Annotated in this window: 397 protein-coding genes, 2 tRNA genes and 18 pseudogenes (1 of these 417 only partly in view); 205 read left to right on the plus strand and 212 right to left on the minus strand. The window is 61.2% G+C overall.

Annotation, left to right across the window (positions count from 1 at the left end; translation table 11 throughout):
* From NKH80_RS00320 to NKH80_RS00335, 4 genes are all read right to left on the minus strand, one after another.
* Window positions 1-1,995: the 5' portion of a molybdopterin-containing oxidoreductase family protein gene (locus NKH80_RS00320; protein ID WP_352988950.1), read on the minus strand. 114 nt of this gene lie to the left of the window's left edge; the window shows 1,995 of its 2,109 coding nt (coding positions 1-1,995); the start codon lies at window positions 1,993-1,995; its stop codon lies beyond the left edge, outside the window.
* A gap of 69 nt (window positions 1,996-2,064) precedes the next feature.
* Complete coding sequence (locus NKH80_RS00325; RefSeq protein WP_352594409.1) at window positions 2,065-2,472, minus strand: SMI1/KNR4 family protein; 408 nt, start codon at window positions 2,470-2,472, stop codon at window positions 2,065-2,067.
* A 136-nt stretch (window positions 2,473-2,608) separates the two neighbouring features.
* Window positions 2,609-4,486: an ABC-F family ATP-binding cassette domain-containing protein gene (locus tag NKH80_RS00330; protein WP_352988953.1), complete on the minus strand. Its 1,878-nt coding sequence runs from the start codon at window positions 4,484-4,486 to the stop codon at window positions 2,609-2,611.
* 447 nt (window positions 4,487-4,933) lie between these two features.
* Window positions 4,934-5,113: a hypothetical protein gene (locus NKH80_RS00335; protein ID WP_352479267.1), complete on the minus strand. Its 180-nt coding sequence runs from the start codon at window positions 5,111-5,113 to the stop codon at window positions 4,934-4,936.
* Window positions 5,114-5,245: 132 nt separating this feature from the next.
* On the opposite strand from NKH80_RS00335, the gene NKH80_RS00340 reads away from it, so the two are divergent.
* The 3 genes from NKH80_RS00340 to NKH80_RS00350 all read left to right on the plus strand — a co-directional run bounded on the left by NKH80_RS00340 (window position 5,246) and on the right by NKH80_RS00350 (window position 8,064).
* Window positions 5,246-5,419 carry a hypothetical protein gene (locus NKH80_RS00340; protein WP_254820276.1) on the plus strand — a complete coding sequence of 58 codons (174 nt, stop codon included), beginning with the start codon at window positions 5,246-5,248 and terminating at the stop codon, window positions 5,417-5,419.
* A 95-nt stretch (window positions 5,420-5,514) separates the two neighbouring features.
* Window positions 5,515-7,596, plus strand: coding sequence for an ATP-dependent helicase (locus NKH80_RS00345; RefSeq protein ID WP_352988956.1), 2,082 nt, complete (start codon window positions 5,515-5,517; stop codon window positions 7,594-7,596).
* 165 nt (window positions 7,597-7,761) lie between these two features.
* Entirely contained in the window at window positions 7,762-8,064 is a 303-nt protein-coding gene (locus NKH80_RS00350; RefSeq protein ID WP_023677662.1) for a DUF982 domain-containing protein, read from the plus strand.
* A 12-nt stretch (window positions 8,065-8,076) separates the two neighbouring features.
* Here the strand turns inward: NKH80_RS00350 and NKH80_RS00355 are convergent, their stop codons facing one another.
* The 3 genes from NKH80_RS00355 to NKH80_RS00365 form a co-directional block, all read right to left on the minus strand.
* Complete coding sequence (locus NKH80_RS00355) at window positions 8,077-8,865, minus strand: GGDEF domain-containing protein (protein WP_352988959.1); 789 nt, start codon at window positions 8,863-8,865, stop codon at window positions 8,077-8,079.
* Window positions 8,866-8,995: 130 nt separating this feature from the next.
* Entirely contained in the window at window positions 8,996-9,295 is a 300-nt protein-coding gene (locus tag NKH80_RS00360; RefSeq protein ID WP_156937369.1) for a hypothetical protein, read from the minus strand.
* Window positions 9,296-9,309: 14 nt separating this feature from the next.
* Entirely contained in the window at window positions 9,310-9,822 is a 513-nt protein-coding gene (locus NKH80_RS00365) for a DinB family protein (protein WP_352747351.1), read from the minus strand.
* 74 nt (window positions 9,823-9,896) lie between these two features.
* Between NKH80_RS00365 and NKH80_RS00370 the strand changes: the two are divergent.
* From NKH80_RS00370 to NKH80_RS00390, 5 genes and pseudogenes are all read left to right on the plus strand, one after another.
* Window positions 9,897-10,604, plus strand: a pseudogene (locus tag NKH80_RS00370) (glutathione S-transferase family protein).
* A gap of 469 nt (window positions 10,605-11,073) precedes the next feature.
* Window positions 11,074-11,709: a 5,6-dimethylbenzimidazole synthase gene (gene bluB / locus NKH80_RS00375; RefSeq protein WP_352988962.1), complete on the plus strand. Its 636-nt coding sequence runs from the start codon at window positions 11,074-11,076 to the stop codon at window positions 11,707-11,709.
* Between the two features lie 154 nt (window positions 11,710-11,863).
* Window positions 11,864-12,160 (plus strand): DUF1905 domain-containing protein, encoded by a 297-nt coding sequence (locus tag NKH80_RS00380; RefSeq protein ID WP_352988965.1) that lies wholly within the window; start codon window positions 11,864-11,866, stop codon window positions 12,158-12,160.
* A gap of 242 nt (window positions 12,161-12,402) precedes the next feature.
* On the plus strand, window positions 12,403-12,825 hold the full coding sequence (ndk, locus tag NKH80_RS00385) for a nucleoside-diphosphate kinase (RefSeq protein ID WP_023677669.1): 423 nt from the start codon (window positions 12,403-12,405) through the stop codon (window positions 12,823-12,825).
* A gap of 267 nt (window positions 12,826-13,092) precedes the next feature.
* A complete protein-coding gene (locus NKH80_RS00390; RefSeq protein ID WP_352689598.1) occupies window positions 13,093-13,701 on the plus strand; it encodes a class I SAM-dependent methyltransferase in 609 nt (202 codons plus the stop codon).
* A gap of 74 nt (window positions 13,702-13,775) precedes the next feature.
* Here NKH80_RS00390 and NKH80_RS00395 read toward each other — a convergent pair whose 3' ends face one another.
* Complete coding sequence (locus NKH80_RS00395) at window positions 13,776-14,045, minus strand: hypothetical protein (RefSeq protein ID WP_254820285.1); 270 nt, start codon at window positions 14,043-14,045, stop codon at window positions 13,776-13,778.
* A 194-nt stretch (window positions 14,046-14,239) separates the two neighbouring features.
* Window positions 14,240-15,007 carry a YbaY family lipoprotein gene (locus tag NKH80_RS00400; RefSeq protein WP_352988968.1) on the minus strand — a complete coding sequence of 256 codons (768 nt, stop codon included), beginning with the start codon at window positions 15,005-15,007 and terminating at the stop codon, window positions 14,240-14,242.
* Window positions 15,008-15,203: 196 nt separating this feature from the next.
* Between NKH80_RS00400 and NKH80_RS00405 the strand changes: the two genes are divergently transcribed.
* Both NKH80_RS00405 and NKH80_RS00410 read left to right on the plus strand, forming a co-directional pair.
* Entirely contained in the window at window positions 15,204-16,004 is an 801-nt protein-coding gene (locus NKH80_RS00405) for an HvfC/BufC family peptide modification chaperone (protein WP_352988971.1), read from the plus strand.
* 5 nt (window positions 16,005-16,009) lie between these two features.
* Complete coding sequence (locus tag NKH80_RS00410) at window positions 16,010-16,504, plus strand: DoxX family protein (RefSeq protein WP_352988975.1); 495 nt, start codon at window positions 16,010-16,012, stop codon at window positions 16,502-16,504.
* 18 nt (window positions 16,505-16,522) lie between these two features.
* Here the strand turns inward: NKH80_RS00410 and NKH80_RS00415 are convergent, their stop codons facing one another.
* The 5 genes from NKH80_RS00415 to NKH80_RS00435 form a co-directional block, all read right to left on the minus strand.
* Complete coding sequence (locus NKH80_RS00415; RefSeq protein WP_352988978.1) at window positions 16,523-16,993, minus strand: molybdenum cofactor biosynthesis protein MoaE; 471 nt, start codon at window positions 16,991-16,993, stop codon at window positions 16,523-16,525.
* Between the two features lie 3 nt (window positions 16,994-16,996).
* Complete coding sequence (gene moaD / locus NKH80_RS00420; protein ID WP_352507910.1) at window positions 16,997-17,254, minus strand: molybdopterin converting factor subunit 1; 258 nt, start codon at window positions 17,252-17,254, stop codon at window positions 16,997-16,999.
* Window position 17,255: 1 nt separating this feature from the next.
* Window positions 17,256-17,852, minus strand: a complete 597-nt coding sequence (gene pgsA / locus NKH80_RS00425; protein ID WP_254820290.1) for a CDP-diacylglycerol--glycerol-3-phosphate 3-phosphatidyltransferase — start codon at window positions 17,850-17,852, stop codon at window positions 17,256-17,258.
* Window positions 17,853-17,952: 100 nt separating this feature from the next.
* Window positions 17,953-20,031, minus strand: a complete 2,079-nt coding sequence (uvrC, locus tag NKH80_RS00430) for an excinuclease ABC subunit UvrC (protein ID WP_352988981.1) — start codon at window positions 20,029-20,031, stop codon at window positions 17,953-17,955.
* Window positions 20,028-20,804 (minus strand): SDR family oxidoreductase, encoded by a 777-nt coding sequence (locus NKH80_RS00435; protein ID WP_352507912.1) that lies wholly within the window; start codon window positions 20,802-20,804, stop codon window positions 20,028-20,030. Before NKH80_RS00435 ends, uvrC begins: the two co-directional genes overlap by 4 nt.
* A gap of 419 nt (window positions 20,805-21,223) precedes the next feature.
* Between NKH80_RS00435 and NKH80_RS00440 the strand changes: the two genes are divergently transcribed.
* Window positions 21,224-21,874, plus strand: coding sequence for an outer membrane protein (locus tag NKH80_RS00440; protein ID WP_254820293.1), 651 nt, complete (start codon window positions 21,224-21,226; stop codon window positions 21,872-21,874).
* A gap of 76 nt (window positions 21,875-21,950) precedes the next feature.
* Here the strand turns inward: NKH80_RS00440 and NKH80_RS00445 are convergent, their stop codons facing one another.
* The 3 genes from NKH80_RS00445 to NKH80_RS00455 all read right to left on the minus strand — a co-directional run bounded on the left by NKH80_RS00445 (window position 21,951) and on the right by NKH80_RS00455 (window position 24,559).
* On the minus strand, window positions 21,951-22,547 hold the full coding sequence (locus NKH80_RS00445) for a glutathione S-transferase family protein (protein ID WP_352479252.1): 597 nt from the start codon (window positions 22,545-22,547) through the stop codon (window positions 21,951-21,953).
* A 491-nt stretch (window positions 22,548-23,038) separates the two neighbouring features.
* Entirely contained in the window at window positions 23,039-23,458 is a 420-nt protein-coding gene (locus tag NKH80_RS00450) for a hypothetical protein (protein WP_352479251.1), read from the minus strand.
* Window positions 23,459-23,953: 495 nt separating this feature from the next.
* Window positions 23,954-24,559: a DinB family protein gene (locus NKH80_RS00455; RefSeq protein WP_352507913.1), complete on the minus strand. Its 606-nt coding sequence runs from the start codon at window positions 24,557-24,559 to the stop codon at window positions 23,954-23,956.
* Between NKH80_RS00455 and NKH80_RS00460 the strand changes: the two genes are divergently transcribed.
* The gene (locus tag NKH80_RS00460; RefSeq protein ID WP_352507914.1) at window positions 24,546-25,181 is read left to right on the plus strand and encodes a TetR/AcrR family transcriptional regulator; all 636 of its coding nucleotides are present in this window, start codon (window positions 24,546-24,548) and stop codon (window positions 25,179-25,181) included. The two genes, NKH80_RS00455 and NKH80_RS00460, sit on opposite strands and share 14 nt — an antisense overlap.
* Window positions 25,182-25,219: 38 nt before the next feature.
* Here the strand turns inward: NKH80_RS00460 and NKH80_RS00465 are convergent, their stop codons facing one another.
* From NKH80_RS00465 to NKH80_RS00485, 5 genes are all read right to left on the minus strand, one after another.
* Complete coding sequence (locus tag NKH80_RS00465) at window positions 25,220-25,972, minus strand: sulfite exporter TauE/SafE family protein (protein ID WP_352507915.1); 753 nt, start codon at window positions 25,970-25,972, stop codon at window positions 25,220-25,222.
* A 125-nt stretch (window positions 25,973-26,097) separates the two neighbouring features.
* Window positions 26,098-26,550: a hypothetical protein gene (locus NKH80_RS00470; RefSeq protein ID WP_352507916.1), complete on the minus strand. Its 453-nt coding sequence runs from the start codon at window positions 26,548-26,550 to the stop codon at window positions 26,098-26,100.
* A gap of 124 nt (window positions 26,551-26,674) precedes the next feature.
* Window positions 26,675-27,523, minus strand: a complete 849-nt coding sequence (locus NKH80_RS00475; protein WP_352988985.1) for a 23S rRNA (adenine(2030)-N(6))-methyltransferase RlmJ — start codon at window positions 27,521-27,523, stop codon at window positions 26,675-26,677.
* Window positions 27,520-28,131, minus strand: coding sequence for a hypothetical protein (locus NKH80_RS00480; protein WP_352739657.1), 612 nt, complete (start codon window positions 28,129-28,131; stop codon window positions 27,520-27,522). The genes NKH80_RS00475 and NKH80_RS00480 overlap by 4 nt, the downstream gene beginning before the upstream one ends.
* 4 nt (window positions 28,132-28,135) lie before the next feature.
* The gene (locus NKH80_RS00485) at window positions 28,136-28,807 is read right to left on the minus strand and encodes a TetR/AcrR family transcriptional regulator (protein ID WP_254820301.1); all 672 of its coding nucleotides are present in this window, start codon (window positions 28,805-28,807) and stop codon (window positions 28,136-28,138) included.
* A gap of 85 nt (window positions 28,808-28,892) precedes the next feature.
* On the opposite strand from NKH80_RS00485, the gene NKH80_RS00490 reads away from it, so the two are divergent.
* Window positions 28,893-29,360, plus strand: coding sequence for a carboxymuconolactone decarboxylase family protein (locus NKH80_RS00490; protein ID WP_352988989.1), 468 nt, complete (start codon window positions 28,893-28,895; stop codon window positions 29,358-29,360).
* 28 nt (window positions 29,361-29,388) lie between these two features.
* Here the strand turns inward: NKH80_RS00490 and NKH80_RS00495 are convergent, their stop codons facing one another.
* From NKH80_RS00495 to NKH80_RS00515, 5 genes are all read right to left on the minus strand, one after another.
* Window positions 29,389-30,288, minus strand: a complete 900-nt coding sequence (locus NKH80_RS00495; protein WP_352507921.1) for an aminoglycoside phosphotransferase family protein — start codon at window positions 30,286-30,288, stop codon at window positions 29,389-29,391.
* A 119-nt stretch (window positions 30,289-30,407) separates the two neighbouring features.
* Window positions 30,408-30,857, minus strand: a complete 450-nt coding sequence (locus tag NKH80_RS00500; RefSeq protein ID WP_352507922.1) for a DNA polymerase III subunit chi — start codon at window positions 30,855-30,857, stop codon at window positions 30,408-30,410.
* Between the two features lie 38 nt (window positions 30,858-30,895).
* Window positions 30,896-32,392, minus strand: coding sequence for a leucyl aminopeptidase (locus NKH80_RS00505; protein WP_352507923.1), 1,497 nt, complete (start codon window positions 32,390-32,392; stop codon window positions 30,896-30,898).
* Between the two features lie 81 nt (window positions 32,393-32,473).
* Window positions 32,474-32,857 (minus strand): VOC family protein, encoded by a 384-nt coding sequence (locus NKH80_RS00510; protein WP_352507925.1) that lies wholly within the window; start codon window positions 32,855-32,857, stop codon window positions 32,474-32,476.
* Between the two features lie 73 nt (window positions 32,858-32,930).
* Entirely contained in the window at window positions 32,931-34,097 is a 1,167-nt protein-coding gene (locus NKH80_RS00515; RefSeq protein ID WP_352988992.1) for a flavin-containing monooxygenase, read from the minus strand.
* 354 nt (window positions 34,098-34,451) lie between these two features.
* Here NKH80_RS00515 and lptF point away from each other — a divergent pair, with 354 nt between their 5' ends.
* The 7 genes from lptF (at window position 34,452) to NKH80_RS00550 (ending at window position 42,504) form a co-directional block, all read left to right on the plus strand.
* The gene (lptF, locus tag NKH80_RS00520) at window positions 34,452-35,654 is read left to right on the plus strand and encodes an LPS export ABC transporter permease LptF (RefSeq protein ID WP_352882410.1); all 1,203 of its coding nucleotides are present in this window, start codon (window positions 34,452-34,454) and stop codon (window positions 35,652-35,654) included.
* On the plus strand, window positions 35,651-36,736 hold the full coding sequence (gene lptG, locus NKH80_RS00525; RefSeq protein ID WP_352882423.1) for an LPS export ABC transporter permease LptG: 1,086 nt from the start codon (window positions 35,651-35,653) through the stop codon (window positions 36,734-36,736). The genes lptF and lptG overlap by 4 nt, the downstream gene beginning before the upstream one ends.
* Window positions 36,736-39,153 carry an LPS-assembly protein LptD gene (locus NKH80_RS00530; protein ID WP_352988996.1) on the plus strand — a complete coding sequence of 806 codons (2,418 nt, stop codon included), beginning with the start codon at window positions 36,736-36,738 and terminating at the stop codon, window positions 39,151-39,153. Before lptG ends, NKH80_RS00530 begins: the two co-directional genes overlap by 1 nt.
* 113 nt (window positions 39,154-39,266) lie before the next feature.
* Window positions 39,267-40,193, plus strand: coding sequence for a peptidylprolyl isomerase (locus tag NKH80_RS00535; protein WP_352988999.1), 927 nt, complete (start codon window positions 39,267-39,269; stop codon window positions 40,191-40,193).
* A gap of 13 nt (window positions 40,194-40,206) precedes the next feature.
* Window positions 40,207-41,226 carry a 4-hydroxythreonine-4-phosphate dehydrogenase PdxA gene (gene pdxA / locus NKH80_RS00540; protein ID WP_352507930.1) on the plus strand — a complete coding sequence of 340 codons (1,020 nt, stop codon included), beginning with the start codon at window positions 40,207-40,209 and terminating at the stop codon, window positions 41,224-41,226.
* Between the two features lie 69 nt (window positions 41,227-41,295).
* Window positions 41,296-42,135, plus strand: a complete 840-nt coding sequence (gene rsmA, locus NKH80_RS00545) for a 16S rRNA (adenine(1518)-N(6)/adenine(1519)-N(6))-dimethyltransferase RsmA (protein ID WP_352507931.1) — start codon at window positions 41,296-41,298, stop codon at window positions 42,133-42,135.
* 75 nt (window positions 42,136-42,210) lie between these two features.
* The gene (locus NKH80_RS00550) at window positions 42,211-42,504 is read left to right on the plus strand and encodes a DUF1330 domain-containing protein (RefSeq protein ID WP_352507932.1); all 294 of its coding nucleotides are present in this window, start codon (window positions 42,211-42,213) and stop codon (window positions 42,502-42,504) included.
* Here NKH80_RS00550 and gmk read toward each other — a convergent pair whose 3' ends face one another.
* The 7 genes from gmk to fabD form a co-directional block, all read right to left on the minus strand.
* On the minus strand, window positions 42,505-43,161 hold the full coding sequence (gmk, locus tag NKH80_RS00555; protein WP_254820312.1) for a guanylate kinase: 657 nt from the start codon (window positions 43,159-43,161) through the stop codon (window positions 42,505-42,507). It lies immediately after the preceding gene.
* Window positions 43,162-43,194: 33 nt separating this feature from the next.
* Window positions 43,195-44,085, minus strand: a complete 891-nt coding sequence (locus NKH80_RS00560) for a YicC/YloC family endoribonuclease (protein WP_352507933.1) — start codon at window positions 44,083-44,085, stop codon at window positions 43,195-43,197.
* A gap of 137 nt (window positions 44,086-44,222) precedes the next feature.
* Entirely contained in the window at window positions 44,223-45,443 is a 1,221-nt protein-coding gene (gene mltG / locus NKH80_RS00565; RefSeq protein WP_352752896.1) for an endolytic transglycosylase MltG, read from the minus strand.
* A 93-nt stretch (window positions 45,444-45,536) separates the two neighbouring features.
* Complete coding sequence (fabF, locus tag NKH80_RS00570) at window positions 45,537-46,799, minus strand: beta-ketoacyl-ACP synthase II (protein ID WP_352805992.1); 1,263 nt, start codon at window positions 46,797-46,799, stop codon at window positions 45,537-45,539.
* 34 nt (window positions 46,800-46,833) lie between these two features.
* Complete coding sequence (locus NKH80_RS00575) at window positions 46,834-47,070, minus strand: acyl carrier protein (protein ID WP_006203723.1); 237 nt, start codon at window positions 47,068-47,070, stop codon at window positions 46,834-46,836.
* Window positions 47,071-47,257: 187 nt separating this feature from the next.
* The gene (gene fabG / locus NKH80_RS00580) at window positions 47,258-47,995 is read right to left on the minus strand and encodes a 3-oxoacyl-[acyl-carrier-protein] reductase (RefSeq protein ID WP_352989003.1); all 738 of its coding nucleotides are present in this window, start codon (window positions 47,993-47,995) and stop codon (window positions 47,258-47,260) included.
* A 60-nt stretch (window positions 47,996-48,055) separates the two neighbouring features.
* On the minus strand, window positions 48,056-49,021 hold the full coding sequence (gene fabD / locus NKH80_RS00585; RefSeq protein WP_352989006.1) for an ACP S-malonyltransferase: 966 nt from the start codon (window positions 49,019-49,021) through the stop codon (window positions 48,056-48,058).
* Window positions 49,022-49,268: 247 nt separating this feature from the next.
* Between fabD and NKH80_RS00590 the strand changes: the two genes are divergently transcribed.
* The 14 genes from NKH80_RS00590 to NKH80_RS00655 all read left to right on the plus strand — a co-directional run bounded on the left by NKH80_RS00590 (window position 49,269) and on the right by NKH80_RS00655 (window position 63,641).
* The gene (locus NKH80_RS00590; protein WP_352507936.1) at window positions 49,269-51,194 is read left to right on the plus strand and encodes an LTA synthase family protein; all 1,926 of its coding nucleotides are present in this window, start codon (window positions 49,269-49,271) and stop codon (window positions 51,192-51,194) included.
* 537 nt (window positions 51,195-51,731) lie between these two features.
* A complete protein-coding gene (rpsF, locus tag NKH80_RS00595) occupies window positions 51,732-52,223 on the plus strand; it encodes a 30S ribosomal protein S6 (RefSeq protein ID WP_352989009.1) in 492 nt (163 codons plus the stop codon).
* Window positions 52,223-52,471 (plus strand): 30S ribosomal protein S18, encoded by a 249-nt coding sequence (rpsR, locus tag NKH80_RS00600; RefSeq protein ID WP_006203718.1) that lies wholly within the window; start codon window positions 52,223-52,225, stop codon window positions 52,469-52,471. Before rpsF ends, rpsR begins: the two co-directional genes overlap by 1 nt.
* Before the next feature lie 214 nt (window positions 52,472-52,685).
* The gene (gene rplI, locus NKH80_RS00605; protein ID WP_254820243.1) at window positions 52,686-53,270 is read left to right on the plus strand and encodes a 50S ribosomal protein L9; all 585 of its coding nucleotides are present in this window, start codon (window positions 52,686-52,688) and stop codon (window positions 53,268-53,270) included.
* Between the two features lie 153 nt (window positions 53,271-53,423).
* The gene (locus NKH80_RS00610; protein ID WP_352989011.1) at window positions 53,424-54,713 is read left to right on the plus strand and encodes a cyclopropane fatty acid synthase; all 1,290 of its coding nucleotides are present in this window, start codon (window positions 53,424-53,426) and stop codon (window positions 54,711-54,713) included.
* Between the two features lie 82 nt (window positions 54,714-54,795).
* Window positions 54,796-55,119, plus strand: a complete 324-nt coding sequence (locus tag NKH80_RS00615) for a YnfA family protein (RefSeq protein ID WP_352989013.1) — start codon at window positions 54,796-54,798, stop codon at window positions 55,117-55,119.
* 3 nt (window positions 55,120-55,122) lie between these two features.
* A complete protein-coding gene (locus NKH80_RS00620) occupies window positions 55,123-56,091 on the plus strand; it encodes a small ribosomal subunit Rsm22 family protein (protein WP_352989015.1) in 969 nt (322 codons plus the stop codon).
* 206 nt (window positions 56,092-56,297) lie between these two features.
* Window positions 56,298-57,788 carry a replicative DNA helicase gene (locus tag NKH80_RS00625; RefSeq protein ID WP_352989017.1) on the plus strand — a complete coding sequence of 497 codons (1,491 nt, stop codon included), beginning with the start codon at window positions 56,298-56,300 and terminating at the stop codon, window positions 57,786-57,788.
* A gap of 231 nt (window positions 57,789-58,019) precedes the next feature.
* The gene (gene radA, locus NKH80_RS00630) at window positions 58,020-59,438 is read left to right on the plus strand and encodes a DNA repair protein RadA (RefSeq protein WP_352989349.1); all 1,419 of its coding nucleotides are present in this window, start codon (window positions 58,020-58,022) and stop codon (window positions 59,436-59,438) included.
* A gap of 46 nt (window positions 59,439-59,484) precedes the next feature.
* On the plus strand, window positions 59,485-60,156 hold the full coding sequence (locus NKH80_RS00635; RefSeq protein WP_352989020.1) for a CvpA family protein: 672 nt from the start codon (window positions 59,485-59,487) through the stop codon (window positions 60,154-60,156).
* 132 nt (window positions 60,157-60,288) lie between these two features.
* Window positions 60,289-61,758 (plus strand): amidophosphoribosyltransferase, encoded by a 1,470-nt coding sequence (purF, locus tag NKH80_RS00640; RefSeq protein WP_352989023.1) that lies wholly within the window; start codon window positions 60,289-60,291, stop codon window positions 61,756-61,758.
* A gap of 74 nt (window positions 61,759-61,832) precedes the next feature.
* Entirely contained in the window at window positions 61,833-62,573 is a 741-nt protein-coding gene (locus tag NKH80_RS00645; protein WP_352989026.1) for an SDR family NAD(P)-dependent oxidoreductase, read from the plus strand.
* Between the two features lie 80 nt (window positions 62,574-62,653).
* A complete protein-coding gene (locus NKH80_RS00650; protein WP_352507943.1) occupies window positions 62,654-63,283 on the plus strand; it encodes a hypothetical protein in 630 nt (209 codons plus the stop codon).
* Between the two features lie 136 nt (window positions 63,284-63,419).
* Complete coding sequence (locus NKH80_RS00655) at window positions 63,420-63,641, plus strand: hypothetical protein (protein ID WP_254820234.1); 222 nt, start codon at window positions 63,420-63,422, stop codon at window positions 63,639-63,641.
* Between the two features lie 159 nt (window positions 63,642-63,800).
* Here NKH80_RS00655 and NKH80_RS00660 read toward each other — a convergent pair whose 3' ends face one another.
* On the minus strand, window positions 63,801-64,307 hold the full coding sequence (locus tag NKH80_RS00660) for an OsmC family protein (RefSeq protein WP_352479222.1): 507 nt from the start codon (window positions 64,305-64,307) through the stop codon (window positions 63,801-63,803).
* A gap of 328 nt (window positions 64,308-64,635) precedes the next feature.
* On the opposite strand from NKH80_RS00660, the gene NKH80_RS00665 reads away from it, so the two are divergent.
* Window positions 64,636-65,544 (plus strand): DMT family transporter, encoded by a 909-nt coding sequence (locus NKH80_RS00665; protein ID WP_352689582.1) that lies wholly within the window; start codon window positions 64,636-64,638, stop codon window positions 65,542-65,544.
* Between the two features lie 195 nt (window positions 65,545-65,739).
* Here the strand turns inward: NKH80_RS00665 and NKH80_RS00670 are convergent, their stop codons facing one another.
* On the minus strand, window positions 65,740-66,594 hold the full coding sequence (locus NKH80_RS00670) for a LysR substrate-binding domain-containing protein (protein WP_352989029.1): 855 nt from the start codon (window positions 66,592-66,594) through the stop codon (window positions 65,740-65,742).
* A gap of 113 nt (window positions 66,595-66,707) precedes the next feature.
* Between NKH80_RS00670 and NKH80_RS00675 the strand changes: the two genes are divergently transcribed.
* The gene (locus tag NKH80_RS00675; RefSeq protein ID WP_352479219.1) at window positions 66,708-67,115 is read left to right on the plus strand and encodes a tautomerase family protein; all 408 of its coding nucleotides are present in this window, start codon (window positions 66,708-66,710) and stop codon (window positions 67,113-67,115) included.
* Window positions 67,116-67,254: 139 nt separating this feature from the next.
* Window positions 67,255-69,477: an AMP-binding protein gene (locus tag NKH80_RS00680; protein WP_352508544.1), complete on the plus strand. Its 2,223-nt coding sequence runs from the start codon at window positions 67,255-67,257 to the stop codon at window positions 69,475-69,477.
* A 118-nt stretch (window positions 69,478-69,595) separates the two neighbouring features.
* Here the strand turns inward: NKH80_RS00680 and NKH80_RS00685 are convergent, their stop codons facing one another.
* From NKH80_RS00685 to NKH80_RS00700, 4 genes are all read right to left on the minus strand, one after another.
* Complete coding sequence (locus NKH80_RS00685) at window positions 69,596-69,859, minus strand: hypothetical protein (RefSeq protein ID WP_352508534.1); 264 nt, start codon at window positions 69,857-69,859, stop codon at window positions 69,596-69,598.
* A gap of 190 nt (window positions 69,860-70,049) precedes the next feature.
* Entirely contained in the window at window positions 70,050-70,865 is an 816-nt protein-coding gene (locus tag NKH80_RS00690) for a CDP-alcohol phosphatidyltransferase family protein (RefSeq protein WP_023677728.1), read from the minus strand.
* A 3-nt stretch (window positions 70,866-70,868) separates the two neighbouring features.
* Window positions 70,869-71,567: a phosphatidylserine decarboxylase gene (locus NKH80_RS00695; RefSeq protein ID WP_352508533.1), complete on the minus strand. Its 699-nt coding sequence runs from the start codon at window positions 71,565-71,567 to the stop codon at window positions 70,869-70,871.
* Between the two features lie 133 nt (window positions 71,568-71,700).
* Complete coding sequence (locus NKH80_RS00700) at window positions 71,701-72,969, minus strand: DMP19 family protein (RefSeq protein ID WP_352508532.1); 1,269 nt, start codon at window positions 72,967-72,969, stop codon at window positions 71,701-71,703.
* Window positions 72,970-73,258: 289 nt separating this feature from the next.
* Between NKH80_RS00700 and NKH80_RS00705 the strand changes: the two genes are divergently transcribed.
* Entirely contained in the window at window positions 73,259-74,125 is an 867-nt protein-coding gene (locus NKH80_RS00705; protein WP_352989032.1) for an SMP-30/gluconolactonase/LRE family protein, read from the plus strand.
* Between the two features lie 5 nt (window positions 74,126-74,130).
* Here the strand turns inward: NKH80_RS00705 and NKH80_RS00710 are convergent, their stop codons facing one another.
* The 4 genes from NKH80_RS00710 to NKH80_RS00725 form a co-directional block, all read right to left on the minus strand.
* Complete coding sequence (locus NKH80_RS00710) at window positions 74,131-74,478, minus strand: antibiotic biosynthesis monooxygenase (RefSeq protein WP_352647426.1); 348 nt, start codon at window positions 74,476-74,478, stop codon at window positions 74,131-74,133.
* A gap of 89 nt (window positions 74,479-74,567) precedes the next feature.
* Window positions 74,568-76,454 (minus strand): ABCB family ABC transporter ATP-binding protein/permease, encoded by a 1,887-nt coding sequence (locus tag NKH80_RS00715; protein ID WP_352989034.1) that lies wholly within the window; start codon window positions 76,452-76,454, stop codon window positions 74,568-74,570.
* Window positions 76,455-76,474: 20 nt separating this feature from the next.
* Complete coding sequence (locus tag NKH80_RS00720; protein WP_352989037.1) at window positions 76,475-76,864, minus strand: ArsR/SmtB family transcription factor; 390 nt, start codon at window positions 76,862-76,864, stop codon at window positions 76,475-76,477.
* A 60-nt stretch (window positions 76,865-76,924) separates the two neighbouring features.
* On the minus strand, window positions 76,925-78,376 hold the full coding sequence (locus tag NKH80_RS00725) for a LysM peptidoglycan-binding domain-containing protein (RefSeq protein ID WP_352989040.1): 1,452 nt from the start codon (window positions 78,374-78,376) through the stop codon (window positions 76,925-76,927).
* 113 nt (window positions 78,377-78,489) lie between these two features.
* Between NKH80_RS00725 and NKH80_RS00730 the strand changes: the two genes are divergently transcribed.
* On the plus strand, window positions 78,490-79,101 hold the full coding sequence (locus NKH80_RS00730) for an LOG family protein (protein WP_352705437.1): 612 nt from the start codon (window positions 78,490-78,492) through the stop codon (window positions 79,099-79,101).
* Between the two features lie 132 nt (window positions 79,102-79,233).
* Here NKH80_RS00730 and rarD read toward each other — a convergent pair whose 3' ends face one another.
* The 8 genes from rarD to cysS all read right to left on the minus strand — a co-directional run bounded on the left by rarD (window position 79,234) and on the right by cysS (window position 86,260).
* On the minus strand, window positions 79,234-80,166 hold the full coding sequence (rarD, locus tag NKH80_RS00735; protein ID WP_352989043.1) for an EamA family transporter RarD: 933 nt from the start codon (window positions 80,164-80,166) through the stop codon (window positions 79,234-79,236).
* Window positions 80,167-80,320: 154 nt separating this feature from the next.
* On the minus strand, window positions 80,321-80,860 hold the full coding sequence (locus NKH80_RS00740) for a hypothetical protein (RefSeq protein ID WP_352989046.1): 540 nt from the start codon (window positions 80,858-80,860) through the stop codon (window positions 80,321-80,323).
* A 4-nt stretch (window positions 80,861-80,864) separates the two neighbouring features.
* Window positions 80,865-82,487, minus strand: a complete 1,623-nt coding sequence (cimA, locus tag NKH80_RS00745; protein ID WP_352989049.1) for a citramalate synthase — start codon at window positions 82,485-82,487, stop codon at window positions 80,865-80,867.
* Window positions 82,484-83,440 carry a prolyl aminopeptidase gene (gene pip / locus NKH80_RS00750; protein WP_352989052.1) on the minus strand — a complete coding sequence of 319 codons (957 nt, stop codon included), beginning with the start codon at window positions 83,438-83,440 and terminating at the stop codon, window positions 82,484-82,486. The genes cimA and pip overlap by 4 nt, the downstream gene beginning before the upstream one ends.
* Window positions 83,437-83,913 carry a GFA family protein gene (locus tag NKH80_RS00755; protein ID WP_352448982.1) on the minus strand — a complete coding sequence of 159 codons (477 nt, stop codon included), beginning with the start codon at window positions 83,911-83,913 and terminating at the stop codon, window positions 83,437-83,439. Before NKH80_RS00755 ends, pip begins: the two co-directional genes overlap by 4 nt.
* On the minus strand, window positions 83,910-84,401 hold the full coding sequence (locus tag NKH80_RS00760) for a GFA family protein (RefSeq protein WP_352989055.1): 492 nt from the start codon (window positions 84,399-84,401) through the stop codon (window positions 83,910-83,912). The genes NKH80_RS00755 and NKH80_RS00760 overlap by 4 nt, the downstream gene beginning before the upstream one ends.
* Before the next feature lie 6 nt (window positions 84,402-84,407).
* Window positions 84,408-84,794, minus strand: a complete 387-nt coding sequence (locus NKH80_RS00765; RefSeq protein WP_352705388.1) for a VOC family protein — start codon at window positions 84,792-84,794, stop codon at window positions 84,408-84,410.
* Window positions 84,791-86,260 (minus strand): cysteine--tRNA ligase, encoded by a 1,470-nt coding sequence (gene cysS / locus NKH80_RS00770; RefSeq protein ID WP_352689571.1) that lies wholly within the window; start codon window positions 86,258-86,260, stop codon window positions 84,791-84,793. Before cysS ends, NKH80_RS00765 begins: the two co-directional genes overlap by 4 nt.
* A gap of 418 nt (window positions 86,261-86,678) precedes the next feature.
* On the opposite strand from cysS, the gene NKH80_RS00775 reads away from it, so the two are divergent.
* Complete coding sequence (locus tag NKH80_RS00775; RefSeq protein ID WP_254820210.1) at window positions 86,679-86,828, plus strand: hypothetical protein; 150 nt, start codon at window positions 86,679-86,681, stop codon at window positions 86,826-86,828.
* A gap of 57 nt (window positions 86,829-86,885) precedes the next feature.
* Here NKH80_RS00775 and NKH80_RS00780 read toward each other — a convergent pair.
* A pseudogene (locus NKH80_RS00780) lies at window positions 86,886-87,646 on the minus strand (SOS response-associated peptidase).
* 121 nt (window positions 87,647-87,767) lie between these two features.
* Here NKH80_RS00780 and NKH80_RS00785 point away from each other — a divergent pair.
* From NKH80_RS00785 to NKH80_RS00800, 4 genes are all read left to right on the plus strand, one after another.
* The gene (locus tag NKH80_RS00785; RefSeq protein WP_352989060.1) at window positions 87,768-88,193 is read left to right on the plus strand and encodes an NUDIX hydrolase; all 426 of its coding nucleotides are present in this window, start codon (window positions 87,768-87,770) and stop codon (window positions 88,191-88,193) included.
* 48 nt (window positions 88,194-88,241) lie between these two features.
* Complete coding sequence (locus NKH80_RS00790; RefSeq protein WP_023677748.1) at window positions 88,242-88,619, plus strand: TIGR02301 family protein; 378 nt, start codon at window positions 88,242-88,244, stop codon at window positions 88,617-88,619.
* 373 nt (window positions 88,620-88,992) lie between these two features.
* A complete protein-coding gene (locus tag NKH80_RS00795) occupies window positions 88,993-89,250 on the plus strand; it encodes a hypothetical protein (RefSeq protein ID WP_008874920.1) in 258 nt (85 codons plus the stop codon).
* Between the two features lie 80 nt (window positions 89,251-89,330).
* Window positions 89,331-90,134: a hypothetical protein gene (locus NKH80_RS00800; RefSeq protein ID WP_352689569.1), complete on the plus strand. Its 804-nt coding sequence runs from the start codon at window positions 89,331-89,333 to the stop codon at window positions 90,132-90,134.
* 33 nt (window positions 90,135-90,167) lie between these two features.
* Here the strand turns inward: NKH80_RS00800 and NKH80_RS00805 are convergent, their stop codons facing one another.
* Complete coding sequence (locus NKH80_RS00805) at window positions 90,168-91,499, minus strand: dihydroorotase (RefSeq protein WP_352689568.1); 1,332 nt, start codon at window positions 91,497-91,499, stop codon at window positions 90,168-90,170.
* 83 nt (window positions 91,500-91,582) lie between these two features.
* Between NKH80_RS00805 and ygfZ the strand changes: the two genes are divergently transcribed.
* The 3 genes from ygfZ (at window position 91,583) to NKH80_RS00820 (ending at window position 95,278) form a co-directional block, all read left to right on the plus strand.
* Entirely contained in the window at window positions 91,583-92,443 is an 861-nt protein-coding gene (gene ygfZ / locus NKH80_RS00810) for a CAF17-like 4Fe-4S cluster assembly/insertion protein YgfZ (RefSeq protein ID WP_352880949.1), read from the plus strand.
* Window positions 92,443-93,075, plus strand: coding sequence for an HD domain-containing protein (locus NKH80_RS00815; protein WP_023677753.1), 633 nt, complete (start codon window positions 92,443-92,445; stop codon window positions 93,073-93,075). Before ygfZ ends, NKH80_RS00815 begins: the two co-directional genes overlap by 1 nt.
* 64 nt (window positions 93,076-93,139) lie before the next feature.
* Window positions 93,140-95,278 (plus strand): putative bifunctional diguanylate cyclase/phosphodiesterase, encoded by a 2,139-nt coding sequence (locus NKH80_RS00820; protein WP_352738137.1) that lies wholly within the window; start codon window positions 93,140-93,142, stop codon window positions 95,276-95,278.
* A gap of 129 nt (window positions 95,279-95,407) precedes the next feature.
* Here the strand turns inward: NKH80_RS00820 and NKH80_RS00825 are convergent, their stop codons facing one another.
* From NKH80_RS00825 to NKH80_RS00880, 12 genes are all read right to left on the minus strand, one after another.
* Window positions 95,408-95,680, minus strand: coding sequence for a DUF3303 domain-containing protein (locus NKH80_RS00825; protein ID WP_352508513.1), 273 nt, complete (start codon window positions 95,678-95,680; stop codon window positions 95,408-95,410).
* Window positions 95,681-95,701: 21 nt separating this feature from the next.
* Window positions 95,702-97,165 carry a RimK family ATP-grasp domain-containing protein gene (locus tag NKH80_RS00830; RefSeq protein ID WP_352738139.1) on the minus strand — a complete coding sequence of 488 codons (1,464 nt, stop codon included), beginning with the start codon at window positions 97,163-97,165 and terminating at the stop codon, window positions 95,702-95,704.
* Complete coding sequence (locus tag NKH80_RS00835; RefSeq protein WP_352738141.1) at window positions 97,162-98,268, minus strand: peptidase C39 family protein; 1,107 nt, start codon at window positions 98,266-98,268, stop codon at window positions 97,162-97,164. The genes NKH80_RS00830 and NKH80_RS00835 overlap by 4 nt, the downstream gene beginning before the upstream one ends.
* A 208-nt stretch (window positions 98,269-98,476) precedes the next feature.
* Entirely contained in the window at window positions 98,477-99,268 is a 792-nt protein-coding gene (locus tag NKH80_RS00840; RefSeq protein WP_352738143.1) for an anti-sigma factor family protein, read from the minus strand.
* Entirely contained in the window at window positions 99,265-99,783 is a 519-nt protein-coding gene (locus NKH80_RS00845; RefSeq protein ID WP_254820200.1) for a sigma-70 family RNA polymerase sigma factor, read from the minus strand. The genes NKH80_RS00840 and NKH80_RS00845 overlap by 4 nt, the downstream gene beginning before the upstream one ends.
* 197 nt (window positions 99,784-99,980) lie before the next feature.
* The gene (locus NKH80_RS00850) at window positions 99,981-100,229 is read right to left on the minus strand and encodes a type II toxin-antitoxin system VapB family antitoxin (protein ID WP_352738146.1); all 249 of its coding nucleotides are present in this window, start codon (window positions 100,227-100,229) and stop codon (window positions 99,981-99,983) included.
* A gap of 42 nt (window positions 100,230-100,271) precedes the next feature.
* Window positions 100,272-100,616 carry an ABC transporter substrate binding protein gene (locus NKH80_RS00855; protein ID WP_352738148.1) on the minus strand — a complete coding sequence of 115 codons (345 nt, stop codon included), beginning with the start codon at window positions 100,614-100,616 and terminating at the stop codon, window positions 100,272-100,274.
* A gap of 16 nt (window positions 100,617-100,632) precedes the next feature.
* A complete protein-coding gene (locus NKH80_RS00860) occupies window positions 100,633-101,169 on the minus strand; it encodes an ABC transporter substrate binding protein (protein WP_352738149.1) in 537 nt (178 codons plus the stop codon).
* Window positions 101,170-101,209: 40 nt separating this feature from the next.
* The gene (locus tag NKH80_RS00865; protein ID WP_352738151.1) at window positions 101,210-103,909 is read right to left on the minus strand and encodes a DUF2339 domain-containing protein; all 2,700 of its coding nucleotides are present in this window, start codon (window positions 103,907-103,909) and stop codon (window positions 101,210-101,212) included.
* Between the two features lie 250 nt (window positions 103,910-104,159).
* The gene (recO, locus tag NKH80_RS00870) at window positions 104,160-104,945 is read right to left on the minus strand and encodes a DNA repair protein RecO (RefSeq protein WP_352738152.1); all 786 of its coding nucleotides are present in this window, start codon (window positions 104,943-104,945) and stop codon (window positions 104,160-104,162) included.
* Between the two features lie 128 nt (window positions 104,946-105,073).
* Complete coding sequence (locus NKH80_RS00875; protein ID WP_352738154.1) at window positions 105,074-106,243, minus strand: porin; 1,170 nt, start codon at window positions 106,241-106,243, stop codon at window positions 105,074-105,076.
* A gap of 360 nt (window positions 106,244-106,603) precedes the next feature.
* Entirely contained in the window at window positions 106,604-107,305 is a 702-nt protein-coding gene (locus NKH80_RS00880; protein ID WP_352738155.1) for an antitoxin Xre/MbcA/ParS-like domain-containing protein, read from the minus strand.
* Window positions 107,306-107,654: 349 nt separating this feature from the next.
* Between NKH80_RS00880 and NKH80_RS00885 the strand changes: the two genes are divergently transcribed.
* From NKH80_RS00885 to NKH80_RS00895, 3 genes are all read left to right on the plus strand, one after another.
* Entirely contained in the window at window positions 107,655-108,458 is an 804-nt protein-coding gene (locus NKH80_RS00885; protein ID WP_352738157.1) for a CPBP family intramembrane glutamic endopeptidase, read from the plus strand.
* Window positions 108,459-108,564: 106 nt separating this feature from the next.
* Window positions 108,565-109,671 carry a winged helix-turn-helix domain-containing protein gene (locus NKH80_RS00890; protein WP_352989073.1) on the plus strand — a complete coding sequence of 369 codons (1,107 nt, stop codon included), beginning with the start codon at window positions 108,565-108,567 and terminating at the stop codon, window positions 109,669-109,671.
* Window positions 109,672-109,680: 9 nt separating this feature from the next.
* Window positions 109,681-110,070: a hypothetical protein gene (locus tag NKH80_RS00895; protein ID WP_352989075.1), complete on the plus strand. Its 390-nt coding sequence runs from the start codon at window positions 109,681-109,683 to the stop codon at window positions 110,068-110,070.
* A 46-nt stretch (window positions 110,071-110,116) separates the two neighbouring features.
* Here the strand turns inward: NKH80_RS00895 and era are convergent, their stop codons facing one another.
* From era to rpoZ, 9 genes are all read right to left on the minus strand, one after another.
* Window positions 110,117-111,043: a GTPase Era gene (gene era / locus NKH80_RS00900; protein WP_023677765.1), complete on the minus strand. Its 927-nt coding sequence runs from the start codon at window positions 111,041-111,043 to the stop codon at window positions 110,117-110,119.
* Window positions 111,040-111,765 (minus strand): ribonuclease III, encoded by a 726-nt coding sequence (rnc, locus tag NKH80_RS00905; RefSeq protein WP_254820195.1) that lies wholly within the window; start codon window positions 111,763-111,765, stop codon window positions 111,040-111,042. Before rnc ends, era begins: the two co-directional genes overlap by 4 nt.
* A 4-nt stretch (window positions 111,766-111,769) precedes the next feature.
* The gene (lepB, locus tag NKH80_RS00910) at window positions 111,770-112,519 is read right to left on the minus strand and encodes a signal peptidase I (protein ID WP_352508500.1); all 750 of its coding nucleotides are present in this window, start codon (window positions 112,517-112,519) and stop codon (window positions 111,770-111,772) included.
* Window positions 112,520-112,596: 77 nt separating this feature from the next.
* Window positions 112,597-113,010 carry a holo-ACP synthase gene (gene acpS / locus NKH80_RS00915; RefSeq protein WP_254820193.1) on the minus strand — a complete coding sequence of 138 codons (414 nt, stop codon included), beginning with the start codon at window positions 113,008-113,010 and terminating at the stop codon, window positions 112,597-112,599.
* On the minus strand, window positions 113,007-113,588 hold the full coding sequence (locus NKH80_RS00920; protein WP_254820192.1) for a DUF2062 domain-containing protein: 582 nt from the start codon (window positions 113,586-113,588) through the stop codon (window positions 113,007-113,009). The genes acpS and NKH80_RS00920 overlap by 4 nt, the downstream gene beginning before the upstream one ends.
* A gap of 231 nt (window positions 113,589-113,819) precedes the next feature.
* Window positions 113,820-114,200 carry a VOC family protein gene (locus NKH80_RS00925; protein WP_352480324.1) on the minus strand — a complete coding sequence of 127 codons (381 nt, stop codon included), beginning with the start codon at window positions 114,198-114,200 and terminating at the stop codon, window positions 113,820-113,822.
* 95 nt (window positions 114,201-114,295) lie between these two features.
* Window positions 114,296-114,874 carry an orotate phosphoribosyltransferase gene (gene pyrE / locus NKH80_RS00930; RefSeq protein ID WP_352508499.1) on the minus strand — a complete coding sequence of 193 codons (579 nt, stop codon included), beginning with the start codon at window positions 114,872-114,874 and terminating at the stop codon, window positions 114,296-114,298.
* Between the two features lie 107 nt (window positions 114,875-114,981).
* Complete coding sequence (locus NKH80_RS00935) at window positions 114,982-117,210, minus strand: RelA/SpoT family protein (protein ID WP_254820189.1); 2,229 nt, start codon at window positions 117,208-117,210, stop codon at window positions 114,982-114,984.
* 111 nt (window positions 117,211-117,321) lie between these two features.
* On the minus strand, window positions 117,322-117,723 hold the full coding sequence (gene rpoZ, locus NKH80_RS00940; RefSeq protein WP_023677773.1) for a DNA-directed RNA polymerase subunit omega: 402 nt from the start codon (window positions 117,721-117,723) through the stop codon (window positions 117,322-117,324).
* A 290-nt stretch (window positions 117,724-118,013) separates the two neighbouring features.
* On the opposite strand from rpoZ, the gene NKH80_RS00945 reads away from it, so the two are divergent.
* The gene (locus NKH80_RS00945) at window positions 118,014-118,595 is read left to right on the plus strand and encodes a LabA-like NYN domain-containing protein (protein WP_292657898.1); all 582 of its coding nucleotides are present in this window, start codon (window positions 118,014-118,016) and stop codon (window positions 118,593-118,595) included.
* Complete coding sequence (locus NKH80_RS00950; protein WP_352647302.1) at window positions 118,592-119,269, plus strand: uracil-DNA glycosylase; 678 nt, start codon at window positions 118,592-118,594, stop codon at window positions 119,267-119,269. The genes NKH80_RS00945 and NKH80_RS00950 overlap by 4 nt, the downstream gene beginning before the upstream one ends.
* 30 nt (window positions 119,270-119,299) lie before the next feature.
* On the opposite strand, the gene NKH80_RS00955 is transcribed toward NKH80_RS00950, so the two are convergent.
* From NKH80_RS00955 to dapA, 6 genes are all read right to left on the minus strand, one after another.
* Window positions 119,300-119,431 carry a hypothetical protein gene (locus NKH80_RS00955; RefSeq protein WP_352508496.1) on the minus strand — a complete coding sequence of 44 codons (132 nt, stop codon included), beginning with the start codon at window positions 119,429-119,431 and terminating at the stop codon, window positions 119,300-119,302.
* 4 nt (window positions 119,432-119,435) lie between these two features.
* Complete coding sequence (locus NKH80_RS00960) at window positions 119,436-119,819, minus strand: hypothetical protein (protein ID WP_352989078.1); 384 nt, start codon at window positions 119,817-119,819, stop codon at window positions 119,436-119,438.
* A 108-nt stretch (window positions 119,820-119,927) separates the two neighbouring features.
* Window positions 119,928-120,155: a hypothetical protein gene (locus NKH80_RS00965; protein WP_352689565.1), complete on the minus strand. Its 228-nt coding sequence runs from the start codon at window positions 120,153-120,155 to the stop codon at window positions 119,928-119,930.
* 170 nt (window positions 120,156-120,325) lie between these two features.
* Window positions 120,326-121,054: a GH25 family lysozyme gene (locus tag NKH80_RS00970; RefSeq protein ID WP_352689564.1), complete on the minus strand. Its 729-nt coding sequence runs from the start codon at window positions 121,052-121,054 to the stop codon at window positions 120,326-120,328.
* Between the two features lie 102 nt (window positions 121,055-121,156).
* Window positions 121,157-121,636, minus strand: a complete 480-nt coding sequence (smpB, locus tag NKH80_RS00975) for an SsrA-binding protein SmpB (protein ID WP_023768487.1) — start codon at window positions 121,634-121,636, stop codon at window positions 121,157-121,159.
* A gap of 25 nt (window positions 121,637-121,661) precedes the next feature.
* Window positions 121,662-122,543, minus strand: coding sequence for a 4-hydroxy-tetrahydrodipicolinate synthase (dapA, locus tag NKH80_RS00980; RefSeq protein ID WP_352647295.1), 882 nt, complete (start codon window positions 122,541-122,543; stop codon window positions 121,662-121,664).
* Window positions 122,544-122,771: 228 nt separating this feature from the next.
* On the opposite strand from dapA, the gene NKH80_RS00985 reads away from it, so the two are divergent.
* Window positions 122,772-124,811, plus strand: a complete 2,040-nt coding sequence (locus NKH80_RS00985; RefSeq protein WP_352689608.1) for a lytic transglycosylase domain-containing protein — start codon at window positions 122,772-122,774, stop codon at window positions 124,809-124,811.
* A 312-nt stretch (window positions 124,812-125,123) separates the two neighbouring features.
* The gene (locus NKH80_RS00990; protein WP_352738173.1) at window positions 125,124-126,014 is read left to right on the plus strand and encodes an alpha/beta fold hydrolase; all 891 of its coding nucleotides are present in this window, start codon (window positions 125,124-125,126) and stop codon (window positions 126,012-126,014) included.
* Between the two features lie 51 nt (window positions 126,015-126,065).
* On the opposite strand, the gene NKH80_RS00995 is transcribed toward NKH80_RS00990, so the two are convergent.
* A tRNA-Ser gene (locus NKH80_RS00995) sits at window positions 126,066-126,156 on the minus strand.
* Window positions 126,157-126,605: 449 nt separating this feature from the next.
* Here NKH80_RS00995 and NKH80_RS01000 point away from each other — a divergent pair.
* The 11 genes from NKH80_RS01000 (at window position 126,606) to NKH80_RS01050 (ending at window position 136,980) form a co-directional block, all read left to right on the plus strand.
* Entirely contained in the window at window positions 126,606-127,814 is a 1,209-nt protein-coding gene (locus tag NKH80_RS01000) for a porin (RefSeq protein ID WP_352507518.1), read from the plus strand.
* 154 nt (window positions 127,815-127,968) lie between these two features.
* Window positions 127,969-129,075, plus strand: a complete 1,107-nt coding sequence (locus tag NKH80_RS01005) for a pyridoxal phosphate-dependent aminotransferase (protein ID WP_352738175.1) — start codon at window positions 127,969-127,971, stop codon at window positions 129,073-129,075.
* Window positions 129,076-129,165: 90 nt separating this feature from the next.
* Window positions 129,166-129,444, plus strand: a complete 279-nt coding sequence (locus tag NKH80_RS01010) for an acylphosphatase (RefSeq protein WP_352690002.1) — start codon at window positions 129,166-129,168, stop codon at window positions 129,442-129,444.
* Between the two features lie 146 nt (window positions 129,445-129,590).
* Complete coding sequence (locus NKH80_RS01015) at window positions 129,591-130,253, plus strand: TetR/AcrR family transcriptional regulator (protein ID WP_352690003.1); 663 nt, start codon at window positions 129,591-129,593, stop codon at window positions 130,251-130,253.
* A gap of 48 nt (window positions 130,254-130,301) precedes the next feature.
* On the plus strand, window positions 130,302-131,465 hold the full coding sequence (locus NKH80_RS01020; protein ID WP_352989081.1) for an isovaleryl-CoA dehydrogenase: 1,164 nt from the start codon (window positions 130,302-130,304) through the stop codon (window positions 131,463-131,465).
* A gap of 82 nt (window positions 131,466-131,547) precedes the next feature.
* Window positions 131,548-131,940 (plus strand): AbrB/MazE/SpoVT family DNA-binding domain-containing protein, encoded by a 393-nt coding sequence (locus tag NKH80_RS01025; RefSeq protein WP_352690005.1) that lies wholly within the window; start codon window positions 131,548-131,550, stop codon window positions 131,938-131,940.
* On the plus strand, window positions 131,937-132,320 hold the full coding sequence (locus tag NKH80_RS01030) for a type II toxin-antitoxin system VapC family toxin (RefSeq protein WP_352989084.1): 384 nt from the start codon (window positions 131,937-131,939) through the stop codon (window positions 132,318-132,320). The genes NKH80_RS01025 and NKH80_RS01030 overlap by 4 nt, the downstream gene beginning before the upstream one ends.
* A gap of 4 nt (window positions 132,321-132,324) precedes the next feature.
* Window positions 132,325-133,932 carry a carboxyl transferase domain-containing protein gene (locus NKH80_RS01035; RefSeq protein ID WP_352989088.1) on the plus strand — a complete coding sequence of 536 codons (1,608 nt, stop codon included), beginning with the start codon at window positions 132,325-132,327 and terminating at the stop codon, window positions 133,930-133,932.
* A 1-nt stretch (window position 133,933) separates the two neighbouring features.
* Entirely contained in the window at window positions 133,934-134,464 is a 531-nt protein-coding gene (locus tag NKH80_RS01040; RefSeq protein ID WP_352480309.1) for an O-acetyl-ADP-ribose deacetylase, read from the plus strand.
* Between the two features lie 70 nt (window positions 134,465-134,534).
* A complete protein-coding gene (locus tag NKH80_RS01045) occupies window positions 134,535-134,945 on the plus strand; it encodes a hypothetical protein (protein WP_352989091.1) in 411 nt (136 codons plus the stop codon).
* A 49-nt stretch (window positions 134,946-134,994) separates the two neighbouring features.
* Window positions 134,995-136,980 carry an acetyl/propionyl/methylcrotonyl-CoA carboxylase subunit alpha gene (locus NKH80_RS01050; protein ID WP_352989094.1) on the plus strand — a complete coding sequence of 662 codons (1,986 nt, stop codon included), beginning with the start codon at window positions 134,995-134,997 and terminating at the stop codon, window positions 136,978-136,980.
* An 82-nt stretch (window positions 136,981-137,062) separates the two neighbouring features.
* On the opposite strand, the gene NKH80_RS01055 is transcribed toward NKH80_RS01050, so the two are convergent.
* Together NKH80_RS01055 and NKH80_RS01060 are read right to left on the minus strand one after the other, a co-directional pair.
* The gene (locus tag NKH80_RS01055) at window positions 137,063-138,184 is read right to left on the minus strand and encodes a branched-chain amino acid ABC transporter substrate-binding protein (protein ID WP_352507506.1); all 1,122 of its coding nucleotides are present in this window, start codon (window positions 138,182-138,184) and stop codon (window positions 137,063-137,065) included.
* A gap of 374 nt (window positions 138,185-138,558) precedes the next feature.
* Complete coding sequence (locus tag NKH80_RS01060) at window positions 138,559-138,825, minus strand: SEL1-like repeat protein (RefSeq protein WP_115145099.1); 267 nt, start codon at window positions 138,823-138,825, stop codon at window positions 138,559-138,561.
* A gap of 458 nt (window positions 138,826-139,283) precedes the next feature.
* Here NKH80_RS01060 and NKH80_RS01065 point away from each other — a divergent pair, with 458 nt between their 5' ends.
* The 5 genes from NKH80_RS01065 to NKH80_RS01085 all read left to right on the plus strand — a co-directional run bounded on the left by NKH80_RS01065 (window position 139,284) and on the right by NKH80_RS01085 (window position 142,903).
* A complete protein-coding gene (locus NKH80_RS01065) occupies window positions 139,284-139,628 on the plus strand; it encodes a DUF2147 domain-containing protein (protein WP_352647268.1) in 345 nt (114 codons plus the stop codon).
* Between the two features lie 206 nt (window positions 139,629-139,834).
* The gene (locus NKH80_RS01070; RefSeq protein WP_023718367.1) at window positions 139,835-139,987 is read left to right on the plus strand and encodes a hypothetical protein; all 153 of its coding nucleotides are present in this window, start codon (window positions 139,835-139,837) and stop codon (window positions 139,985-139,987) included.
* Window positions 139,988-140,017: 30 nt separating this feature from the next.
* A complete protein-coding gene (locus NKH80_RS01075) occupies window positions 140,018-140,212 on the plus strand; it encodes a hypothetical protein (RefSeq protein WP_352507504.1) in 195 nt (64 codons plus the stop codon).
* A gap of 85 nt (window positions 140,213-140,297) precedes the next feature.
* Window positions 140,298-141,800: an AMP nucleosidase gene (locus NKH80_RS01080; RefSeq protein ID WP_352480302.1), complete on the plus strand. Its 1,503-nt coding sequence runs from the start codon at window positions 140,298-140,300 to the stop codon at window positions 141,798-141,800.
* Window positions 141,801-141,880: 80 nt separating this feature from the next.
* Window positions 141,881-142,903: an endonuclease/exonuclease/phosphatase family protein gene (locus NKH80_RS01085; protein ID WP_352507502.1), complete on the plus strand. Its 1,023-nt coding sequence runs from the start codon at window positions 141,881-141,883 to the stop codon at window positions 142,901-142,903.
* 30 nt (window positions 142,904-142,933) lie between these two features.
* Here the strand turns inward: NKH80_RS01085 and NKH80_RS01090 are convergent, their stop codons facing one another.
* The 3 genes from NKH80_RS01090 to NKH80_RS01100 all read right to left on the minus strand — a co-directional run bounded on the left by NKH80_RS01090 (window position 142,934) and on the right by NKH80_RS01100 (window position 145,610).
* On the minus strand, window positions 142,934-143,530 hold the full coding sequence (locus NKH80_RS01090) for a DUF922 domain-containing protein (RefSeq protein ID WP_352480300.1): 597 nt from the start codon (window positions 143,528-143,530) through the stop codon (window positions 142,934-142,936).
* Window positions 143,531-143,641: 111 nt separating this feature from the next.
* Entirely contained in the window at window positions 143,642-145,321 is a 1,680-nt protein-coding gene (locus NKH80_RS01095) for an electron transfer flavoprotein-ubiquinone oxidoreductase (protein ID WP_352507501.1), read from the minus strand.
* 106 nt (window positions 145,322-145,427) lie between these two features.
* Window positions 145,428-145,610, minus strand: a complete 183-nt coding sequence (locus NKH80_RS01100; RefSeq protein WP_352507528.1) for a hypothetical protein — start codon at window positions 145,608-145,610, stop codon at window positions 145,428-145,430.
* On the opposite strand from NKH80_RS01100, the gene NKH80_RS01105 reads away from it, so the two are divergent.
* From NKH80_RS01105 to NKH80_RS01115, 3 genes are all read left to right on the plus strand, one after another.
* Window positions 145,561-146,205: a hypothetical protein gene (locus NKH80_RS01105; RefSeq protein WP_023677808.1), complete on the plus strand. Its 645-nt coding sequence runs from the start codon at window positions 145,561-145,563 to the stop codon at window positions 146,203-146,205. The two genes, NKH80_RS01100 and NKH80_RS01105, sit on opposite strands and share 50 nt — an antisense overlap.
* Before the next feature lie 37 nt (window positions 146,206-146,242).
* Window positions 146,243-147,124, plus strand: coding sequence for a uracil-DNA glycosylase (locus tag NKH80_RS01110; protein ID WP_352507500.1), 882 nt, complete (start codon window positions 146,243-146,245; stop codon window positions 147,122-147,124).
* A 105-nt stretch (window positions 147,125-147,229) separates the two neighbouring features.
* Entirely contained in the window at window positions 147,230-148,048 is an 819-nt protein-coding gene (locus NKH80_RS01115) for a helix-turn-helix domain-containing protein (RefSeq protein ID WP_352507499.1), read from the plus strand.
* Here NKH80_RS01115 and NKH80_RS01120 read toward each other — a convergent pair whose 3' ends face one another.
* The gene (locus NKH80_RS01120) at window positions 148,049-149,026 is read right to left on the minus strand and encodes a DMT family transporter (protein WP_502896117.1); all 978 of its coding nucleotides are present in this window, start codon (window positions 149,024-149,026) and stop codon (window positions 148,049-148,051) included.
* A complete protein-coding gene (locus NKH80_RS01125) occupies window positions 149,023-149,241 on the minus strand; it encodes a hypothetical protein (protein ID WP_352690063.1) in 219 nt (72 codons plus the stop codon). Before NKH80_RS01125 ends, NKH80_RS01120 begins: the two co-directional genes overlap by 4 nt.
* A gap of 154 nt (window positions 149,242-149,395) precedes the next feature.
* Between NKH80_RS01125 and pepN the strand changes: the two genes are divergently transcribed.
* Window positions 149,396-152,041, plus strand: a complete 2,646-nt coding sequence (pepN, locus tag NKH80_RS01130) for an aminopeptidase N (protein ID WP_352507498.1) — start codon at window positions 149,396-149,398, stop codon at window positions 152,039-152,041.
* Window positions 152,042-152,231: 190 nt separating this feature from the next.
* Complete coding sequence (locus tag NKH80_RS01135; protein WP_352989102.1) at window positions 152,232-154,556, plus strand: PAS domain-containing sensor histidine kinase; 2,325 nt, start codon at window positions 152,232-152,234, stop codon at window positions 154,554-154,556.
* Between the two features lie 51 nt (window positions 154,557-154,607).
* On the opposite strand, the gene NKH80_RS01140 is transcribed toward NKH80_RS01135, so the two are convergent.
* The 16 genes from NKH80_RS01140 to NKH80_RS01215 form a co-directional block, all read right to left on the minus strand.
* A complete protein-coding gene (locus tag NKH80_RS01140) occupies window positions 154,608-155,087 on the minus strand; it encodes an EF-hand domain-containing protein (RefSeq protein ID WP_352569858.1) in 480 nt (159 codons plus the stop codon).
* Between the two features lie 144 nt (window positions 155,088-155,231).
* Window positions 155,232-158,198: a bifunctional [glutamine synthetase] adenylyltransferase/[glutamine synthetase]-adenylyl-L-tyrosine phosphorylase gene (locus NKH80_RS01145; RefSeq protein ID WP_352989105.1), complete on the minus strand. Its 2,967-nt coding sequence runs from the start codon at window positions 158,196-158,198 to the stop codon at window positions 155,232-155,234.
* Window positions 158,198-159,667: an ATP-binding protein gene (locus NKH80_RS01150; protein WP_352989108.1), complete on the minus strand. Its 1,470-nt coding sequence runs from the start codon at window positions 159,665-159,667 to the stop codon at window positions 158,198-158,200. Before NKH80_RS01150 ends, NKH80_RS01145 begins: the two co-directional genes overlap by 1 nt.
* A 6-nt stretch (window positions 159,668-159,673) precedes the next feature.
* Window positions 159,674-160,348, minus strand: a complete 675-nt coding sequence (locus NKH80_RS01155; protein WP_254819962.1) for a response regulator transcription factor — start codon at window positions 160,346-160,348, stop codon at window positions 159,674-159,676.
* Window positions 160,349-160,637: 289 nt separating this feature from the next.
* Window positions 160,638-162,182, minus strand: coding sequence for a Do family serine endopeptidase (locus NKH80_RS01160; RefSeq protein WP_352690015.1), 1,545 nt, complete (start codon window positions 162,180-162,182; stop codon window positions 160,638-160,640).
* Window positions 162,183-162,298: 116 nt separating this feature from the next.
* Window positions 162,299-162,763: a cytochrome c-type biogenesis protein gene (locus NKH80_RS01165; protein WP_352647241.1), complete on the minus strand. Its 465-nt coding sequence runs from the start codon at window positions 162,761-162,763 to the stop codon at window positions 162,299-162,301.
* Window positions 162,760-164,748 (minus strand): heme lyase CcmF/NrfE family subunit, encoded by a 1,989-nt coding sequence (locus NKH80_RS01170; RefSeq protein ID WP_352989111.1) that lies wholly within the window; start codon window positions 164,746-164,748, stop codon window positions 162,760-162,762. Before NKH80_RS01170 ends, NKH80_RS01165 begins: the two co-directional genes overlap by 4 nt.
* Before the next feature lie 71 nt (window positions 164,749-164,819).
* A complete protein-coding gene (gene ccmE / locus NKH80_RS01175) occupies window positions 164,820-165,263 on the minus strand; it encodes a cytochrome c maturation protein CcmE (RefSeq protein ID WP_023677821.1) in 444 nt (147 codons plus the stop codon).
* 3 nt (window positions 165,264-165,266) lie between these two features.
* Complete coding sequence (ccmI, locus tag NKH80_RS01180) at window positions 165,267-166,403, minus strand: c-type cytochrome biogenesis protein CcmI (protein WP_352989114.1); 1,137 nt, start codon at window positions 166,401-166,403, stop codon at window positions 165,267-165,269.
* Between the two features lie 78 nt (window positions 166,404-166,481).
* Window positions 166,482-166,916: an RT0821/Lpp0805 family surface protein gene (locus tag NKH80_RS01185; protein ID WP_352690020.1), complete on the minus strand. Its 435-nt coding sequence runs from the start codon at window positions 166,914-166,916 to the stop codon at window positions 166,482-166,484.
* A 109-nt stretch (window positions 166,917-167,025) separates the two neighbouring features.
* Window positions 167,026-168,381 (minus strand): ATP-binding protein, encoded by a 1,356-nt coding sequence (locus NKH80_RS01190; protein ID WP_502899853.1) that lies wholly within the window; start codon window positions 168,379-168,381, stop codon window positions 167,026-167,028.
* A gap of 82 nt (window positions 168,382-168,463) precedes the next feature.
* Window positions 168,464-169,129 carry a response regulator transcription factor gene (locus NKH80_RS01195; protein ID WP_352588745.1) on the minus strand — a complete coding sequence of 222 codons (666 nt, stop codon included), beginning with the start codon at window positions 169,127-169,129 and terminating at the stop codon, window positions 168,464-168,466.
* A 64-nt stretch (window positions 169,130-169,193) separates the two neighbouring features.
* A complete protein-coding gene (locus NKH80_RS01200; protein ID WP_352690022.1) occupies window positions 169,194-169,493 on the minus strand; it encodes a hypothetical protein in 300 nt (99 codons plus the stop codon).
* A 362-nt stretch (window positions 169,494-169,855) separates the two neighbouring features.
* A complete protein-coding gene (locus NKH80_RS01205; protein ID WP_352989117.1) occupies window positions 169,856-170,266 on the minus strand; it encodes a DUF3168 domain-containing protein in 411 nt (136 codons plus the stop codon).
* Window positions 170,267-170,532: 266 nt separating this feature from the next.
* Window positions 170,533-170,799: a DUF1488 family protein gene (locus NKH80_RS01210; RefSeq protein ID WP_254819951.1), complete on the minus strand. Its 267-nt coding sequence runs from the start codon at window positions 170,797-170,799 to the stop codon at window positions 170,533-170,535.
* Entirely contained in the window at window positions 170,796-171,068 is a 273-nt protein-coding gene (locus NKH80_RS01215; protein WP_352690026.1) for a hypothetical protein, read from the minus strand. The genes NKH80_RS01210 and NKH80_RS01215 overlap by 4 nt, the downstream gene beginning before the upstream one ends.
* Window positions 171,069-171,312: 244 nt before the next feature.
* On the opposite strand from NKH80_RS01215, the gene NKH80_RS01220 reads away from it, so the two are divergent.
* From NKH80_RS01220 to NKH80_RS01245, 6 genes are all read left to right on the plus strand, one after another.
* Entirely contained in the window at window positions 171,313-171,651 is a 339-nt protein-coding gene (locus NKH80_RS01220) for a co-chaperone GroES (protein ID WP_254819949.1), read from the plus strand.
* Window positions 171,652-171,750: 99 nt separating this feature from the next.
* Complete coding sequence (gene groL / locus NKH80_RS01225; protein WP_352690028.1) at window positions 171,751-173,370, plus strand: chaperonin GroEL; 1,620 nt, start codon at window positions 171,751-171,753, stop codon at window positions 173,368-173,370.
* A gap of 78 nt (window positions 173,371-173,448) precedes the next feature.
* A complete protein-coding gene (locus NKH80_RS01230; protein ID WP_352479526.1) occupies window positions 173,449-173,610 on the plus strand; it encodes a hypothetical protein in 162 nt (53 codons plus the stop codon).
* Window positions 173,611-173,763: 153 nt separating this feature from the next.
* Window positions 173,764-175,923, plus strand: a complete 2,160-nt coding sequence (locus NKH80_RS01235; RefSeq protein ID WP_352752363.1) for a transglycosylase domain-containing protein — start codon at window positions 173,764-173,766, stop codon at window positions 175,921-175,923.
* Between the two features lie 97 nt (window positions 175,924-176,020).
* The gene (locus tag NKH80_RS01240; protein WP_352706148.1) at window positions 176,021-176,605 is read left to right on the plus strand and encodes a DUF1214 domain-containing protein; all 585 of its coding nucleotides are present in this window, start codon (window positions 176,021-176,023) and stop codon (window positions 176,603-176,605) included.
* Window positions 176,598-177,146, plus strand: a complete 549-nt coding sequence (locus tag NKH80_RS01245) for a DUF1254 domain-containing protein (protein WP_254819944.1) — start codon at window positions 176,598-176,600, stop codon at window positions 177,144-177,146. The genes NKH80_RS01240 and NKH80_RS01245 overlap by 8 nt, the downstream gene beginning before the upstream one ends.
* A gap of 14 nt (window positions 177,147-177,160) precedes the next feature.
* Here the strand turns inward: NKH80_RS01245 and NKH80_RS01250 are convergent, their stop codons facing one another.
* Window positions 177,161-177,346: a hypothetical protein gene (locus NKH80_RS01250; protein WP_254819943.1), complete on the minus strand. Its 186-nt coding sequence runs from the start codon at window positions 177,344-177,346 to the stop codon at window positions 177,161-177,163.
* Between the two features lie 187 nt (window positions 177,347-177,533).
* On the opposite strand from NKH80_RS01250, the gene NKH80_RS01255 reads away from it, so the two are divergent.
* Window positions 177,534-178,544 (plus strand): hypothetical protein, encoded by a 1,011-nt coding sequence (locus NKH80_RS01255; protein WP_352507480.1) that lies wholly within the window; start codon window positions 177,534-177,536, stop codon window positions 178,542-178,544.
* 10 nt (window positions 178,545-178,554) lie between these two features.
* Here the strand turns inward: NKH80_RS01255 and NKH80_RS01260 are convergent, their stop codons facing one another.
* A complete protein-coding gene (locus NKH80_RS01260; RefSeq protein WP_254819941.1) occupies window positions 178,555-178,902 on the minus strand; it encodes a DUF1491 family protein in 348 nt (115 codons plus the stop codon).
* 171 nt (window positions 178,903-179,073) lie between these two features.
* On the opposite strand from NKH80_RS01260, the gene NKH80_RS01265 reads away from it, so the two are divergent.
* Together NKH80_RS01265 and NKH80_RS01270 are read left to right on the plus strand one after the other, a co-directional pair.
* Window positions 179,074-179,334 (plus strand): type II toxin-antitoxin system ParD family antitoxin, encoded by a 261-nt coding sequence (locus NKH80_RS01265; protein ID WP_254819940.1) that lies wholly within the window; start codon window positions 179,074-179,076, stop codon window positions 179,332-179,334.
* Window positions 179,327-179,617 carry a type II toxin-antitoxin system RelE/ParE family toxin gene (locus tag NKH80_RS01270; RefSeq protein ID WP_254819939.1) on the plus strand — a complete coding sequence of 97 codons (291 nt, stop codon included), beginning with the start codon at window positions 179,327-179,329 and terminating at the stop codon, window positions 179,615-179,617. The genes NKH80_RS01265 and NKH80_RS01270 overlap by 8 nt, the downstream gene beginning before the upstream one ends.
* Before the next feature lie 23 nt (window positions 179,618-179,640).
* Here NKH80_RS01270 and NKH80_RS01275 read toward each other — a convergent pair whose 3' ends face one another.
* A complete protein-coding gene (locus tag NKH80_RS01275) occupies window positions 179,641-180,414 on the minus strand; it encodes a peptidoglycan-binding domain-containing protein (protein ID WP_254819938.1) in 774 nt (257 codons plus the stop codon).
* Window positions 180,389-182,134 carry an ATP-binding protein gene (locus tag NKH80_RS01280; RefSeq protein ID WP_352989352.1) on the minus strand — a complete coding sequence of 582 codons (1,746 nt, stop codon included), beginning with the start codon at window positions 182,132-182,134 and terminating at the stop codon, window positions 180,389-180,391. The genes NKH80_RS01275 and NKH80_RS01280 overlap by 26 nt, the downstream gene beginning before the upstream one ends.
* A 519-nt stretch (window positions 182,135-182,653) precedes the next feature.
* On the opposite strand from NKH80_RS01280, the gene NKH80_RS01285 reads away from it, so the two are divergent.
* Both NKH80_RS01285 and NKH80_RS01290 read left to right on the plus strand, forming a co-directional pair.
* Entirely contained in the window at window positions 182,654-183,022 is a 369-nt protein-coding gene (locus NKH80_RS01285) for a DUF5330 domain-containing protein (RefSeq protein ID WP_352647411.1), read from the plus strand.
* A gap of 113 nt (window positions 183,023-183,135) precedes the next feature.
* Window positions 183,136-183,564, plus strand: a complete 429-nt coding sequence (locus tag NKH80_RS01290) for a SufE family protein (RefSeq protein WP_352822030.1) — start codon at window positions 183,136-183,138, stop codon at window positions 183,562-183,564.
* A gap of 104 nt (window positions 183,565-183,668) precedes the next feature.
* On the opposite strand, the gene NKH80_RS01295 is transcribed toward NKH80_RS01290, so the two are convergent.
* Both NKH80_RS01295 and NKH80_RS01300 read right to left on the minus strand, forming a co-directional pair.
* Window positions 183,669-184,094, minus strand: a complete 426-nt coding sequence (locus NKH80_RS01295; protein WP_023677844.1) for a Ros/MucR family transcriptional regulator — start codon at window positions 184,092-184,094, stop codon at window positions 183,669-183,671.
* A 414-nt stretch (window positions 184,095-184,508) separates the two neighbouring features.
* The gene (locus tag NKH80_RS01300; protein WP_352479517.1) at window positions 184,509-184,880 is read right to left on the minus strand and encodes an SH3 domain-containing protein; all 372 of its coding nucleotides are present in this window, start codon (window positions 184,878-184,880) and stop codon (window positions 184,509-184,511) included.
* A gap of 115 nt (window positions 184,881-184,995) precedes the next feature.
* Here NKH80_RS01300 and NKH80_RS01305 point away from each other — a divergent pair, with 115 nt between their 5' ends.
* From NKH80_RS01305 to NKH80_RS01315, 3 genes are all read left to right on the plus strand, one after another.
* Complete coding sequence (locus tag NKH80_RS01305) at window positions 184,996-187,107, plus strand: S9 family peptidase (protein ID WP_352821891.1); 2,112 nt, start codon at window positions 184,996-184,998, stop codon at window positions 187,105-187,107.
* 79 nt (window positions 187,108-187,186) lie between these two features.
* Entirely contained in the window at window positions 187,187-187,813 is a 627-nt protein-coding gene (locus NKH80_RS01310) for a LysE family translocator (RefSeq protein WP_352821893.1), read from the plus strand.
* Window positions 187,814-187,957: 144 nt separating this feature from the next.
* Complete coding sequence (locus NKH80_RS01315; RefSeq protein WP_254819935.1) at window positions 187,958-188,341, plus strand: SET domain-containing protein; 384 nt, start codon at window positions 187,958-187,960, stop codon at window positions 188,339-188,341.
* A gap of 11 nt (window positions 188,342-188,352) precedes the next feature.
* Here the strand turns inward: NKH80_RS01315 and NKH80_RS01320 are convergent, their stop codons facing one another.
* The 4 genes from NKH80_RS01320 to NKH80_RS01335 all read right to left on the minus strand — a co-directional run bounded on the left by NKH80_RS01320 (window position 188,353) and on the right by NKH80_RS01335 (window position 191,514).
* A complete protein-coding gene (locus NKH80_RS01320) occupies window positions 188,353-189,303 on the minus strand; it encodes a cytochrome c (protein ID WP_352821896.1) in 951 nt (316 codons plus the stop codon).
* A 9-nt stretch (window positions 189,304-189,312) separates the two neighbouring features.
* Window positions 189,313-189,756: a c-type cytochrome gene (locus tag NKH80_RS01325; protein ID WP_352821899.1), complete on the minus strand. Its 444-nt coding sequence runs from the start codon at window positions 189,754-189,756 to the stop codon at window positions 189,313-189,315.
* 175 nt (window positions 189,757-189,931) lie between these two features.
* A complete protein-coding gene (locus NKH80_RS01330; RefSeq protein WP_023677850.1) occupies window positions 189,932-190,528 on the minus strand; it encodes a superoxide dismutase in 597 nt (198 codons plus the stop codon).
* A gap of 107 nt (window positions 190,529-190,635) precedes the next feature.
* On the minus strand, window positions 190,636-191,514 hold the full coding sequence (locus NKH80_RS01335) for a branched-chain amino acid aminotransferase (protein WP_352479513.1): 879 nt from the start codon (window positions 191,512-191,514) through the stop codon (window positions 190,636-190,638).
* Between the two features lie 151 nt (window positions 191,515-191,665).
* Here NKH80_RS01335 and NKH80_RS01340 point away from each other — a divergent pair, with 151 nt between their 5' ends.
* Window positions 191,666-192,328 (plus strand): haloacid dehalogenase type II, encoded by a 663-nt coding sequence (locus NKH80_RS01340; RefSeq protein WP_352690040.1) that lies wholly within the window; start codon window positions 191,666-191,668, stop codon window positions 192,326-192,328.
* Window positions 192,329-192,499: 171 nt separating this feature from the next.
* Entirely contained in the window at window positions 192,500-193,324 is an 825-nt protein-coding gene (locus tag NKH80_RS01345) for a L,D-transpeptidase (protein ID WP_352507471.1), read from the plus strand.
* 254 nt (window positions 193,325-193,578) lie between these two features.
* Here the strand turns inward: NKH80_RS01345 and NKH80_RS01350 are convergent, their stop codons facing one another.
* Entirely contained in the window at window positions 193,579-195,111 is a 1,533-nt protein-coding gene (locus NKH80_RS01350; RefSeq protein ID WP_352507470.1) for a helicase HerA-like C-terminal domain-containing protein, read from the minus strand.
* Between the two features lie 275 nt (window positions 195,112-195,386).
* Between NKH80_RS01350 and NKH80_RS01355 the strand changes: the two genes are divergently transcribed.
* The 4 genes from NKH80_RS01355 to NKH80_RS01370 all read left to right on the plus strand — a co-directional run bounded on the left by NKH80_RS01355 (window position 195,387) and on the right by NKH80_RS01370 (window position 199,639).
* Window positions 195,387-196,829 (plus strand): methylmalonyl-CoA mutase subunit beta, encoded by a 1,443-nt coding sequence (locus tag NKH80_RS01355; protein WP_352989124.1) that lies wholly within the window; start codon window positions 195,387-195,389, stop codon window positions 196,827-196,829.
* Complete coding sequence (gene scpA / locus NKH80_RS01360; protein ID WP_352989127.1) at window positions 196,826-198,949, plus strand: methylmalonyl-CoA mutase; 2,124 nt, start codon at window positions 196,826-196,828, stop codon at window positions 198,947-198,949. The genes NKH80_RS01355 and scpA overlap by 4 nt, the downstream gene beginning before the upstream one ends.
* A gap of 73 nt (window positions 198,950-199,022) precedes the next feature.
* The gene (locus NKH80_RS01365; RefSeq protein ID WP_254819925.1) at window positions 199,023-199,253 is read left to right on the plus strand and encodes an AbrB/MazE/SpoVT family DNA-binding domain-containing protein; all 231 of its coding nucleotides are present in this window, start codon (window positions 199,023-199,025) and stop codon (window positions 199,251-199,253) included.
* Entirely contained in the window at window positions 199,250-199,639 is a 390-nt protein-coding gene (locus NKH80_RS01370) for a type II toxin-antitoxin system death-on-curing family toxin (RefSeq protein ID WP_352989130.1), read from the plus strand. Before NKH80_RS01365 ends, NKH80_RS01370 begins: the two co-directional genes overlap by 4 nt.
* On the opposite strand, the gene NKH80_RS01375 is transcribed toward NKH80_RS01370, so the two are convergent.
* On the minus strand, window positions 199,636-200,109 hold the full coding sequence (locus NKH80_RS01375) for a GreA/GreB family elongation factor (RefSeq protein ID WP_254819923.1): 474 nt from the start codon (window positions 200,107-200,109) through the stop codon (window positions 199,636-199,638). The genes NKH80_RS01370 and NKH80_RS01375 overlap by 4 nt on opposite strands.
* Before the next feature lie 121 nt (window positions 200,110-200,230).
* Between NKH80_RS01375 and NKH80_RS01380 the strand changes: the two are divergent.
* A pseudogene (locus tag NKH80_RS01380) lies at window positions 200,231-201,603 on the plus strand (TIGR03808 family TAT-translocated repetitive protein).
* Here the strand turns inward: NKH80_RS01380 and NKH80_RS01385 are convergent.
* Window positions 201,596-202,600: an asparaginase gene (locus NKH80_RS01385; RefSeq protein WP_352989133.1), complete on the minus strand. Its 1,005-nt coding sequence runs from the start codon at window positions 202,598-202,600 to the stop codon at window positions 201,596-201,598. The pseudogene NKH80_RS01380 and the gene NKH80_RS01385 overlap by 8 nt on opposite strands.
* Window positions 202,601-202,626: 26 nt before the next feature.
* Window positions 202,627-203,793, minus strand: coding sequence for an acetyl-CoA acetyltransferase (locus tag NKH80_RS01390; protein ID WP_352989136.1), 1,167 nt, complete (start codon window positions 203,791-203,793; stop codon window positions 202,627-202,629).
* Between the two features lie 227 nt (window positions 203,794-204,020).
* On the opposite strand from NKH80_RS01390, the gene betI reads away from it, so the two are divergent.
* Genes betI through betB form a run of 5 tightly spaced genes read left to right on the plus strand, consistent with a single transcriptional unit; the run spans window position 204,021 to window position 210,320 of the window.
* Window positions 204,021-204,611: a transcriptional regulator BetI gene (gene betI, locus NKH80_RS01395; RefSeq protein ID WP_352989138.1), complete on the plus strand. Its 591-nt coding sequence runs from the start codon at window positions 204,021-204,023 to the stop codon at window positions 204,609-204,611.
* Window positions 204,608-206,134 (plus strand): choline-sulfatase, encoded by a 1,527-nt coding sequence (gene betC / locus NKH80_RS01400; RefSeq protein WP_352989141.1) that lies wholly within the window; start codon window positions 204,608-204,610, stop codon window positions 206,132-206,134. The genes betI and betC overlap by 4 nt, the downstream gene beginning before the upstream one ends.
* Window positions 206,134-207,141, plus strand: a complete 1,008-nt coding sequence (locus NKH80_RS01405; protein WP_502900894.1) for a threonine/serine dehydratase family protein — start codon at window positions 206,134-206,136, stop codon at window positions 207,139-207,141. Before betC ends, NKH80_RS01405 begins: the two co-directional genes overlap by 1 nt.
* Window positions 207,142-207,144: 3 nt before the next feature.
* Window positions 207,145-208,797 carry a choline dehydrogenase gene (gene betA, locus NKH80_RS01410; protein WP_352989144.1) on the plus strand — a complete coding sequence of 551 codons (1,653 nt, stop codon included), beginning with the start codon at window positions 207,145-207,147 and terminating at the stop codon, window positions 208,795-208,797.
* A gap of 59 nt (window positions 208,798-208,856) precedes the next feature.
* Entirely contained in the window at window positions 208,857-210,320 is a 1,464-nt protein-coding gene (betB, locus tag NKH80_RS01415; RefSeq protein ID WP_352989147.1) for a betaine-aldehyde dehydrogenase, read from the plus strand.
* Here the strand turns inward: betB and NKH80_RS01420 are convergent.
* Window positions 210,284-212,554 (minus strand): AGE family epimerase/isomerase, encoded by a 2,271-nt coding sequence (locus tag NKH80_RS01420; protein ID WP_352989150.1) that lies wholly within the window; start codon window positions 212,552-212,554, stop codon window positions 210,284-210,286. The genes betB and NKH80_RS01420 overlap by 37 nt on opposite strands.
* Window positions 212,555-212,569: 15 nt before the next feature.
* A complete protein-coding gene (locus NKH80_RS01425) occupies window positions 212,570-214,084 on the minus strand; it encodes a phosphomannomutase/phosphoglucomutase (RefSeq protein WP_502900892.1) in 1,515 nt (504 codons plus the stop codon).
* A 205-nt stretch (window positions 214,085-214,289) separates the two neighbouring features.
* Here NKH80_RS01425 and NKH80_RS01430 point away from each other — a divergent pair.
* Window positions 214,290-214,366: transfer RNA gene (locus NKH80_RS01430), tRNA-Pro, on the plus strand.
* A 70-nt stretch (window positions 214,367-214,436) separates the two neighbouring features.
* On the opposite strand, the gene NKH80_RS01435 is transcribed toward NKH80_RS01430, so the two are convergent.
* The 4 genes from NKH80_RS01435 to NKH80_RS01450 all read right to left on the minus strand — a co-directional run bounded on the left by NKH80_RS01435 (window position 214,437) and on the right by NKH80_RS01450 (window position 219,853).
* The gene (locus NKH80_RS01435) at window positions 214,437-216,056 is read right to left on the minus strand and encodes an ABC transporter ATP-binding protein (RefSeq protein ID WP_352989155.1); all 1,620 of its coding nucleotides are present in this window, start codon (window positions 216,054-216,056) and stop codon (window positions 214,437-214,439) included.
* A 3-nt stretch (window positions 216,057-216,059) separates the two neighbouring features.
* Window positions 216,060-217,178, minus strand: a complete 1,119-nt coding sequence (locus NKH80_RS01440) for an ABC transporter permease (RefSeq protein ID WP_254819905.1) — start codon at window positions 217,176-217,178, stop codon at window positions 216,060-216,062.
* Window positions 217,171-218,094, minus strand: coding sequence for an ABC transporter permease subunit (locus NKH80_RS01445; protein ID WP_352507586.1), 924 nt, complete (start codon window positions 218,092-218,094; stop codon window positions 217,171-217,173). Before NKH80_RS01445 ends, NKH80_RS01440 begins: the two co-directional genes overlap by 8 nt.
* A gap of 166 nt (window positions 218,095-218,260) precedes the next feature.
* Entirely contained in the window at window positions 218,261-219,853 is a 1,593-nt protein-coding gene (locus tag NKH80_RS01450) for a peptide ABC transporter substrate-binding protein (protein WP_352989158.1), read from the minus strand.
* Window positions 219,854-220,237: 384 nt separating this feature from the next.
* Here NKH80_RS01450 and NKH80_RS01455 point away from each other — a divergent pair, with 384 nt between their 5' ends.
* A complete protein-coding gene (locus NKH80_RS01455; RefSeq protein WP_352507584.1) occupies window positions 220,238-220,717 on the plus strand; it encodes a TadE/TadG family type IV pilus assembly protein in 480 nt (159 codons plus the stop codon).
* Between the two features lie 45 nt (window positions 220,718-220,762).
* Window positions 220,763-222,502 (plus strand): pilus assembly protein TadG-related protein, encoded by a 1,740-nt coding sequence (locus NKH80_RS01460; protein ID WP_352989356.1) that lies wholly within the window; start codon window positions 220,763-220,765, stop codon window positions 222,500-222,502.
* A gap of 16 nt (window positions 222,503-222,518) precedes the next feature.
* On the opposite strand, the gene bglA is transcribed toward NKH80_RS01460, so the two are convergent.
* The 10 genes from bglA to NKH80_RS01510 form a co-directional block, all read right to left on the minus strand.
* Window positions 222,519-224,147, minus strand: coding sequence for a beta-galactosidase BglA (gene bglA / locus NKH80_RS01465; RefSeq protein WP_352687669.1), 1,629 nt, complete (start codon window positions 224,145-224,147; stop codon window positions 222,519-222,521).
* Window positions 224,137-226,143, minus strand: coding sequence for a glycogen debranching protein GlgX (gene glgX, locus NKH80_RS01470; protein WP_352989162.1), 2,007 nt, complete (start codon window positions 226,141-226,143; stop codon window positions 224,137-224,139). The genes bglA and glgX overlap by 11 nt, the downstream gene beginning before the upstream one ends.
* 225 nt (window positions 226,144-226,368) lie before the next feature.
* Complete coding sequence (locus NKH80_RS01475; RefSeq protein ID WP_352989165.1) at window positions 226,369-227,997, minus strand: alpha-D-glucose phosphate-specific phosphoglucomutase; 1,629 nt, start codon at window positions 227,995-227,997, stop codon at window positions 226,369-226,371.
* Window positions 227,998-228,000: 3 nt separating this feature from the next.
* Window positions 228,001-229,446 (minus strand): glycogen synthase GlgA, encoded by a 1,446-nt coding sequence (gene glgA / locus NKH80_RS01480; protein WP_352687675.1) that lies wholly within the window; start codon window positions 229,444-229,446, stop codon window positions 228,001-228,003.
* Between the two features lie 3 nt (window positions 229,447-229,449).
* Window positions 229,450-230,715, minus strand: a complete 1,266-nt coding sequence (glgC, locus tag NKH80_RS01485) for a glucose-1-phosphate adenylyltransferase (protein ID WP_352687677.1) — start codon at window positions 230,713-230,715, stop codon at window positions 229,450-229,452.
* A 35-nt stretch (window positions 230,716-230,750) separates the two neighbouring features.
* The gene (gene glgB, locus NKH80_RS01490; RefSeq protein ID WP_352989168.1) at window positions 230,751-232,964 is read right to left on the minus strand and encodes a 1,4-alpha-glucan branching protein GlgB; all 2,214 of its coding nucleotides are present in this window, start codon (window positions 232,962-232,964) and stop codon (window positions 230,751-230,753) included.
* A 140-nt stretch (window positions 232,965-233,104) separates the two neighbouring features.
* Window positions 233,105-235,573: a glycogen/starch/alpha-glucan phosphorylase gene (locus tag NKH80_RS01495; protein ID WP_352989171.1), complete on the minus strand. Its 2,469-nt coding sequence runs from the start codon at window positions 235,571-235,573 to the stop codon at window positions 233,105-233,107.
* Window positions 235,574-235,745: 172 nt separating this feature from the next.
* A complete protein-coding gene (locus tag NKH80_RS01500) occupies window positions 235,746-236,528 on the minus strand; it encodes an ATP-binding cassette domain-containing protein (protein WP_352479483.1) in 783 nt (260 codons plus the stop codon).
* Window positions 236,529-236,530: 2 nt separating this feature from the next.
* Entirely contained in the window at window positions 236,531-237,592 is a 1,062-nt protein-coding gene (locus NKH80_RS01505) for an ABC transporter permease (RefSeq protein WP_352479482.1), read from the minus strand.
* A gap of 154 nt (window positions 237,593-237,746) precedes the next feature.
* A complete protein-coding gene (locus NKH80_RS01510) occupies window positions 237,747-238,724 on the minus strand; it encodes a sugar ABC transporter substrate-binding protein (protein WP_502900895.1) in 978 nt (325 codons plus the stop codon).
* Between the two features lie 266 nt (window positions 238,725-238,990).
* On the opposite strand from NKH80_RS01510, the gene NKH80_RS01515 reads away from it, so the two are divergent.
* The 5 genes from NKH80_RS01515 to NKH80_RS01535 all read left to right on the plus strand — a co-directional run bounded on the left by NKH80_RS01515 (window position 238,991) and on the right by NKH80_RS01535 (window position 243,209).
* Window positions 238,991-240,220, plus strand: a complete 1,230-nt coding sequence (locus tag NKH80_RS01515) for an ROK family transcriptional regulator (RefSeq protein ID WP_352479481.1) — start codon at window positions 238,991-238,993, stop codon at window positions 240,218-240,220.
* Between the two features lie 2 nt (window positions 240,221-240,222).
* Window positions 240,223-240,669 carry an RbsD/FucU family protein gene (locus tag NKH80_RS01520; RefSeq protein ID WP_352687681.1) on the plus strand — a complete coding sequence of 149 codons (447 nt, stop codon included), beginning with the start codon at window positions 240,223-240,225 and terminating at the stop codon, window positions 240,667-240,669.
* Window positions 240,666-241,589, plus strand: a complete 924-nt coding sequence (locus NKH80_RS01525) for a carbohydrate kinase family protein (RefSeq protein ID WP_352687683.1) — start codon at window positions 240,666-240,668, stop codon at window positions 241,587-241,589. The genes NKH80_RS01520 and NKH80_RS01525 overlap by 4 nt, the downstream gene beginning before the upstream one ends.
* A gap of 253 nt (window positions 241,590-241,842) precedes the next feature.
* Window positions 241,843-242,985 carry a DegT/DnrJ/EryC1/StrS family aminotransferase gene (locus NKH80_RS01530; protein WP_352802280.1) on the plus strand — a complete coding sequence of 381 codons (1,143 nt, stop codon included), beginning with the start codon at window positions 241,843-241,845 and terminating at the stop codon, window positions 242,983-242,985.
* Window positions 242,986-243,002: 17 nt separating this feature from the next.
* Complete coding sequence (locus tag NKH80_RS01535; RefSeq protein ID WP_352687687.1) at window positions 243,003-243,209, plus strand: hypothetical protein; 207 nt, start codon at window positions 243,003-243,005, stop codon at window positions 243,207-243,209.
* Between the two features lie 22 nt (window positions 243,210-243,231).
* Here the strand turns inward: NKH80_RS01535 and NKH80_RS01540 are convergent.
* Window positions 243,232-243,641: pseudogene (locus NKH80_RS01540) on the minus strand (type II toxin-antitoxin system VapC family toxin).
* A 184-nt stretch (window positions 243,642-243,825) separates the two neighbouring features.
* On the opposite strand from NKH80_RS01540, the gene NKH80_RS01545 reads away from it, so the two are divergent.
* Window positions 243,826-244,845, plus strand: coding sequence for an LLM class flavin-dependent oxidoreductase (locus NKH80_RS01545; protein WP_352687689.1), 1,020 nt, complete (start codon window positions 243,826-243,828; stop codon window positions 244,843-244,845).
* Between the two features lie 56 nt (window positions 244,846-244,901).
* On the opposite strand, the gene NKH80_RS01550 is transcribed toward NKH80_RS01545, so the two are convergent.
* A complete protein-coding gene (locus NKH80_RS01550) occupies window positions 244,902-245,528 on the minus strand; it encodes a CDP-alcohol phosphatidyltransferase family protein (protein ID WP_352687691.1) in 627 nt (208 codons plus the stop codon).
* Here NKH80_RS01550 and NKH80_RS01555 point away from each other — a divergent pair.
* On the plus strand, window positions 245,527-246,276 hold the full coding sequence (locus NKH80_RS01555) for a phosphatidylglycerophosphatase A family protein (protein ID WP_352687693.1): 750 nt from the start codon (window positions 245,527-245,529) through the stop codon (window positions 246,274-246,276). The two genes, NKH80_RS01550 and NKH80_RS01555, sit on opposite strands and share 2 nt — an antisense overlap.
* Before the next feature lie 191 nt (window positions 246,277-246,467).
* Here NKH80_RS01555 and NKH80_RS01560 read toward each other — a convergent pair whose 3' ends face one another.
* From NKH80_RS01560 to NKH80_RS01595, 8 genes are all read right to left on the minus strand, one after another.
* On the minus strand, window positions 246,468-246,746 hold the full coding sequence (locus NKH80_RS01560) for an aromatic-ring hydroxylase C-terminal domain-containing protein (RefSeq protein ID WP_352687695.1): 279 nt from the start codon (window positions 246,744-246,746) through the stop codon (window positions 246,468-246,470).
* A gap of 67 nt (window positions 246,747-246,813) precedes the next feature.
* Entirely contained in the window at window positions 246,814-247,671 is an 858-nt protein-coding gene (locus NKH80_RS01565) for a protein-L-isoaspartate O-methyltransferase family protein (protein ID WP_352989179.1), read from the minus strand.
* Between the two features lie 180 nt (window positions 247,672-247,851).
* Complete coding sequence (locus NKH80_RS01570) at window positions 247,852-249,483, minus strand: ABC transporter ATP-binding protein (protein ID WP_352989182.1); 1,632 nt, start codon at window positions 249,481-249,483, stop codon at window positions 247,852-247,854.
* A complete protein-coding gene (locus NKH80_RS01575; protein WP_352507562.1) occupies window positions 249,473-250,357 on the minus strand; it encodes an ABC transporter permease in 885 nt (294 codons plus the stop codon). Before NKH80_RS01575 ends, NKH80_RS01570 begins: the two co-directional genes overlap by 11 nt.
* Window positions 250,354-251,400, minus strand: coding sequence for an ABC transporter permease (locus tag NKH80_RS01580; protein WP_352989184.1), 1,047 nt, complete (start codon window positions 251,398-251,400; stop codon window positions 250,354-250,356). Before NKH80_RS01580 ends, NKH80_RS01575 begins: the two co-directional genes overlap by 4 nt.
* A gap of 100 nt (window positions 251,401-251,500) precedes the next feature.
* Window positions 251,501-253,108 (minus strand): ABC transporter substrate-binding protein, encoded by a 1,608-nt coding sequence (locus NKH80_RS01585; RefSeq protein ID WP_352989187.1) that lies wholly within the window; start codon window positions 253,106-253,108, stop codon window positions 251,501-251,503.
* A 113-nt stretch (window positions 253,109-253,221) separates the two neighbouring features.
* Entirely contained in the window at window positions 253,222-253,575 is a 354-nt protein-coding gene (locus NKH80_RS01590) for a Rieske (2Fe-2S) protein (protein WP_292653661.1), read from the minus strand.
* Window positions 253,576-253,586: 11 nt separating this feature from the next.
* On the minus strand, window positions 253,587-254,669 hold the full coding sequence (locus NKH80_RS01595; RefSeq protein ID WP_352694505.1) for an amidohydrolase family protein: 1,083 nt from the start codon (window positions 254,667-254,669) through the stop codon (window positions 253,587-253,589).
* 133 nt (window positions 254,670-254,802) lie between these two features.
* On the opposite strand from NKH80_RS01595, the gene NKH80_RS01600 reads away from it, so the two are divergent.
* Both NKH80_RS01600 and NKH80_RS01605 read left to right on the plus strand, forming a co-directional pair.
* The gene (locus NKH80_RS01600) at window positions 254,803-255,660 is read left to right on the plus strand and encodes a LysR family transcriptional regulator (protein WP_352647118.1); all 858 of its coding nucleotides are present in this window, start codon (window positions 254,803-254,805) and stop codon (window positions 255,658-255,660) included.
* 91 nt (window positions 255,661-255,751) lie between these two features.
* A complete protein-coding gene (locus NKH80_RS01605; RefSeq protein WP_352989362.1) occupies window positions 255,752-256,828 on the plus strand; it encodes an FAD-binding oxidoreductase in 1,077 nt (358 codons plus the stop codon).
* A 707-nt stretch (window positions 256,829-257,535) separates the two neighbouring features.
* Here NKH80_RS01605 and ligD read toward each other — a convergent pair.
* Complete coding sequence (gene ligD, locus NKH80_RS01610; protein ID WP_352989190.1) at window positions 257,536-260,157, minus strand: non-homologous end-joining DNA ligase; 2,622 nt, start codon at window positions 260,155-260,157, stop codon at window positions 257,536-257,538.
* Window positions 260,158-260,550: 393 nt separating this feature from the next.
* Here ligD and NKH80_RS01615 point away from each other — a divergent pair, with 393 nt between their 5' ends.
* On the plus strand, window positions 260,551-261,207 hold the full coding sequence (locus NKH80_RS01615) for a Crp/Fnr family transcriptional regulator (RefSeq protein WP_352507556.1): 657 nt from the start codon (window positions 260,551-260,553) through the stop codon (window positions 261,205-261,207).
* Window positions 261,208-261,769: 562 nt separating this feature from the next.
* The gene (locus tag NKH80_RS01620; protein WP_352507591.1) at window positions 261,770-262,528 is read left to right on the plus strand and encodes a LuxR C-terminal-related transcriptional regulator; all 759 of its coding nucleotides are present in this window, start codon (window positions 261,770-261,772) and stop codon (window positions 262,526-262,528) included.
* A 139-nt stretch (window positions 262,529-262,667) separates the two neighbouring features.
* Here NKH80_RS01620 and NKH80_RS01625 read toward each other — a convergent pair whose 3' ends face one another.
* The 4 genes from NKH80_RS01625 to NKH80_RS01640 form a co-directional block, all read right to left on the minus strand.
* Window positions 262,668-262,934 carry a hypothetical protein gene (locus NKH80_RS01625; RefSeq protein WP_352507555.1) on the minus strand — a complete coding sequence of 89 codons (267 nt, stop codon included), beginning with the start codon at window positions 262,932-262,934 and terminating at the stop codon, window positions 262,668-262,670.
* 156 nt (window positions 262,935-263,090) lie between these two features.
* The gene (locus NKH80_RS01630; RefSeq protein ID WP_352507554.1) at window positions 263,091-263,744 is read right to left on the minus strand and encodes a PIG-L deacetylase family protein; all 654 of its coding nucleotides are present in this window, start codon (window positions 263,742-263,744) and stop codon (window positions 263,091-263,093) included.
* Window positions 263,741-264,556 (minus strand): sugar phosphate nucleotidyltransferase, encoded by an 816-nt coding sequence (locus NKH80_RS01635; RefSeq protein ID WP_352691208.1) that lies wholly within the window; start codon window positions 264,554-264,556, stop codon window positions 263,741-263,743. The genes NKH80_RS01630 and NKH80_RS01635 overlap by 4 nt, the downstream gene beginning before the upstream one ends.
* Window positions 264,553-265,848, minus strand: a complete 1,296-nt coding sequence (locus NKH80_RS01640) for a methyltransferase domain-containing protein (protein ID WP_352989194.1) — start codon at window positions 265,846-265,848, stop codon at window positions 264,553-264,555. The genes NKH80_RS01635 and NKH80_RS01640 overlap by 4 nt, the downstream gene beginning before the upstream one ends.
* Window positions 265,849-266,187: 339 nt before the next feature.
* On the opposite strand from NKH80_RS01640, the gene rfbC reads away from it, so the two are divergent.
* On the plus strand, window positions 266,188-266,727 hold the full coding sequence (rfbC, locus tag NKH80_RS01645) for a dTDP-4-dehydrorhamnose 3,5-epimerase (protein WP_352691204.1): 540 nt from the start codon (window positions 266,188-266,190) through the stop codon (window positions 266,725-266,727).
* 37 nt (window positions 266,728-266,764) lie between these two features.
* Here rfbC and NKH80_RS01650 read toward each other — a convergent pair whose 3' ends face one another.
* The 5 genes from NKH80_RS01650 to NKH80_RS01675 all read right to left on the minus strand — a co-directional run bounded on the left by NKH80_RS01650 (window position 266,765) and on the right by NKH80_RS01675 (window position 273,383).
* Window positions 266,765-268,087: a DUF4910 domain-containing protein gene (locus NKH80_RS01650; RefSeq protein ID WP_352989197.1), complete on the minus strand. Its 1,323-nt coding sequence runs from the start codon at window positions 268,085-268,087 to the stop codon at window positions 266,765-266,767.
* Window positions 268,088-268,092: 5 nt separating this feature from the next.
* Window positions 268,093-269,154: an NAD-dependent epimerase/dehydratase family protein gene (locus NKH80_RS01655; protein WP_352989201.1), complete on the minus strand. Its 1,062-nt coding sequence runs from the start codon at window positions 269,152-269,154 to the stop codon at window positions 268,093-268,095.
* Window positions 269,155-269,778: 624 nt separating this feature from the next.
* Window positions 269,779-269,973 (minus strand): hypothetical protein, encoded by a 195-nt coding sequence (locus tag NKH80_RS01660; RefSeq protein ID WP_352989204.1) that lies wholly within the window; start codon window positions 269,971-269,973, stop codon window positions 269,779-269,781.
* A gap of 604 nt (window positions 269,974-270,577) precedes the next feature.
* Entirely contained in the window at window positions 270,578-272,008 is a 1,431-nt protein-coding gene (locus NKH80_RS01670) for a DUF4214 domain-containing protein (protein WP_352691200.1), read from the minus strand.
* 307 nt (window positions 272,009-272,315) lie between these two features.
* Window positions 272,316-273,383 carry a glycosyltransferase family 2 protein gene (locus tag NKH80_RS01675; protein ID WP_352691199.1) on the minus strand — a complete coding sequence of 356 codons (1,068 nt, stop codon included), beginning with the start codon at window positions 273,381-273,383 and terminating at the stop codon, window positions 272,316-272,318.
* Window positions 273,384-273,652: 269 nt separating this feature from the next.
* Between NKH80_RS01675 and NKH80_RS01680 the strand changes: the two genes are divergently transcribed.
* From NKH80_RS01680 to NKH80_RS01710, 7 genes are all read left to right on the plus strand, one after another.
* The gene (locus tag NKH80_RS01680) at window positions 273,653-274,762 is read left to right on the plus strand and encodes a hypothetical protein (protein ID WP_352691197.1); all 1,110 of its coding nucleotides are present in this window, start codon (window positions 273,653-273,655) and stop codon (window positions 274,760-274,762) included.
* Complete coding sequence (locus NKH80_RS01685) at window positions 274,759-276,252, plus strand: lipopolysaccharide biosynthesis protein (protein WP_352691195.1); 1,494 nt, start codon at window positions 274,759-274,761, stop codon at window positions 276,250-276,252. Before NKH80_RS01680 ends, NKH80_RS01685 begins: the two co-directional genes overlap by 4 nt.
* A gap of 485 nt (window positions 276,253-276,737) precedes the next feature.
* Window positions 276,738-277,634, plus strand: a complete 897-nt coding sequence (locus NKH80_RS01690; RefSeq protein ID WP_352691193.1) for a glycosyltransferase — start codon at window positions 276,738-276,740, stop codon at window positions 277,632-277,634.
* 1,088 nt (window positions 277,635-278,722) lie between these two features.
* Window positions 278,723-279,346 (plus strand): oligosaccharide flippase family protein, encoded by a 624-nt coding sequence (locus NKH80_RS01695; RefSeq protein WP_502900474.1) that lies wholly within the window; start codon window positions 278,723-278,725, stop codon window positions 279,344-279,346.
* Window positions 279,328-279,459 (plus strand): hypothetical protein, encoded by a 132-nt coding sequence (locus tag NKH80_RS01700; protein WP_352705771.1) that lies wholly within the window; start codon window positions 279,328-279,330, stop codon window positions 279,457-279,459. The genes NKH80_RS01695 and NKH80_RS01700 overlap by 19 nt, the downstream gene beginning before the upstream one ends.
* A 68-nt stretch (window positions 279,460-279,527) precedes the next feature.
* The gene (locus tag NKH80_RS01705) at window positions 279,528-279,737 is read left to right on the plus strand and encodes a hypothetical protein (RefSeq protein WP_352705773.1); all 210 of its coding nucleotides are present in this window, start codon (window positions 279,528-279,530) and stop codon (window positions 279,735-279,737) included.
* Window positions 279,738-279,795: 58 nt separating this feature from the next.
* Entirely contained in the window at window positions 279,796-280,752 is a 957-nt protein-coding gene (locus tag NKH80_RS01710) for a glycosyltransferase family 8 protein (protein WP_352705819.1), read from the plus strand.
* Here the strand turns inward: NKH80_RS01710 and NKH80_RS01715 are convergent.
* Window positions 280,703-281,108 (minus strand): annotated as a pseudogene (locus NKH80_RS01715) (glycosyltransferase family 2 protein). The gene NKH80_RS01710 and the pseudogene NKH80_RS01715 sit on opposite strands and share 50 nt — an antisense overlap.
* A gap of 68 nt (window positions 281,109-281,176) precedes the next feature.
* Window positions 281,177-282,451, minus strand: a complete 1,275-nt coding sequence (locus NKH80_RS01720) for a glycosyltransferase family 4 protein (protein WP_352705776.1) — start codon at window positions 282,449-282,451, stop codon at window positions 281,177-281,179.
* 192 nt (window positions 282,452-282,643) lie between these two features.
* Between NKH80_RS01720 and NKH80_RS01725 the strand changes: the two genes are divergently transcribed.
* Window positions 282,644-283,774 (plus strand): glycosyltransferase family 4 protein, encoded by a 1,131-nt coding sequence (locus tag NKH80_RS01725; RefSeq protein WP_352507541.1) that lies wholly within the window; start codon window positions 282,644-282,646, stop codon window positions 283,772-283,774.
* Here NKH80_RS01725 and NKH80_RS01730 read toward each other — a convergent pair.
* Entirely contained in the window at window positions 283,767-284,999 is a 1,233-nt protein-coding gene (locus tag NKH80_RS01730) for a glycosyltransferase (RefSeq protein ID WP_352989211.1), read from the minus strand. The two genes, NKH80_RS01725 and NKH80_RS01730, sit on opposite strands and share 8 nt — an antisense overlap.
* 245 nt (window positions 285,000-285,244) lie before the next feature.
* Here NKH80_RS01730 and NKH80_RS01735 point away from each other — a divergent pair, with 245 nt between their 5' ends.
* The 3 genes and pseudogenes from NKH80_RS01735 to NKH80_RS01745 all read left to right on the plus strand — a co-directional run bounded on the left by NKH80_RS01735 (window position 285,245) and on the right by NKH80_RS01745 (window position 287,438).
* The gene (locus NKH80_RS01735; RefSeq protein WP_352989214.1) at window positions 285,245-286,117 is read left to right on the plus strand and encodes a glycosyltransferase family 2 protein; all 873 of its coding nucleotides are present in this window, start codon (window positions 285,245-285,247) and stop codon (window positions 286,115-286,117) included.
* A gap of 13 nt (window positions 286,118-286,130) precedes the next feature.
* A pseudogene (locus NKH80_RS01740) lies at window positions 286,131-286,529 on the plus strand (polysaccharide biosynthesis/export family protein); the annotation flags it as partial.
* A 96-nt stretch (window positions 286,530-286,625) separates the two neighbouring features.
* Window positions 286,626-287,438, plus strand: a complete 813-nt coding sequence (locus NKH80_RS01745) for an HlyD family secretion protein (protein WP_502900896.1) — start codon at window positions 286,626-286,628, stop codon at window positions 287,436-287,438.
* 459 nt (window positions 287,439-287,897) lie between these two features.
* Here NKH80_RS01745 and NKH80_RS01750 read toward each other — a convergent pair whose 3' ends face one another.
* Entirely contained in the window at window positions 287,898-288,560 is a 663-nt protein-coding gene (locus tag NKH80_RS01750; RefSeq protein ID WP_502896122.1) for a sugar transferase, read from the minus strand.
* Between the two features lie 317 nt (window positions 288,561-288,877).
* Window positions 288,878-290,695, minus strand: a complete 1,818-nt coding sequence (locus tag NKH80_RS01755) for a GumC family protein (RefSeq protein ID WP_352989217.1) — start codon at window positions 290,693-290,695, stop codon at window positions 288,878-288,880.
* A gap of 801 nt (window positions 290,696-291,496) precedes the next feature.
* Between NKH80_RS01755 and NKH80_RS01760 the strand changes: the two genes are divergently transcribed.
* The 8 genes from NKH80_RS01760 (at window position 291,497) to NKH80_RS01795 (ending at window position 299,784) form a co-directional block, all read left to right on the plus strand.
* Window positions 291,497-293,797 (plus strand): AGE family epimerase/isomerase, encoded by a 2,301-nt coding sequence (locus tag NKH80_RS01760; protein WP_352989220.1) that lies wholly within the window; start codon window positions 291,497-291,499, stop codon window positions 293,795-293,797.
* A 279-nt stretch (window positions 293,798-294,076) separates the two neighbouring features.
* Window positions 294,077-294,331, plus strand: a complete 255-nt coding sequence (locus tag NKH80_RS01765) for a DUF982 domain-containing protein (protein ID WP_352705790.1) — start codon at window positions 294,077-294,079, stop codon at window positions 294,329-294,331.
* A 213-nt stretch (window positions 294,332-294,544) separates the two neighbouring features.
* The gene (locus tag NKH80_RS01770) at window positions 294,545-294,739 is read left to right on the plus strand and encodes a hypothetical protein (protein ID WP_352705793.1); all 195 of its coding nucleotides are present in this window, start codon (window positions 294,545-294,547) and stop codon (window positions 294,737-294,739) included.
* Between the two features lie 147 nt (window positions 294,740-294,886).
* Window positions 294,887-295,114, plus strand: a complete 228-nt coding sequence (locus NKH80_RS01775) for a hypothetical protein (RefSeq protein ID WP_352705795.1) — start codon at window positions 294,887-294,889, stop codon at window positions 295,112-295,114.
* 1,598 nt (window positions 295,115-296,712) lie between these two features.
* Window positions 296,713-298,701, plus strand: coding sequence for a family 16 glycosylhydrolase (locus NKH80_RS01780; RefSeq protein ID WP_352738771.1), 1,989 nt, complete (start codon window positions 296,713-296,715; stop codon window positions 298,699-298,701).
* Between the two features lie 114 nt (window positions 298,702-298,815).
* A complete protein-coding gene (locus NKH80_RS01785) occupies window positions 298,816-299,253 on the plus strand; it encodes a hypothetical protein (RefSeq protein ID WP_352778711.1) in 438 nt (145 codons plus the stop codon).
* Window positions 299,237-299,440, plus strand: a complete 204-nt coding sequence (locus NKH80_RS01790; protein ID WP_352989224.1) for a hypothetical protein — start codon at window positions 299,237-299,239, stop codon at window positions 299,438-299,440. Before NKH80_RS01785 ends, NKH80_RS01790 begins: the two co-directional genes overlap by 17 nt.
* The gene (locus NKH80_RS01795) at window positions 299,440-299,784 is read left to right on the plus strand and encodes a transposase (RefSeq protein WP_352822036.1); all 345 of its coding nucleotides are present in this window, start codon (window positions 299,440-299,442) and stop codon (window positions 299,782-299,784) included. Before NKH80_RS01790 ends, NKH80_RS01795 begins: the two co-directional genes overlap by 1 nt.
* Before the next feature lie 988 nt (window positions 299,785-300,772).
* On the opposite strand, the gene NKH80_RS01800 is transcribed toward NKH80_RS01795, so the two are convergent.
* The gene (locus tag NKH80_RS01800; RefSeq protein WP_352738763.1) at window positions 300,773-301,138 is read right to left on the minus strand and encodes a TIR domain-containing protein; all 366 of its coding nucleotides are present in this window, start codon (window positions 301,136-301,138) and stop codon (window positions 300,773-300,775) included.
* A 271-nt stretch (window positions 301,139-301,409) separates the two neighbouring features.
* Between NKH80_RS01800 and NKH80_RS01805 the strand changes: the two are divergent.
* Both NKH80_RS01805 and NKH80_RS01810 read left to right on the plus strand, forming a co-directional pair.
* Window positions 301,410-302,215 (plus strand): annotated as a pseudogene (locus NKH80_RS01805) (type IV secretory system conjugative DNA transfer family protein); the annotation flags it as partial.
* Window positions 302,215-302,499, plus strand: a pseudogene (locus tag NKH80_RS01810) (transposase); the annotation flags it as partial. The pseudogenes NKH80_RS01805 and NKH80_RS01810, both read left to right, overlap by 1 nt.
* A 486-nt stretch (window positions 302,500-302,985) precedes the next feature.
* On the opposite strand, the pseudogene NKH80_RS01815 reads toward NKH80_RS01810, so the two are convergent.
* Together NKH80_RS01815 and NKH80_RS01820 are read right to left on the minus strand one after the other, a co-directional pair.
* Window positions 302,986-303,406: pseudogene (locus NKH80_RS01815) on the minus strand (hypothetical protein); the annotation flags it as partial.
* Window positions 303,407-303,585: 179 nt separating this feature from the next.
* The gene (locus NKH80_RS01820; RefSeq protein WP_352705804.1) at window positions 303,586-304,362 is read right to left on the minus strand and encodes a Crp/Fnr family transcriptional regulator; all 777 of its coding nucleotides are present in this window, start codon (window positions 304,360-304,362) and stop codon (window positions 303,586-303,588) included.
* 389 nt (window positions 304,363-304,751) lie between these two features.
* Between NKH80_RS01820 and NKH80_RS01825 the strand changes: the two genes are divergently transcribed.
* The 3 genes and pseudogenes from NKH80_RS01825 (at window position 304,752) to NKH80_RS01835 (ending at window position 307,285) form a co-directional block, all read left to right on the plus strand.
* Complete coding sequence (locus tag NKH80_RS01825; RefSeq protein WP_352705806.1) at window positions 304,752-306,119, plus strand: exopolysaccharide biosynthesis polyprenyl glycosylphosphotransferase; 1,368 nt, start codon at window positions 304,752-304,754, stop codon at window positions 306,117-306,119.
* A 105-nt stretch (window positions 306,120-306,224) separates the two neighbouring features.
* Window positions 306,225-307,020, plus strand: a pseudogene (locus NKH80_RS01830) (IS5 family transposase).
* 97 nt (window positions 307,021-307,117) lie between these two features.
* A complete protein-coding gene (locus tag NKH80_RS01835; RefSeq protein WP_352507946.1) occupies window positions 307,118-307,285 on the plus strand; it encodes a hypothetical protein in 168 nt (55 codons plus the stop codon).
* A 25-nt stretch (window positions 307,286-307,310) separates the two neighbouring features.
* Here the strand turns inward: NKH80_RS01835 and NKH80_RS01840 are convergent, their stop codons facing one another.
* The gene (locus NKH80_RS01840; protein ID WP_352507945.1) at window positions 307,311-308,405 is read right to left on the minus strand and encodes an acyltransferase family protein; all 1,095 of its coding nucleotides are present in this window, start codon (window positions 308,403-308,405) and stop codon (window positions 307,311-307,313) included.
* 584 nt (window positions 308,406-308,989) lie between these two features.
* Here NKH80_RS01840 and tnpA point away from each other — a divergent pair.
* From tnpA to NKH80_RS01860, 4 genes and pseudogenes are all read left to right on the plus strand, one after another.
* Window positions 308,990-309,343, plus strand: coding sequence for an IS66-like element accessory protein TnpA (gene tnpA / locus NKH80_RS01845; RefSeq protein WP_352989229.1), 354 nt, complete (start codon window positions 308,990-308,992; stop codon window positions 309,341-309,343).
* Entirely contained in the window at window positions 309,340-309,660 is a 321-nt protein-coding gene (tnpB, locus tag NKH80_RS01850; protein ID WP_352506223.1) for an IS66 family insertion sequence element accessory protein TnpB, read from the plus strand. The genes tnpA and tnpB overlap by 4 nt, the downstream gene beginning before the upstream one ends.
* Before the next feature lie 66 nt (window positions 309,661-309,726).
* A pseudogene (gene tnpC / locus NKH80_RS01855) lies at window positions 309,727-311,398 on the plus strand (IS66 family transposase).
* A gap of 320 nt (window positions 311,399-311,718) precedes the next feature.
* A pseudogene (locus NKH80_RS01860) lies at window positions 311,719-312,072 on the plus strand (porin); the annotation flags it as partial.
* Between the two features lie 140 nt (window positions 312,073-312,212).
* Here NKH80_RS01860 and NKH80_RS01865 read toward each other — a convergent pair.
* The gene (locus NKH80_RS01865) at window positions 312,213-313,889 is read right to left on the minus strand and encodes a tetratricopeptide repeat-containing sulfotransferase family protein (RefSeq protein ID WP_352707147.1); all 1,677 of its coding nucleotides are present in this window, start codon (window positions 313,887-313,889) and stop codon (window positions 312,213-312,215) included.
* Between the two features lie 669 nt (window positions 313,890-314,558).
* Here NKH80_RS01865 and NKH80_RS01870 point away from each other — a divergent pair.
* Window positions 314,559-315,365: pseudogene (locus NKH80_RS01870) on the plus strand (IS5 family transposase).
* Window positions 315,366-315,607: 242 nt separating this feature from the next.
* Here NKH80_RS01870 and NKH80_RS01875 read toward each other — a convergent pair.
* From NKH80_RS01875 to NKH80_RS01895, 5 genes are all read right to left on the minus strand, one after another.
* Entirely contained in the window at window positions 315,608-316,759 is a 1,152-nt protein-coding gene (locus tag NKH80_RS01875) for a glycosyltransferase (protein WP_352707144.1), read from the minus strand.
* A 256-nt stretch (window positions 316,760-317,015) separates the two neighbouring features.
* Entirely contained in the window at window positions 317,016-318,164 is a 1,149-nt protein-coding gene (locus NKH80_RS01880; protein ID WP_352707142.1) for an acyl-CoA dehydrogenase family protein, read from the minus strand.
* Entirely contained in the window at window positions 318,164-319,726 is a 1,563-nt protein-coding gene (locus NKH80_RS01885; RefSeq protein ID WP_352707140.1) for an amino acid adenylation domain-containing protein, read from the minus strand. The genes NKH80_RS01880 and NKH80_RS01885 overlap by 1 nt, the downstream gene beginning before the upstream one ends.
* 8 nt (window positions 319,727-319,734) lie before the next feature.
* Window positions 319,735-319,995 (minus strand): acyl carrier protein, encoded by a 261-nt coding sequence (locus NKH80_RS01890; protein ID WP_029356091.1) that lies wholly within the window; start codon window positions 319,993-319,995, stop codon window positions 319,735-319,737.
* Entirely contained in the window at window positions 319,992-322,625 is a 2,634-nt protein-coding gene (locus tag NKH80_RS01895) for an SGNH/GDSL hydrolase family protein (protein WP_352989234.1), read from the minus strand. The genes NKH80_RS01890 and NKH80_RS01895 overlap by 4 nt, the downstream gene beginning before the upstream one ends.
* 352 nt (window positions 322,626-322,977) lie before the next feature.
* On the opposite strand from NKH80_RS01895, the gene NKH80_RS01900 reads away from it, so the two are divergent.
* The 8 genes from NKH80_RS01900 to NKH80_RS01935 all read left to right on the plus strand — a co-directional run bounded on the left by NKH80_RS01900 (window position 322,978) and on the right by NKH80_RS01935 (window position 331,921).
* Window positions 322,978-323,277, plus strand: a complete 300-nt coding sequence (locus NKH80_RS01900; protein ID WP_352707135.1) for a hypothetical protein — start codon at window positions 322,978-322,980, stop codon at window positions 323,275-323,277.
* A gap of 69 nt (window positions 323,278-323,346) precedes the next feature.
* A complete protein-coding gene (locus NKH80_RS01905) occupies window positions 323,347-324,513 on the plus strand; it encodes a polysaccharide pyruvyl transferase family protein (protein WP_352707132.1) in 1,167 nt (388 codons plus the stop codon).
* A gap of 24 nt (window positions 324,514-324,537) precedes the next feature.
* On the plus strand, window positions 324,538-325,515 hold the full coding sequence (locus NKH80_RS01910; protein WP_352824018.1) for a nitroreductase family protein: 978 nt from the start codon (window positions 324,538-324,540) through the stop codon (window positions 325,513-325,515).
* Between the two features lie 589 nt (window positions 325,516-326,104).
* Entirely contained in the window at window positions 326,105-327,355 is a 1,251-nt protein-coding gene (locus NKH80_RS01915; RefSeq protein WP_352824017.1) for a glycosyltransferase, read from the plus strand.
* Between the two features lie 14 nt (window positions 327,356-327,369).
* Window positions 327,370-327,540 carry a hypothetical protein gene (locus NKH80_RS01920; RefSeq protein WP_352707149.1) on the plus strand — a complete coding sequence of 57 codons (171 nt, stop codon included), beginning with the start codon at window positions 327,370-327,372 and terminating at the stop codon, window positions 327,538-327,540.
* Between the two features lie 46 nt (window positions 327,541-327,586).
* Window positions 327,587-328,807 (plus strand): glycosyltransferase, encoded by a 1,221-nt coding sequence (locus NKH80_RS01925; RefSeq protein WP_352707126.1) that lies wholly within the window; start codon window positions 327,587-327,589, stop codon window positions 328,805-328,807.
* A 699-nt stretch (window positions 328,808-329,506) separates the two neighbouring features.
* Window positions 329,507-330,175, plus strand: coding sequence for a class I SAM-dependent methyltransferase (locus NKH80_RS01930; protein ID WP_352989238.1), 669 nt, complete (start codon window positions 329,507-329,509; stop codon window positions 330,173-330,175).
* A 249-nt stretch (window positions 330,176-330,424) separates the two neighbouring features.
* A complete protein-coding gene (locus NKH80_RS01935) occupies window positions 330,425-331,921 on the plus strand; it encodes a lipopolysaccharide biosynthesis protein (RefSeq protein ID WP_352707123.1) in 1,497 nt (498 codons plus the stop codon).
* A 282-nt stretch (window positions 331,922-332,203) separates the two neighbouring features.
* Here the strand turns inward: NKH80_RS01935 and NKH80_RS01940 are convergent, their stop codons facing one another.
* Window positions 332,204-333,055: a sulfotransferase gene (locus NKH80_RS01940; protein ID WP_352707121.1), complete on the minus strand. Its 852-nt coding sequence runs from the start codon at window positions 333,053-333,055 to the stop codon at window positions 332,204-332,206.
* A gap of 170 nt (window positions 333,056-333,225) precedes the next feature.
* On the opposite strand from NKH80_RS01940, the gene NKH80_RS01945 reads away from it, so the two are divergent.
* From NKH80_RS01945 to NKH80_RS01960, 4 genes are all read left to right on the plus strand, one after another.
* Window positions 333,226-335,283, plus strand: a complete 2,058-nt coding sequence (locus NKH80_RS01945; RefSeq protein ID WP_352989241.1) for a hypothetical protein — start codon at window positions 333,226-333,228, stop codon at window positions 335,281-335,283.
* A 241-nt stretch (window positions 335,284-335,524) separates the two neighbouring features.
* Window positions 335,525-336,841, plus strand: a complete 1,317-nt coding sequence (locus NKH80_RS01950) for an O-antigen ligase family protein (RefSeq protein WP_352989244.1) — start codon at window positions 335,525-335,527, stop codon at window positions 336,839-336,841.
* Window positions 336,838-337,803 carry a glycosyltransferase family 2 protein gene (locus NKH80_RS01955; protein WP_352989247.1) on the plus strand — a complete coding sequence of 322 codons (966 nt, stop codon included), beginning with the start codon at window positions 336,838-336,840 and terminating at the stop codon, window positions 337,801-337,803. Before NKH80_RS01950 ends, NKH80_RS01955 begins: the two co-directional genes overlap by 4 nt.
* 278 nt (window positions 337,804-338,081) lie before the next feature.
* Entirely contained in the window at window positions 338,082-339,185 is a 1,104-nt protein-coding gene (locus NKH80_RS01960; protein WP_352707112.1) for a glycosyltransferase, read from the plus strand.
* A gap of 46 nt (window positions 339,186-339,231) precedes the next feature.
* On the opposite strand, the pseudogene NKH80_RS01965 reads toward NKH80_RS01960, so the two are convergent.
* The 7 genes and pseudogenes from NKH80_RS01965 to NKH80_RS01995 all read right to left on the minus strand — a co-directional run.
* Window positions 339,232-339,465: pseudogene (locus NKH80_RS01965) on the minus strand (IS21 family transposase); the annotation flags it as partial.
* Between the two features lie 74 nt (window positions 339,466-339,539).
* Window positions 339,540-341,441, minus strand: coding sequence for a Wzz/FepE/Etk N-terminal domain-containing protein (locus NKH80_RS01970; protein WP_352824013.1), 1,902 nt, complete (start codon window positions 341,439-341,441; stop codon window positions 339,540-339,542).
* A 484-nt stretch (window positions 341,442-341,925) separates the two neighbouring features.
* On the minus strand, window positions 341,926-342,207 hold the full coding sequence (locus tag NKH80_RS01975; protein ID WP_352707108.1) for an exopolysaccharide production repressor protein: 282 nt from the start codon (window positions 342,205-342,207) through the stop codon (window positions 341,926-341,928).
* 346 nt (window positions 342,208-342,553) lie between these two features.
* Window positions 342,554-343,405, minus strand: coding sequence for a sulfate ABC transporter permease subunit CysT (cysT, locus tag NKH80_RS01980; RefSeq protein WP_352989252.1), 852 nt, complete (start codon window positions 343,403-343,405; stop codon window positions 342,554-342,556).
* A gap of 107 nt (window positions 343,406-343,512) precedes the next feature.
* The gene (gene cysN, locus NKH80_RS01985; RefSeq protein WP_352706271.1) at window positions 343,513-345,414 is read right to left on the minus strand and encodes a sulfate adenylyltransferase subunit CysN; all 1,902 of its coding nucleotides are present in this window, start codon (window positions 345,412-345,414) and stop codon (window positions 343,513-343,515) included.
* A complete protein-coding gene (gene cysD / locus NKH80_RS01990) occupies window positions 345,414-346,361 on the minus strand; it encodes a sulfate adenylyltransferase subunit CysD (protein WP_352739470.1) in 948 nt (315 codons plus the stop codon). The genes cysN and cysD overlap by 1 nt, the downstream gene beginning before the upstream one ends.
* A gap of 84 nt (window positions 346,362-346,445) precedes the next feature.
* On the minus strand, window positions 346,446-346,724 hold the full coding sequence (locus NKH80_RS01995; RefSeq protein ID WP_502899863.1) for an inositol monophosphatase family protein: 279 nt from the start codon (window positions 346,722-346,724) through the stop codon (window positions 346,446-346,448).
* A 159-nt stretch (window positions 346,725-346,883) separates the two neighbouring features.
* On the opposite strand from NKH80_RS01995, the gene NKH80_RS02000 reads away from it, so the two are divergent.
* From NKH80_RS02000 to NKH80_RS02050, 11 genes are all read left to right on the plus strand, one after another.
* A complete protein-coding gene (locus NKH80_RS02000) occupies window positions 346,884-348,290 on the plus strand; it encodes a polysaccharide biosynthesis/export family protein (protein ID WP_352706276.1) in 1,407 nt (468 codons plus the stop codon).
* A 421-nt stretch (window positions 348,291-348,711) separates the two neighbouring features.
* Window positions 348,712-349,962 (plus strand): glycosyltransferase family 2 protein, encoded by a 1,251-nt coding sequence (locus tag NKH80_RS02005; RefSeq protein ID WP_502899859.1) that lies wholly within the window; start codon window positions 348,712-348,714, stop codon window positions 349,960-349,962.
* Window positions 349,959-350,930 (plus strand): NAD-dependent epimerase/dehydratase family protein, encoded by a 972-nt coding sequence (locus tag NKH80_RS02010; RefSeq protein WP_352706280.1) that lies wholly within the window; start codon window positions 349,959-349,961, stop codon window positions 350,928-350,930. The genes NKH80_RS02005 and NKH80_RS02010 overlap by 4 nt, the downstream gene beginning before the upstream one ends.
* A gap of 59 nt (window positions 350,931-350,989) precedes the next feature.
* Window positions 350,990-351,922: a glycosyltransferase family 2 protein gene (locus NKH80_RS02015; protein WP_352706283.1), complete on the plus strand. Its 933-nt coding sequence runs from the start codon at window positions 350,990-350,992 to the stop codon at window positions 351,920-351,922.
* Window positions 351,919-352,911, plus strand: coding sequence for a glycosyltransferase family 2 protein (locus NKH80_RS02020; RefSeq protein WP_352823803.1), 993 nt, complete (start codon window positions 351,919-351,921; stop codon window positions 352,909-352,911). Before NKH80_RS02015 ends, NKH80_RS02020 begins: the two co-directional genes overlap by 4 nt.
* A complete protein-coding gene (locus tag NKH80_RS02025) occupies window positions 352,895-353,995 on the plus strand; it encodes a Gfo/Idh/MocA family protein (protein ID WP_352823800.1) in 1,101 nt (366 codons plus the stop codon). The genes NKH80_RS02020 and NKH80_RS02025 overlap by 17 nt, the downstream gene beginning before the upstream one ends.
* A complete protein-coding gene (locus NKH80_RS02030) occupies window positions 353,992-355,089 on the plus strand; it encodes an NAD-dependent epimerase/dehydratase family protein (protein ID WP_352706289.1) in 1,098 nt (365 codons plus the stop codon). The genes NKH80_RS02025 and NKH80_RS02030 overlap by 4 nt, the downstream gene beginning before the upstream one ends.
* Window positions 355,086-356,648: a glycosyltransferase gene (locus NKH80_RS02035; RefSeq protein ID WP_352706290.1), complete on the plus strand. Its 1,563-nt coding sequence runs from the start codon at window positions 355,086-355,088 to the stop codon at window positions 356,646-356,648. Before NKH80_RS02030 ends, NKH80_RS02035 begins: the two co-directional genes overlap by 4 nt.
* The gene (locus NKH80_RS02040) at window positions 356,645-357,646 is read left to right on the plus strand and encodes a polysaccharide deacetylase family protein (RefSeq protein ID WP_352989259.1); all 1,002 of its coding nucleotides are present in this window, start codon (window positions 356,645-356,647) and stop codon (window positions 357,644-357,646) included. Before NKH80_RS02035 ends, NKH80_RS02040 begins: the two co-directional genes overlap by 4 nt.
* On the plus strand, window positions 357,639-358,517 hold the full coding sequence (locus NKH80_RS02045) for a glycosyltransferase family 2 protein (RefSeq protein WP_352507984.1): 879 nt from the start codon (window positions 357,639-357,641) through the stop codon (window positions 358,515-358,517). The genes NKH80_RS02040 and NKH80_RS02045 overlap by 8 nt, the downstream gene beginning before the upstream one ends.
* The gene (locus NKH80_RS02050) at window positions 358,502-359,452 is read left to right on the plus strand and encodes a glycosyltransferase (protein WP_352989262.1); all 951 of its coding nucleotides are present in this window, start codon (window positions 358,502-358,504) and stop codon (window positions 359,450-359,452) included. Before NKH80_RS02045 ends, NKH80_RS02050 begins: the two co-directional genes overlap by 16 nt.
* 9 nt (window positions 359,453-359,461) lie before the next feature.
* Here the strand turns inward: NKH80_RS02050 and NKH80_RS02055 are convergent, their stop codons facing one another.
* The 3 genes from NKH80_RS02055 to NKH80_RS02065 all read right to left on the minus strand — a co-directional run bounded on the left by NKH80_RS02055 (window position 359,462) and on the right by NKH80_RS02065 (window position 361,875).
* Window positions 359,462-360,694 carry an ABC transporter ATP-binding protein gene (locus NKH80_RS02055; RefSeq protein WP_352755228.1) on the minus strand — a complete coding sequence of 411 codons (1,233 nt, stop codon included), beginning with the start codon at window positions 360,692-360,694 and terminating at the stop codon, window positions 359,462-359,464.
* Between the two features lie 3 nt (window positions 360,695-360,697).
* Complete coding sequence (locus NKH80_RS02060) at window positions 360,698-361,501, minus strand: ABC transporter permease (protein WP_352706301.1); 804 nt, start codon at window positions 361,499-361,501, stop codon at window positions 360,698-360,700.
* Between the two features lie 152 nt (window positions 361,502-361,653).
* Window positions 361,654-361,875, minus strand: a complete 222-nt coding sequence (locus tag NKH80_RS02065; protein ID WP_352706303.1) for a hypothetical protein — start codon at window positions 361,873-361,875, stop codon at window positions 361,654-361,656.
* A 402-nt stretch (window positions 361,876-362,277) separates the two neighbouring features.
* On the opposite strand from NKH80_RS02065, the gene NKH80_RS02070 reads away from it, so the two are divergent.
* Window positions 362,278-362,502 carry a hypothetical protein gene (locus tag NKH80_RS02070; RefSeq protein ID WP_352706304.1) on the plus strand — a complete coding sequence of 75 codons (225 nt, stop codon included), beginning with the start codon at window positions 362,278-362,280 and terminating at the stop codon, window positions 362,500-362,502.
* 837 nt (window positions 362,503-363,339) lie between these two features.
* On the opposite strand, the pseudogene NKH80_RS30075 reads toward NKH80_RS02070, so the two are convergent.
* The 9 genes and pseudogenes from NKH80_RS30075 to NKH80_RS02115 form a co-directional block, all read right to left on the minus strand.
* Window positions 363,340-363,438 (minus strand): annotated as a pseudogene (locus NKH80_RS30075) (transposase); the annotation flags it as partial.
* A 118-nt stretch (window positions 363,439-363,556) separates the two neighbouring features.
* A complete protein-coding gene (locus tag NKH80_RS02080) occupies window positions 363,557-364,558 on the minus strand; it encodes a phosphatase PAP2 family protein (RefSeq protein ID WP_352706306.1) in 1,002 nt (333 codons plus the stop codon).
* 80 nt (window positions 364,559-364,638) lie between these two features.
* On the minus strand, window positions 364,639-365,268 hold the full coding sequence (locus tag NKH80_RS02085; RefSeq protein ID WP_352706308.1) for a methyltransferase family protein: 630 nt from the start codon (window positions 365,266-365,268) through the stop codon (window positions 364,639-364,641).
* 19 nt (window positions 365,269-365,287) lie between these two features.
* Entirely contained in the window at window positions 365,288-366,085 is a 798-nt protein-coding gene (locus NKH80_RS02090; protein ID WP_352706310.1) for a sterol desaturase family protein, read from the minus strand.
* Between the two features lie 121 nt (window positions 366,086-366,206).
* A complete protein-coding gene (locus NKH80_RS02095; protein WP_352706312.1) occupies window positions 366,207-366,713 on the minus strand; it encodes a prepilin peptidase in 507 nt (168 codons plus the stop codon).
* Window positions 366,714-366,722: 9 nt separating this feature from the next.
* Window positions 366,723-367,157, minus strand: a complete 435-nt coding sequence (locus tag NKH80_RS02100) for a tetratricopeptide repeat protein (RefSeq protein ID WP_352989267.1) — start codon at window positions 367,155-367,157, stop codon at window positions 366,723-366,725.
* Window positions 367,158-367,328: 171 nt separating this feature from the next.
* Entirely contained in the window at window positions 367,329-368,270 is a 942-nt protein-coding gene (locus tag NKH80_RS02105) for a type II secretion system F family protein (protein ID WP_502899860.1), read from the minus strand.
* 21 nt (window positions 368,271-368,291) lie between these two features.
* Complete coding sequence (locus NKH80_RS02110) at window positions 368,292-369,263, minus strand: type II secretion system F family protein (RefSeq protein WP_352989270.1); 972 nt, start codon at window positions 369,261-369,263, stop codon at window positions 368,292-368,294.
* Window positions 369,263-370,645, minus strand: coding sequence for a TadA family conjugal transfer-associated ATPase (locus NKH80_RS02115; protein WP_352706318.1), 1,383 nt, complete (start codon window positions 370,643-370,645; stop codon window positions 369,263-369,265). Before NKH80_RS02115 ends, NKH80_RS02110 begins: the two co-directional genes overlap by 1 nt.
* A 529-nt stretch (window positions 370,646-371,174) precedes the next feature.
* On the opposite strand from NKH80_RS02115, the gene NKH80_RS02120 reads away from it, so the two are divergent.
* The 13 genes from NKH80_RS02120 (at window position 371,175) to NKH80_RS02180 (ending at window position 381,045) form a co-directional block, all read left to right on the plus strand.
* Window positions 371,175-371,348, plus strand: coding sequence for a Flp family type IVb pilin (locus tag NKH80_RS02120; protein ID WP_352472996.1), 174 nt, complete (start codon window positions 371,175-371,177; stop codon window positions 371,346-371,348).
* An 83-nt stretch (window positions 371,349-371,431) separates the two neighbouring features.
* Window positions 371,432-372,469 (plus strand): Flp pilus assembly protein CpaB, encoded by a 1,038-nt coding sequence (gene cpaB, locus NKH80_RS02125; RefSeq protein WP_352989273.1) that lies wholly within the window; start codon window positions 371,432-371,434, stop codon window positions 372,467-372,469.
* A gap of 55 nt (window positions 372,470-372,524) precedes the next feature.
* Window positions 372,525-373,970, plus strand: coding sequence for a type II and III secretion system protein family protein (locus NKH80_RS02130; protein ID WP_352706322.1), 1,446 nt, complete (start codon window positions 372,525-372,527; stop codon window positions 373,968-373,970).
* A gap of 10 nt (window positions 373,971-373,980) precedes the next feature.
* A complete protein-coding gene (locus tag NKH80_RS02135) occupies window positions 373,981-374,247 on the plus strand; it encodes a hypothetical protein (RefSeq protein ID WP_352508001.1) in 267 nt (88 codons plus the stop codon).
* A gap of 61 nt (window positions 374,248-374,308) precedes the next feature.
* Entirely contained in the window at window positions 374,309-375,793 is a 1,485-nt protein-coding gene (locus NKH80_RS02140; protein ID WP_352706324.1) for a pilus assembly protein TadG-related protein, read from the plus strand.
* Between the two features lie 14 nt (window positions 375,794-375,807).
* Window positions 375,808-376,326 carry a TadE/TadG family type IV pilus assembly protein gene (locus tag NKH80_RS02145; protein WP_352473017.1) on the plus strand — a complete coding sequence of 173 codons (519 nt, stop codon included), beginning with the start codon at window positions 375,808-375,810 and terminating at the stop codon, window positions 376,324-376,326.
* A gap of 2 nt (window positions 376,327-376,328) precedes the next feature.
* Window positions 376,329-376,964 (plus strand): TadE/TadG family type IV pilus assembly protein, encoded by a 636-nt coding sequence (locus NKH80_RS02150; RefSeq protein ID WP_352473002.1) that lies wholly within the window; start codon window positions 376,329-376,331, stop codon window positions 376,962-376,964.
* Window positions 376,961-378,124 carry a CpaE/TadZ family protein gene (locus tag NKH80_RS02155; protein ID WP_352989278.1) on the plus strand — a complete coding sequence of 388 codons (1,164 nt, stop codon included), beginning with the start codon at window positions 376,961-376,963 and terminating at the stop codon, window positions 378,122-378,124. Before NKH80_RS02150 ends, NKH80_RS02155 begins: the two co-directional genes overlap by 4 nt.
* Window positions 378,108-378,698 (plus strand): L,D-transpeptidase, encoded by a 591-nt coding sequence (locus NKH80_RS02160; protein ID WP_352989280.1) that lies wholly within the window; start codon window positions 378,108-378,110, stop codon window positions 378,696-378,698. The genes NKH80_RS02155 and NKH80_RS02160 overlap by 17 nt, the downstream gene beginning before the upstream one ends.
* Entirely contained in the window at window positions 378,695-379,288 is a 594-nt protein-coding gene (locus tag NKH80_RS02165) for a hypothetical protein (protein ID WP_352706330.1), read from the plus strand. Before NKH80_RS02160 ends, NKH80_RS02165 begins: the two co-directional genes overlap by 4 nt.
* Before the next feature lie 24 nt (window positions 379,289-379,312).
* On the plus strand, window positions 379,313-379,786 hold the full coding sequence (locus NKH80_RS02170) for a beta-barrel domain-containing protein (protein ID WP_352989284.1): 474 nt from the start codon (window positions 379,313-379,315) through the stop codon (window positions 379,784-379,786).
* On the plus strand, window positions 379,783-380,421 hold the full coding sequence (locus tag NKH80_RS02175; RefSeq protein ID WP_352542689.1) for a ribbon-helix-helix domain-containing protein: 639 nt from the start codon (window positions 379,783-379,785) through the stop codon (window positions 380,419-380,421). Before NKH80_RS02170 ends, NKH80_RS02175 begins: the two co-directional genes overlap by 4 nt.
* 231 nt (window positions 380,422-380,652) lie before the next feature.
* On the plus strand, window positions 380,653-381,045 hold the full coding sequence (locus tag NKH80_RS02180) for a hypothetical protein (protein WP_352706334.1): 393 nt from the start codon (window positions 380,653-380,655) through the stop codon (window positions 381,043-381,045).
* 1,271 nt (window positions 381,046-382,316) lie between these two features.
* Here NKH80_RS02180 and NKH80_RS02185 read toward each other — a convergent pair.
* From NKH80_RS02185 to NKH80_RS02200, 4 genes are all read right to left on the minus strand, one after another.
* Window positions 382,317-383,456, minus strand: coding sequence for a LacI family DNA-binding transcriptional regulator (locus tag NKH80_RS02185; protein WP_352989286.1), 1,140 nt, complete (start codon window positions 383,454-383,456; stop codon window positions 382,317-382,319).
* A gap of 78 nt (window positions 383,457-383,534) precedes the next feature.
* A complete protein-coding gene (locus NKH80_RS02190) occupies window positions 383,535-385,064 on the minus strand; it encodes an amino acid ABC transporter permease/ATP-binding protein (protein WP_352989289.1) in 1,530 nt (509 codons plus the stop codon).
* A 76-nt stretch (window positions 385,065-385,140) separates the two neighbouring features.
* Complete coding sequence (locus NKH80_RS02195) at window positions 385,141-385,977, minus strand: ABC transporter substrate-binding protein (RefSeq protein ID WP_352753134.1); 837 nt, start codon at window positions 385,975-385,977, stop codon at window positions 385,141-385,143.
* A gap of 157 nt (window positions 385,978-386,134) precedes the next feature.
* Window positions 386,135-387,001 (minus strand): PfkB family carbohydrate kinase, encoded by an 867-nt coding sequence (locus tag NKH80_RS02200; RefSeq protein WP_352823752.1) that lies wholly within the window; start codon window positions 386,999-387,001, stop codon window positions 386,135-386,137.
* A gap of 102 nt (window positions 387,002-387,103) precedes the next feature.
* Here NKH80_RS02200 and NKH80_RS02205 point away from each other — a divergent pair, with 102 nt between their 5' ends.
* The 4 genes from NKH80_RS02205 to NKH80_RS02220 all read left to right on the plus strand — a co-directional run bounded on the left by NKH80_RS02205 (window position 387,104) and on the right by NKH80_RS02220 (window position 390,404).
* The gene (locus NKH80_RS02205; RefSeq protein ID WP_352823749.1) at window positions 387,104-388,105 is read left to right on the plus strand and encodes an SIS domain-containing protein; all 1,002 of its coding nucleotides are present in this window, start codon (window positions 387,104-387,106) and stop codon (window positions 388,103-388,105) included.
* 63 nt (window positions 388,106-388,168) lie between these two features.
* On the plus strand, window positions 388,169-389,296 hold the full coding sequence (locus tag NKH80_RS02210; RefSeq protein ID WP_352509061.1) for an NAD(P)/FAD-dependent oxidoreductase: 1,128 nt from the start codon (window positions 388,169-388,171) through the stop codon (window positions 389,294-389,296).
* Window positions 389,297-389,725: 429 nt separating this feature from the next.
* Window positions 389,726-389,968: a type II toxin-antitoxin system Phd/YefM family antitoxin gene (locus NKH80_RS02215; RefSeq protein WP_292653697.1), complete on the plus strand. Its 243-nt coding sequence runs from the start codon at window positions 389,726-389,728 to the stop codon at window positions 389,966-389,968.
* Window positions 389,949-390,404 (plus strand): type II toxin-antitoxin system VapC family toxin, encoded by a 456-nt coding sequence (locus NKH80_RS02220; protein ID WP_352509059.1) that lies wholly within the window; start codon window positions 389,949-389,951, stop codon window positions 390,402-390,404. The genes NKH80_RS02215 and NKH80_RS02220 overlap by 20 nt, the downstream gene beginning before the upstream one ends.
* Before the next feature lie 711 nt (window positions 390,405-391,115).
* Here the strand turns inward: NKH80_RS02220 and NKH80_RS02225 are convergent.
* The 4 genes from NKH80_RS02225 to NKH80_RS02240 all read right to left on the minus strand — a co-directional run bounded on the left by NKH80_RS02225 (window position 391,116) and on the right by NKH80_RS02240 (window position 393,527).
* Window positions 391,116-391,553 (minus strand): TA system VapC family ribonuclease toxin, encoded by a 438-nt coding sequence (locus tag NKH80_RS02225; protein ID WP_352706342.1) that lies wholly within the window; start codon window positions 391,551-391,553, stop codon window positions 391,116-391,118.
* Window positions 391,550-391,777, minus strand: a complete 228-nt coding sequence (locus NKH80_RS02230) for a CopG family transcriptional regulator (RefSeq protein WP_352479447.1) — start codon at window positions 391,775-391,777, stop codon at window positions 391,550-391,552. Before NKH80_RS02230 ends, NKH80_RS02225 begins: the two co-directional genes overlap by 4 nt.
* A gap of 301 nt (window positions 391,778-392,078) precedes the next feature.
* Window positions 392,079-392,672 (minus strand): DJ-1/PfpI family protein, encoded by a 594-nt coding sequence (locus NKH80_RS02235; protein WP_352650719.1) that lies wholly within the window; start codon window positions 392,670-392,672, stop codon window positions 392,079-392,081.
* Between the two features lie 153 nt (window positions 392,673-392,825).
* The gene (locus NKH80_RS02240) at window positions 392,826-393,527 is read right to left on the minus strand and encodes a GntR family transcriptional regulator (RefSeq protein WP_352989294.1); all 702 of its coding nucleotides are present in this window, start codon (window positions 393,525-393,527) and stop codon (window positions 392,826-392,828) included.
* 188 nt (window positions 393,528-393,715) lie between these two features.
* On the opposite strand from NKH80_RS02240, the gene NKH80_RS02245 reads away from it, so the two are divergent.
* From NKH80_RS02245 to NKH80_RS02255, 3 genes are read left to right on the plus strand one after another with little or no spacing between them, the layout of a single operon-like run.
* Window positions 393,716-394,942, plus strand: a complete 1,227-nt coding sequence (locus tag NKH80_RS02245) for an iron-containing alcohol dehydrogenase (protein WP_352989297.1) — start codon at window positions 393,716-393,718, stop codon at window positions 394,940-394,942.
* Window positions 394,943-394,960: 18 nt separating this feature from the next.
* On the plus strand, window positions 394,961-396,448 hold the full coding sequence (locus tag NKH80_RS02250; RefSeq protein ID WP_352509055.1) for an NAD-dependent succinate-semialdehyde dehydrogenase: 1,488 nt from the start codon (window positions 394,961-394,963) through the stop codon (window positions 396,446-396,448).
* An 8-nt stretch (window positions 396,449-396,456) separates the two neighbouring features.
* A complete protein-coding gene (locus tag NKH80_RS02255) occupies window positions 396,457-397,278 on the plus strand; it encodes an alpha/beta hydrolase (protein ID WP_352989300.1) in 822 nt (273 codons plus the stop codon).
* A gap of 124 nt (window positions 397,279-397,402) precedes the next feature.
* Here the strand turns inward: NKH80_RS02255 and NKH80_RS02260 are convergent, their stop codons facing one another.
* From NKH80_RS02260 to NKH80_RS02285, 6 genes are all read right to left on the minus strand, one after another.
* Entirely contained in the window at window positions 397,403-398,482 is a 1,080-nt protein-coding gene (locus NKH80_RS02260; RefSeq protein WP_352989303.1) for an ABC transporter ATP-binding protein, read from the minus strand.
* A 10-nt stretch (window positions 398,483-398,492) separates the two neighbouring features.
* Window positions 398,493-399,338 (minus strand): carbohydrate ABC transporter permease, encoded by an 846-nt coding sequence (locus tag NKH80_RS02265; RefSeq protein ID WP_352989305.1) that lies wholly within the window; start codon window positions 399,336-399,338, stop codon window positions 398,493-398,495.
* Window positions 399,331-400,002: a carbohydrate ABC transporter permease gene (locus tag NKH80_RS02270; RefSeq protein ID WP_352989308.1), complete on the minus strand. Its 672-nt coding sequence runs from the start codon at window positions 400,000-400,002 to the stop codon at window positions 399,331-399,333. The genes NKH80_RS02265 and NKH80_RS02270 overlap by 8 nt, the downstream gene beginning before the upstream one ends.
* On the minus strand, window positions 399,935-401,563 hold the full coding sequence (locus tag NKH80_RS02275) for an ABC transporter substrate-binding protein (protein ID WP_352989311.1): 1,629 nt from the start codon (window positions 401,561-401,563) through the stop codon (window positions 399,935-399,937). Before NKH80_RS02275 ends, NKH80_RS02270 begins: the two co-directional genes overlap by 68 nt.
* Window positions 401,564-401,678: 115 nt before the next feature.
* Window positions 401,679-402,314: a GntR family transcriptional regulator gene (locus NKH80_RS02280; protein ID WP_502900897.1), complete on the minus strand. Its 636-nt coding sequence runs from the start codon at window positions 402,312-402,314 to the stop codon at window positions 401,679-401,681.
* 111 nt (window positions 402,315-402,425) lie between these two features.
* On the minus strand, window positions 402,426-402,788 hold the full coding sequence (locus NKH80_RS02285; protein ID WP_352989317.1) for a hypothetical protein: 363 nt from the start codon (window positions 402,786-402,788) through the stop codon (window positions 402,426-402,428).
* On the opposite strand from NKH80_RS02285, the gene NKH80_RS02290 reads away from it, so the two are divergent.
* A complete protein-coding gene (locus tag NKH80_RS02290) occupies window positions 402,764-403,588 on the plus strand; it encodes an enolase C-terminal domain-like protein (protein ID WP_352989320.1) in 825 nt (274 codons plus the stop codon). The two genes, NKH80_RS02285 and NKH80_RS02290, sit on opposite strands and share 25 nt — an antisense overlap.
* Window positions 403,589-403,759: 171 nt before the next feature.
* Here NKH80_RS02290 and NKH80_RS02295 read toward each other — a convergent pair whose 3' ends face one another.
* The 6 genes from NKH80_RS02295 to NKH80_RS02320 form a co-directional block, all read right to left on the minus strand.
* Window positions 403,760-404,509, minus strand: coding sequence for a ribonuclease activity regulator RraA (locus NKH80_RS02295; RefSeq protein WP_352509053.1), 750 nt, complete (start codon window positions 404,507-404,509; stop codon window positions 403,760-403,762).
* A 22-nt stretch (window positions 404,510-404,531) separates the two neighbouring features.
* Window positions 404,532-405,695, minus strand: a complete 1,164-nt coding sequence (locus NKH80_RS02300; protein WP_352989323.1) for a mandelate racemase/muconate lactonizing enzyme family protein — start codon at window positions 405,693-405,695, stop codon at window positions 404,532-404,534.
* A gap of 33 nt (window positions 405,696-405,728) precedes the next feature.
* Entirely contained in the window at window positions 405,729-406,826 is a 1,098-nt protein-coding gene (locus tag NKH80_RS02305) for an ABC transporter ATP-binding protein (RefSeq protein ID WP_352884837.1), read from the minus strand.
* A 10-nt stretch (window positions 406,827-406,836) separates the two neighbouring features.
* Window positions 406,837-407,727 (minus strand): carbohydrate ABC transporter permease, encoded by an 891-nt coding sequence (locus NKH80_RS02310; RefSeq protein ID WP_023679256.1) that lies wholly within the window; start codon window positions 407,725-407,727, stop codon window positions 406,837-406,839.
* The gene (locus NKH80_RS02315; RefSeq protein WP_352989326.1) at window positions 407,727-408,683 is read right to left on the minus strand and encodes a carbohydrate ABC transporter permease; all 957 of its coding nucleotides are present in this window, start codon (window positions 408,681-408,683) and stop codon (window positions 407,727-407,729) included. The genes NKH80_RS02310 and NKH80_RS02315 overlap by 1 nt, the downstream gene beginning before the upstream one ends.
* Before the next feature lie 65 nt (window positions 408,684-408,748).
* Window positions 408,749-410,227: an ABC transporter substrate-binding protein gene (locus NKH80_RS02320; RefSeq protein WP_352989328.1), complete on the minus strand. Its 1,479-nt coding sequence runs from the start codon at window positions 410,225-410,227 to the stop codon at window positions 408,749-408,751.
* A 209-nt stretch (window positions 410,228-410,436) separates the two neighbouring features.
* Between NKH80_RS02320 and NKH80_RS02325 the strand changes: the two genes are divergently transcribed.
* From NKH80_RS02325 to NKH80_RS02390, 14 genes are all read left to right on the plus strand, one after another.
* Window positions 410,437-411,147 (plus strand): GntR family transcriptional regulator, encoded by a 711-nt coding sequence (locus tag NKH80_RS02325; RefSeq protein ID WP_352975970.1) that lies wholly within the window; start codon window positions 410,437-410,439, stop codon window positions 411,145-411,147.
* Window positions 411,148-411,201: 54 nt separating this feature from the next.
* Window positions 411,202-412,368 carry a mandelate racemase/muconate lactonizing enzyme family protein gene (locus NKH80_RS02330; protein ID WP_352989331.1) on the plus strand — a complete coding sequence of 389 codons (1,167 nt, stop codon included), beginning with the start codon at window positions 411,202-411,204 and terminating at the stop codon, window positions 412,366-412,368.
* 56 nt (window positions 412,369-412,424) lie between these two features.
* Window positions 412,425-413,786, plus strand: a complete 1,362-nt coding sequence (locus tag NKH80_RS02335; protein ID WP_352989334.1) for a mandelate racemase/muconate lactonizing enzyme family protein — start codon at window positions 412,425-412,427, stop codon at window positions 413,784-413,786.
* Window positions 413,787-413,803: 17 nt separating this feature from the next.
* The gene (locus NKH80_RS02340) at window positions 413,804-415,003 is read left to right on the plus strand and encodes a mandelate racemase/muconate lactonizing enzyme family protein (RefSeq protein ID WP_352989337.1); all 1,200 of its coding nucleotides are present in this window, start codon (window positions 413,804-413,806) and stop codon (window positions 415,001-415,003) included.
* Between the two features lie 476 nt (window positions 415,004-415,479).
* Window positions 415,480-416,583 (plus strand): efflux RND transporter periplasmic adaptor subunit, encoded by a 1,104-nt coding sequence (locus NKH80_RS02345; RefSeq protein ID WP_352989367.1) that lies wholly within the window; start codon window positions 415,480-415,482, stop codon window positions 416,581-416,583.
* Window positions 416,580-419,783: an efflux RND transporter permease subunit gene (locus NKH80_RS02350; protein ID WP_352806463.1), complete on the plus strand. Its 3,204-nt coding sequence runs from the start codon at window positions 416,580-416,582 to the stop codon at window positions 419,781-419,783. Before NKH80_RS02345 ends, NKH80_RS02350 begins: the two co-directional genes overlap by 4 nt.
* A gap of 1,383 nt (window positions 419,784-421,166) precedes the next feature.
* Window positions 421,167-421,778 (plus strand): cupin domain-containing protein, encoded by a 612-nt coding sequence (locus NKH80_RS02355; RefSeq protein ID WP_023679230.1) that lies wholly within the window; start codon window positions 421,167-421,169, stop codon window positions 421,776-421,778.
* Between the two features lie 116 nt (window positions 421,779-421,894).
* The gene (locus NKH80_RS02360) at window positions 421,895-422,833 is read left to right on the plus strand and encodes an ABC transporter substrate-binding protein (RefSeq protein ID WP_352989340.1); all 939 of its coding nucleotides are present in this window, start codon (window positions 421,895-421,897) and stop codon (window positions 422,831-422,833) included.
* 74 nt (window positions 422,834-422,907) lie between these two features.
* On the plus strand, window positions 422,908-423,705 hold the full coding sequence (locus NKH80_RS02365; protein ID WP_352778857.1) for an ATP-binding cassette domain-containing protein: 798 nt from the start codon (window positions 422,908-422,910) through the stop codon (window positions 423,703-423,705).
* Entirely contained in the window at window positions 423,702-424,706 is a 1,005-nt protein-coding gene (locus NKH80_RS02370) for an ABC transporter permease (protein WP_254819827.1), read from the plus strand. Before NKH80_RS02365 ends, NKH80_RS02370 begins: the two co-directional genes overlap by 4 nt.
* A 4-nt stretch (window positions 424,707-424,710) precedes the next feature.
* Window positions 424,711-425,799 (plus strand): phosphotriesterase family protein, encoded by a 1,089-nt coding sequence (locus NKH80_RS02375; protein ID WP_352989343.1) that lies wholly within the window; start codon window positions 424,711-424,713, stop codon window positions 425,797-425,799.
* 27 nt (window positions 425,800-425,826) lie between these two features.
* Window positions 425,827-426,597 carry a glutamine amidotransferase gene (locus NKH80_RS02380; RefSeq protein ID WP_352480709.1) on the plus strand — a complete coding sequence of 257 codons (771 nt, stop codon included), beginning with the start codon at window positions 425,827-425,829 and terminating at the stop codon, window positions 426,595-426,597.
* Between the two features lie 3 nt (window positions 426,598-426,600).
* Window positions 426,601-427,509, plus strand: coding sequence for a ribokinase (locus NKH80_RS02385; protein ID WP_352706375.1), 909 nt, complete (start codon window positions 426,601-426,603; stop codon window positions 427,507-427,509).
* Window positions 427,506-428,336, plus strand: a complete 831-nt coding sequence (locus tag NKH80_RS02390; protein ID WP_352706378.1) for a BtpA/SgcQ family protein — start codon at window positions 427,506-427,508, stop codon at window positions 428,334-428,336. The genes NKH80_RS02385 and NKH80_RS02390 overlap by 4 nt, the downstream gene beginning before the upstream one ends.
* 14 nt (window positions 428,337-428,350) lie before the next feature.
* On the opposite strand, the pseudogene NKH80_RS02395 reads toward NKH80_RS02390, so the two are convergent.
* Window positions 428,351-428,581: pseudogene (locus tag NKH80_RS02395) on the minus strand (type II toxin-antitoxin system VapC family toxin); the annotation flags it as partial.
* A 170-nt stretch (window positions 428,582-428,751) separates the two neighbouring features.
* Here NKH80_RS02395 and NKH80_RS02400 point away from each other — a divergent pair.
* Window positions 428,752-428,838, plus strand: a pseudogene (locus NKH80_RS02400) (transposase); the annotation flags it as partial.
* Window positions 428,839-428,873: 35 nt separating this feature from the next.
* On the opposite strand, the pseudogene NKH80_RS02405 reads toward NKH80_RS02400, so the two are convergent.
* Window positions 428,874-429,139, minus strand: a pseudogene (locus NKH80_RS02405) (S-(hydroxymethyl)glutathione synthase); the annotation flags it as partial.

Below are 429,139 nucleotides of genomic sequence, written 5' to 3' on the forward strand. Positions count from 1 at the left end.
GTTCGGCCAGATGCCTTCGGCGACGACCACGCCACGCTTGATGCCGTCGAACAGTTTTGCGTGCAGCACCACTTCGCCACGCTGGTTGCCGACCTCGACACGGCCGCCGTCGGCGACACCAAGTGCCGCCGCATCATCGGGATGCAGGAGCAGCTCCGGCCGGCGCTCTTTTGCCTGCGATACCGGCGTTTCGGCAAAGGTCGAATTGAGGAAATTGCGCGCCGGCGAGGTCGTCAGCCGGAACGGATGCGCCGCGTCGGCGACCTCGATCAGGTCGACATGATCGGGAAATTCCGGCAACTGCTCCACAGGCCCGAACAGGCCCATGCTTTTCGGCGGCCGGTTGGGCGCCGCCTGGCCCGTCCAGTCGGCGCGAAAATGGAATTTCTTGTCGGCATGGCCGAAGCCGTCCAGGAAATGCGCGGCCGCGAAATCCGGCTGCAGGTCGAGCCATTTCTGCTCTTTCAGGCTCGAAAAGCTGCCCAGCTCGCGCTTGCCCAGAATGATATCGATATGCTGTTGCTCGGTCATGCCGAAGCCCGGACGGTCGGCGACACCGAGCCTTTTGCCGAGCTCCTCGATGACGAAATGGTTGGTGCGCGGGCCTTCCGGCGGGTCGATCAGCTTCGGCCCGAGCGTGATGTGCTGGTTGCCGCCACCCTTGTAGACGTCGTCATGCTCGAGGAACATCGTCGCCGGCAGCACGACATCGGCGAGCTTTGCCGTGTCGGTCATGAACTGCTCATGCACACAGGTGAAGAGATCGTCGCGCAGGAAGCCCTGCTTCACCAGCCGCTGCTCGGGCGCGACATTCACCGGATTGGTGTTCTGGATCAGCAGCGCCGTCACCGGCGGACCGCCATAGAGCGCATCCTTGGCGCCGGTCAGCACCGGGCCGATGCGCGAATGGTCGAGATGGCGGATCGAGGGATCGCGCATCCTGGTGCCTTCCAGCAGCTCCTGGTTGAGCTTGAAGATACCGGAATTGGAATGGAAGGCGCCGCCTCCCTCATACTGCCAGCAGCCGGTGACCGCCGCGATCGAGGCCGCGGCATGCATGTTGACCGAACCGTTGCGCTGCCGCGAAAAACCGTAGCCGAGGCGGAAATAGGTCTTCTTCGTCGTGCCGACGAGACGGGCGAAGGCCTCGATTTCGTCGACGGAAAGCCCAGTGATGTCAGCGGCCCATTGCGGCGTCCTTGTCTGAAGATGCGCTTCCAGACAGTGCGGATCGTCGGTGTATTTTTCCAGATAGGCGCGGTCGGCCATGCCGTCACGGAACAGCACATGCATCACCGCACAGGCCAGCGCGCCGTCGGTGCCGGGCTTCAGCACCAGGCCGAGATCGGCCTGCTTCATCGTTGCATTTTCGTAGACGTCGATGACGACGATCTTGGCTGCGCGTTCCTTGCGCGCCTTGATGGCGTGGGTCATGACGTTGACCTGCGTGACCACGGCGTTGGTGCCCCAGATCACCACGCAGTCGGACTTTGCCATTTCGCGCGGGTCGGGTCCGCGCAGCGCGCCGGCGCCCATCATCCAGCCGGTCCAGGCCAGATTGGTGCAGATCGAACCGAAGAAGCCGGAGTATTTTTTGGCGTGCCTGAGCCGCTCGATGCCGTCGCGCTGCACCAGCCCCATCGTGCCGGCATAGTAATAGGGCCAGACCGTCTCCGAGCCGTATTTTGCCTCCGCCGCGATGAATTTTTCAGCGACCAGATCGAGCGCCGCCTCCCAGCTGAATTCCTTCCAGGCGCCGTCGCCCTTGGCGCCGGCACGGACCAGCGGCTTCAGCAGGCGGTCGGGATGATGGACGCGGTCGGCATAGCGGGCGACCTTGGCGCAGATGACGCCGGCCGTGTAGCTGTTGGATTTGGCGCCATGGACACGGCCGATGCGCTTTTCGTCGAGCAGTTCGACCTCGAGAGCGCAGGTCGAAGGGCAATCATGCGGACAGGCCGAATGGCCGATTTTGAGCTTGGCGTGCTGATTCATGGGAGCAAACTAGCCGGTTGTGATAGCGGCGTGTAGGGCCAGATGGGCGGGCCTACATCCCCCTCTGGGCTATTCGTCGGAAAGGCCGATCAAGTCCAAGAATGCATCAAAGTCCGGCGCAATGGGCCAAACGCTTTCGACAAGATCGATATTTGTCATGTCAAACGCAACGAGCGGATAAAGCCCCACTGTGCGTAGATCGAACGCAATCGCCTCGCCGCCCCCGTTGCTGCCGATAACGAAAAAACCCGGAAAGAACTCCTTGAATGTCCCCTGTTGCTCTATTTCGATCACCTCTTCCGCAGCGTGCAAGGCAAGCCATAGCGGCTGGACTGGCAGGGGGCCCTCACCACCGTTGCTGAAAGAGAGAAGGGCAACATAGCTTTCAGGCAGGACCAAAGGCCCCACGTCCCTGAGTTTCTCGATCGCTTCGTCTGACGCTCCATCTTTTTTGCGCCACTCCCGACCTTCAAGCATCTCATTCACCTCCTACCGCGAACCATTTGGGTATCCGGGAACGTACCCGGCCACATGACCGCGACACGCTTGAGCAACGCGTCGTAGGCGCGGCATTTCGGGCATCTCCCCCGCGAGGGGGGAGATTGCGCTCTTCCTACTCCGCCGTGCCTTCCTCGTACTCCGCCGACATCGACAGCCATTTTTCCTCATGGCCGGCCAGCTGTTGCGCAAGTTGTGAGCGCTCCTTGGCCAGCCTTGTCGCGGTCGACGGGTCCTTTTCGTAGACGGCCGGATTGGCGAGTTCGTCCTCGATCAGGTCGATGCGCTTGCGGAGACGGTCCATCAGCGCTTCAGTGGCGCGGATTTCCTTGGCCAGCGGCTCGAAGGCGGCGCGGCGCGCGGCTGCATCGCGACGGCGGTCGGCCTTCGACGCTTTGTCCGCCTCGCGCTTGCCGCGGCGGTCGCCGGAGACGCCGGTGACCAGCGTCTTGTAATCCTCGAGGTCGCCGTCATACGGGTTAACCGCGCCGTCCTTGACCAGCCACAGCCGGTCGGCGGTCGCTTCGAGCAGATGGCGGTCGTGCGAGATCAGGATGACCGCGCCGGGAAAATCGTTCAGCGCGTGGATCAGCGATTCACGACTGTCGATGTCGAGATGGTTGGTCGGCTCGTCGAGAATGAACAGGTTCGGCCCCTCGAACGCCGACAGGCCCATCAGGAGCCGGGCCTTCTCGCCGCCGGACAGATCCTTGGCGGCGGTGTTCATCTTTTCGGTGGTCAGGCCGAACTGGGCGACGCGGCCGCGCACCTTGGATTCCGGCGCATCCGGCATCAGCCGGCGGACATGCTCATAGGCGTTTTCGTCTGGCCTGAGGTCGTCGAGCTGGTGCTGGGCGAAGATTGCTACCTTCAGCCCGGGCGCCACCGTCATGCTGCCGGTCTCCGGCTTCAGCCGGCTGGCCAAAAGCTTGGCGAAAGTCGACTTGCCGTTGCCGTTGGCGCCGAGCAGCGCGATGCGGTCGTCGGCATCGATGCGCAGCGTCATCTTCTTCAGGATCGGCGCACCCTCGGTGTAGCCGACGTTGACGTTGTTCAGCGCAATGATCGGCGAGGCCACCGTCTTCACCGGCTCCGGAAAGGAGAACGGCCGCACCGTGTCGTTCACGATCGCGGCGATCGGCTTCATCTTCTCCAACGCCTTGATGCGCGACTGCGCCTGCCTCGCCTTCGACGCCTTGGCGCGGAAGCGCTCGACGAAGGATTCCATGTGCTTGCGCGCGGCTTCCTGCTTGACGCGACCCTTCTCCTGCAATTCGCGCTGCTCGGTGTATTGGCGCTCGAACTGGTCGTAGCCGCCGCGCCAGAAGGTCAGCTTCTTCTGGTCGAGATGGACGATCGAATTGACGGCGCGGTTGAGCAGGTCGCGATCGTGCGAAATCAGCAGCACGGTGTGCGGGTATTTCGACACGTAGTTTTCCAGCCACAGCGTGCCTTCGAGATCGAGATAATTGGTCGGCTCGTCGAGCAGCAGCAGATCGGGCTCGGCAAACAACACGGCGGCCAGCGCGACGCGCATGCGCCAGCCGCCGGAGAAGGACGAGGCCGGCCGCCGCTGCGCCGCATCGTCGAAGCCGAGGCCGGCGAGAATGGTGGCGGCGCGTGACTCGGCCGAGTGCGCATCGATATCGGCCAGCCGCATGTGGATGTCGGCGATGCGGTGCGGATCGGTCGCCGTCTTTTCCTCTTCGAGCAGCGCACTCCGCTCGAGATCGGCCTTGAGCACGATCTCGATCAGCGGCTCCTCGGTGCCCGGCGCTTCCTGCGCGACCTGGCCGATGCGCGTGTTCTTGGGCAGGCTGATCGAGCCGGTCTCGGAGGCGAGGTCGCCGGTGATCGCCTTGAACAGGGTCGTCTTGCCGGTGCCGTTGCGGCCGACAAGGCCAGCCTTGCTGCCGGCCGGCAAGGTCAGTGAGGCATGGTCGAGAAGCAGGCGTCCGGCCATGCGGAGCGAAAGGTCGTTGATGATCAGCATGGCCGGGCTTTTGCACGGGACAACCATGCTTCGCAAGGGCTTGAGCCCCGGTTCGCCGCATAAGCCGCGAAAACCGGCAAGCAAGTCAGCGGCCGCGCCGCGACTTCCCGCAAAACGCAAAAAGAACCCGCTATCCTGAGGGGGGACAAGGAGAGCGGGCTCTTTCGTGAACGGCGGCCTTGGGAGCGTCCGATCGACATCCAAACACGCAGCAGCTTGGTTTGTTCCATGGGAAGAACGAACAATGTGATGAACAAACGCTGCTGTGGCCGGCAGGTTTGTCCACAGGGGCGTGCCGTCTGTACGCTATCAACCATGACGCTGCGGAAAGACTCGGCTATCCTTGGATGTGCGGCGGGCCTGATCTCCGCCTGGCCGGCGCCATCAGCTTCCTCCCAAGCGGCGCCGGCCACCTTCCTTGACCGGAGCCGACTCCATTTGAGGCAGTCATTGTTTCGGCGGCGTGCCGGGCTGATCGCCGCCGGTCGTCGATTTCGGCACCGGATTCTTGTCGACCTGCGGGTTCTGCTCGACGGTATCGCTAGGGGCCTTGGTCGGCTGGATGTTGTTGTCGCAACCCGCAACAGTCAGAGCTGCCATAAGCAGCAGGATTGAGCGCTTTTTCATCGCAGTCTCCTCTCGCCCGACAACGAGGCGTCGGCGATTTGGTTGCGCGTCCGGTGTCGTTCCCGCATTCGCCGAGGAGCCGGGGAACAAAATGCCGCGTCTCCGGTTGCTGCACAATCAATGGAGGAAGGCATGATCCGTCTGCTCATCGCCGGGGCAATCGTCTATGTTGCCTATCGCGTCGCCAGGAAAGTGATCGACGAGGTGCCCGACGATTTCGATCCGCTGCTGTTGCCGCCGCCACAGGACGATCGCGAGGCGCTGCGGCGGCAATCGGCAAGCATGGGCGTTGAGCCTGAGCGTTAGTCGACAGGCCTGTCCGCAAAGGCTTCTTCGTTCACGAGCCCTATTCCGGCTCCGCAAACTGTTGCGAACAAAGCAGAAACGATGCTTGATGGGCGATGAACCTCGCCGCCCGTGATTCGTCCTTCCAGCCGGCCTATCTGGCGAAGCTCAATACCGAGCAGCGGCTTGCCGTCGAACATGGCGACGGCAAGATCGCCGGACCGTTGCTGGTGATTGCCGGCGCCGGCTCCGGCAAGACCAACACGCTGGCGCACCGGGTCGCGCATCTGATCGTCAGGGGTGCCGACCCGCGCCGCATCCTTTTGATGACATTTTCGCGCCGTGCCGCGGCGGAAATGGCCAAGCGGGTCGAGCGCATCGCCGGCGAGGTGCTGGGGCGCGATGTCTCGGTGATCACCGATGCGCTGAGCTGGGCCGGCACGTTCCACGGCATCGGCGCCAGGCTGCTGCGCGATTATGCGCTGGAGATCGGTCTCGATCCGGCCTTCACCATCCACGATCGCGAGGATTCCGCCGACCTGATGAACCTCGCCCGCCACGAGCTTGGGTTTTCGAAGACCGAAGCCCGCTTCCCGACCAAGGGCACCTGCCTGGCGATCTATTCGCGCGCCGTCAACGCACAGGCGCCGCTCGGCGAGGTGCTGGGTTCGGTGTTCCCGTGGTGCGCCGGCTGGGCCGAACAGCTGAAGCAATTGTTCGCCCGATATGTCGAGGCCAAGCAGGGGCAGAACGTGCTCGATTACGACGACCTGCTGCTCTACTGGGCGCAGATGGCCGGCGAGCCGGAAATCGCCGCGCATCTGGGTGCACGTTTCGACCATGTGCTGGTCGACGAGTACCAGGACACCAACCGGCTGCAGGCCTCGATCCTGACGGCGCTCAAGCCCGACGGATCGGGGCTGACGGTGGTCGGCGACGACGCGCAGTCGATCTATTCGTTCCGCGCCGCGGAAGTGCGCAATATCCTGGATTTTCCCAAGCAGTTCGCGCAGCCGGCCGAGGTCGTCATGCTGGAGCGCAACTACCGCTCGACCGAGACCATCCTGGCGGCGGCCAATGCGGTGATCGGCGAAGCTTCGGAACGTTTCACCAAAAATCTCTGGACCGAGCGCAAATCGGCGGAAAAGCCGAAGCTGGTGAGTGTGCGCGACGAGACCGAGCAGGCGAGCTATGTCTGCCAGGCGATACTCACCGAACGCGAGGCCGGCACCGTTCTCAAAGCACAGGCGGTGCTGTTTCGCGCCTCCCACCATAGCGGCCCGCTGGAGATCGAGCTGACGCGCCGCAACATCCCCTTCGTCAAGTTCGGCGGGCTGAAATTCCTCGATGCCGCCCACGTCAAGGATATGCTGGCCGTGCTGCGCTTTGCCGAAAACCCGCGCGACCGCGTCGCCGGCTTTCGCGTGCTGCAACTTCTGCCGGGCATCGGCCCTTCGGCCGCCAATGCGATCGTCGAGACCATGGCAAATTCGCTTGACGAGGCGATGGGGCTTGCCCGCTATCGGCCGCCGCAGCGTGCCGCCGACGACTGGCCGGGCTTTGTCGCGCTCTATAGCGGCCTGCGTGCCGGCGCGCAAAAATGGCCGGCCGACATCGAACAGGTCAGGCTCTGGTACGAGCCGCATCTGGAACGTATCCACGAGGATGCAACGACGCGCCGGGCCGATCTCCTGCAGCTCGAGCAGATCGCTTCCGGCTATGCGTCGCGCGAGCGCTTCCTCACCGAGCTGACACTCGATCCGCCGGACGCGACCAGCGACGAGGCCGGGCCGCCGCACCGCGACGAGGATTATCTGATCCTGTCGACGATCCATTCGGCCAAGGGCCAGGAGTGGAAGAACGTCTTCGTGCTCAACACCGTCGACGGCTGCATCCCGATCGATCTCGGCGTCGGCAGCAAGGAGGACGTCGACGAGGAGCGGCGGCTGCTCTACGTGGCGATGACGCGGGCCAAGGACAGCCTGCACCTGGTCATGCCGCATCGCTTTTTCGTCCACGGCCAGGCGGCGCGCGGCGACCGCCATGTCTATGCCTCGCGCACGCGCTTCATCCCGCGCTCGATCCTCGGCGCCTTCGAGCAGGTGGCATGGGCCAGCGTCCAGGCCAGAGACGATCCGCGCCGCCAGCCGCAGGTGCGTGTCGACCTCGGCGCCCGCATGCGCGGTATGTGGAAATAGGCACCCGCCTCGACGTCGGCGCTGCTCGCCCGGCGACCGCTCCCGAAGCCGGCGAAAAAAACAATCCCGGCAACATGGAACCTCGCGCCGTGATCCGCGTTTCTGCCCGACCCCCAGACCGGAGAACGGCGTCCGCCGTGACCTCCGCCCATTCGAGAGGCCAGAATGCACGACAGGACGTTTTCCACCCCGGTCGCCCTAACCGTTGGCGCCGGCTACAAGCGTACGATCGCTTCGTTCTCCGAGATGCACGAATTCCTCACCGAGTTCCCGCCTTCCCGCCGGCGGCTGAGCTATGGCGCCGCGGTAAAGGCCTGCGAGGCGGCACGTGCCGGCGATATCTCGGCCGAAGCGGCACGCGACGCCCTGATCACCTTCGCCGTGACGGCAGGCATCCTCTGGCCGGCCGCCCAGCCGGCAGTCTCGGTCAAGCCGGTCGCCCGGGGCCTCGGCGGCTACGCCGCCTGACAGAAACGACCATCAATGGACCGTCATCGGGCCGCCGCCCGGCGGGTCGCCCGCTGCCGCGGTTTCGAAACTGACCTGATTGCGGCCGTTCGATTTGGCCTTGTAAAGGTGCTTGTCCGCCACCACGAACATCTCGGCGTAGGTGGTCGGCCCGCTGAAGGCGACGCCGCCGATGCTGACCGTGAGAGGACAGGGCCGGCCGCCAGGCGTGAACTCCGCCTCACGGACGCGCCGGCGAATTGTCTCCGCCACCAGCCAGGACTGCGAAGGATCTGCGCCGGGAAGGAAAACCGCAAATTCCTCGCCGCCGATCCGGCCGACGATGTCGGCGCCGCGTAGCTGGCCCTGGATTGTCTTGGCGATCAGCTTGAGCGCCTGGTCTCCGCAGTCGTGGCCGAGGCGGTCGTTGACGGATTTGAAATGGTCGGCATCGACGATCAGCAAGGCTCCGGCATTTACGACGGAATGGCCGCGGGCCTGTTCGAGATAGGCCTCGACGAGCATGGAAAATGCACCCCGGTTGAATACCGCCGTCAGGCTGTCGGTCGCCGCGACGACGGCCAGTACCTTCTGCGCGATCGCCAGCTGGCGCATTTTCCACATGAGGAAGAAGAAGAACGAGCTGGCCAGGACAAGCGGCAGCAGCAGGTCTGTGAGCTGCGCCCGCCACAGCGCTTCCGGCGACAAATATGGGAAATTGAAGGAATCGACGAGGAATGCGGCTGCAATGCAGACCGCCGTGCCTGCGACGGTAACCGCCACGACCCTGCCCCAGCTCGTCGGGGACAAATCGATCTGCATGCTTTTGCTCCTGCTTCAGCAGGCTACCTTGAAGCAACAGCGCAAACGAAGTCCTAAGACTTTGCTTTCAATTCGATCGCAGTCGAAGCGAACCAGCCGTCGAGATGGCGGCCAGATAAGAAGATCGGTCCTAAATCAGCTGCCTTCTGATGCTCATCCGCGTCACCGCGGTCACAAGAATGGCGCCGATCATGAAATAGATGGTCGCGACGATGTCGCCCTGGTGGAAATAATAACCGGAGTTGAGAAGCGCCAGGACCACGGCGAAGAACGCCACAAGGCGCAAGGGTTCATTGGGCATGCGTGCCAATTCTCGCTGTTGCTGCTGAATGCTGCTGAAGCGGCCGCCCTCACGACCGTGCGCTCCATAAAATGTTTTGGCGCGTTTTGCAATCTCGGCAGATCGTCCTCTATCCACCGTCCGCTTCACCAGCCGCCCCAGGTTCAGGCGAAGGCCCTGCCCTCCTCGCTGCGCTGGAACATCGTCAGGTCCAGTCCGAGGCTTGGTTTGCCCAGAATGGTCAGGATCGCATGCGCCTGGCCGCGGTGGTGGGTCTGGTGGTTGAAGAAGTGGTCGAGCGCCGGCGCCAGCCGCTGCGAGACGGTGCGCATATCCGAGACGGTCATGTAGGAGAAGCGGCCCGACAGCGCCTTGTCGCTCAGGCCGTCGACCCAGTCGATGATCCGTTTGTCCTCGGCCTCGCGCGCCAGCCGCAAGCCTGGCAAGGCGCGGTGCAGGACCGTGTCGAGCCTTGCCGGCGCGTCGCCCTCACCGGTGAAGCGTTTCATCCAGATACGGTCGGCTGCCAGGAGGTGGTTGAGCGTTCCCATCATTGAACCGAAGAAGACGCCGATATTGCGGTCGAACTCTTCCTCGTCGAGATCGGCGGCGGCATCGTAGATGCGGCCGTTGGCCCATTGATTGTAGGCCGCAAACATCCTGAAATGCTGTTTCATTCTTCTCTCGACCTGCGAGACCCCCTGCGCGGGTCTGTTTCGGCCATAGTTAGACTGCAAGGACGCTGCCGCCAATGACCATTCTGCTCTATGACCTTGTCGGACGCGACGCCGCCCGCCCATTCAGCCCACATTGCTGGAAGGCGGCGATGGCGCTGGCCCACAAAGGGCTCGACATCACCAGCGTGCCGACCCGTTTCCTCGAAGTGCCGAAGGTGGAAGGCGGCGTCTCGAAGCTCGTTCCGGTGATCCGAGACGGCGAGACGGTGGTCGCCGATTCCTTCGCCATCGCGCTCTATCTCGAGGAGGCCTATCCCGAGCGGCCGACATGTTTTCCGGCGACGGCGGCAAGGCGACGGCGCGCTTCATCGAACGCTGGTCGCAGCTGACCATCCATCCCTACGTCACCACCGCGGCGCTACTGGACCTGCATGCCATGCAGGACGAGGCGAATGCCGCCTATTTCCGGCAGAACCGCGAACAGCGCTTCGGCAAGCGCTTGGAGGCGGTTTACGCCACCCGCGACGCCGGGCTCGCCGGCTTCCGCGCCTCGCTGGAGCCGCTCCGCTCGATGCTCGGCTATCAGCCCTTCATTGGCGGCCCGTCGCCGCTATTTGCCGATTACATCGTTCGGCGCGCTGCAATGGGCGCGTATCGCCACGCCCTACCGGCTGCTCGACGACAGCGATGTCGTGGCTCAATGGTTCGAACGATGCCTCGATCTGCATGGCGGCCTCGGCCGCAACGTCGTGGCGGCAGCGATCTCCCGCCTCGAGAGTTGAAATCGGCAGCTTCATCGGCAACGCCACATTTTGTTCTTGCTTTGTGCCGGCAGCTATGCTACTAATTTGGGTATGGTGCTGATTCGTACCGACGACCCGCCCGGCTTGCCGAGGCGGGTTTTGTTTGCCGATCAAGGTTCAACGGCGTAAATGACGGCAACGTCGCCCGGCCTCTAAAGCGCGTCGCGTTTGGCCTGCCTCATGTGACGCGCTTTAGGTTCTTGTTTTGATGCATGTCGTTACCGCAAAACCGCTGCACACCTTTGCGCGACATGCACTTGTTTTGACGCATGTCGTTGCCGCAAAACCGCTGCACACTTTTGCGCGACATGGATTAGAATTCCCGCCCGGCGAAATGCGACAACGCGGGTAGACGACGTGTCGCTTGAGGCGCCGCATCACTGCCCGGATCGAAGCAAACAAGACGAAAATCCGGCGAACCGGGCAACCACAACAAAGGCAGCGCGCCATGACCGCAAACCCAGAGTTCCCGGCCGACTTTCGCGCCGGGCTCGCCAAGCTCTTCCTGTGGCGGCGCGACGTCAGGCGGTTCAAGCCGACGCCGCTCCCGGAAGGGGCGCTGGAGCGGCTGCTCGAGCTTGCCAGCGCCGCGCCGTCCGTCGGGCTGAGCCAACCTTGGCGCTTCGTCATCGTCGAGAGCGAAACATGCCGCGCCGCCGTCAGGGCATGCTTCGAGCGCTGCAACGCGGAGGCACTCGCAAATTTTTGCGGTGAACGCGCCGCGCTCTATGGGCGCCTGAAACTTGCCGGCCTGAACGAGGCGCCCTGCCAGCTTGCGGTTTTCGCCGACCGCGCAACCGAGCAAGGGCATGGGCTTGGCCGCCAGACCATGCCAGCCACCATAGACTATTCCGCTGTCATGGCGGTCCACACGATGTGGCTGGCGGCGCGCGCCGAGGGAATAGGCATGGGCTGGGTCTCGATCCTAGATCCGGCCGAGATAGCGACGATCCTGGACGTGCCGCCGGAGTGGACACTGATCGGTTACTTCTGCATCGGCTACCCCAGCGAGAACCACAGCGTGCCGGAACTGGAACGGGAAGGCTGGGAAACGCGGCGGCCGTCTATCGTGACAAGGCGGTAGTGGAATGGCAGCGCTGCCTTCCTCCTTGCGGGGAAGAATGACTCCTCCCCTGCAGGGCTGTGGATATCATGGATGGTTGGCCGATCGTCAGCATGCCAGCAAGACACCATGGCAAAGCCGGTCGTGAAGGCCTTGACCTGAGGAAGTGCATAGAATGTTTCGCTACGACATGCAGGCCGAGATCTGGGTCTATCCGGGCAAGGGCGGCTGGCATTTCGTGACCCTGCCGCCGGAGCTTGGAGCCCGGATCAAGACGGCGATGGTGGGGATGGCAAGGCCCTGGGGCTCGCTTGGCGTGGAGGCCGTCATCGGCCAGACCAGATGGCGGACATCGCTGTTTCCAGACAAGAAATCCGGCAGCCTGCTCTTGCCGATCAAGACCGCGGTGCGGGTCCGCGTAGGCCTCCGGGCTGGCGACACGGCCAACCTGACGATCGAGATGCAGTTATGACGACGTCGGGTCAGGCTGACGACGACGCGCTATAGGGCGGCCAGTCGATCGGACCCAAGTGGGTACCGGTTGTCGGAAAATCCGATCTCAACAAAAAGATGAGCGGCGGCATGGTTCGACTTGAAAGTCCGCCGCCCCAGCGCAGAAATGCGCGCTGCGCCGGCCTCCCCTTGGCAAGGCGGCGGGCGGCTTGTATAGAGCCCGCCACCCTCAATTCCACTCTCCATCACAAGGACGACCCCATGGCGCTCGAACGCACCTTTTCCATGATCAAGCCGGACGCGACCCGTCGCAATCTCACCGGCGCTATCACCAAGATACTGGAAGATGCCGGCCTGCGCGTCGTCGCTTCGCGCCGGGTGTGGATGAGCCGCCGCGAGGCGGAAGGTTTCTATGCCGTCCACAAGGAACGTCCGTTCTTCGGCGAGCTGGTCGAATCCATGTCGTCGGGCCCGACAGTCGTGCAGGTACTGGAAGGCGAGAACGCCATTGCCAAGAACCGCGAAGTGATGGGCGCCACCAATCCGGCAAGCGCCGCCGAAGGCACTATCCGCAAGCTGCACGCACTGTCGATCGGCGAGAACTCCGTGCACGGTTCCGATGCGCCGGAAACCGCCGCGCAAGAGATCAAATACTGGTTCTCGGATACCGAGATCGTCGGCTAAGCCGGCATTCCGAACCCCATCAAAAAGGCCGGCGCAACGCCGGCTTTTTTCGCTAAAGCGCGTCGCGTTCGATCGGTCTCATGCGATGCACTTCAGGTTCTTGTTTTGATGCATGCCGGTATCGCAAAACCGCTGCACGCTGCTGCGCGATATGCAGTAGCGGACATTTTCAGCTTCAGGCTCCTCGACGGGTCACCGGTGCGTTAAGCTCGGAGGGCGGATCAAACGCCGTCCCGACAATGAGGATTTTGGGGAGCCGACAAGGCCATGACCAGCGCCATTCCCGGCTTCTTCCAGGGCACCGAAATGCCAACCAGCGGCTGGTGGGAAGCGCTGTGGCCCGAGCCCGCCAGCGTCCTGGCGGCAGTAGGCATGAAGCCCGGCACGGACGTGGTCGATCTCTGCTGCGGCGACGGCTGGTTCACGCTGCCAATCGCCAGGGTCGCCCGTCATGTAATCGCTATCGACATCGATGCCGATCTGCTCGAAGTCGCAAGGCGGCGGTTGGCCGAAGGCGGCGCGGGCAATTGCGAGTTTGTGGCGGGCGACGCCTATGAGCTTGCCGGGCTGGTGCCTCAGACCGTCGACTTCGTTTTCATGGCCAACGCTTTCCATGGCGTTCCGGACCGGCCGCGCCTTGCCCGCGCCGTGCGGACGACGCTTGACCCTGCCGGTCGTTTTGCCATCGTCAACTGGCACCAGTATCCGCGCGAGCAAACCACGCTCTTGGGCGAGCCGCGCGGGCCAAAGACCGAGCTGAGGCTGTCACCCAAACAGACCATCGCGGCGGTGGAAGCGAGCGGGTTCAAGCTTGCCGAATTGGTTGATGTGCCGCCCTATCACTATGGCGCGGTATTCAAACAAGCGACAAATTGAGAATGCCGGGCGTATGCGACTTTGTCGCTAGGATGTGTGTCGCCCGCCGCCCCCTAGCGGCGGGTTCTGTCAGTCTATTTCGCCTGGCGTTCCTTCACGTTCGCATGTTCATTCGCCGCCTCGGTGTCGGTGGACGGGGTCTTGGTCTCTTCACCTGAAAACGGGCTGCCCTGCCCCGGTGCGAGATCGCCGCTATGGCCGGCCTTGTTGGTCTGGAACGGTTGGCTGTCCGCTTTGAGACCGTGGTCAAGAGCATTGACAAGATGGTCGTCCGCCTTGGCAAGGCCGGTAAAGGCAAGGAGCGATGCACCGGTGGCGGCAAGGATAAGCGTGTGCGTTTTCATGTCTGGACTCCTTTGAGTTAAGGCCAGAACGAGCCGCAGCCATTCTGGCGGCTTCAACGAAGGGACAAATGTCCCTTTTGCCTTACCCGCCATTTTATGTGGAACTAACGCGCCCTCTGCCCGGCCTCTTCCCGCTGAAACACATCGTGATCGACATGCGGCTGCCGCGCGGGCCAATCGGCGCGGACTAAGCGCTAGCTCGCGGCATTGAAGCGCAGGATGTCGCGGCCATCTCTGTCGGCGATGACAAGCTTGCCGGCGTCGACGTGGTAGGATGCTGCTTTGGCCAGCGCCTCGAACAGCGCCTTTTCCTCGGCCATGACCTGAGGCGCGCAGGCCTTAAAGGTCGAGCCGATGTCGCTGATAGCGATCGTCGAGCCGTTTATCCTGGCGGTGGCGAAATAGACGTTGCAAGGGCCGCTGCCGCCGGCCTTGCCGGCTTCGCTGATGCGGAATGTCGCCCGCGGCTCGGCAATCACGCCGACGCCGTCGATATATTCGACCAGCCAGCTTTGGCCGAACACGGAAGGTGCCGCCGGCTCGTCGCCCGGCGCCGCCATTTTCAGCATGATGGTCTGTGGCGCGTCGCTGAGCGGGTCGAACTGATGGCGCGTATCGGTGACGAATAGCAGCCGGTCATCGACGGTGATGCGCGCCTGCAGCGCGTAGGTCATATCAGGCCGGATCACCCGCGGGTCGAAGCTGATCTCGAACTTGATCGGCACCTGGCCGGCCGGCACCACCTTGCGCTCGCCGATGATTGCTGCCGGCGCGTCGGCCAGCGACACGTCGGCAAGCTGCACGGAAAGCACGGCATTGGGCGGCAGCGCGATGCGCTCGCGATACATCACCTCGCCCTTGAGGGTCTTTTCGGCAGCCACGGAACGATCCGGAACGGCAAGTATGCCAACGGCCAGCGGCACCAGTCCGAAGATGAAGAACTCGGCGATCCTGTCCAGCATGATCCTGCTCCCCTTCCGGCAAAGGGTTTCGCAGGATTGCGGTCAATGAATGGCCGGCGGCGTATGGGCATGGCTGTCCCAGGAATTTATTTGGACGGCGGGGCGCTTCCAGCGGTCCGCCGCCTTGTCGTCGGCCTTCTTGGCCGCTCCGCAAACTCTGTTCAGTCCACGCTCGGCGACTATTTCGGAAAAGCCCATGCCGCAGGATGAGCTCCAGTCGAGCGATCTCGGCCGCCGGTTTGACTATGCCGCGGCATTCACCGCCGGTTTGCTCGATCCTGACCGTGCCCCGCCTGACTCTGTCTCGGGGCCGAACGGAAAGGCTGCGATCAAGCGATATGCCGTCTACCGCAACAACGTCACGGTCAGTCTGATCGATGCGCTGGCCGCCAGCTTTCCAGCGACGCTGCGCATCACCGGCCCGGATTTCTTTCGCGCGATGGCGCGCTTTCACATCCGCGAAACGCCACCCACCTCGCCGCTTCTATTCGAATATGGCCGCGACTTTCCCAATTTCATCGAGCGCTACGAACACGCGCAGTCGATGCCGTGGCTGGCCGACGTGGCGCGCATCGAGCGGGCCTGGCTCGATGCCTATCATGCCGCCGACGCGGAGGCGCTGTCGGCTGAGGCACTGGCGTCGATCCCTCGCGAGAGGCTTGCCGACACCGTGCTGCGGCCGCATCCGGCGACGCGGGTCGCGCGCTCCCGGTTCCCGGCAGTCACGGTCTTCGCGGCAAACCGGAACGACGCTCCTGTTGGGCCGATCCGGGCAACGGGCGCCGAAGATGCGCTGGTCACGCGGCCCGGCCTCGAGGTCTTCGTCCGCCACCTACCACCCGGCGGCGCAGTATTTATCTCGCATCTGGTCGCGGGCGAGTCGCTCGGCGCAGCGGCCGCGGCGGCGTTTGCGGAGAGTGCCGAATTCGAGCTTTCCGCCAACATTGCCGGCGTGCTGGAAGCGGGAGCCTTCACGACGGCACATCAGGAAAGGTGAGCACGATGAGCGATAGGCAGAACGCGAGCACCGAACCGCAAGGGGTGGCCGCTCTCGTCGAAAGGCTGAATGCCGCCCTGCGCACGATCGCGACGCCATCGCTGACGCAGCTTGTCCTGCGCTGCGCCCTCGCTGTCCCGTTCTGGCGGTCCGGCGTCAACAAATGGGACGGTTTTCTACAGTTGAACGATGTCGCAGTGCTGCTTTTCAGCTCGGAACTCAAATTGCATCTGCCGGGCGGTCCTTATGATTTTCCGGCACCTGCGCTCGTGGCGTTCGCTTCAGGGTCAGCGGAGATCGTGTTGCCAGTTCTCCTTGTTATCGGCCTGGCGACGCGACTGGCGGCATTCGGGTTGCTGCTGATGACGCTGGTCATCGAGTTCACCGTGCCGGACGGCTGGCCGCTGCACATTACCTGGGCGGCGATGGCGCTTGGCATCATGGCCTGGGGAACCGGCCGGATTTCGCTCGATCATCTGATCGGCACTGACAAAGGTTGAGGGCTCGCGGAAGCCTGGTCAGTCTCGCTTCCAGCGGCTCGCCGCCTTGTCGTCGGCCTCCTTGGCGTCGACCCAGCCGCCTTCGGAACCGTCGCTATGGTGTTCCTTTTTCCAGAACGGCGCCCGTGATTTCAAATAATCCATCAGGAAATTCGCGGCCTCGAACGCCGCCTGCCGGTGGGCCGAAGCGGACACCACCAGCACGATGTTTTCGCCCGGCGCGATCTTGCCGTGGCGATGGATGACGGTGAGCCCCTGCAGCGGCCAGCGCGCGATTGCCTCGCCGGCGATGCGGGATATCTCGGCTTCGGCCATTCCGGGATAATGTTCGAGCTCGAGCGCGGAGAGCCTGCCTTGCTCATCGCGGCAGAGGCCGGAGAAGGTCACCACAGCGCCGATGTCGTTGCGACCCCTGTTCAGCCTGGCGATCTCGGCGGCGACGTCGAAATCCTCCGCCTGGATGCGCACGACAGGCACCACCGCGGACATGGTTCAGCCACCGGTCATCGGCGGGAACAGCGCGATCTCGCGCGCGCCGGCGATCTTTTCGCGGTGCTCGACATGTTCCTGGTTGATGGCGACGCGGATCACGTCAGGATATTGCAGCGCGTGCTCGTATTCCTCGCCGCGCGATTTCAGCCAGCGCAACAGGTCGGCGACCGTTTCGATGCCGGCCGGCAACTCGACGTCTTCTTCCGGTCTGCCGATCCGCTCGCGCACCCAGGCGAAATAAATGAGCTTCGTCGACATGCTACTCGTCCATGATGTGCTTGAGGCCGGCGCGGAAATAGTCGTAGCCAGTGTAGAGCGTCACCAGGGCGGCGATCCACAGCAGCACCAGCCCGGTCTGGGTGGTCAGCGGAAAGAGCTTGTCGCCGGCCGGGCCCGCAAGCAGGAAGGCGATGGCGATCATCTGGATGGTGGTCTTCCATTTGGCGAGCTGCGTCACCGGCACCGAGACCTTCAAAGCCGCCAGATATTCGCGCAGGCCCGAGACCAGGATCTCGCGGCACAGGATGATGATCGCCGCCCATAGCGACCAGCCGGCGATGCCGGCATGGCGGTCGGTGTCGGCGGCAAGCAGCAGCAGGCAAGTGGCGACCAGCAGCTTGTCGGCGATCGGGTCGAGCATCTTGCCGATGTTGGAGGTCTGCTGCCAGGCGCGCGCCAGATAGCCGTCGAAGTAATCGGTGATCGAGGCGAGCAGGAAAATGATGAGCGCCGACCAGCGGGCGAAGTCGCTCGATTTCAGATGACCCTCCAGGAAAAAGCACAGCACGACCAGCGGCACCGCCAGGATGCGGGCGTAAGTGAGCATGTTGGGCAGGTTGAACGCGCGCTGGGACATGTTTTGGGAACTCTTTCTGCCTGCTTAGTCAAATCAGAAGCGAATGTGGGGGGTCAACAGGCCAGAATCGATTAGCCAGCCGAAATATCGGCAATAAGTCTTAGCTCTCGTGAAAATGATTGTAGACCAATTTCGCCACCTGTTCGGAAATGCCGTCGACCTTGACCAAGTCTTCGACGGCGGCACGGCTGACCGCCTTGGCCGTACCGAAATGCATCAGCAGCGCGCGCTTGCGGCCCGGGCCGATGCCGCTGATCTCGTCGAGCGGGCTCTTGACCATCTCCTTCTTGCGGCGGGCGCGGTGCGAACCGATGGCGAAGCGATGGACCTCGTCGCGCAGTCGCTGGACGAAATAGAGCACCGGATCGCGAACGGGCAGCGAGAATGGGGCCCTGCCCTTTACGAAGAAGCGTTCGCGGCCGGCATCGCGGTCCTGACCCTTGGCGATGCCGATGGCGACAACGCGATCCTCGATGCCGAGATCGGCGAGGATCTTGCGCACCGCCGTCATCTGGCCCTGGCCGCCGTCGATGAGGATGACGTCGGGCCAGGCGGGGAAGCCGCCCGCGTCCTCGATATCGTCGCTCGGTTCGGTAGGGCTCGCCTCGCCCGTGCCCTCGGTTTGCGGGGCATCGCCATGTTCCTTCAACAGCCGCGAGAAGCGCCGCTGCATCACCTCGCGCATCATGCCGAAATCGTCGCCCGGCGTGATCTCGGTCGAGCGGATGTTGAACTTTCGATACTGGTTCTTCACAAACCCTTCCGGCCCGGCGACGACCATGGCGCCGACGGCGTTGGTTCCCATGATGTGCGAGTTGTCATAGACCTCGATGCGCACCGGCGGCTTTTCCAGGCCGAAGGTCTCGGCAAAGCCAGTGAGCAGCCGCGCCTGAGTTGAGGTTTCGGCCAGCCGCCGGCCGAGCGCTTCGCGCGAATTCTGCAGCGCATTGTCGGTCAGGTCCTTTTTCTCGCCGCGCTGCGGCACCGAGATCGACACCTTGCGGCCGGCCCGGGTGGAGAGCGCCTCCGCCAGCAATTCCTGGTCCTCGACGCCATGCGACAACAGGATGGTGCGCGGCGTCGGCTTGTCGTCGTAGAACTGCGCCAGGAACGATCCCAGCACCTCGCCGGCTTCGAGCGCCGGATCGGCCTTGGGAAAATAGGCGCGGTTGCCCCAGTTCTGGCCGGTGCGGAAGAAGAACACCTGGATGCAGACCTGGCCGCCCTCCTGATGGATGGCGAAGACATCGGCCTCGTCGACGGTCTGCGGATTGATGCCTTGATGGCTCTGCACATGCGACAGCGCCGCCAGCCGGTCGCGATAGATGGCGGCGCGTTCGAAATCGAGGTTCTCCGAAGCCTGCTGCATGGCGGCGGAGATCTCCGTCTTCACCTTCTGGCTGCGGCCGGAAAGGAAATCCTTCGCCTCGGCGACAAGCCTTGCATAATCGCCATGCGAGATTTCGCCGGTGCATGGGCCGGCGCAGCGCTTGATCTGGAACAAAAGGCAAGGCCGGGTGCGGTTCTCATAGAAGGAGTCGGTGCAGCTCCTGAGCAGGAAGGCGCGCTGCAGCGAGTTGATGGTACGGCCGACGGCGCCGGCCGAGGCGAAGGGGCCGAAATAGTCTCCCTTGCGTGAGCGCGCGCCGCGATGCTTGTAGATACCGGGCGAGACATGATCGCCGGTCAACAGGATATAGGGGAACGACTTGTCGTCGCGCATCAGCACGTTGAAGCGTGGCCGCAAGCGCTTGATGAGGTTGGCTTCAAGCAGCAGCGCTTCGATCTCGGTGCGGGTGACGACGAACTCCATCGTCGACGTCTCGCGCACCATGCGGCCGATGCGGCTGGTGTGGAACCGGCCTTGCGCGTAGCTGGTGACCCGCTTCTTGAGGCTGCGTGCCTTGCCGACATAGAGCACGTCGCCGGCGGCATTCATCATCCGGTAGACGCCGGGCGCATTGGGCAGCCGCTTGACCAGCGTCTGGATCACCTCGGCGCCGACCATGCCGTCGGCGTCGCCGGCATGCGGGGTCCAGTCGATGGCGGTGAAGGTGACGTCCGGACCGCCGGCCGCAGGCTCGACGACCTCTTCGGCCGCCTCGTCCTCGAGGTCGATTTCGGGCGGCAGGTCGTCGGCGCCACCGCGCGTTTTTTGTTTCTGGTCCATGGGGCTCATTCCGCCATGCCTGTCACATCGGGCGTCTGCCATGCAAGGTGCTGGCCGCCGTCGAGCGCAATCATCTGGCCGGTGACCGAGCGTGCCGCCCACAGATAACGGATGGTGGCACCGAATTCCGGCAATTCCGGGCCGCGTTTCAGGATCAGCCCGGCAATCTGGGCATCGAAATCGCTGTCGTGCTGGCGCGTGTTCTTCAAGGTCGGGCCAGGACCAATAGCGTTGACGCGGATGCGGGGACCCAGCGCCTGCGCCATCATCTCGGTCGACGCCCACAATGTCGACTTCGACAGCGCATAGGAAAAATAACGCGGCGTCGGGCGCCAGACGCGCTGGTCGATCATGTTGACGATCAGCCCCTCACTGTTCTGCGGCAAGGCCCGGGCGAAAGTCTGCGCCAACAGCGCCGGCGCCTTGACATGCACGGCGAAATGGCGATCCCAGGCCGGCCAGTCGAAATCCTCAACACTGTCGTGCTCGAACAGCGAGGCGTTGTTGACCAGCAGCGACACCGGCCCGAGCGCCGCCGCCGCGCGGCCGACAAGGTTGCCGACGGCATCCATGTCGGTCAGGTCGGCAGCAACCACGGCGGCCCGGCCATGTCGACCAAAATGACCACCGTTGATTTCGGCCGCGAGCGCCTCCGCCTCGGCCAGCGAGCGATTGCAGTGAATGGCGACGGCAAAACCATGCCCGGCAAGATCTTCGACGATCGCCCTGCCGATCCGCCTCGCCCCGCCCGTCACCAGTGCCGTCGCGGCGACCTTGCTCATCTGTCAATCCTTAATCCGATGCCGATTCCGACCTGCCGGGATAGCGCCGGCAAATTATGGCCCGCCAAGCGTTAAATCCCATTTCCACCTGGGGCAAGATTGTGGCAAAGTGGCCGGTGGGCGTTCTGGTTCGACCGGAATTCGGGCCAGCCCGTCCGCAATATAGGGCGCTGGAGCCCTTATACCAAGCCGTGTGCAGTGCAGCACGGCGAACCTGCTGACATTCGCTGTTGCGAAGATGCAACGTCAAGGTTCTGCCTCATTCGTGCCAGGGAATGACCCAAGTTCAGGTTCGCTTCAGCCGCATTTCGACACGACATTTGCAACCGTTGAACGCCGGATCCGTTTCATCCCCCGGACGGGTTGAGGGCGCTCATGAAAAACAAGCCTGTGTCCTGTGGCTTAAGGAGTAAAGAACAATGCAAGCCAATCTTAAATTTGCGCGACCGCTGGCGGTGGCGTTTGGGCTGTTCGCCCTCGGCGGAACTGCCTATGCCGCGGACGTGGTTCAGGAAGAGCCGCCGGCACCTGCCCCGATTGCAGAACTTCCGGTCGCATCCTGGGCCGGTCCCTATGCCGGTGTGAGCGTCGGCTACGGCTTCGCCGGCCATGCCAAAGCCAAAGACATTGGCGTCGACGTCGACACCAAGGGTTTTGTCGGCGGCGTCTTCGGCGGCTATAATTGGCAGCAGGAGAACTTCGTCTACGGTGCCGAAGCCGATATCGGCTACAACGGCGTCAAGGGCGACGATGCCGGCATCGAGGCCAAGGGTGGCTTCGAGGGCTCGCTGCGTGCCCGCCTCGGCTATGCCGTCAGCCCGGACATCCTGCTCTACGGCACCGCCGGTGGCGCGCTGAAGAACCAGAAGATTGAAGCTGCCGGCGTAAGCGACACCAACACGCAGTTCGGCTGGACAGCCGGCGTCGGTACCGACATCAAGATCACCGACAATGTGTTCGGCCGTGTCGAGTATCGTTACACGGACTTCGGCAGGAAGGACTTCGACGGTATCGGCAAAGTTAAGTCGACCGACAATCGCGTCACTTTCGGCGTCGGTATGAAGTTCTAAGTCGTCCAAGCCACGACACGAAAAAGCCGGGCCTCGCGCCCGGCTTTTTTTGTGGCACCGGTTGGGCCGCCCGCCCTCAGGCCGGGATGGCCGGCTTCAGTTCCGGGAATTTCTCGTCGAAGCGCGCCGCCCAGCGCGTCAGCCGGCCGCGGCCCTTTTCCCATTTTCCGGCGAAGCGCAGCGAGAGATAGCCAAGGCAGGCGCGCAATGCGATTTGGCCTAAGGTGATTTTCTTCGGCAGCTTCGGCGGGTTGGCGTTGAGCAGATCGAGCGCGGCCGAAATCTTCGTCCACTGGCGCTCGAGCCAAGGCTGGTAGACCATCTCTTCCGGCCGCGTGCGCCGCTCATAGACCATCGACAGCGCACAGTCGCAGATACCGTCGGCCAATGCCTCCAGCACCTCCGCCTCAAGGCGCCTGTCGGGATTGCGCGGAAACAATGCGTTCTTCGACATCCGGTTGAGATGCTGCGTGATGGCGCGGCTGTCGTGGACCGAGCGGCCGTCATCGAGCACCAGCACCGGGATCTTGCCGAGCGGATTGGCGCCGATCAGTTCGGCCGGCCTTTCCTCGGTCTTTATCGGCACGAGATCGACCGCGATGCCAGCATAAAGTGCTGCCATGCGCACCTTGGAACTGTAGGGGGAAGTAGACGCGTAGAGCAGTCTGGGCATTGTCGATTCCTGTTTGCCGGCTACAGCTCCATATGCCCCGTTGGACGCGCAAAAGGACGCGGTAGCATTGTGACTTCGCGCATGACCCTCACCGAAAATCGATTCCGACAGGGGCTCGTGCGTGGGCACTGTTGACCGATCATGCAGGGTTCATCAACGGCCAGAGGCGGAAAACCGCGCCGCCAGCGTACAACCATTGTCTCGACGTCAATCGCGATGCGATAAGCCGCAGTGCGGCGGCAGACGCGAGCGGGTCGGACAATCCAAATCCGATTGGCTACCAACTCGGCCTTGCACCGAAGGTTAGCCTTTGGCAGCCACGAAAATCCCACCGGACTTCGCCGCATGGCGAAGCCCTGGGAGCTGCGAAAAGACGTCTTCCTCCCGCCTCTTTCTCGTTCTGCCCGACCGTCAACCAAGAAGCGACGCGCCTGTCCGGCATCCCGCCCTGACTGTCTTGAGTATTGTCCCCGACGGTAGCAGGGCGGCGACTACTTCTTGGCCTTCGCCTTTGCGGGCGCTGCTTTCGGCTTGGCCGCGGGCGCTGCTTTCTTCACTGCCGCAGAAGATTTCGCAGCGGCGGCCTTTGCCGGTGCTGCCTTCTTCGCAGCTGGCTTCGCGGCGGCCTTTGCAGCCGGCTTCTTGGCCGGTGCCGCCTTCTTTGCGGGTGCAGCCTTGGCCGGTGCTGCCTTTGCCTTAGCAGGTGCTGCTTTCTTCACGGCCGGTTTTGCCGCGGCCTTGGCGGCCGGCTTTTTGGCCGGCGCTGCTTTTGCCTTAGGCGCGGCGGCCTTCGCTTTGGCAGCGGGTGCCGCTTTCTTCACAGCAGTTGCGGCCTTTGCCGCGGCTGCTTTTGCTGGTGCTTTCTTTGCCGGTGCCTTGGATGCCGGCGCCTTGGATGACTGCTTAGCCATATCATGCCCCTTCCGTTGTGCCGACGGCCGTTATTGACCCGGCGCGTATTGCATATCTGACTCGCGGCTTGCTAGCCAGCGAAGCATTAGAATGATTTTTGCAGCTTAAGTTTCGGTTACGGCGAGCGCACGACCATTTTACCCTCGCAAAAACCGGCTGCGAATCTTTGTCTCCCGCAGTGAAGTTCTGCGACAGAAATTCTGGCCGCTCTATCTCGACCGGTCTTCTCGTCAAGCTCAGGACCTTTTCGACCAGCTTTGCGCTTCAACGTCCGGCGCTCAGCGCGAACATTGTCCAGAACGAAGGCGGTCGCCCGCCTCGTCTTGTTTGAAAAGATAAACTACAGGTAAGTAGGAAGCAACGCGACGAGCACGCCGCTGCACTATCTTGCACGGCGCGATGAAAGTAAGCAGACAGCTCACATTTCTGAAGGACAGGATATCGTTCGATAGATCCGGTCGAGCCGACCGGCGTGATCGAAAGCGCTTGGCCGTTCAGGCGCCGGGCGGCTCACGGCTCATCTGCAGCCGGCGCGAAGGCTCGGCCCTGTGGAGATGGACGGCGAAGGTATCCCATGGCGGCATGACGGAAATCTGTGCCAGGATGCGCCCCGCTTCACCGCGATGATAGCCGCCGTGCAGTACGACGTGGGTCAGCATTTCCTGTCGCGACATCAATACCTTATCCCCGTCGGTGAACACGAAGGCGAGGGGCTCGGACAGCTGCCGCGACGAAACGGTTTCGAGATAATCGGGATACCAGCGATCGGTCGCTGCGACCGCGGCGCGAAGTTCGTCGAACGCCGGCGTGTCCTCAGTGGTGGCGGCGGAGTAGCCATGGCTTGCGTCAACCAGGTGCGCCGAGAATATCCGCGACACCACATGGCTGTGATCGACGAGCCGTATCACGGCCTGCCGTTCCTTGCCGTGAACATGCGGGTCGAGACTCGCGAGCTTTTCCAGCAGTTCGTCATGGCCCAGGCCTGATAGGCAAACAGGCTGCGAACCAGAGCGAGCGCACTCATGGTCGGTGTCCTTTTCCGGAAATGCGAGTATGTTGTTTATATTTTCAGGAGAATGAGAGGGCGTGTCTACTCGCATTGCAAGACCGCATCCGCGCATGCGCAAGCAGCCGCGCCAGGCGCGTTCCAGGGCAACCGTCGAGGCGATCATCGAGGCAGCGGCTCATGTTCTGAGCGGGCTGGGCTGGGCCGGCTTCACCACCAACAAAGTGGCCGAGACAGCAGGTGTGAGCATCGGCACGCTCTACCAGTATTTTCCCGACAAGCTCTCCCTGCTCGCAGCCGTCCGGCGCCGTCACTTCGATCATGTGCTGTCGGTCATTCGCGATTCGGCGGAAGACCAAAAGCCGCTCAGGACATTCGCGCAGGAGCTGGTGCGCGGCATGATCGCGGCCCACAGCATTCACCCGACACTACACCAGGTGCTGCTCGACGAGGCGCCTGGCGATCGTGGCTCCAGGGCCGCCCATGCTTCGTTCCAGGCACAATACCTCAATCACTATGCGGCTGCTGTCGCCAGTTATCGCAAGCCAAGGAAAGGCGCCGACACGGAGGCCGTGGCGCGGGTGCTGTCGTCAGCGATCGAAGGTGTGATCCACAACGCGGCACGCCGGAACATGCTCGCCGCGCCGGAGCTGCAAAAGCAACTCGTCGAACTGATCTGCGCCTACCTATCGGGAGCGGGCCGTACCGGTCGATAGCGCATGGCACGGCGGAAGTCGGGATTTCTGTGTGTCGTTCAAAGCCGGCTTATGAGGTGCGGCAGGGACGATGCCAACAATGCCGCACCTGATGCGGCCAAGAGTGTGAGGACGATCTTTCGAAAAGTCGCCTCGCTAACGCCGATGTAGAGTCTCGCGCCAAGGAGTGTCGGTATCAACATCGCCGGCGCGACGACGGCAAACATCGGCAGCATTTCGAGCTTGATCTTTCCGGCCGCAAGATAGGCGGCCATCGTCATGGAGAGGGTCACAAGGTTGAAATTCTGGATGACAATACGCTGCCTGTCCTTTTCCCATTGGCGCAGCACGCACCACAGCGTTGGAACCGGGCCGGTGAAGCCGCCAAGTCCACCCATGATGCCACCGACCAGACCTATTGCACCGTCTGCAACAGGACCCCCGACCTTGATGGGAGGGAGGCGACGCGCAAAGAGCATCAAGGGACACCAAACGACCAGCAGCGCGCCGAAGACCAGCTTGAACAACTGCACATCCAGCAAGGGCAGGATGGCGACACCGACCGGAATCCCTATGGTCCCGCCAATCAGGAAGGGCAGCAGAAGCCTGAGGTCGAAACCCCGGCGGACGGTGACGGCAGCGATGATCTGACCGGTGAGCGCCCCAAAGACCGCCATGGCAGCAGCCAGTTGGGGTTCCACGGTCCAAACCCAAATCGACATGGCAACCAGGCTGAAAGCGAACCCGGAAAGCCCCTGGACGAAGCCAGCAACGACCGCGCCGAGAGCAACAGTATAAACAAGCAAATCCATGTGGTGCTGTTTCCCCGCAAACTCGTGACAGCAGATCGCGCTTCCCGCGAATGCTGCGCCGCATGGAAACGGTGACGGTCGATCAGGTGGCCGGTGCTAAAAAGTCGGAATCAGCGAGTGCGCGATCAGCGCAGGACGCGGCAGCGGCCGTTGTAGACCATCCAGCGGTCGAAGCCCGACACGCAGAATTCGACATTGTCGCCGATCGAGGCAAAGCCCTGGCCTTCCTCGATCAGGTACCAGATGGTGCGGGCGCGGCCGTCGGAGAGGCTGACGGTGGCGCCGCAATAACGGCGGCCGATCGGCCAGGTGTCGTCGGCCGGCAGATAGCGATGCTGGTGGATGCGCTGGAAGTCGACGATCTGCACATCCGGCAGATGCGGCACGTGATGCACCTGATAGGAGAAGCGGTCGGTGATTTTGTTCAGCACCCAGGCCTCGCCGCACACGCCGCTGTCCTCATCAGTATAGATTGCAAGGTCGGCGGCCTGCACCGCCTGAGTAACGCCGAGAGGCGCAGCCAGCGGCGTGCAAACGGCGAGCAGTGCGGCAAGGGCGGATTGGGCGAAGCGAGTCATGGCAGCCTCTCAAGGTCGACTGCGCGCAGTGTGCGGATTCGCTGACGCGCGGTCAAGCGGTTGTAGCGACTATGGTTGTGGTGACGCGGTTGCACTGAGGGAACGGCAAGGACCGCATCTCAAACTACTCTCCCGCCAGCCAGTCCAGCGTCCAATGCGATGGCTGCTCGACAGCAAGCAGCCGGTGCAGCGCCGGCAGCAGCGTCCGCAACTCGCCCTCCAGGGTGAAGGGCGGATTGACCACCACCATGCCGCAGCCATCGAGGCTCGGCTCGACGGAGGCCGGCCTGATCTCAAAACCGATGTCGAGCAGCCTGGGAACGCACGTCTGCTTCAGCGCCTTGCGGAAGGCGGCGACCGCCTTGCGGTCCTTGAGCGGATACCAGAGCGCGTAAATCCCTCCTGGCCAGCGCCGATGGGCTCTTTGCAGCCCGTCGACCAAGCGACCGAACTCGCCCTCTTCCTCGAAAGGCGGATCGATGAGGACGAGACCGCGCTTCTCCTTTGGCGGCAGATGCGCGCCGAGCGCCAGCCAGCCGTCGAGCTCGATCACCCGGGTCTGGAAGTCGCCGTCAAACAGCGACTTCAGCCTGGCGGCATCCTTAGGATGCAACTCGACCGCCGACAGCCGGTCCTGCTTGCGCATCAGGTGCCGGGCGATCAGCGGCGAACCCGGGTATTTTGTCACGCCGCCGTCCGTATTGAGCGAGCGGACGGCTTCAAGATACCGCACCAGCAGTGCTGCCGCCGGCGCATCGAGGGCCGCATCGACCAGCCGGCCGATGCCGCCTTGCCATTCGCTGGTCTTTTGCGCTTCGGTCGAGGACAGATCGTAACGGCCGATCCCGGCATGGGTGTCGATGACCCGAAACGCCTTGTCCTTCTGCTTCAGATATTCGATCAGCCGGCTGAGCACGACATGCTTGACGACGTCGGCGAAGTTTCCGGCATGGTAGGCGTGGCGATAGTTCAATTGGAGCCCCTGCCCCAGCGAGGCGGTGGCGGCTGCGAATTCGGATTTTCCGGCCGGCGGCCGCCGAAACGGAATGCCAGCACCAGCCCGGCCAGGCCGGCCGCCATCAGGGAAAAACCGACCGGTCGCGCCCGGCGGTCGACCTCGCCGGCAGCCGAGCGCAGGACGAGATCGACGGCCCGCATCGGAATGCCCTCGGCGTCGCCTGGACCAACGGTGAAAATGTAGGGGCCGGCGGTAACCGTCGGGATCAGGCCGGCCTCGTCGCGAAAGATCCTGTCCGGCAGTTGCGGACTGACCTGCCGAGGATTGTCGGAATGGTTGAACTGCAGCGTCGAGGCAAGCACCGTCCTGCCGCCGGTGGCGACAGTGAGGGTCAACACGGTGCGCTGCTGCGAGACGATACGCTCGGCTCTTGCCGTTAGGTCGACCAGCACGCGTAGCGGCCCGTCGCGTGCGCTCAGGGCCACCGTCACTGGCTTGAACCGGCCCTGGTCGTAAACCCTCCAGGTGCCGATCTCACGGCCGGAGAAATTGGTCATCGCCCAGGGATAGACGACGCCGATGCCGGTGCCGATGAGCAGTATCAGGGCGAACAGAGAGCGCATGAGGTCAAGACCCGGTATTCGGCGCGCTGGTGCCGTCGCGGGCGCGCTCCATTTCGTCCAGGAGCATGTCAAGGCCGAGATCAAACGTCCGGTCAAATTCGGCGGTGCCGAAATAACGCCCGGCCGCAGCTACTTTTGGAAAATCCTGCGCCAGTTGCTCATCGCTGACTGTGGTCACGGCCGAAGGTCCCTTCGCATAGCCGGCAGTCTCGTCGAGGATGGCACCCATCAGATAATAGCCGGTGGTACGGAACAGCCGCGCACCAAGTTCCGGTCCGAAGCCGCCGGCCTCGAACAGGCCGAGGATGCCGTTCAGCCACGCAAGGCAGGTCGGCGAGTTCATCCGGTAGGTGACGAAGAAGCTGGCGAAAGCCGGGTGCTCACGCGCGACGCGGCGGAAATCCTGCACGGCGATGCGCAACCTTTGTCGCCAAGGTAGGTCCGTGTCGGGCATTTCGAGAGAGCCGATCAGCCGGTCCACCAAGGCTTCGAAGAGATGCGCCACCGAAGGAAAGTGGTGATAGATGCTCATCGCCTCGCAGCCGAGTGCAGTCGCCAGCTTGCGCATCGAAAAACCGGCGAGGCCCTCGCTCTCGATCACCTTCAAAGCGGCAGCCTCGATCATCTCGCGAGACAGTCTGCCGCGCGGTCGCTTTTTTTTGATCGATGTGTCCATGGTGCCGCTTGACAACTTACACTGTAAGGTTCATTTTCGACATTACCTTACACCGTAAGGTCTACAAACGCCAGAGGAGAACGTCATGTCTGTCTATCGTACTCTTTCATCAACGCATTCTTCCATCCGCCGTGCCTGCCTGCTCGCCGCCGCCTGTGTGCTGACGCTGGCTGCAACTCCTTCTTATGCCGATGAGTATGACGCAACCGTCAAGGACATCCAGTCGACCATGGGCGGGGTGCCCGGTTTCGTAAAGCAGTTCCCGAAAGCCGGTCTGCCCGGTGCATGGGCCGAGGTCAAGGCTATCCAGCTCAGCGACAGGACGGCGCTGCCGCCGAAGCTCAAGTCACTGATCTCGCTGGCGGTGGCGGCGCAAATCCCGTGCAACTACTGCATCTGGTCGGACACGCAGGACGCCAAGCGGGCCGGCGCTACCGACGAGGAGATCCAGGAGGCGGTCGCCGTTTCAGCGCTGACCCGCCACTGGAGCACCATCTTCAACGGCATGCAGGTCGATTTCGATACGTTCAGGAAGGAGATGGGCGGGCAGTAATGCCTTTCGTTGTTAGAGTGGGATGCATTCAGACTGAATTAGCCATCCCGCTCCGACTGTTTGTGTGATCCGCCAGCACCTCATTGATGACCCGCCACGATTTTTCCGCCTCGCGCTGGTTGCCGTCATGTCCCGAAGCGACGATCAGCGCCTTCCACAACGCCCAGCCCCGAGCGCGCGCCCAGCTGTGCTCGTCAAGCGCAATGGCGTCGCGGAACGCCTGGCGGCTCTCGCCGTAAAATTCCGTCCACGCGATCACCAGATCACAGGCAGGATCGCCGATAGCCGAACTACCGAAATCGACCACCGCGCACAGCTTGCCATCTTCGACGAGCAGATTGCCCGAGGCGACGTCGCCATGGACCCAGACCGGCGGCCCTTTCCATCCCGAGGCAAGGGCCGTCGCCCACACGGCCTCGGCTGCGGCCTTGTCGATGCGGCCACCGAGCGCCGAGAGCGCGGCTCGGGTCTCGGCGTCGTAGACCGAAAGCCGGCCGCCGCGGTGGAAATTATGCTGCCCTGCCGGTGGCCCATCGGCAGCGTCGATCCGGTAGAGCGCCACCAAAAAGCCGGCCAGCGAACGGGCGAGCTCAGTAAGATCGGCAATCAGTCCACCAGCCGCCGGTCTGCCGCCAAGCCAGCGATAGACGGACCAAGGCCATGGATAGCCTTCCCCGGGCGCGCCTTTGGCCAGCGGCACGGGTATGGGCAGAGGCAGGTGAGGCGCCAGGCGGGGCAGCCAGCGATGCTCCTTCTCGACCTGGGCGACATAGGCGGCGGCGCTCGGCAGCCGCACCGACATGTGATCGCCCAGTCGGAACGTGCGGTTGTCCCAGCCGCCAGGCTCGACCGGCTCTACCGGCAGGTCCGCCCATTTGGGGAACTGCGCGGCAATCAACCGGCGAACAAGTGCGGCATCTATCGGCATGCCTGGTGTTCGTTCATCGGGCGGCATCGGGCTTGCTCAGGTCTTTTGAATAGCCGGCAGTCCATCTTTTTGGCGTCGCATTCTTGCGGCGCCAGTGATTCCACTAGGCGGCAAATTCCCTAAGCCTTGCGTTCCCAGCGCCGGTCGGGCGTTTGCTGCCAGTAGGTCACGGTGTGGCCCGCCTCCTTCATTGTCTTCCAGTGCGTGCGTGCCGCCTCTAGCTGGGCTGCATCGTGACCGTCGAACAGGAACACGGCGCGCTGGTAGCCGCCAAGCTCCGGCGGCACCGCCCCATCGACCAGGAAGCGTATCTGCGCCTGGTTCGGATTGTCAGGGCTGACGGTCAGAAGCACCGGCTGCTCGGCGGGACGGGCTTCGCGGTCCGTTGCGTGGGCCAGGAATGAATCGTCCCGGAAAGTCCACAGATGCTGGTCCAGCGCGTCGCGCCGTTCCTCGGTGCCGGTCTGCACCACGGCGCGCCAGCCGCGATCGATACTGCGCTCCAGGAGGCCGGGCAGCGCAGCCTCCAGCGTCGATTCGGTCAGGTGATAAAACAGAATCTCGGCCATGCGTTCAGTCTACATTTTCGGAACCCCGCCCCAGCCGCTCATTGCTCGTAATGATCGCGCAGCAGCCGGTCGAGCAGCCTGACGCCGAAGCCGGAAGCCCATGACTGGTTGATCTCGTTGGAGGGCGCGCCCATAGCGGTGCCGGCAATGTCGAGATGCGCCCAGGGCGTGTCCTTGACGAAACGCTGCAGGAACTGCGCGGCGATGATGGCGCCGCCGTGGCGGCCGCCGATGTTCTTCATGTCGGCATTCTTGGAATCGATCAGCTTGTCGTATTCGGCACCGAGCGGCATGCGCCACACCCGCTCCTGCGTCGCCTGTCCGGCCGCCGTCAGCCGGTCCGCCAACTCGTCATTGTTGGAAAACAGGCCGGCATAATGCTGGCCGAGCGCCACCATGATGGCGCCGGTCAGCGTCGCCAGATTGATCATGAATTTCGGCTGGAAGCGGTCGTTGCAGTACCACAGCGCATCGGCCAGCACCAGGCGGCCCTCGGCGTCGGTATTGAGCACTTCGATGGTCTGGCCCGACATCGAGGTGACGATGTCGCCCGGTCGCTGAGCGTGGCCATCGACGGCGTTTTCGACCAGCCCGACAATGCCGACGACATTGACCTTCGCCTTGCGCGCGGCTAGCGCGTGCATCAGCCCGGTGACGGCAGCAGCGCCGCCCATATCCCCCTTCATGTCCTCCATGCCCGAGGCCGGCTTGATCGAATTGCCGCCGGTGTCGAAGGTGACGCCCTTGCCGACGAAGGCGACCGGGCTTTCCTTGGCCTTGCCGCCGTCCCACCGCATGACCGCGATGCGGGCGCCACGCGGCGAGCCCTGCGCTACGCCCAGCAGCGAACCCATGCCGAGCTTCTTCATCTCCTTCTCGGCCAGGATCTCGACCGTGACGCCGAGCGCCTCCAGTTCGGCGATGCGGGTGGCGAATTCCACCGGCCCCAGAACATTGGCCGGTTCATTGACCAAATCGCGCGCCAGCAAGACACCGTCGATCACCGCCGCTTCATCGGCGAAGGCCTTCTTTGCAGCTGCCGGATCGGCGGTGTGAATAGTCACCTTGACCGGCTTTTTTGGCTCGCGCTTGTCGTCACCATTGTTCTTTTTGGTCTTGTACTTGTCGAAGGAATAGCTGCGCAGCAGGATGCCTGCTGCGAGCTGAACGGCTTGCCTGCCGCTGATGGCGGCACCGGGAAGATCGAGCACGACGGCCACTTCGGTTGCCTTGCGAAAGGACGCGGCAATCGTGCCACCGAGCTTCAGCCAACCATAATCATCGAGATTGGAGCCCTTGCCGGCACCGACCGCTACCAGCCGATCGAGCGATGTCCCTTCCGGTGCCAGCACTTCGACCAGGCTGGCGAATTTGCCGGTGAAGTCAGCGACCGGAAAAGCCCGCTCAAGGGTCTTTGCCGGATCACAAGCCCTGGCGGCATCGCTGAGGTCGCCCTCGTCGGCCGCCAGAACGAAAACGCTGCCCTTTTTGGGCGCGGCGAATTTGGCGAAGGCGATCGAGGGTCTCGAATTCATGATGTCCTGCTTTCGGGAAGTGCGTTGGATTATCGCGAGAAGCGTTCGATTGGTCGGACCGAAAGGTGCCGTGTTGTTGCGTCAGTGAGCGGCGGGTTGAAACAGCTCGATGACATTGCCCGATGGGTCTTCGAGCAGGGTCTGGGAACCGCCGACGCCCGTTATGATATCGTTGCGAAAGACAAGTCCAGCACTCTTGAGGCGCGCAACCTCTTCTTTCAGGTCCGGCACCACCAGCAGGATGCGGTTCCAGCCTCCCGGCACCGGCTGCCGGCCATCCGGCATAGCCCGTGCACCCGAACTGCCGGGTCCGCTCAGAAGGAGCCGTAACGCGCCGCGCGTGACGGAAGCAAAAGCCGGTCGCGCGTCCTGTTCGACGGTAAAGCCCAGTTGTCCACAGTAGAAATCGATCGAGGTGGCGACATCATCGACCATGTAGCGAATGCTGACTGGCGTCATGATCATTGACCTTTCGGTTCGAGCACGCTCCAACAAGGCGTGTCTATTGCGGGCGGAACAATCGGCATAGTCCTGCTCACTATCGCTGCTTGACAATCCGCGCCGCTATCGCCCTGGCCTGAATGCGGGCATTGGCGAAACAACCGCGAATGCTCGGCCGCATGCCGGTAAACCACAGGCCGGGCAATTTCGGATCGGCATCGCCGCCGTTGAAAAGCGGAACGCCCTTGCCGTCGAGAACGCCGAGCTTGCCGACCATCTGCTCCAGACCGGTGCGATAGCCGGTCGCTGCAATGACGATATCGGGCGTGATCAACCTGCCGTCATTCAACACGACGCTGTCTTGGCTAAATTCCCGCAATGGTGGCACCACCACGATCGTGCCTGCCTTGATGGCGCGAACCGCGCCGTCGTCGGCTGCGATCGCGGTGTAGTCGCCGCTCAGACGGGTCGCACCGCCTGTGGGAGCCGGCGGAAGCCCAAATTTCGTCAGGTCGCCGAAAACCAGGCGCTGGGTTGTCGCCATCACCGCATCGGCCAGCCGCACCGGCAAGCTCGCCATTAACGGTGAAAGCCTGTGGACGGCGACCTTGCCGATGCGTTTCGGCAGCAGAGAGGGGCCGTTGCGGGCTGACAGCCAGATGCCTTGGGCATCTGCATTCGCCAGATGATTGAGTGCGTCGAACCCCGAATTGCCGGCACCGACCACTAGCACCCTTTTGCCGGCGTAGTCCTTCGCGTCGCCAAAATCGGCCGAATGGATAATCCGGCCTGCAAAATCCTTCATGCCTTTCCACGCGGGAATAAACGGCTGCCGGTCGCGCCCGGTGGCGACGACGATATGGCGCGCCAGACGACGTCCGGCGTTCGTCCGCACGGTCCAGTGATCGCCGTCGAACGTGACCTCTTCAACGGCAACGCCGAATGCGACCGGCAGACCATGCGTCTGGCTGAAATCGTTCAGATGGCGAATGACGGCCGATTTATGCGGAAAAGCCGGGGTGCCTGCGGGGTAGCCGACACCGGGGAGCGTCGAGAGATCGCGATGGGTATTGAGGTGTAGCCGCTGGTGGCGCCGATGCCAGGGTTCGGCAAGCCGGCTCTCCCTTTCCAGGACGAGCGTCGGTACGCCGGCCTTCATCAAGGCGTGGGCGGCGGCAAGGCCGGCCGCGCCGGCGCCGACCACGATCGCGCCGTCAAAGACGGTTTCTCGACCGGTTTGACTGCGCAATTTTTCCGCTTCCATGCTGGGGCTCAACAGATCCTGACCCGTCTTATCACGCCGCGGCGGTCGCGACCGGCGCGACATTTGGTCGTTTTGCCGCATTTGACAAGACTTTGGCCGAAATCGCTCCCATATGCGATATCGAACCACCCACGATTCGTCGCGGCACGGCCCCGCTTCCAGCCGCAACCTGTTGTTAACCAACAATGTTCGCCCTTTCTTATCCATTGCCGCCGACACTCCGGCCCAGCGGAATGTACGATACGGGACAGAACCCGGATCGAACCGCCAAACTGAGCCAGTTGTGCAGCCGGCGCCGGACGACTACCTTGTTCCAAGGCATGATGCCGTTCGAAATCGCCGAGAAAAGCCTTCATGAAGGTCGTTGAACGTTACATCATGCGCCGTGCCTTCGCGGTATTCGCGCTGGCGCTCGTCTGGACGCTGGCGATCGTCTGGACGACTCAGGTCCTCGCCCGCATCGACCTCGTCACCGATAGCGGTCAGTCGGCCCTCACCTTCTTCGAAGTCGCAGCGCTGATCATCCCGACGATCGTTCCGATCGTCGTACCGTTCGCCCTGGTGGTCGCGGTCGCCCAGATCCTCAGCGTGATGAATTCGGATTCGGAGCTCGCCGTCATCAATGCCGCCGGCGCTTCACGCTGGACAATCGTCAGGCCGATCATGCTTCTGGCACTCGCAGCCAGCGCTTTTTCGTTCGCGGTCGACAATGGTGTCGACCCCTACGCGCGCCAGAAGAACCGCGAGTTGATAGCATCTTCGCGTGCCGATCTGTTGTCGTTGATCATCCAGGAAGGCACCTTCCGCAAGATCGATGACGGCCTGTTCCTGCAGGTTGGCGAACGGCTTCCCGACAATCGCCTCGGCGGCATCTTCGTCGCCGATTCGCGCGAAGAAGGCGTCAATCTCGTCTATTATGCCAAGTCCGGTAGCATCATCGAACGCGGCGACGAGAAGGTGCTGATGATGAATGACGGGGTGATCCATCGCAAAACCATGACCGGCGACCTCTCGGTAATCCGGTTCACTTCCTATGCCTTCGATTTGTCTGCTTTTATGTCGGCATCATCCGACATCCTGCTTTTGCCGAAGGACCGGACGACCCAGTATCTGCTCAATCCCAGTCCGAACGACAAGATGTACCAGCAAAAGCCGAACAGGTACCTGGCCGAGCTCGACCAGCGTTTTTCCGAGTGGTCCTATTCGCTCGTCTTCGCGCTGATCGCGCTCGCCGTCGCCGGAGATGCACGCTCGCATCGTGAGGCGCGTGTGCACCCGCTGATCACGGCAATCGCGATCGCGCTGTTCGTGCGCTGGCTCGGGTTCTTTGCCGCCGGCAAGGCCGACAAGGTGCCGCAATATGCCTATATGGTCTACGGCGTCCCGATCGTGGCATCGGCGATCGCCATCTGGTTCATTGTTTCCAACCGGACCATGGAACTGCCTGTTGCCTGGGCCGATTGGGTGACCAATCTTGCCGGCCGCTTCAGTGAGGGCTGGAGCGCCATCAAGCTCCGTTTTGCTGGGCGCGGCGCTTCCGGACAGGGAGCCGGCTGATGGGCTGGACTCTGGGTCGATACTTCTTCTTTCGCTATGTGACGATCACCATTTGGTTCTTCATCGGTCTTTTGGCGCTGGTGTTCCTGATCGATTTCACCGAGCTTTCCGGCCGCACGACCGGCGTGCCAGGCTTCACTTACGGAACTGCCTTCGCCATTTCCGGGCTCAGGATGCCGATGATCATGCTGCAGACGGTGCCGTTCGTCGGCCTGTTCTCGGCGATGGCGACCCTGGTGTCGCTCAACCGCAAATATGAATTGGTAATCGCCCGTTCCGCCGGGGTTTCAGCATGGCAGTTCCTGCTGCCATGCTGCATCGGGGCGCTGCTGTTTGGTGCCTTGTCGGTCGGCGTCATCAATCCGATAGCCGCGCACGCCTATTCCTGGTCCGAGCAGATCGAGACCCAGCTCCGTTCGGGCAAGTCGAATACGGTCTCGGCCGATGCCGCACCCTGGATCAGGCAGAAAACCAGTTCCGGCGATACCATCATCGGAGCGCGCGCCATTCTCAATCAAGGCTTGGAGATGGCCGACGCGGTCTTCTTCAGCTTCAGTCCGCAAGGCGATATCATCGAGCGCAAGGATGCGGCGCGCGCGTTTTTGCGGGACGGCTACTGGGAATTGCAGGACGTCAAGGTGTTCCGGGACGGCACCATCCAGTCGTTACCCAGCGATCGGCTGCCGACCAATCTCAAGCCGGAATTCGTGCAAGAGCGGTTGGCGCGCCCTGAGACTATCCCCTTCTACGATTTGCCCGGCAAAGTCGAGGTGGCCCGCTCCTTCGGCCTCAAGGCAAATACCTTCGCCATGCAGTTCGATTCCCTGGTGGCGCTGCCCTTCCTGCTCGTGGCGATGACGCTGATTGCGGCAACGGTATCAATGCGATTTGCGAGGATGGGGCAGTCGGCGACGATGATTCTGGGTGGCATCGTGGCCGGCTTTCTGCTTTATGTCGTTTCGGTGCTGGTCAAGGCATTCGGCGTAGCGGGATTCGTACCCACAGCCGTAGCGGCTTGGGTCCCGGTTGTCGTGGCTATGTTCTTCGGGGTGACATTCCTGCTATACAAGGAAGACGGCTAGTGAGGGAGGCGGTTTTGCGCAGCCATAGGCACGCCGGTTTGGCACGCCTCTCTGCGGCGAGCGCCTTGGCATGCCTGCTTGCCAGCGTCGCCCCGGCTGCTCCGGCTTTTGCCCAGGACGTCAGTGAGCTGGCAACGAAGGTTCCGAGTGGCACGCAGATGCTGCTGGCAGCCGATACGCTGGTCTACGACAACGACAAGCAGACCGTGACGGCCGTCGGCGGCGTCCAGATCGACTACGGCGGCAACCGTCTCGTCGCCCAGCGGGTCGAATACAACCGCAACACCAAACGCCTCGTCGCCAGCGGCAATGTCGAACTCGTCAATAGCGACGGCACCAAGATCTATTCGCAGCATGCCGACATCACTGACGATTTCGCCGACGGCTTCGTCAACGCGCTGCGGGTCGAGACCATAGACAAGGCCTACTTCGCCGCCGAAAGCGCGGAACGCATGGGCGGCGTGCTGACGACCTTCCACAATGGCGTCTACACCGCGTGCGAGCCGTGCGAGGACAAGCCCGACAAAGCGCCGACCTGGCGTATCAAGGCCAGGAAGATCATCTGGAACGGCGAAAAGAAGACGGTTCGCTTCGAAAACTCGAACTTCGAGTTCTTCGGCTTTCCGCTGGCCTATCTGCCGGCTTTCGAGATCGCCGACCCGACGGTCAAGCGCAAGAGCGGCTTCCTGATTCCCGGCGTCGCCTACAAGAGCGACCTCGGCGTGGGTGTTAAAGTCCCCTATTATTTCGCGCTCTCGCCGACCTACGATCTCACTGTCACCGGCAGCGGCTATACCAAGCAAGGTTTCCTCGGTGAGGCCGAGTGGAGGCAGCGCTTCAACAATGGTCAGTACAGCCTGAAGATTGCAGGCATCCGGCAGGAGAATCCCGACGCCTTCATCGACGACAATGGCCACAACGTCAATTCGGGTACCGAAGGCGACCCGAACAGGTTCCGCGGCATGATGGGCACCCAGGGCCAGTTCGCTATCAACCCGCGCTGGGACTTCGGTTGGGACATCCTGCTGCAGAGCGACAAGAATTTCGCGCGCACTTACGACATCGATGGCTTCAACGACAGCGTGCACCGCTCCGAGGTGTATCTGACGGGACTCAACGATCGCAATTACTTCGATGTGCGCGCCATGCACTTCGACGTTCAGGAAGACACTCTCGCCAGCGATCCGACCGCACGCGCCGCCAAGCAGCCCTGGGTGCTGCCCTCGCTCGACTACGCCTATATCCCCGACATGCCGGTGGCCGGCGGGCAGCTCTCGTTCGACGTCAACGCGCGGGTCATAGACCGCGACAGGCTCGATACGGCTCTTGCAGATTCGGGCGTCCCTTCGTCCGTCAACAATGTCCGCGGCATCGACGGCCAATCAGGCCGCCTCACTGTCGAGGCCGAATGGAAGCGCACCATCACCACCGATGGCGGGCTGCTGCTGACGCCGCTCCTGGCGCTGCGCGGCGACGCCGGCTATGTCAACGCCTCCTCCGCCTCGCTCGATGCCATCAACCAGATGGCGACCAATCTCGGCGTTGAGGACGATATGCGTTCATCGCTTGCCCGCTATATGGCGACCGCCGGGCTTGAGATGCGCTGGCCGGTGCTGTTCTCGATGACCAGTTCCAGCCATGTCTTCGAACCGATGGCGCAAGTATTCATGCGTCCGAACGAGCAATATGTCGGCGGGCTGGCGGTTCCCAACGAGGACGCCCAGAGCTTCGTCTTCGACGCCACGACGCTGTTTGAGCGCGACAAATTCTCGGGCTATGACCGCATGGAAGGTGGCACACGCGCCAATGTCGGGCTCCGCTATTCCGGCGCATACGACAATGGCTGGGGCACCAATGCGGTGTTCGGCCAATCCTACCAGCTCGGCGGCCAGAACTCGTTCGGCACGCCGGATCTGGTCAACGTCGGTGCCTATTCGGGTCTTGAAACTGCAACCTCCGACTATGTCGGCCTTGTCGGCTTCAACAGCCCCAGCGGATTTTCCGGCTCGGTCAGCGGCCGTTTCGACGAGCAAAGCTTCGAGATCCGCCGCGCTGAGGTAAAGGCCGCCTTTTCAGGCCTGCCGGTCTCGTTGAGCGCCAAATACGCCTTCATCCAGGCGCAGCCGCTCTATGGCTTCTCCACGGATCGCCATGAGGTCACGCTCGGAGCCTCGACGCATCTTGCCGAGAACTGGCGCGTCTTTGGCACCGGCACATATGATCTTGAGCAGAGCGTGCTGGTCAAGGACGGCGTCGGCTTTGCCTATAGTGATTCGTGCTTTACCTATTTGATGACGTTTTCGGAAAGACGTGACCTTAACACCAGGGAAGTGTCGCAGAACGTCGGCTTCAACCTGTCGTTCCGCACGCTCGGCGATTTCGGCTCGTCGCAACGCTCCATCGACACCATCCAATAACGGCAGTCGGCAACGGGGTGGCTGGCGGACGACATTGTTTCGCCGCATAGAGCAGGCACGGATTTCGGCGACCTGAACTGGGATGGGTTGGGTCGAATCGGGATGGAACTGGGATGCTTTCGATGAGGAAATACCTCTTTTCGGCGGGGTTCGCGCTGCTGGTGGCGTTCTCGACCATCGCAGTGACGCCGCCGGCTTTCGCCACCGAGATTAAATACGTCGTCAACAACGTACCGATCACCACAGGCGACATCCAGCATCGGGCCGCTTTCCTGCGCCTGCAGCGCAGAAAGGGCGATGCCGGCCAGGAAATGATAGATCAGACGCTGCGCTCGGCCGAGGCCCGGCGCCTAGGCATCCGCATCAGCGATGCGCAGGTCGATGCCGCCTATCAGCGTTTCGCCACGAACAACAAGATGCAGCTCAAGCAGCTTGACGGTGTGATGGCGCAATCAGGCGTCACCAAGGAGCACTTCAAGGAATTCATCCGAGCGCAGATGGCCTGGAACCAGGCGCTGTCCGCGCGCTACCGCTCCGCCGACGGGGGCGGCGCCATAAGCGAGCAGGACGTCGTCAAGCGCATGCTCGAAAAAGGCGGCAGCAAGCCGAGCGCCACCGAATACATGCTGCAGCAGGTCATCTTCGTCGTGCCGGCAGCCGAGCGCAGCGCGACGCTGGCCAAGCGCAAGCGCGAAGCCGACGCCATGCGCGCCCGCTTCAACGGCTGCAACACCACGCGCGAATTTGCCAAGGGCCTGATCGACGTCACCGTTCGCGACCTCGGCCGGGTGCTGGCGCCGCAACTGCCGCCGGACTGGGCCGAGCAGATCAAGGCCACCAAGGTCGGCGGCGCCACCGCGACGCGCGAGACCGACCGCGGCGTCGAATTCGTCGGCATCTGCTCGTCGCGCGAAGTGTCGGACGACAAAGTCGCGCAGATGGTGTTCCAGAGCGAGGGCTCGAGCGACAAGAACGCCGACGAGCTCTCAAAGAAATACGTCGAGGAGTTGCGGAAGAAAGCCCGCATCATCGAGCGCTGAAGTCGCGATCGCCATGCCTGACGCAGAGCTTCCGCTGGCGTTGAGCGTCGGCGATCCGTCCGGCGTGGGGCCGGACATCGCCATCGCCGCTTGGCAGGCCCGCGACAGCGCCGGCGTTCCGTCTTTTTATCTCCTTGCCGATCCGGCGCTGATTGCCGCGCGGGCGCACGGGCTCGGCACCGATATCGCGATTGCCGAGACGACGCCGGCGCTAGCGCCTAGTATGTTTTCGCGCGCGCTGCCGGTGGTGGCGCTTTCCGCCCGTTTCGTCGACAGTCCCGGCCGCCCGGATCCAGCCAACGCCGCCGGAATCATCGAGGCGATCGACCGCGCCGTTGCCGACTGCCTGGCCGGCCGCGCTGCCGCGGTCGTCACCTGCCCCATTGCCAAGAAGCCGCTCTACGATGCCGGCTTTCGCTTTCCCGGCCACACCGAATATCTGGCGCATCTGGCATCGCTTCACACCCGCACCGAAGTGACGCCGGTTATGCTGCTTGCCGGTCCGGACCTGCGCACCGTGCCGGTCACCATTCACATCGCACTGGCCGAGGTGCCGAAGGCGCTGACGACCGACCTGATCGTCGCCACCGGCCGCATCACCGCCGCCGACCTTGCAAACCGCTTCGGAATTGCTAAGCCGCGGCTCGCCATCGCCGGCCTCAACCCTCATGCCGGCGAAGGCGGCGCGATGGGCACCGAAGACGAGCGGATCGTGCGCCCGGCGATCGACAGGCTGAGGCAGGAAGGAATCGACGCCTTCGGGCCATTGCCGGCCGACACCCTGTTTCACGCTCGCGCCCGCACCGGCTATGACGTGGTGCTCTGCATGTATCATGACCAGGCGCTGATCCCCGCCAAGGCGCTGGCGTTTGACGAGGCAGTCAATGTCACGCTCGGCCTGCCCTTCATCCGCACCTCGCCCGACCACGGCACCGCCTTCGACATCGCCGGCAAGGGCATTGCCCGTGCCGACAGCCTGATTGCGGCGCTGAAACTCGCTCGCCTGCTTGCCGATACCGGGAAAAGGCCGTAGGCCACTGAGCCAAATGAGCCCAATTCGATGGCCTTAACCCGACGAGCCCAGCCCGATGAGCCCAGCCCGATGAGCATAGACGGCCTGCCGCCACTGCGCGAGGTGATCGAGCGCTATGGGCTGCAGGCGAAAAAGGCACTCGGCCAGAATTTTCTGTTCGACCTTAACCTGACAAGCAAGATTGCGCGGACCGCCGGCGACCTGAGCGACGTTACGGTTATCGAGGTCGGTCCCGGTCCGGGCGGGCTGACTCGGGCCCTGCTCCTCAACGGCGCCCGGCGGGTCGTCGCGATCGAGCGCGATGAGCGCTGCCTGGCGGCCCTGGACGAGATCGCGAAGCACTATCCGGGTCGGCTCGAGATCGTGGCCGGCGATGCGCTGAAAACTGATTTTGCAGCGCTTGCCAAAGGAGCGCCGGGAAGCGGGGGGTCGGTGAAAATCGTTGCCAACCTGCCTTACAATATCGGCACCGAATTGCTGATCCGCTGGCTGACCGTGACCGAGTGGCCGCCTTTCTACGCATCAATGACGCTGATGTTCCAGCGCGAGGTCGCCGAACGCATTGCAGCCAGCCCCGGCAGCGAGGCCTATGGCCGGCTCGGCGTGCTTGCAGGCTGGCGGACGGAGGCGAGGATTGTCTTCGACGTGCCGCCCCAGGCGTTCACACCGGCACCCAAGGTGACGTCCTCGGTGGTGCATCTAGTGCCGCGCGCCAGCCCCTTGCCGGCAGAGGTCAAACGGCTTAGCCGCGTCACCGAAGCGGCATTCGGCCAGCGCCGGAAAATGCTGCGGCAGAGCGTGAAAAGCCTCGGCGGCGAGGCACTGCTCACCCGCGCCGGCATCGATCCGACCAGGCGTGCGGAGACGCTCAGCGTCGAGGAATTCATTCGCCTGACCAACGCGGTGTGATGCCGGGAAGCGTCCGCGTGGAATTTCCGCTCTCATGGCATAGATAGCCGGACAAACCCTGCCCGGAGACAAACAGTGGCCGCCTATGTCATTTCCGACGTCACGATCCGTGACACAGAGGCTATCGAAGCCTATCGCGCACGCGCGGCTGCCTCCATCGCCCAGCATGGCGGGCGCTATCTGGTACGCGGCGGCGAGGTGGAAAGGTTGGAAGGCGACTGGTCTCCCGGGCCGCTGATCATCGTGGAATTCCCCGACATGGACACGGCGCGGCGTTGGTACCGCTCCGCCGAATATGCCGCGGCATTGGAACTGCGCGACGCCGCGCTCAGCCGCAATCTGATCCTGGTCGCGGGGACAACGCCTTGATCAATCCGTCTTCTCATCGAGCAGCCCTGAGACAAAATCGAACAGGCCCGGCCGGCGATCGCGTCTGAGCCGTTCGGCCGTGACGATGCCGCGCACCTCGGCGAAAGCACGGTCGAGATCGTCGTTGACTATGACGAAATCATATTCCTTCCAGTGCTCGATCTCGTTGCGGGCGTTCTTGAGCCGCGTCTCGATCACCGCTTCCTGGTCCTCGGCGCGACGCTTCAGCCGTGCCTTCAATTCCTTCATCGACGGCGGCAGGATGAAGATCGAGACGATGTCGGCGCGCATCTTCTCCTTGAGCTGCTGAGCGCCTTGCCAGTCGATGTCGAACAGCATGTCGCGGCCTTCGGCCAGCGCCTGTTCGGCCGGCTCGCGCGGCGTCGCGTAGCAATTGCCGTGCACCTCCGCCCATTCGAGCAGCGCATCGGAATCGCGTAGCCGCTCGAACTCGCGCATGGTGCGGAAGTGGTAATGGACGCCCTCGATCTCGCTGCCGCGGCGTGGCCGCGTGGTGACCGAGACCGACAATTCGAGGCTGGAATCGCTCTCCAGCAGATTGCGCGCGATCGTCGACTTGCCGGCGCCTGACGGCGACGACAAGACCAGCATCAGCCCGCGGCGCCGAATGCGGGAACCCAAATCCCTAGCGGTCATGGGGCTTGGCAGTCATGTGGCTTGGCATCGGGATCATTCCAGATTCTGGACCTGTTCGCGAAACTGGTCGACGACCGCCTTCAGTTCCAGCCCGATGGCGGTGACCGCGGCAGCATTCGACTTGGAACACAGCGTATTCGATTCGCGGTTGAATTCCTGTGCCAGGAAATCGAGCTTGCGGCCGATGGCGCCACCGCCGGCGAGCAGCGCCCGCCCCGACGTCACGTGCGTCTTCAGCCTGTCGATTTCCTCGCGTATGTCGGCCTTGGTGGCCAGAAACGCCGCTTCCATATGCAGCCGGCTGGCGTCCAGATTGGCGGACGCGTCCATCAGCAGGCGGATCTGCTCGGCGAGCCTTTCGCGGATCGTGGCCGGCTCGCGTGATGGATCGGCCTCGGCCCGCAGCGTCAGCGCCTCGATGGCATCGATATGGCCGGACAGCAGGGAACGAAGTGCGGCACCTTCGCCCTGGCGCGCCTGCTGCAGCCCGTTCAGTGCTGCTTCCAGCGCCGACAGTATTGCGGTATCGAGCGCACTGCGCGCCTCTTCGGTTTCGATGGTTTCGGGAATGTCGAGGACGCCGCGCAGCGCAAGCAGGCCGTCGGCCGCCGCAGGGGCTACTCCGAACTGCTCCTGCAGCCGCTTGGCCAAGCCCGCCAGATCCCTCAGGAAAGCCTCGTTGACCACGGGTTGCGCTTGCGCGCCGGCGGCGCGGCCAATGGTCAGCGTCATCTGGAAATTGCCGCGCGCAAAACGCTTTTGCACCGTCTGCCGGACGGCCGGCTCCAGCCGGTCGAAACCTTGCGGCAGCCGCAGCCTGACCTCGACGCTTTTGCCGTTGACGGACTTGGCTTCCCAGGCAATCGCAGTGCCGTCGTGTTCGGCGACACTGCGCGCAAAACCGGTCATGCTCTGCAAGTTCATGTAGCCGTGCGTCCCTTTGCCGAATGCCCTCAAGCCGGAGCAATTTTCTCCGGGCAGGATCATGTGAATTTCAATGCCATAGCAGCCCTTGCACATCCACCCGGACATGCACAGGGCCAACCTGATGGCGTCCGGCCCTACTGGGCGGCGGTGGCGCCCGCATCGTCAACGATGGCTCCCGCCGGCGTGTCGGCTCCGGTATTGGTTGCCCCGGCCTTGGCGGCGTCCTGCGCCTGCTTTTTCAGCAGCGCCCGGTAGCGAGCGACATTCTCGTTATGCTCATCAAGCGTCGAGGCAAAGACGTGGCCGCCGCTGCCGTCGGCGACGAAGTAGAGATCGCTGGTCTTCGACGGATTGGCGACGGCCTCCAGCGCCGCACGGCCGGGATTGGCGATCGGCGTCGGCGGCAAACCGTTGATCAGATAGGTGTTGTAGGGCGTCGGCTTCTGGATGTCCGACTGATAGATCGGGCGGTCGATGGGTTTGCCCTTGCCGCCGAAGAGGCCGTAGATGATGGTCGGGTCCGACTGCAGTCGCATACCCTTGGCCAGCCGATTGAGGAAGACGGCGGCTACGCGCGAGCGTTCATCGCCCTTGCCGGTCTCCTTCTCGACGATCGAGGCCAGGGTGACAAAATCCTCAACATTGGCGATCGGCAGATCTGGCGCTCGGCGCTGCCAGACCTCGTCGACCAGCTTCTTCTGGTCGGCCAGAAGCTTGTCAACCATCTGCTGGCGTGTTGCGCCGCGGGTGAAGCGCAGCGTGTCGGTGGCGAGGCTGCCCTCAGGTGGAGTGGTCGACGGCATATCGCCGGTCAGCGCGTCCTGCTCGGCGATCCGTTGCAGCGCCTGCTCCACCGTCAGCCCCTCGGGGATAGTCAGCGAATACATCACCGACTTGCCGCTCTTCAGCAGTTCCATGATGTCGTGCATCGACGCCTGCGGCTTGATCTCGTATTCGCCGGCCTTCAGGGCGGAATCATTGCCGAAGGCGCGCACGCCAAGGCGGAAAATGCGGGCGTCGCTGATCAGTCCTCGCCGCTCAAGCTGGTCGGCGATCTCCTGGACGCCGCTATTCGGCTTGACCAGGAAGGTGTCCCCATTGGCCGACGGGCCGGGCTCGTTGAACTCCTGCTTGCCGAAATACAGCGCAACGCCCGCCGCCAGAACCATCAGCATCACCGAAGAGATGACGAAGTTCATGAACACGACGAACTGGCTGCGCGAGGCACGCGAGCGCTTCGGCGGCGGCGTGCCGGCCTCGGGCCGCAACGCCTCGCTGGCCGTTTTCGGCACGATCGGGCCGGACGTTGCTCGCCGTTGCCCGAATTCCCCGTTATCGGCCGGATTTGTGTTCATAGCGCCCTACCATCTGATCTTGCGACGAATCCCCTCGGGCAGAGTAGGGGCGAATATGGCAAAATTGACGGCAGACGGAAACCGGCAGAGCGGTCAGCCATTGTAGCGCTGGAAGACGAGCGAGGCGTTGGTGCCACCGAAGCCGAAGGAGTTGGACAGCGCCACGTCGATCTGCCGGGCTCGCGGCTTGTGCGGCACCAGGTCGATCGCCGTTTCGCGCTCCGGATTGTCGAGATTGATGGTCGGCGGCGCGATGTTGTCGCGAATGGCGAGGATCGAAAAGATCGCCTCGGCAGCACCAGCCGCGCCCAGCAGGTGGCCAATCGACGATTTGGTCGACGACATCGATATCTTAGAGGCGGCGTTGCCGACCAGCCGCTCGACGGCGCCGAGTTCGATCGTGTCGGCCATGGTCGATGTGCCGTGCGCGTTGATGTAGTCGACATCTGCGGGCGTCAGCTTCGCCCGGTTTAGCGCCGCTGTCATGCAACGGAAAGCGCCGTCGCCATCCTCGGCAGGCGCGGTGATGTGATAGGCGTCACCGGTCAGACCGTAGCCGGTGACCTCGGCATAGATCTTGGCGCCGCGGGCCTTGGCGTGTTCGAGTTCCTCGAGCACGACAACACCGGCGCCCTCACCCATGACGAAGCCGTCGCGATCGCGATCATAGGGGCGCGAGGCCGTCTGCGGCGCATCGTTGCGCTCGGTGGAGAGGGCGCGGCAAGCGGCGAACCCGGCGACCGACAGTCTCGTCACCGGCGCTTCAGCGCCGCCTGCGACCATAACGTCGGCATCGCCCCAGATGATCAGGCGGGCGGCGTCGCCGATGGCGTGCGCACCGGTCGAGCAAGCGGTGACAACGGCGTGGTTTGGGCCTTTCAGCCCATGCCGGATCGAGACCTGGCCGGAGACGAGGTTGATGATCTGGCCGGGGATGAAGAACGGGCTGATGCGGCGCGGGCCGCGTTCCTTGAGGATCATCGCATTCTCGGCGATGCCTTCGATGCCGCCGATGCCAGAACCGATCAGCACGCCGGTGGCGCACTGATCCTCGTGCGTCTTCGGCTGCCAGCCGGAATCCTTGAGTGCCTCGTCGGCGGCCGCGATCCCGTACAGGATAAAATCGCCGATCTTACGCAGTTCCTTCGGCTCGAGAACGGCTTCAGGATTGAAAGTGGCGTTGGAGCCGTCACCGCGCGGAATGACGTGGGCGACCTTGCAGGCAAGGTCTTCCACCTCGAATTCGGTGATGCGCTTGGCTGCGCTGCGGCCGGTCAGAAGCTCCTTCCAGCTGTGCTCGAAGCCCATGCCGAACGGCGAAAGCAGCCCAAGGCCCGTGACGACGACACGCCTCATCGCAGGTCCTCCTCGGTGATGACTGCAAATAGCGTCAGGCCGAGGCCTTGTCGATGTATTTCACCGCATCGCCAACAGTCAGGATGGTCTCGGCGGCGTCGTCCGGGATCTCGACACCGAACTCTTCTTCGAACGCCATGACAAGTTCGACCGTGTCGAGGCTGTCCGCGCCCAGATCATCGATGAAGCTCGCCTGCTCCGTCACCTTGTCGGCATCGACGCCAAGGTGCTCGATGACGATCTTCTTGACGCGCTCTGCGGTGTCACTCATTTGGGCATCCTCGTCTTTTGGTTGTCTGTCTTCGTTAGCGGGCAGAATGCCGCTAATCAAGCTGAAAGATGGTCCTGCCGGAAACGCAGCGGAACAGGACCGGTTTTTGCCCGAACCGCCGGGTTGCGGGCGGCATTACACGAAAAATCCCGTGCATCCAAGACGGAATGAAGCGTTTTCCCAAGTGTTAGATCATTGCCATGCCGCCATTCACATGAATGGTCTGGCCGGTGACGTAGGCTGCCTCGTTGGAAGCGAGGTAGGCGACGGCAGAGGCGACTTCGGCGCCCGTGCCCATGCGCCGGGTCGGGATCGCCGCCATGATCGCCTCATTCTGCTTGTCGTTGAGCTTGGCGGTCATCGCCGATTCGATGAAGCCCGGGGCGACGCAGTTGACGGTGATATTGCGGGTGGCGATCTCCTGCGCCAGCGATTTGGAAAAGCCGATCATACCGGCTTTGGAGGCGCAGTAATTGGTCTGGCCGGGATTGCCGGTGACGCCAACCACTGAAGTGATGTTGATGATGCGGCCATGGCGGCGCCGCATCATCGGATGGGTAAGCTCGCGGGTCAGCCGGAACACGGCGGTCAGGTTGACCTCGAGCACGCTATCCCAGTCGGCGTCAGCCATGCGCACGAACAACCCGTCCTTGGTGATGCCGGCATTGTTGACGAGGATGTCGACGCCTTCGAGGTCGGCCTCCGCCTTCTGGCCGAGCGCCTTGACGTCGTCGCGGTTGGAAAGATTGGCCGGGAAAAGCTTGACCCGGTCGCCCAGTTCGGCGGCCAGCGCCTCCAATTTCTCGATACGTGTGCCATGCAGGCCGACGATGGCGCCCTGGCCGTGCAGCACGCGGGCGATCGCCTCGCCGATACCTCCCGATGCGCCGGTGACGAGCGCCTTGCGGCCGGTCAATTCGAACATTCTTGCCTCCTGATCTGAGCGAACACCCTTTGCATGGAGCGGTGTCAAATCGCCAGTTGATTATGCAAGCGCCGCCAGCGCCGCCTCGACATCCGCCGCGGATCCGATGGCAGTGGTGGCAATATCGCGGTTGATGCGGCGGGCCAGCCCCGACAGCACCTTGCCGGCGCCCACTTCGTAAAGCGTCGCAACGCCGTTGCTGCCGAACCACTCCACCGTTTCGCGCCAGCGCACGCGCCCCATCACCTGTTCGACGAGGCGGCGGGCAATCTCGTCGGGATCGCTCGTCGGGGTCACCGTAACATTCGAGACCAGCGGCACGACCGGCGCACGCTTCGTCACGGCGGCCAGCGCCTCCCGCATGATCTCGGCGGCAGGCTTCATCAATGCCGAATGGAAGGGCGCCGAGACCTGCAGCATCAGCGCCCGCTTGGCGCCCTTCTCCGTGCATAGCTTTGCCGCCAGTTCGACCGCCGGCCTGGCGCCGGAGATCACCAGCTGGCCGCCGCCATTGTCGTTGGCGATCTGGCAAACCAAGGCTTGCGCGGGATCTTTGGCGGTGCCTTGGGCGGCCTCTGCGCAAGCGGCCTCGACGTCGGCCTGTTCCAACCCGATGATCGCCGCCATGGCGCCCTCGCCGGCCGGTACAGCCGCCTGCATGGCATTGCCGCGGATACGCAACAGCCGGGCGGCGTCGGCGACCGAAACGAAACCAGCGGCCGCAAGTGCCGAATATTCACCGAGCGAATGGCCGGCGACATAGGTGACCTTGCCGTTCAGGGAGAAGCCGCGCGCCTCCAGCGCCCGGACTGCGGCAAGTGACACCGCCATCAGCGCCGGCTGGGCATTGGCGGTCAGCGTCAGCGTCTCTTCCGGGCCTTCCCAGATCAGCTTAGATAGTTTTTCACCGAGCGCGTCGTCGACTTCCTCGAAGATCCGCCGCGATTCCACAAAGGTATCGGCGAGGTCCTTGCCCATGCCGACAGCCTGGCTGCCCTGCCCCGGAAAGGTGAATGCGATGGCCATGGTCGGCTCCCAGCTGCTGGTTCTCGCTGCCTGTGACGCAAGGCGTGCGCCCAAGTCAAGTCCAACCTTGACCGCTCAGCGTCGGCCGAGTGCCTGTTTCAGCAGGCTTTTTGGCGATCACTCATGATGAAAACCGCTCACGATTTGTTTGTTGGCTCTTCTTATTTCCGCCGCAGGCGCTAGGCTTTGCGTGACAGTTCGATGACAATCGAGTGATGCCTTTGTTGCGGGCCGGGGAACTATTGAAGTGGCAAAGACCAAGCAGAGCGCAGCCGAGGCGGCGCCACAGTTTCTTGAAGGCGATCCGTCGACTGGCTATCTGCCGGCGCGCAGATGGCCTGTCATCCGCTATGGCCTTATCAGCTTGCTGGCTGCGGCCATCCTGGTGTTTGCCATCGAACTGATCGTGCGCGGCAACTTTGCCGGCACCATTGATTTCTTTCTGCAGCCTTTCAAACCCGGCTGGACCACGATCATCATTTTTGCGCTGATCCTCATCGGCCTCGACGCCGTGCTCGGCCGCAGCCATCAGAGCCTGATGATCGTCGCGCCGCTGACATTGTCGCTGGCGTTCGTCGGCCACCAGAAGTCGCTCTATCTCGGCGATCCGCTCTATCCGACCGATTTCCTCTATTCCCGGCAGATCGTGGCACTGATGCCACTCCTGGTCCGCGATCGCCCGGGAACCGCCATTGCCCTGGCGATCGGCATCGTCGGCGGGCTGTCGCTGCTCGTCTATGGCTGGCGGTTATGGCGCCGCCGCGTTCCGGCGCTCAGCCACAAGGGCCGCCTTGCCCGGCTGACGCTGACGGTGCCGCTGATCGCTTTCTTCGTCTCCATCATGGACTATGCCACTTTCTCGTGGACGCGCGACCGGCTGCAGATCATCCCGATTATGTGGGACCAGAAGGAAAACTATGCCTCGAACGGTTTTGCGCTCGCCTTCGCGCTGAACGTCCCGATGGCGCATGTCTCGGCGCCGCCCGGCTATTCCGACAAGGCGATCGAAGCGATCGGCAAACCGCAGGTGATCGCCTCGGTACCTGCCGAGAAGCCCGACATCATCGTCGTGATGAGCGAATCCTTCTGGGATCCGACCAAGCTGCCCGGCGTCACCATCACACCCGACCCTATCCCCAATGTGCGGGCACTGCGCACGGGCTACATGTTCTCGCCCGAGTTCGGCGGCATGACGGCCAACATCGAGTTCGAGGCCCTGACCGGCTTTTCCAACGCCTTCCTGCCGGCGGGCAGCATTCCCTACCAGCAATATGTGCGGACACCGACTCCCTCGCTGGCGACCTTCCTGAAAAGTCAGGGCTACCGAGCGCGCGCCATCCATCCCGGCACCAACTGGTTCTGGAACCGGGGGGCCGTCTATGCCGATTTCGGCTTCAACGACTTCAAGTCCGAGGAGACGTTGCCGCCCATGCAGAAGCGCGGACCGCTCGCGTCGGACGCAGCGATGACCGACGAGATCATCCGCGAAGCCGATACCAGCGCCGAGCCGGTCTTCTTTTTCGCCGTCAGCCTGCAGAACCACGGGCCGTATGAGCCGTATCGCTATACCAATCCGACCCACAAGGTGCAGGCGCCGATCAGCCAATGGGCACGTGAATCGCTGTTGAGCTACGCCGAAGGCTCTTCCGACGCGGACCGCGGCCTCGAGCGGCTGATCGAATGGGCGAAGAAACGCGAGCGGCCGACCGTCATCGCATTCTTCGGCGATCACTTGCCGCCGCTTGGGCCGGTCTACGTCGAGACCGGTTTCCTGAAGGACAATGTCGCGCCGCGCAAGGAGCCGGCCGACCAGATGCTGCAGCACCACCAGACGCCATTGATCGTCTGGTCGAACCGCAGCGGCCCCTCCGAGGATCTGGGCGCCGTCAGCCCGGCCTTCCTGCCCTACCATATCCTGAAAACGGCCGGCATCAGCCATCCCTATTACACCGGCTTCCTCGGCCAGTTGCGAGAGCGCTACCGCGTCATCGACCGTAATTTGCTGTTGGCACCGGGGGGCGAGGCCACCCCCGATTGGTCGCGTCAGAAAGAGATCGACCCGGCAATCCGCGACTTCCGTCTGCTGCAATACGACATGATGTTCGGCAAGCGCCATGCGGCGCCCGATTTCTTCCCCGAAACCACAGGCAAAGTGGCTGCGCACACGAGCTGAGGCAGCTGAAGTTGCAGCGTGATGCGCGAACTCCGATCGTGTCGTCGAGAGATGGGAATTGTTGTAGCTGATTGCCGACTGCGTAGAGCTGTTCGATTTGTTGGCGTTACCTCGATCGTCCCCCGCGATTATACGAACAGGGCATCCGGTTTGTTTTGTCAGGCGAGGAAAACATTCTTGGGTCCGGGCAGGAAATGCGTAAGACCTTGCGAATGAGGCCAGCAGCCCAATAAAACCGGACAACTCGCGTGCAACTCATCTGCTTACGACACGTCGGCCGTTTGCCCTTGCCTTGCAGCCAAATTCCTGTATAGACGCCCGCAATCTGCCGGTCCTTGCTGGGGGCTGAACGGAGGGCCGGAGGTTTTTCGAAACCTTCGCGTGAAGCCAGAAGCGCTTCCGCCTCCCGTGTCTCCGCTCTCGACCGTCTCGTCATGCTCCTTTCTTCCCCGCCTTCGCAAGGATTGCGGGTCAGAGAAGTTGCAGAGGCTTTTGCCGCCGGGAACCGGGAGAGAAACGAAGAAAGGCACGAACACTATGGCTCTATACGAACATGTGTTTCTTGCTCGGCAGGACCTCTCGCAGCAGCAGGTCGATGCGCTTGTCGAACAGTACAAGGGCGTCATCACCGCGAATGGCGGGTCCGTCGGCCGGGTCGAGAACTGGGGACTGAAGTCCCTCACCTACCGGGTCAACAAGAACCGGAAGGCATATTATACACTCATGGACATCACCTGCCCCCCGGCCGCGCTCAACGAAATGGAGCGCCAGATGGGTCTGTCCGAGGACGTACTGCGTTTCCTGACCATCAAGGTCGATGCGCATGAGGAAGGTCCGTCGGCAATGATGCAGAAGCGCGAAGAGCGGTCGGAACGCGGCGGCTTCGGCGACCGCGACCGTGGCCCGCGCTCATTCGGCGACCGCGATCGCAGTGACCGCGGTGATCGTCCGCCGCGCAGCTTCGGCGATGGCGGTGCCGATCGTGGCCCGCGCCGTCCGCGCGAAGGCTTTGAAGGAGCGGCAGAATAATGGTCGACATCAATCAGATCCCAACCCGGCGCCCCTTCCACCGCCGCCGCAAGACTTGCCCGTTCTCTGGCGCCAACGCGCCGAAGATCGACTACAAGGACGTGCGGCTTCTGCAGCGCTACATCTCCGAGCGCGGCAAGATCGTGCCATCGCGCATCACCGCCGTCAGCCAGAAGAAGCAGCGCGAACTCGCCAAGGCGATCAAGCGTGCCCGCTTCCTCGGCCTGCTGCCCTACGTGGTCCGCTAAATCTACGCGGGCGGTTCGCCGCCCGCTTTTTGTCACCGGCCACGACGGGCGCAGCCGGATCGAACACCAAATCCCGGGTTGGATTTCGACAAGAGATCCTAACTGCCGCGACAGGCAGGACAGCGACACAGGCGGCGACGCCCCAGCTTCCTGACCTGTTCCAGACAACTCGGCGCCGATCCTGAGGATAGCGCCCAAGCGAAGGAACAAAACCATGGAAGTCATTCTTCTCGAACGCGTTTCCCGCCTCGGCCAGATGGGCGACACCGTCAAGGTCAAGGACGGATTCGCCCGCAATTTCCTGTTGCCGCAGGGCAAGGCGCTGCGCGCCAACGAAGCTAATAAGAAGAAGTTCGAGGGACAGCGGGCGCAACTGGAAGCCCGCAACCTGGAGCGCAAGTCCGAGGCCGCGCAGATTGCAGAAAAGCTCGACGGCAAGAGCTTCATCGCCGTGCGCTCGGCCGGCGAGACCGGTCAGCTTTATGGTTCGGTCTCGACACGCGACATCGCCGAGCTGGTGACGGCGGAAGGTTTTTCGGTCAACCGCAACCAGATCCTGCTCAACCAGCCGATCAAGACCATTGGCGTCACCAATGTGGCGATCGCGCTGCATCCGGAGGTGGAGGTTACCATCACGCTCAACATTGCCCGCACGGCCGACGAAGCCGAGCGCCAGGCCAAGGGCGAAACGCTGACCACCGCCGAAGCCATCTATGGCGAGGACATCAACGATAATGCGCGGCCGGAAAACTTCTTCGATCCGAATGCGGAGTTCGAGGGCGGCGAAGACAACGGCTGATCGTCATTCGTCGGCATTCGCCGGCTAATCGCTATTCTGGACCAATGCCCGGGCCTCGTACTCGGGCATTTTTATGCCAAATGGAACTTTTCGAACCCCTATATCTTGATGCAGAATAAGACAGCCTGTCTGACCGAGAGGGGACATTTGGTCATGAATATTCTGCTGAAACGCATTCTCGACCGCCTGGTCCGCACAGGCAATCTCAAGGTGACAGGGCCGCAAGGCTCGATGGTGACTTTCGGTGACGGCAGCGGCGAACCGGTGCACATGCACATCAAGACCAGGCATGCCGAGCGCGCCATCACTTTCGATCCGATGCTGGCGGTGCCGGAAGCCTACATGGACGGTGAACTCGACATTCTCGAGGGCGGCGTGCTGGGGGTGATGCGCATTGCCTTCCAGAACATGGGCAGCGGTGGTATCGATGCCACCTGGTCGAAGGCGATCGAAGGTCTGCGCCACGCCTTCCGGCGCCTGCAGCAGATCAACACGGCGTCGCGGGCGCGCCGCAACGTGCAGCGTCATTACGATCTGTCGGGCGACCTCTACCGCCTCTTCCTCGATGAGGACATGCAATATTCCTGCGCTTATTTCGAGCAGCCGGATATGACCCTCGACGAGGCACAAGCGGCCAAGAAGCGCCATATTGCCGCCAAGCTCAGGCTGAAGGCTGGCCAGACGGTGCTCGATATCGGCTCCGGCTGGGGTGGGCTTGGCCTTTATCTCGCCAAGGCGTTCGACGTCGACGTACAGGGCGTGACGCTGTCGACCGAGCAGCACGGCGTCGCCACCGACCGCGCCCATGCGCAAGGCCTGCAAAACCGGGTTCATTTCGACATCAAGGACTATCGCGAACTCAATGAACGTTTCGATCGCATCGTCTCGGTCGGCATGTTCGAGCATGTCGGCGTCAATCATTTCCGCACCTTCTTCGACAAGTCGGCGACGCTGCTGAAGCCGGACGGCGTCATGCTGCTGCATACGATCGGCCGCTCCGGCGTGCCGTGGGCGACCAGCGCCTTCATCCGCAAATACATCTTCCCGGGCGGCTATATTCCGTCGCTCTCTGAAGTGATGCCGGCCATCGAAAAATCGGGGCTCGTCGTCACTGACATCGAGGTTCTGCGGCTGCATTATGCCGAGACGCTGAAGCATTGGGGCGAACGCTTCGCCGCCAACCGCGACAAGGCCAAGGCGATTTATGACGAGCGCTTCTGCCGTATGTGGGAGTTCTATCTTGCCGCCTCGGAAGCTGCCTTCCGCTGGCAGGATCTGGTGATCTTCCAGATCCAGATTGCCAAGAAGAACGACACGCTGCCGATGACGCGCGACTACATGGTCAATTGTGAGAAGGCGCTGGAGATGCGCGATCTTGGACGTCGTGAAAAGGCTCCGGCCGCCAAGCCCGCTCGCCGCCGCAAAATGGTGGATCCGGAGTAGACGGCCGGCGATCGCGCCATTGCCGCTTGCCATTTGCCGACTGGCACGCTGAAAAGGCTCCCGTCAACGCGGGACCTTTTTTATGACCTACCTCCTCTACGTCGCTGCCGCACTTGCCGAGATCGCCGGCTGCTTTTCGTTCTGGGCATGGTGGCGGCTGGAAAGGTCGCCGCTGTGGTTGGCGCCCGGTCTCGTCTCGCTGGTGCTATTCGCGTGGCTGCTGGCGCTGGTCGACACCAGCGCGGCGGGCCGGGCCTACGCCGCCTATGGCGGGATCTACATTGCCGCCTCGCTGGCCTGGCTGTGGCTGCCGGAAGGCGTGCACCCCGACCGCTGGGACCTTGCCGGTGCCGCGATCTGCATCGTTGGCGCCTCGGTCATTCTGCTCTCGCCTCGGACTGCCTAAGCGATGGAACTGCCCGTCCCGCTTAGACAAGGCGTCGACCGCCTTCTCGAACAGGTGCCGCTGCCGATGCTTAAGCAAGCGGCAAAGACGCTGTCGGACCGCTACCGCGCCGAGTTGCGCGACGGCCGCCTGCACATGGCCGAAGACATGGCGGTGAAGGCCTATCTGGCAACGCGGCTGCCGGCGACCTATGCTGCCGTTCGCGCCAGCCTCGATGCGGTAAGCGAGGCGCGGCCCGATTATGCTCCGAGAACCCTGCTCGATGTCGGCGCCGGCCCCGGCACGGTGCTTTGGGCCACAATCAATCTCTGGCCCGATCTCGAACAGGCGGTGCTGCTCGAGGCCGGCGCCGCGGTGCGGCGGGTCGGCGAGGCGCTTGCCGCGGATGCGATCACGGCCAGGACCGCCTGGCGGACTGGCGACGTCACCATCGACCTGGTCGATCTCGAGCCGGCCGAGCTGGTGACTTCAGCCTATGTGCTGGATGAGATCGCGCCGGCATCGCTGGCAAAACTCGTCGACCGGCTCTGGCAGTTGACCGCAGACACGCTGCTGGTCGTCGAGCCGGGCACGCCGGCCGGCTGGCAGCGTATCCTTGCCGTGCGGCGGCAGCTGATCGAGGCGGGGGCGCACGTGCTTGCGCCCTGCCCGCATGAGGCGCCCTGCCCGCTCGTCGCTCCCGACTGGTGTCATTTCGCCCGCCGCGTCGCCCGCTCGCGCCTGCACCGTCTGGCCAAGGATGCCGAGGTGCCGTGGGAGGACGAGAAATTCATCTTTGTCGCGGCCTCCCGTCATCCGGCCGCTCCGCCTCGAGCGCGAGTGATCGCACCGCCGAAATCGGGCTCGGGCAAGGTCTTGCTGAAGCTTTGCGAACAGGATGGGAGTGCTGCCGAGCGACTGTTCACCAAGCGCGACGGCGAGACGTTCAAGGCCGCGCGGCGACTGGACTGGGGTGATGCCTTGCCGGAATGACCGGCAGCTATTTTCCTGTTTTGTTCTCGCCTGAGAACGGCTAGGCTCGCCATCTTGATTCGAGTCAATCGAGATTCTTTCCACCGAAAGATCACGGCTGTGAATCGCGGGCATCAAAGTTGGTTGGTTGGGGACTGATGCAGATAAGTCATCACCGACTTGTCTCGTTCTGATATCGAGAGACGGGGATCAGGACCGGGGACATCATGGCAGAGGCAGCACGAAAATTCAGCGTGGCGGAAACACCGCTCTATCGCGAGGCGCCGAACAATATCGAGGCCGAGCAGGCGCTGCTCGGCGCCATACTGGTCAACAACGATGCCTTCTACCGCGTCTCCGACTTCCTGAAGCCCGGCCATTTTTACGAGCCGCTGCATAGAAAGATCTTCGAGGTCGCGGCCGAGCTCATCCGCATGGGCAAGATCGCGACGCCGATCACGCTGAAGACCTTCCTGCCGGCCGACGAGAAGGTCGGCGACATGACGGTGGCGCAATATGTCGTGCGGTTGGCGGTCGAGGCCGTCACGGTGGTCAACGCAACCGACTATGGCCGCGCCATCTACGATCTGGCGACGCGGCGCGCGCTGATCACCGTCGGCGAGGACATGGTCAACATCGCCTATGACGCGCCGGTCGACATGTCGCCCTCCGACCAGATCGAGGATGCCGAGCGGCGCCTGTTCGAATTGGCCGAAACGGGCCGCTACGATGGCGGCTTCGAAAGCTTCACCGATGCCGTCAAGACCGCCGTCGACATGGCCAATGCCGCCTATATGCGTGACGGGCATTTGTCGGGCGTCGCCACCGGCTTGCGCGACCTCGACCGCCGCATGGGCGGCCTGCAGTCGTCCGACCTGATCATCATTGCCGGCCGCCCCGGCATGGGCAAAACCTCGCTCGCCACTAACATCGCCTTCAACATCGCCGAGGCGTATGTCCCGGCGCAGCAGGCGGACGGCTCGTTCAAGGCGGCCAATGGCGGCGTCGTCGGCTTCTTTTCGCTCGAAATGTCATCCGAACAGCTGGCCACCCGCATCATTTCCGAACAGACGGAAATCCCGTCGTCGAAAATCCGCCGCGGCGAGATCAGCGAGATGGATTTCGAAAAGCTGGTCGCCTGCTCGCAGACAATGCAGAAAATCCCGCTGTTCATCGACCAGACCGGCGGCATTTCCATCGCTCAGCTGTCGGCCCGCGCGCGTCGCCTGAAGCGCCAGCGCGGCCTCGACGTCATCGTCATCGACTATATCCAGCTGATGCAGGGATCGAGCGCGAAATCGTCGCAAAACCGCGTCCAGGAAATCACCGAGATCACCACCGGCCTCAAGGCACTGGCCAAGGAGCTGGCGGTGCCGATCATCGCCCTGTCGCAGCTGTCGCGCCAGGTCGAGAGCCGCGACGACAAGCGCCCACAGCTTTCGGATCTCCGCGAATCGGGCTCGATCGAGCAGGACGCCGACGTGGTGCTATTCGTCTACCGCGAGGAATATTATCTGAAGAACCGCGAGCCGAAGCCGGGTACCGACGAATACATCAAGTGGGAGCACGAGATGAACGAAATGCGCGGCAAGGCCGAAGTCATCGTCGCCAAGCAGCGCCACGGTCCAACGGGATCGGTCAGCCTCGCCTTCCAGGGCGAATTCACCCGCTTCTCGGACCTTGCCGAGGAGCATCATTTGCCGGATCGGTTCGAGTAGCTTTTTGACCAACCGTCGCGCTCCGTCACACCCCCCTCTGGCCTGCCGGCCATCTCCCCCGCAAGGGGGGAGATCGGCAGTTTTGCCGCCAGCTCTCTTCCTGCGACATCAGAGATTGGCGACAGCGTCGATGACAGCCAATCTCCCCCCTTGCGGGGGAGACGTCCGGCAGGACAGAGGGGGGTGGGCCGGATCGCCGAGCCTCGGCAATTGGCAAGCGACGCGACGCTGATGGCCAAATCGCGCGTCCAGTTCATCTGCCAGAATTGTGGTTCGGTGCATCAGCGCTGGGCCGGCAAATGCGATGCGTGCGGCGAGTGGAACACGCTGGTCGAGGAAGGTACGTCCGGCGGCATCGGCTCGGGTCCGGCCAATAGCCGTAACGCGCGCAAGGGTCGCGCCGTAGTGCTCACCACCTTGTCCGGCGACATCGAGGACGCGCCGCGCATCGTCTCCGGCATCGGCGAGCTCGACCGCGCCACGGGCGGCGGCTTCGTGCGAGGCTCGGCGCTGCTGGTCGGCGGCGATCCCGGCATCGGCAAGTCGACGCTGCTCACCCAGGCCGCGGCCGCGCTGGCGGCAAAGGGCCACCGCATCGTCTACGTCTCGGGTGAAGAGGCGGTCGCCCAGATCAGGCTGCGCGCGCAGCGGCTCGGCGTCGCCGGCACCCCGGTCGAGCTCGCCGCCGAAACCAATGTCGAGGACATCCTCGCCACCATCGCCGACGGCAAGCGGCCGGATCTGGTCATTCTCGATTCGATCCAGACGCTGTGGACCGACATGGCCGATTCGGCGCCCGGCACGGTGACCCAGGTGCGTGCCGCCGCCCAGGCGATGATCCGCTATGCAAAATCCACAGGGGCGGCGATCGTTCTGGTCGGCCATGTCACCAAGGAGGGCCAGATCGCCGGCCCACGCGTCGTCGAGCACATGGTCGACGCGGTGCTCTATTTCGAGGGCGAAGGCGGCCACCACTTCCGCATCCTGCGCACGGTCAAGAATCGATTCGGGCCAACCGACGAGATCGGCGTCTTCGAAATGTCGGACAAGGGCTTGCGGGAAGTCGCCAACCCGTCCGAGCTTTTCCTCGGCGAGCGCCATGCGAAGTCGCCGGGTGCCGCGGTTTTCGCCGGCATGGAGGGCACACGGCCGGTGCTGGTCGAGATCCAGGCGCTGGTGGCGCCGTCGACGCTGGGCACGCCGCGCCGCGCCGTCGTCGGCTGGGACGGTGCCCGGCTATCGATGATCCTGGCGGTTCTGGAAGCTCATTGCGGCGTCCGCTTCGGCACCCACGACGTCTATCTCAACGTTGCCGGCGGCTACCGCATTTCGGAGCCGGCGGCCGATCTGGCGGTGGCGGCGGCACTGGTTTCCTCGCTCACCGGTCTTGCCCTTCCCGCCGATTGCGTCTATTTCGGCGAAATCAGCCTTTCGGGTGCGGTGAGGCCGGTTGCGCATGCGCAGCAGCGCCTCAAGGAAGCCGAAAAGCTGGGTTTCGGAAGCGCGGTTCTGCCCTTGGGCAGCGAGGAACTTGTCGGTGGTAATGGGGTCGGGGGGATCGGAGCCGGCGCTTTCCAGCCCACCGAGCTTGCCGATCTCGTGGCGCGCATAGCCGGCTCACGGCGCAGCCGCGTCGACGAGCGAGAGTGATGCGGCTCGTCGAGCCGCGAAAAAGAGATCGGAGTGGGGCGAAAACATGCCGATTACGCTGCTTGACGGAATTCTCGTCGGCTTCACCCTGGTCTCGGCGATGCTCGCCATGGTTCGCGGCTTTTCGCGCGAGATCCTGTCGATCATCTCCTGGGCAGCCGCCGCGGCGGCCGCCTTCTTCTTCTACAAGCCGGTACTGCCTTACATTCAGCCCTATATCGACAACGACAAGGCGGCCATGGCGGCGGCGGCCGGCATCGTCTTCATTGTAGCGCTGATCGTCGTTTCGGTCATCACCATGAAGCTCGCCGACTGGATCATCGATTCCAGGATCGGCGCGCTCGATCGCACAGTTGGCTTCCTCTATGGCGCGGCGCGCGGCATCCTGGTGGTCGCGGTTGCGCTGCTTTTCTTCAATTGGCTGGCCGGCGCCAAGGCCCCAGGCTGGATTGCCAACGCCAAGTCAAAGCCGCTGCTCGAATCGATCGGCGCCAAGCTCGAAAGCCTGCTGCCCGAGGATCCGGAAAACGCTATCCTCAACAAGCTCAATCCGAATCAGCCAGCCACCGAGACGCCTCTGGCCCCAGACGCCCCTGCAGCGGAAGCACCTGCCGCCGGCGACGACGCCACCGCTCCGGCACCCGATGACAGCGACGCGCCACCGGCCGACAATGCGCCCGCGACGCCGGCACCTGCAAACCCGGCGCCGGCAAACTGATTTCGACAGACTTGCCAATCTGCAGACTTGGCGAGGCATCAAGACTGACGATCATGTGAACGCCGCACGACGTGCGTTGCTTTCGATGCGCTATGACCTTATATGGCGACTTTAGCGGAGCTTGAGCCCCCAATGGCAGACGCAGACGACGTGCTTTCCGCCGAAGTCGACGACCATTTCCACGACGAATGCGGCGTGTTCGGCATTTTCGGCCGGCAGGACGCCGCAGCCATCGTAACCCTCGGCCTGCATGCGTTGCAGCATCGAGGCCAGGAAGCGGCCGGCATCGTTTCCTACGACGGCACCCAATTCCATGTCGAACGCCATGTCGGCCTGATCGGCGACACCTTCACCAAGCAGCGTGTCATCGACAGCTTGCAAGGCAACCGTGCCATCGGCCACACGCGCTACGCCACCACCGGCGGCTCCGGCCTGCGCAACATCCAGCCTTTCTTCGCCGAACTTGCCGATGGCGGCTTTGCCGTCGCCCACAACGGCAATCTCACCAACGCCATGACCGTGCAGCGCGCGCTGCAGAAGCAAGGCGCCATCTTCTCTTCCACCTCCGATACCGAGACGCTCTTGCATCTGGTTGCCACCAGCAAGGAGCGCGACCTGAATTCGCGCTTTATCGATGCGGTGCGCCAGGTCGAAGGCGCCTTCTCGCTGGTGGCGATGACGTCCAAGAAGATGATCGGCTGCCGCGACCCGCTCGGCATCCGCCCGCTGGTACTCGGCGATCTCGACGGTGCCTGGATCCTCGCCTCGGAAACCTGTGCGCTCGATATCATCGGGGCGCGTTTCGTGCGTGACCTGAAGCCCGGCGAAATGGTCGTCGTCACCAGCAAGGGGATCGAAAGCCTGTTCCCGTTCGAGCCGCAGAAGACCCGCTTCTGCATTTTCGAATATGTCTATTTCGCGCGGCCGGATTCGTCTGTCGAAGGCCGCAATGTCTACGAAGTGCGCAAGCGCATCGGCGCCGAGCTGGCTCTGGAAAGCCCGGTCGAGGCGGACATCGTCGTGCCGGTGCCGGATTCGGGTACGCCGGCGGCGATCGGCTTTTCACAGGCCGCGGGCATTCCGTTCGAGCTCGGCATCATCCGCAACCACTATGTCGGCCGTACCTTCATTCAGCCCGGCGATTCGATCCGCCACATGGGCGTCAAGCTCAAGCACAACGCCAATCGCCGCATGATCGAAGGCAAGCGCGTGGTTCTGGTGGACGATTCGATCGTGCGCGGCACCACCAGCCAGAAGATCGTGCAGATGGTGCGCGATGCCGGCGCCAAGGAAGTGCATATGCGCATTGCCTCGCCGCCGACGCGCGCCTCCTGCTTTTACGGCGTCGACACGCCGGAGAAATCGAAGCTGCTGGCATCGCGCATGTCGGTGGAGGAGATGGCCGAGTTCATCCGCGTCGATTCGCTCGGCTTCCTGTCGATAGACGGGCTCTATCGCGCCGTCGGCGAAGCCGGCCGCGACAACGAGCAGCCGCAATTCTGCGACGCCTGCTTCACCGGTCAGTATCCGACCCGGCTTGCCGATTTCGAAGGCTCCGACAATGTGCGCACGCTGTCGCTGTTAGCGGCCGGCGGGTCGTAGGCCTTGCCGGTCCGTTTGTCTCCGTCCGCTTGGCCCCTTACGGCGGCTTCACCTTGCCTGTCGGAATCCATCGTATGAGCCTTGACCTCTCCGGCCGCGTTGCGGTCGTCACCGGCGCGTCGCGCGGTATCGGCTATTTCATCGCCAGGGAGCTTGCCGCGGCCGGTGCGCATGTGATTGCGGTTGCTCGCACCGTCGGCGGCTTGGAAGAACTCGACGACCAGATCAAGGCAGGTGGCGGACAGGCGACGCTGGTCCCGCTCGATCTTGCCGACATGGCGGGGATCGACCGGCTGGGCGGCGCCATCCACGAGCGCTGGGGCCAGCTCGATATACTGGTCGCCAACGCCGCTGTGCTCGGCGTCATCGCCCCGATCGGCCATGTCGAGGCCAAGACCTTCGAGAAGGTGATGACCATCAACGTCACCGCAACATGGCGGCTGATCCGCTCGGTCGACCCGCTGCTCAGGCTCTCCGATGCCGGTCGCGCCATCGTGCTTTCCTCCAGCCTTGCCCACTCCGCACGCGCCTTCTGGGCGCCTTATGCGGCGTCGAAGGCGGCGGTCGAGGCCATGACGCGTTCATGGGCGCATGAGACCGAAAACCTGCCGCTCAGGGTCAATGCCGCCGATCCCGGGGCAACGCGCACCGCGATGCGGGCGCAGGCCGTACCCGGCGAGGATCCTGAAACACTGCCGCACCCTTCGGAGATCGCCAAGCGTATCGTGCCGCTGGCCAGCCCTACGCTCAAGGAGACCGGGCTGATCTTCCAGGCCAAGCACAATCGCTTTGTCGCCTACCGGCAACCGGAGTAGCCACACATCGCATTTTGCCGGAAGAATTGCGCCGGCACCAACGTTGTTCGGGTGCCACAATTCGAGGAACGGAGGACCATATGCGGAGACTGCTTCTCTTGACTGCCACCGCGCTGCTTGCAGTTATCGGCGCCACGTCGTCGCAGGAGGCAACGATGAGCTTTTTCGTCACCAGCGTCGGCTCCGGCAAAGGCGCCGATCTCGGCGGTGTGGCCGGCGCCGACGCCCATTGTAGTTCACTGGCCGAAGCCGCGGGCGTTACCGGCAAGACATGGCGCGCTTATCTCTCGACCAGCGATACCGATGCACGCGACCGTATCGGCAAAGGCCCGTGGTTCAACGCCAAGGGCGTCAAGATCGCCGATGATGTCGCTTCCCTGCATAGCGATGCCAACGCCATCACCAAACAGACGGCACTCGACGAAAAGGGCCAAATGGTCAACGGCCGCGGCGACACGCCCAACCGGCACGACGTTTTGACCGGCTCCAAGCCGGATGGCGCGAAAATAGCCGACCAGACCTGCGGCGACTGGACGCTGAGCGGAGCAGAAGGTGTGGCGATGATGGGTCATCACGATCGTACCGGCCTCGATGATTCGGCAGCCGCCAAATCGTGGAATTCCTCGCATGCGTCACGCGGTGGCTGCAGCCAGGAGGCGCTGAAGGGCACCGGCGGCGACGGCCTGTTCTATTGTTTTGCGGTGAACTGAACCACAGCCGGAAAACGACCGACATCACGCGGCTGTGATGCCGTGGCTTAACGCCGCGCTTTGGCCCAGCTTTCGCCGCTGGGCCGGAGTTGCTAGGATCGTGCGACTCCCAAACAAGCAGAGCGAGGAAATACTCATGGCGGCACCGAGCGTAGCGTTAGTCTGGTATCTGGTGATCGCCGGCCCGCAAGGCGGCATGGTCGTGCTGCCCAGCACATTCGACACCCGCGAACAGTGCGCCTTCGCCATAACCGAATACCAGAAGCAACCGACGCCGGCCGGCTGGTCGGTGCAGTGCGTGCCGAGCGCCTCGCCCTTCGCCGACGAGGGCGACGCCGAGGAGCCGTCGGCGCAGTAGGACAGCGTGATCTCCCCACATGAGGGGGAGATGGCCGACAGGCCAGAGGGGGGTTGGTCCGATCGGGCTCGGCCTGCTGCAGCGGTTGGCGCTTCACGCGAGACAACCCTCTGTCGCCTTCGGCGACATCTCCCCCTGAGGACCCTCAAGGGGAGATCGTCAGCGTCGCGCGCTGACCGTCAGCTCCGGCTTCTGGCTGATGGTCTGAAACACCACGCAGTAGCGCTCGGTCAGCTTGAGCAGCGCATCGATGCGCTCCTGCGGTTCGTCGGTGTCGAGCCCAAATGTCAGCCGGATGGCGCGGAAGCCAACCGGCGCATCCCTCGCCACGCCAAGCGTGCCGCGAAAGTCGAGATCGCCTTCGGCTTCCACCGTGGCGGCTCCAAGCTTGAATTCCAGCGCCGTCGCCACTGCCTTCAGCGTGACACCGGCGCAAGCCACCAGCGCCTCCAGCAGCATGTCGCCGGAGCAGAGTTCGAGCCCGGTGCCGCCGGTCGCCGGATGCAGCCCGGCAATGGCAATCGCCCTGCCCGTCTCGACCTTGCAGGCGATCGATTGGTCGTCGATCGAGCCCTTGGCCTTGAGGGTAATCAGCGCGCGCGAGGCGTCGTCGCGATAGGCCTCCTTCAGCGGCGCCTGCATGGCCTTCAATGCGATCGCGTCCATTTCATTTCTCTCCCATAGTTGTCTGGCTTCGCCGCTTAACGGCGGTGTCGCCTGCCCCAAACGCAAGTCCCCGCTGGCGTAGCGCTTGGCAGGGTTTCGCCCGTATAGCCTGACGATACGGGTGCCCGACATCCAACGCCTTCACACCCTCTCTCGCAACACATTCGTAAGGCCGCCGGACATATGGCCGATATCGCCACCCTGGAAACCCGCGAAAGGGTTCTTGCGGGCCTCCTGTTCAACGGCGCTGCCGTCTGCTGTTTCGATGCACGACGCCTCGATCAAGCTGACACTATGGTGTCAGGACGGGGCAGCGTAAGCTGGTAAAATGACGGAATCGCTGGACATGTCAGGCACAGTGGAAAGCGCCCGCGAACGTACCCTCGGCATCATCCTGGTCTCGGCATCGGCGGCCGTCTTCGGCCTCACCGGCGTGCTGACCAAATCGATCCATGCCGACCCGCTGACCATCACCTGCTGGCGCGGCTTCGTCGGCTCGATCCTGATCAGCCTTTATGTGCTATGGCGTCGCCAGCGCTCCGGCGGTCGCGACAGCCTGCGGCTCGGCTGGCGCGGCTGGCTGCTGGCGATCGAGGGCGCGCTCGCCAGCATCGCCTTCATCTCGGCGTTCAAGTTCACCTTTGTCGCCAATGTCGCGATCATCTATGCCACGGCCCCTTTCGTCACCGCGCTGCTTGCCTTCATGCTGGTCCGCGAGCCGTTCCGGCTGCAGACGCTTGCCGCCGCCGCCGTGTCACTGTGCGGTGTGGCGATCATGGTCTGGTCCGGCTTCGGCACCGGCCATCTGTTCGGCGACGGGTTGGCGCTGCTGATGACGATCGGCAGCGCGCTCTACATGATCATGGTGCGGGCCTTCCGCGATACGCCGGTGGTGTGGGCGGGTGCCATGTCGGCGTTCCTCCTGTTCGTGCTCGGCTGGCTCATCACCGATCCGCTGGCCGTCTCGGCCCGCGACGCTGTGCTTCTAGCCACCTTCGGCGCCTCGTTCGCGCTGGCCTCGATCCTGTGGACGGAGGGCACCCGGCTTATTCCGGCGGCCGAGTCAGGATTGCTGGGCTCGGCCGAAGTGCCATTCGCGATCCTGTTTGCCTTCCTGTTCCTCGCGGAGATCCCGCCGGCAGCCAGCATGCTCGGCGGGGCCATCGTGCTTTGCGCGGTGTTCGCTCACGCCGGCCGAGACTGGCTGATGGCCAAGCAGCGCGCAGCGGATGCATGACCAATCCTCGCCGCGTCCGAGGGCGAGTTGGCGGTCCGATCACGAGAAGTCCGTTCCTCAAAATAAATTTGAAAAGTCATGGAACCATCATAGGGCTCAGTCATTATGGCTGCGACGGGCCACCCCAAGTCCCCCCAAACCCCTCGGCCCGTCCTACTCAGAGCCGACCGCAAGGTCGGCTTTTTCTTTGCTGGCTCAGTTGGCCAAGGCCAGGTTGCCGCTGAACAACGCGGCCAGATCCTGCGCTGGTCGATCGGCATCCTCACGCAAGCGGATGGCGAATTCGGCGACCGGCACTGGCGGCAGATCAAGATCGCGCGGCGCCTCGACGATGCCGGAATGAGCGAAGCGCGCAGTCCTCAACGTCAAGGCGATGCCGGCGTGCACTGCCGTGCGCAGGCCGGCAAGGCTGGCACTGCCGGCAGCAATACGGTAGCGACGGCCGGCCGCATCGAGTGTACTGGTCGCCGCTTCGCGAAACCCGCAATGAGGATCGAGCAGTGCCAAGGGCAGTTCGTCATGGCGGGTGGCCAGCCCATTCTGTGAGCAAAGCCAGATCATCGGTTCCTTGAGCACGCCGATTTCGTCGCGTGTCGGCACCTGCCGCATGGCAATGGCCAGATCAAGGGCGCCGGCCTGCAAAGCCTGCGCCAGTTCGGCGGAACGGCCGACGCGCAATTCGATCCTGACGCGAGGATGGCTGACAGCGAAAGCCCTGAGAAGCTGCGGCAAGCCGCTGTCGGCGAAGTCCTGCGTGGTGCCGATGGCGACGCGCCCGTCGGCACGCGCCCCTTTGAGGGCCAGCCACGCCTCGCGGTGCGCGGCAAGGATGCGACGCGCGTGGCCGACAAGATCCTCGCCTGCCGGCGTCAGACCGCGTCCTCGCCCCTGCGGTACCAGCAGCGCTTCGCCGACAACATCCTCGAGCCGCTGCATCTGCGCGGTCACTGCGGACGGCGAGCGGCCGACGATCGACGCAGCCCGCGCCAGGGAACCGCCATCGACGAAAGCGAGGAAAGTCTTGAGGAGGTCGGGATCGAACACCTGCATAATTCGATATTATCAAAGTGTTTATCAAAAACAATTCGATTTTTTTGATTTAATAATGATGGCACGATTTTTTGGACGGCGAGAAACGCCGCTTGAAGCCGAGGAGAAGAAACATGCCGATCATCAATGTCAGCGTTACCGGCAAACCCGATGCCGGTTTGTCAGCCGCCATTGCCAAGGAGGTAACCGAACTGACGGCCATGCATCTGCGCAAAGACGCAACGATTACAGCTGTTGCCATTTCCTATCACGACCCCGAGCACTGGTTCGCCGGCGGCAAGTCGCTGGCCGAGCATGGCGCCAACACGGCTTGGCTCGACATCAAGGTTGTCGACGGCACCAACACCAAGCTCGAGCTGGAGGCGTATCTGCAGGCAATTTTTGCCGCATTCGGCCGGCTTCTGGGCAAGGTGCATGAGGAAAGCTACGCCCTCGTGCATGAAGTACCTGCGGCGGCCTATGGCTTTGGCGGCAAAACGCAGGAATTCCGCTTCATCAGCGGAAGGATGAAAGCGGCGTAGCTGCGATAGGCAGCCGAATCCAGTGATGACAGGAGAAAAGGAAAATGGAGCCGCATTGACGTTGATCCAACTTCGGCTAGGTTCTCACCCGAAGCGGCCACTGAAGAGCCGTGACGTGAGATTGTTGGGAGATGCGGCGATGATCCTGACACTGGCGCTGCTTGCGGGTCTTGTCGCGGAGTGGCTGCTGATCGGCGTGGTGGAGACGTTCCGCCTCGGCCTGCGTTTGAGCCAGGCGCTGCTCTACGTGCCGTTCAAGCTCGCCTACCGGATCAGCGACGAGCGCATCAAGATTGCCCGCAAGTCGGCGGCCCCGGTCATCTACGTCGTTTGGCATCAGTCACGCATCGAGCCGGCGCTGATGCTGTCGCTGCTGCCGGAGGACACGCTGCACATCCTCGACCAGGCTTCGGCCAGGTCGCCGTGGCTGGAGCCGTGGCGTGAGCTCGGCCGCACCATCGCCTTCAACGCCGAGCATGTCTTCGTCAGCCGCAGATTGGTGCGGGTGCTGAAGGGCAAGGGCCGGCTCGCCGTTTACCTGCCGGATGCGGTCGAGCCCGACGTCAAGTCGTTTCGGTTGTTTCGCGCCATCACCCGTATCGCCATGCAGGCCGACGCGCGCATCGTGCCGATCTTCGTTGCCGGCGCACGCAGCCTGCCGGCTTCACTGACGCCAGCGGACAAGGCGCCCCGCCACTGGTTTCCGCAGCTGTCGATCAGCGTGCTGGAGCCGATGACCATTGCCGAGTTGGTGGCGCGGAATCCTGATCAGGCCTCCAACACAAATGCGTTGTTCGATCGCTTCGCTGAGGCCAGGCTTTTCGGCAACGATCTCGATCGCGGCCTGTTTCTTGCCATGCGCGATGCCGCCGACCGGGTTGGCGCTTCCCATCCAATTGTCGAGGACGTCATTGGTGGCGCGCTGAGCTACCGGAAAATGTTCATCGGCGCCAGGGTTTTGGGCCACCGCTTCGAGGCAATAACAGCGCCGGGCGAAGCGGTTGGGCTGCTCCTGCCCAACGCTAATGGCGTCGTGCTGTCGTTCGTCGGACTTTTGTCGGCTGCGCGGGTGGCAGCAATGATCAACTATACCGCCGGCCCGGCCAGCGTCACCGCCGCCGTCCGCACGGCGATGATCCGCACCGTGGTCTCCTCACGCGCGTTTGTCGAAAAGGCCAACCTCGCCGACATCGTCGAGGCGGTGGAAAAGGGCGGGGCGAAACTGTTGTGGCTGGAGGATGTCCGCGCAAGCGTGACCGTGCTGGACAAGGCCGCAGCCGCCTTGCTGTGGCGCTGGCCGCTGCAGCGCCAGGATGCGGCCAAGCCGGCGGTGATCCTGTTCACCTCCGGCTCGGAAGGCACGCCCAAGGCAGTGGTGCTGTCGCACCGGAACCTTCTTGCCAATGCGATGCAGGCGGAAGCCCGCATCACCATCTCGCCTGCCGACATCCTGCTAAACGTGCTGCCGGTGTTCCACTCGTTCGGGTTGACCGGCGGCACCATCCTGCCGCTGGTCACCGGAGTAAAGCTGTTCCTCTACCCGTCACCGCTCCACTACAAACTTATTCCGGAGGTGGCGCGCAAGGTCCGGCCAACGGTGATGTTCGGCACCGACACGTTCCTCGCCAACTATGCCCGCACCGCCAAGGACGGCGATTTTTCCAGCCTGCGCTTCGTCGTCGCCGGTGCCGAGGCGGTGAAGCCGGAGACGCGCCGGGTGTACCGCGAGCGCTTCCAGGCCGAGATCATCGAAGGTTTTGGCTTGACCGAGGCCGCACCGGTGGTTGCCGTCAACACCGCCATCCACGGCCGCGACGGAACGGTCGGGCGGCTGCTGCCGGCCATGCGCATGAAACTCGAACCGGTCGAAGGCATCAGCGACGCCGGCCGGCTGTGGCTCGACGGGCCGAACCTGATGATGGGCTACATGACCGCCGATAGGCCGGGCGAGCTGCAGCCGCTCGAAGGCTGGCACGACACCGGCGATATCGTTTCGGTCGATCGCGAAGGCTTCATCACCATTCGCGGCCGCGCCAAGCGCTTCGCCAAGATAGCCGGCGAGATGGTATCGCTTGGTGCGGTCGAGATGCTGGTGCAGTCGCTGTGGCCGGAAGAACATCACGCCGTGGTGGCAGTGCCGGACAAGCGGCGCGGCGAGCGCCTCGTTCTGGTCACCACCGCCGACAATGCGGATCCCGACGAATTGCGCGAATTCGGCAAAAAAGCCGGGGCGGCCGAACTGATGGTGCCGAACGACATCGTCAAGGTCGAAGAGATCCCGGTGCTGGGCTCCGGCAAGACCGACTATGTCTCGACTAGAAAGCTGGCGCTCGAGAGGCTGGGACTGAGCGCAGCCGCCTGAGGTTTGCTGTCGAAACTCCAAAGCGCGTCGCGTTTGACCGGCCTTGTGCGACGCGCTTAGATTCTTGCTTTTGTATGCCGTTATCGCAAAACCGCTGCACATTTTTGCGCGACATCCATTAGAAGACCACTACCGACAACAGCAGAATGATGCCGACGGCCATCATCAGCAGGCCCGGCCAGTTCTGCGACAGGCCGAGAAAACGGAGCCCGCGTCGTCGCGGCTCCAGAGTCGGACCTGGTGTTGCGAGATTGGGCGTCGGACTATCCGGCGCGGCGGAGACAGCGGCCGGCTCACTAAGCCGCCCGCGCATGATGGCCGCAACCGCCATATAGACGAGGCCGGCGACAGTCAGTAACGCGCCGATGAGGATGACAGCCATTTCTCCTCGTTTCCGATGGTTTGCGCCCGATGCGGCAGCTTGCGCGACGTTGACGATGTATCACGACCCGCCGCTCAAACGGACCTACCAACACAAACGATCTGGCCGCCCAGCAAGTTCCGAAAACGGGTTTTTGAGCTGCGTTCCACAGCGCCGCGTGCTCTGCGAGCCGCTCCCAAGTCAAAATCCGTCAGCCAATGTCCGACGACGGCACCTTCTCGCCTTCGCGCTTGGCGCGTCTCGAATAGGCGCGCACGCTGAACGGCAAGAAGACCAGGTAGCCGGCAACCGAGGCCGTCAGCGTATACCAGGGATAGGTCATCAAAAGCAGGACGTAGAGAACGACTGCGAGAATGATCGGCAGCACCCTGTCGCCCGGTATCCTGACGCTCTTGCCGGAATAGACGGGCAATCTGCTGACCAGCAGGAACGCCACCAATATTGTAAAGCCGGTGGCAATGAAGGCCGCCAGGCGGCTGGGTTCAAGCCCAAGCCTGAGGAAGAACAGATAGAGCGGCAGCATCACCAACACCGCACCCGCCGGCGCCGGCACGCCGACGAAATATTCGGTCTGCCACTGCGGACGGTCGAGCTCTTCGTCGAGCACGTTGAAACGGGCAAGCCTCATCCCACAGGCGATGGTGAACAGCAGTGCGGCGATCCAGCCCGGCGAACCTGCCCTATCGAGCAGAAAGGCATAGAGCACCAGCGCCGGTGCCACGCCGAAATTGACGATATCGGCCAGCGAATCCATCTGGGCGCCGAATTTGGAAGTCGCCTTCAGCATTCGCGCCAGACGGCCGTCGATACCATCAAGGAAGGCGGCGAGCAGCACCATCACCACCGCTGGCTCGAAGCGGCCTTCGAAGCCGAAGCGAATACCGGACAGGCCAGCGCAGATGGCAAGCACCGTGACCAGATTGGGCAGCACCATGCGCATCGGGATTTCGCGAATGCGCGGGCCACCGCCGCCATGCGCCTCGAATTTCTTGAACGGCGGCGCCACCGGTCAGGAGACCCGCACGAGCGGCGTTGCAGCAACGCCGCCGAATTCCGCCAGCACCGTCTCACCGCCAACCGCGGTCTGGCCGACGGCGACACGCGGCGTCGCGGTCGAGGGCAGGAATACATCGACGCGCGAGCCAAAGCGGATCAGCCCGAAGCGCTCGCCGGTGCCGATGGCGCCGCCGGGCTCGGCCCAGCAGACGATGCGCCGCGCCACCAGGCCGGCAATCTGCACCGCGGCGACCGTTCCATTGGGGCTTTCGATGACCAGCCCGTTGCGCTCGTTCTCGGTGCTTGCCTTGTCGAGTTCGGCGTTAAGGAATTTTCCTGGCCGATGCTCGATCCTGGAAATGCGGCCACGCACCGGAGAGCGGTTAACGTGGCAGGAAAAGACGTTCATGAATACCGAGATGCGGGTCATTTCGCCGCCGCCGAGGCCAAGCTCGCGCGGCGGCACGGCCGGGCCAACCGCCGAGACGATGCCGTCGGCCGGGCTGACAACCAGCCGCTCGTCGATCGGCGTGACACGCTCGGGATCGCGGAAGAAATAGGCGCACCAGGCTGTCAGGATGAGACCGATCCAGAACAGGGTCGAGGAGAAATAGCCAAGAAAGAGCGTCGCCGCGCCGAACGCAGCGATAAAGGGATAACCCTCGCGATGGATCGGAACGAACGCATTCTTGATCGTGTCAACGAGGCTCATGGGATCAGGACAACCTTGGTTCCAAGTCCGGCCTCAATAGCGGAAACACCCCGCGGTCGCAACGCGACAATGGGGGCGGTTGAGGGTTTGGCGGTCGCGCCGCCGTCTCTCAGAACGACCAAGCGAAATCCACTCAGGCACCCGCTGCCGCCGCTTGGTCGAAATACTCGTCGAGCTCGCGCCGATCGGCCTCCGCCAGGCTCTCTTCGTGGCTGCCGCGCAGCTCGGCGCCGTTCGGGGTCGACTGGAGGAAGAATACGTGCCCGTCGGCCATAACCACCCAGTTCACAACCGTGTCGCCTTCCCTGGCCACGACCGAGTTCGCCGAGACAATTGCTTCGGTCGGATCGAACCCGGCCCTGCGTAGCAAGAGGTCGACAGCGACCGGCGCATGATAGGCTGCGGCCAATTCGAGCACCGTTTCTATTGCCTGCGCTTCAACACGGGCAAGTCTCTTGCCGACGCGCGGGGCGCCGGCAGCGAATGGATTCTCGCCCGGACGCGCGACGTACGAATCCTTCGGGGCGATATATTCATAGACGGCCGCATGCGTGGGCGTGGCGACGGCTAGACGCGGCTCCTTGGCATTGGTGCGCAGCTGAAAAGCCAACAGTTTTTCGCCCTCGACGTCCAGCACCCTTGCCATGCCGAGCGCCAGCTTGACCTCGGGCCTAGGCGCCTCGGCGCATGCAAGGCCGACGCCGACATCACGCCAGCCCGTCATTTGATTGACCAGCTTGCCAACAGAACGATGGAGTAGCCTCGGCTGGCGCCGGGGATTGGTCACGGCCAGCTGATGAATGGCTTCTCGGTAGTCGGCATCCTCAACGATTGCGAGTTCAGGCCACGAGTTTATCCAGCGCGCCGATAGAGCGAGCATCGATGCGGCCTGATCGGCTTGGTAGAATAGACGGTCGAGAGTACTGAGCTTATCGTCAGTACCTCCTTCGAAGCCTGTCTGTTCCTCAGTCTCCTCGGGGTGCTCCGCGACCCAGGCAGCCATTTGGTCCAAAGTCGCCAGTTGTCCGTGCGCGCCCATCTCAGCGAGGGCGGTGCGTGCGTCGGCAATGACGGTGTCGAGTTCTTCGCCAGAATTATAGATGAACTGGCTATGGCCGCCATTGTTGACCTCAGCCAAATAGTCATCGGCATGACAGGCCTGCATTGCCTTGGGGCTGATTTCCGTGGAACGGTAAAGGCCTTGCGAGACCATGGCTTCGACGAATTCTCTGACGGCTACAATGAGACCGAAAGGATTGTCGGCCGCGTCTTCCACGACTGAGCGCGGCACGATCACCGAAGATGATGGCTTGCCTGGGAATGACTGTTTGGACCGAGTCGGTGAAATGGTCGCTGATCGCTGAAATTTCTTCTTAGCCCAGCGGGAAAATCTTTCAAACACGCCAAACGCCCTTCCTGCTTGCCACTACAGGATTCTGCGGGCCAACGTGATTCTTGCATTTGACTTTCTCGTCCGCAAGCACCGGCCGGTTATACTTCATTGAAGAAGGATGAGTGGAGGCGCACGGCGCATCGCGCGGTTCCGTGCGGCTACTCAGGTCAAATATAAACGACGCCGTCGCCATCCTCATTTGTCGGAACGCAGCACTCTCGCCCGTCCTTGGCAAGACAGCGCCTCTCATCGGCCTTTCGGCCTTGACGATTTGCGCAAACTCGGAGGTTCTCGGCCCATGCAGAAATCAGCAGCTAGGCAAGTGCAAGTGGTGATGAACGGCTTGGCCTTCGGCGAGTCACCGCGCTGGCACGATGGCCGGCTGTGGTTCTGCAACTGGGGTACGGGCCAGATCATCGCCGTTGACGCCCTAGGCAACAGTGAGATCGTGCTCACCGTGCCGGCCACCCTGCCCTATTCCATTGACTGGCTGCCGGACGGGCGCCTGCTTGTCGTGTCCGGCCGCGAAGGGCTGATCCTCAGGCAGGAGGTAGACGGGACATTGGTCACCCATGCCGATCTGAGACAACTATCAAAGAGCCCGTGGAACGAGATCGTCGTCGATGGACGCGGCAACATCTATGTCAATGGTGGTGGGCCTGCTCCGGGTCCCGGCCAGCAATTCGGCCCCGGCGCCATCGTGCTGGTCGCACCTGACGGCTCGGTTCAACAAGTGGCTGAGAACCTCGCCTTCGCCAATGGCATGGCGGTGACGCCTGACAATAAGACGCTTATCGTTGCCGAGTCCCACGCCAACCGGCTGACCGCCTTCGACATCGCTGCCGATGGCGGCCTTTCCAACCGCAGGATCTGGGCCAATCTCGGCAACGGTTTTCCAGACGGCATCTGCCTCGATGCCGAAGGTGCGGCCTGGTATGCCGACGTTCCGAACCGGCATTGCGTGCGGGTGCGCGAGGGCGGCGCGATGCTCGAAAGCGTCGATGTCGACCGCGGCTGCTTTGCCTGCATGCTCGGCGGCAGCGAGGGAAAAACGCTGTTCATCGTCGCCGCCGAATGGCGCGGCTTCGAACATATGATCAGCGATGCCCGTAGCGGCCAAGTGCTCAGCGTCGACGCTACTGCGCCGGGCGCCGGCTGGCCGTAGAGAGCTTACATCCCGGGAATCCGCTGATAGTTGGCAATATCGGCCTTGACGCCAAGTCGCGCAATGGTCTCCTGAGGATTGAAGCCGCTGCGCTCATGCGCAGCCTTGATGATCGGCACGACCTTGTCGACAGCGGCCTGCCCTTCCCATTCGACAATGGTCACGAGGTTGAACTCGCCCGGCCCCGAGAATTGCTCAAGCAGGAAATCTTGGACGAACCCTTGCTGCTGGCGCAGCAATTCATGCGTCATTCGGACCTTGGCAAGAATCTCCTCGCGGGCGTTGGCTGGAACGACAAACTTGTCCACCCGGAATACGCTGCCGCCGCTACCTGCCTGATTTATCCCATTCATGTCGATTGTCTCCGTTTTTGAACGACGCATCTTGCTGCGATCCAAAACGGCCTACGATCTCAACTTAAGTTGAGGTCAAGCACAAATTTTCAGCTCACCTCCGAGGTGCGGCGGCGGACGACGACGCCGAACTCGTCGCTTTCGCGGGCAATGCGTAGCCGCTCCTCGGCCTCGCTTGCCTCGCGCTGGCGGTCCCACATCGATGCATAAAGGCCGCGCTTGGCCATCAAGGCGGCATGGGTGCCGCGCTCGGCGATCTGGCCGTCCTGCAGGACGATGATTTCGTCGGCCGAAATCACTGTAGACAGCCGATGGGCGATGACGAGGGTGGTGCGGCCCTGGCTGACCAGGTCGAGTGCCGCCTGGATCTCCTGCTCGGTGTGGCTGTCCAGCGCCGAGGTCGCCTCGTCGAGCATCAGGATCGGCGGAGCCTTCAAGATGGTGCGGGCAATCGCCACCCGCTGCTTCTCACCGCCGGAGAGTTTCAGCCCGCGCTCGCCCACCATTGAGCGATAGCCGTCGGGCAGCCGCTCGATGAACGGTCCGATCTGGGCCAGTTCTGCCGCCTTGCGCACATCCTCCTCGCTGGCGCCGATGCGGCCGTAGCGAATGTTGTAGGCGATGGTGTCGTTGAACAGCACCGTATCCTGCGGCACCATGCCGATGGCGGCGCGCAAGCTCTCCTGCGTCACGTCGCGAATGTCCTGGCCGTCGATCAGAACCTTGCCGCGCTGGATATCGTAGAAACGAAACAAAAGCCGCGAAATGGTCGACTTTCCGGCTCCGGAGGGACCGACAATGGCCACCGTCTTGCCTGCTGGCACGTCGAAGCTGATACCCTTCAGGATCTTGCGGTTGGGGTCGTAGGAAAAATGCACGTCACGGAACTCGACATTGCCGGCGCTGACGACCAGTGGCTTGGCGCCCGGCCGATCGACGATCTCGCGCTTGACGTCGAGCAGATCGAACATGTTTTCGATGTCGGTCAGGCCCTGGCGGATTTCGCGGTAGATCATGCCGATGAAATTCAGCGGCACCGAAAGCTGCATGAGCATGGCGTTGACGAAGACGAAATCGCCGACGCTCTGTGTGCCTGCCTTCACCTCGAGCGCCGACAGCACCATGACGACGGTCATGCCGATGCCGAAGATCACGCCTTGGCCGAAGTTCAGCCAACCAAGCGAGGTCCAGGTCCTGGTCGCAGCCACCTCATAGCGCGCCGTGGAACGGTCGAAGCGCTCGGCCTCCATGGCTTCGTTGTTGAAATATTTGACTGTTTCGTAGTTGAGCAGCGAATCGATCGCCTTCGTGCTGGCTTCATTGTCGCTGTCGTTCATCTCGCGGCGGATCGAAATACGCCAATCGCTCGCCCTGACGGTGAACCAGACATAGAGCCAGACCGTGACCGCGATCACCAAGACGTACAGCCAGCCATAGGTGACGGCGAAGATGCCGGCGGTGAGCGCGAATTCGACGATCGTCGGCGCAGTCGCCAGCATGGTGAACCGGACGATCGTCTCGATGCCTTTAGTGCCGCGCTCGATGACGCGCGACAGTCCGCCGGTGCGCCGTTGGAGGTGGAAGCGCAGCGACAATTCGTGCATGTGCACGAAGGTACGGAAGGCGAGCCGACGCACGGCATGCTGGCCGACCCGTGCAAACAGGGCGTCGCGCAGCTGGTTGAAGCCGAGCTGCACCAGCCGCACGGCATTGTAGGCGACGACCAGCATGACCGGCGCCAGCAGAAAGGCCGGCAGCGGCGGCGGCGATTTGCTATCGCCGGCCAGTGCGTCGGTCGCCCATTTGAAGAAATAGGGTCCGGCCACCAGGGTCAGCTTGGCGACGACCAGCAGCACGGTGGCCCACACCACCCGGGCCCTCAGGTCGGCGCGGTCGGCCGGCCACATGTAGGGCCAGAGATTGCGCAACGTTCTGAAGGTCGAGCCGGAATCGGCGGAAATGGTTTTCTCGGCCATTCTTGTTTACCTTTTATATCTTAGCGGCCGGAGCAGCAGGAATCGACCAGCGCGGCCAGCGATGCCGAAACATCGGCGAGCGCGGCGCGGTCGAGCTCATAGCGCGAGCGCTGGCGGTCAGGCTCGAAGCGGATCAGCCCGGCCTCGACCAGGATCTTCAAATGCTGGGAAACGGTGGACTGCGCCAGATCGAGATGCTCGACGACCTCGCGACAGCAGCACGAACGGCTGGCGGAAAGGTGTTTGAGAATTTCGATCCGCGCCGGATGCGAAAGGGCCGCGAGCCGGACAGCGACAGCGCGGCTATCCGGCGTGCAGTTGGCCGGCGTGCAGTTGGCCGGCGTGCAATTGGCCGGCGCGCGTTCATCTGCCGCCCGGCGTCGGTCCATTACGGGGGGAGATTCGATCATCGTGCATCGGCGATAAACGATGACTGGCCCTGCCGCAAGCTATCCTGATGGGCAGAACGGCTACTCGGTCTTGGCTGGCGCCGTCGTCATCTGGTCGCCCATTGCCTTGAGATCGGCGGGTTCGCCTTCCTTCGATTTCTCCGGCACCTTGAACACCTGTCCCGGCCAGATGCGGTTCGGATTGCTGATCTGGTCCTGGTTGGCGAGATAGATGGTGGAGTAGCGCATGCCTTGACCATACACTCGCCGCGAAATCCGCCACAGCGTGTCATGGCGGCGGATAATGACTGCGCCATCGGCATGTTCGAGCTTAGGAGCGACGGTCTCGGGAGTTTCGCCCGAAGGCGTTGTCGCGGCCATTTCGGCCGGGGCCTCGGTGGCGGGAGTGGGGGTGGTTGCGGGCGTTTCGGCGGCTGTTGCCGGTGTAGTCGGCGCGGCTTCGGTCGCTGGCGCATTCGGCTCGGCCGGTTTTATCTCGGCAGGCTTCGGCCCGGCCGGCGCCACGGCGGCAACCGCCTCGCCTGGCTCGCGTTCGAACGGCACGGCGGCACGGGCCACCACGCTCACGCCGTCGGCATCGAGCGCGTCGACATGGATGGTGTAGGTGCCGACCGGGATGTCACGTGTCGCTTCGACCAGGAAGTGGCGGTCGGGCGAGGTCTTCGCGTCGCCGAGCAGGATATCGTTGGCATAGGCGCGCACCTTGCGGCCGGGATCGGTGACGCCGGCAATGAAAATCTTGTTGCCGTCGATTTCGACGGCTTCGACGACGATCTTGGGCTCCGCCGCGGGAGCAGCAGGCGCTACCGGTGTGGCGGGCGCCACCGGAGCCGGTGCGGCTTCAATGGCGGCCGGTGCGGCTTCAATGGCGGCCGGCGCGGCGGCGGCCGGCAGTTCGGTGCCGGGGGCAGGCAGCGCGGCATCAGATTTTGCCTCAGGGGCCGGAACAGTGAGCAGTTCGGACGGCTTGCCCGGCTCCTCGACCATTGCCAGCACTTGGCCGGTGGAATTCTGGGGGATCGAAACGACGGCGGTCTGCGCCGAGGCGGTCACGACATTGCCAGCCGTCGAGCGCAGCGTGATCGTGTAGTCGCCGGGCTTCAGCGGATCGTCGAGAATAATGGCAAAGGCGCCGTCGGGACCGGCGACCGTCGAGCCGAGCACAGTCGAACCGTTGAGAATCTCGACCTTGGCGTTGGGCGCCGCATTGCCGGCGACGACGATCGAGCCGTTGCTTTCGACGCGCACGATGTCGAAGGTCGGCACGATTGCACCTGCTGCGGTCGGCGCAGCGGGCGCTGCCGCATCGGTGGAGGCCGCGGGCGCAGGCGGCAGCCGCCCCTCGGTCGCCGGAGCGACCGGTTTCGAAGCCGGCGGCGTCAACGCCGCGACCTCCGCAGGCCGGGTAGAATTGAGATACGGGTCGAGCGCGCCCGATAGATAGGCGGTTCCCGCCGCGGCGACAGAGCCGCCAGCCGCGAACAAAAACGCCTTCAACGGATTAATTGCCATGTTTCCCTGCCCCTTAGCCACCTAATTTGGTCTAGCCTGTTTTACCAAATCCGACAAGAAAAAGCCCGCCCCAGGGCTTGACCATGCCAATAGTCCCTATCACCAATCATAACATGAACACGATTCGATCTGTCTGCGTCTATTGCGGCTCGTCCCCGGGCCGAGATGAAACCTATATCAAGGCCGGACACCTGCTTGGCCGCTCGATCGCCAAGTCCGGCCTGCGTCTGATTTATGGCGGCGGCACTAAAGGTATCATGGGTGCCGTCGCTGAAGGGACATTAAAGGCCGGCGGCAAGGTAACGGGCATCATTCCACGTTTTCTGATCAACCGGGAGGCGACCGAAACCGCGCTTAACCGGCTCGACGAGCTCGTCATCACCGACAATATGCATGAGCGCAAACATAGGATGTTCGAGAAATCCGACGCCTTTGTGGCGTTGCCCGGCGGCATCGGCACGGTCGAGGAGATCGTCGAGATCATGACTTGGGCCCAACTCGGCCACCACCGCAAGCCGATCGTCTTCGGTAACGTCGGAGGGTTCTGGGATCCGATGCTAGCGCTGCTCGACCACATGGCAACGGAAGGCTTCATCCACACGGCGCAACGGGTAAAGCCGCTGGTGGTCGAGGATCCGGAAGCAATCGTCGCCGCCATCATGGTGGCGGGATCGTCCGTCGACGCTCCGACGGAGGGCGTACAGTCGGTGATTGATAAGATGTAGAGTGAACAGTGAATAGTGAAACACAAGACGTTCCAGACCGCGCCTGTCTATCCACTACTGATTATTCACTATTCACTCCTTTCCCTACTGCCTTCCTTAAATCCGCAATGACCGGCCAACCGCCTTTCTTCGTTACGCGGCTCGAGCTGATGCGGAAACGGTCTTGCGCACCGAAGAAAACATCGACCAGGAGTACATCGCCAGTGCTGCCCAGATCAGCCCGAAGGCTATGGCCTGAACACTGCCGAAGGGTTCGCCGAAAATCAGCACCGCGATCAAAAAGACGATGGTCGGCGCGATATATTGCATGATGCCGATGGTGGAGAGGCGCAGCAGCCTGGCGCCGAACGCAAACAACAGCAGCGGCACGGCGGTGACCGGCCCGCAGCCGATCAGCAAGGCGGTGTCGTTCAACGAGCTGGAGACGAAATGATCCTGTCCTGTGGCGATCAGGAAGATGATGTAGCCGAGCGCCGGCACCGACAGCAGCAGCACTTCAAGCAGGAAGCCCTGGCTCGGGCCGATTGGCAGCGTCTTGCGGAAGAAGGCATAGGCGGCAAAGGAAAAGGCCAGCACCAGCGACACCCAAGGCAGCTTGCCGGCGTCGATGGTCAGTACCGCGACGGCGATTGCCGCGAGCACCGCCGCCACGACCTGCAGGCGGTCGAGCCGTTCGCCGAGCAGCAGCGCGCCGACAACGACGCTGACCAGCGGGTTGATGTAGTAGCCAAGCGCGGTCTCGATGGTGCGGTCGACCGCGATCGCCCAGACATAGATGCCCCAGTTGACCGAGATCAGCGCCGCCGTCAGCACCGCCATCGAAATGATGCGCGGCGAACGAACTGCCGCTTTGAAATCGGCAGTGCGACCGGCCCAGACCAGGACAGCGGCCGCGATCGGCACCGACCAGACGATGCGGTGGGCGATGACTTCGGCCAGCGGCAGATGTGCGACAGCCTTCATGTAGAAGGGCAGCAGCCCCCAAAGCAGGTAGGCGCCGAGCGCCAGCAGGAAGCCGCGACGAGCTTTGGTGTCGGCCTCGATGTGAAGTGCTTGGGTAGTCATGGGCGAAGGCTATGCGCCAGCGGCTTGCCCAAAACCATCGCAAATTGCTGATGGATCAATGGAGTCTCGCTGATGGTTCAACCCGACCACCAAACATTGAACAATCGCGCCGTGTACGAGAGGGTAAAAGGCCCAACCAACACGACATGCGGTCTCAACGCTGAGCTGGTTTCTCGTTAAGTTCGAAAAAGACGCTGTCGGGCGAACCCTCATCGTGCCTGAAGCCCGTCAGCTCTGCCGCAGGATCGAGGGGAAGGTCAAAAACAAAATCGAGCTCGGAACCCTTGGTATCTTCTTCATCCTGTTTGGAAAAACACTGCTGCTTCAGCGCTTCAAAAGAAGCGGGGAGATCACCCGTGACATGCAAGTCCCTCACAGTCTTGTCACCGCTGTGCCAGACTTTCCAAATGTTCCTTCCGTCGCGCCAGAGCTCGGCGCGGGCGAACATGACATGCTCTTCTATGTGCGCGATAACCACTTCCCGCCCTTGCGAGATCGCAACCAGATATTGTTGAGGTGGGTTTGGGAAGCTGCAGGGATCGAGAATGATAATCGCCCAGTTCTTTTCGCTGGCATAGGCATTCACTGGCGCTTCGAAAATCTCCGATGAATCGCCAATTTCGCGCCCGAACAAGGCCGCAGCTTCCTTTATTTCATAACCACGAAAACCAAGCCAGCTTATCGAGAAGCCCATCTCCCTACTCCGCCGCCGCCAATCCCGCCATGTCGCGGTTCTTCATCAGCTTGTAGACGATCGAATCCATCAGCGCCTGGAACGAAGCATCGATGATGTTTTCGGAGACGCCGACCGTCCACCAGCGCGCGCCGGTGCCGTCATGGGATTCGATCAGCACGCGGGTGATCGCCTCGGTGCCGCCATTGAGGATACGCACCTTGAAGTCGGCCAGCTCGAGATCGGCGATCTCGCTCTGGAATTTGCCGAGATCCTTGCGCAGTGCAATGTCGAGCGCGTTGACCGGGCCATGGCCTTCGGCGACCGACATCTTCTCCTCGCCCTCGACCAGCACTTTCACAATCGCCTCCGAGACCGTCTTCAGCTGGCCGTTGGCGTCGAAGCGGCGCTCGACCATACAGCGGAACGAGGTGACGCGGAAGAATTCCGGCAGGCCATGCAGCATCTTGCGCGCCAGAAGCTCGAAACTGGCGTCGGCGCCTTCGTAAGCGTAACCCTCCGCCTCACGTTCCTTGACCACGGCGATCAGAGCGTCGAGGCGATGGTCATCCCGGGGCACGTCGATGCCGCGCCGCTTCAGCTCGGCGAGGAAATTGGCCTTCCCACCTTGGTCGGAAACCATGACGCGGCGGCGGTTGCCGACAGTCTCTGGCGGCACATGCTCGTAGGTCGCCGGCTCCTTGGCCAGCGCCGAAGCATGGATGCCGGCCTTGGTGGCGAAAGCGGAGGCGCCGACATAGGGCGCCTGCGCTTCGGGCGCGCGGTTCAGCAACTCGTCGAAGGCGCGGGACAGACGCGATATACCGGTCAACGCCTCTGCCGAAATGCCTGTAGCAAAGCGGCCCGAAAAGGCCGGCTTCAGCGCCAATGTCGGCACGATCGAGATCAGATTGGCGTTGCCGCAGCGCTCGCCGATGCCATTCAGCGTGCCCTGGATCTGGCGCACGCCGGCCTCCACGGCGGCAAGCGAATTCGCCACCGCCTGGCCGGTGTCGTCATGGGCGTGGATGCCGAGATGGTCACCCGGTATGCCGGCGGCGATCACCTTTTCGACGATGGCACGCACCTCAGAGGGCTGGGTGCCGCCATTGGTGTCGCACAAAACCACCCAGCGCGCGCCGGCTTCATAAGCCGTTCTGGCGCAGGCCAGCGCATAATCGGGGTTGGCGTTGAAGCCATCGAAGAAATGCTCGCAGTCGACCATCGCCTCCTTGCCGGCAGTGAGCGCCGCCTCGACCGAGGTCCTGATCGCCTCGAGGTTCTCCTCATTGGTGCAGCCGAGCGCGACGCGGACGTGGTAGTCCCAGCTCTTGGCGACGAAGCAGATGGCGTCCGATTTCGACTGGACCAGCGCCGCAAGCCCAGGATCGTTCGAGATCGACACTCCTGCCCGTTTGGTCATGCCAAAGGCAACGAATTTGGCATCGGCCGTGCGACGCTCGGCAAAGAAGGCGGTGTCGGTTGGATTGGCGCCGGGGTAGCCGCCCTCGACGTAGTCGATGCCGAACTCGTCCAGCAGCTTGGCGATGGCGATCTTGTCCTCGACAGAAAAGTCGATACCCGGTGTCTGCTGACCATCGCGCAGCGTGGTGTCGAACAGATAAAGGCGCTCGCGAGCCATGGTCATTTCCCGGCAAACATGTCCGTTGCGCGGATCAGCCTGTCGAGGATGCCCGGCTCCGAATAGGCGTGGCCGGCGCCTTCGATCAGATGGAAGTCCGCTTTCGGCCACGCCTTGTGCAACGCCCAGGCATAGCGCGCCGGGCACGGCATGTCGTAGCGGCCGTGAACGATGGTACCCGGGATATCCTTAAGCTTCCATGCATCGCGCAGCAGCTGTCCCTCTTCCAGCCAGCCGGCACGGACGAAATAGTGGTTCTCGATGCGGGCGAAAGCCAGGGCATAATCATCCTGGCCGAAGGGACCGCTGGTTTCCGGTTCCGGCAGCAGCGTGATCGTCTCGCCCTCCCACAGGCTCCAGGCGCGGGCGGCCTCGACCCGCGCCACAGGATCGCTGCCGACCAGCCGTTTGCGGTAGGCGGCCATCATGTCGCCGCGCTCAGCCTCCGGAATGGGCGCCAAAAACCGCTCCCACTTGTCGGGGAACATCTCCGAGACGCCGAACTGGTAGTACCATTCGAGTTCGGCGCGGGTCAGCGTGTAGATGCCGCGCACGACCAGTTCGCTGACCTGCTCGGGGTGGGTCTCGGCATAGGCCAGCGCCAACGTCGAACCCCACGAGCCGCCGAACACCAGCCATTTGTCGAAGCCGCACATTTTTCGCAGGCGCTCGATGTCGGCGACCAGGTGCCAGGTGGTGTTGGCTTCGAGCGAGGCATTGGGCGTCGATTTTCCGCAGCCGCGCTGGTCGAACAGAACGAGGTCGTAGAGCTTCGGGTCGAACAGCCGCCGGTGCTTTGGCGAAATGGTGCCGCCCGGCCCGCCATGCAGGAATACAGCCGGCTTGGCCCCCTTGGTGCCGGAGCGCTCCCAATAGACCTGATGGCCATCGCCAACGTCGAGCATGCCGGACTCGAAAGCCTCGATCTCGGGATAGAGGGTACGGAATTCGCTGCTCATAATTTCAGGCCCTGCTGCGGCCAGTTGGCCGTCTCGTGATCGGGATGCTGGAAGGAGATGATGGATTCCTGTCGCGCGTAGAAATCCGGGTCGTCATGGATCGGCGCGTCGAAGATCGTCTCGACCCAAGGCAGCCTAGCGGCGTAGTTGACCTGGATCTGCGGCGCCAGATCGGAACGGTCGTCGAAGGCGCCGATGGCGATCTCCAGCGCGCCGGGCTGGCGGTAGGTCAGCGGTGTGCCGCAGCGGGCGCAGAAGCCGCGATCGATGTTGACCGACGACTGAAAGTAACTCGGCTCCTCGCGCACCCATTCGACGCCGTCGCTCGGCACTGTCACCAGCGCGCCGAAAAACGACCCGAACTGTTTCTGGCACATGCGGCAATGACAAATGGACGGGCGGCCGAGCGCCCCGTGGATGCGGAAGCGCACGGCGCCGCACTGGCAGCCGCCGGTACGAACGGTTTCGGTCATGATTTTTCCTCCGGCGGCCATTGTTCGGTGTCGTGGTCGGGATGTTGGTAGGAGACGAGGTCGGCGAGATAGGAGGCAGACGAGACGTCGGCCATCGTTTCCTCACCGGGCAATTCGTGAACATGATCCACATAGGGGAGCTTGGCTTCGACACCCCATTGGATCGTCGGCGCAATCTCCTCGGGGTGGTCGAATGCGGCGATGGCGAGCGCCACGCCATCGGGCGCTTCGAAGGTCAGCGGCGTGCCGCATTCGGCGCAGAAACCGCGCAAAGCCGCGTTGGACGAGCGGAAGCGTTTGGGCTCACCGCGCGTCCAGTCCAGCCTAGTGCCGCGCACCGAGACCAGCGGCAGGTAGAAATTGCCGCTCGCCTTCTGGCACATGCGGCAATGGCAGACGGAAGCATCGCCGAGCGTGCCTTCGACGCGGAAGCGCACCGCGCCGCACTGGCAGCCGCCTGTATACACCGGTCTGTTGTCGAGGCTCATCGCGCACTACTCCGGAGCATGGCAGACCGCCTCGACATTGTTGCCGTCGGGATCGAGGACGAAGGCGCCATAATAGTTCGGATGGTAGTGCGGGCGCAGGCCAGGCCCGCCATTGTCTTTGCCGCCGGCGGCGATTGCGGCGGCGTGAAAGGCATCGACCTCGGCGCGGCTGCGCGCGGTGAAAGCGACATGCTGATGATGCTTCGACTTGTCCTTGCCGGCGTGCAGCCAAAACACCGGCCGGTCGCGGCCGTAGCCGCCGACCTTGGCGCCGCCGGTATATTCCTGCGGCACCATGTAAAGCAGCGAGGCGCCGAGCGGCGCCATCGCCCTGTCGTAAAAACCCTTCGACGCGTCGAAATCCGAAACCGTGATGCCGAGATGATCGATCATCTTTTTACCTCCCAGGTGGTGATGCGTTCGCCGGTGACGGGGTCCTTGCCGTCCTTCAACTGGATGCCTTGCGTTAGCAACTCGTCGCGGATGCGGTCGGCGTCGGCCCAGTTCTTGGCGGCGATCAACGTGAGGCGTTGGGCGATCGCCTTGGCAACGGCGTCTTCATCCACCTTGGCTGTTGTGACGTCGAAGCCGAGGAACAACAGCGATGCCTTCAGTGAAGCGGCAGCATCGTTGTCTTCGGCGGCAGCGTTGCCGCTACCAGCGTTGAAATCAACAGCATCGCCAGCCAACTGCGTCAGCAACTGGAATGCGGCATAGGTGGCAAGGTCATCCGACAGCGCTTCGATCACATCCGCCGGCACCGGCTTTGCCGTCGGCGGCGCCAGATCGGCCGCCCGCTTCCATTTGCGCAGCGTATTCTCCGCCTCTTCCAGCTTGCGCACGGAAAAGTCGATCGGCTCGCGATAATGCGTCATCAGCATCGCCAGCCTGAGCACCTCGCCCGGCCATTTGCGGCCGCCAAAGGTATCCGTCTCCAGCAATTCGGTGATCGAATAGAAATTGCCCAGGCTCTTGGACATCTTCTGCCCTTCGACCTGCAGGAAACCGTTGTGCATCCAAACCTTGGCCATCGTTTCGGTGCCGTGGGCGCAACGCGATTGCGCGATCTCGTTCTCGTGGTGCGGAAAGATCAAGTCGAGACCGCCGCCATGGATGTCGAACACCTCGCCGAGATAGGCGGCCGACATCGCCGAGCACTCGATGTGCCAGCCCGGCCGACCCCTGCCCCACGGGCTGTCCCAGCCCGGCTCCTCGGGCGAAGACAATTTCCACAGCACGAAATCCTGCGGGTTCTTCTTATGCGCATCGACGGCGACGCGGGCGCCGGCCTGCTGCTCATCGAGATTGCGCTTCGACAACTGCCCATAATCCGGCATGGAAGCGGTATCGAACAAGACTTCTCCAGCCGCGACATAGGCATGGCCGCGTTCGATCAAGCGTTGAATCAAGAAGATCATGTCGACTTTGCCGTCGGGCCTGGGCTCGACGAACTCGGTGGCGCGCGGCTCGACCGTCGGTTCCAGGCAACCGAGCGCCGCAACGTCCTTGTGGAACTGACCGGCGGTCTTTTCGGTGACCCGCCTGATCGCTTCGTTCAGCGACAGCTTGCCCGATGCAATCTCGCCGCCGAAATCGCGCAGCGCGCGAGCGTTGATCTTGTCGTCGACGTCCGTAATGTTGCGGACGTAAGTGACGTGCGCTTGCCCGTAGAGATGGCGTAGCAAACGGAACAGCACGTCGAAGACGATCACCGGCCGCGCATTGCCGATATGGGCGAAGTCATAGACCGTCGGGCCGCAGACATACATGCGCACGTTGCGCGGATCGATCGGGAAGAAATCCTCCTTGCTCCGCGTTAGCGTGTTGTAGAGGCGCAGGCTCTTCGATGCGTCAGACATACGTGCGTTCCCGGTGCGTTACTTTGGTTGAGCATGATCTTTGGGATCGTGCTCTGGATGAAGCCAGTTACGCCGAGGCGCAAATCGGGCTCCAGCCTGCTGGCCGGGGCGTTTGTCCAATCTTGGAGGAGATGAGGCGAAAACGTCCAGGACCAGCGCGAGGCTAGCCGATAATGCAAATGCCACAAATGGCGAAAGGCGTTTTCATGGCCGGCTTTATCGCCTTGCCCGGTGTTGCCGTCAAGTCGCTACCTTCGCCAAAAATATCGTTGGATCACAGGAAATGCGGCACTGAAACATTTTATTAAACATGTCGGCACTGTCATGAAACATTCGCCGGCTAGATCAGCAAGCGTCACGATTTGGTCGGATTCGGCCAGCAAACGCAGACACGAAGACGTTACTAGGGAAGAGAAGAATGCCCAAGCAGGAACCCAGCCGTGCCAAGCAACCGGCGCTCGCCAGCTATTACCGAGCGATCGGCCCGGCAGCAATCGTCGCCGCTCTTCTGCACACCGCGAAGAAGAAGAAGCCGGCACAGAAGATCGTCTCGCCGCGCGCTGCCTGAGAATGCGGTCGGGTGAAGATTGAGGCGCTCACGGCGAACCAGTAACAGTAGCTTTTGCTAAAATAAACTCATCTGACTGTCGTTCGCGCCGGACTTCTGGCGCTTGACCTTCTCGGGCTCAGGCTCGATGACGCCCTTCTCCTGAATCTCCGACCCGGTATTGGCGACCTTATTGACGAGGTCGGAAACCGGGATCGCTTCGAAGAATCGGGCTGGGCAGGTCTCAGCAGATCGGCCACGTCGCGCGGCTCGAGCGTGCGGCAATCCAGCCAGCGTGCGAAATCCTCGGGATGGATCACTACCGGCATGCGGTCGTGGATATGGGCAGTATCGGCATTGGCATGGGCGGTCAGAATGGCGCCGGTGTCCACTTCCGAGCCGCCCGGCTCGGCATAGGTCTCAATCAGCCCGGCGAAGGCGACAAGCCCGCCCTGTCTTGGCCGCACCCAATAGGGCTGCCCTCTTCTGCCACCGGTTTGGTGCCATTCGTAGAATCCCGAAGCCGGCACCAGGGCGCGGCGATGGCGCATGGCAGCGCGAAACGACGCCTTTTCCGAAGCCCCCTCGGAACGCGCGTTGAACAGCAGCGGGAAGTTACGCGTATCCTTCACCCAAGCAGGGATCAGGCCCCAGCGCACCAGAATCGAGCGGCGGTCGGGCAGGTTCGAGCCCGGCGCCTGCGTCAATCCGGCGAGCGCCATCAGCACCGGCTGCGTCGGCGCGATATTGTAGCGGGCCGGAAACTCCTCAAGTTCCGCCAGGCCGAGAAAGGCGGCGGTCTGGTCCGGAGTGGCTGTCAAAGCAAAGCGTCCGCACATGAATTCAGCTTTCGATTGGTGGCGTATGAAAGTGGCCATGGAACCTGCCTTTCGCAACCGCTAAAGCTGTTCGCCGACGGTCGGTCCACAACGGGCTGTGCCAATCGAGCGATCCGGAGTCATGGAAGCACGCAAGATCATTCCGGCAGTCTCGGCCTGCGTCGTGCGCGAGAACACGGTGCTGCTGGTCAAGCGGGCCAGGCCGCCCTCGCAAGGCCTCTATGCCTTTCCCGGCGGCAAGGTCGAAGCCGGCGAGACGCTGGAACAGGCAGCACGGCGCGAATTGCTGGAAGAGACCGGATTGCAGGCGCGCAGCTACCGGCCGCTACGGGAAATCCACATCGACGGCAGCGGAGACGGACATCCGGTCGACTACTGGCTGACGGTGTTTGGGGCCGATTATGCCGGCGGCGAGGCGGTTGCCAGCGACGACGCCGAAACCGCGGCTTTCTATACGCTGGCCGAAATGATGGCGATGCCGCTCGCCGATGCAGTGCTTGAAATTGCCGACGATCTACTCGGTCCCAAAAATGACGGCGAAACGTGAGCCAGAGAATCGCCTTGCAGGCGACAAATTGTTCCAGCACAAAGCCTCATGAGCCGCACGTCTTCGTTTCTCGCCGCATGCCTCGCCGTCAGTGTGGTTGTCGGTGCGCGCCCTGCGATTGCCGCCGAAGCACCGTTCGAGCCCGGGCTGATGCGGCTGGCGGAAGTGCTCGGCTCGCTGCATTTCCTGCGTAATCTGTGTGGCGAGAAGGGCGATCGGTGGCGAGCCGAGATGGAAAAACTGATCGCATCGGAAAATCCGAACCCGGAGCGGCGCGCCCGCTTCATCGCCAGCTTCAACCGCGGCTACCGGTCGTTCGGCGGCACTTATACGCAATGCACCGCCTCGGCGACGGAAGCCATCAGCCGCTACATGAAGGAAGGCGAGACGCTGTCTCGCGACATCGCTTCGCGCTACGGAAACTGACGACGGCAGCCGCCTTCCGGAAAAGCCGCATCAAGGCTCGGCGCCGTCGCGGCGGACGCGTTCGACACTTCTCCGCTTGCCTCGACTGAGGTCTTGGTGCAAACCTAATGTTGCACTTTTGCAACTATGTTAACGAAACGTTAGCGCGCAGATGTGAAATTAACTCAAACTGAAGGTTTCCGTCCCCTTGGCCGACCTAATCGGCTAAGTTTGAAACGGATCGGATGCAGGTTTGCTGGACGCGACGGAATTTGTAGACAACGACCAAAAAAATGTCGCATTTACAACTACTTACTTGCACCTGCGTGTAAAAGGGACAACTCAAGCTTGATCCCTGTCCAACGGATCACCGCTTGAAAGGGTGGACATCGCAATGGAACATGGCGTCAACGACATCGACGCGCTGGTCAGGGAAGAGAAGCGCCTGACTGCCGTGGAAAGCCACAGCGAAGCCTGGGCAGAAGGATTGTCGGCGGGGATCGAGCCGGAAATCATCGCCGAGGCAGCCCTCGAAACGGCATTCGGCGAAATGCTGCGCGCCAATGGCGAGACCTCGGCGCTTGCCCTGCTCGATCGCATGCGTGAAAAGGTGATTGCCGGAGCCTTCGAGCCCGAAAGACTGCGGCACTGATCCCGGTTCTTTGAGGAGGGCGCGCCGCCGGACATCATGTCCGGGCACATGGATGGGCTGGAACCAGGGAGTAGCAGGCGGTGAATTTTTCGATATCAGGCAAGCCACGCGGCCTGGTCCTCGGCATTTGGCTTACTGCTTCCTGCGCCACAATTCCCCTTGCACTGTTTCTTGCGAGCAGTCCCGCTCACCCCCTCAGCGAGATCAAACGCGAGGACCTGCCCTCGCCGGTCACGCCGCCGCCGGACGGCGACATGTCGCCGTCTGGAAGTACCGTCCCGATGCCCGGCCCACTCGGCACGGTACCACCTCCAGCCCGCCAGCCGACTCCGTCCGAGGAGCCAGAGCAAACCGAACCGAAAGGGCCAACGGACGATGGCGGGATGGCCAATCCGCATGTCGAGCCGGACGCGCCTGTGCCCGAAGTCGTCTACGACCTGGCCAAGTTGCCGGAACCGGTCAGGCGCATGCACGATCTGATCGTCGAGGCGTGCAAAAGCGGCGACATCGAAAAGCTTCGGCCGCTGATCGGCACGGGAGACATGATGACCCAATTGTCGCTGGGTGACATCGAGGGCGACCCGATCGCCTTCCTGAAGGGCCTTTCGGGCGATACGGAAGGCCAGGAGATCCTCGCCATCCTGGAAGAGGTGCTCAGTGCCGGTTATGTCCATGTCGATGCCGGCACGCCGCAGGATCTCTATGTCTGGCCCTATTTCTTCGCCCTGCCGCTGGACAAACTCGATGCCAGGCAGCGGGTCGAGCTGTTCAAGATCGTCACCGCCAGCGACTATGACGATATGAAGCAGTTCGGTGCGTACATCTTCTACCGAGTCGGCATCACGCCGACCGGACAATGGACGTTCTTCGTTGCTGGGGATTGAGTGGTTTAGCCTGGCCCTTATGAGGCAGGGAGCTTAGCCCGCCAACGCCTCGCAAAACTCCACCGCCCTGCCCTGGCTCGGCGCGACGATCTCGCCTTCCCACATCACGCGCCGGCCGCGAACGATGGTGCCGACCGGCCAGCCGGTCACCTGCCTGCCGTCATAAGGCGTCCAGCCGGCCTTGGAGCCTTGCTGGGCGTTGGCGATGGTCTCGCGGCGCTTCAGATCGACGATGGTCAGATCGGCATCGTAGCCGGCGGCAATACGGCCTTTCCTGGCGATGCCGAAAATACGCTGCGGGCCGTGGCTGGTCAGGTCGACAAAGCGCTGCAGCGTCAGCCGGCCGGCGTTGACATGGTCCAGCATGATCGGCACCAAAGTCTGCACCCCGGTCATGCCGGACGGCGACGCCGGATAAGGTTTTGCCTTCTCGGCCAGCGTGTGCGGCGCATGGTCGGAGCCGAGGACATCGACAACCCCTTGCGCAATGCCCTGCCAGATCCCCTCGCGATGGCGCGTGGCGCGCACCGGCGGGTTCATCTGGATTAACGTACCGAGCTGCGCATAGTCATCGGCGCTCAGCGTCAAATGATGCGGCGTCGCCTCGCAGGTCGCGACATCCTTATGCTGTTCGAGGAAGCCTATCTCCTCGGCGGTCGAGATGTGCAGCACATGGATCCGGGCGCGAACCTGGCGCGCGATGCGCACAAGGCGCTCTGTGCAGCGCAATGCAGCGATCTCGTCGCGCCACACCGGATGTGAGGACGGATCGCCCCCGATGCGCTCGCCAAGCCGCTCGCGCAGCCGGAACTCGTCCTCGGAATGAAAGGCGGCGCGGCGGCGTGTGTTCCTCAGGATCGAGGCAACGCCTTCGTCATCCTCGACCAGCAGGTCGCCGGTGGACGAGCCCATGAACACTTTTATGCCGGCCGCACCCGGCAGCCGCTCGAGATTGCCAACGTCTTTTGCATTGTCGCGGGTCCCGCCGACCCAGAAGGCAAAGTCGCAATGCATGCGGCCGGTGGCACGCCGCACCTTGTCGACAAGGGTTGCCTCGCTGGTGGTCAGCGGATTGGTGTTCGGCATCTCGAAGACGGTGGTGACGCCGCCAAGCACCGCTGCGCGGGAGCCCGTCTCCAAATCTTCCTTGTGCTCCAGTCCCGGCTCGCGGAAATGCACCTGACTGTCGACGACGCCCGGCAGGATATGCAGCCCGTGGCAGTCGATCGTCTCGCCCGCCGATGCCTGGCCGAGGTCGCCGATGGCAGCGATGCGCCCACCATTGATACCGACGTCGCGAAAACCCTCGCCGTCGTGATTGACCACGGTGCCGCCTGTCAGGATGAGATCGTAGAGGGGGGCCATGCGGATCCGGTCTCTTGCGGGGGAAGTGCCAGCGGCTTACGTAATGACCGATAGTTTTGCAAGATCAGGCTCGTTTTCCCACCATGCCCTTTGCCTCGCTCAGAGATCGCGCACTCGTTTCCGTGTCCGGACCGGATGCCGAGCACTTTTTGCAGAACATCCTGACCACCGACCTCGACGCGCTCGGCCGCGGCGAAGCAAAGCCCGGCGCCTTGCTGGCGCCGCAAGGCAAGATCCTTTTCGACTTCCTGATCTCGCGCGCTGGCGAAAATATTTTCCTGCTCGAATGCCGTGCTGAGACCATCGATGACTTCATGCGCCGGCTGACGCTCTACAAGTTGCGCGCCAAAGTCGAAATTGCCAAGGCAGATCAGTCGGTTGTGACCGTCGTATGGGAAAGCGATTCAACGGCCTCGCAATTTGAATCGGCGCCGTTTGCCGATGCGCGGTTTGTCGATGCTATCGTCACGCGCTTCTATGGTGGCGCGCCAGACGGCGGCGACCTTGCCGCATGGCAAGCCTTTCGCATCGCCAATGGCATTGCCGAAAGCGGCAGCGACTATCAGCTCGGCGACGCGTTTCCGCATGATGTGCTGCTCGACGAGATCGGCGGCGTCGGCTTCAAGAAAGGCTGCTACGTCGGCCAGGAGGTCGTCTCGCGCATGCAGCATCGCGGCACTGCCAGGCGCCGAGTGTTGATCGTCTCGGCCGAACGCCCCCTGCCCACTTCGCGCGCAGAGCTGGCCGTGGCGGGGCGACCAGTCGGCACGCTTGGCTCTACCGCCGGCACGACAGGCCTTGCCATTGCCCGCATCGACCGGGTCAAGGCAGCGCTCGACGCCGGCCTGCCGATCCTGGCTGACGACGTCGCCGTGTCGCTCGCCATCCCGTCCTGGGCGAAGTTCAGCTTTCCGCAGGAAGCCGTTGGCGCGGAGGACGCCTGATGGCGGCCGACCGCGCCGGGGCGCCGCCGCGTGCCTGGCAACGTATGCTGTCCGGCCGCCGGCTCGACCTGCTCGATCCTTCGCCGCTCGACATCGAGATCTCCGATATTGCCCATGGCCTTGCCCGCGTCGCACGCTGGAACGGCCAGACCAGAGGCGATCACGCCTTTTCGGTCGCCCAGCATTCGCTGCTGGTCGAAACGCTTGTCGGCGAACTGATGCCGGATGCCGACGCTGACGCGCGGTTGGCGGCGCTGCTGCATGACGCGCCGGAATACGTCATCGGCGATATGATTTCGCCGTTCAAATCCGTGATGGGCGGCAGCTACAGGGATTGCGAGATCAGACTGCAGCGCGCCATCCATCTGCGCTTTTCACTGCCGGCCGAACTCGACGCGGGGCTGCGCAAGGAAATCAAGCGAGCGGATCAGATCGCCGCTTATTTCGAAGCAACGCTGCTTGCGGGTTTTTCGACGGCAGAGGCGACCGAGTTCTTCGGCAGGCCTCGCGGTTTCAACGCCGAGCGCTTCGATGTCACGCCGCGCTCGGTGACCTGGGCGCAGAATGCCTTTCTCAAACGGTTTGCGGCAATCGAAAAGTCGCGACGCCAGACTGCCGTTCCAGCCGGCTGAAAACGGTAAATTAACCGGCAGGGACAACAGTGCCGTGGTTAACCATGGTCCATAGGCTTGCCTCATGCCCGTTGCCGGTATCAAGGCTGGTTCATCCGTCCGCCGACGGAGGGCCAAAGGCGTTGGTCTGCCGCGACGGATCGAAGACGAGCTACGCGAACAGAACGAGCGTTTTTCGGCAGCGATCGAGAACATGTCGCATGGCCTGTGCATGTTCGATGCCGATGAGCGGATGATCATCTGCAACAGGAACTACATCAGCATCTTTCGCCTCGACGCCGAAGTGGTGCGGCCCGGCATCCGGTTTTTCGACATCCTCCAGCACAGCGTGGATATCGGCATCGCCTCGCAAAGCGCCGAGCAACTCTATGCCATCCGCAAGCCCTATATCGACCAGGCAAAACCTTCCACCTATGAGGAAACGCTTGCAGACGGGCGCATCGTCAACATTTCGCACCGGCCGCTGGCGTCAGGTGGCTGGGTCTCGATCTACGAGGACATCACCGAGCAACGGCGCGCCGAGCAGGAGTTGAAAGAGCAGCACCGCCGTTTCGACGCAGCACTTGCCAACATGTCGCAAGGCCTTTTGATGTACGATGCGGACGGCAAGCTGATCGTGCGCAACGAACGTTTCCTGGAACTTTATCATGTCAGGCCCGCCGACTTCCCGCTTGGCATGAGCCACCGTGATGCGTTCAAGCGGCTGCTGGAACTGGGCATTTATACAAAGCTCGACCCCGACAGCGAAATCTCGCAAATCGAAGCCTGCCTGCGGGCGGGGAAAACACACGTAACGCATCGTCATCTCGCCGACGGCAGGACGCTGCTGGTTGCGCGCCGGCCGATGAGCGGCGGCGGCTGGGTCGCGACGTTCGACGATGTCACCGAGCGCAGGCGTGTGGAAGAGCGCATGACCCATCTTGCGCACCACGACACACTGACCAACCTGCCCAATCGCTCGATGCTTCGCGAACGGCTCGACCAAGCCCTGAGCGAGACGAGAGACGGATCGCTGGCGATATTCTCGCTCGACCTCGATCACTTCAAGGCAGTCAATGATACTTGGGGTCACCCCGCCGGCGACTGGCTGCTGAAATGCGTGGCCGAACGGCTGCAACGGTGCTTGCGCAATGAAACGGACGTTGTCTCCCGCTTCGGCGGCGACGAATTCGTCATAATCCTGTTCAATCTCAAAAGCCCGGGCGACGCGGAAAAGCTGGCCAAACGCATAGTCGAGATCATCGGAAAGCCGTTTCGCGACAAGAGACACGACATGCGTGTCGGCATCAGTCTCGGCATCGCGCTGTTTCCGAATGACGGCAAGGACGCCGAGACTTTGCTGAAAAATGCCGATATGGCGCTCTATCGGGCAAAGAGCGAAGGGCGCAACCTCTACCGCTTCTTCGAACCGGCCATGGACGCGAGGGTGCGGGCACGCCGGGCGCTCGAAATCGATCTCAGGGCAGCGCTGTCGCGCCGCGAATTCGAGCTGGATTTCCAGCCGATCATGAACATCGCCTCCGGCGAAATCGTCGGTGCCGAAGCCTTGATGCGCTGGCGATCGCCGGTGCGCGGCCTGGTGCGGCCGGACGACTTCATTCCGGCCGCCGAGGAGACCGGGCTGATCGTGCCGCTCGGAGAATGGGCGCTGCGAAAAGCCTGCACGGCCGCGGCAGGCTGGGCGGCTTGGCGCATCGCAGTCAATGTCTCCGCCGTGCAGATCAAAAGCGGTACCTTTGCCCGCAGCGTCATTTCGGCACTGGCGTTCTCGGGCGTGCCGGCCAACCGACTTGAACTGGAAATCACCGAAACGGTGCTGATGGACGAGAGCGATCTGGTGCTCAAGACACTCAGGCAGCTACGCGATCTGGGCGTCCGCATCGCGCTGGACGATTTCGGCACCGGCTATTCCTCGCTGGGCTACCTCAGGCGCTTTCCCGTCGACAAGATCAAGATCGATCGCTCGTTCACCCGTGACATCGACAGTCGCGATACCGCGGCGATCGTGCGCACCATCATCGGGCTTGGCGCACAGCTGGGCATCACCGTCACCGCCGAAGGTGTCGAGACCGAAGCGCAGCTTGAATTCCTGCAAAAAGAGGGTTGTGTCGAGGCCCAGGGCTATTTGATCGGCGTGCCGTCAAAGGCGTCGGACATCAATCGGCTGCTGAAGTCGAGCGCGACGATCCGGCAGTCCGGCTAAGTGCGACAGTCTCGCGGAAGCGCGGGCAACCGGCTTAGATCTGCTTGAGATGACGCTCGATTCGCGTGTTAATTCCTTGATAGAGAAGGCGGAATTCAGGTGTGGCGAACCAGGAGGTTCCTTGCCGGGTCAGAGGTGCCCGTTCAATGCCTCAACCATATCCTTGTTCGTCGCCACAGGAACAATCTCGAATTCGACCAGATCCGCCCATTCGATGACCCACCGCTGCAGGAGCGTGATGTCATCGGCCTCCACCAGCAGGAAGCAGCGGCTCATATCCGCTGCGATCCAGCTGTGGTGCACGAGAAGCGCGTCCGGCTTCAGGCGGCCCTGGTCGCGGAAACGGCGGTAGATCTCCTTGCGGTCGCAGCCGCGAAAATCCTCGATCACGAAGAACAGCATCTTTTCCCCCACAATCGTATATCATCGCCCCGGCCTGTCCAGCCGCTCCAGGAACCACTGCGTCAGCCGCACCCAGACCTCGTCCTTTTCGCCAGAGTCTTCCCAGCCGTGGTCGAGGTTGGGGTTGTCGTTGACCTCGATGACGAAGACGCCGTCCCTAGTTTCCTTGAGGTCGACGCCGTAGAGGCCGTCGCCGATGCAACGCGCCGCACTCACCGCCGTCTCGACGACATGGGCCGGCGCTTCCTTCAGGGTGAAGGTCTTGATGCCGCCCTGGTCGGGCTTGCCGTTGGCCTTGTGATTGACGATCTGCCAATGTTTCTTGGCCATCAGATAATGGACAGCAAACAAGGGCTGGCCGCCGAGGACGCCGACGCGCCAGTCATATTCCGTCGGAATGAATTTTTGCGCGATCAGGAGGTCGGAATCCTCCAGCCATTCGGTTGCGAGCGTCTTCAGCTCGTCGAAGGTGCCGCATTTCTTGACGCCGCGCGAAAATGAGGAGTCCGGGATCTTCAGCACCAGCGGGAAGCCCAGCGTCTGTGCCGCAACTTCCAGGTCCGCGGTGCCGGCAATCATCACCGTCGGCGGCACCGGTACCTTGTTGTAGGTCATCAGCTCGTTGAGATAGACCTTGTTGGTGCAGCGGATCATCGACAGCGGATCGTCGATGACCGGCATGCCTTCCTGCTGGGCGCGGCGGGCAAAGCGGTAGGTGTGGTTGGAGATCGAGGTGGTCTCGCGGATGAACAGCGCGTCGTAGTTGGCGAGCTTGGCCAGATCCCGCTTGGTGATCGGCTCGATTTCGACGCCCATCTTTTCAGCGATCTTGGCCCAGTGGCGCAGCGACGAAATCTCCGACGGTGGCAGTTCCTCGTGCGGATCGACCAGCGTGGCGAAAGTGTAGCGCGCCGGCGTGCGGCCCTTGGTGTCGCGCCACTCGCGGTTGGTGTAGGTCTCCAGGCACTGGAGAAAGTGCGTTTCCTCGTCCTCGGTCATCCTGGCCAGGGGATGGAAGCCGATCTTGCGGATCGAGGCCCATTCGGCGCTGTCCCTGATGTGGACCTCGAGCGCAGGGGCACGGAACCAGTCGAACAGAAGTTTTGCGAAGCGGTCCCAGATCCTGGATGGTCCGATGCCGAAGAAGATGCAGACCTTCTGGGGAAAAGCGCCACCCAGATCCTTGCGGCACTTGTTGAGTGCGAGTTCGAGTTCCGGCAACGCGTGCTCATAGAGCTTGCGCTCCGACAGGTCGATCATCGTTTCGACCGTCGGGATGACCTTATGGCCGCGCGAACCAGCCAGCAGCGACGCGTAATAGCCGCGGCTCTGGTAGCCGTAATTGTTCGACAGGTTGATGACCTTCGGCCGCTGACCGCGAAACAGTGCCGGATGGGCAAGGTAGTCGCGATTGGTGATGATCTTGTGCGGCGTCGCCACTTGGTCGAGATCGTTCTGCCGGCCGGTAAGGATGACCCAGGTCATTGGCTATCGCGCTTTCCGAGAGTGATGGCGGCGCGCAATCCGTCGCGGCCGAATTGCGCCATGTTCATGAAGATGCCGTAAGGCACGGGAATGTTGGCAGCATCGAGGATCGTCTCCTGCCGCTCGCCCTCGACCCAGGGGTCGTGGATCAGGATATGATCGCCGTCGTCACCGATGGCCAATACCCAGTGCGGAACCTTCTTGCCGAACATCAGGAAGCCGCTGATCAGGACCAGCACCAGTTTTCCCTCTGCGATCGCGGTGCGAATGTCGTCAAGCCCGAATGAACGGTAATTCACCGGGATGCTGTAAAGTTCCGCGCGGCGGCGAAAGTCGACCTGCGCCAGCTCCATGACGCGGCGCTTGTCCTCGCTGCGCACCGACTGCAGGAACAGCGCGCCGTAGAAGGAGACATAGATCTCAGCAGCAAGCCCGCTCTCATAGCCGGCGACGGCAAGCCCGAACGGTTCGCAGCCGCCCGGCCCCGACATCATGAAAACGGTCGTCGCCTCACGCCACAGCCTGATTTCCATCACCGGATCCGGCACGAATCCGGGGCCGAAGTAAGCCATCGCCATCATCAGGCAGCATGGTCCGCAAGTGAATTCGCAAGTTTGCTGATAAAACGGCACTTCGGTGGCGACCGGAATGTCGCCGCGCAAGGTCTTTTCATAGCGCAGCGCCGTGGCGCCATCCTCGTAATAGTCCGGTTCGCGGCCGATCTTGCGGTAGCCGCTCTGCTCGTAGATCTGGATCGCGCGCGGGTTGTCTTCGCGGACTTCCAAACGAAGCATCATGCGGCCGTGCTCGAAAGCGGCGGCCTCGGCCTCTTCCAGCAGCAGCCGGCCAAGGCCACGGCCGCCGAAAAATGGACCAACGGCGATCGAATAAAGCCTCGCGACGCCGCTGCCCTTGCGAAACAGCACGACTGCATAGCCGGCGACGCGGCCATCGCTTTCGCCAACCAGCAGTTCGGCGGTGTCGCGTTCGATCAGTTGGCGAAAGGAGCGGCGAGAAATGCGATCGCTCGAGAAAACGGCTTTTTCGATGGCGGCGAGGTCATCGACGTCGGACGCGCGGGCCTTGCGAATCTCGGCAGGCATGCGGGCTCAGAAAACCTCGATTGGGTTGTGGAAACGGCCCTAGTCTAAACATCGGTCACACCAGCCGAAGTGCCAGCATTCAGCAAGCGCTATCGCACCTCGATTAGGGCCGAATTGTGACAGTTTTGACGGCAGGCAGGTCGCGCAAAGGCTTTGAACGACCTCCGTGTTTAGGCAACGGCGCGGCTCCGGAAGAGCGAGAGCCTGCTCAGCTTTGCAAGCCCGCCAAAAGCTGGCCATAGGCGCTCTTGGCCACTGCGGCCAGTTGCTCGCGCGGCAGCGAGCCGACGACGGCGCAGCCATAACCCTTGTCCAGCCAATAGACGGCCTCAGGACCATCGTCCTCCCCATAGGTGCCCCTGGCCTTGGCTGCCGATTCGGCGGTGACGAAGAGCGATATGCGCTCGCCCTTGACGTCCTCGTAAAGCAGCATCGCGGCCTTGCCCTGACCGGCGGGCAGCAGCCGGCCACCGACCAGTTGGAATCCTTGCGCGGCCAGATCCGGCGCGACGAGCTTCAGACCCACCTGGTTCGACAACCAGCTCTGCAAATGATCCTTGTCGCTTGCCGGCACTTCCACCGCATGCCGCGTTTCGGCGGCATAGATGACGTGGGCGGCGATCGCCTCTTCGGCAAGCTGGTCCTCGGCGGTATTTTCCAGGCCGAGGCGGCCGATGCCAGCAAGGTAGCCGCCAGCACCGCCAATCGCCAGGATGGCGGCAGCGGCGGCCGCAAGCCACCAACGCGAGCGCGACGGCGATACTCTGACCACCGGCGCCTCGCCAAGCACCACCTTGCTCAACCGCACCGGCACGGGTTCGTCCAGCACGCCATTAAAGGCTGCGCGCAACGCTTCCCGGTCGGCGGCGTAGCGTGCGCTCTTGGCCTTCATCTCGGCATTGGCCTCGAGCCATGCCTCATAGGCCGTCCGCTCGTCGCCCGGCAACTCGCCATCGAGAGCCATGTGGATGTCGCGTTCGGAGAAATCGCGCCGGCTCATTTCTCAACGATCCTTATCGAGCGGCGGCGCGCGGTATCATCCAGCAGCGCTCGCAGTTCGTCACGCCCGCGCGCGATGCGCGACATCAAAGTGCCAGCGGGCACTCCAAGGATGTTGGCGGCTTCGGCATAGGAAAACCCTTCGATGGCGACCATCACAAGTGCCGCGCGCCGGTCAGGGCTGATCGCCTGCAGCGCGTCGACGATCTCGCGCGAGGCGATGCTCTCGACCTGCTCGGCGGGTGCTGCCTGCGCCTCGCTTGTCTCGAGCGGCAGCATCGCCGCCTCGCCGCGTCGGTTCACCTTGCGCATCTGGTCGATGAACAAATGGTGCATGATCGTAAACAGCCACCTCCTGGGGCTTTCTCCTGTCTGCCAATTGTCGAGCCGCACAAGCGCCCGCTCGAGACAATCCTGGACGAGATCGTCGGCGGAATCGCGGTCGCGCAACAGCGAGCGTGCATAGCGGCGCAGACGCGGTATTTCACCCAGGATTGCTGCCTTCTTTTCGTCCATGACCGCTGGTTCTGGAGCCCCTGTCCGTGGTGATTGAACGCGCCTTTGCAGCGCGGCGCAAGCGGCCAGCGCGAAGCGGTCGGCCGCCCCGGTCACCCAAGCAACTGAATAACGCTGCCGGTGGCAGGTTTATTCCCGGGTTGCATCCGAAAGTTGAAAGAAATGCGTGGTGACGAATAGCGGCGTGTCGACAAACGTCAGTCTTCCCACATCTCGTCTGTGAATTTCTTCATATCGAAGTCAGGATTAGGCAGGCCGATCCTCATCGCCTCGGCTTGCAGCCTGGCAATCCGGTCGCGAAGCGACACATTGGTGCGACTGCGTTCGAGTTCGTGCACAAGCGCGGTCCGCACCGCCTCCGTTTTGCTTGGAGCGTCCGTCTGGCGCTGCAACATAGTCGCTGAAGCATCCACTTCAGGGCCTCGTATATGTATATAGAGTGCCATTTGATCCTATGTCTCCCTTGCTGCGGGTCAGCGGCCGCAGTACTATTCAATCACACGCACCGCTCTATTTACTATATTTGAAGGCACCGTTAGACCGAGCTTTCTCGCGGTCTGCAAGTTCACCACCAATTCGTGCTGGGACAAAGTCTGAATTGGTATGTCGCGGGGGCTCTTGCCATCAAGAATCTTCTTCGCGCACAGGGCCATGTGATATGTTGCGCTTCGCAAGCTGGTGCCGTAGCAGAACAGACCTCCCGCATCGATCTGCTCCCGCGCGAAGATGGTTGGCAAGCGACGCGCAAGGGCAAGCTCCGCGATTCTTGCGCGGAGTGCTGCAATAATCGGCTCCTCGAGGACGATGAGCGCTTCGACCAGTTCGCGATCCATCGCTGCAAAAGCGCCGTCAAGATCGGGCTGAGGCCCTATAATGCGGAGAACCTGCGGGTTCAGCCCAAATTTTTTGTATTGCCCCAGCATTGGAGGCTGACAGGCAATCGGACACCCCCTTATCGCTCAAGATCGCGATGCGGGAGAGCGCTGGTAAGACGGCTCGCAACAACTCGACATGCGTCCGCGCCTGGTTTGGATCGAAGCTGGTTACTCCTGTCATGTTGCCGCCGGGCTTCTCCAGGCTTGCGGCGAGGCCATCACTGACCGGATCGACGACGACAGAATAAACGACGGGGAGCTCCGTTGTCGCCTTTTGGACCGCACGCGCGGTTACCGCCCCGATCACGGCGATAAGGTCGACGTTCAGCCTAACCAGTTCCGTCGCCAGGGTGGGAAGCCTGCCCAAATCACCATTGGCCGATCGCTGCTCAAACCGAATGTTCCGGCCTTCGGCAAATCCCAGTTCTCTCAGCCCCTCCTTGAAGCCTTCGATTGGTCCCCCAGGGCCTGCCGTGATGATGCCGATCGTAGCTATGTCGTTTATGAGCAACGCGCTGTCCTCCAGGCTGGACCTTCTTGCAGTGGACGACCTAATTTACCTCTCTCGCCGCCCTTGTCAGCAGCCGCTGATAGAACAGGCCGATGCCGATGAGCACCGCCCCGAGGCCGATGAAGGACAGCGCCCGCAACACGCCTTCCAGTTCCGACATGTCGAAGATGAAGACTTTGAGCACGGCGATCGAGATCAGCGCCGCCGACGCTATGCGCAGCACCTGGGACTTCAGCCAGACACCGGCGGCGAGCAGCACCACGCCGATGACCAGCCACAGCGCCGAATAAGTATAGGTCTCAAGCTGGCCGAGACCGCTCCACAGTCCGATGAACTCACCCTTGAACAGGCGCCTGACCGACAGCGTGGCATAGGCAAAAGCGAGCACCGCCGCCACCACCGCCAACATCGCCGCATACCATTGCGGCCGCTTGTCACGGGAATAGAGTGCCAGTGCGCCTGCCGCGACCGCCGGCAAGAGATAGGCGAGGAACAGAAGGTTGAACACCGGAATGCTGCCCGTCGATTCATCCGTCAGCAACGGGTTCAGCGCCAGAAAATGCTGGAGGACGATGAAGGCGACCGAGACCGCGCCCGCTGCAATCGAGCCGTAACGCAGCACCTGACTTGGCGAGCGCATGTCGATAGCGACCAGGATGGCACCGGCACCGATGGCGATCAGCGTATAGATCGCCTGTTCGGCAAGCGTCGCAGCAGCCGTATCGATGACGCCGCCATGCATGGCATGGCGCACCAGCATGGCGACGGTGAGCAGGCAAAACAGCGCGGCGCCGGCCTCCATCGCGAGGCGCGGTCGGCCATTGGTGGTTCGGGCAAGCTGCCAGGCGGCAAAACCGAAAGCGAGCGCCGGCACGCCATATCCAAGCAGCAGCCAGTTGAACACCGGCGTCTTCGACAGGAACTCGGCACCGACGATGGTCGGGTCGAAGGCAGCGCGACCAAGCACTGCAATCACCGCACCAACGGAAATCCAGCCAAGCACCGGATAGCTACGCCAGCGCGTCGCCAGCGCCGGCACGGCGGCGGCTGCTCCGAGCAGGATGGTTGTCCAGCCGGAACCAAAGGCCATGTGCAGCATCAGCAGGCCGGCAATCGCCGCGCCGCCGAGCGCGAAGGAGACAGCAGCGCCGCCGGTCAGCGGCGGCGCTTCGCCGCGCGCTATCCATTCGCCGCCGGCGACGAAGACGCCGACCAAAACGGCCGCGACCGCCGCATAAGCAAGGTCACGGTCGAGATTGCCGAAGGTAGACCAGAGCGCCAGCAGGATGACCAGTGGCGCGACAGCGCTCCAGGCCGCCCCTGTGGCGGCGCGCAGCCAGCCATGGGCCGCAAAACGGCGCGCTGCCCAAAAGCCGAGGCCGATGAAGACCAGGCCGAGAACGATGCCGACCCTGAGCATCAAGGCATCGGACGCCACAACCGGCATGCCGTCGACGCCAAGAGCGCCGCCCGAAAAATCGGAAGCGATCGTGGTCGGCGGAATGATGCCGAGATAGACCAGTACCGTCGCCAGCCCGGCGGCGTGCAGCAGTGCCAGCGCCCGCGGCCGATATCGCGCCACCGCCACCAGGGCTGCGACAAGGGCGGCACCCGGCAATGCACCGCGGATGGCGGCGAAGGCCGGATCGACGAACAGGGCCAGCGCCGAAAGCCCGACGAAGAAGCCCGGCGCGATCGACGGCCAATCGAAGCCGCTGCCGGCGACCGCTTCGTCGCGGCGGCCAAGCCAGACGAAGGCGAGCACGGCCAGTGTCACCCCGTCGATAAAAAGGATGACGGAAAGGTTCGTCCCCGGCGCTTCGGTCATGTAGAAGATGGTCCAGATGCCGGTGGCGACGAAGGCAGCGGCCATCAAAAGGCTCCAGTCGCGGATACGGGCGATGACGCCGGTGGCGACGAGCACGATCGCCAGATAGCCGAACAGCGCCCACGGATTGGGCGCCTGCGAGGCGACCAGCAGCGGCGTCACCATGGCACCGAGCAGGCCGACGCCGGCCAGCGCCTGACCGTGGACCAGGCTTGCCGCGATCGTCGCCACCCCGATGGCGCCGAGCAGCGTGAAAGCGAGCGTCGGGCCGATGAAGCCGTAAATGCTGTACGCGGCGTAGACGGTACCGAACAGGATGAAAGCGCCGGCGGCCGTCAGGATTGCCGGGATATAGGCACCGGCGGCACCTTGCACCGGCACCCTGAAGCCGGTGCGCCGGATGAACTCGCCGCCGGCGACCAGCACCAGCCCGAGTGCCGCCGCCATGGCGAGCCGCACGCGCGGCCCGAAAATGCCGGCCTCGATGGTGTAGCGGATCAGGAACAGGCCGCCCAGCGCCAGCGCGATGCCGCCGACCCAGACCGCCCAGCGAGTACCGAGAGCCGTTTCGACGTCGGACTGGCGAGCTGGCTTCGCCGCGGCCGCCGGTTGCGCCGACTCCGGCGCGGATGGCGCCGCGGTATCGGCATCGGCCTCTGTGGCTGATGCGACCGCTGCGGTCCCTGGCGATGCCAGGTCGGCTGCGGCCGCAAACGGTATTGCGGCATCCGCCGGTTTGCTGTCGCTTGCTGCCGGTTCCTTGGCTTGCGGCGGCAGCGCAGGCGTGCCCGAAAGCACAAGGCTGCGCAAGGCGCCAAGCTCGCGCTCGATCAGGCCGATACGGCTCTGCTGGCGTGAAATGATGACGAACATCGCGATGATGGCGACGAGGCCAATCAGGCTTTCAAACATGGCGGTTCCCCCAAACCAGGCCAGTTGTCACTGACATTCAATGTTCAGTGACATTCAAATGCGGCGGCCAAACGGCCGGTCCATTCAACGTGCCACCAGATCGGCCGCCGGAAAGATCGAGCATGCTTCAGTGCCGAAAGCCAGCAGCTTGCCGTTGACATCCTTCAGCGCCGCTTCCGAAACCGCCAGCATGCCGCCCTTGTGCCAAGGCCGAGCGGCGAAACGTTGCCGGGATAAGGTTCAACGTCGCTCATCTGGTGGTCTCCCCGGCGGTTTCTGCGGCGCTCGCCTTGCCGGATTCATGGCCGGGTGATTGATGCTTGCGCAAGGCGGCGAGAAACCCGGCGCGGGCGCCGGGAGGCTCGATGCCGCGCGGTTCGTAGACATGACGGGTCAAAAAGAAGCCGGTCAGCCGGAAGGCATCCTCGATCGCCGCCGGATCGGCGCGCAGGCCCGAACCGCGCTGCAGGAAGGCAGGCAGCGCCAGCATCTTGTCGCGCCAGGGCGCGCCCGCCGCCCGCGACACGGCGCGGCCGGATTTCGGCGAGACATAGGCAAGGTCCTGCCTGGTGCCGGTCGCCGCACACTGGCTGAGATCGAGGCCGAAACCGAGTTCGTCGAGGACCAGCAGCTCGAAGCGGGCCACCAGCTCGCCTGCGGCATCGGCATCGGCGAGATGAGCGATCATCACTGCAAGCGTCTCGTAAAGGCCGCCATGGGCGTCACGCTCGGGCAGAAGACGCAAATGCGCGGCCATCGTCTGCAGGCCGTAGACGGCAACGGCGCTGTCCATCAGCCGGGCGGCGTTCATCTCGATCGCCTCGACCTGGAAGGTACCGAGATGCTCGTCGAGCCGCGCCCGCCACAACAGGTCGACGCGATTGCCGGGCTGCAAGACCGGCTGCTGTTTGCGCGAACGGCCGCCGCGCACGAGGCCGAGATGGCGGCCATGCACGCGCGTCATCACCTCGAGAATGGCGCTGGTTTCGCCATGCTTGCGGGTGCCCAGAATGATTCCTTCGTCGCGCCATTCCATGACGAGAGCTTGTCACCGGTTGGATGGCGAAATCAAGATTAGGTCGTCAGATGCCCGAATCGTCCTGCCAGAAAATAGAACGGCCCGCAGCATTTGCACCGCGGGCCGCCTGTCAAATCTTCAGCTGATCAGAACGAGCGCTGGAAGCGGAGAATGCCGCCGACGCTGCTCTTCTTGTTGGCCTTGGTCCAGTTGTTGAAGTCTGCGTCTTCGAACTTTCCAGCATTGAGGTAATCGACTTCAGCCGTGACCGTAAAGCCGGGCACAACGGTATAAGCAACGTTAGCGGCGATGCCGAGGTTCTTCCAGTCGTCGTAAGAGACCTGGGCGTTGAACGAAGTCTTTTCGTTGAACTTGTAGGTGCCGCCGCCCCAGACTGCCCAATTGCCGCCCCACTGCTTGTAGAAGCCACGACCGCTCGCATCAATGGCGTTGCCTGCATTGTCGTTGAGGTTGTCGTCCGTGCCGTAACCACCCATGATGAACAGCGACAGTTCGTCGGTGGCCTTTACGTCCAAACGAACTTTGCCGGCCACTTCCTCGTAATTGCTGTCATAAGCGACGACGCCGGTGATCGCACCCCAGTCGCCCTTGTACTTCAAGCCGCCGACGACATGCGGAATATAGCTGTCGATGGTGCCGACGCTGCCGGCGCCTTCTTCGAGCGAGACCAACCCCGAGAAGCCGTTGCCCGCGTCGAAGTAATACTGAACGACGTTGCTCTCCTGGCCGCCATACGGAATCAGCGTATCCTGGATGACGGCGCCGGCATAACCGATGAACGTATCGAAAGCCGTATCGTCCTTGCCGACACGCAGGCCGCCGAGCTGAATCCAGGCGTAACGCAGCGAAAGAGACTTGTTGCGGCCCTGCCAGTCGTTGGCATTGGAGGCTTTTTGATTAAGGTAGTCGCCGCTGCTGTTGCCGAAGTTGAAGCGGGTCTCGGTGTAGGTCTTAAGCGTACCGAGCTCAGTCTCCTGACCGGTCCAGGTCTTCAGCGTAAAGCGGGCGTTCTTGTAGTAGGTCGAATGAGTGTCGTCGCCTTGATGGTCAGGGACATGGTTGACGCCATCGAGCGAGCCGGCATCGCCGACGCCGATATCATAGCGGACATAGCCGCCGATGCGCAGGCAGGTCTCGGTGCCCGGGATATAGAAGTAGCCGGCGCCGTAGACGTCGCAAATCTTGACGTATTCTGCCGGTTCCGGCTCGGCGACCACAACAGCGTCGGCGGCGCGCGCGCCGGAGACCGCGACGAATGCCGCGGCTGAGCCGAGAAGAAGGCTCTTGATATTCATTTTCTGACCTCTCCAGTCAAAGTTAAAATGGCTTGGATTCATGGGTTGAACGGCTGAACGCCTCACCCACGTCGAAAAAGGCGCGCACCGCACCCCTCTTCAGGCGGCGAACATACTCATCCGAATTCCAGTCTCAATGACGATTCCAAAAATAATCGATATTTGCATAACAGAATAAATCAATGTTGCACAAATATCACTTCATATTTTCTTCACATTTTCCCTCGGCACAAACGAGACATTGTCACAATTGTACGAAAAATATACTTATGCTGTTAGCCGGCAAACCGATCGGAATCCGACATACATTCCTTTTACGTGTTCTTTTTCGGAGTAGACTTCTAACGTTTGGCAGCGAGATCAAGCCAACTTCGCCATCGCTGCGTTCTGTGCGGCAAGAACGACTTCCGCCACCAGATCCTGCTTGAGCATTTCAATGGGAGTACGTCCGGCGAGGCCAGGCGCGGGGCCGATCAGCCACGCCCAGGCACGCCGCGGATCGGGCATCGCGGACGACACCTCCTTGATACCCGGCGCGGGCCTGCCGTCGACGAACTGCGCCAAAGGAAATACATGTTTGCGGCCACCGGTGCGCAACGCAACGACCGTGCCGCTCCGCTGCCAGCGATGCAGGGTCGAACGCGATATGCCGAGATTTTGCTGCAGGAACGTCGACCCGGCGACCCGACCGGCCCAGTCCTCGACCCGCATCGCGTCGAGGTCGCCGCTTCCAGCCGGCTGGACGTCCGTCCTTTGGCCTCTATGCGCGCTCGACAGACGCGTTCGGGCACTGCGCTCCGCAGCTTCGGCCGCCAATATCCGCACGAAACGCGACGCCATGCCGGGTAATCTTTCCTGCATGGTGTCGATCGCACTGATGTCGGCCGGCGCAAGCAAAGCGACGGCGGCGGCAACGGCGCCGGCGACCCTGCCCGCTGCAACGACCGCATCGCTGTTCGTCACCTTGCCTTGCCGCGCCAGCACGCGCTCGATCTCAACAGCGACGGCGTTTGCAAACTCGATCTGACGGATGGGGTCGATGCTATTCCAAGTCCCGGTCATGTCCTGATCTGGCTGTTTGCCTGCCGGTTCCGGTTTGCTCGGAAGCGGGGGTCTTCGCACAGCCTATAGGCAGGGTGTATGACGGAGAGACGACGAACGGGAACGCTGGACGACCGCAGTGTCGGCAGGCGTTCCAACCGGTCTGACCGGCCGGTTCTGCATGAAATATCGGAAATTTCTCAGAACCCGCTCAGGATTTCGCGTAGCGCCGGTGCCAATAAGAAACGGGTCGACCGAGGTGGTCGGCGCATAGCCTCCCGGAATGATTCGGCCGGCTGTTCAAGATGCAAATCGACCGATTGGGCAGCCCGGCGACCTCCCATTGTCATCTGCCCGTGAGAGGCCCGACATGACTTCTTTCCTGCGCCTGGTGCGGCAGCATCAGTTGGCTGCCTTCTTTTCGTTGGCGCTTGCCCTGACCTGGTTTGCCTTCATCCCATTCTACCTATCGAATGGCGATTGCATTCCCTGGTTTACCTTCGGCCCGATGGTGTCCGGATTCGTCATCGCCGCCCTTTCCGGAGGCTGGGCTTCGGTCAAGGCCATTCTCGCTTCCATGGTGAAGTGGCGGGTATCTCCGCTCTGGTATCTGGTGGCATTCAGCCTGCCATTGGGCACGCAGCTTGCCTCGATCCTGGTCAATCCGCTGTTCGGCTCGGCGACGCCGGCCTGGGGCAACATTCCAGCCGTCACTGAGATACTGCCGATCATCGCGCTCTATGCGGTCTTCAGCGGCCCGCTTGGCGAAGAGCCGGGATGGCGCGGCTTTGCGACACCGCGTCTGTTGGCCAAGCATTCGGCGCTGGCCGGAAGCCTGATCCTCGGCGCGATCTGGGCGATCTGGCATTTTCCGCTCGGCCTGGTCGGCGATCTCAGCCTCTATGGCACGATCAACGTCGTGCTGGCGGCAGTGGTGTTCACCTGGCTCTATCAGAACACCGGCAGTGTGCTTCTCGCCATTCTGATGCATGTCACCCATCAGAACAGCGTGCGCTTCCTGGGCAAGGCGTTCATCGACGCCGACCATGTGCAGCAGCAATGGATCGATGTTGCGATCTGGGCGATGGCTGCGATCGCGATCGTTGCCGTCTACGGCACCGAGAGCTTCGTCCGCAGGCCGGCAACGCAGCCCGCCCTTGCTGGCGCCGTCTAATTTGCGGCGTCCAAATCCAAAGCGCCGCTTTCGGCGGCGACAGACCTTGACCTAGCCCTCCAGCCGTAGGCCAATACAGGCACGGCTTCAGGGAGCGGCCGTTTCGATGGCGGGTTCGGCCACTGACCAGGTTTTTCAGTTTGGCGGTTTCACGCTCGATCTGGGCAAAGGTACGCTTGGCCGGGCCGAACAGCCGGCCTTCCTGCGGCCGAAAGCCTACGCATTGCTGACGCATCTCGCCCGCCATATCGGCCGTGTGGTGCCGAAGTCGGAATTGATGGATGCGGTCTGGCCGGGTGTTTTCGTCACCGAGGATTCGCTGACGCAGTCGATTCGCGAGATCCGCAAGGTGCTCGGCGAGGAAACGATACGGACCGTATCGAAGCGCGGCTACATGCTGATCCCTGAGCCGGTGCCCGAACCCGGCGCCCAGCCGATCGTGGCGGTGCTCAGATTCCGCAATGACGGCGCCGATCCGGCCGACGAAGCGATCGTCGATGGTATTGCCGAAGACATTATCAATGGCCTCGCCCGCTTCGGCACGTTGACGGTGCTGGCGCGCAACTCGAGCTTCTCGTTTGCCTCCTATTCGCCTGGCGAATGGCCTGTGGTGCGTTCGTGCATCGGCGCCGACTATGTCGTCGAGGGCTCGGTGCGGCGGCAGGCAGACAGCATCGTCTGTGCGGTCAATCTCATTGACGCAGCCAGCGCTTCCCAGCTCTGGGGCGATCGCTACCAGGCCGATTACGCCGGGCTGTCCGCGATCCAGCAGGAGATCGTCGAAAAGATCGTCGGCCGGCTGGTGGTTCGGGTGAACAATGCCGGCCTGCAACGTGCCTCGCGGCAGCCGGTAGCCAGCCTCGCCGCCCATGAACTGGTGCTGCGCGGCGTCGCCTTGCTGCGCGATCCGGCGCAAAGCGAACTGAAAGAAGCGGCGGCGTTTTTCGAGGCTGCGATCGTCAGGGACCCGGCCCATGGCCTTGCCTACACCTATCTGGCGCTGTCGCATGTGCTTAACAGCGAATTCGGACCGAGCAGCGACGCGGTGCTGACGAAGGCCCGCGACCTGGCCGACCGGGGCATCGCATTGTCGCCGGACCAGGCAACGGCACACCGCATCCAGTCGCTGGTGCGGCTCAATATGCGCGACCACGAGGCGGCCGAGCATCATTTACGCATCGCGCTCGAGCTCAATCCGGGTGACGCAGACTGAATCGAGCAGATGGGGCATCTGTTGACGATGCGTGGCCGGCCGCTCGACGCGCTCGCCTGGCTGGCGCGCGCCATCCGCATCAACCCGCTGCATCCTCATTGGTATCAGTACGATCGCGCGCTCGCGCTATACATGCTGGGCGAATACCGCACGGCTGCCGAGGCGCTGGAGCTGGCGACGCGACCGACGCCGTGGATCCGCACCCGGCTTGCCGCCTGTTACGCTCAGTTCGGCGACATGCAAGCGGCAAGGCGCCAGGCTGCGCTGATCAACGCCGACGGCTCCGATTTCTCACCGCTCGACTATACAAGAACGGGCATCCCGTTCGAAAACGCGTCCGACGCCGAGCATCTTGCCAACGGCGTGTCGTTGGCACTTGGGGACCGCTCAGAATCTTGAGACGACCAAGAGACAGCTCGACCGATCGGCCAAATCTTTGGATAGCTCAGTGCGGAAATTCGAGCCCCATCTCGCGGTAGCGCTCGGGATCGTCGCCCCAGTTCTCGCGCACCTTGACGAACAGGAAGAGATGCACCTTCTGCTCGAGGATGCCTGCGATTTCCATGCGCGCGGCCTGGCCGATGGCGCGGATCGTCTCGCCCTTATGGCCGAGCACGATCTTCTTCTGGCTGTCGCGCTCGACATAGATTGTCTGGTCGATGCGCACCGACCCGTCCTTCTTCTCTTCCCATTTCTCTGTCTCGATGTGGGAGGAATAAGGCAGTTCCTGATGCAGCCTGAGATAGAGCTTTTCGCGGGTGATCTCGGCTGCGAGCTGGCGCATCGGAAGGTCGGAGATCTGGTCTTCAGGGTAGTACCAGGGTCCGGCCGGCAGGGTCTCGGCGAGATAGTCGAGCAGGTCCTTGCAGCCGGACCCCGTCAGCGCCGAAACCATGAAGGTGCGCTTGAACGGCACCCTTTCGTTGGCTGCCGCCGACAATGCAAGCAACGTCTCGTGCTTGACCCGATCGACCTTGTTGAGGATCAACACCATCGGCTGCCGGACATCCTTCAGCCGCTCGAGGATGGCATCTGCATCGCCCCGGATGCCGCGCTCGGCATCGATCAAGAGCAGCACGATATCGGCGTCCTTGGCACCGCCCCAGGCTGTGGTCACCATCGCGGTGTCCAGCCGGCGCTTCGGCTTGAATATGCCCGGCGTGTCGACGAAAACGATTTGCGCGTTGTTGTGGGTGGCAATGCCGCGCACGATGGCGCGCGTGGTCTGCACCTTGTGTGTCACGATCGACACCTTGGCGCCGACCAATTGGTTGACCAGCGTCGATTTCCCCGCATTGGGCGCGCCAATCAGCGCGACGAAGCCGGAGCGGGTAGCGGGCGCTTCTGTTGCGGGAGCTTCGGTGGCGGTCATGCGGCACTCCCTTGATCGAGCCAGACGCCTTCCCGCTGCAGAAGTGCCGCGGCTGCAGCCTGCTCCGCTTCGCGCTTGGAGCGCCCGCTACCGGTCGCCGGCGGATAGGCGCCGACCTTCACACTGACGGTGAACAGCGGATCGTGGTCCGGTCCCTCGCGGCTGTCGATTATGTAAACCGGCACTGCGCTTGCCGCCTGATGCGCCCATTCCTGGAGTTCGGTTTTCGCATCGCGACGGGCGGCGTCAATGGCTTGCGAGCGCGGCTGCCAGTATCTGTGGATAAAGGCACGGGCCGCTTCCAACCCGCCGTCGAGATAGAGCACGGCGATCAGCGATTCCAGTGCATCGGCGCGCAGATTGACGCGCTTGCGCCCATCGAGGCCGCGTACGTCCGAACCGGCGCGAATGAGTTCCGGCAGGCCGATCTCATCGGCGATTTCCGCCAGGGCCTCGGCGTTGACCAGGGCGTTCAGTCTGAGCGACAGCTCACCCTCGGCAGCGTCGGGAAATGCCGCCAGCAGCATATCGGCAACGACAAGGCCGAGAACGCGGTCGCCCAGGAATTCGAAACGTTCGTAGTCGACGCCGGCATGACTGCCGCGAGCGCTGGCATGGGTCAGCGCCCGCTGCAGGCGCTGGTGGTCGCCAAAACTGTGGCCGGTGCGCTCCTTGAGCGCCTCGGCGAGCGCATCGGCGGTCAGCCGTTTCGTCGCCGCCATGGTCCTAATTGACGAAATGGAACAGGCGCGAGGCGCGCATCTGCGACGGCCATTTCCAGATTTCGAGCGGGCTGGCGCTGCCGCCGATCGAGAAGAAAATGAGGTTGGCGCGGCCGACCAAATTCTCGTCCGGCACGAAGCCGACGGTGAAGCGGCTGTCCGACGAGTTGTCGCGATTGTCGCCCATCATGAAATAGTGACCGGGCGGCACCTTGAACTCTTTGGTATTGTCGCCGATCGAAGCCTGCGTCAGGTCGAGCGTGTCGTAGCTGACGCCGTTCGGCAGCGTCTCGCGATAGACATCGACCGGCCCGTTCTCCTCGGTGATGTCGCGGTTGTCGATCTGCCCGACTTTGACGCGCGGCACGCCCACGTCGTTGATGAAGAGCTGGCCATCCTTGACCTGGATCTTGTCGCCCGGCAGGCCGACGACGCGCTTGATATAATCGACAGAAGGATCCGGCGGAAACTTGAACACCACCACGTCGCCGCGCTTCGGCTCGGAGCCCCAGATGCGGCCCGAAAAGATGTTCGGCCCGAACGGCAGCGAATAGCGGGAGAAGCCGTAGGACCACTTGGTGACGAAGAGATAGTCGCCTTCGAGCAAAGTCGGCCGCATCGACCCGGACGGGATCGAGAACGGCTGGAACAGGAGCGTGCGGATGACCAACGCAAGCAGCAGGGCCTGGACGATGACGCTGACGGTTTCGCCAAGTCCACCGGATTTCTTCTGGGTTTTTTCAGCCACGCTCATGTCGTCCTCGATTGTGCGTTGGATGGTATAGAGTCTCGGCGCGCGCTGGGCAACGTCATGCCGGTGGTCAGATGCAATCAATGTGGCGCTTCTTCGACCGGCAACGCTTCAATGATCACAAAGGCTTGAGCGAGCGGAAAATCATCGGTTATGGTGAGGTGGATCACGGCTCGGTGCCTTTCAGGCAGGATTTCGTCCAGCCGCGCTGCCGCCCCGTTGGTGAGCGCCATGGTCGGCTTGCCGCTGGCCAGGTTGACGACCCCCATGTCACGCCAGAACACACCCTGTGCAAGACCGGTGCCCAACGCCTTGGCGCAGGCCTCCTTGGCGGCGAAACGCTTGGCGTAGGAGGCCGCACGCGCCGCGCGGTTTTCAGAGCGCGCCTGTTCGATCTCGGTGTAGATGCGTTGGATGAAGCGCTGACCGTGACGTTCCAACGACTTCTCGATGCGTCTGATGTCGATGAGATCGCTGCCGATACCGATAATCATTCGGCGGGAACTTCCGGCCCGGTTTTTCCAGCCTTTGCCGCTCTTTCGGCCAGACGCTTGCGGCGCTGCTCCTGGAAAGTGACCATGCCCCAGCGGGTGATGCCGTAAAACAGCAGCCCGAAAACCAGGCCGAGCGGTATTGCGCCAACCGTCATCGGCTTCAGCACCGGTCCCCACAATTGCGCAAAGGAAAGATTGTGCAGCATGTCGCCGAGATGGGCAGGCGGTCCGTGTGCCGGCAGGTGTTCATGCAGGATCAGCTTGCCGACCTCCCAGGAGGCGGCCCATAGCAGCGGAAAGGTAAGGGGGTTGCCGAAGACCGTGCCGAGTGCTGCGGCAACCAGATTGCCGGCGATCAGCCAGCACAGGATGGCGGCAATGATGAAGTGGAAGCCAAGCGGGAAAAACGACGCGAATACGCCCGCCGCAACACCGGCGGCCACGGCATGCGGCGTGGCTCTAAGCCGCAGGATGCGCTTGGAAAAATACCGCAGCGAGCGCGAGAACGAGCGGCGCGGCCACAAATAAGTACGCACCCGCTCTAAGAAACCATCAGGCTTGCGCCGTCGAAAAAGCACTCTGTTCCTGTTCCTAGTTCCGTCAATAGCTTCACGCCGGCTTCTCCAGCCGGGCGCGACAGCCCCATGCTGCGCTCTGCGGTCGCCGAAAAGCAACTACGACTTTGATATAGCGATGCGCTGGCCGAAGAACAACGAGGCCGAGGGCATCCGCTCGGTGGCCGGTCGCGCCAGCCTTGGGTATCGCCGTTCTGAACAGGGCATGATCGCGGCGAATTTAAGGAGCGCCACTTAGGGTCGATATTCGCTGACCTCGACGAGGTTGCCGTCCGGGTCACGAAAATAGACCGACATCATCGCGCCACGAGCGCCGGCACGCTCGACCGGGCCGACCTCTATCACCACGCCATTGGCGGCGAGGTTGGCACATATCTCGGCGAGCGGACGGGCGGCAATCAAGCAGAAATCTCCGGAGCCCGGGGTCGGCGCCTTGGCCTTCGGCTCGAAGGTGTGCCCGACCTCATGCACATTGATCTTTTGCGTTCCAAACAGCAGCGCCGTCGGCCGGTCCGGCTCGTCGAGGCGCTTGAAGCCAAGCACGCGCTGATAGAAGGCGCAGGTGTCTTCAACGGAGCGAACCGTCAGCACGAAATGGTCGATACCAGCAATCACGGCAGCGCCTCTTGACTTGTTTTATGCATTTCTTTGTCCCAAAACCGCTGCACATGCTCGGTTCAAGCCCGAGGATAAGCTTTGGGCGACATGCATTAGATATTGCGGCTGCCCGGCTTGATCGCCGGTAGGGCGGCAAGCTCGGGCGGCAGCCTGTCGGCCGGATAGGCCGGAACCTCGTATTCGGCGAGCGCGATCAGCGGCACGCCGACATCGGTCTTGCCGGCCGAGCGGTCAATGATGCACGCAGCGGCAACGACATCGGCGCCAAGTGCGCGCAGACAGTCGATGGTCTCGCGGATCGACAGGCCGGTGGTGACGATGTCCTCGACAATGACGACGCGCGATCCCTTGGCGATCTCGAAGCGGCGCAGCCTGAATTCGCCCCCTTCCCGCTCGACCCAGATCGCCGGCACACCAAGATGGCGCGAGGTCTCATAGGCCGGGATCAGCCCGCCGATCGCCGGGCCGACGACGTAGTCGATCCTGCCGGGCACGCCAGTGCGGATCTTTTCGGCGAGCGCCTTGCACAAGCGCTCGGTCTTGTCGGCATGCATGAACACGCGCGCCTTCTGCAGGAAGACCGGGCTGCGCAGGCCGGACGTCAGGATGAAATGCCCTTCAAGAACGGCGCCGGCCTCGCGGAAAATGCCCAGCACTTCGTCGGTGTTCATCTTTCACTCCATGCCCATGGTGAATGTGAATGGTGAATTGTAGTGAGTAGTGAGTGCACTCTCTTTCACTATTCACTATTCACTATTCACTATTCACTATTCACTATTCACCCATTCACGCGTCGCGCGTCGCTGACGCTCGAATTGTCCTTTAGCTGCGACAGCAGCCTGTTCAAGTGCTTGAGGTCCCACACTTCGAGATCGATCAGCATTTCGGTGAAATCGGGCGCGGTGCGCACCATCGACAAAGTGTGGATGTTGGCATCGTTGGATGCGACGACTTGCGCAATGTCGGCTAGCGAACCCGGCGCGTTGATGGCGGTGACCGAGACGCGCGCCGGGAACCGCTCCTTGGTGCGCTCGTCAATATCCCAGCGCACGTCGATCCAGCGCTCGGGCTGGTCGTCAAAGGCCTGCAACGCCGGCGACTGGATCGGATAGATGGTGATACCGGTTCCCGGCTGCACGATGCCGACGATGCGATCGCCTGGCACTGCCCCTTCCGGCGCGAAGCGCACCGGCAAATCGCCGCGCACACCGCGGATCGGCACCGCATCGTCGCGCGGCTGGTTTTTATCCTTGCGCGCGGCGCGGCCCGGAATCTGGAACAGCATGCCGGCGGCATTGCGGATCTTCGACCAGCCCTCCTCGCGCTGCTTGGGCGCGACCAGCGTGACGCGCTCGTCCTTGTAGTCGGGAAACACCGCCTTCATGACATCGGTGGAGGCAACTTCGCCTCGGCCGACCGCGGCCAGCACATCCTCGATGTCCTTGCGCGCGAGGCGGTGCAGCACCGGCTTCAGGCTTTCCTTGGTGAAGGTCTTGCCGGACCGTTCGAAGGCGCGCTCCAGAATGCGGATACCGAGACCTGAATATTGCTTCCGAATAGCGTTCTTGGTGGCGCGGCGGATGGCCGACCGCGCCTTGCCGGTAACCACCACCGATTCCCATGCCGCAGGCGGCACCTGCGCCTTCGAGCGGATGATCTCAACCTCGTCGCCGTTCTTCAGCTCCGTCATCAGCGGCATGATGCGGCCATTGACCTTGGCGCCGACGCAAGTGTCGCCGACATCGGTGTGGACGGCATAGGCAAAGTCGATCGGCGTGGCGCCGCGCGGCAGCGCGATCAGCATGCCCTTCGGCGTAAAGCAGAACACCTGGTCCTGGAACAGTTCCAGCTTGGTGTTTTCGAGGAAGTCCTCGGGGTTGTCGCCTTCGGCAAGCTGCTCGATGGTGCGCCGCAGCCAGGCATAGGCATTGGTTTCCTTCGAGATCGCATGGGCGGCACCATTCATCTTGCCGCCGGTATCCTTATAGATCGAATGAGCGGCGACGCCGTATTCGGCGATCTTGTTCATCTGGTAGGTGCGGATCTGCAATTCGACGCGCTGGCGCGACGGGCCGACGATGGTGGTGTGGATCGAGCGGTAATCGTTCTGCTTCGGTGTCGAGATGTAGTCCTTGAAGCGGCCCGGCACCATCGACCAGGTGGTGTGGATGGCGCCGAGCGCCCGGTAGCAGTCCTCGACGGTATCGACGACGACGCGAAAGCCGAAGATGTCGGACAGCTGCTCGAACGACAACGCCTTGGCTTCCATCTTGCGGAACACCGACCACGGCTTCTTCTGCCGGCTCTTGACCTCGGCCTTGATCGAATATTTGTCGAACAGCGTGGAGAGCGCCTTCTCGATTTCGGACAGCACGCCCTTGTTGCGCTCGAAAATTTCGGCCAGCCGTGCGGTGACGGCGCGGTAGGCTTCCGGATTGATGAAGCGGAAGGCGATCTCCTCGAGCTCCTCGCGCATGCCTTGCATGCCCATGCGCCCGGCCAGCGGCGCATAGATATCCATCGTTTCCTCGGCGATGCGCAGGCGCTTGGCTTCCGGCACATGGTCGAGCGTGCGCATGTTGTGCAGGCGGTCGGCGAGCTTGACCAGCAGCACGCGAACGTCTTCCGAGATCGCCAGCAACAGCTTGCGTAGGTTCTCCGCCTGCTCGGCCTTTTTGGAGACGAGGTCGAGCTTCTTCAGCTTGGTCAAGCCTTCGACCAGCTTGCCCATTTCCGGGCCGAACAATTCGTCGATCTCGGCCCTGGTCGCCGTGGTGTCCTCGATCGTGTCATGCAGCAAGGCAACGGCGATCGTCGCCTCGTCCATATGCATTTCGGTGAGGATGGCGGCGACTTCGAGCGGATGCGAGAAATAGGGATCGCCGGAAGCGCGCTTCTGGTGGCCATGCTTCTGCATGGCGTAGACATAGGCCTTGTTGAGCAGCGCCTCGTTGACGTCAGGCTTGTAGCGCTGGACGCGCTCGACAAGCTCATACTGACGCATCATGGGCGGGATCTCGCAATGCTGAAATGAATCATGCGCCGCACTGGCGTACGGCGCATGTCATAGATAGCCACGAAACTGCCGACGCGAAAGTGTCGGCAGTTGTCGCTAAGATCAATAATCGTCGCTTTTTTCCGGCGGCACCAAACCTTCGATGCCGGCCAACAGGTCTTCTTCGGTCATGCGATCGAAGGTGACGTTGTCCTCGGCGTCGTCGGCATCGGTGGCCGCAACGGCGCTGCCGGTCTGGTCGGCAATCGCCTCGCCATCGGCTTCCGGCTCATCGACCTCGACATGCTTCTGCAGCGAATGGATGAGATCTTCCTTGAGGTCGTCCGGCGACAGCGTCTCTTCGGCGATTTCGCGGAGCGCAACGACCGGGTTCTTGTCGTTGTCGCGCGGTACGGTGATCTGCGCGCCCTGGCTGATCTGACGGGCGCGGTGGCCGGCCAGGAGCACCAGCTCGAAGCGGTTGTCGACCTTGTCGATGCAATCTTCAACGGTTACGCGGGCCATGAGTTGCCCCTTTCATGCCTGGATTTAATGGAAAACAGGCGCGGTCCATAACCCGAACGCCGCCAAAATACAAGCTTTTATGGCGGTGCGCAGCTCCGACGCGGGCCGCCTGCGACGACACAGCGCCGATCACAATTGCTTGCAGTGCGGCATGGCGCCTTGGATTGCCGTAAAACTGGCGTTATCTCGAACAATGAAGGCCAACAGGTCTATTATCAGACCGGTATCAGACTGGCCGGTAGTCGCGACGCATTTAGACGACCGCTTATTTCGAAAAAGGACATTTTTCCATGTTCGATCCTCGTGAAAAAATCGCTCTCTTTATCGACGGTGCAAATCTCTACGCCACCTCGCGCGCGCTGGGTTTTGACATCGACTACCGCAAACTTTTGTCGAGCTTCCAGAAACGCGGCTATCTGCTGCGCGCCTATTACTACACCGCGCTGGTCGAGGATCAGGAATACTCCTCGATACGTCCGCTGATCGACTGGCTCGATTATAACGGCTTCAAGGTGGTGACCAAGCCGGCCAAGGAATTCACCGACTCGACCGGCCGGCGCAAGATCAAGGGCAATATGGATATCGAGCTGACCGTCGATGCGCTGGAGCTTGCCGACGTCGTCGACCATTATGTCATCTTCTCAGGCGACGGCGATTTCCGTACGCTGGTCGAGGCGCTGCAGCGGCGCGGGCGCAAGGTGTCGATCGTCTCGACGATGGCGTCGCAGCCGCCGATGATCTCCGACGATCTGCGCCGCCAGGCCGACCATTTCATTGACCTGATGACACTCAAGAACGAAGTCGGCCGCGATCCGTCGGAGCGGCCGGTGCGTCGGCCCGAACCGGCCGAAGTCGACGAGGAAGACTATTGACGGTCGTTGCCTTGACCGCGCCCCTGGTCGTCTCGCCCGAACCCGATCGCGATTGCCCGCTCTGCCCGCGGCTGCACGACTTCATCGCCGAGTGGCGGCGGCGCGAGCCGTCCTGGTTCAACGCGCCAGTGCCGACCTTTTTGCCGCCGGAAGGCGAGGATGCGGTGCGCTTGCTGATCGTCGGCCTGGCGCCTGGCCTGCGCGGGGCGAACCGGACGGGGCGCCCCTTCACCGGCGATTTTGCCGGCGACCTGCTCTACAACACGCTGATCGCGCACGGCTTTGCGCGCGGCGAATTCAAAGCGCGACCAGATGACGGGCTGGAGCTTGTCGGTTCGGCGATTACCAATGCGGTGCGCTGCGTGCCGCCGGATAACAAGCCGGTTGGCGCCGAGATAGCGACCTGCCGGACGTTCCTGGTACCGACGATTGCGCGGTTTCCAAATCTGCGCGCTGTGCTGGCGCTGGGCTCGATCGCGCACCAGTCGACCGTGCGGGCGCTCGGCCAACGCGTTGCCGCCTATCCGTTCCGGCATGGTGGGCAGCAGCAGGCCAATGGCATCACGCTGTTTTCCAGCTATCATTGCTCGCGCTACAACACCAATACCGGCGTGTTGACGGAAGCGATGTTCGTCGACGTCTTCAGTCAGATAGAAGCTTTTCTGAAGACATAGAGTCGGACGAGGCCCGCCAGGGCACGAGCCTTAGATTCGGGCGATCGCAAACAACCAGGCCAGGAGATCCAGCAACCACAGAAACAGTGCAAGCTGCAGCGCGACGCGCAGGCGTTGGATGATCCGCCAATTGCTGGCCATGTCGGATTTGATGCGCAGCAAGCGCTCATTGCATCCCGTCCACGGTTGCGGGAGGGTGCTGGTCGACGAAGTCCTGGGGCAGCTTCTTGGGATCGAAACGGAACGCATAGTTATAATACGGCCACAACATAATCGCGACCAGCAGTCCGATCAGAAAAAGCAACGTCAGTGCCAGCCAGTCCCAAGGCCCTACGCCATCCAGGAGCGCCCTGCCTCTAAGGAGAGAACTCGCGAACGCAGTTGCGAAAATCAGATTGCCGGCGCGCGTATTGAGACTTTCAACCACGCCCTGCTGGTGTTGGAGGCCACGCACCGCCTCCGCGTAGACAAATGCCAGGCGGGGGTCGCCGCCGTCCGCCGCTGCAGGCGGGGCGTTGCTGTCATTGGTCGATGAAGGGCGCTCCGGCATCAAATGCAGTTAGCACAGCGCCGCCCCGATACGAATAGTTGGTGGAAGCATAAAGGCGGGACGGTGACGTTCAACTTTTAGGGAAACAATGAATCGGGCGGCGATTGATCAATCTACAAAATCCCATGAAATCTCAGCTTTGAACCTCGCAATCGCCTCCTCGACTAACCCCAAAGGAATATCCTTCCGATACAGAGTTACCTCTCGGGTTCGCCTTGTGTCGTCACGGAAAATCTCCAACACTTGGTCGCCTTCAATCCAAAGCTCGACGCCGATTCCGTCCCGGTCGGCTACGTCGCTTGCGACTATCCAAGATTTTTTTGGTCCTGCGGTCATTGGCTAATCCAGAGTATGCGGCCAAGCTAGCGTATCTCTGCCGATAAAGTCTGCAAAACGGTCGTAAGCTGAACTCGAAACTGAGACGCTATCGAATAGCCGTATTTGTCAAGGCTTCGTCGTTCTGTCATCGCGCCACTGAGGGTGCTTTCGGGCGGACAGGAATAGTGTCAATCCGACGCCGTCGCTTCAGGCGCTGCGGCAAACATCGCTGCCAGCGTCGCCGGCCCGCCTTGGAGAACATTCAGGTCGACGTCGCCGCTGATGCCGTCGACGCGGCCCCGGTTGTGGTACTGCCAGTAAATCCAGTCGTCATGGCCTGGCCGCAGCGCCAGCGAACGCAGCCAGCGCGGGCGGCCGGCTACCTGCCCGGCATAGGCTTGCGCGGCCTCGTCGGTCACATAGAGGATGGCCGTCTTGCCGAACGCTGCTTCGACCGGGCCGAGGAAGGCTGAGAGTTCGGCCCTCAGTTGTTCGGGAGTTGGGCGCTGCGGGCAATTGCCGCCGAACTCGATGTCTACCACCGGCGGCAGCAAAGGCTGGTCGCGCGGCACCACCGAGATGAAGTTGCGTGCCTGATCGGCACCGGGCCTGCAGAAGGTGAAAAAGTGATAGGCGCCGACGGCAAGGCCGGCGGCGCGGGCCGCACGCAAATTGCCCGCGAAGGCATCATCGACATGGTCGCCGCCTTCAGTTGCCTTGATAACAGCGAAGGCGACATCGTCGGCGGCAACACGCCGCCAGTCGATCTGCCGCTGATGGTGGGAAACGTCGATGCCCCTGACCGGATATTTGCCGCGATCCGGAGAAAACGTCTGAAAGTAAGTATAGCCGCCGGCCAGGATGAGGCCTGCCATGAGCAGACCGGCAGCACCCCACAAGACGATCCGGTTTTTCAACAGAGACCTACCCCCATTGGCCCGCCCTGCCCGCCGCCATGCTCCGGGCGTTCGTCGCTCGAAAAGCCAAATCATTGGCTTTTCGTCCGCTTCGGACCGCCCTCACCCTCGCTCTTTCAGCAGCCGGCCCTTCTCGCGCGACCAGTCGCGCTGCTTTTCGGTCTCGCGCTTGTCGTGCAGCTTCTTGCCGCGGCCAACGGCGAGCAGCAGCTTGGCACGGCCCTGGTCGTTGAAGTAGATCTTCAGCGGCACCAGCGTCATGCCTTCGCGGTCGACGCTTTGCGCCAGCTTGGCCATCTCGCGCTTGTTGAGCAGGAGTTTGCGGCGGCGGCGTGGCTCGTGGTTAAAGCGGTTGGCCTGCAGGTATTCCGGCAAATAGGAATTGATCAGCCAGATCTCGCCGCCCTCGACCGAGGCGTAGCTGTCCTGGATGTTGGCCTGGCCCTGGCGCAGCGACTTCACCTCGGTGCCGGTCAGCACAAGACCGGCCTCGATCGTGTCGAGCACCTCATAGGAAAACCGCGCCTTGCGGTTTTCCGCAACGGTCTTGTTGTTGGGATCGGCTTTTCTGACTTGATTCATGATGCGGAGAGGTGGCGCCTCATCCCTAGTTTATCAAGCCGGCGTGCTTCATCGCCGCGTCGATCTTCTCGGCGGTCGACGGCTCGACCGTCATTAGCGGCGAGCGCAGCACGTTTTCGACCTTGCCCAGCTTCGACAGCGCATATTTCGCGCCGGAAACGCCGGGCTCCATGAAAATCGCCTTGTGCAGCGGCAACAGACGGTCCTGCAGGTCGAGCGCCTTGGCGCTGTCGCCGGAAAGCGTTGCCTCCTGGAATTCGGCGCAGAGCCTGGGCGCGACATTTGCGGTCACCGAGATGCAACCGACACCGCCATGCGCGTTGAAGCCGAGTGCCGAGGCGTCTTCGCCGGAGAGCTGGATGAAATCCTTGCCGCAGGTGGCGCGCTGCTCTGAAACCCGCTCGACCTTGCCGGTGGCATCCTTGACGCCGACGATGTTCTTGAAGTCGTGCACCAATTGCCCCATCGTCTCCGGGCTCATGTCGACCACCGAGCGCGGTGGAATGTTGTAGATGATGATCGGCAGGCTGGTCGCCTTGGCGACGGCGGCGAAATGCGCATAGAGGCCGCGCTGCGTCGGCCTGTTGTAATAGGGCGTGACGACAAGGGCCGCGTCGGCGCCCGCCTTCTCGGCAAACTGGACCAGGCCGACCGCCTCTTCGGTGTTGTTGGAGCCGGCGCCGGCGACGACCGGAACCCGGCCCTTGGCGACCTCGATGCAAACCTTGACGACTTGGCGGTGCTCGTCATGCGACAGCGTCGGCGACTCGCCGGTGGTGCCGACCGGGACCACGCCCGTCGTGCCTTCGGCGATCTGCCAGGCTATGAACGCGCGAAAGGCTTTCTCGTCGAAACGGCCGCTCTTTTCGAACGGTGTGACGAGCGCGGTCAGCGAGCCTCTCAGCATGTCGTCCAACTCCTTGGGGCCTTTCGGGTTTTGTCGTGCGCTGCCTTCTAGCCGAAAGCGAAGCCGCGCACCATAGTCTCGACATTGTTGCGCGGCAAGCATTGCGCCGGCAATCGCAATTCGAACGACCTCAATAAGATTTTCTTTACGGGCCCTTCACCACCGACGAATAGGCTTCGGTTCAACTGTGCCTGCTGTAACGTCGAAGAACAGGAAATGACCAGATCCATGCCGGCCAGGCGGCCTCATCTTTTCGCGCTTTTCGGCGCGATCGTCGCGCTGATACCCGGCGCGGCGATCGGCGGCAGCGTCGATATGCGGGTCACGTCGGCGATCCCGATGACGGCGCCGGACAACGATGCGCTGCCGCAGTCCCCGTCGCCGTCCGCCAGCGTTGCGGTGCTGAAGAGCGGTCTCGACGCGCTGGCGGCAAACGACATTCAGCGCGCGCGCCAGGTGCGCGAGGCGCTGCCGACCAAATCGCTAGACCGGCACATCCTTGCCTGGGCGATAGCGCTTTATGGCGGCGACCAGGTGCCGAGCGGCGACATCGCCGATGCCGCGAAGATGCTGCCGAACTGGCCGGGCACGATCGCCTTGCGCAAGAACAGCGAGCGCGCGCTCTATCGCGAGAACCCCTTGCCACATGTCGTGGTGCGGGCGTTCGACGGCAGCCAGCCGCTGACCTTCGAGGGCGTGGTGATCCTGGCCCGCTCCTATGTAGCGCTGGGCGATACGAAGGCGGCGCGCTCGGTGCTGTCGCCATTCTGGCGCACCGAAAAGCTCGAAGCCAGGGACGAGGCGGCGGTCATCCGCGAGTTCGGCGCGCTGATCCCGGCCGCCGACCATCGCTTCCGCATGGAGCGCATGTTCTATGCCGACCGGGTCGCTTCGGCGCTGCGCGTCGCCGGTCTCGCCGGCGCCCAGCAATTGGCCGACGCCTGGGCGGCAGTCACCAAAGGCGACAAGAACGCGGCCAAGCTGCTGAAGGCGGTGCCGACGGCGCAGCGGGCGGCTGGCTATCTCTTTGCTGAAGCCGAATATCTGCGCAAGCAGCAGAAATTTTCCGACGCCGCCGCGCTGGTGATGAAAGCGCCGGGCGACCGTGACGCGCTGGTCGATCCGGACGCCTGGTGGGTCGAGCGCCGGGTGCTGTCGCGCGAGCTGGTCGACCAGGGCGACATGAAGACCGCCTACAGAATAGTCGCCGCGCACGCCTTCGAAAGTGCCGCCAAGGCCGCCGAGGCGGAATTCCACGCCGGCTGGTACGCACTGCGTGGCCTCAACGATCCCGCCACCGCCGCCAAGCATTTTGCGCGAATCGCCGAGCTCGCCCAGGGGCCGATGTCGCTGTCGCGCGCCTATTACTGGCTCGGCCGCGCCGCCGAAGTCGGCGGGCCCGGCAATGACAAGGATTATTTCAGCCGCGCCGCCAGCTACGGCACGACCTTTTACGGCCAGCTCGCCGGCGAGCGCGTCGGCCGGCAGACCCTCAACATCGTCTACCCCCAGCCAAGTGCCGCCGACCGCCGGAATTTTGCCACCCGCGAGGCGGTCAGCGCCATCAAGCGGCTGCAGGAGGCCGGCTATGACCACTACGCCGAAACGCTATACCGCGATCTTGCCGGGCAGCTGAACAGCCCCGGCGAACTTGCGCTGCTGGCGGCGCTGGCGGAAAGACAAGGCAACCATTTCATGGCGCTGAAGGTCGGCAAGATCGCCGGCGCCCGCGGCATCGACGTCGGCGCGCTGTCGCATCCGCTCGGCGTCATTCCCGACACCGCCAACATCACCGGCTCGGGCAAGGCGCTGGCCTATGCGATTGCCCGGCAGGAAAGCGAGTTCAACATCGGCGCTGTCTCCAGCGCCGGCGCGCGCGGACTGCTGCAGCTGATGCCGGGCACGGCCAAGCAATTGGCGAAGAAGGCCGGCATCACATTTTCTCAGGCCCGGCTGACCACCGATGCCGGCTACAATGCAACGCTGGGCGCTGCCTTTCTCGGCGAGCAGCTCGGCCGTTTCGATGGCTCCTACGTGCTGACCTTCGCAGGCTACAATGCCGGCCCCACCCGCGCCGCCCAGTGGGTGGCGAAATACGGCGACCCGCGCGGCAAGGACGTCGACGCCATCGTCGACTGGATCGAGCGAATTCCCTATACGGAAACAAGAAGTTACGTCCAGCGCGTGATGGAGAATTACGAGGTCTACAAGATGCGCATTTCCGGCAAATACGACATTGTCGGGGATCTGGTGAACGGCCGAGGGTGACGACCGGGCTTCAAGCCAAGTCAGGCTGCGATCCTTCGCGCCCCCCTCTGTCCTGCCGGACATCTCCCCCTCTAGTGGGAGATTGGCAGCTTCGCTGAGGGGTACTTTTCTGCAACTTGGGATGTTATCGAAAACGGAGATGATGGCCGATCTCCCCCCTTTGAGGGTACCCTTGTGGGGGAGATGGCCGGCAGGCCAGAGGGGCGCTGTCCGCCGACATCTCGAAGATTCTCAGCGCCGACGCTTCGATTTGACCGCCTCTGCCCTCGCCTGTAGCTGTCGGAAACGACCCGGACGAGGCAAGGGAATACCATGGCAAGCCAAGGCTTCTCCGACTTCTTCTACGCCGCGCCGGACGGGCTGTCCCTGCACGCCCGCATCTACGACGAAGCGAATTCCGGCCATTGGCCAGTCGTTTGCCTGCCCGGCCTGACCCGCAATTGCCGTGATTTTCACGAGCTGGCGCTTTATCTATCAGTGCAGGGGAAGCGCAAGGTCGTCGCTTTCGACTATCGCGGGCGCGGGCAGTCCGCCTACGATGCCGATATCGGCCATTACAATATCGGCATCGAAGCCGGCGATATTCTCGCCGGGCTGGCGGCGCTGAGCATCGAGGAGGCTGCCTTCATCGGCACGTCGCGCGGTGGATTGATCATCCATGTGCTCGGGGCGATGCGGCCGGCCATGCTGAAGGCCATCGTCCTCAACGACATCGGCCCGGTGATCGAGTCGCAAGGTCTCGCCCATATCCGCTCCTACCTCGACCCCATGCCAAGGCCGAAGACGTACGCCGAGGTGGTCCGCGACCTGCGCAGCATCCATGGCCCGGATTTTCCGGCGCTGACCGATGCGGATTGGGAGCGGATGGCGTCAGCCTTCTACCGCGAGGCCAAGGAGGGATTTCTGCCCGACTTCGACCCGAAACTGGTCGACACGCTGGCGGGCCTAGACCTCACTCAGCCGCTGCCTGATCTGTGGCCGCAGTTCGACGCGCTGGCGGCGGTTCCGATGCTCGTCATACGCGGCGCCAACTCGAAGCTGCTGTCCGCGGAAACACTCGAGCAGATGCGCACGGGCCATGCCGACATCGAAACGATCACGGTCGACGGCCAGGGGCATGCACCGTTCTTGGAGTCCGGGATCCTTACGGGCAGGATCGCTGGTTTTTTCGAGCGGGCGGAGCGGCGGGGTGATGGGAAGTAAAGCTCGAGAACTGAGGAATTTATTGGGCAGTGCTGCACCGACTTTGAGCGGTGGCGGAGAGGATGGGATTCGAACCCACGAGAAGCTTTTGACCTCTACTCCCTTAGCAGGGGAGCGCCTTCGACCACTCGGCCACCTCTCCGTTGCGCCGGTGGATAAAGAAAAGCGCCGCCACAATCAACAAGCTGGTGTCACTATCGTCGAAAAATCGGGCTTCCGCCAAATTGCCACCTGTGGCTTGCGGCGATTCCGCGGCAATTCCCTGGCTGTTGAGTCGGCGCATGGTCACAGTTTGAGCGGGCCATTGCCGGAATTGGCTGGAATGCGGGGTTGCCGGGGCCCGATAGTTAATGGGAGCTTTCGGAGTGAGGCCAAATCGTGTCATTTGTGCAACAACGCTCGGCGATAGCGCCACCACAAACCTTTTGCCGGTACGATCGTGGTTGAACGACGCCGCCTCATGGGTAATGTCGGGTTTGAAGGAGCGGCGCGGTGCGCATCTTTTTCGGTAGTGGGGATGGGGCAGGGAACGCTGTCCTTCAGCAAAGAATACCCAGACCCGTTTTTTAACTTTTGACTGGAGGTCAGAAAATGAACATCAAGAGCCTGCTTCTCGGCTCCGCTGCGGCGCTGATCGCAGTATCCGGTGCGCGCGCCGCCGACGCCGTCGTCGTCGCCGAGCCGGAACCCGCTGAATACGTCAAGATCTGCGACGTCTACGGCGCTGGCTACTTCTACATCCCCGGCACCGAAACCTGCCTGCGCATCGGCGGCTATGTCCGCTACGACATCGGCATCGGCGACGTCGGTTCGTTCGACGGTGCTGAGAATTTCGATCACGAAGATGGCGATATCCAGGACACCTACTACAAGAACGCCCGCTTCAACCTGAAGACCTGGACCGCTCAGGAAACCGAACTCGGCACCTTGAAGACCTACACCGAGACCCGGTTCAATTTCGGCAACCGCAACCGTCACGTTAGCACCACAACCACCGATCCGGACGGCCCCGAGGGTCCGCTGCTGCCGGTCACGACCATCGTCAGAAATGACGCCGAAAACAAGGGCGTTTCGCTGAACTTCGCCTGGATCCAGCTCGGTGGCCTGCGCGTCGGTAAGGACGAATCGGCCTTCAACACGTTCATCGGCTACGCCGGCAGCGTCATCCAGGATACGCTGGTTCCTTACGGTGATTTCGACACCAACGTCGTCCAGTACTACTTCGATTTCGGCAACGGCTTCTCGGCCGTGGCTTCGCTCGAGCAGGGCGCGGGCCGCGTTGGGACCATCGACAGCTACGTTCCGCATGTCGTCGGCGGCCTGAAGTGGACGCAGGGCTGGGGCGCGATCACCGGCGTCATCGCCTACGACAGCAACTACGAAGAAGTGGCCGGCAAGGTTCGTTTGGACGTGAATGCAACCGACGCGCTGTCGCTGTTCATCATGGCGGGCTACGGCACTGACGATAACCTCAATGACCCGGGCAACTTTGTCCCAGCCAATGGCCGTGGTTTCTACAAGCAGTGGGGCGGCAACTGGGCGGTTTGGGGTGGCGGCACCTACAAGTTCAACGAGAAGACCTCGTTCAACGTGCAGGCTTCCGCTGACGACGACAAGAACTATGCCGTCGCGGCGAACATCGCCTACGACATCGTTCCTGGCCTGACGATCACCGCCGAAGTCGATTGGGACCACTACGGGCGGTTTAACGATCCGGCCAGCTTCACCAACGTCAACTGGACCAGTGCGGACAAGAAGGACAGCATTGGCGGCCTCCTCCGCTTCCAGCGCTCGTTCTAATAAGTTCGACCTGACCAATATTGAACCCGGCGGGCAACCGCCGGGTTTTTCTTTGAGCCATTCGCCGGCTGCCACATTTCAAGGCTGCCGCGGAACTTGCGCAGGCCAAGCCGGCAGGCTAGCAAGAAGGCCCCTTTTTTAACGAGCCTTTGCCATGCGCCCTCCCCTTACACCGCTCATCGCAGCGCTTCCCTCCACGGTGCCGTTTGTCGGCCCGGAGACGCAGGAGCGCGACCGCGGCCGCGCCTTTCGCGCCCGCATCGGGGCCAATGAGAGCAGCTTTGGCCCTTCGCCGCGCGTCGTTACCCGCATGGCCGGGATTGCCGGCGACATGTGGATGTATTGCGACCCCGATAATCACGATTTGAAGGTAGCCGTAGCCAGGCATCTCGGCGTCGGCGCCGAAAACGTCGTCGTCGGCGAAGGCATAGACGGGCTGCTCAGCCTGGTTGCGCGCATGTATGTGGCGCCCGGCGACGCGGTGGTGACCTCGCTCGGCGCCTATCCGACCTTCAACTTTCATGTTGCCGGCGTCGGCGGCCGATTGGTCGCAGTGCCCTACGAGAACGATCGGGAAAACCTCGACGGCCTGCTGGCTGCGGTCGCCAGGGAGAAGGCGCCACTGGTCTACCTGTCCAACCCGGACAATCCGATGGGCAGCTGGTGGGAAGCCGCCGAACTCGGCCGCTTCATCGAGGCCTTGCCGGAAACCACAATGCTGGTGCTCGACGAGGCCTATGGCGAATTAGGGCCAGCCTCAGCGCTGCCGCCAATCGATGTGGCGCGGCCGAACGTCGTCCGCATGCGCACCTTCTCCAAGGCCTATGGGCTGGCCGGCATACGCTGCGGCTACGCGGTGGCCGAGGCCCAGGTGATTCGCGACTTCGAGAAGATCCGCAACCACTACGGCGTCAGCCGCATGGCGCAGATCGCCGGCGTCGAGGCGCTTGCCGATCAAGCCTGGCTGGAAAGCGTGGTGGCGCGGGTCGCCTCCGGCCGCCGACGCATTGCCGGAACAGCCGAGGCGAACGGGCTGAAGCCGCTGGCTTCGGCGACCAATTTCGTCACCATCGATTGCGGCCGCGACGGCGCCTTCGCGCTGAAGGTGCTGCGGGCGCTGTTGTCGCGCGACGTCTTCATCCGCAAGCCGATGGTGCCGGTGCTCGATCGCTGCATCCGGGTCAGCGTCGGCCTCGACCACGAGCTCGACATTTTTGCCGAGGAATTGCCCGGCGCACTGGCGGCAGCACGGGGGAACTGAAGAGCCTTCGCCCTATGTGGCTGACTGGCGGCAGCGTGGTTGAATTTGCACGGCGATGCGCCAGACTCGACTCAGAGGATGGAGAGCGCGATGACCGACCGCACTGTACAAGTACGCATATATGGCAAGGTGCAAGGCGTCAGCTACCGGGTCTGGGCGCGGCGCGAGGCGTCGGCGCTTGGCCTCGCCGGGTGGGTGCGCAACGAAGTTGACGGCTCGGTGACAGCCTTGATTGCAGGAACCGGGGCGGCGGTCTCGACGATGATTGAGCGACTTTGGCAAGGGCCGGCAGGGGCAGCAGTTTCGAAGGTCGATGTCGAGGACATCGAGGCACGCAACACGTCCGCGGGTTTCAGGATTATTGCCTAGCAAGGCATGATCCTGCTCATTGCTTCCATCGGACAAAATCTCCAGGGTGCAGAGAGAGCAAACCTGAAGTCATTGCCCTGCCCGAATGCTTCGGTCCTTGAATTAATTGAACGTTTGTTTTATTACGTCGTAAAAGGCGGTTTGTCATGGCGCGTACGACCGGTTCTCACGGAGAAAAGACCGAAGCTGCGGTCCGCGAGGCGGCGGTCAGCCTGATTGCGCGTCTCGGCTACGAAGCGATGTCGATGCGCCAGCTGGCGGCCGAAGTCGGCGTCCAGGCAGCGGCGCTTTACCGCTACTTCCCGACCAAGCAGGACCTTCTGTTCACGCTGATGCGCGAGCATATGGAAGGCTTGATCGAGGCGTGGCGCGCAACACGCCCTGTCGGCGCCGATCCGGCAACGCGGCTTGCCGCCTATGTCGAAAACCACATCGCTTTCCATATCGAACGCCGCCATTCCACCCATGTCTCGAACATGGAGCTGCGCAGCCTGTCGCACGAAAAACTCACGCAGATCCTGCGCATGCGCACGGCCTACGAGAAGGAGCTGCGCACCATCCTGCGCGACGGCGTCGAAGCGGGCTTATTCAGCATCGAAGACACAGGGCTCACCGCCATGGCGCTGATCCAGATGATGACCGGCGTCATCGTCTGGTTCCGGCCGGGCGAACGGCTGTCGATCGCCGAAGTCACCGCTACATATCTAGCAATGACAATGCGCCTTGTTGGAGCAAAGAACGATGGCGCGACAACGAGCTCCGGCGCCGTGCGTTCATTCGAGCGCGCAAAGGACGCTCTAGCACTTTGATTTCGCGCATGATCCCGATTTTCGGGGTCGTGCGCCGGGAGGAACGGCATGTACACGCATACGCTCAACTTCGGGCTTGACGAAGATGTCGAGGCGCTGCGCGACCTGGTGCGGCGCTTCGCCCAAGAGAAAATCGCGCCGATAGCCGCCGAGATCGACCGGTCGAACGAATTCCCGGCGCCTCTGTGGGTGGAGCTCGGCGGGCTTGGCCTGCTCGGCATCACCGCCGATCCCGATTTCGGCGGCAGCGGCATGGGCTACCTCGCCCACGTCGTGGCGATGGAGGAGATTTCGCGCGCCTCCGCCTCGGTCGGCCTCTCCTACGGCGCCCATTCCAACCTCTGCGTCAACCAGATCAATCGCTGGGCGACGCAGGCGCAGAAGGAAAAATATCTGCCTTCGCTGTGCAGTGGCGAAAAGGTCGGCGCGCTGGCAATGTCGGAATCCGGCGCCGGGTCCGACGTCGTGTCGCTGCGCCTGCGCGCGGAAAGGCGCAACGACCGCTATGTGCTCAACGGCACCAAGATGTGGATCACCAACGGACCGGATGCCGAGACGCTGGTCGTGTATGCCAAGACCGATCCGGAACTCCATTCGCGCGGCATCACCGCTTTCATCGTCGAAAAGGCCTTTGCCGGTTTTTCGGTTGCGCAAAAGCTCGACAAGCTTGGCATGCGCGGCTCGAACACCGGCGAGCTGGTGTTCGAGAATGTCGAAGTCCCGTTCGACAATGTGCTGCATGAGGAAGGGCGCGGCGTCGAGGTGTTGATGTCGGGCCTCGACTACGAACGTGCCGTGCTGGCCGGCGGGCCGATCGGGCTGATGGCGGCGTGCCTCGACGTGGCGATACCTTACGTGCACGAGCGCAAGCAGTTCGGCCAGCCGATCGGCGAATTCCAGCTGGTGCAAGGCAAGCTCGCCGACATGTATGCGACGATGAACGCGGCGCGCGCCTACGTCTATGCCGTGGCCGCCGCTTGCGATCGCGGTGAGACGGCCCGCAAGGATGCTGCCGCCTGTATTCTCTTCGCCGCCGAAAAGGCGACGCTGATGGCGCTCGAGGCCATCCAGCTTTTGGGCGGCAATGGCTACATCAACGACTACCCGACCGGCCGGCTGCTGCGCGACGCCAAGCTCTACGAGATCGGCGCCGGCACCAGCGAAATCCGTCGTTGGCTGATCGGGCGGGAAATCATGGCGGAGAGCGCCTAATGGCATCCTTTTGAACTTTTGCCAGAAGCCATGCGATGTGGCATATTTCGGACTATGTGCCACAATCCTAGCGAGACGAACCATGGCGGACAGAACGGGAAAGTCCGGATTTGACGAAGATCCGCAAGCACAGTTCGATGCCAGCGCTCGCAAAACGCCACTTAGGGTTCCGGCGAAACGCGAGCGTGTTAAACTTGGCGAGGGCGGGCGCTTCGTCATCCCTGCTGCGATGCGCGAGGAGATGGGCGTGAAGCCTGGCGAGGAGATGATCCTGCATGTCGAAAACGGCGAGCTGCGGGTAAGATCGTGGCTGCAGAATCTGCGGCGCGTCCAGGCCGAATTGTCGGCGCTGAAACAGCCCGGTGAAAGCGTCGTCGACGAATTTCTGAAAGAGCGGCGGGAAGAGCAGCGTCGAAGCGACAAGCGTCTCGACCGGCTTCACGCCGAAGGGACGACAGGAAAGCGGGCGAAATGAAGCCCTACATCATGGACAGTTCGGCGGCACTCGCAATCCTGCTCAACGAGCAAGGCACCGATAGTGCTTTGGGGTTCGCGCCGGATGCACAATGCAGTTCGGTCAATGCGGCCGAAATCATTGCCAAGCTGATCGACAAGGGACGCAGCATGGAACAGGCCGCGGACGACCTCGCCAGTCTCGGCATGCCGATCGCCGTTTTCGACGAAGCGATGGGCATCGCCGCCGGGCAGCTTCGCCAACTGACGCGGCATCGCGGCCTGTCGTTGGGCGATCGGGCCTGCCTCGCGCTGGCTATTCGCGAGAACGCCATTGCCGTCACCGCTGATCGCGATTGGAGCGACCTCGATGTCGGCTGCAAGATCGAGCTGATCCGGTAGCGCCATGGCCCCCCTCAACTCGCAGATCTCGCCCGCCTCCGATATTTTCCGCGCCAATGCCGAGCGCATGCGGGCGCTGGTCGCCGATATTGCTGAGAAAGCGGCCACGGTCGAACGCGGCGGCTCGGAAGATGCGCGCGAGCGGCACGTCTCCCGCGGCAAGCTCCTGCCGCGGCAACGCCTCGCCCAATTGCTTGATACCGGCTCGCCCTTCCTCGAAATCGGCCAGTTCGCGGCATGGTCGATGTATGGCGAGGACATCCCGTCGGCCGGTCTCATCGCCGGCATCGGGCGCGTCGAAGGCACCGAAGTGATGGTCGTCGTCAACGACGCCACGGTGAAGGGCGGCACCTATTATCCGCTGACAGTGAAGAAGCATCTGCGTGCACAGGAAATCGCGCTGCAGAACAATCTGCCTTGCGTCTATCTGGTCGACAGCGGCGGCGCCAATCTGCCCAATCAGGACGAGGTGTTTCCCGACCGCGATCATTTCGGCCGCATCTTCTATAACCAGGCCAACATGTCGGCCGCCGGCATTCCGCAGATCGCCTGCGTCATGGGGTCGTGCACTGCCGGCGGCGCCTATGTGCCTGCGATGTCGGACGAGACAATCATGGTGCGCAACCAGGCAACCATCTTTCTCGGCGGCCCGCCGCTGGTGAAGGCGGCCACCGGCGAGGACGTCACCGCCGAGGACCTCGGTGGCGCCGACGTGCACACAAGGCTTTCCGGCGTTGCCGACCACTATGCGCTCGACGACGAGCATGCGCTGGCCATATGCCGGCGTATCGTCAAAAACCTGAATCGGAACAAGACTGTAAGCCTTGCCTTACAGAAATCGATTCCGCCGCTTCACGATCCACATGAACTCTACGGAATCGTGCCGACGGATCTGCGCCAGCCCTATGACGTACGCGAGGTAATCGCCCGCACCGTCGACGGCTCCGAATTCGATGAGTTCAAGCAGAATTATGGCACCACGCTGGTCACCGGTTTTGCCCATCTCAGCGGCATGCCGGTCGGCATCATCGCCAACAATGGCGTGCTGTTTTCGGAAAGCGCGCTAAAGGGCGCGCATTTCATCGAGCTGTGCTGCCAGCGCAAGATCCCGCTGATTTTCCTGCAGAACATCACCGGCTTCATGGTCGGGCGGAAATACGAGGCCGGCGGCATCGCCAAGGACGGCGCCAAGCTGGTCATGGCGGTCGCAACGGCCAAGGTGCCGAAGATGACCGTGATCATCGGCGGCTCGTTCGGCGCCGGCAATTACGGTATGTGCGGACGGGCCTATTCGCCACGCTTCCTGTGGATGTGGCCGAATGCCCGCATTTCGGTGATGGGCGGCGAGCAGGCTGCAACGGTGCTGGCCGTGGTCAAGCGCGAAGGCATCGAGCGCAAGGGCGGGGAATGGAGCGCCGAGGAGGAGGCGAAATTCAAGAAGCCGATCCTGATGAAATACGAGCATGAAGGCCACCCGCTCTATTCGTCGGCAAGGCTCTGGGACGACGGCATCATCGACCCGGCCAAGACCCGCGAGGTGCTGGCGCTCAGCCTTTCGGCCGCGCTCAACGCCGAGATCGAAGAGACAAGGTTCGGCGTGTTCAGGATGTGAGATGAGCGAAATCGGCCAGAGGATTCGTATTCAAACCGGCGACATCACGAAGCTGGCGGTCGATGCCATCGTCAACGCCGCCAACACCTCTCTTCTCGGAGGCGGCGGCGTCGACGGCGCTATCCACCGCGCGGCCGGCCCCGAGCTTGTGGCAGAATGCCGGACCTTGCATGGCTGCAAGGTCGGAGACGCAAAAATCACCAAGGGCTACAGACTGCCCGCGCGCTACGTCATTCATACGGTCGGGCCGGTCTGGCAAGGTGGCAGCAAAGGAGAAGCCGAACTGCTCGCCTCCTGCTATCGCCGGTCGCTCGAAATCGCCGCCGCAAAGGACTGCCGGACGGTGGCGTTTCCAGCGATATCGACCGGCGCCTACCGCTACCCAAAGGATCAGGCGACGCAAATTGCTGTCGGGACCGTGAGCGCCTTCATCGGCCAGAACATCGTTCCGGAAACCGTCATTTTCTGCTGCTTCGACGAGCCGACGGCCGAATTGTATCAACGGGTCGTTGCCGCACTCGGCAAAGCGTGATCCACAGCCATGAGAAATCTGCAGACCCATTTTCAGTCATCCAACTGGCCATACAGAAAAATTGCGGCTATTGCTGTTTTTCAACATCAATGGGGCTTGGGCGAAGGTGAAACAGCAACTTTTCCAGAAAACTACTGCGGCAATACTTTCGGGGTTACTTATATTAGCTGCACCAGGCGCTGGCGCGGCGGGATCGCTGGCCGGAAGCGAAGGCGACAAGCGCTTTTCACCACTTCTGCCTGGCAGCGCCAAGGACGAGTGCACCAAGGCCTACAAGGCCTATGTCGCTGCAAGCGGCCATTCGGCATACGCCACGACGTCTTTCGTGCGGGTCAGGGACGGTTACGTCCTGTGTGGCGCCCACTACAACGCCTCGTCGCAAAAGGCGGCAGAGGCCATGGCGATGAAATCCTGCCAGAGCGCACGGGCGTACTACAAGGTGGCGGCCAGCGGCAACTGTCAGATCGCGGCTTCGAAGTAGACGGGCAAACGCCGATCCGGGATTGCCCGCGCCAAATCCGGGAGGCCCGATGTTCGCCAAGATCCTGATCGCCAACCGTGGCGAGATCGCCTGCCGGGTGATCCGCTCGGCACGCAGGATGGGTGTGCGCAGCGTCGCCGTCTATTCCGATGCCGACGCTCACGCCTTGCATGTCGAAATGGCCGACGAAGCGGTGCATATCGGCGCCTCTCCCGCCAGCGAAAGCTATCTGCGCGGCGACAGGATCATTGCGGCGGCCTTGGCCACAGGTGCCGAGGCCATCCATCCGGGCTACGGCTTTCTTTCGGAAAACCCCGATTTCGTCGACCAGGTGGTCGCGGCCAGGCTGATCTTCATTGGGCCGTCGGCGGCCTCGATCCGTGCCATGGGACTGAAGGACGCGGCCAAGCGGCTGATGGAAAAGTCCGGCGTGCCTGTCGTTCCGGGCTACCATGGCGAAGCGCAGGAGATCGTGTTGCTCGCCTCTAAGGCGCGCGAGATAGGCTACCCCGTATTGATCAAGGCGCGCGCCGGCGGCGGCGGCAAAGGCATGCGGCGCGTCGAGCATCCCGATGATTTTTCGGAAGCACTGTCGGGCGCGCGGCGCGAGGCGAAAGCCGCGTTCGGTGACGACCGCGTCTTGGTGGAAAAATATGTCGACAAGCCGCGCCACATCGAAGTGCAGATATTCGGCGACAGTTTCGGCAATGTCGTGCACCTCTACGAACGTGACTGCTCGGCACAGCGCCGCCACCAGAAGGTGATCGAGGAGGCGCCTGCCCCGGGCATGACGCCGGCACTGCGCAAGGCGATGACCGAGGCGGCGGTGAAAGCCGCCAAGGCAATCCACTATTCCGGCGCCGGTACCATCGAGTTCATCGTCGATGCCTCGCAAGGTCTGAAGGCCGACCGTTTCTGGTTCATGGAAATGAACACCCGCCTTCAGGTCGAGCACCCCGTCACCGAAATGGTCACCGGCATCGACCTGGTCGAGTGGCAGTTGCGGGTAGCCTCCGGCGAAAAACTGCCGAAGACGCAGAGCGAGATCGCGCTCTCCGGCCACGCCTTCGAGGCGCGCATCTATGCCGAGCACGCGGCAAGAGGGTTTTTACCGGCGACCGGCACCTTGCACCATTTGAAATTTCCGCAGCCAGCACCGGAAGGTGCGACCATGCGCATCGAAACCGGCGTGCGCGCCGGCGATGCGATTTCGCCGTTTTACGACCCGATGATCGCCAAGCTGATCGTCCATGGCAAGGACAGACGGGCGGCGCTCACGGCACTTGGCGAGGCGCTGTCGCAGACCGAAATCGCCGGCTCGACCGTCAACACTGGCTTTCTTGCCGCGCTGGCCGCTGATGCAGCTTTTGCGGCGGGCGATGTCGATACCGGCCTGATCTCCAGGCATCAGCAGGCGTTGACAGCGGTTGCGCCGCCGAGCGGTGAGACGATTGCCGCCGCGGCACTTGCCGCGTCCGGTGCGCGCGACTTGCGGTCCTCGGACGATCCCTGGTTGTCGCTGGCCGGCTATGCGCATTTCCATCCTGCAGCGCGGCGCACCCTGCTGAAGTTTGGCGAGCAGGAGATCGGCGCACGCGTGTCGGTGCGGCCGGACGGACGGTTCCAGGTGGCGCTGGAGGCGCCCTATGACAGCGTCAATTCGCATGATCTCCGTACCGCCGCTCGCCTCGCCCGCTGGCCGGGCCACGTCACCGTCTTCGAGGGCGCTATCGGCTACGATTTTGCCGTGCCGGACCCGCTGGCGCGATCCGACGAAGCCGCCGCTTCCGGCAGCCTGCGCGCGCCGATGCCGGGCCTGGTCAAATTGGTGCGTGCGGCAAAAGGCGAGGCCGTGATCAAGGGCCAGCCGCTGCTGATCCTGGAGGCGATGAAGATGGAGCACACCATTGCCGCGCCCCATGACGGGCTTATCGCCGAGATCGCCGCCGAAGGCGCGCAGGTCACCGACGGAACCGTGCTGGTTCGCTTTGCCGAGGAACCACAGCTGACCGCAGTTTCCTTATCCACGAAGTGACCCCGAGCGCGTCACAAAAGGCACCGCAGAGATGAAAATGGCCGGGTTTGAGCCGGCCATTTTCAATTACAACATAGTTCTATCAGGGCTGGATCGGCGCGTATTTGCCGTCATGCCACTGGTTGATGTCGTAGCTGGCGTTCTTGAGGTCGCCCTTCTCGTCGAAGGTGACCGGCCCGACAACCGTGCTGATCGGCTGGCCGTTCTTCAACGCCTCGGCGACCTTGGCCGGGTCGTCGCTGCCGGCGCGCTTGATGCCCTCGGCGAATGCCTGGATCACGGCATAGGAAAACAGCGTGAAGCCCTCCGGCACGAAGCCGCCGGCCTTGATCTTGGCGATGGCTTCCTTGGCTTCGGGCTTCGACTGCGGATCCGATGGGAAGACGAACATGGTGCCTTCGCCGGCCGGACCGGCAACCTGCCAGAATTCTGGCGAAGCGATCGAGTCCGGCATGATCAACTGGAACTTGAGGTTCTGCTCCGCCGACTGGCGCAGGATGAGGCCGGCTTCGGGGTGATAGCCGCCGAAATAGACGACGTCAGCCTTCAGCTCCTTGAGCTTGGTAACGAGCGCAGAATAGTCCTTCTCGCCGGCGTTGATGCCCTCGTAGAGGATTTCATTGAGACCGTTCTGGTTCATCGTTGCCTTGACGGCATCGGCCACGCCCTGCCCATAGGCGCTCTTGTCGTGCAGGATGACGACTTTCTTGCCGGCATATTTCTTGGCGATCCAGGGACCGATGAAAGCGCCCTGCGCATCGTCGCGCGTATAGAGGCGCATGATCGTCGGCCAGCCCGCCTTCGCCGCTGCGTCGGTCAACACGGGGTTCGAGGAAGCCGGACTCATCATCAGCGCACCGGCTTCGGCGTAGACGGCGGAGGCCGGGATGCTAGAGCCCGAGCAGGCGTGACCATCGATGAACTTGACACCATTGGCGATGATGCGGTTGGCGACCGAAACCGCCTGCTTCGGATCGCACTGATCATCCTCGATGTCGAGCTTGATCTGGCGACCGTCGACGCCGCCAGCCGCGTTGATCGCGTCGGCGGCGGCTTGCGCGCCTTGCTTGAACTGATCGCCGATGGTGGCAAGCTGCCCGGTCATCGGTCCGACCACCGAAAAGGTGATGTCGTCGGCCAAGGCGACCGGCGCGGTCATCATCAGGCCAAATATGGCTGCGCTCAAAATACTGAATTTCTTCATGGTGACATAACTCCTCCACTCTCGCGCAGCCGCCCGGCCGCGCCTCTTCCAGAGTGGCGGGAGAATTTCATCCTTCGCCGGAGCTGTCTAGACGCATCGTCGGCGCTCGATTGGGCCTGTAACATGCGGTCCCAAAGACAAAGCCGCGCCAGCCCTGGCCCGGCCGGTCGCGGCTTTTGCCGTTGAGCTTGCCGGCGCATCAGCGCCGGAACCCGCTGGCTTTCCCTGTCTGTTGCACGGCTCGGCCTGATCAGCCTGCCGTGTTCTTGGTTTTGACTTGGTCGGCCATCTTGCGCGGCCTCTTTTTTTCGGGCCAGCCGTCTGCGCGACCTTGACCCGAAGCGTCCCTGTCAGTGAACTCAGTGCCGGCGAATTCAGTGCATCGTCATCCATTCGCGGGCTTCGCGCAGCGCCCTGGCGATCTCGACTTTCGACATGGCGGCCGACAATTCAGAACGCAGTTCCGCGGCGCGGGCCGAACCCTTGATCGCGGCGATGTTGAACCATTTGTGGGCGGCGACGACATCGGTCTCGCAATCGCGGCCGGTCGCATACATCATGCCCAACTCGAAAAGAATATCGGCCTGGGCAGTTGCCCCCATGGCGCCGAAGCCGGCTTCAAGCATTTCAAAACGTGCCATTTCAAATCCCCTGTTCTGGCTCCCGAGAGCTGTCTCCGTCTGTCCCTCGGTGTCCTTGATTACCTTCGGGGGCGGCCGCTCTTTCGATGCTTTCGAGAATGCCGCGGAGGCTTGAATCCGTCGTTAAATGGCGTGCTTAATTTGAGGAAAACAAAGCTAAAACAAGAGGTAAACGCGAAAATTCGTTAAGGATACAAAGCCAGCAACTGCGCCAGTTTGCACAAAATTTGAAGAAAACTTGCGAGGCGCGGATCAAGACTCCGCTAACCACAGAAGACAAAGACGTGTGCGGCCCGTTTCATTTTTCGCCGGCGCGGCCGTTCGGGAGCGGGCAAAAGCCCGCAACCCTTCCGTCGCGGCACCGCTTTTGTTTTTCCGGGAGCTGGACTAGCTTACGTTTGCGTAAGGGCAGACGGCCGGGACGGAGCCCGATTGGACTTGCCTGAGGGAGGAAAGACATGTTTCGACACGTGAGCCTGGCCCTCGCGGCCGCAATAATGATGACCGGCGCGGCATGGGCCGATCCGATCGAAGGCAATTGGAAAACGCAAGCCGGAGCGACTGCCGCCATTTCGGGTGGCGGCGGGGCATTTTCGATTACGCTCAAATCCGGCAAATTTGCCGGCAAGAACATCGGTTCACTGAAGGTGGCCGGCGACAACAAATATGCCGGCACCATAACCGACCCCGAAACCGACAAGACCTATTCGGGCAAGGCTTCGCTTTCCGGCAGTTCGCTCAAGATGAGCGGCTGCGTGTTCGGCGGGCTGATCTGCAAGAGCCAGACCTGGCACAAGCTCTGATCGTGCCATTCCTGCCGGGGTGCGCGGGGCCAGTCGGCCCCGTTTTCATATATCGGTCTCGCAGCCGCGGCTCGCCATAGGTCACTGCTTTCAAGGCGGCCCGCCCAGAGATCATCAACCATTTTGAACCCCAGATGAACGCCGCCATCAGAGCCGGTTCAGCCTGGGCAAGGCATTGTCATGCGTGTTGAAGGAGACACCGCGCGATGCTTGCCCGCCGCTTCACCATCGTCTGCCTGCTGATGAGCCTGTTCGGCATGTTGTTCGCCGTCCTTGTCGCCGAAGCCGGCCGGCCGGCCCGCGCCTGGGACGTGGCCATTTCCTGCCGGCTCGGTTGCCCGAACCAGCTTCGCCACTGAACCCGACAGCGAGATATTGAAACCCACGCCATGACCCGCCTCACCGCCAATGTCGTCAAGATCCTTCGGCTTCTGCCGCGGACGGCACTCATCCTGACGCTTCTGGCGGCCCCGGTCCTGGCCGTGCCGACGATGCGCGCCGATGCCGGTTCGACCATCGAGGCGCCTGCGCTGAGAAAGGCCGGCGTCGGCTTTGTGCTGCTGGTCAGCTTGCGGCGAGGCTAGGCCGCCGGAAAGAAAACCGCCGACAGGGCGTTTTGAGACCGCCTTACCCCCTCCCAACTGCGCGCCCAACTCTCTATATTGGGTCATGGAAAAGCGAATCTATCCTCAAGCCATTGAATCGGTTGTCACGCCGGAGCCGTTCGGCCGACAGAGCTTCAACGATGCCAAGAAGGCGGTCGCGGCCCTGCAGGTGCTTTACGACCGCAACACCAAGTTCCTGCGCGATTCATTTGCCGCGCTCGCCGCGGGCGGCGACAACAACAAACGCTACCGGGCCTTCTATCCGGAAATCGGCGTCACCACGAGTTCGTTCACCCAAATCGACTCGAGGCAGGCCTATGGTCACATGCCGACGCCGGGGCATTTCTCAACCACCATCACCCAACCTGCTCTTTTCGAAAGCTACCTCACCGAACAGCTTCGGCTCATCATGCGCAACCACGGCGTTCCGGTCACGGTTTCAGAATCGACCACTCCCATCCCCCTGCATTTCGCCTTTCTCGAAGGCACGCATGTCGACGGTGCCGCCGCGGAACGCATCAAACGGCCGATCCGTGACCTGTTCGACGTGCCGGATCTCGACGGCACCGACGACCAGATCGCCAACGGTACCTTTGAAGTGGGATTGGGCGAGGCGCGGCCGCTGGCGCCGTTCACGGCACAACGGATCGACTATTCGCTGCATCGGATGTCGCACTATACGGCGACCAGTCCCCAGCATTTCCAGAACTTCGTGCTGTTCACCAACTACCAGTTCTACATCGACGAATTCGTCGCCCGTGCACGCGAATTGATGGCCAATGGCGGTGACGGATATGTAGAGTTCGTCGAGCCGGGCAATATCGTGACCAAAGTGGGCGACAGCGCGCCTGGTGAGGGTGCTGCGCCCCCTCGCCTGCCGCAGATGCCGGCCTATCATCTGAAGAAGCCGAATCATGGCGGCATCACCATGGTCAATATCGGCGTTGGACCTTCCAACGCCAAGACCATCACCGACCATATTGCGGTGCTCCGGCCGCATGCCTGGGTGATGCTCGGCCATTGCGCCGGCCTGCGCAACACGCAGGCGCTGGGCGATTATGTGCTGGCACACGCCTACGTTCGGGAAGACCATGTCCTCGACGACGATCTTCCGGTCTGGGTGCCGATCCCGCCGCTGGCTGAAATCCAAGTGGCGCTGCAGGAAGCGGTCGCCGAGGTCACCGGGCTTTCCGGCTACGACCTCAAGCGCATCATGCGCACCGGCACCGTCGCCACCATCGACAACCGCAACTGGGAGCTGCGCGACCAGCGCGGGCCGGTGCAGCGGCTGTCGCAGTCGCGGGCGATCGCGCTCGATATGGAATCGGCCACGATCGCCGCCAACGGCTTCCGCTTCCGGGTTCCCTATGGCACGCTGCTTTGCGTATCCGACAAGCCGCTGCATGGCGAATTGAAGCTGCCCGGCATGGCGACCGAGTTCTACAAGCGGCAAGTGGCGCAGCACCTGACCATCGGCATCAGGGCGATGGAGAAGCTGGCTGAAATGCCGATGGAGCGACTGCATTCGCGTAAGCTCAGGAGCTTTTCGGAAACGGCCTTCCAGTAAATGCCGAATCGCATGTTTCGGTCCGGGTCAGGACATTTCGTCATCTTGATTGAGCCGCACTTCTGCCGATAGACAAAGCGATGGCACGTATTCGGGATATGACGGTTGCGCTGGCATTCGTCGCAATGCTTGCGCTCTCGGCCGCGCTGGTGGCCGGGTTTTTCGGATCGCTGCATCCGGCCCTCGATTCCTTTGCTCATTTCCGCGTCCATTTTTCGGTGCTGATGGCGCTTTGCGCGCTGCCCCTGCTCGCCACCTCGTTTCGCCTGCAGGCCGCGGCCGCCTTGCTGTTTGCGGTAGCCTCCTTTGCCACCACGTCGAATGCCTTGCCGCTTTCGCGGCTATGGCAGGTGCAGGCCGCCTACGAAGCCAAACCTGGTGACGAGCCGGTCTACCGCCTGCTGCAGATGAACCTCAGGTTCAACAATCCAACGCCTGAGAAAGTGCTGTCGCTGATCGGCCGGACCCAGCCCGATGTGATCACCCTCGACGAGGTGTCCGAGATGTGGAAAGCAAAGCTTGGGCTGCTGTCCGGCGCTTATCCCTACCGGATCCTCTGCCCGTATCCCAATGGCGTGTTCGGCGTTGCGTTGCTGTCCAGACGACCGTTTGCCACAGGCACGGCGCCGCACTGCGACAGCCGCGGCGCGATGGCGATCGCCACGGTCGATTTTGGCGGAACCGACGTCGATGTCGGCGCCATCCACCTCACCTGGCCATGGCCGCACAACCAATCACGGCAGATTGGGGGGTTGTCTGACGAAATCGCCTCGCTTGGCGAGACGTCGATACTGGCGGGCGACTGCAACGCAGCGCCATGGAGCGCCGCTGTCCGGCGCGTCGCATCGCTTGGCAAGCTGACTGTAATGCCGTCGGTCGGGCCGACCTGGCTCTACAGAAAGCTGCCGGATTTCCTGCGCTTCGCCGGACTGCCGATCGACCAGGTTTTCAGCAAGGGCGCCATCCTTATCCGTTCGGCGTCGACCCTTGAGGACACCGGCTCAGACCATCTGCCGGTGCTGGTGGAGTTTTCGCTACGGTCGCTCGACGAGCACCAGACGGCGACCGCGCTTGCAGCGCTGCCTGGCGGGACGCGAAGCTGAAAATCCGCAGTCCAGTCTCGACCTGGCTTATTACTGGCCCACAAAAGCGCGGATGAGGTGCTCGACAGGGCCGCCGTCGCGATGCTCGTGCGCATCGAAGGCGATCTGCTTTGCCTCGTATTCGGCATAGATGGCATTGATCCGGCGCTTTGCCTCGCGACGTGCCTCGAAACAGTGCGGGTCATCAGCGACTGTCAGCCCTCGAACCGACTTTTCGGTGGCCCGCATCATCTGTCTGGCGATGCGGCCATGGGTCTCTTCATGGGCGCGGACGCCAGCGAAGAACCGCTTCCAGCGCTTCTGCAGCGCAGGCGATGGGGCTGAGACCAGTTTGGGATAGGTATAGAAGAGATTGAGCGTCCCGTTGGCCTGGCGCAGGCGGCAGACGCCGTTTTCCTGATGGGCGTCGAAGGTCCAATCACCGACGCTGTAGCCGGTTTGCGCGATGGCGTGGGTCATGAAGCCGTGCTTCGGCCCACTGCGATCCATGGCCTCGATCAGGGCCGCGCCGGTGGTTCCGGCAATGTTGTAAGTTCGTGTCTTGACCAGCACCTTAGTGCCGGCCAAGGCTGCAGGGGCGCACAATGCCCCGATCGCCACAACGCTCGTCAGAACTGCCAGGCGCATTTTTCCTTCCTCCCTGTCGCGGCAGAAAGGAAACACAGGCAGGCGGTTTATTCAACAATCCTACGGTTGCGCTGCTCCTCATCTTGTTTAGTCCGGAACAAACCTTGTGACTTACATGTTCTGGTAGACCGGGCCCTCGCCGCCCTGTGGCGGCACCCAATTTATATTCTGGTTCGGGTCCTTGATATCGCAAGTCTTGCAGTGCACGCAGTTCTGCGCGTTGATGACGAAGCGCACATCCTTTGCCGCAGGATCGGCGGCGGCATTGCCGTCCTTGTCGACCCATTCGTAGACGCTGGCCGGGCAGTAACGCGTCGAGGGCCCGGCATAGACGTCATGCTCGGAGCGCTTTTGCAGGTCCATGTCGGCGACGAGCAGATGGACCGGCTCGTTCTCCTCGTGGTTGGTGTTGGACAGGAACACCGACGACAGCCGGTCGAAGGTCAGCACCCCGTCCGGCTTCGGGTAGGCGATCTTCTGGTGCGCGGCGGCCGGTTCCAGCGTGGCGTAGTCGGCCTTGCCGTGCTTCATCGTGCCGAAGGGCGAGAAGCCGAACAGCGTGTTCAGCCACATGTCGAGCCCGCCAAGGCCAACACCGACAATGGTGCCGAAGCGCGACCATAGCGGCTTGACGTTGCGCACTTTCTTCAAGTCCTTGCCGATATCGGTGGCGCGCCAGGTGGCCTCATAGGAGGCCAGCTCGTCATTGGCGCGGCCGGCGGCTATCGCATCACAGACATGCTCGGCCGCCAGCATTCCGGAGAGCACGGCATTGTGCGAGCCCTTGATGCGCGGCACGTTGACGAAGCCGGCCGCGCAGCCGATCAGCGCACCGCCGGGGAAGGACAGTTTCGGCACCGACTGCCAGCCGCCTTCGGTGATGGCGCGGGCACCATAGCCCAGCCGCTTGGCACCCTCGAAGGTGCCGCGGATCGCCGGATGGGTCTTGAAGCGCTGAAACTCGTCAAAGGGCGACAGATAGGGGTTCTTGTAGTTCAGGTGAACGACGAAGCCGACTGCCACCTGGTTGTCCTCGAGATGGTAGAGGAAGGAGCCGCCGCCGGTCTTCATATCGAGCGGCCAGCCGAAGGAATGCTGGACAAGGCCCGGCCGGTGGTTTTCCGGTTTGATCTGCCAGAGTTCCTTGAGGCCGATGCCGTATTTTCCGGGCTCACGACCGTCGGAAAGGTGGTGTTTGGCGATCAGTTGCTTGGCCAGCGAGCCGCGCGCGCCCTCGCCGATCAAGACATATTTGCCCATCAGCGCCATGCCCGGCGCAAAGCCCGGACCGTGCGTGCCGTCCTTCTCGACGCCCATGTCGCCGGTGACGACGCCGGTGACCGCACCGGCCTCGTTGTAGAGCAGGCCGACCGCGGCAAAGCCCGGATAGATCTCGACGCCCAGCGCCTCGGCCTTGGTCGCCAGCCAGCGGCAGACATTGCCGAGCGAGACGATATAGTTGCCGTGATTGTTCATCAGCGGCGGCATCAGGATATTGGGCAGACGGAACGAACCGGCGGGGCCGAGAACCAGGAAATGGTCGTCGGTGACCGGTGTCCTGAAGGGATGACCCTCCTCTTCGCGCCAGCCGGGCAGCAGCCGGTCGATGCCGATCGGATCGACGACGGCGCCGGACAGGATGTGCGCGCCGACTTCGCCGCCCTTTTCCAGCACGACGACGGAAAGCTCGGGATTGACCTGCTTGAGACGGATCGCGGCGGCGAGGCCGGCCGGGCCGGCGCCGACGATGACCACGTCGAATTCCATGCTTTCGCGTTCGATATCGCTCATCGATCCCTCACTGGCTCGCTATTCCCGGCATCTTGCTGGCTCACGCGCTGCATAGCGCATCAAATAGCGACGGGAAACCGGCGCGGACGTGACAATACCGATTTCGTCAAAAAGTCGCGTCCTGCCGCACAAATTCGCGGTGACGAGCATCAATCTTCAATCCTATTCGGTTTGCACAGATATGTCGCACTGATGTTTTTAATTGTTCGACGGCTTGCTTATCGGCCATACTTCCCGCCATGCGCATATTCGGGCCGGCTGGCTTTTCATCGACGCGCTTTTTTTTCACGCCCGGCCGGTTTTGCCGTGCGGCGCTCTTGGCGCTTCTGCCACTGACGGCCCTCGATGCCCGTGCCGAGCAGCAACTGGTCTGGGCGACCGGCGCCTATTCCTTTTCCGACGAGCGCGGCGGTTTCCGCATCACCGGGGCTTCCGGCATCGGCACGAAGGAGGATCCGCTGGTCATCACCGAAGAGCTGAATTCAGCGACGCCGGTAACGCTGGCCATTCGCACAACAAGGCCGATCCAGCCGTTCGGCAAGGCGGGAGACTTCGCCAATGGTCTGATGTATATGCGCATCGACGTGCTCAACAATAGCGGCCAAGCCTGGGTCGAGTTCCAGTTCGAACTCCAGGAGATCCTCGACCAGCCGAGCGTGTTCGGCGACGGCCTGTCGTTCGACCAGCGCAACAAAACGCCCGAAAATATCTGGTCGAGCAGCTACGCCGATTTCGACCGCAATTTCGAACCGTATGACCGCCTGCTGTTCAAGAACGGCAAGATCGACCCGCTGAAGACCGCCAGCTTCTATTTCCTGATCACCGACTACACGCCGCGCTGGACGTTCTATCTGGTGCAGGATCCGCGCATACCGTCGAGCTGAACTTGCAAATTCAAGCTTCGCGGCCGAATGTGAAACCATGACTGCCGCCCCCCACAATAGCCGAGCCGATCTCGCCGAGCTGCTGGCCTTCTACGCCAGCGCCGGCGTCGACGAGGCACTTGAAGAACAGCCGGTAAACAGGTTTGCAGAAGCCAGGCCACCGGAGCGGGTGCCCGCGGCGGCCGCTGTGCCGCTCAGTGAAAATGCGACGCCACAACGCTCGACGAGCGTATCGCGCGCCGAAATGGGCGAGAGACCGAGTACAGCACCGGCAGTGCGAGCGTCCCCGGCCATGTCAACGGTGCCCGACGAGGCGCAAGCGGCATTGGCGCGGCAACTGGCGAGATCGGCGGCAAGCCTCGACGAGCTTCGCCAGCACATGGCGGCATTCGACGGCTGCAATCTCAAATTCACCGCCAAGAACCTTGTGTTCGCCGACGGCAATCCAACTGCCGAGGTGATGCTGGTCGGCGAAGCGCCGGGTCGCGATGAAGACATAGAGGGCTTGCCGTTCGTTGGCCGCTCCGGCCGGCTGCTCGACCGCATGCTGGCCGCGATCGGTCTTGACCGGACGTCCGTCTACATCGCCAATGTCATTCCCTGGCGGCCGCCGGGCAACCGCACGCCGACCCCGCACGAGACCGAGATCTGCCGGCCGTTCATCGAGCGGCAGATCGAGTTGGTCAATCCGAAGGTGCTGGTCAATCTCGGCGGCCCGTCGGCAAAGACCCTGCTCAACACCTCCGAAGGCATATTGCGGCTGCGCGGCAACTGGCGCGTCCACACGACCCCGTCCGGCGTCGCCATTCCTGCCATGCCGACCCTGCATCCGGCCTATTTGCTGAGAACGCCGGCGCACAAGAAGCTGGCGTGGCGGGATTTCCTCGAAGTGAAGGCGAAGTTGCGGGCGCTCGGGTAATGGTGCAGAGCGCGTCTTCAGTTCTCCCCTTGCGAGAAAGGAAGGGCGGCATCATGACTTCGCAGGTAATTGAAATGCGCCCACTGCCGGCCTAGTCATCTCGTTATGACAGCAGCCCAGATTTCCGCCGGCAGTCTCATTCGCGAATGGCGTACACGCCGGCGCATGAGCCAGCTCGACCTCGCTATGGAGGCCGAGATCTCGCAGCGGCATCTGAGTTTCGTTGAAAGCGGCCGCGCCGCACCCTCGCGTGACATGGTGCTGCATCTGGCGGAGCAGCTTTCGATCCCGCTCAGGCAGCGCAACCAGCTGCTGCTGGCTGCCGGCTTTGCCCCGAGCTTCGGCGAACGACCACTTGACGATGCCTCGATGGCACCGGCGATGGCGGCGGTCGAGACCGTGCTCAAGGCGCACGAGCCGTTCCCGGCGCTTGCCGTCGACCGGCATTGGAACCTGGTGTCGGCGAACGCCGCCATCGGCCCGTTCCTCGCCAATGTCGCCGATGCCTCCCTGCTGAAGCCACCGGTCAACGTTTTGCGCCTCAGCCTGCATCCCGGCGGCATCGCGCCATGTATCGTCAACCTAGCGGAATGGCGGACACATCTTCTGGAGCGGCTGAAGCGGCAGAACGACGCTACCGCCGATCCGGCTCTTGTCGAGCTCGAGCGCGAGCTTCGGGCCTATCCGTCCGGCCTTAGAGGCAGCCGGCCGGCGCCGGTCGAACCGAACGCGATTGCCCATCCGCTCAAGCTTGCCCATGGCGACGCGGTGCTGTCGTTCATCAGCACCATCACCGTGTTCGGCACGCCGCTCGACGTGACGCTGTCGGAGCTGGCGATCGAATCTTTTTTCCCCGCCGACGAACAGACGCGGGCGGTGCTGGTGCGGCTGGCGACAGAGCGGACTGACGCTGCGAAGCCGTGATCACCCTTCCGGCGCGACGGCCTTGCGGGTGCGGGTGCGTTCGAGACCAAGCTGGCGCTCGCGCCAGATGATGAAAATCCCCGCCGCAACCACGATCATGCCGCCGACCAGCATATTGATCGTGGCGACGTCGCCAAAGACCAGATAGCCGACGACGACGCCGAGGATCATCGAAGTGTATTCGAAGGGTGCCACGACGGAAGCCTCGGCATGGCGATAGGCCGAGGTCATCAGGATCTGGCCAAGCCCGCCGCAAAAACCCGCGGCAATCAGAAGCCCCGCCTGCGCTGGCGTCAGCGCCTGCCAGCCGAATGGCAGCGAAAGCAGCGCCATGAGGCTCGCGGTAACCGAAAACCACAGCACGATGGTCGCCGTCCGCTCGCTCTGGACGAGGTTGCGAACCAGGAGCATGGCGATGGCGGAGATCGCCGCGGCTATGAGGGCGGCAATGACGCCGAGCACCTCCTGATCGCCGAGGGCAGCGCCCGAACTGAGCAGCGTCAGTTCCGGCCACGAGATGATCAGCACCCCGACCAGGCCGACGGCAACCGCACTCCAGCGATAGATGCGGATGGCTTCGCCGAGGAAGATCGAACTGAACACCACGACCAGCAGCGGCTGCGCGTAGTTCAGCGTGATCGCCTCCGGCAGCGGCAGCCGCGTCAGCGCGAAGAAGCCGAGCCCCATGGCACAGACACCGACGACGCCACGCGCAATATGGTTGAGCGGGCGCTTTGTCGAAAAGGCGGTTCCGAGTTTTCCCTGGAAGGCGAGGAAGGCGATGATCGGAAAAATGGCAAAGAAGGAGCGGAAGAAGACGATCTGGCCCGCCGGCACGGTGCCCGCCGCCTTGATGCAGGACGACATGCCGACGAAGACCGCCACCGATACGATCTTGAGCAAGATCCCGGTCAGTGTGCTGTGCTCGCCGGCAAGATCGCCGGCTGCAAGCACTGGCAAATCCGGTCTGGCTGTCACGCCCTTTTTGCTTCCTCGATCGCCCAGATGCGCGCCGGCGTTGCCGGCATGTCGATATGCCTGATGCCGTAGGCGCGGTAGAACGCGTCGGTCACCGCATTGAGCGCGGCAGGCGTCGATACGATCGTATCCGCCCCGGCGCCTTTGATGAAGGCCCGATCGTCGCGACGCAACACAGAGGCGCTCATCCCGAATTTCGGCGTGACGATGGTCATGGAAGCCTCGCGATGATGCTCGGGAAATGATCGCCGGAAATAGACGTCGCTGCAGTTTTGTCGAGGGAGTGTTTCGTGTAAAGAGCGCAGACTTCAAATTATTTGGACCAGCGGACCCGCCCGCCGCTCCCGGATCGACAGGAAAAATCAAGGAATGCGCACGGATACCGGCCAGGTCTTCAAACTCGAAGACTATCGCCCTAGTGATTATCTGATTCCGGAAACCAGCCTGACTTTCCGCCTTTCGCCTGAAGCAACGCATGTCACCGCCGTGCTGACGGTCGAACGTCGCGACGAGATTGCCGTGTCGGTGCCACTGGTGCTGGATGGCGACGGGCTGACGCTCCGCAGTATCGCCATCGACGGCCAGGAACCGAGGCCTGCGGATTTTCTCGTCACGCCCGATCAACTGACAATCATCAGCCCCCCTGCCACAAGGCGCTTCCAGCTGAGAATTGAAACCGTGTTGGCGCCGGCGCAGAACGAAGCGCTGATGGGCCTCTATCGCTCCAGCGACGTCTATTGCACGCAATGCGAGGCCGAAGGCTTTCGCCGCATCACTTATTTCCTCGACCGTCCCGACATCCTGTCGGTCTATACGGTGCGTATCGAAGCTGAGCGCAAGGAGGCGCCGCTGCTTTTGTCCAACGGCAACCCGGCCGGCAGCGGCGAGCTTGCCGGCGGCTGGCACTATGCGGTCTGGCACGACCCCTTCCCCAAGCCGTCCTATTTGTTTGCGCTGGTGGCCGGCGACCTCGGCAAGATCTCGGACAGTTTCGTCACCCTGTCTGGCCGCAAGGTCGAGCTCGGAATCTATGTCGAACCGGGTAAAGAGAGGCTCGCCGGCTACGCCATGGACGCTTTGAAACGGTCGATGAAATGGGACGAGGAGGCATTCGGCCGCGAATACGACCTCGATGTCTTCAACATCGTCGCCGTGTCCGACTTCAATATGGGCGCGATGGAGAACAAGGGCCTCAACATCTTCAACGACAAATATGTGCTGGCCGACCAGGAAACCGCGACCGACGCCGATTTCGCCAATATCGAAGCCATCATTGCGCATGAGTATTTCCACAATTGGACAGGTAACAGAATCACTTGCCGTGACTGGTTCCAGCTTTGCCTGAAGGAAGGCCTGACCGTTTTCCGCGACCACGAATTCTCGGCAGATCAGCGCTCGCGCGCCGTCAAGCGCATCGCCGAGGTGCGTACACTGCGCGCCCATCAGTTTCCCGAGGACCAGGGGCCGCTGGCGCATCCGGTGCGGCCGCGCCGCTATCGCGAGATCAACAATTTCTATACGGCGACGGTCTATGAAAAGGGCTCGGAAGTCGTGCGCATGATCCACACTATCCTCGGCGCAGAGACGTTCCGCGCCGGCATGGACCTCTACTTCGAACGTCACGACGGCCAGGCGGCGACGATCGAAGACTTCATCAAGGTGTTCGAAGACGTTTCCGGTCGCGACCTGTCGCAGTTTTCGCTCTGGTATCATCAGGCCGGTACGCCGAACCTGACCGTCAGTTCAGCGTATAATCCTGCGGCGCAGGAATTCACGCTCGAAATCGAGCAGTCGGTGCCGCCAACGCCGTCGGAAAGCCGCAAACGGCTGATGCACATTCCGCTTGCCTTCGGCCTGGTCGGCGCCGGCGGAGAGGCGACAGCCTATAGCGGCGTGGAGGGGGCGAATGTCGAGGACGGCGTCATCCATATCCGCAAACGCCGCCATGTCGTCAGGTTTTCCGGGATTGCCGAGCGGCCGGCCATGTCGCTCAACCGCGGCTTTTCGGCGCCAGTGACGCTTTCGGTCGAGCAGCGGCCCGACGACCAGTTTTTTCTGGCTGGCCACGACAGCGACGCCTTCTCGCGCTGGCAGGCATTCAACACGCTTTTGACCGATGCGCTGATTGCAGCTTTCCGCCAGATCCTGGACCACAGGCAACCCGAGTTCAGCTCCCGGCTGACCGGGCTTGCCGGCAAAATAGCCGGCGACGACGCGCTCGAACCCGCCTATCGGGCACTGACGCTGGCGCTGCCCGGCGAGGCCGATATCGCCCGCGACATCGGCAAGAACATCGACCCCGATGCCATTTTCGCGGCGCGCGGGGCGCTGGCAGTTGCGATCGCCGAGGCCAACCGCGAGATATTCCCCAACTTCTATGATCGGCTCGCCGACAATGGTCCGTTCAGCCCGGACGCGGCCAGTGCCGGGCGGCGGGCGCTGCGCAATGTCCTGCTGGACTATCTCTCCTTGCTGCCGGCAGGTGCGGAACTCGCTGCCCGGCACTTCCAATCGGCGACCAACATGACGGATCGTGCCGCGGCGTTGACCGTGCTTGCGCACCGTCACCACGGCTCACCTGAGGCAACCAAGGCACTGGCCGATTTCGAGGCGAAATATGCAACCGATCCGCTGGTCATGGACAAATGGTTCCAGATCCAGGCCAGCGTGCCCGGTCCGCAAACCGTCGACGCGGTGCGCGCCTTGACCAGCCACCCAGCGTTCTCGATGGTCAACCCGAACCGGGTACGCTCGCTCATCGGTACGTTTTCCAGCGCCAACCAGACCGGCTTTCATCGCGCCGACGGCGAGGGCTACCGGCTTTTCGTCGAAACGGTGCTGCAGGTCGAAAAACGCAACCCGCAGGTGGCCGCCAGGCTGGCGACGGCGCTCAGATCGTGGCGCTCGCTCGAACCCGTGCGGCAGGCCAAGGCAAGGGAGGCGTTGCTTTCAATCGCCAATACCGAGAAGCTGTCGGCCGATTTGCGAGACATCGTCGAGCGCACCCTGGCGTAAGCGACCTCCCCTTCTCCCCTTGTCGTGGGAGAAGGGAAGACCATCCGAAAACCCATTATTTTAGTCGATTTTTAATCTTTTTTCGCCGCACCTCTGGACAAGGCGAATCCCCTTTGATTCTTTAGTGACGATTCGGAAGTGCGGCGTTGCCGGATCGTCAAGCGGGACAGAAGATCGGGGAGTGCCATTTATGGCGAAGGCGGACGCGTGGGGCGCGCCCGGTGGGACGGCGTTTGAGCGTCGCGAGGCGCGAAACGACGGTCTCGCGGGCAATACGCGGCTCATCGCCGAACCTGCCTACCGACGGCTGCTGGCAGCCGAACCGCTGTTGCGGCGATCGATACCGGCCCTCATTATCATGTTTCTGTTGATCATCGCAGTACTGCGCTTTCTGTCACTGATGAACGAGCGCGACGAGATCGAGCGCGGCGCCAAGGCGATCCTTGCGCTGGCCGCCGGCCAACTGGCCAGTTCGATCGCCGACGCGACCATGGTTTCCACGCCAGGTGCGATCCAGGACCTGCTGGAGAGCACCGGTCGTCAGGGCGCGATGGGCCGAAGCCACGTACTGGCGATCACCGACAGCGCCTTCAAGATCATTGCCGTATCGCCGCAGTCGATGCACTGGGAGGGCCGATCGCTCGATGGCGTCGTGCAGGGCGGGCAGCCGCTGTTCATGTTCGGCGATCGCGCCGGAGTGATGGAGGTCAGCATCGGCGGACAGGACTGGTACGCAGCAGTGAGCCTGGCGAATGGCCGAAAGGGTGCCGCGGCAGCGTTCGTGCCGCAGGAGGCAGTTTTTGACGCCTGGCGCAAGACGGTCTCACTCAATGTCACGCTGTTCGTGCTGACGGCCGGCGTGCTGATCGTCATCCTTTATGCCTATTTCGGCCAGGCGGCGCGTGCCCAGGCCGCCGACCGCATCTATCTCGAAGCCCACCAACGCATCGACATGGCGTTGGTACGCGGCCGCTGCGGCCTGTGGGATTGGGACATGGTGCGCGGCAAGATGTACTGGTCGCGCTCGATGTACGACATGCTGGGCTACGAGCCTTGCGACACGATGCTGTCGTTCGGCGAAGTCGACGAAATCATTCATCCCGAGGACGGCGATTTGTTCGAACTCGCCAACAGGATCGTCGCACGCGAGATCGACTATATCGACCAGGTGTTCCGGATGCGCCATGCCGACGGGCAATGGGTTTGGATGCGCGCAAGAGCGCAGGTTATCGACCCGGAAGCGCCGGAGATCCAGCTGATCGGCATCGCCGTCGACGTCACCGAGCAGCGGCACCTGGCGCTGCGCTCCGAAGCGGCGGACCTGCGCCTGAGGACGGCCATCGAAAACATCAACGAATCCTTCGTGCTGTGGGATTCGTCCGAGCGCCTGATCATGTGCAATTCCAAATACCAGCAGGACAACGGCCTGTCGGATCGCGACGTGATGCCGGGCGCTCCGCGCGCCGTTCTGGAGGAACGCATGCTGGCCTTTGCCTCGGAGCGGCGGCTTGCCAATACCAATGGACCGCAGGGGGGCGTGACCTTCGAGCGCCAGCTTGCCGACGGCCGCTGGCTGCAAGTGAACGAGTTGCGGACAAGGGACGGCGGCACCGTCTCCGTCGGCTCCGACATCACCCAGATCAAGCTGCACCAGGAGAAGCTGGTCGACAGCGAGCGCCGGCTGATGGCGACAATCCACGACCTCAGCCTTGCCCGCCGCGCGGAAGAAGAACGGGCTCGTGAGCTCGTCGAGCTCAATCGCAAATACATGAAGGAAACCGAGCGGGCCGAAGCGGCAAACCGGGCCAAATCCGAATTCCTGGCCAACATGTCGCACGAGTTGCGCACCCCGCTCAACGCGATCATCGGCTTCTCGGAACTGATGGAACGGCGGCTGTTCGGGCCGCTGGGGTCGCCGCGCTACGAAGAGTATGCCACCGACATCAACGGCAGCGGCAAATATCTTCTCGGCGTGATCAACGACATCCTCGACATGTCGAAGATCGAGGCCGGCCAGTTCGCCTTGGATCAGGAAGAAATCGATCTCTGCCCGCTCATCAGGGAGACGGTTCGCGTCGTCTCGCTGCAGGCGGCGGAAAAGTCGATCACCGTCGAAACCCGCATCGCCGATTCGCTGACGCTGTTCGCCGACCGCAGGGCGATCAAGCAGATCCTCATCAACCTTCTGTCCAATGCGGTGAAGTTCACCGGGCAAGGCGGCCACATTTCGGTCAGAGCCCGCAGCATTTCCAGCGCGCTGATCCTGACGATCGAGGACAATGGCTGTGGCATCCCGAAAGCGGCGCTGAGCAAGCTCGGACGGCCATTCGAACAGGTGCAAAACCAGTTCTCCAAGAGCCATACCGGCTCCGGCCTCGGCCTCGCCATCTCGCGCTCGCTGGCCGAGCTTCAGGGTGGCGCGTTGAAGATCCGTTCGACCGAAAGCATCGGCACGATCGTCTCGGTACGCATCCCGATGAAGAATGTCGCGCAGGCGATCAGGGCGGCTGCGTGAATGACCAGATAAGTCTCCGGCGGCTCGCGCCGCCGGAGCGGTTGTCAATTCTCACTGCATGCCGTCAGCGCCATCATTGCCCTCGCCGTCCCATTGGCGGTGACGGCCGGGACCCTTCGGCAGTTCGTTCTTCTCGATCTTGCCGTCATTGTCACGGTCGAGCATGGCGAACACCTTCTTCTGGCGGCTGGTGATATCGTCGGCGGTCAGCGTCCCGTCGCCCTTGGTGTCGTAGCGGGCGATGATGCGCCTGGCCATCTGCTCGAAGCGTGCCTTCTCCAGCGCGTCGGCGAGCTGTGCCACGGTCAGCTTGCCGCCATTGTCAGCGACCATCTTCTTCAGCCGCGCGTTCATGGCGTCGGAGAACTGGTCGAAGGTGATGGTGCCGTCATTGTCCTTCATGACTTTGCCGAGGCGCATCATCATGCCGTCGCGCGGCCCGGCGCCGGAGTGCTCGTCTGCATAGGCTGCGGTGCCGACGGCGCCGGCCAGGGCTGCGAAAACGAGTGCAAGTCTGGTTGTCTTTCTCATGGTCTTCTCCTGTTGCATCGTCACCCCCGATGCTAGAGCGGCGGACCTTCATCCCCCGCTCTATCTCTTTGATTGAACATCGGAACCTCCCAAAAAAAGGTCGCAATTTCGGGTCCGATGCTCTCGCCCGTACGCTGGTTGCCGTCACGGTTGTTTCGCACGAACCAGAAGGTCGAAATCCTTTCTGACCTTCTGCGATGTCTCCTTGAGATGCCCTTCAAGCACACCGAAATCAGGCAGGTCGGTGACCGCAAGAAGCAGATCGGAAAGCCCTGGCGGAACGTCGTCGCGTTCGAACGCGCCGGTGAGGCAAAGCCGTATCATCTGAGTCAGCGCCAGATAGAGCGAATAGGCATCCACCAGTTCCTGCCTGACCTGGGCGCCGGCGAAATCCGGCGCCAGGCGCGACAGAACCTCAGCCGTGCCGGTGGCCCTGCGGCCGGCTTCGATCTTTCCCGTGATCAGCGCAACCTGGGCAATGAATTCGAGATCTATGAGGCCGCCCGGGATCAGCTTGATGTCCCAGGGATCGCGCGGCGGCTTCTCCTTGTCGACCATGGCGCGCATCTCGGATGCCTCGGCCATCACCTTGGCTGGATCGCGCGGCAGAGCGAGCACTGCGGTAACTTCCTCCTCGACCTCGCGGCAGAGCTCGGCATCGCCACCGATCGTGCGGGCCCGCGCCAGCGCCATATGCTCCCACGTCCAGGCGTCCTGGCGCTGGTACTTCTTGAAGGCATCGACGTGCGTGGCCACCGGCCCCTTGTTGCCGGACGGCCGCAGACGAAGGTCGAGCTCGTAGAGCACACCCTCGGCGGTCGGCGCGGAAACGGCGGCGATCAGCCGCTGCGTCAGCCGGCTGTAGTAATGCGACGGGGCAAGCGGCTTGTCGCCGTCGGACTCCTCGGCATCGGCGTCGTGATCGTAGAGCAGGATGAGGTCGACGTCGGAACCCGCCGTCAGTTCGCGGCTGCCGAGCTTGCCCATGCCGAGCAGTGCGACCCTGCCGCCGGCAATATAGCCATGACGCAACGCGAATTCCGCCGTCACCGCCTGCAACGCCGCCTCGATGGTCAGATCGGCGAGATCGGAAAAGGCGCGGCCGGCGCGCGGCGGATCGATCGACCCTGCAAGCAGCCTGACGCCGATCAGGAACTTTTGCTCCGAAGCAAAGATGCGCAGCCGGTCGAGCACGTCCTCGTAAGCCCTGTCGCCTTCGAGGAAGGCGGCAAGGCGCGCCGACAGATAGGCGCGGTTGGGCAGTTCGCTCAGCAGCGCCGGATCGAGCAGGCCATCGAAGACATGCGGCCGGCGCGTGATGATGGCGGCCAACCGCGGTGCTGCGCCCATGATCGTCGCCATCAGCTTCAGCAACGCCGGATTCGACTGCAGCAGCGAAAAGAGCTGGATGCCGGCAGGCAGGCCGGCAAGGAATTCGTCGAAGCGGATCACCGCCTCGTCCGCCCGCCGCGTCTGGCCGAAGGCTTGCAGCAGCGCCGGCGTCAGTTCGGTCAGCCGCTCGCGTGCCTCCGCCGACCGGGTGACGCGGTAGCGGCCGAAGTGCCAGCCGCGGATAACCCGGCAGATGTCGCTCGGCCGCTGGAAGCCGAGCCGCCGCAGGGTCTGCAAGGTATCGGGATCGTCGACGTCGCCGGTAAAGACCAGATTGCCGATGCCGGCCGAAAGCTCCGGCGCGGTCTCGAACAGCGCTGCATAGTGGCGCTCGACCTGATGCAGCGCCGCGCGGAACGTTTCGGCAAAGCCTGCCGCATCGGCAAAGCCCAGCATGCGGGCGACGCGTTCCAGCCCCTCTTCGTCCTCCGGCAGGATATGCGTCTGCTGGTCGGCAACCATCTGGATGGCATGTTCGACGCGGCGCAGGAACCAGTATTGCCTGGTGAGTGCATCGCGCGCGTCGGCGGTGATCCAGCCGCGCGCGGCGAGTTCGCCGAGCATCGGCACGGTCTCGCGGCCGCGCAGTTCGGGAAAGCGGCCGCCGGCGATAAGCTGCTGGGTCTGGACGAAGAACTCGATCTCGCGGATACCGCCGCGACCGAGCTTGACGTTGTGGCCTTTGACCGCGACCTCGCCATGGCCCTTGTGGGCGTGGATCTGGCGCTTGATCGAATGGACGTCGGCAATCGCCGCATAGTCCATGTATTTGCGCCAGATATAGGGCTGCAGTTCCTTCAGGAACGCGGCGCCGGCGCCAACATCGCCGGCCACCGGGCGAGCCTTGATCATGGCGGCGCGCTCCCAGTTCTGGCCGCGCGCCTCATAGTAGCGCAGCGCCGCCTCGACCGGGATCGCAAGCGGCGTCGAGCCGGGGTCGGGACGAAGCCTGAGATCGGTGCGGAAGACGTAACCGTGCTCGGTGCGGTCCTGGAGGATACGGACAAGCCGGCGGGTCAGGCGCGAAAACAGCTCTGTGGCATCGAGCGGATCGACGACGGCAGGCGCATCGGGGTCGAAGAAGACGACGAGGTCGATGTCGGAGGAGAAGTTCAGCTCATGCGCGCCGAGCTTGCCCATGCCGAGCAGAATCCAGCCCGAGCGTCGCGCCGGATTTTTGGGATCCGGCAATCGGAGCTTGCCCTGCTCATGCGCGTCGCAGAGCAGGAAATCGACGGCCGCACGCGTGCAGGCGTCGGCAAGGTCGCTCAGTCGCCTCACTGTCAACGAGGTCTCGGCCTCGCCGGCGAGATCGGCCAAGGCGATCAGGAAATGCGCCTCCGCCTTGCATTGGCGCAGCTCCATCATCAGGCTGCTTTCGGAGACGGCCTCTGCGCGTGCTGCCCTGTCGACCGCGGCGCCGATCGATGACAGCCGCGCCTCGACCCTCCCATCGAAAAGCGCATCGAGTATCCGCGGCCGGCGGCGCGCGGTATCGCGCAGGAACGGCGACAGGTCGAACACGGCGGCGAGGAAATCCTGGACGACCCCCTTGCCGGCGAGAAATTTCGCCAGTCGCGGCAGTTCCTTTTGCCGCGCGGCGTCGGCGATCTCCGACAATTCCTGCCTGGCGCGGCTTGCATCCAGCGGAACGAGCTCTACCGCCGGCTTCAACAGCCAGTCCGTTTCCAGGCGTCGCACTGCCATCCTCGCAACCATCAGCGATCCTCCCGCCCGGGAAAACTCATGACGACCGACAATCCGGGATTGCCGGGCAGAAGCTCAAGCCGTCCATTGTGGAATATCATGATCGCCTTGGCGAGACTCAAGCCAAGGCCGGAACCCGGCTGCGAGCGGCTCTTTTCCAGCCGTACGAAACGCTCGGTCACCCTGGCGCGGTCGACATCGTCGGGAATTCCCTGGCCGTTGTCGGAGACGGCGAGTCTGATCTCGCTACCGATACGCTCCAGCGTCACGCGAACCGTGGGCCTGGTGGTCGAGTCGGTCGAATATTTGATCGCGTTGTCGACGATGTTGGACAGCGCTTGGCCGATCAGCTCGCGATTGCCGTCGACGACGAAAGAACCTTGCACCGAAGTTTCGAGCGTCACGCCCGCCTCCTCCGCTACCGGTTCGTAGAGTTCGACGACGTCGTGCACGGCAGCGGCCAGATCGACCCTGGTGATGCTTTCCGAGGAATAGCCGGCCTCCAGCCGCGAAATCATCAGGATAGCGTTGAAGGTCTTTATCAGCTGATCGGATTCGGCGATCGTTCCTTCCAGCGCCTGCCGGTAGTCGCTGGTGTTGTGCTTGCCGGAAAGCGTCGCCTCGGCACGATTGCGCAGCCTGGTCAGCGGCGTCTTCAGGTCGTGGGCGATGTTGTCGGAGACCTGCTTCAGGCCCTCGTTCAGCGTGGCGATCCGGGCCAGCATGGAATTGAGGTTTTCCGACAGCCGGTCGAACTCGTCGCCGGCGCCGGTGACCGGCAGCCGGCCGGAAAGATCGCCGCCCATGATGCGGCGGCTCGCCTCCGACACGCTGTCGATGCGTTTCAGCGCCGCGCGCCCGACGAAGAACCAGATCAGCAGCCCGCCGACGCCCATCATGCCGAGCGCCAGCATCAAGGCGCGGCGAATGACGGCGCGGAAGCGCTCCGGCTCGCCGAGGTCGCGGCCGACCAGCATGATCATCTGGTTGGGCAGGCGCAGCACCAGGGCAACGGCGTTGTGGCCTTTCTCGCCTTCGGCCTGGACTTCGCTCTGGGCGGGCTCGTTCGGGTCGGAGACCGGGTTGCGCTGCCGTTCGAGCTCGCCCTCACCGAAGCGGCGGTAGGAGAACGGTTCGGTGGTCCAGCCCTCGGCCTCGATCACGCCCGGCTCCAGGCTCTGCACGTTGCCGGTCAGGATCTGGCCGTTGGCATCGGCGATCAGATAGAGATTGGCGCCGGGCTGGCGGGAGCGCTGCTCGACGACGCGGACCAGCAGCGGCAGGCCGCCGCGCTGATAGGCGCGGGCAAGGCCGAGCACCTCGTCGTTGATCGTCTCCTGCGTCTGGGCGGTCAGCATGCGCACCGAGAGCGAGGTCATGTACAAGACCAGCAACACCGCACACAGCGCAAAAAGCAGAAGATAAAGCGCTGAAAGCCGCGCTGCCGTCGTCTTCATGATGGCCGGCACGGAAAGAGCCATGGGGTTCTAGCCGCTTTTCAGCATGTAGCCGGCGCCGCGAACCGTGTGCAGGATCGGCTTGTCGAAGCCCTTCTCGATCTTGCCCCGCAGCCGAGAGATATGAACGTCGATGACGTTGGTCTGCGGATCGAAATGATAGTCCCAGACGTTCTCGAGCAGCATGGTGCGCGTCACCACCTGGCCGGCATGGCGCATCAGATATTCGAGCAGGCGGAACTCGCGCGGCTGCAGCGTTATCTCGCGCCCGGCGCGGCGCACCGAGTGCGACAGCCGGTCGAGTTCGAGATCACCGACCCGGTAGACGGTTTCGGCTTCCCTGGCGCTGGCGCGGCGGTTCAGCACCTCGACGCGGGCGAGCAGTTCGGAAAAGGCGTAGGGTTTGGTCAGGTAGTCGTCACCGCCGGCGCGCAGACCGGTGACCCGGTCGTCGACTTCGCCGAGCGCCGAAAGGATCAGGACGGGCGTCGTATTGCCTCTGGACCTGAGCCCGGCAATGACGGACAGGCCGTCGCGGCGCGGCATCATGCGGTCAACGACCATGACGTCATAGTCGCCGGAATCAGCGAGCGCGAAGCCGGTTTCGCCGTCGCCGGCGACATGGGCGGTATGGCCGGCCTCGGCGAACGCCTTCTGCAGGTAGTCGGCTGCCTCGCGATCGTCTTCTATGACGAGAATCTTCATAGAACCGTTATACGCGATTTCGCTGGAAGATTGAGTGGCCGGCATACGCATCGTGGCCTTCTCCATGGCGTATCGCGAACAAAGTGATTCAAGGATACGCGGTAAGTCTTTGTTTTAGCATGTCGTAGCCTAAAACCGCTTCACGCTTTGAGCGACATGTTCGAGCGGCAGCGGGCGATGGGAAGCCCGCTGCCGCTGGGGCGGAACACGATGACTGACTAACGTATTCAGGCCCCGTGCTTTCCCGTGCGGCGGCTCGGGGGTGTTGAAAACCGCCGCACCGGAAAAGTCAGCCCTTGGCGACAGGCAGTGCGACGAAGCGGTTACTGTCGTCGCGGGTGATCTGCATCAACACCGCTTTGCGGCCGGACTTCACCGCGTCGGCCATCGCCTTGTCGACGTCGGCGGTGCCGCTCACTTCCGTCGAATTGACGGAGGTGATGACGTCGCCGGGCTGGATGCCGCGATCGGCGGCATCGCTGTCGGGGTCGACGTCGGTCACCACAAGTCCCTTGCCATTTTCGGACTTGGTAACGGTCAGGCCGAGATCGGCGAGCGTGTCGGTCTTCGGTGCCGGAGCAGGCTGCTGGTCGGCCGAGGCCTGCTTGTCGCTCGACGGCAGCTTGCCAAGGTCGACCTTAACCGCCTCGCTCTTGCCGTTGCGCCACACCGTGACGTCGACCGATTTGCCGGGCGGGTAAGCGCCAATCAGTCGGGCGAGTTCCTTCGGCGAAGCAACGTCCTTGCCGTCCACCTGGGTGATCACGTCACCGGCGGTGATGCCGGCCTTCTTGCCGGGACCGTTGTCCTGCGCGCTGGCAACGAGCGCGCCTTTGCCGGACCCAAGGCCAAGCGACTCGGCGATTTCAGGCGTGACCGGCTGGATTTCGACGCCGAGCCAGCCGCGCTGGACGGTACCGTTCCTCATCAGGTCCTGCACGACCTGCTTGGCGGTCGAAGCGGGAATGTCGAAGGCAATGCCGACGCTGCCGCCCGACGGCGAGAAGATCGCGGTGTTGATGCCGACAACCTGGCCGTTGAGGTTGAAGGTCGGGCCGCCCGAATTGCCGCGGTTCACCGAGGCGTCGATCTGGATGAAGTCGTCATAGGGACCGGCGCCGATATCGCGGCCGCGGGCCGAAACGATGCCTGCGGTAACCGTGCCGCCGAGGCCGAACGGATTGCCGACAGCCACCACCCAGTCGCCGACGCGAACCTTGGAATCATCGGCGAAGTCGACATAGGTGAACCTGTTGCCGTCATCGACCTTGAGCACGGCAAGATCGGTGCGCGGATCGGTGCCGATCAGCTTGGCGTCGAGTTCCTTGCCGTCATTGGTCACCACGGTGAAGGCGGTCCCCTCCTCGACGACATGGTTGTTGGTGACGAGATAGCCGTCATCGGAGATGAAGAAGCCGGACCCTTGCGCCACCGGCCGCGGCTGGTCGTTGTTGCGGTCACGATGTCCAAAACGACGCATTCCGTTCGGGCCTTGGTCGCCAAAGCCGCGGAATTCGCGGAAGAAACGCCGCAGCTGCGGGTTATCGGGAAGATTGCCTAAGCCGTCCTCGTCGTCCATCTGGTCGGAACCGTCATCGGCCGTCGGCTGGATCTTGGCCTTGACGCGCACGCTGACAACCGCCGGCGAAACACGCTCGACCACATCGGCGAAGCTTGGGACCTGCGGTGCCTCGACACGCACGGCGTCGGCCAGCACCGGGGCTGTCCCGGTGGCAACGGCGCCGAAGCCGATCGCGCCGGCAATGGCCAGGGATGCGGCTGCGGCCAGCAGGCGTTTGCGAGTGCGAAGAGATGAATTGGGGGCAACATTCATGGTTCTCGTATCCTCTTTTCAAGGGACGCCCCTTGTTTGGCATCCTCGACAAAGGAAATAGAGAGCCGCACATTACGGCGCCATTTCCGGTACATGAAACTTTCGTAATGTATCGATCAATCGCGGCGGAGCATTGCGTCCAACGCCGCCTGCTCGTCCGCGGTCAGGGCATTGGTCGCCGTCGAGCGGCGCGAGCGGGCGGCCAGCAGGATAAACGTCCCGCCAACGAGCAGCAGAAGAACTGGCGTCCCCCAGAGCAAGACATTGCGCAGATTGAAGCGTGGCTTCAGCAGCACGAACTCGCCGTAGCGCGAAACGACATAGTCCATCACCTGCTGATCGGTATCGCCGGCGACCAGACGCTGGCGCACAAGGATGCGCAGGTCACGGGCGAGATCGGCATCGGACTCGTCGATCGACTGGTTCTGGCAGACCATGCAGCGCAGGCCTTCCGACAAAGCGCGCGCCCTCGCCTCGAGTGCCGGGTCGGCGAGCACCTCGTCGGGCTTGACCGCCTGCGCGGCGCCGGCGAACAACAGCGCCAGCAGCAGGACCAGCGAGGCCAGCGTGCTCCTTCTCATTGCGGGCTCGCCGATGGCATGGCGCCTGCAGGCTTGCGGCGCGACGGTGCGCCGACGCGCAGGCGGCGGTCAAGCAGCGACATCGCCGCGCCCGCCATCATCACCAATCCGCCGCCCCAGATCAGCGTCACCAGCGGCTTCCACCACAGACGAACGACCACCGAGCCATCGCTGCCCTCGTCGCCAAGCGAAAGATAGAGCTGGCTGAAGCCGATCGTCCTGATGCCGGATTCGGTTGTGGTCATCTGGCGCACCGGATACGAGCGCTTGGCCGAGGTGATCTCGCCTGCGACGCTGCCGTCGGCGCCAAGCAGGGCGAAGCGGCCGCGATCCTCACTGTAGTTAGGGCCCTGGGCCGGGTAGAGCCCCTCGAAGCGCAGCCTGTGACCGGACAGTTCGACGGTCTCGCCGGCATGCATCGACAGGATTTTTTCGGTGCCGAAGCAAAGCGTGCCGACAATGCCAAGCGTCGTCAGCCCGAGACCGAGATGCGCAAGCGCTGTGCCGAAGACCGAGCGCGGCAGGCCGGCGAAGCGCCTGAGCATGGTGGCGAGCGCGACGGTGCCGAAGCCGGATTTGACGCCGAGATCGGTGAGCGCACCGCAGATTAGCCAGAAGGCAAGGCCGACACCGAGCGCTGCGAATACCGATGCGCCATCGATGAACAAGGCCGTCACCAGTACGGCGAGCAGCGCCGCCGCGAAAGCCGCCATCAGGCGCTGGGCGACCGCGAAAATGTCGCCGCGCTTCCAGGCGAGCAGCGGCCCGAACGGCACGACGACCAAGAGCGGCACCATCAGCGGGCCGAATGTCAGGTTGAAGAACGGCGCGCCGACCGAAATCTTGTCGGCCGAAAGCGCCTCGACGGCGAGCGGGTAGAGCGTGCCGACCAGCACGGTGGCGGTGGCGGTGGTCAGGAACAGATTGTTCAGGACCAGCGCGCCTTCGCGCGAGATCGGGTGAAACAGGCCGCCGGCCGTCAGCCGGGAGGCGCGCAAGGCAAACAGCGCCAGCGAGCCGCCGATGAACAGCGTCAGGATGCAGAGGATGAAAACGCCACGCGTCGGATCGGTGGCGAATGCGTGCACCGAGGTCAGCACGCCGGAGCGCACCAGGAAGGTGCCGAGCAGCGACAGCGAGAAGGTCAGGATCGCCAGAAGCAGCGTCCAGATCTTCAGCGCCGAGCGCTTTTCCATGACGATGGCCGAATGCAGCAGCGCCGTGCCCGCCAGCCACGGCATGAAGGATGCGTTCTCGACCGGATCCCAGAACCAGAAGCCGCCCCAGCCGAGCTCGTAATAGGCCCAGTAGGAGCCCATGGCGATGCCGCCGGTCAGGAACATCCAGGCGACCAGCGTCCATGGCCTTACCCAGCGCGCCCACGAAGCGTCGATGCGGCCCTCGATGAGGGCGGCGACCGAGAAGGAAAAGCAGATCGAGAAACCGACATAGCCGAGATAGAGCAGCGGCGGATGGATGGCGAGGCCGAGATCCTGCAGGATCGGGTTGAGATCGCGTCCCTCGATAGGCGCCGGATTGAGCCTGACGAACGGGTTCGACGTCGTCAGGATGAACAGCAAGAACGTGGCGCCGATCGCTCCCTGCACGGCAAGCACATTGGCCCGGAGCGTCGCCGGAAGATTGCCGCCGAAAACGGCGACAAGCGCGCCGAAGAAGGTCAGGATCAGCACCCAGAGCAGCATCGAACCTTCGTGATTGCCCCAGGTTCCGGTGATCTTGTAGATCAGCGGCTGCAGCGAATGCGAGTTCTCCCAGACGCTCTCAACCGAAAAATCGGACCCTGCATAGGCGGTCGCCAGCGCTACGAAGGACAGCGCCGTCAAGGCAAAGCCGGTCAGCGCGGCGGGTGCGCCGACGGCCATCATCTTGTGGTTGCCGGTGCGCGCGCCGAACACCGGCACCACCGTCTGCACCAGGGCCAGCGCAAACGCCAGGACCAGGGCGAAATGTCCGGTTTCAACCATTGTCGCCGCACCCGCTAGATCTTGCCGCAGGTTCTTGCCGCAAAACCGTGGAACACTTTTGCGGAACCTGCTCAGTCACTCTTGCTCTCCTGCCACACGCCCTTGGCCTTGAGGCCGTCGGCCACTTCCTTGGGCATATAGGTCTCGTCATGCTTGGCGAGCACGCTGTCGGCGACAAAAATGCCGTCAGGGCCAAACGAGCCTTCGGTGATCACGCCCTGCCCTTCGCGGAAAAGATCGGGAAGAATGCCGGTATAGGTAACCTTGACGTCCTTCTGGTTGTCGGTCACCGAAAAGGCGACGGTGGCGCCTTGGCTACGCTCGACCGTGCCTTTTTCGACGAGGCCGCCGAGTCTGATGCGCTGGCCGGGCTGAAGGCTGGCGGTGGCCAGATCGGCCGGCATGTAGAAATAGGAGGCCTTCTGGCCAAGCGCATAGAAGGTCAGCCCGGTGGCAACACCGAGAAACCCCAGCCCTGCTGCGATCACCGACAGTCGTTTCTGCTTGCGCGTCATCGTCTACTCCGTCGCCGTCACGCCGAGCGAGGCAGCAAAGGCGGTGAATTTCCTGGCCTGGTCACTGTCCGCGCCAAAGACGGCGATACCGCGATTGAGCGCGTCACGCGCCTGATCTGTCTTGCCCAGCACGACATAAGAACGAACGAGCTGCATCCACCCTTCCTCGTCGCGCGGATTTTGCCGAAGCTTTTCATCGAGGCTGGCAACCATAGTGCTGATCATGGCTTGCCGGTCCTGCGGCGACATCGAGGAGGCAGCATCGATATCCTCGGCGCTCGGTCCTTTCGCGGGCGCTCCGGAAGCGACGCTGCGGGCGGCGGATTCGGCCACCGCCTGCTCGACGGCGCCGCGCCACGGCGAGCCCTGCGGCAAGGCGGCCAGCATCTTTTGCCAGGCCGCCGTGGCTTCAGCTATGCGGCCCTCCTGTGCCATGCCCATGGCGAGATAGAACGCGGCCTTCGGATTGGCCGGATCGAGCTTCAACGCCGCCTCGAACGCCGCCTGCGCTTCGGCCGAGACAATGCCGCCGGCCGCATTGGCTATCGCCTCGCCAAGACCCGCCTGACGGGCAGCGCTGTCGCCGTCGAGGCGGATGGCGTTGCGATAGGCGGTCACCGCATCGGCGTATCGCTGCATGCGCAGATAGACCGGCGCCAGAACGTCCCAGCCACGGCCATCGGATGGGTTGGCCGCCAGGTGCGCCTCGGCGCGGGCTATCAGCTCGTCGACCGAGCTGTCGGCGGGGTTCTTGGCCAGGCGTTCGCTGAGTGGCTGCGATGGCAGGTCGGGTGAGCCGAGCTGGCCATAGAGGCCCCAGCTGAGCAGCGGAACCACCAGCACGGCAGCCGTCGCCACCAGTCTTGTCGACCGCGACGGCTGCGTCGCCGTCTCGCCGGCCTGGCCGGCATTGCTCAGGCGAAGGATGCGGCGGGCGATTTCGGCGCGAGCCTCTTCGGCCTCCATCGGCTGGATCAGGCCACGCGCCATATCGCGGTCAAGCTCGGCCAGCTGGTCGCGATAGACTTCAAGGTCGTGATCGCCGGCAGCGGACGCGTTCTTCGATCCACCGGCCAACGGCAGCAGCACCGCCAGGCTTGCGCCCAGCGTCAGGATTGCGGCTATGACCCAGAACAGCATGGCTCTTCCAATAGAACGAGACCCCTGCCCTGCCAACACAAGCGTGCTGCGACGCTTTGGCGGAAACGGCCGGACCAGCTACGTCAGCGGCGTCCAGCTGCCGTCGGCATTGCGGCAGGCGGTTCCGCGCGCGGTGGCGCCGGCGGTGCCGGTAAACACCGTATGGGTGTATTGCCGGCAGTCCTGCGATCCGACGCGATAGGGCTGGGCGGCAACCACTTCGCCGCGATGGGCCGAACTGTCGCTCTTCCAAGCCACTTTCTGGCCGCTCGCCGTGTATTCAAGCGCCTTGTATTCCGCCTCGAGCGCGCTGCGTTTCTCGGTCTCGCTCAGGCCGGCGCCGATAGAGCCGCCGACGAGGCCGCCGCCCATGGCGGAGATGATCGTCGTCGCCACCTTGGCGCCGCTGGGGGGCGTGGCGGCCGGCGTTACCGTAACGGCCGGGCCCTTGCTGAGCGTTGTGCAGCCGGAGACGGCGAGCAGGGCGGAAACGAGCGCGACGCGAATCTTCATGCCAATACCGGCTTTCTTGAGCTGGACCGCCGCGCTGTCAGCAGGCTGGCGCGGCGATAATGTCGATGTTTGTCGGAAATTTGGCCGCAGCCGGCCACCTGGAAAAGCATTACTGAAGGCTCCGCAATCGAACCATCGCCTTCAATCCACCCATGACGGATCGTTCCAGCGCCAGAGAGCCTCCATACTCGTTGACAAGGTCGGCGACAATGGCAAGTCCGAGCCCGCTGCCCGGTTTTGTCTCGTCGAGACGCCGGCCGCGCTGCAATACCTCGCGCGCCTTGTCGTCGGGAATGCCGGGGCCGTCATCCTCGATGGCTATCTCGAATAGATTGGCCGCGCCTTCCTTGCTGGCGCCACCCTTGCTGGAGATTGGCTTCACGGAAACGGCAACCGCGCTCCTTGCCCATTTCATCGCATTGTCGAGCAGATTGCCGAGCAACTCCTCCAGGTCCTCGCGTTCGCCGGCAAAGACGATGTCGGTGGCCGGCAGTGAGAGCGACAGCGCCGTCTGCGGGTTGAGCTTCTGCAGCACCCGAACCATGCGCTGGACCAGCGGTGTCACCGGCGTTCGGTAGACGACGCTGTCGCGCTGCGCGGCGACACGGGCACGTTGCAGATAATGGTCCACTTGCTTCTGCATGGAAGCAGCCTGCTCAGCGATCAGCTGCCCCTTGGCGCCACCCAGCGCCCGCGCCTCGTTGAGCAGCACGGCAAGCGGTGTCTTCAGCGAGTGCGCCAGGTTGCCGACCTGCGTGCGCGACCGCTCGACGATACGCCTGTTGTTCTCGATCAGCGCATTGGTCTCGTTGGCGAGCGGCTCGATCTCGGCCGGGAAACGGCCGTCGAGGCGTTGCGCGGTTCCTTCGCGCACCATCGCAAGCGCATTCCTGACCCGGCGCAGCGGCTGCAGGCCGAGCAGGATCGCAATCGCGTTGATGGCGATCATGCCGACGCCGAACAGCGACAGATAGGTCAACAGACGCCGCTGGAAGGTAGCGATTTCCTGCTCGAGCTCGGTCTGGTTGCCCATGACACGGAAGCGCGCGGCGCGATTTTTCGCATCGAGGACGAACTCGCTCTCGAACACCTCCAACTGCTCGCCTTCGATGCCGTCCGCTGAATAGCTGCGCTGGAAGCTGGCATTGAAGGGCACCTCGGCAACGCTTGGCGACGGGATCGCCTTGGTCATTGACGACGAATGGAGATCGCCGTGCACGCCTTCCGAGGCGGGCTCGACCGACCAGTACCAGCCGGAATTCGGCTCCGAGAATCTCAAATCGCCAAGGTCGGGAGCGCCGGTCAACTGGCCGCCTTCGGAAACGCCCACCGAGCCGATCAGGTTGAACAGATGCGCCGAAAGCAGGCTGTCGAAACCGCGCTCGCTGGCCTGGCGATAGAGCGTGGTGATCAAGGTGAAGATGACCACCAGAGTGAGGATCGCCCAGACCGTGGAAAAGGCGATGACGCGAAACGCCAGCGAACGCGGCCATGACCGCAGCGACGGCGTGTTCGAGACGGCGGGTCTTGTAGGAAGCGGTTCCGCGTTACGCCTCCGGCTTACGCATGCGGTAGCCCATGCCGCGAACGGTTTCGATCATGTCGATGCCCATCTTCTTGCGAAGCCGTCCGACAAAGACCTCGATCGTGTTGGAATCGCGATCGAAATCCTGGTCGTAGAGATGCTCGACCAGTTCGGTCCGGGATACGACGTCGCCCATATGGTGCATGAGGTAAGCAAGCAAGCGGAATTCGTGCGAGGTCAGCTTCAGCGGTACGCCGTCGACGTCGGCCTTGGAGGCCTTGGTGTCGAGACGCAGCGGCCCGCAGGTCAGCTCGGACGAGGCATGCCCGGCAGCGCGCCGGATCAGAGCGCGCACCCTGGCCAGAATTTCCTCGATGTGGAAGGGTTTGGTGACGTAGTCGTCGGCGCCGGCGTCGATGCCGGCAACCTTGTCGCTCCAGCGGTCGCGTGCCGTCAGGATCAGCACCGGCATCTTGCGGCCGCCGCGCCGCCAGCGCTCGACCACGCTGATGCCGTCCATCTGCGGCAGGCCGATGTCGAGCACCACGGCATCATAGGGCTCGGTGTCGCCGAGAAAATGCCCTTCCTCGCCGTCGAAAGCGCGGTCGACGACATAGCCGGCATCGACCAGCGCGTCGCCGATCTGCCGGTTGAGATCCTTGTCATCTTCGACGACGAGTACGCGCATGCGGAAGGCCTGTTGAAGCTGTTCAGATATAGGCCGATTCCGGCAGACTGGGAAACGGCACGGTTCAGTTCAGCGGAACGACGATCTCCGAGCGACGGGGACGCTGCCCGTCCTTGCCCGGAACGAGCACGACGATGACGCAGACCGGCTTGCCGGCGCGTGTCGACTGCGAGGCCTTGGCCAAGGTGCCGCCATTCTGCTCCGCCACCTGCTGGCCGATCGCGTAGCAGTCGGACGCGGCGAGGACGACCGGCTGGGGCCGCTCGGGCGTGACAGCGGGGATCGCCATCGCTTGCGACGCAAGCAGGCCGGCGGCTGAGAGCGCCAGTGCCGCGGTCCGGAAGTGGGAGCGAAGGGTTTTCATGGCCAGCGTTCTAACGCGCCGGTGCTGAACGTGATATGAACGGTGAACGCTCGAATGCATGCCCGTTACCGGATTGCCCTTTCGCTGCCCATCCCGCGAAATTGCCAAGTTAACCTAGCCCTCCGATCCTTCGCCGACAACCGGGCATCGTTTGGCGGTGAAAGGCAATCGCTTCAGGTTTGCCCCGACTTCGACAATCGATCCGGCAACCGAAGGCAGATTCAGCCGAACCGACCGGAAATAAAAAAACCCGCTCTGCGACGGGTCATTGGCGCCAATCAGCACCATAGCCAAATTAGTAGCATAGCTGCCGGCACAAAGCAAGAACAAAATTGCCCGATTTTACGGAAAGTGCCCGACGCTCAGCCGTCTTCCTCGATCACGGCGCGGAAGCGCAGCAGCCCGTGATGGGCCGAAAGGTCCTCGTCGTAGCGGGCTTCGGCGAATTCGAGCTTGAGATGGGCGCGACGATGTTCACCAAGCGAGAGCGCCGCATCTCGCAGGCGGGCGCTGACCAGGTCCATGATGTCGGTGGTTTCCTTGCTGGCCTCGGACTTCGACCAGACATGCAGCGTCAGCAACTGCTCGGCGTTGTTCTCCGTCCCCGTTGCCCAGTCGTAGACGCTGGTGCGGCCGAAGGTCATGTGGGGGAACGCAACATTTTCCGGGGCATGGTCGAACAGTTTTGCATCGCCCAGTGCCGCCGACAGGTCGGGATCGCCGTTCACTGCCTCGAATATTGCCCTCTGCAATTCGACGGCCGGCGCGGTCATTGTCTTTGCCCTCGCCCGTCGCGTCGACCTCCCGGCTGCGTAGCTGCGTTGCATGACGGCATCCCGGCAAAAGCGCGAATCAGCGCGTCTCATACGGATTATGAACCTTCATGACCTCGGGAATAAGCCCTGCTCCTGGAATGCGCGACGCCGCAGCCCTCTGCGTCACGGACCCCTTGACCGGCTGAACGGTCGCGACGTCAAGCGGCGAGCGAAGGCGGACCGGAAGCCCTGAGAAAGCGTCTTGTGGACGGATTGCGACGGATCTAGCGAAAATCGGCCGCAGTCAGCACATATATGCTCCTGCGGGTGCGGGCATAGGCATTCCTGGCGACATCGTGGATCGAGTTGGAAGCCGTGTCGAAGGCTGCCAGGTAGGTAGCTTCTGAGGCCGCCGTTCCCGGCTGCATCTTGGAGATGGCATCGGTAGCGACAGAGAAGGAAATCTGGAACATGCCGTCATGGCCGACGAAGCGGATGCGTTTGCTTGCCTCGTCGTAGCTGCGGCTGGGATTGGGAAATGTCAGGCTCATGGTTTCGCCTCCATCGATGCGGATACGGCCTTCTTGACTGCCCGTGACGCCCGCTTCTTCTTTGCGGCGACCGGATTCAGAGCTTCCGCCGCGCGGTCCGCCTCTTCCTTGGCCAGTCGCAATTCCCTCAGCCTTGCCGTTTTGATGCTCCTGGCCTTGGCCTCCGAGAGATATTCGGCAGTTGCTTTGTTCCGTTCCGCCGTCTTCTTCTGGTTTTCCATGAAGCGAGCCTGAGCTTTTTCCATGATGTTCTGATTGCCTTCGGCCATCGGTAAAATCTCCCTTGCAGCGAAAGTCATGACTGTGAACTTCATCGTAAAATAGGTGTTCAAAGACAGAAATTCAATTTCATTAATATTCGGCAGGACCCGAACACCAAGGGATGACCAGGCAAGATAATACGTTCAATATTTTATATGCCCTATGAATATTTTTTGGCACTCCTATCAATCGAGTGCCAAGGCGCCTATAGAGAGGGGGCGGCCGCCTAAGCCGGCCCCAGAAAGAGTCCCCATGAAATTCCGGCCACTCCACGATCGCGTCGTCATTCGGCGCGCCGAAAGCGACACCAAATCCAAGGGCGGCATCATCATCCCCGACAATGCCAAAGAAAAACCGCAGGAAGGCGAAGTGATCGCTGTCGGGCCGGGCGCGCGGGACGAAAGCGGCGCGCTGATCCCGCTCGACGTCGAGGCCGGCGATCTCATTCTGTTCGGCAAATGGTCCGGCACCGAGGTCAAGATAGACGGCGAGGACCTTCTGATCATGAAGGAGGCCGACGTCATGGGCATCATCGAAAAAAGCGAGACGGGCATCATCGACAAGACCGTGGCTGCCAAGAAGGCCGCCTGATTGGAAGGCCGCGCGCCCTCCCGCGCGCGCAAAGGACGCTCCGAGCTTTGATTCAGGCGCTGCAAGCGCCTTGCCACGACAACCGAACTGGAAAAGATCATGTCTGCCAAGGAAATCAGATTCTCCACCGACGCGCGTGACCGCATGCTGCGCGGCGTCGAAATCCTCAACAACGCCGTCAAGGTGACGCTCGGCCCCAAAGGCCGCAACGTCATCATCGACAAGGCCTACGGCGCGCCGCGCATCACCAAGGACGGGGTGGCCGTGGCAAAGGAAATCGAGCTTTCCGACAAGTTCGAAAACATGGGCGCACAGATGGTGCGCGAAGTGGCCTCGAAAACCAACGACCTCGCCGGCGACGGCACCACCACCGCCACGGTGCTTGCCGCTTCCATCCTGCGCGAGGGCGCCAAATTCGTTGCCGCCGGCATGAACCCGATGGACCTCAAGCGCGGCATCGACCTTGCCATCAGCGCCGTCGTAAAGGAAATCCAGGCCCGAGCCAAGAAGGTCAAGTCCTCAGGCGAGATCGCGCAGGTCGGCACCATTGCCGCCAATGGCGACACCAGTGTCGGCGCCATGATCGCCAAGGCGATGGACAAGGTCGGCAATGACGGCGTCATTACCGTCGAGGAGGCCAAGACCGCCGAAACCGAGCTAGACGTCGTCGAAGGCATGCAGTTCGACCGCGGCTATCTCTCGCCCTATTTCGTCACCAATGCCGAGAAGATGCGCGCCGAGCTGGAAGACCCTTACGTCCTCATCCACGAAAAGAAGCTCGGAAATCTGCAGGCCCTGCTGCCCATCCTCGAAGCCGTGGTGCAAAGCGGGAGGCCGCTGTTGATCATCTCCGAGGACGTCGAGGGCGAGGCGCTGGCAACGCTGGTCGTCAACAAGCTGCGCGGCGGCCTCAAGGTAGCGGCCGTCAAGGCGCCTGGCTTCGGTGACCGCCGCAAGGCGATGCTGGAAGACATCGCCGTGCTCACCGCCGGACAGATGATTTCCGAGGATCTCGGCATCAAGCTGGAGAACATTACCATAGACATGCTCGGCCGCGCCAAGCGCGTGCTGATCGAGAAGGACACCACCACGATCATCGACGGCGCCGGCGAGAAGACCACCATCCAGGCGCGCGTCCAGCAGATCAAGGCGCAGATCGAGGAAACCACGTCCGACTATGACAAGGAGAAGCTGCAGGAACGTCTCGCCAAGCTGGCGGGCGGCGTTGCCGTCATCCGCGTCGGCGGCGCCACCGAATCCGAGGTCAAGGAAAAGAAGGACCGCATCGACGATGCGCTGAACGCCACGCGCGCGGCCGTTGAAGAAGGCATCGTTCCGGGCGGCGGTGTCGCGTTGCTGCGCGCCAAGGCTGTGCTGAACGGGATGACCGGAGCCAATGCCGATGTGACGGCGGGCATTTCGATCGTGTCGAGAGCGCTCGAAGCGCCGATCCGGCAGATCGCCGAGAATTCCGGCGTCGAAGGTTCGATCGTCGTCGGCAAGCTCGCCGACGGCAAGGATCACAATCAGGGCTTCGATGCCCAGAACGAGGTCTATGTCGACATGATCAAGGCCGGCATCGTCGACCCGGCGAAGGTGGTACGGACGGCGCTGCAGGACGCGGGCTCCATTGCGGCGCTTCTGATCACGGCGGAAGCCATGATCACCGACGTTCCGGCGAAGGAAGCCGCTGCTTCGCCCGGCGGCATGGGCTATTGACCAGCCACTGCCGGAAACAAGCCTGAAAGACAGCCGCCGGGTATCCCCGGCGCGCACCATCGGCAAGGAGATCGATCAATGATCGCATTCGTCCCGAAGCCAAATGCAGCGGCGAAAATCGAAGTGGCCGAGGAAAGCCGCTTCGATCGCATTCGCAGGCTTGCCGACAAGCACAGGAAAGCCAACGCCGGTATGATAGGCCGCGACCCGAAAAAGATCGCGGACAAGCGTCCCATGTGACGCTGCCGATCCTCAGCACCCACGCAAGCGCGGAACCTTCATCGCCCTTGTAGGCAGCACCAAAATGGACGAATAGTCTTGAAAGGCGCGCCGCCGTGAAATTGCCGGCATGCGGTTTCTCAGTTGGCGGCGTCCCCGCAGCCGGATCCTGGAATGGCCAGTCCTTTGGAACCACGCAAGAGAAGAGGTCCGATCGCCGCAAGGCTGCTGGCGGTGGATGCGTGGATCGATTCCTCTGCCTACGAAATCGGCTTCAGGGCGCGCCAGTTCTGGGAGGCGGCCACCATCTTCTCGCGGCGTTTCCGCGTCGGCGGCTGGCGCCGCGGCCTGATCGAACTGTTGAGTGAAGGCTTTACGCTCGGTGCCGGCGGCATCGTCGTCCTTTTGGCGCTGGCCTTGCCGGCCTTCCAGATAACCGCCGGCGACTGGCGCACGCAAGGCGACTTCGCCGTCACCTTCCTAGACCGCTACGGCAACGAGATCGGCCAGCGGGGCATCATCCAGCGCGATTCGGTGCCGGTCGACGAGATGCCCGACCATGTCATCAAGGCGGTGCTGGCCACCGAGGACCGCCGTTTCTTCGACCATTACGGCATCGATGTGCTCGGCCTGTCGCGGGCGATATTCGAGAATGTGCGGGCCAATTCCGTCGTCCAGGGCGGCTCGAGCATCACCCAGCAGCTGGCCAAGAACCTGTTCCTGACCAACGAACGGACCTTCGAGCGCAAGATCAAGGAAGCCTTCCTGTCGCTGTGGCTCGAAGCCAATCTCTCGAAGAAGGAAATCCTGCAGCTTTACCTCGACCGCGCCTACATGGGCGGCGGCACTTTCGGCATCGAGGCAGCAGCCGATTTCTATTTCGGCAAGAGCGTCAAGGACCTGAACCTTGCCGAGGCGGCGATGCTGGCCGGCCTGTTCAAGGCGCCGACCAAATACGCGCCGCACATAAACCTGCCCGCCGCCCGTGCGCGGGCCAATGTGGTACTGTCCAATCTGGTCGATTCCGGCTTCATGACCGAAGGCCAGGTGCTGCAGGCAAGATTACACCCGGCCGAAATCGTCGACCGCGGCGAGCAGAAGAGCCCCGATTATTACCTCGACTGGGCCTTCGACGAGGTCAAGAAGATCGCCGCCAAAGGCGGCCCGCACTCGCTTGTCGCCCACACCACCTTCGACGCCAACATCCAGAAGGCGGCCGAAGAATCGATGGAGTTCCACCTCCGCCAGTTCGGCAAGGAATACAACGTCACCGAGGGCGCCATCGTCGTCATCGAGACCAACGGCGCCGTCCGGGCGATCGTCGGCGGCCGCGACTACGGCGCCAGCCAGTTCAACCGCGCCACCAAGGCACTTCGCCAGACCGGCTCCTCGTTCAAGCCCTATGTCTATGCGACGGCGATGGAGCATGGCTTCACGCCGGATTCGGTGGTGTCCGGCGGACCCATCTCCTGGGGCAGCTGGTCGCCCCACAATTACAATGGCGGGTCGGCCGGCAAGGTGACGCTGATCACGGCGATGGCCAAATCAATCAACACCGTGCCGGTGCGGCTGGCTAAGGATTATCTCGGCATCAAGCCGATCAAGGCGATGGCGGAAGCCATGGGCGTCGAGTCGCCGCTGGAATCGCACAAGACCATGGTGCTCGGTACATCGGGCATGACTGTGATGGACCAGGCGACGGGCTACAGCGTGTTCGCCCAGAACGGCTTTGCCGGAACCCGGCACGGCATAAGCCAACTCTTCAACCGTACCGGCGAGGTGGTCTACGACTTCGCTAAGGACGCGCCGCCGCCGCACCGGGTGCTGTCGGAGCAGGCGCTCAAATACATGAACACCATGCTGGCCGCCGTTCCGGTGATCGGTACGGCCCGGCGCGCGGCCCTTCCAAACATCGTTGTCGCCGGCAAGACCGGCACGACGCAATCCTACCGCGATGCCTGGTTCGTCGGTTTTACCGGCAACTACACAGCCGCCGTCTGGCTCGGTAACGACGACTTCACCGCGACCAACAAGATGACCGGCGGCACGCTGCCGGCAATGGTGTGGCAGCGGCTGATGCTCTATGCGCACCAGAATATAGACCTGAAACCGATCCCCGGTATCGATCACCCCTTCGTCGATGCCGAAATTGCCGCCAAGGCCGAGGAAGCGGAAAAGAAGAACGCCGAACAGGCAGCAGCCGACGCCGACGCCGAGCGTCCGCCGGTGCTGTCCAGCCGGACCACCCGGACCCTGAAAGAACTGACCAGGCTTTTCCAGGCGGCACCCGTGCTCGACGCGCCCGCTGCACCGGAGACCCTGTCGGCGCTGTGACGGCCAATTCCGCGGGGCCGCTTGCCATAAGCCCCTGCGCCGAGATATCCCGGGCCGCAATCTTTCTGTCCCCGGCCTTCGGTTCTCTCGGCTCCTCATGCTCAAGAACGCCTTCCTGACGCTGCTTTCGCTTGCCATCGCCATCGGTGGCGGTGGCGCCAGCGTCTGGTACGCGCTGAAGCTGCAGGATGGCGTCGGCGCCATCAGGATCGGGCAATGGACCGCCTTCCCGGATATCGGCACGCCGACGGCGGATCCTTATTCCAAAGCCCGGGTGGCTCGCGAAGGCGTGCTGGCGCTTGGACAGGCGGAAGGGCTGTCCTTCATAGCCGAACGCGATTCCGGCGGCGAACAGCTCAAGCGGCAATGCGCCTACAAGATTGCGGGCGGTTTTCCCACCGCTCGGTTCTGGACGCTTTATGCCGCCGACCAGTCGCTTGGCGTGGTCGAGACCGGCACGCCGAGGCCGGCTGCGCTGCAGTCCTATCAAGTGCTGCGCCAGGCCGACAATTCGGTGGTCATTTCCGTCGGCAGCCGCCCTGCACCTGGCAACTGGCTACTGACCAGCGGCGCCGGCAAGATGTACTTGGTGCTCACGTTCTACGACACACCGATCGCCAGCAGCACCGGTCTGTCGGACGTCACGCTGCCGCAGATCCAGAAGGTCGGCTGCAATGCGTAGCCTGCTGCATGCCGTGCTGCTCGGCCTGCTCGGCGCCGGCATCGTGCACATCGTCGTGCTGCTGCTCGTCCCCGAGTTCTCCGAACGCGACGCCTGGTCGCGATTGGCCATGGCTTCGGATCTCTACAAGATGACCAGGCTCGACGCGGAAGCCGGCGGCGCGCCGGTGGTGAAATCGGTCGATCCGCTGTTTTATGCGGCGGCTTGCCGCTTCGACCTTGCCGAGGGGATGGTGCGGGTCAAGGCGCCGGGCAAGGTGCCATTCTGGTCGATATCGGTCTATGACCGCGGGGGCCACAACATCTACTCGTTCAACGACCACAGCGCGACCGCAGGCGTGCTCGACACCGTTGTGCTGACGCCGGCCCAGATGATCGAGGTCCGCAAGGATCTTCCCGAGGAACTGCAAGGGGCCATCTTCGTCGAGGCGCCGATAGAGGAAGGCGTGTTCGTCATCCGTTCGTTCGTGCCCGACGACAGCTGGAAGCCGATTGTCTCGCGCTTTCTCGAACAGAGTTCCTGCGAACTGCAGGATTTTTAGGCCGGTTCCGATGCTCAGTGGTGCGGTACCGGCAATGTTCCCGACGGTCCCGGCTTGTCGGGGCCGGTCGGCCGCGTTTCGGCCGTCAGCGGCCGCTGCTCGTAGCGCACCCCGGGAAATATGATCACTGCCGCCGGCGCGGCTTGTTGTGCTCGATTGGTTGCCGCCGTTCGCGGCACGAAAGACAGTACCATGCCCATGGTTCGCGTATTCCTCTCGGTTGCCCCGGAGCACAACGCAACGCCTCCATAGTCGATTAAGAAGGCAGTAGGTTAACGGAGCGCTAACGGATCGCCGCTAAATTGATCTTTGTTCTTGGGAAACGCGAAACCGGTACAGCCCGGCAGAGCGCCCTCAAGATCGTGTCGAGTGTCAGGCGTATCCTTCGTGTCAGCTTCGGATTTCAGGCAAATCGCAGCAGGAGCTGAATCGGGAAAGGCCGAAAGGCTGTTTCGCGCCGCGGTATCGGCATTCTGTTCGCTCACCCGCCCTTCGCGCCGGGAGATCGCGCAGCTCGAAGACCTGACGCTGCCGCTTTTCGAGAATGTCTCGGTCGAATCGCGCCGCTACGTCGCAGCGGCCCTTTCCGAATGCGAATATGCACCCGCCGCGCTGGTGCGGCGGCTTTGCCAGGAGCGGGTCGACATCGCCGCTCCGCTACTCATCCGCTCGCGTGCCCTCAGCGACATCGACCTGATCGCGCTGATCGGGCGTCACGGCCTGCCGCATGCCCGTGCCATTGCCCGCCGCAAGGATCTCAACCAAACCATCGCCGATCTCATCAAAGTGCTTGAAAGGCCGACGCTGGTGCGGTCGCAGCAGCAGCCGGAAGCAACTGCCATTGCCCCGTCCGAAAACGCGGAAATGGTCGCGAGCGACGCAAACAGACAAGAGGCGGCCGACGCCGCCGAAACCGTACGCCGCCGGTTGCGATCCATGATGCGCTCCGAGCGCGGCACCGCCATCAGACCGTTCGTCGAGCCACAAACCTACGTCAAGCTGCGCGAAACCGCGCTGACCGGCAATGCGGCATTCTTTCAGACAGCGCTCGCCGATGCGCTCGAAGTCGATTTTTCAACGGCGCGGACGCTCACCGCGAGCCAAAATTACACACCGCTACTTTTCGCCTTGCGCGCGCTCGACCTCAGCGAAGACAAGGCGTTCCTGATCACGGCTGCCATCTATCCGACCGAGTTTCCGCACCCGCAGGCGATCCGCATCTTCCTCGACCGCTACCGCCTGCTGCACCGCGACGCTGCGTTGGACAGGCTCCGCGGCTGGAAGGCCGACACCGTGTCGAAAATCGTTCGCAAGCCCGGGCGCGTCGCGGCAAATGCCGACCTGCGCAAGCCGAACAGCGCCGATGTAACCGCCACCCCAAAGGCGCTTCGCATCTGAAGGCTTGCCGTTACGACGCCTTGACCGAGATAAGCTCCTCGACGGGAACGACGCCCGCCTCGATCTCGATCACCCAGATATCCGGATCGAATTTCTTCTCGCGCTCCAGCTGCGCGTCGAAAATGGCGGCATCGTCGCCTTCGCCAAGCAGACTGAAAAAACGGTCGTCCGGCCTGGCCGAATCGTAGCTCGTCTGCGGCGCCGGCCCGAACAGCGCCATCTCTCCTAGCCGGCCACGCGCCAACACGAAAACTGCGCCGGCTTCCGTGGCGCCGCGCTTGACCACGGCGGCAAAGCCGCCGGCGCTAAAAACCCGGCGCAACAGGGCTGACACCCACAGATCGGTGGTTACCCGCATGGCGGGACCCTGTACGATTTCGGGTTTGTGGTGTCGAGATTCTCACTTATTCGCGAGCAACGGTTGGCCATCAAAGCAAGTCCCGGAATGCGACGATTTACCAACAAAGTCTAACAAAACTTGTTGGCCTCTGTGAAAAATGCTATAGTGCCCGGTATGAAAGCCCAGCCCATGCGCACTCTTACTGTGTCGCTTACCCCCAAGCAGGCCGCCCGTCTACAAGACGCCGTGAACAGCGGAGACTATGCTTCCAACAGTGAAATCGTCAGGGAAGCACTACGTCTATGGGAGCAGCGCGAGGAATTCCGCACTCTTGAACTGGAACGCCTCAAAAGGGCCTATGACGAAGGGATGGCAAGTGGCGAAGGTCAACACGTAAATCGTACGGCTTTCTTACGCGCTCTGAAGGCCGAACGCGCAGTCCGTGGCTGAATACCGGCTCACCCCGCGAGCTTCTCAGGATTTGCGAGATATTTGGCATCACATTGCCGTCGATAACGAGAAGGCGGCTGACAAGCTGATCGGACGCATTTTCGACAGGCTGGAATTGGCTTGCGAGCACGCCAAAATGGGCGCAGCTCGACCGGAATTGAGCGCCACCGCCCGCATTCTGGTCGAGGGGCGCTACATCGTGATTTACGAGCCCATGCCCTACGGCGTGTTAGCCGTGGCGATAGTCCATGGAATGCGTGACCCGGAGCAATGGCTTAAATAGGCCGGGAGACTAGGTTTCGGCCCTCAGTTGGTCAGGCCGATCTCGCGCATCTTGACGTAGACGATCTCGTCTGGCTCGCCGGTCTCCGGCAAGCCGAACAGCGCCTGGAATTCCTTGATCGCGGCCTTGGTGCGCGCGCCTACGACGCCATCCAATTGCATGTCCTCATTGCCGAACGCTTTCAGTCCGGCCTGGATCTTGACGATGCGGGGATCCGGCGTTTGCGCCGCTGCGTTTGCTGGTGCGGATACCGGAATGGCGGCCGGAGCAGCGGCCGTTTCGACCGGCCGCGGCACGGGATGCGGAACCACGGCCGCGGTCTTTGGCGTGGCGCCCAGTTGATCCAGCAGGACGCCGTCGATCTCGCCGGAGGCATTCAATCCGACTTTCTGCTGATAGGCCTGGATGGCCTTGCGCGTATTCGGTCCGGGAATACCGTCGATGGTGCCGGAATAGAAATCGAGATCCTTCAAGATGCCCTGGACCTGCTCGACGACCGGGTCGCTCTTGATCGGCGTAGCGGCCGGACGCACGATATTGATGGTGGTTTCGGGCTCATCGCTATCCGCCCGCGGAAAGCGTTCGATGCTTCTGGTAGCGAAAAACGCTCCGGCATGCGGAAAGGGCTGGTACCAAAGCGCGTTCGCCGAGACGTAGAACAGCGTCACCAGGAACGCGGTGGAGCCGCCGACCACAACAGGATTGCGCGAGATCAGGCTGCCCAGCGCCATCGCTCCGTGCTCGAAGGCATTGCCGCGGCGTTTGACCGCCTTAGGCTGTTTTGCGGAGCGACCCATTGCTCTCCCCTTTGCCACCGTCCGCCTTGGCTTTGACCGCGGACATCGGCACCACGCCGGTCTTCTCCGCCGAGCGGCCCGTCGGGCCGCTCACGGGAAGGCTGATCGTCACCGTGGTGCCCTCGCCCGGCATGCTTTCGATCGACATTGTGCCCTCGTGCAGCGCCACCAGCCCCTTCACCAGCGAAAGCCCGAGCCCTGTACCTTCGAAACGGCGGGTATAGTCGTTCTGGATCTGCATGAACGGCTTGCCGAGATTGACAAAGTCTTCCTCGGCGATGCCGATGCCGGTGTCCCGGACCCAGAAATGCAGCCGCGAGCCGATGCGCTTGGCGCCGATGACGACATTGCCGCCTTCGGGCGTGAACTTGATCGCGTTAGAGACGAGATTGATCAGGATCTGCTGCACGGCGCGACGGTCGGCATTTATTTCGCCTGCGTCCGGCGCGATCTGGGCCTGCAGATCGATGGCCTTTGCCTCGGCTTGCAGGCGCATCATCGACTGGCACATCTCGACCGCTTCGCGAAAGCGGAACGGTTCCGGTTCGGTCGCGTAGGCGCCCGATTCGATCCGCGATACGTCGAGTATCGAGGTGACGACGGCAAGCAGGTGCTGGCCCGAATCCCTGACCAGCCCGACATATTCCTTCTGGCGCGGATCCTTGAAGCTGCCGAACATCTCGTGCAGCAGCATGTCGGAAAAGCCAATGATGGCATTGAGCGGGGTGCGCAACTCATGGCTGACGACGGCAAGGAAGCGTCCTTTCGCCACCTCGGCCGAAGCAGCCGCCTCGTTGGCAGCGGCAAGCTCCTGGCGCAGTCCGGCCAGTTCATCGTTCTCGCGCAGAACAAGCGTGAAGACAGTCTCCTGCCCCGGTGCGCGCATCATCTCGAGCGAAAACGGCTGGTAGTTGTCGGCCGTCACGCCGCTGTTCTGCGGCAGCCGGACGCGAAGATCGAGCCGGCGCGACAGGGCGCCCTCGCGCATATCGGCCAGCGCACTGAGATATGGGACGCGGTCGGACAGATGGATGCGATCGAAAAGTCCGGTGCCGAAAAGCAGCTCCGGTGGCAGCCTCAGCATCGTGCGTGCCTTAGCCGAGGCGTCCAGAACCTCGCCATGGGCAGCGATTCGCAGCACGACGGCGTCGATCAGGTCTTCGAGCCGGTGGCTGCCGGCCGGATCGAGCTGAGCGCTGGCGGTGGCACGAAGTGAAGCGACACGCGGAATGAGCGTGAGCGCCCAGGCCAACGGCACCAGCCAGTGCCATGCGGCGATTTCGGTCTGGCCGAGCGGCAAGACGGAACCGGCTAAAGGCTGCAGCAAGACTGCGACAAGGGCCGAGATGGCGCCCCAGATCACGGCACGCCGCGACTGGCCGATCCACCAGGCTTCAAACGGCAGCGCCACCGCGAGCAAGGCAACCGGCGAGGCCACACCGCCGGCGGCAGCGATAAGGGCACCCAGGGCAACACTGCCGACGACCAAGGCGAGTTGGCCGGCCAGGGTCATCTTGCCCGATGCAGCCACCAGCAGGGCGGCGAACCAGCAAAGGCCGAACGCCGCAAAGATCGCAGCCACAGTCACGGCCGCGCCCATGCCCGACGTGACCAGCGTCACCGCTGCACCCGCGCTGAAGAAGGGAGCCGCCAGCATGACGCCAATGAACCGGCTCTCACGGCGGCGGTCGTCCTGGCCGAGGACGGACGGATGAACCATCCGTTCGCAACCGGCGGCTATCGCGCCTGGCAACTCGGCGTATCTGGCCTTGATCGCACTCAACTCAACGCACCCGGTCGTGAACGGCTCTGCTTTGCAGGCGGCTTTTGTCGATCCGAAACTCGCATCCAGCGTTTAAGGAATGGATAAGGCTGGGCCGATCGTCCCCGGCAGGCTGCAAATATCGGGATACCGGCGGGGAAAAAACCGGGGCAATTGCCGCCATAGTAAACGGAGCGTTATCCGGACCACCCGCGCCTGGGTTGGCGGGCGATCGCATCAAACTGTCACCAATGCAAAAAATAACGAGGAGAAACAATAGGTTGGATGGTTACCATTTGCTGAATGAAATATGAACCATTCGAGGCAAATGAACTTCAAAACGCTTCGTTTCGAATCTGCCTAAAATTTGAGGAAAACTGTTGCTTTCGGGACAAGTCGTCCTTTGCGCCTCCGTGCCAGTATCGCGGTACAAGGGTCGTGCGGTTCGGAGGCATGACCGTCATAAAGGACAGACAGATGGGCTTTCTGATAAGAGCTGCTTTCTGGTTTTCGCTGGTGCTTCTGGCGCTGCCGCTGGGTGTCGGCGCCGATGATGCGGGCCGCGAAAGCGTCGGGCCGCTCCAGGCGCTGTTTGCGGCGCGCGAAGCCGTCGGCGATATCGCCGGCATCTGCGAGCGCAAGCCGGACGTGTGCGAGACCGGCAAATCGGCAATGCACACAATTACCGCAAGGGCAAAGGAGACCGCCAAGATCGCGGCCGCCATGCTGGACGACAAAACCCCTGAACCAGATACGGTGACGACCACCGGCAGCGTGCCCGAGGAAATCGTCTTGCCTGCGAAAGTCGATCTGCCGGCGAAACTGCACTTGCCGGCGAAGAACTGAGACGGTTTCGGCCGAATTCGTCGCCAGACCGCAAGGCTCCCCGCTCTCGGCGCCTGCGGCGTTTCTCCTCTTTTTCCGTGACGTGGCAGCGCCGGATGACTATATCCGGGGTGATGACTACGACGATCCAGACCATCCGCGACGACTTTTCCCTGCTCGACGAGTGGGAAGACCGCTATCGCTATGTGATTGAACTGGGTGAAGCGCTGCCGCCGTTTCCCGACGAGCAACGCACACAAGCCAACAAGGTGCCCGGCTGCGTCAGCCAGGTCTGGTTGACCACCGAACAGGGCGGGGGTGCCGACCCCGTTATCACCTTCAAGGGCGATTCCGACGCCCATATCGTGCGCGGTCTGGTCGCCATCATGCTGGCGCTGTTTTCGGGACGGCCGGCCAGCGAAATACAGAGGACCGACGCAGAGGCAACATTGAAGGCGCTCGGACTTGACGAGCACCTGTCGCCGCAGCGCGCCAATGGCCTTCGCTCGATGGTCAAGCGCATCAAACGTGACGCCGAAGCAGCGTTGAAGCAGACCGCCTGACCGGACGGCAGTTGCCGGCAGCATGGCGGGTTCGACCTTTGACCCCATAATACAAAACGGCGCCCGCAGGCGCCGTTTGAGTGTCAAACCCGAAGAGCCGGTTATCAGCGTCCCTTGCGCTTGCGGCCGAGACCCATCTTCTTGGCGAGCTGCGAACGGGCGGCCGCATAATTGGGCGCAACCATCGGATAGCTCGGGTCCAGGTTCCACTTTTCGCGATACTGGTCGGGCGTGAGATCATAGTGGGTCATCAAGTGACGCTTGAGCGACTTGAACTTCTTGCCGTCTTCGAGACAGATGATGTAGTCGTCATGCACCGAACGCTTCGGATTTACCGCCGGCTTCTGCTTGTCGGCAGGCGGCTGCTCGGCGGCCCCGCCGACGCGCCCCAAAGCGGCATGGACATCGGCAATGAGGTTCGGCAATTCGCCGACCGGCACGGGATTGTTGCTGACATAGGCGGCCACCACGTCGGCGGTAAGCTCGATCAGCGCGTCACTGTTTCTGGAAGGTGTTTCGGTAATATCCATGGCATTCAGGCCCCAACGAGAATTGTTTCTGTTTGCGCCCGTTTCGATAGTTGGGCATCGCGCGAACTTGTGCAGGAAAAAGCCTCCGCGATTCGCGTCGCGGCACCTTAATGGGCCTTGGCGTCAAGTAAGTCAATTCGCTTCTTGCGCTCTATTCAGCGATGCAAGTCAAATCTTTCATATTCAGCTTCACTCTTTCGTGCAGAGTGTAAACTTGCCGTTTTTTCTGGTCAGACCAGCATCGACTGACGCGGCGGCAAGCAGCCATTACACAGACTGCAGCAGGTAAATAGACCTCAATGCTTGATCCAGCCGGCAGCATTACAGCCTGGCCAATCGGCGGATTCAGTAAAATCATAGGTTGCGAAACATTACTGTTGCTCGTGAGCCGTCGGCCGGGAGCGGCGTGCCGCGTCACTGAAACGGGGTGATGTATTTTCCGTAGACCCAGCCGGTGACGAACTGGCCGTTCTGTGCCGGATCATGCCAGACTTGGCACCAGTGATTGCGGATCTTCTGTTTCTGCTGCCAGTACGAATGGTTGGCGAGATTCAGCAGATTTATCCCACCGGTGCATTTGCCGGTCATCTGCAGAACCGTCCCGTTGGGATAGGCGGCCTGCTTCTGCGAAGTTCCCGAAGGATATTTGCGCACATTGAGTGTGTCGCCGAACGGCACATTGGCCACTTGCCAAGCCGCAAAGGCAGTTGCATGAGAATGACCGGCATTGGCCAGGGTCGTCGCAGCGACGGCGAGGGCCGCGACAGTCCGAGAAAAAATGTTCATTGTCCTCTCCTCCAGCCCGTCCCCTCGAGCCACCACGACAATAGATCATAGCCGCTGAACCCGCGCTGATCGGCGTGTTCATTCGCTATTCAAGTAACTTCCACAGCGAGACGCAATGACCAGAACCCCAGTGTTTCCGACCGCCACCCCACCGCAGCCGGAGAAACGGCCGATCTTCGACACGCATCACGGCATGACGCGGACGGACGACTATGCTTGGCTGAGGGCCACCAATTGGCAAGAGATGTTCAGGGATCCGTCTCTGCTCGACGGCCAAATCCGCGCCCACCTCGAAGCCGAGAATGCTTACCAGGCGGCGCTGATGGCCGATACGGCTCAGCTGCAGAAGCAGCTTTTCGCGGAAATGAAGGGGCGTATCAAGGAAGATGATTCCTCTGTGCCTATGAAGGATGGGCCCTATGCCTACGGCTCCTCCTTCAAGCTTGGCGGCCAGCAGCCGCGTTATTTCCGCACGGCGCGCGACGGCGGCGACAAGCAGATATTGCTCGACGGCGATGCCGAGGCCGAGGGTAAACCCTATTTCCGGCTGGGCGGCGTCGATCATTCGGACGACCACAGCAAGCTGCTCTGGGCCTTCGACGACAAGGGTTCCGAATTCTACACGCTGCGCGTCCGCGATCTCGCCGGCGGCAACGACCTGGCGGATAGGGTTCCGGACACCGGCGGTGGCGGTGTTTGGGATGCCGGCAATGACGGGTTTTTCTACACTCGCCTCGACCCCAACCACCGGCCTTCCAAAGTGCTGTTCCATGCGCTTGGTGACAGTCCTGAAAACGACCGGCTGATCTACGAGGAAACTGATCCCGGCTTCTTCATGGATGTCGGCGGCACGCGCTCCAACGAGTGGATCATGATCGGCATCAACGACCATGAGACCTCGGAATACCGAATCATGAGCGCCAACGATCCGTTCGCAGAGCCGAAGCTGGTTGCAGCGCGCCAGACCGGCCTGCAGTACGAGCTCGAGGAAGGCGGCGACATCTTCTTCATCCTCACCAATGCCGACGGTGCCAAGGACTTCAAGATCATGACGGCGCCGGCGCATGATCCGGTGCGCGCCAACTGGCAGGAACTGGTGCCGCACGAAGCGGGCCGGCTGATCCTTTCGGTGATCGGCTTCAAGGACCACATGGTCCGGCTCGAGCGCAAGGAAGGCCTGCCGCGCATCGTCGTACACGACCGCAAGAGCGGCGAGGAGCACCTGATCTCCTTCGACGAGGAAGCCTTCTCGCTCGGCCTGTCCGGCTCCTACGAATACGACACCGAGATCATGCGCTTTTCCTATTCGTCGATGACGACCCCGGCGCAGGTCTTCGATTACAACATGCGCACCCGCGAGCGAGTGCTGCTCAAGACCCAGGAAGTGCCGTCCGGCCACGACCCGGAGCACTACGTCACGCGCCGGCTGATGGCGCCTGCCGCCGACGGCGAACTGGTGCCGATCTCGCTCCTCCATCACCGCGACACGCCGCTCGACGGGTCGGCGCCGTGCCTGCTTTACGGCTACGGCTCCTACGGCATCACCGTGCCGGCCGCGTTCAATACCAATCTGTTTTCGCTGGTCGACCGCGGCTTTGTCTACGCGATAGCCCATGTTCGCGGCGGCAAGGACAAGGGCTATGGCTGGTACGACGACGGCAAGCGGGCGAACAAGATGAACACGTTCACCGACTTCATCGCGGTCGCTCAGCACCTCGTCGCCGAACGCTATACGCAGCATGACCGCATCGTCGCGCAAGGCGGTTCGGCCGGCGGCATGCTGATGGGGGCGGTCGCCAACATGGCGCCGCAATGTTTCGGCGCCATCATCGCCGAAGTTCCCTTCGTCGACGTGCTCTCCACCATGCTCGACGCCAGCCTGCCGCTGACGCCGCCGGAATGGCCGGAATGGGGCAATCCGATCGCTTCGGCGGAGGATTACCGGACCATCGCCGCCTATTCACCCTACGACAATGTCGCCGCACTCGACTATCCGCCGATTCTGGCGCTGGCCGGCCTGACCGACCCGCGCGTCACTTATTGGGAGCCGGCCAAATGGGTAGCGCGGTTGCGCGACCGCAAGACAGGTGAGAATCCGGTGCTGTTCAAGATCAACATGGATTCAGGCCATGCCGGCGCCTCTGGCCGGTTTTCGAGGCTGGAGGAAATCGCCTTCACCTATGCCTTTGCGCTCAAGGTGACAGGGAAGGCCGAGCTTGCCGCGTGAACACCGCGGATAGGCAGGTATTGCTTGCTGTTCCGCTACATGCCTTCATTGAGGATGGAAGTTGCGGAGAAGCCCACCAATGATCGATCTTGCCACATTGATTGCGTATGTCGCGGTTGTGCTTGGCTTTGTTTTCATCCCGGGTCCTGCCACCCTTTTGACCGTGGCGCGAGCAACCAGCTCTGGAACCAGGGTGGGCATCGCGACCGGCGCGGGGATCGCGGCCGGCGACGTGGTTCACACCTTCATGGCGATCGTCGGCATTTCGGCGATCATTGCCACGTCGGGGGCGCTTTTCAGCATAGTGAAGTACATCGGCGCAGCCTACCTCATTTATCTCGGCGTTCGCGCGATCATCGAGAAAACGCCTGCCTATCCGGCCGCCGGCGCACTTGCGATCCCCGCTGCCAAAGCATTTCGGCAGGCTGTTTTGACCGAGATTCTCAACCCCAAGACCGCGCTTTTCTTCCTTGCATTTCTTCCGCAGTTTGTGCGGCCTGAAAATGGATCGGTGATGCTTCAACTGGCGACATTGGGCGTGATCTTTGTTCTGTTGGGCCTCGTCAGCACGGTGGTTTTCGCCGTGGGTGCGGGCGGCCTCGGCGCTTTCCTGCGCCGAAACCCGACGGTGCTGAGATGGCAGGGCAAGGCTGTCGGCTGCATCTATTGCGTCTTGGGCATCCGGCTGGCGCTGCAACAGCGCTAGGGTCTCGACATGCGACGCCGCATGAGGCTTCGGATACTGGGCAGGCACAGTTGATTTTCCGCTCGCAATTGCAAAGGTCGCGCGCTACCCAATGCGCGGCCTTTTCACGGTCGCCGCCAACACTCAATCACCCAGGGATCTGCCATGTTGCTCGTCGATGTCTATCTCGACAAATCGCCCATCCAGGGCATCGGCGTCTTTGCCAAGAACCACATTCCCCGAGGCACGCTGGTCTGGAAGCTCGACCCGAAATACGACCGCCGCATCGAGGTGACGACCTACGAGCGGGAAACCGGGCCGGTGAAAACCTATCTTGACCGCTACGCCTACCCGGACCGGTGCGACCCGAACTACATCGTCTTCGAAGCCGACGATGCGCGCTACATGAACCATGCCGACGACCCGAATTGCGACGTCTCGCAGCCGGAGGAGACCTATGCCTTGCGAGACATTGCGCCTGGCGAGGAAATGACCTGCGACTACAATCACTTCTTCGAAACCGGCTTCGACTTTCTCGGCGACCGCTGACGCAACGACCGTCAGCTCGCCGGCTTCTTGCGCGCCGGATAGCCGTTGGGGTGCGGCGGCACGGCTTTCAGATAGGCGGCGATCGCCGCGCGGTCCTCCGGGGTCAGCACGGCCATGTTCCGTTGCACGTCGACCATTGCGCCGCCGACCGTATCGAAATCCGGCGTGAAGCCGGTTTCGAGATAGTTGGCGATGTCAGCTTCGGACCAGTCGGCAATGCCGCCCTCGCCCGACGTGATGTTCGGCACGATGCCGCTGCCTTCGGCGGCGGCCGCACCTGCCAGCCACTGACTCTTCCTGGTGCCGCCGGCAAGGTCCCGCGGCGTGTGGCATTCGCCGCAATGACCGGGGCCTTCGACCAGATAACGGCCTGTCAACACCGGGTCCGCTGTGCCGTCGGGAAAGGAAACGACCGGCTGGTCACTCAAATAGAGCAGCTTCCACAAGCCAAGACCGCGTCGGATATTCAAGGGAAATACCAGCGAATTGGCGGGCGCCTTGCCGGCGACCGCGGGCAAGGTCTTCAGGAATGCATAGAGATCGGCAATGTCGGCCGGCTTCATGCGCGCGTACGAAGTATAGGGAAATGCCGGATAAAGATGCTCGCCCGACGGTGATACGCCCTTCAGCATGGCGTTGGCAAAGTCCTCGACCGACCAGGCGCCGATGCCGTCCCTGGCATCCTGCGATATGTTCGGCGGCACGAAGGTGCCGAACGGCGTCTTGAGCTCGAGGCCGCCGACCAGCTGAAGGCGGGCGTCGCCTTGCGAGCCGGGCTTGGCATGACAGGACGTGCAGCCGCCGGCGTAGAAGATGCGCTTGCCCCTGGCAGCGTCGCCGGGACCAAGCTCAGCCAGCGTTGCGGCATCGAGCCTGACCGGAGCCGACAGGAACCAGCCGGCAATCGCGGCCGCGCCGCCCAGCACGAGGGCGGCGCCGGCAAGTTTCTTCAGCAAGCGCATTGCCCGCCATCAGCCTTTTTTCACCCTGTAGTTTTGATGACAGTTGCCGCAGCCGCCGCCGATGGTGTTGAACTGTGCCTTCAACGCCTCGGCGTCCGCAGGTGCTGCGGCGACCGCTGCCTTGACGTCTGCGAGGTACTTGCCTTCAGCCGTCTTGAAGCCGGCCATGTCCTGCCAGATCTTGGGAGACGCCGTGGTGTCGCCGGTGTCGCTGCCCGCCGGGAAAAGCGTGTCGACGCCGGCATGGAATTTCTCGGCATTGGCCTGCAGTGCCTGCAACGCGGTCAGCACCGAAGCTGCGTCGTAGGGCGTCTCGCCCTTGACCACTTTCGACAAGCCGGCGGCAATCTTGCCACGTTCCTTCATCAGGGCCTGCCGGTCAGCAACCGGGTCGGCAAACGCCGCCGAACCGACGAAGGCGAGCATCGAGATGGCGAGGATAAGCTTTCTCATTCACTTGGCTCCATGTTGAAGGCAATTCAGGATACGGTCCCACCCGATGACAAACGGCAAGGATGGCTTAAAAATTCCGGCGCTTCGCCTCACGCTTGCGTGAAATTTTTGCAGCTGTCGTTTCTGATGCTGAAAAAGAAAAGCCCCGGTTCTGCCGGGGCTTTTCTGGAACGGATCAGGCCTTTTCGTAGAGTTCGAGCACATAGTCCCAGTTGATGAGACTGTCGACGAAGGCTTCGAGGTATTTCGGCCGGGCGTTGCGATAATCGATGTAATAGGAATGTTCCCAAACATCGACGCCGAGGATCGGCGTCGCGCCATGGACGAGCGGGTTCTCGCCATTCGGCGTCTTCGAGATCGCCAGCTTGCCGTCCTTGACCGAAACCCAGGCCCAGCCCGAACCGAACTGTGTGGTGCCGGCGGCGATGAAGTCGGCCTTGAACTTGTCGTAGCCACCAAGATCGCTGTCGACCGCCTTTTGCAATGCGCCCGGCAGCTTGTTGCCACCGCCGCCCTTCTTCATCCATTTCCAGAAATGGATGTGATTGTAGTGCTGGGCGGCATTGTTGAAGAGGCCCGCATTCTTGCCGAAGGACTGTTTGACGGCCTCTTCGACCGACAAATCGCCCATGCCCGCCTCGGCGGCCAGCTTGTTGCCGTTGTCGACATAGGCCTTATGGTGCTTGTCGTGGTGATATTCCAGCGTTTCCTTTGACATATAAGGCTGCAAGGCCTCGTAATCATAGGGCAATGCGGGCAATTCAAAAGCCATCTGTCGTACTCCCTCGTGGAAAAATCCGGTGTCGATACCGGACTAACATAGGACTGGATTGGTCTGGAACAACTCCGGAAACGAAGCGCCGGCCGCTTTTTAGCGGGTCAGCCGGGCGAAGTCGAATGCGCCCATTCCCAATAGAGTTCGCGCGCCTTCTTGGCCACTGGTCCGGGCTGCAGATTGCGCTCCTCGATACGGGTGACCGGCACGACTTTCGAGTGGTTTCCGGTCGAGAAGATTTCGTCCGCCTCGAGAAAATCGCGGATCGACAGCGTCTTTTCGGTCGTCGTGAAGCCGTATTCGCCCAGCAGGGCCATCGTGCGCGCGCGGGTAATGCCGGACAGGAAGGTGCCGTTCGGCGCCGGTGTCAGGACATGGCCGTCCTTGACCAGAAAAATATTCGAGGTGCCGGTCTCGGCGACATTGCCCAGCATGTCGAGCACCAGCGCATTGTCGAAGCCGCGCATCTTGGCTTCGAGGATAGCCCGGCCGTTGTTGGGATAAAGGCAGCCGGCCTTGGCGTTGGTCGGCATGGTTTCGATGGTCGGGCGCCGGAACGGCGACACCGTCACCGAAAACCCCGCCGGCGAGATCATCGGCGATTCGTAGAGGCAAAGGCAGAAACGCGTCGAGGCCGGGTCGGCCGGCACGCCCATATAGCCGCCATGCTCGGCCCAATACATCGGCCTGATGTAGACTGCTGTCTTGCCGTCGAACTTCTTCAGCCCGTCCCAGGTCAGGCCGACGATCTTGTCGGTGCTCATCGTCGGCTTCAGGCCGAGCGCGATCGCCGAGGCATTGACCCGCGCTGCATGGCGATCGAGATCGGGAGCGACACCCTCGAACCAGCGGGCGCCGTCGAACACGCTGGTGCCGAGCCACATGGCGTGGCTGCGCGGCCCTAGAATGGCAACATTGCCCTCGTACCAGTCGCCGTCGACGAAGGTCCATGTCGCGGATTGCGCCGCAGTCGCCAGTGTCATTGCCAGGTTCCGTTCAATGCTTGTTGCGGCGCATTGGAAGATGCTTTGGCGGCCGCCGTCAACCGGCCTGGCTGAGATTTGTTGAGGCCAGCGGGCTGGCGAACTGCAATCAGCGCTTGCGCCTTGCCTTACGCGGCCTCAAAACTGTCGAATGCAGTTCGCGGCTTACGTTTTCGACGCCTATGGCACGCTGTTCGACGTGCATGCGGCCGTGCGCCGTCACGCCGACCAGATTGGGCCGGACGGCCAGTTGCTGTCCGATATCTGGCGCGCCAAGCAGCTGGAATATTCCTGGGTCAGGACGCTGATGGGGGCCTATGCCGATTTCTGGCAGCTCACCGAGCAGGCCCTCGACTTCGCCCTGCGCAAGGTTCCATCCGCGGATGCCGGGCTGAGGGCGAAGCTGCTCGAGGCCTATTGGCGGCTGGACTGCTATCCGGAGGTACCGGCCGTGCTCAAGGCGCTCAAGGCATCGGGGGCAAGGCTGGCGATCCTGTCAAACGGTTCGCCTGAGATGTTGGAAGCGGCGGTCAAATCCGCCGCGCTCGACCAGGTCCTGGACGACGTCTTTTCCGTCGACAGCGTCAGGCGCTTCAAGACCGATCCGTCGGTCTACGACATGGTCACCACGGGCTGGCGCCTCTATCCGGGCGCCGTCTCTTTCCAGTCATCCAACCGCTGGGACGTCGCCGGCGCCACCAAGTTCGGCTTCAGGACGGTGTGGATCAACCGCGCCAATCAGCCAGAGGAATACCGGGATTTTCCACCGGCCCTGATCCTGCCGTCCCTCGATGGTCTGATCTCCGGGGTTTGACGGCCGGACATGTTGCCTCGACGCAACAGTACGGTCCAGTCACAGCTTTGCCTTTGTTTGTCCACCCTGCGGCCAGAATTGGAACCGCCTATCGCGCCGGGCATTGCTCGGCACCTGCGCAACAGGACGCATTTATGCTTTGTTGCGATTTGAGACTTAAAAAAGGCAATCATGTTCACACCCCAATCGTCCTCTCTTCGCCTGAGCCGTCGCGGTTTCCTCAACGCGGCCGCCTTTGGCGCCGCCTCGGTCGCGGTTTCCAGTTGCACCACGCTGTCGCAGCAGCCAGTCGAGCCACCGCCGCCGACCTATGTCGAGCCGGCGCTCGGCGACTACGTGACGATGTATGGGCCGATGTCGGATGGCGGCTTCGAGCTGCCGGCCATACCTGTCGACAAGATCGACCCGCAGTTCCTGCGCCAGATCGTTGACGATCCGACCGGGCAGCAGCCCGGCACCATCGTCGTCGACACGACCAACCACTTCCTCTACCTGGTGCGCCCCGGCGGCCAGGCGATCCGCTACGGCGTCGGCCTCGGCCGCGCCGGCTTCGAATGGTCGGGCGATGCGGTGGTCCAATGGAAGCAGAAATGGCCGAAATGGACGCCACCGGAGGACATGATAGCCCGCCAGCCCGAGCTCGCAAAATACAGCGCCGATAATGGCGGCATGCCCGGCGGGCTGGACAACCCGCTTGGCGCGCGTGCGCTTTACCTGTTCCAGGGTAACCAGGACACGCTGTACCGGTTGCACGGCTCGCCGGAATGGCGGTCGATCGGCAAGTCGGTGTCGTCGGGCTGCGTGCGCCTGATGAACCAGGACATTATCGATCTCTACGATCGTGTGCCGAACAAGACCCCGGTCGTGGTGACAGCCGATGTCGGCCAGCCGGTGGTGGCAACAGCAAACCGCAGAGCCATTCCGATCGACGCCGGCGTGCCGGAAGGATCGATCCTGCTCGGTCCGATAAAATCGATCACAAATTCGATCTTCTGAGCTGGTCGAAAGCGCGGGCGGGATCTTCCTCGCTCCCGCTGGTTTTGCTGCGCGTCGGCGTGCCTGTACCGGTGCCGGCCTTTAGGTCCGATGCTTACGCCGAGCAGCGGATTTTGCCGTGCTGTGGGCAGACGCCACCAGTGACAGCTCATGACCGCATAGCCGCCGTCCGCTGTCCTCCAGATCTGGATACTGGCGCTTGATTCCAGGACAGAATTGCCAACACCGATGCCCGCCTTCGGGTCCGATGCCCCTCACCTGCCCCTGGACAGGCTCCCCAGAATACCCCGCACGATCGCTCGTCCGACCGACGAGCCGACCGAGCGCACCACGGATTTGATCGCAGCCTCCGCCACCGTCTGGCGGTTGGAGGGCCGCGGCGCGCGGCGGCCGCCGGTCGGCTGGGGATCGTCGTTGCCAAAGCCGGGAATGGTCCAGCGCGAACGGCCTGCGTCCTGTTGCTGCGCCTGTGCCTCCTGGGCGTCCTTAGCCTTTTTCTGCAGGATCTCGAAGGCCGATTCGCGATCGACGGTCTGGTCGTACTGTCCCGCGACCGGGCTCTCATTGATCAGCTTGCGGCGCTCTTCGGGCGTGATCGGGCCAAGGCGCGACGATGGCGGGCGGATCAGCGTCCGCTGCACCATGGACGGCACGCCCTTGGCTTCCAGCGTCGAGACAAGCGCCTCGCCGGTGCCGAGCTGCGTGATCACGGTTGCGCAGTCGAAATCGGGATTGGGCCTGAACGTCTCGGCCGCCGTCTTGACGGCCTTCTGTTCGCGCGGCGTATAGGCACGAAGTGCGTGCTGCACGCGGTTGCCCAACTGGGCCAGCACGGTTTCAGGGATATCCAGCGGATTTTGCGTGACAAAATAAACGCCGACGCCCTTCGAACGGATCAGCCGGACCACCTGCTCGACGCGGTCGACCAGCACCTTCGGGGCGTCGTCGAACAGAAGGTGCGCCTCGTCGAAGAAGAAGACCAGCTTCGGCTTGTCCGGGTCGCCGACTTCCGGCAGTTCCTCGAACAGTTCCGACATCAGCCACAGAAGGAACGTCGCATAGAGCCGCGGATTCATCATCAGCTTGTCGGCGGCGAGCACGCTGATGGCGCCGCGTCCATCGCGCGTGGTGCGCATGATGTCGGCGATCCGCAATGCCGGCTCGCCGAAGAAATTGGCAGCGCCCTGCTGCTCCAGGACCAGCAGCGTGCGCTGGATGGCGCCGACCGAAGGTTTCGTCACATTGCCGTAGCGGGCGCCGATCTCTTCGGCGCGGTCGGCGATGTTGGCAAGCAGTGACTGCAGGTCCTTCAAGTCGAGCAGCAAAAGGCCTTCCTCGTCGGCGATGCGGAAGGCGATGTTCATGATGCCTTCCTGCGCCTCGGAAAGGTTCATCAGCCGCGACAGAAGCAGCGGCCCCATCTCCGAGATGGTGGCGCGGATCGGGTGGCCCTGCTCGCCGAACAGATCCCAGAAGATGACCGGGAATTCCTGGAATTCATAAGGATCGAGCTTGACCTGCTCGGCCCGCTTGACCAGGAAATCCTGCGCTGTGCCCATCATGGCGATACCCGACAGGTCGCCCTTGATGTCGGCGCAGAATACCGGCACGCCGGCATTGGAGAAACCCTCGGCCAAAATCTGCAGGGTCACCGTCTTGCCGGTGCCGGTCGCGCCGGTGACCAGGCCGTGACGATTGCCATACTGCAGCAAAAGCTGTTCGGGCCGCTGATAGCTGTCGTCCGGCTTGCGGCTGGCCCCTATGAAGATACTGGTATCGTCGGCCATGTGTCCGGTCTCCGCAAACCTATAGGATTGAATGCCCTGATCCCTTGAAGAAAAGGGAGCCCCGCCGCAGGTATAGTGAGGCCATTGCGCAGCGACAATGGGCACCGTCGAAAATGGCTTTTGGAGCTTGCGGAACCTGCCCATGTTTGGCAATCGGTTGACGGTCGGCATCACGGAAGGCGTGTTGCACGGCAAGTGTGCTGCATTGTGATATCGGGCCGGGGACCGTAGACTGACATAGTCGGCCGCCGCGGCCGCTAGAACGAGGAGAACCGATGGGCGCCGGTGCCTTGACCCAGGATGCCGAACTTCCAAACGTCGACCGGCAACGATGGCTGGCGCTGGCGGAGAAGGCGCTGGGCGGCGGGTCCTTCGAGGAAAAGCTCGTCTCGCATACGGACGACGCCATCCGCATCGAGCCGCTCTACGAGCGTTCGGTAACCGCCGAGCCTGTCGTGCGCGCCAACCCGGGATCACCGTGGATCGTCAGCCAGCGTATCGACGATCCGGATATAGGCCGCGCCAGTGCGCAGGCGCTGGAAGACGTCGCGCAGGGTGCTACCGGACTGTCGCTTGTCTTCGAAGGTGCGCCGAACGCCTTCGGCTACGGCTTGCCGAGGACGGCGGAGGCGCTGGAGGGCGTACTCGACGGCGTGCCGCTCAACCGCATCCAGATCCGCATCGACGCCCATCCCTGGAGCCGTGCCGTGGCCGACTGGCTGGTGGCGTTCTTGACCAAGCGCCGCTCCGACCCGGCAAAGCTCAACCTCTCCTTCGGCATCGATCCGGCGGCGATCTTTGCCGGGACCGGCAGGCTGCGCATGTCGATCGAGGCTTTACAGGCTTCGATGCCGCAATCGCTGGCGCATTTCTTTTCGATGGGTGTGCCCGGCGTGCTGCTGGAGGCCGACGGGCGGGTATTCCACAATGCCGGCGCCACCGAGGCGCAGGAGCTTGGCACCATGCTCGCCTCGGCCGTCTCCTATTTGAGGCTGTTCGAGAAGGCGCGCCAGCCGCTCGTCTACGCGGCGCCGCATATTGGTTTTGCGCTGAGCGTCGACCACGACCAATTCGTTTCGACGGCCAAGGTCAGGACGTTGCGCAGGCTGTGGGCGCGTGTCCAGGAGGCCTGCTCGATACCGCCCTCCACCGCCAGCATCCATGCCGAAACCTCCTTCCGGATGATGACGGCGGCCGACCCGGAAACCAACATCCTGCGCACCACCATCGCCGCTTTCGCGGCTGCCGTCGGCGGCGCGGATTCGATCGCCATCCTGCCGCACACGATCGCGCACGGCCTACCCGCGGGTTTTGCTCGCCGCGTTGCCCGCAACGCGCAACTGATCATGGCCAATGAAAGCCACATCGACCACGTCGCCGATCCGGTTTGCGGTTCGGGCGCCGTCGAAGCGCTGACTGCGGAGCTCTGCGCGGCGGCCTGGCAGGAGTTCCAGCAGATCGAGGCAGAAGGCGGCGTGCTGACCAGCCTTGAGCAAGGCCACATCCAGAGGCGCGTCCAGGCAGCTTCCGCCCGCCGCAACACAGCCTACCAGGCGGGCGAACGGGCGATCGTCGGCACGACGCTGCACCCGTCGAAGACCGAGCGTCCGGTCGAGACGCTGGCGGCGGAGCGGCGGCCTGCCTTCGACGAAGGCGTTGCGGTGTGCGAGCCGCTGTTTCCGATCCGCATCGATCAGTCGATCGGAGCCGTGCCATGATCCCGGATTTCAGCCAGATCGGCTGGTCGCCGCCACGGCGGGTGCCGGTCGAGGTCAAAGGCCAGCGGGTGACGCCGGAAGGCATTGCCGTCAAGCATCTCTACAACCAGGGCGATCTCAAGGGCTTGCCACATCTCGATACCTATCCAGGCCTGCCGCCCTTCGTGCGCGGCCCCTATCCGACGATGTATGTCCAGCAACCCTGGACGATCCGGCAATATGCCGGCTTCTCGACTGCCGAAGAGTCCAATGCCTTCTACCGTCGCAACCTTGCCGCCGGCCAGAAGGGCCTGTCGGTCGCCTTCGATCTCGCCACGCATCGCGGCTACGACAGCGACCATCCGCGCGTCGCCGGCGATGTCGGCATGGCCGGCGTCGCCATCGATTCCATTCTCGACATGCGCCAGTTGTTCGACGGCATCCCGCTTAACGAGATGACGGTATCGATGACGATGAACGGCGCGGTGCTGCCGATCATGGCGCTCTATATTGTGGCGGCGGAGGAACAGGGCGTCGCGCAGAAGGATCTCACTGGGACCATTCAGAACGACATCCTGAAAGAGTTCATGGTGCGCAACACCTACATCTATCCGCCAAAACCTTCGATGCGGATCGTGTCGGACATTTTTTCCTACACGTCGAAGCACATGCCGAAGTTCAATTCGATCTCGATCTCCGGCTACCACATGCAGGAGGCAGGAGCGACGGCGGATCTCGAGCTCGCCTACACGATTGCAGACGGTATCGAATATGCCCGCGCCGGCGTCGCGGCCGGCCTCGACATCGACCGTTTCGCGCCGCGCCTTTCCTTCTTCTGGGCGATCGGCATGAATTTCTTCATGGAAGTCGCGAAGCTGAGAGCAGCGCGCCTTTTGTGGGCCAGCCTGATGCTGAAGAATTTTTCGCCGAAGGACGAGCGTTCGCTGTCGCTGCGCACCCATTGCCAGACTTCGGGCTGGTCGCTGACGGCGCAGGACCCCTACAACAACATCATCCGCACCATGATCGAGGCGATGGCCGCGACTCAAGGGCATACGCAGTCGCTGCACACCAATTCCTTCGACGAGGCAATGGCGCTGCCGACCGACCATTCGGCCCGCATCGCCCGCAACACACAGCTCATCCTGCAGAAGGAGTCCGGCACGACGCGCATTATCGACCCGTGGGGCGGCTCCGCCTATGTCGAACGGCTGACGCATGATCTGGCGGCGCGTGCGCTTGCGCATATCGAGGAGGTCGAGAGCCTCGGCGGCATGGCCGCGGCGATCGAAAAGGGCCTACCGAAGCTGCGCATTGAAGAGGCTGCCGCGCGCACCCAGGCGCGCATCGATTCAGGCGAACAGATCGTGGTCGGTGTCAATGCTCACCGTCCCGGCACGGACATCGAAGTCGACGTGCTGAAGATCGACAATGCCGAAGTCAGGGCGCGGCAATTGTCGAAGCTGCAGCGGCTGAAAGGCACGCGTGACGTCGCCGCCGTCGAGAGCGCGCTCGATGCGCTTACCCGTGCTGCCGGGAGTAACGCAAACCTGCTGGAATTCGCCATCCGGGCCGCACGCGCCAACGCCACGGTCGGCGAGATTTCGCTGGCGCTGGAAAAGGTTTTCGGCCGCCATGTCGCCTCGGTGCAGACGATCTCCGGCGTCTATCGCAACGCGCTCGGCCACAATCCGGTGGTCGACCGGCTGCAGGACAAGATCATCGCGTTCGAGGAGAAGTCCGGCGGCAAGCCGCGCATTCTGGTCGCCAAGATGGGGCAAGACGGCCATGATCGCGGCCAGAAAGTGATCGCCACCGCCTTTGCCGACCTAGGCTTCGACGTCACCGTCGGGCCGATGTTCCAGACGCCGGACGAGATCGCCAGGCTGGCGGTCGAGCATGACGTGCACATCGTCGGCGCCTCGTCGCTGGCTGCGGGCCATTTGACGCTTATTCCCGAACTCAAGCATGCGCTGAAGAAGCTCGGCCGCGACGACATGCTGATCGTCGCCGGCGGCGTCATCCCGCCGCAGGATTACGACGCAGTCCGGCAGGCAGGCGCCACTGAAATCTTCCCGCCCGGCACGGTTATCCCGGAAGCGGCGGAGCGGCTGATGGACCGGCTGCTGCAGGCCGGCTGACGCTTTGTTATAATGTCTGTTGCAACAAGAAACACGCTGAGTTATAATCAGCGTTGCAACAGGATGCCTCACCATGAACACGACCATTCGCAAGATCGGCAATTCCGAAGGCGTGATCCTGCCGAGGGAAATTCTCGACCGCATGAACCTGAAGGCGGGCGACAGCATCGTCATCGTTCAGGAAGGCGATGAGCTTCGTCTGCGCCGCACCGAGGACACTGCTGAAGAATTCGAGCGCAAGATGAAGATCGCGCGCGAGCGGATGAAGAAGTATGAGGTTGCCTACCGCGCGCTCGCAAAATGACCGAGCATCATTCGCGGGAATTCGTGGAGGCGCTTCACGCCGAGCAGCTGCGCCTCCACGGCGGCGCAGCGGGCATCCGCGACGAGGGAATGCTGGAGTCGGCGCTCTACAGGCCGCAGCAGAGGGAAATCTATGGCGAGCCCGATCTCTGTGAGCTGGCGTCCGCTTATCTTTTTTTCGGTATCGCCAAAAACCATCCATTCGTCGACGGAAACAAGCGTACTGCTTTTGCGGCGGCCGATCTGTTCCTTTATTTCAATGGCTTGAGCATCGAAGCCGAGCAGGCGGACATTATTCAACTGGTCATGATGGTCGCCGCCGGCGAAATCGACGAGGCTGGTGCCGCTGCGTTCTTCCGCGATCATGTCGTCAAGCTCGAAGACTAACTGTCGGAGAGCTTGACGATCTCCCACTCCTTGCCATTGACCACGGCAACTTCGCCGACCTTCTTGCCGAACAGCGCCATCGCCATCGGCGACACATGGGAAATTGTCCCCTTGGCGGGATTTGCCTCATCCTCGCCGACGATCTTCCAGTGCACCTTCTTGCCGTCGTCGCTTTCCAACGTGACACCCATGCCGAAGCGAACCATGTCGCTGCCCGGCTCCGGCACCGAAAGTTCGGCGCTTTCGCGCCGCGCCGTCCAATAGCGAAGATCACGCGACACCAGCGCGATGCGCTCGCGGTCGGCCCGCTTTTCGGCTCTGCCGAGCTCGTCGCGCAGAGCGGCCACCTCCGCATCGATCAGCGCCAGGCCGCGTTCCGTCACCAGATTGCGGTGATGGCTGATCGGCCGCTCGCCGATGCCGGCGATGGCGTTTTCGCTGTCTTCCTCGCGGGTGAAGGCCCTGCTCATCCGACGAACTTATGCCTGACGCGACGACTCCACAAGCCGTAGCCGGCGAACCGACGTCGGGGCCGATCCTGTCTGGCACGAATCCTGCGGCGCGACCGTCGAACACAAGGAATCTGTGCCGATGTTGAACAGACGAACGCTGCTTGCGCAGACCGCCGGCTTTGCCGTCATGGGGCTTTCGCTCGGTAAGGCAGCGGCGAAAAACCTGCCCGGCATCGAGAGAGCCGCGATGCGCGGCGCGATCAACGCGACCGATCTCGGCGTCCGGCCCGGCGCGCTTGACGACCAGAGCAAGGCTTTCACCAAGCTGCTGCGCGACGCGCACGACCGCGACATGGCGGTGTTCCTGCCGCCGGGGACCTATATCGTTTCCAACCTGTCGCTGCCCGGCCGCTTGCGCCTGTCCGGCGTGCCGGGCGCATCGCGGATCGTTTATGGCGGCAACGGCCATCTCATCATGGCCGAACAGGCCGAACATATCGAACTCAGCGGGCTCGTGTTCGACGGCAGCAAGCGCTGGATGGGCGACTACACGCAAGGCCTGCTCGATCTGCGCCGCATCGTCCATCTGGTCGTCGACAACTGCCAGATGACCGGCAGCGGCAAGAACGGTCTGGCGCTCGAACACGTCTCGGGCCGCATCGAGCGCTCGGAGATTTTCGGCGCAGCCGACGCCGGCATTTATTCGGTCGAGGCCGCTGGCCTGGAAATATCAGGCAATAGCGTCTCCGACTGTGCCAATGGCGGCATACTCGTGCACCGCTGGCAGGCAGCGGAAGACGGCACCATCGTCAGCGGCAACCGCATCGAACGCATCCAGGCGCGCAGCGGCGGAACCGGCCAGAATGGCAATGGCATCAATGCCTTCCGCACCGGCAACGTCATCATCTCCGGCAATATTGTTTCGGACTGCGCGTTCTCGGCGATCCGCGCCAACAGTGCTAGCAATGTGCAGATCACCGGCAATACCTGCTCGCGCTCGGGCGAAACGGCCGTGTATTCCGAATTTTCATTCGAAGGCGCGATCATCGGCAACAATATTGTCGATGGCGCCGCGAACGGCATTTCGATCGTCAATTTCAACGAAGGCGGCCGCATGGGCGCTCCGGCAACATCGTCCGCAATCTGTCGACCAGCGGCCCCTACCCTGCCGACGCGCCCGGCTTCGGCGTCGGCATCAGCGTCGAGGCAGACACCGTAGTTTCCGGCAATGTCGTCGAGAATGCGCCGCTCTACGGCATGCAGATCGGCTGGGGACCGTTCATGCGCAATGTGGTCGCCACGGGAAACGTCATTCGCAAGGCGGGGACCGGAATCGTCGTCACCGTGGTCGAAGGTGCCGGGACGGCAATCATCTCCGACAATGTCATCGACGGGGTCCAGAATGGCGCGATCGTCGGCCAACGCTGGGCCGAGCCGGTGACCGGCGACCTCGCCGCATCAGGCAATGCCGGCTACGCGCATTTGACCGTCGAGCGCAACCACGTCAGTTGAGGGTGGCCGTCGGCCGAAGCGCGCCAACCTTGGCGCCGATCCGGCTTTCGATGGGCGGATTTGCCTGTTCGACCAGTTTCGCCGCTACCATCTTGTCGGCGTGCAGCAGCTTAGCCAGCACGGCCGCGACCATCGCTTCAGCGGCGCGGCCGGCGCCATCATCGCATTTCAGCGCGATGCCAAGGCCGAGCTCCGGAAGGGCGGCGCAAAAAACACCTTCGGCGCCTCCCTTGACGAAAATCCGCCCGGGCGCGGCCTCCATCATCGCGACATCGGACCTGCCCGTGCCGGCGACGAAAAACGGCTCGGCCATGCAGGCGGAGAGCAGCCGCTTCGCCGCCCGGGCGCGCACCGGCTCGAAGCCGGCACCTGTCGCCATGCGGGCAAAGCCAAGGGCAAAGCTGCGCAGCGGCACGGCATAGGTCGGAATCGAGCAGCCGTCGGTGCCACGGTGATCGGCGTCATGGGCAGCACCGGTCACCGCCTGCATCGCTTCGCGCACCATCTCCTGCGAGGCATGGCCAGCCTTGACGTAACCACGATGGGTGATGCCGCTGTGAACGCATGTGCATAGGAAGCCTGAGTGCTTGCCGGAACAATTGTTGTGCAGCGCGCTCGGCACGCTGCCGGCGCGGGCAAGTGCCAGCGTCGCTCCATGGCTCGACGGCCAATGCGCGCCGCATTCGAGTGCCGCCTCGTCCAGGCCGGCCTTCGCTAGCATGGCGCGCGCCAGCTCGACATGTGGCGGCTCGCCGGAATGCGAGGCGCAGGCCAGCGCCAGCTCCCGATCACCGAAGCCGTAGGCATCGGCAGCGCCGCTCTCGACCAGCGGCAGCGCCTGGATCGCCTTGACCGCCGAACGCGGGAACACCGGCTGTGCCGTGTCGCCGATCTCCCAGACAGGCTTGCCGTCGGCGTCGAAGACGGCAACAGCGCCGCGATGGGCGCTCTCGACGATAGCGCCGCGCAAGACTTCGACCAGAACCGGATTTGCCATGTCACCTCCCGCAAATGCGGGCGGGTTTATCTGATCCGGTCGAGAATGGAAACGTAGTTGGCGACCGCGGCACCACCCATGTTGAAGATGCCGCCGAGTTTTGCTCCCGGCACCTGGATGCCCCCCGCCTCGCCGACAAGCTGCATGGCGCTCAGCACATGCATGGATACGCCGGTGGCACCGATCGGGTGGCCCTTGGCCTTCAGCCCGCCCGACGGATTGACCGGCAACCTTCCATTCTTCGCCGTCTCGCCATCCAGGGCCAGCTTGGCGCCCTCGCCCGGCCTGGCCAGGCCCATCGCCTCATACTCGATCAGTTCGGCGATGGTGAAGCAGTCATGCGTCTCGACGAAGGAAAGGTCGCCGAGCGTCACGCCCGCCTGCTTCAGCGCCTGGTTCCAGGCCTGCTCGCAGCCTTCGAAGGCGAGAATGTCGCGCTTCGACATCGGCAGGAAATCCTGCACATGCTCATTGGCGCGAAAGGCGACGGCGCGACGCATCTTCAGCGCCGTGCCCGTGTCGGCAAGGACAAGCGCGGCGGCGCCGTCTGAAACCAGCGAGCAGTCCGTGCGCTTCAGCGGACCGGCGACGAAGGGGTTTTTTTCGCTTTCCTGCCGGCAGAACTCGTAACCGAAATCCTTGCGCATCTGCGCATAGGGATTGTCGACGCCGTTCTTGTGGTTCTTGGCGGCGATCATCGCCAGCGCATCCGACTGATCGCCATAGCGCTGGAAATAGGCTTGGGCGATCTTGCCGAAGACGCCGGCGAAGCCTGCCGGCGTGTCGCCGTCCTCCGGCAGATACGAGGCCTTGAGCAGGTTCTTGCCGATCTCGGGACCTGATGTCGTCGTCATCTGCTCGGCGCCGACCACCAGCACGATACGGGCGGCATTGGCGTCGATGGCGCGGATGCCTTGCCTGACTGCCGCCGAGCCGGTGGCGCAGGCGTTCTCGACGCGGGTCGCCGGCTTGAAGCGCAGCCGGTCGTCGGCCTGGAGGACCAGGCTCGCGGTGAAATCCTGGGCGGAAAACCCGGCGTTGAAGTGGCCGAGCACGATCTCGTCAACGTCATCCGGACCGATGCCGGCATGATCGAGCGCCTCGACTGCCACCTTGGTGATCAGGCCCTCCAGCGTCTCGCCTTCGAGCTTGCCGAAGCGCGAATGCGCCCAACCGACGATGCATGCTGTCATGGCGATCTCCATCCTGCGGACCCGGGCTACGCGATACTTGCGGCGCGCCTCAGCATTGTTCAAGCATGAACCGTTCCGCCGGCTTCGTGAAGGGGCCAGAACCGCACAATCGCTTGATCTTGAACATCTGGTCATAGTGCCTGGCTTTTGCCAGCAAATCAGACCGGATTTTTGTTGATTGATGCGTCAATAAAAAATAATCTTGGTGCCAACAGGCCGGAGCAAGAATGCCGAAACTCGGAATGGAACCGTTGCGCCGCAGGGCGCTCATCGACGCAACGATCTCGGCGATCGGCGAGCGCGGTTCGCTCGATGTTACGATGTCGGAAATCGCCGGGCGCGCCGGCGTGTCCTCGGCGCTTGCCCACCATTATTTCGGCGCCAAGGACGAATTGCTGCTGGCGACCATGCGTTACATCCTCAGCGAACTAACCGCCGATACGCGCCGTGCACTTCGCGCGGCCGGCACGGCGCGCCAGCGCGTCTCGGCGGTGGTCGCGGTCAACTTCTCCGACATCCAGTTCCAGCCCGAAACGATCGCCGCCTGGCTCGCCTTCTATGTCGAGGCGCAGAAGTCGTCAGCACTTCGTCGGCTGCTCAAGGTCTATGCGCGGCGGCTGCATTCCAATCTGCTCAGCGGGCTGACCGGCATCCTGCCGAGGAGCGAGGCCGACCGGGTCGCCGAAGCGACGGCGGCGCTGATCGACGGGCTCTATATCAGGCGCGCGCTGAAAGAAGGTGTTCCCGATGCCGCGACCGCGATTGCACTGGTCGAGGACTATCTCGAAACGAAGCTCAGCGGACGGCAGAAGCAGTGACATCCAAACCCAACATCCTGATCGTCATGGTCGATCAGCTCAACGGAACGCTGTTCCCGGATGGGCTGGCGGACTTCCTGCACGCGCCGAATCTGAAGGCGCTCGCCGCGCGTTCGGCGCGGTTTTGCAACACTTACACCGCCTCGCCGCTCTGCGCCCCGGGCCGCGCCGCATTCATGAGCGGCCAGTTGCCGTCACGCACCGGTGTCTATGACAACGCCGCCGAATTCGCGTCTTCGATCCCGACCTTTGCCCATCATCTGCGCGTTGCCGGTTATCACACCTGCCTCTCCGGCAAGATGCATTTCGTCGGGCCGGACCAGTTGCACGGTTTCGAGGAGCGGCTGACCACCGACATCTATCCGGCCGATTTCGGCTGGACACCCGACTATCGCAAACCCGGCGAGCGCATCGACTGGTGGTATCACAATCTCGGCTCCGTCAGCGGCGCCGGTACTGCCGAGATCACCAACCAGCTGGAATATGACGACGAGGTCGCCTTCCATGCGGTGCAGAAGCTCTACGATTTTGCCCGCGTCTCCGACGATGCCGCACATCGGCCCTGGTGCTTGACGGTTTCCTTCACCCATCCGCACGATCCCTACGTCGCACGGCGGCGCTACTGGGATCTCTACGAGGATTGCCCGGCGCTCGAGCCGGAGGTCGGCTTCATCCCCTACAACAGGCAGGACCCGCATTCGCAGCGGCTCTACCGCGCCAGCGACTATGACAGCTTCGACATCACCACTGAGCAGATACGCCGCGCGCGGCGCGGCTATTTCGCCAACATCTCCTATCTCGACGACAAGGTCGGCGAATTGCTGTCGGTACTCGAGCGCACGCGAATGCTCGACGATACGATCATCCTGTTCTGCTCGGATCACGGCGACATGCTCGGCGAGCGCGGCCTATGGTTCAAGATGTGCTTTTTCGAAGGTTCGGCGCGGGTGCCGCTGATGATCGCCGGCAAGGGCGTACACGCCGGGCTGATCGAGACGCCGGTTTCCAACCTCGACGTGACGCCGACGCTTTGCGATCTCGCCGGCATCGACATCAGCGCGATTGCGCCGTGGACCGACGGCCAGTCGCTGCTGCCGTTGCTGAACGGAAAGAAACGCTCCGCGCCGGTGCTGATGGAATATGCCGCCGAAGGCTCCAACGCGCCGATGGTGGCGATGCGCGAGGGCCGCTACAAATTCATCCATTGCGAGATCGATCCGCCGCAACTGTTTGATCTTGAATCGGATCCGCGGGAATTGACCAATCTCGCCGCCGATCCGGCCAATGCGGCTTTGGTGGCCGCTTTCACCGACAAGGTGCGGGCGCGTTGGGACATGGCGGCGTTCGATGCCGCGGTGCGTGCCAGCCAGGCACGCCGCTGGGTGGTCTACCCGGCGCTGCGCAACGGCACCCATTATCCCTGGGAATTCCAGCCGCTGCAGAAGGCATCGGAGCGCTACATGCGCAACCATATGAACCTCGACCTGCTCGAAGAGCAGAAGCGCTTTCCGCGAGGCAAATGATGGCAGACCGTCTCGTCCCCTCGCTCGACCATCTCAGGCAGGCCTATGCCGTCACCTCCAAGGCAACGCAGGTCACGCCGCTGCTGGAATCGGCGGCACTCGCCCGCGAGACCGGCGCTGCCCGCGTCTTCGTTAAGGCCGAATCGCTGCAATGGGCCGGATCGTTCAAGGTGCGCGGCGCCTACTGGCGGCTGAAGAAGCTCTCGCCTGACGAAACCAAAAAGGGCGTCGTCGCCTACTCCTCCGGCAATTTTGCGCAAGGGCTGGCGGCGGCAGGCGAAGCGCTTGGCATTCCCGTCACCATCGTCATGCCGATCGACGCGCCGGCCGCCAAGCGCGACGCCACATCGGGCTACGGCGCGCGCGTGGTGCTGACTGACCATGGCGAGCGCGCGCGTGAGGAAGTCGCCGCCGCCAAGGCGCGCGAGATCGCCTCGAGCGAAGGCCTGGCGCTGCTGCACCCGTTCGACGATCCGGAGATCGTCGCCGGCCAGGCCGGTGCCGGGCTGGAGGCACTCGACCAGCTCGCCGCCAGGCAAGCGGAGGCCGATCTCTTGTTCTGCTCAGTCGGCGGCGGCGGCCTGATCGGGGGCGTTTCGCTGGCCTTCCATTACCTGTCGCCCGCCACGGAGATCATCGGCGTCGAGCCCGAAGGTTTTGACGGCATGGGCTCGTCGCTGGCGCATGGCGCCATCGAAACCATGCCGATCGGGCCGAAATCGATCTGCGACGGGCTGATGTCGCGGCGGCCGGGCGACGCGCCGTTCGCAGCGGTGAAGGCGGCCGGCGTTCGCGGCGTCACCGTCGACGATGCCTCGGTGCGGCGCGCCATGCGCATCGCCTTCGAGCGGCTGAAGCTGGTGCTCGAACCATCCGGCGCTGCTTCGCTGGCGGCGTTGCTCGGCGGTAAGGTCGACGCGACCGGCAAGACCGTTCTCGTAGTGGCAACCGGCGGCAACGTCTCGCTGGCCGATTTCATTGCGCATATGAACCACGGGCGCGCATGAACCATGCTTGAAGCGGATTTCGTCATTATCGGCTCCGGCTCGGCCGGCTCGGCCATGGCCTACCGGCTGTCGGAGGAGGGCAAGCATTCGGTCATCGTCATCGAATATGGCGGCAGCGATATTGGGCCGCTGATCCAGATGCCGTCGGCGCTGTCGATCCCGCTCAATATGAGCCTCTACGACTGGGGCTTTGCCAGCGAGCCCGAGCCGCACCTCGGTGGCCGCGTGCTGGCGACGCCGCGTGGCAAGGTCATCGGCGGCTCGTCCTCGATCAACGGCATGGTCTATGTGCGCGGCCATGCCCGCGACTTCGACCACTGGGCCGAACAGGGCGCGGCCGGCTGGGGGTTTGCCGACGTGCTCCCCTATTTCAAGCGCATGGAGGACAGCGCAGGCGGCGAGGATGGCTGGCGCGGCCATGGCGGCCCGCTGACTGTGCAGCGCGGCTCGAGGACGAACCCACTCTATGGCGCCTTCGTCGAGGCAGGCCGTCAGGCCGGCTTCGAGCTGACCGACGACTATAATGGCGCGAAGCAGGAGGGCTTTGGGCCGATGGAGCAGACCATCCGCGGCGGCCGTCGCTGGTCGGCGGCGAGCGCCTATCTGAGGCCGGCGCTGAGGCGGAAAAATGTCATCCTGGTCAAGGGTTTCGCCCGGCGGGTGATCATCGAGAATCAACGCGCCACCGGCGTCGAGATCGAAGCGCGCAAACGGATTCAGGTGGTCAGAGCGCGGCGCGAGGTGATCGTTGCCGCGTCCTCGATCAACTCGCCCAAGATCCTGATGCTGTCCGGCATCGGCCCCGGCCAGCACCTTAGGGAGAACGGCATTCCGGTGATCGCGGACCGGCCGGGTGTCGGCCGCAATCTGCAGGATCATATGGAGCTCTACATCCAGCAGGAATCGACAAAGCCGATCACGCTGAACTCGGTGCTGAATCCGTTTTCGAAGGCGATGATCGGGGCACAATGGCTGTTCTTCAAATCCGGCCTCGGCGCCACCAACCATTTCGAGGCGGCCGCCTTCGTGCGCTCGCGCGCTGGCGTCGATTATCCCGATATCCAGTATCACTTCATCCCGGCCGCGGTCCGCTATGACGGCAAGGCGGCGGCCAAGGCGCATGGTTTCCAGGCGCATGTCGGGCCGATGCGGTCGAAGTCGCGCGGTTCGGTCACGCTGCGCTCGCCCGATCCCAAATCGAAGCCGGTGATCCGCTTCAACTACATGTCGCATCCGGACGACTGGAAGGAGTTCCGCCACTGCATCCGGCTGACCCGCGAGATCTTCGGGCAAGCGGCCTTCGATCCGTACCGCGGCAAGGAACTGTCGCCGGGCTCGCATATACAATCGGATGACGAACTCGACGCCTTCATTCGCGATCACGCCGAAAGCGCCTACCATCCTTGCGGCACCTGCAAGATGGGCCGTGCCGATGATGCGATGAGCGTCGTCGATCCCGAATGCCGCGTCATCGGCATCGAAGGGCTGCGGGTCGCCGATTCCTCGATCTTCCCGCGCGTCACCAACGGCAATCTCAACGCGCCGTCGATCATGACTGGCGAGAAGGCCGCCGACCACATTCTCGGGCGCACGCCGCTGCCACCTTCCAACCAGGAACCATGGATCAATCCGCGCTGGCAGGTGTCGGACAGATAGGCCATGATCCGGCGGACGCATATTCCGCATGCCGCGACAAGACGATTTGGAGAACAGTCATGCGCGCCCAGCCAACGGCATCGCATTATGTCAATGGACGCTATATCGACGACGAGCGCGGCGCAGCGCTGCCGGTTATCTATCCGGCAACCGGCGAGACCATCGCCATGCTGCGCTCGGCGACGCCGAACGTGCTGGAGCTGGCGATCGAGGCGGCGCGTGCGGCACAACCGGCCTGGGCGCGGCTGAAGCCGGTCGAACGCGGCCGCATCCTGCGCCGTGCCGCCGACATTCTGCGCGCGCGCAATGCCGATCTGGCGCGCATCGAGACGCTGGATACCGGCAAGCCTATCCAGGAGACGCTGGTTGCTGACGCCCCGTCGGCGGCCGACTGCCTGGAATATTTCGGCGGCGCCGTTGCCGCCTTTAATGGCGAGGCCGTCGATCTCGGCGGGCCCTTTGCCTATACCAGGCGCGAGGCGCTCGGCGTCTGCGTCGGCATCGGCGCCTGGAACTACCCGATCCAGATCGCCGGCTGGAAATCCGCACCGGCTCTCGCCATGGGCAATGCGATGGTGTTCAAGCCGTCGGAGAACACGCCGCTCTCAGCACTGGCGCTCGCCGAAATCTACACCGAGGCCGGCCTGCCGGACGGGCTGTTCAATGTCGTGCAAGGTTTGGGCGATGTCGGCGCTGGCCTTGTCGGCCATGATGTCGTCGCCAAGGTCTCGGTGACCGGCTCGGTGCCGACCGGCCGCAAGGTGCTGTCACTCGCCGGCTCGAAGATGAAGCACGCGACGATGGAGCTTGGCGGCAAGTCGCCGCTGATCGTCTTCGAAGACGCCAACCTCGAAAATGCCATCGGCGGCGCGATGCTCGGCAATTTCTATTCGACCGGCCAGATCTGCTCCAACGGCACGCGGGTCTTCGTGCAGAGCGGCATCCATGACCGTTTCGTCGAGCGGCTGACCGAACGGACGAAGAAAATCCGCATCGGCGATCCGCTCGATCCGGACACACAGATGGGGCCGCTGGTCTCGAAGGCGCAGCACGACAAGGTGGTCTCTTACATCGAGGCTGGCAAGCAGGATGGCGCGGTGCTCGCCTGCGGCGGAAACGTGCCTTCGCTGCAGGGTTTCCAGGATGGCTTCTTCGTCGAGCCGACGGTGTTCACCGGTGTCACCGACACGATGCGCATCGCGCGCGAGGAGATTTTCGGGCCGGTGATGAGTGTGCTGAAATTCGACAGCGAGGACGAGGTGATCGAGCGCGCCAACGACACCGAATTCGGCCTCGCCGCTGGCGTGTTCACCCGCGACCTGGCGCGCGCCCATCGTGTCATCGCCGAACTGCAGGCCGGCACCTGCTGGATCAACGCCTACAATCTGACGCCGGTCGAAATCCCCTTCGGCGGCTTCAAGCAGTCCGGCATCGGCCGCGAGAATTCGCTCGCGGCGCTAGCACTCTATTCGCAACTGAAGTCGGTCTATGTCGAGACCGGGGATGTCGCCAGCCCGTACTGATCCTTGCGGGCCGTGCCATCCAGATATTGGGTCAGCGCGCAGACCAGATGATAGAAGATGCTGGCCGGCACCTCGCTTGCCAGAGAACGGCCGCGCTCGTCGATGCGGTCGATCCACAGGCCGAGCGGTGCGGGATTGATGTGCCAGCGGAACAGCCGGCCGACACGCGCCTCGATTTCCGGCTTCAGGTCGGGACCGCCCGAACCGTCCAGCGCGATCGCCGCCTTGATCGCTTCGGCCTGTGGCCAGCTGCGCGAGACGCGGTCGAGCGGCAGTCCTTGCCGCGAGACGGCGCCGTAGGCGAGGCCCGTGGCGCGGTTCAGGCCATTGGCGATCGCCGACGCGTAGAGCTTCCTGGCGAGGCCGGTCAAGCCGCTCTGGCCGCTGCGGCCGGCGAAGTCGACCAGCAGCGAGGCCCATTCGAAATGATGGCCCGGTTCGGTCCACGTGCCCTTCTCGCCAGGGGCCGGCCGCCATTCATGGTCGAAATACTCGCCAAGGGTCCAGCTTTCCGGGTCGAAGAAATGACTGCGGAACAGATCGACGATGCGCGCGGCGCGGCGGAGATGAGCGCGCTCGCCGGTCGCCTGATGCCAAGCCAGGAACGCCTCGAGCAGATGCATGTGCGGGTTGGAGCGGCGCTCGCCCTCGCCGATCGAGGTCTCGCGGAAGCCGGTCAGGCGTTCGTCCTCGAGATGCGCGTCGATGAACGCAAAGGTCTCCTCGCCAAGCCGCAACGCATCGGAATTGCCGCACATATGGGCATGCGCCAGCGCCAGGAGCACGCAGGAATGATCGTAAGCATCCTCGGCTGCGTCGGCGACGGTGCCGTCGACGTTGAGCGTGCGTACCCAGCCGCCATTGTCGGTACGGCCGTGCCTGGCCATGAATTCAAGGCCGTGGCTGATCAGCCGATCGGCCGGGCCGTCCCAGCCGCGCGCCTTGGCGACGGCGAAGGCGTAGATCTGTCTGGCCTGCGTGCGCATGCGCTTGGGTTTCATCAGCGGGGCGGCATCGAAGCCGAGCGCTTCGTGGAAACCGCCATGGCGCTCATCGACGCCGACCGTCGACCACAACGGCACCGTCTCCTCGAACAGCCAATGGTGCACGCGGCGCTGCCAGGCGCCGCTTTCGATGACGCGATCGTCGGCGGGCGTGAACCTGGTCTCAAGGCGACCGCTCTTTTCGAGCTGCTCGACGATTTTTTTGACATTCTGGCTGTGGCTGACCGGCGCGACGAAAGTGGCGTCGGCGGTCGACACGATGGCGACGTCCTTCAGGCCAATGGCCGACAGGAGGCGACCATCGCTGCGGATATAGGAGTTCTCGCAATCGATGGCGACAACATCGCCGACGATGACATTGCCCTGCCTGTCGGAGGGGCCGACGTCGAGCAGCGATTGCCAGGAGCCGAGATCGTTCCAGCGAAAGCCCGCCGGCACCATGGCGATGCCGCTGGCGCGCTCCATGATCGCATAGTCGATCGATGTCGATGGGATGGCGGCATAGAGCTCCAGAGGCATGTAGAGGCCGGAAAGGTCTGATGTCGCCGCCTGATAAGCAGCCTCGGTGGCGCTCCAGATGTCGGGCTGGAAAGCCATGAATGCGTCGCGCATGGCGCTGGCGCGAAACAGGAAGATGCCGGTGTTCCAATAGAAGTTACCGGCCTCGAGATAGCTCTGCGCCGTGGCGAGATCGGGTTTTTCGACGAAACGCGAGACGTCGCAGATGCCGTCCCGCTCGCCGGCCACCTCGATGTAGCCATAGCCGGTCTCGGGTTGCGCGGGCTTGATGCCGAAAACCACCAGCCTGCCGTCGCGCGCCGCCGCGGTGCCGGCTTCGACGCTCTGCCAGAATTGCTGCGCCGTCGCGATCTCGTGGTCGGAGGGCACCACCAGCACCAGGCTGTCGCCGAATTCCGACAAGGTGCGCAGGCTTGCCAAGGCAACGGCCGCAGCAGTGTTGCGGCCGGTCGGCTCGAACAGCGGGCCGCCGCCGGAAAGCTCGAGACCGGCAATATCGGCATGAACGCGGTCGGCGTGCCTTTCCGAGGCAATCAGGAAGACCGGCGTTTCGCCCTCCGGCCGTGCGGTCAGCCGCCGCAGCGTCTTGGCCAGCATCGAGCCGTCGCCGGAGAAATCATGGAACTGCTTGGGATTATCCTCGCGCGACAGCGGCCACAGCCGCGAGCCGACGCCGCCACTCATCACAAAACTGACGATCCGTTCGGTCATGAAGACGAGCCCCGCTCAAAAGGTCTGGTTGTAGGCGCCGACTTCGGGGCTGCGGCGCAGCACCGCATCGACGGCTTCGAACATCTGCCGGCGCCGCTCGGATGATACCGGGCTTTCGACCACCACCACAAGCTCCGGCTTGTTCGATGATGCTCGCACCAGCCCCCAGGTACCATCCTCCGCCACGACCCTGACGCCGTTGACGGTGATCAGTTCGGCGATCTTCTGGCCGGCGAAGACCGCGCCGTCGTTCTTCATCTTGCGAAAATCGCCTACGACGCGCTCGACGACGTCGTATTTGAGCTCGTCGGCGCAGTGTGGCGACATGGTCGGCGTGCCGAACGTCAGCGGCAGATCGCGGTAGAGATCGGCCATGCTACTTTGCGGACTGCGATCCAGCATCTGGCATATGGCGATGGCCGTTACCAGGCCATCGTCATAGCCGCGGCCGATCGGCGGATTGAAGAAGAAATGGCCCGATTTCTCGAAACCGGCGGCGGCGCCGAGTTCGGCGACGCGCCGTTTGATATAGGAGTGACCGGTTTTCCAATAGTCGGTGACCGCGCCATTTTCCCGCAACACCTTGTCAGTCATGAACAATCCGGTCGACTTGACGTCGACGACGAAAGTCGAGCCGGGATAGAGGTGCGAAATGTCGCGCGCCAGCATGACACCGACCTTGTCGGCGAAGATCTCGTTTCCCTCATTGTCGACCACGCCGCAGCGGTCGCCGTCGCCGTCGAAACCGAGCCCGACATCGGCGCCCGTTTCCAGCACCTTGTCGCGAATGGCGTGCAGCATCTGCATGTCTTCGGGGTTTGGATTGTAATTGGGAAATGTATGATCGAGCTCGACGTCGAGTGGGATTACGTCGCAGCCGATCCTTTCCAGTGCCTCGGGAGCGAAAGCCCCAGCGGTGCCGTTGCCGCAAGCGGCCACCACCTTGAGCTTCCTGGAGATACGCTTTCCCGCTGTCAGATCGTCAAGGTAGGTTTTGCGGAAGTCCGCAACGAAGTCATAGGAGCCGCCACCGACAAGATCGAAATCGCCGGACAGCACGATCGCCTTCAACGCACTCATCTCCTCCGGACCAAAAGTCAGCGGGCGCGCCGCGCCCATCTTGACGCCGGTCCAGCCATTCTCGTTGTGCGAGGCAGTGACCATGGCGACGGACGGGGTGTCGAGCGCAAACTGGGCGAAATAAGCCATCGGCGACAGGGCCAGCCCGACATCCTTGACCCGTGCGCCGGCTGCCATCAGCCCGGAAACCAGCGCCAGCTTTATGGCAAGCGAATAGGAGCGAAAATCGTGGCCGGTGACGATGTCGGGCCCGGCACCCAGGCGACGGATCAGCGTGCCGAGCCCCATGCCGAGCGCCTGAACGCCGATCAGATTGAGTTCCGGCGTTTCGTTCGAGCCGGGATGGCCGAACCACCAGCGCGCATCATATTCGCGAAACCCGGACGGCTTGATCAGCGCCGAGGTTTCAAACTCAAAAGTGTTTGGTCTGACATCGCTAACGATCTTCATCGACAAGGCTGCAAACTCCAGGCTGCTGAATCAGGTGCTTCGAGGCAAGGCGACGGTTACCCAGAAGCCCTTTAAGCCGTGTTTGTGCGACAGGAAACTGAAACCTGTATGACGTGGCGGCGAAAGCGAAAGAAATGCGACAGAAGCGCCTCCATTGACGCTTGCAGTAACCAAACGCGGCGGCTATAAGCCCGCGGTCTGGTCACGGAGTGTAGCGCAGCCTGGTAGCGCACATCGTTCGGGACGATGGGGTCGCAGGTTCAAATCCTGCCACTCCGACCAGAAAAAACAGCGGCTTAGCTGTTTTTGTTCCCGACACAGCCACCATCCGCCGCAGTTCTGACCAATCGCGCTATGCGCTCAGGCGAAATCGCGTGACATCGATGGCCGCGGCCATCAGTGTCTGTGTGTAGGTTGCCTGCGGATTGCTGAAGATCGCCTCGGCCGGTCCCTCCTCGACGATCTTGCCCTGTTTCATGACGATGATGTAGTCGGCCATGGCGCGCACGACGGCGAGGTCGTGGCTGATGAACAGATAGGACAGCTCGTGGTCGGCCTGCAGCTTGCGCAGCAATTCGACGATCTGCTTCTGCACGGAGCGGTCCAGCGCCGAGGTCGGCTCGTCCAGCACCACCACTTTAGGCTTGAGTATCATGGCGCGCGCAATGGCGATGCGCTGCCGCTGGCCGCCGGAGAATTCGTGCGGATAGCGGTTGCGCGTGTTCGGGTCGAGCCCGACTTCTAGCAATGCATCGACCGCGCGGAGATCGCGCTGCCTGCCCGACAGATTGGGCTCGTGGACCAGCAGCCCCTCGGTGATTATCTGGCCGACGGTCATGCGTGGCGACAGCGAGCCGAATGGATCCTGGAAGACGAGCTGTAATTCGCGCCGCAGCGGCCGCATCGCCTGGCGATCGGCGTGGGAAATGTCGCGGTCGCCAAGCCGGATGATGCCGTCGCTGGGCAGGAGCCGCAGCAAGGCGCGGCCGAGCGTCGATTTTCCCGAGCCGGATTCGCCGACGATGCCGATCGTCTGGTTGCGCTTCAGCCGTATCGAAATGCGATCGACGGCGCGCAGCAGCAGCGGCTCGCCGCCAAGAAATCCGCCGCCGATCTTGAAGGTCACCTCGACGTTCCTGCCTTCAAGCAGGACAGGGGCATTCGGCGGCGGCGGCGCCTTGGTGCCGGTCGGTTCGGCGGCAAGCAGCATCTTGGTGTAGGCGTGCTGCGGGTTGGCGAAGATCGCTTCCGCTTCGCCCTCCTCGACCACCTCGCCATAGCGCATCACATAGACCCGATCGGCAAAGCGCCGGACGATGCCGAGGTCGTGGGTGATGAAGACGATCGCCATGCCGAGCTTGCGCTGCAATTCGGCGAGCAGCATGAGGATCTGTGCCTGGATGGTGACGTCGAGCGCGGTCGTCGGCTCGTCGGCGATCAATATGTCGGGGTCGTTGGCCAGCGCCATGGCGATCATGACGCGCTGGCGCTGACCGCCCGACAACTCGTGCGGATAGGATTTCATCCGCCGCTCCGGATCGGGAATATGGACCAGCCGCAGCAGCTTGAGCGCCTCCTCGCGCGCCGCTGCGGCGCCCAGCCCGCGATGCTTGCGGATCGGCTCGATCAACTGGTTGCCGATCGAATAGAGCGGGTCGAGCGACGTCATCGGCTCCTGGAAGATCATGCTGATCTTGCGGCCGCGGATCTTGTTGAGCTCGGGCTTGCTCAAGGTCAAAAGATTGCGGCCGCGATAATCGACGGTGCCGCTGGCCTCGCCGTTCGAGGCGAGCAGGCTCATCGCCGCCATCATCGTCTGGCTCTTGCCGGAACCGGATTCGCCGACGACGGCGACGGTCTCGCCTGATTTGACGTGGATATTGATGCCCTTCACCGCCTCCACCACACCGTCGAGGGTGCGGAAGCGGACCCGAAGGTCCTTGACGCTGAGGATGGTTTCGGAAGCAGCCATCTCTCAACGATCCTTCGGGTCGAGCGCGTCACGCAGGCCGTCGCCGACGAAATTCAACGCGAACAACGTCGAGACGAGAAAGAATGCCGGGAACAAAAGCAGCCAGTTGGCCGAGCCGATGTTCTGGGCGCCGACCGAGATCAGCACGCCCCAGCTTGTCATCGGCTCTTGGACGCCGAGCCCGAGGAACGACAGGAAGCTTTCCAGGATGATGACCTGCGGCACCAGCAGCGTCATGTAGATCACCACCGGCCCGAGCAAATTGGGGATGACGTGGCGCAGCAAAATGCCACGCTGTCCGACGCCCATCGCCTCCGCCGCCTGGACATATTCCTGCCGGCGGATCGACAGCGCCTGTCCGCGCACGATGCGCGCCATGTCGAGCCACAGCACCGCGCCGACGGCCAGGAACATTAGCACGAAGTTCCTGCCGAAAAACACCACCAGCATGATGACGAAGAAGATGAACGGCAAAGAATAGAGCACGTCGACGACACGCATCATCACCTCGTCGACCCTGCCGCCGGCAAGGCCGGCGGTGGCGCCGTAGAGCACGCCGATGACCACGGCCACAATGCCGGCAAGCAATCCGATGGCCAGCGATATGCGCCCGGCCATCAGCGTTCGCGATAGCAGATCGCGGCCGGTGTTGTCGGTGCCGAACAGGAAATATTGCTGCTTGATCGAGGCACTCATCACCATTTCGAGACCATCCGGCGATTTGCTCTCGATCTTTGTGTCATCAAAGGTATCGGAACGATCAAGGTAGCGAATGTTGCGGTCGTCGATCGGCTTGGACGATCTGACGGTAACGAACACACGGCTGCCCTCCTGCCGCCAATCCTTGATGTCGACGCGCATACGCCTGATCGCCTCATCGAGAGCGCCTTCGATCATGTCGGCCTGCGGATAGGCGGAGAAGCTCGGCGGCGTGCGCACATAGTCGGCATAGATGGTGGTATACTGGTGCGGCACGAAATAGGGCCCAAACACACTGATGACGGTGATGAAGGCAAGATAATACAGACTGAACATGGCCGCGCGATTGGCCTTGAGGCGCGCCCAGGCGTCACCCCACAGGGATCGGCCGACGACCGGTGCGGCAACTGCGATATCAGTCATAGCGCACCCTCGGATCGACGACACCATAGAGGACGTCGACGATCAGGTTGAAGACAATAGTGAAGAGCGCGATGACCACCACCGTTCCCATAACCAGAGTGTAGTCGCGGTTGAGCGCGGCAACGACAAAATGGCGGCCGATGCCCGGTATAGAGAAGATGGTCTCGACGATGATCGAGCCGGTGAGAAGGGCTGCAGCTGCCGGACCGGTAAAGGAGACGATCGGCAGGATGGCGCCGCGCAGCGCATGCTTGACGACGACTGACCAGTCGGACAGGCCGAGAGCGCGCGCGGTACGGATGTGATGCGAGTGCAGCGATTCGATCATCGAGCCGCGCATCAGGCGGGCAACGATGGCGATCTGCGGCAGAGCGAGCGTCAGTACCGGGCCGACCTTGTTGATAAGGGCTCCATCGCCCCAGCCACCGATCGGCAGCAGCTTCCAGGTCAATCCGAATACAAGCTGGATTACCGGGGCGATGACGAAGGTCGGAATGGTGCTGCCGGCGGTCGCCAGCGCGATCACCGAATAGTCGGCAAGCTTATTCTGGTTGAGCGCGGCAACAGTGCCGAGCACGCTGCCGAGGAGCAGCGCCAGAACGAGTGCCGAAGCGCCGAGTTGGATCGAGATCGGCAGGCCCTCCCTGAACAACTCGCCGACGGTAAAATCCGGCATGTTGTAGCTGGGACCGAAATTGCCGCGCAGAAGATTGCCCAGATAGTGGACGTACTGCAGCCAGAGCGGATCGTTGAGGCCGAACTGGGCTTCGAGATTGGCCCTGATCTCGGGGCTCAGACCCCGCTCCTGGTTGAACGGGCCGCCCGGCGCGACACGTATCAGGAAGAACGCCATGGTCACGATGACGAACAGCGTCGGAATGGCGGTCAAAAGCCGCCGGAATACGTAACGCAGCATCGGTGCCCCGCTTGATCCAGAGCAGCGCGCGTCCGGCTGGACGATTGCGCTCTAGCCTTCAAATCTTCGCACCGACATTATCGAAAATCGATTCCGGTTTCCGGGCCGATGCGATGGCAAACCAGCACCGCCGCGCATTGAGTTGCGCGGCGGCCTGGCTAAGGGATCAGTCCTTGCTGATGAAGCGGGACGGATGGATGTCCATCACATTGTCGTCGAAGCCATGCAGCTTCGAGGAAACGATATCGTGGTAGCTATAGTAGAGAAGCGGGATCTCGCCGACGTCGTCGACGAGGATGCGCTCGGCTTCGGCGAGTTTCTTCATACGCTCTTCGGGCTTGCCGCCCGCGGCGGCCGCCTCGTCCATGGCTGCCTCGAATTTCGGACTGTTGTAAACCGAATAGTTGTTGCCGCTGGCCTTGCGAGAGATGCCGAGAAAGGTTTCCGGATCCTTGTAGTCGGCGATCCAGGCGGCACGCGCCACGTCATAATCACCCTTCTGCTCGAGGAAGGAGTAGTGGGTCTTGGTGTCGGTGTTGAGCAGCGTGACCTCGACGCCGAGCGGCTTCAGCTGTTCCTGGATGGCGACAGCGGTGTTCTTGTGGTTCTCCGAAGTGTTGTAGCGGATCTGCATCTTCAGCGGATGCTCGGGCGTATAGCCGAGCTTCTCCAGGATTTTCTTGGCTTCGTCTTCGCGGTCGATCTGCGGCATGTCGGCGTATTTTGCCAGAGCCGGCGTGTAGCCTTCGATGCCCGGAGGTACCATCGAATAGCCGGGCAGCATCGAATTCTGCCAGACTTTTTCGGCCAGGAAGTCGCGATCGATCGCCATAGAGATGGCGTTGCGCAGTTCGACATTGTCCCACGGCGCCTTGTCGGTCTTGATCGCATAATAGTAGATGCCGAGATATGGCCCGACGCGGACCTGGTCGCCGAATTTGGCCTTGAGATCTGCGAGCTGTTCGGTCGGCAGGTCACCATAACTGTCGAGTTCGCCGGCCTCGAAGCGCTTCATCGCTGACGAGCGATCCTCGGTCGGGATGTAGTTGACCACGTCGAACTTGACGCTCGCGGCATCCCAGAATTTCGGATTCTTGACCAGCTTCAGATGGTCGTTGGGAATCCACTCCGCCGCTGTAAAGGCCCCGTTGGAGACCAGCTTGCCTGCCTTGATCCAGTCGGCGCCAAGCTTTTCGATGGACGCCTTGTTAACCGGATAGGTCGCCTGATGGGTCAGCATCTCCAGGAAGTAAGGCGTTGGCGCCTTGAGCGTGACTTCGAGAGTATTTGCGTCAATCGCCTTGACGCCCATATCCTCCGGCTTACCCTTCTTGGTGTTGACTTCCTCGGCACCCTTCACTGGATAGAGCATGGAAGCGTATTCCGCAGCGGTGGCCGGATCTTCCAGCCGACGGAACGAATAAACGAAGTCGTCCGCCGTCACCGGGCTGCCATCCGACCAGAGGCCGTCCTTGCGCAGCTTGAAGGTGTAGACAGTGCCGTCGTCGGACACCGTCCAGCTTTCGGCGGCGCCCGGAATGAGATTCGTCTTCTGATCATGCATGACGAGGCCCTGGAACAGGTCGCGTATGATATCGGCTTCGTAGACCGTCGAGGTCTTGTGCGGATCGAGCGTCTCCGCTTCGGCGGCGGCTCCGCGGTTGTAGACGGTCTCGGCGAAAGCCGGCGTGTAGAACGTACCGGCGGCCAAGACCATGGTCGTGGCGAATACCGTCGCCTTCAGCACATGTTTCAACATGGAGTTCTCCCTAATGACGTCGCCCTTCAGCCACGTCTCTAAGCGTTGACGCCCCGAAACCGATTGGCTGGTTCCTTTCGAGCGCGCAGCCGGTTCCCTTTCCGGCAGCTGGTGACCAAACAGTAACGTGGAGATTTTTTATTTCAACAGTCTCTCGGGGTCACCCAAAGTAAGGCGCCGGGACAGTCGTCTTGCGAACGGCCAATTAAGGATCGAAACCATGGGCTTGGCTGCGTTTCATCGCCCTGAAAACGCCCGTCCGCGGGAGATAATCTGGCGGATCATTTCAGTTTGCGGGAATGTCTTAATTGGTTCTTAGTCAACCATGGGTTACATATTTGGACGGGTTCGGCACATCCCTCTTAAGTTCCGTGGACAAGGGCAATGGATAAGACAGACAGTAAAACTGTCTCATTAGCGGCAAAAAACACACGTCGAATAAGGACAAATCTACGCAAAATTGGAGATGAGTCCGGAACTTCCGCGATCGAATTTGCCCTGCTTTCACCGGTTTTCATCCTGCTCTTGCTCGGAATGGTTGCATATGGTATCTATTTTGGTGCAAGCAACTCCTTGCAGCAGATCGCCGCCGATGCCGCCCGCACTGCGATTGCCGGATTGAACCAAACCGAGCGCCAGGCGCTGGTGGCGAGTTTCGTCAAAAACAATGCCAGTGGATACCCGTTCGTCGATTCCGGCAAGCTGACCTATCAGGCGACGGACAGCACGGCCGACGGAAATCAGTTCGTCGTGTCGATCCAGTACGATGCCAGCAACCTGCCGATCTGGAACCTGTTACCAAGCCTTGCGATGCCGCAAACCACGATCACACGCAGGTCGACCATCAGGATTGGAGGCATTTGAATGTCGCAGTTCTTGCTGAGGGGCATCGGCCGGATCGCTCGCTCGATGGTTGGCGACGAGAAGGCGAACTTTGCCGTCATGACCGCGCTCATAGCGCCATTCGCCCTGGGGCTTGCGGCCTTCGCCGTCGACGAAGGTTCGATCTACACGGAGCGCAGGGAAGCCCAGGCGATGACGGATCTGGCGGCGATCACCGCGGCGTCGAACATCAACAATATGGAAGCCGCGGCAGTAACCACGCTCAGTGACAACCGAATGCCCGGCATCATTGTTCAAAAGCCAGGTCAGACAATCGTCCCCACGGCTGGGAAAACCGTCGTGTCCGTCACCGGCGGTCGATACTCAGCGGCTTCCTCCGTTGGTGTCGACAAGCGCTTCGAAGCCGGTAAAACGCCGTACAACGCCGTTCGCGTCACCCTGCACAAAATCCCCGCCCGGTATTTCGCCAGTTCGCTCATCCCTACTCCGGTTATCGGCACCGAAGCCATTGCCAGCGTGACCCCGCAAGCGATGTTCTCGGTCGGGTCAAGGCTCCTCAGCGTCAATGGCGGCATCCTTAACGCGCTTCTAAGCAAGTTGCTGGGCGGCAACATCTCGCTCAGCGTCATGGACTACAACGCGCTGATCTCGGCCGACGTCAACGTGCTTTCGTTCGTCGATGCCCTTGCCGTGCAGTTGCAACTGACAGGTGTCAGCTATTCCGACGTGCTGGCGTCAAAAGCGACGGTAGGCCAGATCGCGACCGCCATGGCCAATGCGTCCGGGTCGGGCAGCGCCAGCAAACTTGTGCTGCAGACGATCGCGTCAAGGGCCACGAACACGGTCAAGATACCCCTCAGTCATCTTATCGATCTTGGCCCGATCGGTAAGCTCGGCCTCGGACAAAAGTCTCCCGGCTTTTCCGTCGACGCAAGCGCAATGGGCATGCTGGGTGCCGCCGCCTCGCTGGCCAATGGCTCAAACCAGGTCCAGGTCGATCTCGGCGCCACTATTCCGGGACTTACCTCCAGTACGCTCGCCATCGCCATCGGTGAACCGTTGCAATATTCACCCTGGCTGGCCGTAGGTGAAAAAGGCACCGTGGTGCGCACCGCGCAGACACGAATCAAGCTGGTCACCACAGTCGGCATCGGCAATTCCAATCTCGGCGGCGGCATCAGTCTGCTGTCCGTCAATCTGCCTCTGCATGTCGAAGTCGCCTATGCGGAAGCCAAGCTGACTGACATCAGCTGCCCGACGGGCCGGCCGGACAGCATCAAGGTCTCGATCGCCGCGCAGCCAGGCGTGGCCTCGCTGCACCTTGCCGCCAGCGACGCCGACAACAATCCATCGGCCTTCGCCGATTTCAGCAATCCGCAATCGTTCTCCGACACCACGATTGCCCAGGTAAGCGTGAAGCTTCTGCTGCTTACCCTCAATCTGCTCGATGTGAAGGGTTCTTCATCACTTGCCATCACCAACAACGATCCGACCACATTGACCTTCGACAGCACCGATATCGCCAACAAGACGATAAAAACTGTCGCCACAAAAAACCTGACGCAATCACTCACGACATCGCTGGTCAGTGGCCTCTCGCTCTCCGTCAATGCACTGGGCCTCGGGCTGGACGTGACGGCCCTGCTCGGAACGGTTAAGCCGGCGGTGGTAACGGTTCTGAACGGCGTGACGGCGCCGGTCGACGCACTGGTCTACAACGTGCTTGCGGCGGTCGGCGTGCATGTCGGCGAGGCCGATGTGCGGGTTGTCGGCGCGACTTGCGGGCGCTCCGTGCTTGTTCAATGAGATGATGAAATAGAGCTCAGCCGATCTGGCCGAAGAAGCAGCCCAGCGGCGGCAGCGACAGAGTTCTTTCCTGCAAGACGCCGGCAGCACCGCCAAGATCTCTCGGCTCAATCGCTTCCAGATCCGGTGGCAATTGCCAGCCGGCCGGCTCGTCGGCGAAATTGAAGACACACAGCAGCTTTTCGTCACCGCCTTCGCGAATGAAAGCAAGGACGTCGCCTTCGGCATCGAGGAACCGGATCGAGCCTCGAACCAGCGCCGGATGCTGCTTGCGCAAGGCCAGCATCGCCCGGTAGCTCGCCAGGACGGAGGTTTGCTCGCCATTCTGGACGTCGACCGCCCGGGCGCGATGGCTTGCCGGGACCGGAAGCCACGGCTTGCCGGTTGAAAAGCCGGCATTGTCGGCGACAGCCTCCCAGACCATCGGCGTTCGGCACCCGTCCCGCCCCTTGATTGCCGGCCAGAAGCGGATGCCGAAGGGATCGCGCAAATCCTCGAACGCCAGTTCGGCCTCCTCCAGCCCGAGTTCTTCGCCCTGGTAAAGGCAGATCGATCCGCGCAAGCAGGAAAGCAGCACGATCGAGAATTTCGCCACCCTGTCCGGATCGCCGCCCGGCCTTGTCCATCGACTGACGTGGCGCACGACATCGTGGTTGGAGAACGCCCAGCAAACCCAGCCGTCGAACACCTTACTCTCGAAGGCCTCGACACAGCCACGCACATGCGACGCCGAGAATTGCGGGCCGAGCAGATCGAACGTGTAGGACATTTGGAGCTTGTCGCCACCGCCGGTATAGGCGGCGAGTGTCTGCAAGGAACGAGTTTCGTCGCCAATCTCGCCGACAGCGACGCGGCCTTCATACTCGTCAAGCAAGGCCCGGAAGCGCTTGAGAAAAGTAAGGTTTTCCGGCTGGCTCTTGTCGAACAGATGCTCCTGATAGAGATAGGGGCTGGTTGCCGTATTGGAGCCGGCGACGCTTTCCGCCAAAGGCGGGTTGCTGCGCAGCCAGCGGTCGTGGACGTAATAGTTGACCGTATCCAGCCGGAAACCGTCGACGCCGCGCTCGAGCCAGAACCGCACCGTTTCCAGCAAGGCGTCCTGCACCTGCGGGTTGTGGAAATTCAGGTCCGGCTGCGAGGCGAGGAAATTGTGCAGGTAATATTGCCTGCGCGTCGCATCCCATTCCCAGGCCGGTCCGCCGAAGAGCGACAGCCAATTATTGGGGGCGGTGCCGTCGGGCTTCGCATCGGCCCAGACGTACCAGTCGGCCTTGGGGTTGTCGCGGCTCGTGCGGCTTTCGACGAACCATTCGTGCCGATCCGATGAGTGCGACAGGACCTGGTCGATGATCACCTTCAGGCCCAACCGGTGTGCCTCGGCAACCAGCGCGTCGAAGTCCTCTGATGTGCCGAACATCGGATCGACGGCGCAGTAATCCGAAACGTCGTAACCCATATCGGCCATTGGTGACTTGAAGAAAGGCGACAGCCAGACCGCGTCGACCCCGAGCGATGCGACATGGGCCAGCCTCGAGGTGATGCCGCTGAGATCGCCGCTGCCGTCGCCTGTCGTGTCCTGGAAGGAGCGCGGGTAAATCTGGTAGATGACGCAGCCGCGCCACCATTCGGCATTGTCAGCCATCATAGCTTCCCCCTGCGCGCTCCTGCCCGGCCCAGTGTTCAATCATGAACATGACCGTTCGCCCAGGCACCGGCCGTGAGATGTCGCCAGTGTCCGTTTCGATGGCTGGGCGCCAGTGAAAACCCGCCCGTTCCGGCAGCGTGAACACGCAGGCCCGGCGGTCGCCGTTGATGACCACCGCAAGGCGACTGTTCTCACCGCTACCGAGAACCATGACCACCCGGTGCCGCCTGGCATCGTGCCAGGCTGCTTCATCCAGCGGCACGCCGGTTTCCGTCAGCCAGACGACGTCAGGTATTTGCGAGCCGGCCGGCAGTTCTCCGGTCAGGAAGCTGGTGTCCGAAAGCGCCGGCGCGGCACGACGCATCTTGGCGAGCAGAGCCGTGTACCGCTCCAGCGCCCGGTCGCGCCCGGACCAGTCGAGCCAGGTAATGTCATTGTCCTGCGCGTAAGCGTTGTTGTTGCCGCGCTGCGTGCGGCCGAACTCGTCTCCGGCCGTCAGCATGATCGTGCCGCGCGAGGCAAAGAGCGTCGCCAGCAGCGCGCACTGGTCATCGAAACGGGCCGTAACGATTGACTGGTCGTCCGTCTGACCCTCGACGCTATTGTTCCAGGACAGGTTGTCATCGTGACCATCGCGGTTCTGTTCGCCATTGGCCTCGTTGTGCTTGTGCTCGTAGGCAACGATATCGGCCAGCGTCATGCCGTCATGCGCAGCGATGAAATTGAGGCTTCGGCTCGTTGTCTGGCCTGCTTTGGAAAAGACGTCGGACGAACCGGCAAGCCGCGTCGCCAGCGCACCGATCATGCCGCCGTCGCCGCGCCAGAAGCGGCGGATATCGTCACGGTATCTGTCGTTCCATTCTAGGAAGGGCGGCGGAAAATTGCCGAGCTGATAGCCATCCGGTCCGACATCCCAAGGTTCGGCGATCAGCACCCGGTCGCCAAGAACAGGGTCGTTGCGAATGGCGTTCAGCAGCGGCGCATCGGCGTCGAAAACGCCGTCGCCGCGGCCGAGGATCGGCGCCAGGTCGAAGCGGAAACCGTCGACGCCGGCGCGCTGGACAAAGTGGCGAAGCGTGTCGAGGACCATGTCCCGGACGACCGGACGGTCGCAGGCCACCGTATTGCCGGTTCCGGTGTCATTGACCAGCGCGCCGTTGGCCTCGTGCCGGTAGTAGGCGCGGCTGTCGAGGCCGCGCAGCGACAATGTCGGGCCGAGCCGGTCGCTTTCGCCGGTGTGATTGAACACCAGGTCGAGAATGGTGCCGATGCCGGCCTCGCGCAGCGCAGCGACCGTTCCGCGCAACTCGGCCAGACCGCCGGGCGCCAGTCGCGGATCGAGCGCCATGAAGGTCACGGGATTATAACCCCAGGCGTTGCGCAGCCCGAGCGGCGGCAAATGCCGTTCGTCGATCGATGCCGTCACCGGCATCAACTCAACGGCTGCAACACCGAGTTTTTGCAGATGCTCTACAACAAGGGGGTGAGCGAGAGCTGCAATGGTGCCGCGCTGCTTCTCGGGGATGTCCTTATGCAGCTTTGTGAAGGCGCGTACCGGCACTTCGTAGATTAGGCCGCCGGGCCGAAACAGCGGCGGCAAGGCGGGCAAGGGTTCCGGCAAGGCGCCGGCAACGGCCTTCGGCATCAGCGGCGCGGTATTGGCCCCCTCGCCCCGGCGCGCGGCCAGTCGGCCGTCATAGACATAAGGCCTGTCGATCTCGACGGCGTAGGGATCGGCCAGCAGCTTGTCGGGATCGAACCAAAGGCCCTGCTCCGGCGCGTAGTCGCCATCGGCGCGGAACCCGTATCGGGTGCCGGCGGCGAGACCGGCAACAAAAAGCGCGTGAACGCCCTCGCCTTCCGACTGGAGTTGCAGCCGGTCGATTTCGCGGTTGCCGCGCTGATCGAAGATCGAGACCCAGATGCGCCGAGCCGACGAGGACCATGCGGCGAAGCGGATGCCTTCTTTGGTGATGGTTGCGCCGAGTTGGCTCATACGGCGTCTCCTTCTCCCCTTGTGGGAGAAGGTGGATCGGCGCGCAGCGCCGAGACGGATGAGGGGTGCTGGAAGAAACGAGGCATGGGCGATTTGTGCAAAGGTGTGCGCCAAGCTGGAACACCCCTCATCCGACCGAGCTTCGCTCGGCCACCTTCTCCCACAAGGGGAGAAGGGGGAGCCTCGCAACGCAGGCCGACTCAGACGGCCGGCTGTCAACCAAAGTCACGTAATCACGCTCGGCTTGGCGCGGCCGGTATGGCTGCGAATCCCGGCGATATCGTCGGCCGCCGCAATCAGGTCGGCAAGTGCCTCCTGGGTGTCCAGATTGTGGCGGCTGTTGTCCGGCTCGTAGCGCTCGACATAAAGCCGCAGTGTCGCGCCGGAGGTGCCGGTGCCGGACAGGCGGAAGACGACGCGTGAGCCACCTTCGAACAACACCCTGATGCCCTGGTTCTTGCTGACCGAGCCGTCGACCGGATCGTGATAGGCGAAATCATCGGCGGTGGCGATCGTCATGCCGCGCACGCTGGTGCCAGGCAGCGAGCCGAGCTTGGCGCGCAGCTCGTCGACAAGCGCGTTGGCACGATCGGTCTCGATCTCCTCGTAATCGTGGCGCGAATAATAGTTACGGCCATAGGCCGCCCAATGCTGGGTAACGATCTGCTTGGCGCTTTCACCGCGCACGGCAAGGATGTTGAGCCACAAAAGCACGGCCCACAGGCCGTCCTTTTCGCGTACATGGTTGGAGCCGGTCCCCGCACTCTCCTCGCCGCAGATCGTCGCCATGCCGGCGTCGAGCAGATTGCCGAAAAACTTCCAGCCGGTCGGCGTTTCATAGATGCCGATGCCGAGCTTTTCGGCGACACGGTCGGCAGCACCGCTGGTCGGCATCGAACGGGCTATGCCTTTCAGCCCGGCCTTGTAGCCCGGCGCCAGATGGGCGTTGGCGGCGAGCATCGCCAACGAATCCGACGGGGTGATGAAAATGCCCTTGCCGATGATCAGGTTGCGGTCGCCATCGCCATCAGAGGCAGCGCCAAAGTCGGGCGCATTCGGGCCCATCAACTCGTCGTAGAGGTGTTTTGCATGCACCAGATTGGGATCGGGATGGTGGCCGCCGAAATCCGGCAGCGGAATGAAATTGCGGGCGGTGCCGTTCGGCGCGCCGAGCCGGTTTTCGAGGATCTCCTTGGCGTAGGGGCCTGTCACCGCATGCATGGCGTCGAAGCGCATGCGGAAGCCCGATTTGAACAGCGCCCGCAAGGCCTTGAAGTCGAACAGGCTTTCCATCAGATCGGCATAGTCGGCAACCGGATCGATGATTTCGACGGTCATGTCAGCCGCCTTGACCGTGCCGATCGTGTCGATGTCGACCGGCCCGATATCGGCGATCTTGAAGCTTGAAATCGCCTTGGTTTTTTCGAAGATCGCGTCGGTCAGCTTTTCCGGCGCCGGGCCGCCGTTGCCGGCATTGTACTTGATCCCGAAATCCTCATGTGGGCCACCCGGATTGTGGCTGGCCGACAGGATGATGCCGCCGAAGGTCTTGTATTTGCGGATTACATGCGAAGCGGCCGGCGTCGACAAGATGCCGCCCTGCCCGACCATCACCTTACCGAAGCCGTTTGCCGCGGCCATGGCGATGGCCTTCTGGATGACCTCGCGGTTATAAAAGCGGCCGTCGCCGCCGATCACCAGGGTTTTGCCATCGAATCCATCCAGCGCGTCGAAGATCGACTGGATGAAGTTCTCGGCATAGTGCTCCTGCTGGAACACCGGGACTTTCTTGCGCAGCCCGGAGGTGCCGGGTTTCTGGTCGGGATAGGGTTTGGTGGCGACGGTGCGGATCATCAGTCAGGCAGCCCTTTTCGAAAGCAGCAAGCGATAGAGTTGAACATATTTTTCGGCGCTTTTGTCCCACGAAACGTCGGCCTTCATGCCTTGCCGCTGCATCGACGTCCACACCGCGGGATTGGCATGCGCCTCGACAAGGCGGCGGACGGCGTGCAGCAAGGCGCCGGCATTGGCGGGCGCGAATTGGAAGCCGGTCGCCACGCCGGCAGAGATGGCGGCTTCGTTGGCATCGATGACCGTGTCGGCAAGGCCGCCGGTGCGCGCGACGACCGGCACGCAGCCATAGCGCAGGCCGTAAAGCTGCGTCAGCCCGCAAGGTTCGAAGCGCGACGGGATGATGATGGCGTCGCAGCCGCCCTGCATGGTGTGGGAGAGTCCCTCGTCATAGCCGACGACGACGCCGATGCGGCCACGATGGCGGGCTGCGGCGGCAAGCAACGTGCCTTCCAGCCCAGCGTCGCCAGACCCAAGGATTGCCAGCCGTGCACCTGCCGCGACGATGCCGTCGACGGCCGCAGCCAATATGTCCATGCCCTTTTGCCAGGTCAGCCGGCTGACGACGCAGACGATCGGGCTGTCATCGCGATCGAGGCTGAAACGGTCCTCGACCGCGGCCTTGTTGGGCATTCGTGCCTTAAGCGTCTTTGCCGTGTAGTTGGAGACCAGATGCTTGTCGGTTTCCGGGTTCCATATCTCGGTATCGATGCCGTTGACGATGCCATGTAGATCGACGGAGCGCATGTTGATCAGGCCGTCGAGGCCCATGCCGAATTCGGGCAAACGGATTTCCTGCGCATAGGTCGGGCTGACCGTGGTGATCGCCCAGGCGGCCTGCAGGCCGGCCTTGAGGAAGCCGACGCCGCCGTAATATTCGACGCCGTCGAGCGCCATCGCCGCCGCCGGCAGGCCAAGCTCGCCAAAGATGCTGGCGCCGAACTGGCCTTGGAAGGCGAGGTTGTGCACGGTGATCATCGACGGCGTGCCGACCGCCTTGCCGTAGCGCATGTAGGCGAGCGTCATTGCCGACTGCCAGTCATGGGCATGGACGATATCGGGCAGGTAGCCCGAGATGGAGCCCCCGGCGATGTCGCCGCCTACCTGGCTCAAGGCAGCGAATCGCCGCCAATTGTCCGGCCAGTCGGCGCCGGTCGCGTTGCCGTATGGACCGCCCGGGCGGTCGAAAAGATGCGGCGCGTCGAGCACGAACAGGTCGAGGCCGGCGATCTGGACGGCGTGCACCGACGCCCTGCCGCCCTGCAGCAGCGGATATTGCTGAACCGCCTTCTTTTTCTTGAACGCGCCCATCACCTGCGGGTAGCCGGGGACGAGCGTGCGCATGGTGACGCCCTTGCCGGCCAATGCCATGGGCAAGGCGCCGGTTACGTCGGCGAGCCCTCCGGTCTTGACCAGCGGAAAGATCTCGGGCGCCACCGACAGAACCTGCATGCACTACGATCCCAGCCTGTTGATCATGTCCTGCGTGACCAGGCAGATGCCTTTTTCCGAAACGCGGAAACGCTTGGCGTCGAGGACGGGATCCTCGCCGACCACCAGCCCCTCCGGAATCCTGACGCCGTGATCGATGACTACGCGCTTCAGCCTGGCGTTGCGGCCGACATGGACGTCGGGCAGCATGACGACCTCCTCCAGTATCGAATAAGAATTGATGCGCGCGCCGGTGAAGATCAGGCTTCGCTTCAGCGAAGCGCCCGAAACGATGCAATCGCCCGACACGAGAGACGACACGGCCGACCCGCGGCGGCCATCCTCGTCATGCACGAACTTTGCCGGCGGCTTCAACTCGGCATAAGTCCAGATCGGCCAATCGCGGTCGTAAAGGTCGAGTTCCGGCGTGATGTCGGTCAGGTCGATATTGGCTTCCCAATAGGCGTCGACCGTGCCGACGTCGCGCCAATAGGCCTCGTTCTCGGCGGTCGAGCGCACGCAGGATTTGGCGAAGCGATGGGCGATCGCCTTTCCGTGCTCGACGATGTAGGGGATGATGTCCTTGCCGAAGTCGCGGCTCGAGCCGGGCTCTGCCGCATCGCGACGCAACTGCTCCATCAGGAACTTGGTCTTGAACACATAGATTCCCATCGAGGCCAGCGCAAAATCCGGTTTGTCGGGAATGCCCGGCGGATCGGCTGGCTTTTCGATGAAGGAGATGATGGTGTCCTTGGGATCGACATGCATGACGCCGAAGCCGGTAGCTTCCATGCGTGGCACTTCGAGGCAGCCGACGGTGACGTCGGCGCCGGCCTCGACATGTTGGCGCAGCATCATTTCGTAGTCCATCTTGTAGACATGGTCGCCGGCCAGGATGACCATGTATTCCGGCCCATAGGCCTCGATGATGTCGATGTTCTGGTAAACGGCGTCGGCGGTGCCCTCGTACCATTGCGTTTCCGACACACGCTGGCTGGCCGGCAGGATGTCGAAACTCTCGTTGCGCTCGGGCCGCAGGAAGTTCCAACCGCGCTGCAGATGGCGGATCAGCGAATGCGCCTTGTATTGGGTGGCGACGCCGAGGCGGCGGATACCGGAATTGAGCGCATTGGAGAGCGCGAAATCGATGATGCGGGTCTTGCCGCCAAAATAGACCGCCGGCTTGGCACGGCGGTCGGTCAGTTCCTTGAGCCGGCTGCCACGGCCGCCGGCCAGCACATAAGCCATGGCGTCGCGTGCCAGCGGCTGTGTTCGTTTTATTTCAGCCATTCTTATCCTCCCAGGTTAGATACTCCAGACATAGCTCAGTCCGGGACGAATTCGAGCATGATCGTCGACAGCGGCGGCAAAAGCATCGTCGCCGAAATGCCTCCTCCTTCCGCCTGAGCCTCGACGCCGCCGCTATTGCCCATGCCGGAACCGCCATAATCCGTGGCATCGGTGTTGATGATCTCGCGCCATTTTCCGGCCTGCGGCAACGGCACGCGGTAATTGTCGCGCGGCACCGGCGTGAAGTTGGAAATGACGGCGACCGGGTTGCCGCCTGGCGCGCTGCGCAGCCAGGCAAAGACCGAGTTCGCGCTGTCGTCGACGATCAGCCAGGAAAAGCCCTCCGGCTCGCAGTCGCGGGCATGCAGCGCCGGGCGCGAGCGGTAGAGATAGTTGAGGTCGCGCACCGTCTGCCAGACGCCGCGGTGGAGCCGGAAATCGAGCAGGTACCAGTCGAGCGCGCGCGCCTCGCTCCACTCGCGGCGCTGCGCGAACTCCTGGCCCATGAACAACAGCTTCTTGCCGGGATAACCCCACATGAAGGCGTAATAGGCGCGCAGCGTCGCGAATTTCTGCCAGTCGTCGCCGGCCATCTTGTTGAGCAGCGTGCCTTTGCCGTGCACCACCTCGTCATGGGACAGCGGCAGCACGAAATTCTCGCTGAAGGCGTAGACCAGGCCGAAGGTGATGTCGTTGTGGTGATGCTTGCGGAAGATCGGCTCCTTGGAAAAATACTCCAGAGTGTCGTGCATGAAGCCCATGTTCCACTTGAAGCCGAAGCCCAGCCCGCCTTCATGCACCGGCTGCGAAACTTTCGGCCACGAGGTCGATTCCTCGGCGATGGTCATCACGCCCGGATGGTGGCCGTAGACTTCCTTGTTCATACGCTGCAGGAAGCTGACCGCCTCGAGGTTTTCGCGCCCGCCCTTCTCGTTGGGGATCCATTCGCCGGCCTTGCGCGAATAATCGAGATAAAGCATCGAGGCGACCGCATCGACGCGCAGTCCGTCGACGTGATATTTCTCGGCCCAGAACAGCGCATTGTTGACCAGGAACGAAATCACTTCGCGGCGCCCAAAATTATAGATCGCTGTGTTCCAGTCGGGATGGAAGCCCTTGCGCGGATCGGCATGTTCGTAGAGCGCGGTACCGTCGAACTTTGCCAGACCGTGTTCGTCAACAGGGAAATGCGCCGGCACCCAGTCGAGGATGACGCCGATGCCTGCACGGTGGGCGCCGTCGACGAAGCGGGCAAAACCGTCCGGATCGCCAAAGCGGGCGCTCGGCGCATAAAGACCCGTCGTCTGGTAGCCCCAGGACGGGTCATAAGGGTGTTCGGAGATCGGCATGAATTCGATGTGGGTAAAACCGGTCTCGACCACGTACGGGATCAGCCTGTCGGCGAGCTCATCCCACGACAGAAAGCTGCCGTCGTCGTGAAGCCGCCATGACCCGGCATGGAGCTCGTAGATCGATACAGCTTCGCGCCTGTGGTCGGCATTGCGCCAGTAGTTCCGGTGCGCCTCGTCACCCCATTCATGCGCCGGCGGCAAAGCCGTCACCGAGGCGGTGGCCGGGCGCAGTTCGGACTTGAAGGCGAACGGATCGGCTTTGAGCGGCAATCTCACGCCATCTGGCCCGATGATTTCGTACTTATACGGGCGGCCAGCGCCGATGTCGGGAATGAATAGCTCCCAGATGCCGGTGTCGCGGCGGACGCGCATGGTATGCCTGCGGCCGTCCCACTCGTTGAAGTCGCCGACCACCGAGACACGCCTTGCATTGGGCGCCCACACCGCAAAATGTACGCCCGATGCACCTTCATGGTCGATGAGATGGGCGCCGAGCTTGTCGAACAGCCTGAGATGCGATCCTTCGGCGATATAGTAATCGTCTAGCGGACCGAGCACGGGGCCGAAGGAATATGGATCGGTCAGCCACCAGTCACCGCCGGAATTCCTTGCATGATAGCGCAGCGGCTGGCGTTTGCGCAGCGACAGTTTGCCTTCGAAGAAGCCGCGATCGTCGCGTCTCGACAGCTCGCCGGCCTTTTTGCCGGTCAGCGTGTAGGCGGTGACGAACTCGGCATGGGGGACGAAGCAGCGGGCGACAAAGCCCTTCCCCGCCTCATGCACGCCGAGCACCGCGAACGGGTCGCCATGCGTGCCCGCGACAATCGCCGCGACATCGCCGGCTGGCGCCAGTCCGTCCGGCCCGCTTGTCGCAACGGTCGCGCGCGGCTTGCTCATCGGGCAGTGTCCCTCCTCGGGCACCAAGTGTGTGTTTCTAGTGAAGTTTTCGACAGTCACAGGCCGCCTGACCTTCCAAGGGATGCGAAGGTCAAATCACTCCACTAGGGCCACATTGTTCCTGGACTCATGCAATCACATCAGGCGGGCACGTGCCAGATGTCTTTCGCATATTGGCGGATTGTGCGGTCGGACGAGAACCAGCCGACGCGGGCGACATTGCGGATCACCCTGGCGTACCAGTCCGGGCTGTTGCGCCAGACGGCATCGACGTCGCGCTGGGTGGCGGCGTAGGCATCGAAATCCGCGGCGACCATGAACCAGTCGCTCTGGTAAAGACCGTTGATCAGGTCGCGATAACGGTCCGGATCGTCAGGTGAGAAGACGCCCGATGAAATCGCCGACAGCGCCTGCGCCAATTCGGGCGAGCCCTCGATCACGGCGCGCGGATCGTAACCATTGTTGCGCCGCTCGGCGACTTCCTCTGTGGTCAGGCCGAAGATGAAGATGTTGTCGTCGCCGACGCATTCTTTGATCTCGACATTGGCGCCGTCGAGCGTGCCGATGGTCAGCGCACCGTTCAGCGCGAACTTCATGTTGCCGGTGCCTGAGGCTTCCATGCCGGCGGTCGATATCTGCTCCGAAAGATCGGCGGCCGGCATCATGATCTCGGCCAGGCTGACATTGTAGTTCGGCACGAACACCACTTTCAGCAAGCCGCGCACCGCGGGGTCGCGGTTGATGACACGGGCGACGTCGTTGGCAAGTTTGATGATCAGCTTGGCATTGTGATAGCTGGGCGCCGCCTTGCCGCCGAAGAATTTGACGCGGGGCATCCAGTCGCGCTCTGGATGTGAGCGGATCTGGTCGTAAAGCGCGACCGCTTCGAGAATGTTCAAGAGCTGGCGCTTGTATTCGTGGATGCGCTTGACCTGGATGTCGAACAGCGCCGAGGGGTCCACCTTGATGCCGAGCCGGTCGGCAACAAGATTGGCAAGCCTCGTCTTGTTCGCCCGTTTGACGGCGGCGAACTTGTCGCGGAAGGCGGCGTCCTCGGCGAAAGGATCAAGCCGCTTTATCTCGTCGATGTCGTCGAGGAAACCGTCGCCAATCGCCTCTCGGGTGAGTGTCGTGAGGCCGGGATTGCACTGGATTAGCCAGCGCCGCGGCGTGATCCCGTTGGTCTTGTTGTTGATGCGGTCCGGGTAGAGCCTGTGGAGATCGGCAAACACCGTCTCCTTCATCAATTCCGTGTGCAGGGCCGAGACGCCGTTGATCGAGTGCGAGCCGACAAAGGCCAGATTGCCCATGCGCACGCGGCGATCGCCATTTTCCTGGATCAGCGAAATGCGGCTGATCTGCTCGTCCGAGAACTGGTCGGAGGCGCGCGCCTCGAGCAGCACTTCGGCGTTGATCGCGTAGACGATCTGCATGTGGCGCGGCAACAGCCGCTCGAACAGCGGCACGGGCCAGCTTTCGAGCGCTTCGGGAAGCAGCGTGTGGTTGGTGTAGCCGAAGGTGCGCTTGGTGATGCTCCAGGCCTGGTCGAAATCCATGCCGTGGACATCCATCAACAGGCGCATCAGCTCGGCTACGGCGATCGCCGGATGGGTGTCGTTGAGATGGATCGCCGCCTTGTCGGGCAGCGATTGCAAGTCGCCATACTGGCTGAGATGACGCTGAACGATGTCCTGCAGCGAGGCGGTGGAGAAGAAATACTCCTGCCTCAATCGCAGCTCCTGGCCGGCCCTGTGGGAATCGGCCGGGTAAAGGACGCGCGACAATGCATCGGCCTTGTTGCTTTCGGCGAGCGCGCCGATGTGATCGCCGGCGTTGAACTTGTCGAGCAGGATCGGGTCGACCGGCATGCCGGACCACAGACGCAGCGTATTGACGCGATTGGCCCGCCAGCCGACCACTGGCGTATCGTAAGCAACGGCCAGAACATGTTCGGTCGGCTTCCAGACGTGGCGCTCGAGCCTGCCGTCCTTCGAGGTGATCGATTCCACCGAGCCGCCGAAGCCGACCTCGAAGGAGCGCTCGCGGCGCTCGAACTCCCAGGGATTGCCGTGATCGAGCCATGTCTCGGGCAGTTCCACCTGCCAGCCGTCATGAATCTCCTGCCGAAACATGCCGTTGGCATAGCGAATGCCGTAGCCATGCGCGGGGATATCGACGGTAGCCATGCTTTCCATGAAACAGGCGGCGAGCCGGCCAAGACCGCCATTGCCAAGGGCAGCGTCCGGTTCGAGCGCTGCAATGATGTCGAGGTCGACGCCAAGCGACGACAGCGCCTCGCGCATATTGTCCATCAGGCCGAGATTGGAGAAGGCATCGCGCATCAGGCGGCCGATGAGGAATTCCAGCGACAGGTAATAGACCCGCTTTTCCTGCTGGGCGTAGGCCTCTTGGGTTGCCTGCATCCAGTGATCGACGATGCGGTCGCGCACAACCTTGATTGAGGCGGTAAGCCAATCGTACTGGGTTGCAACGTTGGTGCCCTTGCCGACCCTGTATTTGAGGGCCTGCAAGACTTCGTCGGCGAGTGTCGTGGGATCCGGGTTTTCGAGTGTGGGCGGAGGAGCTTCGGTTGTCATCGCGCGCGTCATGCTGCCTCTCGTGACGTTGCCATCATACGGCTTTCACCATCTCTGCCAATGCTAGTGCATCCCACCGGATGTTCAATCGATTCAGGCGACCGAAAGCCGGGTTGCCCTGCGGCAATTTGGCATTTGGAAACAGCGCGTTCGGGTTCCTCGGCGATGGGCCTCAAGCTCTTGCTCAAGCTGCAAGCGCCGCTTCCGGCGGCACCTTGGCGCCGGTCATGAAGGCGACGGCGTCGGACATCGTATACTGCTTCGGATCGATGACGCACAGGCGACGGCCAAGCCGATGAATGTGGATGCGGTCGGCCACCTCGAAGACATGCGGCATGTTGTGTGAAATCAGCACGATCGGCAGGCCTCGCTTCTTCACGTCGAGGATCAGTTCGAGGACGCGGCGGCTCTCCTTGACGCCAAGTGCGGCCGTCGGCTCATCCATGATCACCACCCGGCTGCCAAAGGCGGCGGCGCGCGCCACCGCCACACCCTGACGCTGGCCGCCGGAAAGCGTTTCCACGGCCTGGCTGATGTTCTGGATGGTCATCAGGCCAAGCTCCGTGAGCTTGTCGCGGGCGCGCTTTTCCATCGCCGGGCGATCGAGCATGCGCAGCCATTCGCCGAGGAACCCCGGCTTGCGGATCTCCCGGCCGAGGAACATGTTGTCGGCGATGGACAGCGCCGGCGACAGAGCCAGGTTCTGGTAGACGGTCTCGATGCCGGCCTCGCGGGCCTCCATCGGCGACTTGAAGGCAACGGGCTTGCCTTCAAGCCGGATCTCACCTTCATCGGGCACGACCGCGCCGGAAATCGCCTTGATGAGCGACGATTTGCCGGCGCCATTGTCGCCGATGACGGCAAGGATTTCGCCCGGATAGAGATCGAAATCGGCATTGTCGAGTGCGGTGACGCGACCGTAGCGCTTGACCAGGCTGCGCGCGGTGAGGATGGGTTCCTGGGTCATGGCTATGCCGAAACCTTTCTGATCCATTGATCGATCGCCACGGCGCCGATGATCAGCACGCCGGTGAGCAGCACCTTCCACTGCGGATCGGCGCCCAGCATGTTGAGGCCCATCGAGACGACGCCGACGATCATGGCGCCGAACAGCGTGCCGAGGATCGAGCCGCGCCCGCCGAACAGCGAAATACCGCCGATCACCGTCGCGGTGATGGCCTGAAGATTGTAGTCGGTCACGGCGGCGGAAGGCGAGATCGAGCCATTGCGGCCGATGGAGACCCAGGCTGCGAAGGCGGCGATCAGCCCGGCAAGAGCATATACCGTCACCAGCACCTTCTTCGTCTGGATGCCCGACAGTTTCGCGGCCTCCTGATCGTCGCCAACCGCGTAGACATGGCGGCCCCACGCGGTGTGGTTGAGCACGTACCAGAGGACCAACACGAGAACGACCATGGCAATGACGCCAAGCGTCAGCACGGCCGTGCCGACCTTAAAGCTCAAGGCAAACAGGTGCAGCAGAGGCGCCTGAACGTCGACGTCGGTGTCGCGGATCGTCTCATTGGCCGAATAGATGAAGTTGGTGGCCATGACGATGTTCCAGGTGCCCAGCGTCACGATGAATGGCGGCAGCTTCATGTAGGCGACCAGCACCCCGTTGAGCAGGCCGCATGCGCCACCAGCGACAAGCCCGATTGCCACCGCGAGCACGGCCGGCATACCGTAGCTGACCGCGCAATTGCCCATGATCACAGCCGAAATCACCATGATCACGCCAATCGACAGGTCGATGCCGGCGGTCAGGATTACCAGAGTCTGCGCGGCGCCCAGAATGCCGACAATGGCGATCTGCTGAAGGATCAGCGTCAGCGTATAGGATGAAAAAAAACGCCCGCCGATTGTGATGCCAAAGATAATTATCGCGAGAACCAGCACGATCAGCGGTACCGCTGCCGGCGTGGAATGCAGGAAATGCTGGGCGCGCTTGACGGCCGATTTATGCTCGTCGAACGCGGCGACGCTTGTGTCGCTGCTCGATAGAACTTTTTCGAATTCTTGTGCTTGAGACATGTTTCCTCCCCTGGGCTTCAGCCAAGAGCCAACGCCGTCCACGCCTTGCGGTCTGCCGCCGGGACTATTTGCGTTTAGACCGGCACATCGTCCACCCTGAGCGGCCGGGGATCAAGCCCCGGCCGATCGCGATCTGTTGCCGGTCAGGCTAGACTCAGCCCCAGCACTTGGCGAGGCCTTCCTTGGTGTCGATGGACTTCACACCGTTGGCGGGCTTGTCGGTGACAAGGTTGACGCCGGTGTCGAAGAAGTTCTTGCCTTCGGTCGGCTTCGGCTTCGTCCCGTCCTTGGCGAAAGTGGCGATCGCCTCGATGCCGAGCGCCGCCATTTGCAGCGGATATTGCTGCGAGGTAGCGCCGATCACGCCTTCGGTGACCGACTTCACGCCGGGGCAACCACCGTCGACCGAGACGATCAGCACCTGGCCTTCGAGACCGACGGCCTTGAGCGCCTGGTAGGCGCCGACAGCTGCCGGCTCGTTGATGGTGTGGATGACGTTGATGGTGTTGTCCTTCTGCAGAAGGTTCTCCATCGCCTTGCGGCCGCCCTCTTCATTGCCGTTCGTCACGTCATGGCCAACGATGCGCGGGTCGTCCTCGTCGCCAATCTTGTTGGGGTCCTTCACGTCGATGCCGAAGCCCATCATGAAGCCCTGGTCGCGCAGCACGTCGACCGTCGGCTGCGACGGCGTCAGGTCGAGGAAGCCGATCTTGGCATCCTTGGCCTTATCGCCGAGTGTCGCGGCGGCCCATGCGCCGATCAGCTTGCCGGCTTCCAGATTGTCCGTCGCGAAGGTCGCGTCAGCGGCATCGATCGGATCAAGCGGCGTGTCGAGCGCGATCACCAACAGCCCGGCGTCCCGCGCTTTCTTCACCGTCGGCACGATGCCCTTGGTATCGGACGCGGTGATGAGAATACCCTTGGCGCCGTCGGCGATACAGCTCTCGATTGCAGCAACCTGGCTCTCGCTGTCGCCGTCGATCTTGCCGGCGTAAGTCTTGAGATCGACGCCAAGCTCCTTGGCCTTGGCCGTCGCACCTTCCTTCATCTTGACGAAGAATGGATTGGTGTCGGTCTTGGTGATCAAGCAGGCGCCGACCCCGGCGGCCGATGCCGTCGACGCAAAGGCCATCAGGCTCAGTCCGGCCGCGGCGAACACGGTGGATTTCAACAGTTTTGACGTGGTCACGATTTTCCTCCCATGGAACCATTTAGGATGCCGGCCAACCGACATCTGCAGCGCGTCCGACGAAATCTCCCAGCATCGGCGCCGATCCCAAGAGACACCAGTCCGCCAGCACTGTCAATAATTAAATCACTCTTATTTATTATTGACAACGCAGGATTGTTCACCCACTCTAGACCAAAAGCATTGAGGGGAAACGACGGAGGAACAGGGTGGAGACCGGCGTTACGAGGCACGGTTCGCCCAATGCGGCCGAAAGCCGTCTGCACCGCGGCACCAATCAAAGCGGCATGCGGGACCACAATGAGCGGCTGGTGCTGTCGCTGGTGCGCCAGCATGGCAGCCTGGCCAAATCCGACATTGCCCGTATGACCGGCCTTTCGGCGCAGACGGTCTCGGTGATCATGCGCGAGTTGGAGGAGGACGACCTGCTCGTCCGCCAGGCGCCGTTGCGCGGCAAGATCGGCCAGCCCTCGATACCCATGGCGCTCAATCCCGACGGTGCCTATTTCATCGGCCTGAAGATCGGCCGCCGCAGCGCCGAATTGGTGCTGATCGATTTCCTCGGCAACGTACGCTCGATGCTGCAGCATTCCTACCGCTACCCTGCCCCGCGCGAGACGGTGGAATTCGTCACAGGCGGCATGAACAAGATGCGCGGCGAGCTCACCCCGGCGCAGGATAAGCGCATTGCCGGGCTTGGCATCGCCATGCCGTTCGAATTGTGGAACTGGGCCGATACCGCGGGCGCACCGCGCGAAATCATGGACGAATGGCGCCATCGCGACATCCGCGCCGACATCCAGGCGCAATGCGAATTTCCAGTCTATCTGCAGAACGACGCCACCTCGGCCTGCGGTGCCGAGCTCGTGTTCGGCCACGCGGCGGGCGCGGCACGCGATTTCGTCTATTTCTATATCGGCGCCTTTGCCGGCGGCGGCATCGTGCTGAACGGCCGGTTGTTTGGCGGCCCAACCGGCAATGCCGGCGCGCTGGGCTCGATGCCGGTGCCCGGGCCGGACGGCAAGCCGACGCAGTTGATCGACGTGGCGTCGATCGCCATGCTGGAAAAGGCGCTCAACGCGCGCGGCATCGAGGCCTCGCATCTGTGGACATCACCGGGGGACTGGGGCGAGATCGGCGCCGAGCTCGATGACTGGATCGCCAGCGCCTCGCAGGCGCTAGCCTATGCCATCGTTTCGGCGTCCTCCGTCATTGATTTCGAAGCCGCGGTGATCGACGGGTGGATGCCGATTGCCGTGCGCAGGCGGCTTGTCGATGCCGTCATCCAGGCCATCGGCCGGATCGACGGCGAGGGCCTGAGGCTGCCGGCCATTCGCGAGGGAACCGTCGGCATTCATGCGCGGGCGCTGGGTGGCGCCAGTCTGCCGCTGTCGGAGCGCTTCCTCATCGGTTCGACCACGATTTCCCGGAGCTTCTGAGCATGCTGATCGGCATCCCGGCGCTGCTCGGCCCGGAGTTTCTGGCGATATTGCGCGCCATGGGCCATGGCGACGAGATCGCCTTGGTCGACGGCAACTACCCGGCCGAGCAGCAGGCACAGCGGCTGATCCGCGCCGACGGTCATCATCTCGTCCCGGTGCTCGATGCGGTACTGAGCGTGTTGCCGGTCGACGACGCCGTGCCGCAGGCGCTGTTTCGCGCCTCGGCCAAAGGCGATCCCCTGCTCGCCGATCCGGTTCACCATGAGATGGAAGCGATCTGCGCCAGGCATGCGCCGGGCCGCAAGCTGGTTGCGCTTGCCGGCGCCGACTTTTATGCACGGGTCAAGGCCGCACACGCGATCGTCGCGACGAGCGAGCCGCGGCTTTATGCCAACATCATCATTCGCAAGGGCGTGATCTACCCGCCGGAAAGCAAGACTTCATGATCCTCTGCTGTGGCGAAGCCCTCATCGATATGCTGCCGAGGACCACGACGGAGGGCGAGTCGGCCTTTGCGCCCTATGTCGGCGGTGCCGTCTTCAACTCGGCAATTGCGCTTGGCCGGCTCGGCGCGCCCGCTGCCTTCTTCTCCGGCCTGTCGTCGGATCTGTTCGGGGGCCAGCTCAGGGAGGCGCTGGGAGCCAGCAAGATCAGTTCCACCTATGCACACACCTCGCCGCGCCCGACTACGCTCGCCTTCGTGCGGCTCAACAACGGCCAGGCGACCTACACCTTCTATGACGAGAACACCGCCGGGCGCATGCTGACCATCGAGGACCTGCCGGAACTCGGCAGCGAGATCGAGGCCATGCTGTTCGGCGCCATCAGCCTGATCTCGGAGCCGGCCGGGTCGGCCTATGAAGAGTTCATGCGACGCGAGCATGAGCGCCGCGTGATGATGCTCGACCCCAACATCCGGCCAAACTTCATTCCCGACAAGGCCAAGCACCTCAGGCGCATCCGCGGCATGATGGCGATGGCCGACATCGTCAAATTGTCGGACGAGGATCTGAACTGGTTCGGCGAAGCCGGCTCGCATGAGGACGTCGTGCGCAACTGGCTGGACCGCGGTCCGAAGCTGATCGTGGTCACCCACGGCAGCGAGGGCGCGGTCGGTTACAGCAGCCGGCACCGGGTCACGGTCGTGCCGGACAAGGTCGAGGTGGTCGATACGGTCGGCGCCGGCGACACATTCAATGCCGGCATCCTTGCCTCCTTGCACGAACAGGGCCTGTTGTCGAAGACGGCAATCGCCAGCCTGCCGGAAGAAGCCATCCATAAGGCGCTGACGCTCGGTGCGAAAGCCGCGGCTGTGACGGTCTCGCGGGCCGGCGCCAACCCGCCATGGCGGCATGAAATCGCCTGACCGGCTGGCAACACGCTCACGGACCTGCCTGCCGCGATCACTTTATGTTTCGTCGACCCGGCGGGACCGGCTGTGAAGGTCCATATCGAGCCGGCCGAAGCCCGGATTTCCCCGCGTTTAAGAGAGCAGGTCGGAAGTCAGCGGTAACAGGCTGCGACATTTGAGCAATTCAGGGTTTTGCCCTGCGGCTTTCTCGGCCGTGCCAAGTCTGCTACCAGCGGCCGGTTATCTGACTGAACCGTTTGAGGCCGACATGCAGTTCATCGATCTTGGCGCGCAGCGCGAACGCATCCGCGACAGGCTGAAAGCGGCAATCGACCGGGTCGTCGACGAAGGCCGCTATATCCTCGGACCTCAGGTCACCGAATTCGAAAACAAGCTCTCCGCCTATATCGGCACCAAGCACGTGGTCGCTTGCGCCAACGGCACCGACGCGCTGCTGTTGCCGCTGTTTGCCGCCGGTATCGGCCCGGGCGACGCGGTGTTCGTGCCGAGCTTCACTTTTGCCGCCACGGCCGAAGTGGTGGCGCTGACCAAGGCCGAACCGGTGTTCGTCGATGTCGATGCCGACAGCTACAATATCGACACCGCCAGCCTCGAGGCAGCAATCGCCATGATCAAGGCGGAAGGCCGGCTGAGGCCGAAGGCAATCATTCCCGTCGACCTGTTCGGCCTCGCCGCCGATTACGAGGCGATCATGGCCATCGCCGATCGCGAAGGCCTGATGGTCATCGAGGATGCGGCCCAGGCGACCGGGGGCTCGGCCGACGGCAAAATGTGCGGCTCGTTCGGCACCGTCGGCTCGACCAGCTTCTATCCGGCAAAGCCGCTCGGCTGCTATGGCGACGGCGGTGCGATGTTCACCAATGACGATGCGCTGGCCGAACAGCTGCGCTCGTTCGCCTTTCACGGCAAAGGCGAAACGCAATACGACAATGTCCGCGTCGGCATCAATTCACGGCTCGACACGCTTCAGGCGGCGATCCTGATAGAGAAGCTGGCCATCCTCGAGGACGAGATGGTGGCGCGGCAAGCGGTCGCCAATCGCTATGCCGAAGGTCTCGGCGATATCGTCAAGGCGGCGCGCAATCTGGGCGGCGGCCGCTCGGCCTGGGCGCAATACGCCATCGAAACGCCGAAACGCGACGGGCTCAAGGCACATCTCGGTGAAAAGGGCATTCCGTCGGTCATCTACTATGTGAAACCGCTGCACAGCCAGATTGCCTATCGCGATTATCCGCGCACCCCGACCGGCCTTGCCGTTTCGGAAGAGCTGCCGAAGCGCATCCTGTGCCTGCCGATGCATCCCTATCTGAGCGAGGCTGACCAGGACCGGATCATCGAAACGATCCGTAACTATATCGGCTCGAATTCGGCGCATGTAGCGGCGGCATAATTCGAAAGCTTCGAAGCGTGGTCGCGGATTACATCGACGAGTTCATCATGTTCTGCGCCGGGTTGTGGATGGCTGGCGTCGGCTTCGGATTTTTCTCGGACCCCTCTCAAGCTCGCCCCGGCCAACGGCAGGCATGGTGGACCAACTTTGGAACCCATATTAAATGGATGGGGCCGCTGTTGATCATCATCTCGATAGTGCTCGCATTCGCGGCGCCTTCCTAGCGGACCCTATTCGGCGGGCTATTCACAAGTTCGGTGCGATCAGCTTGAGTGATGGAAAATAGGTGCGATAGCGACCAGCATCGCGCGTGAACAGCGGCAGCCCATTGACCGCGGCATGGGCGCGCCGATGAAGAAGTCAGGCAGCACGCCGGTGCTCAACCCGCTCGATCTCGCGTAGTATTGGGTAAAGACCTTTCCCGCGAGGAACAGTGCTGCCTATGGTATCGGAGCGATTTCGAGACAGCTTTGTCAAGAAACGCGTCGAGATCCTCGATGCGCCCCGTATCGGAAAGCCAACTCGGCATAGACAGCATCGTTGATCAACAGCGGTCCATTCAGGCTTTGCGCCTCAAGCTGGGCGATCGACCAATCCGCCCAGTTCGGATCATTGGTGACAAGATTGAGCAGAACGTTGGTGTCGACCAGCGTCACACCTCGCCACGCGTCCATTTTCGGGTAGCACATGTGCTTCTGCATTGCCAAAACTCGTCGCCTGCCCTCACTCCCAAATCGGCCGGAGCGGCTTTCAAGAGTGCCGTCAGGGCAACATTTTTGAAGTGCTTTGCTCCGCGTCGAAGCATAGTCTGCACTGTCTTCCCTCTAGGCTGGCTATTTCATGAAGAAGATTGGTTTCCTCTCGTTCGGGCACTGGACGCCCTCGCCGCAATCACAGACCCGGACGGCAGCCGACGCGCTTTTGCAGTCCGTCGAGCTGGCCGTCGCGGCCGAGGAGCTGGGTGCAGACGGCGCGTATTTCCGCGTGCATCACTTCGCGCGCCAGCTCGCCTCGCCCTTCCCGCTGCTGGCAGCGGTTGGGGCGAAGACCAGCCGAATCGAGATCGGCACGGCGGTGATCGACATGCGTTACGAGAACCCGCTCTATATGGCGGAGGACGCCGGTGCCGCCGACCTAATCGCCGGAGGGCGTCTGCAGCTGGGCATCAGCCGCGGCTCGCCGGAGCAGGTAATCGAGGGATGGCGCTACTTCGGCTACGCCCCGCAAGAGGGCGAGAGCGATGCCGACATGGCCCGCAGACACACCGGAGTGCTGCTCGAAGTGTTGCTGGGCAAAGGCTTTGCGCAGCCCAACCCGCGGCCGATGTTTCCCAACCCGCCTGGCCTGCTTCGCGTCGAGCCGCACTCGGAGGGCCTGCGCGAGCGCATCTGGTGGGGCGCCGCCACAAACGCCACCGCCGAATGGGCGGCGAAATTGGGGATGAACCTGCAGAGCTCCACGCTCAAATTCGATGAGGGGGGAAAGCCGTTTCACATCCAGCAGGCCGAACAGATCCGGGCTTTTCGTGAGGCCTGGAAGGCGGCCGCACACACGCGCGAGCCGCGGGTGTCGGTCAGCCGGAGCATTTTTGCGCTGGTCGACGATCGCGACCGGGCCTATTTCGGCGGCAACCAGAGCGGAGATCATTTCGGTTACATCGAGGCAGACAGACGCGCCGTGTTCGGCCGCTCCTATGCCGCCGAACCGGACGTCCTGATCGAACAGCTAAAAGGCGACGAAGCCGTCGCCGAGGCCGATACGCTGCTGCTTACCGTCCCCAATCAGCTCGGCGTCGACTATAATGCCCACGTCATCGAGGCGATCCTGACCCATGTCGCCCCTGGCTTGGGCTGGCGCTGACGCGACTTTGTTGCAAAAGCCACGGCGTCGATACGATGCCCGCGTTCCTAGCGGTCTCACGGCTGCTTTCCGTCGGCTCGTTTCAGCATCGCGAATGCGCGACTGATCCGTTGCAGCGCTGTGGCGTTGGCCAGCACTGCGTAAAGTGCGAACCCACCCGCCAGAATCCAGGGCGAAGCCGCGCCCATGGCCTCCGCGACTCCGTCGGCGGCGAGCAGCACGCAAATGAAAACCAAACGTTCCATCCGCTCGAAGAAATCCGGCCAACCATGGTTTTCCACAGGGATTTCCAGCGCCGTCCGCGCCTTGGCGTAACTTGTGAGTATCCCGCCGGCGAACGCGAACATTGCGATCGCCCACAGATCGGCGACCCAGCCGATAGCCGCAAAGACGGCCAATTCCTGATAGCGGTCGACGACAGCGTCGAAATAGCCACCGGCCTTGGTGCTCATATTTGTTCGGCGGGCGACCGCACCGTCCAGCGCGTCGAAGGTGAAGGCAAACGCCAGGCAAAGGCCAAAGGCAAGGCTTGACTGGTGGTAGACGTAGGCCGCCGACGACACAGCGACGAGCACGAGCCCGCTGGCCGTAACCTGGTTCGGCGTCATGCCGATCCCGATCAGCGGAGAGGCGGCCTGCTCCCATAGCGGGTCGATGCGACTTTTCATGAGACCGGCGATCATGGCGGCTCCTCTGATGATGTCGTTTCGCCGAGCTTTACCAGCAATTTGCGGGTTTGTTCCACCGTCGCCACCGTTCGACTTGGTCAACGCAGACGGAGAACTGGCTCAGCAACGTTCTCAACCGGCCGCAACAGCGATTTCTTTTGGCGGATGCGGCCGGCGGATTAAGGCGCTCGCCAAAGCTGACGGAGCAAATCGACCGGCGGTCTGGCGGCCGCACCCGAACGATGTGACTATGATCGCTTGCCATCCGTCGGAAGCCGGCCGAAACTCGATGCATAAATTCTCACCCAAGTTTGCCTACCTGCTCGCGACCTCTCTTGGCGCGGGATTATCTCCAATATGGCCGGGCACGGCCGGCGCAATGGTTGGAGTGGCTGTTGCCGCAGCTCTGATAGCTGCATCGCCTTGGCTGACCGTGCTTGCCTATGCGGCCCTGTTCGCCGTCGGCGTATGGGCGTCGTCGCATGTCATCTCCCGTACCGGGACGGAGGATCCGCAGATCGTCGTCATCGATGAGACCTTCGGCGCCGCCGTGACACTTTCCATGCTTCCGATCGACCCACTCTGGTGGACAGCAGGCTTCCTTGCTTTCCGGTTTTTCGACGTCGTCAAGCCTTGGCCCATCCGAATCATGCATGACAAGGTAAGGGGTGGGGCCGGCATCATGCTGGACGACGCTGCCGCGGCTGTCGTGGCTGCGGCGTTGCTGCTCCTGCTGAACGGTTTGATTGACCATTTGCGGTAATGGCGACATTCGGTCTGCCAAGGCCACGGTGGTCCATCGGAGTTTAGCGCCGCAAGGGGGAGACCGGACCATGCGAAGCCACAGGATCGCGGCCATTCCAGGTGATGGCATCGGCAGGGAGTCGTAGCGGCCGGGCTTCGTGCGCTGGCTGTCCGCGCCCGGGGCGTCGGAACGCAGAAGGCATCCGCCGCTCACCGATGGTGTTCGTGTGCCTGCGTGCGGAAACCAAACCCGTCAAGTGTTTCGATCAGCACCTGTACGGGATCCGGCACACCGTGCGATGACCGCCACGCGACAAAGCCGTCCGGCCTGACCAAGACAGCACCGCCGCTTTCAACCCCGCGTGGGTCTGGTCGGTCGTCGGACAAGAGGAAGCCTGTGCTGCAGCCGGCCAGGACCGCGGCTGCAATCCCCACGCGCGGACCGGGGAAATTTCGGACGCAATGACAATGCCCAGGACTGCTCCCCACGGATGGATCGCCCTTGGAAAGCCGTGCCGCACGCTACGACGGCGACACGCGACATTGATGTCGATCTCTAGGCCTTCGAAATCCAGTACGTCTCAGTCACCAGCCAAGCGTTCTCGATGCCGTTTGCCGGTCGGCCTCGATGATATTGCGCAAGACCGGTGACTTTGCCTCGGGCTGCCTTCAGGGCAGCCTTCAAGGCCTTTTCTTCGTCACTGCGCCTGGCTCCGCTGCAGGGGTAAAACCCGCATGGCACAAGTGGCCGTACGGGAAAGGTATCGCCAGCCCTTTCCAGAAGCATCATGAAGCCTCGTTGGTCTTCGCCCGTGAACGGCAGCGCCATCCGGCCAGCGTCGGACAAATTTGAAAGCCACCGTTCCGGCACGTGCGTCACTCCGGCAAAGGCGACAACGACATCGAGGTCCGGCAGATCAACTGCCTGCGTTGCATCACCGGATACCACTTCGACATGGGCATAATGAGCAAGATTGCTTTGCGCGCGCCGGGCGAGTTCTTCGTCGATCTCATAGGCAATCACGCGTCCTTCAGAACCCGTCAGTTCAGCGAGGATGGCGGTGAAATAGCCAACACCGGCGCCTACCTGAAGGACGGTCTGGCCGGGAGCGATGTTCACATGGTCGAAAACCAAGGCGCAAAGCGACGGCAAACCGCTGTTTAATCCGCGTTTTTCGTCAAGTGAGACCAGAACGTCGTGGTAAATCTCATGAAGTGCGGCTGAAGGGCTGGTATGGACCGCCCCGATCTGCAATCTCGAATGGATACGCCATGGCCCGTTGCCGAGGTAGTGTTCGCGCGGAACTTTTGCGAAGGCCTCGATGACAGCAGGGTTGTGCAAGACTGGGGACGAGACACGCAGGTCTTCGGCAAACCACCGGCGCGCTTCACTAGCATCGCTTCTTGTTGGCATGGACTATTGGCTCCCGAATTGCGCGTATTCAACCATCGTTTCAGAAAGCCGAACGGCGGCAAAGGCTCGCTATCCTCGTATGGACGGGTGCTGCGCGCTTTGCGATCGAGCGCTGCTTCGCCAAGCGCCCACCGCGAAGCTGTAAATCGTGGCGATATGGAAGAACATTCTGCCCGACGATCACATCCTCCGGCTGGCGAGCAGCCTTGTGAGCCAGTCCGGATCCATTTCCGGCACGGAGGACAAAAGCCGTTCGGTATAGGGGGCATGCGGCGGCGTGAGAATTTCGCTCTTTAATCCCTGCTCAACGACTTTACCCTGGTGCATGACCACAATTTCGTCGGCTATGGCCCGCACGGTGGCAATGTCATGGGTGATGAAAATGTAGCTCATGCCGAAGTCGCGCTGAAGCCGCATTAACAGCTTCAGGATTTCCTCTTGCACAATCTGGTCGAGCGCGGACGTGATTTCGTCGCAGATAATGAGTTCCGGGTCGGCGGCCAAGGCCCGAGCGATGCAAACGCGCTGCTTCTGACCCCCCGATAGTTCGGCCGGCAGACGGTCAAGGTAAGTTTCGCTCATCTCAACCATGTGCATGAGTTCGTCGATCCGCCGGTCCCTCTGCGCACCCTGGAGGCCAAGGTAGAACTCAAGCGGCCGAGCTATGACTTCTTCGACCGTCTGGCGCGGATTTAGTGCGTTGTCGGGCATTTGATAAATCATCTGTATGCGGCGCAGGATCTCTTTTGGGCGCGTCTTCAGGGTCTTGGAAAGGGTCTGGCCGGCAAAGGAAATCGACCCCGAAAGCGGTGGCAGCAGGCCGGTAACGACGCGGGCGAGCGTCGATTTCCCGGAACCGGATTCGCCGACCACGGCCACTGTTCTTCCACGTGGAACTTTGATGGAGACATCCTGGAGCACCTTGACCGCTCGGCCGTAGGCCGCCGTGACGTTGTCTATCGTAAGCAGATAGTCATCGGCCGGAACTTCGGGCTTCGCGAGCTTGCGCACGGCCCAGAGCGTTCTGGTATACTCCTGGCTGGGCGAGGCGAGCATCTGGCGCGTTTCTGCCTCCTCGACGGTAAGTCCATGGCGCAAAACCATGATGCGGTCCGCCATTTGCGCCACCACCGCCAGGTCATGCGTCACATAGATTGCAGCGGTGTTGAATTCCTCCACGATATTGCGAATGGAGGCGAGAACTTCGACCTGTGTCGTCACATCGAGCGCCGTCGTTGGTTCGTCGAAGACGATGAGGTCCGGATGGCAAGCCATTGCCATCGCGGTCATTGCCCGTTGCAACTGTCCGCCGGAAACCTGATGAGGATAGCGAAAGCCGATCGTCTCCGGATCTGGAAGCTGAAGACGGCGATAGAGATCGACCGCACTCCGGTTCGCTTTTTCTCGGCTGGCAATCCCATGAGCCACCACAGTTTCGACAGTCTGATCAAGGAGTCGGTGGGCTGGATTGAAAGAGGCCGCGGCGCTTTGCGCGACATAGGCGATGCGCGAGCCTCGGAGGCGGCGACGTCCTGTTTCACTGATTGCCAGAAGATCGATACCGTCGAACAGGATCGAGCCCTTTGTGATTCGGCAGCCCGGCTTGGCGTAACCCATCGCCGCGAGGCCGATGGTGGATTTTCCGGCGCCTGACTCGCCGATCAGGCCAAGAACCTCCCCCCGCTTCAGCGCCAGATCGACCCCGCGGACAATGGGATGCCACCGCTCGTCCGAGAAGCCTTCCACATGCAAATTGCGGATCTGAAGCAGATGCTTGCCTTTTTCGCGCAATCCGGGGGCGCTATTTTTCATCCCGCAACCCACTTGTTGCGTGGAGGAACCAGTCGACGACGAAATTCACGGAGACCGTGAGGAGGGCAATCGCGCCGGCCGGCAGCAGCGGGGTGACGTCGCCGTAGGTGATCAGGGTCGCATTCTCGCGCACCATCGATCCCCAATCGGCGGTCGGTGGCTGAATACCGACGCCCAGGAAGGACAGTGCCGCGATCGTGAGGAATACGAAGCAAAATCGCAAGCCGAATTCCGCGACCAGCGGGGGCATCACGTTGGGAAGGATTTCCTTGGCGATGATCCATTTCGGGCCTTCGCCGCGCAATCGCGCCACTTCGACGTATTCCATCACTGCCACGTTAAGCCCGACAGCGCGTGCGAGCCGAAAGACACGGGTAGAATCGAGCAGCGCAATGATGATTATCAGGCTGGTGATCGACGAGCCGAAGATCGAAAGCAGCACCAGGGCGAAGATCAGGCTTGGGATCGACATCAACACGTCCACCGCACGCGACAGTATCTGGTCGAGCCATCCTCTGTACAATGCGGCTAGAAGGCCTAGCGAGACGCCGACTGCGAAGGACAGCAGCGTGGTCGCAACGGCGATACCGATGGTGTTGCGCGCACCGTAAATCAAGCGTGTGAGCATATCGCGGCCGAGCTGGTCGGTTCCCAATTTGAACTGCTGGCTCCACGGTGCGAAGGCTTCGCTGAAGACCTGCGTTTCGCCGTATGGGGCGATCCAGTGCGCGAAGATCGCAACGATGACATAGCCGATGATCACGAGGATGCCGAACCAAGCACTGAAGGGTGCCTTCTTCAGCGCCGTTTTGGCCCGGGTGACGCGCGAGCGTCTCAGCCTGTGAACCTGAGCGATGGGTTCGTAGCTGGTCATCGTGGATGCAGGAGCCTGGGATTGGTGGCGATGGAAATGATGTCGGCTGTTAGATTGAGGAGGATATAGGTCGCCGCGAAAATCAGGGCGCAGGCCTGGACAACCGGAACATCCCTGGATTTGACCCCATCAACCATCAGCTGACCAATGCCGGGATAGACGAACACCACTTCGACCACGACTACTCCGACGACGAGATAAGCCAGATTGAACGCCACCACAGTGACGATCGGAGCCCATGCGTTGGGCAACGCATGCCTGAGTACGATTGTCATGGGCGACATTCCCTTGAGACGCGCCATGTCGATATAGGGGCTTGCCAGCATGTTGATGATCGCCGCTCGTGTCATGCGCATCATATGGGCGACGATGACGAGCGTAAGCGTGATTGCCGGCAAGGCTACTCTCCAAACATGCTCCCAGAACGGCGTCTGGTCGTTCACATTCGACAATGTCGGGAACTTGGGAACTGCATTGAGTATCCAGTTCAATGAGACCGCAAGCCAGTGTGGCAGTGATTGTGCGAACTCGGATCCGATGAACGTGTCGCGCGAGATGACGAGGTAGGCAAGCATATAGGCGACGAAAAACTCCGGGAACGAAATCGTTGTCAGCGTCACTGCGTTCACCAGCCGGTCGAACCAGCCATTGCGGTAGAGCGCAGCGAGGATGCCCAGTCCCAGGGCCAGCGGAACTGCTATCAGCGCGGTCATCGATGCAAGGAACATCGTATTGTAGAGGCGTGGCGCGATGATCTCGGCGACGGTCCGCCGGTACCCGGTGCGACTCGCGAATGAAGAGCCGAAATCACCGTGGAGCATCTGCCCGACCCAGACGAAGTAGCGCTCGACAGGCGGACGGTCGATGCCGATTTCTCGCTGGAAGGCGGCGACCGTTTCGGGTGTCGCGGATTGCCCGAGCATCGCCTTGGCGAAATCGCCCGGCAGCATTGCAATCGCAGAGAAGATAATGATGGACACGATGAACAGCGTGACCAGGCCGAGGCCAAGGCGTTGCAGGACCGTTCTTGCGACGGGGTTCATTTGCACGCGTTTCCCGTTGCCGTCGCTGCCCTGCCACACCAGGCAGGGCCCGCGGCTGCACGCCGGAGCCCAATAGCCATCGCGGGTCCGGCCCGCAATCTCACGCAGTGGCGATCCACCAGCGTTCGGCCATCTTCAATCCATCATTCTCCCAGTTCGGCGCCACTTCGCCATGTGCGAGCTTGTTGGATTTGGCGCTGACGAAATTATTGAAGACCAGCACGATGCTGCCGCCATCATCGTGGGTCAGTTGCTGCATCTCGGCATACATTGCCGCCCGCTTGGCCTCGTCCGTTTCGGCGCGCGCCTGGACAAGCAACTCGTTGAAGCGGGGATTCTTCCAGAACGACTCGTTCCAGCTGGAGTCTGCGGCAAAGGCTTGCGTGAACATCCAGTCGGCTGTCGCGCGACCGCTCCAATACGAAGCGCACCAAGGTTTCTTGAGCCAGACGTTGTCCCAGTAGGCGTCCTCGGCCTCACGCACGACGTTTACGTCGATGCCGCACTGGGCTGCCGTCTCGCGGATGAGCGCAGCCGCATCCACCGCGCCTGCAAAAGCGGCATCGGCGACCGAGAGGTCCACCTTCAGTTTTTCCATTCCTGCCTTTTTCAGGTAATGCTTGGCTTTTTCCGGATCGAAACTGTGCTGCGGCTGCGGATTGGTGGCGAATTTGATCGCCGGCGCGATCGGGTTGTCGTTGGCCACGGTGGCGTGACCGAGAAAGATTTTGTCGACGATCTCCTGACGGTTGATCGCCCATTTCAAAGCCATTCGGACGTCCGGATTGTCGAACGGCGCCATCGTGACATTCATCGGTAAGGTATAGTGCCCATAGCCGGTGACCTCGACGATCTCCACCTTGGGGTTGCGTTTCAGCATGCCGAGTGTCTTGAGGTCGGCGCGGCCAATATAGTCCACCTCCCCTGTCGATAGCGCGGCCATGCGGGCGGCGAGATCGGTGATGGCGATGAACTCCACCTCATCGAGGTAGGGTTTGCCATTCTTGAAATAGTTCGGATTGCGCTTGAGTTTGGCCGAAACGCCGGGCTGGAAATTCTCGAGCACGAAAGCTCCGGTGCGAACGCCCGATCCCCAATCCGCCTTGCCGTCCTTGGACGGCATGATGACCAGATGGTAGTCACTCATGATGTAGGGGAAATCGGCGTTGCCGCTCTTCAACGTGAAGACAACCGTCTCCGGGCCATCCGCCTTGATGCTCGCCACAGGCTCAAGCAGTGGCTTCGCCGCCGACTTGGTTTCGTCGCCCATATGATAGCGCAGCGAAGCCACGACGTCGTCCGCCGTGACATTCTTGCCATTGTGGAAGGTTTCGCCCTTGCGTAGCTTGAAGACCCAGGTTTTGGCCCCGTCCGACGATTCAAAGCTCTCGGCAAGGTCCGGTTGGACGTTGCCTTTCGCGTCGACCTCGGTGAGGCTGTTGGACATCGAGCCCGAGAACGCGGTCTGTGTGAACGTATCCAGGTAGCCGGCTGGATCGATCGAATCTGTCGTTGCGCCATGTGCCATGCCCAGCTTGGCGAAGCCGCCCTGCAGCGGTTCGGCCCGCGCCGTGCTGACGAAGAGCTTGTCCGCAGCGGTGAGCGTCAGCCCAGCGGCCAGCCCAAGATGAATGAAGTCGCGACGGGAAATCTTGCCGCGACCAATCAGGCTTTGAGCGATACCAAGCTTGTATTCAGATTCTGACATTTGACTCTCCCATTGCGGATTTTCCGCGTTATTGTTCGTCACGCACCCTGTGTAGAAATCTGCTTGTTAGCTGCGATCACCCTTTCTTCTGACTGCTCAAATCAGCACCTCAATCAGGCCGTCACATAGATGCTGCCCGCCTCGACAGTGACTGGAAATGTGCGCGCGCGAACGGACGGATCGACCAGGGCCGCGCCTGATTTGATGTCGAATTCCCAGCCATGCCAGGCGCAGCGCACGATCTCGTTTTCGCGGTGATAGATGAATTGCGCCTCTTCGACCGGTGCAGTTGTTCCGCATTGCGGCCCCTCGCAAAGCGGAGCTCCACGGTGCGGACAAACATTCAGCAGCGCGTGGAATGAATCTCCGATGCGAAAAACGCCGACCGAAAGGCTGCGGATCTTGGCGATGAAGGGAGATCCGGTTTCGATCTCGTCGACTCTGCAGATGTATGTCTTCTCGGGCATCGTGTGCTTCCTCAGGCGGCATTCGCCGCTTGCGCGCGAGGGATGCGCTTGTAGACCTCCAGCGCGTTCAGCCCCATGATCTTGCTCTTCCAGGCAGGAGGGATTTGCAGCGTGTTGGCATCGTCGTAGTCCCAATGCGGATAGTCGGAGGCAAACATCAGCGTGTTTTCACCGTCCATCGCCTCGAGAGTGGACCAGAGATGCTGAATATTTGCGGGCTGCTCCAGCGGCTGTGTGGAAAAGCGGATGTTGCGCCGGCAATATTCGGAAGGCAGCATCTTCAGCCATGGCGTCTCTTTGCGCAGGGCTTTGTAATCTGCGTCCAGGCGCCACAGCACCGACGGCACCCAAGCGACGCCGCATTCGATGACCACGAAGTAGAGGTCCGGCCATTTTTCGAAAACGCCATGCGCAATCATGCTTGCGACATGCGAAATTGCCGACATGTGCAGGATAGCATGGGTCTCCCAGAAGAATGTCGTCGGCGCAGGAGCGATCGCAGTCGAATTCACGCCGCCATGGCCGCCCAGATGTATGGCAAAGGGCAGCCCCACCTCGGCGCATGCTTCGTAGATCGGATGGTAAAACGGATCGCCATAGGGCTTGACGGAGCCTTGCGAGGCAAGAACCTGAACCATGCGCGGATGATTGCCCAGGCGGCGTATCTCGGCGGCCGCGAGCTTCGGATCCTGTGGCGCGATGATGATCGAGCCCATGAAGCGGTCGTCCTTCGGCAGCCATTGGTCGATCTGGTAGTCATTATAGGCGCTGACGAGGGCGCTGGCATAATAGGGATTGGCGAGAGTAGAAGCCTCGATCGGCTCATCGCCAGTCAGGATCGCCACATCGACCTTGTACTTGTCGAGGTGCTTCTCCTTCATGATGAGATAGTTGTCGGCTTCCGTCTTCGGACGGACGTCCTTGCGGGAGAAGTCCTGCGGATGAAACCAGGGACGATGGCCATGCGGGAAGGCGCCAACGGGACCTGTCTTCTCGCCTTCGACGAACATGTCCTTCCATAGGCCGGAAAGGTAAGGCTCCAACACGGTCGCGCTTGACCAGTAATTGTGACAATCGCAGTCGACTATGAACACGTTGCTCAGCTCCGTAGCTTCAGCCTGGTCGATCTGCCGGCCGATTTCACCGAGTGCAGCTTCGGTCTTGAGTATTGTTTGATCAAGCTTATGATCCTGCGCAATATGATCGACTTTTTCGATCGGAGGTCGCGTGCAGCTAGATCACATCGAAACCTTTCTCGACATCATCGAGTCGCGAAACTTCAACCGCACCGCCGATCGGTTGGGACTGACCCAGTCGACGATCAGCACCCGCATCAAGAATCTGGAGAGTGCGATCGGGTCGGAGCTCTTTCAGCGCGGGCGCGCCGGTGCTGAGCCGACAGCCGCAGGGCGGCGGTTCGAGGCCTACGCCAGGTCCTTGCTGTCGACCTGGTCGCAAGCTCGACACGACGTACGAGCGTTCAACCGCTTCGAGGGCACCTTGCGCATCGCCGCACAGGTGGGCATGACCCGCTCGGTCCTGCCCGGATGGGTCGAGACATTGTGCCAGGCGCTTCCAAAATCCTCGATCCATGTCGAGTCAGATTATTCGAACCAGATGGTCAGCGACCTAAGCATGGGAAATCTGGATATCGCCGTCCTTTATGCGCCTCGCTACCTGCCTGAGATCGCCTACGAACATCTGATGGTGGAGGAATATGTGATGGTTTCGACGGCTGCCAGAACGCTGTCCGACGTCGACCCTGAAACCTACATTCGCCCGGGCTACACCGCCGTGCTGGAAAAGACGCACGCAGAACTGCTGGCCCAACTGGCGATCTGCCGGCTTTCGACAGGATCGGAAACTCTTGCGGAGATCATGCTGCGGCGAACGGGCGGCACCTGCTACATGCGCAGCGATGATGCGCGCAGGTTCACAGCTGAACTTCCATCGTTCCTCGTCGAGGGCGCGCCGACGCTGCACCAGCCAGTCCATACCGCGATACTTGCGCGCCGCAAACACGAACCCATTATTCGTAAAGGCATCCGAGCTCTCCAGGTGGCGGTCATGTCACTGGAAGTTTAATCGAAATTGCCGATCATAAAGGTAGGATTGCGCGGCTGTTAAGCGGGTTTTGAAATGGCATCTTGGCTCGACTTCAAACCCGAGTTGAATGATGAATGCACACGCGGCCTTTGGGCCCTCCGGCTTCGTCCCGACGAAGCGTCATCGGCAGTGGGCCCAGAGCACGCCGCAACTTGTGCTCTGCCGGCGCGTGATCGACGAAACGCACGATGTGAAAACATTCGTTCTCACACCCGCTTCAGATCGGATGTTCTGCTTCAGCGCTGGCCAGTATGTTTTGGTGCACCTTACGATCGACAGTGCCGCAGTGACGCGCTCCTACTCCGTTTCGTCACCGCCGACGCGACCGCTCGACCTTCAGATCACCGTGAAACGGACGCCGGGCGGGCTCGTTTCGAATTGGCTGCATGACAATTTGAAGCCGGGCGATGGGATCGAGATCGAAGGGCCGCTCGGCTCGTTCAATCTCGACGATCTGCCGCACGGAAAGTCCCTTTTCCTTTCGGGTGGCAGCGGGATAACGCCCGTCATGTCTATGCTGCGGGCACTTACCGACCGCGCAGCCGACCAGGATATCCGCTTCATTCATAGTGCGAGAACGCCGGACGACATCATCTTTCGGCTAGAACTGGACGCACTTGCCGCTCGCTTTCCCAATGTTCAAGTGACTTGCATTTGCAGTCGGGAAGACCCAGCCTGGACGGGTCCAACTGGACGCATTAACAGTCAGATGCTTCTCAATCTGGTTCCCGATCTCCACAGCCGCACCGTCTTTGCCTGTGGGCCGGAATCCTACATGAAGGCGGCACGCGGCTGCCTGGATGGGATCGGCCTCGCCCCTTCACAGTATCATGAGGAGAGCTTCGGAGGCGGCAACAATTCGCGTTCGGTACTGGCTTCAGAGATTTCGTCTTCGGTCCGCTTCGCCCGCTCCGGCATTGCGCATCACTGCGCGCCTGGAGAGACCTTGCTCGAAGCGGCGCGCCAATGTGGCGTCTACGTCCCGACCGCCTGCCAGCAGGGAGTTTGCGGTACGTGCCGGATCGCCAAGCTGTCCGGCGAAGTCGTCATGGATGACCTAGGCGGGCTGACCTTGGAGGACAAATCGGCAGGCTACGTCCTGGCGTGCTGCAGCTGCCCACAAGGCGACGTTTGGCTTGATCTCTAATTGTCGCATCCGCATCGCGGGACGAAATCGGGGCAGGCTTTGCGTTCCACGAGCAGGCCATACTACTGCAACCGCAAGTGATTAGCGTTTCGGAACCTTTTTCCGCCTACCACTTTGACCAGCGAGATCGTCTCGTGCACGATCGCTAGGGAACGAATGCCCAATTGGCTGCCTTTGCAACCATGACAAAGGCAAGTGGTGGTCAGCCCAGCCGGCTTCGCAGCTACTCGGATGCGGTGGCGAACTCGGTGACTTACAGCATCAAACGATGTCTGCCCGACTCGTAAAGTTGTCCGAGCCGAAAGGTGACGTCCCGCCAAACTAATAGGAAGCCGATCTGACAACAGAAGGCAAGAGCTCCTGGATCATCCCTTGCCGGCGCGGTCCGCCTGCGGCCACCCGATGCTTCGCAATTGAATAGTCGCTTCCCTCAACTCGCAGGGGACTCCCGGCGTCGGATTGAGGCAGGCCTAAGTGTTGGTAGCGGCCTTAGTATAGAGGCAATGACTACGCTCTCAACTTGGAGCGCCCAAACAGAGCCACGGAAAAGCCGTTCATCAGAACCCGGATCGCATGAGATCCGGAGCGTCCACTCTCCGCCACCGCAATCGAAATCCGCTGTTTGTGAATATCCAAACCAACAAATCAGGTATCTTCCATGAGGCACGTCTCCTATGCATGAGCCCTGTGCCGGCCAGCCGGCTTAACTACTTGCCTTTTTTAAGGGTTCGGCGCCTCGATGTTCCGGCGTAGGCGGGGCGCTCGGCTCCCAGGTCTTTTGCTGACTTGTCGTCGCGCAAACCTTTGAACGCAGCCTGCCTAACATTGCCACCGCGTGTCCAGCCCGCCATTTCGATTTCTGCTACAAGTTCCGGTCTGGTCCAAAATACGGCCGGATCTTCTTTTGGGGCTCCATTGCCGGTGAAGGGCGACGTCTTATCCTTGGCAGCCTTTAGACGTGGGAGAAGCTGCTTGACCTTCGTCTTACTGTAGCCCGTTCCTACCCGGCCAATGTAGGCGAAATGGTCACCGCGATTGACGCCAACCAACAACGACCGAAACTTGCCGTTGGTGGATGACCACCCCCCGATAATCACTTCATGGCCAGACCGACATTTGGATTTCGCCCAGCCATCGCTTCTGCCCGACACGTACACCGCATCGATCTTCTTCGAGATGATGCCCGCAACTCGCAGGGCCGCATGACCGCTATTTGCGAAGTGTTCCACATAACGGACGAGCTGACTGCCCTCCCCATGATGAACATTCCTTAGCATCTGTTTCAGGCGCTCCTTCCGGGCGCAGAGCGGCATTTGCCGCAAATCGCCAGCGTCATCGAACAACATGTCAAAGGCAAAGAAGACAAGGTCATTGGTTCTCGTCAGCGACAAAGCGGCCTGTAGGGCGGAAAAATCCGGCGCTCCGTTTTCGCCATGCGCCACGATCTCGCCATCGATGATGACATCGGGAAGGCTTGACGCCTCTTTTGCAATTGCCGCAAACTTGTAGGTCCAATCCAGGCCTTTGCGCGTCTTCAGCGTGACGGCGCCGGCTTGAACACGCAGCTGGATTCGATAGCCGTCGAGCTTAATCTCGTGGACCCAATCGCGCCCACCAGGGGGTCGGGACAGGGTCTCGCACATTTGAGGGGCGATGAACTCCGGCATTCTTGCCTCGGCAGTGCGCGAGGCAGCTTTCCGGTGGGGCTGGGACGGCTTTGCTTTTTTGGTAGCACGCTTGTCCCTGGGGGCGCCCGGGTTACTGTCCCACACGACGCCGCCACTGCCTGCTGCGAAGCCGCTCATCGCAAAAGGTTTTGTGCCTGCACGCTTTCCGGCGCCGATCGTCGCCACAGTTCGGCCGGAGGCCTCCGCCAAGACCGCTTCGCCATCACCGTCGCGAGCTTGTTGATCGCTATGCTTGATCAGTAGCCAGTTTGATCGTTTTGCTGCCATGGTGCGCCGAGCATGCGTCCTCGTGGCGGCAACGACGGCAAATGCGGTGAAGAAGAGAATGCCTGGATCGGCGCCGCCACCTGACACTGAGCCGGCAACTATGCTGGCGAGGGAAGCGTTTCTGACGCTCGTCACGACTGCATCGGTCTCCGGGTCCACCCATTTGCGTACCCGGCCCATTCCGCGGACGACGACACCGAGCATGATGGTCATCAGGAGCGATCCGAAGACGCCAAGCTGGGACAGAACTGCGATCGGCCAGCTCGATGCCCTCGAACTGCCGAAACCGACGCCAAGGCCACTGGTGTCCAGGAAGGATTGCAGGCTCTTGATGTTCCAGTAGGTGCGCTCCTCGCCGGAGGCAGAATCCGCCTTGTTGATAATGGTGGCGTTTATTAGCTTGACGAACGGTTCTAGGACCTCGGCATTGTAGAGGCTGATGCCTATTATGGCCACCACGCCTGTGGCCATTAGCGCGGTTATCAGTATCTCCTCGCGCTGAACCTTCCCCCTGAGGACCGAAAGCAACGTCGAGAAGGCGACCGGAATGCACAGGAGAATCAGACCAGCGTAGGCGGTCGATGATGTCGACAGAATGGTCAGGAAGAGCAGGACGCCTGCCAGCCACTGGGCAAGGCGTGATTTAGTCTTTCTCCAGTACGTGTAGCAGAATGCCAAGCAGGCGAGGGAAACGCCAGCGAAGGAAGAGGCCTCCGAAAAAGGTCCCGTGATCCGAACGAATCCTGCCTCGACCGCCTCCGTTATAAGGGCGTAGTTCGCGGTTCTGATCGGGGAGAGCAAATCTCCCGCCCCAGCGTTCTTGCCAATGAAATCGACCAGCCCCATGCCTGTGTGCAGACCGCACCACAGAAAGAAGCCGCGGCGGACCTGATCGATCCTGTTGGAGTGCAGCAGCAGCGCACAAAGCGCGATGGCGGTGAGCCCGCCAAGAATGAAGTAGCCCGTCTGGGAAACGTTGCCCGAAACCGGCGCGAGAGAAGCTTCGACGACGGCGCCGCGGGTTTTCGACTGTACGAAGACGGCGGTCTGTCCTGCGAAGAATCTTGGAAACAGCCATGCTCCGATGATTGCGTACGCTATGAGGCTCGTGAGAACCCAAACAGGGCGGATGCTTCCGAATACGCTGCCAAGGTCGAACCAGATGCGACGCCTTGCAGTAACCGCCATGACGAGCAGGGCCGCAAACATGGTGTAGATCAGTGGAGATGATCCACCTAAAAAGGTCAGGGTCATGAGGGCCGTCGCGCCGAACGCCTGGGAAGCTATCAGGCCTATGATCAGCATTCCCCTGGAATAGTAGGCAACGACCAAAATAGCCGCGCACACCAGCAAGCCCGGTAAAGAGACCTGCATTGTTGATCGGCCCTCCCGCTTGGTTTGGCCCTGGTGTGCGCACGCAGGACGCTGTCCGACGGCTCATCTTTCGGCAGGTGGGTATTCCGGGCAAGAGAGCCAAAGGGCGTAGCCTAAGATCCCGCAACTGCAGGACGCGGCAGGCACTCCTCCTTACGGTGGATACTCGGAGGCTTAACCGCCCTTGCAGCACCCCTAGCTAGACGCAGTTTACCTCATTCAAACAGACGAGGACAGTGGGCCAGCCTGCCCCTAGGGTAAGAGGTCGTTCTGTCGAAATTATCCGGGAGATAATGGAGATTACATTGAAGGTGATGGGAAATAGAAGCAGCCTCGTGATACTCCATGCAAACATTATTGCAGTTCATAAGCTCTCATCCCATAGGGGGGACATTGTCAAAGAACGAGTGGGGGAACGACGATTTTCTCGGTGTTACCGCAAAAATCTACAAACCCCATTCGGTGATATGCCGCCAGGATGACGACAACAGCGAGATATTCATCGTAAAATCGGGTTGGGCCATCCTTTACCAGGGATTACTGGACGGAGAACGGCAGATCATCGACACTCCTCTTAGGGGGGACATTGTCGGTTTCCGTGGTGCGGACGGACCCCGTCTAGCGTCACTGGCGGCCATAACCGAACTAGCCGTTTATGAAATTTCCAGTAAGGAACTGGTAGAGGCGATCTTGTCGGACGGCCGCCTCGGCAAGAAGATCGCCTACTCCCTGGCCCGCCTGAACGCCATCCTTGCCGAACATCTTATGAATACCGGGCGGCGGAACGCGATGAGGCGCACGGCCCATTTCCTGCTCGAGTTGGAGGAGAGGCTCTCCATGGTTGGGCTGTCGGCCCATGGAAGATATGATTGTCCCCTTACCCAAAATGAACTGGCCGACATTCTTGGAATGACCACCGTTCACGTCAACCGAACATTAAGGGAACTTCGCAAGGCCGATCTCGTCTCTTTCAAGTCAGGCCATGTAGAGGTGATCAACCGCAAGAAGCTGGTTGAAACAGCCGGATTCGATAAAGAGTATCTCAGGTAACGGGTATCTCTGTTCGAGCGGCAGCGCATCGGCCATCAGTAAATTTTCCGCTGGGAGACACGACGTTTGCGGACAACTGGTCGTGCGCCGCATACCTGGCAGGGCCGCGTATGTCTCGACGGCGGCAGCCGCGACGGCAACACGGTCTGTCGCGAGGACCGGCGCACTGCCGAAATATCTGCAAGTGCCCACATAGTACGGGTAGACCAAGCGTTCTCGAGCTAAAGCGTTGGGCCGCTTGGCCATCGCCAGCAGGCAGTCGAACGTCGATCGCTAGTGCCTGCGGCGGTCCATGCCTGCGTCTTCAGCCAGATTGCAGTCCAGCTCGGCATGGGATTGTCTGAAAATTATGAAAAGACAACCTATGTTAGAGACTGCTTAATAATAAACCTTACACTTCCCAAGCTGGTCTCGCTGAGGGCGGAGAACTGCAAAAGGGTTTAGTGGGGTAATCGAGCCTCGACCTTTCACAAGGCGTGGTATCAAACCTTCAATGCTAGGGAATGAGGATACTATATCGGCCGCCGCAAGGCGGCTTGTTCGGGAAAGAGTGGGTATTGATATGGATTCCACAGCAGAACTGCATAACTACACTTCGGCCAATCGGTCAGGAGTTCCGTCCGACGGAACGGAAAGCGTCCGCGGGCAAGCAGGCAGGGAATGTCTCCTCATCCTGGACGGAAGAGCCTTAGACCGCGAGTGTCTCGCATCGGCTCTCGTGGACCACGATCTCGGCATGCAGGTCGTCGCCATGGGTTCGATCGGCGAATGGCGCGTGAAGAAGGGTTCGGCCCTTCCCCTTGCAGCCATACTCTTCAACCTTGGCGGCCGGAAGGTCACCGATCATGGCATCGCAGACGAGATCAGTCATATTTCGTCCGAGTTCAAATCAGTTCCTGTGGTCATCCTGGCCGACACCGAAGAGCTTGCACAGATACTGACCGCTCTCGAATGCGGCGCACGCGGCTACATTCCGACCTCAGTCGGTATCGACGTCTGTGTCGAGGCTATCAACCTTGCGGCAGCGGGCGGCATCTTCGTGCCAGCGAGCAGTGTCCTTTCCATGCGGCACCTGATAGATTCGGGCAGTCGCGACACGCAGCCTTTGACAGGCATGTTCACGCTCAGGCAGGCCGAGGTTGCCCAAGCGCTTCGGCGCGGCAAGGCGAACAAGATCATCGCCTACGAACTGAATCTGCGCGAAAGCACCGTGAAGGTCCACATCCGAAATATCATGAAGAAGCTGAAGGCGACCAACCGCACGGAAGTCGCCTACAAGGTCAACGATCTCCTCGCGGAAGGAACTCTGGCTCAAGAGTGACCCAGGCATAATGCTGCCTGCCTTGGGTCCCGGAAGTCGAAGGGCCTCCGTCATGGGTCTTCGGCACGATCGTCAGTTTGCCCAGTTGAGCGTAAGTCGGGTTAATTGCTGCCGCGGAATCGGCCGCTCAATCTGCAGTCTAAGCAGGCTCGGGATAGGTGTGTCTGCCAACCCATCGTATGGCCTCCTCGATCGTGTCGAAATTCTTGTGCTGCCCGCTCAGCAGCCCGAACCCCGTCTCGAGAAACCATTTGCCTTTCGTGGAGTAGACTTCCTCGTCGATCTGGGTAAGGACCGCCACCAGTTGGTCGCGTTTCCACACCAGAACTCCGGCTTCTCCGCCCTCGACCGTTCCGATCCGGACTTCGCTGAACGACAATCCAGAAGCTATTTTTGCTTTGCCCATTTTGATGTGAACCCCTCAAATTCAAAATGGTAGTAAAAATTCGGTATATTTAATGTATGTATTCTTTTTCTTATCAACTCAGGCGGTGAATACAAGCTGTTTCACTCGATCAATTCGTTGATCCACCCTTATTCACAGGAGAATATGGGCCAACTGCTAAAGAATTTTGATCTTCCGGAGCGTGAAGGCCTCGGCGAAATGCTCTGGTGCTCGGCATTCCATTCCGCGCAACCTCGCAAGCCCGGCGAATGTCTCGCGGTCGAACCAGTCCTTGGAGCGCTGCGTCCCGAAATGTTCGTAGAGGAGCTCGATCTTGCGCTTCAGCACGTCGGCCGTGAGCGGCACGTAGGCATTGGGCTGGCAAAGGTCGCCATCCCATTTCGGGATCTCGTACTCGAGCACTAGATGATCGCGGAAGACGTTCCAGGTCAGTTGGTTAACCTCCCGGTGGTCCTGATGGGCGTCGAACCTAGCGTGGGTTAACACCACGTCGGGATCAACCCGTGATCTTACATCCGTCAGCCACTGCTTGATCGATCGGCTATGGGCAGGGAAGTAGCTGTCTTCGAAATCCGCAACGTCGACCGTGGACGAGCTCGATCCTTCGAGGAACGCTTCGGCCGAAGCCCTGGCTTCCGCGACCCGTCGACCGCCTGCGCTCAGCACGCACCAGCGGACGTCTAGTTTGACGCCCGACGCGATCAGGCCGAGTATCGTGCCTCCCGCACCGATTTCGATGTCGTCGGAATGGGCACCAAGGCAGAGGATCGAGAGTTCCTCCCCGCGACGTGCGAGGCCAAGCCCCCTCATGATACGGCCAGCAGCACATTGCGCCTGTTTTTCTCGGCGGTGACCTTCATATTCCAGGGCATGTCGCCCTTTTCGACCATGTCTTCAAGTGATTGCCAATCGCGCAGCGTGTCCATCGAACGCCAGAACCCTTCGTGCTTGTACGCCATCAGCTTGTTGTCAGCGATGAGTCGTCCGAAGGGTTCGAGAACAAGTTCCTCGCCGTCGCGTATGTAGTCGAAGATTTCGGGGCGGAATATGAAGTAGCCGCCATTGATCCAGACCTCCGACGTTTCCGTCGTGCGGAACTCGCGCACGCGGCCGTCTTCCGCGATGTCGGCCAAGTGGTATGTCAGCGGCGCGTGCACGGCAAGGAAGCAGCCGATCTTGCCGCTGGCCTCGAACTTCGCGATCATATCGTCGAGGTCGACATCGGTCAGGCCGTCGGAGTAGTTGGCCAGGAACATCCTCTCGTTCCTGACGTGATCCCGCGCGGCCCAGAGGCGCTCTCCGATGTTGCGCCAGATGCCCGTGTCGAGCAGGGTAATGCTCCAGTCCTTGACGATGTCGCCAAGCAGCTTCACGTCCTGGCCACCATGCGTGACCACGCAATCGGAAAAGGTCTGTGGCCGGGTGTTCAGAAAGAAATCCTTAATGACGGTTGCCTTGTAGCCCAGGCACAAGACGAATTCGTCGTGTCCGTAATCGCTGTACCACTGCATGACGTGGCGCAGGATCGGCTGCTGGCCGAGCGGAATCATCGGCTTCGGTATGCTTTCGGAATAGTCCCGGATCCGGGTCCCGCGGCCTCCGCAGAAAAGGATGACTTTCATCTTGGTAACTCCGATGAATCGATCACTGTCACGAAAGGAATTGGCACCACGAATTTCGCGCCCCAAGCGACGACATGGTGCATCTGCTGGACGATCTCGTCCTTCAGGTTCCACGGAAGGATTAGGATGTAATCTGGCTTGGCCTGATCGATCGCGTCGATGGGCTTGATTGGGATGTGCATGCCCGGCGTGAAGCGGCCGTGCTTATATGGATTGCGGTCCACCGTGAAATCGAGGAAGTCGGTGCCGATAGCGCAGTAGTTGAGCAGCGTGTTGCCCTTGCCAGGCGCGCCGTACCCGCAGATCCTCTTGCCTTCGTTTTTAGCCGAAATCAGGAACGCTAGGAGATCTCGCTTCGCGCGCTGCGCCTTGTAGCCGAAGGAGGTGTAGGTCGTCATTACAGTCAGCCCGTGCCTCTTTTCACGGTCGAGGAGTTCGCCGACATTGTGATCCACGGCCCAGCTGCTGACCTCGTTGGCGAGATAAACACGCAGCGAGCCGCCATGGGTGGGCAGTTCCTCGACATCAATGAGCCGCAACCGGTGGCGGGCCGCCATCAGATCGATCGTCAGCAGCGAGAAATATGAAAAATGCTCGTGGTAGATGGTATCGAACTGGTTCTCGGCCATCAGCCGCTCGATGTGCGGGAACTCGAGAGTGATTACGCCCTCTGGTTTGAGAAGGATTTTCATTCCCGCGACGAAGTCGTTGAGGTTCGGCACTTGCGCCAGGACGTTGTTGCCAATGATGAGATCGGCGTGAAGCCCTTCGGCCGCCATTTCATTTGCCAGCCGCGCTCCAAAAAAGTCGACTCGGGTAGGCACGCCCTTCTCGACTGCAGCGCGCGCAACGTTGGCCGCCGGCTCGACGCCAAGCACGGGAACGCCGAGCGGCAGGAAGTGCTGCAGCAGGTAACCGTCGTTGCTTGCCAGTTCCACCGCAAAGCTGTGAGTTCCAAGCCCAAGCCGCTTCGTGATCGCCTCGCAATAGGCTTTCGAGTGGGCTACCCAACTTGTCGAGAAGGAAGAGAAGTAGGCATATTCGCTGAAGATGGTCTCGGGGCTCATGTACTCCTTGAGTTGCACCAGGTAGCAGCTGTCGCAGACCAGTACTTTGAGCGGGTAATAGAGTTCCATCTGGTCGAGCTGGTCGGCCCGCAGGAAGCCCTCGCAAGGAGGCGACATGCCTAGATCAACTAGCGTGTGGCACAGGCGCGATCCGCAAAGTCTGCAGCTGGCAGTCCGGCGTGCCCCGTTATGCTCGCGAACGATTTCGACAGCCTGAATGTTCATTCCGTGCTCCTGTCCCGCCGGTTTGAAAAGACGGAGACCCATTGGCCTGACCAAGAACCTTTGCCGCCGCGCTCCGCAGGAGGTGCTTCTTTTATGGCAGCGGCAGCTTAGGACGGTGCGCGCGCGGGTTCGATTTGCCAATCCGTTGGGTTGCCTTAATCCTAATAGGCAAACCGTAGGGGCAGTGAAGCCGCCAAGACCCTCGATCGGGTAAGCGACCGGCCCGGCATACCGCCATCGGAGAAGCCACCTAAGACTTAGGTAGCTCTTCCAGCCCGAGCGGGCGATGCCAACAATTGGACTGCCGGTCCTTACCCGGCAACTGGGGCTAAGGTTGACATGCAGTTTACCGAAACGGAGCTGAAGGGTGTCTGGCTGATCGAACCGACGCCGGTGATTGACGACCGCGGTTCCTTCACCCGCCTGTTCTGCGAAAAAGAAATGGCTGATTGCGGGCTGGCGACGCGCTTTGTCCAGCACAGCCGCGCTCATTCGGTCGAAAAGGGAACCCTCCGGGGGCTGCATTATCAAGAGGATCCGTATGCCGAGGTAAAGCTTGTCTCCTGTGTCCGCGGCGCGATTTTTGATGTCGTCGTGGACTTGCGCCTGAACTCGCCGACGCGCTACAGCTGGCTGAGTTTCGAGTTGACGCCCGAAAACATGAAACAGGTCTACATCCCTGCCGGGTTCGCCCACGGGCTCCAGACCCTGACGAACGATGCCGAGGTCTCGTATCTCATATCGCAGTTCTATACACCCCACGCATCGAAAGGCGTCCGCTACAGCGACCCCGCCATTTCGATAAACTGGCCTTTGATGCCGACCTCCATGTCGGAGAAAGACAGGACGTGGCCGCTGGTCAAGAAGCCGGTCCCCTAATGAACCGAAAGACTGGAAGCGAAAGGTTCAACAGCGCTCATGGAGGCCCCTCGGCCAGGAGACCGTGATCTGACAGTAATCTCGCGGCGGCGGCCAATTCCCTGAATGGCAGACCCGAGCACTCCGCCATGGAAAGAAGCGAATGCTGTCCGTCGGCGAGATTGAGCACCCAAAGCAGGGACATCGAGGTTGCTCCCGAAGACTTCTGCCCTCCCAGGGCTGCGTAGAGGCCGCGTCTGCCGAGCTGTGGTTCGCCCTTGGGAAAAAGGTTCGAAGGCGTCCAGTCCCCTTCGACGATGTCGATCACATCCGTCAGAATCCGGAAGGAGTCTTCCAGGTGCTCCGGGCCGATGAAGTCGAGATTGTCCGCCGACGTGTGGTATTCGGGGAAGGTGCCGTGGACGCTTCGCTGAAACATGCCGACTGGAAGATTGAAGCCCGGCGAACAATATTGCCTCTCATCATAGCCGTAAGGGGAGAAATCCATCAACTTTGCCCCTGCTTCCTGCCCGAGCACATGGGCCATGGCACGGTCGATGAAGGCGTCGCCCTGACGACTGCGCTTATATGCCGGGCTAGCGGCATCGCCAACGCATGACAGCACCAGACCGTGGTCGATCAGATGTGTCCGGTCCTCGTTGAGCGACAGCCATGCGATCGAGCCGATCGTGCCCGGAGCGAACAGGAAGCGGTAGCTGTATCTTGTTTTCCTTGCCTTCAGGCGTCTAGCAAGGGTTGCCAGCAGGGCCAGGCCTGAACAGTTGTCGTTGGCCAGTGAGGGGTGGCAGATGTGTGCCGAAAGAAGGAATTCCCGCTCCGTCTGCCCGCAGTGCAGGTATTCGCCGTAAGTGAGACTGCCGTCCTTGAGTTCGGCATCGATCTCCACGCGATAGAGCCCGTCGGGCATCTTGGCGACACGTTCGTAGGCAACGCAGAAGCCCCATGCCGGGGCGTAATAGCAGGTGCGGTAGGGGATCACCTCTGGCTGTTCAGGCAGCGTATGGATGTGCGGCCGCAGTTCGTCGAGCGGCAGGACTCCCTTGAAGGGTACGCTGTAGTTGACGACGTGCAAGTTGGAGTCGGCGAAATCCACGACCGTTTTCCCGTCCGGGCCGGTGATGCTCGCCGAGCGGATGTTCCACTCCCTCGGAACAGTCCAGTCGAGCACCTGCGTCCCGGTGGGCACTTCGTGCCTTTCCAATTCAACGTGTCCCGATAGGATATCCAGCGTTTGTCGCACCCCGTCTCCGGTGATGCTCCTGCAGATCGGAAAGAGACGTTCGACCAAGGCATAGATTTCCTGGCCAACGCCGAAAGAAGACGGCGGCGGCCCGAGTCCGTAGGGGTTCAGGTGTTCCATTCCGATTACTCGGCTGCGACATCCAGCGTTGTCGAACGTTCAGCGACCCGCATGCGCCCGACTAAAAGTCCCTTGGCCAAAAGGTACCGGATATGGCCGATGCGCTGGAAGCGGGGCCCCTCGAATTCCTCGAGAGTAACATTCGACTTGCGGTAAGCTTGGTAAAGCTGCTCGGCACCCTTACGCGCATCCCATTGCGGTTTGAAGGCAGGCAGGGTACGCGCAATTTTGTCGAAGCTGACGCGATAGGATCGTTTGTCGGGTCCAGCATCGGACGCGAATTCGAGTCGGCAGCCCGGCACGACCTCGGCGACGATCTTGGCTATATCGCGGATCCTGTAATTGTGATCCGTCCGACCCACATTGAAGGCTTCGTTGTGAATGATCTCGCGCGGTGCTTCCAGTCCGGCAATAAACGCCCTGGAAATGTCCTCGATGTGGACGATCGGCCGCCACGGTGTCCCGTCGGATTTCAGGAGGATCACCCCTCTGGTAACGGCCCAGGCGACAAGATTGTTCAGCACAATGTCGAAGCGGAGCCGGGGCGACAGCCCGTAGGCCGTGGCGGGCCGGAAATAGGTCGGAGAGAAGCTGCTGTCGGCCAGTTCGGAAATATCCCGTTCGGAAAGCACCTTGGACCAGCCGTAGGGCGTAACCGGCTTGAGCTCGCCCGTTTCGTCGACCATTCCGTCGCCCGCCTGTCCGTAATTGCTGCACGATGACGCGAAGAGGAAGCGCGACACGCCCGCCTCCTTGGCCGCCTTCGCGAAGCGGACGCTACCCTTGTGATTGATCTCGTAGGTGATGTCTGGATCGAAGTCGGACAGCGGGTCGTTGGAAAGAGCCGCCAGGTGAATGACGGCGTCGAATCCTTCGAGGTCGCGCGCTTGCACGTCCCTGACGTCCTTTTGGATGGACGGGACGGAAGCCTGCTCTCCTCCCCAAGCAAAGGTGCAGCGCCGGTACAGGTCGCTATCGTAGCCTGTTACCGAATGCCCAGCACGGAGCAGCATCGTCACCATCACCGAGCCGATATAGCCTTGATGACCGGTTACTATGACTTTCATCGCACACCTCTTCTCGGGCGGATATGATCACGCAGAGGCTACGTGGGCTGAGAGGAGTGGGGGAGAACGCCAATGGGCGATCAGGATGCCCCGTTGGACGAAGCCTTACCGTCGGCTACCTCTTTCGGGCGGTGAGCCCCTAGTCCTTTCGACGGCTTTTCCGTCAAAGGATGGTCGAGAGCAGGAATTCGTGCTGGACTTCGAGGCTCTCCCTGAATTTTTCGACGCTGTTACGGACCCTGCGCGCATGTTCTTTCCCGATGCGCCACAAGCCACTGCCTGATCAAGATTTCGACATCGAAGCTTTCGACGCGCTGGCAAAATTCTGACGGAACCGCTCTGACCGGGCAATTGGTCGTTCTTCAGCGCATAGCCCAGTGATATCACGGGCTTTCCCGCCATCGGGGCGGCCACAATACTGGAAGCGGATCGCCACCACGAGATCGGTCAGGGCGAGTTGGCCGAAGACGTCGCGAAGGGAATGGACGGGTGGGCACGAAAGCCCTTGGGTATCAGTTTCGCCCAGGGCCGCCAGGACCGCCTCGACCGCGGGAGTATCACCTTCGTCGCCTGTGCGAGGGCGGACATTGTAGCCGCTGGCCAGGAGGTAGGTGACGAATATCGCTACTTTGGCAAATAAGATTCAGAGATGCCCAGCCCGCGCTCCTCGAAACCGCACCAGCCGCGGTAGTTCATTACGCCGACACCGACCGTGAGCGGGTGTGAAGGGTCGGCATTGGCAGATTGCGGAACGGGCAGCGTGAAAGCGAGATCGGGATCCATCGACTCCCGGCTGGTGTCGACGCCGACGCTTGCCATGAATTCCCTCGAGGCAGTGTCCTGTAGCTCCGGTAGTCCGCCATGCGGGCCGCGCTTGTTATCAGCCATCGGCTGAGGCGATGTCCCACCGGCCCGGCACCTACACTGACAAAAGCAATGCGCGTTCCCGCGAGATGCGCTGCAAGGCACCATTTGAAGACGTCGAAGGGCATGCCCAACGGGCGGTCGCCGAAATAGTCAAGGATTCCCGTTCCAGGCACGACTATGACTTTCGCCTTGCGGATGTGCCGGACTGCACGGAGGAAATCCATCACCTTGCGGGGGATTTTCAGGAAAATGCAGTCGAGAAGGCCGGCGATCCCCTCTCCTCTCGCGATCCGGATCGGGAGCGTTTCGATGCCGAAAGTTTTGGCTACGGCTTCGGGGATCTGGCAGATGCAGAAGAGCCGCGCGTTGGGTCGCTTCTCCTTGAGGAACAGAGCATGGATTCGGGCGAGCCGTCATTGCCAAGGTTGCCGCAGCCGAACAGGCCCAAGATGGCGATGCCCGGTTCCCTGCCGCCGGCGGTTGCCGCTGCCTCGCCTTGCGGTCGTGGCAAGGCCGCGACCTCCCGTGGCTCACGTATGGCGCTCATTGGCTCTGCTCACTCAGGGTTCGGCACCGTGGAGGTTTCGCGGATGGCGGCGTGCCTGGATTTGAACTCCGCCGAAGTGATGATTCCGAAGGCCACGGCCTCACGCGTCATGGAGCCCGCACGCAACTGGCGGGCGTAGCTTTCCAGTCCGTAACCGTCCGCGGGATGGTTCAGAAGCAGCAAATACAAAAAACCGACATAGTCGCGGTCCGTTAGGCCGATCGTGGCATATCTGGTTTCGTATTCGTCCGAGCGCATCATTTCCATGATCATGTCGGCGAGTTTGGTGTCTCCGCTTTCAAGTGCCGCCGACCATTGATTCACGCTGGCCGTGTCGCCCTTGTGGCCAAGGATGAGGCAGTAGACGAAACTTGCCTGCCGCACCTGCGTGGACTGGTCTGCAGCCATGGTCTCGGTGTCGCAGTCCCGATGCGGCTTGGTCATCGGCAAAGGACCGCGGGTGAAGTCCCGTACCGTCTTGTAGGCAGGCTTCGGTTCACCGGTCACCCATTTGCCATCGGAGGGACCCACGAGCCTCACCAACCCCATATTGGCTTCGAAGCTCGGGGCCCAGTAGGTCTCATCGAGCAGTTCGTAGATGTGTGCGGCCTCGACCTTGTACTTCTCCTTGAGTTCGCGAAGCCGCGTCATTGCCTGCTTGATACCGTCGGCCTGCTGCCGCTCGCTGCGCTGACTTCCGGAAGGATTGTTGAATTCGGTGACCCAGATCGGCTTGCCATAACCAGAAATTTCGCGGAAAGCCCATTCTGGATCTTCGCCGTACATGTGCCAGACCGAGATATCCCAGGCGATCCCGTCGTGCTTCATCCGCGCGAACGCGCCGGTGTGGCCCCATCCGGCGGTGCCCAACGCCTTCCTGATCCCCGGGTCGACCTCTGTCATGCCGTCGGACAGGCCTTTGAGGACGGCGCTCACCTTCACCCAGCGCGGGCCGAAGTAGTCGAGCGTTCCCGTTCCTCCTGCCGGCCCCCATCCACATGGATATTGCGAGCCGTCGTCGCGTTTCTCACAGGGCTTGATGATGGCATAGTTCTCCATCTCGTTACCGAGTTCCCAAACCCGAATGTCGTTCTTGAACCTGGTGCCGAGGGTGACCGCCAGTCTCCGGGCATTCCCGTAGAGCTCGTCCGGGTTGTCCTTGTCCAGGTCGACTCCGGGCGTGATGAGGGGCAGGATCTCGATCCCTCTCGTCTTTCCCGCTTCGACAAGGTGGGCAAGGCTATCTACCTGGTCCTCTGCCGTGACGTTGACCCGGTACGATTTGAGGCCGAGATCCTTGATGAAATCGAGTTGCCTTTCGACCGGGATGCCCGGATAGGAAACTATTGGATGGCCATTGATGCCCCAGAGGAAATCGGCGGATGCAGGCGCAGCTGTTGCGAGCAGGCAGGCCGCAGCGATTGCAAGACGAAACGACACGGCACACGGGCCTCCCTACCCCACTTCGAAATTCGGGATAGTGGGGATTGCGTACGCTGGGCGCAATTTGCTCATACGGTTGAGTGGAAGCTCTCGTTACCGCTTTAGACGGTGTTCATTCTCTAGCCTATTTGGACGGCATGACCTTTAGACGGTGTTCATTCCCTAGCCTATTGGACGGCATGACCTTCACCCGGTTTGTCAGACTATCCGAGCGGGACGCAGAGGAAGTGAAAGATTCTCCGATTTCTGTCTGCCGGATCTCTTTAAAAGCGCGTTGCGCCTGGCAAGATTCACGCGGGGTACTTCAAGTCTCTGTTTTTGTGCAATGCTTGCGGTTGGCACTCTGGTCCGCTGCACTAATACTTGGTCCATACGAGGCGGCACGACCTCTCTTATCAGCCCGTTCAAATACCTCGGAGAATACCACTCGGATCCGAGAGAGAACATCCTTTCTCCTGAAAAGATGAGCAACGGGAGGGAGGACTGCCAAATGCGGCGACAGGCTGAAGGCGAACTTGAACAGACCAAAGGCCTCACGATACCTACCCCGGATCAGATGTGATACGGCCGACCAGTAGGCATCACAGGCCAAACTCACTCGCGCGAGCATAAGCAACTTGCCTGATTGGTTTTTGACCATGCTGTAGGACGATAAGAAGGTCTCGATGGCCATATACACGGAATCCAGTCTAAGCTTGAAGTCCTGCCAGTAAGCGCTCGAAATATTGCTCCTGTGCTCCCTTCGAATTCCCTGAATAGTATTTGTCTCAGCAACATCCCCGATACTGGCCAGCCGCATCAGCATCTCAAGGTCATTGGTGAACGGCAATTCCCTGATGTAATAGCCTGCACGTTTCTGCGCGACCGTTCGTACCAATATGAACCCGACCGGCCGTTGCAAGGGGCGGCGGCAGACATCCTCTATATATTCTGATCCAGAAATAATTGTCCAAGCCGGCGGCTCTGCAGCGGTCAACTCGGTCGGCAGAGCACTCTCGACATTAAGGATTTGTGCCCCCCCTTGCGCGACGGTCAGTGTAGGATGTTTCTCCATTATAGAGATGGCACGTGACAGACTGTCGGGCACAAGAATATCGTCGGAACAAAGTATCATAAAGTAATCCGCTCTCGCCTGGTCGATGCCTTCGTTCATGGAGGCCATAAGCCCGACATTGACCGGATGGGCGATAACTTGGATCCGCGGATCGGCGGCCGCTAAAGCACGGGCTACCTCGAGGCTGTTATCAGTCGACGCGTTGTCTATGACGAGCACGCGCAAATTCTCTACATCCTGCGACAGCACACTTTTGATACAGCCGGGCAGGAAGCGCCCGAACTGATAGTTCGGAATGACTACGTCGACGCTGGGCATGAGCACACTCCAGATTATTGCACAGCGTCGGGAAACCGCTCCGCACTAGCGATCCGACATCTTCGCACCGAGCCGCTTTCGGTGGTCAGGAAGCTTCTGCGTGGGCCCACGTTTGCATCGTAACAATAGGATAGCTACTGGTCCACTCAATCAAAAGTGGAGGGTAGCTACCGCTAATTCGGGGCCGGCTGTCAGAGTCTAGAGATGGTATGGTTTTGACACTAGGCAAATGACATTGTTCCGGAGCGCGCTGTGAACGGGGGTGCTGCATGTCACTGAGGGTCGGAGACTGGGTCGAGGTGCGGTCTAAGGAAGAAATCCTTCGTACACTCGACAAAAATGGTCGGCTTGAGAAGCTCCCTTTTATGCCACAAATGTTTCGATATTGTGGCCTCCGCTTTCGTGTTTACAAGCGCGCGCACAAGACATGTGACACGATCAACTTTGCTGGCGGACGTAAGTTATCCGGCGTCATCCATCTTGAAAAACTGAGGTGCGACGGCAACGCGTTTGGAGGCTGTCAGGCGGCGTGCCTGGTTTTCTGGAAGGAGGCATGGCTTAAGCCTGTGGACTCGCCGTCCTCGAATGGGGCTGTCTCGCTTCCGACTAAGATGGCGGACGGAAAGGGTTGCACAGAAAGCGATGTGCTGGCTGGTGCGCGCGCCAAGAATCAGCCTTTGTCGGGTGGTCCGAGATACTCATGCCAAGCCACAGAACTTCTGGAGGCGACTACCCCTCTTCCTTGGTGGGATGTTCGGCAATATGCGGAAGACTATGCATCGGGAAATGCCGGCGCATGGCGCCTCTTCGCCGGGTTCGTCTATGCAACGATATTCAGTTGCTATCATTACACGCGCCGTTTAGGCCTCACCAGGTTGTCCTTGGGTGTCAGCTGGGTTTATGACAAGGTGCAGCGCCTCTATGGTGGCGTTCCTTTCCCGCGATATCGGGGATCAATCCCTGCCGGCCAGCCGGTTCCGACTGTCAAGCTTGATCTCCAACCCGGCGAGTTGATCAGGGTTAGATCCTATGAAGAAATCCTCGCGACCTTGGATGCCGACAACAAGAGCCAGGGTCTTACTTTCGATGCGGAGATGGTTCCCTATTGCGGTCATATCTTCAAAGTCAGATCACGCGTGACAACGTTCGTTAATGAAAAGACCGGACTTCTTACCAATCTCAGAGGGCCGGCCGTTATCTTGGAGAAAGTCTGGTGCAACTCGCGGTATAGCGATTGCCGGATGCAGTGCCCAAGAGCCATCTATCCTTGGTGGCGAGAGATATGGCTCGAGAGGGCCTCTGGCGACATGACTGATCAGAGAAGGCACGCGCAGACCGCTCAAACGGAGCCAAGCGCACATGCAGCCAGTGATACATGACCGACAAGACCCCGACCGCGAAAGGCGAGCGCCGTAACCTTAAGAGCGAAGCCATTCAAAGTGGCGTTGCCAGGATGGTGAGCCAGGGCGCGAACCTGATGCTCAGGGTGGGCTACATTGCCATATTGGCACGCCTGCTCAGCCCTAACGATTTTGGTCTGGTCGCGATGGTGGTGGCACTCACAGGCATTTTGGATGTCTTCACCACCGCCGGGCTTTCCTCCGCGACCATCCAAAGGCATGAGATTTCGTTCGAGCAGGTCTCGGCCCTGTTCTGGATCAATGTACTGGTAGGGATCCTCCTCACACTGGTCTGCGCCGCAAGTGCCTACCTCATCTCCACCTTCTACCATGAGCCGCGCCTGCTCTGGATCACCATCGCGATCGCTCCAGGTTTCCTGCTTAACGCGGCCGGTGTGCAGCATGCCGCTCTGCTGGAGCGCAATCTGCGTTATGTCACCCTGAGCGGAATCGATACAGGCGCCCTGTGCCTGGGCATCATGGCCGGTGTGCTGCTGGCGTTCCGTGGCGATGGGTACTGGGCACTGATCGCCCCGACCCTTATCTCACCGGCGGTCAGCAGCCTGGGCTACTGGATCGCCACTGGGTGGATTCCTGGACTCCCTCGGCGCGGCGCCAATATCGGCTCGCTCTTGCATTTCGGTGGAATTGTCACGCTGAACGGCCTTGTCGTCTATATTGGCTACAATGCCGAGAAAGTCCTTCTCGGGCGGTTCTGGGGCGCCGGATCACTTGGATTATATGCCCGGGCCTTCCAGTTGATCGGCATTCCCACGGCGACCATCAACAGCGCCGTCGGTGCGGTACTGTTCTCGGCGTTATCGCGGATGCAGCATGATCCCGCGCGGTTACGGAACTTCTACCTCAAGGGATACTCGATCGTCATCGCGGTAACGGTTCCCATCACAATGTTCTCGTTCCTGTTCGCACACGAAATCATCACCGTGGTGCTAGGCTCGCAGTGGACGGAGGCGGCGACTATCTTCCGGCTGCTCACCCCTACCATCTTGGTGTTCGGGATCATCAACCCCACATATTGGCTGCTCATCTCGACCGGCAGGCAGAAGCGCAGCCTGTATCTGGCCTTTGCCATCGCCCCTCTCGTCATCGTTTCCTACTGCGTCGGGATTTCCTTCGGCCCCGAGGGAGTGGCTCTGAGCTACTCGACGGCGCTGCTGCTCTGGCTCTATCCCCACCTGGCGTGGAGCCTGCATCGTACGCCGGTTTCAGTCGGGGATCTGTTGCGGACGATCATGAGGCCGTGGATGTCCGGCATCGTGGCCTCGGCGGGTGCGCTGGCAGTCCAGCGCTATCTCGGCCCGGAGGTTCCTTCGCTTCTGCGGCTCGTGGCGGGAGGGGTGGTCCTGACCAGTATCTACGGATTCGTCTTGCTGTTCGTGTTGGGGCAGATCAAGCTGTTCCAGGATGTGCTGCTGAGCTTCCGAGGCGAGGCGCGGGCCGGCGCTTGAGGCAGTTGGCAATGGCGAGGCTTGGCGCGCAGGATGAATGTCTTGGCTGTGGAAACACGCCTTCGGATCGCCTGACGTTTTGGATAGATTGGCGCCGGGCGGCGAAACTCTTACTGCCCGAGAGAAGCCCCTAGGGGTAGGACATGGCTGCTATAGCAATCGTCCATAGCTATCCGTACGACGCTTTCTTCGGCGGGGACGGTGCCTATATTCAGGCCTTCGGCCAATATCTTTTGAAGTCCGGGCACGAGGTACACGGGTATGTATCCGACATAGCGCGCGGACGAAGGAGCCCAATCTGCAGGAGTGCATATGAAATAGAAGAATATTTTTCGTGGCAGGTTCGTAAAAGCATCAGGTTGGGCCGGAGGACATTTCTATCCACAGAACTGCTTGGCCTCAGAAATCTGGCCGGATCGTTCCTCGGACGGAGAGCCGCACCGGTTCCCCCAGGGACGGAATGTCCCGAGGGAGAAATTCAGTGGGTGCTGGAACGTATCGATGCACTGAGACCGGACGCAGTCATACTGTTCCATGAGGCGGTACATTTCGCTCCCTCTCTCTCTCGCAACGGTCACAGGATTTTCTCGCTCGTTGGCCATCTTCAGCACCGCAGTGGGGCGTCGCACTGGGAGGCTGGAGGAAACCATGGCGCGGGCAAAATCTTGGCTGAGGAGCAGAGACTGTCCCACTCGCTGAACGCGGCGGAGTGCGTCGGTTTCAACAGCAATGATGACGCTTCCTACGCCCGCGACCGACTCGGGGTAAGACACGTGATCCCTCTCGGCATGGGCTTCAGCAATCACGAAAAGCCGCCGGAAAGCAATGAGCCCGTCGTCCTCTTTGTTGGGAATGCCACAGACCCGAATCGTGCCGCGCTCTCGTGGTTCCTGTCGGAGATCTGGCCAGCGGTTCGAACCTTCTGCCCCACGGCAAGGTTTCGGATCGTCGGAACCATTGCCTCCACGCGTGAGGCTACGCCGGAGGCGGACGGCCTCGAGCGTGTGGGGCCGCTCCCGGACCTTGGTCCCGAATATCGACGCGCCCAGCTTGTCGTGGCTCCGCTCGTATCCGGTACTGCCGGCGTCAAGATCAAGGTGGCCGAAGCCATGTCTTACGGCCGCCCCCTCGTGACGACCTCAATAGGGGTGGACGCCGGTGACGCCCATCAACTCGATGAGGGAGCGATCGTCGCTAACGGCGCTGCAGACTTCGCGCAGGCGGTCATCGCGCTGTTGAGCAATACGGAACTCCGGCGTCAGAAATCCGAAGGTACTGCCCGTGTCTTCGCCAATCTCTTTTCTTACGATGCGTGCTATGGCCCGTTCCTGTCCTGGCTCGGCAAGGTAGGCCAGGTGGCTGAAAACAAGCCGCCTTCATAGATGGCGTAGGGAGGCAGGGCCTTCTCGAGCCTTAGTTGGATTGACGGAGCGATGTGACTCGGAGCGGGCAGGCAAAGAACACACGACTGATAGGGTGGCCGGCAGGCCCGCGGCGTCTGGTCCGTGCGGGTCGGTCCATTCGTTCATCGTGCTCTCCTGGAGATCAATCCGCGGACTGGCAGCCGCTTAACTGTCGAACTCCCCGAAATCGCCTTGGAGTGAAGAAGGGCAAGCATGCTTTCCGAGGCATGGCTTTTCGACAGCGTCTGCCTTGGCCAGCTCTCAAGCACGCAACCGCTATGTTGCCGGAGGGTGGCGGGCTGGTGCAAAACTCAATCATAATGTTGGTCCGCTACTCGGCTTCCCTGCCTTTCCTCACTCAATCCCCTTTCTGGCCATCTCGCGATCGGTGTCGTCGGCTACGCACTTGTCGTCGGATCGGGAAAAGCAGGTCCGCGTGTTGGGGGCATCGCGGCCTCCGGGGGAAATCGGCCGTCCACTCGACGACTGCAGATAGGGGGCTGCGTTTTGCACCGCTACTCCTTTAGACGGGGGCCTTCCCTAGCCTTTTAGACGGCATGACCTTCCAACCGGTGTGTCGGACTATCCGTGCCGCATCCAGGCGGCCGCGCCCGGCCTGTTGGGGAAGAAGGGCACGCATGCTTTCTGTAAAACGCGACTCCTTATGAGCACAGGTGAACGCTACGTCCTGCTCGTTACGAATTTTGTCACTGCAGCCGTAGTCTCGCGAATATTGACGCCCGAGGAGATCAGGTCTCGGTGATCGGCATGGCCATCCTGGCGATTGTCATGTCCATTTAGGGAGTTCTCCAGTTCGAACTTCCTCATCCAGCGCGACGAACTGAGCCGCGAGGATATCGGGGGCCTTCATGGTGATATTCATCCTTACGGGAATCATCGCCGCCGTTCTTGTCGCCGTTCCCCTGGCGTGGCGTCGCTTTACGGGGAGCCGAATCTTGTTTCCTACTTACGGGTCATCTCGATCTGCCTTTTCCTCGACGCCTCATTCATCCTGATCAACGCTCTCCTGCGGCGGGAAATCCTTCGGCAAGGTAGCGGCCATCAACATAACAGGGACCACGACGGGTTCCGCGGCAACAATCGCGCTGGCGTTGGCGGGCTTCACCTACATGAGCTTCGCCTGGGGCTGGTTGATCGGCAGCGGTCTTGCCGCAGGCGTCGCCCTCGCCTTGCGACCCCATTTCTGGATGTTCAAGCCGTCCCTGGTCAACTGGCGCGGAATGACCTCGTTCGGTGGATACAACGGCGTTGTCGCCATACTTTACGGCATCTTTGACGCCCTGCCCCTACTCCTGTTGGGGCGCCTCGTGTCACCGCATACGGCAGCCTTGTTCAGCAGAACCCTCTTGATCGGCCAGATACCCGACAAACTGGTCCTCGGAGGTGCCATGACGGTCGTGCTGCCCGCCTTCTCCGCCGAGGTTAGGCAAGGCAGGGATTTGAAGGGCCCGTATCTCGCCGCCCTTTCTCTTGTCACCGCACTCCGCTGGCCCGCTCTCCTCGTGCTTTCGGTTCTGGCTTACCCCGTCGTGGTCGTGCTCAGTCATCAATGGATCGAGGTCGCTCCGCTCGTGCAAGTCGTCGCAGTCGCGCTCCTCTTCTCCTTCAGTTTCGAACTCAATTACCCGGTGATGGTTGCGGTGGATGCGACTTGTTTATCCGCGCACTGATCGTCTTCCCGCTTTCCGGCATTCTCCTGTCCATAGCCGTGATCTTCGGCGGACTGCAGGCGGCCGCCTGGTGCATGCTGGTGACCTTCCTTTCCAGGCATACGTTGCCTTGAGCTTCGTTCGGCGCAGGCTGGGACTGAGACGCAGGGACATCGCTGCAGCGCTATGGAGAAGCGCTGTCGTGGCCATGGCGAGCGCGGCTGCTCCGCTGTCCGTGATCGCTTTGTCAGGCTCCGGCTTCGCCCTTTTGTTCGGGCAGGCATTCGGGGCGGGATTGTTTGCGTTGAGCGGATGGGCAACAGCATTGATTCTTACCCGACATCCGCTCTTTGACGAGATAATGAAGACCATCCCGGTATTCCGGCGAGCCAAGCTCCGCCCGGGTGAATGAGGCTTGCGCATAGGAGAATGTTCTGTCAGCAACTCCTTCGGAAACAAAAGGCTCTGCGATAGTCCTTATTTGTAACGAGAACTATTTGCTGCCGACCTTCTCGGCGGCTCTTTCGGCTGATCACCACACAGCGGCTGATGTGCCGGTCTATATATTCGTGGTCAATTCCGATCCCGGATGGGCCAGCCAGTTCGACCATGCGGTGGCGGGCACCAAGATCAGGATAGAGGCGGCTCATCTATCTCAGCTCGAGGAAGCAACCCGGTTCCACCGCGACAGATATCTGCCCGCGATCGCACTGGCTCGGCTCTGGTTCGACGGGTTGCTCGACCAGGAAATAGACAGATTCTTCTACATCGACGGAGACACGATGGTCGACGGAGAGTTGGACAGCCTCTTGGCTGTGCGGCCTTCCCCCGGAAGGATCATGGCGGCCCCGGATGTAATGCGCATGTTCATGGACGAGAAAAGCCGGGGCAAGAAGCACGAGCTCGCCTACCTGAACGGCTTGGACTGCGATGCAGACAGCTACTTCAATTCGGGTGTGATCTACACGTCGCGCGAGGCTTGGAACAGCATCGTTCCGGAGGCGCTGGAATTCCTATTCGAGCACCCTGAACGCTGCCGCTCGTCAGATCAGAGCGCGCTGAATCACGCCGCCTACGGCCGCGTTGATATGCTGCCGCTCACATACAACTACCAGAGCGAGCACATGATGGTCCTCGACCCGCGTAGGAACGGGTTCGCGCCGGCAATTTGGCACTTCACCGGCGGGCCAAAGCCTTGGGATAGGCCGGGATGGCCTTGGGACGAGTATTTTAACAGATTCCACCGGATGGCAGAGCTGCTGCTCGTAGACTGCGATGTGAAAACGCCGAAGCCGCCTGAGGCTCAGATGCGCGCGGGAATTTCGCATAGGCGGCGGACAAAAAACAGGCTCAACTGGATCTACCCATGGCGCAAGATCACGAGGAAGGCAAAAATCCTGCGACTCTTATCTGCCGGATCCCTTTAATTCCGACTTTTTCCGGAAGGGCCGCTGTTGCGCGTTTGAGCGCCTTCGCTCCGTGGCCGAGCGTGTCTGCTGCGAGAATGTCGTCGGCGCAAAGGTTCATGAAGTAGTCGGCCTCGGCCCTGTCGATGGGTTCGTTGAAGGAGACGTTGCGCCCAAGGTTTTTCTCGTGGCAAACGACTTCAACCCTCGGGTCCTGTGCCGCAAGACCTTGCCACCCCGATGCTATCGTCCGTCGAAGCGTTGTCGATGATGATCTCCCTGAGGCGTTCGACATCCTGGGACAGCACGCTGCCGACACACTCGGACAGAAAATGCTCGTAGTTGTAGCACGGTATAACGACGTCGAGGCTTGCCAATTGGCTCTCCCGCTAGCCCTTCACTGTTTTCGGCTTCCTGGCTCTGCTTGCCGCAGATTGCCAGCCGGTCAATTGCGGAACTCCCCAAAATCAGCGTCGACCTGTATCATGAGTTCGAGGTATTTCCACGCAATCCATCGCCAGGAATAACTGCTCGCCCTGGCGTATCCCTTGGTGATGAACCGCTCCCGCAACGCTGGGTCGAGCATCAGCAGGCGGACGGTTTCGGCCCACAAATGGACGTCGTCGGGATCGGCATAGAGAGCCGAATCCTCACAAATTTCGGGAAGACACGGCGAGGTCGAGGCCACGACCGGGCAGCCCGACGCCATCGCTTCGACGGCGGGTAGCCCGAAACCCTCGATCCGTGACGGGAACAGGAAGCACAGGGCGCCTTCGAGCGCCTTCTTAAAGTCGTCGTCCCCTATGCGGCCAAGGAGGACGATGTTCCCGGGCATTTCCGGGACGTACCGCAGGACCGTGTTCTCATTGACATCGCCGGGCATCCAGAGATCGAGACCCATCCCATCGAGGAGCGGGGCCAGCTTGGCGAGAAGCCCCATGTTCTTGTATTCTTGGTCCCGCCTTCCAAGACAGAGGACGTACGGCCTGCCGCGGTCCACGGTCAGTGACGATCTTGCTGCATTCCATCTCTTGGCATGGTCGCTGCCGTTGTAAGTGACGACGATGTTTTCCGCTGGCGCGATCCCGAATTTGACAAGATGGCTGCGCGAGAGTTGCGACACCGTCGTAATGCGGGCGGCTCGCCTGCCAAGTGCCGGCAAGATCAGTCGGTGCGCCCACCTGAAACCCCGCCCGTAGCTCGACGGCATGAGCCTAGTGTGCATATCATGGATGCACGCGATCTGGCGCTTCAGCACGATGGGAGCGAGGTTGCAAAAGCTTAGCAATCCTCCGGGCACGTGCCAGGGCAACTGCGCCTGCACCCACAATTGGGGAAGTCGCGGCAAGTTGAATTCGGGAACGACTCGGGTGGAGATGGCGTTGAGGCGGAAAGGTTCGGAAAGCGGACGCGGCACCACGAGATCGATCTCCAGATCGCGACCAAGCGGGTGCCCTTCCGAAATGAGGGCGTCGAGAGCCATGGTCACCTCGCTGGCGTAGCGAGCTATTCCGGTCGGTCTGAGCGTGGTGAAGTCGCCGTTTATCGTCCAACGCCGCCTCGCAGTTTCGCTGTCCGCCCACGTCCTGCCGGGATGCGCGACCAGATATTCGGGATCTTCGGCAAGCGATCTCGCCAGCACTGTGTCGGCGCTGTTTCTGTTCACCTGTTTGGGCCGTCTTGGTGGCCACTTTGTCGTATCGGTTTCGAGATTGCCCATGTCGCTCCCCCGCCCTTTCGGCGTCGCGAGCCAGACTAGCATTCTCGGGGGTGCAAGGGTCCTCAGACGTTTGAGGTAGGCACACTATCCCCCTCGCCTATCTGGATGATTCCCGGTCAGCCCCGATGACCCAATGGCCGTGATGACCGCCCGTCTTCGCGGCTGCACACTGAGGGTTAAAAAGGGGAACGCATGGCACGGCGTTGGACGATAAATGGGCGTTTTCTTTCCCAACCGACGACAGGCGTCCAGCGCTATGCGCGCGAGGTCGTCCGTTCGCTCGACGCTTTGATCGCGGAACAGGAGCCTCTCGCGCGCGGTCTCGAAGTCGGACTACATTGTCCACCGGGGTCGGGCGACATCCCCCTCGTTTCCATCGAACGCCGCGAGATCGGCAGCAGGAGGGGGCATGTCTGGGAGCAGGTGCAGCTCCCGTCATCGCTAGACGGCAGCGGACTGCTCAGCCTCTGTAACACCGGACCGCTGCTTTCCCACAAGCACATCGTCTGCATTCATGACGCAAACGTCTGGAACGCTCCGCAGAGCTATTCCATCGCCTTTAGAATAGTGTACAGGAATCTGTTGCCATGCCTCGGCAAGACGGCGTGGGGTATTTCGACGGTTTCCGATTACTCGTTGGGCGAACTGGTCCGCCGCCGCATCATCCGGGAGCAACAGGCTTTCGTAGCGCCAAACGGCCACGAGCATGCTTTGCGGTGGAAGCCTGAACACTCGGCAGAGACACGCCTGGCGGCCTCGCGGGAAACCATCGTTATGATCGGCAGTGCCGCACCCCACAAGAATGTGGAGCTCATCCTGAACATGGCTGACCATCTTGGCGAGGCCGGACTCAGGATCGCGATTGTCGGGATGTCGGATTCCCGTGTTTTTAGATCACCATCAGCCCGGGCCGAAGCCCGAAACATTCACTGGCTAGGGCGCATTTCCGATGGCGAGTTGGCGGCCCTCCTTAGGGACTCACTGTGTCTAGCTTTCCCCTCCCTTTCAGAGGGCTTCGGCCTCCCGGTCCTCGAGGCGATGGCGGTCGGCTGCCCTGTGGTGGTTTCCGACCGCGCCAGCCTGCCGGAAGTCTGCGGGAGCGCAGCCCTGTTTGCACCTCCCGACGACCCGGAAGCATGGTTCGAAAGCTTCGTGCAGCTTCACGGTTCTCAGGCCTTGCGACTCCAGTTGATAGGCAAGGGCAGGGCGAGAGCCTCGGCATACAGTTGGAGGGCTACGGCCTTACGCTATCTCGGGGTAATGGCTGCTGCTGACGGAATCGATACGGAAACGAAGGTCGTCAGAGCGCGCGAACTTACATGATCTCGTGAAGTGCCTGGACAGCCCCGAGCGATTCCAGGATCGCGCGGTCGAAGTTCTCTTCGGAGAAGCGTCCTGCATTCCTGGTGCAGGCGCTGGGCGTGATGGCATAGCTGTTCTCTTCGAACCATTCGACTGCCTCCTTGAGGTGATCGACAGTTTGAGCCTTGAACAGCACTCCTGTCGGTTCGAGGGATGATCCAAGGCGCTGCACGATGTCTGCCGCCCCGCCGCGGCCGAAGGCAATCAGTGGCGTTCCGCAGGCCTGCGCCTCGGCCAGCGCTATGCCGAAATCCTCGCAGCCCGCAAAGACCATGGCCTTTGCCCGCGCCAAGCTGTCCACATAGTCTTTCCGAGGCAGATAACCCGAGAAGGTGACGTTCGGGCCGGCAAGCGCTCGCAGAGTGGATGATTGCTGCCCTTCGCCAACGATGATTAGCCGCCGCGACGGCATTTCGTTGAAGGCCCGGATGACGAGGTCGGTGCGCTTGTAAGGGGCGAGGAAGGACGCCGAAACGTAGTAGTCGTCCTTGTCCTCCACACAGGGCAGTTCTCCCAGAGAGATAGGCGGGAAAACGACGCGTGCCTGGCGCCCATAAATGTGCTGGATTCGGGAGCGGACGTAGTTCGAATTCGCCAGCATCATATCCGGCCCGTGCGCGGTCCTGGTGTCCCACGTCCTCAGGCGGTGCAGCATGTACCGATAGAGCATTCCCTTGGGACCGAAACCAAGCCGCGCTTGCTGAAGATAAGAAAACTGCTCGTCCCAGGCGTAGCGGACGGGGCTGTGCACATAACAAAGGTGCGGTTGGTCCGGCCTGGTGATCACGCCGCGCGAAAATGCGGCCGACGACGAGATCACCGCGTCGTAACCTGTCACATCGAACTGTTCGATCAGGAAGGGACAAAAGAAGAAGAGAGACCTATAGAATTTGTGCACCATTGGTATGCGGTTGGCTGCGGACGTATGGAATTCTACGTCGCGGAAATATTTCTCCTTTACATCGGCTGGCAAGAAATCGAAAAGCGTGAAGACTTCGGCATTAGGAAACTGCTTGCAAATTTGCGCCAGAACCCGTTCACCTCCCCGGAAATTCGGGCACCAGTCATGAACGACCGCGATCTTCGCGTACCTGTCGACGCCGGGCCCCGGCGCGGCGGGCAACTCCTCGATCGGCACGTTGACCTTGGCCGCGATGGCCAAATCGGAAGAGCGTTCGTGGAGCATGGTTCGCCTAGCCTCAGCAGGCCAGCAGTTTCCATTCCGTGTTATGGCTCCGGCAAGTTGTCCGATCGGTTACAGGTTGATCCGGGTGCATGCCTGCCTAGTACATATGGCTGTGGGGCATTCACCGGCTGTACTCCGAAAGCCTGTGTCCCGAGGTAGGCCAAGCTCCTGCCGTCTCCTTTTATGCAGGCTGTCTCGGTCCTCTCGTCGGCTTACGGTCCGCGGGAACCGAAACGGGATCCAGCATGAGACTCGCCGTAATCATCCCGACTCTTGGCCGCAGCGGACAGGTCGCGCGCCTGCTCAGATATTTGGGTGGCCAGACGAGACTTCCCGACGAGGTCATAGTGTCGGCGCCCGACGCCGCGCATGTCGAGCTGCCGGAAAGCTGTCCTTTCCTTTTGTCGCTCGTTTTCGGGCCGATAGGATCGTCTGCCCAGCGGAACACGGCTCTTGTACCCTCCCTGGAGCGCTTCGATATCATCACATTCTTCGACGACGATTTCGTTCCGTCCGCCGAATACCTGGAGCAGGTCGAGAAGGCTTTCGTTGAAAATAGCGGCTGGGCGGTGGTGACGGGCGCGGTCGTCAGGGACGGGGCCAACAACGCGGGGCTCGCCTGGGAAGACGCCGAAGCCGCCCTGCGGGAGGCCGAGGGTAAAAAACAAGACGGACCATCGGTGGTCGACCATCTCGGCGCATACGGATGTAACATGTCCTTCCGTTCCTCGTTTGTGGACGACTTGCGCTTCGACGAACGGCTCGTCCTCTATGGTTGGCAGGAAGACATCGACTTCACCAGCCAGATGAGGTCCCGGGGCCGAGTGGTCTGCGTGACTTCAATCACGGGCGTGCATCTCGGCATCAAGACAGGGCGTGTCAGCGGAGAGCGGTTCGGATACTCCCAGGTTGCGAATGCGATCTACCTGATCAAGAAGGGCACTGTTCCGGCCTCTTTCGCGCTTCCCCTGATGTTCAGGAACATAGCGGCCAACCTCGCAAAGAGCCTGTGGCCCGAGCCGTTTGTCGATCGGAGGGGCAGGCTCAGGGGCAACATGCTTGCGATCCTGCACGTGGCTACAGGACGGATCGAACCCGAATACATCCTGAAAATCTGATGTGAGGAAGACAATGCGAAAATGGCTGGTCAGGGTGGTGGCGGCTTCACACGTGGCCGCGGCCTGCCCCTTGCCGACGGTGGCTGCCGAGTATCTCCTGGGACCGCAGGATAAGGTCAGGCTCAAAATTTACGAGTGGCGCGCATCACGCGATGTGATCTTCGAATGGACGGCTCTCAACGACGATTTCGTTGTCGGCGCCGACGGCACGCTCTTCCTTCCATTTGCGGGCCAGATACGCGCGCAAGGCACCGCCCCCGGCGACCTCGCCCGCGCGATCAGCGACCGCCTGACGCAGCATATGGGCCTCGGCCGCCAGCCGGATGTCGCCGTCGAAATCGTCCAGTACAGACCGTTCTACATAGTCGGCCACGTCGCGCAGCCCGGCGAGTTTCCCTATAGGCCCGGACTGACGGTGCTGCAGGCGGTGGGGATCGCGGGCGGCCTGCGGACACGCGAGGAAGACGTCTTGAGACTCGAGCGTGAAGTGATCGCGGGCCAAGGTGACGTGGGATTGCTGGCGCTGACCAACGTCAGCTTGCTTGCCCGCAAGGCGCGACTGGAATCCGAACTGGCTGGCAGCAACGACATCTCTTTCCCTGCAGAACTGAAGAACAGGGCTTCGAATTTAACGGTCGGATTGACGATGGAGCAGGAGCGCAAGATCTTCGCTGTTCGCAAGGACGCGCTGACGACGCAACTCCGTGCACTTCACGAACTCAGGGAGTTCCTGGAAAACGAACTGGTCTCGCTCGAGAAGCAGCTGACCTTCCACGACAAACGGGTCGAACTCGTCCAGAAGGAGCTTGCGGGCGTTTCGACCCTTGTCGAGAAAGGGCTTGCGGTTGCTCCGCGGGAATTCTCTCTGGCGGGAATGGTCGCCCAGATGCAAAGCGACCGGTTGGCTGCCGAGACCTCGCTCTTGCGGGTCAGGCAGGAGATAAGCAAGACTGACATCGAGATCCTCGACCTCAGCAATCGCCATACCAGCGAGGTCGCCGAGACGTTGAGGGAGACGCAGCTACAGCTCAATGAAGTCGGCAGTAAAGTCGACACCGCAGTACAGTTGCTGCACGAAACCGAGGTCACGGCCCCTGCTCTGCTCGCCCTCAGGGAACGCTCCGAAAGGGCCAAGCCGATCTTCAAGATCGTGAGGACGTCCGACAGCGGCACGGAAGAACTCACGGTTGAGGAAACGACGCCGGTCGAGCCCGGCGATACCGTGAAGATCGAGATCCCACTGCCGCAGTCAGGCTTGGCTGCGCTGCCTGCAGGCGGCAGCTCTCAGGCGGAGCCGATAGCGGTTCTGGGCGCCAACTGATCAAGTTGTATGGTCCAGCGCGGCCTTCGCCTCGTTCGCTCGTTGATCGGTCACCCACAGAATTGACGCGTTGGCGTGAACCGGGGCAGTTGCCATGTACTTTGAGGCACCCTATCAGGGAGCCGCCAAACGTGACAGAAATCACACCCTGACTGAACCTTCCCTGCCGCAAAGAGCCAATTGGTCCCGCGGGATACCAGTGGAGATATCGTGCTCATAAGTGTAGTGGCCGTATCGGCGGTCGGCGTTATGTTGGGAGTGCGGTTCAAGGCTCCCGCCCTTATCGCGGCCACCGGCCTGCTACTGATCGGGAGTTTTGTCTGGAATTCCCTAGGGCTGCCGGGCTACGTGACCGTCGCCAAATTCCTGATCCTGGCATTCGCATTGGCCTGCGCTTATATCGTAGGTCTGTTCCTTTCCGTGCACCGGAGGCGGGACGAACGGTGATCCTTGCGGACTTCAGCAAGCTCTGTCGATGCGAATGACCGCGAACACGGTCCTGAACAGGATCACGACGTCGACCCAGACCGACCAGTTCCGCACGTACTGGCTGTCCAGCGCCACGCGGTTGGCGTAGTCCATGCTGCTTCTTCCGCTCACCTGCCACAGGCCAGTGAGTCCCGGCCGCGTCCGAAGGTATTCCCCCAGGTGGTCGCCGTACCGTTTGAGTTCGTCATTCACGATGGGCCTTGGACCCACACAGCTCATGTCGCCGCGGATGATGTTGAAGAGCTGGGGGAGTTCGTCCAGGCTTGACTTGCGAAGCATCCACCCAAGGAATGTGACGCGAGGATCGTCCCGGATCTTGTGGGTTTCCTCCCATTCCAAGACGACTCCCGGATTGGCTTTGAGATATGCTTTTAGAACTTCTTCCGAATTGGCAACCATCGAGCGGAACTTGTAACAATTGAACGGTTTCCCGCCGAAGCCAACTCGGCTGTGCGAAAACACTGCTGGGCCTCCCGCCGTGACCCTGATCAGCAGGGCGACGACGATCATCACTGGCGCGGCGATCACAAGTGCCATGACCGCTACGACCAGATCCATGATCCGCTTCAGGAGACCTCCCAAGGGAGGCTCCGTCGCTCGTGTACTGGTGGCGGGCGACAGGTCTGTCAACACTGTCCCGGCACTGTCCTGGTCGGGCGCGGGAATAACGGGCAGTGCTATCGTTCTGCTGTCGGTCGCCGACAGTCGAGGTGACTGAACCCAGATCGGGGTTCCCTGATGCGACGGCTTCTCGACGGCATTCGTTGTCATGGGAGGGTCGCTGTTTCGAATTGTTCTCCACACTTTTCCAAGGTCGGAGCTCGTCGGCAAGAAAGGCAAAGGAGGTAGCGTGGCGGTCCTGAACTATCCCCCTAATCCCACGCTAATCCCAAGGAATGATCCCCCACACGCTTTTTGCGACTTTCGAAGGAGAATACCTCGCCATCCGTTCATGCTTTGCGGTGCTTGGCGCACGCCTTCGTCAGAAGCACGCCAAGGACGGGCGTCCTGCTGGCCTGCAGCGTTCTGACTAGTCCCCGCAACGTTTCGACGTGTACCTTACCCCACTCGGCGAGGATGACCACGCCGTCCAGGACGGATCCGACCATCAGCATGTCGGCTCCCGAGGCAAGTGTCGGCAAGTCGAAGATGACAATGTCGTAGGGGGTAATGTCGCAGGCGGCAAGGTCCGAGAGAAACGCCTCCATATTACGTGGTGCCAGCAGGTTCTTGGCCTGGACGACCGAACTTGGAAGCAGGTCGAACGACCGCCCCGGAGCGCAGACGATGTTGAGCCGGACAGGATCTTGGGACGGTTTGTCCAGGGCGCCCGATGGGCCGAGTAGCCGCTTGGTCATAGCCGGCCGCCAGACGTCGGCGTCGATCACCAATGTCTTCAGGCCGGACATCGCGTAAAGGGTGGCAAGATTGCTGGCAACGGAACTCTTCGAACTGTCATTGGATACAGCGGTTAACCCAAGGAATTTGATCGGGTGGTTGGTTTCCGCAAGGCTGATTTCGGTCCTCGCTTTCCTGAGGCTCTGGCTGTATCGGGAGTGCGGATATCTTGCCACTTCGTCGACGTGGCCTGATGCCCTCCTCCTGCTGATGACCGGTAGTTCTCCGACGCATTCCACACCTAGATTCTCCCGGATGTGTCGGGGCGACCTTACGGTCCAGTCGAGCGTATGCCTTGCTAACGAAACGCCGATACCGAGAATGAACCCGGAAACCGCAGCGAAAGCCAGCATCAGCTTCGGCCTTGGAGCGCTCGGCTGGAGCGGCGCCGTCGCAGCTGTAATCACCCTTGCGTCTGCAACCGGGTACGACTGCTGGCTCACCGAGTTGGTGTATGCCTGCAGGAAGCTTTCATACATCTTCTGGTAGGTTTCGGCAGTTACCTCAAGCTCCTCAAGCGTCGGGACGGCGTTTGCCCCGTCCTCCACTTCGCCTTCTTCGCCGACGCTGTAATCGTGCCGTGAACGGAACTCCTGCGCTTTCGCCATGGCCCTGTTCATCTGGGTGCGCAATTGGCGAAGGCGCTTCTCCAGCCATGCGCCGCCTTCCCTTGCTGCCTCGGCCTTGGTTTCGATCTGCTCACGCACGAAAGCATCGGCAGTGGCGTTCGCAATCCTGGCTGCGCCTTCGGGATCAAGTGAGGTGAAGGATATGTTGATGGCGTAGGAAACGCCAACTCTGCGGATGTCGAGGCCTTGGCGGAAAATCAACATGGTGCGCCGGGACTTCTGGTAATCGGTCAGCATCACAGGCGTCTCAGGCACGTCCAAGCCAGAAAACTCCCAAAGCGAGGTGAGCCAAGCGCTTTTCTGGAGCTCGAAAGCTTCAACCAGGATCGCTTTTATTTTCCTGATTCTCTCCACCAAAATCGGAACCTGTGGACGGTTGAACTTGGGATCGTCAACGAGTTTCAACCGATCGAGGACCATGACCGCAATCTTTTCCGACTGCATGACTGCGATCTGGCTTTCCACTTGGGCAGTGTCCAATGACAGATTGACTTCGCCCCCCTCCTGCAGGTGTTGCGGCAGTTTCGGCTCGATCAGGATTTGCGTGCTGGCAGTGAAAGCTGGGTCGGTGGTCAAATTGTGAAACCAGGCCACCAAGACAGCTGCGGCCACACAGGCAATGATCGTTCCGAAATAGCGCCTCAGAAATCCGGTTATATCGGCGAGGCTGATAAACTCCTGACTAGCGGAAGGCTGCAAGTCAGTTGTCGAGGCCCATTGGTGGGGGGATATGCGATCCAATCAACTTCTCCAGCACACGTGCGGAAAAATCCTGCGCGCACGCCGTCTCGATGCAGGCGGTCCATGGCATTCGGCCGATGTTTTCATGAAAGCGAAGGCCCGGCGTTCCCAGAGTGCCGCAAAAGGCTACCCCTGCGCCAGGAAAGGTAAACGCCGCCAATGGGCGTATGGGCCTACGCCCTATGGGAGGAGAGAATGCGCGGCAGGCCTCGTTCTGTCGACAAATGATATTGCGGTTCCAACGAGACCCGCCGTCCGCGGTTGATCGCTACATTCCGCGTGAGGTATCGATCTTCGCGCACATACGTTCGGGGTCTCGCCGTTTTCGATCGCCTCCAGTGCGAACGGCGCACAGTCCGTCATCCTTCTTCGCACGGGGGCGGAGTTCCGCGGATGCCATTGGATTTCCTTGAATGCCTTCGAGAAGGCGAGCCAAGCGTCAGAAACACCTTTCGCCGACATTCCCGCGGGCCGCGGCATCTTGCAACGCATCCTTGTCGTCGGCGCCCGAGCAGAGTGCAGCTTCGGGAATACACCGCCACGCCTGGACGCGTCATCATTTCGGCCATCGGCATGCATGCTCCCATTGGATGAGGGGGCGCGAACCAGCGTGTTAGGATTACCCGAATTCACGAGGGGGCCTCCGCCCGGGAGCGTGCTAGGGCTGTTCTGCGCAAGAGCGGAGCAAGATCGTGCTGGTCTCCGGCGCGACGTCGCGAGATGTTCGAGGCTCTCGATGCCGTGCTACCCTGCAATCCAGAGGTCGGAACCTACAATCAGACATTTTGAGAGGACTGGACCATGCCGGAGCGGATCGTAAGTTTTGTCATGAGCGGGGGCGTCGGGTCACGGCTGTGGCCGCTCTCGCGCGAAGACAATCCCAAGCAATTTCACGACGTTTCGGGCGACGGCTCCATGCTTGCGAAGACTGTCCGACGCCTCAAGGCGCGGCCGGACGGCGAGACGCCGATCTATGTGGTAGCCTCCGAACGGCATGCCGACCGCGTTATCTCGGACATCGGTCCGCTCGGCCTGAACGGCGGCAGCCCGATTTTCGAACCCGTCGGCCGCAATACCGCCGCTGCGGTGGCCACAGCCACCTTACACACGATCTCCGAATATGGCGGCGAGGCGCTTGTGCTCGTGGTCCCTTCCGACCATCAGATATCCACCGAAATGCAATTCTGGGAAACCTTCGAGGCGGGCAGGCCTGCCGCCGATTCAGGCAGCATTGTCGTATTCGGCATCAAGCCGACGCATCCCGAAACCGGCTACGGTTACATCGAGGTTGGGGCAACTGGTGACGGAGTGGCCGCGGTTTTGCACTTTGTCGAAAAGCCCAATGCCGAGACGGCCCGCAAATATGTGGCTTCGGGAAGATTCTACTGGAACGCGGGCATCTTCCTGTTTCGTGCCGACACGATGCGGAAGGCATTTCTCGAGTTCCGGCCAGACATCTGGGACACCGCGGAACGGGCCTATGAGGCTGCACGGACCGACGTCTTGGGCATCTACCTGCCCCTGGGCTTCTATTCGGCTGTCCCGTCGACGTCGATCGACTACGCGGTCATGGAGCATGCACGCGGTATTGCGATGGTTACGGCTTCCTTCCGCTGGAACGACCTTGGATCATGGCAATCGCTGCTCGAAGCCAGCCCGACGGACCGCGACGGCAATGTCGTAATGGGCGACGTTGTCGCCATGGATTGCGGCAACTCCTATCTCCGGAGCCAGGGCAGACTGCTGACAGTCATCGGAATGAAAAATGTGGCGGTGGTGACGACACCGGACGCGGTTTTCGTCGCTCCTGTCAGCCACAGCCAGAATGTCAAGAAAGTCGTCGAACAACTCGAGAAGAGCGGACGACTCGAGACGAAGTTCACGGCGTCGGACGACCGGGTCATCATCAGCGGGTCATGGCGGAAGCGCGTCGAGCACTGGCTCTTCAACGAAACCCTGCCGCTGTGGTCCACTGCAGGTGTCGACGATGTGTATGGCGGCTTCCACGAGGCGCTCGGTTTCGATGCAAGGCCGCTGGGCAAACCCAAGCGCATGCGCACGATGGCTCGCCAGATTTACGCGTTCGCGGTGGCCAAAGAACGCGGCTGGGTCGGACCGGCCGACAAGCTCATCGACCACGGCATCGACTTCATCGCGAGACACGGCCGCACCGATCGCGGTGGCTGGGTGCGCACCCTTAATTCCGACGGCAGCGTGGCTGACCCGGCGGAGGACGCCTACGACCATTCCTGCGTGCTCCTGGCGCTTGCCCATGCTCACCGATGCGGCCATCAGGATGCCCTGCAGCTGGCACAAGAGACGTTCCATTTCCTCGACACCCATCTCGAGGACGTCAGCCTGAACGGCTTCCTCGAGACCCCCGGCTGGAAGGGGGTGCGGTTCTCGAACCCGCACATGCACATGCTGGAATCCTTCCTTGCCTGGCATGGCGTCACCGGCGAGCGTGCATATCTCCGTCGGGCGGCACGCGTCGTCGATCTCTTCCGGTGCCATTTCTTCGACCAGGAGAGCTGGACGCTTGGGGAACATTTCGACGTCGACTGGCGACCGTTGCCGGGAGACGAGGGACAGTGGACCGAACCAGGGCACCATTTCGAATGGGCTTCGCTCCTTGTCGAGTTCGCGCGGGCAAGCGGGCAAAAAGACTTGGCAGCCTACGCCAGGAAGCTCTATTCGTCGGCGATCGCCAGCGGATTGAACCGGGCCACGGGCCTGGCTTATGCAGCCGTGTCGCGGCAGGGAATTCCCTTCGACCGGCTCTCCCGCAGCTGGCCGCAATGCGAAGCCGTGAAGGCGGCCGTCGCCCTGGACGGCATCGGCGGGCCTGATCTGAAACCCGAGATCGAAGCTCGTGTCGCCCGCCTCTTCAAATGGCATATCGATCCCGCACCGCTTGGCTTGTGGATCGACAGGATTGACGAGCGCGGAAGGTCACTGGCAACGGAGGTCCCCGCGAGCATTTTCTACCACCTCGTGACGGCCTTGATGCAGTATTTGGACAAGACCGGAGGGCAGGTCGAACCGTTCCCGCTGCCAGCTTTGGATATGAGCAAGGCCGTTCCGAAGCAGGTTTACGGCTGACCCAACTGTCCGCCATGTGCGAAAACTAGATACCGCGCATGGCGGCGCGACTGGGGTCAGGGAAAACCGCGCCCGACTTCGGCCCAAGGACTGTTAGCCGTCGATTCGGCATGCCGCGGCAAGCGTATACCGGCTTCGTACCGACCGCTCGGACAACCGTCGATGAACGTGTGGAAACAGCCCGTCACGGACTCAGACATGCCTAACAAACGGTTAACCGTCCTCATCGCTGAGCCGGTTGGTAGAGACGAAACCCGCTAGCCGCCCTGAGGTCCCTTCATGGCCCCCCACTGGTTCAACCCTCCGGTCCCCGTCAAGACCGAGCGTCCCGGGATCATCCGCAACGTCAACAATGCCGAGGCAGCCGGCGAGGAGCTGATGAAGTGGACCATCCGTGGCCCTTGGTGGGACCTCGCGGTGCGCGTTTGCATCGCAGTGATTTTCGACGAGATGGAACCTGAGGAGGCCCGCAAGGCATTCCTGGCTGCTGCAAAAGAGGAGGGGACGTTACTCCCCCCAAGGACAACTAGCTAAATTGGATTGCGGTATGAGGTTCTATGTGTCTCTGACCAACACCGCCTTCGCGAAAGGAGCCCGCCGCGGTGAGGGAGAGGCGACGGACCCCCCACAGCGGCTGCACATCCACGAAGAATCGACCGCTGCGAGCTCTAAACCCGCGAGGGCCTACATCGTTCCCTCATCCGCGCCTACGCGAGTTGCGGCTGACTGGGAAGGGACGCCCCGAACATGACAAAGAGAAACAAAGAAGATTATCAGTCCGTCTCCAAAGCAGTTCGGAAACTGATCCGTTCTGAAGACAATCGTCGTCACATGCACAAGCTGTTAAGGCTAGAAGTCGAACCAGAACTGCCGCCGACCCTAGCGTCATTACTCGCGGCTATTGATCGGGCCAAACAGGGGCCGACCGAAGAAGGTGCCTAGCGGGCTGGCTAAGCGTTAAACAGAGGCTCGCTCCGTGCTGGTTTCTCTGATCCCCTCTTAGAAAATTCCTACAAACATTCCCCTTGATTTTTCCCGACAGAGGATCATCAATGTTCCCTTGGGTATTCGCTGAGGTGGAGGCCTTGGATGAACGTTCGGACGAACTGCCGACCCAACAAAGTGACTGCCAATGAGCTTGTTGAAGAGCTGATTTTAGAAGACCGGCGCGGCCAAATCATTTCCGTCAAAGAGACTATCGCAGCGGTGCGTCGAGACGGGCCACATCTGGCGGAAACTGACTGCGATCTGGTGGGGCTTATTGTCGATTTTGCCCCAGCCTTTGGCCTGTTCGTCGCGTTCGACCTTCGCGAATAGCGGCATGGCGCTCTCCATTGGTTCAACCCTCCGGTGTACGTCGGGACGACCGACCCAGGTTGTGGGACGAAAGGCGGATCGAGGAGCGCTCTATAGGGTCGAGAGGGCATGGGAGGTCCTCGCGCGAGCCAATATATCCGATCACCGGCTCAGAAACTCTAGCCAAACATTCCTGACAGTTGCGGCCCAGCACCGTACCAATGTACGATTCATACATGGCATTGATGTCGGTCAGGGAGGGAGTAGAGTCCCCTTCGGCGTGTCCCTGGGGAGGGTTGGCCCATCCGCGCAGCATCCGGTTCAGCCGCTTCCGACCGGTAAGTCTCCTGCCTGAGTGCAAGCGCCAGTTCACCGAGCCACCGTTCGACCCCATAGGCTTCGATGTCCGCAAAGTCCCGACCATCTGCGCCCGGCGCGCCCTTGTTGGAGCGGCACTGGGCATAGGCGTACGCCAGAATATCCTCGCGGCTGATCTTGTTGTACAGGGCATAGAAACGATAACCGGCTTCTGCCTTCGCTTTCGCATGTGACGCCGTCTGAAAGTTCCTGAACACTTTTCGGAGTTGATAGGTTGCCCAATCGCCAGGTCCCTCTCCGCTTATTGCGTTCGTCTTGAACTGAGGTGCCTTCCCTCCACCGGCGTTACCCGGCTTCAGCGGTACTACGAACCTCTCCGCCACCCCAGGGCGCCCGGCCTGTCCCTCGCGGGCATCCGGTTGGTCATCCCTGACCACGTCCTGGGGCTTCCCGTGTTGCGTGCACTTTCCTTGTGTACATGCTGCCGCCACTACCCCGGTGCAGCAGATGGGCTCAAACGTCGCTCAAATTCACCCATCCGTATCAGCCTTCCCCGAAAGGGCTGTCGGGTCGGCCTGCACATCGACCTTTTCGAGGCTTGCTCAGCGTTCACTCACGTTGCGGCCTGCACACTCGCGCGGTCACCAATTCGTGACCCGCTAATCGACGGCTTCAGCCATTTCGTCACCTCCATGACTGCTCCGATTGCTTCCGGCTGGAGCGGTTGCCGGGTGGGGCTTGCACCCACTGGAAAGTGCCGCCTTGTCACGGCGCACACCCCTAATGGTCATTCCGGAGGCGAGATTGCAGGTCCGAATCGGATTGAGAAAACGGACGTTCGGTCATCCATCTGCGCCGACCGTCGCGCCACCCCGCTGGCGAGACGCCCGTGAGCCTCTTGAAACTCCGACTGAAGGCCGCCTCCGCCGGCGTACAAGCCTACGGTGAAGGCCGCCTTGTCGCCTTGGGACGAACATTGCAAGTCCGGGGAATAATCCTGGGAGGAGTCCTATGACGATTCCGCGCGTGGAAGTGATCACCTTGGTGCAGCGCCGGCGGCGCTGGTCGCGGGCGGTGAAGGAGCGGCTGGTTGCGGCGCGTTCGAGCCAGGCGTCACGGTATCGGAGGATACGCAGTATCGTGTGCCGGCTACGTCAACCGATTTGCGACATCTCCCAAATTTCTCGTGAAATGTTGGGGATAACCGTACTGGCCGCATTGCGACGGAATGGGTGTCCACTACACGATTAGGCCTTGGTGGGGTTAGCCGCAAGAATGTTGAGAGAACGAGGTGCCCATCAATGGCTGCGACGGATCTTCCTGGCGATTGGACCGGACAGTACAAGGGATCGAAACTGAACCTCTCGGGGTTCAAGCTCTCCTTTTCTGACGAGTTCAACACGCTTGATGTCGTGCCGAACAACGGCACCGGCAAGTGGTTCGCGCCGGTACACTCCCCCTACGGGGCCGCCACGTTCATGTCGCCGGTGGGGGCAACGAATCCGTTCTCTGTCTCTGACGGGAAGCTGACCATTACGATGAAGCAGGCGGGCGGCGTCTGGCAGTCGGGAACGATGCAAACGGTTAACAGCGCCGGCCAGGGTTTCGCGCAAGTGAACGGGTATTTCGAGATGCGCGCCGCCTTCCACGGCGGGGCGGGAGCCTGGCCGGCCTTCTGGATGCTGCCGCAGGATACCTCCGTACCGCGTCCTGAGGTCGATATCGTTGAAGCGTATGGCGGCGATCCTGATGGTCATCACCGGGCGGTGCACTTGCGCACTTCGGAAAGTTACGCTCGGGGCGACTATACGCGCCTGGCCGATTCGATGTTCGACGGGGCGTTTCACACCTATGGCGCGAGGATCACGACGGACTGGATCACCGTCTACTATGACGGCCAAGAGTTGAGCCGCTTTCCAATGAGCGAGTTCTTCCGCACGCCACTTTATATGGTGGTCTCGCTGGCCATGAATCCCAAAGAGGTCGAGCAGGCGTCCGGCACGTACAAGATGGTGGTCGACTACGTCCGCGCCTATGCCGCGCCGAACGTGATGGAGCAGCACCTGACCGGGACGGGTGCGGCGGATATCCTGAAGGGCGGCAATTTTGATGACGTTCTGGACGGCAGAGGTGGTGCTGACAGAATGTCCGGCGGTCTGGGCAACGATACCTACCGCGTCGATAACGCATTCGACGTAGTCATTGAGGCTGAGGGCGCCGGAATCGATCTGGTCTCCAGCCTGATATCGTATTCGCTGTCCGGCCGGCAAATAGAGCAGCTCACGCTCACCGGCGTTGCCGACATCGACGCGATGGGTAACGAACTCGACAACACGCTGGTCGGCAACGCCGGCAGGAACCTGCTATCCGGCGGGGTCGGAATCGACAAGATGGAGGGCGGCGCAGGCAACGATACCTACTATGTTGACAATGCGCTCGACCGCGTGGTCGAGGGCGACGCGGCGGGCAACGACCGGGTATTCAGCTCGATCACCTATTCACTGCCCAGCCATGTCGAAAATATGACTCTCACGGGCGTCGCCAACATCAACGCCCAAGGCAATTCTTCCGACAACGAGCTGACCGGGAACAATGGGAACAACCGGTTATCTAGCTATGATGGCGCGGACCGGCTCGATGGCGGGACCGGGGCCGACCTGTTGAATGGCGGTGCCGGCAACGATACCTATTATGTGGACAATGTACTGGACAACGTCATCGACGAAGCGGGCCTCGACCAGATTTTCAGCTTGGTCACGTACTCACTGGCGGTCGATCGCCGGCTGGTAGAAAATCTGCATCTGACCGGAAACGCCAACGTCGGAGCCACGGGAAATTCCCTCGACAACGTGCTCGACGGCAACGACAGCGACAACAACCTGGACGGCGGCCGAGGCAATGATTCCGTGCTTGGGCGGGGTGGCAACGATGCACTAACGGGCGGTCTGGGCATTGACCAGCTTACTGGTGGCGGCGGCAACGATTCCTTCGTTTTCAGCGCGCCGCTCTCAGTGGCAAACCGCGACATCATCACTGATTTCAACCATACGGCCGATACATTCAGGCTCCAGAATGCGGTAATGCAGGAGCTGGGAGCCACCGGAGCCCTCGAGCCAAGGTATTTCTTCGCTGGAACTAGCGCGCACGACGCCGACGACCACATCGTCTATGACAAGGCTACGGGTGCGTTGTTTTACGATTCCAACGGAAACGTCGCAGGCGGCGTGACACAGCTCGCGACGCTGACGAACAGGCCGACGCTGCTGGCCGACGATTTTTTCGTGATCTGATCCGGCGCCTACAGCGGTGCGCGTGAAAACGAGATCTCACGGTACACGACAGTCAGGGTGAGAACGGGATGATGTGTTTGGATTGAAGATTCCTCAGCAAAAGGATCTTCGCCCATGCCACTGATTCATTCCGCTCTCATCGAGACGTTAGGTTGGCACTTTGCATTGAGCAAGAGCCGGCTTGTGACGCTTGCAGTGCTGATCGCCGGGCTTGCCCAGTCGCGCAGCGTCAACCTTTCGCATCTGGCCGTGCATCTGTGCGGCCCGGTGTGCCATGCCTCGAAATATCGGCGGCTACAGCGGTTCTTCCAGTTCGTCCGGCTCGACCAAGCCGTGGCGGCGCGGCTCGTAGTGTACATGCTCAACCTGGAGCGACGAAAGTATCTGGCGCTCGATCGCAACCAACTGGAAGCTCGGATCGCGCGACATCAACATCCTGATGCTGGCGATCGTCACAAGGCGCTTCCGGGTGCCGCTGCTGTTTGCCTTACTACCGCATCAGGGCAACTCCGACACGGGTCACCGCATCGCACTGATGCGCCGTTATCTTAGCCTGTTTCCTGCTGCCTCCATCCGCTGCCTGCTCGCCGATCGTGAGTTCATCGGCGCCGAATGGATGGATTTCCCCAACGAAAACAATATCCCCTTTGCCATCCGGGTGAAGGTCGACATGACCGTCACCCTCGAGGACGGTCGCTCATGGTCGCTCGCCACGCTCTTGCGGCGCAGGCGGGCCTGATGCGCAACCCTCGTCGGGTACATCAACGGCACAGTAGGCGCCACGCGCGAGCCTCTTCGTCTTGCCGCCAAACGCCTTGGCAACGGCGAATGGCTGATCGTGGCCACCAATCGCCCGATCCGAAGCAGGCCCTCAACGACTACCGAAAGCGGTGGGGTATCGAATGCCTGTTCGGTGATACCAAGACACGAGGCCTCAATCTCGAGGACACCCACATCACCAATCCCGAGAAGTTCGCAAGCCTCATCGTCGTCGTCGTCGTCATGCTCGCCATCACATGGGCCTATCGATGCGCCACCCAGACCCATGGGCATAAAGGCCATACCGCGCAAAAGCCACGGTAGACGGGAGAAGTCGTGGTTCCGTATCGGTCTCGACGCGCTGAGGAACTGGATACTCAACAGCCCCAAAGCAGCTGCCCATGCATGGCTCGCAAAAGCACCCCGACGATCGATTACGGTCTCAAAACACGCCTGAGTCGTGTACCGTGAACGAGATCACCGCGCACCGCTGTAGCTTCTTGTTTGCGCATCGCTTTGTTCGAAAAACCGGTGACCACTTTTTCGAGCGCTGCTCTAGTTCTACTGCGTCATAAACTGTGTTGGATGTCTTTGGCAGCAGGGATATCGTGTGATGTTATTCCTACAACGTCGCTCCGACTGATCCAGTGCCCGTTCGTGACAGCTAGCGAGAACAGCGCCCATAAGCTCCGGCAAGGCCGCTGGTGGCTTTTCCCGTGGTGGGCGAAGGAGATGCCGAACGCCTGATTTCAGGCGTTCGCGATCGACTTCCAGCGCGCCAGCCGCTCTGCGATCAACTCCGCGCGCTGGCGATCGTCGTTTCCGTCCAGGATGGCCAATCCGCCGGATCGGCGCCCAGGTAGACACCGGATGTCCGCGCGTTCACGCCCTCGGGGCCGTCCGAACGGGTCGTAAAATACCCGGTGGCGCGATCGACGCACTCCAGCAGGATCTCTCCCCTACCGCACAATTGCGGTGCGCTAGGGTCGCGGGGCCGTTCTCGGTTCCAGTAGTAGAATACGCCGGCAGGCTCCTTCCTCTCCTTCAGGGCTTCGCTCCAGTATCTGGCGGACAGAGTGCCGTCCTCCAGCCATGAGCGGCCACGCAGCTCCAGCGTACTGTCGAGGGCTCGCGAGATGCGCAGGAGGCCTACGGCGGAAGGCTCCCGCGGGCCCGCGCGCCGAGAGGGAGAATTGCCACCACAGGCCCTCAATGCGTGCGACGCGGCCCTCGCTCTCGATCGCCTTTCGAAGCTTCTGGTTGATGGTCCTCATCTCGGCAGCCTTTGTCGCTTCGCCGTATCGTACGCACGTCAATCCGAGGAGATCGGTCGGAAGCTTCGAACCCCTCGCATGCAGTATGAAGGTTCGGCGCGAGCCGAGGACGCTGCTGAAAGACCGGCTTCGAAGACGACATGGTCGCGCGGAGAAGCCTGGCCGGAACCAGCGGAAGGGGAAGCGTGCAGGCTGGCCGTCGTCCAGTCGTCGCGGGCGAACACGAACGCCGCGAAGTCCACTTCACGCGTAAGCTCGAGGAGACGGGTCAGCGTGGTCGTGCCTGGATTGAAGGATGTCGTCCAGGGATCGACATGCGCGACGTCTTCGAGGCCGCGCGTAAGCGCCTGCACCAGCTTCATTTGCGCTCCCGACGAGCCAAGGAAAATGCGGGGCTTGTTCATCTATTCCCTCACTACAGCAGGTCGTACCACCGCCGTCCCCGCTGCCACGGTGTCTTAACCACGCTGAATGCGCAAGACACGCACGGAAACGATCCCCGCCCGCGGCCGAATCTGTAGGGTACTTGTGGAGAGCAGCCACCGAGAGAACTGCACTTGCGTGCGCGTTCAGCGTTAGGCTGTCGCGACCTGAAATGACCTGCCGAGGTGGAAGGAGCCCCGCTAGTTGGCGACGGCTCGCAAGGGCTAGTCCCGATTTGAACCGCTGAGGACCTTTGCCACCTATGCGCCACCGATCTTCGTCGAGGGCGCATTCATCGCCGCCTCTGGCGGCTTCATCTCCATCGCCGTGGCGATCGGCATCTCGGTCTGGCGGGCGCGCGAGGCGAAGAACGTCGAGACATACGGATCGGCGCGCTGGGCGAAACCGAATGAGGTCAAGTCCGCCGGTCTGCTCGGGCTGACGGCGTGGTACTCGGCATGTTCGATCGCGATTATCTCCGTCACGACGGGCCGGAACATGTTCTGTGCTTCGCGCCGACGAGAAGCGGCAAAGGTGTCGGCCTCGTCGTGCCATCGCTTCTCACCAGGTCGGGCTCGGCCATCGTGCACGATATCAAGGGTGAGAACTGGCAGCTCGCTGCAGGCTTTCGCGCCAGGCACGCCAGGCACGGGCGGGTGCTGCTGTTCGATCCCACGAACAGGAAGTCCTCCGCCTACAACCCGCTTCTCGAAGTGCGCCGCGGCGAGTGGGAGGTGCGTGACGTCCAGAATGTCGCCGACGTGCTGGTCGATCCCGAAGGCTCGCTCGAAAAGCGCAATCACTGGGAGAAGACCAGCCACTCACTGCTCGTCGGGGCGATCCTGCACGTACTCTACTCCGAGCCCGACAAGACGCTGGCCGGCGTCGCGGGATTCCCGTCAGACCCAAAGCGGCCGATCGAGACCACTCTGGCAGCGATGATGACGACGCCGCATCTCGGAGAGATCGCCTCGCATCCCGTCGTCGCCTCAACGGCGCGCGAGCTCTTGAACAAATCCGACAACGAGCGGTCTGGCATTCTCTCCACCGCGATGTCGCTCACGCCGTGCTGCTGCTGGACCGAGCCGGATGGCACACCACCGGCAATCTCGTCTGGCCAAAAAACATCACGCCGATCCTGCTGCCATCGCGCTCTCCGGAGCTCAATCTGGTCGAGCAGGTCTGGCAACATCTGCGCGCCAACTTCCTCTCCAACCGCGTCTTCGACACATATGGCGACATCATCGACGCTGCCTGCGACGCATGGAAAAGGCTTGCCGCAAAGCCCGACGCAATCACCTCAATCGGAATGCGGAAGTGGGCACATTCAGGTCATTTATGAGGGCCGTTGGTATAAGTTAGCGTAGCGCCCTGCCCTCCCCTAGGCCTGCAAAGCCCTCACCCTAGATTCGGCGGCGGCATCTTGAAAAGACATGCACACGGCGGGATTACGCCTGTACGAACATTGGCCCTGCACCGGAAAGCAGACACGCGCAATGCGATTGCGAGCAGACGGGTTCGCGAATGTCGCGATCAACCGTGAGGCTGGTGCACATTCATCTCGACCTATCTTGATCACGCAGGATTACCCCTGCGTACCCGTCTGGCGGCCCCACTTGGAACTACATGCCGGAAAACGGTAGCCATCCATGAAGAAGGGGAACGCTTTCGTCGTAAAGCTGAGCAAGAGGACCATCAAACGTGCTGCCTGATAGTTATCGGCTCTTGGCCGGCGCAGGTTCAAATCAGGGACGCGCAACCACCGATACCGACATTCACTGATCGTAGTGATCTGAAAAAACTGAGCCGCATCTTGTTACCGGTAGTCTTAAGGCCCGCTCCCCTCATCACGACGCTGGAAGCAGACGACGCACGCCCAAGACTGGCTCGCGCGCAGCGCCGACGGCCGATGGTCGCCAGCCACGTCTCGCCGAACGGCCCCATGTTCACGGCCGTTGGCCGCGTCGAAACCTCGTGATCGAGCGGCAAAAGCGGCAGCACCAGTTCGCCGAAGCGATAGGCTTCCTCCAGATGCGGATAGTCGGGCAGGATGAAGGTATCGATCCCAATGCGCGGTATTCGTCGATCCGCTCCGCCATTGTCGCCGCGTCGCCGACCAGGGCGGTGCCGGCGCCACCGCGCTAGGCCGACGGCCGGCCCTCAGGGTTCGGGCTGATTTCGAGTTTGTCGCGACGGCCCCCGTGCAGCCGGCCCATGCGCGACTGGCCGACGGAATCCATGCGCGAAAACCTTCTGCGCCTTTGAAAGGCTCCGATGACTCAGAAACCCTGCGCTCTCAATTAACCCAATTCTGTCTCATTGGCGCTGACGCCGGTGAGAAGGCGCATATGTCCGGTGCGGCGACTTACGACGCCGACGAGAAGGACTTTACCGAGGGATGCGAGGACGACCGGCACCACTTCCGGTTTCATTGTCTCCCCGGAGCATGCCACGGAGATGCTCGAGCACGTGGGATATGCATCATTGAACGATCAAAGGCGATCTCGCCAAGAGCAACAGACTCTAACGCGGCGCGATTGAGGATCGTCAGCGAGCCGTGGTCGTATCGGGTCATATACCGCCGTTCCCATTCTCTCAGGCAACGATTCACTTTCGCTCGAGAAGCCGGGACCATTGCCGCGAGGTCGGTCTGCGAAATGTGGATACTCAGAGCTCTATCCACGGTAGTCGTGCTGTGCGGCCTCTCTGTCAATCGCAAGAGCGTGCTCGCCAATCGAGTGGATAGGGCACTGGCCGCACTTTGGATCACTCGCTCCTGCGCGTCGTGGGTTGCTTCGCACAAGTACGGGATCACCTTTAATGCGAGATCGGGGTGTTTGTCGAAGACCCTAACCATGAAAGCTACTTCGATTTGCAGCAAGTCGCTGTCCGCAACTGACTCAGCATTCATGTTACTTCTTCGCGTGATGAACAACCTAGTCAGGTCGAAAGTGTCACCGGGACCAAGATCTGCAAAGATGAATTCACGTCCATCCGAGATGGGAGCACTAAGCCGAATTTTTCCTTGAATTATGTAGTAAATATAAATTGGCACGTCGCCAAGGCGAGTTAAGACTTTATTCTTCGGAACCCTTCGTAGAATGGCCACTTTCGCCAGTTCACTAAGAATACTTGGGTCAAATTGCTGAAATAAGCGTATTTTATCGAGCTGTTTGACCCGGACCTCAGCGCCGCAATCTGCCATGGCTCCTGCCCCCCTGATAGGGTAAAGCGCCCCGGTCCCCAAAAGCGTTGCCTTGACTACCTCTTAGAACGAGCCCGATTTCGGGCCGTTCTCGCGCAAGAGCGCTCAGACAGAAGTGTTACCATATTAGGATAGCATAAAATAGGCACTCCTATGTGCCCGGGGTAACAGCGACCCTGTCTCTGAGAGAGTTTAAATCAAATGTGATCGACTGAAAGCCGTTGGGATAACCCCCTTCTATGGGACGGCGTGTGCCATGCCCCAAGAAGGAGAAGGGATACAACAGGATTCGGGGGCTTGTCTCCATGCGGCATGCACCAACCCAGGCGTCGCGTGCGTTCTTGAAGCGGAGCGTAGAACCGCTACGGCTTCCTGTGGGAGCAGTTTGCGTGTTTCTTGCAACTGCTGATTTCCTCCTTGGAGAGACGATACTTCTTGCGTCAAATGACGTCTATCATAGGTACGTCGGCGTGAGCCCGCCAGATATTTGGGAGACGATTTATCTAAGTGTTACCGCCGGCCTATTGCTTGTCGCATTCATGGGGGCCAGAGGCGCCTACACGATCAGTGGCATCCTGGACGATCACCGCGTGATCAAAACACTCTTCACCGGGTGGTTATTCGTTTTCTTTTCAATTCTCTGGCTCGCCTTTCTCACGAAGACGACGTCGACGTTCTCCCGCGGTTCCTTGACGCTGGCGTTTGCGGTCGGATTCCCAACCCTGCTGCCTGGCCACGTGGTTCTAGCGCGTGTGCTGAAACGGCTTCTGGCCGCCGAGAAGCTCGTCCTGCGCACAGTTTATCTGTTTTACGCTGGCGGTCCTGGAATGGAAAAGGGGATAATCGGCAAGCTCGGGCAACAGGGCATCGCGGTTTGCGGTGTTTCGAACATCGAGAACCATGATGGCACGATCGCAGCACGATCGGTGCAAGCCGCCGTCGCAGCTGCGCAGGCTGCGTTCCGTAGTGACCCGTATGGGGCAGTTTATCTCTTTTGCTCTTGGGATCAGCGGAAGTTGATCGCAGGCATCCTGGACGAAATGTCCCGCCTCCCGCTGCCGATCTATCTTTTCGCCGATGCCTACATAGACAAGATTCTGGCCGGATGCCCGCTGCACACCGGCTGGCAGCGAGCCTTCGAAGTCCAGCGCGCGCCTTTGAGGCCTGCCGAACGCCTGCTGAAGCGGTTATTCGACATTGCCTTTGCATCACTGCTACTGCTCTTCCTGTTTCCGTTGATGGCCGTAGTCGCGTGTGCCATCGCGCTCGAGAGCGGTCGCCCAGTGCTGTTTCGGCAGACGCGGCGGGGTTTTTGTGGTAAGCCATTCAATATTTACAAGTTCCGATCAATGACCGTGCAGGAGAACGGTGCGGAAATTCGCCAGGCTCAGCGTAATGATGCGCGGGTTACCCGACTTGGCCGAATATTGCGCCAGTCAAATATCGACGAGCTGCCGCAGTTATTTAATGTGCTTCGGGGGGAAATGTCCCTCGTGGGGCCGCGACCCCACGCCCTCGCTCATGACGATACCTATAGTGCGATTATTGCGAGCTATGCTTATCGCCATCGTGTAAAACCCGGTTTGACAGGCTGGGCTCAGATCAATGGCTTTCGAGGGGAAACGAAGGAGCTGTGGAGGATGGAAAAACGCGTAGAGCATGACCTCTGGTACATACAGTCCTGGAGCGTGCAGCTCGATCTCAAGATAATTTGGACAACCGCTGTACTGGTGCTTTCGGATCGTAATGTCTATTGATGTATAGCAGCTTCTCAGAGACCGTTTTGAAAATCGGCTGACTATGGGTTCCGTCTGGGGCTGGGTTATGATTCAAGCTTTGGATGCGGACAGAGCCGTGGCCGGATGGCCCAGATCCGCCAAGAAGACCTTGCGCTACCCGTCTGATTTGACGGATGAGGAGTGGGAGCAGTTCGCGCCGCTGATGCCCAAGCCTGGGCGGCGTGGCCGTCCGCGCGAGGTTGATTTTCGCGAGGTGATCAATGCGGTGCGCTACCTGGTCCGTTCGGGTTGCGGCTGGCGGATGCTGCCGATCCACTTTGGACCCTGGCAGACGGTCTATGGCTGGTTTCGAGAGCTGGCGCGGCGGTTTCTGTTCCAGACCGTCCACGATGTGGCGCTGATCCTGGATCGTGAGCGGGCCGGACGCGAGGCGAGCCCGTCGGCGGTGATCGACAGCCAGTCTGTCAAGGCTCCGCAAGCTGGAACAAGGGGTTACGACGCCGGAAAGAAGATCGTCGGCCGCAAGCGACACATTGCCGTCGATACGGATGGGCGGCTCTTGATGGTCAATCTCACCACCGCCGATATCTCCGACAGTGCCGGCGCTCAGGCGATCTTGGATGGTATCCACCAGCGCTGGCCCTGGGTGAAGCATCTGTTCGTCGACGGCGCTTATGATCGGCTAAAGCTCATGGACAAGGCCGCCTATCTCGACTTCGTGGTCGAGATCATCCGTCGATCCGATGACCAGAAGGGCTTCGAAGTCTTGCCCCGACGCTGGGTCGTCGAGCGGGCCTTCGGCTGGATGACAAGATGGCGCCGCCTCGTGCGCGACTACGAGCAGCGCATCGATGTCTCGCAAGCCATGATCCTTGGCGCAATGGACGGCAATCTCATCCGCCGAAACGCTCATCCGTGAATTTCAAAACGGACTCTTAACTCTGTGTCCATGGAACCGGTAGCAGGCCGTAGAGCGGCCTCTCACATTAACTGCGCATTCTAAGGGACAGTTCACGGTGAATGGATGGGGGCACACCTCGCTCCAGACAACCAAAGGCTACGCCCACACGCCGAAGCACCTTCAGGACAATCTGAGCGTCTCTGAGGACGCGGAACAGGTCGATGCCGCGCTGCACCTTGGCATGACGCGCGAGACCGACCGCACCGGCACGGCTGTCTTGTAGCATCGCCGGGAAGACTTGACAGGTCCTACCGAGCGCTCGCACCTTTGGGCATTGGAATACCTCTCCTGCCTGACTGGCTGCGGGACAGCTGCTTGAGAGAGCGGGTGAGCGGTGCCTCTACCCACAAATGCAGGCCAACGCTGAAGAGGCAGACAGCGGCAAATGCGGCGAACAAATAAAAAGTGGCTGAGAAAATGGAACCAGCCGGAAGCACTTTTGCCGAAAGAAAGTACACGCCGTGCAGAATCAGCGGATGGATTAGGTAGGTCGCGTAGCTCGCAGACCCCAGCAGGAGAGCGCCTCGATGCGACGCCCGATGGTTTGAACGCTCAAGCATCAACGCTCCGGCGACGATGACCGTCGCTGGTAGGCCAAGCCGCATGAGCCTGATTTCCCCGGTGCGCGTAACCTCGACCCCCAAGTACCAGTCCTGGGCAATCAGCACAGCAATGGCTACCCCAATCGCGAGGACACTCAGTGTTGCTCCGTGGGGCAGGTCGAGTGCCCGTGACTTCAGATATAAGAGCCCCAGCAAACAGCCGAGCGCGAACTCAAGTAGGATGGCATTCGTATAGTACTCGATCACAAAAGATTGTGGCTTGAATACTACGCCCATGAACCAAAACGACAGAAAGGCCACCGACAAAATGGTAGTTGCCCGACTAATTCGCCCCGAAAGCAGGAAAAGGCCGAAGAAGAAATAGAAAAAGGCCTCGTAGATCAGTGTCCATGCCGGAACGAGTATGGGCTCCGAAACGCCGTCGAGCCGTATATTCGGCAGTAAGAACAGGGATGTCAGCAGGTCCGAGCCGTCCCAATTGTGCAGTCCTGACGGACTGAAGCCGACAGAGCTGACGGCTATTATCGCGAAAGTGGTGATCCAGTATAGCGGCAATATCCGGATGAGTCGGTCACGCCAGAACGCGGCGGGGCCACAGTGGCTTCTGTCGCTCGCATAAACCATGATGAAGCCAGATATGACGAAGAATATATCGACACCCGCAGCCCCCAGATGTGAATGAACGGGAAGCGGGTGCAGGCGCTCGATGAACGATTGGGCATGGTACAAAACCACCGCATAGGCGGCGACAGCCCGAAGCACCTGGAGATTGTTCAGCATCAGAGCCTGGCTCTCGCGCTCGCGACAATCATTTAGTCTGACCGGAGGTGATTTCGGAGGCAATTACCTCTTTCGACGCCTCGCATGCGACGTCATACCTCCTATTGGGGAGACGGCGCTGCGCCTAGGCTCGCCCTTTCTGTCAATCGGCCCGGAATTATTCCACGCCGAAATACACAAGGCCTCGCATTGGACTGGCCACGGTATTCGAATGGGACATTCGCCGCCGAGCAAGGCAATGCCAAGGCGGCTCACCGCGGCATTTGGCAGGGCCGGTTCGATCAACCTTGGGATTGCCGTGCGGCGAACGCCGACAAGGTCGAGACAGTCAGCGAGCGATCCACCGGGTTCGGGCTTCTCAGAGACCGTTTTGAAAATCGGCTGACTATGGGTTCCGTCTGGGGCTGGGTTATGATTCAAGCTTTGGATGCGGACAGAGCAGAGCCGTGGCCGGATGGCCCAGATCCGCCAAGAAGACCTTGCGCTACCGTACGCCTCCGGCGAAGGCCGCCTTGCGCGAGCATGGCACGGTAGCGAAGCTGCGCTCTTAAGGTCGTCCTTACGAGCGTAGTTAGCAGCACGGCATGAGCCAGATGACGATATTGACCGGGCCGGAGCGCCGTCGTCGTTGGAGTGAAGAGGATCAGTGCCGGATACTGGCCGCGGCATTCGCGCCCGGGGCCACAGTGGCGGCGGTGGCGCGTCAGTACGATGTCGCGACCAGCCTGATCTATAAGTGGCGCCGCACGGTGAGAGCCCGCGAGACGGGCTTTGCCGAAGTTGTCGTGGTTCCCGATGAACCTGTCGCCGCTTCGGTGCCGGCGGCGCCGCCAGCGGTGATCGAGCTGGAGATCGCCGGCAAGGCGCGGCTGCGGATACCGCTGACCACGCCGCCGACACTGGCGGCGGCGATGGTGAAGGCGCTGGGCGTTTCATGATCCCGGTTCCGAGCCAGGTGCGGATCTGGTTGGCGGTCGGCCGGACCGATATGCGTCGCGGGATGCAAGGCCTCGCTCTGCAGGTTCAGGAGACGCTGGGCCGGGATCCGCATGCCGGCGATCTTTATGTCTTCCTTATCTGGCATGATGGGCTCGGCATGTCGCTATATGCAAAACGGCTCGAGAAGGGCCGGTTTCTATGGCCGTCGCCGGCGGACGGCACGGTTTCCATATCACCGGCGCAGCTCGCCTACATGCTCGACGGGATCGATTGGCGCAACCCGCGTCACACGTTCCGCCCGCAGCGCGCGGGCTGAGTTTTTCTTTGAGTTTGCGCCATTTTCCGCGAGTCAGCGGACGCGTTTTATGATTCATTCCAGGGCATGGTTGCCACCGCCCAGGATGCTGTTCCGGACGATATCGGCGCGCTGAGAGCAGCGCTGACCGCGGCGCTGGCCAGAGCCGAAGACGAGGCCGCGCGCGCTGCGCTGGTCGAGGCCGAACTGGCGGTCGCCAGGGCCAAGGCATCGGATGATGCGGCGCTGATCGCACATCAGCATCTGACGATCCGGAAGCTGCAGCGGGCGCTGCATGGTCAGAGTTCTGAACGCTCAGCCCGTCTGCACGACCAGATGGAGCTCACCTTCGAGGAACTCGAGAGCACGGCGACGGAAGACGAGATCGCCGCCGAACAGGCCGCGGCCCGGACCACCGAGGTGGCGCCTTATGTGCGCAAACGACCAGCGCGCCAGCCATTTCCCGAGCATCTGCCACGCGAACGCGTGGTCGAGCCGGCGCCGAGCGCTTGCCACTGCTGTGGCGGTCATCGGCTGCGCAAGCTTGGTGAGGATATCACCGAGACGCTGGAGGTGGTGCCGCGGCAATGGAAGGTGATCCAGCACGTGCGGGAGAAGTTCACCTGCCGCGACTGCGAGACGATCAGCCAGGCTCCGGCGCCGTTCCACGCCACCCCGCGCGGCTGGGCCGGTCCCAGCCTGCTGGCGATGATCCTGTTCGAGAAGTTCGGCCAGCATCAGCCGCTCAACCGTCAGGCTGAACGCTATGCCCGCGAAGGCGTGCCGCTCAGCCTGTCGACGCTTGCCGACCAGGTCGGCGCCGGCGCCGCGGCGCTGATGCCGCTGTTCAGGCGACTCGAAGCCCATGTGCTGGCCGCTTCACGTTTGCACGGCGACGACACGACGGTGCCGGTCCTGGCCAAGGGCAAGACCGAGACCGGCCGATTATGGGCCTATGTGCGCGACGACCGTTCGGCGGCGCCGATCCTCCGGCGGCAGTGTTCTACTATTCCCGCGATCGTCGAGGGGAACATCCCGCGGCGCATCTCGCCGGCTGGAGCGGCATTCTGCAGGCCGATGCCTTTGGCGGCTATGGCGATCTCTATGCGACAGGCCGTCAGCCGGCGCCTGTTCTGGAAGCCAGCTGCTGGGCCCACAGCCGGCGCAAAGTGTTCGAGCTGGCCGATATCGAAGCGGCAGTGCGCAAGAAGGCGCGCGGCGACAAGCCTAACCTGGTCTATCCGCTAGCGGTTGAAGCCGTGAAGCGCATCGATGCCCTGTTCGATATCGAACGCGCGATCAACGGCCTGTCGCCAGGCCAACGCCTCGCCGTGCGCCAAGAGCGGAGCGCACCGCTGGTCACCGAGCTCGAGCGCTGGATGATCGAGACGCGCGACAAGCTCTCGCGCGGACACGATCCGACCAAGGCCTTCAACTACATGCTGCGCCGCTGGTCATCCTTCACCCGGTTCCTCGATGACGGGCAGATCTGCCTACGAACAATGCAGCCGAGCGAGCCCTGCGTGGCATCGCTCTCGGCAGAAAGTCCTGGCTGTTCTGCGGTTCCGATCGCGGCGGCCAGCGCGCTGCCGTTCTCTACAGCCTGATCGTCAGCGCCAAGTTGAATGACATCGACCCGCAGGCCTGGCTCGCCGACGTCCTCGGCCGACTGCCCGCCTGTCCGGCCCATCGCATCGATGATTTGCTGCCATGGAATTGGAGATCCGCAAGACTGCGGACCCAACCAGCGGCGGCCTGATCATGCAGCGCAATAAGGTGCATCACGTCTACACCGTCGAGCGTGTCGCCAGGGACCTCGGCGTCAGCGAAGCGCTCATCCAGGATCTGACCCTCGGTCTCGAGCCCGAGGACGGCGTCATCTGGGTGTACGGCGCCAACGATGACGACGGGATCTTGGCCTTCACCGATGAAGGCTTGAGGAGGTCAAGCTCCTCTCGAAGAATATCATCGCGTCTCCCCATCGAAAGGTTGACCCCAGCACCGCGGTGCTCAGGTGCTCATGGCCGCTGGATACGCACGTCTGCGGTCTTCACCGGACTTCACCGGATGGGTACGTTCGGCTATGGCAACGATGGGGACCTTAATGATGTCCATCTCATCGGCGGTGGCATCGACGCCAACGGTCGTGGCTTCTACAAGCAGTGGGGCGGCAACTGGGCTTGGTGGGCCGGCGGCACCTACAAGTTCAACGAGAAGACCGCGTTTAATCTCCAGGTGTCTGGTGACGACGACAAGAACTACGGTGTGGCTGCGAACGTCGCCTATACCGCTGTTCCTGCCTTCACGATCACGGCCGAAGTTGACTACAACCACTACGGCAACTTCGACACTCCGACCATCTACGGCAACTGGGTCGGCGCCGACAAGAAGAACAGCGTCGGCGGTATCCTCCGCTTCCAGCGCGACTTCTAATCGGCAGCATCTGACTGAAATCGACCCCGGCGGGCAACCGCCGGGTTTTTTCGTATACGTGACGCGATTATCTGATCAAGGTCGCACGAGGAACGTCGACGGCTTCGTCATCAGGATTTGTGGTCAGTCGCCAATCCTGTTCAAAGTACGGCAAGATCACCCAAGGCATCGATCAGTGGCTGGATCCTATTTTCATAGTTTTTCCAGCGCTTGACCGACGATTTATAGATCGGTTGCCGGACTTGCCAGCGACTGATAGTTCTGACCGACCCAGCCTTATCGAAAAAGCGAAGACAGGCATCATCCCAGGTCAAGCCAAGGTGATCTATCAAGCGACGCGATTGCCCTTCCTGGTCAGATATCAGCTCTTCGTAGCGATTCTCAAAAATTCGCCCGGGCAAGATCGAGTGCCAATGGCGCATAAGCCGCTCATACTCACGATAAGCCAGTCCAAGAGTCCCAAGGTCGTAACTGTAATCAAGGCCCTTTTTTAGGTCGGAAAAGAAACAGGAAAGACAATTGTCGATCGCGTCGCGCTTGCAGTGAATAAAACGCGCGTTCGGGAAGAGGATGGCGATCAGACCGATAAGCTCGAAATTATGAGGCAGTTTGTCGATAATGCGTGGTGCGGTAGGCGAATAGAGACGCAAGTTGGATAGATATTCCTCAGCCAACGCATGCGATTGCTGGATCGTCATCGACTTGACTGTCCATCCAAAGGTTTGTCCCGGCTCCCCCTTCAGGCCGATGGAGGCCGCGATTCGCCCCAGTTTCGTAAGCTCTCCGGCCCCGTGAACGTAAGGATGGCTCGAGCAGATTTGCTCGGTCAGTGTTGTACCCGAGCGCGGCATCCCGAGGACAAACACGGGCGCTTCGGATGGGTTACCATACCCGGCTTTGGATGCCAGCAAGCCGGCATCGAATAGCCCGATCAGGGAATCGACCCACCTGCGGTAGGACTCAATGTCAAAATCTAAAGTCCTGAATGTCTTGGCCTTTAGAAAATGGTCCATCGCCTCGCCGTAACGGCCAAGGTCGTTCAGAACCTTGCCTGCCGCCAGATGAAGCCCATAGGGCTCGTCGGCGGAAATCGCCGGGTTGGCAAGTTCGTCCAGGATGGACTTGAGTTCGGGCGGTTCGGTAGAAAATTTCCGGATGCCTACAAGGGTGTTGTAAGCCCCTGGCACGTTGAGACGCCTGGCGATGTTTTCCGTTAAACAAGCTGCTGCCTCGTCCATCCGTCCGAGACTTACGAGCGTATCCGCTAGACCCATCCGGGCTTGCGGATGATAGTGGTCGATCCGCAGCGCCTTCTCATAGATGGGCAAAGCCATGTCGGCCTTGTCGAATTTGGCGTAGGCCTGCGCCAAGCCGCAAAGTGCCTCCAGAAGATCAGGCTTCAATTCGCAGGCCCGTTGCAAGTGCCTGATTGCGGGCAGGTAATCGCCAACCTTTAAATAGGTTTCGCCAAGTGTGAGCCGGTAGTACGGATTGTTAGGCTCTTGGGTGACCGCCCGGGCCAAGTATTTGATGGACAACTCATCATCGAAATCCAGCCCCAATGTGCCAAGTATGTACAATGCCAGCGGATGCTCACGCGTGCGCGCCAGAACGCGATGACAGAGCTCCTCGGCCTCAGGTAGCTGATCCAATTTCTGAAGTTCAAGCGCTTGCCTCAACAGCATGTCGTCGGCCTGCGCGCGAGGCGGGCGGGCCTGCGGCTTGGCTTTGGGTGGCGCAGCTTTCGGCGGTGCCGCCTTAGCCGGGGGTTGAGTTTTGAGGTGCTTTGCCCAGGCGGGCGGCAATCGGTTGCTCATACTATGTCGCTAGCAAAACGGCGCGGGAGAATCCAGCCTTGGGCGAACCGCCAAGTGAGCGCGACGATGCTCTCGGCCAGTCAGTACGACGGCGAAAACACCATGTCCGTCGAAGGCTCAACCCGGGATGCGTCGCTAAAAGGTTTTGAAATCGTCCTGTCACTCTTTCCGGGCGTTAGCGCCGCCTCTCACCTGCCTGCCGGCACCCTCTCCCCTTATAGTGACGGGGAGAGGGGCGCTGTGATCGGCGATCTCACCAATCGCCGGCCTGCAAGAGAGCCAGCGCTGCGGCCCGCCCCTTCTCCCGTCACTATCTAGCGTGCGCACACATTTGATTCAACTCCAATGAAATCAAAGTGATGGTCGCATTTCTGGAGCCGAGCATCGGGCTCAACAGCTTGGAAAACGTACGTTTTCAAGGCTCTTGGCTTATCAAAGAAATTGCCCCTTCGAATCAGATGTGTGCGCACGCTAGCCCGTCACTATACGGGGAGAAGTGCCCGGCAGGGCGATGAGGGGCAGCGCCGGCTTCGAGAATTGATGTTCCCACCACAAGTTGGAAGCGGTCAGTCGGCTGAAGCGATCGCCGCGGCTCGGCCACGCCGGAAAACTTGCACCCTTCCCCCGCCCACGCTAGCAAGTGACTCCCCTTCCACGCGAGCCTGTGCCATGCTCGCGCAAGGCGGCCTTCGCCGGAGGCGTACGCGCTACCCGTCTGATTTGACGGACGAGGAGTGGGAGCAGTTCGCGCCGCTGATGCCCAAGCCTGGGCGTCGCGGCCGTCCGCGCGAGCGTTGATGTCCGGGAGGTGGTCAACGCCGTGCGCTACCTGGTCCGCTCCGGTCGCGGTTGGCGAATGCTGCCGATCCATTTCGGGCCCTGGCAGACGGTCTACGGCTGGTTTCCCGAGTTGGCGCGGCGTTTTCTGTTCCAGACCATCCACGATGTGGCGCTGATGCTGGATCGCGAGCGAGCCGGGCGCGAGGCCAGTCCCACGGCTAGCGTGATCGACAGCCAGTCGGTCAAAGCTCCGCAAGCTGAAACAAGGGTTACGACGCCGGCAAGAAGATTGTCGGCCGCAAGCGACACGTTGCCGTCGATACGGATGGGCGGCTCTTGATGGTCAATCTCACCACCCCCGATATCTCCGACAGTGCCGGTGCTCAGGCGATCCTGGATGGTAGCCGCAAGCGTTGGCCCTGGTTGAAGCATCTATTCGCCGACGGCGCCTATGACAGGCTGAAGCTCATGGACAAAGCCGCCTATCTCGACTTCGTGGTCGAGATCACTCGTCGATCCGACGACCAGAAGGGCTTCCAGATCCTGCCCCGCCGCTGGGTCGTCGAGCGGACCTTCGGCTGGATGACAAGATGCCGCCGCCTCGTGCGCGACTACGAGCAGCGCATCGATGTCTCGCAAGCCATGATCCTTGTCGCAATGGGCGGCAATCTCATCCGCCGAAACGCTCATCCGTGAATTTCAAAACGGACTCTCAGAAGCAGCATGGATAGGCAATCCATCGTCCGGGATTGAACTGATAGTTTTGATTTTGATGCTCGAGCGCTCCCGCGCCAGTGAGTATATAGAGCCCCAAAATTCGGGTTCGCGCCGGTTCAGTCGCCGGATCTTTATGAGCGCATGATTTCTTCTGGCGCGGGAAGTGGATTAGGAAAACCTGCTGACGGCGCGGCCGCCTTCAATAAGAAAAACTGTGCAGCCTATAAGCTTCGGCTCGACGACATCCGGTTCTCGATTTCCTTTAGGATGTTGGTTGCGCGTGCGATGCGGCTATACCTGGCCAGAAAGTCTGCCTTCGCCTGCTGACCGATCTGATCCCGAAGCGCCTTGTTTTCGCGCAGGCGCTGAAGAGCTTTGACCCAGTCGGACGGGTTGTCTGGCGACACCAGAACGCTGTTGACGCTATCCCTCAAAACTTCTCGGATAACTGACAGGTCGGAGGACACTATGGGTTTGCCATGCGCCATATATTCGAAGAGCTTGAGCGGCGACATTCCCTCAGCGATATTTCGACCGCCGCCCTGGCCCTCTACATCTCTAAGATAGGGCGCGAGTACAACGTCCATTTCGGCCAAGTAGGCACATGTCGCGGCGTGAGGAACGTAGCCGTGAAACACTGTGTTCGGGCATTTGGCCAGCTTCGATGTCCAATACTCTATATCGCCTGGTGTTCCGCCGACGATGTGAAATGTCGCCCAGCCGCATCGAGGCGCAATAGCGCTGATTATCTCCATGCCTTTTCCCTTATACAGATGTCCGACATAACCAACCTTGAACGTGCCGCTGAGGCTGCATGGCTCGACATTCGGCGGAACCGGATCCGCGCCATTGGGCGCGATGAGAAATTTTCCCGCATGTTGAGGAAAGAGGCGGATGCTGTCGTCCCGCAGACGTTGCGACGTGACGACCAGCATACGGAATGCCTCTAGGCCTATCAGTTTGGCAAGGCGCTGACGCTGACGTCTGCTCAAACTGCCAATCGGGTCGTGAAGCTCAAAAACGGTCGTGAACCCGAAAAGTCCGGCAGAAACAAGCGCTACAGTAGCCGAGCGTGTAAAGACGACATGCGGCCGCAGCCAGACCGCAGCAAGAAGTGCCAACACAGCAAAAAAAAGCTCCCGGCCGGGCACAGGCCAAAAGGGTACAGGGAGAACGCGGAATGGGAACTCGGTACCGAATCCGTATTCGCGCGCGATCTTCTCATAATGATCCCGTGTATTCATGGAGGCGCGTGGAAGCGCTAGTAGGACCTCCGCTCCGGCAACCCGAAATGCATGGCACATCTTTGCGACTTGTACCGCATTGGCGGCCGGCGCCGGAACGTGCGCAGAATGTATATAGAGAAGCCGCATCCACAAAGCCTATCTTTCACGCCTCGCGGCTGGTCTAGTTCTTCGCCTCTGAGCCGCAAGTTCGGAGACCACGGGCTGGGCAGACGCACCAAGTCGAACGACAAAAGCGCCCTCCGCCCCGGTGGCTCCATGGGTTGTGATAGTACCACTCGCCGGTTGCCTCACCAAAATCGAGCGCCCTTTTTCGCGAACTGGGGGCAGGCCCAGCGACAGCACACGCCGCCCTTCACCGGACAGGTTCTGACCACAGCCGTCATCAAAGCCCCAGCCAGCCAGCAATTATGTTGCGCTGTATCTCAGAAGTTCCGGAATAGAGTTTGCTGCCGATGGCATCACGCACGGCACGTTCGACGTCGAATTCGCTCAAGAAACCATAGCCGCCGAAGACCTGGACGACATCGAGCGTGGTGCGAACAAGCGATTCGCTCACAAAGAGCTTCGAAACGGCGGCGTCGAGGGATACGGACTGGGAGCGTTCAAGGCCCCACGCCGCTTTGTAGACGAGCAGTCGGGCCGCCTCCACCTGCATCTTCATGTCGGCAATCTTATGGGCGACCGCCTGGTGCTTGGAGATGGTCTGGCCGGACTGACGTCGGGTGCGCGTATAGGCCACTGCCTTTTCCAGAAGCCGCTCCATGGTGCCTACATGACTGGCGAATAGGCACGCCCGCTCCCAGTCCATGCTATGGACGAACAGCCTGGAGCCGCCGCCCACTCCACCGAGAACAGCGTCCTTCGAAACAAATACGTCCTCGAAGACAAGCTCCCCGATCGGAGACGTCCGCAGTCCCATTTTTTCGAACTTTTGCGCGACCCGATAGCCGGGCAGCGTGCGGTCCACGAGGAAGCTCGTGATGCCGCCGAAATACCCCTTGGCGCGGTCAGTGACAGCAAAGACGACGGCAACATCCGCCACCGGCCCGTTGCTCACGAAGGTCTTCGTGCCGTTGATTAGAAAGCCGTCGCCATGAGGCTCCGCCCGGGTTTGCATCGCAAATGCATCGGAGCCCGACTCCGGTTCGCTCATCGCATTGGCCGCGATCAAAGTGCCATCACAGAGCCTCGGAAGATATCGATTCTTCTGCTCTTCAGTGCCGAACTTCCAAATCGGCACCACGCAGGCCAGAAGGTGGGCGCAGATCGAGAAGACCAAGCCGGAATCCTCGCAGCCGTAGCCGAGCGCGTCGATTGCAATGGCCGTGGACAGGGAATCGAGACCGGGTCCCCCGTAGGCCTCGGGGACTGGCAGGCCGGTCAGGCCCATCTGCGCGCAGGCCTGCCACAACTCGTGCTGGAATACTTGGTCCCGGTCGCGCTGCCTGACATCTTTATTGAGCTTATCTTGCGCGAAGCGATGGATCTCACCGCGCAGGATGCGCTGCTCCTCGTTCAGCGCGAAATCCACTACTCCATCCTTATCAGATGCTGGTAGTCAATTTTATCTGTCGATGTCTTCGGAAGTAACGGCTGATGCGAGAACCAGTCCGGGGCCATGTAGGCCGGCAAGTTGTGAGCGCAGAACCGCTTCAGCTCGATGAGCGACAGCGCATGGCCGTCGCGCGAGGCATAGAACACCTTAATGGAGACGCCCGACTCCTCCGAGCGAGCGATCGCCGCCACCTCGGAGATCGCTGGATGGCGATAGAGCGCCGTCTCGATCTCGCCGAGTTCGATCCGATATCCCCGCCTCTTCACCATCCGGTCGCGTCGACCACGGAAGGTGTAGACTCCGCCATCGCCTTCGATCACTACATCGCCGGTACGGTACCAGCGACCGCTTGAATCGACGTGAAAAGCGGCGCTTGTTCGCTCAGGCATGTTCCAATAGCCCAGCATCACGGGAGCACCGCTGATTGCGAGCTCGCCTTCCTGGCCTCGCGGCACGTTGCGACCATTCGCATCGATCACGCGTGCCTTAACATGCGCGCAGGCGCGCCCGATCGGAAACGGCGCCGAGCGGTCTTCGGCGATCGTCTGCGGGATTTCGTAGTAGGTACAGACGTTGGTTTCGGTTGGACCATAGAGATTCAGGTAGCGTGCGCGTGGGACCACAGCCTTTAGCCTGCGCAGATGCTTGACCGGAAAAACCTCGCCGGCAAATAGAATGAACCGAAGAGCGTGGTCGTCGCGAGCATCAAGGCTGCCGTGCTCGACCAGAAGCGTGAGTACGGAGGGCGTGGAATACCAGACGGTCAACCGCCGCTCGGCGATAACCGACGCCATCCGGGTCGGGTTCTTGCCGAGCTCCTCACCGATGAGGAATACGGTCGCGCCGTGCTTCAGCGGTACGAAGATGTCGAGGATAGACAGGTCGAAGTGGAAAGGCGCATGGGAGGAGAAGCGGTCATTCTCGTCAGGGGCGAGGATCTCGGAGCACCAGTCCACGTAGCTCGAGCCATTACGATGCGTCAGCATCACGCCCTTCGGCTGGCCGGTCGAGCCCGAAGTGTAAAGCACGTAAGCGAGGTTGTCCGGCCCCGGCCGCGCCGATTCGTCCTCCACCGCCAAGCTGCCGGCCTCTACGCGAGCCAGGTACGTCGCGAGCGGCGAGGGACCGTCGGACCAGTCGAGCGGTAAGAGACACGGTTCCGCAGCCAAGCGCGCCAACTCACAGCGCAAAGTTTCGGCTCGGGACGCCTCCACGAAAATCGCGCGCACGCCGCAGTCGTTAAATATGAACGCGCTACGCGCAGGCGGTGCCAGAGAGTCGACGGGCACATAGGCCGCGCCCACCTTCAAGGTGCCGAACAGAACAGCGAGCGAGGCGATCGATTTTGGAAGGCAAATGCCGACGCGGTCCCCCGGCCGGACGCCGATCCGACGCAGATGGTCGCGGACTTGGTCCGACAGCGCGTCGAGCTCGCCGTAGGTGATCTGCCGCCCAGAGCTCGCCTCGACAGCGGCGCACGTCTGGGGATGCCGCCTCGCGCTCTGTTCCAGATACTCGTGTAAGGCAGCAACCGTCATGGCGGGCTCTATGTGGACGCCTGCTTCGACTGGACGAAATTGGCAATTTGGGCGATGGAGTTCAGGTTCTCCGGCACGAGTTCGTCAGGGGCGATTTCGATACCGCAGGATTTTTCCAGGTAGGCAACGAGCTTAAGCGTCGCCAACGAGTCGAGAATGCCGTCAGTTATCAGCTCCGTTGAATCCGTCAGATTCTCCGGCCTTTCACCGGGCAGAAACTCCTTCAATATGAAATCCTTGGCCATCGTCCTGATCTGGATCGCGTTCATTGTTCCTCCTTGTGTGGAGCAACCGCAAGGTTCAGGGGAATTAGATCCTGGTGTTGCTGCAGCACTTGGTAAAGCTTGTCGGCGATGAGCCGATGGCCGGCGGCGTTTGGGTGATCGTCCCAAGGTGCTACAAGAAGCGTCCGCCAGTCATACCCGTCATACACACCGGAAAGATCGAGAACGTTAAAGCCAGCCTCGGTAGCGAGGCGCTTCTCTAGCTCGGTGCTGGTCCTCTCGTCTGGTCTGGGTAGATAGATCCAAAAGACCCCGACCCCTTCTCGCTTCGCAGCTTCCACGATTCGAGAATAGATCGCACGCAGAAGTCTGTCTCCGTAGGGCATGAGCTTTCTTTGAAGTACCTCGTGGTCGGCACGGGGATCGATCCCGCTCTCGCGTACAATGTCGCGCACGAAGTCGTAGCGATATGCGGAGCCATTCTGGATTGCTTTCCCGAGACGCTTTAGCGTTCGTGGAACAAGCGCGCTGTGCTCGAAGTAAAAGATGTACTTTGGTTTGAATGCGAGCACTCGATCCTCGATGATGGCCAGAATGTCCAGAGGAACATAACCCCCAACGGCAAAGTTCAGCACCTCGTAGTGTCGATACCCGCTGTCGTCTGCCTGCGCATTCAGCCGCCGCTCCAACAGGCCCTCGAAAGTCTCGTCATCCGCGACGCCCTCGCCGAAGACATGCGAAGAGCCGACGATTGCGATTCGTGGGGTGCCGGGAGTAGGAATCTTTTCATAGTCCTGATCTCGCATGCCCCAGCGGTTGATGTGGACCCGCGTTCCCTTAAAGTCTGCTTGGGAGAGTGGTCGCAGATAGGTCGTGGGAAGCGCACCGGTGAACTCGCTCAGCGGCGTCTTGTCCAAATTGTCCCAACCGTCGTGTCGTCGTTGGCCATAGACAATCCACAGTTCTGGGTTAAATGCGCCGACATTGACGAGGTTCTCGTAGTAGCCGCGCTCCAGGTTCGCGTTGTCGCGGCTATTGAGGTTCGGCGCTCTAATGTCGGCCATTGCGGTACTGACCGTCTCCCCGAGGCGATCGTGAACCATGGGGAGCGAGATGCAAACCGCGATCAACCCGCAGACACCGACCGACGCAACCGACCGTCGGAAACTGTACTGGCGGTCGGCGCCGCCGCGCGCGAGCGCAAGCGCAGGAATGCCAATGATAGCTGCCACCGCGACCAGTACGAGGGCGGGCGTCATTTTGCCAGGAACTTCCACGCCCACAGTGTCGAAGACCGAGAACCATTGCGGGACCGAGCTCGCGCTCCAAAACGACCAAAGGAGGCAGATGACGACGAATACGCCAATGGTCCGGCTCGCAGTTTGCAGCGCACCGTTCCAGCTTAGTGCCCCGCCACGCAGGCGCCGCGTGCGACCGTGCCGCATTTCATAGTGGGCGTTGATCGTCACAAGCACGGCCAGGATCATCCAGAAGAGGAAGTCGTTCCAGGTGAATACCCAGGTGCCACGTAACCAGAACCACTGATAGTTGTGCAGCAGCCAAGTCGCGAGGAACGCGAGGAGGGTCGCGCTGACCAGCGCTACGCTCTCTCCCCAGCGTCGAAAGCGAAAATACAACGGATAGTATACAATCTTCATTATGAAGTCCTTCCAGTATATATTTATTCGACGCCAGAAATCTGTGAAACTTGAGGAAAGAAAGTACAGATTGTGGGTTTCTGGAAGGTTGAATCCAAATAAATGCAAAATCCCGGTGATTATGTGAAAAGTTCCTGAAACCTTCAGATAAAGTAAAAATGGCCATATGATAAATTGCAAAAGCTCAATCTGATTGTGTACGTCCGCAGCATCGATAACAAATCGCTGATATACGATGCGGTAGCATATCAAATGGATAGCGCCGCGAAACATCCACTGAATGCCCGTTTGATAGATGTAGTGCCGGTCAGCATTGTAGTAGCTGCTGCGGAAAGTTCTAAAATCTACGACCGGAAAGAGCGGGAAGCACACGTTCGGCAACATGAAAAAATACGCGAGCCGCTCCGAAAGCGTCGCCATCTTCTGTTCACGTCGCATTTCGTATGCATAGACAATGAGACGGAACATGAACATGGAAGCGAGCACTGGCCAGACGGCGCGCGTCCACGGGGTCGCTATCCAGTCCATTCGTGCGGCGGCGAGCCCGCAGCCGGCGCCAACCAGCGCCAGCACTCTCCATCCAAAAGCGATCGGTAGGTGGACAATTCCGATCAGTACGAGCCCAATGGCGACGATCCAGGCGGCATCGATGAGGCCGTCAAATCTCCAGTGGTGCCAGTTGGGCCCAAGGTTCGCGAAAACTGCGGCGATAGTCGCGAACGAGAGCAGCACGAAAAACGGCAGCCGGTAAGGCTGTGGCAGGAAGTAGTGCACGCACCAGCCGGCGAGGGCAACGAGCAGGACGCGGACAAGCGCAGTAGTCTCGAGCCTGAGGAGATAGACCAGCGCGATGAAGAGGGCCAGCTGGCAGGCTATGGCGAACCAAGCCAGGATGCTTCTCGACTCAGTCTCCGTAGGATCCGCCGACCAGGGACGAGACAATGTCTTGATCCAATGCACGCTCGCGCGCCTCAACCAGCTGCCGGCGGACATCGACAAGAAGTGGCTTTGGGGCATGCGAAAGATCCGCAAGCTGCTGGTCCCCCTCCCATGGCTCCCATCCCTGACGGGTAAAGCGCCCCGGTCCTTAGAGGGATGCCTTGACTTCTTTGAACGAGTCCGGTTCCGCGCAAACGCAGAAGTACATAAAACGCAGAAGTACATAAGTGTATCAGAAACAAATCGCTCCGCTGTGCCCGGGGTAACAGCGACTCGTCTCTAAGACGCTTAAAAACAAGCTAAATCTGATCGATTGAAAGCCGATTCCGAATGGGATCGATCTGCCCCGTAATCCGCGCCGCGAGCCGAACGCCGATGGCAGTCGACGCTCTGTCTGCCTTGGCCATCTTAGTCCGGAACGCTCGGGCACATGATCGACGAGTTCGCGGCACTTCCAGCCGAGGCAAAGGCGCAACTCACCATCCTGGGCGATGCCAATGCCGCGCCACTCTCGACGAACAGGCAGCCCGGTTGGGCCTTTCCAGCAGCGTCACTTTCGCTGGCGCGGTCGAAAATGTCTTTCCATTCCTGTGGGAGGCTGATTCTATCTTTCCACCTCGGTGTCGGAAGGTATGTCAAAGTCAACGCTCCTGAAAACAGCCTCTCTTCTTTGAAGATCGTTAAATACAATTCGACCTCGGAGGCAATTGTTGCCTACGTGCTGGCGTGATACTAGGCGGAACAACTTGACGGAACAATTTGGCCGTATAGCCGCCGTTGATAGCAACGGACCTGCTAAATGTTGATTGGCACACTAACTTTGCACACCGGTTACAACGAGGGGGCGCAGCTTCAGAGCCTCGCCCTCCAACGCTGCATTTCGGACCTGCGTCCCGGCTCGCCGGCGGAGATCGTGGACCACCGCTATCCAAGACGACTGGAGACTGGCTATGGGCCGGCGACAAACGCACGCCAGCGAACGCTTGCCGCCTTCGCCGATGGACTGCTGCTCAGCCCCAAGAGGTTCTACTCGGAGGATAGGTCACCAACGTTTCGCTACGTAAGCGACCGCTATGATGCGGTTGTGGTGGGTAGCGATGAGGTTTGGAAGATCGACTACGTCTCCCGTCTCGGTGGGCTGATCAAGCTTCAGACCAACCCACTATGTCCGCCATTTCCCAATGTCTACTGGCCAGAAGTGGCGTGCTCGAAGATAGCATATGCGGCGAGCACCGGCAGCAGCACCAAATGGACCGAAATGCCGCGCCGCAATCGATACTTGATGGCCAAATGCCTGAACGAATTTGTCGCGATCGGCGTGCGGGACGAGCGGACACGTGAGTTGGTCCTCTGGGCAGATCCAAGCCTCGCGGATCGTGTGACATTGACCCCAGACCCGACAGTCACTCACGATCTAACGTCGAATGCCACTCATGAAAGCCTGCGCGTAAAGCTGGCTTCCTGGGGCGTGGATTTCAATCGGCCCCGGGCGTTGGTGATAGCCGGCCAGCACGAGCTCTATGCAGAGGCCACGACCTCTCTGCGGGCGCGCGGCGTCCAGATTGTATCAGTCTCGGATCGCAATCACCTCGCAGACATCGATCTCACCGAAAAGCCGATTGATCCCCTCGAGTGGGCAAATCTGGCATCACAATTCTCCTACTGCTTGTCAGAGCGCATGCATGGGGCACTATTTGCTCTGCGGAACCGGTGCCCGTTAATTTGCCTGGACAGCCGGCGACCCGCCATCGGCTTCCCCACTAAGAATGAGGCTTTGATGACGCTGATGGGCATTCCCTCTCAGTACGTGTGTATTCACCGCAAGGGTGCCAGGGACCATTTGCTGGACATGTGCGAAAACCTCGGAAAACTTGTTCACGACTACATGAAGATAGACAACCGGTTCCGGGAACTAGCTGAGATTGGCCGTACGTTTCTGGATAGGGCCCTGCCTGCGGCCAAGTAAAATAACAAATCAAGATGTTGTAAAATGCTTCGAAAGCTGCAAATTCTTCTGTCTGCTCAAGCGAAGGTAATCATCTCCTACGTATATGACGTTGGAAATTACCTACGTTACAACGGGGATTCGCTGCTGGTTCCAAAAAAAGAGCGGCTATATTACCGAATAATCGTGGACGCTCACTCGATTGAGAAGGGCCTTTCTCTAAAGGACAGGAGGCCCGGTTTTGGCCAGGAAAAAATCAAGCGACTTATGAATGAGGTGTCCTCCTACGACGCCTCGCTAGGGGCGTTTCCGCTTGAAATGGCTGTTGGCGCACTTCGCGCCTATGTTGACCTTCATCCACCAGGGGAGCCTGAGCAGCCCTTTGTTGAGAAAGTTCGTCAATTCGTCGAGCGTTTCAATGGGCTTGATGGAGTCGCCTTGACCGGCGGGGTTCAAAGTGCCGTTCTGCCAATTGGGGGGCCAGCCCTCACACTCCTGGAAGGACTTCAGTGTCGTCGCTCGGTTAGATACTTTGACGAACAATTAATAGATCGCACCACATTGCTAGAGTTGGTACGCTTGGCGCAAGGTGCGCCATCCCAATGCAACAGGCAGGCGACAAGAGTATACCTCTACCAGGGCCGTCATCAAATCGATCAGATACTCGCCCTGCAGGGCGGGGCGCGAGGCTTTTCACAGTCCATATCAAACCTGGCCATTATCACGTCAGACACAAGGGCCTGGCGAGGAAGCAATCAACGAAACCAGATTTATGTCGATGGTGCGCTGTTCCTAATGCATTTCCTGTTGGCCGCGGAGGCACTTCGGCTCGTGGCTTGCCCCCTCAATCTTGCGGTCGATAGTCGAGTTGAACGGCAAATTCGTGACGTCGGTCGAATTCGAGCAGGCGAGAGATTGATTGCATGCGTCGCCCTTGGCCCTATGGCAGGTACTGCCATCAGATTTGCCAGGTCGCCGCGCAGGCCGATTGATGAGGTGGTCTCGTTTGTAACCGAGGAGTAAGTCTCCGCTGGCACTTGCAGAGCGATCGAACGAAGCTGGCTTCTCGGGGAAGGGACAATGTCTTGATCGACTGCCCGCTCGCGCGCGCCAACCAGCTGCCGCCGCACATCGACAATAAGTAACGTGGAGCACGCGAAAAATCCGCAAGCTGCGGGTCCGGCCTCTCCCATAGGTCCCTTAAAGCATTGCCTCCACTACTTTTTTGAACGAGTCCGGTTCCGATCCGATTTCGCGCAAACGCGCTGAGGCAGAAGTATTGGTCCAAGGTATACCACAGTATACCACAAAATAATCACTCCGCTGTGCCCGTGGTGACAGCGGCAGTTCTCTGGGACGTTTAAATCCAACAAGTTAGATCTGATCGACTGGAAGCCGTTGGAATAACCCTCCTTACGGACTGCATGTGCCATGGCCCAAGAAGGAAGGGCACACTTAGGATTCGGGGTTCATCTCCATACGGCATGCACCCACCGAGGCGTGGCATGTCACTCCAATGCAGTAGCACCGATATCGGGACGCATGGACCAAAAGCGCGGCTGGGCGTGGGAACGCACCCAACGGATAAATTCAGCGCGATCGGTGCGGCGATATGAAAGTACAGGACGCGGAAGGCAAGATTGACTTGGGGCGTCGACTGCGTATCGCTCATGTCATCACCCGTCTCATCAATGGCGGTGCTGATGAGAATACTGTCCATTCCTGCAATTGGGCCGCGCAAGGGGGGCATGATGTTGTCCTGCTACATGGCGAGACGGTCCAGCCGGAAATCATAGCTAAAGTGGACCCGCGGGTGGAACTCATTGGCGTCCCGGGCCTGACTCGGTCCATTTCGCCTGTCTCCGACATGCGGGCATTGTTGGCGCTCACCCGGAGATTCCGCGCCTTGAATGCCGACATCGTGCATACGCACACCAGCAAGGCAGGCATTCTCGGGCGGCTCGCCGCATGGGCGGCGGGAGTTCCAGCGATCGTTCATGGCGTGCATATCGTGCCTTTTGTCAATGTCGGCGTCGCCGAGCGGTTTGCTTATCTCGCCTTGGAAAAGCTGGCAGCGCCATTCACCAGTGCGTTCATCAGTGTGAGCGAGGGCATCCGCGACTTATGCCTGAGCGCAGGAGTGGGACATCCAGACAAACATTATGTCGTCCATTCCGGATTCGATCTCGATCGTTTTCGCAACGCCGGTCCGCCCGACGGTTGGCGCGATTTGTTGCGCTTGACCCCGGACGCGCCGCGCCCGTCCGTGCTCTTGATGATCGCGGCTTTCGAGCCACGCAAGCGACACACGGAATTTCTGGACGCTTTCAACAAAGTCGCCGTCCGGTTACCCGACGCGGTGCTTGTGCTCGCGGGCGACGGGCCGCTTCGCTCGACCGTAGAATCGCGGGCCAAGCGGCTTGGGCTCGAGCGACAAGTGGTCTTTACCGGTTATCGGGACGACCCCGAGCGGCTGATCGCGCTCGCGGATCTCTGCCTGCTCTGTTCCATGCGGGAGGGATTGCCCCGCGTAGTTATGCAATATCTCGCCGGTGGCAAGCCCTGCGTCGCTTGCGATCTGCCAGGTCTTCGCGAAGTGCTCCGCCCTGGTATCAACGGTGTGATTACACCCGCGGATGATTTGGCAGCCATGGCCGACGCTATTGCCGCCCTCCTGGAGGATCGTGCAAGACTGGCCTGCCTCGCCCAAGGTGCCGCCGCGGCGACGGATCTTTCGAACTGGGACGTCAAGCTGATGGGAAAGCGGACCGATGCCATTTACCGCGCGGCTCTTGACCAGCATCGGGCAAGCAAGGGAGTATCAACAGTACCTCCTGTCCGAAATGTGGCGCTTCCGCGATGATCGGGTGCAGCCTTATGCGTTTGACGGTGATCGGGCAACTTGCCGGATTGGTTAGCGGTGCATACTTCGCCGATTTCGGCGATGAGGTGGAGTGCGTCGATCTGGACGACAAGGGGATCGATGCGCTGAAGGCAGTGAGATGCCAAAGAGGCATCTTCTTTTTTGCACATGGGACGGGGTTGTAATCTTGGTGGCCGCCTTGGCTCCGGGAACGCTATCCGGCGGATTGATATGATTGCAGCAGAAGTTGCCTCCGCTTATCCGATGAAGACCCCGCGAGCCGAAGCTCTTCCCAGCATGCGTGTTCTGCTCGTGCTCCCAACCTATTTTCCTGAGTCATATGGCGGCGGCGAACAACAGGCGCGGCGATTTGCTCGGGTGCTGGTTGAAAGCGGCGTTTCCGCAACCATTCTGGCGCCCAGTCTGTCGCACTTGACCTCGAAACGGTCCGCCATCGACGGGGTGCCTATCCATCGCCTTCGTTTGCGCGCGGCTCCGTATTTGGGCGGGCGGCATATGCTGTCGTTCCTGTCGTGGTGTGTCCAAGTTGTGATCTGGATGCTGCGCCGTCGCGACGAATTCGATGTCGTACATATCATCCACGCCCGACTTCACGCTGTTCCGGCGGCGTTGGCAGGAGCCCTCCTGCGCAAACCGGTTCTCGCAAAATTGGGCCGGGGCGGACGGTGTTTCGATCTCGACGTTGTGCGCGAAAAGAAAATCATCGGTCGCTGGGCGTCCGCCTTGATTAAACGTCACGTCACGGCCTTCATCGCCAATAGCCGCCAAATCGCTGGTGATCTGAAGAGACATGGCATCGGCGCGGATCGCATTCATATGATTCCGAATGGGATCGATCTGCCCCGCAAGCCGCGCCGCGAGCCGAGCGCCGATGGCAGCCGACGCTTTATCTGCCTTGGCCGTCTCGATCCGGAAAAATGCCTCGAGCACATGATCGATGCGTTCGCGGCACTTCCCGCCGACGCAAAGGCGCAACTCACCATCCTGGGCGATGGCCAGTGCCGCGCCACCCTCGAGGAGCAGGCGGCCCGGTTGGGCCTTTCCAGCAGGGTCACTTTCGCCGGCGCGGTTGAAGATGTCTTTCCCTTTCTGCGGGAGGCTGATTTCTATCTTTCCACTTCGGTTACGGAAGGCATGTCAAACGCACTGCTCGAGGCCATGAGTTGCGGCGTGGTCCCGATCATCACCGATGTCAGCGGTGCATCCGACGTTGTGAAGCATGAGCGCAGCGGCTTCTTGGCTCGCTCGCATGTGGAGTATTGCGGACTCCTTCATCGCGCGCTCGGCCTATCGGAAGCCGAGCGCGATGAGATGGCGCGGCGCGCAGTACAAACAGTCACTGCGCGATTCAGCATGGAGAGCGTCGCAGCACGGCAAATGAGGTTGTATGCCACTCTTGTGGACACTGCCACCCAGATCGTGAGGCGGTAGGTTATTCAGGAGCAACCCCGAAGCCGGCCTACGCAATGACGACTATTGATGCCGGAGAGAGGCGCTGAACGAGATGCATCCACTGAAACTGGTTTTTGCGCTTCCGGCAATCCCCGGCCAAGCGGCAAACATGGTGCCGGTCGTGAACGCATGCAGCGCTTTTGAAGCAGCCGGTTGTCCGATAGCCACATTTTTAAGCAGCGTGGAGCTATGCGCGGCCCCTTTCCGCTATTCAATTATGAAGCAGCCAAGGCGGTTTGCTAGCCTTATCCGGAGGCTCTCACCCGAAAAGCGACAGGCAATAACGGGCAATAAAATGCCATTACAATCCCGCCGCTCGGCCTGTGGCTGGTGTAGGAGTGCCAGCGGACCAGCTATTGCTAATATCGTTGCGGCAACCGCCTTGTCGCTTGCTTTGAGCGCCTACAACGCAGCAAAGAGGCCAAGTAAGCAGCCATGACGGTCGACTCGCGCGAAAGGCTGAGATTCGTGGCTAGGGAAAAGTGTCCTGGATGCGGCAGTACAAATATAGCCATACTATACGACTCCCCCTTTTCCCAAACGGATGTTCGTAGGTTCGTGCACGAATGCTTTCGTGGACGGATCTCCGACCAAAACCTTAATGGTGCGCGATACACGATTGCGCAATGCCGCGCTTGTATTCTGTATTTTCAGAGAGAAATTCTAGACAGCAAAGGCATGGAATTTCTCTATGACGACGTTAGTGACGAATCTGTTTCTCTGGCCAAGAGGGAACGCGCGGGCCGAAGCTATTTCGATAACCTGCTGCGGTCTGCTGGGATGATCGAGGAATTGTTGTACATTCCTCCAGTGGCACGCCACATAAAGGTCTTGGATTTTGGGATGGGGTGGGGCCACTGGGCCATCGCAGCGCGCGCCCTTGGCTATGATGTTGTCGGGGCCGAGCTGTCAGCGCGGCGCAAATCATTCGCGGCCGCGCACGGCATTCAGACCATTGATCCGAGTGAAGTGGAAAATGAGAGGTTCGACTTCATACATATGAATCAGGTGCTGGAGCATGTGTCTGAGCCACGCGAATCCGTAAGACAGCTGGCTCGAATCTTGAAGCCTTCTGGCATTATAAAGATATCCGTTCCCTTTGGCGAATTGGTTGCGCCGCAGATAACATCGGGCTGGAAGATAGAAAAAAATGAACTGTACCCGCTCGGACATATCAATGCATTTACAGATCGATCTCTGGATACGCTCTGCGAGAGCGTAGGTCTCAAACGCGTTGCTCCTTCAGAATATGTAACACCTAAGGCGCGTCTACGTGCACTCTATCAGAAGCTGCGCTGGCCTCGAAGAGCAAATGGCTATTTCCGCAAAAATGAGGGGCGTCGCTGAAGAGATTGCTGCTGGATGCAACAAGGCGGTTCCAGTCAGCCTGTGCGACCGTGACGGCGCGGTGCTTATGCTGGGATGCCTATCCGCTGGCATTATGACTTGGGTTGATGAAGCGATGACGAAAACGGTGATTGGACGCCTGAGGAATTCACCCGCGAGGCGTGGGCGAGAAAATAGCTCATGAGGTTGGAGCACGCTTGCATGCACTGAAGCGTGGCAGTCGAATTGGACAGTCCGGAGCAGGTCAACTTGGACGAGGTAACTGGACATAAAAACCTGACACGAAGGGCAGCCAACGGCCTCTCGTGGTCGGGTGCCACATTGCTGGCCCGAACCTTTTTGAATGTCCTGGTCACGGCCATTCTCGCGCGCCTGCTTTCCCCCCAGGAGTACGGCGTTGCCGGCGCTGCGCTGATCATCGCATCCGTCGGCAATAACATTGCCAATCTCGGCATGTCGCAAGTCCTGGTCCAGCGACGGGACGTCGACGAGCGCCATATCGGAACCGCAATTTCTTTGTCCGTGATAATCGCTGCCATTCTCGGCATACTTCAATGGGTGTTTGCACCACAGATTGCAGATTTTCTTCATGTGCCGGAATTGGTCCTCATTTCGCGCCTCCTTGCTGTGATGATGGTCGCGAACGCGTTCAATCTGACCGCCGAGGCCATTTTGTCGCGGCACCTGAAATTCAGAATATCCTCCACAGCGAGTCTGGTCGCTTGGATTGCTTCCCATGTCGGCCTAGCCATTCCGCTTGCCTATTTTGGACTCAGCTATTGGGCCTTGGTGATCGCATATATGGCCGAGGCATCGATCTTGGCCAGCATCTATTTCTTCATCGCCAGGGACTATCTCGTGAGGCCCAGTTTCGACATGCAGTCCTATCGCGATATCCGCAGACAGAGCCTGGGCTATTCGCTGGCTGGTATATCAGCCGTCACCGCAAAATATATCGATAATGTTATTGTCGCGCGGTTGATCGGCACTGCAGAGCTGGGCATTTACTCGCGAGCGTATTATCTGATTGCGATGCCAGCAAGTCTGTTCGGAAATCTGAACAAGAGCGTGATTTTCCCGCTCCTGTCGAAGGTTCATCACGACAAGGCCAGGCTATGCAGCGCTCAGCTCAAGGGGTATGCTTTAACGGCGGCGCTTGCTCTACCGACTAGCGCGTTTCTATGCTGTTTCGCAAAAGAGATTGTTCTCACAATTCTCGGCCAGAAATGGACGGATGCCGTCGTTCCCATTATCATATTCTCTGCAGTAATTTATTTCCGCGTCGGTTACAGAGTGTGCGGAGTCGTGACGCTTGCGACGGGCCAAAGTTACCGAACGGCCTCCATGCAGATCATTTACATGGCCCTTGTCGCTTCATTCGCGTTCTTCTCGGCGCCCTACGGCGTGAACGCAGTGGCCTTTTCAGTGTCCGGCGCCATTGCGACGAGTTTCTTCCTTTATGCGGCGATGACTTGTCGGATAACGGGATTATCAGCTGTGGATTTCGCGCTCGTACATGTGCCGCCTGTCGCATTCGCCGCTGTGGTGTTCGCCACTGGCTCGGCGGTCAAAATGCTGCTTGCCGGATCGCCCGACTATCTTGTGCTCGCGACCGGGCTTCTCGTTATAGGTACATTGTCCGTTGTCACTGTCTATCTGAGAGCGTCGCTACTCTTCGGAAAACATGGTGCGGAAGTCTTGCAAACTCTAACATCCAAGAAAACGAAATGGATTAGATTTGTATAGCCCACGGTATCTGCACACTCGGCGCCTCTCCGACTGCCCATCCGACGACTTAGAGTCTCTTATACCGGGACTGGAGACACAGTCGGCGGCCTTGAGACGGCAGGCCTCCTTGACGCCGTTTTCTCTCATCGGAATTCGACCTTGCGCGGGGCAAACCGGGTTCAGTGAACGGCTGCTCCTCTGTGCTCGAACAGGCACTACGCACTGGGGACCGTGAAACTTGTCTATGCCTGTCCCGTGCCTGTTCGGGGCCAGGCGGCAAACGCCGTTAACCGCACAAGGTCAGAAATTATCATCTCCATAATCGAACAATTCTGCGGTTGCGCGGGTGCCTGTCGAAATCCGCTGTCGTGCTGAACGATCGAGGCGGGCAACCGCTCGGGTGTTGACGTCTGGTGCGATGTGATCGGATGCTTCGTCCAATTTTATCCGCAGCCTTTCGCCAGTTGCGGCGTCTGCGTTTGCCTTTCGCGCCGCCCCAAATGATTTAACCTTAAACCGGATCTTTCCGTCCTCCGCTGCCGCTATGCCGAGCGCGTCGTAAAGGCTTCTAACAAACGCATCCGGTGATTGGATCAAGTCCTCGAATCGAAGCGATAGCGCATCACGCTTCCTCGAGGCTTTGAACATCAGGCTAGTCACATCATTGTACCATTTGATCGCGAGCGCCTCGCTGAGACCGCTGCGTATCAGCCCTTCGCACATCGGTAATGGATGCCGCGTAAGCACAAGGTTCCGCGCTTCCATAAAGCCGCGCGCAATCGCGTCGTCGAATGCAATGTAGTAATCCATCACCTTCAGAACGACGTAGCGTGCTTGGGACTTTTCGTTGCGCTCCCCGGGGCGGACGGTCTCGGCAGTCGCTGCGCGGATATGACGCCAAAAGACGGGAACAGATGCCCAGTTGACGGCCCCGCCAATATGGCACGCGGCCTTGCGCAGCTTGTAGTAGCGTCCGAATACTCCCTCATGCCATTCGCGGTATGGCATCAACACATCCGGCGAGCTGCCGATGATATTCCAGACAATATTTGACCCACCTCGGCCAAAGCAATTCAATAGAAGCGCATTGGGCGGAAGAGCTTTGCCCGGCCTGGTGGGAGGCGAAGCACCGATCCTGTCAGCGGTCTGCATCTGCTTTCTCCAGTTATCGCATTAGGCGCGACCCACTTCCCCAGCTGTCGTTGAAAGGTTAAACTGAAACCTATGATATGCTGCGGAGCTTGTGAGGAGAAGCGCGATAGTAAGTAACGGGTGTCCATGCGGAGTCTCATCCCGAAACCAGCAATTATTGGCACACGACAATGACTAACCGCTTTTCTCGCCGGGACCTGGCGCGGGCCGCATGCGCCGCCCTTGTGCTGGCGGCATCCGGTCGCCCAGGACGGGATGCTCGCGCCGCCGGTCCGGCGCAAGGCTCGCAGCCGAAAGCTCACTCCTGGCATCCTGGTCTGTTCCCGGAAATGATTGTGAAATCCTGGTTTCAGGAGGATCTGGCCGAGGGCGAAGTCTCCTCATGGCAATCGGCCGGCGCGAAGCCGGTGGCTGCGATGCAAGCCGAGCCCTCCCTGCGCCCGACAAAGCTTCCGAATAACGGCGGAGTCCATTTCAAACAGGGTACGAGACAGGCGTTGACCTGGCCCGCCGATAGCGATGCGCCTTACCTTCACCGCTGGTGGCTCGTGATCGCCCGGTGCAATTCGGCGATCAATGCCGACGCGGAATACGTTTCCGTTGTTTGCGCCAATGGCGCGGAGGGTGGCCCGGTGCATCGCCAACCCCAGGTCTGTTTCAAGCCATCGGCCGGCACATTCGTTTCGCGGCTCCATGACGGCAAGCTCAAGAGCGAGGAAGGGCAGTGCTCGACCGATTTTGACGAATGGAATGTCATGGTCGGGTACCGCCGCGGGTTCGTGATGCAGGCTGTGGTGAATGGGATCAAGACGGCCGGCCAGACGGTTTATGCATTGACACCCAACCGGATGAAATCGCAGAGCTTCATGGGCGATGTGAACAATCCGATGAGGGCCGATGTCGCGATCGATTGCGTCATTATCGGGCAAAGCGAACTAAATGACTCCCAGATCGACAGGCTGATGGGATGGGGCATGTGGCGCATCGGCCGGCAATCCGCCCTGCCCGACGTTCATCCCTATCGCCAGAGCGCTCCTTCAGCTGTGGATGCGAACGACAAACCGGCACGTTATGCCTTTGATTCAGTCTCGTGGGCGTCCTGGACAGCCATCGGCAATGAACGGCGATATGGTCATCGTGGTGAGGCGGCGCCGCCGATCCGCGGTTACACAACGGTTTTTTTTGACGACTTCGACTCCAACACGGTTGTCGATGATTCCAAAGGCGCGCAAAGCAGCATCTGGTATGCGCCGACCCATCTGACGACCGTTGGTGTTGACGCCGCTACGCCGCCGATGTCGGCGTCGCCCTCCTCCTATGTGCACGACGCCAGCAGCCACACGCTGGCGCTCCGGCTCTTGCACAAGCGGCGTTGGAGAACAGGTGCATTCTCTTCCGTGAACAACAATGGCCAGGGGCGGTGTTGGGGAAAGGGGATCTTTGAGATCCGCGCCAGAATGCCGAAGATACTCGCGCCCCGCCCTGGATTTTTTCCTGCTTTCTGGGCGTATGGGAAGGAGCATCTATTCTGGCGGACGCGCAATCGTCTTGAGACGGACTTTTGGGAATATGACGGTCTCAATGGGGCCTATATCAACATCAGCCAGCACGTGCACAAACCCAGACTCGACTATGCAGATCCACATATCACGCCACGTAGCGTGCACCGGAAAATCGCCGGCTATCAAGTCGATCCATCAAGTGGTTTTCCCAGCACGATGGACGTATACGATGGCGAATTTCATACTTGGTATGCGCAGATCGAAGATGATTATACCTATTTCGTGATCGACGGCTATGAAGTGGCGCGCGTTCCGACGACACCGGAACTCGCAGCAAAAAAATACATCATTGTGGATTTCGCCTACGATGAAAAAAAGGGGCGCGCTCAACCGAACCCGTCGCAAACGTATGACATGGTGATTGACTATATAAGGGTCCGGCAGACGGAAACGGATCTGGCTAGGGCCCCGACGGCCTTCAGCGCATTGCCGGCCTTCTCGGGCCAGACCTCACCGGGCCAGGCGCTGACCGTCGTACCGAATGTTATTGCGTCGCAAATAGAGTATCTATGGTATCGTGACGGCGTTCCGATCGTGGGCGAAACCGGCACAAGCTATGAGCTCAGCTCGCGGGATGTCGGGCATAAGATTCGCTGCCATGTTCGCGCGGTCTCTGTGCTCGACCAGCCAGAAGCCTGGACCCCGGAGAGCGAGACCGTCGGCTAGAACGCATCGACTGCGCGACGCCAGGATGCGTCATCACTCTCGTCGGACTGCTGACGAGCTCTGCCGCCAGTAAGCCTCCCCACAGCCGAGGCGCGTGAGTTTTCCCAACAGGCGGAAACCTCTTCGATATGCGATGCCACAGCGGGCGGAACGATGAGGTCGTCGGCTGGAGCAGGGTGAAGTGTTTCTCCGCGGGCTGGCATTGATACATCCAATAAGTTCTGTTTCCGGGGAAGAGAATATGCTAAAGAAGATCGCGCCCAGCGAGAGAGCTGTGATGCGTTACCTTCTGACATTCGCGGTACTGAGCCTCTTCCTGCCAATCAGACTCGAGACGGGTCTTGTATTGCTGCGTCCGTTCGAGCTGATCGCATTGCTGATGCTCTTTTTTGGCCTGGCGACGGGGCGTTGGCGAAGGTTGGCTTTTTCAGCCGGTTTTCTACTGCTCCTGCCCTTCTTGGGCTGGCACGTGGTCTCGGCCTTCAGCGTGGACGCAGAGAATGGCCTGCGCGAGCTGTTGCAGATCTCCGCTGTGGGCGCCTTTGCGTTCGCCTTGGCACAGGAGGCCAGCCGCGTCGACACGCACAAGGCCGTCAACATCTTGCTTTTCGGCATGGTGCTGATCCTCGCCTATACGATCACCTGGCATGTCGCCCATGGCTACTTGGTCGGTTGGAAGCATCTGTTCGATCCGAGGCTCGCGTTCACCTTCCTTCCAATTGCGCTCGCAGGGCTCCTCCTCTTCGTCAACGGGGGCAAGCGGCGCACCCTTTGGTTTATATGGGCGGGGATACTTCCCCTGCTCGTGCTATCTGGGGAACGCAAGGCGTTTTTGATCTATCTCTTTCTGACCGCCGCGCTTCTGATGCGCGGACGGCTCGCTGCGATGGTGCCAGCGATCGCCGCGGGCTTCGTGGCACTTTTCGTGCTGTCGACCACGGTCAATAACGCCTATGTCGAGAAGCAGATGCAGACCATTCTCGATCCGCTGAGCATGGGGCAATACGAATATCTGGCCGCGACGGGGAAATATGCCCCTGGAGACACCCCGAGCAATGTCCAGCGCGCGTTTGCTTTCACTCTGTCCAGACAACTCATCTCCGAACATCCACTGATGGGCGTGGGTACGAACCAATTCAAGAATATTATCGATACGGATTTCAGCGGACTTCCTGGCGAGTTGCGGCTTGGGATACATGGCGAGTTTCAACGTATCCTCACCGAGAACGGCATCATTGGGCTCAGCCTCTATGTTCTCATATGGATTGCTGCATGGTTTCGCTTAAGCCGTACTCTAAGCTGGGCGCTTTCTCACGGATTGATCGGAGCGGCCCAGGCACGGCTTCTGCCCCTCGTGCTCCTTGTTCCTTGCGCCTTTTACGTTGGAACAGAAGCCTCCGGCACACGAGCTTTCGTTACGCTGAGTCTTGTCTCGCTCCTGCCTGAATTGACGCGGCACGGGCTTTGCCTATCATTGCACAGGATGCGGAGGAGCCACCCCAGGAGCATGAGACATCCTGGATTTCTCGCGAGCCCCTTGCAAGGAAACACGAGATGAGTGTTTCGGTTATCATGACATGCCACAATGAAGAACGCTTCATCGCGCAGGCAGTGGAAAGCGTGATTAATCAGACCGCCTCGAGCCACATCAAAGAGATCATCATTGTCAATGATGGCTCGAAGGACGGCTCGTCGGAAGTGATTGCCTCGCTGGGTCGCAGGGAGCCGCGCGTGCATGTCCTGACGACGGCGGGTATCGGGCTTTCATCGGCGAGGAATCTTGCCATCAGACATGCTGCCGGCGATCTTATTGCAATTCTGGACGGCGATGACTTCTGGGCCGAGGACAAGCTTGAGCGTCAATTAGCCGTCTTGGGCAATGGCTGCAAGGCAGGTCTTGTCTATGGCGATTTCGTCGATTTTTCCGCTCCGGATCTGTCCGATGCTATACACGTCGCCGTGCGCCGCTATCGCGCGGACCAATGCGATACGCTGCCGACATATTTTCTGCTTGATGGGCCGATTGTTCCTTCCAGTATGGTTATGCGGCGGGAAATGGTCGAAGATATCGGGTTATTCAACGAGGCATTTAGGGCTGGAGAGGATACAGAGTTTTGTATGCGCGCAGCCGAGCGTTGGACATTTCAATATGTGGCCGAAGCACTCGTCTATAAACGGCGCCATGGCTCGAACATAACCCGCAGACTCGACGCGCTTCTGCCGGTAGCCGAACGACTCACGCGAGAATGGGCCATGCGACGGCGGGAACTTACGCACCTCGCGCGTCGGCGCAACGCGCGTTTGTACGCAAAGGCGGGCAATGATTGCGTGGCTCAAGGCGAAAAGAAACGCGGAGCGCGCTTGCTCATTCGCGCGATGTGGCACGATCCATTGTCATGGCGGGTGTACGTTTACTTTTTTCTTTGCGCCCTGCCGAGGGGCATGGATCCGCAGGTGCGCCGTGCAGCCAAGCTATTGTTCTACCGCGCCTTGCGCAAAGACTTTGCTGACGGCTCTTAAAGATGCTGGCGGAATGGCGAGAGCTCGAGCATCTCAGGCGGCAGCCCTGGAATCCTTCCGTAGCGATTATTCTGTACCGCGACACAGGACCATAACGGAGGCGAAATCAGAGCTCTCCGCGGTCGCCAAGTCTCTCTTAACGCGGGTAAGAACTTGAAAGGTCTCCAGACCCACCACTGAGCCCTCACCACAAGCGCAGGAGAATTCCACACAAGATCGGGCTGTTAGTTGCGACAGTAAACACGAGGTGCAAGAGAATCGGAGCGCTTCACTATCACATGCGAATTCTTTACTTCATCAACGGATTCGATCCCGGTGGCGCCGAGCATGGGCTACTCACCTTGCTGCAAGCAGGATTTTTCAGCGGCCACGAGCTGAAGATTCTCGCCTTTTGCCGTGGTCGCGGGGCTCTTGCCGATGAAATCGCCGCACAGATCGGAGAGCATAATCTTATCCTGACGTCGCAGAGTGAAGAGCCTTCCTTGCGCACCTTTGTGGGTACGTTCTTTGTAATGTTGCGCCTTATCTGGGAGTGGCGGCCGGATATGGTTGCGTTGTCGCTCAAGCAGGCCAATCTCCTGGGACGGCTAGTTGCGATGTTTGCTCCTCGGCTGCACTGCGTTTCATTCGAACACACTACCCGCTACCGCTCCCGGCGCGCCGCAGGTATTTATGGCCCTGTGCTCAAGGCCCTGTCCTGGCGCGTCGACGAAATCTGGGCTGATTGCGAAAGTACGCTGCGGGAGACGCAAGCCTACTTCCTGCCGCGCAGGCGCCGCTCGCATATAGTGCCTTTGTTTTGCGCCGATGAGGCTTCCAGCCACAAGCGCGATTACGCGCTTCACACACCCTTGCGCCTTGCTGCTGCCGGACGGCTTATCGCGCTAAAGAACTTTGACCGCCTGATCGAGGCCGTCCGAATGCTCCAAGACCGCGGCGTTTCTGCAAGCCTCGATCTTTACGGCGATGGGCCGGAACGGCAGGGGCTTTCGCGCAAGGCGGATGAGCTCGGCGTTGGAGATCGCGTGCACTTCCATGGCTATGTCGCGCGCTGGTCCGAGCTCGCCTCTGATCGTGACGTGTTCATCAACCTGTCCGATACGGAAGGGTTCTGCATCGTCGTCGCCGAGGCGATGCTTGCCGGACTTCCGGTGATCGCGACTGACGTCGGCGGTATCCGAGATTACGGCAAGGATGGAAAGAATATGCTGAAGCTTACTGTTCCCTCGGCGGAGATGGCGGTGACGCAAGCACTGGTGTTCGCGGGCGATGAAACGCTCCGCAAGAAGATCGGAATGCAGGCACGACAGGATATGCTGCAGGCCTATTCGCAGGGTGCTTTGCGTGTCCGTGCTACGGCAGTGTTGGGTGGCGGAATGTAAGGAGCTGGCGACCAAGATAGCCGGGCCGATCGTGAATTCTGACGGCTCGGCATCGCACCTGTCTGACATGGTTCTCGACCTGGCGCTTCTCCCAGCCCGATGCCAGCGCGCGGGATTGTATTGCCGGTCCTTGCCGACGAACACCATCTCCACCGCCCTATTCGTGTTGTCGTAGATGATGCGCGCAGAAGGCGAACGCCCGGTCATGCTCGTCGAACACCATTTCCTGAATCTGGCGCGGATAAGCCCGGACGAATATCATTAGACTAGTCGTCATTCTCGGCATTCGAGGAGTTTGTCCGTCAAAGCCCTCCTCGGGCTATCTGCATAAGACAAAAAATGCTTGCTCCACAACTAGGCTTGGTAATACCGACTATGACGTTCACTGTAAAATTCGGCACTGCCGAACTTTTGATACAGCTTGATTCTTTTGAGATCGACCTTGTTAAGCAGAACGCCGATACATTTATCCGCAAGGATCGGATTGTTGTTGAGGCTTTCGCGCACGAATGTACGAGCGGTCACGCCCCATTCAACAACCAGAACAAGGCCGTCGAGATGCTGGACAAAGGACCTCACGTCCGCGACTGGAGCTAACGGGGGCAAATCAACGACGACGTAGTTGAACATAGAGCCCACCTTGAGCAGAAAGTCGCCCATTTTCTCGATAGGCTGTACGGTCTCTGCGAGCTTTTGTTGCCTCTGGTTCACCCCGGGCAGGAACCTCAATGACAATGACTGATGAGCAAGCAAATCTCTCCGATTGAAGTCTCCAGCCAACACATTGGCTAGGCCTCGTTCCCAGCCGTTGGCTAACATAGGGGACAAGCCCGGATTGTGGATGTCGGCATCGATCAACAGCGTCCTACAATGCTGCATAGCGAGAACCATCGCAAAATTAGCCGCGACCACCGACTTCCCTTCTCCCGGGAGGCAGGAAACGATGCCGATCGCCCTGGTGCTCTTCCTTGGTAACTCGACATCAACAGCGACTTTCACCGTTCGCATCGCTTCAGCGAATTCCGAGCGCGGATGTTGCTCTACCCAGTTGAAAGCGCTGTTCCCCACCTCGATGAATGACGGCTCTTCGGTCGCAATGAATGACGGCTCTTCGGTCGCACGATCACGCTTGTTTCGGCGAATTGGCTTTCCGTCCAGCAACGGGATCATTCCGAGCGTGTCAAGTCCGAGCTCATCGCGCACTTGACCCCTCGTGCGGAAAAAGCGCTCCCGGTACTCCCGAACTCCGCCCACACCGGCGCCAATCATGCCGCCAAGCACGGCGCAGACCGCCAACGTAAGAATGCTATTCGGAGAACTCGGTCTGCTGGGGTATGGTGCCTCCGAGATAACCCGCGCCTCCGGCAACGCCATCGAAAGGTTCTGCAGGCTCGCTTGGTATTGCTGCAGGACCTGTTCATATTGCGACTTGAGAGAGGACGCCTCAAGTTCGAGCTGGCGCAAGGTAACCAGCGTTTCCTTCGTCAGCGTATTGTCTGTTCGGAACCTGTGGACCGCGAGCTCGGCGTCGACCGATCGCTTCCGCACCCTCTCGAGCTCTTCCGCCAGTGCACTGCGAGCTCGGATAATCGACTCATCTTTGGCTCCGACTTGGTCAGAGATATAGATTTCCGCATACTTATTGGCTATTTTTTGCGCCATTTCAGCGCTAGGCGACTGAAATTGGACCTGCAGAATGTAAGAATCGCCTACACGAGCTACCGTTATATTTTCAGCCAGAATGCCAAATGCCTGCCATCGAGGATCGGGCCCTCGCGCCGCACTCGATTTCCACGGCGCTCCGCTTTCTTCGGAACTGCCAATGAATGACCGCACCACCCGAGCGACCGATCCTGTGAGACTGTTGAGCAACGAATACGGTGCTGACAAGAAAGGGCGATCGGTAGCAAGACCGAGGCTGTCAACGACCTTTAGCCCGATGCGGTCGGAACGCAACAATTCGACCTGGCTCAGCATCATCGGGTCAAGCTGTGTGGAGCTTCCGCTCTCTGTTAACTTCGTCACGACGGAGGGCTGGTTCTTGTCGATCAGGATTCTGGACGTCGACTCGTACAAGGGCACCTCGAGCCGAAGATACGCCAGCCCCAGCACAAGGCCTGCGAGCGCGCACGTAAGGACGAACCTCAACTGCCGTCGCGCTGCCGCCACGAGTGTTTCGAGATCAATCGTTGCCGACTGAGGATCGCCAAATATCAAGGCAGAATCCGGGTGCCGATTTTCAACTTCGCGGAGCATAAGCCTTCAGACCCGTGGGGTGAGACTGGCAGCGCATAGGTAGTCAAAAACACCATACCACATTGTCTGACCAAATGTCTTGAAATTCAGTATCCACGCCGGCGGAGCCGCCCCTCCCCAAAGACGCAAAATTTTAACCTCGGATTGCAATAAATGAACCTCACGCGGCCCATGCTGTCTGCAATTCCGCTACACGTCATGCGATCCAATTAAAGGAAGAAATCGGGTCGTATTGCCAAATGGCAAAACATCTGAGCAAGAGATTCCGGGTCTAGGTTGAGCCTGTCGTACGGGAAACAGGGACGTCGATTGGAATGACTCGTCGATCACCGGCGCGCGATATCGATCACCGTAAGAGTTCTGGGCGCATTTGGCGCATCGCGGAACGCCTCTCAGGTGCCCGAATAAGACAGGTTGCAGTCACATTTTGTATCGTGATGTGGGGTGTCATCCTGCTGATCGTCCTACTCTAAACAGCCAGAGCCTATAAAGGCGGAGAGTGGTCCACCTTATTCACTAAGTGGCTCGGCAGTTGCTCCCTTTCGGACTCATCGGGTGGGGTATTTGGCTTCGGAAACACGGATACTTTGGAGACCGAGCGCCACACTAGCAGCATGACAGCAACAAAGTACCCGATCTGTATCAAGATCCCACAAATTAACGTTTGGACAAACGTACTCCAGAGCGAGGCGGTAAGCAAATATGTACTGATGGCGAATGCCGACAGGACTATGATAAAGCCGCGCAAAAAAAGCAAAAAGGACATCGCCGTCCCACTCGCAGCCGCTCGCGCGACGCGCTCCTTGGCTATTCAGCCCTCAACGCATTAACCATCATAACATATCGGAACGGGTTAGAGCGATCAAATATTAGGAGATGCGAATAAAAACACACCCTAACCTTTGCCAAGACGCTTTCGGCGGATATGGCGGCCGCGCCTCATGCGACCAATGCCATTCAGGCCTTCCTTCTTGTGCTCGCGTAGATGGCCAGCGTTTCGACCAAATGGCCGAAGCCATTGCTCGGTGCCTGGTCGACCATGAGCAGGTAGCGCGCGACCGGTCGCTCGCTGGTCGGCGGTGTCGCTCCCGATCGGCGATGCGATGGCCACGTCAGCGATAACGCTTGCGGCTCCATGACTGCGCCAGGTTGACGATCAAGAGCATCAAGAATGACAGCACCAGCATGATCGCCGCGATGGCGGTCGCCGCCGCGTAATTATATTCCTCCAGCCGGATGACGATCAGAAGCGGTGCGATTTCGGATTTATAGGGCAGATTGCCGGCGATGAAGATGACGGAACCGTACTCGCCGACGCCGCGCGCGAAGGCCAGCGCGAAACCGGTGACGATGGCCGGCGCCAGTCCGGGAAGCAGAACGCGGCTGATGATCTGGAAGCGATTGGCGCCGAGCGTGGCCGCCACTTCCTCTACCTCCTTGTCGATCTCCTCTATGATCGGCTGCACGGTGCGTACGACGAAGGGCAGGCCGATGAAGATCAGCGCAATTACGATGCCAAGCGGCGTGTAGGCGACCTTGATGCCGAGCGGCGTCAGAAGGCTTCCGATCCAGCCGTTCGGTGCGTAGAGCGTGGTCAGCGCAATGCCGGCGACCGCTGTCGGCAGCGCGAAGGGCAGGTCGACCATGGCATCGACGATGCGGCGGCCGGGAAAGCTGTAGCGCACCAGTACCCACGCGACGATCGTGCCGAAGACGACGTTGACAGCGGCGGCAATGAAGGCGGTGCCGAAGCTGATCTCAAGCGCGTTAATGGTGCGGCGGTCGGTGACGATCGCCCAAAAGTCGGTCCAGCCGAGCGCCGCCGAGCGCCAGATCAGCCCGGACAGGGGAATGAGGATGATGAGGGTGAGGTAGGCAAGCGAGAAGCCGAGCGTCAATCCGAAACCCGGAATGACGCTCGGCTGTCTGAACCGCCACCCCGCCTTGGCGGGTGCTGTGGTCATGTCGTCCTGATCTAAATGCTACTGGGCCGGCTTGTAGATCTGGTCGAATATGCCTTCCTACCGAAGTGATGGCGCCGGACGTGTGGCACATGGCTGAAAAGCGCGGTTCATCGGTCGATGTAGCCGTGATGCGCGAGATAGTTGATAACCTGTTCGGCCAGCTCCTCCGACGCGCTCACCCCTGCCGCCAGCACAATTTCCGGCGACTCTGGCTCTTCATAGGGGCTGTCGATGCCAGTGAAATTTTTAAGTCGACCTAGACGCGCGCTCTTGTACAGTCCCTTTGGGTCCCGTTTCTCGGCCACGTGGAGAGGTGTACTCACGAAAATTTCGACATACTCTCCCGCAGCAAATAGCTCTCGGGCCATTTTGCGCTCGGCCCGGAACGGCGATATGAACGACGCCAAGACAATCAAGCCGGCGTCGACCATCAATTTCCCCACCTCACTGGCGCGCCGCAGGTTCTCGACACGGTCAGCATCCGTGAAACCAAGGTCACGGTTGAGGTCGTGGCGAACATTGTCACCGTCGAGAAGATATGTGTGCCGCCCCATTGAGACGAGGCGCTTTTCTACCAGGTTAGCAATCGTTGACTTGCCCGCCCCCGAAAGACCGGTAAACCACAAGATGACCGGTTTCTGACCTTTCAGGCGCGATCGTATGGCTTTGTTTATCTCCACTGCCTGGCAATGAATATTGGATGCCCGACGCAAGGCGAAAACAATCATTCCGGCACCGACCGTCTGGTTTGACAGCCGATCAATCATGATGAAGCCGCCCATAACGCGGTTGGACGAATACGGCTCGAACGCGATCGGCTCCTGCGTCGACAGGTTAAGTGCGCCGATCTCGTTTAGGTGGAGCGTCTTGGCCGCCAATTTTTGAAACGTATTCACGTCGACCTTGTACTTTATCTCCATCACGCTTGCACCCACAGTGCGCGAGCCAATCTTGAGATAATAGGTCCGCCCTGGGATGAGCTCGTCGTCGCTCATCCAGATCACGTGGGCCGAAAACTGATCAGAAACCTCGGGGCGGCTGGCAGCTGCACAAATGATGTCACCACGCGAAACATCAATTTCGTGTTCCAGAACCAAGGTAATCGCTTCGCCAGCCGCCGCCCATTCGTGCTGGCCGTCGTAGGTGATGATCGACTTGACCCTGGACGTACAACCGGACTGTGCGACAACGACTGGATCCCCAACGTTGACCACGCCACATGCGATTGTTCCCGAATAGCCACGGAAGTTCAAATTCGGTCTATTGACCCATTGCACCGGCAACCGGAATGGGCCGGCTGTTTCATCGCGGACCACATCGACGGTTTCGAGGTGCTCGATGAGCGTCGGCCCTTCATACCACGCCAACTTGGCGCTCCGCTCCGCCAGGTTGTCGCCAAAGCGTGCCGACATCGGAATGGAGAGTATCGTTTTGAAGCCAAGGTCCGCGATGAAAGTCTGATAGTCAGCGCCAATCCGATCAAAGGCCTTCTGGGAGTAATCCACCAGGTCGATCTTGTTGATTGCGGCAACGAGGTGCTTGATCCCAAGCAGCGACGCGATGAAAGTATGGCGGCGTGTCTGCGTGAGCACCCCCTTCCGCGCGTCGATGAGAATGACGGCAAGGTCGGCATTCGACGCGCCGGTCGCCATGTTGCGCGTGTATTGCTCATGGCCAGGCGTGTCAGCGACAATGAACTTGCGGCGATGGGTCGAAAAGAATCGATAGGCGACATCGATGGTGATGCCTTGTTCACGCTCCGCTTCCAAACCGTCCACCAGACGCGCGAAATCGATGTCATCTCCAGTTGTTCCGTGCTTACGAGAATCGCGTCTCAGACCCGCGAGCTGATCCTCAAAAAGCAGTTTGGCATCGTAAAGCAGGCGTCCGATCAGTGTCGATTTTCCGTCATCGACACTTCCACACGTCAGGAAACGAAGCAGGTCCTTGCTTTCATGGCGCTCCAGGTACTGGCTGATCGCTGCGGGGTCTATCGGTATCGCGTTCATCAGAAGTATCCCTCCCGCCTCTTTTTTTCCATCGCCCCTGACTCGTCGTGATCGATTAGACGCCCAGAGCGCTCGGACGTTCGAGCAAACAGCATCTCGTAGACGATCTCCGCAACCGTCGACGCATCCGATTCAATTGCGGCGGTCAGCGGGTAGCAACCCAAAGTGCGAAAGCGCACCATTCTCATTTCCGGTATTTCGCCGGGCTCAAGCGGCAGCCGGTCATCATCGACCATTATCAGCACGTCCTGGCGCCACACGACCGGACGCTTGGCCGCGAAATAGAGCGAAACGACGGGAATGTTTTCCTTCAGGATGTACTGCCAAATGTCGAGCTCGGTCCAATTGGAAAGAGGGAAGACACGGATGGACTCCCCATGACGAATCCGCCCGTTGAAAACATTCCAGAGTTCCGGGCGCTGGGTCTTCGGATCCCAGTTGTGATTTTCCGTTCGAAAGGAAAAGATGCGCTCCTTGGCTCGGCTTTTCTCCTCATCGCGTCGAGCCCCGCCAAACGCTGCGTCGAATTTATACTTGGTCAACGCCTGCTTGAGTGCGTCGGTTTTCATAACGCTTGTGTAAGTGGAAGAGCCGTAAGTGAACGGGTTGATCCCTTCCTTCAAGCCCTGCATGTTGGTATGGACGATCAGATCCATGCCCGCGCACTCGGCAGCATCATCACGGAACTGAATCATCTGCTTGAATTTCCAAGTCGTATCGACGTGAAGTAGCGGAAAGGGCGGGCGCGACGGAAAGTACGCCTTGAGCGCCAAATGCAACATTACCGACGAGTCTTTGCCGATCGAATAGAGCATTACCGGGTTTTGAAATTCCGCCGCAACCTCGCGGAAAATGTGGATTGACTCTGCCTCAAGTCGCTTAAGGTGGGTCAATCTTCCGCTGGAGACGAAGGGGGTTCCATTCGTGGCCACCATATCGTGCAGCATCTCACGCTTTCCCTCTTCACGATCCTCCATCGACAGAGCGAGGCGTGCTTTTCATCCGCGGTGTGCTCGTGGAGCAATCGGGGACTACACCGAGCCTCTGAGCCCAATTTTTCCGACGTAGAATTCTGCTTCGCCGTAAGCGACAAGATTTGCAAAATCGACATCTGATCGTTGGCGCCCCCTTGTTGTAGGTCCCTCGAGATTAAGGACGATGCCACCAGCAACTCGCAGGATTGCGTCGCCAGCCGCCGTGTCCCACTCCATGGTTCTGCCTGGCCGGGGATAGGTGTCCGTCTCACCTGCCGCTACACGCCAGAGCTTCAGCAATGGCCCTGAGGGAACGGCGCTAACCATACGGTCCATTATGTCGATCCCGTCCAACTCTTCCGCCTGTGCGACTTTTGTACCGAGCTTTACGTGGGATACCGGGATACCTGGGATAAATGAGGCATATCGGCGACACTCGCTGTGACCGCGGACACAGTGAACTCGATATTTTCATGACAGGTTGGAGCAGCTGATATGCTGCTCGATCCGCAACTGCTCGATCCATTAAATGCGTTGCGACAAGGGGCTGAATTGGTTGGTTATGTGTATGACTGTCAGCCGTTCGAACACACGAGAGCGCGAATGTTGAATAGATCGGTGCGCTGGCGAGCAGGCAGCTGCGCCGCGCTCACATGCTTGTTACTCTTGTTCGTCTACGCGAACCTGTCGAATGGCCCTGCCCTAGCACAGGAGTACAACGTCGACGAGTACCGTCTGCAGACTGGCGACGTGATCGGCTTCGCGGTCATAGGCTATCCCGAGATGCAAAAGCGAGCTGTGATCGACCAGAGCGGTACAATTGTGTTGCCGGTCTTGGGCCCCCTAAAGGTTCGCCAGAAGACAATAGAGGATGTTCGCAAGGAGGTAATCGAGGTCCTAAAACCGAAGTCCCTTCCGCAACGATCCGCTGACGGCACTGAGAATTGGACCGGGTTCTATCCAGATCAGATTATAGTTGATATTGAGGAATACCGACCGGTCTATATCGACGGGGACATTGCCTCTCCTGGGACTCAGGCCTTCCGACCAGGAATGGCTGTCCGACAAGCTGTGGCTGCGGGCGGCGGCTATAAGCTCGGTCGCGGCGAGGTTGAAAACCCTGAAATGACAGTAGCGGACCTTGGCGGCCGCCTCTACGTTCTGCGCATCAAGTATCAGGAAAGCCAAATCAAGGCTGCTCGAATAGAGGCGCAGCTGAGCGGCGCCAGGGCGATCGAGGTTCCGGAGGCAGAACGTGACCCGAGCCTCGAACCCCGTCGCGACGAAGCTTTGCAGCAGGAACAGAAGCATCTTGAAGCTCTCTATGTGGATCAGGAGAAAGAGCGCGCTTCAATCAAGTTGGCCACGACCAAGGCGGCGGAACGGATGGGCTACCTGAAGGAGCAGCAGAAGGCGGATCAAGCTGGCGCGGCAGCGGATGCGGCTGAACTTGATCGCCTCAAGAAGCTCTTCGAAAAAGGTCTGATCCAGATCACCATGATCAACGATGCTCAACGCGCAGTGCTCTTGTCAGCGACCCGCGCTTTGCAAACCAACGCTGAGATCTCTCGACTTGAACGCGACCAAGGGGAATTGCAGCGCAGCCTTGAGAAGCTTACCGACCAGGGTCGAATTAACCTGTTGGCTGACTTGCAGACTGAAAGCGCGGCGATGATGGAAATGCGCGCTGAGATGGATTCTTTGGCCAAACAAATCGCCTATGTGAGGCAGCTGCGCAGCGACCTTTTGGCCGAAGGGGGCCGCCGGGTTATGATGGGTGTAACCCGTTCCAATGACGGAAAGACAGCGACGATCGAGGCGACCGAAGATACTCTGCTCGCTCCGGGTGACACCATCACAATTACGCTACAGGCCCCACCAGGAGCGGCGATCGCGAACTAACTGATTAAATATTGTTACGGCGTTCATCGTCACACCTCCCCTGCCAAACGGAGGACGAAACCCGCAAGCTGCTGCCGGGCACCTGAAGTGGACGACGGCCCGGGACTTGGTTCCGCCTTTTTACGCGGAGATAGAGCCCACCGCCGTCGCTATGTCGGTTTCAGCTCCTTGGCGCGAATAGTAGTTTCGGCTAATATATGCGTGAACGACCGATCCCAGCAACTCTGTGCCTCGGTTGCGGCGGATAGCAGCAAACGAAGAATGCTGAAAAGCAAAGAGATTCAGTGGTGGACGCCTGCACACACCAAGGGAGAAGGGTTTGGATGACACTCCGTCCGTCAATCTCTCGTCAGGTCTTTGCGAACTTCACGCTGCCTGATTGTCTAATTGATATCTCGTCCAAAAATCATTTCTGGCCAATATGGGGGCGATTGCAATTCTCTTCCTTCGGGCGCGACTAGGGATGGCGGATTTGCCGGGCAATTCACAGCACTCTGCCCACACGCTCGTGGCGGTTATCATCCCTGCCTACAACGCAGAGCCATTCATCGAGCGTACCTTGGCGTCCGTGCTCGCCCAAACGCATAAAAATACGGAAATAATAGTCGTTGACGATGGTTCGACCGACGCAACAGCATCGATCGTTCGACGACTGGCTGATGGCGACGGGCGCATCAAATTGCTCCAACAGAAGAATGGTGGCGTCGCGTCGGCGCGGAATGCGGGGGTGCGGGCAAGCAAGGGCATCTTTATAGCGCCTGTAGACGCCGATGATCTCTGGCACCCGACCAAGCTCGAAAAGCAGCTGCGTGTTTTCGCGGCGGCTGGCAATGATCTAGGGCTTGTCTACACACTTTACCGGACGATTGACGCCGATGATATGGTGATCATCACGCCGAAGCAGAGGCACCCAAATGGATGGGTGTTCATGCAGCATCTCGGACAAAATTTCATCGGCAACGGCAGTTCGGTGATGTTTCGGCGCGATGTTCTCTTCGAAATGGGTGGCTACTCCTCGCGACTGCGCGAGAGCGGTGCAGAGGGTTGCGAGGACTTCTTCATCCAACAGAGCATTGCCTCCAAATACCGTTTCGGCGTCGTTGAGGAGCATCTTGTCGGATACCGCCGAACGCCAGGGAATATGTCGGCAGATTTCGTGCGAATGCTCATCTCGCGTCGGATGGTGCTCGAGAGCGTACTTGCCCGCTGCACAGAGGCGGTGAAGCCGGTCCTGCTGGATGCGATCTTCCGCACCGATGTCGAGATTGCCAAGCTTGGGCTGATGACACACCGATTTGCTGCTGTCGCCAGGAACTGCACTAAAATGCTCTGGCGATCACCTGTGCAGTTCGCGAAACTCGTTGCCGCATTTACGGCCATTTTCCTGCGCAAGGCGAAGCGAGCACTTCCCCAACCGGAAAGCGAGGACCGCAGCTCAGGGGAAAACGGCTCGGAGAGCGGAGGAAATTTTTGGAACTACTCTATTCATGAGTTTGCGGATTCCGCCGAGAAAGCCGACTACCGCGTGGTGCTCAGCAATCTTGCTGTAATGGACGAGAAGCTTGGACCAAGCGGAGCCTATTTGACGCGGCTTCCCGAAGGAGGGACGCTTGCAATGCCCAACGAGGACACGAATTCGGACAGCCTATGTCCCCTTCGTGACATGAGATGAAGAAGCTGTTGCTGGCTGGAGGAGCAGGATTCATCGGGTCGCACCTGGTCGACCGGCTTCTCAAAAGAAACGATTTGGACATGCTGGTTGTGGTCGACAGCCTATGGACCGGCAGAGCAGAAAACGTTGGTCATATCCGAGATCAACGCCTAGTGCTGGTCCGCTCCGAGGTGGAGCATTTCAAATCCGATTTCCAATTCGACGAGATCTTTCATCTTGCCTCGCCCGCGTCGCCGCCGGTCTATATGCGGGAGCCCGAGCGTACCGTCTCAGCAAATCTAATTGGCGCTATGCGGCTCTTGAAGCTGCTCAAAAAGGATGGGCGAATCTGCTTTGCGTCGTCCTCGGAGGTTTATGGAAATCCGTTGGTCAACCCGCTGCCCGAGACGTATCGGGGGTCAGTGGACTGTACGGGCCCGCGCTCTTCCTACGACGAAGGCAAGCGCTGCACCGAGGCGCTCCTCTTCGAAAGCAACCGTGTCCGCGGCGTCGATGTGCGGGTTGCCAGGCTCTTTAACGTCTACGGCCCGCGCACCCGAGCCGATGATGGGCGTGCTGTTTCCAACTTTATCGCCAATGCGTTGGCCGGCAAGCCGATCGTCGTCCATGGTGATGGTCTCCAAACCCGCAGCTGGGGTTATGTCGACGATATTGTCGATGGGCTCGAACGGCTGTTCTGGCTGGAGAACTTCAATCATGTGGGAGCAGTCAACGTAGGAAACGACCGGGAAATTTCGGTGCTTGAGATCGCGCAGTATGTTGCAGGCCTCATTCCCGGAACGACCATTGTTCATGGTGAGCCGGCGCCGCAGGATCCGACCAACCGGCGTCCTGACCTGACCCTATGCCGAAGAATCTTGCCGGGGTGGTCGTGCAAAGTGCCCTATGAAGAGGGTCTCGTGCGCACATTGCGCTGGTTTGAGGCCAATGGTGGAATTGCGGAAATGAGGGCAACTCACGCGATCTAGAGCCAGCAATGATCGGCATGATCTGAGATAGGCGGGCGGCATGGACTGCGGAGCGGAAGGTGAATGAGTCAACGGTTCGCGTGACCGTCCTTATTGTCACTTACAATCACGCACGCTACGTGGCGGCTGCGATCGACAGCGCTCTCATGCAAGAGGCCGATTTCGGTGTCGAGATATTGATCAGTGAAGACTTTTCGACCGACGGAACCCGGAAGATTGTCGAGCGATATGTTTCCAACCATCCTGAAAGGCTGTCGGCGATCTATTCCGGCAGTAATGTGAGATCGAACGAAGTCGTCACGAGAGGACTCCGGATGGCGCGTGGGCGCTACGTCTCGATCCTCAATGGCGACGACCTGTGGACATCCACGACCAAGCTCAAAGATCAGGCGGCCCATCTCAACGCGCACCCGGAACTCTCCGCAATATTCCACAATGCAGTCGTGGCGGATGGCGATGAGTTCACATCGACGCGGTGGACGCGGGCGGACCAGAAACCCATCGTGACGCAAAGGGATATCTGGGAAGGCAATCCTTTCGCAACTTGCGCCGGCATGATGCGAACCGCGTGCGTTCGAAATGTGCCGTGGTGGTATGCTGATTTCTTTCCGATAACTGACTGGCCGCTGTATGTGCTTTGCGCAAGGACAGCAGATCTCGCTTTTGTCGACGAGGTAGCAGGTGTCTACCGTCTGTATCCGGGCGGACTCATATCGGCACTGCCAAACCGACCCAAGCTGGATGCAATAGAAGGATTCTACCGGCGCATGGCGCAGGTCATGGACACGCAGGTGGCAAATTCTGCCCGCGGCGGCTGCTCCCGCTACTTTTATGAATGGTCAATGCGGTATCTGGTAGAAGGCGATTTGCCATCGGCCAGATCGTGCTTCCTGCGGAGCCTTCGCAGCGGTGGCATCGGACGTGACGTGGACAAACGCGACATTGTCAGGTTGGGGCTGCACCTGCTGAAGTCCTCGGTGCTCCAGCGATGACGGCGGTCCGTGACTTCGAGTATCGCGATCCGATCTCGCCGTTGCCACGGGAGGCTGCACGCCCGAAATGGTCAGTGATGATCCCCGCCTGTAATTGCGCCTGCTTTCTTGCCGCAACGCTGGAAAGTGTGCTGGCGCAGGACCCCGGCCCGGCTCAAATGCAAATCGAGGTGGTTGACGACTGTTCTTCCGATGATCCGCAAAGAGTCTTGAATGAAATCGGTGGGAACCGCGTTGGCTTTTTCCACCAGCCGCAAAATCTAGGGCATATCGGCAACTTCCATACCTGCCTGGATCGTGCCCAGGGCGAACTCGTACATCTCCTGCACGGCGACGACGCCGTCCGCCCCGGCTTCTACGAATTGCTCGGACGAAGCTTCGATGCGGACCCGAGTACAGGCGCGGCATTCTGCCGGGCGATCTTCATGGATGCCCACGGACAGGAGCTGTCGATCCCGCCTGTAATGCAGTCAAGCCCCGGACGGCTCGAGAATGCGGCGGCTCGACTGGCGTTGGAACAGCACGTCATGACGCCATCAATCGTGGTGCGCCGCGCGGTCTACGAAGAACTCGGCGCCTTCGACCGGCGGCTCAAATGCAGTGAAGACTGGGAGATGTGGGTCCGCATCGCTTCTCAATTTCCTGTCTGGTACGAACCGCAGGCCCTTGCACTTTATCGGATGCACCCCCAATCGAACACAGGGCGCCATATCCGAAGTGCCGAGGACATGGCCTACACGCGAATGGCGATCGATATTTTCAAGAGCTATCTTCCAACCGAGCTTGCGGACGATGTCGCCGCGTCGGCCCGGCGGACCTATGCGCTAAGCGCTCTCGAGACTGCGCGGCGACTGTTCGGCGCCGGCGATTGGGCTGGATGCTTGGCGCAGATGAGCGAAGCGTTCCGCTTCGATCCCTCACTCAAGACAATTGGTCGTATGCTGCGGCTCGTTGCAAGACAGGGAGGCAGGATTGTCCATCCTAGTTGAAACCGCGCAGCGGCCTGCAGGACTCCGGGAAGATGAACCGGTCCGGCTCGTTTTGGCCGGATGTGGAGCTGTCACAAGGCTCTACTATGCGGAAGCGCTTTCACGCCTTCAAAGCAGAGGCCAAGTTGCAGTCGCGGGGATATTCGATCCAGATGCGAAGCAGGCCGCACTCGTTCAGGCGCGACTGCCCTCAGCCAAGGTTGCGGCCAGTTTCGACGGCCTTTTGGCTATGGACGCCGATATTGCGATCATTGCTTCGCCACCTGGATATCACGCTGATCAGTCGACACAAGCGTTGGAAGCCGGGATGCATGTTCTGTGCGAAAAGCCGATGGCCACGAGCAGCTCCGAGGCGGCTCGTATCCTTGCGGCAGCGGCAGCCAACAATCTTCATGTGGCAACAGGGCTCGTCAGAAGGCAGTTCCCTGCGACGCGGTCGATAAAGGCCATGCTGGAGGGCGGAATGATCGGACGGTTACGAAGCGTCAGTTGTTTTGAGGGCGGCTCCTTCCAGTGGCCGGTGGCTTCGATGAGCTATTTCAGCTTCGCGGAGTCCGGTGGTGGTGTGCTTCAGGATATCGGCACGCATTGCTTTGACCTCCTGACCTGGTGGTTTGGAGAGCCCGACGAAATCCACTACGCCGATGACGCAATGGGCGGCGTCGAGGCGAACTGCCTTGTCCGGCTGCGTTTTGGCGGCTTCGACGCGACGGTCAGGTTGAGCCGGGATTGGGCTCGCCCGAATCTGTACCGCCTTGAGGGCGAACGTGGCTCGATTTCCTGGACGGTCAATGAGACCGAGACTGTGGAGGTCGCCTTGAATGGAAGTCGCACGACAGGCTGCGTTTCCTTCACCAATGCCGACGGCCGGTCGCGCGATTTTGTCGATGCATTTTGCGATCAGGTTTCGGGCTTGGTGGATGCGGTCCGAAATGGGGCCCCCCTTTCCGTGCCGGCCAGTGTTGGGCGCAATGTGGTCGATCTGATCGAAGGATGCTATGCTAGACGGAAACTGATGGACATGCCGTGGCTCGGTCCGGAAGAATTGCTCCATGTCGCTGCTTCCGCCGGGACCAGACAATGACCGGCACTGTTGCAGTGCTTGGCGCCAACGGTTTCATAGGTTGCCGCACCGTGGAGTTGCTGCAACTTTCCGGCTGGGCGAATGTGAGGCCGATCGTTCGCAGGCCGGATGCTTTCGCCAGTCTGTCTCGCTTTGCGATTGACGCAATGGTGGCGGATGCGCGTGATATTCAGGCTCTTACCGCTGCCTTTACGGGCTGTCAGTACGTCGTACATGCAGTTGCCGGTGACGCCCGCACGATCGTCGATGCTATCGAGCCCGTCTATCGTGCAGCCACCGCTGCCGGCGTGCTTCGTCTGATCTATCTCAGCAGCGCTTCCGTTCATGGCCAATCGCCCCCGCCCGGGACGGACGAAACGAGCGCGCTGCATGACGATCAGACGATCGAGTACAACAATGCGAAGATTCATGCCGAACGCCGTCTCGGGCAACTGTCACGCGACGGCACGGTGCAGGTAGTGGTGCTGCGGCCCGGAATTGTCTTTGGCCCACGCTCCAGTTGGACCGGTGGTTTTGCCGACGAGCTCATTGACGGTTCCGCCTACCTGGTGGATGGCGGTCGTGGTATCTGCAACAGCGCCTATGTCGACAATGTCATTCACGCGATCAAGCTCGCCATCGAAGTGCCCGAGGCCTCTGGGCGAACCTATCTGATCGGAGACCGGGAAGAGATCAGTTGGGCAGATCTTTGCCGACCGATCGCCGAGGCACTGGGGTTCGACCTGGCCGCGATTTCGGCTTCAGCGCCATTGTCATTTGCTCCGAGATGGAAACAAGGACTGAAGGAAAGCCAAGGATATCGGCGGCTTGTCCGAAGCCTGCCAAGGCCTGTTCGCAGCGGACTGAAGGCAGGCTATGCCGAGTGGCGGAAGGCAGGACGCAATGCGACCGGTGCGACTACGGCCCCAACGGTCATGGTATCGGAGGAGCGTGCACTTTTGCACCAGTGCCAGACGAAACTTCCATGGCGCAAGGCCGAGCGTGAGCTCGGATACCAGCCGGCTGTCAGCTTCGAGGAAGCATGTCGGCGATCTGTCGGCTGGTTGACCTTTGCCGGCTACCCGACCTGCCGAAACGGAGCGGGTGAGAGATGACCACCCGCCCCGCTGCATCCAGCGTTTCAGTTGTCATCACGACCTACAATCATGCGCGGTTCCTTGCCGAAGCGATCGACAGCGTCCGCAACCAGACCGTGACGCCGGATGAGATCATCATTGTGGACGATGGGTCGTCGGACAATCCCGAAAGTGTTGTTCGTCGATATGACGACGTCCACTACATCCGCCAAAAAAACCAGGGTTTGGCCGCTGCCCGTAACACCGGGATGACGGCAGCGCGCGGCGAATTCATTGCCTTCCTGGATGCCGACGACAGGCTGCGCCCGGTAGCGCTGGCCACCAATCTTGCCTTGTTTCACGACAATCCCGATTGCGCGTTGGTCTACGGTGCTTTCCGCTACATCGACGAGGCCGGTGCAGTCAGGAATACTGTACCACTGAGGTCGGTGGGCGAGGACCCGTATGCATGCTTCCTGACCGACAACCTGATTGGAATGCATGCGACGGTGCTCTATCGCCGCAGGACATTGGAAGCCGCCGGCGGATTTGACCGGTCACTGCGGGCTTGCGAGGACTACGACGTCTACCTTCGCCTATCTCGGGCGAACAAGGTGGCCTGCATTCCGGAATACCTCGCAGATTACCGTCGGCACGCAACGAATATGTCGAACAGCAATCCGATGATGTTGCGCGCGGCGCTGAAGGTCCTTCGCCGGCAGCGGGACGTCGCGCAGACCAATCCGGATTGGGCGGCCGCCTACCGTCAGGGTGTCGAAAAATGGAAGTGCTATTATACGGACAAGCAACTGGGACAGCTTGGTACAGCGCTTCGGTTCCGCTCTTCACTCGCCGGTCAACTCAGCAGCACTATCGCCGTTTCGCTTGCAGCGCCGTTACAGACCGCTGTGATGCTCCGGCATCGTCTCAGGCGCCGGTCAAGTCGGCACCGCTCGAGCGCCCGGTTCGGTGACCTCGAGCGTACCGTACCCTTCAGCACGGAGTTCGGTTTTGATCGCGGCAAGCCATTGGACCGCCGCTATGTCGAGACTTTCCTCGCGTCCTGTTCGTTGAACATATCCGGAAGGGTCCTGGAGATCGGTGACAACGCCTATACGATGCGTTTCGGAGGCAGTCGGGTTACCGCAAGCGATGTTCTGAACCGTTATAACGGCCACCCGTTGACAACCTTCGTGGGTGATCTGGCGAATAACGACGATCTGCCGTCCGAGACCTTCGATTGTATCGTACTCACCCAGACCCTGCACCTTCTTTTCGATCTACCTGCTGCAGTCGCAACCCTGTGGCGGATCCTGAAGCCGGGAGGCGTTCTCCTGATTACAGTGCCTTGGGTCAGCCCGATTGACAGGAGAGAATGGGGCGAGAGCTGGTTCTGGTCGATAACTCCGGCTGCCCTAAGGCGACTTCTGTCGGACAGGTTCGGGGCGAAGAACGTCGAAGTCAGTCACTATGGAAACGCGTATTCTGCTACGGCCTTCCTCTACGGCCTGGCGGAACATGAGCTGAATTCGGCATTACTTGATGTGCACGACCCCTATTGTCCGGTAATAGTCGCGGCGCGGGCTTTCAGGCGATGAGCAGCGCCGTGACAGCGCGTCAAACTGTCAGCAAATTCCTGCGACGGGGGCGCCTGCTTGCCGGTTTCGGCCGACCTATCGTGCTGATGTATCACCGCATCGCAGAACCGCTCGTCGATCCTTGGGAACTCGCGGTTTCGCCGCAAAATTTCGCACGCCAGATCGAACTTCTTACGAAAGCGCGGGACATTGTTCCCCTGCAATGGCTGGCGCAACGGCTTGGGGAGAGACGGTCACCGAGAAATGCGGTGGCAATCACCTTTGACGACGGCTACGCGGATGTCCTCCAAAACGCCGTGCCGATCATGCGGCGTATGAACTGTCCTGCGACTGTCTTCGTCACCACCCATGCGATCACCGATCCCTCAGTGTTCTGGTGGGACATTCTATCCCGCATCATTTTGGAGATGCCTGCTCTCCCGAACACTCTGGAGATCGAGATCGCTGGCCGAAACTATGACTGGCGCGTTTGGGAGGACGCAATGCCGGCGGACTCCAATAACGCGATCAACCGCACGACGCTCCATTTTAACTTGCACGCACTGCTGAAGCCGTTGAGTGCACACGAACGCGAGAAGGCCCTTGAGCGGCTGGCAAGATGGGCAGGAACCGACGCCAGTCCCCGAGGGCGCGATCGCGCCATGACGCATTCGGAGCTGCGGCAGCTCGCCGACACCGATGGCGTTTCGATCGGCGCCCACACCTGTACGCACCCATCCTTGCCGCTACTGAAACGGGACGAGCTTGAACGCGAGATTTCAGGCAGCCGCCAACAATGCGAGGAGATTACAGGACGGCGGGTGGTGGGATTCGCATACCCGTTTGGAGATTTCGATGGCAGCACCGCCAACGCCGTAAGGTCTGCCGGCATAGACTATGCAGTAACTACCCTGCCGCGTGAAGCTGGGCCTCGCGTCGACCCTTACCGATTGCCGCGCGTTACGGTCGCCGATTGGGGTGAAGTTGACTTTCGGCGCATGGTGCTGTGCCATGGCTGACAATTCAGGCGGACAGCCGCGTGTTACGGCAATTATAGTCGTGTTCAATGGTGAGAGTTATCTCCGGGAAGCTGTTGACAGCATTGTAGGTCAAAGCTTCACCGACTGGGAACTCCTCGTTGTCGACGATGGCTCGACTGACCAGTCGTCCGCCATCATACGCGGTTATGAGCAGCGGCTGCCGGGCAAGGTGCGACTATTGTCTCACCATGACAATGGCAATCACGGTATCAGCGCCTCGCGCAACCGTGGACTGACGGAAGCGCGCGGCGCCTACGTCGCATTTCTCGACGCAGACGATGCATGGCTGCCCGAAAAGCTTTCCGAACAGGTCTCTATTATGGAAAGCGATCCGGCGCTCGGCATGATCTATGGCCGGACTCTGATCTGGCATAGCTGGCAAGAGGCTGCTGACCGCGCGGACTTCTACTACCCGCTCGGCGTCGAACCAGACACCCGATACGAGCCTCCCGTGCTGTTTGAGCTGCTACTTCAGAACGAGGTCCAGACGCCGACAACATGCAATGCCCTGATGCGTTCAAGCTTATTCGCAACGCTTGGGGGGTTCGAGAACAGCTTTCGCCTGATGTTCGAGGACCAGACGTTCTTTGCCAAGGCGCTCGCATTCGCGCCCGCCTACGTGTCCGGCCGGACCTGGGCAAAATACCGCCAGCATTCTGAAAGTTGCTCTGTTGCCTGCTCTGAGGCAGGCACTGACGAGGCCGCGCGTATCACGTTTCTCACATGGCTAAATCGCACAATGGCGGATAAGGGCGCCTCTTTCCGCATTCGTTCAGCAATCTGGAAAGCGCTTGCGCGCGAGCGCCGCAAGGTGATCAAGCGAAGTATCAAAGGATGGCTTCGGCGATGACTTCCCTGCCGCGAGTGACGATCATAACCCCCTTCCTCAATGCGGAGGCAACTCTGGGCGAAGCGATCGCCAGCGTCCAAGCTCAGACAGTTGCGGACTGGGAGCTTTTGCTGGTCGACGATGGCTCGACGGATGACAGTGTCAGGATCGCCAATGATGTTGCAGCAACCGATCCTCGGATCAAGGTGCTGAACAGGCCTCCCGGATCCAAGCGTGGCGCGGCGGCAGCGAGAAACGCCGGAATAGAGGCCGGCAGCGGCGATTTGCTTGCCTTCCTGGATGCAGACGATCTGTACGAACCGCATATGCTCCGGACGGTTCTGGCGGCAGCCGATGCCAACCCGGAAGCCGCAATGATCTTCGGGCCGACGAGATGGTGGTATCCAGACGGTGAGCGCCCCGACTGGATCGAGCCGACGGACGGGCTTGCTGGCCGTTTGCATCAGCCCCCGCGGCTTCTAAGGCGACTTCTGCTGATCCAGAACGGTCACGTTCCGTGTACCTGTTCGGTGCTCTTGCGAAGGAGCGCGATCAGCACGGTCGGCGGCTTTGAGGAGCGCTTCGATCTCTATGAAGACCAAGCTCTGTGGGCGAAGCTATTCCTGCGTCTTCCCGTCTTTGTCACGCCTGTAACTCTGGCACGCTACCGGCAGTATTCCGGTTCGACGTCGGCGGCGGCGGCTGAGCGAGGGGTCTACGACGGCATGGGGAAACACCCTGCCCGCGCTGCATTCCTCGACTGGGTCGCGCAACATTTGCAGGAGAGTGGACTGCGAGGCTTCCACGTCCGATGGACGCTGCGGCTGGCGCGTGCGCCCTACGTCGCGCCGCCGACGATTGGAAGCAGGGCCGACCGGCTTATCCTGAAGATCATGATGTGGACAGCAAAGCAACAGCGCCGGATTCGGCGTAAACTCGTGCGTGCTTCAGTTTGAAAGCAAGCGTCAACGCCTAGTCACCCATCGGTGCGGAAAGCTGACACTGCCGAAGCCGGGTTGGGCGGTAACCGGTCGGTTGTCGAGCAAGCCGGGCATGACATCGAACACGGCGGCGGTCTCGACCTGGTCTTCGACCACTCTGTCGTCCGCCACTAGCGCCACATCAATCCTGTAGCGCCCTGGTCTCAGCATAAGGCTCTCTACATGCACCGTGTAGACTTCGCCCTGACGATCATGCTCGGAGTGCTCCATCGTGTCGAATGACGTCACAGGATCGCCGAGGTCGTCAATAATGGTAATAAGGCATTGTGCAAGTTCGCGCGGCCCATCGACCTGAAGCCGAAAAACCGCCGGCTGCCCCGACGCGACGGGACCCGTTTTGTTGAAAACCTCGATGCCGACGACACGCAGGCGGCCTCGCCCGGTGCGCGTCGTTCGTGTACTCAGATCGGTGCTCGCTCGCGCTTCCAGTGTCTGCAGATAATTCCGGACCAGGTCGCCCGTCGGGCCGTCGGCCAGGATCGTCCCGCCGTCGATAAAAATTGCGCGGTTGCAAAGCCGCTGCAGAACCGACATCTGGTGGCTAGCGATCAGCACTGTGCGGCCCGTTTCGGCGACGCTTTCGGCCTTGGCAATGCATTTCTTCTGGAATGCGGCATCGCCGACGGCCAATATCTCATCGATCACCAGAATATCGGGATCGACATGCGCGGCAACCGCGAAGGCCAAGCGTAAGTACATGCCGCTTGAGTAACGCTTAACAGGCGTGTCGAGAAACGGCTCGATGCCGGAGAAATCGACGATTTCATCGAGCTTGGATCTGATCTCGGCGCGGCGCATGCCGAGTATCGCTCCGTTGAGATAGATGTTCTCGCGGCCGGTCAGCTCCGCGTGGAACCCCGTGCCGACCTCCAGCAAAGCTCCCAGCCGTCCGCGTATCGTCGCGCGACCGGAAGTCGGCTCCACAATCTGCGCCAATATCTTGAGAATGGTGCTCTTTCCCGCGCCGTTGGGTCCGATCACGGCAAGGACTTCGCCCGCGCGCACCTGGAAGGAGACGTTCCTCAGGGCCCAGAATTGATCGTCTCCACCGTTGCGTCGACCCAAAGCGGACTTCCTGTGAAGGATTCGCCTTGCGCCGCTGGCCAGCGCGTCCCGCAAGGTAGGGAAGCTATTGTTCGCCACCCCCAGTCTGTAGGCCTTGGAGAGATTGGTGGCTTCAATCACTGTGTCGGTCATTGCTCAGATCAGGTCCGGAAACGCGCGTTCGGACTTTGAGAAAATAGCCAGTCCGGCAACGAGAAGGGCCAGCGAGGAGAGAGTCGATATCGAGATCATGACCCAATCGGCGGGCGTGCCCAGTACGCTCCAGCGCATGGCTTCGACTATCCCCACCATAGGGTTCAGGCTGTAGAGCGGCCGCCAAAAGTGCGGCACGAGATTGCCCGGATAGACAACCGGAGTCATGAACAGAACTATCTGAAGGCTGAACGGCACGAGATATCCCACATCGCGAAAGCGGACATTGATCGCAGATAGTGCCACTCCCAGCCCCGTCGCCGACGCAGCCATGACGAGCACGAACAGTGGCAGGAAGATCACCTGCGGTGCCGGCCAGATTCCGAATGCCAGCAGCGCCGCGAACAAAAGAGTGAGGCCGACGATCATATCGGTCAGGCACGTGGCCATAGCGGATATGGGAATGATCAGACGCGGAAAATAGACGCGCTTCACAAGTTCCTGGTTGCCGACAAGGCTGCCCGTCATGCTGCCAACCGCTCGCGAAAAAAAATTCCACGGCACGAGCCCACACAGGACAAACAGCGGGTATGGCGCTCCGTTTGATGAGATGCCCACGAGTCGGCCAAACAAGACGCTGAAGACCGACATGGCAACGAGCGGCTGCAGCATTGCCCAGAGCACACCCAGATAAGTCTGGCGGTATTTGACCTTGAAGTCGCGCCAGGCCAGGAAGAACACAACTTCCCGATATCGCCAAAGTTCGGAAAGGTCGATCAGCCGCCGCTTGCGGGACGGATCGATCACTGTCTCAACAGCTAAAGGTTGCGGGTCTGTCCGTACCGACACTATGATGGCGTCCGCCCTCCCTTGACGGCCCCATTGAGGCCTACATTTCCGCGCAGTGCAATCAGGACTTTCTCCGAAGTCTATTCTCGGGGAACGCTCGAATGCCTGGACTATTTTTTCAGCCTCCGCCAGCCGGCTCTGCGAGAATAGCCACCGCGGTGATTCCGGATCAGAAACAGGAGCCCTAAGACCCCTGCGCCGAAACTGCCGAGGCAAAACGCCCAGCGCCACGCGTCGAGCCCAAATGGCTGGAGCGGCGCAAGCCAGCGGGCGATGAAGATGTAGCAGTGGGGGCCAAGGGCGGCGGTGGTGCTGACGAGAAGGATCAGCATGCCACGGCGTCTGGGCGGCAGGATTTCCGTCAGGTAGGAAATGACCAGAGGTGGAAGGCCCCAAGAGCGATGCCCGAATGCCACGCAGCACTGTAAAGGATTGGATGTCTCGGCTAAACGCGGCAAGGAGCGAGACCACAGTGAGGAACAGCAACACGCCAGAGAGCACCAACTTTCGCCCGTAACGATCGGCGACCCATCCCGTGGGGCCCCAATGAACATCGAGGACAGTAGCCAGGAGAGTTGCGCCGGATCAACCGGATTGGGTGGCTCGGAGAATACTGCGGAAGGGGCGCTGTCGATGCGATTTCCGCGACATCGAAGCAGAAGGCGTCGGCACAAACGATAAGCACCAGGAGGTGTAATCTCGTCAAGTCAGGCCGAGGTTTGGTGCAGCCCGCCATGGTCGAACGCACACAAGATCGCTTTGTCATCTCACAACCGGCGCTGTGCCGCCGCCACCTCATAGCTCGTCTCGCCCGCTTCAAGGCGTGCCATCGCCCGCTGCCGCAGATCTACCGAATAGGCTTCGCCATCAGTCACGACCTCCACGGCCGGGACATCGAATTTGATTTGCTCAATCTTGGGAATCTGGATTCAGCCAAAACGCGAACCGCTCTAGCCTAGGAGTCTAGGCTACGTGCGCCTCCGATAGCAGATGACCTCTTCGATAGTGGGTCTCGCGATGTAGCGCTCTCCGCTAGCACCTAATCAATCAAGATCAAGCAGTTGCGTGAGCAACCGCTACCACCAGCCACACTCTGGGTAGACGTCGACGCGCGTCGGAGAGTTTTCGTTAGTCGGCGGTGGCACGCGCCGGCGGGATTGTCTTGATGCGACGCGGGATCTATTTCGCGAGCCAGCCACCGTCAAAGCGTCAAACGGCAGGATCGCTCCATCACGTACGACGCTGCGCCCGCGCCCAGGTAGGACAAAGTCTATATATTTTAGTTACCGAGCAATCTTCAGCGCGGCCGATGGATAGCCGGAAAGTATCTGTGCGCGCCAAGCATCTTCTTCATTCGGAGCTGCTGTCAGCCTCTTATGAGTGACTCGACGAAACCGGCCAGCACAATCAGGACAAGACCTCCCAGCAGCCCTGCTATTCCGGCTCCGATTAACATGGTCGGCGTCAGGCCGTCGGCGTGGTGGCGGATGAGGCGCCCAACCCCCGGAATGCGCGCGGAGGGCCACACAAAGAGCAAGCCGCCGATGCCGCCAACAAGCAGCCGGCTGTCCTGCCAAGACAAAAACTTGGCACCCAGCGACCCAGGCCATTCCGACCGCGGCGCCGCAGACAAATTCTACAAACAGCAGTATGCTTGGGACCCCAGGCATGGCTAAGGGAGCTCCACCATAGAATCCTACGTCGCTGGGTCTGCGGACGCTCCGAGTGAGCGCATCGCGCAGAGCCTGTTCCCACAACGCGCCGAGTTGTTGCACGCAAGCATTTCGATATATCCGGAGATCGTAGTGCATGAAGGAGACGAGCCAAATGTCGTCGGCGACTTCGGTGATTCCGAGCCTCTGGCCGGCGAGCACGGTGGAGATGTTGATCTTCTTCTCTTCTTCCTGTGCATGCAGCTGCGCAGATGCCGCCGCAGGGCGGCGCTCCTCCTCCCTGTGTCTCGCCGCCGCCACGTCATTGCCAGGCAGCCGAAGGCAACGGCCCGTGGCCAATTCAGTGGTCCGCGTCCGATCCCACGGCTGATCTCGCAACGCGGTCGGCCTTTCCGCGAGCATAGCTAGGCATCTTGACGGCAATGATGGAGAGAATACCGATGATTATGCCGGCGATTACATCTATTAAATGATGACCGCCTTCAGGCAGAGTGGCCACAATCATGGCGGCATTCACCATGGCCAACACGACAAAAAGTGGCCGGATGGTCCGCGCGGCATAGACCAATGCCAATCCAAGTGCCGTGTGGAACGACGGGAACGTGACGAGCCCTGTGCCTTTAGTCATAATTAGATCAAACGGCTCGCCTGATCGCAGCGCCATAAGCACATGATGGTGCCACATTCCGGCATCAGTGGTGAAGTTCGAAAATAGCCCGCGCGCCGGCTTGAAATAGGCATAAGCGCCTTCAGCTGGCGCCAACGCCATCAGTGCGCCCGTGAAGACCGAGGCAACCGCTAGAAGAGCCACAAACTCCAGTGCTCGTTCTCGTTGGTTTCTCACCGCGTGGACTAACAAAACGAGCGGCATTTGAAACGCCAGCACATGATAAGCAAAAACCAGGACGGATGCTGTAGTCGGCTGGTTGGTCGTGGCCAGAAACCACCGCCAGTCGAAACCGAGGCAGGAATCGATAGAAGCTAGAACCGGGTCTGCCAGCGGCCTTGAGGTGGCCGACGCCAGGTACATGAAGACGGTGGTTGAAATGGCGAGCGGTATGAATGCAACTGCGGAAACGACCAGGATTCTCAAGCAGCCACAAAGATGTTTGATTATGCTGGCGATTGGGCTTGTATCAGATCTCAATCTATGGAGGGCAATTGCCGATGCCATCCAAGATGCGCTGAGGACAAGGGCCACCTTGCCTATGTCAACCCAGTTCCTCGGTGAAAAATCGACTGTAGAAAATGGCAACCAAAAAATGTCAATCAGCCCGAAAAGAGCTGTGACCAAGGCAATAGTTACTAAGTGATTTCGAGTTTCAACACCTCCGTCAGCCAATGAAGCATTCCTAACGCCGCCGTGTAAGATCACCAGGCATGCCCTTACATCTGTACACTGCAGGTCAGCATGGGGCACAGTCACTGCCATCGGCACAATGAGGATAAAGACGGAATGAGCATTGGCGTGGTCTGCCCATAGGCTTCGTATTCGGGGAACACCGCTCGCAAGACCCTCTCCTCGTTCACGAGCCGCCGATATTGGAAAGCCAGGGCAATCGCGCAGATTGCGACGGTCGCCCATGTCGCGTTGCCGAGAAGAACGCCGAGCAGGACGATCGCTTCGCAGACGTAGAGCGGGTGACGCACGATCTGGTAAGGCCCTGCCGTGACGAGCCGCCTGGCCTGCGCGGTGATGCTGAAGGATCTGCCAAGCCAGAACAGGCACAAGATGCAAAGAGCGAAACCAACTATGGTGGTCAGGTCCGCAACAAACTCGATCTGCGGAGCTGCCTGGATGCGAGGGACCGCGATCAAAGTTGCGGTGGCAAAGCATCCGATGAGCGCAGAGATTCGGGGTTCAATTCCGTGCGCTGTTCCCAGGGGCGGAAGACGCGCCACTGTCATCACAACGACGAGCACGAGAAAGCCGAGAGCGGCGACATCTGCGGTGAGATCGATAATCCACGCCACAGTCCATTCTGCGCCGGCAAGAGCTACCAAGAACGTTGCGGCCTTCAAAGTCGCGCAGAACGTGAAGTAGAGTGTCATCGTTGCACGCCCGGCGAAATCACGTATCTCTGGCGGAGGGAGCTTCATTGATTCTGCCCTTCGGAATCACTGGATAGGCGAGTTGCTCGACGTAAGTTGATGGAATCGGATCATCGACGCCATAGCGCTCCGGGACAGCGTTACCGGGCAGGTACATCGTTCCGAAGAGCGCATCGATCAATGAAAGTTGACCTGCGAAGTTCTTGTCGTATGCCGCGCGCTCGTGAGCGTGATGCCAATGATGGAACTGGGGTGACGCGATCAACCACCGAAGCGGGCCGATATTCAGCCTGACGTTGGCGTGCAGCAGAAGTCCGTGGACGTGAAAAATTATTGCAAACAGGGCGATCGCCGGGCTGCTGAAACCCAGCAGATATACAGGCACGAGCGACGCGCTCTTTGTCAGAGCCTGGTCAACAGGATGAACCCTGTGCGCCGCCAACCAGTCCAGTTCTTCAATGCTGTGATGAATCGAATGGAAGCGCCACAAAAAGGGAACGGCGTGAAAGGTGCGGTGGGCCAGGTAAAAGCCAACGTCCGCAATGACAATGATCTCTGATACCTGGAGCCAAACAGGTTGCGATGATACTGCGCTGCCGACATAGGCCGGCACCAGCCGCCCCACCGTACTCGTTGCTACCGTGATAGCCGCGATCAGGCCAAGGCTTATCGGGATGCCATTAAACAGCGCATAGACGAGATCATTGAAGAAGGCTTTCCTAAATATCTTCTGATGGGGGCGCAGAGCGAACAGGTATTCGATCGGAACGAAGATCAGAACCGCAATTAAGAGCGCTTTGATATTCAGAATGTCCATACGGCGTCCCGCCGGCAAGACGCAATCCAAGCACTTCGCCAATTTGAGCGCAAGCTAATGATCTCTCACAGGTTGATTGAAAGTTAGTTTGCGCGCCAAACATGTCAGACTGAGAGCCCGCCTAGAACCGTGCGTTGCCATAGATCTGAAGCCCTAGCGTGCAGATAGCGGCGATCGAGATCGGCACACCGAAAGGGACGACGCCTTTGCGATCCAGATGCTGAACGTAGAGGCGGAAGGCGCCTTCGGGCAGCATCAAGGGGTTCTTCACGACTAACGCGGTCGCAAGCGCGAAGACCAGCAACAGCACGGAAAACACCAGGAGCCCGCTGCCGCCGATCAGAAACGAAATCACCGCCATCAGCTTGACATCGCCGGCGCCGACCTTGCGGATGGCCCAGAACGGGAAAAGCGCAACGAACAGCAGAAGGCCGGCAAGCGCGCTCAGGCCCATGTCCCACCACGACCCGGTGAGGATCGACACAAACTGCAGCGAACCCACCCCAAGGCACAAAAGCAGCAGCACGTCGCGGTTAGATATTTTTTGGGTGGTGAAGTCGAGCCATGCAACCCTTGCCAGCAAAGAAACCGCCAGCCCTTTCATCAGCAGCGCTCCGGCAAGCAACATGCTAGCGCCTTACCGTTCGAGGTTCTTCACGCTGGATGACAGGAGTCGCAAATTGTTGGCGACGGTCGGATCGTTGGGAGCCAGTTCGTACGCTTTAAGGAAATTGCTGCGCGCGTCCTGCAGCTTGCCGCGCAGCAGATAGGAATAGCCGACGTTATTGTAATATTCGGGCGTAGGCCCAATCAGCCGGAAGGCCTGGCCATAAGCCCTGTCGGCGAGATCGAAGCGGTGGATGCGGTCGCTGCAGGCGGCGAGGCCCAGCCATGCGACACCATCGTTGGGGGCAAGTTGCGTTGCCTTGTAGAACAGGGCGCCCGCATTGCCATAATCTTCCGAGCGGAACTGGTTCTTGGCTTCGGCAACGGCTTGGTCGGAGGCATAATATTCGACGTCGCTGACCGTCTTCAGTCCGTCGAAGGTATCGCCGAAGGCAGTAAGCTCCACTTTCGCCGGCTCGTTAGTGCGGACGACTCCCGTTGGATCCGTCGCATTCGACTGACATCCGGAAAGCACGACTACCAGCAAACTGGCAGCGGCAACGAGGCACATTGGCCTTTTCATTTTATCCCCCAGGGATCTTTCCGATCCCGTCCCCTGACCAAAGCACATCCCGGTCTAGAAGAAAATGCCCTTCATTCGAATGATCACTGGAAGCATCACAACCATCATCACAACAGGAAAGATGCATAGCCCCAGTGGTATCATCATCTTGACAGGCAAAGCGTTGGCGCGTTCCTCGGCGAAGAGAATTCTTTGTCCCCGCATTTCGTCGCTGTAGACGCGCAAGGCGTCCGTCAAACTGGTGCCGAGCTCTTCGGATTGACGGAACAGCACAGCCAGCGCGCGCGCCTCCTCCAGTCCAACGCGGTCGGATAGTTCGCGCAGGGCCTCGCGCAACGGCTTGCCCGCGCGCAACTGAAGATTCATGATCGCGAGTTGGATACCGAGCCATCTGTGGGTGCCAGCCAGTTCGCTGCCGACACGCTCGACAGCCGCCTCGAGGCTCATGCCGGCATCGGCGCAGGTGATCATCATGTCCATGAAATCCGGAAAGCCGCGACGATAAATCTGCTTTTGTCCCTTTTCGAATCGATCGAGAGCAATGCTCGGAATGACGATGCATCCCAGCCCAAGCAGGGCAGAGCCTGCAAAGGTGACAAGACCGGGAAGTCCGGGTGGCAATATCCGCGACAGGAGCGCAAACGTCACGGAAAAGCCAAGACAGACCGCACCAAGACGCGACAGAGTATAGATCATTGGCGCGCTTGACTGATAGAAGCCGGCGCGAAAGAGCTTTGCGTCCAGCGCGCTGGGCTGGTCGCGTTCTTTTTCGATCGATCTGAAATAGGCGTCGACCGGCCGCTGTGCTGAAATCTTGGCCAGTTCTTCCTGGCCCAAAAGCGAGCGGCGGTTGGGAATGCCCTCTGCCAGCAGGCTTTGCGCAACCAGTTTCCTCGTCTGCAGCGCCGGCAAGACGACGAGCGCGCCCACCAGAAACAGCGCTACGGCCGCCAGGAAGACGGCGATGGACACCAGAAGGCTCAGATCCTGGGTCACAACTTCTATAGCTCCGATCGCTCAAAAATCGAAATTGACCATACGGTACATGATGAAGTCGCCGAGCAGCGCCCAGAACCCGAAAACCAAGAATACAGGCATGATCAAGGGGCTGCCCCATACATCACCGTAGTAGCTGGGGGCTAGGCCCGTGAGGATGGCGAGCATCAAAAGAGGAAACAGGGAAATGATCCACGCGGACATTCGCCCCTCGGCAGAGAGCGCCCTAATCTTCAACCTGAGTTTCTGCCTTTCGCGCAGCACCACTGAGAGATTCGACAGAATTTCGGTAAGGTTGCCGCCGGTCTTGGCCTGAATCGACAGCGACACCGACAGCAAATGCAGACCTTCGAAACCGACGCGCTGCGAGAGTTTTCGCACCGCGTTTTCAAGGCTGAGGCCAAAGGTGATCTCGTCGGAAACAATGCCGAATTCGGTGCCCAGCGGATCAGGCATTTCTCGTGCGACAAGGCTTATAGCCACGGAAGTCGGATGACCGGCACGCAGCGAACGCACGATCATCTCAAGGGCATCCGGCAATTGCTTCGCGAATTTCTGGATTCGCCTGGCGCGCGCGCGGCGGAGAACCAGAAACGGCAGGAGGAATACGATGAGCAGAAAGATGATAAACGAAAACACGGCGGAGAAGTGCAGCAGGAACGCAAATACCAGTGCCAGGGCCAGTCCACCGACAGCAAATGTCGCGACGAACGACAGCGGATTTCCGGTAACGCCGGATTGCGTGTACAGCCTGTTCAGGCCGACCGCATTGAAAAGAAAGTCGCCCGAGCTGGTAAGCCCACGTTCTTGCAGCAATCGCTGCAAGGTCTGTTCGGCCGGAGCGTCGTCGGCGAGCCGCTTCAGTCGACGGTTGATCGTGCTGACCGTTGAGCGCCGCTTGGAGTAAGTCACATACAGAGCCTCGGCCGCGAGGATGAGCGAGGCAGCCGCCAGTACATAGATGAAGTAGAGCAATGTCTGGCCGGTCAACATTAGAGCGGGACCTGTGGGTTGAACGCGTCCCTGGCGAACTGATGGCCAAGGGTCGCCGCTTCCTGGGCAAAGCGCGGACGAATGCCGGTCGCCCGAAATTCACCAACGATCTGGCCCTCGGCAGTCACATCGCGGCGGACGAAATGGTAAAGTTCCTGAACCTGTACGACATTGCCTTCCATACCGGTGAGTTCTGATATGGAAACAACCCGCCTTCCACCATCGGAAAGCCGTTGCGTCTGCACAATGATGTCGATGGCCGAGGCAATCTGAGCCCGTATTGAATCGTGGCTCATCGGCATGCCGGCCATACCGACCATCTGTTCCAATCGCGATATCGCATCTCGGGGCGTGTTGGCATGAATGGTGGTCATTGAACCTTCATGGCCGGTGTTCATAGCCTGCAGCATGTCGAAGGCTTCCTCGCCTCGCACCTCACCGACGATGATGCGGTCCGGCCGCATGCGAAGCGCATTTTTTAGCAATTCGCGCTGGCGAACTTCGCCCTTTCCCTCAACATTGGGCGGACGCGTCTCGAGACGGCCCACATGCGGCTGCTGCAGTTGCAGTTCCGCTGCGTCCTCGATGGTGATCAGGCGCTCCCTGGCTGGGATGTAGCTCGACAGGGCATTGAGCAGGGTCGTCTTGCCGCTGCCTGTGCCGCCCGAAACCAGGATCGACTTGCGGGCCTGCACGGCAATGCGCAACAGGTCGACCATCGGTTGCCGGATCGAATTAAACGCCATCAGACGTTCGAGCGAATAGGGGTTCTTGGAGAACTTGCGAATCGAGACCAGCGGGCCATCCACCGAGATCGGCCGCACAGCTATATTGACTCGCGACCCATCTTCCAGCCGCGCATCGACCATTGGCGCCGATTCATCGACGCGCCGGCCGATAGCCGAGACGATCTTGTTGATGACACGTAGCAGATGGGCTTCATCGCGAAAGCGGATCGCCGTCTCCTCTATGACTCCCCGCCGCTCGATGAAGACTCGCTTGTGGGTGTTGATCAGAATATCGGAAATCGAATCATCCTTGAGCAAAGGCTCGATCGGACCCAGCCCGAGCATCTCGTCAGCGGTGTCGCTGGTCAATTGGTCAAGTTCGCGGGCGTTAAGCGGCACGTTGCGAGCACGAACGAATTCCCGCACTATGGGGCGGATCTCGTTCAGGATTTCCTCCTTGGACGCACTTTCAAGGGCCGTCAGGTTGAAGCGATCAATCAAGTGGCGGTGGAGCTCGACCTTGAGCGTAAGGAAATCATCCCCCGGCGATTCGAATTCCGCAGAACGGGACAGTACGGGGACTGCCGGCACGATCGGATCAAGCTTCGGCTCGACCCGCGGCTCGCTTGGCCCTTTCGTGAATCGGCCCAGCATTTTGCGCTACCCCTTTGGACACGCCTTGGGGGGAATACCCCGCAAGACGGCAGGCACCGAGCACGTTCTCGAACTCAATACTTCTGCATATTTAACATCCAGGTCGAAAAAACATCTCATCTATTCGAACGAGGCGTCCGGCCGTAAATATACAAGGGCCTGCCAAAACATCGCCCTGCCTCTTTTTGGCCACGATGGCCCTTACGGGCTCTGGCAAGCCCTTGGATATAATGGCATATGCCTATCTGCTAATATCGCCTCGCTTCTGCCACAGACGCGGCGAAATTGTTAACGGATGGTTAAAGACTGGCGAAAAGCAGGCAGAATCAACGTCTTGCTGCAGAGAGACATCGAAACGACATTACCATTTCAGGCATAGCACAGGTATAAATAAGTTAAAGAACCATTAACATATTTGACTCTGCTTTTTATCGGCCCCTAGGATTAGGTCGACGGAGGATGCTCAGGTATGCGATTTCATCCTTGGCTCGTCTCGTCAGGGTTTGAACCTCCAAAGGGAGAAATTGGCATGAAAAAGCTCATGACGATGACCCGGCAGTTCCGCGACGACGAACACGGCGCTGCCATGGTCGAATATACCATCCTGCTCGGCATCATCACCGTGGCGGTGATCGCCACGATCATTCTTGTCGGTGGCTGGGTCAGCACCCAATGGACGGGGCTTTACGCGTTATTGCCGTGATAGCTTAGTCCTATCATCGACGCCGGGGAGGTCCCCGGCGTCGATCCAGGTGGTGGGTGAACGGAGTCTGGCGGGAAAAGAAAGTGCGTGCAAACACTGTCATCATGATCGTTCTCGCCGGCGTATTCGGCGTGCTCGCAGTGGTTCTCGCCAATATCTGGCTGACCAGCCAACGCAGCGCTATGGCGAAGACGGACGTACCGCGCGATACCGTCGTGGTGGCGGCCGTATCTTTGAAATTCGGCGACACGCTGTCGGCCGACAAGCTGCGTGAAATCACATGGCCGGCGGGCGCGGTTCCGGCCGGGGCTTTCAAGACGACAAAAGATCTACTCGCTGGCGAAGGCACAAAGCAGGCGCTGCAGGCGATCGGCGCCAATGAACCCGTTCTTGCCACCAAGATTACCGGCCCCGGCCAGCGCGCCACGCTTTCGGCGGTGCTCGGCGAAGGCATGAAAGCTGTTTCCATCAGAGTCAACGATGTGCTCGGCGTCGCAGGATTCGTTTTCCCAGGTGATCGGGTCGATGTGCTCCTGACGCGCACCGTGCGCAACCCTGGAGATGCAGACCAGAGTTTCGTCGACGTGCTGTTGCAGAGCATGAAGGTGCTCGCCGTCGACCAGGTCGCCGATGAAAGCACCGACAGCCCGACGGTGGTGAAATCGGTGACTGTCGAGGCTAGCACCAAGGACGCCCAGAAGCTGACGCTGGCCGCCGGCGCCGGCCAGTTGTCGCTCGCGCTTCGCCAGGCAGCCGCCGGCAAGGACGAGATCACCCAACGCATCACGCTTTCCGACCTGACCGGCGAAACGCCGGCCGATGTCGCAGCCAGGCAGGCCGAACTCGCCAGGCAGGCGACGGCCGATGCTGCTGCGGCAGCCGAGCGCAAGCGCGCGGACGACAAGATCAATGGCCTGACTCGGGCCGTCGAACAGGTCGGAAACCGGCTCGACGACTTGAGCAAAGCAAAGCCTGCTCCGGCCGTGACCTCGGCACCCGAAGCGCAAGAGGTCGTTAAGGAAGTGATCAAATATGTGCAGCCGGAGCCGTCAGCCCGTGCGACCGTCGGCGTTTTTCGGGGCGTGAAGCTCGAAAAATATGACGTACCGCGACAAAGATAACTCTGGTATGTTGAGATAAAGAGCGTCCGAAGAGCCGCCAAAGGGGGGAATGTAGATGCGAACGGTCCGGGAAACACTGGCAGCCGCCGCGCTGGCCTGTTCGGTGATATTACTGCCGATCGGCCTTGAGGCTACGGCAGCCGATCGCCGTATCGACGTGTCGAACCCCAAGGTCCATCGTGTCTTCCTGCCCATGTCGCAATCGCTGACGATTGAGGTGAATGCCACTCTTGGCGATATCGTCGTCGCCGACGAGAAGATCGCAGATGCCCAGCCGATGACGGACAAGACGCTCTACGTCATTGCCAAGGGCGCCGGTACCACAACCGTCAATCTCTTTTCCGAAGACAAGCGCTCGCTTGGCGTAATCCAGATCGAGGTCGGCGTCGACGTCAACGATATGGCGCAGGCAATTCGGCAGGTAGCGCCCAGATCGCGGATCGATATCGGCTCGGTCAATGGCAAGGTCCGGCTCGGCGGGCATGTGAAAGACGGCGCGACGCTGGCGTCGATCCTGGAAGTGGCCCAGCAATACGGTCCCGACGCGATTATCAATGCCGTTACCGTTGATGACAGCCAGCAAGTGAATCTGGAAGTGCGCGTGCTCGAGGCCAAGCGCAATGCCGGTCGCGACCTTGGTGTGTCGATCAGGAGCACGAACAACAGCGGAACGACCCGAACTGGAACGGGCATTGCCGCCGTCGATGAAGATAACGTTGTGCTCGGACCGGGCGGTCTGCTCACTGGCCTGCTCTCGAACACCAATCCGTTCGCGGCGCTGATCACTCGCGTCATCGACAGCAACATCAAGGTCGATCTGATCATCGAGGCGCTTGAGGCAAAGGGTGTCGTGCGCATGTTGGCCGAGCCCAATCTCACCACGCTTTCCGGCGAGCCGGCCAGCTTCAACGCCGGCGGTGAAGTACCCATCCGCAGCCTCGACAGCGACGGGCAGATCAACATTGTGTACAAGCAGTTCGGCGTGAATCTGCAGTTCACGCCGATCGTGCTCAACGACGACAAGATCCATATCAAGCTAGCGCCGGAGGTAAGCGACCTGAACGGCTTCACGCCGGCTGGCGACCCGATCTTCACCACCCGCAAGCTGGCGACCGTCGTCGAGTTGCGCGACGGCCAGAGTTTCGCCGTCGGCGGGCTCTTGTCCAGCAAGAATACCAAAATCCAGAGGCAGGTGCCATGGCTGGGCCAAGTGCCGATCGTCGGCGCGCTGTTCCACAATTCAAGCAATCAGAAGGAAGAGACCGAACTGGTTGTCATCGTCACCCCGCATATCGTGCGCCCGGCGAAACCCGGCGAGCAACTGGCGACCCCATTCGACAAGACACGGCCGGCCAACGACCCGGAGTTTTTCGTGCTCGGCCAACTGGAAGTAACCAAGGACATGGTGCGCAAATATGAACTGGGCGAAGGCGTCGTCGGCCCCTATGGCCACATGCTGGACCTGAAATCCAAGGACAAGATGATCTATGTCAAGAAATAGGGTGTTGATCATGCTTTTGTGTGCCAGCGGGCTGGCGGGCTGCGCCGACTATCTAAACCGCTACGACACGGTGACACTGGCCGCAGGCGACACCCAGAAATACAATTCGCTTCTGCAGACGGTCGATCCGCTCAATCCGGCGTCAAAAAAGACCGCCATTGAAGGGGATGGCGCGCGCGCTGCTGCTCTTGCCCAGAGTTACAAGTTTCCACCGCCACCACCGCCGCCGCCGGCCATCACGGTCAATGTCGGGACGCCGAAAGACACGGCGGATTGAACAGAAGGATCAGCGCGTCAGGTAAACAAGGAATCCTGGCGTCGAGCAAAAGAGCAAGGCCATGCTGCGTATTATTCGCGCGTTCTGGCACGATCAGAGGGGAATAGCGCTGATACTGGTCAGCGTCATGCTGCCGGCGATCATCGGATTTTCTCTGCTGGTGATCGACATGAGCCGGCTCAACAATCTGCATAACGATCTGCAGAAGGGTGCTGATGCGTTTGCCCTGGCAGGCGCGGCTGAGCTGGACGGGACGTCGGGCTCTATCAGCCGTGCTGATAGGGCGATCGCTACGCTGGTACGCAATCGATACACCTTCTCGACCGCCGGCCCTCCTCAAACGCTCGCTTCCGCCGGAGTAACACGCCGATATCTTCGCTCATTGCCGGCCACCGACAATCTCCCGATTGTGCCGGCCAATGTGATCACCGACGAGCTGAATGACGCCAAACTTGCCCGTTTTGTTGAAGTCACTGTAACCCCTGTCGGGTTTGCTGCAATCTTCCCGGCTTCCTTCTTGTCATCCAGCGCCAGCAACAATTTCAATGTCGGCGCAGTCGCTGTGGCGGGCTTCACTTCCGGCGTGTGCGATTTCACGCCGGTCTTTATGTGCAACCCTTACGAGACGGTGGACGGGACGAATGCAGCGGGCGGATTCACACTTGAGCAGGCCGTCTCCAACCCGGCTGTACATCGTCGACTGATCGAACTGAGGAAGGTCGGAAATGGGGCTGCCGCTGGCCCTGGTAACTTCGGCTTCCTCGAACCTCCGGCCGGTGTGGGGAACGGTGCTCAAGCCCTCGCTCAGACGATTGCAACATCAAGGCCGATTGGTTGCTACAGTTCCGCCAACGTTAGCACGAAAACTGGCCAGAACGCCGGCCCAGTGCAAGACGCCTTCAATGTTCGTTTCGGCATTGCAGCCAGCGGCAACCATTTCAATAGTGCTGAATACGGTCCAGCCGCGAACGTCCGCAAAGGGGCAATCAAGACCCGAGGAAGCGCAAACCAATGTCCTTCCATGAACCAACTTTCATTCACCCAAGCTGGAACAATGGGCCTTCCACGCGACGCGACCACTCCATACCTCGGCGGCCGAATGGGCGATGGAAATTGGAATTTCTCTGGTTACTGGAGCACCAACTTTGGTTCCGCTGGCTACCCATCTTCATGGAATACGACCAAGCCGACGCGCTATCAGGTCTACCGTTACGAGATATCAGCCGGGTTGGTAGGCATGGCGTCGACTGGTGGCGAGATCGGAACCCCGTCGGCAACTTGCCAACCCCCTGTCACGACGGTTGACCGTCGGTTGATTTACGGTGCGATCCTGAACTGCAATGCACTCCACGCTGCCGGCAGCGATCTGTCCGGCCACAGCACGGATCTGCCGGTGGAAGCTTTTGGAAGCTTTTTACTGACTGAACCGGTTGCGTCGCCATCGGAAGACGCATCCGTGATGGTTGAATTGGTAGACGTTACTGGGGGTGGCGGCCAGGGCACGCTAGACAATTTCCTCCGCGACGAAGCTCAGCTTTACCGGTGATGGCGATGATTGGAATGCTATTGCGTCATCTCGATAGATTTCGATGCGATCAACGCGGTGCAGTGCTCATCGAAATGACGTTGATCACGCCGCTGATGCTGATTTTGGCGGGTGGCGTGTTCGAGTTCGGCAATCTGATTCACGAAAAACTCTTGATGGAGGCCGGACTTTCAGATGCAAGCCGCTTCGCCGCGCGCTGCAACAGCCAATTGTATACACAAGCCGGGCTTGCGGCGATCAACTGCGCCGACATCGCTGCAAACATCGCTGTGTTCGGCAATGCCGCGGGAACAGGCAGTGCACGCGTCAGCGGCTGGCAGAAATCGAATGTGACGGTGACAATCGCCGCCTCCGGTTCCTGCCATGACGCTGTGGTTGCCGGCGTCGCGCAATATCGATCAACCACCGCGCAGGTCTGTATCGTCAGGGCTGCGGGTACCTTGGCGTACGGCGGGGTCGGCATGCTATCGATAATCGGCATCGGCCCGATTACGTTGAACGGCTCTCACGAGGAGCGGCTGATCCGGTTCTGACCATGTTCAAACGTTTTGCGGATTCGGACGACGGCGCGGCGATGGTCGAAATGACCATCGTTTCGACGCTGCTGTTTGCCCTTGTCCTCGGTTTCATCGATTTCGGTCACGCCTTCTACCAATGGAACGCTGCTACCAAGGCGGTCCAACTCGGCGCCCGGCTGGCCTCGATTTCAGACCCAATTGCGACGGCCCTTGCAACTGCGGCGCCGACAACGACACCGGGTGCGCCAGTCGTTGCCGCGGCATATGGCCCCTTCGTCTGCAGATATACTGCTGGCACAGGAGCTTGCACCAACGGCGGCACATTCAATGCCGCCAACTTCAGCCGTATCTTCCGCGGGGACACGGCAAACACCAACGATGATGCCTGTCCCCCACTCGCAGCAAATCAACGGCCCGGGATGTGCCATTTCTTTCCGCGCTTGCGCCGCGATAACGTGGTGGTCACCTACAGCGCCACTGGCTTGAGCTATCAGACCCGGCTGGGCGGACCGGTGCCAACAATCACCGTAAGTCTTCAAAACGTGACCTTTCAGTTCTTCTTTCTGCAAGGGCTGATGGGCTTCGCGAACCTCACCATGCCCTCCATGCTAAGCACGGTTACGGGCGAAGACCTGAAGAGCACATCACCATGAACGCCATCAACACGAAGGTTCTCCCAACCAAACGAAAGCAGGTCGCCCTGTTCTCGTCTGATTCGCAGTTCAAGCAAGACGTGGCGACGCGGCTCGATGCGCTGGCGATTTATGACGTCCGGATTTCCGAAACGGATGATTTTCTCAAAGGCCCGACCCCCGACACGCGGCCGGGCATCGTAATCCTCGACCTTGCCAATGGCGAGCTGCTTGGCAAGCCTGGCATTGTCGAAGGGCGCGCCCTGTGGGCGGCCGTGCCGCTGATTGCGGTTTCCGACGATCTGACCTCTGAACAGACGCGCATCCTGGTGCGAATGAACGCCTCGGACTGGCTGCACAAACCACTTGATGCCAAGGAGCTTCTGAACGCGGTCACCTTCCACGACACCGGCAACCAGGGCACCAAGAGCCGCATCATCACCTTTATCGGCGCTAGCGGCGGCGCCGGCGCTACGACGCTCGCTTTGTCAGCGGCGGAGTTCCTGGCCTCGAAATCCACCGAACGTGCAGCTTCGACCTGCCTCGTCGACCTCGATTTCCAAAGCGCCAATTGTGGCGCCTATCTCAACCTCTTCAACCAGTTCGACCTTGCCGGCATCATCGGCCAGCCGGAACGGCTCGATGTCGAACTGATGGATGTCATCAAGCTCTCGCGCCCGTCCGGCCTGACGCTGTACGCCTTCGAAAGGCCGCAACTGCCATTCGAGCCGCAGGGCGCAGATTTCGTGTTCCGGCTGCTGGACCTCGTCGCCTATCGCTTCGATGACATCGTCATCGACCTGCCCAACATCGAAACTCCCTGGCAGAATCCTGTGCTTTCCACGAGCGACGCGATCTTCATCGTGTTCGAGCTCAACGTCGCCTCGCTGCGGCAGGGCAAGCGGCTCTACAAGAAGATCCGCGATTTGCGCGGCAATTCGGTGAACATCACGCTGGTCGCCAACAAGCACAAGAGCAAATGGTTCGGCAATCACTTTTCGCGCGGCGAACTCGAAAAGATATTCAAGGCACCGCACATCAAATCGGTTGCCTTGGACAATACGCTGCTGACCGATGCGCTGAACCGAGCCATCATGCCTTCCGAAGTGGACGGGCGGGCACGCTTCAACAAGGATCTGAAGCGGATGTTCAAAGAGCGGCTCGATGACACTGCCCGGTAGATATCGCTTCGTTCCAACGCTTGCGGGCGCCTGCATCATAGGCCTGGCATTGGCGGCATCGTCCTGGGACTGCGCCCATGCCCGATCCGGGCTATCGGACCAGCCGCCGCTGCCAGCCATGGGCCCCAGCCTGCGCAAGTTTGTTTTTTTCCAAACCGCGGAACAGCCGGGCACGATCATTATCCGCAAGCAGGAGAAGGCGCTCTATCTTGTGACCCGAGAGGGTGAGGCGCTGCGCTATCAAATCAGCGTCGGGCGTGACGGATTTGGCTGGACCGGCACCGTGGAAGTGGGGGCGAAAACCGAATGGCCGGAATGGCGACCACCGAGAGAAATGCGCGCGCGCCAGCCGGAGCTGCCGAAGATGGTGCCGGCCGGTCCCTACAATCCGCTCGGCGCACGGGCTCTCTACTTATCCCGAGACGGGCACGACACGCTTTATCGCATACACGGCACCAACGACCCTTCAGGCGTTGGCTTCGACGGCACATCGGGATGCTTTCGTCTTACCAACACCGATGTGATCGATCTTTTCAGGCGCGTCTCGGTCGGTGCAAAGGTGGTGGTCCAATGACGATGATTAGCGACCCGGACATGCCGGCGATCGACATTGGGCCGGCGACCCAAGCTATAGAGCAAGTTGTCGCTGGGAAACCGAGCAATGCCAGGATGATCGGGGTTGTTGCTGCAGGCACCTTGCTGATCACAGCCGCAAATTTAATAGCCGCGGTCTATCTCTTCCGCGGCATCAACGATCTGCGCTCTGTCGAAGGGAGGCTGGAACAGCTCGGATCGTTCGAGCAACGGATTGCGGCCCGGCTCGACATGGTCAATAACGGCTTTCAAAGCCGGTTCGAAAAACTGGACAATCAACTGCAGGGTAGCTTCAGCCAGATCAACGGCAGCATTGCTCGGATAGAACAGAACTTGCCGCTGGTCAACGACGACGTTTCTACCGTGGCGGAGCCTTTTGTTGAGACGACCAGCGCCACGGCGGAGCCGGTCAGCGATCTCGATAGTGAAGAAGCGACCGAACGCAGTATCGTCGAAGCACCACGCCCGCCCAAAAGGAGGATCGCAGCAGCGGTGCCCCCTGCCCCAAGCTCCTCCTACCGGCGCATAGAGCAGCCTGACGGCAAGGTCTATTACCGCAAGATCGATTAGAAGCGGGGTAAGGGGGCGTGGAGAATGCTTGCCAGAGAAGATCGTCCGCCGCTTTGCGCGTCGGCGTCCATATTCGTTCTGGGAGCGCTTTTCGTCGTTTTTGTCGGGTGGACGTCGGTGCCTTCGTCCAGCCTGGTGCTCGTGGCTGACATCGTGCCAACCCACGAAACCTTGCTGATCGAAGTGTGGGTCTCGCTACGCGATGTCGTCTATTCGTCCCGCGAGGCGCTGATAAAGGTCACCGCTTACGACTTCTCGATCTTCGGCGGCATCGAAGGCAAGGTCTCTAGCATGATCGCCGACAGTTTGGTCGATCAGAAAAACGGGGGAGCCTTTTACCAAGTTCGTGTCGCGGCGGACAAATCGACGCTCGCGAGGGATGACGAGACTTATTCAACCATCCCGGGCATAATGTGCTCAGTAGACATCAAGACGCAAGGCGATTCTGAGTTACCTTTTAAAGCCGATCAACAAGGCGCGTCAGGAGACCATGAGTGAGCGCTAGCGCCACCTCTCCTCCCATCAATCGTGATCGGCTGCTTCTAACGATCACAAAAGAGGATTTCGGGCTGGAATTCCGGGTCGTCGCGCGTGGCGGCATACGCCGCGGCATTCGTCTGGAAAAGGCTTTCTGGATATCTCTGAAGCAGATGGCTGAAAGTAGGAAATGCACAATCGGCATGCTGATCGAGGAGATCGCCGACAGCCCGACCAAGACTGGTAACCTGACATCGGCGATTCGGGTGGCTTGCATACACGGGCTGGCGGATGAAAACATGGCCCTGCGGAAGCTTGCATCGATCAGGACGATCAATGCCATATTGCTTGCCTGCCCCTCGCCCGCTTTTGCCTTGGCGTCATCGAAGAAGATCCTGACTTTCAATGCTTCGTTCCAGCAATTCGTCAAGCGTCAGTTGCCGATCGGACCAAACAATGATGCACGACTAGATCTCAAGCTGGCGCTGGATCTCCCTGTCGCCGACATTTTTGCCCAACTCGACGCCAACGGCGAAGTACCGATCGCCAGCGGCTTTGTAATCGGGGCCGGCGAACGCCGGTACCGAGGTCAATTGAATGTAGTACGGGCGCCCGTACCCGAACCGGAATTGCTGATGGCGTTCGTCAACAGCTAGAACTGCGGCCTCCAGTGAGCGAGGCTCAATCCGGGCTGAAGATCCTTCGTGTCATTTAGCGCGAATAGGAACTGTCTGCGAGACTTCGATTAGGCCCGACCGCTATTGCCAGCCGACGGCCCGCGCCGTTTGGCGGGAGCGGCACCATCACCAATCAACCGGATTCATTACAATGAAGGGCGACAACCTCGAAGAGAGAGGGCAAGACGACGTATTGGCGCCAGAGAAGGCTTGGCGAGCAGAAAAACGGGATTGGATCCGAACTGGGCTGATCGTCGCGCAAATCCGCGCGGAAAAGCTGCGGCAAGCTCCAAGAAGAAATTTCGCAGGATCGAACACATGTGTTGGCTGGAAAATAGAAAGCTTATCCGCTCCGCGAAAATCATTGCCGAGGCTGAGCATGCCGAACGTAGCGAAAAGACAGCAAGATTGAGATCGCTTCGGATGGCAGCTCAGAGTGACCTGAAGGCTCCGTTCCTTGAGGAACTCGATTGCTCTCTAGTTGTTGCCGCACTGACTCAAGGCGAATTATCGGCTAAACTTCCTGACGGATCGCATTGGCGGGGCCGAGCAAGGGCAACAGGCAAAAACCAGTATTCCTCCGCGCCCGCCAATTCGAATTAGCGAGTGTTGCCTCGTCCGATGACTCAGAAGGCGATCTTGACACCCGGCCTGCCACTGACAGTGGAACTGTCTTGAGACCACTTGCCGCAATTTCACTGCTGAGCGTGGTCGATTGAGCGTTGAACCCAGACGACATTGCGACGAGAAGTCTGCGTCTTCAAACTCACTCTCTCTGCTGTCAACGCTTGCCGTGTTGGAATAGCCGAAGCGCTCCTGGATTTCCGCTCGCGCAAATGGGCTGATCACCTGATCACCTGATCACCATACCGTCGCCGAAGAAAATCGGCGTAAATCCAGGTGGCTCTTTCGATACGAGACCTGAGCCCGTCAACAGCGCAGCCTTGGCAAGTTATTGGCTACCCTGCAGACGGACCATTGGGTCCCATTTCCATCAAGATGCCGCAGCTTTGATGTTCGCCGCACCTTGGGTTCGCACGCATACAAGTTCGGTCTCTATGCTGTTCTCGATTGGCTGCGGCGAAGCTTTGCGCGCGATGCTCCGTTACAGGAAACGGCTTGAACGCTCCCGCGCGGCTTGGGGCCGGCTCGCTTGGGCTGTTCTGTCTGGCGACAGCGGCTGTTTCACGCGAATTTTGCAAAAAAATGAACTGGTGCATTTGAAAAAGGAGCTCGTGCTGTAGGCACCGCAGCTATATCCCTCGATTGGGTGATTAGCCGCTGGCGGTCTCCCGACTGGAACCCCGAACACTTTGCGAATTGTTGGCGGATCCGACAGGACTCTGAGGCATAGCTAAGATCGCTTTAGCTCGCGCCCGAGCATGTTCCCGTCTTCGATCATCTGCGCGGTCATCCCGCATCTTCTATGGCATGGGCTTCAACGAAACCGGCATTGCACAGACGCCCATCGGCGGCCGCGTGCTCGCCAGTCTGGTGCTCAGCGCAAGGACCGGCGGAGCGCCAGCGGTCTTGTCGGCATCGACCGGCGGCTGGCATTGCCTCCAGAGCCGTTCCGCTATCTCGGCGCCAGACTTGTACGCGGCGCAATCCGGCGCAAGAGCGACATCGAGATCCGCAATCGGAACCCGGATGTTCTCACCCGTTTTCTTGCGCAGCTTACGCCGAGGCATCGCAAGCAGTAGTAGTCGTGCCCAGCAGTCCGCCTGGGCTGTCATTCAGCCGAGCCGATCCCGATGGCCGATGTTGTTGTAGGCAAGCGAAGAGACATACGACACGTCAATATCCGTGCATGGCCTCAACCTCGGCATAGACGCGCTGCAATTCAGCTCCAGCCAGACCGTCGCGGCCGGAGATCAGACGGCCTCGCGGTTGCGGTGAACCGCAATTGAATTACGCTCCACCAAGCGGGCCGCCAGCACACGGTGCTCGAAAGGCAAACTGGCCTGCGCTAACCTCTTCAAGAGAAGCTCCGCCGCCGCCGCCCCGATCAAATGCGCTGGCTGGGCGATGGCTGTGATACCCTGGGCCACGAATTGCATCCAATCGAGATCGTCGAAGCAAAGCAGCGAAACGTCTCCTGGAATCGCAAGTCTTAGTGCGGAAGTCGCCTCCAGAACGCCTGTCGACATCACACCATCGGCGGTAAATAGAGCGGACGGCGTATTGCGCATTGTCAGCAGATCGAGCGCCTCCTTGCGAGCTGCCTCGCTAGAATAGACCGCTACGCGGCGGATCAACCGTGGATCCGGCTCGATACCTGCGGCACGATGGGCTTCGAGATAACCCAACAATCGTTGCCAGCTTGGATGATGGTAGCGAACATCGAAGCTGGAGAGATCAACGTTCGCCACAAAGGAGCCAACATCATCGCGGTGGCCCGGCCCGAGTTCCGCCAGTATTCCGATGCGGCTGTGTCCGGCGGCGATCATGGCCGCGATGCTGTTACGCGTTACAGAAACGTTGTCGACCACGACTGAATCGGTTTCCAGGCCCGCCACTATACGGTCGAACTGCACGACGGGGCAGCGGGCCGCGACTGCTTCACGAAGATGATCCGGCTCGTCCACGAAGGTCGATGAGACGATCAGCCCATCGACCTGCTTTTCCAGCAGCAACTGCACCGCCTCTCGCTCGAGTTCGGCATTTTCGTCACTATTCGTGACGATTACCCCGAAGCCGCCACGGCGCGCGACATCCCCTATTCCGCGCAGCACGCTGGCGTAGAATGGGCTTTCGATGTCGCCAACCACAACTCCGATAGTCTGCGTCTTACCGGTGATCAGGCCTTTGGCCAGGCGATTGGGGCGATAGCCCAGCGCAGCTGCGGCGGCGCGCACCTTCTCCTGAACCTCGGAGCTGCTGTAGCCGTAGCCACCAAGGACACGCCCGGCGGTGGCGGAGCTCACCCCGGCCCGGCGAGCGACCTCTATGATAGTTGCGTTTTTCGACGATCTTTGAGTCACTCGGCAAACCCCGCCGTCACGCGCGCGCATGACGGCGACCTAGCGGCAGTTAAGCCAGCCCCGCAAGGCCGAACACCGCAACAGCCGCCGTTACGCACACCATTGCAATCACAGCACCTCTGACAAAAAGCGCCGAAGACGTGGACTCTGCGGATTGTCGAAAAGGTCCTCCGGTCGTCCTGCCTCGACAATCCGCCCCTCGTCCATGAATACGACCTGGTTCGCGACCTTGCGAGCGAAGTTCATCTCGTGTGTAACGACGACCATCGTCATCCCGCCCCGTCCGAGGTCGGCCATCAAGTTCAGGACACCTTTGACCAATTCCGGATCGAGCGCACTGGTGACTTCGTCGAACAGCATGATTTCGGGTTCGAGGGCCAGGGCGCGCGCGATGGCCACCCGCTGCTGTTGCCCGCCCGAGAGATTGGCCGGCCGATGGTCTTTGCGCTCCAGCAGTCCGACTTCATGCAGCCTCGCTAAGGCCGCCCCCTCAGCCTCCTCGCGCGACATGCGCTTAACTTTGCGCAGCGCCAGGGCGATGTTGGCGAGCGCGCTGCGGTCTGGAAACAGATTGAACTGCTGGAAAACCATGCCGACGCGCCGCCGGAGTTGGTCAGGGGTCTGTTTGTAGATGCTTTCGCCATCGAGCAGAATGTCGCCGGCTCGACACTCTACGAGGCGGTTGAGGCAACGCAGCAAGGTCGACTTGCCCGAGCCGGACGGACCGACGAGGCAGGTGACGGTCCCGGGCTCGACTTTCAGACTGACGTCATGAAGCACCTGGACGGCGCCGTAGGCCATGTCGATGTTCTTGACCTCGATGCCGCCGCCCTTGAAGCGGGTGGGCGCCACTGCGGGCAATTTCGCTGCGCCCGGCACGACCGCCTCGGCAAGCTCGGCGACTTCCTTGAGGCCGCTCTGCACAGCGGTGATACGTTTGCCGACGCGCATCCGCGCGTCGATGTAATTGACGAGGTGGGTCAGCGGCACCGTGATCACGAGATAGAACACGCCGGCCAGCAACAGCGGCGACAGATTGCCGGTCAGCACGGCCTGATCCTGGCCAACGCGGAACAGTTCGCGTTCGGAGGCGAGCAGACCAAGGAAATAGACCAGGCTGGAGTCTTTGACGTTGCCAATGAACTGGTTGACCAGTGCAGGCAGGACGCGGCGGATGCCTTGAGGGATCACCACCAGGCGCATGCCTTGGCCATACGTCATACCGAGAGTGCGGGTGGCGTCGATCTGACCACGCTCGACGCTCTGGATGCCGGCGCGGAAAATCTCTCCGATATAGGCGCCGGCGATCAGGCTGAGCGCCAGAATGCCCAGCGGATAAGGCGATGGACCGAACAGATCTCGGCCCAACCGCGCGAAGCCTTGGCCAATGATCAGGATCGTGACAATAGCAGGAAGCCCGCGGAAGATATCGGTGTAGACCCGCGCAAGGAGTTTCAGCGGCCGGTTCTCCGAAATCCCCATGACTGCGAGGACGATACCGATCAGCGTCCCGAAAAACGTCGAGGCAAGGGCCAGGATCAAAGTGTTCTTGAGGCCGACCATCACCATGTTTGGCAGAACTTCTGCCATCGCCTGGAAATCAAGGAAGCTGCGGGCGAAGGTATCGAACCAGCTCATATCAAGTCCATCTATAACTCGGCCGGGCACCGTTGCTCACGGGCCCGGCCGGAAACGAAAATGAATACGCGCGAATTTACTTCTTGGGCAGATATTGATCGGGCATCGGAGTGCCCGGGAACCACTTCTCATGCAGCCGTTTCCAGGTGCCATCGTCCATGGCCTCGCGCAGCGCCTTGTTGAGCGCCTCGCGGAAGGCATCGTTGCCTTTCTTGACCACGAACCCGGCCGGCGCATCGAAGGACGGCACGTTCATTGTTATCTTCAGGTTCTTATAGCGCTCCACATACTGCTTGGCCGACTCATAATCAGTGAAGTGGCCATCGATCGTCCCGTTATTCAGCGCCGCCACCGCAGTGTTGTTGTCGGGGAATTTGACAATGTCGCCCTTCAGATTCTTCTCGGCATAGATTTCCTGCAGCGTTCCCTGGATCACGCCGATGCGCTTTCCGGCGGTGCTCTCATTGCTCGTCAGTGCCGGATCAGCCGAAATGATCGACAGGTAGCCGGCGAGATAGCCGTCGCCAAAATCCACGGTCTTCTTGCGCTCCGCGGTCGTGCCAATGGCGGCGACAGCGACGTCGAAGCGGCCGTTGGCCACGGATGGCAGCAGCGCCGAGAATTCCTGCCCGGTGAAAACGACCTGCTCTTCCTTGAACCCGAGCCGGCGCGCTACGTCGCGGAAGAGTTCAGCGTCGAAGCCCGTGAAATTACCGTTGGCGTCGGTGAAGACGTAGGGTTTCGCATCGCCCATGGTTCCGACGCTGATCACCGTCGGGTCGATGAGGTTGTAGGGGTTGTCGGCCGCGTTTGCCTGCGTTGACGAGGCCAACGTGCCAAGTCCTGTCAACAGCGCGATCGTCAGCGCCAGACCGGATTTCACCAGTTGGCGCCTGCTCGAATTCGTTTGCATGTCTTCTCCTCTTACGATTGGCCAAACCGGCCTGTGATCCCACTCGACGTCTCATCCATCAAAACGCTCTTAGGCGGCGCTCAGTATGAATGAGAACGTTATCATTTCATTTAGCATTGTCCATTTGTCGCGTCAATTGTTCCGGAGAATTTCGCGCCTAGACGGTTTTTCCGTCTTGCACGTGCAGAGTTCCGCGGAGGATCTCCGGCGTCATCTTCCCTATGTCGATTGCTGTCGCATGGCCAATCGCCCCGTAGTATCGGCAGGTAGCGGCCGCTGCCTCCGCGGCATGACCGAGGATGCCCTGAGGCGCCTCTTCCCTGAGCAGGCCGAATAGCGTTCTGGCGATGAAGGTGTCGCCCGCGCCCAAGGTGTCGACGGGTTCGACCAGCCGCGCCGGGGTGCTGTAGGAGACGGTGTCGCTGTGAAGCACCGCGCCAGCTCGACCTCGAGTCACCAGAACCCATTTTGAACCACATGCAAGCAGTTCGGATACGATTGCAGCCAATTTATCGTCGTTGAGACCGTCGCCCGAGACGGAGGCCAGATAGCAATAGCGCCCAATCTCGCGCCGGTGTCCCGGCTCCCGCCGTGTAGAAAAATCGTAAGATAACAGGGATTTGCTCGATACCGCGGCAACCCACGGGTCTAACCCGCTGGATTGGCCGATGTGGACGGCCTGAAAGCCCGAGAGAAAATCCAGATCTTTTTGCGTCGGCGTAAACACCGAAACTCCGAGATCGAAGTCCAGGAAAATCCGATCGGCGTTGCGGTGACCTATGAGGCAGTAAGCGGTAGGCCCCTTGAGGCGCCGTAATCGGCTAACGTCCACGCGCTCCGACGTCAATGCAGTGCGGATCAGGTCCCCTGCCCGGTCTTTGCCGATCGCTCCGACATAGGCCGATCGTCCGCCGAAGCGGCTGACATAGACCGAGACATTGAGGCAATTTCCGCCAGGATACATCTCGTCGCGAGCAAGATAACAATCGACCACATTATCGCCTATCGCGGCAATCTTGACCATTGCAGGACTTTCGGTTTAAAGGATGTGATAACGTTCGCACAATGGCTGCCACCTGTCAATTGTGCGCCGGCCCCTAGTTCTGCCAGCCAGACGAGAAAGCCCATGATTTCCGCCCTGCCCGCCGACGTGGAACGCGCCCTGACCGCTACGGCGGGCAAGCGATTTTCGCACCTATTCCTCGTGGCGTGCGGCGGCTCGCTCTCGATCATGATGGCAGGCAAATACTTCGTCGACCGTCACAGCGGCACATTCGCCTGCGACATCTACAACGCGGATGAGTTCGTCTGCCGAGATCCGCGACGGTTGGGACCTGACACGCTCGTTGTCCTTTGCTCGCAGACAGGAACCACCACGGAGACCGTGCGGGCGGCCAATCACGCAAAACACCGAGGCGCAACGACAATCGGTATGACGCTCGACCAAACATCGCCCCTCGCGCGGGCGGTCGACCACCCGGTAGCCTACCAGGCATCCTACACGACGGGCAAAGCAATCGATGCGGCCTACAGCAATTACGGCGTGCTCTATATGTTGCTCGCTGGCCTGATCGATGCTCGGGAGGATGCCAAGCTAACCGCCGACCTGCTGATGAGCCTGAGCCATCTTCAGCCGGCCATCGAACGTGCGCACCGGATCTATGCCGACCGGTTTCGGGCCTTTGCACCCCGTTTCGCGCCGCGCAAGGGGATCTACACACTTGCCAGCGGTGCCAGCTATGGCGCGGCCTATTCCTACGCCATCTGCGTGTTGATGGAGATGCAATGGTACGACTCGCAGGCCATACACGCCAACGAGTTTTTCCATGGCCCCTTTGAGGTGGTGGACAAGGATGCCGGCTTCGTCGTGATGTTGGGCTTGGACGAAACGAGGCGCCTCACGGAACGCGCCCGCGACTTCCTTGTCAAGTACGGCAGCCGGGAAAACACCCTGGTGCTCGATGGAGCGGAACTCGACCTCAGCGGTATGTCCAATCGCATCAAACCCTATCTCGTGCCCTTGGTCTTCTTCGACACTCTGTGGCGTTTTGCCTACGAGCTGGCCGGTCTGCGCGGCCGGCCGATGCTCGAGGGCCGGCGCTACATGAAGAAGCTAACGGACTACTAGTTCCGCCGCGCTCTGCAGCGATCTAACAACTCCAGCCCGTCTTCTGCGAAGAAGGATTTCTCTATGACTGCATTCCCAAAGCCGCGCCATGTCGTTGTTATCGGCGCGGGCATCTTCGGCATCTCTTCCGCGTTGCACCTCGCTCGTCTTGGCGTTGATGTAACCATTGTCAACGACGGCGCGCCCGCCAATGGCGCATCCAGCCGTTCACTTTCCTGGCTGAACTCAGCACGACGTGCGGACACTGCCTACCACCGCCTGAGGCTTGCAGGCATCGACCGTTATCGGACCCTGGCCGCCACAAGGCCGGAAACGGCGGCCTGGCTTCGCTTTGACGGCGGCCTCACCTGGGATGCGGATGACGAGGCGAACCAGATCGCGTCCATCTGCCAGCTGGAGCAGGATATCGGGTATGACGCGCTTCTGCTCGGCCCTGCCGAAGTCGGCGCAGTGGCGCCCGGCGTCAACGCCAGCGCCATCACCCCGCAGGGTGCCATCTTCAATCCTGGCGAAGGATGGGTTGACCTGCCCTGCCTGATCGATCTGCTGCTCAATGAGTTCCGCTCCCGCGGCGGCAAACTCGTGCAGAACGCTGGACGCGTGCGGATAGATGCCACAGATGGTCGCGCGCGTGGCGTCGTCACTGCCGACGGTATGCCGTTAAAGGCGGATGCGGTGGTCCTTGCCGTTGGGCCAGCGACGCCCGCCATGCTCGCGACGGTCGGAGTTCATGTCCCCGACGCCACCCCGATTTCACTTCTCTTGAAAACCAAGCCGATCAAGACCGAGCTCCGTGCCGTGCTGAATACGCCCCGCGTGGCGGTGCGCCCGACGCCGGATGGCGCACTTGTTTTGGATTCGGCGTGGTCGGAGGAAGAAGTCATGGTCAACTCCGACGGAACCTACACCGTGCACGACAAGACCGTCAAAGGACTGCTCGAGGAGGCTAGTGCGGTGCTCGAGGGCAATCCGCGGCTCCAACTCGCTACCTATGCAGTTGGCCCGAAGCCGATCCCCGGCGATGGCGAGCCAGTGCTTGGCTCCGTCGAGACCGTTGCCGGGCTTCACGTCGCCTTTAGCCACAGCGGCGCCACGCTTGGATTGATCGTCGGCGAATTGCTTGCCAAAGAAATCGCCTCAGGCAATCCGCATCCCATGCTTGCAACGTTCCGCCCTAATCGTTTCAACTGAAAGGGCAATTGGGCAAGGCCGAACCGTCCAGATGGGCCGCGGGCCTGGGGAATCTTGCCCTTACCGAGAGAGGGGTGACAGGATCGCGTGATCAGGTCGTCGTCTTATGGTCAGATGGCCACTCGCGATCCATTGGAGTGCGCTGACCGCGACAAGTTGCAAGCCTCCGCATCTTCGAAAACCAGATAACCGCGCACGATCAGAAGCCCCGTTCCACCAGAACGAACAACTTCACCTTGTTGAGAGACGCCCGCCTTGCGGTCTGCGAGGGGTCGGCAATGTCCAGGCCTAGTGACTTGACCAAGCATTGACCAAGCGTCAGCATTGCGCCTATTGTTGTGTACAGCGATTGTCGGGCAATCCACACTCAGCTCAACGGCAATGAACACGGCTCGCCGCGAGGGGCCCCGACGTGTACAAGGACAGAAAATGCCCATCACGGTGAAAGTTGGCGAGGCCAAGACGCATCTCTCGGAACTGCTTTCAAGAGTCGAAGCAGGCGAGGAGGTGATTATTTCGCGCGGCAACGATCCCATCGCTAAACTGTCGCGGATTCAACGGCGCAACGATGTCGAAGCCGTGATCGAAGAGATCAGCGCTGCCCGGGCCCGCGCCAAGCCCGTGACGCAGGACGAAATTCGGGCCTGGCGCGATGAAGGGCGCCGCGCTTGATGGCGATCATCGTGTGATGCCTTTCGTTGTCGACCTTTCCATGGCGGCTGCCTGGATTCTTCCTGATGAAGACAGCGAGGCGGCGGCCGCCCTGATGCGACGATTGCCGGGAACAAGGGCGCCTGTCCCTTCTCTGTTCTGGCACGAGGCGCGGAACGTCGTACTGATTGCCGAGCGGTGTGGCCGCATCGCGGCGGGCGAAGCTGCCACCACCATGGCACGGCTGCGCCGATTGCCGCTAGAGGACGCGGGCGGCGGGTCGGACGGCGCGGTGCTGAGCCTAGCGGCTTCGCACGGGCTCAGCGTCTATGACGCCGCCTATCTTGCGCTGGCAATCGAAACCGAGTTGCCCCTGGCCACCCTCGATCGTAAGCTCGCATTTGCCGCGCGCGGCCAGGGAGTCCGAATTCTGGGGCCGCTCGCGAATGGCAACTGACCTCTTCGCTCGACCACCTGCCAATGTTGTTCGACGTGCCAAAGTCTCTCGTTTCCGTGCTGCCCTTGGATCGCCGCAACTTTCTGGCCGAACTTTGACCGACGACGCCCGCGCCCTGGGAACCTGCCCCATCTGGCTAGGAAGGCATTTTGTGCCCAGAGGCGCTTGACCGCCGGTCGGCCCGGAAAACCGGTTAAAATCCTATTTGCGGAAAGAAACGGGCACAAGCGACCTTGGCAGTTCGATAACGCGCCGATATGCGGGCCAAGGGTGGCTGCAATGCTGGGGGGCCAGATGCTGCTGGCATGCCGCCTCATCACTTCGACGAGGCCGGCGTGGTAAAGCCGACCCATTGGACCATCGGCGACAAAGCAGTCGCGTGGCAGACACAAGCCGCGTCGGGACGATCCACACGTATCCAACTGTCGGCGAGCGCAGCATCGAAACGGCCGGCGCCGAAAAGCGGCCGGAACAGAAAGAAGCGCGAGCCGGCCAACGACGCTGAGGCGACCTTGGATCGTGGCCGCGGTGTAGAATCCGAGCCGGGCTTTCTGGAGCCCAAGAACAACCGCTTTCGATGAGAGGCGGCATATCGAGACAATCGGGCCTTCGAGCAACGGTCGCGCGTTTGCGCCTGAGCGCAACAGCCTGATGGTGCTGCGCGGCTACGCCTATCTCAACTGCGGGAACAGACACAAAGACCCCGGTGGTCTACCTTGTGGGAATCAGGTGGAGTGCAGACTTCCCGCCCTTCACGGCCGCCGCCGACAGCTTGCGGTCAAAGCTTGCAAGCTGGCCGCCACGCGCCTTGGCGAGCGCGAGAAGATAGGTGTCGGTGACCTGTGCCGAGGTCAGGATTTTCGCTGCATCTATGTTGCCAGAGCCAACCAGGCTCACATCGTCGGGCCAGAAGCTGTGCCCGTGCAGAGTCCGCAACTTGCTAACGATTTGCGCAACGACGGCGGGCGAGCCGGGACAATTGGGATATCTTTGGTTGCCGACGATGCGCAGGACGCCGTTTTCGGTGATGGGACACGTAGCCCATGCGGCGTTACCGGTCACTTCGAACCAGCCATGCGCGTCGTCATGGGCGACGTGGCCAGGATCGATCAGCGCGACCAGCACATTGACGTCGAGCAGGAACGTCAAGGCAGTTCGTCTCGCAAGGCGTTGACCGTCTCAAGCGTGACAGGAGGTGCGTCCGGCCGAGGCGACAGAAGAGGAATCCCGTTACGCTCGCCGCCGGCTTGAGGCCGGCGCAGCGAGCGCCGTGCGAGATCGGTGATGACCTCGCCGAGGCTGCGATCCTGCTGCTGGGCGATGGCCTTGGCCGCGACCAGGACATCGTCATCGATCGCAAGTGTGGTTCTCATATCGCCCTCCTTGGTGCGCATCAAACATCACGCATCATATAGAATAGCGACGTCGGATACTCAAGCTGTGCGACTTCCGACAGCGGTGCGACTTCGTAGCGTCGTAAGCAGATGAGTTGTCCGGATTCCCTCATACTTTGACTCCCGACAAAGTTGCGCAGGGCCGAAAGGACCGTTATGGCCGCGCTACCTAAGGGACGTGCCTTCCGGAAGCTTATCAGCTCGGGAGACTATCGGCAGAAGCTACGGAGGCTGCAGCAAGGACCGACGCACCCCCTTTGAGATGCGTCGGAGCAAAGGTCTACGCGTGGCGGATTTCGGTTCCCAGCACCTTCAGGCATTCGCGGATGAACGCAGCAAGCGCCGTCCAACCTTTTGCCGAAACCATCGTCCCGTCCACATATGCCTCCGTTGGAGACAGGTCGATATAGGTGCCGCCCGCAAGCGTCACCTCCGGCTCGCATGCCGCCAGTGCGCCGACCTTCTTGCCACGCACGACGCCATCTACCGCGATCAGGATCTGCACGCCGTGGCAGATCGTGAAAATCGGCTTCCTGCTTTCGTGGAAGTGGCGCACCATCGCCTGCACGCGCTTGTCCGTGCGGATGTATTCGGGCCCACGACCGCCAGCGCAGTAAACAGCGTGGTATTGCTCCAGCTGCTTCTCGGCGTCGGAGAAGGTCTTGTTGATCAGTGCATAGTGGCCGAGCTTTTCGGTGTAGGTCTGATCGCCCTCGAAATCGTGCAGCGATGTTTTGATCAGGTCTCCGGCGCTTTTGTCTGGGCACACGACGTGAACGGTGTGGCCCACCGCTTCCATAGCCTGCTGGTAGACGAAGATTTCGTATTCCTCGGTGAATTCACCGGTCAGCATCAGGATCTTTTTGCCTGGCATGGTACTTCCTTTCCTGTGACAACGGGGCCGGGCGAGACCTGTACTCGCCCGGTAAGCTTGAGTTTCTAGAAGGCTGAATCGGGGAAGTAGTCTTCGTTGGCACTGGCCTGCGCGATGATCGTCGATGGCGGGTACGGGAACATCGGGACAGTCTCAGTCGAACGCCAACAACAAACGGTCGCGGGAATGCTCGATATGGCGACGCATCGCCTGCTCGGCAGCAGCAGGATCGGCCGCAGCGAAAGCGGCCAGAATGGCCTCATGCTCGTCAAGCGCCTCCTCGGTGACGCGCGAATGGAACATCAGGCGAAATATGTGGAAGTGGGTATGCTGGTGAGCCAGTGTCTCGCGCACAAGTTCGTTGTTGGCGAATTCCATGACCTTGTCATGGAAGATGGCATCCTGGCGGGCGAAGTTGGAATACCGCAGGCGCTCGTCCTTGCCCTCATGGCGCGCCATGACGCCGGCCGATTTCTGAAGTTGTGCGAGCTTTACCTCATCCATGAGCACCGCTGCCTTGGCTGCACCATGAGGCTCTAGCAGCAGGCGAAGCTCGTAGAGTTCGTCGAACCGCCGTTTCGTGATCTGCGGCGCAGCGCGGTAACCGATCAGATGCGTCTTCAGCACCAGGCCTTCGCCCTCGAGCCGGCCGAGCGCCTCGCGGATCGGTGTGTGGGAGACGTTGAATTCCTTGACCAGGCTGTCGACCGTGATGCGCGAGCCCGGCGCAATCTTCAGCGACATGAGTTGCGCAAAGATCGCTTCGTAGACGTCCTCAACAAGGCTGCTGGAGCGTTGGATACGCCCGCCGCCGAGGTTCGTATCGCCTGCATTGAGTAAGTTAATGGCCTGCATGTTTTGCCTCTTGACACATTGAGTTGGTAACACGATGCTTCGGCCAATGCAATCCTATATCCTATACGATTTTATAGAGGATATCATTTGCCGCGGTTACGAGACGAGACAATGGCGCTAGCGGTGGCCCTGCGGGAGCAGCGTGCCGCGCCCGCAGCCTTTCCAGACATCATCATAGGATGCAGGTCATGAGCCTTTTCGCTGCCATAAGGCTGCCGCGCGAAATCCTCTTCGGGAAGGGTCAACGCCACGTCATTCCGGTTGTCGCGGCCAGGCTCGGGCGTCGCGCGCTCGTCTGCACCGATGAACGTTTTGCCGCAACGGGTTCGTTCGCAGAGATTGTCGCGGCGCTGCGAGCCGCCGCGATAGATGTGCTGGTGCATGACCGAGTACTACCCGACGTTCCCCGAGACACGGTTGCCGTCTGCGTCGAGGAGGCGCGGAAGTTCGTGCCCGACATGGTGATCGGCATTGGCGGCGGCAGTTGTCTCGACATGGCCAAATGCGCCGCGTTGCTCATCAGCCACGGCGGTCAGCTCCAGGATTACTACGGCGAGTTCAAGGTGCCCGGTCCAACGCTGCCGTTGATCGCGGTGCCGACGACAGCCGGAACCGGCTCTGAAGTGACCCCGGTTGCCGTGATCTCGGATCCGGATCGCACACTGAAGGTCGGCATCTCCAGCCCTTATCTGATCGCGGCCGCAGCCATATGCGACCCTGAACTGACGATGACATGCCCGCCGGGATTGACGGCGATCGCAGGCGCCGATGCGCTGACGCATGCAATCGAGGCCTTCACCGCCGCCAGGCGCGGAACCGATCCCGGCCTTCCGCAGAAACATGTCTTTATCGGCAAAACCGCCTTGACCGATCATTTCGCCCTGCTGGCGATCAAGCTGCTTGGCCGAAGCCTTGAAACGGCATACCGCCGGCCCTCTGACGAGGACGCCCGGGCCGACGTGATGATGGGCGCACTTGCAGCCGGCTGCGCGTTCGGAACGGCCGGCACGGCGGCAGCGCACGCCGTACAATACCCGGTCGGCGCGATAACCCACACCGCTCACGGATTGGGTGTCGCCACCATGTTGCCGTATGTCATGAAGTACAACAGAACAGCCGCAGCGACCGAGATGGCCGAGATCGCCATCGCGCTCTGCCTCGATGGAAAAGGCCGGACGCAGGACGAGTTGGCCGACGCGACCATTGGCGAGGTCAGTCGCCTGTTTGGGGCAATCGGGATCACCCCCTCGTTGGCCGAGCTAGGGCTGCCCGCCGACAGGCTCGATTGGACGGCGGAACAAGCGATCGGTATCGAGCGCCTCATCAAGAACAACCCACGGCCATTCGATTTGAGGTCCATGCGACGCCTGGTCCAGGCCGCCTTTGATGGCGACCTCGCCAGCTGCGCGGTGTAAACAATCGGGAATATCGAGATGAACACGTTTTCACAGGTTCTGTCGGATGATCAGGGCGTCAGCGACTTCCACACAATTTCGCACGGGCTCTATATTGACGGCCAATGGCGGCAGTCCGCGGATGGCAAGGTAATTCCGGTTATCGATCCCTCGACGGAAGCCATCATCGCTGCCGTACCCGATGCGACCTTGGAGGACGCGGCCGCCGCCGTTGCCGCCGCTGCCAAGGCAGCCCATGGCTGGCGGACAACGTCGCCGCGAAAGCGCTCCGAGATCCTCCGACGCTGCTTTGAACTGATGACGGAACGATCGGAAGCGCTGGCTACTCTCATCGCATTGGAAAATGGCAAGGCCCTGCGGGATGCCAGAGGCGAGATCGCTTACGCCGCGGAGTTTTTCCGTTGGAATGCCGAGGAGGCTGTTCGCATTACCGGTGAATTCGGTACTGCGCCTTCCGGCACCAACCGCATCGTGGTCGACTACGAACCGATCGGCATCTGCGTCCTGATCACGCCCTGGAATTTTCCTGCCGCAATGGCTACGCGCAAGATCGCGCCGGCACTTGCCGCTGGATGCACGGTGATCCTGAAGCCGGCCAGTGAGACCCCGCTTACCGCCTACGCGCTGGCCGCGCTCTATCAGGACGCAGGCGTTCCACCGGGGGTGGTCAACGTCCTGACAACCTCCAGTCCCGGGTCTTTGACAGCCGCCATGCTGGCCGATCCGCGGGTGCGCAAACTCTCCTTCACCGGTTCGACGGGTGTGGGTCGCGCGCTGCTGGCAGAAGCTGCCAGGCATGTGGTTTCGTGTTCCATGGAGCTCGGAGGCAATGCCCCTTTTATCGTGTTCGACGACGCCGATCTCGAAGCGGCGCTCGATGGCGCAATGGTGGCCAAGATGCGCAACGCCGGCGAGGCCTGCACGGCCGCGAACCGCCTCTACGTGCAATCCGGCATCTACGAAGCCTTCTCGGATGGCCTCGAAAAGCGGATGTCGTCGCTCAAGGTCGGCCCCGGCACTGATCCGGACACGGAATGCGGGCCAATGATTACGAAAAAGGCGGTCGAGAAGATAGACCGCCTTGTCATCGACGCGGTCGCACGCGGCGCGCGGGTCTTGTGCGGCGGCTCAGTCCTGGCCGGACGTGGTTTCTTCTACCCTCCGACAGTGCTTCGCGACGTGCCAGGCGAGGCAAAGATGGCGCATGAGGAAATATTCGGGCCGGTGGCGCCAATCTCCAGCTTCGAAACCGAGGCCGAGGTCATCGCGCGCGCCAATGACACCGAATATGGGCTTGCTGCCTACATCTACACGCGCGATCTGGCGCGCGGGATGCGGGTGGCCTCCCGGATCGAGGCCGGGATGATTGCTCTCAACCGCGGGCTGATGTCCGATCCGGCAGCCCCCTTCGGCGGCGTCAAGCAGAGCGGGCTTGGCCGCGAGGGAGGGCAGCATCACGGCATTGCGGAATTCATGGAGGCGAAATACCTCGCCATCAGCATGTGAGCAGAAGAATGCAAGGCGATCCCTTTCGTATACGCGACCACGTCGCGGATTTTGACGAAATCGTGCAGGACTTCATTGATCGCAGCGAAGCCGCCCGCGCCACTATTGCGATGACCGCTGACGTGGCCTACGGACCGGATCCGACCGAAACCATGGACCTGTTCTTTCCCGCGGGCAAAAGAACGGCCCTGCCAGTGCACGTCTTTGTCCACGGCGGCTACTGGAGAATGTTCTCCAAGCGCGATTATTCATATATGGCGACGACGATTACCCAGGCTGGGGCTATTGCCGTCATCCTTGATTACGCTCTGATGCCCAAGGTCCGAATGGCGACGATCGTCGACCAGGTGCGCCGCGCCAAGCAGTGGGTCCTGGCCAACATCGCCGATCATGGTGGAAACCCGATGGCCCTGACTGTCAGTGGTCATTCGGCAGGAGCACATCTTGCAACGTTTCTGTTCGAGGGAGAGCATACCCCCTCGAATGTGAGGGCAGCCCTTCTGTTGAGCGGGCTCTATGATTTGAAGCCGCTCCAGGATTCCTTTCTCGCCAACGAGATTGGAATCACCGACGAGGAAGTCGCCATGTTCACACCTCTCGCTTATCGGCATGATCCTCAAACCAAGACGGCGGTTCTGGTCGGAGCCAACGAGACGCCACCCTTCCATCAGCAAGCCGATCGATTCAAAGCAAGCTTGCTGCGGCAGGGATCGTTGGTAACGTCGCATGTGCTCTCGAACCGCAACCACATGGACAGTGTCAGAGATCTTGGCGTGCCGGGGACTGAGGCTGCCGATTGCCTGGCAAAACTGATCGCCACGGACTGCTGACTACCCTGCCGAGATGCCGGTCAGCGCAGGTCGACGGCAAGCGGTCCGCACTCGCTCCAGATGAGTTTCGGGGCGAGATCGCGGAACCCTGCGCCACTGCGTCCAGCCGCTTGATATCCACGCCCTAAATGTCGATGCGCTGTCCGCTATCCGGATCGAACAGGTTGACGCTCGCTGGATCCACGGCAAGACATATTGGCTCTTTGCGCCGGCCGGCAAACCTCGGCGGCAGGCGCGCGATGATCGCGTGCTCGCCGACCTGCACCGTCACCATGGTTTCAGGCCCGGTGGGCTCTACCACATCGATCTCTCCCATGATCGAAGCTCGATTGCGCGGAACGGTCCTCAGCTCTTCAGGCCGTATGCCCAGCACCACCGGTCGCTCAGAGTCCACCTGCCGGTTCCGCGTCGGCAACACGATCGATACTCCGCTCGCTTGAAACCGGACACCCTCCGAATCCGGAACCAGTCGTCCGGCAAGGAAGTTCATTGCCGGAGATCCGATGAAACTTGCCACGAACATATTGGCGGGCCGTTCATAGATGGTGCGCGGGTCGTCCAATTGCTGGATGTAGCCGCCTTTCATGACGGCCACCTTGGTGCCCAGCGTCATCGCCTCGATCTGATCATGCGTGACATAGACGATGCTCGTGCCGAGACGCTCGTGCAGGCGCTTGATCTCCGTGCGCATTTCCACGCGAAGCTTGGCATCGAGATTGGACAACGGCTCGTCGAAGAGGAACAGCTCCGGGTCACGCACGATCGCGCGGCCCATCGCAACGCGTTGTCGCTGTCCGCCCGAAAGGTTGGCGGGGCGTCGGTCGAGCAGATGCGAGATTTGCAACATTCGCGCGGCATCTTCCACGGCGCGCTTGCGCTGGTCGGCGCCCACGCCACGCATTTCCAATCCGAAGCCGATATTCCTCGCGACCGACATGGTTGGATAAAGGGCGTAGGATTGGAACACCATCGCGATATTGCGGTCCTTGGGTGCAAGGTCGAGGACCGAGCGTCCCCCGATCAGGATGTCACCGCCGGAGGTGTCGTCGAGGCCGGCAATGATGTTGAGCAAGGTCGACTTGCCGCATCCGGATGGCCCGAGCAGAACCAGAAAGCCTCCGTCCTCGAGCTCGATGTCGACTCCGTGAAGAACCTGTACGGAGCCATAAGACTTGCGCACGTCCCTGATGGAAAGTGTCGCCATGCGACTACTCCTAACCTTTGATGGCGCCTGCGGTCAGCCCCTGGACCATGGTTCGTTGGACGATCGCGAAGAGCACGATGACCGGGATGATGCTGAGAATGCCGCCTGCCGCCAGAACGCCCCAGGGAAGCTGGAACTCTCCGACCATTAGTTGCAAGCCCACGGGCCAGGTGCGGGACCCCTGCCCGGTCGTGAGCATCAGGGCGAACAGGAACTCGTTCCAGGCCGCGATGGCAATGAACACCGAACTTGCGACCAGGCCATTCCGCGCAAGGGGCATGACGATACGGACCATGGCGCCCAGCCTTGTCGAGCCGTCGATGCGTGCCGCGCTCTCGAGTTCCTTAGGTGCGGAATCGAAGAATCCCTTGAGCATCCATACGAACAGCGGCAGCAGGAAGCTTGTATAGGCAAGCGCCAGGCCGAAACGGCTGTCCACGAGCCCCGCACCGCGCATAACGACGTAAAGGGGAATGATCATCATGACTGCCGGGAACATGCGAACGACAAGATAGCCGAGCATGAGCTGATCCCGGCCTCGAAACGCGAAGCGAGAGAATGCATAGGCGGCAAGCGTGCCCGTGACGACGCAGACCGTCACCGTCAGGAAGGTAACGACGAGGCTGTTGCCTATAAGCCGCGGGAAACCTGACTGCCTCCAGATGGCGACATAATTGTCGAAGGTAACGCGGCTCGGGAGGTACTGCATCGCCTGGGTGACAATGTCGGCCTCATATTTGAGGGATGTCAGGAACATCCAGATCATCGGACCGATGCAGAACACCGTCATCCTTGCGAGCACGATGTAGGTGGCGATGTTCGCGATCATGCGCCGGTGACGCCTACTTTCAATCATCGCCCTGTCCTTTGGTAATCCTGGAGATGCGGATGTAGCCGGCCGCGAAGATCATCAGGGTCACGAACATCACCACCGACAGGGCAGATGCGTAGCCGAAATTGAATTCCTTGTAGGCGGTCTGAAAGGCATACAATGACAGCACCTGCGTGGCATCTCCCGGTCCGCCACCAGTGAGAATGAGGAGCAGATCGGGCGAATTGACCAGACCGATGACGCGCAGGATCACCGCCGCCGCGATGACGGTCTTGAGCATGGGCAAAGTGATCAACCTGAGCTGCGCCGCCAGGCCCGCGCCGTCGACCGCCGCTGCCTTATAGAGATCCTCGGGAATACCTTTCAGGCCCGCGAGCAGCAGCAGCGCGAAGAAGGGAAACCCATGCCAGGCCTCGACGAGAATGGTCGCCGCAAGGGCAGTGTTGGGATCAGCAAACCATGCCTTGTAGGACTGCAGGACGCCTATCCGGACAAGAAGATCGTTGATCACTCCGAGCCGCGGATCGAGCAGCAAGGCCCACATATGGCCCGCCACGACGTTGGGCAGGAAATACGGAAGCAGGATGAGCACGGCGAAGATTTTCGTGCCTGGCAAATCCCTATTGAGAGCTGTCGCGGCGAGAAGACCAAGCGACAGTTCCAGCGCGACCGCGGCAGCAACCCACACGACTGTGTTCTTCAATGCGATCCAGAAGACCGGGTCTGACCACATCGCCACATAATGTTTGAAGCCCACCCAGCCATCCAACCCGGGACGCGTCAGACGCATCTCGCGAAAGCTGATGGCCATGCCGTAAAGCGTCGGATAGGCGATCACGAGAAGGATAAGGGCGAGGCTGGGAAGGAGCAGCAAATACATCCAGTATCGGGTCTCGGACAGTTCGCCGAGAGCCCGCAGAGAGAGATATCTGCTCGAGGCTGTTGTCATGAATCTGCGATGCGAAAGCACCGTCCCGTTGCGTTCTGAGCACGGCTGCAGGTGCGGGGATCAGCGGAGCGCCGCCTCCAGGCCCTGAATCATGCGGTCCACCGCCTGTTCCGGCGTCGACTGACCCGTCAGCACCGACTGGAAAGCGGGATTGACGACATTTTCGGACCAGCCCGCGGCGCCGACGAAATTGTTCGGCAGGCGTCCGTAACTTGAGCGTTTCCGTCGCCGCACTATAGATCGGATTGCCGGTGATCCGCTGATCCTGCAGCGCAGCGGCGGAAGCCGGAAAATAGCCGGTCCCCTCGAGCAGGGCCAAGGCAGCGTCTGTTTGGCCCCAGAAACTCACCCATCGCCAGGCAGCCTCGATATTGTCTTCCTTCATGACGCCGTTGCCGGCGTACGCGACGCGAGCGACATGCGCCTTCGGACCGGCCGGCATAGGCGCGGTCGAGAATTGTTCGCCCTGCTTCATCGCACTCGAGATTTCGTTCAGCGAACCGGTATGATGCCACACCATCGCAGTCTGCCCGGTGCGGAAAGCCTCCATGATCTGACGGTAGCTGTCGTGGGGCGCGCTCGGCGGCACGACCTTTTCCTTCAGGAAGAGATCGGAATAGAACGTTATCGCCTCGATCGCGGCGGCCTTGTCGATGGCCGGCTGCCCGTCCTTGACGATCGGCGAGCCGAACGCCTCCATGACATCGATGACATATTTGAAACCGCCGGCGCCGGCGCGCATGCCAAACGCATACCTGCCCTTCGAAGGATTGGTCAGCTTGCGGGATGCCTGCAGGAATTCGTCGAAATTTCGCGGTGGCCCCGCCAGCCCAGCTTCCTCGAAATAGTCTGCGCGGTAGTACATCCAGTCAACGAAGGCGAAGGCGGGAACCGCATAGATTGCGCCATTGCTGGAAAGCCCGGTCCAGCGGTTGTCGGGAAAGTTCGCCTTGCCCGCCCACCCATTCACGCGCTCGGTAAGGTCGATCAATCCCTCCATCGCGGTAAGATCGGCGAAGCGCTCGGCGATCACCATGGCGGTATCGGGACGCCCGCCGGCCAGTACGGCCGATGAAACCTTGGCCATATATTCCGAGTTCGGGATGTTCTCCTGGGTTACCGCCACATCTGCATTCGCCGCCTGAAACAACTCGATGATCTTGAGCAAGCTGGCCATTTCCGACTGACTGGTGAAGTGGTGCCAGTAACTGATGGCACTCGCGGCACGGGCACCACCAATGCGCCCTGCCATTGCGAGAGCCGCCGAACCCACGAGAAACTGCCTCTTGTTCAACTGCATGCGACCTCCTCCAAGATATCAGATCAGCAGACTGATCGATCAGTTGGAGTGTTGGGTAACATCATTCCCAAGCCGTGCAACCGCGCGGGAGAGGCAAATGGCAAACGACGACGTGTCAGACCAGACCAAGGTTCCGCTGCATGGCCGCCTGGAAGTGGGACTGCAGCGTTGCTTCTGCAGCGTCGGCATTCCTGGTGCTGCAAGCCTCAAGGATGTCGAGGTGCTCCTTGAGCGTCCGGATCATGATCGGCGAGGTGAGTTTGCTGTCCAGCCGCAAAAGGCGCAGATAATTGTGCATGCGCCGATAGGTGCTGTCGATCAAGGGATTGCGCAGCGCGCCGATGATTGCGCCATGCAGCTCTCCCTCAAGCGCATCCATCTCCTCCAGTTGCTCCTTTCCCACACCCTCCCGTTCGATGCGCCGGACCAGCCGGGAGTGCCGCATTTCCAAGGCATTCATGATGGCTTCATCGCCCTGCTCGGCAAAGACGCGAATTGCCGAGCGCTCGATGATGGCGCGGAATTGGTAGGTGGCGCGCGTGAGCTCCATTCCAGGTTTTATGAACTGGATTCCAGAGCGTGGATGGATGGTGAGAATTCCTTCCGCCTCGAGCTTGCGCAGAGCGTCACGAAGGGGGGCGACGGGCACGTCAACGATCGCGGACAGTTCGCTCTGCGAAACGAATGCCCCGACCGGAACGCGCCTGTCGAATAAGCGTTCCAGAATTCGTTCATAGGCAACATCGCTCATACGGGTGGCCACCACCAGGGTATGAGAGATGGCTTTTGCTTTGCCCGCCACTTGCGGCACCTCCGTTGTTTCGGTACTGAGACATCCAGACTGATAGATCAGCTACAGGCACTAAACGATCAGAAAGCCCCTGTGATGAGCCTTTCGCATTTTCGTATAACCCGATTTCAGTTCGCCCGCGACCGGGTAATCGGGGACAGTCAGGTTCGAGCCGACGATGTAAACGTCGCCGCGCTGGAACTCGTTTCGAAAAGTGGTGAGGTGGGACTGGGCTTCATCCAGACGCTCTTCAATCCCCTGCCCGACCAGATCGAGATTGAGACCGTTTTCGAAAACGAGGTTTGGCCGGCCCTGAAAGGACACAAGGCTATCGCCCTGGTTCAGCGCGTGAACCGCCCGCGCGGCGGCAATCAGCGGCCGTACTCCCTGCCTTTCATGAAGCGGTTCAGGTGGCGCTTTGGGATCTTGCGGCAAAGGAAGCCGGCCTGCCCCTTCACGTACTGCTCGGCAGTCGTCGCAACCGTGTGAAAGCCTACGCCAGTGGCCTTGATTTTCACCTCGACGATGATGCTTTCGTTTCCTTGTTTTCCCACGCGGCATCGCTTGGCTATTCCGCTTTCAAGATCAAGGTCGGCCACCCGGATTTCGGTCGCGATCTGCGGCGCCTGGAGCTGTTGAAATCCTGTGTGCCGGCAGCCTCGGAAATCATGATCGACCCGAACGAGGCGTGGTGTTCGAAGGAAGCGCTAATGAAATTGGTGGCGATCCGCGATGCCGGTCACGATCTTCTCTGGGTCGAGGATCCAATCCTGCGTCACGACCACGAAGGATTGAGAATGCTCAGGCAGGCAATAACATGGACTCAGATCAACAGCGGCGAGTATCTGGATCTTCAAGGCAAACGGCTTCTTCTGGAAGCCCACGCAGCCGACATCCTGAATGTCCACGGTCAAGTCACCGATGTTATGCGCATCGGTTGGCTGGCCGCCGAGCTCGGCATCCCGGTCAGCATCGGCAACACCTTTCTGGAGATCGGCGTGCACATGGCGGTCGCGCTTCCTGAAGTCGAATGGCTGGAATATTCGTTTCAGAACTTCGATCATCTGGTGGAGCAGCCCATCGAAATCCGGGACGGCTACGCCTATGCGCCCGATCGACCTGGCCATGGATTGGTACTGTCCGAAAAAGCGCGCAGCGAATGGATGAGACCAAGGCGCCTGATACGCTCGGAGCTGGGTACCGCGCCAGAAAATGCACGCCTCCCTGGCAAGTGAGTGACCGGGCCAGCTTGGGAGTTGGCGATGCATGGCGCAATTCACGGCCTGCACTGTTTTTTTGGGAAGGCGTCTTCCAAGCGGCACTTCGCCGCCCACGTACCTCCTCTGCGGGAGCACCGTGGCGAAGCCGCCATAAGCTCTGCCGCTCGCCACGAGGTAGTCGATGCGCTAACTCGGGTTCTCGGGGCGGTTTGTTTTGCGCCACTCCTCGTACTCTCCGCGGGCATCGTCATGCAGCGGATAGTAGCGTTGCAACGGCCCGCCCTCCATGAGCTTCGCTCGCGAAAACTCCTCCCAATCATGATGCTTCTGTGATTCTTCGATCACCTTCGGGGCCATCACGACGGGAAGCACCACCACCCCGTCGTCGTCGGCGACGATGATGTCGCCCGGGATCACCGTGACACCGCCGCAGGCAATCGGAACGTTGACGGCATTGGGATAGATGCTGGTCTGCACATGATAGTTTGGCGTCCAGCCGCGCAGCCATAGGGGCAGGTCGAGCTTTTCGACATTGGGCCGGTCGCGCATGCACCCATCGATGACGATACCGGCCCCGCCCCTGCCCTTGAAATACGTCGACATCATATCGCCGAAGACGCCCGAGCTCATGTCGCCGCGCGCGTCGACCACGACCACATCGCCCTCCTGCGCGTGATAGAGCACGTGCCGGTGCAGCTGTGTCTCCGGATCGGCATATTCTCCTTCGGTGAAGAGGTCCGGCCGCTGCGGCAGGAACTGCAGCGTCAGCGCCGGCCCGACGATCGACTTCCCGTGGTTTTGCGCCACCGGACCGACCATGTGCGGATTGCGGAAACCCATATGGCCAAGCGTGCCGGCAACCGTCGCGGCGCCGATCTCCCTGAGTGCGTCGATCAGGTCCTTAGGCGGCCGCATGATGTCGGAAGTATGTGTCATTGTGGACTCCGATTGAATGGAACTACCAGTTCGCAACAGAACCGTCGCGGCGCTTAAGGTGAGGCGCTTCCCAGAAACGCGAACTCTGCGCCTGGACCGCAACTTCGTTGACCTCGACGCCGAGCCCCGGCAGATCGCCGACCGGGTAATCGGTCCCGTCGAGCCGTGGTTGCACGGGGAAGAAGTCGGAATTGTCGAAGCCCAGCTTTGTTTCGGGTGCCCTGGTCTCGAGCCACGCGAAGTTGGGTACCGCGGCAGCGAGATGCACGGTCGCGGCCGTGCACACTGGACCAAGCGGATTGTGCGGCATCAGGTCCACATAATGCGCCTCGCTCCAGCCAGCGATTTTCATCGCCTCGGTGAGCCCGCCGACATTGCAGACGTCGATCCGGTTGAACTGATGGATGCCGCGCTCGATGTAGGGCAGGAACTGCCACTTGCTGGCAAATTCCTCGCCTATGGCAAAGGGGATGTCGGTCATCGTGCGCAGTGATTCATAGGCCTCCGGCGTCTCGGCCCGTATCGGCTCCTCGAGGAAATCAAGCACGCCGCGGCCGAGCTTGTTGCAGAAGCTCGCCGCCTCTGCCACCGACAGCCGATGATGATAGTCGAGGCCGAGGACCACGTCGCCGCCCAGCGCCTCGCGCGCCTTGTTCAGCATACTCGCGGTAGCGCCGATCGACTCGCGCGGCTCGAAGATGTCCTTGCTGTTTTGCCCGAAAGGGAAGAAGCGGATTGCCTGCCACCCCTGTGCGCGAAGCTCGCGCGCCCGTTCGATGGCAACATCGCCTTCGGCCTCGTCGCCGGTCGAGGCGAAGGTGGGGATGCGGTCGCGCTGCTTGCCGCCCAGCAGCTCATAGACCGGCACGCCCAGCGCCTTGCCCTTGATGTCGTGAAGGGCGATGTCGATGGCGGAAATCGCCGCCTGAAGGACTCGCCCGCCTTCGAAGTACTGGCTGCGATAAACCTCCTGCCAGATCCGTCCGATCTGCATCGGGTCGCGGCCGATGAGAAACTCGCGATAGTGCTCGACCGCGCCGGCCACGGCCCTCTCGCGACCGCTCAAGCCGCTCTCGCCCCAGCCGAAGATGCCTTGGTCGGTCTCGATCTTGACGAGCATCTGATTGCGGGTTCCTACCCACACCGGATAGGGCTTGATCGCGGTGATCTTAAGCTTCTCAGTCATCCACGCCCACGTTTCACGCGCATTCGCGCTATCTCAGTTGGCCTTGAGGGCCATTTCAGTTTCGCCGTCGAACAGATGCATCCGCTCCTGGTCGAACTCGAGCCAGATCTGCTCGTCGGGCGCGACGGCAATGTTCGGCGGCACGCTGACGTTGACGATGGCGCCGGACAGGAACGCCTGCACGAAGGTGTCGTCTCCGGTCGGCTCCACCGTGTAAGCCTTGGCCGGGACGCTGCCTGGCACGGCACTCTTGTGAAGCTTGATCGTCGAGTGGCGTGCGCCGAGCACGACTTTCCTGGTCGTCGCTTTCGCCACCTTCTGGGCATTGCGCGCTGAGAGCTCAAGGCGCCAGCCCTCGGCGCCGGTCAGCACCGTGTTGCCGTTTGCCATCGAGGCCTCTAGCGGAATAAGGCTCATCGCCGGGCTGCCGATGAAGCTGGCCACGAACATGTTCACCGGATGGGCAAAGACCTGCGCCGGTGAATCGTATTGCTGCAGGTAGCCGCCATTCATCACCGCCATCTTGTCAGCCATGGTCACGGCTTCGAGCTGGTCGTGCGTCACATAGATAATCGTCGCCTTGAGGTCCTGGTGGAAACGCTTGATCTCCGACCGCATCTGCACGCGCAGTTTGGCATCGAGGTTAGACAGTGGCTCGTCCATGAGGAACACCGCGGGGTCGCGAACGAGGGCACGGCCAAGGGCCACACGCTGCTGCTGTCCGCCCGAAAGTTCGCGCGGCTTGCGCTCGAGCAGATGCGTCATGTCGAGCACTCGCGCCGCTTCCTTGACCTTCTTGTCGATCTCGTCCCTGGGGAGTTTGCGCATCTGAAGCGGGAACGCCAGGTTCTTGTAGACTGATTTCTGCGGGTAGAGCGCGTAGTTCTGGAACACCATTGCGATGTCCCGGTCCTTGGGGTCGAGGTCGTTGACCACCCGCTCGCCGATGATGATGTCGCCCGATGTAATCGGGGTCAGCCCGGCGACGAGATTGAGCGTGGTTGTCTTGCCGCAGCCTGAAGGGCCGACGAGCGCAACGAACTCGCCGTCATTGACCGTCAGTGAGACGTGGTTGACAGCTTTGAAGCTGCCATAGCTCTTGACGAGATCTTGGAGGACCACGTGGGCCATCGGCAACTCCCTAGTGCTTGACCGCGCCTTCTGTAAGGGCACGTACAAAGTATCGTTGCAGGACCAGGAACAGCACCACGACGGGCACGCTCATCATGAAGCTCGCCGCCATCAGGCCCGGAAAGTCCGTCGTATTTTCCGAGAAGAAGCGTTGGATGCCGACCGGCAGCGTCAACTGCTCGTTCTTGGAGAGGAAGGTGTAGGCGTAGATGTACTCGTTCCACGCGCCGATGAAGGAATAGATTGCGGTGGCGATGATCCCCGGCGTCGAGAGCGGCATCACGATCATGATGAAGGCCTGGAACCGTGTGGCGCCATCAATGCGCGCCGCCTGCTCAAGCTGCACCGGGATGTTGTCGTAAAAGCCCTTGAGCAGCCAGATCGCCAGCGGCAGGCCGAAGGTGAGATAGGTGAGGATCAGCGAGCCGTGCGTGTTTATCAGACCGATGGCGCGCATCAGGATGAAGAGCGGTACGAGAAAGATCACCGCCGGGAACATATTGCGCAGCAGCACGGCAAAGAACAGGAAATTCCGGCCGGGGAAACTGAAGCGCGAAAACGCGTAGGCCGCAGGGACAGCCACGATCACAGAAAGAATTGTCGTGACGGTCGACACGAAAAGGCTGTTCCAGAAGAAGCGGAGGAAGTCCTGGCCGACGCTGTTCTGCGGATCGAGCAGTTTCTGGTAGCTGGCGAGGGTAGGTTCGTCCGGCCACCATTGCGGCGGGAATTGTGTCGCCGCGAATCCGGACTTGATCGAGGTGATCAGCATCCAGATCATCGGCAACGCGGTATAAAGCAGCATAAACACGAGGAATATGCGGCCGGCCCACCGCCATCCGTCGACGCGCATGCGGCGACGGGTCTGGGCACGAGGTGCTGTCTCGGCAATCGTGCTCATCAGCTCCCCTCTTTCCGCTCGTTGCCGCTTAACGCACGGACGTAGAAGTAGCCCAGCGTCATCAGCGTGAGGAACAGGAGCACCGAATAGGCCGATGCCACGCCCCAGCGCTGCCGTCCGAAGGCGAGCTCATAAATGTGGGTTATCCAGATATGCGATGCGTTCGACGGCCCGCCGCCGGTCATGATCCAGGGGATGATGAAGGAATTGAAGTTGGCCACCGCGAGCAGCAGCATCGTCACCACCGAGACGTTGCGCAAGTGCGGGAAGGTGACGTGCCAAAAGCGCTGCCATGCATTGGCACCGTCGACTTTTGCGGCGCGCAGCAACTGGTCGGGGACTGTCTGCAGGCCGGCCATCATCATGATCATGGCGAACGGAAACTCGCGCCAAATATTGACGACGATCAGGGAGGGCAGCACCGTGCTGACATTGTCGATGAAATTCGGCGGCTGGTCGGCCAATCCGAGGCCAACCAGCACCGCGCCGATGATTCCGAAGTCCGAATGGTAGATCCACTTCCAGATGTAGGAGGCGGCGACGGCACTGATGACCCAAGGGATGATCAGGACAGCGCGCAAGACGCCACGGCCGATGAAGTCGCGGTGGAGCGCCAGCGCTGTGGCAAACCCCAGGACAAAGGAGATGAAAGTTGACCCCAGTGTCCAGATCAGTGTGTTCCAGGTGACTTTCCAGAACACCTGACTGGTGAGGATGGTCGTGTAGTTGTCGAGGCCGATGAAGGTCTTATCGCGGAGCTGCAGGCCAGGCGGTGTCTTAAAGAACGACAGCTCGACCGTATAGTAGATCGGATAGGCGATGACGATGAGCATCACGGCGATCGCCGGGAGCACGTACGCGTAGTCCGCGCGATGCTGCCAGATCTTCCGCAGCGCGCCGGACCTGCCGGGTTGCACTCTTCGGCGAGCCTCGGCCTTGCCGGTTACGATCGTCACTGTGGGGTGCCCTTATTCTTCGGAACGAACCGGCTGGACCATCGACCCAGCCGGTCAGGCTTGCGCTAGAGTCCGCCCATCAGCTCTCTCACCCTCTTGGCTGCGTCGTCCGCTGCCTGGTCGACGGTCATCGCTCCGGTCAGGGCGTTCTGCAGCATGTCCGGGATGATGATGTTCATGATCTCGGGGGCCTGCGGCAGCGCTGGGAACGGGATGCCGTATGGCAGCATCGAGGTCGTGACATCGAGGAACTTGATGTTGTCCAGACGTTCCTTCATCCACTTGGTCTTAAAGCCGTTGAGGTTGCCCGGATTCGAGCCGGCGTACGCCATCTTCAGCGACCATTCAGGGCTCGTCCACATGCAGATGATGGCCTTTGCAGCCGGCTCATCTACCTTGCCGCCCTCGACATATTCGGGCTTCAGGATGTGAATGTTCGAGCCGCCGAACACGACGGCGCGCTTGCCGTCGGGACCGGTCGGGATCAGGCCGTAGCGCATGTTGTCGATGACCGTCTGCGCCTTGTCCTTGTCGGTGCCCGTCGCCTTTTTCTGCAGGTCGAGCATCACGTTATAGTCGGACGGGTGCGAGATCATCATGCCGAGCTGGCCGGCGACGAACAGGGGCTGATTATCGGCCTGCTGGTTGGTGAGTGCCGAAACCGGAACCGACTTGTCGCGAACATACATGTCGTAGGAGGCTTGCAGCGCTGCCTTGCTTTGCGGGCTATCGAGCTGGACCTGCTCATAGGTCGGGTTCGGCGTCGCTTCGTCGAAGACGCCGCCGCCATAGGCCCACAGCTGTGGCATGAAGCGGTACGGCGTATTGCCGGCATTCTTGCGAGCCACGAGGCCATATCCGGCAATGCCGAGCTTGTCGTGGATCTGCTTGGAATACTTGACCACGTCGTCCCACGTTGCCGGCGGTTTGTCCGGATCGAGGCCGGCACGCTTGAAGATGTCGGCGTTCCAGATGAACGCCATCGTCTCGTTGTTGGTCGGAATGCCGTAGGTCACGCCCTCCCAGGTCACTGCCTTCATGGCGCCGGGCCAGAAATCCTCGGTCGAATACCCCACGTCCTCTGGCTTGAGCGGCTGCAGATAGCCCTTTGAGGCGAACTCGGTACCACCCAGGATCTGCAGGCGGACCGCCATAGGCGCGGCATTGCCCAGGAGCGCGGTGCGGAACTTGTCGAGAAGGTCGTTATAGGTGAGGGCTTGTTCCTCGAGCTGGATGTTCGGATAGGTTTTGCGGAAGGTCTCGAAGAAATCCTTGTAGTACTGGCGCAGGAGGTCCGGGTCGCCCTCGAACACGCCCTGATACCAGAAAGTCAGTCGCCCCTTGTAGTCGAGCGGGGTGACCTTGGCGCAATCGGCCGCCGTGTCAAAATCCTGTGTGCCCGCAATCGAGCGCACATACTCCGGCGACCACTTGCTCAGGTCGACCGGCGGTGCACCCAGCGCCGATGTAGACGTCAGGGATGCCATCAAAGCAGTGGCGACAGTGCCGCGCAGGACGGCGCTGCCGAGCGCAATTCTCGTCATAGGTATCCTCCCTGGTTCTCCCATGCCGCCCTAAAGCGGTCCTTGCTCGTTTCGATCGCGAGGATGCTTCTGTCAGCTCAGTGTATCCTATCGATCGCTTGGTACGTTTTCAGATCGTGAATTGCCTGTCAACGCGCTGGATCGTACATTGTTTGCGAAAGCCGTGTGTGATATCGGGCAAGGTATGTATTAAATTGGGGAGCCCGGCCTTGGCCGAAATAAGCGATTTCAAAGCGATGCCACCGGTGGGGACCGATCCCATCGGGGCCTCCAGCGAGGGCGCCTCGCTTTATGAATTGATCAGAGAAGATATCATCGAGGGACGGCTCGCTGCCAACGAACGGCTTGTCGTCACCGATCTCGCCCGGCGTCACGGCACTTCGACCAATCCTGTGCGCGAGGCCCTGCAGTTGTTGCGCGGCGAAGGGTTTGTCACCTTTATCGCCAACCGCGGGGCGCGCGTGCGACCCATTGATCAGGATTTTGTCCGGGATATCTACGAGATCGGTGTTCTGATCGAGCCAGCCCTGACACGATGGTTTGTGAATATGGCTACCGGCGAGGACATCGCCGAACTCGAACGTCTCCAAAGCCTGATCGAAGAGAACAACTTCGCCGACACATTCAGGCACAGTGAGCTGGATACCGCTTTCCACACCGTGATGTACCAGCGGCACTACAACCGCCACGCCGCCGAGCTTTGGTGGAAGCATCGCGAAGTGCTGCGAGCCGTGAGCCGTCGTTTCAATTTCACGCTGGCGCGACGTGCCGCGATCATGCGCGAGCACCGCGAACTCATCGCGCTTGTGAAGGCGGGAGAGGCCGACAAGGCGGCCGAACTCGTTTCCCGCCATGTCGAGGGTTCGGGCCGGCATATTCTCGAACAGATGCGAGCGCGCAACGCCGCTCGGGCCGGATAGAATGTCCAGTCCAGAACATCGTTAGCTGACCATTTCCAGGCAAAGGTAGTTGAGATGAAAATCACGAGCATTCGGCCGTGGCTGATCAAGTCCGATGCTTCCTACTGGGGAGAGTTCCTGTTCATCGAAGTGACGACCGACGAGGGAGTGAGTGGCTGGGGAGAGATCACCACCACGACAAGGCTCGCCAACCGCGCTCTCTGCACGATCCTGCGGCAGATCGGCGTCGCCGTGACGGGCGAGGATCCGGCGCGTATCGAGCATCTCTGGCACAAGATCTTCCGCAGCTTCACCTACATGGGAAGCCGCGGCGCCGCCGTCGAATGCGTGAGCGCCATCGACATAGCCCTCTGGGACATCCGGGGCAAAGTCCTTGGCAAGCCGATTTACGAACTGCTTGGCGGGCCGGTACGCGATGAAATCGCGCTCTACACCCATCCCAACCAGGCCAAATTCACCAGCAAGGAGGCTGTGGTCCGCGAAATTCTAGACATTGTCGAGTCCGGACACACTGCGCTCAAGTTCGATCCCTACCCCCACCAGGGCCGCAGCGCCGATGGCCTGCCCCGCGAACAGCGAGACGGCTACCTCGATGGCGGCATGACCCGCAAGGACGAGCGCGAGGCCGCCGAACTCACGGCTCTGATCCGCGAAACGGCAGGACCCGATGTCGACATTCTCATCGATGCGCACGGCCGCTTCGATGTCCCCACCGCCATTCGCCTCTGTCGGAGCCTCGAGGAGGCCGGCCAGATCGACTGGTTTGAGGAGCCCTGCCCGCCCGAGAGCCTTAACGCCCTCAAGCAGGTGCGTGAGAAGGTCAATACCGCCATCTCGTGGGGCGAGCGCGGCCACACGAAGTGGGATTTCGTGCCGGTACTCGAGAACAGGCTCGCCGACTACATCATGCCCGACGTTACCTGGACCGGCGGCGTTACCGAACTCAAGAAGATTTCTGCGCTGTGCGAAGCCTACTACTTGCCGGTCTCGCCACATGACGCCGCGGGACCGATCAACGTGGTTGCGGGAGCGCAGGTGATGATGACCGTTCCCAATTTCTATAAACTCGAAACATCGGAGTGGAACCTGGGCAAATACGATCACCTGATCGACAGACCACTCGACATTTCGAACGGCAGCCTCAAGCTGTCGTCGAAGCCTGGTCTCGGTATTGAGATGGACCGCGACTACCTGCAGGCCCACGAGATTGAGTTGGGCTAGCAAGACTAAATGCCGGCCCAGGGTGGGGGACGACAAGCCGAAAACGAGGATAAGTCATGGCAAAGACAGGTGGCGCCGACGAAGCGCTCAATCGGGTGAACGCGAACTCCAAGCCATCCCAGCTTCGCATCACCGACATGCGGGTAGCCGAAATCGTCGGCGCGCCGTTCACCTCAACCCTGCTCAAGATTTACACCAACCAGGGCATCGTCGGGCTTGGCGAGGTGCGCGACGGCGCCAGTGCCACCTACGCGCTGATGCTGAAGAGCCGGCTGCTTGGCGAGAACCCTTGCGACATCGACCGCCTGTTTCGCCGGATCAAGCAGTTCGGTGGCCACGGCCGGCAAGGCGGCGGCGTCTCGGCGGTCGAGATCGCGTTGTGGGATCTCGCCGGCAAGGCCTATGGCGTTCCCATCTACCAGATGCTCGGCGGCCGGTTTCGGGAGAAGGTGCGCGTCTATTGCGACACCGACGCTACCGTGCCGAGCGGCACCGAGACCGGCAAGCGCCTCAAGCAGCGCATGGCGCTCGGCTTCACCTTCCTCAAGATGGATCTGGGGCTGATGCAGATCGCGGATGTACCCGGTGCGGTCGTCTCCCCTGCCGGTTCACTTGAACGGTACCGCATCCATCCCGGCCGCGGCCCGGTCAAGACCATGGAGGAGCGCCGCGCCCGCAATGCCGCTTACGATTTGCATAACGTTCCCCATCCGTTTACCGGCCTCCACTTTTCCGACAAGGGCCTCGACCTGCTTGAACAGTACATTGCCGAGGTTCGCGATGTTATCGGTATGGATATTCCGCTCGCCATTGACCATGTCGGCCACATCTCGCTGCAGAACGGCATTCGGCTCGCCAGGCGGATTGAAAAATACGTGCCGGCCTGGCTCGAGGATGTGATCCCATGGCAGTACACCGAGCAGTTCCGGCAACTGCAGGCCGCCACTACGGTGCCGATCTGCACCGGCGAGGACATCTACCTTAAGGAAGGCTTCGAGCCTCTGCTCAAGAGCGGCGGCCTCTCCATTATCCACCCGGACCTGCTCACCAGCGGGGGCATCCTCGAGACCAAGAAGATCGGCAACATGGCCCAGGACCACGGCGTCGCAATGGCCATCCATATGGCCGAAAGTCCAATCGCCGCAATGGCCGCGGCACATGTCGCGACCGCGACCGAAAACTTCATGGCGCTCGAATACCACTCTGCCGATGTCGACTGGTGGGACGATATCGTCACCGGCGTTCCCAAGCCGCTCGTGAAGGACGGCTTTATCACTGTTCCGGACAAACCTGGCCTGGGGATTGACAACGTCGTCGACGAGGTGATCTCGCAGCATCTGCAGCCGGGTGTCACCGGCATCTGGCAGCCCACGGATCACTGGGATAACGAGTATTCCTGGGACCGTATCTGGAGCTGAGGCGAAAAGAACCGAAGATGAAGATCACTGATCTCCGCTGCGCCGTCATCGGCAAACATCCCATCGTCCGCATCGTTACCGACGAGGGCCTCTATGGCCTTGGCGAAGTCGAGTTCACCAAGACCTATCTCAAGCCTTGGGTGCTGCATTTCCGTGAGGCGCTGATCGGCGAGGACCCTACCGACGTCGAGCGGGTGATGCTGAAGATCCGCCAACGCGGCTCTTGCAAGCCCTATGGCGCGGCGGTAAGCGCTATCGAGCATGCGCTGTGGGACATAGCCGGCAAGGCCGCAGGCGTGCCGGCCTACAAACTGCTCGGCGGCAAGGTGCGCGACAAGGTGCGCGTCTATAACGGCTCGATCCGCCAGAAGCGAACGGGGGACCGGCCGGAGGATTACGCCGCTGACGTGAAATGGATGATGGAGCAGCCGCAGAATTTCTTCATGATCAAGCAGGGGATCTCGTTCCACTCCAACATGAAGGACACCGTCGAGGGCTTCCATTACGGCGTGACGCAGAAGAAGGCTGGCTATCACGGTGCCATGGATCAGGGCGTCATCAGCGAGCGCGGTTTCAACCACATGCTCGACTGCGTGATCGCGATGAAGGAAGTGCTGGGCGACAAGGTCAGCCTGGCGCTCGACTGCGGCCCGGGCTGGATGCTGCCCGATGCGATCAAGTTCGCTCGCGCGGTCGAGAAGTACAATTTGATGTGGCTCGAGGACATGCTGACCGGCGACTATGTGCCGTGGGTCAATCCGCAGGCCTATCGGGAGCTGACCACCTCCACCTCGACGCCAATTCATACGGGCGAGCAGATCTATCTGCGGCACAATTTCAAGGAGCTGATCGAAACGCAGGCGGTGCGCGTCATCGGCCCCGATCCGGCCGATATTGGCGGCATTGCCGAGCTCAAATGGGTCGCCGAGCACGCCTATATGCACTCGATCCTGATGGCACCGCACGGCACCGCGAACGGCCTTCTAGGTCTCGGCGCGCTGATCAATGTCTGCGCCACCCTGCCCGCCAACTACATCGCGTTCGAATACCCGAGCGCCTCCGACCCCTGGTGGGAGGACCTAGTAATCGGCCTGCCGTTGCAGATCGTGAAGGACAGCATGGTGGACCTGCTGGAAGCGCCGGGGCTGGGCCTCGACATCGACGCCGAAGCAGCCAGGAAGTATCTCCGGGAAGAGGATGCGGGCTTCTTCGACTGAACCATGTTCTTGCGCCACCCTGCACCGCGCGGACTGAAATCTCGCAAATTGGCATCCATAGTGACCGTTTCGGGCCCGATAGCGGAATGGCGGCTTTAACGTTTGAAGACCGATTGCGGACGTTCAGCCCGACGGGACCAAAGTCTGCTCCCAGGTCTAGCCGCTCCCCGTCTCAATGGCATCCCGGATCGCCCGGTGGATCTGCGTCGCCAGTCGCGGGTGGCGGGGCAGCCACAGGGTGGACATTTCAGCCCACATGGAAAATGATCATCTTGCCATGCACAACACTGCAGTGCTCTGATTTCGACGAGTAGCTTGAACGTAGAAGCGGATCAACCGGCCTCCGGGTCCAGCGAGCGGGGACGCAAATGGACACCCTAGAGAATGGGCAATTGCATCGCGACGCGGGCGGGCGAGCCCGTCGATCGGCCGACTGGCTTGCCCGCGCCGCCGTATCGGCGACATTCCTGCTCGGCATGGCTTTCAGCACTGCGTTTGCGCAGGACCAGCAGCTACCCGTGGTGACGGCGGCCAAGCCAGTGGTCCGTGAAATCGTCGAAGACGACGAGTTCGTCGGGCGCTTCGAAGCCGTCGACCAGGTCGCCATCCGTTCGCGCGTCAGCGGCTATCTGGACAAGGTCAGCTTCCAGGACGGCGCACTGGTCAACAAGGGAGACCTGCTCTTCACCATCGACCAGCGTCCGTACCAGGCGGCTTATGATGCCGCCAAGTCGCAAGTGGACGTCGCCAAGAGTCTGCTCGAATTCTCCAAGATGCAGCTGGATCGCGCCGACGAACTCGCCAAGACCGGCAATATCTCAACCGCGATGCTCGACGACCGCCGGCGGGAATACCTTTCGGCGCAGGCGCAGATGCAGGGCGCGACAGCTGCGCTGACGACGGCTAGCCTGAACATGGAATTCACCGAGATCAAGGCGCCCTTGTCCGGCCGCATCGACCGCCGGCTGGTGTCGGTCGGCAACCTCGTGCAGCCGGATTCCACCTTGCTGACGACAATCGTTACGCGCGATCCGATTGACTTCTATTTCGACGTCGATGAGCGCCTGTATTTCAGCTACGCCCGGGACGCGAAGGAGCGCGGCGGCAGCATGCAGGAAGGCGCCGGCGGGCTCGAGGTGGTGGTTCGCGTCGCCGACCGCGCGGAGGCGGTATTCAAAGGCAAGCTCGATTTTGCCGAGAACCGGATCGACAACGCGACCGGCACCATGCGGGTGCGTGCAAGGTTTCCCAACACCGACGGCATTCTCCAGCCAGGCATGTTCGGGCGCATCAACGTGCCGGGGTCGCTGCCGCATAGCGGCGTGCTGGTGCCCGACGAGGCGATCGGCGCCGATCAGGATCGCCGCATCGTGTTCCTGGTGGATGAGGCCGGGATGGTGTCGGCGAAGCCCGTGCGCACCGGCCCGCTTCTCGACGGCTACCGGGTGATCCGCGGGGGCCTGACCGGCAACGAGACGATCATCGTCAACGGGCTGATGCACGCCAGGCCCGGCACCAAGGTGAAGGTCGAAATGGTGACGTTGCCGCCCAAGGCCGAGATCGCCGAGTTGCAGCAATGAGGTTCGCACATTTCTTCGTCGACCGTCCGATCTTCGCATCGGTCGTTTCGGTCATCCTGCTGATCCTCGGCGGGATTGCTTATACCCAGCTGCCGGTCGCGCAATATCCCGAGATCGCGCCGCCGACCATCGTCGTTCGCGCGCAGTATCCGGGCGCCGACGCCGAGACGGTCGCAGCGACGGTGGCAACGCCGATCGAGCAGGAGATCAACGGCGTCGAGGGCATGCTCTACATGTCGTCCTATTCGTCGGGCGACGGGGCGATGGCGCTGACCATCACATTCAAGCTGGGCACCGATCTCGACCAGGCGCAGGTGCTGGTGCAGAACCGCGTATCGGTCGCCGAGCCGCGCCTGCCCGAAGAAGTCCGCCGCCTCGGCATAACGACCACCAAGAGCTCGCCCGACCTGATGATGGTCGTGCACATGCTGTCGCCCGACAATACCTACGACCAGCTCTACGTCTCGAACTACGCCCGCTCGCGGGTGCGCGACATACTGCTCAGACTCGACGGCGTCGGCGACCTCATCATCTTCGGCGAACGCGAATATTCGCTGCGCATTTGGCTCGATCCGCAAAAACTGTCCGCCCTGGGGATGACCTCGGGCGATGTGGTGCAGGCGCTGCGCGACCAGAACGTCCAGGTGTCGGGTGGCGCGATCGGCGCGCCGCCGACCAGCACCGGCACGGCGTTCCAGTACACGGTCACCACGCAAGGCCGCTTCAACGACGCACGCGACTTCCGATACGTGATCGTCAAATCGACCGACGACGGCCGCCTGATCTCGCTGCAGGACGTGGCGCGCATCGAGCTCGGCGCCAAGGATTACGTCACCAACTCCTATCTCAACGGCAAACCGGCGGTGGCGCTCGCCATCTTCCAGCGGCCGGGCACCAATGCGCTTGCCGCAGCGGCGGAAATCCAGGACAAGATGAAGGAGCTTTCCCGCGACTTCCCGAAGGGGTTGAGCTACGACATCGTCTACAATCCGACCGAGTTCGTCGCCGAGTCGATCCGGGAGGTCTACAAGACAATCCTGGAGGCGATGCTGCTGGTCATCATCGTCATCATCGTCTTCCTGCAATCGTGGCGCATGGCGATCGTGCCGATCGTGGCGATCCCCGTTTCGCTGATCGGCACGCTGGCGGTGCTTTACGCCGCCGGCTTCTCGCTCAACATGCTGACGCTGTTCGGCCTCGTTCTGGCGATCGGCATCGTCGTCGACGATGCGATCGTCGTGGTCGAGAACGTCGAGCGCAATATCGCCAGAGGGCTGGCGCCCAATCCGGCGTCGCACCTGACCATGGACGAAGTCGGAACCGCGGTCATCGCGATCTCGCTGGTGCTGATAGCCGTGTTCGTACCGACAGCCTTCATCCCCGGCATTTCTGGGCAGTTCTACCTGCAGTTTGCGATCACCATCGCGGTGTCGACGGCGATCTCGGCATTCAATTCGCTGACGCTTTCGCCAGCGCTGGCCGCACTGCTGTTCAAGCCGCACCACGCCGCGGCGGCGCCGCCGCGCTTTTTCCTGGCGCGGTTCGGACGGGCGCTCGCCGAGGGCTTCAATCGCGGCTTCGACAGGGTCGCCCACTGGTATTCGAGCATCATCCGCGTGCTGATCGGCTCGTGGATAACGATCGCCGCCATGCTGGCTGTTTTCGCGGGCCTCATCTACGCCACGGTCTACCTGGTGCAGGCGGTGCCGCGCGGTTTCATTCCGTCGCTTGACCAGGGCTATGCGATCGTCGTCGTCCAGTTGCCGGACGGCGCGTCTTTGTCGAGGACCGATGCGGTCATCCAGCAGGCGTCGCAGATCATCCAGAAAACGCCCGGCGTCGACTACGCAGTCGCCTTCGCCGGCTTCTCCGGCGCGACCTTCACCAACGCTAGCAATGCGGGCGTGATCTTCGCCAGGTTCAAGCCGTTTGACGAGCGACTGAAAGCCGACCAGTCGGCGACCCAGGTCATCGGCAATCTGTTCGGCAGCCTGCAAAGCATCAAGGAAGCCTTCATTATCGCACTGCCGCCGCCGCCGATCCGCGGCGTCGGAAATGCCGGCGGCTTCAAGCTGCAGATCCAGGAGCGCAACAGCGCCGATATGCGGCAGATCCTGGCGCTTGCCTACGAAATCGCCGGCAAGGCCAACAAGACGCCGGGGCTGACGGGCGTGTTCACCACCTTCTCCGTGTCGAGCCCGCAATTCTTCCTGGCGATCGATCGCGACAAGGCGCGCATCCTGAACGTGCCGATCCCCAACATCTTCGAGACGCTGTCGATCAATTTGGGCACCGCCTACGTCAACGACTTCAACGCTTTCGGGCGCGTCTACCAGGTGCGGGCGCAGGCCGACCAGGCGTTCCGCCTAGATCGCGCCGACATCTTGAAACTGAAGGTGCGCTCGGCGACCGGCGCGCTGGTTCCGCTCGGCACGTTGGTCGAGATCCGCGACGCCACCGGCCCGGCGCTGGTCCAGCGCTACAACATGTACGTCTCGGTGCCGCTGCAGGGCAACGCCGCGCCCGGCGTTTCCACAGGCGACGCGCTGGCATTGATGGAAGGGATCACGGCAAAGACGCTGCCGGCCGGTACCTCCTATGAATGGACCGAGCTCGCCTATCAGGAGCGCAACACCGGCAATGCCGCTCTCTATATCTTCGGACTTTCGGTGCTGTTCGTGTTCCTGGCGCTGGCGGCGCAATATGAAAGCTTGGTGCTGCCGTTCGCCATTGTGCTGGTGGTGCCGCTCGGCGTGCTCGCGGCGTTGCTCGGCGTGTCGTTCCGAGGGCTGGACAACAACATCCTCGTGCAGATCGGCCTCATCGTGCTAATCGGGCTTGCCGCCAAGAACGCGATCCTGATCGTCGAATTCGCGCGGCAGGCGCAGGAACGCGGGCTGTCGGCCGCCGAGGCTGCCGTCGAAGCCTGCCGGCTCAGGCTGCGGCCGATCCTGATGACCGCCTTCTCGTTCATCCTCGGCGTCGTGCCGCTGATGATCGCAACGGGCCCGGGCGCAGAAATGCGCCAGTCGCTCGGCACCGCGGTATTCTCCGGCATGCTCGGCGTCACCTTCGTCGGCCTGTTCCTGACGCCGGTGTTCTACGTCACGCTCAGGTCGCTGTTTTCGCGGCGCAAGCCCCGTGCCGAGGCCGAGCCTTCGCGGCCGGCAGGGGCGCCAGCGGAGACGGCCGCCGAGTAGGATTACGAATTCGCCGCGTCGGGCGCGGCCTACCACTCCAAAAAATCGGCGCGGCGCGGCAACGGCCACGATCTGCGCGACCTCGGCGTCGAGGTGCAGCGGAGACCCTGCTGGGTCTGAGCCAGCAATCCAGCCCAACAGCCGCATCTAGTTCAGCGAGACGATGCCGGGCGGCGAGGCCAATGCGATCTTCTATCTGGTCGGCCAGGCGGGGCTTAAGGGCGCAACCGCGACCTCCGGAGTCCTCGCTTGCGGTGTCTGCTTTCAGAACGCGGACAAGCTAATCTCAATGGCCGAGATTGCGGCGCAGAGCAGATGGTCGGCTTTCAAACCCGGAGCGACAAGAGCAGACCTTTGTTCGGCGCAAGTGTCGTCCTGACGTGACGCGACGCGGTCTTCCGTTGCGAGCGCCGCTGGCTGGAGCTGCGTTAAGTCGGTCGGAGGCCAATGGTATTTTCAATGGAACGCTAATATACATGGAAACCCCAACGAGCAGCGCCTGCCAGATACTTGAGGAATGCCATGCGAAGGCTCATCTTCACGGCGATGTGTATCGCTGCCGCAACAGCCGCTAACGCCCATGATTGGTACGAAGACAAGATTGACCCGCAGACCAAATTCAAGTGCTGCGGCGGTTCAGATTGCCGCGCCATACCTCGGTCTTCGGTGCGGTCCAGGGTAGACGGCGGCTACACTTACTTGCCGCATAATTTCACCATCCCACGGGACCGTGTCCAGGAATCCCCGGACGGTCAATACCACATATGCGAAAATAAATATGCTGTAACCAATCAGCTGTATTGGCGTTGCTTCTTCGCACCTCGTGTAGATGTATCTATACTTCTAAAGCATTGATCGGTCGCCGCTTCCGCAATTCACTTCCGCAAGGCGCTAGTCCATTAATTCTGTTGGACTTTCTTCAAAAATTGCCGAAGCTCAAGCGCGCGACTGCCCCAGGGATTTTATGACTACGCCGCGGCTATCTAGAGCCTGCCCGCCCTGGGTGTAACTCTATTGGGCCCGGCCCGGGTGACTTCTGGGCGCGCTCCGCAATTCGGTGACAGTCCAGATTTTATCGTGTCGGCGCGGCCGTGGTTGTGTAGATTGGCTGCGTGGCCCGCCTTGCCGCATTGTCGTTCCAAGTCCACTCGCCACGTGACGCAAACGCGGTAACGGCTTGCGATTTCGACCACGATGGACAGGCAAGCGATAGGGGATAACTGGCGCGGGATCATCAGCACGGTTCATGCGGGAGCGGCATTCGCCGGATGAGATAGCTGCGGCTGCAGTCCCGAATTTGACGCATCAGCACTTGCAAATCGTCGGCCGAGGTCTTTTGCTCGCGCGATAGTTGCCCTTGACCGTTGAATGGTTGGCGAACAGATGAACAAGATCGATCGACGGCGGCCAGAGTCAGAAACGGACGCCACCGTAAATGCCGCGAGACTTGGAACTCGGCTGCGTCTCGCCCGCCAGACACGCGGCATGACGCTGAAGACGCTGGCCGCGGCTGCGAATTGCTCGGAAAGCCTGCTGTCCAAGATCGAGAACGGTAAGGCTTCGCCGTCCCTGCCCATGCTTCACCGTCTGGTCGAGGTTCTCGACACCAACATCGGCTGGATGTTCGAGCAAGTCGACGACGACGAGGCGATCGTATTCCGGGCGGGCGCTAGGCCTTTGATTGCGCTCGACGCGCTACGGCGCGGCGAAGGAATTTCGCTCGAACGCATCATTCCATATTCGCCTGGCCACCTCTTACAATGCAACATCCATCACATCGAGGCGGAGGGTTCGAGCGAAGGTCCGATCCAGCATGCCGGCGAGGAGGTCGGCTACGTGCTCGCCGGCCGGATCGAACTGATCGTCGACGGCAAGAGCCATGCTCTCGCCACAGGCGACGCCTTCGTGTTCAGGTCGGAGCTGCCGCATCATTACCGCAACATCGGCGAGGAACGCGCCAGCATTTTCTGGGTCAATACGCCGGCGACTTTCTGAGCAAGGCTCGGCGTTCATTTGGATTGACAAATATTCAAGTCTCTTGAATGCTTGCCTCGTGCCTGTAGCACCAACGGGACCAGCCGAGGTCTGGTCCGCAAGCAAGGGGAACCGAAATGCGTCTGTTCAAACTTCTCGCCGGCTGTGCCGCCGCCGTTTTCATGGGCTCGGCAGCCATGGGATCGGCGCTTGCCGATACGTTCGCTCTCGTCAACATCAACCAGCAGGCCCTGTTCTTCAACCAAATCAACGAGGGTGCGCAAAAGGCAGCCGACGCCGCTGGCGCCAAGCTGGTCATTTTCAACGCCAATAATGTGCCGAGCGCGCAGAACGACGCGATCGAAAACTACATCACGCAGAAAGTCGACGGCATCATTCTGGTCGCCATCGACGTCAACGGCGTCAAGCCTGCGATCACCGCAGCCAAGGCGGCCGGCATTCCCGTCATAGCCATCGACGCGCAGATCCCCGACGGCGACAATATTTCGTTCATCGGCGTCGACAACACCAAGGCCGGCGAGGACATCGGCAAATTCTACGCCGACTATGTGAAGACCGAGATGGGCGGCAAGGCCAAGATCGGTATCGTCGGCGCACTCAATTCATTCATCCAGAACCAGCGGCTCGACGGCTTCAAGAAGGCGGTGACCGAAAGCGGCCAGGCCGTCACCTTCCTCGACACGGTCGACGGCCAGAACGTTCAGGAGACCGCGTTGAGCGCTTCGGAAAACCTGATGACTGCCAATCCGGACATGAACTCGCTCTATGCAACCGGAGAGCCGGCCTTGCTCGGCGCAGTTTCGGCCGTGACCAGCCAGGGCCGCACCGGCGACGTCAAGGTATTCGGCTGGGATCTGACCAAGCAGGCCGTTCAGGGCATCGACGACGGCTGGGTGGTCGCGGTCGTGCAGCAGGATCCAGCCGGCGAAGGCAAGGCTGCCGTCGAAGCGCTGGGCAAGCTCAAGAAGGGCGAGAAAATCGATCCGATCATCAACATCCCGGTGACGATCGTGACCAAGAAGAATGTCGACCAATACCGCGCGATGTTCAAGTAAACTGCGTCGGCGACCGGGCCGCGGCGCCGCCTGAGGCTGCGCCGCGGGCACCTTGCAATCGCGTGGAATCTCAGATGAGCAGTGGCCAGACCTATCGGGTGCGGATGAGCGGCATCTCAAAGCGCTACAACGCCATCCAGACGCTCGATGACGTATCGCTGACGCTGAAGCCGGGCGAGGTGCTGGGGCTGGTCGGCGACAATGGCGCCGGCAAATCGACATTGAGCAAGGTGCTGTCGGGAGCCGTGGTTCCCGACGCCGGCACCATCGAGATCGACGGCAAGCCGGTGATCTTCAGCTCGCCGGCGGACGCGCGTGCGGCGCGCGTCGAGATGGTCTACCAGGACCTGTCGCTGTGCGACACGGTCGACGTCGCCGGCAATCTGTTTCTCGGGCGCGAGCCGCGTCGCCGCATCGCAGGCATTTCCTTTCTCGACAAAAAGCGCATGCATGACGAGACGCGCCAGATGCTCGATCGGCTCGGCATCGTCATTGCCGACACGCGACTCAAGGTCGAAAACCTCTCCGGCGGGCAGCGCCAGTCGATCGCGATCGGCCGTGCCGCCTCGTTCGAGCCGGCCGTGCTGATCATGGACGAACCGACGGCAGCGCTTGCCGTGGCCGAGGTCGAGGCGGTGCTCGAACTGATCCGTGCGGTCAGTGCGCGCGGTGTCAGCGTCATCCTGATCACCCACCGGCTGCAGGATCTGTTCCTCGTCTGCGACCGCATCCAGGTCATGTACGAAGGGCGCAACGTAGCCGAGCGGCTGATCGGCGAGACCAACATCGAGGACGTGGTCAATCTGATCGTCGGCCGCAAGTTCAATGCACGTTCCGCCACCAACGGCTACCGCGGTGGAGCGCCGGCATGAGCGACGCGATCCACGCCGCCCAGCCCTCACGTGTACGCAAGGGCACCTGGCGCGATGCGCTCCTGGCCAATGGCAGTGTCGTCTCGATCGCGCTGTTCTTTCTGGTCGTCTGCATCATCTTCTCGGTTGCGACCGACGCGTTTCTGACATCGCCCAATCTGTTGAACATCCTGCGGCAGTCGGCGCCGCTGCTGATCGTTGCCGCGGCAATGACTTTCGTCATCACCACTGGCGGCATCGATCTTTCGGTCGGCTCCGTGCTGGCGCTGGTGGCGACGCTGTCGGCGACACTTTTGCAGTTTGGCCTGCCGTGGCCAGTCGTTATCCTCGTCATGCTCGCGCTCGGTGCCCTGCTTGGCGCGGTGCAGGGCTATTTCGTAGCCTATGAGGGCATCCCGTCCTTCATCGTCACGCTTGCCGGGCTTTCGGTGATCCGGGGCGTGGCGCTGCTGATCACCGGCGGCTATTCCATTCCCATCGAGCCCGGAAGCGCTTTCACCGTGCTGGGCCGCGCCTGGTTTCTTGGCGTGCCGGTGCCGGCGCTGATCGCGCTGGCGATCCTGGCCATCGCCTATCTCGCCTTCAACGAGACGCCGTTCGGCCGCTATGTCACCGGCATCGGCGCCAACGCCGAGGCGGTGCGGCGTGCCGGCGTCAACACGCGGCAGACGACGCTCTTCGTCTATGTGATTTCCGCCACCGCGGCGGCCCTTGCCGGCATCATCATTGCTGCCCGGCTTGGATCGGGATCTTCAAATGCCGGACAGGGATTCGAGCTGGAAGTCATCGCCGCCGTCGTGCTCGGCGGCACCAGCCTGTTCGGCGGCCGTGGAACGATCATCGGCACGGTGCTCGGCGCGCTGACCGTGGCCGTCATCGGCAACGGCCTGATCCTGGCGCATCTGTCGCCCTTCCTGACGCCGATCGTCACCGGAACGATCATCCTGATCGCCATCTGGCTGAACTTCCGCCTGTTCCGCGGCGCCGTGCGGAGCCGTTGAGCCGATGAGTGGTCTGTTCGATGACGCACCGCCCAGGCAGCGGTTGCCAATCGGGGTCGAAACCGGCCAAGCGATGACCGTGCTCGGCCCGGTTCCGGTCGAGGAGATGGGGATAACGCTGATGCACGAGCACATACTGCTCGACGGCGCGCGCAGCTGGAAATGCCCCTGCCATCCCGATGACATGGCGATCGCCGAGCAGCCGGTGAACATCGAGATCATCGGCGAATTGCGCATGAACCCTTACGTCAACCGCGACAATGTCTCGCTCGACGACGCCGACCTGGCGCTGTCGGAACTGCAGCGCTATCGCGCGCTGGGCGGCCACACCGTCGTCGACGCCACCAACATCGGCATCGGCCGTGACCCCGAAAAGCTCGCCCGCATCAGCCGCATGTCCGGCCTCAAGATCGTCATGGGCACCGGTTTCTATCTCGAGCATACCCATCCCGAATGGCTGAAGGCCATGGATGTCGACGCCGTGACCGAGTTCATCGTCAACGATGTCGGCGGCGGCGAGACGCAGCCGCCGATCATGGCCGGGCTGATCGGCGAGGTCGGCGTCAGCAAGGATTTCACCGCCGAGGAACGCAAGTCGCTGCGAGCTTCGGCGCGCGCCTCGCGTATCACCGGCGTGCCGCTGTCGATCCATCTGCCTGGCTGGGAGCGGCTGGCGCACGACGTGCTCGATATCGTCGAGGCCGAGGGCGCCGATCTTCGCCACACGGTGCTCTGCCACATGAACCCGAGCCACGACGATCCCGATTACCAGAAAAGCCTCGCCCGGCGCGGCGCGTTCCTCGAATACGACATGATCGGCATGGACTATTATTATGCCGACCAGGACGCGCAATCGCCCTCCGACGAGGAGAATGCACGCGCCATCGCCGCCCTTGTCGAGGCCGGCTTCGGCGACCGCCTGCTATTGTCGCAGGATGTGTTCCTCAAGATCATGCTGACGCGCTTCGGCGGCTTCGGCTATGGCTATATCCTGAAGCATTTCATACCGCGTCTGAAACGCCACGGCGTCGAGCAGGCGGCCATCGACCGCATGCTGATCGCCAATCCGAAAAGCGTATTCGCGCGGCTCTAAGCGGCCTGGAACTACACGGGAGTTCAAATGTCCAAGAAGAAGATCCTGCTTGCCGGCGAATCCTGGGTGTCGACCGCGACCCACATCAAGGGTTTCGACCAGTTCCCGACTGTCACCTATCACACCGGCGCCGACGAATTGCTGGGCGCGCTCAAGGCGACCGATTTCGACGTCACCTTCATGCCGGCGCATGAGGCGCAGCGTGGCTTTCCTCAGACGATGGAGGCGCTGTCGGCCTATGACGCGGTCGTGCTCTCCGACATTGGCGCCAACACCCTGCTGCTGCATCCCGACACCTGGGTCCACTCCAAGCCGACGCCGAACCGCCTGCGCCTGCTCCGCGATTACGTCAGCGACGGCGGCGGTCTGTTGATGTTCGGCGGTTATTACAGCTTCCAGGGCATCAATGGCGGCGCGCGCTACCGCAAGACGCCGATCGAGGACGTGCTGCCGGTGAACTGCCTGGCCTACGACGACCGCGTCGAGGTTCCCGAAGGCTTTGCCCCGGTGCCGAAACCAGGGTCGACACATCCTATCCTCAGGGGCCTCGGTTCGGACTGGCCGATCCTGCTCGGCTTCAACGAGGTGACACTGAAGGACGATGTGGAAGTTCTGGCCAGCGTATCGTCGGATTATGGTTCGCTGCCGCTGCTTGTCACCGGCCATTACGGCAAGGGCCGCACCGTGGCCTGGACATCCGATGTCGGGCCGCATTGGCTGCCGCCGCAGTTCATCGCCTGGCCAGGCTACAAGACCCTGTTCGAACAGATGCTGGGTTGGGCGACCGGCGAGAGCTGAGCCATGCATGTCCACGTCGTCGGCAATGCCTGCATCGATACCATGTTTCGCGTCGGCCGCCTCCCTGCCGCGGGCGAGACTTTGAATGCCGTGAGCTATGCCGACGGGCTCGGCGGCAAGGGTGCCAACCAGGCGGTCGCAGCAGCGCGGACTGGTGCAGAGGTGACGTTCTGGACGGCGCTCGGCAAGGACCGCGAAGGCACATGGATCAGGAGCCGCCTCAACAGCGAACTGTCAGACCTCGAGGTCAGCGAATTCGAGCTGCCGAGCGACCGCTCGACCATCGTCGTCGATCGAGGCGGCGAGAATTTCATTGTCAGCGGCGTTGCCTGCAGCGACGCGTTCGATCCGGTGGCGCAAACAGCACTTGTCCGCTGGATCGCTCCCGGCGACATCCTCGTCTGCCAGGGAAATTTGCGTGCCGCCGCGACCGATGCCAGCCTCAGAGCAGCAAAGGAAAACGGCGCACGCACCGTTCTCAACGCCAGCCCGATCGATGCGGCATCCGTTCCCGATCTTGGCCTGGCGGAGTTTTTGGTTGTCAACCAATCCGAGGCGAAAACCCTGACCGGCCGGGATGACATGATAGCAGCCGCCGGCGCGCTGGTAGCCAAAGGTGCAGGCACCGTCGTCATCACGCTCGGCGCCGCAGGCTGTCTGGTGCTTGGCCCGGGCCAGGAAGAGCCGCTTCGTTTGCCGGCGCCGCAGGTCGAGGCGCTCGACACCAGCGGCGCCGGCGATGTGTTCTGCGGCTGTCTCGCCGGCGGGCTTGCTCGGGGCATGTTGGTTACCTCGGCGCTGGAGCTTGCGCTGGCGGCCGCCGCAATCGCCGTGACACGGCCGGGCACGCTGGCATCCTGTCCTTCCGCCTCCGAGATGGCGGTGCTCATCGATCAAATGGAGCTCTCATGACCCAGATCGGCCAATCCGGCGGCGACGCACTCTTCCACCTTTTCGGCCGCACCAAGGTAGTGATCGGCGTCGTTCACCTGGCGCCCCTGCCCGGCGCGCCGCGCTATGACGGCGAGGCCGTGGAGGTGATCTACCAGCGCGGGCTCGATGACGCTAAAGCCTATCTCGACGGCGGCTGCGACGGCGTCATCGTCGAGAACCATGGCGACATCCCTTTCGCCAAGCCTGACGATATCGGGCCGGAGACGGCGGCCTATATGGCGGTCGTTTCCGACCGCATCCGCCGCGAGCTCGGCAGGCCGGTCGGCATCAACGTGCTGGCCAATGCCGCGATCCCGGCCTTGGCGATCGCCAGCGCTGCCGGCGCCGGTTTCGTCCGCGTCAATCAATGGGCGAACGCCTATGTCGCCAATGAGGGTTTTGTCGAGGGCGAGTCGGGCCGCGCAGCGCGCTATCGCGCCAGGCTGCGCGCCAACGGCATCCGCATCTTCGCCGATGCCCATGTCAAACACGGCGCACATGCCATCGTCGCCGACCGTCCGGTGGAGGAACTGGTCAAGGACCTGGTCTTCTTCGATGCCGATGCCATCATCGCCACCGGCCAGCGCACCGGCCACGCCGCGGATTTGGGCTACATAAGCATGATCAAGCAGGCCGCCGGCCTGCCGACGCTGGTCGGAAGCGGCGTGACGCCGGACAATGCCAACGATATCCTCGCCATTGTCGACGGGGTCATCATCGCCAGCGCGCTGAAGCACGACGGCGTCTGGTGGAACCAGGTCGACTCTGCTCGAGTAAAGGCGTTCATGGGTGGTCTGAAGCGATAGCTCACTTCAACCGCCTAGCCCACCGCTCGGGCCACCTCGGTCAGAGACGACGGACACCCAGGATACTGCGCGAACAGATCGTCGACGGTCAGCAATGTGACGCCTTCCACAATCGATTGAGCAATCAGGATCCGATCGAAGGGGTCCTTGTGGATGGGTGGAAGCCCCTCCACCGCAATGGCGTGCTCGCCGGTGATTGGCGGCTCATGATAGCCATTATCTATCAGGCCCATAAAACTTAGTCTAATGGGCCCGATCTTCGAGTGTCTATCTCTCCGCCGATAGGATGGGATCCAATTGCCCATTCCCTCGACCGTGCCCGATCTTCGCGCTGGGCGCAGGCCAATGGCGCAGTCGAGGCGATTGAAATGGGCAATGCCTGAAAACTAGGGCGTCGAGGCCTACGCTCTCGGCGCCCCGTATCGGCATCACCGCCGTCCTTCACAGGCAAGGCTCCGCGATGACCCACCGTCCGCACCTGCACGTGATCGTGCCGGGCGGCGTCGCCCGGCTCGATCGATGATAGTCGAGCGGCTACTAGGCCGGCAATGCGCCGGATCTCTTGGCCGTCCAGGTGGCGATATAGTCCATCAGGCCAGGATTGAGGCAATCATAAGGTTCGAGCCCGATCGACTTCAGCTGTGACCTTATGCCGTCCATGCGGCTCGGATCGACACCGGATTCAATGATCGACGAGACAAAGGCGGTGAAGCCCGGCGGCGACCAGCCATCCTCCTGGAAGCGTTCCGGATGGATGAAGGACAGCCCCTTGAAAGCGTGGTCGCGCTCGACCGGGCCGTGCA

It is taken from the genome of Mesorhizobium sp. M0904, from assembly GCF_040319475.1.
Taxonomy (GTDB): Bacteria; Pseudomonadota; Alphaproteobacteria; order Rhizobiales; family Rhizobiaceae; genus Mesorhizobium.

What these genes read in the sequence shown, in the direction of transcription:
- NKH80_RS02230 (WP_352479447.1), bottom strand. Translation starts at nt 391,777, where the DNA reads ATGAGAACCACACTTGCGATCGATGACGATGTCCTGGTCGCGGCCAAG.
- NKH80_RS02370 (WP_254819827.1), top strand. Translation starts at nt 423,702, where the DNA reads ATGAGCGACGCGATCCACGCCGCCCAGCCCTCACGTGTACGCAAGGGC.
- NKH80_RS01640 (WP_352989194.1), bottom strand. Translation starts at nt 265,848, where the DNA reads ATGAACATTCAGGCTGTCGAAATCGTTCGCGAGCATAACGGGGCACGC.
- NKH80_RS01475 (WP_352989165.1), bottom strand. Translation starts at nt 227,997, where the DNA reads ATGATCCGCACCGTCGCCACCAAACCCTATCCCGACCAGAAACCCGGC.
- NKH80_RS01455 (WP_352507584.1), top strand. Translation starts at nt 220,238, where the DNA reads ATGGATAAGACAGACAGTAAAACTGTCTCATTAGCGGCAAAAAACACA.
- smpB (WP_023768487.1), bottom strand. Translation starts at nt 121,636, where the DNA reads ATGAATCAAGTCAGAAAAGCCGATCCCAACAACAAGACCGTTGCGGAA.
- NKH80_RS01770 (WP_352705793.1), top strand. Translation starts at nt 294,545, where the DNA reads ATGACAAAGAGAAACAAAGAAGATTATCAGTCCGTCTCCAAAGCAGTT.
- NKH80_RS02365 (WP_352778857.1), top strand. Translation starts at nt 422,908, where the DNA reads ATGAGCAGTGGCCAGACCTATCGGGTGCGGATGAGCGGCATCTCAAAG.
- fabG (WP_352989003.1), bottom strand. Translation starts at nt 47,995, where the DNA reads ATGTTCGAATTGACCGGCCGCAAGGCGCTCGTCACCGGCGCATCGGGA.
- NKH80_RS00345 (WP_352988956.1), top strand. Translation starts at nt 5,515, where the DNA reads ATGAACCTCGCCGCCCGTGATTCGTCCTTCCAGCCGGCCTATCTGGCG.
- NKH80_RS00625 (WP_352989017.1), top strand. Translation starts at nt 56,298, where the DNA reads ATGGCAGAGGCAGCACGAAAATTCAGCGTGGCGGAAACACCGCTCTAT.
- NKH80_RS00495 (WP_352507921.1), bottom strand. Translation starts at nt 30,288, where the DNA reads ATGCCGATAGATGCCGCACTTGTTCGCCGGTTGATTGCCGCGCAGTTC.
- glgA (WP_352687675.1), bottom strand. Translation starts at nt 229,446, where the DNA reads ATGCAGGTTCTGTCGGTGGCGCCCGAGATCTTTCCGCTGGTCAAGACC.
- NKH80_RS00620 (WP_352989015.1), top strand. Translation starts at nt 55,123, where the DNA reads ATGGAACTGCCCGTCCCGCTTAGACAAGGCGTCGACCGCCTTCTCGAA.
- NKH80_RS00680 (WP_352508544.1), top strand. Translation starts at nt 67,255, where the DNA reads ATGATCCTGACACTGGCGCTGCTTGCGGGTCTTGTCGCGGAGTGGCTG.
- bluB (WP_352988962.1), top strand. Translation starts at nt 11,074, where the DNA reads ATGACCGCAAACCCAGAGTTCCCGGCCGACTTTCGCGCCGGGCTCGCC.
- NKH80_RS02065 (WP_352706303.1), bottom strand. Translation starts at nt 361,875, where the DNA reads ATGCTGATCCTTCTCGTCAGCACCACCGCCGCCCTTGGCCCCCACTGC.
- NKH80_RS02330 (WP_352989331.1), top strand. Translation starts at nt 411,202, where the DNA reads ATGAAAATCACGAGCATTCGGCCGTGGCTGATCAAGTCCGATGCTTCC.
- NKH80_RS02240 (WP_352989294.1), bottom strand. Translation starts at nt 393,527, where the DNA reads ATGCAGGCCATTAACTTACTCAATGCAGGCGATACGAACCTCGGCGGC.
- NKH80_RS01050 (WP_352989094.1), top strand. Translation starts at nt 134,995, where the DNA reads ATGTTCGCCAAGATCCTGATCGCCAACCGTGGCGAGATCGCCTGCCGG.
- NKH80_RS00985 (WP_352689608.1), top strand. Translation starts at nt 122,772, where the DNA reads ATGCCGGCCAGGCGGCCTCATCTTTTCGCGCTTTTCGGCGCGATCGTC.
- NKH80_RS01735 (WP_352989214.1), top strand. Translation starts at nt 285,245, where the DNA reads ATGAGACTCGCCGTAATCATCCCGACTCTTGGCCGCAGCGGACAGGTC.
- NKH80_RS00660 (WP_352479222.1), bottom strand. Translation starts at nt 64,307, where the DNA reads ATGGACGCGATCGCATTGAAGGCCATGCAGGCGCCGCTGAAGGAGGCC.
- NKH80_RS02155 (WP_352989278.1), top strand. Translation starts at nt 376,961, where the DNA reads ATGAACGCCATCAACACGAAGGTTCTCCCAACCAAACGAAAGCAGGTC.
- NKH80_RS00615 (WP_352989013.1), top strand. Translation starts at nt 54,796, where the DNA reads ATGACCTACCTCCTCTACGTCGCTGCCGCACTTGCCGAGATCGCCGGC.
- NKH80_RS00845 (WP_254820200.1), bottom strand. Translation starts at nt 99,783, where the DNA reads ATGGACGAAAAGAAGGCAGCAATCCTGGGTGAAATACCGCGTCTGCGC.
- NKH80_RS01650 (WP_352989197.1), bottom strand. Translation starts at nt 268,087, where the DNA reads ATGGAACACCTGAACCCCTACGGACTCGGGCCGCCGCCGTCTTCTTTC.
- NKH80_RS01235 (WP_352752363.1), top strand. Translation starts at nt 173,764, where the DNA reads ATGGCCAGTCCTTTGGAACCACGCAAGAGAAGAGGTCCGATCGCCGCA.
- NKH80_RS00755 (WP_352448982.1), bottom strand. Translation starts at nt 83,913, where the DNA reads ATGACCGAAACCGTTCGTACCGGCGGCTGCCAGTGCGGCGCCGTGCGC.
- NKH80_RS02020 (WP_352823803.1), top strand. Translation starts at nt 351,919, where the DNA reads ATGACGGCGGTCCGTGACTTCGAGTATCGCGATCCGATCTCGCCGTTG.
- NKH80_RS02070 (WP_352706304.1), top strand. Translation starts at nt 362,278, where the DNA reads ATGGTCGAACGCACACAAGATCGCTTTGTCATCTCACAACCGGCGCTG.
- NKH80_RS00485 (WP_254820301.1), bottom strand. Translation starts at nt 28,807, where the DNA reads ATGGACACATCGATCAAAAAAAAGCGACCGCGCGGCAGACTGTCTCGC.
- cysT (WP_352989252.1), bottom strand. Translation starts at nt 343,405, where the DNA reads ATGACCACAGCACCCGCCAAGGCGGGGTGGCGGTTCAGACAGCCGAGC.
- NKH80_RS01545 (WP_352687689.1), top strand. Translation starts at nt 243,826, where the DNA reads ATGAAGAAGATTGGTTTCCTCTCGTTCGGGCACTGGACGCCCTCGCCG.
- bglA (WP_352687669.1), bottom strand. Translation starts at nt 224,147, where the DNA reads ATGATGGCTGACAATGCCGAATGGTGGCGCGGCTGCGTCATCTACCAG.
- NKH80_RS00685 (WP_352508534.1), bottom strand. Translation starts at nt 69,859, where the DNA reads ATGGCTGTCATCCTCATCGGCGCGTTACTGACTGTCGCCGGCCTCGTC.
- NKH80_RS00820 (WP_352738137.1), top strand. Translation starts at nt 93,140, where the DNA reads ATGCCCGTTGCCGGTATCAAGGCTGGTTCATCCGTCCGCCGACGGAGG.
- NKH80_RS01250 (WP_254819943.1), bottom strand. Translation starts at nt 177,346, where the DNA reads ATGGGCATGGTACTGTCTTTCGTGCCGCGAACGGCGGCAACCAATCGA.
- NKH80_RS01105 (WP_023677808.1), top strand. Translation starts at nt 145,561, where the DNA reads ATGCGCATATTCGGGCCGGCTGGCTTTTCATCGACGCGCTTTTTTTTC.
- NKH80_RS00855 (WP_352738148.1), bottom strand. Translation starts at nt 100,616, where the DNA reads ATGGATCGCGAACTGGTCGAAGCGCTCATCGTCCTCGAGGAGCCGATT.
- NKH80_RS00440 (WP_254820293.1), top strand. Translation starts at nt 21,224, where the DNA reads ATGCAAGCCAATCTTAAATTTGCGCGACCGCTGGCGGTGGCGTTTGGG.
- NKH80_RS00765 (WP_352705388.1), bottom strand. Translation starts at nt 84,794, where the DNA reads ATGATCGATCATCTCGGCATCACGGTTTCGGATTTCGACGCGTCGAAG.
- NKH80_RS00795 (WP_008874920.1), top strand. Translation starts at nt 88,993, where the DNA reads ATGGAACATGGCGTCAACGACATCGACGCGCTGGTCAGGGAAGAGAAG.
- NKH80_RS02355 (WP_023679230.1), top strand. Translation starts at nt 421,167, where the DNA reads ATGAACAAGATCGATCGACGGCGGCCAGAGTCAGAAACGGACGCCACC.
- NKH80_RS02380 (WP_352480709.1), top strand. Translation starts at nt 425,827, where the DNA reads ATGTCCAAGAAGAAGATCCTGCTTGCCGGCGAATCCTGGGTGTCGACC.
- NKH80_RS00835 (WP_352738141.1), bottom strand. Translation starts at nt 98,268, where the DNA reads ATGCCTGCCGAGATTCGCAAGGCCCGCGCGTCCGACGTCGATGACCTC.
- NKH80_RS00790 (WP_023677748.1), top strand. Translation starts at nt 88,242, where the DNA reads ATGAGCCGCACGTCTTCGTTTCTCGCCGCATGCCTCGCCGTCAGTGTG.
- NKH80_RS01760 (WP_352989220.1), top strand. Translation starts at nt 291,497, where the DNA reads ATGCCGGAGCGGATCGTAAGTTTTGTCATGAGCGGGGGCGTCGGGTCA.
- NKH80_RS02130 (WP_352706322.1), top strand. Translation starts at nt 372,525, where the DNA reads ATGCGAACGGTCCGGGAAACACTGGCAGCCGCCGCGCTGGCCTGTTCG.
- ligD (WP_352989190.1), bottom strand. Translation starts at nt 260,157, where the DNA reads ATGCAGGTCTCTTTACCGGGCTTGCTGGTGTGCGCGGCTATTTTGGTC.
- NKH80_RS01070 (WP_023718367.1), top strand. Translation starts at nt 139,835, where the DNA reads ATGCTTGCCCGCCGCTTCACCATCGTCTGCCTGCTGATGAGCCTGTTC.
- NKH80_RS01655 (WP_352989201.1), bottom strand. Translation starts at nt 269,154, where the DNA reads ATGAAAGTCATAGTAACCGGTCATCAAGGCTATATCGGCTCGGTGATG.
- NKH80_RS01145 (WP_352989105.1), bottom strand. Translation starts at nt 158,198, where the DNA reads ATGGTTGCGAGGATGGCAGTGCGACGCCTGGAAACGGACTGGCTGTTG.
- NKH80_RS00490 (WP_352988989.1), top strand. Translation starts at nt 28,893, where the DNA reads ATGTCTGTCTATCGTACTCTTTCATCAACGCATTCTTCCATCCGCCGT.
- NKH80_RS00450 (WP_352479251.1), bottom strand. Translation starts at nt 23,458, where the DNA reads ATGGCTAAGCAGTCATCCAAGGCGCCGGCATCCAAGGCACCGGCAAAG.
- NKH80_RS01785 (WP_352778711.1), top strand. Translation starts at nt 298,816, where the DNA reads ATGCCACTGATTCATTCCGCTCTCATCGAGACGTTAGGTTGGCACTTT.
- NKH80_RS00715 (WP_352989034.1), bottom strand. Translation starts at nt 76,454, where the DNA reads ATGGCCGAGAAAACCATTTCCGCCGATTCCGGCTCGACCTTCAGAACG.
- NKH80_RS01440 (WP_254819905.1), bottom strand. Translation starts at nt 217,178, where the DNA reads ATGACTGATATCGCAGTTGCCGCACCGGTCGTCGGCCGATCCCTGTGG.
- NKH80_RS01370 (WP_352989130.1), top strand. Translation starts at nt 199,250, where the DNA reads ATGACCGAGCATCATTCGCGGGAATTCGTGGAGGCGCTTCACGCCGAG.
- NKH80_RS01095 (WP_352507501.1), bottom strand. Translation starts at nt 145,321, where the DNA reads ATGAGCGATATCGAACGCGAAAGCATGGAATTCGACGTGGTCATCGTC.
- NKH80_RS02120 (WP_352472996.1), top strand. Translation starts at nt 371,175, where the DNA reads ATGAAAAAGCTCATGACGATGACCCGGCAGTTCCGCGACGACGAACAC.
- NKH80_RS01155 (WP_254819962.1), bottom strand. Translation starts at nt 160,348, where the DNA reads ATGAAGATTCTCGTCATAGAAGACGATCGCGAGGCAGCCGACTACCTG.
- ccmE (WP_023677821.1), bottom strand. Translation starts at nt 165,263, where the DNA reads ATGACGCGCAAGCAGAAACGACTGTCGGTGATCGCAGCAGGGCTGGGG.
- rplI (WP_254820243.1), top strand. Translation starts at nt 52,686, where the DNA reads ATGGAAGTCATTCTTCTCGAACGCGTTTCCCGCCTCGGCCAGATGGGC.
- NKH80_RS00330 (WP_352988953.1), bottom strand. Translation starts at nt 4,486, where the DNA reads ATGCTGATCATCAACGACCTTTCGCTCCGCATGGCCGGACGCCTGCTT.
- NKH80_RS00760 (WP_352989055.1), bottom strand. Translation starts at nt 84,401, where the DNA reads ATGAGCCTCGACAACAGACCGGTGTATACAGGCGGCTGCCAGTGCGGC.
- NKH80_RS02135 (WP_352508001.1), top strand. Translation starts at nt 373,981, where the DNA reads ATGCTTTTGTGTGCCAGCGGGCTGGCGGGCTGCGCCGACTATCTAAAC.
- pip (WP_352989052.1), bottom strand. Translation starts at nt 83,440, where the DNA reads ATGAGCAGCGAATTCCGTACCCTCTATCCCGAGATCGAGGCTTTCGAG.
- NKH80_RS02090 (WP_352706310.1), bottom strand. Translation starts at nt 366,085, where the DNA reads ATGGACATTCTGAATATCAAAGCGCTCTTAATTGCGGTTCTGATCTTC.
- mltG (WP_352752896.1), bottom strand. Translation starts at nt 45,443, where the DNA reads ATGAACACAAATCCGGCCGATAACGGGGAATTCGGGCAACGGCGAGCA.
- NKH80_RS02040 (WP_352989259.1), top strand. Translation starts at nt 356,645, where the DNA reads ATGAGCAGCGCCGTGACAGCGCGTCAAACTGTCAGCAAATTCCTGCGA.
- NKH80_RS01940 (WP_352707121.1), bottom strand. Translation starts at nt 333,055, where the DNA reads ATGCAGACCGCTGACAGGATCGGTGCTTCGCCTCCCACCAGGCCGGGC.
- NKH80_RS00675 (WP_352479219.1), top strand. Translation starts at nt 66,708, where the DNA reads ATGCCGATCATCAATGTCAGCGTTACCGGCAAACCCGATGCCGGTTTG.
- NKH80_RS00875 (WP_352738154.1), bottom strand. Translation starts at nt 106,243, where the DNA reads ATGAATATCAAGAGCCTTCTTCTCGGCTCAGCCGCGGCATTCGTCGCG.
- NKH80_RS01625 (WP_352507555.1), bottom strand. Translation starts at nt 262,934, where the DNA reads ATGGGCAAAGCAAAAATAGCTTCTGGATTGTCGTTCAGCGAAGTCCGG.
- NKH80_RS00865 (WP_352738151.1), bottom strand. Translation starts at nt 103,909, where the DNA reads ATGTTTGAAAGCCTGATTGGCCTCGTCGCCATCATCGCGATGTTCGTC.
- NKH80_RS02195 (WP_352753134.1), bottom strand. Translation starts at nt 385,977, where the DNA reads ATGCAAACGAATTCGAGCAGGCGCCAACTGGTGAAATCCGGTCTGGCG.
- NKH80_RS00380 (WP_352988965.1), top strand. Translation starts at nt 11,864, where the DNA reads ATGTTTCGCTACGACATGCAGGCCGAGATCTGGGTCTATCCGGGCAAG.
- NKH80_RS00805 (WP_352689568.1), bottom strand. Translation starts at nt 91,499, where the DNA reads ATGGCCCCCCTCTACGATCTCATCCTGACAGGCGGCACCGTGGTCAAT.
- NKH80_RS00340 (WP_254820276.1), top strand. Translation starts at nt 5,246, where the DNA reads ATGATCCGTCTGCTCATCGCCGGGGCAATCGTCTATGTTGCCTATCGC.
- NKH80_RS01195 (WP_352588745.1), bottom strand. Translation starts at nt 169,129, where the DNA reads ATGCGCGTACTCGTCGTCGAAGATGACAAGGATCTCAACCGGCAGATC.
- NKH80_RS01865 (WP_352707147.1), bottom strand. Translation starts at nt 313,889, where the DNA reads ATGAGCAACCGATTGCCGCCCGCCTGGGCAAAGCACCTCAAAACTCAA.
- NKH80_RS02215 (WP_292653697.1), top strand. Translation starts at nt 389,726, where the DNA reads ATGCCCATCACGGTGAAAGTTGGCGAGGCCAAGACGCATCTCTCGGAA.
- NKH80_RS01290 (WP_352822030.1), top strand. Translation starts at nt 183,136, where the DNA reads ATGACTACGACGATCCAGACCATCCGCGACGACTTTTCCCTGCTCGAC.
- NKH80_RS01075 (WP_352507504.1), top strand. Translation starts at nt 140,018, where the DNA reads ATGACCCGCCTCACCGCCAATGTCGTCAAGATCCTTCGGCTTCTGCCG.
- NKH80_RS01140 (WP_352569858.1), bottom strand. Translation starts at nt 155,087, where the DNA reads ATGAGAAAGACAACCAGACTTGCACTCGTTTTCGCAGCCCTGGCCGGC.
- NKH80_RS02140 (WP_352706324.1), top strand. Translation starts at nt 374,309, where the DNA reads ATGCTGCGTATTATTCGCGCGTTCTGGCACGATCAGAGGGGAATAGCG.
- NKH80_RS01960 (WP_352707112.1), top strand. Translation starts at nt 338,082, where the DNA reads ATGCGAATTCTTTACTTCATCAACGGATTCGATCCCGGTGGCGCCGAG.
- NKH80_RS01435 (WP_352989155.1), bottom strand. Translation starts at nt 216,056, where the DNA reads ATGGCTGCTTCCGAAACCATCCTCAGCGTCAAGGACCTTCGGGTCCGC.
- NKH80_RS01065 (WP_352647268.1), top strand. Translation starts at nt 139,284, where the DNA reads ATGTTTCGACACGTGAGCCTGGCCCTCGCGGCCGCAATAATGATGACC.
- lptF (WP_352882410.1), top strand. Translation starts at nt 34,452, where the DNA reads ATGAAGGTCGTTGAACGTTACATCATGCGCCGTGCCTTCGCGGTATTC.
- NKH80_RS01165 (WP_352647241.1), bottom strand. Translation starts at nt 162,763, where the DNA reads ATGAGAAGGAGCACGCTGGCCTCGCTGGTCCTGCTGCTGGCGCTGTTG.
- NKH80_RS01500 (WP_352479483.1), bottom strand. Translation starts at nt 236,528, where the DNA reads ATGACCCAGGAACCCATCCTCACCGCGCGCAGCCTGGTCAAGCGCTAC.
- NKH80_RS02260 (WP_352989303.1), bottom strand. Translation starts at nt 398,482, where the DNA reads ATGGCGACACTTTCCATCAGGGACGTGCGCAAGTCTTATGGCTCCGTA.
- NKH80_RS02115 (WP_352706318.1), bottom strand. Translation starts at nt 370,645, where the DNA reads ATGCTGGGCCGATTCACGAAAGGGCCAAGCGAGCCGCGGGTCGAGCCG.
- NKH80_RS01020 (WP_352989081.1), top strand. Translation starts at nt 130,302, where the DNA reads ATGTACACGCATACGCTCAACTTCGGGCTTGACGAAGATGTCGAGGCG.
- NKH80_RS01450 (WP_352989158.1), bottom strand. Translation starts at nt 219,853, where the DNA reads ATGTTGAAACATGTGCTGAAGGCGACGGTATTCGCCACGACCATGGTC.
- NKH80_RS01285 (WP_352647411.1), top strand. Translation starts at nt 182,654, where the DNA reads ATGGGCTTTCTGATAAGAGCTGCTTTCTGGTTTTCGCTGGTGCTTCTG.
- NKH80_RS00670 (WP_352989029.1), bottom strand. Translation starts at nt 66,594, where the DNA reads ATGCAGGTGTTCGATCCCGACCTCCTCAAGACTTTCCTCGCTTTCGTC.
- NKH80_RS00880 (WP_352738155.1), bottom strand. Translation starts at nt 107,305, where the DNA reads ATGACCGGGACTTGGAATAGCATCGACCCCATCCGTCAGATCGAGTTT.
- NKH80_RS00815 (WP_023677753.1), top strand. Translation starts at nt 92,443, where the DNA reads ATGGCGGCCGACCGCGCCGGGGCGCCGCCGCGTGCCTGGCAACGTATG.
- NKH80_RS02185 (WP_352989286.1), bottom strand. Translation starts at nt 383,456, where the DNA reads ATGCGCGCGCGTGACGGCGGGGTTTGCCGAGTGACTCAAAGATCGTCG.
- NKH80_RS01550 (WP_352687691.1), bottom strand. Translation starts at nt 245,528, where the DNA reads ATGATCGCCGGTCTCATGAAAAGTCGCATCGACCCGCTATGGGAGCAG.
- NKH80_RS01915 (WP_352824017.1), top strand. Translation starts at nt 326,105, where the DNA reads ATGAAAGTACAGGACGCGGAAGGCAAGATTGACTTGGGGCGTCGACTG.
- purF (WP_352989023.1), top strand. Translation starts at nt 60,289, where the DNA reads ATGGCAGACGCAGACGACGTGCTTTCCGCCGAAGTCGACGACCATTTC.
- NKH80_RS01260 (WP_254819941.1), bottom strand. Translation starts at nt 178,902, where the DNA reads ATGCGGGTAACCACCGATCTGTGGGTGTCAGCCCTGTTGCGCCGGGTT.
- NKH80_RS01505 (WP_352479482.1), bottom strand. Translation starts at nt 237,592, where the DNA reads ATGTCTCAAGCACAAGAATTCGAAAAAGTTCTATCGAGCAGCGACACA.
- NKH80_RS01795 (WP_352822036.1), top strand. Translation starts at nt 299,440, where the DNA reads ATGCGCAACCCTCGTCGGGTACATCAACGGCACAGTAGGCGCCACGCG.
- NKH80_RS02000 (WP_352706276.1), top strand. Translation starts at nt 346,884, where the DNA reads ATGCTGCTCGATCCGCAACTGCTCGATCCATTAAATGCGTTGCGACAA.
- NKH80_RS00740 (WP_352989046.1), bottom strand. Translation starts at nt 80,860, where the DNA reads ATGGGCTTCTCGATAAGCTGGCTTGGTTTTCGTGGTTATGAAATAAAG.
- fabD (WP_352989006.1), bottom strand. Translation starts at nt 49,021, where the DNA reads ATGGCCATCGCATTCACCTTTCCGGGGCAGGGCAGCCAGGCTGTCGGC.
- NKH80_RS01930 (WP_352989238.1), top strand. Translation starts at nt 329,507, where the DNA reads ATGGAATTTCTCTATGACGACGTTAGTGACGAATCTGTTTCTCTGGCC.
- NKH80_RS02350 (WP_352806463.1), top strand. Translation starts at nt 416,580, where the DNA reads ATGAGGTTCGCACATTTCTTCGTCGACCGTCCGATCTTCGCATCGGTC.
- ndk (WP_023677669.1), top strand. Translation starts at nt 12,403, where the DNA reads ATGGCGCTCGAACGCACCTTTTCCATGATCAAGCCGGACGCGACCCGT.
- NKH80_RS01955 (WP_352989247.1), top strand. Translation starts at nt 336,838, where the DNA reads ATGAGTGTTTCGGTTATCATGACATGCCACAATGAAGAACGCTTCATC.
- NKH80_RS01000 (WP_352507518.1), top strand. Translation starts at nt 126,606, where the DNA reads ATGAACATCAAGAGCCTGCTTCTCGGCTCCGCTGCGGCGCTGATCGCA.
- NKH80_RS02210 (WP_352509061.1), top strand. Translation starts at nt 388,169, where the DNA reads ATGACTGCATTCCCAAAGCCGCGCCATGTCGTTGTTATCGGCGCGGGC.
- NKH80_RS00535 (WP_352988999.1), top strand. Translation starts at nt 39,267, where the DNA reads ATGCTTTCGATGAGGAAATACCTCTTTTCGGCGGGGTTCGCGCTGCTG.
- NKH80_RS00730 (WP_352705437.1), top strand. Translation starts at nt 78,490, where the DNA reads ATGAACACGATTCGATCTGTCTGCGTCTATTGCGGCTCGTCCCCGGGC.
- NKH80_RS02305 (WP_352884837.1), bottom strand. Translation starts at nt 406,826, where the DNA reads ATGGCCCACGTGGTCCTCCAAGATCTCGTCAAGAGCTATGGCAGCTTC.
- NKH80_RS02050 (WP_352989262.1), top strand. Translation starts at nt 358,502, where the DNA reads ATGGCTTCGGCGATGACTTCCCTGCCGCGAGTGACGATCATAACCCCC.
- NKH80_RS02145 (WP_352473017.1), top strand. Translation starts at nt 375,808, where the DNA reads ATGCTATTGCGTCATCTCGATAGATTTCGATGCGATCAACGCGGTGCA.
- NKH80_RS01015 (WP_352690003.1), top strand. Translation starts at nt 129,591, where the DNA reads ATGGCGCGTACGACCGGTTCTCACGGAGAAAAGACCGAAGCTGCGGTC.
- NKH80_RS02165 (WP_352706330.1), top strand. Translation starts at nt 378,695, where the DNA reads ATGACGATGATTAGCGACCCGGACATGCCGGCGATCGACATTGGGCCG.
- NKH80_RS01905 (WP_352707132.1), top strand. Translation starts at nt 323,347, where the DNA reads ATGTTGATTGGCACACTAACTTTGCACACCGGTTACAACGAGGGGGCG.
- NKH80_RS01925 (WP_352707126.1), top strand. Translation starts at nt 327,587, where the DNA reads ATGATTGCAGCAGAAGTTGCCTCCGCTTATCCGATGAAGACCCCGCGA.
- NKH80_RS02055 (WP_352755228.1), bottom strand. Translation starts at nt 360,694, where the DNA reads ATGACCGACACAGTGATTGAAGCCACCAATCTCTCCAAGGCCTACAGA.
- NKH80_RS01775 (WP_352705795.1), top strand. Translation starts at nt 294,887, where the DNA reads ATGAACGTTCGGACGAACTGCCGACCCAACAAAGTGACTGCCAATGAG.
- rsmA (WP_352507931.1), top strand. Translation starts at nt 41,296, where the DNA reads ATGAGCATAGACGGCCTGCCGCCACTGCGCGAGGTGATCGAGCGCTAT.
- fabF (WP_352805992.1), bottom strand. Translation starts at nt 46,799, where the DNA reads ATGAGGCGTGTCGTCGTCACGGGCCTTGGGCTGCTTTCGCCGTTCGGC.
- NKH80_RS00895 (WP_352989075.1), top strand. Translation starts at nt 109,681, where the DNA reads ATGGGGCATCTGTTGACGATGCGTGGCCGGCCGCTCGACGCGCTCGCC.
- rpoZ (WP_023677773.1), bottom strand. Translation starts at nt 117,723, where the DNA reads ATGGCCCGCGTAACCGTTGAAGATTGCATCGACAAGGTCGACAACCGC.
- NKH80_RS02095 (WP_352706312.1), bottom strand. Translation starts at nt 366,713, where the DNA reads ATGTTGCTTGCCGGAGCGCTGCTGATGAAAGGGCTGGCGGTTTCTTTG.
- NKH80_RS01570 (WP_352989182.1), bottom strand. Translation starts at nt 249,483, where the DNA reads ATGAAAAATAGCGCCCCCGGATTGCGCGAAAAAGGCAAGCATCTGCTT.
- NKH80_RS01280 (WP_352989352.1), bottom strand. Translation starts at nt 182,134, where the DNA reads ATGGTTCATCCGTCCGTCCTCGGCCAGGACGACCGCCGCCGTGAGAGC.
- NKH80_RS00705 (WP_352989032.1), top strand. Translation starts at nt 73,259, where the DNA reads ATGCAGAAATCAGCAGCTAGGCAAGTGCAAGTGGTGATGAACGGCTTG.
- NKH80_RS00470 (WP_352507916.1), bottom strand. Translation starts at nt 26,550, where the DNA reads ATGACTCGCTTCGCCCAATCCGCCCTTGCCGCACTGCTCGCCGTTTGC.
- NKH80_RS02200 (WP_352823752.1), bottom strand. Translation starts at nt 387,001, where the DNA reads ATGGTCAAGATTGCCGCGATAGGCGATAATGTGGTCGATTGTTATCTT.
- NKH80_RS01010 (WP_352690002.1), top strand. Translation starts at nt 129,166, where the DNA reads ATGACCGACCGCACTGTACAAGTACGCATATATGGCAAGGTGCAAGGC.
- NKH80_RS01365 (WP_254819925.1), top strand. Translation starts at nt 199,023, where the DNA reads ATGAACACGACCATTCGCAAGATCGGCAATTCCGAAGGCGTGATCCTG.
- NKH80_RS01975 (WP_352707108.1), bottom strand. Translation starts at nt 342,207, where the DNA reads ATGTCCTTTTTGCTTTTTTTGCGCGGCTTTATCATAGTCCTGTCGGCA.
- NKH80_RS01055 (WP_352507506.1), bottom strand. Translation starts at nt 138,184, where the DNA reads ATGAAGAAATTCAGTATTTTGAGCGCAGCCATATTTGGCCTGATGATG.
- NKH80_RS01800 (WP_352738763.1), bottom strand. Translation starts at nt 301,138, where the DNA reads ATGAACAAGCCCCGCATTTTCCTTGGCTCGTCGGGAGCGCAAATGAAG.
- uvrC (WP_352988981.1), bottom strand. Translation starts at nt 20,031, where the DNA reads ATGAGCCCCATGGACCAGAAACAAAAAACGCGCGGTGGCGCCGACGAC.
- NKH80_RS01890 (WP_029356091.1), bottom strand. Translation starts at nt 319,995, where the DNA reads ATGAACGCGATCCAGATCAGGACGATGGCCAAGGATTTCATATTGAAG.
- NKH80_RS01840 (WP_352507945.1), bottom strand. Translation starts at nt 308,405, where the DNA reads ATGCTGAACAATCTCCAGGTGCTTCGGGCTGTCGCCGCCTATGCGGTG.
- pdxA (WP_352507930.1), top strand. Translation starts at nt 40,207, where the DNA reads ATGCCTGACGCAGAGCTTCCGCTGGCGTTGAGCGTCGGCGATCCGTCC.
- betI (WP_352989138.1), top strand. Translation starts at nt 204,021, where the DNA reads ATGCCGAAACTCGGAATGGAACCGTTGCGCCGCAGGGCGCTCATCGAC.
- NKH80_RS02375 (WP_352989343.1), top strand. Translation starts at nt 424,711, where the DNA reads ATGAGTGGTCTGTTCGATGACGCACCGCCCAGGCAGCGGTTGCCAATC.
- NKH80_RS00785 (WP_352989060.1), top strand. Translation starts at nt 87,768, where the DNA reads ATGGAAGCACGCAAGATCATTCCGGCAGTCTCGGCCTGCGTCGTGCGC.
- NKH80_RS00510 (WP_352507925.1), bottom strand. Translation starts at nt 32,857, where the DNA reads ATGATCATGACGCCAGTCAGCATTCGCTACATGGTCGATGATGTCGCC.
- NKH80_RS01060 (WP_115145099.1), bottom strand. Translation starts at nt 138,825, where the DNA reads ATGGCACGTTTTGAAATGCTTGAAGCCGGCTTCGGCGCCATGGGGGCA.
- NKH80_RS01680 (WP_352691197.1), top strand. Translation starts at nt 273,653, where the DNA reads ATGTCACTGAGGGTCGGAGACTGGGTCGAGGTGCGGTCTAAGGAAGAA.
- NKH80_RS01885 (WP_352707140.1), bottom strand. Translation starts at nt 319,726, where the DNA reads ATGACGGTTGCTGCCTTACACGAGTATCTGGAACAGAGCGCGAGGCGG.
- NKH80_RS01295 (WP_023677844.1), bottom strand. Translation starts at nt 184,094, where the DNA reads ATGGATATTACCGAAACACCTTCCAGAAACAGTGACGCGCTGATCGAG.
- rarD (WP_352989043.1), bottom strand. Translation starts at nt 80,166, where the DNA reads ATGACTACCCAAGCACTTCACATCGAGGCCGACACCAAAGCTCGTCGC.
- NKH80_RS01185 (WP_352690020.1), bottom strand. Translation starts at nt 166,916, where the DNA reads ATGAAGATTCGCGTCGCGCTCGTTTCCGCCCTGCTCGCCGTCTCCGGC.
- NKH80_RS00400 (WP_352988968.1), bottom strand. Translation starts at nt 15,007, where the DNA reads ATGCTGGACAGGATCGCCGAGTTCTTCATCTTCGGACTGGTGCCGCTG.
- scpA (WP_352989127.1), top strand. Translation starts at nt 196,826, where the DNA reads ATGATCCCGGATTTCAGCCAGATCGGCTGGTCGCCGCCACGGCGGGTG.
- NKH80_RS01090 (WP_352480300.1), bottom strand. Translation starts at nt 143,530, where the DNA reads ATGCGCCTGGCAGTTCTGACGAGCGTTGTGGCGATCGGGGCATTGTGC.
- NKH80_RS02385 (WP_352706375.1), top strand. Translation starts at nt 426,601, where the DNA reads ATGCATGTCCACGTCGTCGGCAATGCCTGCATCGATACCATGTTTCGC.
- NKH80_RS00655 (WP_254820234.1), top strand. Translation starts at nt 63,420, where the DNA reads ATGGCGGCACCGAGCGTAGCGTTAGTCTGGTATCTGGTGATCGCCGGC.
- NKH80_RS01565 (WP_352989179.1), bottom strand. Translation starts at nt 247,671, where the DNA reads ATGCCAACAAGAAGCGATGCTAGTGAAGCGCGCCGGTGGTTTGCCGAA.
- NKH80_RS01320 (WP_352821896.1), bottom strand. Translation starts at nt 189,303, where the DNA reads ATGCGCTTGCTGAAGAAACTTGCCGGCGCCGCCCTCGTGCTGGGCGGC.
- NKH80_RS01205 (WP_352989117.1), bottom strand. Translation starts at nt 170,266, where the DNA reads ATGACCGCGCCGGCCGTCGAATTGCAGAGGGCAATATTCGAGGCAGTG.
- moaD (WP_352507910.1), bottom strand. Translation starts at nt 17,254, where the DNA reads ATGTCGACGAAGCTCATTTATTTCGCCTGGGTGCGCGAGCGGATCGGC.
- NKH80_RS00515 (WP_352988992.1), bottom strand. Translation starts at nt 34,097, where the DNA reads ATGGAAGCGGAAAAATTGCGCAGTCAAACCGGTCGAGAAACCGTCTTT.
- NKH80_RS00775 (WP_254820210.1), top strand. Translation starts at nt 86,679, where the DNA reads ATGCCCAAGCAGGAACCCAGCCGTGCCAAGCAACCGGCGCTCGCCAGC.
- NKH80_RS02295 (WP_352509053.1), bottom strand. Translation starts at nt 404,509, where the DNA reads ATGACACATACTTCCGACATCATGCGGCCGCCTAAGGACCTGATCGAC.
- NKH80_RS00720 (WP_352989037.1), bottom strand. Translation starts at nt 76,864, where the DNA reads ATGATCGAATCTCCCCCCGTAATGGACCGACGCCGGGCGGCAGATGAA.
- NKH80_RS00610 (WP_352989011.1), top strand. Translation starts at nt 53,424, where the DNA reads ATGAATATTCTGCTGAAACGCATTCTCGACCGCCTGGTCCGCACAGGC.
- NKH80_RS01675 (WP_352691199.1), bottom strand. Translation starts at nt 273,383, where the DNA reads ATGCCCAGCGTCGACGTAGTCATTCCGAACTATCAGTTCGGGCGCTTC.
- NKH80_RS02235 (WP_352650719.1), bottom strand. Translation starts at nt 392,672, where the DNA reads ATGCCAGGCAAAAAGATCCTGATGCTGACCGGTGAATTCACCGAGGAA.
- NKH80_RS01405 (WP_502900894.1), top strand. Translation starts at nt 206,134, where the DNA reads ATGGCAGACCGTCTCGTCCCCTCGCTCGACCATCTCAGGCAGGCCTAT.
- NKH80_RS01030 (WP_352989084.1), top strand. Translation starts at nt 131,937, where the DNA reads ATGAAGCCCTACATCATGGACAGTTCGGCGGCACTCGCAATCCTGCTC.
- NKH80_RS01330 (WP_023677850.1), bottom strand. Translation starts at nt 190,528, where the DNA reads ATGGCTTTTGAATTGCCCGCATTGCCCTATGATTACGAGGCCTTGCAG.
- NKH80_RS01200 (WP_352690022.1), bottom strand. Translation starts at nt 169,493, where the DNA reads ATGAAAACCCTTCGCTCCCACTTCCGGACCGCGGCACTGGCGCTCTCA.
- NKH80_RS02360 (WP_352989340.1), top strand. Translation starts at nt 421,895, where the DNA reads ATGCGTCTGTTCAAACTTCTCGCCGGCTGTGCCGCCGCCGTTTTCATG.
- NKH80_RS01025 (WP_352690005.1), top strand. Translation starts at nt 131,548, where the DNA reads ATGGCGGACAGAACGGGAAAGTCCGGATTTGACGAAGATCCGCAAGCA.
- NKH80_RS00335 (WP_352479267.1), bottom strand. Translation starts at nt 5,113, where the DNA reads ATGAAAAAGCGCTCAATCCTGCTGCTTATGGCAGCTCTGACTGTTGCG.
- NKH80_RS00480 (WP_352739657.1), bottom strand. Translation starts at nt 28,131, where the DNA reads ATGCGCTCTCTGTTCGCCCTGATACTGCTCATCGGCACCGGCATCGGC.
- NKH80_RS00435 (WP_352507912.1), bottom strand. Translation starts at nt 20,804, where the DNA reads ATGAGCAAGGTCGCCGCGACGGCACTGGTGACGGGCGGGGCGAGGCGG.
- glgX (WP_352989162.1), bottom strand. Translation starts at nt 226,143, where the DNA reads ATGAGCCAACTCGGCGCAACCATCACCAAAGAAGGCATCCGCTTCGCC.
- NKH80_RS01920 (WP_352707149.1), top strand. Translation starts at nt 327,370, where the DNA reads ATGCGTTTGACGGTGATCGGGCAACTTGCCGGATTGGTTAGCGGTGCA.
- cysS (WP_352689571.1), bottom strand. Translation starts at nt 86,260, where the DNA reads ATGTCTGACGCATCGAAGAGCCTGCGCCTCTACAACACGCTAACGCGG.
- NKH80_RS01910 (WP_352824018.1), top strand. Translation starts at nt 324,538, where the DNA reads ATGCTTCGAAAGCTGCAAATTCTTCTGTCTGCTCAAGCGAAGGTAATC.
- NKH80_RS00365 (WP_352747351.1), bottom strand. Translation starts at nt 9,822, where the DNA reads ATGAAACAGCATTTCAGGATGTTTGCGGCCTACAATCAATGGGCCAAC.
- NKH80_RS01635 (WP_352691208.1), bottom strand. Translation starts at nt 264,556, where the DNA reads ATGAAAGTCATCCTTTTCTGCGGAGGCCGCGGGACCCGGATCCGGGAC.
- NKH80_RS01895 (WP_352989234.1), bottom strand. Translation starts at nt 322,625, where the DNA reads ATGCCCCAAAGCCACTTCTTGTCGATGTCCGCCGGCAGCTGGTTGAGG.
- pgsA (WP_254820290.1), bottom strand. Translation starts at nt 17,852, where the DNA reads ATGTCCCAGCGCGCGTTCAACCTGCCCAACATGCTCACTTACGCCCGC.
- lepB (WP_352508500.1), bottom strand. Translation starts at nt 112,519, where the DNA reads ATGAGCGTGGCTGAAAAAACCCAGAAGAAATCCGGTGGACTTGGCGAA.
- NKH80_RS02275 (WP_352989311.1), bottom strand. Translation starts at nt 401,563, where the DNA reads ATGCAGTTGAACAAGAGGCAGTTTCTCGTGGGTTCGGCGGCTCTCGCA.
- NKH80_RS01725 (WP_352507541.1), top strand. Translation starts at nt 282,644, where the DNA reads ATGGCACGGCGTTGGACGATAAATGGGCGTTTTCTTTCCCAACCGACG.
- NKH80_RS02150 (WP_352473002.1), top strand. Translation starts at nt 376,329, where the DNA reads ATGTTCAAACGTTTTGCGGATTCGGACGACGGCGCGGCGATGGTCGAA.
- NKH80_RS01245 (WP_254819944.1), top strand. Translation starts at nt 176,598, where the DNA reads ATGCGTAGCCTGCTGCATGCCGTGCTGCTCGGCCTGCTCGGCGCCGGC.
- rpsR (WP_006203718.1), top strand. Translation starts at nt 52,223, where the DNA reads ATGGTCGACATCAATCAGATCCCAACCCGGCGCCCCTTCCACCGCCGC.
- NKH80_RS01335 (WP_352479513.1), bottom strand. Translation starts at nt 191,514, where the DNA reads ATGACACTGGCGACTGCGGCGCAATCCGCGACATGGACCTTCGTCGAC.
- NKH80_RS00830 (WP_352738139.1), bottom strand. Translation starts at nt 97,165, where the DNA reads ATGACCTGGGTCATCCTTACCGGCCGGCAGAACGATCTCGACCAAGTG.
- rnc (WP_254820195.1), bottom strand. Translation starts at nt 111,765, where the DNA reads ATGGCGGCGACGAAACGGCTGACCGCCGATGCGCTCGCCGAGGCGCTC.
- NKH80_RS01150 (WP_352989108.1), bottom strand. Translation starts at nt 159,667, where the DNA reads ATGGCTCTTTCCGTGCCGGCCATCATGAAGACGACGGCAGCGCGGCTT.
- NKH80_RS01305 (WP_352821891.1), top strand. Translation starts at nt 184,996, where the DNA reads ATGACCAGAACCCCAGTGTTTCCGACCGCCACCCCACCGCAGCCGGAG.
- NKH80_RS01210 (WP_254819951.1), bottom strand. Translation starts at nt 170,799, where the DNA reads ATGAGCCTGACATTTCCCAATCCCAGCCGCAGCTACGACGAGGCAAGC.
- NKH80_RS00890 (WP_352989073.1), top strand. Translation starts at nt 108,565, where the DNA reads ATGGCGGGTTCGGCCACTGACCAGGTTTTTCAGTTTGGCGGTTTCACG.
- NKH80_RS00390 (WP_352689598.1), top strand. Translation starts at nt 13,093, where the DNA reads ATGACCAGCGCCATTCCCGGCTTCTTCCAGGGCACCGAAATGCCAACC.
- NKH80_RS01585 (WP_352989187.1), bottom strand. Translation starts at nt 253,108, where the DNA reads ATGTCAGAATCTGAATACAAGCTTGGTATCGCTCAAAGCCTGATTGGT.
- NKH80_RS01220 (WP_254819949.1), top strand. Translation starts at nt 171,313, where the DNA reads ATGAAATTCCGGCCACTCCACGATCGCGTCGTCATTCGGCGCGCCGAA.
- NKH80_RS01040 (WP_352480309.1), top strand. Translation starts at nt 133,934, where the DNA reads ATGAGCGAAATCGGCCAGAGGATTCGTATTCAAACCGGCGACATCACG.
- NKH80_RS00645 (WP_352989026.1), top strand. Translation starts at nt 61,833, where the DNA reads ATGAGCCTTGACCTCTCCGGCCGCGTTGCGGTCGTCACCGGCGCGTCG.
- NKH80_RS01115 (WP_352507499.1), top strand. Translation starts at nt 147,230, where the DNA reads ATGACAGCAGCCCAGATTTCCGCCGGCAGTCTCATTCGCGAATGGCGT.
- NKH80_RS00825 (WP_352508513.1), bottom strand. Translation starts at nt 95,680, where the DNA reads ATGCTGTTCTTCGTGATCGAGGATTTTCGCGGCTGCGACCGCAAGGAG.
- NKH80_RS01350 (WP_352507470.1), bottom strand. Translation starts at nt 195,111, where the DNA reads ATGGCCGACGATACCAGTATCTTCATAGGGGCCAGCCGCAAGCCGGAC.
- NKH80_RS01240 (WP_352706148.1), top strand. Translation starts at nt 176,021, where the DNA reads ATGCTCAAGAACGCCTTCCTGACGCTGCTTTCGCTTGCCATCGCCATC.
- NKH80_RS01170 (WP_352989111.1), bottom strand. Translation starts at nt 164,748, where the DNA reads ATGGTTGAAACCGGACATTTCGCCCTGGTCCTGGCGTTTGCGCTGGCC.
- NKH80_RS01765 (WP_352705790.1), top strand. Translation starts at nt 294,077, where the DNA reads ATGGCCCCCCACTGGTTCAACCCTCCGGTCCCCGTCAAGACCGAGCGT.
- rfbC (WP_352691204.1), top strand. Translation starts at nt 266,188, where the DNA reads ATGCAGTTTACCGAAACGGAGCTGAAGGGTGTCTGGCTGATCGAACCG.
- NKH80_RS00395 (WP_254820285.1), bottom strand. Translation starts at nt 14,045, where the DNA reads ATGAAAACGCACACGCTTATCCTTGCCGCCACCGGTGCATCGCTCCTT.
- groL (WP_352690028.1), top strand. Translation starts at nt 171,751, where the DNA reads ATGTCTGCCAAGGAAATCAGATTCTCCACCGACGCGCGTGACCGCATG.
- NKH80_RS01445 (WP_352507586.1), bottom strand. Translation starts at nt 218,094, where the DNA reads ATGCTGCGTTACGTATTCCGGCGGCTTTTGACCGCCATTCCGACGCTG.
- NKH80_RS01315 (WP_254819935.1), top strand. Translation starts at nt 187,958, where the DNA reads ATGTTGCTCGTCGATGTCTATCTCGACAAATCGCCCATCCAGGGCATC.
- NKH80_RS00650 (WP_352507943.1), top strand. Translation starts at nt 62,654, where the DNA reads ATGCGGAGACTGCTTCTCTTGACTGCCACCGCGCTGCTTGCAGTTATC.
- recO (WP_352738152.1), bottom strand. Translation starts at nt 104,945, where the DNA reads ATGGAATGGCGCGACGAAGGAATCATTCTGGGCACCCGCAAGCATGGC.
- NKH80_RS01390 (WP_352989136.1), bottom strand. Translation starts at nt 203,793, where the DNA reads ATGACAGCATGCATCGTCGGTTGGGCGCATTCGCGCTTCGGCAAGCTC.
- NKH80_RS00405 (WP_352988971.1), top strand. Translation starts at nt 15,204, where the DNA reads ATGCCGCAGGATGAGCTCCAGTCGAGCGATCTCGGCCGCCGGTTTGAC.
- NKH80_RS00965 (WP_352689565.1), bottom strand. Translation starts at nt 120,155, where the DNA reads ATGACCGCAGGACCAAAAAAATCTTGGATAGTCGCAAGCGACGTAGCC.
- NKH80_RS01125 (WP_352690063.1), bottom strand. Translation starts at nt 149,241, where the DNA reads ATGACCATCGTCACGCCGAAATTCGGGATGAGCGCCTCTGTGTTGCGT.
- NKH80_RS00945 (WP_292657898.1), top strand. Translation starts at nt 118,014, where the DNA reads ATGTTCGATCCTCGTGAAAAAATCGCTCTCTTTATCGACGGTGCAAAT.
- NKH80_RS01230 (WP_352479526.1), top strand. Translation starts at nt 173,449, where the DNA reads ATGATCGCATTCGTCCCGAAGCCAAATGCAGCGGCGAAAATCGAAGTG.
- NKH80_RS01325 (WP_352821899.1), bottom strand. Translation starts at nt 189,756, where the DNA reads ATGAGAAAGCTTATCCTCGCCATCTCGATGCTCGCCTTCGTCGGTTCG.
- NKH80_RS01875 (WP_352707144.1), bottom strand. Translation starts at nt 316,759, where the DNA reads ATGCGGCTTCTCTATATACATTCTGCGCACGTTCCGGCGCCGGCCGCC.
- NKH80_RS02110 (WP_352989270.1), bottom strand. Translation starts at nt 369,263, where the DNA reads ATGTTGACCGGCCAGACATTGCTCTACTTCATCTATGTACTGGCGGCT.
- NKH80_RS02280 (WP_502900897.1), bottom strand. Translation starts at nt 402,314, where the DNA reads ATGAGCGATGTTGCCTATGAACGAATTCTGGAACGCTTATTCGACAGG.
- dapA (WP_352647295.1), bottom strand. Translation starts at nt 122,543, where the DNA reads ATGCTGAGAGGCTCGCTGACCGCGCTCGTCACACCGTTCGAAAAGAGC.
- NKH80_RS02335 (WP_352989334.1), top strand. Translation starts at nt 412,425, where the DNA reads ATGGCAAAGACAGGTGGCGCCGACGAAGCGCTCAATCGGGTGAACGCG.
- NKH80_RS02300 (WP_352989323.1), bottom strand. Translation starts at nt 405,695, where the DNA reads ATGACTGAGAAGCTTAAGATCACCGCGATCAAGCCCTATCCGGTGTGG.
- tnpB (WP_352506223.1), top strand. Translation starts at nt 309,340, where the DNA reads ATGATCCCGGTTCCGAGCCAGGTGCGGATCTGGTTGGCGGTCGGCCGG.
- rpsF (WP_352989009.1), top strand. Translation starts at nt 51,732, where the DNA reads ATGGCTCTATACGAACATGTGTTTCTTGCTCGGCAGGACCTCTCGCAG.
- NKH80_RS01215 (WP_352690026.1), bottom strand. Translation starts at nt 171,068, where the DNA reads ATGGCCGAAGGCAATCAGAACATCATGGAAAAAGCTCAGGCTCGCTTC.
- NKH80_RS02245 (WP_352989297.1), top strand. Translation starts at nt 393,716, where the DNA reads ATGAGCCTTTTCGCTGCCATAAGGCTGCCGCGCGAAATCCTCTTCGGG.
- NKH80_RS01345 (WP_352507471.1), top strand. Translation starts at nt 192,500, where the DNA reads ATGTTCACACCCCAATCGTCCTCTCTTCGCCTGAGCCGTCGCGGTTTC.
- era (WP_023677765.1), bottom strand. Translation starts at nt 111,043, where the DNA reads ATGACCGCCACCGAAGCTCCCGCAACAGAAGCGCCCGCTACCCGCTCC.
- NKH80_RS02250 (WP_352509055.1), top strand. Translation starts at nt 394,961, where the DNA reads ATGAACACGTTTTCACAGGTTCTGTCGGATGATCAGGGCGTCAGCGAC.
- NKH80_RS01275 (WP_254819938.1), bottom strand. Translation starts at nt 180,414, where the DNA reads ATGGGTCGCTCCGCAAAACAGCCTAAGGCGGTCAAACGCCGCGGCAAT.
- NKH80_RS00410 (WP_352988975.1), top strand. Translation starts at nt 16,010, where the DNA reads ATGAGCGATAGGCAGAACGCGAGCACCGAACCGCAAGGGGTGGCCGCT.
- NKH80_RS00990 (WP_352738173.1), top strand. Translation starts at nt 125,124, where the DNA reads ATGGCAAGCCAAGGCTTCTCCGACTTCTTCTACGCCGCGCCGGACGGG.
- NKH80_RS01085 (WP_352507502.1), top strand. Translation starts at nt 141,881, where the DNA reads ATGGCACGTATTCGGGATATGACGGTTGCGCTGGCATTCGTCGCAATG.
- NKH80_RS02220 (WP_352509059.1), top strand. Translation starts at nt 389,949, where the DNA reads ATGAAGGGCGCCGCGCTTGATGGCGATCATCGTGTGATGCCTTTCGTT.
- NKH80_RS01110 (WP_352507500.1), top strand. Translation starts at nt 146,243, where the DNA reads ATGACTGCCGCCCCCCACAATAGCCGAGCCGATCTCGCCGAGCTGCTG.
- betA (WP_352989144.1), top strand. Translation starts at nt 207,145, where the DNA reads ATGCTTGAAGCGGATTTCGTCATTATCGGCTCCGGCTCGGCCGGCTCG.
- NKH80_RS01790 (WP_352989224.1), top strand. Translation starts at nt 299,237, where the DNA reads ATGCGCCGTTATCTTAGCCTGTTTCCTGCTGCCTCCATCCGCTGCCTG.
- NKH80_RS01300 (WP_352479517.1), bottom strand. Translation starts at nt 184,880, where the DNA reads ATGAACATTTTTTCTCGGACTGTCGCGGCCCTCGCCGTCGCTGCGACG.
- NKH80_RS01945 (WP_352989241.1), top strand. Translation starts at nt 333,226, where the DNA reads ATGACTAACCGCTTTTCTCGCCGGGACCTGGCGCGGGCCGCATGCGCC.
- NKH80_RS01310 (WP_352821893.1), top strand. Translation starts at nt 187,187, where the DNA reads ATGATCGATCTTGCCACATTGATTGCGTATGTCGCGGTTGTGCTTGGC.
- NKH80_RS00935 (WP_254820189.1), bottom strand. Translation starts at nt 117,210, where the DNA reads ATGATGCGTCAGTATGAGCTTGTCGAGCGCGTCCAGCGCTACAAGCCT.
- pyrE (WP_352508499.1), bottom strand. Translation starts at nt 114,874, where the DNA reads ATGAACACCGACGAAGTGCTGGGCATTTTCCGCGAGGCCGGCGCCGTT.
- NKH80_RS00325 (WP_352594409.1), bottom strand. Translation starts at nt 2,472, where the DNA reads ATGCTTGAAGGTCGGGAGTGGCGCAAAAAAGATGGAGCGTCAGACGAA.
- NKH80_RS02390 (WP_352706378.1), top strand. Translation starts at nt 427,506, where the DNA reads ATGACCCAGATCGGCCAATCCGGCGGCGACGCACTCTTCCACCTTTTC.
- NKH80_RS02030 (WP_352706289.1), top strand. Translation starts at nt 353,992, where the DNA reads ATGACCGGCACTGTTGCAGTGCTTGGCGCCAACGGTTTCATAGGTTGC.
- NKH80_RS00635 (WP_352989020.1), top strand. Translation starts at nt 59,485, where the DNA reads ATGCCGATTACGCTGCTTGACGGAATTCTCGTCGGCTTCACCCTGGTC.
- NKH80_RS02045 (WP_352507984.1), top strand. Translation starts at nt 357,639, where the DNA reads ATGGCTGACAATTCAGGCGGACAGCCGCGTGTTACGGCAATTATAGTC.
- NKH80_RS01005 (WP_352738175.1), top strand. Translation starts at nt 127,969, where the DNA reads ATGCGCCCTCCCCTTACACCGCTCATCGCAGCGCTTCCCTCCACGGTG.
- cimA (WP_352989049.1), bottom strand. Translation starts at nt 82,487, where the DNA reads ATGACCATGGCTCGCGAGCGCCTTTATCTGTTCGACACCACGCTGCGC.
- NKH80_RS02170 (WP_352989284.1), top strand. Translation starts at nt 379,313, where the DNA reads ATGCTTGCCAGAGAAGATCGTCCGCCGCTTTGCGCGTCGGCGTCCATA.
- NKH80_RS01575 (WP_352507562.1), bottom strand. Translation starts at nt 250,357, where the DNA reads ATGACCAGCTACGAACCCATCGCTCAGGTTCACAGGCTGAGACGCTCG.
- NKH80_RS00575 (WP_006203723.1), bottom strand. Translation starts at nt 47,070, where the DNA reads ATGAGTGACACCGCAGAGCGCGTCAAGAAGATCGTCATCGAGCACCTT.
- NKH80_RS02010 (WP_352706280.1), top strand. Translation starts at nt 349,959, where the DNA reads ATGAAGAAGCTGTTGCTGGCTGGAGGAGCAGGATTCATCGGGTCGCAC.
- NKH80_RS01590 (WP_292653661.1), bottom strand. Translation starts at nt 253,575, where the DNA reads ATGCCCGAGAAGACATACATCTGCAGAGTCGACGAGATCGAAACCGGA.
- NKH80_RS01580 (WP_352989184.1), bottom strand. Translation starts at nt 251,400, where the DNA reads ATGAACCCCGTCGCAAGAACGGTCCTGCAACGCCTTGGCCTCGGCCTG.
- NKH80_RS00355 (WP_352988959.1), bottom strand. Translation starts at nt 8,865, where the DNA reads ATGCAGATCGATTTGTCCCCGACGAGCTGGGGCAGGGTCGTGGCGGTT.
- gmk (WP_254820312.1), bottom strand. Translation starts at nt 43,161, where the DNA reads ATGACCGCTAGGGATTTGGGTTCCCGCATTCGGCGCCGCGGGCTGATG.
- NKH80_RS01035 (WP_352989088.1), top strand. Translation starts at nt 132,325, where the DNA reads ATGGCCCCCCTCAACTCGCAGATCTCGCCCGCCTCCGATATTTTCCGC.
- NKH80_RS01720 (WP_352705776.1), bottom strand. Translation starts at nt 282,451, where the DNA reads ATGGGCAATCTCGAAACCGATACGACAAAGTGGCCACCAAGACGGCCC.
- NKH80_RS01340 (WP_352690040.1), top strand. Translation starts at nt 191,666, where the DNA reads ATGCAGTTCGCGGCTTACGTTTTCGACGCCTATGGCACGCTGTTCGAC.
- NKH80_RS00455 (WP_352507913.1), bottom strand. Translation starts at nt 24,559, where the DNA reads ATGCGAGTAGACACGCCCTCTCATTCTCCTGAAAATATAAACAACATA.
- NKH80_RS00350 (WP_023677662.1), top strand. Translation starts at nt 7,762, where the DNA reads ATGCACGACAGGACGTTTTCCACCCCGGTCGCCCTAACCGTTGGCGCC.
- NKH80_RS02320 (WP_352989328.1), bottom strand. Translation starts at nt 410,227, where the DNA reads ATGACGAGAATTGCGCTCGGCAGCGCCGTCCTGCGCGGCACTGTCGCC.
- NKH80_RS01820 (WP_352705804.1), bottom strand. Translation starts at nt 304,362, where the DNA reads ATGGCAGATTGCGGCGCTGAGGTCCGGGTCAAACAGCTCGATAAAATA.
- NKH80_RS00960 (WP_352989078.1), bottom strand. Translation starts at nt 119,819, where the DNA reads ATGCCGGAGCGCCCTTCATCGACCAATGACAGCAACGCCCCGCCTGCA.
- NKH80_RS02035 (WP_352706290.1), top strand. Translation starts at nt 355,086, where the DNA reads ATGACCACCCGCCCCGCTGCATCCAGCGTTTCAGTTGTCATCACGACC.
- NKH80_RS01520 (WP_352687681.1), top strand. Translation starts at nt 240,223, where the DNA reads ATGCTGATCGGCATCCCGGCGCTGCTCGGCCCGGAGTTTCTGGCGATA.
- NKH80_RS01135 (WP_352989102.1), top strand. Translation starts at nt 152,232, where the DNA reads ATGGCGAAGGCGGACGCGTGGGGCGCGCCCGGTGGGACGGCGTTTGAG.
- NKH80_RS01385 (WP_352989133.1), bottom strand. Translation starts at nt 202,600, where the DNA reads ATGGCAAATCCGGTTCTGGTCGAAGTCTTGCGCGGCGCTATCGTCGAG.
- glgC (WP_352687677.1), bottom strand. Translation starts at nt 230,715, where the DNA reads ATGGCTGAAATAAAACGAACACAGCCGCTGGCACGCGACGCCATGGCT.
- NKH80_RS01160 (WP_352690015.1), bottom strand. Translation starts at nt 162,182, where the DNA reads ATGAATGTTGCCCCCAATTCATCTCTTCGCACTCGCAAACGCCTGCTG.
- NKH80_RS00465 (WP_352507915.1), bottom strand. Translation starts at nt 25,972, where the DNA reads ATGGATTTGCTTGTTTATACTGTTGCTCTCGGCGCGGTCGTTGCTGGC.
- NKH80_RS00725 (WP_352989040.1), bottom strand. Translation starts at nt 78,376, where the DNA reads ATGGCAATTAATCCGTTGAAGGCGTTTTTGTTCGCGGCTGGCGGCTCT.
- NKH80_RS00695 (WP_352508533.1), bottom strand. Translation starts at nt 71,567, where the DNA reads ATGAGCCTCGTTGACACGATCAAGAATGCGTTCGTTCCGATCCATCGC.
- NKH80_RS02340 (WP_352989337.1), top strand. Translation starts at nt 413,804, where the DNA reads ATGAAGATCACTGATCTCCGCTGCGCCGTCATCGGCAAACATCCCATC.
- NKH80_RS01630 (WP_352507554.1), bottom strand. Translation starts at nt 263,744, where the DNA reads ATGAGGGGGCTTGGCCTCGCACGTCGCGGGGAGGAACTCTCGATCCTC.
- NKH80_RS01620 (WP_352507591.1), top strand. Translation starts at nt 261,770, where the DNA reads ATGGATTCCACAGCAGAACTGCATAACTACACTTCGGCCAATCGGTCA.
- NKH80_RS00500 (WP_352507922.1), bottom strand. Translation starts at nt 30,857, where the DNA reads ATGGCCGAGATTCTGTTTTATCACCTGACCGAATCGACGCTGGAGGCT.
- NKH80_RS01460 (WP_352989356.1), top strand. Translation starts at nt 220,763, where the DNA reads ATGGTTGGCGACGAGAAGGCGAACTTTGCCGTCATGACCGCGCTCATA.
- NKH80_RS00560 (WP_352507933.1), bottom strand. Translation starts at nt 44,085, where the DNA reads ATGAACTTGCAGAGCATGACCGGTTTTGCGCGCAGTGTCGCCGAACAC.
- NKH80_RS01265 (WP_254819940.1), top strand. Translation starts at nt 179,074, where the DNA reads ATGCGCACTCTTACTGTGTCGCTTACCCCCAAGCAGGCCGCCCGTCTA.
- NKH80_RS01555 (WP_352687693.1), top strand. Translation starts at nt 245,527, where the DNA reads ATGGCGGCTCCTCTGATGATGTCGTTTCGCCGAGCTTTACCAGCAATT.
- NKH80_RS02310 (WP_023679256.1), bottom strand. Translation starts at nt 407,727, where the DNA reads ATGAGCACGATTGCCGAGACAGCACCTCGTGCCCAGACCCGTCGCCGC.
- ygfZ (WP_352880949.1), top strand. Translation starts at nt 91,583, where the DNA reads ATGCCCTTTGCCTCGCTCAGAGATCGCGCACTCGTTTCCGTGTCCGGA.
- NKH80_RS01525 (WP_352687683.1), top strand. Translation starts at nt 240,666, where the DNA reads ATGATCCTCTGCTGTGGCGAAGCCCTCATCGATATGCTGCCGAGGACC.
- NKH80_RS01425 (WP_502900892.1), bottom strand. Translation starts at nt 214,084, where the DNA reads ATGAAGATCGTTAGCGATGTCAGACCAAACACTTTTGAGTTTGAAACC.
- NKH80_RS01605 (WP_352989362.1), top strand. Translation starts at nt 255,752, where the DNA reads ATGAATGCACACGCGGCCTTTGGGCCCTCCGGCTTCGTCCCGACGAAG.
- NKH80_RS01780 (WP_352738771.1), top strand. Translation starts at nt 296,713, where the DNA reads ATGGCTGCGACGGATCTTCCTGGCGATTGGACCGGACAGTACAAGGGA.
- NKH80_RS01530 (WP_352802280.1), top strand. Translation starts at nt 241,843, where the DNA reads ATGCAGTTCATCGATCTTGGCGCGCAGCGCGAACGCATCCGCGACAGG.
- NKH80_RS00885 (WP_352738157.1), top strand. Translation starts at nt 107,655, where the DNA reads ATGACTTCTTTCCTGCGCCTGGTGCGGCAGCATCAGTTGGCTGCCTTC.
- NKH80_RS00415 (WP_352988978.1), bottom strand. Translation starts at nt 16,993, where the DNA reads ATGTCCGCGGTGGTGCCTGTCGTGCGCATCCAGGCGGAGGATTTCGAC.
- pepN (WP_352507498.1), top strand. Translation starts at nt 149,396, where the DNA reads ATGCGCACGGATACCGGCCAGGTCTTCAAACTCGAAGACTATCGCCCT.
- NKH80_RS01970 (WP_352824013.1), bottom strand. Translation starts at nt 341,441, where the DNA reads ATGCTCCGCGAAGTTGAAAATCGGCACCCGGATTCTGCCTTGATATTT.
- NKH80_RS01495 (WP_352989171.1), bottom strand. Translation starts at nt 235,573, where the DNA reads ATGACGCGCGCGATGACAACCGAAGCTCCTCCGCCCACACTCGAAAAC.
- NKH80_RS01420 (WP_352989150.1), bottom strand. Translation starts at nt 212,554, where the DNA reads ATGACCGAACGGATCGTCAGTTTTGTGATGAGTGGCGGCGTCGGCTCG.
- cysD (WP_352739470.1), bottom strand. Translation starts at nt 346,361, where the DNA reads ATGCTGCACGATATGGTGGCCACGAATGGAACCCCCTTCGTCTCCAGC.
- tnpA (WP_352989229.1), top strand. Translation starts at nt 308,990, where the DNA reads ATGAGCCAGATGACGATATTGACCGGGCCGGAGCGCCGTCGTCGTTGG.
- NKH80_RS01730 (WP_352989211.1), bottom strand. Translation starts at nt 284,999, where the DNA reads ATGCTCCACGAACGCTCTTCCGATTTGGCCATCGCGGCCAAGGTCAAC.
- NKH80_RS00710 (WP_352647426.1), bottom strand. Translation starts at nt 74,478, where the DNA reads ATGAATGGGATAAATCAGGCAGGTAGCGGCGGCAGCGTATTCCGGGTG.
- NKH80_RS00850 (WP_352738146.1), bottom strand. Translation starts at nt 100,229, where the DNA reads ATGGCACTCTATATACATATACGAGGCCCTGAAGTGGATGCTTCAGCG.
- NKH80_RS01355 (WP_352989124.1), top strand. Translation starts at nt 195,387, where the DNA reads ATGGGCGCCGGTGCCTTGACCCAGGATGCCGAACTTCCAAACGTCGAC.
- NKH80_RS02265 (WP_352989305.1), bottom strand. Translation starts at nt 399,338, where the DNA reads ATGATTGAAAGTAGGCGTCACCGGCGCATGATCGCGAACATCGCCACC.
- NKH80_RS01080 (WP_352480302.1), top strand. Translation starts at nt 140,298, where the DNA reads ATGGAAAAGCGAATCTATCCTCAAGCCATTGAATCGGTTGTCACGCCG.
- NKH80_RS02190 (WP_352989289.1), bottom strand. Translation starts at nt 385,064, where the DNA reads ATGAGCTGGTTCGATACCTTCGCCCGCAGCTTCCTTGATTTCCAGGCG.
- NKH80_RS02085 (WP_352706308.1), bottom strand. Translation starts at nt 365,268, where the DNA reads ATGACACTCTACTTCACGTTCTGCGCGACTTTGAAGGCCGCAACGTTC.
- NKH80_RS00505 (WP_352507923.1), bottom strand. Translation starts at nt 32,392, where the DNA reads ATGAATTCGAGACCCTCGATCGCCTTCGCCAAATTCGCCGCGCCCAAA.
- NKH80_RS00445 (WP_352479252.1), bottom strand. Translation starts at nt 22,547, where the DNA reads ATGCCCAGACTGCTCTACGCGTCTACTTCCCCCTACAGTTCCAAGGTG.
- NKH80_RS02205 (WP_352823749.1), top strand. Translation starts at nt 387,104, where the DNA reads ATGATTTCCGCCCTGCCCGCCGACGTGGAACGCGCCCTGACCGCTACG.
- glgB (WP_352989168.1), bottom strand. Translation starts at nt 232,964, where the DNA reads ATGAGCAAGCCGCGCGCGACCGTTGCGACAAGCGGGCCGGACGGACTG.
- NKH80_RS01900 (WP_352707135.1), top strand. Translation starts at nt 322,978, where the DNA reads ATGATCGACGAGTTCGCGGCACTTCCAGCCGAGGCAAAGGCGCAACTC.
- ccmI (WP_352989114.1), bottom strand. Translation starts at nt 166,403, where the DNA reads ATGCTGTTCTGGGTCATAGCCGCAATCCTGACGCTGGGCGCAAGCCTG.
- NKH80_RS01950 (WP_352989244.1), top strand. Translation starts at nt 335,525, where the DNA reads ATGCTAAAGAAGATCGCGCCCAGCGAGAGAGCTGTGATGCGTTACCTT.
- NKH80_RS02005 (WP_502899859.1), top strand. Translation starts at nt 348,712, where the DNA reads ATGGGGGCGATTGCAATTCTCTTCCTTCGGGCGCGACTAGGGATGGCG.
- NKH80_RS02255 (WP_352989300.1), top strand. Translation starts at nt 396,457, where the DNA reads ATGCAAGGCGATCCCTTTCGTATACGCGACCACGTCGCGGATTTTGAC.
- acpS (WP_254820193.1), bottom strand. Translation starts at nt 113,010, where the DNA reads ATGATTATCGGTATCGGCAGCGATCTCATCGACATCAGACGCATCGAG.
- radA (WP_352989349.1), top strand. Translation starts at nt 58,020, where the DNA reads ATGGCCAAATCGCGCGTCCAGTTCATCTGCCAGAATTGTGGTTCGGTG.
- NKH80_RS00665 (WP_352689582.1), top strand. Translation starts at nt 64,636, where the DNA reads ATGACGGAATCGCTGGACATGTCAGGCACAGTGGAAAGCGCCCGCGAA.
- betB (WP_352989147.1), top strand. Translation starts at nt 208,857, where the DNA reads ATGCGCGCCCAGCCAACGGCATCGCATTATGTCAATGGACGCTATATC.
- NKH80_RS01375 (WP_254819923.1), bottom strand. Translation starts at nt 200,109, where the DNA reads ATGAGCAGGGCCTTCACCCGCGAGGAAGACAGCGAAAACGCCATCGCC.
- NKH80_RS01510 (WP_502900895.1), bottom strand. Translation starts at nt 238,724, where the DNA reads ATGGCCTTTGCGTCGACGGCATCGGCCGCCGGGGTCGGCGCCTGCTTG.
- NKH80_RS00840 (WP_352738143.1), bottom strand. Translation starts at nt 99,268, where the DNA reads ATGAGCCGGCGCGATTTCTCCGAACGCGACATCCACATGGCTCTCGAT.
- cysN (WP_352706271.1), bottom strand. Translation starts at nt 345,414, where the DNA reads ATGAACGCGATACCGATAGACCCCGCAGCGATCAGCCAGTACCTGGAG.
- NKH80_RS02345 (WP_352989367.1), top strand. Translation starts at nt 415,480, where the DNA reads ATGGCTTTCAGCACTGCGTTTGCGCAGGACCAGCAGCTACCCGTGGTG.
- NKH80_RS01995 (WP_502899863.1), bottom strand. Translation starts at nt 346,724, where the DNA reads ATGGACCGTATGGTTAGCGCCGTTCCCTCAGGGCCATTGCTGAAGCTC.
- NKH80_RS02160 (WP_352989280.1), top strand. Translation starts at nt 378,108, where the DNA reads ATGACACTGCCCGGTAGATATCGCTTCGTTCCAACGCTTGCGGGCGCC.
- NKH80_RS01660 (WP_352989204.1), bottom strand. Translation starts at nt 269,973, where the DNA reads ATGGCAAGCGTCGGCGTCGACACCAGCCGGGAGTCGATGGATCCCGAT.
- NKH80_RS01685 (WP_352691195.1), top strand. Translation starts at nt 274,759, where the DNA reads ATGACCGACAAGACCCCGACCGCGAAAGGCGAGCGCCGTAACCTTAAG.